The sequence below is a fragment of the Gluconobacter sp. P1D12_c genome, from assembly GCF_018812105.1.
Lineage (GTDB): Bacteria > Pseudomonadota > Alphaproteobacteria > Acetobacterales > Acetobacteraceae > Gluconobacter > Gluconobacter oxydans_A.
The window spans coordinates 1-451,364 of sequence record NZ_JACSIQ010000002.1 but is presented as its reverse complement, the minus strand read 5'-3'; the positions used below and the strand labels follow the sequence as shown (position 1 = coordinate 451,364).

At 53.3% G+C, this 451,364-nt stretch carries 335 protein-coding genes, 1 tRNA gene, 9 pseudogenes and 3 riboswitches; of the genes and pseudogenes, 158 read left to right on the top strand and 187 right to left on the bottom strand.

Annotated features, from left to right (window positions below):
• Window positions 1-145: 145 nt before the first annotated feature.
• Window positions 146-763 carry a recombinase family protein gene (locus KP705_RS03815; protein ID WP_046901993.1) on the bottom strand — a complete coding sequence of 206 codons (618 nt, stop codon included), beginning with the start codon at window positions 761-763 and terminating at the stop codon, window positions 146-148.
• Between the two features lie 96 nt (window positions 764-859).
• Between KP705_RS03815 and KP705_RS03810 the strand changes: the two are divergent.
• The 4 genes and pseudogenes from KP705_RS03810 to KP705_RS03795 form a co-directional block, all read left to right on the top strand.
• A pseudogene (locus KP705_RS03810) lies at window positions 860-1,240 on the top strand (aldehyde dehydrogenase family protein); the annotation flags it as partial.
• Between the two features lie 29 nt (window positions 1,241-1,269).
• Window positions 1,270-1,773: an Lrp/AsnC family transcriptional regulator gene (locus KP705_RS03805; RefSeq protein WP_046901991.1), complete on the top strand. Its 504-nt coding sequence runs from the start codon at window positions 1,270-1,272 to the stop codon at window positions 1,771-1,773.
• Window positions 1,770-2,645 (top strand): GNAT family N-acetyltransferase, encoded by an 876-nt coding sequence (locus KP705_RS03800; RefSeq protein ID WP_215764058.1) that lies wholly within the window; start codon window positions 1,770-1,772, stop codon window positions 2,643-2,645. Before KP705_RS03805 ends, KP705_RS03800 begins: the two co-directional genes overlap by 4 nt.
• 11 nt (window positions 2,646-2,656) lie before the next feature.
• Complete coding sequence (locus KP705_RS03795) at window positions 2,657-3,583, top strand: glyoxylate/hydroxypyruvate reductase A (RefSeq protein WP_046901989.1); 927 nt, start codon at window positions 2,657-2,659, stop codon at window positions 3,581-3,583.
• A gap of 660 nt (window positions 3,584-4,243) precedes the next feature.
• Here KP705_RS03795 and KP705_RS03790 read toward each other — a convergent pair.
• The 8 genes from KP705_RS03790 to KP705_RS03755 form a co-directional block, all read right to left on the bottom strand.
• Window positions 4,244-7,339, bottom strand: a complete 3,096-nt coding sequence (locus tag KP705_RS03790; protein WP_152659267.1) for a TonB-dependent siderophore receptor — start codon at window positions 7,337-7,339, stop codon at window positions 4,244-4,246.
• A 538-nt stretch (window positions 7,340-7,877) separates the two neighbouring features.
• Window positions 7,878-9,494: a dihydroxyacetone kinase subunit DhaK gene (locus tag KP705_RS03785; protein ID WP_046901987.1), complete on the bottom strand. Its 1,617-nt coding sequence runs from the start codon at window positions 9,492-9,494 to the stop codon at window positions 7,878-7,880.
• Window positions 9,495-9,867: 373 nt separating this feature from the next.
• A complete protein-coding gene (locus KP705_RS03780; RefSeq protein WP_046901986.1) occupies window positions 9,868-10,251 on the bottom strand; it encodes a hypothetical protein in 384 nt (127 codons plus the stop codon).
• A gap of 177 nt (window positions 10,252-10,428) precedes the next feature.
• The gene (locus KP705_RS03775) at window positions 10,429-12,504 is read right to left on the bottom strand and encodes a prolyl oligopeptidase family serine peptidase (RefSeq protein WP_215764057.1); all 2,076 of its coding nucleotides are present in this window, start codon (window positions 12,502-12,504) and stop codon (window positions 10,429-10,431) included.
• On the bottom strand, window positions 12,501-13,787 hold the full coding sequence (locus KP705_RS03770; RefSeq protein WP_215764056.1) for a serine hydrolase: 1,287 nt from the start codon (window positions 13,785-13,787) through the stop codon (window positions 12,501-12,503). Before KP705_RS03770 ends, KP705_RS03775 begins: the two co-directional genes overlap by 4 nt.
• Window positions 13,784-15,004 carry an FAD-dependent oxidoreductase gene (locus KP705_RS03765; protein WP_215764055.1) on the bottom strand — a complete coding sequence of 407 codons (1,221 nt, stop codon included), beginning with the start codon at window positions 15,002-15,004 and terminating at the stop codon, window positions 13,784-13,786. Before KP705_RS03765 ends, KP705_RS03770 begins: the two co-directional genes overlap by 4 nt.
• Window positions 15,001-16,608 carry a serine hydrolase gene (locus KP705_RS03760; protein ID WP_215764054.1) on the bottom strand — a complete coding sequence of 536 codons (1,608 nt, stop codon included), beginning with the start codon at window positions 16,606-16,608 and terminating at the stop codon, window positions 15,001-15,003. Before KP705_RS03760 ends, KP705_RS03765 begins: the two co-directional genes overlap by 4 nt.
• Before the next feature lie 123 nt (window positions 16,609-16,731).
• Window positions 16,732-17,628, bottom strand: a complete 897-nt coding sequence (locus KP705_RS03755) for a LysR family transcriptional regulator (protein WP_215764053.1) — start codon at window positions 17,626-17,628, stop codon at window positions 16,732-16,734.
• Window positions 17,629-17,873: 245 nt separating this feature from the next.
• On the opposite strand from KP705_RS03755, the gene KP705_RS03750 reads away from it, so the two are divergent.
• Together KP705_RS03750 and KP705_RS03745 are read left to right on the top strand one after the other, a co-directional pair.
• Window positions 17,874-20,369 carry a TonB-dependent receptor domain-containing protein gene (locus tag KP705_RS03750; RefSeq protein ID WP_252348207.1) on the top strand — a complete coding sequence of 832 codons (2,496 nt, stop codon included), beginning with the start codon at window positions 17,874-17,876 and terminating at the stop codon, window positions 20,367-20,369.
• Between the two features lie 80 nt (window positions 20,370-20,449).
• Complete coding sequence (locus KP705_RS03745; protein WP_215764052.1) at window positions 20,450-22,366, top strand: CocE/NonD family hydrolase; 1,917 nt, start codon at window positions 20,450-20,452, stop codon at window positions 22,364-22,366.
• A 180-nt stretch (window positions 22,367-22,546) separates the two neighbouring features.
• Here the strand turns inward: KP705_RS03745 and KP705_RS03740 are convergent, their stop codons facing one another.
• From KP705_RS03740 to KP705_RS03715, 6 genes are all read right to left on the bottom strand, one after another.
• Window positions 22,547-23,998 carry an efflux transporter outer membrane subunit gene (locus KP705_RS03740; RefSeq protein WP_046901980.1) on the bottom strand — a complete coding sequence of 484 codons (1,452 nt, stop codon included), beginning with the start codon at window positions 23,996-23,998 and terminating at the stop codon, window positions 22,547-22,549.
• Window positions 23,991-27,032 (bottom strand): efflux RND transporter permease subunit, encoded by a 3,042-nt coding sequence (locus KP705_RS03735; RefSeq protein WP_215764051.1) that lies wholly within the window; start codon window positions 27,030-27,032, stop codon window positions 23,991-23,993. The genes KP705_RS03740 and KP705_RS03735 overlap by 8 nt, the downstream gene beginning before the upstream one ends.
• Window positions 27,032-28,156 (bottom strand): efflux RND transporter periplasmic adaptor subunit, encoded by a 1,125-nt coding sequence (locus tag KP705_RS03730; RefSeq protein ID WP_252348206.1) that lies wholly within the window; start codon window positions 28,154-28,156, stop codon window positions 27,032-27,034. The genes KP705_RS03735 and KP705_RS03730 overlap by 1 nt, the downstream gene beginning before the upstream one ends.
• Window positions 28,153-28,479, bottom strand: coding sequence for a multidrug efflux SMR transporter (locus tag KP705_RS03725; RefSeq protein ID WP_215764050.1), 327 nt, complete (start codon window positions 28,477-28,479; stop codon window positions 28,153-28,155). Before KP705_RS03725 ends, KP705_RS03730 begins: the two co-directional genes overlap by 4 nt.
• Before the next feature lies 1 nt (window position 28,480).
• Window positions 28,481-29,056: a TetR/AcrR family transcriptional regulator gene (locus KP705_RS03720; protein ID WP_046901977.1), complete on the bottom strand. Its 576-nt coding sequence runs from the start codon at window positions 29,054-29,056 to the stop codon at window positions 28,481-28,483.
• Window positions 29,057-29,369: 313 nt separating this feature from the next.
• On the bottom strand, window positions 29,370-30,485 hold the full coding sequence (locus tag KP705_RS03715) for a histidinol-phosphate transaminase (RefSeq protein ID WP_252348205.1): 1,116 nt from the start codon (window positions 30,483-30,485) through the stop codon (window positions 29,370-29,372).
• A 193-nt stretch (window positions 30,486-30,678) separates the two neighbouring features.
• On the opposite strand from KP705_RS03715, the gene KP705_RS03710 reads away from it, so the two are divergent.
• Window positions 30,679-33,273, top strand: a complete 2,595-nt coding sequence (locus KP705_RS03710; protein WP_215764048.1) for a TonB-dependent siderophore receptor — start codon at window positions 30,679-30,681, stop codon at window positions 33,271-33,273.
• Window positions 33,274-33,439: 166 nt separating this feature from the next.
• Here the strand turns inward: KP705_RS03710 and KP705_RS03705 are convergent, their stop codons facing one another.
• Window positions 33,440-34,510, bottom strand: coding sequence for an ornithine cyclodeaminase (locus KP705_RS03705; protein ID WP_046901974.1), 1,071 nt, complete (start codon window positions 34,508-34,510; stop codon window positions 33,440-33,442).
• A 1-nt stretch (window position 34,511) separates the two neighbouring features.
• Window positions 34,512-35,435, bottom strand: coding sequence for an arginase (rocF, locus tag KP705_RS03700; RefSeq protein WP_046901973.1), 924 nt, complete (start codon window positions 35,433-35,435; stop codon window positions 34,512-34,514).
• Window positions 35,436-35,820: 385 nt separating this feature from the next.
• On the opposite strand from rocF, the pseudogene KP705_RS03690 reads away from it, so the two are divergent.
• Window positions 35,821-36,144: pseudogene (locus KP705_RS03690) on the top strand (transposase); the annotation flags it as partial.
• Between the two features lie 37 nt (window positions 36,145-36,181).
• On the opposite strand, the pseudogene KP705_RS03685 reads toward KP705_RS03690, so the two are convergent.
• A pseudogene (locus tag KP705_RS03685) lies at window positions 36,182-36,967 on the bottom strand (transposase); the annotation flags it as partial.
• A gap of 99 nt (window positions 36,968-37,066) precedes the next feature.
• Window positions 37,067-37,642: a TetR/AcrR family transcriptional regulator gene (locus KP705_RS03680; RefSeq protein WP_215764046.1), complete on the bottom strand. Its 576-nt coding sequence runs from the start codon at window positions 37,640-37,642 to the stop codon at window positions 37,067-37,069.
• Between the two features lie 104 nt (window positions 37,643-37,746).
• On the opposite strand from KP705_RS03680, the gene KP705_RS03675 reads away from it, so the two are divergent.
• The 3 genes from KP705_RS03675 to KP705_RS20875 all read left to right on the top strand — a co-directional run bounded on the left by KP705_RS03675 (window position 37,747) and on the right by KP705_RS20875 (window position 41,206).
• Complete coding sequence (locus KP705_RS03675; RefSeq protein ID WP_215764045.1) at window positions 37,747-38,727, top strand: SDR family NAD(P)-dependent oxidoreductase; 981 nt, start codon at window positions 37,747-37,749, stop codon at window positions 38,725-38,727.
• 130 nt (window positions 38,728-38,857) lie between these two features.
• Entirely contained in the window at window positions 38,858-39,979 is a 1,122-nt protein-coding gene (locus KP705_RS03670) for a metallophosphoesterase (protein ID WP_215764044.1), read from the top strand.
• Window positions 39,980-40,141: 162 nt separating this feature from the next.
• Window positions 40,142-41,206 carry a bifunctional transcriptional activator/DNA repair enzyme AdaA gene (locus KP705_RS20875; RefSeq protein ID WP_215764043.1) on the top strand — a complete coding sequence of 355 codons (1,065 nt, stop codon included), beginning with the start codon at window positions 40,142-40,144 and terminating at the stop codon, window positions 41,204-41,206.
• A 95-nt stretch (window positions 41,207-41,301) separates the two neighbouring features.
• On the opposite strand, the gene KP705_RS03660 is transcribed toward KP705_RS20875, so the two are convergent.
• The 3 genes from KP705_RS03660 to KP705_RS03650 form a co-directional block, all read right to left on the bottom strand.
• A complete protein-coding gene (locus KP705_RS03660) occupies window positions 41,302-43,005 on the bottom strand; it encodes a Na+/H+ antiporter (RefSeq protein WP_215764042.1) in 1,704 nt (567 codons plus the stop codon).
• A gap of 245 nt (window positions 43,006-43,250) precedes the next feature.
• Window positions 43,251-45,359 (bottom strand): TonB-dependent receptor, encoded by a 2,109-nt coding sequence (locus KP705_RS03655; protein ID WP_046902151.1) that lies wholly within the window; start codon window positions 45,357-45,359, stop codon window positions 43,251-43,253.
• 538 nt (window positions 45,360-45,897) lie between these two features.
• Complete coding sequence (locus KP705_RS03650; protein WP_215764041.1) at window positions 45,898-46,923, bottom strand: LacI family DNA-binding transcriptional regulator; 1,026 nt, start codon at window positions 46,921-46,923, stop codon at window positions 45,898-45,900.
• A gap of 172 nt (window positions 46,924-47,095) precedes the next feature.
• On the opposite strand from KP705_RS03650, the gene KP705_RS03645 reads away from it, so the two are divergent.
• The 14 genes from KP705_RS03645 (at window position 47,096) to KP705_RS03580 (ending at window position 69,647) form a co-directional block, all read left to right on the top strand.
• Window positions 47,096-47,869 (top strand): hypothetical protein, encoded by a 774-nt coding sequence (locus tag KP705_RS03645; protein ID WP_215764040.1) that lies wholly within the window; start codon window positions 47,096-47,098, stop codon window positions 47,867-47,869.
• Window positions 47,866-48,588 carry a phosphoribosyltransferase gene (locus KP705_RS03640; RefSeq protein WP_215764039.1) on the top strand — a complete coding sequence of 241 codons (723 nt, stop codon included), beginning with the start codon at window positions 47,866-47,868 and terminating at the stop codon, window positions 48,586-48,588. The genes KP705_RS03645 and KP705_RS03640 overlap by 4 nt, the downstream gene beginning before the upstream one ends.
• A gap of 20 nt (window positions 48,589-48,608) precedes the next feature.
• Window positions 48,609-49,607 carry an ABC transporter substrate-binding protein gene (locus tag KP705_RS03635; RefSeq protein WP_160298823.1) on the top strand — a complete coding sequence of 333 codons (999 nt, stop codon included), beginning with the start codon at window positions 48,609-48,611 and terminating at the stop codon, window positions 49,605-49,607.
• Window positions 49,608-49,610: 3 nt separating this feature from the next.
• Window positions 49,611-50,318, top strand: coding sequence for a M24 family metallopeptidase (locus KP705_RS03630; protein WP_052750093.1), 708 nt, complete (start codon window positions 49,611-49,613; stop codon window positions 50,316-50,318).
• A 73-nt stretch (window positions 50,319-50,391) separates the two neighbouring features.
• Window positions 50,392-51,204, top strand: a complete 813-nt coding sequence (locus KP705_RS03625; RefSeq protein ID WP_200898360.1) for an ABC transporter ATP-binding protein — start codon at window positions 50,392-50,394, stop codon at window positions 51,202-51,204.
• Window positions 51,205-51,228: 24 nt separating this feature from the next.
• Window positions 51,229-52,041, top strand: coding sequence for an ABC transporter permease (locus KP705_RS03620; protein ID WP_046901964.1), 813 nt, complete (start codon window positions 51,229-51,231; stop codon window positions 52,039-52,041).
• Window positions 52,042-52,224: 183 nt separating this feature from the next.
• Window positions 52,225-53,256 carry a ribosome small subunit-dependent GTPase A gene (rsgA, locus tag KP705_RS03615; RefSeq protein ID WP_046901963.1) on the top strand — a complete coding sequence of 344 codons (1,032 nt, stop codon included), beginning with the start codon at window positions 52,225-52,227 and terminating at the stop codon, window positions 53,254-53,256.
• Window positions 53,257-53,916: 660 nt separating this feature from the next.
• On the top strand, window positions 53,917-56,001 hold the full coding sequence (locus KP705_RS03610; RefSeq protein ID WP_308267183.1) for a Hint domain-containing protein: 2,085 nt from the start codon (window positions 53,917-53,919) through the stop codon (window positions 55,999-56,001).
• A 117-nt stretch (window positions 56,002-56,118) separates the two neighbouring features.
• Window positions 56,119-57,570 (top strand): AMP-binding protein, encoded by a 1,452-nt coding sequence (locus KP705_RS03605; protein WP_046901961.1) that lies wholly within the window; start codon window positions 56,119-56,121, stop codon window positions 57,568-57,570.
• Window positions 57,571-57,629: 59 nt separating this feature from the next.
• Entirely contained in the window at window positions 57,630-63,983 is a 6,354-nt protein-coding gene (locus KP705_RS03600) for a type I polyketide synthase (protein ID WP_215764038.1), read from the top strand.
• Entirely contained in the window at window positions 63,980-65,791 is a 1,812-nt protein-coding gene (locus KP705_RS03595; protein ID WP_215764037.1) for a fatty acyl-AMP ligase, read from the top strand. The genes KP705_RS03600 and KP705_RS03595 overlap by 4 nt, the downstream gene beginning before the upstream one ends.
• 2 nt (window positions 65,792-65,793) lie before the next feature.
• Entirely contained in the window at window positions 65,794-66,978 is a 1,185-nt protein-coding gene (locus tag KP705_RS03590) for an autotransporter strand-loop-strand O-heptosyltransferase (RefSeq protein ID WP_046901958.1), read from the top strand.
• Window positions 66,975-68,321 (top strand): autotransporter strand-loop-strand O-heptosyltransferase, encoded by a 1,347-nt coding sequence (locus KP705_RS03585; protein ID WP_080951529.1) that lies wholly within the window; start codon window positions 66,975-66,977, stop codon window positions 68,319-68,321. Before KP705_RS03590 ends, KP705_RS03585 begins: the two co-directional genes overlap by 4 nt.
• Before the next feature lie 147 nt (window positions 68,322-68,468).
• The gene (locus KP705_RS03580; protein ID WP_215764036.1) at window positions 68,469-69,647 is read left to right on the top strand and encodes a serine hydrolase; all 1,179 of its coding nucleotides are present in this window, start codon (window positions 68,469-68,471) and stop codon (window positions 69,645-69,647) included.
• A gap of 86 nt (window positions 69,648-69,733) precedes the next feature.
• Here KP705_RS03580 and KP705_RS03575 read toward each other — a convergent pair whose 3' ends face one another.
• The 5 genes from KP705_RS03575 to KP705_RS03555 form a co-directional block, all read right to left on the bottom strand.
• A complete protein-coding gene (locus KP705_RS03575) occupies window positions 69,734-71,368 on the bottom strand; it encodes a S10 family peptidase (RefSeq protein WP_215764035.1) in 1,635 nt (544 codons plus the stop codon).
• Window positions 71,369-71,600: 232 nt separating this feature from the next.
• Window positions 71,601-72,962, bottom strand: coding sequence for an 8-oxoguanine deaminase (locus KP705_RS03570; protein WP_215764034.1), 1,362 nt, complete (start codon window positions 72,960-72,962; stop codon window positions 71,601-71,603).
• Between the two features lie 152 nt (window positions 72,963-73,114).
• Window positions 73,115-73,609 carry a nucleoside deaminase gene (locus KP705_RS03565; protein ID WP_064274486.1) on the bottom strand — a complete coding sequence of 165 codons (495 nt, stop codon included), beginning with the start codon at window positions 73,607-73,609 and terminating at the stop codon, window positions 73,115-73,117.
• 12 nt (window positions 73,610-73,621) lie between these two features.
• The gene (locus tag KP705_RS03560) at window positions 73,622-74,953 is read right to left on the bottom strand and encodes an amidohydrolase family protein (protein WP_215764033.1); all 1,332 of its coding nucleotides are present in this window, start codon (window positions 74,951-74,953) and stop codon (window positions 73,622-73,624) included.
• Window positions 74,950-75,789: an aromatic ring-hydroxylating dioxygenase subunit alpha gene (locus KP705_RS03555; protein WP_211515433.1), complete on the bottom strand. Its 840-nt coding sequence runs from the start codon at window positions 75,787-75,789 to the stop codon at window positions 74,950-74,952. The genes KP705_RS03560 and KP705_RS03555 overlap by 4 nt, the downstream gene beginning before the upstream one ends.
• A 128-nt stretch (window positions 75,790-75,917) precedes the next feature.
• Here KP705_RS03555 and KP705_RS03550 point away from each other — a divergent pair, with 128 nt between their 5' ends.
• From KP705_RS03550 to KP705_RS03515, 8 genes are all read left to right on the top strand, one after another.
• A complete protein-coding gene (locus KP705_RS03550) occupies window positions 75,918-76,145 on the top strand; it encodes a hypothetical protein (protein WP_099212816.1) in 228 nt (75 codons plus the stop codon).
• Window positions 76,142-76,753 carry a Rieske (2Fe-2S) protein gene (locus KP705_RS03545; protein ID WP_215764032.1) on the top strand — a complete coding sequence of 204 codons (612 nt, stop codon included), beginning with the start codon at window positions 76,142-76,144 and terminating at the stop codon, window positions 76,751-76,753. Before KP705_RS03550 ends, KP705_RS03545 begins: the two co-directional genes overlap by 4 nt.
• Window positions 76,750-77,301 carry a glutathione S-transferase C-terminal domain-containing protein gene (locus KP705_RS03540; protein WP_215764031.1) on the top strand — a complete coding sequence of 184 codons (552 nt, stop codon included), beginning with the start codon at window positions 76,750-76,752 and terminating at the stop codon, window positions 77,299-77,301. Before KP705_RS03545 ends, KP705_RS03540 begins: the two co-directional genes overlap by 4 nt.
• Window positions 77,292-78,395, top strand: coding sequence for a BMP family ABC transporter substrate-binding protein (locus KP705_RS03535; RefSeq protein WP_215764030.1), 1,104 nt, complete (start codon window positions 77,292-77,294; stop codon window positions 78,393-78,395). The genes KP705_RS03540 and KP705_RS03535 overlap by 10 nt, the downstream gene beginning before the upstream one ends.
• Complete coding sequence (locus KP705_RS03530; protein WP_215764029.1) at window positions 78,388-79,974, top strand: ABC transporter ATP-binding protein; 1,587 nt, start codon at window positions 78,388-78,390, stop codon at window positions 79,972-79,974. The genes KP705_RS03535 and KP705_RS03530 overlap by 8 nt, the downstream gene beginning before the upstream one ends.
• Window positions 79,971-81,017: an ABC transporter permease gene (locus tag KP705_RS03525; protein ID WP_211502970.1), complete on the top strand. Its 1,047-nt coding sequence runs from the start codon at window positions 79,971-79,973 to the stop codon at window positions 81,015-81,017. Before KP705_RS03530 ends, KP705_RS03525 begins: the two co-directional genes overlap by 4 nt.
• A 2-nt stretch (window positions 81,018-81,019) precedes the next feature.
• The gene (locus KP705_RS03520) at window positions 81,020-81,955 is read left to right on the top strand and encodes an ABC transporter permease (RefSeq protein WP_064274479.1); all 936 of its coding nucleotides are present in this window, start codon (window positions 81,020-81,022) and stop codon (window positions 81,953-81,955) included.
• A 111-nt stretch (window positions 81,956-82,066) separates the two neighbouring features.
• Entirely contained in the window at window positions 82,067-83,284 is a 1,218-nt protein-coding gene (locus tag KP705_RS03515) for a cation:proton antiporter (RefSeq protein ID WP_215764028.1), read from the top strand.
• Between the two features lie 52 nt (window positions 83,285-83,336).
• On the opposite strand, the gene KP705_RS03510 is transcribed toward KP705_RS03515, so the two are convergent.
• On the bottom strand, window positions 83,337-85,970 hold the full coding sequence (locus tag KP705_RS03510) for a M1 family metallopeptidase (RefSeq protein WP_046901943.1): 2,634 nt from the start codon (window positions 85,968-85,970) through the stop codon (window positions 83,337-83,339).
• 199 nt (window positions 85,971-86,169) lie between these two features.
• Window positions 86,170-89,739 (bottom strand): bifunctional proline dehydrogenase/L-glutamate gamma-semialdehyde dehydrogenase PutA, encoded by a 3,570-nt coding sequence (putA, locus tag KP705_RS03505; protein ID WP_215764027.1) that lies wholly within the window; start codon window positions 89,737-89,739, stop codon window positions 86,170-86,172.
• A gap of 136 nt (window positions 89,740-89,875) precedes the next feature.
• Between putA and KP705_RS03500 the strand changes: the two genes are divergently transcribed.
• Window positions 89,876-90,328, top strand: coding sequence for an Lrp/AsnC ligand binding domain-containing protein (locus KP705_RS03500; protein ID WP_086634653.1), 453 nt, complete (start codon window positions 89,876-89,878; stop codon window positions 90,326-90,328).
• Window positions 90,329-90,413: 85 nt separating this feature from the next.
• On the top strand, window positions 90,414-91,343 hold the full coding sequence (locus KP705_RS03495; RefSeq protein WP_215764026.1) for a bile acid:sodium symporter family protein: 930 nt from the start codon (window positions 90,414-90,416) through the stop codon (window positions 91,341-91,343).
• On the opposite strand, the gene KP705_RS03490 is transcribed toward KP705_RS03495, so the two are convergent.
• Window positions 91,330-92,235: a LysR family transcriptional regulator gene (locus KP705_RS03490; protein ID WP_215764025.1), complete on the bottom strand. Its 906-nt coding sequence runs from the start codon at window positions 92,233-92,235 to the stop codon at window positions 91,330-91,332. The two genes, KP705_RS03495 and KP705_RS03490, sit on opposite strands and share 14 nt — an antisense overlap.
• Window positions 92,236-92,444: 209 nt before the next feature.
• Complete coding sequence (locus tag KP705_RS03485) at window positions 92,445-94,184, bottom strand: M20/M25/M40 family metallo-hydrolase (protein ID WP_252348203.1); 1,740 nt, start codon at window positions 94,182-94,184, stop codon at window positions 92,445-92,447.
• Window positions 94,185-94,302: 118 nt separating this feature from the next.
• On the opposite strand from KP705_RS03485, the gene KP705_RS03480 reads away from it, so the two are divergent.
• Entirely contained in the window at window positions 94,303-94,854 is a 552-nt protein-coding gene (locus KP705_RS03480) for a histidine phosphatase family protein (RefSeq protein ID WP_215764024.1), read from the top strand.
• On the opposite strand, the gene bluB is transcribed toward KP705_RS03480, so the two are convergent.
• The 5 genes from bluB to cobT all read right to left on the bottom strand — a co-directional run bounded on the left by bluB (window position 94,844) and on the right by cobT (window position 98,452).
• Entirely contained in the window at window positions 94,844-95,482 is a 639-nt protein-coding gene (bluB, locus tag KP705_RS03475) for a 5,6-dimethylbenzimidazole synthase (RefSeq protein ID WP_215764023.1), read from the bottom strand. The genes KP705_RS03480 and bluB overlap by 11 nt on opposite strands.
• Before the next feature lie 3 nt (window positions 95,483-95,485).
• A complete protein-coding gene (locus tag KP705_RS03470; protein ID WP_215764022.1) occupies window positions 95,486-96,223 on the bottom strand; it encodes a CbtA family protein in 738 nt (245 codons plus the stop codon).
• 15 nt (window positions 96,224-96,238) lie between these two features.
• A complete protein-coding gene (locus KP705_RS03465) occupies window positions 96,239-96,463 on the bottom strand; it encodes a CbtB-domain containing protein (protein WP_064274471.1) in 225 nt (74 codons plus the stop codon).
• A gap of 28 nt (window positions 96,464-96,491) precedes the next feature.
• Window positions 96,492-96,633, bottom strand: a riboswitch (cobalamin riboswitch).
• A complete protein-coding gene (cobS, locus tag KP705_RS03460) occupies window positions 96,630-97,397 on the bottom strand; it encodes an adenosylcobinamide-GDP ribazoletransferase (RefSeq protein ID WP_215764021.1) in 768 nt (255 codons plus the stop codon). It overlaps the preceding riboswitch by 4 nt.
• Window positions 97,394-98,452: a nicotinate-nucleotide--dimethylbenzimidazole phosphoribosyltransferase gene (gene cobT / locus KP705_RS03455; RefSeq protein WP_252348202.1), complete on the bottom strand. Its 1,059-nt coding sequence runs from the start codon at window positions 98,450-98,452 to the stop codon at window positions 97,394-97,396. The genes cobS and cobT overlap by 4 nt, the downstream gene beginning before the upstream one ends.
• 30 nt (window positions 98,453-98,482) lie before the next feature.
• On the opposite strand from cobT, the gene cobU reads away from it, so the two are divergent.
• The 8 genes from cobU to cobJ all read left to right on the top strand — a co-directional run bounded on the left by cobU (window position 98,483) and on the right by cobJ (window position 107,565).
• Complete coding sequence (gene cobU, locus KP705_RS03450) at window positions 98,483-99,043, top strand: bifunctional adenosylcobinamide kinase/adenosylcobinamide-phosphate guanylyltransferase (RefSeq protein ID WP_046901933.1); 561 nt, start codon at window positions 98,483-98,485, stop codon at window positions 99,041-99,043.
• A gap of 37 nt (window positions 99,044-99,080) precedes the next feature.
• A riboswitch (cobalamin riboswitch) is annotated at window positions 99,081-99,319 on the top strand.
• A gap of 120 nt (window positions 99,320-99,439) precedes the next feature.
• Window positions 99,440-99,853, top strand: a complete 414-nt coding sequence (locus KP705_RS03445) for a DUF1636 domain-containing protein (RefSeq protein ID WP_046901932.1) — start codon at window positions 99,440-99,442, stop codon at window positions 99,851-99,853.
• Window positions 99,850-100,902: a cobalamin biosynthesis protein CobW gene (gene cobW, locus KP705_RS03440; RefSeq protein ID WP_064274466.1), complete on the top strand. Its 1,053-nt coding sequence runs from the start codon at window positions 99,850-99,852 to the stop codon at window positions 100,900-100,902. Before KP705_RS03445 ends, cobW begins: the two co-directional genes overlap by 4 nt.
• A 4-nt stretch (window positions 100,903-100,906) precedes the next feature.
• Entirely contained in the window at window positions 100,907-104,275 is a 3,369-nt protein-coding gene (cobN, locus tag KP705_RS03435; RefSeq protein ID WP_215764020.1) for a cobaltochelatase subunit CobN, read from the top strand.
• Window positions 104,272-105,456: a precorrin-3B synthase gene (cobG, locus tag KP705_RS03430; RefSeq protein WP_046901929.1), complete on the top strand. Its 1,185-nt coding sequence runs from the start codon at window positions 104,272-104,274 to the stop codon at window positions 105,454-105,456. The genes cobN and cobG overlap by 4 nt, the downstream gene beginning before the upstream one ends.
• Window positions 105,453-106,094 carry a precorrin-8X methylmutase gene (locus tag KP705_RS03425; RefSeq protein ID WP_046901928.1) on the top strand — a complete coding sequence of 214 codons (642 nt, stop codon included), beginning with the start codon at window positions 105,453-105,455 and terminating at the stop codon, window positions 106,092-106,094. Before cobG ends, KP705_RS03425 begins: the two co-directional genes overlap by 4 nt.
• A complete protein-coding gene (locus KP705_RS03420; RefSeq protein ID WP_046901927.1) occupies window positions 106,091-106,816 on the top strand; it encodes a precorrin-2 C(20)-methyltransferase in 726 nt (241 codons plus the stop codon). Before KP705_RS03425 ends, KP705_RS03420 begins: the two co-directional genes overlap by 4 nt.
• A complete protein-coding gene (cobJ, locus tag KP705_RS03415; RefSeq protein ID WP_046901926.1) occupies window positions 106,813-107,565 on the top strand; it encodes a precorrin-3B C(17)-methyltransferase in 753 nt (250 codons plus the stop codon). Before KP705_RS03420 ends, cobJ begins: the two co-directional genes overlap by 4 nt.
• On the opposite strand, the gene KP705_RS03410 is transcribed toward cobJ, so the two are convergent.
• Window positions 107,538-108,299 (bottom strand): cobalt-precorrin-6A reductase, encoded by a 762-nt coding sequence (locus KP705_RS03410; protein WP_215764019.1) that lies wholly within the window; start codon window positions 108,297-108,299, stop codon window positions 107,538-107,540. The two genes, cobJ and KP705_RS03410, sit on opposite strands and share 28 nt — an antisense overlap.
• 29 nt (window positions 108,300-108,328) lie before the next feature.
• Between KP705_RS03410 and cbiE the strand changes: the two genes are divergently transcribed.
• The 3 genes from cbiE to cobM are packed head-to-tail and all read left to right on the top strand — an operon-like array spanning window position 108,329 to window position 110,695.
• Window positions 108,329-109,549: a precorrin-6y C5,15-methyltransferase (decarboxylating) subunit CbiE gene (gene cbiE, locus KP705_RS03405; protein ID WP_215764018.1), complete on the top strand. Its 1,221-nt coding sequence runs from the start codon at window positions 108,329-108,331 to the stop codon at window positions 109,547-109,549.
• Window positions 109,546-109,914: a cobalamin biosynthesis protein gene (locus tag KP705_RS03400; protein WP_215764017.1), complete on the top strand. Its 369-nt coding sequence runs from the start codon at window positions 109,546-109,548 to the stop codon at window positions 109,912-109,914. The genes cbiE and KP705_RS03400 overlap by 4 nt, the downstream gene beginning before the upstream one ends.
• 13 nt (window positions 109,915-109,927) lie before the next feature.
• Window positions 109,928-110,695, top strand: a complete 768-nt coding sequence (cobM, locus tag KP705_RS03395; protein WP_215764016.1) for a precorrin-4 C(11)-methyltransferase — start codon at window positions 109,928-109,930, stop codon at window positions 110,693-110,695.
• Here the strand turns inward: cobM and KP705_RS03390 are convergent.
• Window positions 110,659-111,747: a cobalt-precorrin-5B (C(1))-methyltransferase gene (locus KP705_RS03390; RefSeq protein ID WP_046902142.1), complete on the bottom strand. Its 1,089-nt coding sequence runs from the start codon at window positions 111,745-111,747 to the stop codon at window positions 110,659-110,661. The genes cobM and KP705_RS03390 overlap by 37 nt on opposite strands.
• Window positions 111,748-111,809: 62 nt before the next feature.
• Between KP705_RS03390 and KP705_RS03385 the strand changes: the two genes are divergently transcribed.
• From KP705_RS03385 to KP705_RS03375, 3 genes are read left to right on the top strand one after another with little or no spacing between them, the layout of a single operon-like run.
• Window positions 111,810-113,126, top strand: a complete 1,317-nt coding sequence (locus tag KP705_RS03385) for a cobyrinate a,c-diamide synthase (protein ID WP_215764015.1) — start codon at window positions 111,810-111,812, stop codon at window positions 113,124-113,126.
• A gap of 2 nt (window positions 113,127-113,128) precedes the next feature.
• The gene (gene cobO / locus KP705_RS03380) at window positions 113,129-113,737 is read left to right on the top strand and encodes a cob(I)yrinic acid a,c-diamide adenosyltransferase (RefSeq protein WP_046901922.1); all 609 of its coding nucleotides are present in this window, start codon (window positions 113,129-113,131) and stop codon (window positions 113,735-113,737) included.
• Between the two features lie 29 nt (window positions 113,738-113,766).
• Window positions 113,767-115,209: a cobyric acid synthase gene (locus KP705_RS03375; RefSeq protein ID WP_215764066.1), complete on the top strand. Its 1,443-nt coding sequence runs from the start codon at window positions 113,767-113,769 to the stop codon at window positions 115,207-115,209.
• Window positions 115,210-115,213: 4 nt separating this feature from the next.
• Here the strand turns inward: KP705_RS03375 and cbiB are convergent, their stop codons facing one another.
• Window positions 115,214-116,206: an adenosylcobinamide-phosphate synthase CbiB gene (gene cbiB / locus KP705_RS03370; protein WP_215764014.1), complete on the bottom strand. Its 993-nt coding sequence runs from the start codon at window positions 116,204-116,206 to the stop codon at window positions 115,214-115,216.
• 36 nt (window positions 116,207-116,242) lie between these two features.
• Here cbiB and cobD point away from each other — a divergent pair, with 36 nt between their 5' ends.
• Both cobD and KP705_RS03360 read left to right on the top strand, forming a co-directional pair.
• The gene (gene cobD / locus KP705_RS03365) at window positions 116,243-117,280 is read left to right on the top strand and encodes a threonine-phosphate decarboxylase CobD (RefSeq protein ID WP_215764013.1); all 1,038 of its coding nucleotides are present in this window, start codon (window positions 116,243-116,245) and stop codon (window positions 117,278-117,280) included.
• Window positions 117,277-117,858, top strand: coding sequence for a histidine phosphatase family protein (locus KP705_RS03360; protein ID WP_215764012.1), 582 nt, complete (start codon window positions 117,277-117,279; stop codon window positions 117,856-117,858). Before cobD ends, KP705_RS03360 begins: the two co-directional genes overlap by 4 nt.
• Window positions 117,859-118,188: 330 nt before the next feature.
• Here KP705_RS03360 and KP705_RS03355 read toward each other — a convergent pair whose 3' ends face one another.
• Window positions 118,189-119,304 carry a sorbosone dehydrogenase family protein gene (locus KP705_RS03355; RefSeq protein ID WP_215764011.1) on the bottom strand — a complete coding sequence of 372 codons (1,116 nt, stop codon included), beginning with the start codon at window positions 119,302-119,304 and terminating at the stop codon, window positions 118,189-118,191.
• A 278-nt stretch (window positions 119,305-119,582) separates the two neighbouring features.
• On the opposite strand from KP705_RS03355, the gene glgP reads away from it, so the two are divergent.
• From glgP to KP705_RS03340, 3 genes are all read left to right on the top strand, one after another.
• A complete protein-coding gene (gene glgP, locus KP705_RS03350) occupies window positions 119,583-122,090 on the top strand; it encodes an alpha-glucan family phosphorylase (protein WP_215764010.1) in 2,508 nt (835 codons plus the stop codon).
• Between the two features lie 296 nt (window positions 122,091-122,386).
• Window positions 122,387-123,640, top strand: a complete 1,254-nt coding sequence (locus tag KP705_RS03345) for a CHAD domain-containing protein (RefSeq protein WP_252348201.1) — start codon at window positions 122,387-122,389, stop codon at window positions 123,638-123,640.
• 101 nt (window positions 123,641-123,741) lie between these two features.
• Window positions 123,742-123,942: a hypothetical protein gene (locus KP705_RS03340; RefSeq protein ID WP_203548800.1), complete on the top strand. Its 201-nt coding sequence runs from the start codon at window positions 123,742-123,744 to the stop codon at window positions 123,940-123,942.
• A gap of 8 nt (window positions 123,943-123,950) precedes the next feature.
• Here KP705_RS03340 and KP705_RS03335 read toward each other — a convergent pair whose 3' ends face one another.
• Both KP705_RS03335 and KP705_RS03330 read right to left on the bottom strand, forming a co-directional pair.
• Window positions 123,951-126,215: a TonB-dependent siderophore receptor gene (locus KP705_RS03335; RefSeq protein WP_252348200.1), complete on the bottom strand. Its 2,265-nt coding sequence runs from the start codon at window positions 126,213-126,215 to the stop codon at window positions 123,951-123,953.
• Between the two features lie 300 nt (window positions 126,216-126,515).
• Entirely contained in the window at window positions 126,516-127,361 is an 846-nt protein-coding gene (locus tag KP705_RS03330; protein WP_046901913.1) for a fumarylacetoacetate hydrolase family protein, read from the bottom strand.
• A gap of 187 nt (window positions 127,362-127,548) precedes the next feature.
• A riboswitch (cobalamin riboswitch) is annotated at window positions 127,549-127,751 on the top strand.
• A 90-nt stretch (window positions 127,752-127,841) separates the two neighbouring features.
• On the opposite strand from KP705_RS03330, the gene KP705_RS03325 reads away from it, so the two are divergent.
• Genes KP705_RS03325 through KP705_RS03310 form a run of 4 tightly spaced genes read left to right on the top strand, consistent with a single transcriptional unit; the run spans window position 127,842 to window position 132,770 of the window.
• Complete coding sequence (locus KP705_RS03325) at window positions 127,842-130,067, top strand: TonB-dependent siderophore receptor (RefSeq protein WP_215764008.1); 2,226 nt, start codon at window positions 127,842-127,844, stop codon at window positions 130,065-130,067.
• A gap of 2 nt (window positions 130,068-130,069) precedes the next feature.
• On the top strand, window positions 130,070-130,828 hold the full coding sequence (locus KP705_RS03320) for an ABC transporter ATP-binding protein (RefSeq protein ID WP_052750092.1): 759 nt from the start codon (window positions 130,070-130,072) through the stop codon (window positions 130,826-130,828).
• Window positions 130,825-131,778 (top strand): ABC transporter substrate-binding protein, encoded by a 954-nt coding sequence (locus KP705_RS03315; protein WP_046901911.1) that lies wholly within the window; start codon window positions 130,825-130,827, stop codon window positions 131,776-131,778. Before KP705_RS03320 ends, KP705_RS03315 begins: the two co-directional genes overlap by 4 nt.
• Complete coding sequence (locus tag KP705_RS03310) at window positions 131,778-132,770, top strand: iron ABC transporter permease (protein ID WP_046901910.1); 993 nt, start codon at window positions 131,778-131,780, stop codon at window positions 132,768-132,770. Before KP705_RS03315 ends, KP705_RS03310 begins: the two co-directional genes overlap by 1 nt.
• A gap of 21 nt (window positions 132,771-132,791) precedes the next feature.
• On the opposite strand, the gene KP705_RS03305 is transcribed toward KP705_RS03310, so the two are convergent.
• Together KP705_RS03305 and KP705_RS03300 are read right to left on the bottom strand one after the other, a co-directional pair.
• Window positions 132,792-133,547: an SDR family oxidoreductase gene (locus tag KP705_RS03305; protein ID WP_215764007.1), complete on the bottom strand. Its 756-nt coding sequence runs from the start codon at window positions 133,545-133,547 to the stop codon at window positions 132,792-132,794.
• A 46-nt stretch (window positions 133,548-133,593) separates the two neighbouring features.
• The gene (locus tag KP705_RS03300) at window positions 133,594-134,934 is read right to left on the bottom strand and encodes a gluconate:H+ symporter (RefSeq protein WP_046901908.1); all 1,341 of its coding nucleotides are present in this window, start codon (window positions 134,932-134,934) and stop codon (window positions 133,594-133,596) included.
• Window positions 134,935-135,333: 399 nt separating this feature from the next.
• On the opposite strand from KP705_RS03300, the gene KP705_RS03295 reads away from it, so the two are divergent.
• Window positions 135,334-136,332, top strand: a complete 999-nt coding sequence (locus KP705_RS03295; protein ID WP_046901907.1) for an LLM class flavin-dependent oxidoreductase — start codon at window positions 135,334-135,336, stop codon at window positions 136,330-136,332.
• Here KP705_RS03295 and KP705_RS03290 read toward each other — a convergent pair whose 3' ends face one another.
• Genes KP705_RS03290 through KP705_RS03250 form a run of 9 tightly spaced genes read right to left on the bottom strand, consistent with a single transcriptional unit; the run spans window position 136,333 to window position 145,622 of the window.
• Window positions 136,333-137,544 carry a tetratricopeptide repeat protein gene (locus tag KP705_RS03290; RefSeq protein ID WP_046901906.1) on the bottom strand — a complete coding sequence of 404 codons (1,212 nt, stop codon included), beginning with the start codon at window positions 137,542-137,544 and terminating at the stop codon, window positions 136,333-136,335. It abuts the gene before it with no gap.
• A complete protein-coding gene (locus KP705_RS03285; RefSeq protein WP_046901905.1) occupies window positions 137,541-138,404 on the bottom strand; it encodes an alpha/beta fold hydrolase in 864 nt (287 codons plus the stop codon). Before KP705_RS03285 ends, KP705_RS03290 begins: the two co-directional genes overlap by 4 nt.
• Window positions 138,397-139,425, bottom strand: a complete 1,029-nt coding sequence (locus tag KP705_RS03280; RefSeq protein WP_046901904.1) for a P1 family peptidase — start codon at window positions 139,423-139,425, stop codon at window positions 138,397-138,399. Before KP705_RS03280 ends, KP705_RS03285 begins: the two co-directional genes overlap by 8 nt.
• Before the next feature lie 13 nt (window positions 139,426-139,438).
• Window positions 139,439-140,215 carry an ATP-binding cassette domain-containing protein gene (locus KP705_RS03275; protein ID WP_046901903.1) on the bottom strand — a complete coding sequence of 259 codons (777 nt, stop codon included), beginning with the start codon at window positions 140,213-140,215 and terminating at the stop codon, window positions 139,439-139,441.
• Window positions 140,212-141,045, bottom strand: a complete 834-nt coding sequence (locus KP705_RS03270) for an ABC transporter ATP-binding protein (RefSeq protein WP_046901902.1) — start codon at window positions 141,043-141,045, stop codon at window positions 140,212-140,214. Before KP705_RS03270 ends, KP705_RS03275 begins: the two co-directional genes overlap by 4 nt.
• Window positions 141,042-141,875 carry an ABC transporter permease gene (locus KP705_RS03265; RefSeq protein ID WP_215764006.1) on the bottom strand — a complete coding sequence of 278 codons (834 nt, stop codon included), beginning with the start codon at window positions 141,873-141,875 and terminating at the stop codon, window positions 141,042-141,044. The genes KP705_RS03270 and KP705_RS03265 overlap by 4 nt, the downstream gene beginning before the upstream one ends.
• Complete coding sequence (locus KP705_RS03260) at window positions 141,872-142,822, bottom strand: ABC transporter permease (protein WP_235271833.1); 951 nt, start codon at window positions 142,820-142,822, stop codon at window positions 141,872-141,874. The genes KP705_RS03265 and KP705_RS03260 overlap by 4 nt, the downstream gene beginning before the upstream one ends.
• Window positions 142,819-144,297: an ABC transporter substrate-binding protein gene (locus KP705_RS03255; protein ID WP_052750091.1), complete on the bottom strand. Its 1,479-nt coding sequence runs from the start codon at window positions 144,295-144,297 to the stop codon at window positions 142,819-142,821. Before KP705_RS03255 ends, KP705_RS03260 begins: the two co-directional genes overlap by 4 nt.
• Entirely contained in the window at window positions 144,294-145,622 is a 1,329-nt protein-coding gene (locus tag KP705_RS03250) for an LLM class flavin-dependent oxidoreductase (RefSeq protein WP_046901900.1), read from the bottom strand. Before KP705_RS03250 ends, KP705_RS03255 begins: the two co-directional genes overlap by 4 nt.
• Window positions 145,623-145,775: 153 nt before the next feature.
• Here KP705_RS03250 and KP705_RS03245 point away from each other — a divergent pair, with 153 nt between their 5' ends.
• A complete protein-coding gene (locus tag KP705_RS03245) occupies window positions 145,776-148,133 on the top strand; it encodes a TonB-dependent receptor (RefSeq protein ID WP_215764005.1) in 2,358 nt (785 codons plus the stop codon).
• Between the two features lie 41 nt (window positions 148,134-148,174).
• Here the strand turns inward: KP705_RS03245 and KP705_RS03240 are convergent, their stop codons facing one another.
• The 3 genes from KP705_RS03240 to KP705_RS03230 all read right to left on the bottom strand — a co-directional run bounded on the left by KP705_RS03240 (window position 148,175) and on the right by KP705_RS03230 (window position 152,392).
• The gene (locus KP705_RS03240) at window positions 148,175-150,865 is read right to left on the bottom strand and encodes a TonB-dependent receptor (protein ID WP_215764004.1); all 2,691 of its coding nucleotides are present in this window, start codon (window positions 150,863-150,865) and stop codon (window positions 148,175-148,177) included.
• A gap of 100 nt (window positions 150,866-150,965) precedes the next feature.
• Window positions 150,966-151,904: a DUF4880 domain-containing protein gene (locus KP705_RS03235; RefSeq protein WP_215764003.1), complete on the bottom strand. Its 939-nt coding sequence runs from the start codon at window positions 151,902-151,904 to the stop codon at window positions 150,966-150,968.
• Window positions 151,904-152,392 carry an RNA polymerase sigma factor gene (locus tag KP705_RS03230; RefSeq protein ID WP_252348199.1) on the bottom strand — a complete coding sequence of 163 codons (489 nt, stop codon included), beginning with the start codon at window positions 152,390-152,392 and terminating at the stop codon, window positions 151,904-151,906. Before KP705_RS03230 ends, KP705_RS03235 begins: the two co-directional genes overlap by 1 nt.
• Window positions 152,393-152,565: 173 nt before the next feature.
• Here KP705_RS03230 and KP705_RS03225 point away from each other — a divergent pair, with 173 nt between their 5' ends.
• Window positions 152,566-154,161, top strand: coding sequence for an alkaline phosphatase (locus KP705_RS03225; protein ID WP_215764002.1), 1,596 nt, complete (start codon window positions 152,566-152,568; stop codon window positions 154,159-154,161).
• 16 nt (window positions 154,162-154,177) lie between these two features.
• On the opposite strand, the gene KP705_RS03220 is transcribed toward KP705_RS03225, so the two are convergent.
• From KP705_RS03220 to KP705_RS03195, 6 genes are all read right to left on the bottom strand, one after another.
• Complete coding sequence (locus KP705_RS03220) at window positions 154,178-155,395, bottom strand: Bcr/CflA family efflux MFS transporter (RefSeq protein WP_215764001.1); 1,218 nt, start codon at window positions 155,393-155,395, stop codon at window positions 154,178-154,180.
• Window positions 155,388-156,125, bottom strand: coding sequence for a DeoR/GlpR family DNA-binding transcription regulator (locus KP705_RS03215; protein WP_308267184.1), 738 nt, complete (start codon window positions 156,123-156,125; stop codon window positions 155,388-155,390). The genes KP705_RS03220 and KP705_RS03215 overlap by 8 nt, the downstream gene beginning before the upstream one ends.
• 135 nt (window positions 156,126-156,260) lie before the next feature.
• Window positions 156,261-157,706 (bottom strand): outer membrane beta-barrel protein, encoded by a 1,446-nt coding sequence (locus KP705_RS03210; RefSeq protein WP_046901893.1) that lies wholly within the window; start codon window positions 157,704-157,706, stop codon window positions 156,261-156,263.
• Window positions 157,707-157,755: 49 nt separating this feature from the next.
• On the bottom strand, window positions 157,756-159,120 hold the full coding sequence (eat, locus tag KP705_RS03205) for an ethanolamine permease (protein ID WP_211513858.1): 1,365 nt from the start codon (window positions 159,118-159,120) through the stop codon (window positions 157,756-157,758).
• Window positions 159,117-159,914 (bottom strand): ethanolamine ammonia-lyase subunit EutC, encoded by a 798-nt coding sequence (gene eutC / locus KP705_RS03200; RefSeq protein ID WP_215764000.1) that lies wholly within the window; start codon window positions 159,912-159,914, stop codon window positions 159,117-159,119. The genes eat and eutC overlap by 4 nt, the downstream gene beginning before the upstream one ends.
• 2 nt (window positions 159,915-159,916) lie before the next feature.
• Window positions 159,917-161,299: an ethanolamine ammonia-lyase subunit EutB gene (locus KP705_RS03195; protein WP_215763999.1), complete on the bottom strand. Its 1,383-nt coding sequence runs from the start codon at window positions 161,297-161,299 to the stop codon at window positions 159,917-159,919.
• Window positions 161,300-161,481: 182 nt separating this feature from the next.
• Between KP705_RS03195 and KP705_RS03190 the strand changes: the two genes are divergently transcribed.
• The 4 genes from KP705_RS03190 to KP705_RS03175 all read left to right on the top strand — a co-directional run bounded on the left by KP705_RS03190 (window position 161,482) and on the right by KP705_RS03175 (window position 165,784).
• Window positions 161,482-162,540, top strand: coding sequence for an AraC family transcriptional regulator (locus KP705_RS03190; RefSeq protein WP_215763998.1), 1,059 nt, complete (start codon window positions 161,482-161,484; stop codon window positions 162,538-162,540).
• Window positions 162,541-162,583: 43 nt separating this feature from the next.
• A complete protein-coding gene (gene arfB / locus KP705_RS03185; RefSeq protein WP_046901888.1) occupies window positions 162,584-163,006 on the top strand; it encodes an alternative ribosome rescue aminoacyl-tRNA hydrolase ArfB in 423 nt (140 codons plus the stop codon).
• A gap of 16 nt (window positions 163,007-163,022) precedes the next feature.
• Window positions 163,023-163,580 (top strand): thioredoxin, encoded by a 558-nt coding sequence (locus KP705_RS03180; protein ID WP_046901887.1) that lies wholly within the window; start codon window positions 163,023-163,025, stop codon window positions 163,578-163,580.
• Window positions 163,581-163,654: 74 nt separating this feature from the next.
• Entirely contained in the window at window positions 163,655-165,784 is a 2,130-nt protein-coding gene (locus KP705_RS03175) for a M3 family metallopeptidase (RefSeq protein ID WP_215763997.1), read from the top strand.
• Window positions 165,785-165,788: 4 nt separating this feature from the next.
• Here the strand turns inward: KP705_RS03175 and KP705_RS03170 are convergent, their stop codons facing one another.
• The 3 genes from KP705_RS03170 to KP705_RS03160 all read right to left on the bottom strand — a co-directional run bounded on the left by KP705_RS03170 (window position 165,789) and on the right by KP705_RS03160 (window position 168,955).
• The gene (locus KP705_RS03170; protein WP_046902135.1) at window positions 165,789-166,961 is read right to left on the bottom strand and encodes a cytochrome c peroxidase; all 1,173 of its coding nucleotides are present in this window, start codon (window positions 166,959-166,961) and stop codon (window positions 165,789-165,791) included.
• A 161-nt stretch (window positions 166,962-167,122) separates the two neighbouring features.
• Entirely contained in the window at window positions 167,123-168,775 is a 1,653-nt protein-coding gene (locus KP705_RS03165; protein ID WP_046901885.1) for a phospholipase C, read from the bottom strand.
• 12 nt (window positions 168,776-168,787) lie between these two features.
• Window positions 168,788-168,955, bottom strand: coding sequence for a hypothetical protein (locus tag KP705_RS03160; RefSeq protein ID WP_157091186.1), 168 nt, complete (start codon window positions 168,953-168,955; stop codon window positions 168,788-168,790).
• Window positions 168,956-169,159: 204 nt separating this feature from the next.
• Here KP705_RS03160 and KP705_RS03155 point away from each other — a divergent pair, with 204 nt between their 5' ends.
• From KP705_RS03155 to KP705_RS03145, 3 genes are all read left to right on the top strand, one after another.
• On the top strand, window positions 169,160-170,512 hold the full coding sequence (locus KP705_RS03155) for an inorganic phosphate transporter (protein ID WP_215763996.1): 1,353 nt from the start codon (window positions 169,160-169,162) through the stop codon (window positions 170,510-170,512).
• Between the two features lie 191 nt (window positions 170,513-170,703).
• Window positions 170,704-173,073 (top strand): TonB-dependent receptor, encoded by a 2,370-nt coding sequence (locus KP705_RS03150; RefSeq protein WP_046901884.1) that lies wholly within the window; start codon window positions 170,704-170,706, stop codon window positions 173,071-173,073.
• A gap of 12 nt (window positions 173,074-173,085) precedes the next feature.
• Window positions 173,086-175,113: a phosphocholine-specific phospholipase C gene (locus KP705_RS03145; RefSeq protein WP_215763995.1), complete on the top strand. Its 2,028-nt coding sequence runs from the start codon at window positions 173,086-173,088 to the stop codon at window positions 175,111-175,113.
• A 47-nt stretch (window positions 175,114-175,160) separates the two neighbouring features.
• On the opposite strand, the gene KP705_RS03140 is transcribed toward KP705_RS03145, so the two are convergent.
• The 7 genes from KP705_RS03140 to KP705_RS03110 form a co-directional block, all read right to left on the bottom strand.
• Window positions 175,161-175,934, bottom strand: coding sequence for an SDR family NAD(P)-dependent oxidoreductase (locus KP705_RS03140; RefSeq protein WP_046901882.1), 774 nt, complete (start codon window positions 175,932-175,934; stop codon window positions 175,161-175,163).
• 24 nt (window positions 175,935-175,958) lie between these two features.
• Window positions 175,959-177,062, bottom strand: a complete 1,104-nt coding sequence (locus tag KP705_RS03135; protein ID WP_215763994.1) for an ABC transporter ATP-binding protein — start codon at window positions 177,060-177,062, stop codon at window positions 175,959-175,961.
• A gap of 53 nt (window positions 177,063-177,115) precedes the next feature.
• The gene (locus KP705_RS03130) at window positions 177,116-177,943 is read right to left on the bottom strand and encodes a carbohydrate ABC transporter permease (protein ID WP_086633853.1); all 828 of its coding nucleotides are present in this window, start codon (window positions 177,941-177,943) and stop codon (window positions 177,116-177,118) included.
• Window position 177,944: 1 nt separating this feature from the next.
• Complete coding sequence (locus tag KP705_RS03125; protein WP_046901879.1) at window positions 177,945-178,853, bottom strand: carbohydrate ABC transporter permease; 909 nt, start codon at window positions 178,851-178,853, stop codon at window positions 177,945-177,947.
• A gap of 11 nt (window positions 178,854-178,864) precedes the next feature.
• A complete protein-coding gene (locus KP705_RS03120; protein ID WP_215763993.1) occupies window positions 178,865-180,181 on the bottom strand; it encodes a sugar ABC transporter substrate-binding protein in 1,317 nt (438 codons plus the stop codon).
• Window positions 180,182-180,252: 71 nt separating this feature from the next.
• Window positions 180,253-181,899 (bottom strand): FGGY-family carbohydrate kinase, encoded by a 1,647-nt coding sequence (locus KP705_RS03115; protein ID WP_215763992.1) that lies wholly within the window; start codon window positions 181,897-181,899, stop codon window positions 180,253-180,255.
• A 326-nt stretch (window positions 181,900-182,225) separates the two neighbouring features.
• Window positions 182,226-183,248, bottom strand: coding sequence for an aldo/keto reductase (locus KP705_RS03110; RefSeq protein WP_215763991.1), 1,023 nt, complete (start codon window positions 183,246-183,248; stop codon window positions 182,226-182,228).
• A 238-nt stretch (window positions 183,249-183,486) separates the two neighbouring features.
• On the opposite strand from KP705_RS03110, the gene KP705_RS03105 reads away from it, so the two are divergent.
• Window positions 183,487-184,605 (top strand): class I SAM-dependent RNA methyltransferase, encoded by a 1,119-nt coding sequence (locus KP705_RS03105; protein ID WP_215763990.1) that lies wholly within the window; start codon window positions 183,487-183,489, stop codon window positions 184,603-184,605.
• Between the two features lie 18 nt (window positions 184,606-184,623).
• Here the strand turns inward: KP705_RS03105 and KP705_RS03100 are convergent, their stop codons facing one another.
• On the bottom strand, window positions 184,624-185,535 hold the full coding sequence (locus tag KP705_RS03100; RefSeq protein WP_046902132.1) for a LysR family transcriptional regulator: 912 nt from the start codon (window positions 185,533-185,535) through the stop codon (window positions 184,624-184,626).
• Window positions 185,536-185,814: 279 nt separating this feature from the next.
• Between KP705_RS03100 and KP705_RS03095 the strand changes: the two genes are divergently transcribed.
• Entirely contained in the window at window positions 185,815-186,066 is a 252-nt protein-coding gene (locus tag KP705_RS03095) for a hypothetical protein (protein ID WP_046901875.1), read from the top strand.
• Window positions 186,047-188,452: a TonB-dependent receptor gene (locus tag KP705_RS03090; RefSeq protein WP_203548837.1), complete on the top strand. Its 2,406-nt coding sequence runs from the start codon at window positions 186,047-186,049 to the stop codon at window positions 188,450-188,452. The genes KP705_RS03095 and KP705_RS03090 overlap by 20 nt, the downstream gene beginning before the upstream one ends.
• An 808-nt stretch (window positions 188,453-189,260) precedes the next feature.
• Here KP705_RS03090 and KP705_RS03085 read toward each other — a convergent pair.
• The 8 genes from KP705_RS03085 to KP705_RS03050 all read right to left on the bottom strand — a co-directional run bounded on the left by KP705_RS03085 (window position 189,261) and on the right by KP705_RS03050 (window position 196,559).
• Window positions 189,261-190,022 (bottom strand): cysteine hydrolase family protein, encoded by a 762-nt coding sequence (locus KP705_RS03085; RefSeq protein ID WP_046901874.1) that lies wholly within the window; start codon window positions 190,020-190,022, stop codon window positions 189,261-189,263.
• Window positions 190,019-190,444 carry a cupin domain-containing protein gene (locus KP705_RS03080; RefSeq protein WP_046901873.1) on the bottom strand — a complete coding sequence of 142 codons (426 nt, stop codon included), beginning with the start codon at window positions 190,442-190,444 and terminating at the stop codon, window positions 190,019-190,021. Before KP705_RS03080 ends, KP705_RS03085 begins: the two co-directional genes overlap by 4 nt.
• A 5-nt stretch (window positions 190,445-190,449) precedes the next feature.
• The gene (locus KP705_RS03075) at window positions 190,450-192,072 is read right to left on the bottom strand and encodes a CocE/NonD family hydrolase (protein ID WP_046901872.1); all 1,623 of its coding nucleotides are present in this window, start codon (window positions 192,070-192,072) and stop codon (window positions 190,450-190,452) included.
• Window positions 192,072-193,358: a cytosine deaminase gene (locus tag KP705_RS03070; protein ID WP_046901871.1), complete on the bottom strand. Its 1,287-nt coding sequence runs from the start codon at window positions 193,356-193,358 to the stop codon at window positions 192,072-192,074. Before KP705_RS03070 ends, KP705_RS03075 begins: the two co-directional genes overlap by 1 nt.
• Window positions 193,355-194,119: an ABC transporter permease gene (locus KP705_RS03065; RefSeq protein ID WP_046901870.1), complete on the bottom strand. Its 765-nt coding sequence runs from the start codon at window positions 194,117-194,119 to the stop codon at window positions 193,355-193,357. The genes KP705_RS03070 and KP705_RS03065 overlap by 4 nt, the downstream gene beginning before the upstream one ends.
• Window positions 194,116-194,913 (bottom strand): ABC transporter ATP-binding protein, encoded by a 798-nt coding sequence (locus KP705_RS03060; RefSeq protein WP_046901869.1) that lies wholly within the window; start codon window positions 194,911-194,913, stop codon window positions 194,116-194,118. The genes KP705_RS03065 and KP705_RS03060 overlap by 4 nt, the downstream gene beginning before the upstream one ends.
• Window positions 194,910-195,911, bottom strand: coding sequence for an ABC transporter substrate-binding protein (locus tag KP705_RS03055; RefSeq protein WP_232309149.1), 1,002 nt, complete (start codon window positions 195,909-195,911; stop codon window positions 194,910-194,912). The genes KP705_RS03060 and KP705_RS03055 overlap by 4 nt, the downstream gene beginning before the upstream one ends.
• A gap of 123 nt (window positions 195,912-196,034) precedes the next feature.
• Window positions 196,035-196,559 (bottom strand): DUF2165 family protein, encoded by a 525-nt coding sequence (locus KP705_RS03050; RefSeq protein ID WP_046901867.1) that lies wholly within the window; start codon window positions 196,557-196,559, stop codon window positions 196,035-196,037.
• Between the two features lie 156 nt (window positions 196,560-196,715).
• Between KP705_RS03050 and KP705_RS03045 the strand changes: the two genes are divergently transcribed.
• Both KP705_RS03045 and KP705_RS03040 read left to right on the top strand, forming a co-directional pair.
• Window positions 196,716-197,615 (top strand): creatininase family protein, encoded by a 900-nt coding sequence (locus tag KP705_RS03045; RefSeq protein ID WP_252348197.1) that lies wholly within the window; start codon window positions 196,716-196,718, stop codon window positions 197,613-197,615.
• Window positions 197,612-198,970 carry an FAD-binding oxidoreductase gene (locus tag KP705_RS03040; protein ID WP_215763989.1) on the top strand — a complete coding sequence of 453 codons (1,359 nt, stop codon included), beginning with the start codon at window positions 197,612-197,614 and terminating at the stop codon, window positions 198,968-198,970. Before KP705_RS03045 ends, KP705_RS03040 begins: the two co-directional genes overlap by 4 nt.
• A gap of 45 nt (window positions 198,971-199,015) precedes the next feature.
• On the opposite strand, the gene KP705_RS03035 is transcribed toward KP705_RS03040, so the two are convergent.
• Both KP705_RS03035 and KP705_RS03030 read right to left on the bottom strand, forming a co-directional pair.
• The gene (locus KP705_RS03035; protein ID WP_215763988.1) at window positions 199,016-199,897 is read right to left on the bottom strand and encodes a bifunctional 5,10-methylenetetrahydrofolate dehydrogenase/5,10-methenyltetrahydrofolate cyclohydrolase; all 882 of its coding nucleotides are present in this window, start codon (window positions 199,895-199,897) and stop codon (window positions 199,016-199,018) included.
• A 9-nt stretch (window positions 199,898-199,906) separates the two neighbouring features.
• Window positions 199,907-200,662: an IclR family transcriptional regulator gene (locus tag KP705_RS03030; RefSeq protein WP_215763987.1), complete on the bottom strand. Its 756-nt coding sequence runs from the start codon at window positions 200,660-200,662 to the stop codon at window positions 199,907-199,909.
• A 153-nt stretch (window positions 200,663-200,815) separates the two neighbouring features.
• On the opposite strand from KP705_RS03030, the gene KP705_RS03025 reads away from it, so the two are divergent.
• Genes KP705_RS03025 through KP705_RS03005 form a run of 5 tightly spaced genes read left to right on the top strand, consistent with a single transcriptional unit; the run spans window position 200,816 to window position 205,686 of the window.
• On the top strand, window positions 200,816-201,397 hold the full coding sequence (locus tag KP705_RS03025; protein ID WP_046901862.1) for an NAD(P)H-dependent oxidoreductase: 582 nt from the start codon (window positions 200,816-200,818) through the stop codon (window positions 201,395-201,397).
• Window positions 201,398-201,425: 28 nt separating this feature from the next.
• Window positions 201,426-202,280, top strand: coding sequence for a bifunctional 5,10-methylenetetrahydrofolate dehydrogenase/5,10-methenyltetrahydrofolate cyclohydrolase (locus KP705_RS03020; protein ID WP_046901861.1), 855 nt, complete (start codon window positions 201,426-201,428; stop codon window positions 202,278-202,280).
• Window positions 202,277-203,146: a methylenetetrahydrofolate reductase gene (locus tag KP705_RS03015; protein ID WP_046901860.1), complete on the top strand. Its 870-nt coding sequence runs from the start codon at window positions 202,277-202,279 to the stop codon at window positions 203,144-203,146. Before KP705_RS03020 ends, KP705_RS03015 begins: the two co-directional genes overlap by 4 nt.
• The gene (locus KP705_RS03010) at window positions 203,143-204,447 is read left to right on the top strand and encodes a lipase family protein (RefSeq protein WP_052750090.1); all 1,305 of its coding nucleotides are present in this window, start codon (window positions 203,143-203,145) and stop codon (window positions 204,445-204,447) included. Before KP705_RS03015 ends, KP705_RS03010 begins: the two co-directional genes overlap by 4 nt.
• 57 nt (window positions 204,448-204,504) lie before the next feature.
• Window positions 204,505-205,686 carry an MFS transporter gene (locus KP705_RS03005; protein WP_215763986.1) on the top strand — a complete coding sequence of 394 codons (1,182 nt, stop codon included), beginning with the start codon at window positions 204,505-204,507 and terminating at the stop codon, window positions 205,684-205,686.
• Between the two features lie 3 nt (window positions 205,687-205,689).
• On the opposite strand, the gene KP705_RS03000 is transcribed toward KP705_RS03005, so the two are convergent.
• The gene (locus tag KP705_RS03000; protein ID WP_203549265.1) at window positions 205,690-206,727 is read right to left on the bottom strand and encodes an isopenicillin N synthase family oxygenase; all 1,038 of its coding nucleotides are present in this window, start codon (window positions 206,725-206,727) and stop codon (window positions 205,690-205,692) included.
• Between the two features lie 297 nt (window positions 206,728-207,024).
• Between KP705_RS03000 and KP705_RS02995 the strand changes: the two genes are divergently transcribed.
• The 7 genes from KP705_RS02995 (at window position 207,025) to nadC (ending at window position 214,952) form a co-directional block, all read left to right on the top strand.
• A complete protein-coding gene (locus KP705_RS02995) occupies window positions 207,025-208,032 on the top strand; it encodes an ABC transporter substrate-binding protein (RefSeq protein ID WP_046901858.1) in 1,008 nt (335 codons plus the stop codon).
• Window positions 208,029-209,387, top strand: coding sequence for an amidohydrolase family protein (locus KP705_RS02990; RefSeq protein WP_215763985.1), 1,359 nt, complete (start codon window positions 208,029-208,031; stop codon window positions 209,385-209,387). The genes KP705_RS02995 and KP705_RS02990 overlap by 4 nt, the downstream gene beginning before the upstream one ends.
• 105 nt (window positions 209,388-209,492) lie before the next feature.
• On the top strand, window positions 209,493-210,563 hold the full coding sequence (locus tag KP705_RS02985) for an NAD(P)-dependent alcohol dehydrogenase (RefSeq protein ID WP_046901856.1): 1,071 nt from the start codon (window positions 209,493-209,495) through the stop codon (window positions 210,561-210,563).
• A 101-nt stretch (window positions 210,564-210,664) separates the two neighbouring features.
• The gene (locus tag KP705_RS02980; RefSeq protein ID WP_046901855.1) at window positions 210,665-211,546 is read left to right on the top strand and encodes an NrtR DNA-binding winged helix domain-containing protein; all 882 of its coding nucleotides are present in this window, start codon (window positions 210,665-210,667) and stop codon (window positions 211,544-211,546) included.
• 81 nt (window positions 211,547-211,627) lie between these two features.
• Entirely contained in the window at window positions 211,628-212,611 is a 984-nt protein-coding gene (nadA, locus tag KP705_RS02975; RefSeq protein ID WP_046901854.1) for a quinolinate synthase NadA, read from the top strand.
• A 2-nt stretch (window positions 212,612-212,613) separates the two neighbouring features.
• Window positions 212,614-214,083 (top strand): L-aspartate oxidase, encoded by a 1,470-nt coding sequence (locus KP705_RS02970; protein WP_046901853.1) that lies wholly within the window; start codon window positions 212,614-212,616, stop codon window positions 214,081-214,083.
• Between the two features lie 11 nt (window positions 214,084-214,094).
• Window positions 214,095-214,952 carry a carboxylating nicotinate-nucleotide diphosphorylase gene (nadC, locus tag KP705_RS02965; protein ID WP_215763984.1) on the top strand — a complete coding sequence of 286 codons (858 nt, stop codon included), beginning with the start codon at window positions 214,095-214,097 and terminating at the stop codon, window positions 214,950-214,952.
• Between the two features lie 61 nt (window positions 214,953-215,013).
• Here nadC and KP705_RS02960 read toward each other — a convergent pair whose 3' ends face one another.
• The gene (locus tag KP705_RS02960) at window positions 215,014-217,092 is read right to left on the bottom strand and encodes a phosphocholine-specific phospholipase C (protein ID WP_215763983.1); all 2,079 of its coding nucleotides are present in this window, start codon (window positions 217,090-217,092) and stop codon (window positions 215,014-215,016) included.
• A 243-nt stretch (window positions 217,093-217,335) separates the two neighbouring features.
• Here KP705_RS02960 and petA point away from each other — a divergent pair, with 243 nt between their 5' ends.
• Genes petA through KP705_RS02945 form a run of 3 tightly spaced genes read left to right on the top strand, consistent with a single transcriptional unit; the run spans window position 217,336 to window position 219,880 of the window.
• Entirely contained in the window at window positions 217,336-217,992 is a 657-nt protein-coding gene (petA, locus tag KP705_RS02955; protein WP_046901850.1) for a ubiquinol-cytochrome c reductase iron-sulfur subunit, read from the top strand.
• 8 nt (window positions 217,993-218,000) lie between these two features.
• A complete protein-coding gene (locus KP705_RS02950; protein ID WP_046901849.1) occupies window positions 218,001-219,197 on the top strand; it encodes a cytochrome b N-terminal domain-containing protein in 1,197 nt (398 codons plus the stop codon).
• On the top strand, window positions 219,194-219,880 hold the full coding sequence (locus KP705_RS02945; RefSeq protein ID WP_046901848.1) for a cytochrome c1: 687 nt from the start codon (window positions 219,194-219,196) through the stop codon (window positions 219,878-219,880). The genes KP705_RS02950 and KP705_RS02945 overlap by 4 nt, the downstream gene beginning before the upstream one ends.
• A gap of 71 nt (window positions 219,881-219,951) precedes the next feature.
• Here KP705_RS02945 and KP705_RS02940 read toward each other — a convergent pair whose 3' ends face one another.
• The 4 genes from KP705_RS02940 to KP705_RS02925 all read right to left on the bottom strand — a co-directional run bounded on the left by KP705_RS02940 (window position 219,952) and on the right by KP705_RS02925 (window position 222,989).
• Entirely contained in the window at window positions 219,952-220,410 is a 459-nt protein-coding gene (locus tag KP705_RS02940; RefSeq protein WP_046901847.1) for a cytochrome c, read from the bottom strand.
• Between the two features lie 152 nt (window positions 220,411-220,562).
• Window positions 220,563-221,459: a cytochrome-c peroxidase gene (locus KP705_RS02935; protein ID WP_215763982.1), complete on the bottom strand. Its 897-nt coding sequence runs from the start codon at window positions 221,457-221,459 to the stop codon at window positions 220,563-220,565.
• Window positions 221,459-221,977, bottom strand: coding sequence for a hypothetical protein (locus KP705_RS02930; protein ID WP_046901845.1), 519 nt, complete (start codon window positions 221,975-221,977; stop codon window positions 221,459-221,461). Before KP705_RS02930 ends, KP705_RS02935 begins: the two co-directional genes overlap by 1 nt.
• Window positions 221,978-222,131: 154 nt before the next feature.
• Complete coding sequence (locus tag KP705_RS02925; protein WP_046901844.1) at window positions 222,132-222,989, bottom strand: neutral zinc metallopeptidase; 858 nt, start codon at window positions 222,987-222,989, stop codon at window positions 222,132-222,134.
• A gap of 168 nt (window positions 222,990-223,157) precedes the next feature.
• Here KP705_RS02925 and KP705_RS02920 point away from each other — a divergent pair, with 168 nt between their 5' ends.
• The 3 genes from KP705_RS02920 to KP705_RS02910 all read left to right on the top strand — a co-directional run bounded on the left by KP705_RS02920 (window position 223,158) and on the right by KP705_RS02910 (window position 225,062).
• Complete coding sequence (locus tag KP705_RS02920) at window positions 223,158-223,940, top strand: class I SAM-dependent methyltransferase (RefSeq protein WP_046901843.1); 783 nt, start codon at window positions 223,158-223,160, stop codon at window positions 223,938-223,940.
• Window positions 223,941-224,045: 105 nt separating this feature from the next.
• A tRNA-Leu gene (locus KP705_RS02915) sits at window positions 224,046-224,130 on the top strand.
• A gap of 65 nt (window positions 224,131-224,195) precedes the next feature.
• Complete coding sequence (locus tag KP705_RS02910) at window positions 224,196-225,062, top strand: DNA/RNA non-specific endonuclease (RefSeq protein WP_046901842.1); 867 nt, start codon at window positions 224,196-224,198, stop codon at window positions 225,060-225,062.
• A gap of 25 nt (window positions 225,063-225,087) precedes the next feature.
• On the opposite strand, the gene purU is transcribed toward KP705_RS02910, so the two are convergent.
• The 4 genes from purU to rfaE1 all read right to left on the bottom strand — a co-directional run bounded on the left by purU (window position 225,088) and on the right by rfaE1 (window position 230,509).
• Complete coding sequence (purU, locus tag KP705_RS02905) at window positions 225,088-225,966, bottom strand: formyltetrahydrofolate deformylase (protein ID WP_046901841.1); 879 nt, start codon at window positions 225,964-225,966, stop codon at window positions 225,088-225,090.
• A 573-nt stretch (window positions 225,967-226,539) separates the two neighbouring features.
• Entirely contained in the window at window positions 226,540-227,943 is a 1,404-nt protein-coding gene (locus tag KP705_RS02900) for a DUF2252 domain-containing protein (protein WP_215763981.1), read from the bottom strand.
• A 91-nt stretch (window positions 227,944-228,034) separates the two neighbouring features.
• Window positions 228,035-228,856, bottom strand: coding sequence for an SDR family oxidoreductase (locus KP705_RS02895; RefSeq protein ID WP_215763980.1), 822 nt, complete (start codon window positions 228,854-228,856; stop codon window positions 228,035-228,037).
• Between the two features lie 222 nt (window positions 228,857-229,078).
• Window positions 229,079-230,509, bottom strand: coding sequence for a D-glycero-beta-D-manno-heptose-7-phosphate kinase (gene rfaE1 / locus KP705_RS02890; protein ID WP_046901837.1), 1,431 nt, complete (start codon window positions 230,507-230,509; stop codon window positions 229,079-229,081).
• A gap of 396 nt (window positions 230,510-230,905) precedes the next feature.
• On the opposite strand from rfaE1, the gene KP705_RS02885 reads away from it, so the two are divergent.
• Complete coding sequence (locus KP705_RS02885) at window positions 230,906-232,177, top strand: MFS transporter (protein WP_046901836.1); 1,272 nt, start codon at window positions 230,906-230,908, stop codon at window positions 232,175-232,177.
• Window positions 232,178-232,188: 11 nt separating this feature from the next.
• On the opposite strand, the gene KP705_RS02880 is transcribed toward KP705_RS02885, so the two are convergent.
• The 4 genes from KP705_RS02880 to KP705_RS02865 form a co-directional block, all read right to left on the bottom strand.
• Window positions 232,189-232,398 carry a hypothetical protein gene (locus KP705_RS02880; protein WP_046901835.1) on the bottom strand — a complete coding sequence of 70 codons (210 nt, stop codon included), beginning with the start codon at window positions 232,396-232,398 and terminating at the stop codon, window positions 232,189-232,191.
• Between the two features lie 65 nt (window positions 232,399-232,463).
• A complete protein-coding gene (locus KP705_RS02875; protein WP_046901834.1) occupies window positions 232,464-233,924 on the bottom strand; it encodes a PepSY domain-containing protein in 1,461 nt (486 codons plus the stop codon).
• Window positions 233,924-234,223, bottom strand: a complete 300-nt coding sequence (locus KP705_RS02870; protein ID WP_235271828.1) for a hypothetical protein — start codon at window positions 234,221-234,223, stop codon at window positions 233,924-233,926. Before KP705_RS02870 ends, KP705_RS02875 begins: the two co-directional genes overlap by 1 nt.
• Before the next feature lie 191 nt (window positions 234,224-234,414).
• Window positions 234,415-235,311, bottom strand: a complete 897-nt coding sequence (locus KP705_RS02865) for a LysR family transcriptional regulator (RefSeq protein WP_046901833.1) — start codon at window positions 235,309-235,311, stop codon at window positions 234,415-234,417.
• A gap of 98 nt (window positions 235,312-235,409) precedes the next feature.
• Here KP705_RS02865 and KP705_RS02860 point away from each other — a divergent pair, with 98 nt between their 5' ends.
• A complete protein-coding gene (locus KP705_RS02860; protein WP_215763979.1) occupies window positions 235,410-237,101 on the top strand; it encodes an alpha-keto acid decarboxylase family protein in 1,692 nt (563 codons plus the stop codon).
• 86 nt (window positions 237,102-237,187) lie between these two features.
• On the opposite strand, the gene KP705_RS02855 is transcribed toward KP705_RS02860, so the two are convergent.
• Genes KP705_RS02855 through KP705_RS02830 form a run of 6 tightly spaced genes read right to left on the bottom strand, consistent with a single transcriptional unit; the run spans window position 237,188 to window position 245,675 of the window.
• A complete protein-coding gene (locus KP705_RS02855; protein ID WP_215763978.1) occupies window positions 237,188-237,850 on the bottom strand; it encodes a phosphoribosyltransferase in 663 nt (220 codons plus the stop codon).
• Window positions 237,847-239,109 (bottom strand): amidohydrolase, encoded by a 1,263-nt coding sequence (locus KP705_RS02850; protein WP_215763977.1) that lies wholly within the window; start codon window positions 239,107-239,109, stop codon window positions 237,847-237,849. Before KP705_RS02850 ends, KP705_RS02855 begins: the two co-directional genes overlap by 4 nt.
• Complete coding sequence (locus KP705_RS02845; RefSeq protein ID WP_215763976.1) at window positions 239,109-240,884, bottom strand: adenine deaminase; 1,776 nt, start codon at window positions 240,882-240,884, stop codon at window positions 239,109-239,111. Before KP705_RS02845 ends, KP705_RS02850 begins: the two co-directional genes overlap by 1 nt.
• A complete protein-coding gene (locus KP705_RS02840) occupies window positions 240,877-241,953 on the bottom strand; it encodes a nucleoside hydrolase (RefSeq protein ID WP_046901828.1) in 1,077 nt (358 codons plus the stop codon). Before KP705_RS02840 ends, KP705_RS02845 begins: the two co-directional genes overlap by 8 nt.
• Window positions 241,954-241,966: 13 nt before the next feature.
• A complete protein-coding gene (locus tag KP705_RS02835; protein WP_046902127.1) occupies window positions 241,967-243,319 on the bottom strand; it encodes an NCS2 family permease in 1,353 nt (450 codons plus the stop codon).
• 4 nt (window positions 243,320-243,323) lie between these two features.
• Window positions 243,324-245,675: a TonB-dependent receptor gene (locus tag KP705_RS02830; protein WP_046901827.1), complete on the bottom strand. Its 2,352-nt coding sequence runs from the start codon at window positions 245,673-245,675 to the stop codon at window positions 243,324-243,326.
• 176 nt (window positions 245,676-245,851) lie between these two features.
• Between KP705_RS02830 and KP705_RS02825 the strand changes: the two genes are divergently transcribed.
• Both KP705_RS02825 and KP705_RS02820 read left to right on the top strand, forming a co-directional pair.
• Window positions 245,852-246,616, top strand: a complete 765-nt coding sequence (locus KP705_RS02825) for a GntR family transcriptional regulator (RefSeq protein WP_046901826.1) — start codon at window positions 245,852-245,854, stop codon at window positions 246,614-246,616.
• Window positions 246,617-246,686: 70 nt separating this feature from the next.
• A complete protein-coding gene (locus tag KP705_RS02820; protein WP_046901825.1) occupies window positions 246,687-247,331 on the top strand; it encodes an SCO family protein in 645 nt (214 codons plus the stop codon).
• Here KP705_RS02820 and KP705_RS02815 read toward each other — a convergent pair.
• The 4 genes from KP705_RS02815 to KP705_RS02800 all read right to left on the bottom strand — a co-directional run bounded on the left by KP705_RS02815 (window position 247,302) and on the right by KP705_RS02800 (window position 252,850).
• Complete coding sequence (locus KP705_RS02815; RefSeq protein ID WP_160298821.1) at window positions 247,302-248,660, bottom strand: PepSY domain-containing protein; 1,359 nt, start codon at window positions 248,658-248,660, stop codon at window positions 247,302-247,304. The genes KP705_RS02820 and KP705_RS02815 overlap by 30 nt on opposite strands.
• 5 nt (window positions 248,661-248,665) lie before the next feature.
• A complete protein-coding gene (locus KP705_RS02810; protein ID WP_215763975.1) occupies window positions 248,666-251,005 on the bottom strand; it encodes a TonB-dependent receptor domain-containing protein in 2,340 nt (779 codons plus the stop codon).
• Between the two features lie 71 nt (window positions 251,006-251,076).
• Window positions 251,077-251,463 carry a hypothetical protein gene (locus tag KP705_RS02805; RefSeq protein ID WP_046901822.1) on the bottom strand — a complete coding sequence of 129 codons (387 nt, stop codon included), beginning with the start codon at window positions 251,461-251,463 and terminating at the stop codon, window positions 251,077-251,079.
• 58 nt (window positions 251,464-251,521) lie between these two features.
• Window positions 251,522-252,850, bottom strand: coding sequence for a lipopolysaccharide biosynthesis protein (locus KP705_RS02800; protein WP_215763974.1), 1,329 nt, complete (start codon window positions 252,848-252,850; stop codon window positions 251,522-251,524).
• Window positions 252,851-252,901: 51 nt separating this feature from the next.
• Here KP705_RS02800 and KP705_RS02795 point away from each other — a divergent pair, with 51 nt between their 5' ends.
• Window positions 252,902-254,014 (top strand): CDP-glycerol glycerophosphotransferase family protein, encoded by a 1,113-nt coding sequence (locus tag KP705_RS02795; RefSeq protein WP_215763973.1) that lies wholly within the window; start codon window positions 252,902-252,904, stop codon window positions 254,012-254,014.
• 9 nt (window positions 254,015-254,023) lie between these two features.
• Here KP705_RS02795 and KP705_RS02790 read toward each other — a convergent pair whose 3' ends face one another.
• Window positions 254,024-255,316: an NAD(P)/FAD-dependent oxidoreductase gene (locus KP705_RS02790; RefSeq protein WP_215763972.1), complete on the bottom strand. Its 1,293-nt coding sequence runs from the start codon at window positions 255,314-255,316 to the stop codon at window positions 254,024-254,026.
• Window positions 255,317-256,223: 907 nt separating this feature from the next.
• Between KP705_RS02790 and KP705_RS02785 the strand changes: the two genes are divergently transcribed.
• Window positions 256,224-258,440: a beta-N-acetylhexosaminidase gene (locus KP705_RS02785; protein ID WP_215763971.1), complete on the top strand. Its 2,217-nt coding sequence runs from the start codon at window positions 256,224-256,226 to the stop codon at window positions 258,438-258,440.
• A 125-nt stretch (window positions 258,441-258,565) separates the two neighbouring features.
• Here KP705_RS02785 and nagB read toward each other — a convergent pair whose 3' ends face one another.
• From nagB to KP705_RS02765, 4 genes are all read right to left on the bottom strand, one after another.
• On the bottom strand, window positions 258,566-259,363 hold the full coding sequence (gene nagB / locus KP705_RS02780) for a glucosamine-6-phosphate deaminase (RefSeq protein ID WP_215763970.1): 798 nt from the start codon (window positions 259,361-259,363) through the stop codon (window positions 258,566-258,568).
• Window positions 259,360-260,610, bottom strand: coding sequence for a glucose/galactose MFS transporter (gene gluP, locus KP705_RS02775; RefSeq protein ID WP_215763969.1), 1,251 nt, complete (start codon window positions 260,608-260,610; stop codon window positions 259,360-259,362). The genes nagB and gluP overlap by 4 nt, the downstream gene beginning before the upstream one ends.
• A 122-nt stretch (window positions 260,611-260,732) precedes the next feature.
• Window positions 260,733-263,153 carry a TonB-dependent receptor gene (locus tag KP705_RS02770; RefSeq protein ID WP_215763968.1) on the bottom strand — a complete coding sequence of 807 codons (2,421 nt, stop codon included), beginning with the start codon at window positions 263,151-263,153 and terminating at the stop codon, window positions 260,733-260,735.
• Window positions 263,154-263,359: 206 nt separating this feature from the next.
• Window positions 263,360-264,499, bottom strand: a complete 1,140-nt coding sequence (locus KP705_RS02765) for an ROK family transcriptional regulator (RefSeq protein ID WP_046901815.1) — start codon at window positions 264,497-264,499, stop codon at window positions 263,360-263,362.
• Window positions 264,500-264,715: 216 nt separating this feature from the next.
• Between KP705_RS02765 and KP705_RS02760 the strand changes: the two genes are divergently transcribed.
• The 4 genes and pseudogenes from KP705_RS02760 (at window position 264,716) to KP705_RS02745 (ending at window position 269,941) form a co-directional block, all read left to right on the top strand.
• A complete protein-coding gene (locus KP705_RS02760; protein WP_046901814.1) occupies window positions 264,716-265,624 on the top strand; it encodes an ROK family protein in 909 nt (302 codons plus the stop codon).
• Between the two features lie 314 nt (window positions 265,625-265,938).
• The gene (locus KP705_RS02755) at window positions 265,939-266,883 is read left to right on the top strand and encodes a sugar phosphate isomerase/epimerase (RefSeq protein WP_046901813.1); all 945 of its coding nucleotides are present in this window, start codon (window positions 265,939-265,941) and stop codon (window positions 266,881-266,883) included.
• Window positions 266,880-268,547, top strand: coding sequence for an FAD-dependent oxidoreductase (locus tag KP705_RS20870; protein WP_046901812.1), 1,668 nt, complete (start codon window positions 266,880-266,882; stop codon window positions 268,545-268,547). The genes KP705_RS02755 and KP705_RS20870 overlap by 4 nt, the downstream gene beginning before the upstream one ends.
• 52 nt (window positions 268,548-268,599) lie before the next feature.
• Window positions 268,600-269,941, top strand: a pseudogene (locus KP705_RS02745) (MFS transporter).
• A gap of 852 nt (window positions 269,942-270,793) precedes the next feature.
• Here KP705_RS02745 and KP705_RS21405 read toward each other — a convergent pair.
• The 13 genes and pseudogenes from KP705_RS21405 to KP705_RS02680 form a co-directional block, all read right to left on the bottom strand.
• Window positions 270,794-270,928: pseudogene (locus tag KP705_RS21405) on the bottom strand (IS5/IS1182 family transposase); the annotation flags it as partial.
• Between the two features lie 261 nt (window positions 270,929-271,189).
• Window positions 271,190-274,285, bottom strand: a complete 3,096-nt coding sequence (locus KP705_RS02735; protein ID WP_046901809.1) for an efflux RND transporter permease subunit — start codon at window positions 274,283-274,285, stop codon at window positions 271,190-271,192.
• A gap of 3 nt (window positions 274,286-274,288) precedes the next feature.
• Window positions 274,289-275,260, bottom strand: a complete 972-nt coding sequence (locus tag KP705_RS02730; protein ID WP_252348196.1) for an efflux RND transporter periplasmic adaptor subunit — start codon at window positions 275,258-275,260, stop codon at window positions 274,289-274,291.
• A 182-nt stretch (window positions 275,261-275,442) separates the two neighbouring features.
• Entirely contained in the window at window positions 275,443-276,714 is a 1,272-nt protein-coding gene (locus tag KP705_RS02725) for a TolC family protein (RefSeq protein WP_308267182.1), read from the bottom strand.
• 12 nt (window positions 276,715-276,726) lie between these two features.
• Entirely contained in the window at window positions 276,727-276,993 is a 267-nt protein-coding gene (locus tag KP705_RS02720; RefSeq protein WP_046902124.1) for a metal-sensing transcriptional repressor, read from the bottom strand.
• 357 nt (window positions 276,994-277,350) lie between these two features.
• Complete coding sequence (locus tag KP705_RS02715) at window positions 277,351-279,627, bottom strand: TonB-dependent receptor domain-containing protein (protein WP_215763967.1); 2,277 nt, start codon at window positions 279,625-279,627, stop codon at window positions 277,351-277,353.
• 466 nt (window positions 279,628-280,093) lie between these two features.
• Window positions 280,094-281,035, bottom strand: coding sequence for an aliphatic sulfonate ABC transporter substrate-binding protein (locus tag KP705_RS02710; RefSeq protein ID WP_046901806.1), 942 nt, complete (start codon window positions 281,033-281,035; stop codon window positions 280,094-280,096).
• Window positions 281,032-282,375, bottom strand: coding sequence for an LLM class flavin-dependent oxidoreductase (locus tag KP705_RS02705; protein ID WP_200898357.1), 1,344 nt, complete (start codon window positions 282,373-282,375; stop codon window positions 281,032-281,034). Before KP705_RS02705 ends, KP705_RS02710 begins: the two co-directional genes overlap by 4 nt.
• A gap of 56 nt (window positions 282,376-282,431) precedes the next feature.
• Entirely contained in the window at window positions 282,432-283,925 is a 1,494-nt protein-coding gene (locus KP705_RS02700; RefSeq protein ID WP_046901805.1) for an MFS transporter, read from the bottom strand.
• Window positions 283,922-285,355: an FAD/NAD(P)-binding protein gene (locus tag KP705_RS02695; protein ID WP_215763966.1), complete on the bottom strand. Its 1,434-nt coding sequence runs from the start codon at window positions 285,353-285,355 to the stop codon at window positions 283,922-283,924. The genes KP705_RS02700 and KP705_RS02695 overlap by 4 nt, the downstream gene beginning before the upstream one ends.
• Window positions 285,352-286,533 (bottom strand): FMNH2-dependent alkanesulfonate monooxygenase, encoded by a 1,182-nt coding sequence (ssuD, locus tag KP705_RS02690; RefSeq protein WP_215763965.1) that lies wholly within the window; start codon window positions 286,531-286,533, stop codon window positions 285,352-285,354. Before ssuD ends, KP705_RS02695 begins: the two co-directional genes overlap by 4 nt.
• Entirely contained in the window at window positions 286,530-287,924 is a 1,395-nt protein-coding gene (locus tag KP705_RS02685; RefSeq protein WP_235271825.1) for an NtaA/DmoA family FMN-dependent monooxygenase, read from the bottom strand. Before KP705_RS02685 ends, ssuD begins: the two co-directional genes overlap by 4 nt.
• Window positions 287,921-289,135: an acyl-CoA dehydrogenase family protein gene (locus KP705_RS02680; protein WP_046901802.1), complete on the bottom strand. Its 1,215-nt coding sequence runs from the start codon at window positions 289,133-289,135 to the stop codon at window positions 287,921-287,923. Before KP705_RS02680 ends, KP705_RS02685 begins: the two co-directional genes overlap by 4 nt.
• A gap of 311 nt (window positions 289,136-289,446) precedes the next feature.
• On the opposite strand from KP705_RS02680, the gene KP705_RS02675 reads away from it, so the two are divergent.
• From KP705_RS02675 to KP705_RS02650, 6 genes are all read left to right on the top strand, one after another.
• Window positions 289,447-291,705 (top strand): TonB-dependent receptor domain-containing protein, encoded by a 2,259-nt coding sequence (locus tag KP705_RS02675; protein WP_046901801.1) that lies wholly within the window; start codon window positions 289,447-289,449, stop codon window positions 291,703-291,705.
• 169 nt (window positions 291,706-291,874) lie between these two features.
• Window positions 291,875-293,413, top strand: coding sequence for an ABC transporter substrate-binding protein (locus tag KP705_RS02670; protein WP_308267181.1), 1,539 nt, complete (start codon window positions 291,875-291,877; stop codon window positions 293,411-293,413).
• Window positions 293,410-294,372, top strand: coding sequence for an ABC transporter permease (locus KP705_RS02665; protein WP_046901800.1), 963 nt, complete (start codon window positions 293,410-293,412; stop codon window positions 294,370-294,372). Before KP705_RS02670 ends, KP705_RS02665 begins: the two co-directional genes overlap by 4 nt.
• Window positions 294,369-295,208 (top strand): ABC transporter permease, encoded by an 840-nt coding sequence (locus tag KP705_RS02660; RefSeq protein WP_046901799.1) that lies wholly within the window; start codon window positions 294,369-294,371, stop codon window positions 295,206-295,208. The genes KP705_RS02665 and KP705_RS02660 overlap by 4 nt, the downstream gene beginning before the upstream one ends.
• A gap of 10 nt (window positions 295,209-295,218) precedes the next feature.
• Complete coding sequence (locus KP705_RS02655) at window positions 295,219-296,838, top strand: ABC transporter ATP-binding protein (protein ID WP_215763964.1); 1,620 nt, start codon at window positions 295,219-295,221, stop codon at window positions 296,836-296,838.
• 137 nt (window positions 296,839-296,975) lie between these two features.
• Window positions 296,976-297,989 carry a LacI family DNA-binding transcriptional regulator gene (locus tag KP705_RS02650; RefSeq protein WP_215763963.1) on the top strand — a complete coding sequence of 338 codons (1,014 nt, stop codon included), beginning with the start codon at window positions 296,976-296,978 and terminating at the stop codon, window positions 297,987-297,989.
• Between the two features lie 77 nt (window positions 297,990-298,066).
• Here KP705_RS02650 and KP705_RS02645 read toward each other — a convergent pair whose 3' ends face one another.
• The 5 genes from KP705_RS02645 to KP705_RS02625 all read right to left on the bottom strand — a co-directional run bounded on the left by KP705_RS02645 (window position 298,067) and on the right by KP705_RS02625 (window position 303,579).
• Window positions 298,067-298,774 carry a DUF3313 family protein gene (locus tag KP705_RS02645; protein WP_308267180.1) on the bottom strand — a complete coding sequence of 236 codons (708 nt, stop codon included), beginning with the start codon at window positions 298,772-298,774 and terminating at the stop codon, window positions 298,067-298,069.
• 661 nt (window positions 298,775-299,435) lie between these two features.
• Window positions 299,436-300,836, bottom strand: coding sequence for a cell wall metabolism sensor histidine kinase WalK (locus tag KP705_RS02640; protein WP_215763962.1), 1,401 nt, complete (start codon window positions 300,834-300,836; stop codon window positions 299,436-299,438).
• A complete protein-coding gene (locus KP705_RS02635; RefSeq protein ID WP_046901794.1) occupies window positions 300,833-301,555 on the bottom strand; it encodes a response regulator in 723 nt (240 codons plus the stop codon). The genes KP705_RS02640 and KP705_RS02635 overlap by 4 nt, the downstream gene beginning before the upstream one ends.
• 485 nt (window positions 301,556-302,040) lie before the next feature.
• Complete coding sequence (locus KP705_RS02630; protein ID WP_215763961.1) at window positions 302,041-302,583, bottom strand: flavin reductase; 543 nt, start codon at window positions 302,581-302,583, stop codon at window positions 302,041-302,043.
• 111 nt (window positions 302,584-302,694) lie between these two features.
• On the bottom strand, window positions 302,695-303,579 hold the full coding sequence (locus KP705_RS02625) for a LysR substrate-binding domain-containing protein (protein WP_052750087.1): 885 nt from the start codon (window positions 303,577-303,579) through the stop codon (window positions 302,695-302,697).
• A gap of 136 nt (window positions 303,580-303,715) precedes the next feature.
• Between KP705_RS02625 and KP705_RS02620 the strand changes: the two genes are divergently transcribed.
• Window positions 303,716-304,801: an LLM class flavin-dependent oxidoreductase gene (locus KP705_RS02620; RefSeq protein ID WP_046901792.1), complete on the top strand. Its 1,086-nt coding sequence runs from the start codon at window positions 303,716-303,718 to the stop codon at window positions 304,799-304,801.
• A gap of 117 nt (window positions 304,802-304,918) precedes the next feature.
• Window positions 304,919-305,533: a class II aldolase/adducin family protein gene (locus KP705_RS02615; protein WP_235271843.1), complete on the top strand. Its 615-nt coding sequence runs from the start codon at window positions 304,919-304,921 to the stop codon at window positions 305,531-305,533.
• Between the two features lie 145 nt (window positions 305,534-305,678).
• On the opposite strand, the gene KP705_RS02610 is transcribed toward KP705_RS02615, so the two are convergent.
• Complete coding sequence (locus KP705_RS02610) at window positions 305,679-306,851, bottom strand: acyl-CoA dehydrogenase family protein (protein WP_215763960.1); 1,173 nt, start codon at window positions 306,849-306,851, stop codon at window positions 305,679-305,681.
• A gap of 262 nt (window positions 306,852-307,113) precedes the next feature.
• Between KP705_RS02610 and KP705_RS02605 the strand changes: the two genes are divergently transcribed.
• The 10 genes and pseudogenes from KP705_RS02605 (at window position 307,114) to KP705_RS02560 (ending at window position 319,088) form a co-directional block, all read left to right on the top strand.
• Window positions 307,114-307,941, top strand: coding sequence for an ABC transporter permease (locus tag KP705_RS02605; protein ID WP_080951523.1), 828 nt, complete (start codon window positions 307,114-307,116; stop codon window positions 307,939-307,941).
• Window positions 307,938-308,663, top strand: a pseudogene (locus KP705_RS02600) (ABC transporter ATP-binding protein). Before KP705_RS02605 ends, KP705_RS02600 begins: the two are co-directional and overlap by 4 nt.
• A gap of 27 nt (window positions 308,664-308,690) precedes the next feature.
• Window positions 308,691-309,305 carry a nitroreductase family protein gene (locus KP705_RS02595; protein WP_215763959.1) on the top strand — a complete coding sequence of 205 codons (615 nt, stop codon included), beginning with the start codon at window positions 308,691-308,693 and terminating at the stop codon, window positions 309,303-309,305.
• Window positions 309,306-309,717: 412 nt separating this feature from the next.
• The gene (locus KP705_RS02590; protein ID WP_215763958.1) at window positions 309,718-312,084 is read left to right on the top strand and encodes a TonB-dependent receptor; all 2,367 of its coding nucleotides are present in this window, start codon (window positions 309,718-309,720) and stop codon (window positions 312,082-312,084) included.
• Window positions 312,085-312,288: 204 nt separating this feature from the next.
• Window positions 312,289-313,812: a sodium:solute symporter gene (locus tag KP705_RS02585; protein ID WP_215763957.1), complete on the top strand. Its 1,524-nt coding sequence runs from the start codon at window positions 312,289-312,291 to the stop codon at window positions 313,810-313,812.
• Window positions 313,813-313,817: 5 nt separating this feature from the next.
• Window positions 313,818-314,747: an N-acetylmuramic acid 6-phosphate etherase gene (locus KP705_RS02580; RefSeq protein WP_211513766.1), complete on the top strand. Its 930-nt coding sequence runs from the start codon at window positions 313,818-313,820 to the stop codon at window positions 314,745-314,747.
• Window positions 314,748-314,761: 14 nt separating this feature from the next.
• Window positions 314,762-315,517 carry a GntR family transcriptional regulator gene (locus KP705_RS02575; protein ID WP_046902117.1) on the top strand — a complete coding sequence of 252 codons (756 nt, stop codon included), beginning with the start codon at window positions 314,762-314,764 and terminating at the stop codon, window positions 315,515-315,517.
• Between the two features lie 30 nt (window positions 315,518-315,547).
• On the top strand, window positions 315,548-316,744 hold the full coding sequence (locus KP705_RS02570) for a serine hydrolase (RefSeq protein WP_215763956.1): 1,197 nt from the start codon (window positions 315,548-315,550) through the stop codon (window positions 316,742-316,744).
• 56 nt (window positions 316,745-316,800) lie between these two features.
• Window positions 316,801-317,757 (top strand): BadF/BadG/BcrA/BcrD ATPase family protein, encoded by a 957-nt coding sequence (locus tag KP705_RS02565; RefSeq protein WP_215763955.1) that lies wholly within the window; start codon window positions 316,801-316,803, stop codon window positions 317,755-317,757.
• A 125-nt stretch (window positions 317,758-317,882) separates the two neighbouring features.
• Complete coding sequence (locus KP705_RS02560; RefSeq protein WP_252348195.1) at window positions 317,883-319,088, top strand: MFS transporter; 1,206 nt, start codon at window positions 317,883-317,885, stop codon at window positions 319,086-319,088.
• A gap of 35 nt (window positions 319,089-319,123) precedes the next feature.
• On the opposite strand, the gene KP705_RS02555 is transcribed toward KP705_RS02560, so the two are convergent.
• From KP705_RS02555 to KP705_RS02520, 8 genes are all read right to left on the bottom strand, one after another.
• Complete coding sequence (locus KP705_RS02555) at window positions 319,124-319,735, bottom strand: NAD(P)H-dependent oxidoreductase (RefSeq protein ID WP_215763954.1); 612 nt, start codon at window positions 319,733-319,735, stop codon at window positions 319,124-319,126.
• Window positions 319,736-319,786: 51 nt separating this feature from the next.
• Window positions 319,787-320,206 carry an SRPBCC family protein gene (locus KP705_RS02550; protein ID WP_046901784.1) on the bottom strand — a complete coding sequence of 140 codons (420 nt, stop codon included), beginning with the start codon at window positions 320,204-320,206 and terminating at the stop codon, window positions 319,787-319,789.
• 272 nt (window positions 320,207-320,478) lie between these two features.
• A complete protein-coding gene (locus KP705_RS02545) occupies window positions 320,479-321,492 on the bottom strand; it encodes a HupE/UreJ family protein (protein ID WP_252348194.1) in 1,014 nt (337 codons plus the stop codon).
• 198 nt (window positions 321,493-321,690) lie between these two features.
• On the bottom strand, window positions 321,691-323,520 hold the full coding sequence (locus KP705_RS02540) for an adenine deaminase C-terminal domain-containing protein (RefSeq protein ID WP_308267179.1): 1,830 nt from the start codon (window positions 323,518-323,520) through the stop codon (window positions 321,691-321,693).
• Window positions 323,521-324,078: 558 nt separating this feature from the next.
• On the bottom strand, window positions 324,079-326,253 hold the full coding sequence (locus tag KP705_RS02535) for a TonB-dependent siderophore receptor (RefSeq protein WP_215763953.1): 2,175 nt from the start codon (window positions 326,251-326,253) through the stop codon (window positions 324,079-324,081).
• A 153-nt stretch (window positions 326,254-326,406) separates the two neighbouring features.
• The gene (locus tag KP705_RS02530) at window positions 326,407-327,873 is read right to left on the bottom strand and encodes an efflux transporter outer membrane subunit (RefSeq protein ID WP_215763952.1); all 1,467 of its coding nucleotides are present in this window, start codon (window positions 327,871-327,873) and stop codon (window positions 326,407-326,409) included.
• A gap of 2 nt (window positions 327,874-327,875) precedes the next feature.
• Window positions 327,876-329,057 (bottom strand): efflux RND transporter periplasmic adaptor subunit, encoded by a 1,182-nt coding sequence (locus KP705_RS02525; protein ID WP_252348193.1) that lies wholly within the window; start codon window positions 329,055-329,057, stop codon window positions 327,876-327,878.
• Window positions 329,050-332,235 carry an efflux RND transporter permease subunit gene (locus KP705_RS02520; protein WP_215763951.1) on the bottom strand — a complete coding sequence of 1,062 codons (3,186 nt, stop codon included), beginning with the start codon at window positions 332,233-332,235 and terminating at the stop codon, window positions 329,050-329,052. The genes KP705_RS02525 and KP705_RS02520 overlap by 8 nt, the downstream gene beginning before the upstream one ends.
• A 479-nt stretch (window positions 332,236-332,714) precedes the next feature.
• Here KP705_RS02520 and KP705_RS02515 point away from each other — a divergent pair, with 479 nt between their 5' ends.
• A complete protein-coding gene (locus tag KP705_RS02515; RefSeq protein ID WP_046901778.1) occupies window positions 332,715-333,620 on the top strand; it encodes an AraC family transcriptional regulator in 906 nt (301 codons plus the stop codon).
• An 81-nt stretch (window positions 333,621-333,701) separates the two neighbouring features.
• Here the strand turns inward: KP705_RS02515 and KP705_RS02510 are convergent, their stop codons facing one another.
• From KP705_RS02510 to KP705_RS02500, 3 genes are all read right to left on the bottom strand, one after another.
• Window positions 333,702-335,915 (bottom strand): TonB-dependent siderophore receptor, encoded by a 2,214-nt coding sequence (locus tag KP705_RS02510; RefSeq protein ID WP_215763950.1) that lies wholly within the window; start codon window positions 335,913-335,915, stop codon window positions 333,702-333,704.
• Window positions 335,916-336,176: 261 nt separating this feature from the next.
• A complete protein-coding gene (locus KP705_RS02505) occupies window positions 336,177-336,959 on the bottom strand; it encodes a helix-turn-helix domain-containing protein (RefSeq protein ID WP_215763949.1) in 783 nt (260 codons plus the stop codon).
• A gap of 1,552 nt (window positions 336,960-338,511) precedes the next feature.
• Window positions 338,512-340,578 (bottom strand): Hint domain-containing protein, encoded by a 2,067-nt coding sequence (locus KP705_RS02500; RefSeq protein ID WP_215763948.1) that lies wholly within the window; start codon window positions 340,576-340,578, stop codon window positions 338,512-338,514.
• A gap of 849 nt (window positions 340,579-341,427) precedes the next feature.
• Here KP705_RS02500 and KP705_RS02495 point away from each other — a divergent pair.
• The 7 genes from KP705_RS02495 (at window position 341,428) to KP705_RS02465 (ending at window position 351,812) form a co-directional block, all read left to right on the top strand.
• Window positions 341,428-343,956, top strand: coding sequence for a TonB-dependent siderophore receptor (locus KP705_RS02495; protein WP_046901774.1), 2,529 nt, complete (start codon window positions 341,428-341,430; stop codon window positions 343,954-343,956).
• A gap of 198 nt (window positions 343,957-344,154) precedes the next feature.
• A complete protein-coding gene (gene pstS / locus KP705_RS02490; protein ID WP_215763947.1) occupies window positions 344,155-345,144 on the top strand; it encodes a phosphate ABC transporter substrate-binding protein PstS in 990 nt (329 codons plus the stop codon).
• Between the two features lie 211 nt (window positions 345,145-345,355).
• On the top strand, window positions 345,356-346,810 hold the full coding sequence (locus tag KP705_RS02485) for a carbohydrate porin (protein ID WP_215763946.1): 1,455 nt from the start codon (window positions 345,356-345,358) through the stop codon (window positions 346,808-346,810).
• A 103-nt stretch (window positions 346,811-346,913) separates the two neighbouring features.
• Entirely contained in the window at window positions 346,914-347,831 is a 918-nt protein-coding gene (gene ppk2, locus KP705_RS02480) for a polyphosphate kinase 2 (RefSeq protein ID WP_046901771.1), read from the top strand.
• Between the two features lie 134 nt (window positions 347,832-347,965).
• Complete coding sequence (locus KP705_RS02475) at window positions 347,966-348,529, top strand: hypothetical protein (RefSeq protein ID WP_046901770.1); 564 nt, start codon at window positions 347,966-347,968, stop codon at window positions 348,527-348,529.
• Window positions 348,530-348,694: 165 nt separating this feature from the next.
• Window positions 348,695-349,555, top strand: coding sequence for a glucose 1-dehydrogenase (locus KP705_RS02470; RefSeq protein WP_046901769.1), 861 nt, complete (start codon window positions 348,695-348,697; stop codon window positions 349,553-349,555).
• Between the two features lie 235 nt (window positions 349,556-349,790).
• On the top strand, window positions 349,791-351,812 hold the full coding sequence (locus KP705_RS02465) for a GAF domain-containing protein (protein WP_052750083.1): 2,022 nt from the start codon (window positions 349,791-349,793) through the stop codon (window positions 351,810-351,812).
• 216 nt (window positions 351,813-352,028) lie between these two features.
• Here KP705_RS02465 and KP705_RS02460 read toward each other — a convergent pair whose 3' ends face one another.
• The 4 genes from KP705_RS02460 to KP705_RS02445 all read right to left on the bottom strand — a co-directional run bounded on the left by KP705_RS02460 (window position 352,029) and on the right by KP705_RS02445 (window position 356,835).
• On the bottom strand, window positions 352,029-353,405 hold the full coding sequence (locus KP705_RS02460) for an NAD-dependent succinate-semialdehyde dehydrogenase (protein WP_215763945.1): 1,377 nt from the start codon (window positions 353,403-353,405) through the stop codon (window positions 352,029-352,031).
• Window positions 353,406-353,721: 316 nt separating this feature from the next.
• Window positions 353,722-355,146: an MFS transporter gene (locus tag KP705_RS02455; RefSeq protein ID WP_080951551.1), complete on the bottom strand. Its 1,425-nt coding sequence runs from the start codon at window positions 355,144-355,146 to the stop codon at window positions 353,722-353,724.
• A gap of 46 nt (window positions 355,147-355,192) precedes the next feature.
• On the bottom strand, window positions 355,193-355,624 hold the full coding sequence (locus tag KP705_RS02450) for a hypothetical protein (protein ID WP_252348192.1): 432 nt from the start codon (window positions 355,622-355,624) through the stop codon (window positions 355,193-355,195).
• A 122-nt stretch (window positions 355,625-355,746) separates the two neighbouring features.
• The gene (locus tag KP705_RS02445; protein WP_374195550.1) at window positions 355,747-356,835 is read right to left on the bottom strand and encodes a DUF3500 domain-containing protein; all 1,089 of its coding nucleotides are present in this window, start codon (window positions 356,833-356,835) and stop codon (window positions 355,747-355,749) included.
• Between KP705_RS02445 and KP705_RS02440 the strand changes: the two genes are divergently transcribed.
• The gene (locus KP705_RS02440) at window positions 356,834-357,052 is read left to right on the top strand and encodes a hypothetical protein (protein ID WP_200898372.1); all 219 of its coding nucleotides are present in this window, start codon (window positions 356,834-356,836) and stop codon (window positions 357,050-357,052) included. The two genes, KP705_RS02445 and KP705_RS02440, sit on opposite strands and share 2 nt — an antisense overlap.
• Before the next feature lie 126 nt (window positions 357,053-357,178).
• Window positions 357,179-358,753: a tannase/feruloyl esterase family alpha/beta hydrolase gene (locus KP705_RS02435; RefSeq protein ID WP_252348191.1), complete on the top strand. Its 1,575-nt coding sequence runs from the start codon at window positions 357,179-357,181 to the stop codon at window positions 358,751-358,753.
• A gap of 132 nt (window positions 358,754-358,885) precedes the next feature.
• Here the strand turns inward: KP705_RS02435 and KP705_RS02430 are convergent, their stop codons facing one another.
• From KP705_RS02430 to KP705_RS02390, 9 genes are all read right to left on the bottom strand, one after another.
• Window positions 358,886-360,343 carry a carbohydrate porin gene (locus tag KP705_RS02430; protein ID WP_099213004.1) on the bottom strand — a complete coding sequence of 486 codons (1,458 nt, stop codon included), beginning with the start codon at window positions 360,341-360,343 and terminating at the stop codon, window positions 358,886-358,888.
• A complete protein-coding gene (locus KP705_RS02425) occupies window positions 360,340-360,849 on the bottom strand; it encodes a heme-binding protein (RefSeq protein ID WP_252348190.1) in 510 nt (169 codons plus the stop codon). Before KP705_RS02425 ends, KP705_RS02430 begins: the two co-directional genes overlap by 4 nt.
• Before the next feature lie 5 nt (window positions 360,850-360,854).
• A complete protein-coding gene (locus KP705_RS02420; RefSeq protein WP_046901764.1) occupies window positions 360,855-362,489 on the bottom strand; it encodes a GMC family oxidoreductase in 1,635 nt (544 codons plus the stop codon).
• A 20-nt stretch (window positions 362,490-362,509) separates the two neighbouring features.
• The gene (locus tag KP705_RS02415) at window positions 362,510-363,970 is read right to left on the bottom strand and encodes a cytochrome c (RefSeq protein ID WP_046901763.1); all 1,461 of its coding nucleotides are present in this window, start codon (window positions 363,968-363,970) and stop codon (window positions 362,510-362,512) included.
• Window positions 363,971-363,989: 19 nt separating this feature from the next.
• Entirely contained in the window at window positions 363,990-364,541 is a 552-nt protein-coding gene (locus tag KP705_RS02410) for a sugar dehydrogenase complex small subunit (protein ID WP_046901762.1), read from the bottom strand.
• Window positions 364,542-365,228: 687 nt separating this feature from the next.
• On the bottom strand, window positions 365,229-366,824 hold the full coding sequence (locus tag KP705_RS02405; protein WP_215763944.1) for a TolC family protein: 1,596 nt from the start codon (window positions 366,822-366,824) through the stop codon (window positions 365,229-365,231).
• The gene (locus KP705_RS02400; RefSeq protein ID WP_215763943.1) at window positions 366,821-368,650 is read right to left on the bottom strand and encodes an FUSC family protein; all 1,830 of its coding nucleotides are present in this window, start codon (window positions 368,648-368,650) and stop codon (window positions 366,821-366,823) included. Before KP705_RS02400 ends, KP705_RS02405 begins: the two co-directional genes overlap by 4 nt.
• Window positions 368,631-369,680: a multidrug transporter subunit MdtN gene (gene mdtN / locus KP705_RS02395; protein WP_046902106.1), complete on the bottom strand. Its 1,050-nt coding sequence runs from the start codon at window positions 369,678-369,680 to the stop codon at window positions 368,631-368,633. Before mdtN ends, KP705_RS02400 begins: the two co-directional genes overlap by 20 nt.
• 2 nt (window positions 369,681-369,682) lie before the next feature.
• A complete protein-coding gene (locus KP705_RS02390; RefSeq protein ID WP_046901761.1) occupies window positions 369,683-369,958 on the bottom strand; it encodes a YtcA family lipoprotein in 276 nt (91 codons plus the stop codon).
• A gap of 387 nt (window positions 369,959-370,345) precedes the next feature.
• Here KP705_RS02390 and KP705_RS02385 point away from each other — a divergent pair, with 387 nt between their 5' ends.
• The 4 genes from KP705_RS02385 to KP705_RS02370 all read left to right on the top strand — a co-directional run bounded on the left by KP705_RS02385 (window position 370,346) and on the right by KP705_RS02370 (window position 375,050).
• Window positions 370,346-371,698: an NAD(P)-dependent oxidoreductase gene (locus tag KP705_RS02385; RefSeq protein ID WP_046901760.1), complete on the top strand. Its 1,353-nt coding sequence runs from the start codon at window positions 370,346-370,348 to the stop codon at window positions 371,696-371,698.
• Complete coding sequence (preA, locus tag KP705_RS02380; RefSeq protein ID WP_215763942.1) at window positions 371,691-372,959, top strand: NAD-dependent dihydropyrimidine dehydrogenase subunit PreA; 1,269 nt, start codon at window positions 371,691-371,693, stop codon at window positions 372,957-372,959. The genes KP705_RS02385 and preA overlap by 8 nt, the downstream gene beginning before the upstream one ends.
• Before the next feature lie 56 nt (window positions 372,960-373,015).
• The gene (locus tag KP705_RS02375) at window positions 373,016-374,257 is read left to right on the top strand and encodes a Zn-dependent hydrolase (protein ID WP_046901758.1); all 1,242 of its coding nucleotides are present in this window, start codon (window positions 373,016-373,018) and stop codon (window positions 374,255-374,257) included.
• Between the two features lie 82 nt (window positions 374,258-374,339).
• Complete coding sequence (locus tag KP705_RS02370) at window positions 374,340-375,050, top strand: TetR family transcriptional regulator C-terminal domain-containing protein (RefSeq protein ID WP_080951514.1); 711 nt, start codon at window positions 374,340-374,342, stop codon at window positions 375,048-375,050.
• Here KP705_RS02370 and KP705_RS02365 read toward each other — a convergent pair.
• Window positions 374,962-376,416 carry an NCS1 family nucleobase:cation symporter-1 gene (locus KP705_RS02365; RefSeq protein ID WP_046901757.1) on the bottom strand — a complete coding sequence of 485 codons (1,455 nt, stop codon included), beginning with the start codon at window positions 376,414-376,416 and terminating at the stop codon, window positions 374,962-374,964. The two genes, KP705_RS02370 and KP705_RS02365, sit on opposite strands and share 89 nt — an antisense overlap.
• A gap of 132 nt (window positions 376,417-376,548) precedes the next feature.
• Between KP705_RS02365 and hydA the strand changes: the two genes are divergently transcribed.
• The 3 genes from hydA (at window position 376,549) to KP705_RS02350 (ending at window position 381,870) form a co-directional block, all read left to right on the top strand.
• Entirely contained in the window at window positions 376,549-377,964 is a 1,416-nt protein-coding gene (gene hydA, locus KP705_RS02360) for a dihydropyrimidinase (protein ID WP_215763941.1), read from the top strand.
• 35 nt (window positions 377,965-377,999) lie between these two features.
• Window positions 378,000-379,319, top strand: coding sequence for an aspartate aminotransferase family protein (locus tag KP705_RS02355; protein WP_046902105.1), 1,320 nt, complete (start codon window positions 378,000-378,002; stop codon window positions 379,317-379,319).
• Window positions 379,320-379,527: 208 nt separating this feature from the next.
• The gene (locus KP705_RS02350) at window positions 379,528-381,870 is read left to right on the top strand and encodes a TonB-dependent receptor (RefSeq protein ID WP_215763940.1); all 2,343 of its coding nucleotides are present in this window, start codon (window positions 379,528-379,530) and stop codon (window positions 381,868-381,870) included.
• A gap of 177 nt (window positions 381,871-382,047) precedes the next feature.
• On the opposite strand, the pseudogene zigA reads toward KP705_RS02350, so the two are convergent.
• Window positions 382,048-383,251: pseudogene (zigA, locus tag KP705_RS02345) on the bottom strand (zinc metallochaperone GTPase ZigA).
• A gap of 88 nt (window positions 383,252-383,339) precedes the next feature.
• On the opposite strand from zigA, the gene KP705_RS02340 reads away from it, so the two are divergent.
• Window positions 383,340-383,945 (top strand): DUF1826 domain-containing protein, encoded by a 606-nt coding sequence (locus KP705_RS02340; RefSeq protein WP_215763939.1) that lies wholly within the window; start codon window positions 383,340-383,342, stop codon window positions 383,943-383,945.
• A gap of 67 nt (window positions 383,946-384,012) precedes the next feature.
• On the opposite strand, the gene KP705_RS02335 is transcribed toward KP705_RS02340, so the two are convergent.
• Window positions 384,013-384,348 (bottom strand): GIY-YIG nuclease family protein, encoded by a 336-nt coding sequence (locus KP705_RS02335; protein WP_215763938.1) that lies wholly within the window; start codon window positions 384,346-384,348, stop codon window positions 384,013-384,015.
• 105 nt (window positions 384,349-384,453) lie between these two features.
• Between KP705_RS02335 and KP705_RS02330 the strand changes: the two genes are divergently transcribed.
• Window positions 384,454-385,074, top strand: coding sequence for a DUF2239 family protein (locus tag KP705_RS02330; RefSeq protein ID WP_215763937.1), 621 nt, complete (start codon window positions 384,454-384,456; stop codon window positions 385,072-385,074).
• Between the two features lie 119 nt (window positions 385,075-385,193).
• Here the strand turns inward: KP705_RS02330 and KP705_RS02325 are convergent, their stop codons facing one another.
• The gene (locus KP705_RS02325) at window positions 385,194-386,408 is read right to left on the bottom strand and encodes an MFS transporter (RefSeq protein ID WP_215763936.1); all 1,215 of its coding nucleotides are present in this window, start codon (window positions 386,406-386,408) and stop codon (window positions 385,194-385,196) included.
• Window positions 386,409-386,780: 372 nt separating this feature from the next.
• On the opposite strand from KP705_RS02325, the gene KP705_RS02320 reads away from it, so the two are divergent.
• Window positions 386,781-387,689 (top strand): helix-turn-helix domain-containing protein, encoded by a 909-nt coding sequence (locus tag KP705_RS02320; protein ID WP_215763935.1) that lies wholly within the window; start codon window positions 386,781-386,783, stop codon window positions 387,687-387,689.
• 28 nt (window positions 387,690-387,717) lie between these two features.
• Here the strand turns inward: KP705_RS02320 and KP705_RS02315 are convergent, their stop codons facing one another.
• On the bottom strand, window positions 387,718-388,614 hold the full coding sequence (locus tag KP705_RS02315) for a LysR family transcriptional regulator (protein WP_046901748.1): 897 nt from the start codon (window positions 388,612-388,614) through the stop codon (window positions 387,718-387,720).
• Between the two features lie 149 nt (window positions 388,615-388,763).
• Here KP705_RS02315 and KP705_RS02310 point away from each other — a divergent pair, with 149 nt between their 5' ends.
• Complete coding sequence (locus KP705_RS02310; RefSeq protein WP_046901747.1) at window positions 388,764-389,747, top strand: aldo/keto reductase; 984 nt, start codon at window positions 388,764-388,766, stop codon at window positions 389,745-389,747.
• Window positions 389,748-389,771: 24 nt separating this feature from the next.
• Window positions 389,772-390,632, top strand: coding sequence for an aldo/keto reductase (locus tag KP705_RS02305; protein WP_046901746.1), 861 nt, complete (start codon window positions 389,772-389,774; stop codon window positions 390,630-390,632).
• A 568-nt stretch (window positions 390,633-391,200) separates the two neighbouring features.
• Here KP705_RS02305 and KP705_RS02300 read toward each other — a convergent pair.
• The 7 genes from KP705_RS02300 to KP705_RS02270 form a co-directional block, all read right to left on the bottom strand.
• Entirely contained in the window at window positions 391,201-392,739 is a 1,539-nt protein-coding gene (locus tag KP705_RS02300; protein WP_215763934.1) for a hypothetical protein, read from the bottom strand.
• A gap of 283 nt (window positions 392,740-393,022) precedes the next feature.
• On the bottom strand, window positions 393,023-394,720 hold the full coding sequence (locus KP705_RS02295) for a glycosyltransferase (protein WP_215763933.1): 1,698 nt from the start codon (window positions 394,718-394,720) through the stop codon (window positions 393,023-393,025).
• Between the two features lie 272 nt (window positions 394,721-394,992).
• Window positions 394,993-398,478, bottom strand: a complete 3,486-nt coding sequence (locus KP705_RS02290; RefSeq protein ID WP_215763932.1) for a glycosyltransferase — start codon at window positions 398,476-398,478, stop codon at window positions 394,993-394,995.
• Between the two features lie 487 nt (window positions 398,479-398,965).
• Window positions 398,966-399,988 (bottom strand): L-glyceraldehyde 3-phosphate reductase, encoded by a 1,023-nt coding sequence (mgrA, locus tag KP705_RS02285; protein WP_046901742.1) that lies wholly within the window; start codon window positions 399,986-399,988, stop codon window positions 398,966-398,968.
• 310 nt (window positions 399,989-400,298) lie between these two features.
• Window positions 400,299-401,507 (bottom strand): DUF1501 domain-containing protein, encoded by a 1,209-nt coding sequence (locus KP705_RS02280; RefSeq protein ID WP_046901741.1) that lies wholly within the window; start codon window positions 401,505-401,507, stop codon window positions 400,299-400,301.
• A gap of 3 nt (window positions 401,508-401,510) precedes the next feature.
• Entirely contained in the window at window positions 401,511-402,818 is a 1,308-nt protein-coding gene (locus KP705_RS02275) for a DUF1800 family protein (protein WP_080951513.1), read from the bottom strand.
• A gap of 746 nt (window positions 402,819-403,564) precedes the next feature.
• A complete protein-coding gene (locus KP705_RS02270; protein WP_252348189.1) occupies window positions 403,565-410,836 on the bottom strand; it encodes a GH36-type glycosyl hydrolase domain-containing protein in 7,272 nt (2,423 codons plus the stop codon).
• Between the two features lie 1,742 nt (window positions 410,837-412,578).
• On the opposite strand from KP705_RS02270, the gene KP705_RS02265 reads away from it, so the two are divergent.
• Genes KP705_RS02265 through KP705_RS02255 form a run of 3 tightly spaced genes read left to right on the top strand, consistent with a single transcriptional unit; the run spans window position 412,579 to window position 415,060 of the window.
• Window positions 412,579-413,712: an acyl-CoA dehydrogenase gene (locus KP705_RS02265; RefSeq protein ID WP_215763930.1), complete on the top strand. Its 1,134-nt coding sequence runs from the start codon at window positions 412,579-412,581 to the stop codon at window positions 413,710-413,712.
• Entirely contained in the window at window positions 413,709-414,440 is a 732-nt protein-coding gene (locus tag KP705_RS02260; protein WP_080951512.1) for a PIG-L deacetylase family protein, read from the top strand. The genes KP705_RS02265 and KP705_RS02260 overlap by 4 nt, the downstream gene beginning before the upstream one ends.
• A complete protein-coding gene (locus KP705_RS02255; RefSeq protein WP_080951511.1) occupies window positions 414,437-415,060 on the top strand; it encodes a class I SAM-dependent methyltransferase in 624 nt (207 codons plus the stop codon). The genes KP705_RS02260 and KP705_RS02255 overlap by 4 nt, the downstream gene beginning before the upstream one ends.
• Here the strand turns inward: KP705_RS02255 and KP705_RS02250 are convergent.
• From KP705_RS02250 to KP705_RS02220, 7 genes are all read right to left on the bottom strand, one after another.
• Window positions 414,957-416,087 (bottom strand): glycosyltransferase family 2 protein, encoded by a 1,131-nt coding sequence (locus KP705_RS02250; protein WP_046901737.1) that lies wholly within the window; start codon window positions 416,085-416,087, stop codon window positions 414,957-414,959. The genes KP705_RS02255 and KP705_RS02250 overlap by 104 nt on opposite strands.
• A gap of 699 nt (window positions 416,088-416,786) precedes the next feature.
• Window positions 416,787-418,025: a carbohydrate porin gene (locus KP705_RS02245; protein ID WP_046902102.1), complete on the bottom strand. Its 1,239-nt coding sequence runs from the start codon at window positions 418,023-418,025 to the stop codon at window positions 416,787-416,789.
• A gap of 208 nt (window positions 418,026-418,233) precedes the next feature.
• Window positions 418,234-419,160, bottom strand: coding sequence for a 2-hydroxyacid dehydrogenase (locus KP705_RS02240; RefSeq protein ID WP_064274820.1), 927 nt, complete (start codon window positions 419,158-419,160; stop codon window positions 418,234-418,236).
• Window positions 419,161-419,186: 26 nt separating this feature from the next.
• Entirely contained in the window at window positions 419,187-419,978 is a 792-nt protein-coding gene (locus KP705_RS02235; RefSeq protein WP_046901734.1) for a 2-keto-4-pentenoate hydratase, read from the bottom strand.
• Between the two features lie 97 nt (window positions 419,979-420,075).
• Complete coding sequence (locus tag KP705_RS02230; protein ID WP_046902101.1) at window positions 420,076-421,476, bottom strand: MFS transporter; 1,401 nt, start codon at window positions 421,474-421,476, stop codon at window positions 420,076-420,078.
• Between the two features lie 11 nt (window positions 421,477-421,487).
• Window positions 421,488-422,492, bottom strand: coding sequence for a Gfo/Idh/MocA family protein (locus tag KP705_RS02225; RefSeq protein ID WP_046901733.1), 1,005 nt, complete (start codon window positions 422,490-422,492; stop codon window positions 421,488-421,490).
• 216 nt (window positions 422,493-422,708) lie between these two features.
• Window positions 422,709-423,734: a LacI family DNA-binding transcriptional regulator gene (locus KP705_RS02220; protein ID WP_046901732.1), complete on the bottom strand. Its 1,026-nt coding sequence runs from the start codon at window positions 423,732-423,734 to the stop codon at window positions 422,709-422,711.
• Between the two features lie 155 nt (window positions 423,735-423,889).
• Here KP705_RS02220 and KP705_RS02215 point away from each other — a divergent pair.
• Window positions 423,890-425,028, top strand: a protein-coding gene (locus KP705_RS02215) for an IS3 family transposase (protein WP_215763929.1) whose coding sequence is annotated in 2 segments (ribosomal slippage) — window positions 423,890-424,145 and window positions 424,145-425,028 — 1,140 coding nt in all. Because the reading frame shifts where the segments join, the coding sequence is not laid out codon by codon here.
• 33 nt (window positions 425,029-425,061) lie between these two features.
• Window positions 425,062-425,415 (top strand): annotated as a pseudogene (locus tag KP705_RS19965) (IS481 family transposase); the annotation flags it as partial.
• Here KP705_RS19965 and KP705_RS02210 read toward each other — a convergent pair.
• From KP705_RS02210 to KP705_RS02185, 6 genes are all read right to left on the bottom strand, one after another.
• Window positions 425,412-426,182: an ABC transporter ATP-binding protein gene (locus tag KP705_RS02210; protein WP_215763928.1), complete on the bottom strand. Its 771-nt coding sequence runs from the start codon at window positions 426,180-426,182 to the stop codon at window positions 425,412-425,414. The pseudogene KP705_RS19965 and the gene KP705_RS02210 sit on opposite strands and share 4 nt — an antisense overlap.
• Complete coding sequence (locus KP705_RS02205) at window positions 426,176-427,171, bottom strand: ABC transporter permease (RefSeq protein ID WP_215763927.1); 996 nt, start codon at window positions 427,169-427,171, stop codon at window positions 426,176-426,178. Before KP705_RS02205 ends, KP705_RS02210 begins: the two co-directional genes overlap by 7 nt.
• Window positions 427,171-428,244 carry an ABC transporter substrate-binding protein gene (locus tag KP705_RS02200; protein WP_215763926.1) on the bottom strand — a complete coding sequence of 358 codons (1,074 nt, stop codon included), beginning with the start codon at window positions 428,242-428,244 and terminating at the stop codon, window positions 427,171-427,173. The genes KP705_RS02205 and KP705_RS02200 overlap by 1 nt, the downstream gene beginning before the upstream one ends.
• Window positions 428,245-428,266: 22 nt before the next feature.
• Entirely contained in the window at window positions 428,267-428,812 is a 546-nt protein-coding gene (locus tag KP705_RS02195; RefSeq protein ID WP_215763925.1) for a flavin reductase, read from the bottom strand.
• Window positions 428,802-429,488: a peroxiredoxin-like family protein gene (locus KP705_RS02190; RefSeq protein WP_203548975.1), complete on the bottom strand. Its 687-nt coding sequence runs from the start codon at window positions 429,486-429,488 to the stop codon at window positions 428,802-428,804. The genes KP705_RS02195 and KP705_RS02190 overlap by 11 nt, the downstream gene beginning before the upstream one ends.
• 97 nt (window positions 429,489-429,585) lie before the next feature.
• Window positions 429,586-430,470 (bottom strand): LysR substrate-binding domain-containing protein, encoded by an 885-nt coding sequence (locus KP705_RS02185; RefSeq protein ID WP_052750079.1) that lies wholly within the window; start codon window positions 430,468-430,470, stop codon window positions 429,586-429,588.
• A gap of 142 nt (window positions 430,471-430,612) precedes the next feature.
• Here KP705_RS02185 and KP705_RS02180 point away from each other — a divergent pair, with 142 nt between their 5' ends.
• Genes KP705_RS02180 through KP705_RS02160 form a run of 5 tightly spaced genes read left to right on the top strand, consistent with a single transcriptional unit; the run spans window position 430,613 to window position 435,747 of the window.
• Window positions 430,613-431,707 (top strand): LLM class flavin-dependent oxidoreductase, encoded by a 1,095-nt coding sequence (locus KP705_RS02180; RefSeq protein ID WP_215763924.1) that lies wholly within the window; start codon window positions 430,613-430,615, stop codon window positions 431,705-431,707.
• 3 nt (window positions 431,708-431,710) lie between these two features.
• Window positions 431,711-432,706 (top strand): NAD(P)-dependent oxidoreductase, encoded by a 996-nt coding sequence (locus tag KP705_RS02175; protein ID WP_046901724.1) that lies wholly within the window; start codon window positions 431,711-431,713, stop codon window positions 432,704-432,706.
• A 19-nt stretch (window positions 432,707-432,725) separates the two neighbouring features.
• Window positions 432,726-433,532: a class II aldolase/adducin family protein gene (locus KP705_RS02170; RefSeq protein WP_046901723.1), complete on the top strand. Its 807-nt coding sequence runs from the start codon at window positions 432,726-432,728 to the stop codon at window positions 433,530-433,532.
• A 14-nt stretch (window positions 433,533-433,546) separates the two neighbouring features.
• Window positions 433,547-434,143, top strand: a complete 597-nt coding sequence (locus tag KP705_RS02165) for a cysteine dioxygenase (RefSeq protein WP_215763923.1) — start codon at window positions 433,547-433,549, stop codon at window positions 434,141-434,143.
• On the top strand, window positions 434,140-435,747 hold the full coding sequence (locus KP705_RS02160; protein ID WP_215763922.1) for a rhodanese-like domain-containing protein: 1,608 nt from the start codon (window positions 434,140-434,142) through the stop codon (window positions 435,745-435,747). The genes KP705_RS02165 and KP705_RS02160 overlap by 4 nt, the downstream gene beginning before the upstream one ends.
• A 55-nt stretch (window positions 435,748-435,802) precedes the next feature.
• On the opposite strand, the gene KP705_RS02155 is transcribed toward KP705_RS02160, so the two are convergent.
• Window positions 435,803-436,966: an acyl-CoA dehydrogenase family protein gene (locus KP705_RS02155; RefSeq protein ID WP_046901720.1), complete on the bottom strand. Its 1,164-nt coding sequence runs from the start codon at window positions 436,964-436,966 to the stop codon at window positions 435,803-435,805.
• A gap of 45 nt (window positions 436,967-437,011) precedes the next feature.
• Window positions 437,012-437,950, bottom strand: coding sequence for an ABC transporter substrate-binding protein (locus KP705_RS02150; RefSeq protein WP_046901719.1), 939 nt, complete (start codon window positions 437,948-437,950; stop codon window positions 437,012-437,014).
• 185 nt (window positions 437,951-438,135) lie between these two features.
• On the opposite strand from KP705_RS02150, the gene KP705_RS02145 reads away from it, so the two are divergent.
• The 4 genes from KP705_RS02145 (at window position 438,136) to KP705_RS02130 (ending at window position 441,633) form a co-directional block, all read left to right on the top strand.
• A complete protein-coding gene (locus tag KP705_RS02145; RefSeq protein WP_046901718.1) occupies window positions 438,136-438,975 on the top strand; it encodes an ABC transporter permease in 840 nt (279 codons plus the stop codon).
• Window positions 438,972-439,700, top strand: coding sequence for an ABC transporter ATP-binding protein (locus KP705_RS02140; protein WP_046901717.1), 729 nt, complete (start codon window positions 438,972-438,974; stop codon window positions 439,698-439,700). Before KP705_RS02145 ends, KP705_RS02140 begins: the two co-directional genes overlap by 4 nt.
• A 27-nt stretch (window positions 439,701-439,727) precedes the next feature.
• Window positions 439,728-440,333 carry a nitroreductase family protein gene (locus KP705_RS02135; protein WP_046901716.1) on the top strand — a complete coding sequence of 202 codons (606 nt, stop codon included), beginning with the start codon at window positions 439,728-439,730 and terminating at the stop codon, window positions 440,331-440,333.
• Window positions 440,334-440,496: 163 nt separating this feature from the next.
• A complete protein-coding gene (locus KP705_RS02130) occupies window positions 440,497-441,633 on the top strand; it encodes an LLM class flavin-dependent oxidoreductase (protein WP_215763921.1) in 1,137 nt (378 codons plus the stop codon).
• Here the strand turns inward: KP705_RS02130 and KP705_RS02125 are convergent.
• The 4 genes from KP705_RS02125 to KP705_RS02110 all read right to left on the bottom strand — a co-directional run bounded on the left by KP705_RS02125 (window position 441,625) and on the right by KP705_RS02110 (window position 446,997).
• A complete protein-coding gene (locus tag KP705_RS02125; protein ID WP_046901714.1) occupies window positions 441,625-441,969 on the bottom strand; it encodes a ferredoxin family protein in 345 nt (114 codons plus the stop codon). The two genes, KP705_RS02130 and KP705_RS02125, sit on opposite strands and share 9 nt — an antisense overlap.
• Window positions 441,966-443,525, bottom strand: coding sequence for an FAD-dependent oxidoreductase (locus tag KP705_RS02120; protein ID WP_215763920.1), 1,560 nt, complete (start codon window positions 443,523-443,525; stop codon window positions 441,966-441,968). The genes KP705_RS02125 and KP705_RS02120 overlap by 4 nt, the downstream gene beginning before the upstream one ends.
• Window positions 443,522-444,529, bottom strand: a complete 1,008-nt coding sequence (locus tag KP705_RS02115; RefSeq protein ID WP_252348188.1) for an ABC transporter substrate-binding protein — start codon at window positions 444,527-444,529, stop codon at window positions 443,522-443,524. The genes KP705_RS02120 and KP705_RS02115 overlap by 4 nt, the downstream gene beginning before the upstream one ends.
• A gap of 155 nt (window positions 444,530-444,684) precedes the next feature.
• Entirely contained in the window at window positions 444,685-446,997 is a 2,313-nt protein-coding gene (locus KP705_RS02110) for a TonB-dependent receptor (protein WP_252348187.1), read from the bottom strand.
• A gap of 389 nt (window positions 446,998-447,386) precedes the next feature.
• Here KP705_RS02110 and KP705_RS02105 point away from each other — a divergent pair, with 389 nt between their 5' ends.
• Complete coding sequence (locus tag KP705_RS02105; protein ID WP_215763917.1) at window positions 447,387-448,517, top strand: LLM class flavin-dependent oxidoreductase; 1,131 nt, start codon at window positions 447,387-447,389, stop codon at window positions 448,515-448,517.
• Between the two features lie 27 nt (window positions 448,518-448,544).
• Window positions 448,545-450,725, top strand: a complete 2,181-nt coding sequence (locus KP705_RS02100) for a TonB-dependent siderophore receptor (protein ID WP_046901709.1) — start codon at window positions 448,545-448,547, stop codon at window positions 450,723-450,725.
• Between the two features lie 9 nt (window positions 450,726-450,734).
• Here KP705_RS02100 and KP705_RS02095 read toward each other — a convergent pair.
• A pseudogene (locus KP705_RS02095) lies at window positions 450,735-451,364 on the bottom strand (IS5 family transposase); the annotation flags it as partial.

Sequence of the window (451,364 nt, the reverse complement as noted above, 5' to 3'; positions counted from 1 at the left end):
GAGCCYTCGGGCCGCCACCGCAACCCAGTCTGCCAGCAGTGCGCCAGGCCATCCTTGACCGCATGTCTCGTTCACCCCCGACACAATGCCCTCATTGCGGATGGACACTCAAAAGACATCCTAACTCTATTCTGCCAAAGTAGTGCTAGAGAGATAATGAATCATGATCTGGTGTAAGAGAGACTTGCAGACATGTCTTTTTACGAACTCTCGCGCTTAAAAGACGCCGTGAAAGTGTCCTGGAGGAAACATTTAGGGAACGAGCTATGTCGATCAAGTCTTCGGCCCCGTCTTCTAGGCGAGACAGCGCAATATCCAGATCCTCTTCGGAAAGCAGACGAGGACGGCCCAACGTCTTACCTCGCACTCGCGCAGCTGCAAGGCCCGCTCGGGTTCTTTCCGCAATGATGGATCGTTCGAACTCGGCTAAGGCAGCCATCATATGGAACATCAGGCGGCCGCCGGAGGACGCGGTATCAATATGCTCCGTTATCGACCGGAAATGTATTCCTTGCTTGCTTAACCTTTCCATGAGTTGAACTAATCCGAACAAAGAGCGACCAAGTCGATCAAGTCGCCAGACTACGAGAGTGCAGCCTTCATGGAGATTTTTCATTGTAGCGTCCAAACCTGAACGAGAAAATTTACTTCCGGATTCTCCTTGATCGGTAAAAATGCGACTACAACCAGCAGCCCGGAGCGCTTGGATCTGCAAATCCAGTCTTTGCTCTTCTGTGGAAACCCGAGCATAGCCGATGATCATATAAACTACTCCAAACATATCAAATAAGAGATCGTCCAAACGGGCTTTTTGGTCGAAGATCCCTTTAACTGCCTTCGTGAAGGTTGAAGGTACGTGGTTGACAAAAACGGTCGGTTCGCCTCTCCCGTGCTGCTGGCGGATGTGACGTCCGAGATGCGGATTGCACAGGAAGAAACGTTTGGTCCGATCCTGCCCGTGTTCCGCTTCGATAACGAGCAGGATGCCGTTCAGCAGGCCAATGCTACCCCCTTCGGTCTGGCGAGCTATTTCTTCACGAATGACATCGCGAGAGGTTGGCGGGTTGGCGAGGCTCTCGATTTTGGCATGGTAGGACTGAACACCGGTTCCATCTCCCTTGTGTCAGCACCTTTCGGGGGCGTGAAGCAGTCCGGGCTCGGGCGGGAAGGGGGCGCGCTGGGCCTCGAAGAATTTCTGGAAGTGAAGAGCTTTCACATTGGACTGCCGACTGCACAATGATCGTCGTTGAAGAGAGAATGGCCTGACTTATGGCAATCGCGCCCAAGCTTGATCGTATTGATCTTAAAATCCTTGCTCAGCTGCAGAAGAATGGCCGGCTGACTAATGTGGAACTGGCAAACCGCGTTGGTCTGTCTGCCAGTCCATGTCTCATTCGCGTCAAGCGGCTGGAAGCAGCCGGCTACATTGTGGGATATGGGGCGCAGATTGCCCTGCAAAAAATCTCAAGCGTCATGACTGTCTTTACAGAGGTCACACTCTCAGATCACAGGCGGGATGATTTTTTTCGCTTTGAGACTGCAATGCAGAAAGTGGAATCTCTGGTGGAGGCGCATCTTATCAGTGGTGGGTACGATTACCTTCTGAAATTCATGGTCAGAAACATTGATCATTATCAGGAAACAATCGAAGCTCTTCTGGATCAGAATATCGGTATCGAGAAGTACTTTAGTTATATTGTTATAAAATCTCCCATTCTGAAGCCAGCATTTCTGATCGAAAGTCTTACCAGAAACACGGAGCGTTCGTTATGAGCCTGGAAAATGCGAATGTACGTGAACAGACGGCCATTAACCTCCGGAGTATGACCGAGGAAGATCTGGGGGCGGCATCGGGTCTTTCAAAGGTATTGGGATGGCCGCACCGCCTTGAAGACTGGGATTTCATGCTGCGTCTTGGTCATGGGTTAGTGGCGACGTTGGAAAGTGGAGAAATCATAGGCACTATAATGTGGTGGTCGTTTGGGGAGCGTCACGCCACAGTCGGGCTCATTATTGTCAACGGTGCGTGGCAAGGACATGGCATCGGCACAAACATGCTGACCACGGTGCGCAGGCTTCTGCCTGGCCGCTCAATATCCCTTAATGCGACGCCGGCTGGCCAGTCTCTCTATGAAAAACTGGGCTTTGTTCCGACGGGGATTGTGGAGCAGCATCAGGGTAATGGTGTGTCCTCTCCAATCATCGCTCTGGATACGGGCCAGCGGCTGCGTCCGGTTGTTCAGTATGATCTTCAGGATCTCATAGCGTTCGACAGGGCCGCTACTGGGATGGATCGATCGGCGCTTGTTAAAGATCTGGTGCAGAACGCCAAAGGTGTGGTGATCGATACGGAAGAGGGGATCCGGGGATACTCGTTCTGCCGTCGGTTCGGGTGGGGATGGCTGATTGGTCCTGTCGCAGCGGAAACGATAGAGCAGGCAAAGGCGCTCATTTCTCATTGGATTGGTACGTATGGTGGAGAATTTATCAGAATTGATACGCCGACTTCATCTGGTCTCTCAGGCTGGCTGGATGAAATGGGGCTGATCCGCGTGGACGTCGTCAACACAATGTCGACCGAGCCTGTGGTGATCTCTGAAAATGCTCCGCAATATTTTGCTCTGACCAGTCAGGCTCTCGGTTAAGGATTATTGAAATGTCTTTTGTGCTGAAATCTACTGAAGAGCGTGCGCGTCTGTGGAAGCCAATGTTCGCTAGCGAACTGCCTGAACTTGCGTTTCATGTCTGGCCTGAGACCGGCGATCCGCAGAAAGTTCGCTATCTGGCTGCGTGGCAGCCACCGGAAAATCTGGCAGAAAACTTTCCTAATCTTGAGGTGCTCTTTTCTGTCGGTGCAGGTGTGGATCAACTGAACCTTGCCTCAATCCCCGAAAATGTCCGGGTCGTCCGTATGATGGAGCCAGGCTTGGCGGAGGGAATGATAGAATACGTCCTCTGGGCTGTTCTTTCTTACCATCGGAATATGTTCCAGTACGCGCGTCAGCAAGCGGCGCATATCTGGAAAGGTACGCCAAACGTATCTTCAAGCCTGTTTCGGGTTGGGGTGATGGGCATGGGAGCGCTTGGTACGCCTGTCCTGAAAAAGCTGTCGCAGTTTGGATACGTCTGTCATGGCTGGAGCAGAAGCCGACATGATATCCCCGGAATTAAAAGCTACGCAGGGCCTGAAGAACTGGATGCTTTTCTAGCGGCCACGGATGTCCTTGTATGCTTGATGCCCCTGACTGACGCCACAAAAGGGATTTTGAACAAAGAATTATTTGCCAAGCTTCCCAAAGGGGCCTGTCTTATCAACTGTGGGAGGGGCGGTCATCTTGCACAGGATGATTTGCTTTTAGCGTTGGATGAGGGACTGCTGAGCCAAGCAGTTCTTGACGTGACCGATCCGGAGCCCCTTCTTGAGGGCCACCCGTTCTGGAACCATCCTTTGATTACCCTTACGCCGCACATAGCAAGTTCTTCGCATGCTGAAACAGGTGGAGAAATGATTTTGAAAAATATCCTGCAGTTTGAGAAGGGGGCGGAAATGGTTGGAGAAATTAACAGATCGTCTGGATATTAAAGGTCCGATAAATAGTCATTGATTAGGTGGTTTGCGATTTTATTTCTCATGCATCGAATGATGATGGTTCGCTCTTCTGATATGGGGCTGACCGATGAACGGCAGCATATTGTCGACAGCACGGAATTCGAGCCTATTCATATGCCACAGTTGCAAAAGAGGGGCTCATCTGGAAATTTTTTAGAAATTACGTGATGACACTTTGAACGCAAGATTGTGGCCAGATACGATAGTCAGGGACGTCCTCTGGGCTTTGTCCTCACCGGTGGAAAAGTTTCAGGCTACAAAACTACTAGACGTGCTGCTGACACTGCCGGGTTTCAGTCTGCGAGACCATATTTGCCGATCCGGGCTATGACAGTGATAGATTTCGTTAAGATCTGATGATCCATGGGGCCCTGCAGGTCATTTCTTCACACAAAGGCCGAAAAGGGAGTAGACTGGCGATGCTGCAAGGACTGCGCAACCACATCGAGAAGATGCGTGCATAAGGCCGACCATTCTTTCATGGTCCTCTCCATGTCGTAACCGTCAGCCTGGGGATCTATCGTGGCCTTCTTGGATAAAGCTGCGGACGAATTATTTACTCGTCCGCAGGCAGCCTATTAACTCCCCCTAAATTAGTAAGAATTTAATATCACAATAAACAAGCGTCGAGGACTACAGCGTAACGTTTACACCGAACTGGAACGACCGCATGACAACGCCATTTTGAGCCCAGGAAGAGTTATAAAGATAGCCGCCATATGTACCGAAGTCATACGGTGCTCGGAAGCCAAGAAGATTGTAGACGTTCGCGTAAATATTCCAGCGGCGGTTCACCTGATAGTTGACCGTCAGATCAACATCCCAGAAACCTTTTACATGACACTGGGAGGGATAGTACGCACTGTTGGAGATTACGTTAGCGCAACCGCCGCTTGTGCCGGCTCCGGAATAGTCGTCCGCAGTCAGGCGATAACCACTTGTGTAATATACGGTCGGTGTGACGGAGAGCCCCTTCCACATGAAAGTATTGGCCCAGTTCGCGCGCCAGCGTGGTGTTCCTGAGGACGAAACTGCACTGTAGGGGCCAAGTGTTCCTGCAAAGCGCTCTACACCGCCACCCGATGAGGCAGGTAGATAGATATTGTAACGATGGACAAAAGTCGCTTCGCCCTTACTCACCCAGAGAACCTCATGAAGAGGACCGGGCAGGTGCTTTTGTGCCTGGATTTTCAGGTCAAAACCATCCGTGATCAGCTTCTTGGTGTTAACGTAGCCAAGGTTGATCAAGCCAGGGCGTAGCTGTCCACTTGGGTTCTGCGTGTCAGCAACGTCAGGGGTGACGGTTACGCCGCTTGGGAGAGCATTCCCCTCTAGATAGTCGGTCGCCATAGCAGCGACACCATAGGGATTAGGCGCAATATAGTGGTTTTTGCGAATATAGTAGTAATCCGCACTGATTGTTAGCCAGTCGGTTGGTTTGAATACTGGTCCCCCTGAAAAACCGGTCGATGTTTCTGGACGAAGATTTGGATTGCCAGACGTATTTTCACCGATTGAATAAGGCTGGGCGTAGGTATTGGCTGAGCCGTCAGCACTCCGATGCTGATTGACGAAGGATGTGACAGCAGACGGATCATAGGTCACGTAACCGACGTTCGAGCCACCGGTTTCAGAGAAACTGGGAACTCGGAAACCTTGGTTGAATGTTCCCTTAAGGGTCAGCATTTTCGTTGGTTTGAACTGTAGGCCCACTTTAGGTGAAAAGTGGTGGAAGCTGTTGCCCGTGCTTTCGTTGTAATTGTCGTAACGACCCGAGACGTCCACATTGACCATTTTATGGAATGGTAAGCCGACTTCAAAGAAGCCAGATTCAACCCAACGACTTCCTTTTGCATTCACGGGATTGATCGTGCCAACATACTGTGCCCCAGGATCCGCGATATTTAGCGGATTGGCTGACGGATCGTTCAATGCTTCATGGCGGAAATTGGCGCCAATTGCGAGGTTGGCTGTGCCACCCGGAAGCTTGAAAAGACCTTTGTTGGCTGTCAGATTCCCAGAATATTCAGATGTGGTTGCTGTAATAACACTCCGAGGAGCCAGCGCGTTCAGAACGGCCTGTGAGTTTTGCGAAGGATCGACGAAGTTATAGTCGCCGCTTGTAATCGCGTTCTCAAGACTGTTGATTGTGGGGACGCCCGTGATGGTCTGGGTCAGACGCGTCGCCATGCCTACGAAATCGGCATTATAATGCCAGTCTGAACCCCAGTCAGAGGGCTCCCAGCCTGCGTAGCGGACGGACCCGCGAAAGTTCTGATTAAATTCAGTTGTTGTTGGAAGAAGGTCTGCAAAACGGTAATCGACCTCTGCAGCCTTGCCTTCGGCAGCGAACGGATCGTTAGGGTTGAGCTGCCCGTTTGGAAGATAAGCAGGAATTGGCGTGCTTAGCGTGTTTGCCAATTCAGCCTGACTGTAAGTTCTTGTGGTTGTTGGTGTCCCTGTAACAGTCGTCATGGCCTGTGAGTAATTGAACATGGCCACGAGCTGGGAACGCGGTGTCACGTTCACCGTAAGATGCGCGGTGGCATTGATACGACGAATGTCCGGCGCGACCTGAGCATAACGCTGCGAATTCATAGTGCAGGTCTGGCTTTTACCGTTATCGCCACTCACGACACTACCAGTAACAATCGATCCAAAAGAGCCGCATCCAGCAGAAGGATTCAGAAGCTGCCACGCCCCTGTTCCGCTGTTTGCTCCATCGCTACGTCGGACGATAGCCGCAGGCGTTACACCGAAAGGACTGATCGTTCCATCCGGGAGCAGGGTGTTATAGTTGGCGTTTCCACCTCCAATACCTGTCAGGTCGCCACTATTGTAGGGGGACTGAAGCTGACGGTAGTAGAGAGGGTCATCCTGCTGATATTCGGAGTTGATATAGAAATTGTATCCGTCACGGTGCAGGTCGCCGTGGCCATATGTTGCCCACAGACGCTGATGACCGGCATCGCCACGCTGGGACAGACCGCCCTCAGCATTTCCCTCAACGCCTTGAATTTCCTTGCGTGTCACCATGTTGACGACGCCTGCGACAGCGTCGGCGCCGTAGGTTGCGGAGCCACCGTCTTCAAGAACATCGACCGTTTGCATGATCGACATCGGGATCCAGTTGGTATCAACGAAATTGCGCTCGCCATCGTCAGCGAGGCCGTAATAGGCGAGGCGCTGGCCGTCTATGAGCGTCAAAGTTGAGTCGGTAGAGAGGCCACGAAGCGACGGAGCAGACCCACCAGTTGCGAAACCACCACCAGCAGACCAGCCGTTTGTCAGATTGCCTGCGCCATTCGTTGACAGGGACTGGAGCACGTCGGTCACTGTCTTGAGACCGCGCCGCTGCATGTCCATTCGGGTGATGTGTTCAATCGGCGACGCATTGGTCGCGTTTGGATCACTGAAGAGCGTTCCTGTTACAACAACGTTCTCTTCTCTGGACCGAGGCGCGGCTCCTTGCGCCTTCGCATCAGCAATGACGCGCCTGTTGGCAGCGTTGTCAGTCGTTATTGCTGAGCCTGTTGGAGCTTCAGCTCCCGAGGGTTTGACTGTTTGTGTGTGTGTTTTTTTCTTGCTGACACTCTTGCCGCGATGATGAGGGGCAATCACAGCTGGATTTTGGTTACCAGCGGTGCCTGCGCCCTGGCTGACGGTCTGTGCTTTCGACGCACCTGCGTACATAGAGGTTGATGCCAGCGCAGTAGCACCAAAAAGCATGATTGTACGACGTCGCTTTCTGCTTCGATACATCATGGGTTTCTTTCGATGACGGTTGGGATCACGGATCAGCCGTCCGGAACGCTACATTTTGTTGCTGATTCAATATTAATTGCAACCAAGCAAGCGGTTCTGATGCAGAAACGAATGATTTATGAAATCATGTGTATTTTTTGTGCAACAGTTTGATGTGGTAACGATTTTTTTTGGCATGATTGAGTGGGTGGTAGAAATATATGAGAGTGATAAGTAAATAGAATAAAAATATTTTTATAGTTATATTTTTTGTATTTGTTTATGGATAATATGATTCTCGTAATTCGAGTATGGCATACGATTTTCGTATAGTAATGATATTTGGAATAATTTTTCATACTTCAGGGAAGGTAAGGTATGATTTAATTTTATACAAATTAAATATATATTGTACGTATTGTGGAATTGTTGAAATTTTGTAGGATAATATTTTTTGCGCGTTGTTGGCGATTTCTGAAAATCGTAACAACGCGCAATGAAAATTTTAAAGCGCCACTACTCTTCAAGTTAAACTTGACAGTCCTTCCAACAGGCGAGCAATCGCTTCTGCCCCTGGGTCAGGGATATTCTTGAGTTGTTCTTTTGGAACGTAAGCTGCGCGACCAGCTCGTGCTGGCATCTTCCGGGTGGCATCAGCACCTTCACGAGCAGCCTTGGCAGCCTGTTGGAGATTTCCATTTTGAAGTGCCGTTATTGCTGGAAACAACGCATCAAGCATTGTTCTATCTCCTTGAGACGCTCCACCGTATCTGTGCATACGGTCTAGACCTGCCTCAAGCCCGGTGCGCCAATCCTGCTGTTGTCCTGCTGTGGCGAACATGATGGACAACAAAACGCCACTGGAGCCACCAGCATTGCGCGCGAGAAGCCTTCCTATCGTTTCACAAAGATGTTGGGGGGAAGCGAGAGGAAGATGGCTGATTTCTTTGAGAATAACGCGGCTCGCCTCAGCGAAAGTTGAGCCTGCATCGCCATCGCCGATCAGAGCATCAAGCGCATTGAGATCTTTTTCATTGTCTATGAGGATCTTTGCGCCGTGAGTGATAAGGCTCTCTACATAAGCGTCGGATGAGGGCTCATAGGAAAAAGTTTCAGGCAAGGCTGGGGTTTGCTTTGTCTGCACTCCCTTAAAAGGGGCCAAGCCTGGCCAAGCCCAAGGCTCAACAGTGGATTTCAACGCCTCGATGAAGTCTTCTCTGGCGGGCATGGCGGATAAAGAAAATCCATACATATCCAAGGAAGTCATCATCGGGGCAGGCCCAATAATAAATTCTATTCGGTTTGCAAATGCAGTTCTGGAAAGAGCGTCAACTATGGCCTGAGCCTCCAGCACTGGAACTGCACCCAGCATATTGACCATAATGACTTGCTTATCATCTATTAGAATTTTTTCGAGTGTATCTACTGCTTTATTAACCAAAACATCGAGTTGATCTACAGAGATCCGCTCAGCACCAGGTTCGCCGTGAATGCCAAGGCCTAGTTCCGCCTCTGAGTCACTTAGCCGCGTTTTATGCTCCACATCATAAACATTGACGTCTGTTAGAGCGAGGCCAATCGATGCCGTTGATTGGATGGCATCAGTGGCAGCCTGTTTTACCTCTTCCAGGCTAGACCCTGTTTCTGCCAGATGTCCCGCGATTTTCTGAACAAGAACTGTTCCAGCGATACCTCGGGCATGAGGTCCGCGGCCAAGTGCAATATCATCGGCCACGATGACGAGTTCAACGTTCTTTCCAAGAGTGCGGGCCTGCTCTGCGGCAAGGCCGAAATTCAACCTGTCTCCGGTATAATTCTTAACGATCAGGAGGCATCCCGCGTCGCCTGTCACTTCAAGGATGGCGGCGAGAATGGCATCCACATTGGGGGAGGCGAAGAGCGCACCGCAGACTGCTGCCGTCAGCATGCCTTTGCCAACAAAACCAGCATGGGCTGGCTCATGGCCTGAGCCTCCGCCAGAAATGATAGCTACTTTCGACTTATCCCAGTCTCTTCTGAGAACGACATGGATATTCTCGTGTCCTTCAAGCCGGCAGAGATGATGCCCGACGGATGATCTCAGAAGACCGTCAAGACCTTCTTTAACAAGAGTATCGCGGTGATTGTAAAAGCGCTTCATCGTATTTTTCGTCCTCAGAGGATCTCTGAGGAAAAGAACGCATCAGCATCCTTCTTGGGTCTATCACCTTCAAGCGAGCGCGCTTGAAGGTGTTCAGATATCAATGTTGAATGACAATGGGTGATATTAAAAAGCAGCTATTTTCTATAAGATCTTGCGGCCTCTGGAATTATAGAGACACCATAATAAATGGGATACCAGGTCAAAAATATTTTACGTAGATCTATTCATAAAAATACTATTGTTTTGAGGTGAGAATTCATAAATTCTCACCCTTTAAAATTTCAAAAAAGATATAAGAGAGTATGTAAAATTGAGTGCTGTGCTTACACTGGAAAATTCAAAAACCGGTTCTTAAAAAAGATATTGGAATTTACTCTTCCGGAAGCCCAAACTGATCAGGATAGGGCATAGCATTTCGGCTGAGTTTCTTCTTTTTCCATTCAGCTAGTGCTCTGTTGTACTCGACATGACGAAGCACGAATTGCAACGCCTCTACGTGTTGTTCATTGCCTGCGTCCATCATATTACGACGCCAGCCAGCGGCAATTAGCCAATATTCACTGGAAAGCCGCCAAGATCCGGCCCGATGAAGCTCTACGGCCTGCCGTTCAAGCTCATGATACTTGCTATTCCGGTTTGTAAGGGCTTTTGCCGTGATGATAAAGTCGTCGTTTTTCCATAGATACGTCGACTTCATGTAGGGGAACTGCCGTGTAAGAACACCCGGGTCTCCGAAATGTTCTTTAATCAGCATTGGAACCAGCCTGTCGTAAGATCTACGCCACTCGCACTGCACAAACTAACCCTTGAAGACCCGGTTGAAGAATGTTGCCTCTATAGCGAACAGGTATATCAAAGTCGATTTTTTCTGGATGTGTTCAAAGTTTGCGTGAAAAAATATCAGATAACATCTGTCGTGGGATAAGCCGCTTTATTGCACCTCAGCGTTTTCGAAATAGTGATCAAAAAATCGAATGGTCCAGCCGTATGCTGTCAGCCAGTCCTGTTGCCGAAGAAATTCGTGTCGTTCACCTGGAAATACATGATCCTCGTGCGTCACACTTGACGCAGTTAATGCTTTGGACAGTAACACCGATTGCTCAAATTCCACGTCATGATCGTCATCTCCGTGGACAAGCAGGACCGGCGCGCGCCAATGCGCAATATCTGCCAGAGGGGAGGAGTGCCATTCCGTTTCATGTTGTTTGCGGTTTTCTTCAGGCGACAAACCAGGATGATCTGGCTCTGTCATGTCATGGACGCCATGGAAGTCTGCACCGGCAGCGAACAATCCACTATCGCGGGCCAGTGCTAATCCGACAAGGTAGCCACCCCAGCTTCCGCCCCAGATCCCGATATGCTTCGGCGCTACGTCTGGTCTTGCTCGCAGATACTGCGCGGCTGCACGAACGTCCTGGTATTCGCTGGCTCCCGCGCTTCCTATTTTTTCGGCCTCACGAAACGCCTGTCCATAGCCCGTACCGCTGCGATAGTTCACGGACAACACGACGTAACCGTGTGATGCGAGTGTCTGGTTCATCATGTAAGCGTTGGAATAGTATCCCATGGCATTGAAAGCCGGAATCATCTGCCGATTGGGGCCTCCGTGGACGAATACCAGCGCTGAATGAGGTCCATGCATTTCAGTCGGCGGGAGGAAAAGCTGACCGTGGATGTTGATTCCGTCTTCGCTCCGAAACTGCACACTCTGCGGTGCAACGAAGTTGGTATTTTTAGGGAGTGTCGGCGTTACCGGCACCCTCCATTGTCCCTCGTGGCGAAGGATAGGGTGAGCCGTCTGGGTGGCGCTTGTGACCATCACTGCCAGGTCCTCGCCAGCCATAGCAAGCGAGCCTGCTTCATCTGTTGCATCCGTTAGAGCGGCTGCATTCCCGTCCAACGGCTTGGACCATACGCGCCAGTGATCGAGCTCCCCGACATTGGAGGTATAGAAAAGCGACTTACCGTCGGATGACAGGAGATAGGACGAAACCTCGGCCTGTTCGGGGGTTAAACATTGCGGCGTGGTAGCGCCAGCAGCAGAAATGGCGCAGATCCGAAGCCAGCCGCCTCCCTCCCAGGGAAACAGGATTCGCCCGTCTGGCGTCCATGTCAGATCAAGGTCGTCTGCCGACCAGAACCTGCTTCCGGGTCCTTTTGGTGGTGTCCAGAGCAGTTGTTCTGCACCGCTTGTCAGGTCGTAGCTATGAAGGGACCAGAACTGCCCGTTTTCTGGACGCGTAAGTAAAGGTGGTTGCTGTACACGGACGAAAGCAAGATGCTTGCCGTCAGGTGAGAATGTCGGTAGCCGGTCGAACCCTAAACCTGGCGGAATAAAGCTGAGAACGCTGCGCTTCGTGTTCCATAATCCAAGCATGCCGTGTGAACCACGATTGATCTCCAATGCGACAAACGTGCCATCCGGAGACCAACGGAGGGCTGTGATCGTTCCGTCCGTAGTCATGACTGCCCGGGCAGACGAACCGGTCGCCCCGAGCAGCAGAGTGCCCCCTTGTGCAAAAGCGAGTTGCCGCCCGTCGGGAGAGAACTCTGGAAGATAGCCTTGGCCTGCAATGGTGTTTTGTTTGCCATCGCGAACGACATGGACTGTGGCCGTAGGGCGATAGGCGGCATTATCCGGGTTGGGGGCAGGGGCTGTGAGGGCTTCTGGATCGCCGCCCTCTACATAAGCCAGGGTCTTGCCCTCGGGCGTGAGCGCTAGGCCCCAAAGGGGGGTTCCGTCATCCTTTACGTAGGTTGTGGCCTGATGGGGAGCGTTCCCGGCATCCGAGATCATGACGTTACGCACGCCCTTGCGTTGTTCTACCCACGCCAGACGTTGCGCGTGCTTTGCTCCCACCATATCTGTCGCAAATGGCATTGCCATTAGGCTGGAAAGGCGTGACTGTGTGGATGCGTCGTCCTGAGCGTGGGCTGTCCAGGATGTGCATGAGAGAAGTGACAAGACCAACGCGCATGTGCGACTATGGGGCATGGTAATCTTCATTGAACCGTTCCTGAAACAGACCCTGCGTTTGAAAGCGCGCTAAAAATCTCTTCTTCGACATTGGTAAAAGAAGATATTTTTCCTGGCTTTTCCTTGCCGTCCTTAGGAAAACCATCGGCAATAAACAGATAGCCATCGCGCGTAGCTGGATTGAGCCAGAACCCGGACCTCAGACCGTAAGCATCCCCAAGGTGCCCAACCAGACCGCCTTGGTAGCCACGCCATGGGGTTGTTGGGTGCCCTGATGGGTCGCGCGCGCCGGTCAACTGAATGGTCGCCAAACCGTAGCTTGCGATGGGATAAGGTCCTTCGCCATTACGACCATCGTAATGCCAGCCCGAATGCAGCATCGTCTGAAGCGACTGGGAGGAAAGGACTTTCACACCCTGAGGCGTCCCGTTTCCGAACGCGAACTGCGACAGACGATAGAGACCATCAAGGGAAATACGGAGGCCACCTTGTGGTGAAAAGATCGTGGCGTTCGTCCCGATCCGGTACTGGGCGGATGCTTCTGGAACGAAATGCGTGTCACTGTCTTTGGCGGCTTTGTAGCCGGTGGCGGTATGATGATAGAGCGTTGCGAGACGTTCAGGATGGGAAAGAAGCGCCGGGTCATAGCCGCCATCAATACCAAGTGGCGTTAACACGTGCTTTTGCTGGTAAAGATCGAAGCGCTCTCCGCTCACCCGCTCAATCATGGTGCCGACAAGGCCGTAACACAGATTACAATAGCTGAACCATGTCCCTGGCTTCCGTCTGGGCAGGAAGTGGTAGTTTGCGGCTCCCGGGCGGCGGGACGCATCGAAAAATTCTGAAACGGTGTGATCTGCGGGTATCACGTAGTCGTCTGCATCTGCGATGCTTGCCGTATGGCTGAGCAGCATGCGTGTTGTAATCGGTGTATCTGGAAAATCAGGGCTCCGCAGCGGGAAGCCAAGGTACCGAGAGGCATCGGCGTCCAAATCGATCCGCCCTTGATCCACCAATTGCATCAGACCGATCGTCGTAACGAATTTCGAGACAGACGCGATCCGAAACAGCGTGTCTGAATGGACGGGGGTGACGTCAGCGCCATTTTTGCGCGCAAAACCGCCCACATATCGGTAGGACACGGCACCATTGTGGATGCGCAGTGCGGCGAGTGCTGCCAGCGGGCGGGCCTCCCCATTTGTTAAAGTGTGCGTCAGTAGTGCGTCTGTGGCCGCAGGGGGAACGGCATATGCTGTGCCAGCGCTTGCCACGAGTAGGAACGCAAAAAGTCTACGACGTAGGTGTGCATTCATTTCTGAACTCCATCGGCATGAGCGGCGGCGACTAATTGGGTGATCCGCACTGCTGAACCGGCAGCAAGTGTGAAGCCGAGCGCGCCATGACCTACATTGAGCAGAAGGTTGTCACATTTGCTCCGGCCGATAATAGGAACACCAGTGGGAGTGGCAGGCCGTAGACCGGCCCACGGAGAGTCAGGCCCATCATCTGTGCTTGCCTGCGGGAGCGTTTGCCGAACGAGGGCGCGCAGCGATGCGAGACGCTTTGGATTGAGAGATGTATCTTCCGCGCCGATATCGACCATCGCGGCAACACGCAGTGCGTTGCCAAGGCGTGCATAGACTACACGGTTGTCGTAATCGGTGACGCTCACAGACGGTAGCGTCTCAGGTGAGGGGCGGAGTGTAAGGCTGTAACCCTTCAGACCATAGAGTGGCAGATGGATGCCTAGCGGGGCAGCGAGTTTGCGTGAGTTCAGGCCCGCAGCAAGGACAATCTGATCTGCTTCAAGATGTCGCCCGCTGACAATCAGCATGCACGTGTTGTTCTTATCAGGTGCAAGCGTGGCTTTTTCCTGCAGGTATTGAAATCCAGATGCGTCCAGAAGAGCTGTCTTCAAGGCCTTGCAGAAGAGATGGCTATCCGCGACCTCATCTTCAGGGGAGAAAATGCCTCCTGCGAGATCTGGTGTCAGGTGGGCGAAAGCTGGCTCTATCTCAGCACATTCGGCAGGAGAAAGGGCCCTTTCCAAGGTTGTGTCCTGTATTCCTGATACGGCTTTCCTGAAAACGGCTTCATTCCGATAGAGGACAAGCTTTCCTGGTTGACGCCAAAGGAAACCTTTCAATCCCTCCTCGCGCCATATTTCCATTTCGGCCTGTCCTTCAAGGCCCAGCTGTAAAAGCACTTTTGCATTTCGACGGTTTGTTGTGCGAGTGCAGGCGGAGAGAAAGGACAGCATCCAGCGCCACTGTTTCGGATCGGCCCGAAGACGAAGGGAAACCGGAGAGCCGGATTTCAGCATCCACCGCAAGGCTTGGCGCGGAATGCCAGCATCAGCTAGAGGAGTGACGTAGCGGTAGCTGAGCTGACCGCCATTGGCATAGCTTGCTCCCAGACCGACATCTGCGTTCTGTTCGATCAGAGTTACGCGATGGCCCGCTCGGATGAGGGCATAAGCCGTCGAAAGCCCGATGACGCCACCGCCGATAACCGCAATATGCTGTTTCACGGGTGTGCCTCTCCGTGCGCTGTCTCTACTTTACGGGGGTGGAGGTCCTGTGCATTGAAACTGAAGTCAGACCCTAAAAGCTGCATCTTCATACCCGTCACTTTGCCTGTGACATCGCGTTCAAACTGGACATACGCGTCATCTTCGCTGTCTTCCTCGCGGTTATCCCAGCGTACGACGAACAGGTCATGCGGAAGAGCCTTTAAGGTCCCCGCCAGGCCATCGGCCTTGGAAAATGTTAGCCGCAGGTCTTGACCGCGCTCCGTGACGGAGATTGGTCCGCGCCAGTTGTCCAGATAGTCGCCCATATAGTCCTGTCGCTGTGACGTCTGGAGTGTCACGAAAGGACGAGCAGGCGATCCGGGGCCGGTTGAGGTCGCAACTGCGCTCTCGTGCGCTTTTGCTTCGTCTTCCTCGTGTTTCCAGTAACTGATCCAGTCAGCACTGTGACCGGTTGCGATGCGCGCGCTTAACGTGGTCGCCAAGGCATAGGTCGCATTATGGTCATCATGATTGGTCAGGATCACAACGGCACTTTTCAGTTCCGGCAGGAACGTGACGTAACTGACCATCCCTCCGATCGTGCCGGTATGCCAGACGCGCTTGTGCCCGAAGAAGTCCTCCATGAACCACCCGTAGCCATAAGCGCGAAAATGCGTTCCGGTTAAAGCTGCCATGTCTGGCAAGGGAAGAAGAGCATGGGGCGCCCAAAGCGTGTCGCGGCTCTCGCTGCTGAAAATGCGCTTTCCCTCTGGCGTTTGTCCTCCTTCGAGATAGATCTGGGCCCAACGCGCCATTCCTTCTGCGCTACACCATATACTGCCCGCCGGACCGACAGCAGGAAAACGGCGAGCTGCCTTTTCGGGTAGAGGTGTGTGATCCCCTTGGCCGGTCGCAACGTCTGTCTCGTCCTTATAGGGTGGTGTTGATTGGCATGCTGCCAAGCCGGATGCGTCGATGAGGCGGGTCTGGACGATATCTTCCCAAGTATGGCCTGTCACGCGTTCCACAAGCGCCCCAGCCACCACATAGAGCAGATTGTTGTAGGCGTACTCCTTCCGAAAAGGAGCCGTAAAAGGCATATATGCAAGCCCAGCCAAAACATCTTTGCGGGTGAATGTGCTGTGGGAGAAGAGCATCAGGTCTCCCGCGCCGAGACCCATGCCGCTATGGTGCGTTAGGAGGTCTGAGACGCGGAAATCGCGTGTAATCCATGGGTCCGAAACACGAAATTCCGGCAGGTGGTCAATCACACGATCATCCCACTTCAGCTTGCCGGCATCTACAAGCTGGGCCAGAGCAGTGGCCGTGAATTCCTTTGTATTCGACCCAATGGCGAACAGAGTGTGGCTATCTACAGGCGCGCTATGGACATCCTCCGCGCGGCGTCCGTAACCGCGGTTGAAAACGATTTTTCCATCCTGCACGACAGCAACTGCAATACCCGGCACGTCAAAAGCCTTACGTGCCTGCTCTACAGTTGCATCGATATAGGGAGCCGTTAACCCAGACGGTAGCTCTGCGGCTTGAACTTTATACGCCGGACGGAGCATCAGCGCCCCTGCGAGAAGAGCAGTTCCATACAGGGCGCGACGCTTGTTCATAACGGCTCGAAAACTCTCATCTTATATTGGTCCAGAAACGAACCTCTATGTCAGATAAGAGAAATAAAGCATGGAATCAGGGGAGTGTCCCGTGACGAGATATACGTAGGTGATAACCTAAAGCTAAACCATTGCTTCCAAATCCTGCAGATCTTTGTCGAGCTCGTGCCTTAAAAGGCCGAGAATATCTCGCGAAATATGCGAAAGAGCATAATCCGCGCGGTAAAGGACTGTGCATTTGATGCTGAGAGGGGGAGAGAGTGTGCAAGGGCGGGGAAGCCCCGGATGATGCAGGACTGTCAGAGCATCTACGATAGCGCAACCGACGCCTAATCGAACGAGTTCTGCCGCCATAAAATGCGTCCGCACTCGAATGGCGGGGGTTGCGGATATGCCTGCTTCGTCAAGTGCCATATCAAGCAGGTCAGCAGTCGGATCTTTTTCGGACAAGCCGAGATAACGGTTCTGATCAATATCCGTCAGTGCTACGGGGCCTTGATCCTTCTCTTTATCAATCAGGACCAACGGAATGTCGCCAATGTGCTGGGCCGTCAGGCCTTCTCGTGAGTAGTTGCCAAATACAACGCCAAGATCGAGATCATGGTTGAAAATTCGCGACACGATCTCTGAGCCATGCAGTGCATCAATCGTGACCTCTGTGTCCGGATGATTAGCACAATAACTGCGGACCACACGGGGGATGAGGCTCAGGCCCAGGCTTGGCACGCACCCGATACTAATGGAATGCCCTGCCCGGGCATAGCGCAGGTTATGAGTGAGGCGCCGCAGGTCAGAAAGTTTGCCGAAAATGGCATTCACATGAGGAAGCATGATCTGAGCTTCCCGAGTGGGGACAAGTCGACCACCTTTGCGTTCGAATAATGCGAAGCCAAGAGAATGCTCAGCGTAACGGAGAACCTTGCTGGCGGCTGGCTGCGAAACATTCAGGACTTCTGCGGCTTTTCGGAGCGATCCCGTCGTCATGATCGCATAGAAGACTTCGATCTGACGTAATCTCACGTTGCATACTCTCCGGGGTGTAAAACGAGTAACGGTACTGAACCACTGAATGGGAAGAGGGCCTTCATATCCTTCTTAAAGTCATTTGGGAAATGTTGAGCGAGTAGGGTGTTTTCAATTAAAAAGCCTCAACGATGACGACGAGTTAACCTCAGTCTATCAGCTACGAAAATAAAGCAATATGGACGCGCAACATATCGGACACGTAACGTAACTTAATCAAAGTCTTTCCAGGAGTGCGGCGGATGCGTGTTGTGAAATCGTCAGGTAAGCTGAGAAGAAGATCTCGTTATCTGTTCACGACGAGCATCCTCAGCATGGCTGTTGCAAGTGTGGTGTCTACGGGAGCGGATGCTGCAACGAAGTCGCATCATACTACGAAGGCCCGTCCTTCGTCGCTGCAAACCGTATCCCCGGGCGCTTCAAAGCCTCAGCGACATCATACGGTTGAAGGTGCTGATCCGGAATCGATTTCGGTTAGTGTGTCCCGTGTACGGAGTCACGGGCCTGAAGTTGCTGTGACGCGTAAAGTCATGGACAGGTTTGTTGAAGGCACAAACCCCATGCAGATCCTCGCGATGACTACGCCGGGTGCGAATTTCACTTCGACCGATGCCTTTGGTCTCGATACCTACGGCAACACGTTCTATGTGCGCGGATTTACCCAGATGCAGATCGGCGCAACGCTTGATGGCATACCATTGGGGACGCAGGGTTTCGCCAATAATAACGGTGTCTCAATCACACAGGCGATGATCCAGGATGATGTTGGCGGCATGACAATGTCGCAGGGCGCCGGGGCGCTGGATTCATTCTCTGCTCAGAACCTTGGCGGCGCCATGACGTACACGTCCTCTGATCCGAAGGACAAGGCAGGCGGCAAGATCAGCCAGACGTTTGGTAGCTACAATGCTTACCGAACATATGTTCGCGCAGACAGTGGTATTCTGAACTCTACCGGCACAAAATTCTATGCCTCTTTTGCGCGCACTGACACGGACATGTGGAAAGGGGCAGGGGGGCAAAGCGAATTACAGGCTGATGCCAAGATTGTTCAGCCTGTGGGCGAGCACGGAAAGCTCACCGGGTTCTTTGGTTACGGTAATTTCCAGCAGATGAATTATCTGACGCTCACCAAAAACATGTGGCGGCAGATGGGACGTGATACGACCTATCTGAAGCCGGACTACGAGAAGGCCAAACAGTGGGCCTATTACGCTCAGTACACGTCGGATGTTCCACCGGGTTATGAGGGGAAACTGTCCAATGATGAGATTGGTGATTATGCGTGGGACGCCTCTCAGGTGCAGAGAACCTATCTTTCGGCCGTGACGGGTCATTTCGATCTCTCTGAAAAGATTCACTCGGACACGGTTGCTTATGGAAATGTCAGCAGTGGTCTGTATGGCGGAACCAATAACTTTGTGACGTCGCCGAGCTATGGCACGCCCTCGTTGCAGGCGGACGGGTCGGTCACGGGGGTTCCCATGGCGCTGGGCATGTCACATGCCGATATGCGCCGACTGGGCTTCACACAGAAGTTCTCGTATGAAGCACCGCATGACAACTATATCGAAAGTGGCGTCTGGTATGAAAATAGCCGCTGGATATATGATTCCATGCTCTACGAAGACGGTCTGACAACTGGCCATAATCCGTTGTCTGGGTTCAAAAAAGGGACCGGCAGCACGTGGTATAATGACGCCTATAATACCAACACGTTTCAGTTCTTCCTCCAGGATCGCTGGAAGATCATGCCTGGCATGACGTTGCTTGCCGGTTTCAAGTCACTGACACAAACGACCCATGGCGGTACAAAAAACGATTATACAGATCAGCTCGCTGCTGAAGGGTGGAACACGTATTATCGTCATGCAGCAAGTGGTACGCTGACAGCGTCAGGTGCGTTCCTGCCTCATTTCAATTTTGATTATCATTTCCTCGATCATCATGAAATTTACTGGGATATCGCCGAAAATCTGCGTGCCTACGACTACTATTCACAGACGTCCAGCGCGACGCCGTGGGGTGGTCTGGGCAATTCGTCTCAGTCTGCTCAATCCGTGTTCGATGCGAATAAAAAGGTCATCAAGCCTGAGAGAACCTGGAATTATATCGTGGGATATCGATATGATTCCCGCTTTTTCTCGGGTAGTGCAGATTTTTACCATACCGATTACTATAATCGACTGGCGTCTATCACAGAGGGTAGCACTGCGACCGCACACAGCGCGTATCTGAACGTCGGACGGGAGACCATGAATGGTGCTGATGCCGTTGCCACCATCCGCCCGTTTCGTGGGCTGGAAATTACGAACAGCTTTAGCTGGAACGACGCAGAGTATCAGACGTCTTCAATTAATTATAGCGGTCGCACATATAGCCTGAAGGGTAAGCATCAGGTCTATTATCCAAAATTCATGTATAAGGCGAATTTGAATTATACATGGCATCGGGCAATGTTTAACTTCAACGTTAATTACGTTGGTGCGCGTCCGATGACCTACCTCAACGACCAGTATGTTCCGTCTTATTGGCAGGCAAATCTTAATCTGGCTTATAATTTCGGCAAAGTTGGCTTTGCACAGAATTTAAAAGCTACCTTCGGTATCACCAACCTGTTTGACACTAACTACATCGGCGGAATTTACGGGGCGGCATCAGTCTCAGGCGACAATAACGCCAATCTCTTCGTCGCAGCGCCGCGTCAATATTTCGGCACAGTCTCTGCTGAGTTCTGACGTGACATGATGGTGCGGTGCAATCGGGTGTAATATACATGCCATCTGCACCGTGCGCGTCCTTTATTCTTGGAACGATTATGAAAAAAATTCTTATGGCGTCGGCCTGTGTGCTGGCTTTCTCGCAGTCTGCTCTGGCCCAGCAGGCTGACGGCTCGGTCTACACGGACATGCCGGCTGAATTTCATATTTCCGATGCCAGTTTCGATTATGCGCGTCGAGACGTCATGATTCCGATGCGGGACGGCGTGAAGCTACACACCGTTATCCTCGTTCCAAAAGGCGCGCAGAATGCTGGAATGCTGATAACGCGCACCCCTTACAATGCTGCGCATATGGCATCTCTCGGCTCAAGCAATCATCTGGCGTCGATCCTGCCCGGTTATGACAACATGCCGGATGTCATAATCGAGGGTGGATATATTCGGGTTCTTCAGGACATTCGGGGAAAATACGGTTCTGAAGGGGCTTTTGTCATGAACCGCCCGATGCGGGGCCCACTGAACGGCACGGACGTCGATGAGAGTACCGATACCTGGGATACTATCGAATGGCTGACACATAACGTTCCGCAGAGTAATGGGAAGGTCGGCATTCTCGGTGTGTCCTATGACGGATACACGGCTATCACAGCTCTGTTCCATCCTCATCCGGCATTGAAAGTGTCTGTGCCGATGAACCCGATGGTTGATGGCTGGATGGGCGACGATTGGTTCCATAACGGTGCGTTTCGTGAAGAAATGCTGCCCTACATTTACGACCAGGGAGCTACTCGGAAAAACACTGTCGAATGGTGGAATAGCGCTTATGATTCATACACGCTCTTCCTGAACGGTGTTTCCGCAGGGGCTGTTGGTAAGTCTCGTGGTATGGATCAAATCGGTTTTTTTAGGCAGATTTTGGCTCATCCCGCGTATGATTCATGGTGGCAGTTGCAGGCGCTTGACCGACTTTTGCCTAAAGAGGGTCTGAAGGTTCCGACGATGCTGGTTCACAGCCTCTGGGATCAGGAAGACAACTATGGCGCCATCGCGATGTACGACGCGTTGCGTAAGAATTCCGATGCACGATCCAATCTTTGGCTGGCAATGGGCCCGTGGAACCACGGGGGCGAAATTCATGCTGCCAGTACGCTGGGGGCAGTGGATCTTCATTCCGATACCGGGCTGTACTTTCGGAAACATGTCTTGAGTCCATTCCTTGCGCATTATCTTAAGGATGGAACACTCCCGTTACCCGCGCGCGTGACGGCTTACCGGTCAGGCGAGAACGAGTGGGAGACTATGGATGCTCTTCCTTCTCCAGATTGTGACAGCCGATGCTCGATCCTGCGTTTCCAGCCTGATCATGGGCTGAGCTTTGGCAAGCCTCCGGTTAATTCAGGGCAACTGAGCTATGTTTCTGATCCTGAACATCCGGTGTCCTATGTTTCCCGTCCTGTCATCTCAAAAGGGCAGGCAGGCTCCGAGTGGCGCTGGTGGCTGGCGACGGATCAGCGTAACGCTGCTGCGCGGCCCGATGTTCTGTCTCTGACGTCTGACGTTCTGACGAAGCCATTCACTGTAACGGGTGAGCCGTTGATGCATCTGACTGCCGCCACGACAGGAACAGACGGCGATTTTGTTGTGAAGCTGATTGACGTTTACCCAGATGAAGTGGCTCAACAGCCTTCCATGGGTGGTTACCAGCTCATGGTTTCTGGAAATATTCTTCGCGGGCGGTATCGGAAAAGTTTTGAGCACCCCGAAGCGATTCCTGCGAATGTGAAGCAGGTTTATCCAGTGCGCTTGCCGATGGTCAATCATACGTTCTTACCGGGACACCGGATCATGATACAGGTCCAGTCGAGTTGGTTTCCGCTGTATGATCGAAACCCTCAGACTTACGTAGAAAACATCATGCTTGCGCCCAAAGAGGTTTATAAGCCTGCGACGATTTCGGTGGATGTTGCGGGGAGCTGGTTGGAGCTCCATGGCGGTACAAAACCAGCCTTGTGAATGACAGAATGCTATTCCCCTGTCTTTAAAGCAGGGGGTAGCTGATTGTTAGTTGTCTATGTATCCACATAAGAGCAACGGGTAATTATGAGATGAGACAGGTTTAGAGGCGCGATATTTTTTACTGCGATCATCACACATTAATATTTTTAGTAATATTAAATCGTCCTGATTCCGTGTCTATTGACCTAATGCTGTTGTGAGATCTACTGCATTGATGAGGCGCGCAGTTAGCGTTCCTGTACGGTCATTCTGAAATTCTATGTTTGAAATCTCGGACGTAAATAGATCTTTCTGAGCAATCTCTCCGCGGTGATATAGTTTTTTAAGAATTTGACTCTTTTCTTCTTTTTCTTCGGAGAGTGAGTTCTGGCTTTTGTGCCGTTCTTGGAGAAGTGTACGGCTTGCCAGAAGATTTTCAACCTCGACCCATGCGTTTAAAACAGTACTCTGGTAATAAAGGCCTGCGCTGCGCTGCTCGGAGTGACGAAGTTCCAGCTGTCGAGAGAGGCGCCCGCCATTGAAGATAGGAAGGGAGAGGGTTGGGCCAAAGGATGTATTCCGTGCATTCCATCCGAGTTCTGCAATTGTCAGGGCATCCAGGCTGAATTGGCCCGTGAGTGTGAGCTGCGGGTAGAAGTCGGCCTTTGCCATACCGATCACTGCTGTTGCTGCGTGAAGGCGTGCTTCTGCCGCACGGATATCAGGGCGCTTACGCACCATTTCCGAAGGAACACCGGCAGAAATTTCTGGAACTTTGATGTCATGCAATGAGGCCTTGGCGTCGAGCTCTGGCATCGCGGCATCGGGTCTGCCTGCCACAAGGGTGCTCAACGCCCGATAAAGCGAGGCTTTTTGCGCAGCCAGTTTGTCGCGTTCAGCCTGCGCGGTGCGGCAAAAGGTGTTTTGCTCATCAAGGTCGATAGTTGCGAGAAGCCCATGTGCACGCACTGTCTGAGCAATCGAGAGTAATTTTTGTGCGATGTCGAGTGTTTTTTCTGACCGTTCGAGGCGCTCGTTCGTGTCGAGCCATTGGAAATAGGTTCGAGCAATTTCAGCCTGATTGGAAAGGCGCATCGCATCTGCGTCGGCTTCTACCGCTAAAAGCTCAGATGCAGCGGCTTCCTGCAAGCGCCGTTGGTGGCCCCACAGATCAAGTTCCCACGACGCTACGGCACCAATGTTATAGTTGTTGTAAGACACACCTTCAGGCTCATTGCCCGTAGTGCTGGAAGACAGACCAAGAAGTGGTTGAAGAACCTGTCCTATCCCCGCTGTGGCAAGCCGTTCACGGCTATAAGCTGCCTGTCCATTCAGTGTAGGAAGACTTTCCGCCGATGCGGCGCCACGCTGTATTCGGGCGGCTCTGATCCGCTCGCGGGACATGGCGACGTCTGGGTTGCCGCTTTCGGAACGACGTATCAGAGTATTTAAGCAGGGACTGTTAAAAACAGTCCACCATTGAGCTCCTGCGCGCTGATCGCTTGGGGTGGGAGCCGCGTTTTGCCAGTGGTCAGCCAGAACCGGCTTCGGGGTAGCGAAATTGGGGCCCATGGTACATCCGTCCAAGCCAATAATAGCTGCACACAGGACGATAAACGCCGCTTTTGATCCAAAATGTGGTTTAGGCATGACGTGAACCGTTAGATGCTGCTGGTGAGCGATCAAACAGAAGCGCGTAAAACACAGGAAGGGCGACAAGCGTCAGCAGAGTGCCGCCGATAAGGCCGCTAATCATGACAATTGCCATAGGTCCCCAGAACACGTTGAAGCTTAAAGGGATAAAGGCCAGAACAGCTGCTATGGCTGTCAGGCAGACCGGTCGAGCACGCAGTAGCGTCGCTTTGATGATTGCATCATGGAGCGAAGTCTCGCCGGTATGGTTGACCTGGATCTGATCAACGAGAAGGATTGTGTTGCGCATGATCATGCCCGCTAGAGCAATCAGTCCAAGTAAAGCGACAAATCCGAAGGGCGCACCAGATATCAGGAGGCCAGCCACCATGCCGATGACGCCGAGCGGAGCTGAAAAGATGACCAGTAGAGAACGGCTGAAACTCTGTAACTGAAGCATCAGGAACAAAAGCATCAGGCCGCCTGTAACTGGCAACAGCGCGAAGATTGCGTCATTTGCCGTTGATGAGAGTTCAGCATCTCCACCGATTTCAATGCGATAACCTGCCGGAAGCTTTTGTTGGAGCGCACCCATCGCGGGAGCCGCAAGCTGCAAGACGCGAGAAGGCTGTATATTTCCAGCCACACCGGACTGAACGGTCATGCAGAGTTCACCATTTCTCTGCCATATGATCGGAAAGGCACTTGTCACCTGTATTGTTCCAAGCTGACCAAGGGGAAGAATTCCAGCACCTGTCATGATTGGCATGGATTGCCACTGCCCTGGATCGGAGCGCATGCCTTGCGCTGCTCGTACGATCACGGGGATGGCATGGTGATCTTTAGAAATGTCTCCTGCGTTTTCACCAGAAATACTTGCTTGGAGCTGCGCAGCAAGATTGGCACGGTCTATTTGGAAGCGTGCCAGTTTGTCAGGATTTGCTTCCAGCGTCAGGGTCGGAGCTTTGCTGCCCCAGTCGGATTGTACTGAGACTGCTGCGCCAGTCGCAGCGACGATTGCGTTTACTTCATGAGCGATTGTAAGCAGCTTGTCTGCGGCAGGGCCGATGATGCGATACTGTACAGGGAAATCGGCTGTGGGGCCTAAGGACAGGCGCTGCACATGGAGGTGTACGGCGATGGGAACCGGAATTGTCGTAATCTGACGAGCGAGCTCTTCCCGGGCTTTCAGATCTTTCGCGACCAAAAGCAGGGTCGCATGTGCGGCACTGGGGGTAGCGGGAGCGTATGGAAGATAAAAGCGGGGCGCACCGTCTCCGATATGCGCTTCCATGTGACGCAGTGAGGAGAGACCGGCGAGATGACGCTCCAGAAAGCCGACGGCCTGATCTGTTTCTTTGATGGATGTACCGGGGGGCATTGCGACGTCCACAATGAGTTCCGGACGATCAGACTGTGGGAAAAACTGTTGATCAACGAAGAAAAAGCCACCACATGCTAGGGCAAGAAGACCAATCGTTCCTGCCGCTACCGCTTTTTTATAGTTCAGAACGAATAAGAGGAATTTCTGGAGCTTTGCTGCTCCCGAAGAAATCTGCGGAATATCGTTTGCTGTATGGTTTGGTTCTGGCAGAAGGTGAACACCCAGAAACGGAATAAAGACAACCGCGACGATCCAGCTGAACAGGAGCGCCGCACCGCTCACCCAGAAAATTTCACCGGCATATTCGCCTGTCGTGGATGTGGCCAGGCCGACAGGCAGAAAGCTGACAACAGTCAAAAGCGTACCTGTCAGCATGGGGAAGGCCGTGTGTGTCCAGGCAAAAGAGGCTGCTTCTTCCCGGCTGCTCCCCTGTTCCAGTTGCACCACCATGGCCTCAATGCTGATGATGGCGTCATCGACCAGAAGACCCAGAGAAAGAATGAGGGCGCCAAGCGAAATGCGATCCAGCCCGATATGCTTCATACCCATGTAAAGGCTGACGCCGGCGAGTGTCAGGGGAACGGAACAGGCGACAATGATGCCGGATCTCCATCCCAGACTTACAAAAGCCACCAGAAGAACAACGATGAGCGCAACCGCAAATTTTATTAGAAACGTGTTTACAGCCTCTCCAATCACAAGGCTTTGGTCCTCAACCTGTGTCAATTTCATGCCTGCAGGGAGATCGAATGCGCTCGTGACTTTGCGGAGTGAGGCACCAAGGGTAAGGCCGTCTCCGCCTGAAGACATCGCGACAGCAATGATGACTGCGGGCTTTCCTCCGTACCGGATCACAGAGGGGGCAGGGCTTGCATAATCGCGGCTAACCTGTGCGACGTCCTTGACCCGTAACGAGCCAGCCTGGCCAGCTATGGGCGTATCTTCGGCAGATTTCAGGCTTTCCAGGTTCCCGGAAATGCTCAGTGGAACGGTCGTTGTAAAATCTACTGACCCGGCGGCCCCTAAAACTGATCGTTGCCGGAGCGACCGTGCGATATCCTCAAGAACCAGTCCTCGGGCAGCAATTTTTTGCAGATCAATGTCAACATTGATCTGCTGGGGAACTTCGCCACTGATCTGAACTTTTCCAACGCCGTGGACGCGTTGAAATGCTCTCTTCAATGTTTCTGCCGTTTTAATAAGTGTCGCATTCTCTGCGCCGGTCAGGGCAAAAACATACCCGTAGACATCTGCGTAGTCATCATTAGCCGCTAGCGTGACATTCGTTGGAAGGTCAGGTGTGAGGTCCGTCAGTCTGTTACGAATTTGTTGCCAAATTGCTGGAACCTTTTCTTTGTGCTCATCGTCTCTCAGGTAAACTTGCGTGACACAGGCTGATGATACGCAATAGGTGCTCAGAATATCGATGGCTTCAATGTTTCGCAGGCTCTGTTCCAGCGGTTCTGCAACGTGTCGCTGCATTTTTTCAGCGCTCGCGCCTGGCCACTGTGCCGAAACAATCATGTTTTTAAGGGTGAACGCTGGGTCTTCCGCGCGCCCTAGGTTCAGAAAGCCGTAGCCACCAGCCAGGAAAAGGCCGACCATCATGAAAATGATCAAAGCTGGATGGCCAACAGCCCACCGGGAGACGTTGAAACGGTCCATCATTAGCGTTCACTTGTAATGCTGGAGATATGAACGCGTTCTCCGGCTTGGAGTGAATCTACGCCGCTGGTGACAATCCGTGTTTGTGGCTTTAGGCCGCCAACAAGGGCATCTGCCCCTCTTAATCCAATGATGATGACAGATGTCTGAACAAGCTGTGGGACTTTGTCCTCTGTGAGGCTCCAAAGATGCGCGTGGTTCTGATCATCCGAGATAAGTGCTGTGAGAGGAACACGAACTACGTCTGGTTGAACGGGAGGAGCCAACGCAACAGTGACGAGACTGCCTAAGGGCACGGGCAGGGAATGATCCGGCCGGATGTAGACGTCCTGCATTTGGGAGGTCTCATCAACAGGGCTAAGTTCTCTGACTGTGGCATGCACAAATTGAGCGTGTTGATCTGATTGATCGGTAGCTTCAGCCGCATCACCAACCTTAAAGTGAGACCGGGCAGGCACCTTGATGTGAATATCGGGCTCTCCGGCTGCTAGGCGTAAGACTTCAGTTCCTGCATCTTCAAGACGTCCGGCTACGCCTGAAACGCTAATGACCCACCCATCTTCCGGTGCGCGTATATCTGCTTCCGCCAGCTGGATTTGAGCTTGATGCAACGCGGCGATGGAGGCTCTGTATTTTCCTTGAGCGGCCTCAGCTAAAGCGGCACGTTCTTCCAAAGTCCCGCTTGAAATCCCCCCTGCAACATCCAACCCTTTGCTTCTTCTGAGAGTGGATGCGGCTTGCTTCGCATCCGCACGCGCCGCATTGACTTCTCCTTGGGCTTGTGCCACAGATTCCAGTAAAAGCCTGTTTTCCAAGGTAATCAGCACATCCCCTTGGTGTACATACTGGCCATTAATAACTTTTATTGTCGCTATACGACCTGCCTGACTTGGGCCCAACGGGATCGTACGTCTTGTTTGGTACGTGCCAATGAAAGACTGAGCTTCCAGCTCTGCATCCTGCACCCGCATCGTCTGCACGGAAGGAGATGTTGATGGGGTTGCCGACGTATCCGCCGGTTTGCATCCCGCAAACCATAGAGCCGCTATTGTTGCAATGATCTGAGATATACGAGGAAAACGACAACGAACCAGCATCATATTTTCCAAAAGAGAAAAACGGGTCATCCCGTCACTCGAGCCCGTGCTATTACCGAAATTCCTAGTAAAATAAGAATAATTCCAATAACTTGGGATGAATCCAGTCCTTCACGGAAGTAGATCCAGCCAGCGAGATTCGCCATGACAATAGCAAGGCCAGCTGATCCTGCGTAAACTGTGCCCATAGGGACAAGTCGAAGAGATAGTGATAGAAATGTAAATGACGAAACATATCCTATAACCATAATGGCCGTAGGAATTATCTTGGTGAAGTCATCCGTTTCTTTTTGAGCAGTGGTCGCAGTGACTTCAGAAAGAACCGTGATGGAAATATAGAGATACCCAAGCATTTCAGGATTTTTTCTCTGATTTTCCTGTAAGTTCGGTCATGAACTTTTCCAGATCTTCACGGCTCTTCTGGCTTAGAAGATCGGTTTCAAGAATATCCCATAGAGACAAGCCATCCATCGCTAAGCACGCTAGAAGCTGGGGTGTAGTGATGTTCTCGAAAAGCCCAATGGATTTGATGGTTTGCCAGTAATGGTGTGTCCATTCCTGACTGATTTGTGGATCAATCAGCATGGCAGCCAGAAGATGACGAATAATGCCTGGCGGTGCGGATGTGGAGGCTTGTCCGATGCCAATATAGGCACGTGCAGCACGGCCGACTTTGACGGGATCATTTTGCATCGTTGCAAGAATGTGCTGCCGAAAGGTCTCCATTTCCCGGATAAAAAGACCATCGAGAAGGGCCTTTTTATTGCTGAAATGATGCAGAAGGCCTCCTTTGCTCACGCCCGCTTCCTTCGCCACCAGTTCAAGCGTGAAGGCCTGAATTCCACGTGTTGTCAGGATGTGCGCGGCAGCATTCAGAAGGTCGCTTTTCACGGCTTCCGGACGGTTGGTGCGTTTGGAAAGGTTTGCCATAGATTTTTAAATACCGTCCGGACGGTATGTTTTCAAGGCGTTCAGAAAAAATTTTGTAGCGGCGAGATTTATTGGTTGTGATGGGGGCGTCTCTTGTTGCTCAGAATACGGGTGAAAGCCCTGTTATCAGAGATCATTTCGGAGTTCATAATCGGGATATGGCGTCTCGAATTAGAAAAAATAAGCTTATGCACCCCGTTAATCATGATCACTTCAGGCCTGTTTCTGCAAAGAGCTAAAGCAGGCCTGATTACACGGAAGGATAGAGCTTTAATGCCTATATGCTCTAAGTTTTCTCGGAAGCCTGTCTATATTATCCGTGCTTGGGACTTCGAGAGACAGCCGCCAAAACGGCAGGTAACGCCTTCTGGAAAAGTTTGAGTTCGTCTGGCGTTGCCGTTCCCACCCGGATCCATGTTTCATAACCCGGAGCATCGAACGTCCGGATATCTACGCCCCGTTGTGCAAGCGCTTCTTTTACAGCCGAGGCGGATCTTTCTGTGTCGATATAAACAAACGTTCCTTGGCTTTCGAGGTATGAAAGTTTGTTCTCGTCACAAATCTTGTAAAGCATGTTTCGGCAGGTTTTGAGGTATTCAATCGCACCGGCTAAATAGTGTTCATCACCAAGGCACGCCATTGCCGCGGCGTATCCAGGCTGATTGCGAGATGTTGTTGTGAGGCTGTAGAGCTGACGGACGCGTGCTGGTTGCGCCAGGACATATCCAATTCTGAGGCCGGCCATTCCGTAGACTTTTGAAAATGTCCGCGTCACGATGATATCCAGATCAGATTGGACGAGTGACGCCATTGTCTGCTGCATCGCGGTGGGAAGCAGCTCAAAGTAAGCCTCATCAATGATGACTGGAATGCTTTTTGCAACTTCGCGGCAGAAAGCTGTCAACTGATCGTGTGGGATCATCTGACCTGTCGGGTTATTGGGGTTGCATAAATAGACTAAGGCCGTTTCTGCGTTGATGGCATTTTTCATGGCCGCCAAATCGACCTGATGATTTTTCAGTGGAATAAAACGAGTTTTAACGCCGCGACGTGCAGCATACGACAAATGAGTGGAATATCCGGGTTGAGGGGCGACGATGTGACCTTTTAGGCCGATATCGGTGCAAAAGAGAGAAAGAGCATCCAATGAGCCGTTGGAAAGCGCGACTTTCTCGCGGGGTAGATTTTCCCGCTTTCCAATAATGTCTCGCAGAGCGTGTTCGTCTTCCACGTAGTAAGCGGCTTGCGAAATGCTCTGTGCAATGGCGCGTTTTGCGGCAGGAGAGGGGCCAAAAGGATTTTCTGTAACATTAAGCCGCGCATGTTTCAGCTCTGCGGCATGTGCAACCGATCGCGCTCCTATCGTGGCGATAGCAGGAAGGACGAGGCTGGCATTCTGCAGTAGAGTGCGGCGATTGCAATGTGACAAAGTTGGAGCTCCCGGTATTTCTCTGGATGAATGCAAGCATCAGGATTAATTTAGAAATATAAATCGATAATTAATCAAGAAATATTATATAATATAACCTGCTGTTTCATATTTATTTCATCCTTTTCGCAGTAGGTTGGTTGTAGGAGAGCCTGGTTCACTGACCGCTGGTTCCTGCCTGGAAAACGTATTCATGAAAATCAGAAAATCCCTCTTTGTAACTTCGTGCCTGTTTTCGTCGCTTTTGAGTGCAAGCGCCTACTCAGAAGATGCTGTGGGCTCCTCGAAAGCTAAGTCTGCGCCCGTAAAGCAGCATTCCGCAAAAACGAAGCCAGGTCATTCTGCTGAGGCTGGCAGCAATGAGACGCTGATTGTCACGGGAACACACGCCACAAATCGTAAAGCCCGGCAGAGCACAACGCCAATTTCCGTTATCTCGGCCGAGGTGTTGCGTCGTTCCGGAGAAATGAACCTCGCTCAAGCCATTACACGCACATATTCTTCCATCAACGTCAGCAACATGGGCAATGATGCGGGAGCTCTGACATCAGCTTTTCGTATGCGTGGGCTAAATCCCAACCAGGTTCTTGTTCTGGTAGATGGCAAGAGACGTCATACGACGGCCAATATCTACGCAGATGCGGGGCCTGCCTTCGGGGCGACGCCGGTCGACCTCAACATGATTCCGGCGGCCGCGATCGACCATATCGAGGTTCTGGAGGATGGTGCGGCGGCGCTTTACGGATCTGATGCCATCGCAGGCGTGGTGAACATCATCACCAAGAAGACAAACCACGGCCTGAACACCAGTTTTCAGACTGGTGCCAATGCTTACAACGGCGACGGGTGGCAGTATCAGGCCAGTGTCGACGGTGGACTGTCTTTGGGGCGTGATGGATACCTGCACATCAGCGGTCAGTTGTATCATACGGATCATATGGTGCCGTATACTGAAGATCATCGCCTGCTGAACTACAAACCCGCAGGTGCGGGAACCTCAATGTATACCGGCTCAGTCTCCGTGCCCAAAGATTCAAATAAGGTGACGAGCACGCCAGAGGAAACCCGACAGAACCTGAGTATAGATTTCGGGAAGAAGCTGACGGACGGTATCGAAGGTTATGGTTTGATTACATATGCACATCGGCATGCTGAATCTTATCAGAACTATCGCGTTCCCAGTACACTCCCGTCGGTCTACCCTTATGGTTTTTCTCCGCTCGAAACGATTGAAGAAAATGATTACGCGGCAACTCTCGGTCTGAAAGGGAATAATTTTCTCGGCTTTTCATGGGATCTTAGCACCACATACGGCGCAGACGAGAACGATATAGGCGATAAAAACAGTATTAACGCCGGCATGTTGAGCAGCAATTGCCTCGTGCGTTCAGCGAACCCTGGAAGCACAAGTCCCTATCTTTCGACTGATGGCTGTGGATGGTCTCCTACGACAACGCGCGCTGAAACGTACCGTATGGCGCAATGGACGAACAATCTCGATTTCAAGAGAAACTTCAACATTGCCTCCCGAGTTCCGGTCACTGTCGCGTTTGGCGCAGAACATCGCCTTGAGACCTACAAAATCGAAGAGGGGACGCCACCCTCTTACGAAGCCGGTGGAATGGCAGGATATGTAGGCCTTCAACCGCAGAATGCGGGAAACTGGAGCCGCGATATCTGGGCGGGATATCTGGATGGTGATTTCCATCCGACGAAAAACTGGGACCTGGATTTCGCAGGTCGTTTTGAGCATTATACGGACGTCGGAAATACCGAAAACGGAAAAATTTCGACGCGCTATGATATCACGCCGCGCATTGCCGTTCGAGCGACTATCAGTAACGGGTTTCGCGCGCCAACGCTTGCTGAACAGCATTTTAGTGCCATCAATGTTGGTGCAACCAGTGTGTCCGGTCTGTTACCCGTCAGTTCTGAATCTGCCCGGATTCTTGGGGCCGCCGCTCTCAAACCTGAAAGGTCCACAAACGCCAGTGGAGGCTTTGTTCTGCAGCCTCTGAAAGACTTTCATGTCGAAGTCGATGCGTACCAGATCAATGTTCGCGACCGCATCATTGCCGGCGGTTCGACCAACGGGCAGACGGCCATTAATGCCGTTCAACAGTTAGGTTTTGTGTTGCCGTCTGGTCTCGATCCCAATGCAGTTAGTACGTACTACTTTGCGAACGGAGCCAGTACGCGAACGCAAGGTCTTGACGTAAAAGCTGATTATCTTCTGCATCTGCATAACTACGGAAATCTGGCGCTCTCTGCTTCTCTTGATCTAAACCGGACGCGCCTGAGCCATGTAGGAACTACAACCGTCAATGGCGTGACGACACCTCTTTTGACAGCTGCCAGTGCCAGTTACATTACGACGTCTTATCCCCGTAGCAAGCTTATCCTGAATGCTTACTGGACGGTTGATAACTGGGATATCAACCTGCGGCAGACCCGGTATGGTGAAACAACGGCGATGCTGGCGTATCAAGACTGGACCCCGAGCGGTGCCCAGTGTGTCAGCAACGGTGTTGCTAGTGCATTACGGTATTCCAATAAGTGCTTTGCTCAATTCAAAAATACGCCACGGTGGCTTACTGATCTTGAAGTTGGATACCGTGTTAATTCGCACTGGCATCTCACTGTGGGAGCGAATAATATTTTCAATATTCGCCCTCGTCGGGTTAACGACCTAAACAATAACTATGGAGCGAGAATCTATGATGCTAATTCCGCTCAAGTTCCAATGACTGGCGGATATTACTTCGGCCGAATTGACGCTCGCTTTTAAGGTTTGATGGGGAGGGGGGAAGTTAAAGCTACCCTCCATTCCTTGAAAGAACGAATAAAAATGCGGAATCCAATTCCGGACCATATGATCCGGAATTCGCCTAATGATCATATCGGTAAATACGTTTTTAAAGATAAGGGAGAGCCGAGGCAGCCAGAATTTCGTCTCAGAGCGTGTCCGTGCCTTTGGAGCGCTGAAGCATACCGAACAGATCACGCGGATCATCAGGATCGGCCACCATGTCGAGCTTTTCGTACAGACCGGTTGCTTCCAGCTTGTCGCGAACATAGCGCAGGGCGGAGAAGTCCTCGATTGCGAAACCTACGGAATCAAACAGCGTGATTTGGCTGTCACTGGCGCGGCCTTTGGCCTCACCGTTAATGACCTGCCACAGTTCCGTGACGGGATGGTCTTCCGGAAGCTGCTGGATTTCACCTTCAATGCGCGTCTGAGGCGGGTATTCCGCAAAAATCGTGGAACGCAGCAGAATATCGCGCTGAAGTTCTGTCTTGCCAGGACAGTCACCACCAACGGCGTTAATATGAATGCCAGCTCCGACCATATTGTCGGACAGGATCGTCGCGCACTGCTTGTCGGCAGTTACGGTCGTGATGATGTCGGCGCCTTCAACGGCCTCCTCACTGGTCTTGCAGATTGTAATGTCAAAGCCCTGTTCGCTCAGGTTACGGGCACATTTTTCCGAAGCTGCCCGGTCGAGATCATACAGACGCAGCGTCTGAATGCCGACTATTTCGCGGAAGGCCATAGCCTGGAATTCAGACTGTGCGCCGTTTCCGATGATGGCCATTGTCTTGGCGTTTGCCGGAGCCAGATATTTTGCGGCCATGGCGGACGTTGCGGCCGTGCGAAGCGCGGTCAGCAGCGTCATTTCGGACAGGAGCACCGGGTAGCCAGATCCGACATCCGCCAGCATGCCGAAGGCCGTTACTGTCTGAAGACCCTCCTTCATGTTCTTCGGATGGCCGTTGACGTACTTGAAGCCGTATAGGTTGCTGTCGCTCGTGGGCATCAGTTCAATGACGCCTTCGGCGGAGTGAGCGGCCACACGCGGGGTTTTGTCGAATTCAGGCCAGCGTTTGAAGTCAGCCTCCAGATATTCTCCAAGTTCCCGCAGAAAGGTCTCAATCCCGATTGTATGGACGAGCGCCATCATGTTCTGGACCGACACGAACGGCACAAAGGCGAGATGTGAAGGGGCGGGAGCAGAAAAAGGCATCTCAATAGGTCCTTGTTTTACGTTCGAGAACACGGCGGCCGAAGAGGCTGGCGGCCAGATCGGTCATGAGCAGGGCGGTTTTTGCGCGGACATCAAGGAAGGGGTTGAGTTCCGCCAGATCCAGCGACGTCACGAGGCCGCTGTCATGAAGAATTTCCATGATGAGGTGCGCTTCACGGAATGTTGCCCCGCCGCACACAGTCGTGCCGACCGCAGGGGCAATATCCGGATCAAGGAAATCAACATCAAGGCTCACATGCAGGCGCCCGTTGGCAGCCCGGACGCGGTCTAGAAAGCTGTTAAGCGGAGCGACAATTCCCTGCTCGTCGATCGCCCGCATATCGAAAACCGTAATCCCGATTTCCGCGACATGACGTTTTTCAGCCTGATCGACTGACCGGATACCCATCATGCACATGTTGTGGGGATCAACGAGGGCTGCAGGAGGCGGGAAGCCCTCGAAACCCGATTGACCCGTGAAGTAAGCGACAGGTGTGCCGTGCAGATTACCGCTGGTCGTCGTGTGGAGGGTATGCAGATCTGTATGTGCGTCCAGCCACAGGACGAACTGAGGCTGTTCTAGGTCCTTTGAGTGGCGGGCGACACCAGAGACTGTTCCGGCTGACATGGAATGATCGCCCCCCAGGAAGATAGGAAAGTCGCAGGATCTGGCCATTCCATAGGCCCGCTCGCTCACACTTTTGGTCCAGGCGATGATCGCATCCAGATTTCGCACGGCGGGGTTGGAATGGCTTACGTCTGGCATTTCTGTAGGCACGGCATCTCCCACATCTGTCACCGCCCATCCAAGACCCTGCAGGATATCTGGAAGGCCGGCAATGCGAAAGGCTGTCGGGCCCATAATGCATCCTCTTTCGGATGTTCCACTTTGTGTTGGAACACCCAGGATTTGGCACGTCTTCATCTCAACTCCTCTCCGACACACGATCTACGGGCCGCATGGTATGCTGTATTCTGTAGTATTAGCCTGACGGGGAAAATAGCTGGAGGGATTGAAGAACCTTTGATTAATTTCGCAGTATCCTGATTTTATGATCACCGATCAGGTCTTGATGGTTCTGGAATGATTTTGCTCTGCGTTTTGAGCATATCGGGGGCTATCATCTGCTGGATTGTTATGTGGCGGCGTTAATCTGCTCCAGGAAAAGGAAGCGCGCATGTTGTAGACAATATTGGCCAGCCCGATCCTCATGGTAGCGCGAGCAATGCCGACTGTTCAGATAAACAGTCTAGGGCCTGTTAGGCCTTAAATGGTGACGGGAACTGCATAGCTCTTTGTGATGAGCATGATGCAGTCTGTCTTTTCCGATGATGCGTGGTCGGTCTGGGAATCTCTGATCGAAACGGTCCGTCCGAAAGGCAAAACCCCGCCTCGTGATCTGCGACGGACCATATCGGCGATTTTCTGGCGCCATCAGAACGGGACGAAGTGGCGGGCCATACCTGCGGAACTCGACCCTGGAGGACTGCAGCCCAACTCTTCATCCGTTGGGCAAAAGCCGGCGTCTGGCAGGCTCTCTTTGAACAGGTGAAAGGATCAGGATCCGGCTCTGGGTATGGTCTTCCTTGATGCCACGAACATTCGGGCTCATCTCAAGGCTGCATCTGCATCGCCGCAACCACAGATCACCTCAAGACCTAACAGATCCTAGGCTTGAGATGAGGCTTTTTCTTGTGGACCTTTGACACAAAGCCTCGCTTTTCCATGAAAGATTCATTGGCTTTTGAGCGGTAAGCCGTATCCGCCCAAACATCGGATGCTGTATTACTGCGATCAACCAACCCTTCTTTCAATCTGGCACCGTCACGGGCGGGTGCATCTGTCGCTTTCCATTTTCCGACTAGCCGAAACTTCCGGTCGATGGAGATGCATTATTTGTAGCCAAAGAACGGAAGCGCGAGATCCGTTGAGAGGATCGTCCCGTCCTCCTGTCGCTTTCCCTTGGTGAACTTCAGTGTCCAGCTTGCATGACGATTCTTATGGGAAAGCTTTGAAAGCTTGCCCTGCCAGTCTTGATGGATCCGTCCTGCCCGAATATCCGCCATCTCCTCATTGGCGTTGCGCTGTTTGGGAGCTGCCACCAATGTCGCGTCCAGGATCTGGTCTGACATCGGCAGATAATTCGCATTCCGCAGGGTGGCCTCAAAGCGATCAAACAGTCTTTCAGTCGCGCCCATCTGTGTCAGACGTTCACGAAACAGCCAGACCGTTTTCGCTCATGCACCCGATTTGACAGATAGGCCCAGACCGAGAAAGCGCATGAAGGACAGACATTCATTGATCAGGTATTCCGTCCGTTCGTTGGACAGGTTGTTCAATGTCTGGATCACCAGGATCTTGAACATCAGCGCCGGATCAAATGGTAGTCGCCAACCGTTACGACCGTCTGAATAGGTCAAAGCCTTGTCTAGGTCAGGACGAAAGATCTCAAAATCCGCTTTATGAAGAACAGTCAGTCTCTAACAAGGTGCAGTTATACGCACTTGTAGATAGGGCAGGGAGACCGAATATCGGTCGACCTTTTTTGTTTACAGTCAGGGTGCTCTTGATCCCGCAATAAGGATGTCGACGAGGCGCTTTGCACTTGTTTCCCACCCGGGACCGGCTGAAAAATTCGACACGCCAGCCAACGCTCGGAGCAGGTCGAGCGGTTCGATTTCAGCGTTGAGATCTCCACTTGCAACAGCAGCTGCTACGAGTGTGTCAATCGCTCCTTGAAGCACAATTCCGGACTGAACATAGAGCGCGCTTGTTCCGCCAACCAGCCCGTTAAGTGCAGGTGCAATGACCTGCTTTGCGGCAATGTAATCCACGAACAGGCGCATCCATGCGCGAAGCGCTTCGACTGGCGGATGCTGTGTGGCTAGGACAGGTGCTGCGTCTGCGAGGCGGTCGAGTTCAATACGGTAAACAGCCTCAATGAGAGCATCGCGGTTGGGAAAGTGCCGATAAAGAGTGCCGATCCCGACGCCTGCACGTCGCGCAACCTCATCCAGGGGAATGTCGATTTCTCCCGCCGTGAACGCAGTTTTCGCCACGTTCAGCAAGTGCTCTCTGTTGCGCTGACCATCGCTGCGCGGTCTGCGTCGAAGTTTTTTATCCTCAGCCATTGGCTCCCTCTTGTTAAACGGAGGATGGCTCCGCATATGTAAAACGGAGCAATGCTCCATATATCATCTCTCGTGTGGTTTCACCACGCCCAGGAGTTTCACGAATGACGAAGATTTTTGGCGCAACATCAACAACCGATGATGTCCTCTCTGGTTTGTCCCTCAAGGGAAAACGCATTCTCGTAACAGGCGTTTCTGCGGGCCTGGGCATCGAAACTGCACGTGCTCTTGCTGCTCATGGTGCACATGTCGTGGGGGCAGTGCGCAATCTGGATAAGGCTGAAAATGCGACTGCTCAGGTTCGTGCAGACGCCGAATCTGGGGGAGGACAGTTTGAGCTGATTGCGCTGGATCTTGCAGACCTTGGCAGTGTCCGGGCGTGTGCAGACCAGTTGAACAGTATTGGTCTATCTTTTGATCTGGTCATTGCCAACGCTGGCGTCATGGCTACCCCGTTCGGGCATACGAAGAACGGGTTCGAGACACAGTTCGGAACCAATCATCTTGGTCACTTTGTGCTCATTAACCGGATAGCGGGGCTTATGAACAATGGCGCCCGACTGGTGAACTTGTCGTCCGCAGGTCATCGCTTTTCAGATGTCGATCTGGAAGATCCGAATTTTGACCACACTTCCTATGAGCCATTTGTTGCTTACGGGCGCTCCAAGACCGCAAATATCCTCTTTGCCGTTGCGTTCGACGCGCGTCATCGTGCTCGTGGCGTGCGGGCTACAGCCGTTCATCCCGGCGGTATCTTGACTGAACTCCCTCGTCATATGCCTGCAGGAGCAATCGAGGCTATGGTCACAGGCATCAATGAACAGGCGGCCAAAGAGGGAAAGCCACCATTCCAGTTCAAGACCATCCCGGAAGGCGCCGCTACATCAGTTTGGGCAGGGATTGTGGCGGATGCAGATGCTATAGGTGGTCGTTACTGTGAAGACTGCCACGTGAGCCCAATCGTCTCTGATGATCAACCGCTTGGTCTGGGGGATGAGGGCGTGCGGTCTTATGCGCTCGATCTGGCTCATGCCGAGGCTCTTTGGAAGAAGAGCGAAGAGATGGTTGGAGAGAGCTTTTCCTGAAATGTAAGCATGTCTCATGTCTTGAGATCATGCGTAGTTTTGACGTCCAGCACATGGACGTAGTGAATGTTTCTACGGCTAAGAGGCGATGGTCGTCTCTTGGTGCTTTTATGCGAGGAGGCTGATTGCCGTGCGTCTTGTTGTTTTCGGTTTGCCCCTCCTTGTCGTGATCCTGAACTGGCTCTGGCCGCTTCCGCTGCCTCTCGCTGCGAAAATGTTTGGAAGCGTTCTGGTGATCGTTGCCGCGCTTTATCATTACTGGTCCCGGCTCTCGTCGGGCTCCGTTTTCGCGCCGGAATTTCCTCGACCTTTCGTCGTCCTATTCAACTGGGGTTTTGGGGCAATCCTGTTTCTCACGCTGTTCCAGATCGCGCTTGATGTTGGTGCGCTGGTCTTCGCTCTCGCGGAATGGCAGCCAGTCCATATCTCCGCTGGTGCGCGAGAGGCTATTGGCGGGCTTGCGGGAGTTCTGGCTGCTGTGAGTGTTGCGAATGCTTTGCGCGTACCGCCAATCAAAGATGTGACGATCACCATTTGCGGTCTGCCCAGGGTGTTTGATGGATACAGGCTGCTCCAGTTGAGTGACATGCATATCAGTCGGCTGTTTCCGGCCAAATGGGCTGCGGCAATGGTCGAGCATGCCAATGCGGCAGACGCAGACATGATCGTTGTGACGGGAGATTTTATCGACGGATCTGTGGAAATGCGGCGTGCTGATGTCGCACCACTCGCCCGCTTGCAGGCGCGTGATGGTGTACTGGCAATTCCGGGAAATCATGAGTATTTTTTCAATTATTCCGATTGGATGCAGCATCTGTCGGGATTAGGCTTCTATATGCTGTTGAACGACCATGCAGTGGTTACCAAGGGGCAAGATCAGTTGGTAGTTGCCGGCGTGACAGACAGGTCAGCGCCCGGCCATGGGCAGCCTGGCCCAGATTTAGAGGAAGCCCTTAAGGGGAGCCCGGACGGAGCGCCGGTCATATTGCTCGATCATCAACCTGGGGATGCGCGTGTCTCAGCCGAATATGGCGTTGCCCTGCAGTTATCAGGTCACACGCACGGCGGAATGATTTTGGGGTTAGATCGTTTGGTGGCCCGCGGTAATAACGGGTACGTCTCCGGGGGCTACAGTGTGGGTAATATGGCGCTCTACGTCAGTAATGGGACCGGGTTGTGGCCAGGTTTTGCACTACGGCTTGGCAGACCATCCGAGATCACGTGTTTTCATTTGCGGACTGAAGAAAATTGAAATCTGCGCCTCTCATGGAGGCGTTAGACGAGCGAACTTTAGAAAATGATATCCGTCCCGTGGCGGATATCTGTGTGCCATGGAAGAGGCTACGCCGAAAATAAAAAAATCAACGCCTGAAAACCGGCGACATTTGAGAGTTGGTGGCTATAGGTTTTGTGAATGCTATTCGATCTTCCTGACCCAGATACTCTCTATGCCGCTCTGCTCGCCCGCGATGAATATTTCGACGGACAGGCATTCGTCTGTGTGTCGTCAACCGGGGTGTTTTGTCGCCTGACCTGTCCGGCCAGAAAACCGAAGCGCGAGCATTGTACGTTTTACCCGACTATTGGGGACTGTATTGAAGCGGGTTTTCGTCCATGCAAGCGTTGTCATCCTCTTCAGGCTGCAGCGCTTGCCGACCCTGCAATTTTGGCCCTTTTGCAGGCTTTGGATACACGTCCTGATGTGCGGTGGTCCGAAGACCGTATTATCAGGTTGGGTTACGACCCTTCTACAATCCGCCGGAGCTTCAAGCGACAGTTTGGAATGACGTTTCTGGAAATGGCGCGTCAGAGGCGTCTGAGAGAAGGGTTCGAAGCGTTAGCTGAGGGCGGCAAGGTCATTACGGCTCAACATGAGGTCAGCTTTGAGTCGGCAAGTGCGTTTCGGGCGGCTTTTTCTCGTCTGCTGGGATGTGCACCGGGAGAATTGCGCCCCAATAAGTTTTTACAGGCGACATGGATACCCACACCTTTGGGCGATATGATGGCTGTCAGCAGTCGCAGTCATCTGCATCTTTTAGAGTTCGTAGATCGAAAAGCGCTGCCCGCAGAGCTCAAGAAACTTAACAAGGCCTCGTCGGAGGGAATTGGTATCGGCCGTATGCCGCCATCAGAGCAGGCTGAAACGGAACTCGCTGCCTATTTTTCTGCGCGATCAGACAGTTTTCATACCCCTCTTGCTGTGAGCGGAAGCGCCTTTACACAAAAGGTGTGGGAGGCTTTGCGAACAATTCCTGCTGGTGAAACCAGAAGCTATTCTGACATTGCACGGCAGATCGGCCGTCCCTCCGCAGTGAGAGCTGTGGCGCGCGCCAATGGTGCCAACCAGATAGCGCTGATGATCCCATGCCACCGCGTTATTGGCGCGGACGGCTCCTTGACGGGATATGGTGGTGGACTTTGGCGGAAACACAGGCTTATTGAGATCGAACGCGAGCTTAAAAAATCGAAAATAGGATAACCGCTTTTCAGGGTTAATATTCTATAGTGTCATAGGTGCGCGGAGAGTATTTTTTAGCTAATTACTTCATATTAATTGTATTATTTTTATTGATTCTAAATATCTTGAGGTAATCTCTGAACGCGACTGCGGATCACCTGTTCTTCGTAGTCAAGTTCACGCTGAATGTCCCATTCCGTCTGATCATTGATGTCGCGTGCGTCCACCAGCGCATGAAGTGTTTGTCGCTGCAGCCGCAAGACAATCAGGCGCAATGCCAGTTCGATCCGTTCACGGCGCAGCGCTGTCGTCCGCGTCAACACTGGGGACTGGGTTGGGCCATCAATTTGGCTGAGGCGGTTTTCATAGGTCTGTAGCAGGCGTCCGAGAACCTCCAGCCTCATATCTTCGTTGCTATGATCACTGTCTGCCTGGTCAAGGGATTCACTTCGGTCTTTCTCTGTGCGGCTTTGTTCACGGTGCAAAAGCTGCAAAGTCGCCTGAAGCAGGCGCTGGCGGGCAAGACTTTCTTCCTGAGCGTGCTTGTCCGCCATATCGCGCGGCAGATATCGGATACACAGCGGAATAGCGATCGCTGCCATAACGAGGGAGAGAACAATTACCCCAGTTGCGACAGTAATTACAAAGCTGCGTTCAGGAAACGCTTCCGGGTCAATCCCGATGGCTGGGAGCGAAAGCACTGCTGCCAGCGTAACGGCTCCACGGACACCGGAGAAGGCGAGCAACACAACCTCGAGGATGTGTGGGAACGCGAAGGTGCGATGTGACATCCGGGCAGTTGCCCATCTGCGAATGATAGAAACCCAAATTCCGCAAAAGCGGATAATGAACATAATGGCATAAACACTCGCGACCAGTAACGAGAGTTGCCAGAAATGCGCGCTGTGCTCGTGAGCTAGTTCTACGCCAGCATCAAGTAGCCAGGGAAGTTGCAGCCCTAGAAGAAGGAAGATCAAGGCATTAAAAACATAACTGACAGTGTCCAGAACCGTGCTCGCCTGCAGTCGGGTCGAGGTTGCAGCTTCGTCTGATACTCCTGTCAGTTTGATAACCATGCATCCGGCGACAGCTGCCAGAATGCCTGAAGCATGCGCTGTCTCGGCTGCGAGATAGATCCCGAATGGCAGAAGCACGATCATCAAAACCTGCATAAGAGGATCGTCAAATCCGCGGCGAAGCAAGATGCGCTCAATGCGTACGGCAATCCATGCCAGCCCTGCTCCGATAGTTAATCCTCCGAACGAGACCAGCAGGAACGAACTGAAAGCATGACGGTACGAAAATTCTCCCGTCATTGCGGCAATCATTGCAAAATGAAAGCAGACAAGGCCCGACGCGTCATTGAACAGAGCCTCGCCGTTAAGGATATGGATCAGCCGCTCAGACACCCGGCGCCCTGCAATGAGGCTGGAGACGGCAACGGTATCTGTGGGAGAGAGGGCGGCAGCGAGTGTAAAGCATACCGCGAGACTAACGGCCGGGATCATCCAGTGAATTGCGTAGCCGCAAAGGACTGTCGAAATCACAACAAGGCCGAATGCCAGAAACAGAATTACGCTACGGAGTTCTGAGAACTCACGCAACGGCATACGAAAAGCGTCTGTGAAAAGGAGTGGGGGCAGGAAAACCAGCATGAACAGGCTTGGCTTCAGTCCGATATGCAATCCGAGAAGAGACGCAATACTACCGAGCAGGATCTGAACCAGAGGGGCAGGGACACGATTGGAAAGCGCCTTAACTGCCAGACTGCTTACAACGATCATGGCGAGGAGGACGAGAGTGGTTTCTGCTTCCGACATACATAGTCTTTCGGCCAATTTTCAGAAGCAGGCAAATGTTTCGTGATTTTGAAATTTCTGAGGATGTCGCATCATTATAATTATTGGCGTTCCAGGTATGTTGGGACCTTATCAGTGCATCATATATTTCCTCATCTTAAGCAATGGATTTTGTTATAAAAATTATCCTTCAAAGACGGGAAATTTCACTGGAATATGAATTTCCCGTCTTCTTTAAGTGCCTCGTGCAAGATCTCTCAAAATTTTTAAAAAGCTGTTGAGACCGTACCTGTAACTGTAAATCTGGGTTCCAGAATAAACTGTGCACCAGAACCCGTATTAGAAAGATTTCCGTTCATAAGGCGGACCTGGCTGGCATTTGTACCGACGCCAACGACCCCTGTGCGCAGGATTGCACCGGTAAGATTGGTAAAGTTCAGTCGGATTGTCGGTGACTTTGCATGCCAGAGGGGCTTGAAGTGGTAACCCAGTGAAAGCGTGTTTGTGAAATAACCCGGCATCCGCTGGTCCCCCGCAAGCGTTGTCGATTGCGGGCCAGTATAGTGAAGGGCACCGTTCGCAAATATACCTTTATAGGTGTACGTCAGGCCAAAGTTTGCCATGAAATGTGGAGCTAACGGGGCCTGCTTTCCTTTACTCGCAAAGGCCGTAAGACTTCCGTTAATATCTGAAGCAGCGATATTGGTATCAGTTGTGGCGTTGAGGTATTCCATAGAAAAATAAGGGCTGAGCCCGTGAATAGGCTGTGTTGATACCATCAAGTCCACGCCGCGAGCGGTTTGATTCCCGGCATTTACGACGCCAGTCTGGTTGTTCCCGACATAAGTGGAAAGGAGGCGATTTGTGATGTTGTAATTGAACAGATCAAGATCGACGATGAGGTATTTATCGTTGTAACGATAGCCGAGCTCCTCTCTGATTGAATACTGATTTTTAGGCAATGTTCCATCGATATTCGTGTTCGCTACCGCAGAGGATGCGGGCTGTCTGAAGTCACCTTCTGCATTCATGTAAAGTTGATGGTGCTCATTGAAGTGATAGCTGATTGACACATGCGGCAATGGGGCAGTCAGGTTCTGTCCAAGCTTTTGCTTGCTTGGATAAACGATATACCAAACATTCGACATGACATATTTGAAGCCAGCATTCACCAAAAGGTGGTCGTGGAAGTATTTTGCGGTATCCTGAAAAAATAACGAATGAATTTCAAAGCCTGCCGTGTTGCCTGGATAAACGCGGCTGCCGTTTCGATAGATCTGATAAGTAGAATTATTGGGACTTGGGTTAGCGCCTTCGGCAGTTGTCACGCTGCTTGGAAAGTGCTGGGTGTAATCCTGATTTTGGTACCAGTAGCCAAATTCAAAGTGATTGTGCTTATCGATATCGTATCCAAGAATGGCTGTTAGGCCGACGCTGAATGCGCCATCCTGCAAGAAAAAGCTGGTTACGGGAGTTCCGGTGGCAACTGGCACTCCGGATTTATAAGTATTGCCGCTCGTTGCGCCTGAAAAAGCGCCCGCGCTTCCGCTCCAGCCGCGTCCCCAGTTGTAGTAGGGGCGGAGATCAAAATGCAGGTGTCGTGTGAGGACAACATGCATTGGCGCGGTCAGGAAAAGCTGCATCCAGTGGTTGATGTTGTTTTTCCAGTAATCGTTACCAACCGCATCGAATTCAGCCTTCCGGCCGTAGCTATTTCCCGTCCGTTTGAAGTCATAAAACTGATTGGCGGTGCCATATCTGTCGACGACAAAGTCTTCGAGGTTCCACCCCATGAATGCGCGGGCATATGAGCCATTGGCCCAGTCTTTTCGCACGCCGACATCCACGTGAATCTTCTCGTTGCGTCCGCCGCCAAACCATGAGCGTGCGTGGGTATGGGCAAACGAGACAAACCCTCTGCTTCCCGTGTTGCCAACGTCTCCTGATTCAAGGCGAATGAACTGGCGTGCCAGATTGTTTGTGCCGTATGAAAAATCCATCGTTCCCCCAAATTTGTGTGAGGGATCATGAGTGGCCTGATTCAAAACGCCAGCGGCTGCTGATGTTACGGGAAGATCAATTGGAGACGAACCCGGCATCATGCTGACGCTGTCGACGTCTTCGGATTCAACGTTTTCTGCCATATACGCCGCGCTGGCTGCAGGGCCGCCATCAATCATGAGTGCCATATCAGCATCTGTCAGGCTTCGGCTTTGAATGCGTCCACCCTGCAAGCCAGACGTGTCGGTGACCGCAATGTTGACGCTTGGAAGATTTCGAACGAGTTCAAGGGCAGTACTTGTGGGGCTCCGCATATCAATAAACGATTTTGTAATGGTCTGTACTGCGTATGGGGCAGTTTCAACACGCATCATCCCGCCGCCTCGGCTTCGCTGTACGCTGGACACGTGAACAGTTTCATCTGCCGTGGAATTAATCTCCGTACGTGCATGTCGGGGTTTCGGATGTTCTGACACACTGGGAATGTCGTGACGACGTGAGCGGACCTCCCGTTGAGGAGTAGATTTTTCCGCCTCCTGTTCGGTCGCAGCGGCCTGTGCTTCCGAGAACGATGTGGCGTCAATGATTCCGGCTGGTAGGCTGGTTCCCAGGCAAGTCATGACGAGGAGGCGCCGATTTAACGAGCGAATTTTCGGAGCACGAGAACGCATCACATGGCTTCCTTTCATGTGGAACCAAGTTGTTTTTGTTTCTTATCATTATGGATTTCGACCGAGCGATAATGTGGGTTTGATCCATAACGGAAACGTAACCTAAATTTGTTTTTAAAATAAAACGGTATTTTTAAATTTGAAATTTCAAATTATGTTCTTGAATGTTGCAATTGGAAATAAATTAATAACAATTAGTAATTTATCTTATTGTGTAATTTTTATATTTAGTAATATTTACTTATATAGATAGATGTCGCCCCCTGTGTCTGACAGAGCCACGCCGCACCAGTGCGATCGGTGTTCTGATTTCCAGGGTAGGACGTGCTGGGTTACCCATGGTTGCCAGCAATTGGCGTACACCTTCGCGTCCCATGGTCTGTGCATTCTGTCGAATAGTCGTCAGGCGGGGTGTGACCATGTCAGCCGGAGCGATATCATCAAATCCAAGAATGGACAGATCACCAGGCACGGTAAGGCCTAGGTCAAGAAATCCTTCGATCAGGCCAATCGCAATATAGTCACTGCCAGCGAAGACTGCATCAGGCCTGGGGTGCATGGCAGATAACGCTACAGCCGCCTGACGACCATAATCACGGCTATAAAGGCCATTTAGGACAAGAGCAGGGTCAAATGAGAGGTTTGCTTCCTCTAGAGCTTGCCTGTAACCCGAAAGGCGTTCAGCCGCGCTCATCAAAGCAGATGGTCCGCTCACGTGAGCAATACATCGATGCCCTGCGCTGATAAGATGTCTGACGCCGTAGAGTGCGCCCTGCACGTTGTCACAGAAGACTTTGCTTGCATGGCTGCCGGGAATATCTTCATCCAGAATAACAATATTTCGGTAGCGATTAAGGTGATCTCGGAGTTGTCCATCATCCGGTCGGTTTGAAACGAAGAGCAGACCATCAACCATGTGAGTGTCGAGCCATCGAAGAAAATCAATCTCTCGCGACACGTCATTGCGGCCAATTCCCAGAATGAGGCCATAGTTGGCTGATGCGGCTTCGAGTTCAGCACCTTCGGCAAGTTCTGCGAAAAACTGATCTGAAATTTCAGGCACAATCAGCCCGATCGTCTCGCTTGTCCCGCGGCTCAGGCGTTGCGCAAAGTGGTTTCTACGAAAACCAAGGGTTTGAATGGCTGCCTCCAGTCGCGCCGCAGTTTCAGTAGGCAGCACGAGTTTGTTGTTCAGATAGCGAGAAACGGCGCCTTTCGAGAGGCCAGCTAAAGTGGCGACGTCACTGATCGTAGGGCCTTTACTCATCTGAAGCTCAATTTGTCAGGCATGGGGTTGGTACGATTCAGAGCTGCATCTCAAGGGAATGAGGATATGCAACTCCGGATCGGAATCGTTATGTTGCTTATTGACAATGATATGATCCGAAAGTTAGTCATTGTAAACCGGTTTACTGATTAAGTGAGGTCCCGTGTCATATATGACTTTCACCGCCCAAACCCTAGGCGTTCCAACCGACAGTAGTTCGGTTGTGGATGCCATTCGGATGGTGGTGAAAGATTTTCATGACCGTGGTACCAATGTTGTATCGGGGAAGGGAGGAAAGACTTTTTCTTTTTTCCCAACCTCTGTAACGGATAATATTCCTCCGCTTTCACCGGAGCTGGCGGATGCTATCTGTTTGCTTTCTCGCCTCCATATAGCGCACGCAGACGATGCGACGCTGGGTGTGGGGGAGGAAGATAGAGGCGCTATGATCACTGCAGATATTCTGCGGCAGTATAGTCTCCCGCGCACCCTTGCACGCTGGACGCCTTCAGGTGCTCCTGGGGAAGTTAAAGTCCGATTGAGTAACGAGTATCTCGCAGAAGGGTCCACGGATCTGCACCTAAACGGTGTCCGCTCCACGGACCGTATCATTCTGATCGACGACCTGATTAGTACTGGAGGAACACTGGTTTCGCTCATTCAGGCCATCACCACCACCGGGGCCGAGATCCTCGAAATTTTTACGATCGGCGAAAAGACTGAGAACAAAGGCCGGGATTTCATTGCGCAGCAGACAGGACTGAAGGTTAAAACGCTCTTGGCGACAGATCTGCATGATGATGGGCGGGGTGTTCGCTCGCGCGTCATGCACGTCAATCTTGGAATGCTTGACAAAGCCTGTTTTACTCAGGTCGCTCAGCATTTTCCTCCGGGCTTCTGTCGCATTGGAAGTGGTGCCGAAAGCCATCCAGGTGAACACTCATGACGCAAGTGAAGCCCTATCACGCTCGCTGGTTCTCCAGGTCGTCTATAGAGAAAGCGACGATATATTCCGAGAGCTACCCTGTTCCGCTAAGGGACGGTTCGGTGCTTCAGCTTCCCTTGCGAGCGCTTCCGGGTGGAGAAATGGCAATTGCGCTCCTCATGTCTAATCAGACAAGCTTTGCTGTCGAGTATGAGATCATCCGCCTACTGACAGATCTGGTTCATGACCTTGCCCCTGAAGCCATCGTAGGTGTGCCGACGATGGGACTGGCCTATGCGCGTCCTGTGGCGCAGAATATTGGCTTGGACGATTATGTGGCACTCGGGCATTCGTGCAAATTCTGGTATGATGAAGAACTCTCTGAGCCACTGGTTTCTTCAACCAGCCCACGTCACAACAAGCGGCTTTATCTTGACCCGGCGCTTATAGAGCGCGTGCAAGGGCAGCGTGTTGTTATTGTGGATGACGTCATTAACACGGGTCAGACCGCAGGGGCGGCCATCAGGCTTCTACGCAAGGCGGGTGCAGATATAGTTGGCGTTGTGGCGCCTTTGACCGAAGGGTGGGCCTGGTACAAGGCTTTGAGCGAAATCGAGCCGGATCTTCCAGCGCTGGTTCAGGCGATAGGGCATATCCCCATGTTTCGTCTGGTGGGGCAGGGTTGGTCTCCTATCGAAGGGACGTGTGCAAATGACCGTCCTTCTTCCCTGAACGGATGACACAGGATAAGGCAAGTTCTGTGAACAGGCGCCTCTGGCACAAGTGGGCCGCTGCTGTTTTCTCAGCATGCCTCTTGTTGGCATGCTTGCCCCACAAAGCGCGTGCTTCAGAAAGTCTGCATCATGTCCGCCTGGTTTATTTTTGGCCGGTACAGGGCTTTCTTCTGATTCCTATCGTCGTTGCTCAGAAGCAGGGTATTTATCGACGATATGGACTGGATGTATCCATTGTTTTGCCGCCAGATGCTCAGACTACGGCGCGTATGCTCGCAACAGAGCAGGCCGAAATCGGCATGGAAGCACGGACGGATGTAGTTTTTGCGGCAGAGGTTTCACTGCCGCTGGTCTCCATCGCTAATTACGATCAGCATAATAGCTGGTGCGTTGTCGGCAGACCGGGCGAGCCCATAGATCTCCGCACCCTTGAAGGTAAGAAAATAGGGATTTTTACAGACTCATGGACGGCTGTAATGATGCATCTGCTGTTCGAAAAAAGTGGTGTGAAAAATGCGGAGAATGTCCAGCAGATCATTACGCAGTTTGAAGATTTGCCATTACTGCTCTCCGGTCGTCTGGATCTTGCCACCAATGCGGCGTCCTTTGCGATCGCGGCGTCCATAGCGCAAGACGGACAAATGCCTAGTCTGGCATGTCCGAATGTCACTGGAGTGCCAGACATTCCCATCTGGTCCTTCACGGCAACGCCTCAGTGGCTGAAACTGCATGGTGCGGATGCCAAGGCTTGGCTGGCTGCGACGCGTGAAGGTCTTCTCTGGGCGATGGCTCACCCGACCGAGGCGGCAGCCCTCTTCAGCACAATTTATCCGGAAGTAGATAGTCCGCTCTACGATAAAGCTGGCTGGGCGGCGGCTGTCCCTTATTTTGGAAATGGTGACACTGCTTTGAGCCAGACATCACAGTCTTGGTCAGAGCTTGCGAGTGAAATGCATCGCATTGGTCTGATTTCAAAAGTTCGTCCGCTGGTCACTTATTACACCAACCATTTTCTGCCGAGGTAGATCATGACTGCATCACTTCCCTCAGATCTGAGTCACTACACCGCTGCACAGGACATTGCTCGTGCAGTGTTGACCGATATTACAGCCCATATCGTGCCTGGTGCATCTGAGGCGAGTGTGCACAAGGCATGCCATGACCTCATTCTTGCGCATGGAGCAACCGATTTTTGGGGCAATACGCCCGCTTTTGTATTGGCTGGGGAGCGGCTTCGGCTATCTGTTTTTGATAGCAGTTATGTTCCGTCTCCAAAGCTGTTTGGCGAAAACGAAACCATTACGATTGATGTGGGCCCTCGCATTGATGATTACTTCGGAGATAGCGCACGAACCTATTTCCTACGTAACGGGATTATCGTGTCCGCCGCTGACGCCGGTGAGGAAGAGGCGCAGGCCATGGATTTTGAAGCCTACCTTCATGGCGTCTTCATAAAGACTGTTCAGCCAGACATGACATTCGGAGATGTACATCAGAAGATGTCGGCATTGGTCTCCGAAAATGGCTATGAAAACCTCGATTTGCTCGATGCGTATGGTCACAGTATCGCGACTTCTACCGATGATTTCATTATTATGGAGAAGGGAAATGAACGCCTTCTCGGGAGTGTAAATTATTTCACATTTGAGCCTCATATCGCGAAGGTTGGTAGCTCTCTGGCTGTAAAATATGAGGAAATTTATTATTTCGATCATGGGTTAGTTAAAATGGTCTGACGGTCATACACGATCACCGTGCCTGGCTTGGGGCTGAGGCACGCCTTGGATGCGCCTTCAATAGAAAGACCTCATGATGCCCAATACATCCGACGCACTCTTTTCGCAGGCGCATACCGGTGCGAACGGGAATACTGCAGGTCGTGCCGTCAAGCTTTCCATTGATGGGGTGTCGCATGCATTCGGTGATAATCTCGTGCTGGACAATGTCAGCCTCGATATCGCACCGGGAGAGTTTGTCTGCGTTCTGGGGGCGTCTGGCTGCGGCAAAAGCACACTGTTTAATGCGGTGTCCGGCTTGTTGCCTATCACTACGGGCAGCATCAGGCTTGATGGAGAAGATATTGTCGGAAAGCCCGGTAATGTGGGTTATATGCTGCAGAAGGACCTGCTCCTTCCGTGGCTGACAGCGCTTGATAACATTGTTCTTGGGGCATCTCTGACCCGCGGTGCCACTCAGGATGACCGGCTTCGGGCTACGGCGCTTGCCACGCATTATGGTCTTGGTAGCTATCTGAACAATTACCCCGCAACCCTCTCAGGAGGGATGCGCCAGCGTATCGCACTCATGCGGACGATTACGGCTGGCCGGGATCTTATGTTGCTGGATGAGCCATTTGGCGCACTGGACAGTCAGACCCGACTGAGCATGCAGCAATGGTTGCTACAGGTCTGGGCTGAAACAGGACGTACAATCATGTTTGTCACTCACGATGTAGATGAGGCGATCTTTCTCGCGGATCGGATCGTCGTGCTGCTACCACGGCCGGGACGGATCGGTCGTATTCTCAACGTTGATCTGGAGCGCCCTCGAGATGTTTCATGCATGACGTCCAGCACTTTCATGTCGCTAAAAGCAGAAGCGCTTGATCTCCTTTATCGTTGACCCTTATCAGAAATGAATTTTGAAATGAGCCTGATCCGGTCGATTTTTATTCATCCCGTAGTCAAATCCATGGGTTTTTGGTCTGTGGCCATGCTCATGCTTTTGGGGTTGTGGCAGGCCGTCGTTTCCGTATTCCATGTGCCAGCTTTTATCATCCCGTCTCCAGTCGCAACAATAAGTGCCTTGTTCCAGAATGAGGTCATGATACGCGGATTGTTGTGGCAGACTTTCAAGGAAACGTTGGCAGGCTATCTTGTCGGCGCAGCAGTTGGTGTGCTCCTAGCTGTCGTGATGTCACAGTTGCCGGGGCTGGGGCGTCTGCTATATCCGGCACTTGTTACATCTCAAGCCATTCCGATTGTGGGTATCGCAGCGCCGCTCGTAATCATCTTCGGCTTCGGTATGACGCCAAAGCTCATTATTGTGGCCTGGATCGTCTTCTTTCCAGTCGTGGTTAATATGATGGACGGGCTGGCGCATATAGATCGTGACCAGATCAATCTCGCTCGTCTGCTTGGCGCGACGCCCCTTCGTACATTTCTCTACATCCGCCTACCAGCCTGTCTGGGACCACTTTTTTCCGGCCTTAAGATCGGCGCTTCTTACGCTGTAACGGGGGCTGTGATCGGGGAGTGGACGGCATCTTCCAAAATGGGACTGGGAACTTACTTGCTGGCGGCGAATGCCCAGATGAATTCTGTCGGGGTTTATGGTGCCATGCTTCTGATGACGTTGATTGGCATTGGCTCTTTCGCAATGCTGCTGCTGCTGGAATACGTCGCCATGCCATGGCGGCACAGAGCGACATCACCTTGGGGGCGTGCCCCACACATTTGAGGGTCAGGGTACTTTTTGTTGGGGCTACAGGACTTGCTGCTTAAAGGACTACCCAGTGCCCCGATAAAGGAGCATACCAAAACGCTAGGACAGTGCTTATAAAGCAGGCAGAGACCCAAGCCTGAACGAAAGACAAGATCCCTGACCGTACTGACATCTTATGGGTGGAGCGCTGAAACTGCGTTGGCCTTCCAGCCTTACTCCGGAAGTGAGCTGATCCCTGGGCGTGTCGTTGCACAGCAACGAGGCCTTCTTGGTGTCATTACTGAAAGTGGTCTGATTCAGGCTGATACTGCAGGGAAGCTTCTGCATACGTCGGATCCATTGGATCGGCCGGCCATTGGTGACTGGGTGGTGTGCCATCCGAGGTTTTACGAACGACGTGGCACTATTCAGGCTGTCCTGCCGCGCACGACCTGTTTTGTCCGTAAAGAAGTCGGAAAGCGGACGCAGTCGCAGGTTATTGCAGCCAATATTGATGTCGCATTCCTAGTTATGACAACTGGGGCAGATTTCAACCTGTCCCGTCTTGAACGGTATCTGGCGCTCACAAGAGAAAGTGGCGCAAAGCCTGTCATCGTCCTGACCAAGGCTGATCTGTGTGAGGATATTGAGCAAGTCTCTAATGCTGCCCAGACTTGCGCCCCTGAGGTTGATCTCAGGATCGTATCTTCTCTTGAGGGTACGGGGCTGAACGAGATTTCGGCATATCTCGACGGGCATCGCACTGGCGTCATGGTGGGAAGCTCTGGAGCGGGAAAATCTACCCTTCTCAACGCCCTAATGAAAACCGACCATGCTGCAACGGGGGCTGTCTCCGAGTATGACGGGCAGGGCAGGCATACGACGACCCATAGGGAGATGGTGAGCCTGCCTACGGGTGGCCTGCTGATCGACACGCCAGGAATGCGTGAACTCGGCATGGTGAATGCCGCGGAAGGTCTCGCCGCTGCATTCGGGGAATTCAATGCTGAAGTCGAAGAGATTGCTCAGCAATGCCGCTTCCGGGACTGTAAACATGAAGCCGAGCCCGGTTGTGCAGTCCGAAAGGCTCGTGAAGATGGGAAGCTTGATGAGCGGCGCTGGAATAACTGGCTCAAGATGAAGCATGAAATCCTGCTGCAGGAGCAGAAAAATCCAGCGGGACGAAGAGCGGAGCGGCGAGAGCAGTTGCGTCTTAATAGAGAAGCCCGGAGAGCGAAGCGTCACGATTGAGTTAAAGGTATATATTAAGAAAGCACTACGGTTTGCGTCGTTGGAAAAATTTACGCGGTATACGAGATACATTCGGTTTGAAGTCGTTGCAGGCTCGTATTCTTGATTAGGTAAATAAACTTTTAGCCTATTTCACATCTAAAATCTTCTTTACTTTGAAAAAGCGCACTTGAAGCAATCATAGAGAATAAGCTCTGCAGCCTCGGTCCGTGCTGCGCGTCTGTGCGTACGTCGCTCAGACGTTGTGTTGGCTCTGAGGTTGAGCATGCACCTAATTTGACATGGATCAATGTTCTGCATGAACGCGGAAGAAACTGAAGATAGTTCCGAAAATTTTACTTTGAAAAACGTCATATGACGATTAATTTACGATGAAGGTTCTGAGGCGGAGACTGATATCGTTAATCAATGGTTATTTGGTTTTTTTTATATCAACATACTTGATGATTCCTATTGATTAAAATTAACGCCCTACACTATGTTCGATTCGGGCGCTGAGCACGGATTAACAATTTATAATTCGTTAATAAATGCTTAACGCTTCTAGAGATGGAGGAATTAAGCATGGCTGGCGGAACAACGTATAATAGTAATCGACAGTACTCACTGGCTAATGGTGGGACAATTTCGGGATCTACATCGACAGACATCTTTGGAGATGTGACTGTTAATGAATCCTATTTTCTAATTAATAATACGCTTTCAGGTTCTACTGCAGCGCAGTACGGAGCTATTATAGCTGAGACGGGCGACACTGGGACAAATCTCGTTGCGACGTCCGCTGGTGCTCTTCTTGCTTCTGGCGGTACCATTACTGGCGCAACGGTTGGAAACTCTGCCGCGGTTCTTGCCTTTAACGGTGGAACCGTTACGAATTATAATGTAGCAGCAGGTGGCGCAGTTTTTGTTGGTGATCAGTCGCTCAACACATCTGCTTCTGCGATATTGACGTCCAAAGGACTTACAAATCTAAGTGGGCCTGGCTTTGTCTCGGCCGGTATCTTGCATAGCGGGGCGCAGGAAATCATCACGAGTGGTGGTACTGACCGGGGATCCCTGATTCAGGGGACGCAGTATGTTTCTGCTGGCGGTCTCACGATTAGCAACACGGTTAATAGTGGTGGCGTTCAGAACCTGTACAGCGGTGCAGTAACCAGCGGGACGATTGTCGCCTCTGGCGGTACGACTGTTGCCAGCGGTGGTGCAACGATCAGTGCGACAAACATTTCTGGTGGCGCGGTTCAGCTGAATGCCGCTGCTATTCTCCGCGGTGCCGTTGTAAGTGCCGGAGGTAAGCTTACTGTCTCAAGTGGCGCAACTGCGTCTAGTGTGACTGTATCGTCTGGCGGTACGGAGAGCGTTCTGTCTGGTGGTGTCATTTCTGGCGGTACAGTGCTTAGCGGTGGTAAGGAAACTGTTGCTTCGGGTGCAACATCCTACAACGTCACAGTCTCGTCCGGGGGCTCCCTCACAGTTGTTGCTGGCGCTGTCCTGTCGGGAACGCAGGTTGCCCAAGGTGCGGTTATCGATGTCGATACGCTGGCCTATGCTTCGGGCGGTACTGTTAAGCTGGACGGTAACACCCTTACGATTTCCGAAGGTGGTTCCACTTGGCAGACAACGTTTGGTGGCACCTTCAAGAGCACCGATTATTTTGTGCTTGGCCGTGACACCGATGGCAGCACGATTGCAACGTTCGTTTGCTTCTGCGCCGGGACGCTGATCCTTACAGAAGATGGCGAAAAGCGCGTCGAGGACCTTCAGATTGGTGACCGCGCCATCACATATGTGGCTGGTCGTGAAGTCATCGAACCTATCACTTGGGTTGGTCATCGCACGGCACAGGTTCGTACGGATCTGCCGGTTGACCAGGCTGGATATCCTGTCCGTATCCTCAAGGATGCCATCTCTCCTGGCGTGCCTCATCAGGACCTCGTGGTTACTCCCGAACATTGCCTGTATTTCGAAGGGCGCTTCGTCCCGGCACGTATGCTCGTTAACGGTCGTAGCGTTTTCTACGATCTGACAATGACGAACTACGAGTACTTCCACGTTGAGACGGAAAATCATTCCATTCTGTGGTCCAATGGCGCCCTCAGCGAGAGCTATCTGGACACTGGAAACCGTCGTGAATTCGGCCAGCAGGGTGGTGTTGTCCGTCTTGTCAGTGGTCCGGTCCGTGAATGGAGTGTTGATGCAGCTGCACCGCTGGCTGTAACGCGTGATCTGGTTGAACCCATCTACCGTGCACTTGAAGAACGCGCTGTAGAGATGTCCATTCCAGACCAGCGGAAGCCCGTCGTTCTAACCGAAGATGCCAACCTGCATCTTGTAACGCCTGCGGGTCATCGGATTAATGCGGCACGTCGTGCTGAAAACGGCGATTTCGTTTTCATGCTTCCTGCTGGCGTCGACGAAGTGCGTATTGTGTCCCGTGCGTCTCGTCCGGCTGATGTCTTCGGTCCGGTTGTTGATGATCGTCGTTATCTTGGTGTTCTGGTCGGAGGCATTAGCCTGTGGGCAGGCAACGGTCGAAAGAGCCTGACGGACCACGTTACGGAAGAAGAACTTTCTGGCTGGAACAATCTTGAAGAGGGTGGAGTTCGGTGGACGAATGGCAATGCTGTTCTGAAGCTTCCTGCCCGTCAGGATCTTTCGATTGCGGTTCTGTCGATTGAAGTGAAGAACGCAGGGCCATACTTGCTTGAAGATGAGGCTGACAACGTAGCTGTCATCGCATCCTGAAAAGCTGCTTAGAAAGTTGAACGAAATGGAAGTAACGTGCGTTTCAGGAACGCACGTTACTTCTTTCTTTTTATTTGCAGGATTTTCATAGAGTTTCGAGGAATAGGTTGACGCAAAATGTTTGAACGTCTGGCCCTGAAATATGCAGCCGGACAGCCGGCTTCAACCGCGATGAGCTGGTTTGAAGGGGAAGCAGGCTTTGATCAGCTTTCCCGCGATGTGAGCCGAGTTGCTTGCGCGCTTTTTCAACTCCGGGATCTTGTCCCGTCAGTTGTGGCCATTCGATGCGTACATCCATACAGACACTGGGTTTTCATTCTTGCCTTGGCCAGGCTCGGAATACCCTCGGCTTCGTTGCCGGGATATGTGGATGCGAACTTCCACCGCTCTGTGAAAATCCTGTCTCCGGACATTATATTGCTGGACGAACCTGTCGAAGGGCTCGAGCAACAGGTTCTGGTATTGAACGACGCCTGGTTTGAGCATGTCTGTCAGACAGGGGCGGAATGTGCTGAAACCATCACGGTGCAGCCTGACGACGCTGTTCGTTTCTCTGTGGCTGGTGGAACAAGCCAGGACGCACGTCGTATTGCCCTGACATCGCGATATGTAGAAACCGCAGTTTATCACCTGCTTTACCAGGATGTATTGTCTCACACTCACCGTCCGGAAAATCTGCGCGTCTTACCGACGCTGGGGGCAGAAACTTCCAGCGGCTTTCTTATCATTCTCTCCGCCCTCGTAGCCGGGACGCGTTTGCAAATGATGACGGGTTCCGAGTTAGGGCTCGTCTTCAGCCAGGATATTCCGACTGTTGCCGTCGTGTCTCCTCGGCATGTGGAGGGCATACTTTCTCAGCTTCCACCCGGCATGAGTCCCTTGGACAATCTGTTTCTGACGGTTGCGGGAGGGAAGTTACCAAAAGCGCTTTGTGCCTCCATCCGGCAAAAGCTCACCTCGAATGTTCAGGTTGTTTACGGCGCTGATGAATGTGGAGTGATTACCATTGTCTCGACGGACGTTCAGTCCAGCGATGATGAGGTTGGAAAGCCACTTCCCTGGGTTGGACTGGAGATCGTGGACGAAAATCATCAGCGTGTTTCTGCCGGTGAAGTGGGGCGCATTCGTGTCAGCGGAACCGGGGTTATCGAGGGATACGATCTGGACCCTGCTGGGACTGAAGCACAATTTCGGGACGGATGGTTCTACCCTGGTGATACCGGTTTTGTAGACGCGAATGGCACGTTGCACCTGCAAGGACGCGCGGACGATCTGATCAGTTTTGGTGGGGATAAGTTTGATCTGGAAAGGTTGGACGAACGCCTTCTGGCATGTGCCGGCGTCAAGGATGGCGCGATGTTTGTTGTAACCGATGATCAGGGACTTCCAACGCCATGGGTAGCTCTTGTGACAGAAGATGATTTCAACCTTGAACTGCTTTCGAAATGGATGAGGGCAGTTTTCCCCAATCTGCCAGATGCGACTGCCGTGTGGATTGATGCTCTTCCCCGTACAGAGAACAATCAGCCTGACAGAGTGGCTTTACAGAAGGCAGTCAAATCCTCCTGAGCAGTCATATTTCATATGCTCTGTTCCATACAGATTAGAAGACAAGAAGCGGGTTTTAAATGATCGATTACGGACATGAAGTGGCGGTCGTGGGGATCGGATGTCGCCTTCCGGGCGGAATAGAGACAACCGACGCTCTCTGGCGCTTTCTGTGTGAAAAAGGCGACGCCACATCCGATGTTCCGGCCGATCGGTGGGGTATCAAGCGTTTTTACGATCCTGAATACGAAACCCCAAACAAAACTTATATGCGACGTGGCTCATTCATTGATCAGAAGATCGATGAAATGGACCCGTTATTTTTCGGTATTTCGCCGCGTGAAGCCACCCTCATGGATCCTCAGCAGAGGCTTCTTTTGGAAGTCGTCTGGGAGGCGATGGAAAATGCCGGAATTCTTCCTGCCGCCCTGGCAGGGAGCCGTGCCGGTGTGTTTATTGGCACGTTTTCTCTGGACTGGCTCGTTGCTTGCGGTTCCCCTCTTAACCGGCCTTTGATCACGGATCATTTTGCCGCAACCGCAGCGTCAGCCACAATGCTTGCCGCGCGTATTTCGCACAATCTTGGTCTTCAGGGCCCATGCATGTCTATCGATACGGCATGCTCATCATCGTTGGTGGCCATCCATCAGGCCCGTACAAGCTTGCTGAATGGTGAGAGCGATGTCGTCGTCGCAGGTGGCGTCAACATGATGCTTGCCCCCCCGGCCTCAATAACAATGTCCAAAGGACATTTTCTGGCGGCTGATGGGCGCTGCAAAAGTTTTTCCGCTGATGCGGACGGTTATGGGCGCGGTGAGGGGGCTGGCATCGTCCTGCTCAAGCGACTTGCCGATGCAAAGCGGGATGGAGATGTTATTCACGGTGTGATCACGGGCACGGGCGTCAATCAGGACGGCCGTACACTGTCATTAACGATGCCCAGTGAAGAGGCTCAACGTGCGCTCATAGAGGAGGTAGCTCAAAAGGCGCATGTCGATCTCGCATCAATTGGATATGTAGAAGCACATGGTACCGGAACGCCGGTTGGTGATCCTATCGAGGCCCGTGCGTTAGGGACAGCAATCGGTCAGAAGCGTGCCTTAGATAACCCCCTTATTGTTGGGTCCATCAAAGCCAATCTCGGACATCTGGAAGCTGCGGCCGGTGTTACCGGGTTTATTAAGGCGCTCCTTTGCCTGAAACATGGCACTATTCCGCCGCAGGCGAACCTCACACAGGTTAATCCTGCAATCCCGTTCGCAGATCTTCACTTGAAGGTCGCTCAAGACACTATCACCCCGCTGAAGGCTGAGACTGGAACGGTCTATGCAGGCGTCAATTCGTTTGGATATGGCGGAACAAATGCGGTTGCGCTTCTCAGAGCACCGACGGTAGTGGAGCAGCCTCAGCACGGTCTGGAAGAAATCGTCCGGCTGCCGTCTGAACGTTTTCTGCTGCCGGTGAATGCGCTGGTGGACGCATCTTTGAAAGCACTCGCGCGCTCTTACGCCAGCCTCCTGGCATCTTCTGCGGCTCCGTCTGTAGCCAATGTCTGTTTTTCCGCAGCAACTTACAGGACGCGTCTCCCAATGCAGGCTGTCGTGTCCGGCCGGGATCGTGAAGAACTGATTGCAGGCTTGAAAGCGCTCTCTGAAGGGCAATCTTCACCAGCGGTCACGGTAGGGCGGCGTCGAAATGGTGAGATGCAGCACCCTGTCTTTGTGTTCTCAGGAATGGGCTCCCAATGGAAGGGAATGGGGCAGCATATTCTCAGGCATGCCCCTGAACCTGTTTCCAGCACTATTCAGCAGATCGATAGCCTGTTTTCTGTACTTGCAGGATGGTCCATTCTGGATGAAATCCTGAAGCCTGCGGAACAGTCCCGCATTGATGAGACGGTTGTTGCGCAGCCGGCCATCTTTATGGTTCAGGTTGTTCTTGCCGAGCTCTTCCGTTTTCATGGTGTGACACCCGTGGCGATCGTTGGCCATAGCGTGGGTGAGGTTGCCGCGAGTTATGTCTCTGGTGCCCTGTCTCTTGAAGACGCTGTAACCGTTATCTTTCATCGGAGCCAGCAACAGGCACGTCTGGCCGGGCGTGGTGCGATGCTCGCGATTGGGATGTCGGGCAGAGAAGCGGCAGAAAAACTACTTCCCGGCTATGAAGATCGGGTGTCGGTCGCCGCTCTTAATAGCGCGAAGTCTGCGACACTTGCGGGTGAAGAGGCGGCGCTTAAAGAGCTTGCTGCGCGATGTGATCAGGATGGCACGTTCAATCGCCTTCTCAGAGTTGAGGTCCCCTATCACAGCATCCTGATGGAAGAGATCCGCGATGATCTTCTGAACCCACTTGCCGCGCTCACTCCGAAAAACCCGAGCATTCCGCTCTATTCAACAGTAACGGGCACGCGCTGGGCTGATGATGCTCTTCATGATGCGGAATACTGGTACGGAAATGCACGGCAGCCCGTCCTGTTCCATGATGCTATTCAGAACTTGATGGGTGATGGGCACCGGGTTTTCCTTGAGATTGGTGCACACCCGGTGCTGGGTGGTTTGATAAGGGAAACAGCGCAGCAGATTGACGGGGACGTTGCCGTCATTGCCAGCCTGAGCCGCAAAGACGCGGAAGATACAGCCATAGCGCGCAGCATCGCCAAACTCTACATGGCTGCCGTGCCGTTGAATTGGTCTCTGCTGACCGGAGGGCACCGTACGGACCTTCCTCATTATGCCTGGTCTCGAAGCCGGTTCTGGTCTGAGACTGAGGTTTCGCGCAAGGATCGGCTGGACGGAACCGTTCATCCGGTTCTCGGTATTCCAGTCAGCGCATCCCGGCCGGGTTGGCTTGCGGACATTAATCGCAACTACATGCCGTGGTTGCCCGATCATAAAGTGGACGGGATCTGCCTGTTTCCTGCTGCAGGCTATATTGAAGGCGGTCTGGCTTTACATCGTCAGATCGAACGCTCTGATGCTGCAATTCTGGAAGATCTGGAAATCGGACAGGCTCTCCTTCTGGATAGCCTGACGCCGCCTGTTGTCGAGTGGGCATTTGATGAAGAAACGCGCGTCCTGACGGTATCATCGTCTCACGGCGACGATGGTGAAGAAGAGTGGATTCAGCACGCTAAGCTCCGGGTTTTGGCGAGTGTGCCATGGGCAGTAGACCCAGTGGCTCCGGAAAGCTTACAAGACAATCTCCAACACGAAATTCCGCCAGAAACGTTCTACGCGAGACTTGCAGAGCATGGCTTCTCGTACGGCCCGTCTTTTCAGGCGATTAAAGAGCTGAAGGCCGATGAAGGTATTGCCTTCGCGCGTCTGGAGTTGGCAGACGCTGAGAGCATCGCAGAGTATTTTCTTCATCCGGCACTGCTTGATGGTGCTTTCCAGGCATTGATCGGTGCCGGATACAGCGCTGCGGAAGAAAGAGTTTTTGTTCCGACAGGCACGCGGCAGATCGTCTATCGTGGAGGACACCATAAAGTCCTTCTGGCTCATGCTGCTCTGACACGTCGTTCCGAAACCGGCATTGAGGGCGATATCCGGCTCTTTACAGAAGCGGGTGAACCTGTTGCCGAAATCCTCGGCTTCAAGGCGCGGGCTATTCGAAAGCTGGTCGCTGCAGGTGTGGGGACGGAAATTGTCCGTCGTCTCTATCGCCCGGCGTGGGTTCAGACGGAGTTGCTTCCGCATTTTGCAGAGCCTCTAACAGCACTGGTTCTGGGGCGTGATGGACCTCTGCTGGAGCAGTTCAGTCAGGTTTCTGCTGGCCAGGGGATCATGGTTGATACCCTGAAGATCGATGATGTGGATCAGGCGGCCCTGGAAGAAGCGCTGGCTCAAACGAATGATGCAATCCTTTATCTGTGCTCACCTATCGAAGACGCAACCGGAAAACAGGGCATTGCAGAGATCTTGCGTCTCATCAGGGCGATCAGGGTTTCGGAAGACGGTGAAGCTGCGCCGAAATGCCTGATCGTCACGCGCGGGGCGGTTTCTGCGGAAGCGATTCAAAGTGATGATCTGGATACAGGGCAGGCCGCTATCCGGGGTTTTGCACGAGGGGTTGCGTCAGAGCGGCCGGATCTTGCGCTTCGCATCGTCGATATCGGTCGAATGGTTGACGAAGCCACGTTACAGCAGCTCTGTGCGGAAATTGTTCAGCAGGATGCGGAGGACGATATCGTTCTGCGCCCTGGTCTGCGGGCTGTCGGGCGTCTGACCCCGTCGGAAACGAAGCCAGAACCTGTGCCGACGCTTTATCATCCCAACGAAACAGCGGATGGACGGCTCGTCGGGGTCCGGCTTGTGAGTGCATCGAATGGTTCGCTGGACCGGTTGCATCATGAGCGGTTTGTCGCAGATCCTCTGCAACCAGGTCAGGTTCTGTTCCGAACGCTTGCCGCAGCTCTGAATTTCAAGGATATCCTGAAAGCGACCGGCCTTATTCCGCAAAGCGTTGTGGATGACACGTTCCATGGTGAAAGTCTTGGCATGGAAGCCTCCGCTGAGGTGATTGCTGTTGGTGAGGGCGTAACCGGTTTTGCGCCGGGTGAACGATATCTTGTCTCCTGGCCAGGGTGTTTTGCGTCTCATTTTACTGCCGATGCTGAAAGCATTTTTGCCCTTCCCATCGAGGGGCTTGGTTCGGCACTTGAAGCTGCTACGCTGCCTGTGGCTTTCATCACGGCGTATTATGGTTTGTGCCGTCTGGCTCATCTCGAAAAGGGTGAAACAGTCCTGATCCATTCGGGGACTGGTGGCGTTGGTCTGGCGGCGATCCAGTTGGCGAAACGGGTGGGAGCCCGGATTTTTGCGACTGCGGGCAGCCCGGAAAAACGGCAGTATCTTAAAGAACTCGGATGTGAGGGAGTTTGGGATTCTCGTTCTCTGGAATTCGCGGAAGGGATACGAGACGTCACGCATGGGCGAGGTGTTGATGTCGTTCTGAACTCCTTGCCCGGAGAGGGGCAGACGCACAGCTTGTCCATCGTGGCTCCCTATGGCCGATTTGTAGAAATCGGAAAAAAGGACATCATCGAAAAACGCGGATTGCCCCTCGCTCCGTTCAATGAAAACCTGTCTTTTTTCTCACTCGACCTTGATCGGATGATGTTGGAGCGGCCCGCGCTCATGCGGTCCCTCCTGTTAGATGTGGCCGTACTATCCAAAAGTGGAGACGTGCAGCCCTTGCCGCTGGAGAGCTTTCCTGCGCGCGATGCCGCCGGAGCGTTCCGCCTGCTGGCGTCTGCCAAGCACATGGGCAAGGTTGTTATTGATTACTCCGATCTGGACGACCTCAAAGCCTCGCCTTTACCACGGCCACAGCCGCAGGTGTCGGATGGCAAAACATATCTTATTACAGGCGGCCTGAGTGGCTTTGGCTGGGCAACCGCTGAATGGCTGATTGAACAGGGCGCTCGCAGCTTGGTTCTGCTTGGTCGCAGGACACCGGAAGAAACTGGAGTTAGCGAGCAACTGGCGAGACAGCGTGCTGCAGGCGTGCACATTCATACCATCCAGGTTGATGTCTCGCACGAAGAAGCTATGCAGGATGTCTTCGAGGAAATTGCCTTCACGAGCAATCTTTCACCAATTCGTGGCATTTTTCATTGTGCTGGGATTTTGGACGACGCGCTTGTCCAAAATCTGGACGAAGAACGGATTGGTCGGGTTCTTGAGGCCAAAGCCCAGAGCGCAATCATCCTTGACCGTTTGGTTCAAGGCATGGACCTGGATTATTTCGTGCTGTTCTCGTCTGTTACTACATTGCTTGGGAACGTCGGGCAGAGCGCTTATATCGCCGCCAATACCGTCTTGGGGGCGATAGCGGCCAATCGCTGGAAGCGTGGAGAGGCAACGCTCGCAGTTGATTGGGGGGCGATTGCAGATGTGGGTATGCTGAGCCGCAATGACACTGCGGTTCGGGCTTTGGAGGCGGCCGGGCTTAAGGGAATGACGGCTCACGACGCATTAGAGCATTTACCGGAAATGCTTGTGCTAGAGTTGCCTGAAGTTGCCTGCGTTGAGATTGACTGGAAAAAATGGGCGCAGGTTGTGCCCGGGGCAAACGCGCTGGCCCGCTTTTCACTTGTTCGCCTGGCGGATGCCAGTAATGGAGCGACCAGTGAACGGCTCGCTACGCTCTCGGCACTGCCGGAAGATGAGCGTCTTCCTTATGTTGTAGAGCAGGTGAAGGTTCTGATTGCCCAGACCTTGCATTTAGAGCCGACAAGCATTGATGACCGTGCACGCTTGTCCGAGCTTGGGATCGACTCTTTGGCCGGTGTTGAACTTCAAACGGCTCTGCGGGTAGAGTTTGGTGTCGAAGTCTCCATCCTTGTTCTCGCACGTGATGAAAGTATCCGGAAAATGTCCCAGTTTCTTTTGAACAGGGTCAAGATCGGCCAGACGGCACAACTGCCATGACGCAGTCCTTCGCCACAGTTCTTGCTGCTGATGGGCAGGAAATTCTGGATTGGCAACGGAGTACGATCGTTGATGCGCTGTTCTTTCATGCTGCCAGAACGCCGGACCTTAAAGTCTACACTTTGCTCGGGGACGGCGAAAACGAAACGGATACTGTAACGGCGTCTGAGCTGGCTGCGCAGGCTACGGCGTTGGCTGTGTGGCTGAAGCGAATGCTTGCGCCCGGTGCTCGGGTGCTTTTGCTGTATGAAAGCAGCCTGGATTACATTCGTGGACTTCTCGGGTGTCTGTGCGCTGGGCTGGTACCGGTTTCAGGCGTGTATCCCAAAGCATTTGGTGCACGGGATCGGTTCATCGCGTTAAGGGATGACGTTGAGGCTGCGGCTGTCATCGGCAATCGCAGCATTCTCACTGAATTTCAGAAAGTTTGCCCCGACAAGGCCGATGGTTCGCGGTTTCTATGGATCCCGACAGACAAGATCCGTCCGTCTGCAAAGCACGAGAGTGTGGCACATCCTTTACCAACGGATGTCGCGCTTATTCAGTACACGTCAGGCTCCACACGGACACCACGGGGTGTTCTGCTCACGCATCGCAATATCGCGCATAATTTGTTCCGCCAAGCAGAGGCTTTTGGGTATCGGCAGGGCGATTGCGGCGTTAACTGGCTTCCTCTCTCTCATGACATGGGACTGATCGGGGGCGCCCTCATGACACTGGCAACTGGAGGGCGTTGTATTCTGTTGCCGCCAGAAGCTGTTGCTGAAAAACCGATACGGTGGTTGCGGGCTATTAGTCGTTACAGGGCGACGCTCTCCGGCGGCCCGAATTTCGCATACGGAATGTGCGTGCGGTCTATCACCCTCGAAGAGGTTGCGTCTCTGGATCTGTCCTGCTGGGAAGTGGCATTCAACGGGGCAGAATATATTCGCGCAGAGACGATGCAGTCATTTACAGAACGTTTTGCGTCATCCGGGTTTGAAGAACGTGCGTTTTTTGCATGTTATGGCCTTGCAGAAGCAACCTTGCTGGTCACGGCCAGTGAGCGTGGGCAAGGCGTGTCGTTTCGTGAGTTTTCTCGTGACGGTCTTGCGCATGGTCATGCACTCCCGCCGCGCGATATCCTCGACAGGCGCCTTTTAGCAGGCTGCGGCCAGCCACCATCTGATATTATCGTACGCATTGCCGATGGGGATACTGAAACAGCGCTTCCAGATGGAGACGTCGGAGAAATTCGTATTCATAGTCCCGGCGTCGCAACCGGGTATGTGAACCGACCTGTAGAAAACAGTCGGGTTTTCGAAGGACATGTTTCGGGCGAAGAGGGGACTTTTCTGAGAACAGGAGACCGGGGTTTTCTGCTGGATGGAACGCTGTATGTCACTGGCCGTCAGGATAATCGGATCAAACTCGGCGACAGTGTTCTTGATCCTGAAGATATTATCGCTTGTCTGGGAGCGTTCGAGGCCGATATTCGGCTATTCTCAACGGCAGTCTTTGATGAGATCATTGAAGACAAAACGTCGCTTGTTCTTGTCACAGAACTGCCATCGGGATCGGATGGTGATCTGACGCAACTGGGTAAAGCTATCGGCGAGACGATCTGCACACATTTTCCGACGCAGCGTTGCCGTGTCGTTTTCCTGCGTGCCAGTGCGATCCTGAAAACGCCAAGCGGAAAAATCAGAGTGGCGGAAACCAAGAAGGAGCTTCTTCAGGGCAATATTCCGATCCTTGGCGAATATACTCATAGTCCAGCAGGATCTGGCCAGGTGCGCATTCTGAAAATTGCAGAGGGGAAAATGTGAGCATGAGCAGCCCCTCAATGCCTCCAGTTCAACCCGCTTCTATTGTGCCGACGCAGGAAGGGCCGGGAGGTATTCGCTTCGATTTTAACGATGGATGCCGCGTTCTTCTGCCTGCCGGCAATTGGCATGTTGTCCTGAGAGATCTGGATACGCACACGGTTTTATTTTCTGAGGACGTGTCTCAGGGGATCGTACAAAGCATAAAAAGATATTACCTGCGCTTTCAGATCGAGATTACAAAAGACGGCGAACCCTTCTTTACGTATGAAATGGACCTGAAGGATCAACCCGTTCTCGTCCGAATGCGGGAAGGCGGCATCGGTGATCATCTCGCTTGGTTCGGGCAGGTGGCAGAGTTTGCCCGCAAACACGAATGTCAGCTGACATGTATGGTGCGCCCGGACATCGCCACTCTGCTCATCCCGGTGTACCCTCATATTCGGCTTGTATCGAATGAAGAAGAGGCAGGAAAAGACTATTACGCCTCTTATAAAGTTCTGATTTTTTATAATGACGTTGCCCGCAACCATAGTCCGGTAGATTATCGCGAAGCAGGCCTGGAAAATAATGCGGCCCTTATTCTGGGCCTTTCGAGGACATCACGCCCACCCGATATTGACGTCATGGAGGGAGGGAGGCCTCTTGCGGAACGATATGTCTGCATTGCGACCCAGGCGACATCTCAGAATAAATACTGGAACAATCCGTTTGGTTGGCTGGAGACGATCCGTTTCCTGAAAAAGCATGGCTATAGAGTCATCTGTATCGACAGGAGCAGGGTCAACGGCGTCGGAACCATCTGGAATAATATCCCGTATGGGGCGGAAGATTTCACAGGTGCGCTGCCTCTTGCTGAACGTGCGAGATGGTTGCGACATGCGGAGTTTTTTATTGGGCTTTCTAGCGGTCTAAGCTGGCTTGCTTGGGCAGTCGGTACGCCTATTGTACTGATCAGTGGTTTCACACGGCCTGATAATGAGTTTGAAACACCCTACCGCGTGATTAACTGGAATGCCTGTAACGGTTGTTCCAATGATATCCGCTGTCAGCTTGATCCTGCCGACTATCTTTGGTGTCCGCGGCAGAGCGGCACTGACAAACAGTTCGAATGTACCCGACTGATTTCTTCGCAGCAGGTAATCGACACAATCATGAAAATTCCCGATTTTGAGGGAGTGTCAGAATGACGACTGCAAAAGCGAATGACATCTTCCAGTCGATCATGCTTGCTGGACATTCCAGTAAGCCTGTTGCGACGCCGCCTGCCATAGATCCGTCTAATGAGACTGACAGTGTCTCGAAATTAGATGCGGCTGCCGTTTCTGCGTCATCAACCGAGACCGCGACATTTCCGAGCCCTTCAAGCCTAGCAACGCAGGAAGGATCTGCGGGTATTCGTTATGATTTTAACCAAGGGGTCCGTGTCACGGTTCCCAAAGGGATATGGCGCGTTCGGCTTACTGACCTTGATACGGACACGGTTATTTTTGACGGTGAGGGGAGTGATGCGACCTTTCAAAGCCGGAAAAAGCATTATTTGAACGCAAGGATCGAAGTCTTTCAGGCAGGCCTGCTCGTTTTCTCTCACGACTATGACGCTCAGGGTAAAAAGATAGCCATTCTTATGGCTGGCAATACGATCGGCGATACGGCTGGTTGGGTGCCATATGCTGTGCGTTTTGCACGAGACCATGCATGCGAACTCACAGTGATGGTATCGGCGCAGATGAAAGAACTGCTTTCCGCGTCATACCCAGATATCAGATTTGTTGAAAAGCAGGAGTTTAGCGCGTTAAAAGACGAGTTTTACGCCACATATTACATCGGTTTGTTCTTCGGGGATGAAGACAACACATGGCAGCCTGCTGACTTCCGGATTGTTGGATTGCACAGGACAGCAGGCTATATTCTCGGGGTTTCTCCCGAGGAAGAGCCTCTGCATCTGGATATTCCTGACGAAAGACCGATTGCAGAACCCTATGTTGTCATCGCCAGTCAGGCTAGTGCCCAGTGCAAATACTGGAATAACCCGACGGGTTGGTATGATGTGGTGGAGTTTCTCAAGAGATCAGGGTATCGCGTTATCTGCATCGACCGAGAAATAAAATATGGCCAAGGCCTTCATTGGAACCAGATCCCGCATAACGCGGAAGATGAGACTGGCGCCCGACCCCTCCGCGAACGTCTTCAGTGGTTGAAGCACGCAGAGTTTTTTGTGGGCCTGTCGAGCGGTCTCTCCTGGCTCGCTTGGGCGGCGGACACGCCCGTTGTCATGATTTCCGGATTTACACATCCGATAAACGAATTTCAGACACCGTACCGGGTTTTTAATACCAATACCTGCAACAGTTGCTGGCACGATATTCGGCATCCGTTCATCCATAGTGACTTTCTTTTCTGTCCCCGGCATGCGGGCACCAGTCGCCAGTTTGAATGTACGCGGAATATCACATCTGGTCAGGTCATTCGGACTATCAAGGCAGTGATGCTTGAACACCCGCTAGAGCGCGCGCATCGTCCTTCAGAATGAATTATAAAACGTTCTTCCCGAGCAAGGAGCCGCTCGGGTAGTCCTTTTTAACCTATCCCCTGAAGCTGTCCCGCTTGCGCTCTCCCTGAACCGCGTTACTGTTCCGGTTCTTACGTATCCGGAAGAACCGGGAAGCAGGAGGCCAGAGTGCTTTATCCCTTGATCAAAGAGCGCAGCAGTCGGCGTCAGTTTCTGATCGGCGGTGCAGCGTTATCCTGTAGCGCTCTGGTGGGATGTGCCTCTTCCAGTGAGGGGAGGTTCTCCAAAGTTGACGCCCTGGCGCGACAGGCCGTGAAAGACAAAGAGACTCCCGGCGTTGTTCTTGCTGTTGGTCATAATGGCGAGGTTGCACATCGTTATGTGTATGGAAGCCGGGCTCTAGTGCCTACTCGTGAGCCCATGACCTGGGACACGCGGTTCGATATGGCGTCACTGACCAAGCCAACAATGACGGCTCTGGCTGTCATGCAGTTGGTAGAGCACGGAAAAATCAATATTGACGATCCGGTCGTGCGTTATCTTCCAGAATTCGCAGCCAACAAAAAATCGGCTGTCACCCTGCGGCTTCTGCTGACCCATTATTCGGGCCTCCCACCGGATGTCCCGTTGGATAGTCCATGGAGCGGAAAAGCAGAGGCTGTCCGTCTTGCCATGACATCGCCGCTTGCCAATCCGCCGGGGGCAAAGTTTGTCTATAGCGACATCAATTACATTACGCTGGGCCTGATCGTGGAAAAGGTTACAGGTCAGCCCCTGAACCAGTATGTCGCTGACAATATTCTAACGCCTTTGGGAATGTCGCACTCCGGTTACCTGCCGGACGCTGCCTTACAGCCTGATATTGCGCCTACGCAGTATGATGACCAACATCACATGTTGCGTGGTGTCGTGCATGATCCGACTGCCCGCCGTATGGGGGGCGTTGCAGGGCATGCGGGGCTTTTCTCCAATGCGCAGGACATGTGCCTGTATGCACAGGCGTTACTGGATCGTCTCGCTGGTCGTCCCAGCACGTTTCCGCTTCAAAGACGTACATTGGAATTGATGATAACCCCACAACAGCCCGCTGGGAAAATTGACCTGCGAGGACTGGGATGGGATATCGCCACGCACTATTCCTCCCCAAGAGGGGATCTGTTTTCGGCGAGATCATTCGGCCATACCGGCTTTACGGGGACGTCGCTCTGGATTGACCCTGAGAATGACAGTTATGTGCTCATTCTGACCAATCGGGTTCATCCGTCCGAGGGGCACAGTGTCGTGAAACTCCGTCATGATATTGCCACGGACGCTGCTCGTGCGCTGGGCGTAGCAGCACACGCCTGATCATGTTCTGAATGGCGGACCTGTCAAAGCTCAAAAGTTGACAGGTCCGCCATTTGGTATCGCTTAATCGTCAAGACGGAATGGTGTTAGCCATGCGTCTTGTTGATGAAGTTGACAACATTATCATGGAGTTCGGTGAGGGCTGGTGCATGGGCATAGACCATGTGACCGGATTCATACTGATGAATTTCGATGTTTGAGGCCAGCTTGTGAGGGATCGGGAGATGCTGCATCTCGTAGATACCTTCGAAGAAGGGCGTCCCCAGATCGTAGTATCCCTGATTGAGCATAATCTTCAGGCTCGGGTTCTGCTTCATGGCACTTGCAAGGTCCGGCAGGACGTTTGGCGTGCCCTTGGCTGGCCGACCGGCGCCTGGCTGTTTATGCACAAAGGCCCATTTGCCGATTGAATGAGCGCTGACCTTGTATTCTTCGTAACCGTCATTGAAAGCCGGGTTTGTTCCGTAATGCAGCGTATTGCGCGCATAATCGTTGAAGGCGGACACATACGCTGACTGCATCGCGGCAAACTGGGGGTCATAGTCAGGGGTCTGCGCCAGTGGATCAATGGCTGGCCCGGAGAAGCGACTGTCCAGACGGCCTGTGTCCATTCCGTCATCGCCGAGCAGGGTTTTGGCAAATTCGCCACCACTGACGCGGAGGTCAGCTTTTTTCAGGTAGTCGACGGGAAGGCCCGTATATTGGTGCAGCTTCTGGGCTGTTTGTTCCAGCTTTTCGTCTGAAATGGCGGTGCCGTCCTGAAGGGCGCTGGTATAGTCCGTAAGCGCAAAATGTTCGACTTCGCTGAGGAACGTTTTCAGGTCTTTGGGCTGCGTTGGCAACTTATGATGATACCAGGCCGTGGCAGCGAAGCTAGGCAGGGCAAGAACATAGGGCTGATCAACACTGGGGTTTGATTTCACGTTGTCGATCGAATTGTCGTAATCCAGAATCTGCGACAACAGCATAACGCCATTCAGATCGATGCCTTTTTCAGAGGCCAACTGGTTGGCGACGATTGCTGAGCGCGTCGTGCCGTAGCTTTCTCCGAACAGGTATTTGGGAGAGTTATACCGTCCGAAACGGGTCAGAAACTGAGCAATGAAGTCCGTGAAGGCTGCGGCGTCCGGATCTGTACCATAGAACGCTTTTTCTTTGTCTTTGCCAACAAGGCGCCCAAAGCCAGTGCCTGGCGCATCAATAAAGACAAGATCCGTGGCATCCAACGGGCTGTCATTGTTATCAATCAGTTTGTACGGGGCAGCTGCGGTGTGGCTGTCATCTGCGGTGACGATACGATGTGGGCCAAAAGCGCCCATATGCATCCAGACACTCGAAGAACCGGGACCACCATTATAAACAAACGTAATCGGGCGGTTCTCTGGATGCGCGCCCTTCTTGAAATAGGCCACATAGAAAATGGAAGCGACGGCGTCCGGGTTTTTCTTTTCAGCTTTTGAATCGCTGGGGCCGGTATCGGAATCATCCCACCCTTGGGCATGGACAATCAGCGTGCCGGTGACGGCCTGATAAGGAATGTGCTGACCACGAATGGTTACAGCCCCGTCTGATACAACCTTCTGGGGTGTTGTCAGAAACTGCGATGCCGTTTCAGCCTGTTTGACGTTGTCAGAGACGGGGGCCTCCGCGTGAGCTGTGAGACAGGTGGCTGCCAGCAGGCTGACAGCAAGAAAAGAACGGGTCAGGATGCCTGAACGCATGGGTAACTCCTTACAGATTGAAATTATTTTGTAAGGAATACGGAACCGTTACAAGTTCAGGATCTGGTGAGGGAAATGCGGCACCTCTGAACTGTCACGTTCTGTCTCACGAAACAGGGGCATACCGCACTCTTTTTGTTGAAAATAATATTTTCGCAATCTTCGGAACGATCGTTTTCCGGTCGCTGAATGATGATCCAGACGGATGTCCAGATCATCGTTCAGCCTTGTTTCAGGCCGCGGGGGTCAAACGCTGGATGCGCATGGCTTCCTTGCGATGAGCCCCAAGAATATCCCCCAGATTTTTCAGCACAGGCTGCCCGTTCTCAACCAGAATTTTACCGTTGACGATGGTGGTTCCGGCAGTCGCCGGGGCGCAGCGAAGCCACGCCTCCACGGGGTCCGTCAAAGCCCCGGCAAGGGAAATGTCCGACATCTGCCAGATAACCAGATCCGCACATGCACCGGGGCGTAGATGCCCGATCTCATCATCCCAGCCCAGGCAGGCAGCTCCACCGCGTGTGGCCATATCCAGAGCGTCTCGGGCCGTCATGGAATGTGGGCCATTGCGGAAGCGACCCAGAAGGAGCGCCATGCGGGTCTCCAGCCAGAGCGATGCATGGTCTGTCGATGCTGAACCGTCACAACCAAGCCCCACACGCATCCCACGACGCCGCATATCCATGGCATCCGCAGAGCCGCCTCCAATCATCATGTTGGAGCAGGGACACTGCGCCGTGCAGACGCCAGCATGCGCCAGACGGTCGATTTCGTCAGAGGAAGGGTAAATGTAATGTGCCACCCAGGAGCGAGGGCTGGCCCAGCCTACACGTTCGAAATATTCTGTTGGTGTGCAGCCATAGACCTCCGCACAATAGCGGTCCTCATCGTGATCTTCTGCCAGATGGGTGTGTAACCTAAGGTCATATCTGTCTGCCATGGCAGCAGATTCTGTCATGATCCGTTCGGAGACACTGAACAGAGAACAGGGCGCCAGAGCCACCCGACCCATCGCGCCTGGAGAGGCATCATGATAGGTTTTTACCAGCCTTTCGCTGTCTGCCAGAATGGTCTCTTCGTCCTGCACGACAGATGCGGGGGGAAGTCCTCCATCCTCTACGGATCGCGTCATGGAGCCGCGAGTGGCATGGAAACGAAAGCCTATATCCCTGGCCGCACGAAATTGGGCGTCGATCAGAAAGGGCTTGGGATGGACATACATGTGATCCATGGATGTCGTGCAGCCCCCCATCAGCAGCTCAATCATCGCAACCGCTGTTGAAAGGTAAACAGACTCTTCGTCCAGTCCGGCCCAGAGCGGATACAATCCCTGAAGCCACTCGAACAACGTCCCATTGGTTACGGGGGCATAGGAGCGTGTGAGATTCTGATACATGTGATGGTGGGCATTGATCAGACCCGGAGTTACCAGCTTTCCATTAGCTGATATGATTTTTTCTGCTTGTGGAGCAGCTTCTCCGGAGTGACCTGTGGAATGAACGCGCCCGTCTTTAATGGCGATCCATCCATTTGGGATTTCCCAATTCCGATCAATGTACAGAGAAGCATTTGTGATGAGGAGGTTGACCGTCATTGCGGCATCCTTTCCCAATAACCATCAGCAAGCCATGATCGCTCATGGCTTTCGCAGAAGGCCCTGTTCCGGAGATGCGAAGTCCGGATCGTCATCAAACTTGTTTTGAGCGGGCGAGGAAGGTTTATCGTAGCATCAGGTTCGTCCTGCTGTCACGAGCCATGTGCCGCCCAGAATTCTGCCTGCAATGCGGCAGCTTCCTGTTCCAGCAGGGGACCCACGACGTCCACTGGCTGCTGGCCAGCAGCAAAGACGGTCCTGCAAGGGAGATCCAGCGTGGGATTTTCCGCGTGATTGCCGGTCATGTCTTTCAGGTCCTTTTCGGACTGGCCGTAAACCACGCGTCCGATCCCGGACCAGTAGATCGCACCTGAGCACATCGCGCAGGGTTCTGCAGAACTGTAGAGCGTGCACTGGCGCAGGCGTTCTGCCCCATAAGCTTTGCTGGCCCGGCTGGCGAGGAGACGCTCGGCATGGGCTGTCATGTCGCATCCTTCTGCGCTGTAGCCATTACCCTGCTCCATCAGAACAGTGCCTGTCTCGTCCACAAGAATAGACCCGAACGGATGATCCCCGCCGTCACGTGCTTTTCTGGCAACATCGAACGCCATACGGAGAAAACGCAGGTCGTCTGTTTCTGTAATCATGCAATCAGTTCCTTATTCCTTGACCAGACGGCCATTGATCCAGACACGATCAATCGTCTCAGGCGAAGCATGACAGACAATTTTCTGGGCACAGCTGGCCGCACTGTCTTGCGACGATAATCGCAGACTGCCTGACGTGCAGCGAAGCTCCAGCGCATCGAACGCCTGTCCGGGCAGGAGTTGTCCACTTGGCACCCCGAGAGCCTCCGCGCCGCCTCGTGTCGCAAGCCAGAACGCTTCCTGAAAATCTATCCTGTGGTTAGGCAGGCCGCGTTTTGTCGGTGGAATTTCCGGGTTTGTCCCGCTTTCCAGCATCCTGGACGCCAGAACGGCCTGCCGTGCATTTTCAAAGATGGACGGAGAATACCCCCCGGAAAGGTCTGTTCCCAGCCCACAGTGAACGTGCTCATCGAGAACGTCGCGAACGGGCAGGGCCGCGCCTGCAAAAAAGACGTTGGAAATCGGGCAGTGGGCAAGTCCGGCGTTGCGCTCTTTGACCAGTGTCCGGTCATTCTGGTTCAGAAATCCTGCGTGCGCCAGAATGGTATGGTCTCGCAGGAGACCAAAAGTATCCAGTGCAGACGTGTCTGTCTGACCTGTTCTCTCCAGAACATGATGATGCTCCCAGTCGCTTTCTGACGCATGGGTCTGCACTCTGACATTCATCTCTGCAGCTAATGCGCCAAGACCATTCAACAGTGCGTCGGAGCAGGCAGGAATGAAGCGAGGCGTAATAACGGGCTGGACCAGGCCGGCCTCGTTGCCTGGCAAGGTCCGGACGGCGTGAATGAAGCGCCGGGTTGCATCGAGGGCCTCCTGAGCGCTGGCCTGACGGTAATCTGGTGGACACAGGTCCGGATGATCCATAGCCACCAGTCCAACGAACCCGCGTTGCCCGTATTTGAGGCAGGTGCGGGCAAGAACAAGACTGGCGTCTTCGTGGATCGTGGCAAAATAGAGCGCGGTGGTTGTGCCATTTCGCAGAAGGGTTGGAACCAGGTCCTCATAAACCGTTGCTGCGAAGGCTGCGTCCGAGTAGCGGGCCTCTAAAGGGAAGGTATATGTGCCAAGCCACTCTTCCAGTGGACGATCCAGAGCCGTGCCAGCTTGAGGCCATTGAGGCGCATGAATGTGTAGATCTGTCAGCCCGGGAACGAGGAGAGTGTCGGCTGGCAGGCGAACAAGAGTTTCACTGCTTTGCAGGTCTTGATAGGCCTGTGTCCCGCAGGTTGCGCGACGCTGAATGATCCCGTCGTCGCCAACCAGCAGAGCCACATTTTCCAAAACGGTTTCCTGCGGCGTTCGGGATGCCAGCGCCCGGCCGGTGACGACAAATGCACTCACGACAGAGCACCATACGTCACGCCTTTTCCTTTAAGCCAGCGCCGGTAAGCCACGGACGAACGATCTGCCATGGTCGGAATTTCATATTTTCCGTCCAGTGGCATCAGGCGAGGGCGCTGGTTTTCAAGAATGATCCTGTCCTGAAGAAAAATGAATTGCTGGAATTCAACCAATCCGCCCAGTGAGGAACTGTCGTCGATCAGGAACATCACTGGGTGCGCCCGGGAACGGGTTGCTGTCATCGGTTGAACAAACAGAGCGATAACGTCCTGTCTTTCGGGAGAGGCCGGGCAGGTTTTATAAAGAAGCGTGGAGAACGGGGCAGCAACTCGATAGGTATAGTCAGTTAAAATCCCGCCGGACGCAGAGAGTGCCGCCTGAGGCTGGAAGAATGTACAGTCGGTTGCCCAGATTTCTGCACCGTCTTCTCGTGTTTCGATTTGATATCGCCGAACTTCGGTTTCAGGCTCTGCCCCGAGGATATTGGTATGAACAAAGGGGAAGTGGGCCATATCGAGGAAGTTTTCGACGACCCGCAAGCCTGACGAATGTACGGCAATAGACCCACAACATACCAGCCGGCGGTCTGGCTCAGCGGCCTCAGGAATGGCGGGGATATCCCGGACGGGCTCTCCAAGAGACGTCCAGAGATAACCGTAGCGTTCCTGCACGGGGAGGGGGCGATTGCCGCAGAGCGCCTGAAACGCATTGTTTTCGTCGCGGGAGATCTCAATCAGCCGGTCGAGTAGCATGGTCTGGAAAGTCACACTTGTCAGATCCCCGACCATAGCCACAGGATACCAGTGTGATAACGTCTCTGGATCGGGGCTGGTCATGGCACGGGCAACCTGCTGCTGGTGACGGATGGGAAGAGTTAATCATGCTCCCCGGCATTGATGGAATACAGAATATTGATAAACCGGAAAATTCTTATTGTGAAATGAGATAAGAAAGGCATGATCCAGTGGTTCGGGAGATTCGTTTCGAAGGGCGCTTTGATCCCGAGCTGTTCCGGGATTTTGCCATTGCCCGGGCGCGCCTACTGGCCGTGGAGATTACAGACATGTCTGTTTCAGATCATTGTTTTTCAGTTCGGCTGGTGGGTGAAGAAGCACTTCTCGGAATGTTCGAGATGGCGTGTCTCCTCGGACCAGCGGGCTGTATTGTGACAGGCACGGAGAGCCTCGGATGACGGGGTGGTTTCCAGTTGCTCTCACTATGGATGTTCCCGCTGGAACAGCAGCTCCGGCACGCTTGTCTGGCAAAGAAATTGCTCTCTGGCGTGGCACAGATGGTGAGATCCATGCCTGGGAAGATCGTTGCCCACATCGAGGAATGCGGCTGAGTTTCGGTTTCGTGAGGAACGGAAATCTGGCTTGTCTCTACCACGGCTGGCAGTTTGGAGCAGATTCGACGTGTCGCCACATTCCAGCTCATCCTGAACTCCGTGTGCCGGGCACCATTCACGCGACAGCTTATCAGGTGCAGGAGCGATGCGGAGTGATTTGGGTGAGCCTTGATGAGACGCCATCACTTTCGCCCCTGCCGGAAGGCGAGGCGTCAGGCGTTCGGAGCTTGCTGGTTCAGGTGCCTTTGCAAACTGCGCGGACGTCTCTCAATATGGAGGCTTCGAACTGGAAGCAGCACGATAACTGTCTTTTTGCTGTGCATGAACCAGTAGTTGGCCTGACCATGTTGCATGTTGCGTCATGGACTGTCGCCGGGCAGCGGGAGGCTGCGCGACAAGCTGTGCAGTTACGGGACCGTTTGGAAGCCATCAAGGAGACCGTTTCAGCATGAGGTTACGAGACTGGGCACTTGATGACAGATGCTATGCCGTTCGGCTGGGAGCGTCCCTGATGGGAGTGAAGCTGCCTACGGTCACGGATGAGAGCGCCTTGGAAAGTGGCCCAGCCCTTGAACTCGTCGACGATGTTCTTCATGGCCCGTTAGAGATCCTGGTGCGGCTCGTAACGCTTCCAGACGTCCAGCAGGAATGGAATTCCGGAACGGACGAGATGACGTGGGCAGCGAACGCCCTAGATCGCTTTTCCATTATGCGCAGGACGGTCATGCTGGCGTCTCTTCCTGTTGAAAACCCCGCACAGATCGCGATGCCATTGATGGGCGAGATTGAAGATCGGCTTGCAGAGAACCGCTTGGACGGTCGATGCTGGGTGTCAGGGGATCATCCAGGAGTTGCCGACATCATGCTGTTTCCAGTTGTTGCCTTGAGCCAGGACCTTGAAGTTCCTTTGGATCTTTATCCGGCGGTTCGGAACTTCATGAGGCAATTCAAGGCGCTGCCTGGGTTCATAACGATGCCGGGAGTGCCGGAATGTCACTGAAAAATCCTCTGATGATCCCGCGGCGTTCGGTACTGGCTGCTTTGGGCAGCTCGCTTGTGATGCCGTCGGCTCTGAAGGCAGCGTCACGTCGTTTTGCGCCCATTCGGGAAGAGGATCTTCTGATTGGCTTTGGGCACACCAGCCCCATCACTGACGGCGGATGGAGCCACGCTCACGATCTGGCGGTTCAAGCCGTCAAACGTGCCTATCCAGCCGTCAAAACCCTCTTTGTCGAGAGCGTGCCTTACTCCGCAGATGCAACCCGCATCTTCCGCCAGTTCGTGGCGGAAGGAGCGCAGATGGTAATTTCCACGTCCAATTATGGAGACTTCATTCGCGACGTCGCCGATCGTGCTCCGGACGTTGCGTTCATGGAGTGTGATGGCCATGCTGTCAGCAATAATCTTGGCTGGTATTATATCACGCACTGGTATGCCAGCTACGTTATTGGTATCGCCGCAGCCCGTCTGAGCAAAACCGGCAAGCTTGGCTACGTGGCCTCTTTCCCGGTTCCTTCCGTCTATGCCAGTGCGAATGCCGTGCTTTTGGGCGCGCGCTCGGTTAATCCGCAGGCGACGATGCGTGTTATCTCCATCAATTCGTGGTTTGACCCGCAGGCTGCAACGGAAGCGGGGGCTGCTCTGGTAGACAGTGGCTGTGACTTCCTGTGCGGGATTATGGACGATCCGGGCTATCTGCGTGTCGCGGAGAAACGCGGCGTCTGGGCAGCGATGTGGAACACCGACATGCGTGAGTTCGGGCCCAATGCATATGTCAGCTCTGTCGTGCTGGATTTTGCTGACTACTATATTCAGCAGGTTGGTGCGCGGATCCGGGGAGAGTGGGCGCCGGAGGGACGTTTTCTCACATTGGCCAAAGGCGTCGATCGGGATCGCTGGGGGCAGAACGTTCCTGAGGCTGTACAGAAAGAAGCCGACGCTGCGCGGGACCGGATGCTGGCTGGATGGTCGCCTTTTCAGGGGCCAATTTATGACTCTGAGGGAACGCTGCGGGTTCCAGCAGGCCATGTCATGACTGACATGGAGATGTATAACTGGTCGTGGCAGGTTCAGGGAGTGTCTGGTCTTGGCTGATGTCACGCATGCGTCCAACGCGCCTCCCGCTCATCTTGCAGCAGGAACACCGCCCATTCTGGAGCTGGTGAATATTGCGAAGTACTTTCCAGGCGTGATAGCGAACGAAAATGTTTCCCTGAATGTGTTCCCCGGCGAAATTCACGCCCTGTTAGGGGAAAATGGTGCAGGGAAGTCCACATTGATGAACGTGGTGACGGGCCTATACCAGCCCGATGCCGGGGAAATCATCATTGATGGATATGGGACCACGTTTCCGGCCCCTGACGCAGCCATCGCTGCCGGGATTGGCATGGTGCACCAGCACTTTCGTCTGGTTCCCCGTTTTACCGTCGCTGAAAACCTCCATCTGGGCTGGTCTGAAACACCTCGGCGCCTTGCGGGAAAAGACATTGAAGAGCGTGCTTTCGCGCTTTCCAAGAAGTTTGGCCTTCCCATTACACCGTCGGCTGTTGTGTCCTCTTTGTCTGCGGGCGAGCAGCAGCGTGTTGAAATCCTTCGTGTTCTGTCTCGGGGCGCGCGGCTTCTTATCCTTGATGAGCCAACGGCTGTTCTCAGCCCCGTTGAAGTCGGCGAACTGTTTTCCGCTCTTCGTCGGTTTCGCTCCGAGGGAGGGGCAGTCGTGATCATCAGCCACAAGCTTGATGAGATTATGGCGCTTGCGGACCGGGTTTCCGTTCTGCGGCAGGGGCGATTAGTGGGCACGCATCAGACGTCCGATGTGACGCCTGACAGTCTTGTAACGGAGATGATCGGACGCCCTGTTACGCTTGCAACCTCTTATCCACGGCAGTCTCCTGCTCCGGCAGGCGGTGGGTCTGAACCTCTGTCTCTGAAACAGGTGACAGTGCGGGATGCCGCAGGCGTGGTCCGTCTGGATGATGTCAGTCTTTCGCTTCGTCCGGGAGAAGTCCTGGGGATTGCAGGGGTGACGGGGAATGGCCAGCCCGAACTGGCAGAAGTCCTGACCGGATTGAAGGCGGCTGAGAGCGGAACGGTCTATTTGAATGGCAAGGCTGCCAATCGTGCAGACCCGGCGATGTTTGCGCATGCGGGCGTGGGTCACGTACCGGAAGACCGGCTGAAACGTGCCCTGATGCCGGGGCTGAGCGTTGCGGAAAACATGGCACTTCGGGAGTATGACCGTCCGCCGATTGGCGGCCGGTTCAGCTTCTCCATGGCGCAGGCCCGCAAGTTTGCCCAGATGCTCGCAGACAGGGCAGGGGTGAAGCTTCCGGGAACACAGGTGCAAATTCGCGGGTTATCCGGCGGCAATCAGCAGAGGCTGGTTCTGGAACGTGAAATCCGGATTGCCAGTCATGTTCTGGTGGCCAGTTATCCCAGCCGTGGTCTGGACATCGGGGCTATCTCAGCCATGAGGGATATGCTCGCCCGTGCGCGCGACGCAGGTGTTGCCGTGGTTCTGATGTCAGAAGATCTGGATGAAATCTTTGCCCTGAGTGATCGTATTGCTGTTCTGTATGCAGGGCGCCTCATGGGGGTCATGGATCGTGCAGACGCAGATCGGGAAAGCATAGGCGCGCTCATGAGTGGCCGTAATCTGTCGGAGGCAGCATGAGCGCCGTATCCCCTCGCACGCGTCTTACGGTTGTTCCGTCTCATCGTATTGCCGTTGGGCGCGGGCTCTCCATCCTTGCGGCTCTGGGCATTGTAGCAATCACGCTCGCCGCGATGGGACGATCTCCGATCGAACTCGCCGGGCTCGTCGTTCGATCGACCGTCGGGTCGCGCTTTGGCATTGAGGACCTCGCACTCTTCATGACGCCTCTGATGCTTACAGGGGCGGCAGTTTGGGTCGGGATCCGTGTCAATCTCTGGAATATCGGGGCGGAAGGGCAGCTTTATGCAGGTGCGACGGCAGCGACGGCTGTTGGTTTGTTCACGCATTGGCCCGCGATTGTCGCACTTCCGGCGATGGTTGTAGCTGGCGCTCTGGCGGGAGCCGCATGGATTTTTATTCCCGCTGCGGCCCGGGCTTGGCTTGGCGTCAGTGAAATTGTTACCTCTCTTCTTCTGAACTTCGTGGCCTCCCTGCTTGTCTATTATCTGGCAACCGGACCGTGGGCTGATCGCGTGACTGGTGCTCTAGCCTCGACTGAACGCCTGCATGTGGCACTTCCGGAACTCTGGGGAGCGGTTCATCTGGGGTTCCTGCTCGCATTGGGGATTGTTGTTGGCTTGGGAGTAGGGCTCGCGAAAAGCCGGTTTGGTTATGAAACGGCTGTGTGCGGCTCTAATCCGCAGGCTGCGCACTATGCTGGGATTAAGGTCTCTCCCCGTATTCTGGCTGTGTTGCTGTTGTCAGGCGCTTTAGCCGGGCTGGCAGGTGTGTTTGAAGTCGCGGGAACCGTTCACCGGCTTCAGGGTGGCCTTGCCAATAATTATGGATATCTGGGCATCGTCGTGGCGCTTCTGGCTCGTGGGTCGTGCTTTGCCCTTATTCCAGCAGCGCTTCTGATGGCACTGATTCTGGATACGGGGATTGTTCTCCAGACAACCCAGATCAGTTCTTCCGCCGTTCTTGCCATTACAGGTCTGCTGGTCCTTGCGATTGCGGCCGGAGACGAAATGGCAGCCTATGTCCGTGTGAACAGGAGCTGATCATGGCACTTCTCAGCGACCTTCTCGGTCATGCCGTTCTGTCAGGCGGTGTTCTGGCGCTTGGTGCCCTCGGCGAGGTGATTGCCGAACGTGCAGGTGTTCTGAATCTCGGGGTGGAGGGGCTGATGTCCCTCGGGGCCGTCGTTGCAGTCATGACTGTGAACGCGACGCCTCATCCATGGCTGGGCCTGCTTGCAGCAGGACTGGTTGGTGGGCTGGGAGCAAGTGTGCTTGCGCTCTCCAGCGTTGTACTTCGTGCCAATCAGGTTCTGTGTGGCGTGGCGATCACCTTTCTGGGGCTGGGTCTTAGTTCTGTAATCGGGCGGTCCGTTGCCGGTGTTCCGGTCTCTGCTGTGTTCGAACCAGTCTCCATTCCGGTTCTGTCTGCCATTCCTGTTATCGGACCTGCCTTCTTTAGCCAGAATATTCTCGTTTACCTGATCTATCTCGTCTTTCCTGTCATGGCGCATTTCTGGCTGTTTCGGACGCGTTCGGGTTTGGATCTGCGGGCCGTGGGCGAAAATCCGGCAGCGGCAGACGCGGTTGGGGTGCCTGTCATGAAGTACAGGGCTCTGGCCGTGATTGTTGGTGGTGTTCTGGCAGGCGTGGCAGGCGCTGATCTGACGCTCGCCGTCGTGCCTGTCTGGTCAGACGGGATGATCGCCGGCCGGGGTTGGATTGCCGTGGCGCTGGTGATCTTTGCTGGATACCGCCCAATTGTTGCCGTTTTGTCCGGCCTACTGTTCGGGCTTGTAACGGCAGTAGGGTTTATGGGGCAGGCCAGAGGCTGGCCTGTTGCCCCCGCCATCCTGAATACGCTGCCATATCTCGGGACGGTTGCCTGCATTATTGTGCCGATGCTGGCCTTTGCAAAACTGCGCTCTGCCATGGCGGCTCCCGCGGCGCTCGGGACGCCCTATTATCGAAGTGGAAGATAAGCGAACCGGGTGTGGAGTGGGGCGCCAGCAAGCGTCCCAAACACTTTGGTTTGCACCTTTTCCCCATAATCGCGTACTCTGTCTCTTCATTTAGGCATAGAGGGGAGGCTGATGACAAACATTACGGCACTTATTGCAGACGCCGCAGTTTTTGTTTTTCTTCCATGGGTTGCGTGGAGGATACTGAAGAAAACAATACCGATTGTGGTTCTGCCAATACTTGTCGGTATATTGATTTCTGTCTGGCATATTCCTGTAAAATCACTTGGTATTCCATCGGTTTATGGAAGCGATATTGGCTGGGTTGCCGTTCTGGTTCTGGCGTTTACTGCCGGCCTTGAAATGTGGCAGTCCCCTGGAAGCGTGGCGGACGATCATGCCCTGCCAGCGCCGACGTTAGGGCGTTTGCTAACGGGGGCGGCCGTTGCGCTGGGTGGTCCGCTTTTGGTGGGATCCATACTCGCCTATGAATTTTTTCTGCCACTTCCCGGATGGCATCCGCCACATGCACAGCCTTGGGTCGCCGCAGCGTCTATTGGCCTGTGCATTGCCGTCAGTGCTTTGCCGGTTCTGATTGGCGTGGTGCGTGAGCTTAATCCGTCTCAACGTCCGTTGGGTCAGCTGGCGCTTAAGCTGGCCGTTGTCGACGATGCTGCTCTCTGGATTGGTCTGGCAATGCTTCAGGTTGCCGAGCGTGGGACGGCTGCCCTCCATGGATGGACGGGCCTCGAAGTCCTCGCGATTGCGCTGCTGGTGGGACTGGCATTTGCCGGAAACTGGGCTTCCCGCCATTTCAGGAACCCGCCTTCCGCTGTTATCTGGATTGCGGTGCCGATTTACCTTGCTGCCGGTTCGTGGGCCAGCATGCAACTCGGTCTGCACGAACTGATTGGCGCTTACTTTGCTGGCGCGATCATGCCGCCGTCGTGGGTTCGGCGGTTGCCCGTTGAGAAGGTGGGAACGTTCTCACTCATCTGGCTCGCCCCGATGTTCTTTGGTCATAGTGGCCTGAATATCGATGGTGATGCTCTGACATGGCCATCCGTAATCGCCTCGCTGTCACTCGTTGCAATCTCGATCGTGACGAAGATTTTGGCGGTCTATATTTACCCGCCTGCATCCGGCCTGAGCAGGCGTCAGGCGTTGAGCGTCGGTGTTCTGTTGCAGTGCAAGGGGCTTATGGAAATTGTTGCTGCAACGATTTTCCACGCCCAAGGCATGATTTCAGAGTTTGCCTTCGCATCTCTGATGGTGCTTGCCGTTATTTCTACGGTTCTGACCGGCCCCATGTTCAAGCTGGTCGCGCCCCGATCTTCTACTGCGTTCTAGGGGCCTGAGATGGAGAAGGGAATTAACCCCTCTCCATCATATTTCAGATAGATTAGTGATGCGTTGAGAGCCAGGTATGGATCTGTTCCTGAGTGGCTTTAATAGCGTCCTGACGGGCATTGATCGTATTGACCGCTTTCGCTGTCGCGATTTTTGCACCTGTTGTCTTCGTGGACCACGGATCGTTCTGGAGTGCTTCAAGGACCTGTGGGTTATTGGAGTGTGCGGCGATTGAGGCTAGGAAGTCATCCTGTGACCACGGAGCCAGATGCGTGCGAATATCTGTCTCATGCTCCTTCACCAGTTGCCACACCAGATCAGGATTTTCGCTCGAGGCTGCAATGACGGCCAGTGAACGTGCAATCCGCCCGTTCGGGATGGCTCCGCTATAGGCGAGGGCCACGTTTTTGCGGATCAGATCCGGGTTGGTTGCGCTGGCAAGAGCGGCGAAGTAGCGCAGTTTGAGTTCCGTCGCCTGGGTGGTGCGAACTTTCTCAGCCATGAAATCATATGTCTGGCCATCCGCCGTCTTCATGGCAATGGTCGTAACAGCACCGACAAGATCGGGACGGAGAGAGGCTGGGTTTGCCTTCCAGAGCGCAAAGCGACGCTTGGCTTCCGCAATAACCTGCGGATCGTTGAATGTTCCGAGTGCGCTGATCACCGATGGTCGCAGCATCGTGTCGAGGACGTTCTCGTGCGGCTTTTCGTCCCACCCCAGACGCGCCAGAACCGGTGCCAGACGGCTGCGAGCATATGTCTGGAAGTCATCACGATCGGCGTTGCCGATTTCGTACTGATCAATCGTTTCAAGGCGGCTGATAATTTCTTCCAGAACCGCAATGTCGCTCTCATGCGCTGTGGTCAGACTATCGACCAGATCCAGATAAGACCCAAGTTTGGCCTGTCCTGACCGGAAAAGGGCATACTGGTCCCCAAGCAGGTTGGCGCGATCGACGGGAGCAAATTTGCTGAGAGATGTTGCAAGGGCGCCGAGCGCGTTCTTGTCATAAGAAACACGATAATAGCCGCTCTCGCCAAGATTGAGTTTGAAGGCCGTATCGCAACGGGGTGCTGTGATAGTGACGGGTTCAGTGCCCAGAACAAGGGTTTTTGTTGGAAGTCCTGGTCCGCCAGCCACAACCGGAACGCTCCATGTCAGAGGCTGAGCCTGTGGATCATGGATTGTGAAGCGGCTCTGGGTCAGTGTGTAGGTGGCCTGATCATTCTGACAGAACGATGTGACGTTAACTTGCGGGATACCCGGCTGCTCCGTGAAGCTGCGCGCTACCTTAGCCACGTCTTCGCCAGAAGTGGAAGAAAGGGCATTCCACAGATCCTGACTGGTAGCATTGCCGAACGCGTGAGCTTTCATGTAGGCCCGCATGCCATCACGGAATTTGTCTTCACCCAGCCAGCCTTCCAGCATCCGGATGACCAGCTCGCCTTTGCCATAGCTGATGCTGTCAAACGCTGAATTTGCTTCACTGACGTTGTGAATGGTCTGCTGGATCGGATGGGTTGTTGAAAGGGCATCAATGCCCATCGTTTCTTCGCGGGTCTCATGCTGGCGTGGCCAGATGTCCCACTGTGGGTTCAGCTTGTCCGTGACCTTGATTTCCATCCAGGACGCAAAGCCTTCATTGAGCCAGATGTTGTTCCACCAGCCCATCGTCACGAGATCACCAGACCACTGATGCGCCATCTCATGCGCAACGACTTCGTGAATCAGCTCGCGTGTTTTGGGCGTGCTGTTTTTCGGGTCAAACAGAAGCACATTGTCGATGTATGTGAGAGCGCCCCAGTTCTCCATCGCACCGGCCTGATAATTCCCTGGAATGGCCAGCATATCCATCTTCGGGAGAGGATATTTTACCCCAAAATAGCTGTTGTAATACGGCAGAATGCGCTGGGCTGATTCAAGAGCGTATCGACCCTGTTCCTCAAGGCCGGCCGGGGCATAAACACTCAGGGGCGTGCCATCAGCCTCTCCATGAATGGCTCCCATGTCACCGGCAACAAGCGCCAGCAGGTAGCTGGACATACGAGGTGTTGGGGCAAAGGAAACGCGCTTGGTCTTCGTGTCCTGCTGAGTGGTGCCGATAATGGGCATATTGCTGACTGCAACATCATCAAACGGCAACGTCACATTCAGCTGGAAGCTGGCCTTGAATGCGGGTTCATCCCATCCGGGGAACATCCGGCGGGCATCAGCAACTTCGAACTGCGTCACCAGCATGCGGCGTGCCTGACCGGTGGCTGACGTATAATCGTTGATGTAGAGGCCATTTGGCGTTTTGAGGATTGGGCCTGTGTAATTGATGGAAAGAGTGTGGGGGCCCTTGGGAACCGGCTGTGAAAAATGCAGCGTGGCAGTTTCTGCAGCGTCATCCTGTGTGATGGTCGCATGCTGCGTCCCATCCAGAACGGCACCAGACAGCTTTAGTCCTGCCTGATTGAGAACAATGTCCTGCGTATCTGTCAGGACCGTGACGTCGATGGTTTCCTGGCCCTTGAGGGTCAGATGCTCTGGGTCCGTTTCGAGATCGATGGCATAGGAGGCCGGAACAACGGTTTTGGGAAGCTGGCCAGGAGTTTGCTGGAAGGAAAACGTTCCTTCGGCATGCGCCACCATGGCAAAGGGAAGACCGGCAAGAAGGGTGCTGAAAGCCAGAAGGCGGCGCATAACGATGCGTATCCTTAATCAGTCAGAATATTGAAGAAACAGCGTAACGCTTTGTTTCAATGGTGGCGTAAGGGTCGCACACTCGGTCCTGACATGAAAGTGGGAGGCAGGTTTGATGCGTCTGTCTCTTTAAACCAAGACCTCCCACCGCAGCCTGTAGGACCACGATGGAAGTGTGTCTCGTGTTAGGGCGTGAATACTAAACCGTCGCCATAAGAGCTGCATTTCCGCCAGCAGCCGTCGTATTGGTGCTGCAGGCCCGCTCCTGAACCAGCCATTCCAGTGGGTAACGTCCGGCTGCATCTGGTGTGTGCAGGCAGACTACCGGTCCGTCTTTACGTTCCAGTGCGGCCAAGACCTGCTTGCGGTCTGTTGCATCGCCATTGCACAGCGCCACATCCACCTGAACGTCTGTTGATAGTGGGAGGATAGAGGCTCCCAAGGCCGCAGGCGGTGGGGGCAAACGGCGCCAGATTTCCGCAGGGATCGCACAGGCATTCCCAGTGGACAGGGCATCTGTGACTTGCTGACACAGATCCTCAAGTGTAGGCCCTGCACATAGTACGGTGCCTCGTGCTGTCAAAGTGTAAACGTTGTCTTCTCCGACAGGGCCGGGGAGAGAAAGGGTTGTTCCCAAAGGCGTTCCGGCAGGCACAACGGCTCTGAAGTCTGGTGCTATGGCCCTTAACCACTGCCCGGCAAAATTCAGGACAACTGGCAGGTCATGGTGCGCCAGAGCGCCCAGTTCAGGGCGTCGGGACAGAAGGCGGCGCAGGTAAAGCGGGCCACCTGCCTTCGGACCGGTTCCGGAAAGGCCATGCCCCCCAAACGGCTGAGACCCAACTACAGCACCCACAAGGTTACGGTTGACGTAAATATTTCCCGCATCTGAGGTGGCTTTAAGGTCTTCAATCGTACTGTCGATGCGTGAGTGAACGCCGAAGGTCAGGGCATATCCGGTGTTGTTAATGGCTGCCATCAACTGCGAGCGCTCTTCGCGACGATATCTGACGACATGCAGAACCGGCCCAAAAACCTCTCGGCGCAGAGCTGACAAACTGTCGATTTCGATCAGTGTCGGCGGCACAAAGGTCCCGTTTGCGCACTCTTCAGAAATTGCGGACTGATGGATGGAAAATCCACGAGCGCGCATGTCTTCAATATGGCGGAGAATTCCGCTCTGAGCCTCTTCTGTGATGACTGGCCCGACATCTGTCTGCGGAAGAGCTGGATTTCCCGTACGCAGTTCTGCCATAGCCCCTTTGAGCATCGTCAGAACACGATCTGCGCTATCGTTTTGCAGGCACAGTACCCGGAGTGCGCTGCACCGCTGTCCGGCACTGTCAAAAGCGGAAGACAACACATCCCCGACGACTTGTTCGGACAGAGCCGAGCTGTCCACAACAAGCGCATTCTGGCCGCCTGTTTCCGCAATCAGAGGAATAGGTGTGCCATCTGCATTCAGGCGCCCGGCAAGCTGTTTTTGGATCAGCTTTGCGACTTCCGTCGAGCCCGTGAAAAGAACGCCGGTTATGCGGGGATCGGCGACGAGCGCCGCTCCGATTTCGCCGCAACCTGATACAAGTTGTAGGGCTTCTGCTGGCACTCCGGCAGCATGGAGAATGCGGATAGCTTCTTGCGCAATGAGAGGCGTTTCTTCCGCAGGTTTGGCGAGAACGCTGTTCCCGGCTGCCAGGGAAGCAGAAACCTGCCCTAGAAAAATGGCGAGAGGGAAGTTCCAGGGGCTGATGCAGACGACGGGCCCCAGTGGGGCAGCATTGTCAGCAGTAAACTCGCGGCGGATCTGGGCAGCATAATAGCGTAGGAAGTCTACAGCCTCGCGGATTTCAGACACCGCATTGGCAAGGGTCTTTCCTGCTTCCCGGATAATCAGTCCCATCAGTCTGGGCATGTCGTCTTCGAGGCTCTGAGCGGCCTTCTCCAAACATGTAGCGCGTTCGGAGACTGGTGTGTTTTTCCAGACATCATAACCCGTTACGGCTTTGCTGATGACAGCCCCTACGCTTTCGACACCCGTGGGTTTGATACATCCAATGACATCTGACTTGTCGGCAGGACTAACGACATCCTCGCCCGCTGTTTCACCAAATGAGGCCTCCTTATTCAGGGCAACACCAAGTGTTTTCAGAGTATTTTCGTCTGCAAGATCCAGCCCATGCGAGTTTTCACGCTCAGGCTGGAAAAGGTCGTTTGGTAGGCGCAGGGTGCTGGGGAGGGCATTGGCGGAGAGCGTGACGGGGTCGGTAATCAGTTCTTCCACCGAAACTGCAGGATCCTGAATTCGGTTCACAAAGGACGAATTCGCGCCATTTTCCAGTAGGCGGCGTACGAGATAGGCCAAGAGCGTTTCATGCGTGCCCACAGGAGCATAGACGCGGACAGGGCGATTCAGCTTTTCCGGACCAACAACTTCTTTGTACAGCGTTTCTCCCATGCCATGCAGGCATTGAAACTCATAGGACTCAGTCGTGAAATTCGGGCCTGCCAAGGCGTGAATGCTGGCCAGCGTCTGCGCGTTATGCGTTGCAAACTGTGGGAAAATGGCGTCTGGAGCAGCCAGAAGCTTCTTGGCGCAGGCAATGTAGGAAATGTCGGTATGGATCTTCTGCGTGAAGAGCGGGAAATCGTCCATCCCATCAATCTGGGCACGCTTGATTTCACTGTCCCAATAGGCACCCTTAACCAGCCGGACCATCAGGCGGTGATTTGTGCGACGTGCCAGATCAATCACCCAGTCGAGTACGAACGGCGCACGCTTCTGATAAGCCTGAACAACGAAGCCAATGCCCTTCCAGTCTTTCAGGGGTAGGTCGAAACAAAGGGTTTCCAGCAGGTCCAGAGAGAGCTCCAGCCGGTCTGTCTCTTCAGCGTCAATGTTGAAGCCGATGTCATAGTGACAGGCAAGGCGCGCAAGTGCTGTCAGGCGAGGGCCCAACTCGGCGAGAACGCGTTCCCTCTGGAGGCGGCTATAGCGCGGATGAAGGGCAGACAGCTTGACTGAAATACCCGGGCCTTGATAGGCGCCAGCGCCTGCTGATGCCTGGCCAATAGCGTGAATGGCCGTTTCATAGTCACGGTAATACCGATCAGCGTCCGCCATGGTCGTGGCAGCTTCTCCCAGCATGTCGTAGGAGTAACGGAATCCCTTTGCGACGAGGGGCTTGCTGTTTTCGAGCGCGTTCGCGATGGTTTGGCCGGTTACAAACTGCTCACCCATCATGCGCATTGCCATATCGACGCCCTTGCGGATCACAGGCTCACCGCACCGTCCGATCAGGCGTTTGAGGCTTCCCGGCAGCGCTTTCGTCTCTTCCGTCGACAGGACCTTGCCTGAGACGACCAGTCCCCAGGTCGCCGCGTTTACGAACAGGGAAAACTTGCGACTGATATGCTCGTGCCATTGCCCGTTACCGATCTTGTCGCGAATGAGGGCGTCACGTGTGGGAAGGTCAGGGATACGAAGCAGGGCCTCCGCCAGGCACATCAGGGCGACACCCTCCTGAGAGGAGAGATCGTATTCCTGCACCAGATCCTGAACGATGCCGCTACTGCGGCCTTGACGAAGAGCTTCGACCAAACGTTTCGCTGTCTGACGGGCGAGGGTAGCCTGATCGTCCTCAAGGCGAGCTTCACGCGAAAGCTCCGTCACCCGGGGGGCTTCCGCTACACGGGTATGGTCGGTGATGGCCTGACGTAACGGAGACCGCGGCGGAACGATGGCTGCAAGGGACGCGAAAGGTGAGGTCATGAGGATACCGCTGTTCTGATGGTCTCTCACAGATATTGAAACGTTTGCGAAACAGGTGCTGGTATTTTAAGGGAGACGACGAATTAAATTCGGTTTATCGAATTTATGGAAAATTATATTTAGCAGGTGGTGCGAAGTGGATGACATAGATCGCAGAATTCTGAGGTTTCTTCAGAAGGATGGCCGCATCACGAACATTGATCTGTCACGGCAGATTCATCTGAGCCCTGCCGCTACGCTGGAGCGCGTTAAAAAGCTGGAGCAAAGCGGGGTAATCCGCGGTTATATGGCCCGTCTTGACCCTGAAACCGTCAATCTTGGGCTGCTTGTTTTCATTCAGGTCACGCTGGATCGGACCAGTCCGGATATTTTTGAAGCCTTCTCCAAAGCACTCAAAACCATTCCTCAGGTCAGCGAGTGTTATATGGTTGCGGGCGGGTTCGACTATCTGGTGAAGGCGCGGGTCAAGGACATGACCGCATATCGTAATTTTCTGGGGAAAACCCTGACCCGGCTCCCGGGAGTACGCCAGACGCACACTTACACCGTCATGGAAGAGGTCAAATCCGATCCCGAATTGCCGATCTGACGGCTATCTTTTTCCCAAGTAAGCAGGATGACGGTATGAGGAAAGTTACCTTACTCGTGTTCTAATAATGGAGACGCTCCGCCAGATGATGACGCGCCTTTTCCCGGTCTGGGCCATTCTGGTCTCGCTGGCAGCCATCGTGCTTCCCGCGCCGTTTCTGAAACTGTTGCCGGTCATCACACCGCTGCTCGCGTTCATCATGTTTACGATGGGTGTGTCTCTGACAGTGCAGGATTTTTCCCGCATTGCCCGGCGCCCTTATCCTGTTCTGGCGGGGGTAGGATTGCATTATCTCGTCATGCCTTTGGCAGCATGGGGTATTGCCCACATGCTCGGTATGCCTCCCGGTCTGGCGACAGGCATGGTTCTTGTGGGCTGTGTCTCTAGCGGCACAGCCTCCAATGTGATGATTTTTCTCTCCAAAGGGGACGTCGCGCTGTCCGTCAGTATTAGTGCGCTGTCTACTTTGGTGGGAATTTTTGCAACACCATTACTGACACGGCTGTATGTGTCTGCGGGTGTCTCTGTTGATAGCTGGGGGTTGTTCCGAAGCATTATTACCATGGTTGCGCTGCCTGTTCTTGCCGGTGTGATCGTCAATACGCTGTGGCATCGGACCATCCAGCGGATTGAGAGCGCCTTGCCGCCCGTGGCCATGGTGTCCATTTTGCTGATCATTGGTTGCGTCGTCGCTGGCGCCGGTCCCTCCTTGGCTCAAGCTGGCCCCCTCCTGATCCTCGGTGTTATTCTGCATAACGCGATTGGCTTGTTGGGGGGATACTGGGGCGGCAGGCTTCTGGGCTTCGATGAGTCCGTCTGCCGAACGCTTGCGCTTGAAGTCGGGATGCAGAACTCGGCGCTCGCTGCAACCCTGGGCCGTCTTTACTTCTCACCCCTTGCGGCGCTTCCAGGGGCAGTTTTCTCTGTCTGGCACAATGTGTCCGGCTCCGTTCTGGCCGCATACTGGGCGGCGCGGCCTCTCAGTAAGGGCACATCACGGATCAAGGCACCTTGAGATAATCCTGTATTCGCGGAACCATGAAATCAAGAAAGGCACGCACTCGCGGTGGGCTCTGATGTCCTGCAGGGAAGAGGGCATGAATGTCTTCTTCGTCCTGGATCGTGGCATCACTCAGAACTTCAACCAAGCGGCCAGTCTTCAGGTCTTCACGGACATGATATTCGCCAAGCCGTGCCAAGCCGACGCCCTGCAGGGCCATACGCCTTACCGTTTCACCATTATTCGCCAGAAGGGGGCCGTGCACGCGCCGGTCAATCAGCCGCCCTTTTTCCTGAAACGGCCAGACAGGGGTTGTGCGCTGGAAGTTAAACCCAAGGCATTGATGGCTGTCTAAATCCGCAACGGTCTGAGGCGTTCCGTGGCGTTCAAGATAGGTGGGTGAGGCTACAATCCTGCGTGGCACCGCCCCCAGGTGACGGACTGTGAGGCCTGAATCCTGTAGTCGGCCGACACGGAAAGCCACGTCTGTCCGGTCAAGGTAAAGGTCTGTTACGTCGTCAGAAAGTGAGAGATCAATCAGAATATCCGGATAGGCATTCCAGAACGCGGGGAGGAATGGCTCCAGTCCAAGGGTGCCGAACGCAACGGACGCATTAACCCGGACCGTCCCGCTGGGCTGCAGGGTTCCCGTTGTGAGGCTACGTTCAATATCATCGAGATCCGCTATCAGGCTGACAGCGCGCGTATAATAAGTCTGCCCTTCCTGCGTTACCGAAAGGCGGCGGGTCGAGCGTTCGATCAGGCGGACACCCAGACGGGCTTCAATTCTGGCGATGAGCTTGCTGACGGTTGACGGCGTCATGACCAGCAGCCGGGCGGCTTCCGAGAAACTGCCGCTTTCGACTACCCGTAGAAAAACCTGCATTTCGCCAACGCGATTGTCCATCTCGATCTCATCTATGAACGGGTTGCAGGAACTTTGTTCAAAGCGCGCAAATTTTAAGGCGCGCATGATGCCAAGCGTGGATTGTTACCTGCGTGAACAAGGCCGCTGGAAATGTTCTTCGCTACGAAACGGATTAAGAAATTTCCACAATATATCGTTTAAAATCAAAATTCAGGCGACTCTTTCTCCGAGCCGCCTGAACCTGAAGTTTAGTGAGCCGAACGAACGTCGTTGCTCTTTTCACGGATGGCCCGGAACTCGGAGCCACCTTTCCACGTCGGCCAATCATGCGAGAAGGCCGCATTATATCCGACCTGGCGGACAACATCGACGTCCTGCGCCGCACCTCGGACGTCCCAGTCAGGGCTCCAGGCATCGCAGGCCTGATGATAGCAGGCCATATACGCCGTCAGCCATTTGCTGCCTGCGGCTGTTCCACCCTGAAGAAGATCGAACGGGCCAGCCATATCCATAACCGCGAGAACGGGCACGCCAGCCCGAGCGAAGGGCAGATGGTCCGCACGGTAAAAGGCTCCGCGCTCCGGCATGGCTTCCGGCTGGGTTGTACGGCCCTGCTTGAGAGCCGCGGCTGCGAAATCGTCCTGCAGAGTGTCCTGTCCAGCGCCGATAATGAAGGCATTATGAGCTGGGCCTGCCATCTGAAGCACATCCATGGTTAGGTTAGCCGCAGTCTTGTCCAGCGGTGCCAGCGGATGGGCGACATACCAGCTCGATCCCAGAAGGCCACGCTCTTCACCGGTCCAGGATGCAAAACTGACCGTCCGTTTTGGCTTTGGCCCGTTTTTGAAAGCCCGTGCGATTTCCAGAACTGCTGCAATACCAGAGCCGTCGTCAATCGCTCCGCGCCGAATAACGGTCTTGCCCGCGGCGTCGGTGCTTTTACCAAACGCATCCCAGTGCGCGCCGAACATTACGGTTTCGTCTGGATAATCCGTGCCTGTGATCTTGCCGATGACGTTCTGGCTCTGGAGGTGATCGACCTTGACTGGCATATCCACTGAAAGCGTCGTGTCATGAATGTTGACCGGATGGAAATCCGGCGAACGCGCCTGACGACGCAGACGGTTCAGATCCAGCCCGGCCCGTGCGAACAATGTTTTGGCTGCATTGCCTTCGATCCAGCCGATCATCGGTACGGACTTCAGGTCCTTATCGTCGTGAAGAATGTCATATTCTTCACCCTGAGGTGCGACGACCGTGCTCCAGGGATAGGATGCGCCCGGCGTATCATGAATGATCAGCGCTCCAGCTGCACCGCGACGGGCTGCTTCTTCAAACTTGTACGTCCAGCGGCCGTAATACGTCATGGTCTTGCCGCCAAAGCGGCCAGCGACAGGCTCTTCTGGTCCAGCATCGAAATCAGGATCATTCACCAGAAAGACCGCAATCTTGCCGTGCAGATCAACCTGCTTGAAGTCATTCCAGCGACGTTCCGGTGCCGTCACACCATAGCCTACGAAGACCAGAGGGACGTTCGACAGCTGAAGCCGTTCGATCGGCTGGAGCGTCGACATGACGATATCTGTCAGCTGATGAAGCGGCAGAGCAGCCTGACCCCGTGTCTTGATCGTGGCGATTGCTTTCGGATCAGGGCGGGTACGGATCATGGGGACATTCTGCGTCCATCCGCCATTTTCGCCGCCAGGTTCCAGTCCAAGCTTCTGGTACTGATCAATCAGCCACTTGACTGTGACGGCCTCACCCGGGGTGCCAGGGGCACGTCCTTCAAATGAGTCGGAAGCCAGAACCCGCATTGTCTCCGACATCCGAGCCGGGTCGATCGGGCCGGAGGCGCCTGCGTCAGACGCTGCGTGGGCCCCGGAAACGCCAATTGCGAGCGGAGCTATCGCGAAAGCGGCAAGAGCGGTAGCCAATTTTAGGCGGTTTCGAAGGGAAGGTTTGTGCATCATGTCCTCAGTCTTTGTCATAACGCGTGTCTGACGAGATGAGGCACACCTTACACATCGGATTGCTGATCAGGAAATGGCATAAAATCATCGGACTGGCTGGTTGACGGAAAACGCGTGGCCCCCCCATCTACGATTAATGACCACTCTTACCATTCCGGTTCTCCTGTCCCGCCATCCTCCCGTTGAGGGGAGTGAAGGCCTTTGTTATGGGCGACAGGAGATGGAACTCAGAGCGGGGTGGGAGGCCCAGGCCGCTGGTCTGTTGACCCTCGCAAGGGGTGCCGGCTGTTCAGTTATCTACACGTCACCATCAGCCCGGTGTCTGTCTGTCGCGCGAAGACTTGAGGCACAGACCGGGTGGCCGCTGCGTTTGGATGACCGGTTACTGGAGCTAAATTTTGGCCAGTGGGAAGGGCTATCCTGGAATGTTGTGCCGCGTGTGGCTCTCGATAGCTGGGCCGAAGATCCTGAAGGATTTTCTCCCCCAAAAGGTGAAAGTGGGCGAGCGCTACAGGAGCGTGTGCAGTCTTTCTGGGCAGACCTCGTTCAGGCTGGAGAGGCCGCATTAGTCATTTCGCACGGCGGCCCACTTCGTCTCCTTGATGGGCTTGCCAAAGGAGAAAGGGCGAACCTGCTAGCACCTTCAATGCCGCAAGGCAGCAGCAGGCTCCATTACGTCAGCGTTTGATCCACTGACGTCGGTCCGGGTTTCTTGTTTCCCAGCCCATGCGCTCCAGTTCTGGCGTTTTGGCATGGGCTGCGGGGTATCCGATGCAAAGATACGCGATAAGGTTCCATCCCGGCTCGGCATCGAGAAGGTCTGACACGTGCTCTGGCTCAAGAATGGAGACCCAGCCCAGCCCAACACCTGCCGCCGTTGCAGCCAGCCAAAAAGTATGGATAGCCATCACAGCCGACCAGGTCGTTGTTTCCGGCATGGTCGCACGTCCAAGACCATGTCCCTGGTCCGGAAATGTTTCGCAGAAGACTGCGACATGATGCGGGGCATCATCTAATCCGGCCAGTTTGAGCGTCGCATAGGATGCTGCTTGTTCGCCCTCATATCCCTTAAGGGCCTCCCGGTTACAGGTTTCAAAGCTCTTCCGAACGGCTGCTTTTCGCTGCGGGTTTTCAACGAGCACGAAGCGCCAGGGCTCACTCAAACCAACGGAAGGCGCCAGGGTCGATGCATGCAGGAGATCATCCAGCACCGATCCGGGAAGAGGGTCACGTTGGAAATGTCGCGCATCCCGACGCCATGTGAAAAGGCGCTCCAGATCTTTTCTGAAATCGTCTGAAAAGGCTGGTGCCGTCATGGTTTATCCGTTGCGTGCAAAAGGTTTGTCAGCGCCTGCCGTCAGGACACGGGATGCCAGAGGGCCGAAGAGCAGTCCGATCGTAGCCCATAGAACGATCTGCATCCCCAAGGCTGCCTCCCGGAATCGCCAGAGCACTGTTGCCGGGAAATCTGATGGAACTTCGTTGATATCAGGCATACCGGCTTGTACGGCGGCTACCAGAATGATGAAGATACCAAGAGAGGCTAGCACTCCGTTCCAGTGGCCCAGGCGCCGGATGAGTGGTCGGCTGACCATATAGGATGCAGCTGCCGCGCAAAGCGATAGAGCGATCATACCGAAATAGGCGCCGGTCCGTAGGCCGATGGTGGATGGGAGGCCAACGGCAGGGGGATTGGGAGGATATTTCAGGTCTGGCACCAGCACGAACACGACGAATGCTGCGGCTGCCAGAAGTGCAGATAAGGCTCGCGGCGAAAATCGGCCTACGCGACCGTAAGCAAACGCAAAAACGGTTGCAAAAATGCCGCCGTAAGCCGCGCCATACATAACGGCTGCTGTCAGAAGGCCGAAAGAGGCTTGAACGCCTCGGCTGATAATTTCCGGTTCAGGCGGCTCGCCAGCAGCGAGGTCTTTCGCGCTCTCGAATGCAATCGCAAGATTGACCTGCGGCTCTCCAAAAAAACGCGCAAACACAAACGCAAGCAATGCGGCAGCAATCCCGGCAATCATGCCGCGGCTCAAAAGACGACCTGTCATGAAACTATGCTGCGTTTAGTGGCAGGGGAAGCCGAGAAGATGGCGCCCATCATGAACAAATTCATGGACCGCATGGCCTGAAATCAGAGACGTCGCGCCTTGTTCTGCACCAACAAAATAAAGCAGCAGAAGGCTGAGTACGACCGTAAAGGCAGCCCATGGAAGGAGCGTGCGGATCGGCAGCGCAACCGGTGCGGCGATGCTGGCGGGCAGGTGGGAGGGGGAAAGGCTCTGGCTCATAATAGGCTCCGCTGGAAAAGCGCGTTCTGCGGTGGAAAATTGATAAAGGAGGTCTGGCTTCGCAGCGTGATTTCACGAGCATTACAGTGGCGCGACCGCACCGGATTTGCACCGGCTTCTCCCTGCTTTCGCTAACAGGAAGGATGTAACCTTTCGTGCGGGAGTGTCAACTTTTCCATGCTGAAGCCAGCACTGTCAGGAGAACGCACTCAGCGAGACTGGCCGTTGCCCCGAGTACGTCTCCTGTATAGCCGCCAAGCATTTTCCGGGCTACGGCGCGAACTCCAAGCATCGTGCACAGGGCGGCAAGAATAGTCTGGAAGCCCAGTTGTGCGGGAAGGCAAATTACCGTCATGCAAAAGCCGGAAAACAAGGCGCCCAATAACTGATCCCGTGTCAGACTGGAGAGCTGCTTTGCCAGCCCGTTGTCACGAGCAGGCTTTGTGAGGAACGTCAGGAGTGGGAGTACCGCGCGGGATAGCGCTCCCGTTGCAGCCATTGCCGGCACGACCATTGAAGGAGGCAGCGCTGCTAACGTCGTAACGCGGACGATCAAGCTGATGCCCAGAGCTACCGCCCCATAGCTGCCGATACGACTATCGCGCATAATGGTCAGGCGCTTTTCAGGAGTATGGCCACCACCACAGCCGTCCGCCATATCCGCCAGTCCGTCTTCGTGCAGGCCTCCGGTTAAGAGAACTTGTAGGCCAACGCTCCAAGCGGCCGCTACCAGAGGGGGAACACTCAAGGCGCTCAGCAGCAAGAACACTGATGCGCTGAGAATACCGACAAGCGCCCCAACCAGGGGCCAGCACCAGACAGACCGCGCCAGAGACCAGCCCTGTCCGCTGACGCGCAGCCATCCCAAGGGAAGCCGGGTCAGCAGGCCTGCACCACAGGCGATGTCTTCTCGAATGGTGCGCCAAAGCCTCATTGAATCGAGACGTCTGATTGGGAAACAGCAGCCTCTGCGAACGTCGCCATACCGTTGTGGCAGGCCAATGCCGCTCTGAGGGCGGGAATGGCAACCGCAGACCCAGATCCCTCTCCGAGGCGCAAGCCCAGGTCCAGTATTGGTTTTAGCCTAAGGGCATCTGCCAGCCTGCGGTGACCAGCTTCAGCGGAACAATGCGAGAGCTTTGTGTGGTCGAGTGCTGAGGCAGTCAGTTTGATCAATGGCAGCACGGCTGCGGTACAGACGAAGCCGTCAAGCAGAACCGGGATACGATAGTGTCTGGCGGCCAGAACACTTCCCAGTATGGCGGCCAGTTCGTAACCACCCAGACAACGTGCGGCATCCAAGGGGTCGTTAAGTGACGCCGCGTGCAGACACAGAGCCTCATCAATCACAGAAGCCTTGAGATTGACGCCCGCCTGATCGAGCCCCGTTCCACGTCCTGCCCAGTCTGCGCCAGTGCCCCCTAGAAGGGCAGCACAGAGTGCGGCGGAAGGGGTTGTGTTGCCAATACCCATTTCGCCAGGGCAGAACAGATCCAGTGTGGGGGATACGGCGGTGTATCCGACCGAGACCGCGTCAAGGAATTCCTCTTCGCCCATAGCTGGGGTCGCGGTAAAATCTGCTGTGGCCTTTAGATTTTGGACGGGTACAACGGCAAGGTCCGCACCAGCATTCCGGGCAAGCTGATTGATTGCTGCGCCGCCACGCTGGAAATTCGACACCATCTGGGCCGTAACATCCGAAGGCCACGGAGATACCCCCCGGCGGACCACACCATGATTTCCTGCAAAAATCGTTATCTGAACGCGTTCTAGCGTTGGTTTTTGATGGCCTTGCCATTCACCGAGCCAAATGGACAGCTCTTCCAACCGCCCGAGGCTGCCGGGAGGTTTGGTCAGAGTTGCGTCTCGCTCCGCTATCAGGGTGGCGACTTTTGGGTCGGGGTCTGGAAGTGACAGGCAGGCAGTGCGAAGTTCTGCCATGCTGGCGAAAGGAGGCTGACAGAACGAGGGCATGATGTGCGGTGGCATGACAGGTCTTTTGTGCTGTTATCAGGGACCATGCAAGAAGAAGGCGCAGGAGACATTGTGGCACAGACCATCACGCAAACAGGACTATCGGATGTGTCACTGGTCCTTGGGGGCGCCAGGTCAGGAAAAAGCGGGATCGCTGAGGCACTCATCACTGCCCTTCCGGCCCCTTGGGTTTACCTCGCGACCGGTCAGGCTTTTGATGAAGAAATGCAGGCCAGGATAGATTTGCATCGTACCACCCGTGGGAACAAAGGGTGGCGTACAGTTGAAGAGCCATTTGATATCGCGGGTGTCTTACAGGCCGAGCAAGGCGCACCGGTCCTGGTTGATTGCCTGACTCTATGGCTGACGAATCTCATTTTGGAAGATCGTAATATACACGCTGCGACGAACGACCTTCTCGAGGCGCTGCAAGCACGAAGAGGCCGAACCGTTCTTGTAGGCAACGAGGTAGGGCTTGGAATTGTCCCGGACAATGCTCTGGCTCGTTGCTTTCGCGATGAAGCGGGTCTTCTTCATCAGAAGATCGCCGCAGTCGCCGGAGAAGTGCTGTTTGTGGCGGCGGGTTTGTCTTTGAAAATGAAATGAGCCCATTTCCCGGGCTTTGACACGCTTTCATCCCAGAGATAGGAGAGGGTTTGATGGTTCCTCTGAGAAGAGGATGAAAAGGGAAGCTGGTGCGGCCTTAGAAATAGGTCAAACCCGGCACTGCCCCCGCAACTGTGGACGGTTTTCTGTCCCGCCAGTCTTTCTTTCAGGAAAGGCAGCCACTGGATTTCGATCTGGGAAGGCCCGGTGGGAGAGGAGGTGCTAATTGCGCCTCAGCCGTGAGTCAGGAGACCTGCCATCTGAGCCAAGTGTCATGATCCGGCGGGGTGCCCGGACTGTGAGGGCGCGCCAGCATGTGCGTGTCACTTTCGCGATTGCGAAGGCCTTTCATCGCGCCTTTTGTTATGCCGTTGTGGCTGCAAGAGAGACGAAACCATGGCAGATACCCTGCCTTATCCTGAAACGAGCCAATCATCCGTTTCGCCAGTTTTCCACGTCTGTGTGACGTGTCGTCGCGGTCTACCGGTTGGGAATGACCCTGTTCAGGGGCGGCAGCTTTACGATGCCTTGCTTGACCAGGCTGCTGAAGGCGATTTCAGCGTCCAGCCCGTTGAATGTATGGCCGCCTGTAGCCGAGGCTGTATTGCCACGCTTTCCATGCCGGAAAAATGGACTTTTGTTCTAGGTGAACTTGGTCCGGAAAAGCTGTCTGACCTGCTGGCTTACCTTCAGCTTTACCGAGCATCGAAAACTGGAACAGTGATGCCGTCAAAGCGACCCGCATCGCTTTCTGATATGGTTATCGCCCGTCTTCCATCTTCATTGTCTGCTTCACAGGAACTTTCATGATGTCCCAGACTGTTTCAGGCTCCGGTCGCAAGATTCCGGTTACGATCATCACGGGTTTTCTGGGCGCAGGGAAAACAACCCTTCTGCGAAATCTTCTCGCACAGGCTGATGGACGCCGTATTGCGATCGTCGTTAACGAGTTCGGTTCACTTGGGATTGACGGTGAAATTCTACGGTCTTGCGGGATCGAAGGATGTGCTGACGAGGATATCGTCGAACTTACCAACGGGTGCCTCTGCTGCACGGTTGCAGACGACTTCATTCCGACCATGGAGGCTCTGATCGATCGTCCTGATCCGCCAGAGCACATCGTGATCGAGACATCTGGCCTTGCGTTGCCCAAGCCTCTTCTCAAGGCATTCAGCTGGCCCGGGATCCGTACCCGCATGACCGTTGATGGTGTGATTACGCTGGTGGATGCACCCGCTGTCGCCGCAGGTCGCTTTGCCGACGATCCGGAAGCTGTTGCTGCACAGCAGGCTGCTGACCCTTCTCTGGATCACGATAATCCGTTGGCTGAAGTCTATGAAGATCAATTGAATGCGGCGGATCTGATTGTTCTGAACAAGACTGATCTTTTGGACGAAGCCGGGATTGATGCGGTTGAGAAGGGCATTACGGAGGCTGTGCCGCGAAAAGTTATCACGCTGCGCGCAGTAGAGGGACGCCTGGACCCCGCTGTTCTGCTGGGAATTGGTGCCGGTGCCGAAGACGATCTCCAGGCTCGTCCGTCCAATCATGATGGCGCAGATGATCACGAACATGATGACTTCGAGAGTTTCGTCGTGGTCCTTCCGGAGCAGAAAAGTGCTGAAGCGTTACTCAAACGCCTGAGCGAGGTTGCGGGGCAATTCGATATCCTCCGCATGAAAGGTTTTGCAGCCGTGCAGGGCAAGAAAATGCGATTGGCCGTGCAGGGGGTTGGGACCCGTTTCCGTCATGAATTTGATGTGCCTCTCGCTGATGCAGGCCGGGACGGGCGCCTCGTCGTAATTGGCCAGACAGGCCTGGATCACTCAGCCATCGAAGCCGCACTGCTGGCGGACTGACCCGATGCATCTGCTTGTCCGGGAACGACACGGAATAGACGATCAGGACGTGGCCGAGGATCTCGGTCATGCGCCTGCTGATGTCGTGTTTCTGTCCTTCTCGGATAGCGATCTTCTGGCGCTTGAGCGGGCCTACTCCCGTTTGAATGAGCAGGCCCCGACCGGTGCAGGTTTTTCGTTACGGCTGGTCAGTCTTGCTCGCCTCAGACACCCCATGTCGGTCGATTTATACGTTGAGCAGACCATAGCGTCATCCCGCTGCGTTATCGCACGGCTTCTGGGTGGCGTGGATTACTGGCGCTATGGGGCGGAAGAACTCCGGAATTTTTGCGGCAGGAACAGCATTCCACTGGCTCTGTTGCCCGGAGATGCCCGTCAGGATGCACGGCTTGAAGAGTGGTCCAGCATCGAAGCAGCAAACCATTCCAGACTCACGGGGTTTCTGAGGGAAGGTGGTCCTGAGAATGCGCGTCGCGCACTTTTGCTCATGGCTCATCTTGCCGGGCATGGAGAAGACGTTTCAGGAGAACCCGCAGCGCTTCCCCCGGCTGGAATTTATCGCCAGACGACTGCGGATTTTCCTTTAAGAGCCACAATCGTTTTCTACCGCGCTCACCTTCTGGCTGCCGATACAGCAGCGATTGACGGTCTTGCCGATGAACTGGAAAAGTTCGGGGTCGCGACAGATGTTCTATATGTCGCATCGCTGAAGAACCCGGATGTTGCCGAGTGGATTCAGCGCCGGCTGATTGAAACTCAGCCAGACATTGTTCTGAACGCGACCTTCTTTTCTGCGCGCGGAAAAGACGGGGCATCTCCTCTTGATGTTGCTGCTGTTCCGGTTCTTCAGGTTTTGCAGCCTGGTGTGACAGCCTCGGCCTGGGCTGAAAGCGGGCGCGGCCTATCGCAGTCCGACCTCGCGATGCAGGTCGTTTTGCCAGAACTTGATGGGCGGATTTCTTCGTCTCCGATCTCCTTCAAATCTGAGACAGTTCCGGGGAATGCGGCAAGGCATATGCCCTTTCAACCGGGTATTGCCGCTGCTGCACAGCAGGCTCTTGCATGGGCAAGGCTTAAAAATACGCATTCGCGCGAGAAGCGTCTTGCGATCGTCCTTTCTGATTATCCAGGTGCAGACGGACAGACCGCGCACGCCGTCGGATTAGATACTTTTGCCAGCCTTGAATCCATCCTTCATGCCTTGAAACAGGCAGGGTATGACTGTGGAGCTGCGAAAATTCCCACCAGTAGGGCGTTGGTGGGAGCTCTGTGTGAAGACCTGCCGCAGCCCTGCTTGTCTCTGAACGATTATAACGAACTCTTTGCGCGCTTGCCCGCTCCCTTCCGGGACGCTGTGACCCAGAGTTGGGGCACCTCTGCGGAAGATCCCGCTGTTCAGGACGGTTCATTTTGTCTTAAATTCATGGTGCTTGGTAATGTTGTAGTCGCTGTCCAGCCTGATCGTGGCAGCGCGCAGGATCGTAAAGCCCAGTATCACGACCCTGATACACCCCCACGCTATGCCTATATTGCGTTCCACCTCTGGCTACGTCATGTCTGCCAGACAGATGCCATGGTTCATCTTGGAACGCATGGCACACTCGAATGGCTTCCCGGAAAAGCTGTAGCGCTTTCCAACCAGTGTGCTCCCGCCGTTCTTCGTGGCGCTTTGCCGGTTCTGTATCCCTTTATCGTCAACAACCCGGGAGAAGCAGCTTCGGCGAAACGTCGTCTCGGCGCAGTCACCATCGGACATATGACACCGCCTGTTATGAAGGCCGGACTTGATCCGGACATGGCAGAGCTGGAACAACTGATCGATGAGTTTGCAGAGGCGGATGGTCTGGACAGGCGTCGTGGCGCCATTCTGAAGCGTGATATTCTGGACCGAGCCACGCGCATGGGACTTCTAAGCGAAAGTGGTGTCAAAGCGGGGGAAGGCGACGAAGCAGAGGCTCTGGCGCGGCTGGATGCTTATCTCTGTGATGTGAAGGACCTTCAGATCCGTGATGGTCTGCATGTTTTCGGTCAAGTAGCACCGCATGCCGAGAAATTGGCCGAAATGGTGTCTTCTGTTGCACAGGTGCCCCAGCAAACGGTTGCTACTCTGATCGAAGCCAGCGCAGATGCGGAAATGAAGGCACTTCTGGCCGGGCTGGAAGGACGATTCATTCAACCCGGTCCGTCTGGTGCGCCGACACGTGGGCGAGTGGATGTTCTGCCGACCGGCCGCAATCTTTTCACGCTTGATCCGAGAGCTGTTCCGACGTCTTCTGCGGTAGAGCTTGCCCGAACGCAGGCAAAGCAGATCCTGCTGTGTCATTTGCAGAACGAGGGCGAGCCGCTTCAAAGCATCGTTATAGATCTGTGGGGTTCCTCTACCCTGCGTACGGGGGGAGAGGATCTGGCACTGGCTCTGATCCTGATGGGAGTTGACCCCACGTGGGATGCGTCGAGCGGTCGGGTATCAGGATTTGAAATTACACCACTGGCTGTTCTCGATCGTCCGCGTGTCGATGTGACACTTCGAATTTCAGGATTGTTCCGGGACGCTTTTCCGGCACAGATTTCTCTTTTCGATCAGGTGGTTGAAGCTATTTCCTGTTTGGAGGAAAGCGAGGAATGGAACCCGTTGTCTGCTCGCGTGAGAAATTTGGAAGGTGAGGCTCGAAAAATTGCTGGAGCCCGGATTTTCGGTGCAGCGCCCGGTACGTACGGGACAGGCATTGAAGATGCTCTCACGCGGAGTAACTGGGAAGACCAATCTGAGCTCGGTCAGTCTTATCTGGACGGCAACGACTGGATGTATGGTGGCGGTCGTGACGGGACACGTAGCAGCGCAGCATTGGCCCAAAATCTGGCACGGGCAGATGCCATCTTGCATGTGCAGGACCACGCAGAAACGGATATTCTCGAAAGCCCGGATTTTGCTGCTCATGAAGGTGGGCTTGCAGCGGCGGCTGCTTTGCTAGGGGCCGATCCCGTCCTTTGGCATGGCGACACGTCCCATGTGGATGCGCCCCGTCTTCGGAGAGTAGAAGACGAAGTGAAGCGCATCGTTCGAGGGCGTCTGGCCAACCCCCGTTGGCTGACAGGGATGCAGCGGCATGACTATCGGGGAGGCGCCGAAATTGCCCGGGGACTGGACGCCCTCTGCGCTTTTGCCTCGACCCTTTCTGTTCGGTTTGACCAACAGTTTGACCTGGTATTTGCCGCAACGCTTGGCGATGATACCTGTGATGCTTTCCTGAAAAGCGCTAACCCCCAGGCACGTCAGGCAATGCGCACGCGGTTTCAGGATATGATCCGTCGAGGCCTCTGGCACCCGCGCCTGAATAGCGTTTCTGCGGTGTTGGAGAGTGGGAGCGAATGACAATCCCCCCCCTTGTTCGCGGCTGGTGTCCGGATATGTTCGCGCCGATGGAAGCACGAGACGGATATCTGGTCCGTATCCGTTCCCCGCTCGGTGGTTTTGAGGGGCCACAAGTGCTGGCTATTGCAGAACTGGCACGACGTTTCGGAAACGGCACTGTTGAGTTGACCAATCGTGGCAACGTGCAGTTGCGGGGATTTTCTACGACGAGTGCAAAACTCGCGTTAGAAAGCGCACTGGCGGAGGGGCTTGTAGATCCTGATCCAGCGAAAGAGCGCCGAAGGGCCATTCTGGTTTCACCCCTTGCGGGCTTGGATCCTGCATGCAATCCGGAAACATTGGACGTCGCCCAGTCGCTTCAGACGGCGCTTCTTGAAGAAAACGCATTGTCGGCGCTGAGCGGCAAGTTCGGTTGGGCTGTTGATGGTGGCGGGTATGTTCCAGAAGGCACGTTATCAGCGGATATTGCCCTTCAGTCCCGCCCGGATGGATGGTCAGTTGTCTGTGGTGCTATGGAAACCGGAGTGCTGGATAACGCTCGGGCTGTCAGAGCAGCCGTGGTGATGTCCCGGATTTGTGAAGAAAATTCTGACCTTGGCCGACCATCGCGAGACGCCGATACAGCAGCATTCGTCCTCGCGAAGGGCGGGCTAGAGGGAATCCCTTGCAAACCGCAGGGTACTCGTCCGGTGTCTCTCATAGGGCCATTGCCGGGGAAGGTCATGGGCGTTGGTGTGCCATTCGGCCGATGCCATGCCAAAGACTTTGAAGTTCTTGCAGAGCTTACCGGGGCATCACGGCTGCGGGTTACACCTTGGCGTAGTGTTCTTCTGCCACAGCAGGACGGAACATGGCCCGGTTTCATCACCAGTTCGGTAGATCCATTGTTGAGAGTGGAAGCCTGTATTGGCCGTTCCGGATGTGCGAAAGCCACCGCAGATGTTGTCGAGACAGCCTTGGCTCTGGCATCTGATGTGCCGCCCGGCTGTGTGTTGCATGTTTCAGGCTGCATAAAGGGGTGTGCGCATCCCCGTGCGGCAGATATGACGCTTGTTGCTGATGACGGGCATTATGAGGTTGTGCGCAACGGGCGCACAACAGACACGCCATCATGGCACGACAGGGATATTCCGCAGATACGGGCCCTGTTGCGTCATGAATTGAAGGAGACACAGGTTTGAGCGCCGGACCCTCTTCCTACGACTATATTCGGGATGGCGCGGCCATTTATGCCCGGTCCTTCGCAACGATCCGTGCAGAGGCCGATCTGTCGGGCTTTACGCCCGAGCAGTCCAAAATTGCAGTGCGCATTATCCATGCATGCGGAATGGTGGAGGTCGCAGGATCAGTCACCATGACGTCTGATCTTGTTAGCAAAGCGCGTGCAGCGTTGCAGGCGGGTAAGCCAATCCTGTGTGATTCCGAGATGGTCGCCCATGGTGTTACGCGCGCCCGGTTGCCAGCTAATAATGCCGTTATCTGCACATTGCGCGATGAACGGACGCCAGACCTGGCCAGACAAATTGATAATACGCGCTCTGCCGCAGCTCTTGATCTTTGGGGCGATCAGATTGAAGGGGCTGTTGTAGCGATCGGGAATGCCCCGACAGCGCTTTTTCATCTTCTTGAGCTCATTGATGCAGGTGGCCCGCGCCCCGCGGCAATTATCGGTATGCCCGTTGGCTTTGTGGGGGCGGCAGAATCCAAGGACGCACTGGCGGCTCGCTCTGACCTTGCGTATGTCATCGTACGAGGACGGCTGGGCGGAAGCGCCATGGCTGCCGCTGCCCTGAACGCCCTTGCCAGCGAGGCAGAATGACAGCTGCAACAGTTTACGTCGTCGGCGTAGGGCCGGGTGATCCGGAACTTATGACGCTCAAGGCAGCTCGGGTCATTTCAACAGCTCCCGTCATCGCCTATTTCTGCCGTCATGACAAAATGGGTCATGCGCGGAAGATCGCTGACACACACATTACGCCGGGCACGAAAGAACTGCGTTTTGCGTACCCCTTCACGACGGAGCGCCTTGTTAATGACCCGTCCTATCATCCTGATATGTCGTCGTTTTACGATGAGTGTGCGAAGCAGATTGCGGTCGAAATAGAGGCTGGTCGAAGCGTTGCTCTTCTTTGTGAGGGGGACCCGTTTCTGTATGGGTCCGCCATGTATGTGTTTGATCGGCTTGAGCTTGTCGGACCTTGCGAAGTCATTCCCGGGATCACAGGAATGAGTGGATGCTGGACGCAGGCGGCACTTCCCATGACGCATGGTGATGATGTCCTATGCGTCTTGCCTGCCACTATGCCGGAAGATGATCTTGCTCGGTGGCTGAAGCAGGCTGATGCAGCCGTGGTGATGAAACTGGGACGCAATCTTCCAAAGCTGCGTACAGCACTGGAACGTGCGGGGCGATTGCAGGATGCCGTCTATGTGGAGCGGGGGACGCAGGAAGAGGCCCGTGTTCTGCCGTTGAATGACATGGATGGTGCAGCTCCTTATTTTTCCTTGGCGTTATTGCCAGGCCGTCGTGGTGTCCGGTGAGCCGGATCTTCGTCATCGGTCTAGGGCCAGGAAAGCCCAGCCAGAGAACGCCTGAGGCTGAAGAGGCACTTGCCCAGGCAACAGACGTTATAGGATATGGTCCATACGTGGATCGTGTGGATCTGCCAGCGCATATCACTCGCCATCCATCCGATAATCGTGTCGAACTGGATCGCGCTCGCCATGCCCTCGAACTTGCGGAGCAGGGGCGTTGTGTGGCGATCGTGTCAGGCGGGGATGCGGGCGTGTTTGGCATGGCAAGCGCCCTGTTTGAAGCCATCGATCACGAACCGGATCGATGGAATGGCGTGAATGTCACGGTCATTCCCGGAGTTTCCGCCGTTCTGGCTGCCGCGGCCCGGATTGGCGCTCCCCTAGGGGGAGATTTCTGCGTCATGTCTCTGTCAGATAATCTCAAGTCTTGGGAGACGGTCTGCCGGCGTCTGACTTTGGCCGCGCAGGCGGGCTTCGTTATTGCGCTCTACAACCCCCGGTCAAAGGCACGTCCCTGGCAGTTGGGCGAGGCTTTCGAAGTGCTGCGTCAGGAGTTGTCTGGAACTGTGCCTGTTGCCTTCGCAAGGGCTATTGGAAGAGCTGATGAAAGGCTGCATCTAACGACTCTGAGCCATGCTGATCCCGAACTGGTGGATATGAGTACACTTGTCCTGATCGGGACCACTCTGACACATCGCATCGAGCGGCCAGATGGGCAGGCATGGCTTTATACGTCCCGGTCTGTGCCCGCGTGATAATGGCGCTCCAACCAGTCCAGCGCGTCTTCGACCGTCGTGACACTCTCAGCTGGCGGCAGCGTCGGGCGGTCAATCATGATAACGGGCAATCTCAACGCTCTGGCGGCAATCAGCTTGGCAGCCGTCGCGTCAGCTCCAGCATTCTTGGTGACGAGAACCTGCACAGCATGATCTCTCATGAGCGCGATTTCGCTGTCCACCGTGAACGGAGGGCGGGCGAGCAGAAGCGTGACGTTAGACGGCAGGGACAAGGGATCAGGCTGGTCGATACTGCGCAGCACGTAATGATGATGCGGAGCCTTCTGGAACGGCAGCAGGTCCTTGCGGCCCGTCGTCAGAAAGACTGTCCGTGCGGCGGCCCCCAGTGCTTCCACCGCTGCATCAATACTGGAAACGAACGTCCATTGATCGTCAGGTTGGGCTTCCCAGTTAGGGCGGTCTATCCGCAGCAGAAGACGGCCCATTCGCTCACATGCTGTCGCGGCGTGTCGGCTTATTTGTGCGGCGAACGGATGGGTCGCGTCCACAACCGCACCAATGTGCTCTGTGGCCAAGAACGTTTCCAGCCCCGAAATGCCGCCAAATCCGCCAATGCGCACAGGGATTCCGGGAAGAACTGGATTTTTCGTCACGCCAGCGAGAGAAAAGACTGGCTCGAAATCCTTTCTTTCCGCGAGATGTTGCGCCAGCTGGTTGGCCTGTGTCGTGCCGCCAAGGATCAGAACGCGCATGGATTTGGTTCCTTTGCCGGAGCAGGCCGATGAAGACCCCATGGCTGAGCGTTATCGGAATTGGCGAGGATGGTGTCGAGGGGCTTTCGTCTCTCGCACGTCAGATCGTTCGTCAGGCCGAGTTTGTGATTGGCGGTGAAAGGCATCTTGGACTGGCTGCCAGTCTGATCTCAGGACAAGCTGAACCTTGGGGCTCCCCTTTTTCGAGTGGAGTACGTCGTGTTCTTAAACGGCGCGGACGGTCCGTCACCGTCCTCGCATCCGGAGACCCGTTCTGCTTTGGTGTCGGAAGCACACTTGCACGCCATATTCCGCCAGAAGAAATGCTCTGTGTGCCAGCGCCGTCTTCCATATCCTGGGCCTGCGGACGCCTTGGATGGGCTGAACAGGACGTGCGTGTCGTGTCGCTCTGTGGGTGCCCAATTGAGACATTGGTTCCGCACCTTCATCGGACTATGCGGCTGATTGTTTTGTCAGAAGACGGTAGCACGCCGAGAAAAGTCAGTCAGTTTTTGACTGGGCGAGGCTTTGGGCCCTCTCGCATTCATGTCATGGAACGGGTAGGCGGCCTCAATGAGCGGTCGCGTGTAATCGTGGCTTCGGACGAGTTCGAAGATGTCGACCCTCTGAACCTTATGGGAATTGAAATCGAGGTGGCTCCAGGGGCAAGGATGATCCCGCTTTCCGGCGGTTTAGAGGATGATCTGTTTGAGCATGACGGGCAGATTACCAAGCGTGAAATTCGTGCGGTTACGCTTTCAACATTAGCCCCGCATCCTGGAGAACTCCTTTGGGACATTGGGGGAGGGGCCGGGTCTATAGCTATTGAGTGGATGCTTCACCATCCTGCCAACAGGGCCATCGTCATAGAGAAAAATCCACTGCGGGCGGCGAGAATAGCAAGAAATGCCCTGAAATTGGGTGTGCCAGGGTTAAAGGTTGTGGAAGGCACTGCGCCTGATGTGTTGTCTGGACTTGAAAGACCAGACGTCGTGTTCATAGGCGGAGGGCTGGCACAAGTGGATATTTTCACGCAGGCCAGAGCCGCACTTCCCGTTGGTGGACGTCTTGTTGCCAATGCCGTAACGCTGGAAGGGGAAGCGGTTCTATCCGCTCAATATACGCGCTATGGCGGGACGCTAACGCGGATCGGCGTTGAACGGCTTGATGCTGTGGGTGGATTGCATGCTTTCCGGCCCGCCATGCGCGTGACGCAATATGCGACAGTGATTTCTGAGGACAGGTTATGATCGTCGCGGGTATCGGCTGCCGACCAAAAGTGGACGAACACTCCCTGCTGGTCCTCGTCATGCAGGTGACGTCTGGCCACAGGTTCGATCGGCTTGCTGCTCCGGAATTCAGAAAAACTGAACCAGCTATTCCAGAACTGGCAAAGCGTTTGAATGTTGAGCTTGTGTGGATAGATACGGAAAGCCTGACGGAGCGTCAGGTAGAGTGCGAAACCCATTCCGCAATTGCTTTTGAAAAGACAGGATTCAGCTCTGTGGCGGAGGCTTGCGCGCTGGCTGGTGCGGGGCCAAAAAGCCGTTTGATCGTTATGCGGCAGAGTGGAAAAGACGTGACCTGTGCTCTTGCGCAGTCAGTTGAGACATGAGGAAAGAGAACGGATGACGGTTCATTTTATTGGTGCAGGACCGGGCGCCGCTGATCTTCTGACGCTGCGAGGCCGGGATCTTTTGGCCTCATGTAAAGTCTGTCTATATGCGGGGTCTATCGTCCCGGCGGAAATGCTGGAGCACTGCCCGCCAGATGCCCGAAAGGTGAACACGGCGCCGTTATCGCTGGACCAGATCGAGCAGGAATACATCCGGGCACACGCTGAAGGGCAGGACGTCGCGCGTCTTCATTCTGGGGATCTGTCTATCTACAGCGCGGTTGCCGAACAGACGCGCCGCCTGGATAGGCTCGGTATTCCCTGGACAATGACGCCGGGGGTGCCTGCATTTGCGGCAGCAGCATCTGTCTTGGGCCGGGAACTTACTGTCCCGGAAGTTGCGCAGACCGTCGTGCTGACCCGCGTCAGTGGCCGAGCGTCTTCCATGCCCGCGCGCGAAACACTCTCAGCCTATGCTGCGACTGGCGCGACACTGGCCATTCATCTGGCAGTGCATGCGCTGGACCGCATCGTCACGGAGTTGCTGCCACATTATGGGTCAGAGTGCCCTGTGGCCGTGGTGGCACGTGCAAGCTGGCCGGACCAGATGACCATTCGCGGCACGCTTGGAACACTTCTTGAAAAAGCTGCAGCTGACCCGGTGGAGCGCACCGCTCTGGTTTTGGTTGGTCCCGCGCTTGCGGTCGATGAATTTCGAGAGAGTGCGCTCTATGATCCGGATTATCAGCGCCGGTTTAGGTCTGGATCATCAGCCAGATGACTGCGTCCTACGCAGTTGCCTTGTCGGTCAAAAACCATAACGTCCAGAGCGATACTGCTGTCTTCCAGAACGCTGCTGGCAAACTGGTACGCAGCCTGTGCGATGTGATTACCCAGCGGAATATTCTGCACGGAAGCAAGCAGAAATGCTTCTGCGACCGTAGGGGAAGCGGCAATAGCATCGGCCAACTCCGCGTTCGCGCCGGCCTGCATTGCCAGCGCGGCCAGAGCTTGCATATCTGCCGCCCCTCGCTTGGAATGCAGATCCATCCGGCTCTGAGCCAGCTTGGTCATCTTGGCGATGCCTCCGCCGATTGTAAGGCAAGGGACCGGGTGTCGACGAATATATTTCAGAACGCCGCCTGCAAAGTCACCCATCTCGATCAGCGCTGTTTCAGGCAACCCGTAGAACGCCTGAACAGCGCGTTCGGAAACATCTCCTGTGGTCGCGGCCAGATGTGGCAGGTTCAGAGCCCGCGCGACGTCGATCCCGCGATGAATGCTGTCAATCCAAGCAGAGCAGGAAAAAGGCACGACAATTCCCGTTGTGCCCAGAATAGACAACCCGCCGACAATGCCCAGCCGACTATTCAGGGTTTTTCTTGCCAGCGCAACGCCATTTTCAACGCTGATTGTGACCTCAGCGGAGGCACCCTGAAGAGCGACACGGATCATCTGGCGGGGGACGGGATTAATGGCCGCTTCACCCGGCGGAAGGGGGAGACCGGGGCGCGTAATTGTTCCAACACCATCGCCCGCGCGAAAAATAATATCTTGCCCCTCAGGCAATGGGCGCACGTCTGCCCGGATCAGGGCGCCATGCGTAACATCGGGGTCGTCTCCGGCATCCTTGACGACCGCTGCCCAGGCGCCCGTTTTGTTCATCCCGTGAGCAGCCAGTGCAAACGCAGCCTGTCTGCCTCCGGGCAGCGTGATGGACACGGGATCAGGAAATGTTCCAGTCTGGAGCGCTATCCATGCAGCTTTGGCCGCCGCGGTCGCGCAGCTTCCGGTCGTCCAGCCGTATCGCAGAGGGGAGCCTTGGGCAGTCATCGGAGACAGGATACGATATTTCATGCTGAAAGCGAGACATGCCATCAGAAAGGATCGCTGATATGACCCGCGCGATCATGATTGCCGCGCCTCGCTCAGGTGGAGGGAAAACGACTGCCACGCTTGGCATTCTGTCAGCTCTGAGGGCCAGAAATATCGAAATTCAGGCCGCTAAGACAGGCCCGGATTATATTGATCCAGCGTTTCATGAGGTTGTAACCGGGCGTTCCAGTATGAACCTCGACAGCTGGGTGATGACGCCTGAGCTTCTCGAGAGCATGCTGGCGCGTGCGGCTGAAGGTGCAGATCTTTTGGTCGTTGAATCTGCCATGGGGCTGTTCGACGGCTTGCTGGGACCCGCAGACGCGCGCGGTGCACCGTCCGATATTGCGGCTCGTTTTGGTATTCCGGTTATTCTTGTGCTGGACGTATCAGGGCAGGGCCAGTCTGCTGCGGCCATTGCTCACGGTTTCGCCACGCTCGATCCTGCTCTTCATGTTGCCGGTGTCATCCTCAACCAAGTTGCCTCTCCACGACATCTGGCTATGGCCCGTGAGGCCATTCTGGCCGCAGGTATCCCCGTTTTGGGTGCATACATGCGGGACACCACTCTGAAACTTCCGGAGCGACATCTTGGCCTTGTGCAGGCACGAGAACAGGATACACTGAAAGACCTTCTTGTTAGCCTCAGGGAGAGGACGGAAGGTTCGCTTGACCTCGATGCCGTTATGACAGCGGCAAAGCCTCTTAATGTTCAAGATCATGGCTGTGTTGCCATAAGCCCTCCGGGGCAAAAGATCGCGGTTGCCGATGATGCCGCGTTTTCGTTCCTTTATGGGCATATGGCGCAGAGTTGGAAAAATGCAGGAGCAGAGCTTGTTCCGTTCTCGCCGCTGGCAGATCAAGGGCCTGATGAAGACTGTGATGTCTGCTGGCTTCCGGGGGGATACCCAGAATTACATGCTGAACAACTGGCGGCATCCCGTCACTTTCAATCCCGTCTGGTGAAGTTCTCGGAGACACGACCAGTCCACGGAGAATGCGGAGGCTTCATGGCGCTGGGAGAGTTTCTGGAAGATGCAAACGGTGTGACGCATAAGATGGTGGGCCTTCTGGGGCACGGGACCAGCTTTGCAAAGCGCAAAATGAATTTGGGATATCGTGAGGCGATACTGACAACAGACTGCGCTCTGGGGTCAAAAGGCAGTATCTTTCGGGGACATGAATTTCATTATGCCCGCGTGATCCAGGCCGGAGCGGACGAGCCTCTCGCAACCTTGAGAGACGGCTACGGCAATGATCTTGGGATGGCTGGAGGTTGTCGTGGGCTGGTGTCCGGATCATTTTTTCACGTAATGGCCCGTAGAGACAGGAAGTGAGCATGAACACCAAGGATGATGCGACCCGGCACCGGGAGAAAATGCAGAAACGCAAAGACGTTCAGGACAAGGAAGTCGCGTCAAAAACTGTCGAAAAAGGCGTTCTGGCGGTTCACACAGGCCCGGGGAAAGGTAAGTCTACTGCAGCCTTTGGCCTCGCGCTTCGTGCGCTGGGTCATGGAAAGCGGGTTGTTGTCGTGCAGTTTATCAAGGGCGCCTGGGTGACTGGAGAGCGCGCTGCGTTGGAACGCTTTGACGATCTGGTAGAGTGGCACACGATGGGCGAGGGGTTCACCTGGGAAACGCAGGATCGCTCAAAGGATATTGCTGCCTGCGCCCGGGCGTGGGAGGTGGCGCAAGCTGCCCTGAAACGCGACGATGTCGCTCTTGTGGTTCTCGATGAACTGAATATCGCCCTGCGATACGACTATCTGCCCCTGGAGCAGGTTCTGGAGGACCTGAAAGCGCGTCCTGACATGCAGCATGTCGTCATAACCGGGCGCAATGCCAAACCAGCCCTTGTGGAAGCTGCGGATCTGGTAACGGAAATGACACTGGTAAAACATCATTTCAATTCAGGTGTGAAAGCTCAGGCCGGGTTCGAATTCTGATGACGCAACGGAAGGGCCCCAGGGCCCTCATGTTTCAGGGAACGGGCTCCAGCGTTGGGAAATCTGTGCTCGTTGCAGGGATTGCCCGAGCCCTGACACGTCGTGGCCTTACAGTGCGTCCGTTCAAGCCTCAGAACATGTCAAACAACGCCGCCGTGACCAGAGACGGAGGCGAAATTGGGCGCGCCCAAGCTCTTCAGGCTCGCGCCTGCAGGGTTCTTCCCACCGTGGACATGAATCCTGTGCTGTTGAAGCCGCAGAGCGAGACAGGATCCCAGCTTGTGGTTCGAGGGAAAGTGCGAGGAACCGTGCGGGCCCGTGTTTATCAGGACGTTAAAATAACTCTTATGCCAGACGTGTTGTCCGCGTTTCGCACTTTGGCGGCTGAAGCTGATATCGTTTTGATTGAAGGGGCCGGTTCGGCTTCAGAGGTCAATCTGCGGACAAACGACATTGCTAATATGGGTTTTGCCGAAGCCGCCGATGTGGACGTCGTGCTCATTGGTGATATCGACCGGGGGGGCGTAATTGCCAGCCTTGTCGGAACCAAAATGGTGCTGTCAGAGCTGGATGCAGGGCGGATCAAAGGGTTTATCGTAAACAAAATGCGTGGAGACGCCTCGCTTTTTAGCGAGGGGATGAACATTATTTCACGCCAGACGGGATGGAAAAAGCTTGGTCTCGTCACACACTGTGCGCATGTTGGTGACCTTCCCGCTGAAGACGCATCTGATCTTGTGAACGAAACCCCAGCAGGCGACGGTTTACGGGTTGTCGTGCCGCATCTACCCACGATCGCCAATTTCGACGATTTAGACCCTTTGCGATCTGATCCGGGCGTCACTCTGGAGATCGTGGCACCCGGTCGGCCCCTTCCAGTCTGTGACCTTGTGATCATACCAGGCTCGAAGGCGACCATTTCTGATCTGGCGTTTTTCAAAAAACAGGGATGGGACATTGATCTGAAGGCGCATATCCGGCGCGGCGGTCGTGTTCTTGGCATTTGCGGCGGATATCAGATGCTTGGAAAATCCATTGAGGATAAGGAGGGGATCGAAGGCCCCCCGGGTCTCGTTGAGGGCTTGAGCGTACTAGACGTGCAGACAGTCCTGACGAATGACAAGCGTTTGACGGAGGTAAGGGGATTACTGGTGCCGGAGGACGTCCCGCTCACGGGCTATGAAATTCATGTCGGGCGAACGACTGGTCCGGCTACTCAGAGGCCATTTGTAACGATAGACGGTGAGCCTGAAGGTGCCGTGTCGTCTGACGGACGTGTTTGGGGAACCTATCTGCACGGGGTTCTGTCTGGTGGAAACGCGCGGAAAGCTCTTCTTTCACGCGTAGGGCGCGCCGGGCCTGACTTTCAGGATCATGAGGAGCGGGTTGAGGCTGCGCTGGATGCCTGGGCGGACCATCTTGAAGCCTGCATTGACCTGGATGCGCTACTTGCATTGGCCCGACCTGTCTGATCCTTCAAAGCCAGAATAGAACGGAAAGAAGGGCCAGGGCTACGCCCTGAAAAATACATGCTCGACGGTATAGTTGAAGCGCACGCCAAAGATCATTAGCAGTCGCGGTGGCCCTTCCGTCGCCCATCCATGAATCATTGACCCGAATACCGTCATAAACTCTGGGGCCAGCTAATTTTAGTCCTAAGGCTCCTGCCATAGCAGCTTCTGGCCACCCGGCGTTGGGGGAGCGGTGATTGCGTGCATCACGCTGGACGGCACGAAACGCCTTTGTCGGGTTGGCACCGGGGATCGTGAATGCCGCCAAAAAAATCCAGAGAGCGGATAGGCGGGAGGCTGGAAGATTGACCAAATCATCCAGCTTTGCAGAGGCCCATCCGAAGGCTCTATGCCGGGGGGTCAGGTGGCCGATCATGCTGTCTGCCGTGTTGATGGACTTGTAAGCGGTTGTGCCAGGCAAGCCAAAGAGGGCAGTCCAGAAAAGCGGCGCAACAATTCCATCGGAAAAATTCTCGGCCAGACTTTCAATCGCGGCCCGTACGACGCCAGCTTCATCAAGCTGTTCCGGATCGCGGCCAACAATCATGGAAACTGCTTTCCTACCCGCCGCCACACCGCTTTCCTGCAAGCCCGTGTGAACTGCCCTGACATGCTCCCACAGGGAGCGCTGAGCAATCAGAGTGCTACCCACAGCGCCTTCGATCCCCCAGGCAACGAGAGGAGGAAAGACAAGGTCCAGGGCCTGAACGATCGTGTAGATAATCAGGGCGGGAAGGCCAATAAGAATAGCCAGGCTTACAATGCCGCATAGACGTTGCCGGAAAGCGCTATTCTGCGGGCGGTTGAGTGAACGATCCAGTCGCGCGATAAGGGCACCAATCCACATGACTGGATGGCCAATTCTGCGAAAAAGCCAGTTCGGGTAACCGAAAGCGGCTTCAATCGCACAGGCCAGACAGGCGACAGACAGTGTGTGGGACAGGGGAGAGAAAGTCATGGGCCTGCGTGTTTCATCCAGATGCCGTGATCTAGCATGATGCCGACGGTGCTGGAAAACATGCCGATCCATGGTGGCCAGGTGCGGCAGGTTATGGAGCGGTTTCCCCATGCTCCAAAGCCTTTCATAGATCTCTCCACGGGTATCAGCCCGTACGAATACCCTCTTGCCCCTTTGGATGTCGCGGTTCTGACCAAGCTCCCAGAAGCTGTGGACGAGGAAGCGCTTCTAGCGGCTGCTGCGACAGCCTATCGGGTTCCGAATGCAGGCATGATTGTCGCGGGCCCCGGCACACAGCTGCTGATTGGGTTGCTTCCGTTGGTTCTGCAAGCGCGAAAAGTCGTCATTTTTAGTCCCACTTACTCCGGGCATGAGCAGGCGTGGAGAAATGCGGGAGTAGATGTATCGATCGTGACAGACTTTCAGGCATTCAGGGCTGCCGCAGGACAATCGGGGACTGTATGTGTCGTCTGTAATCCGAATAATCCAGACGGACGGCGACTGCCTGTCGAGACACTTTTAGAACTCTCGGATCGTTGCGCGGCATCTGGTGGCTGGTTAGTCGTCGATGAGGCGTATGCAGATTTTGATCATGAAAGCACTGCCTCGTCTTTTCCCCGAGCAGGGCTCTTGGTTTTGCGCTCTTTTGGGAAAACCTACGGGTTACCCGGTGTACGCCTTGGTTTTTTAATCGCCTCTGACGGAACAGCGGATCGACTTCGGTCCATGATGGGGGACTGGGCGGTAAGCGCTCTGGCTCTGACCACAGGACGGCAGGCGCTATCGGATCAGGAGTGGTTGAACAGCACCAAACTCCGATTGGAGCGGGATGCCAAGCGTCTTGTAAACCTACTGAAGGGATCGGGTTTCGTCGTTACAGGAAACACCCTTCTGTTCTGTTCGGTGAGTTTGGATGAGGCTGCTTCGCTGTGGACCTTTCTCTGTGAACGCGGGATCGTGACCCGCGCGTTCCCTGAGCGAGCAACGGAATTGAGGTTCGGTTTGCCGCGGGATAGCGCTGGTTGGGAGCGCCTGGAACGCGCGCTCCATGATTGGTCAGAGATCGCAAAATGAAGCTGTTCTGCTTTGCTCTTCCATCGCTCCCGTCTTCGAAGCGAAGCATTTTTCCAAAGACAGACGAACTGCGCGATGTGGCGAGTACGGAACTTGCGTTCTGGCCAAAATCTCTACCCATCCTGACAGGACGCGCGGCAGATGTTGCGTGGCTTGAGGCGTATTCCGAGTGCGTCGTCACCGTGGACGAACGGCTTCGCAGCCGTGATTACGGTGACTGGTGCGGACAGAACCTCAAAGCTTTATCGTCTGGAAGTCTTTCACAGTGGATGACAGACCCTGATTTCTCGCCACCTTCTGGTGAAAGCCAAACCGGTGCGTATGCCCGTCTTGCAAAGTGGCTTTCAGATATCCGTGACGCGGAAAAATCCGTGATCCTGGGGGTGGATGCTGATGTTGTGCGGGGGCTTGTTCTGCTGGCGATGGGCTTGAATGCAGAAGCGGCAGGGAAGCTCGATATTCTCCCCCAGAGCTGGAACGTCCTGTCTTTTTACAGGACGTGGAGGGTGCAGGCCCTTTCGGTTCCAGCCAACAGAATAACGTCTGAAATTATTTTCGGCTCAGAAAGCGATCGTTAATCCAAGCTGCGGCGCCCACGCCCACAAGGATGGGACCGAGAATAAAAAGTACCGCTGCAAGGGCTACTAAAATAATAATACCGAAAGACATTTTCTTTTTTCCTTATTCAGGATGAAAACTGTTACGCTCTGAAGCACGTTTGCCATAGTTCATGCGCATATTCGCCAAGTTTATGCTTCACAATAACCTCTGAAAAGGGGAACGATATGCGTTATTTTCTCATGATTCTACTCGGGGCTGTCGTCACTCGCTTCTGGCTGCGGATAGCCTCCGTTCAGACGGTTCCGCGTGTCTCGTCACCTGCTCGGGCTCTTCCAACTTTATGACGCCTATTTCCGTACGGCAGGGGTATAGGTCAACCTGTAGAGCGACCCGGAAAAATCGTCGCTAACAAGGATACTGCCGTCGGGCATCGGCTGAACATCCACTGGGCGGCCAACGTTGCGCCCATCGCGCCGAAATCCCCAGATTAGCGGCTCTGACTGCTGTGGATGGCCAGCGCTATCGAATTTGACGGACACGACCTGATACCCTGATGGAACGCTTCTGTTCCATGATCCATGCTCGGCAATCAGCAATGCACCCTTCAGAGATCGCGCTGCGGCTGAGCCATCGTAAAATCGCAGCCCCAATGCGGCGACATGGGCTCCAAGCTTCAGGGCAGGCAGAGTAAACTCACCGCAAGAATGGCCTTTTCCGTAATGAGGGTCCGGGACGTCTCCCTGATGGCAATATGGATAGCCAAAAGATTGCCGGGGCTGGGTAAGGGTGTTCAGTTCGTCTGAAGGGACGTCATCACCCATCATGTCCCGGCCATTATCCGTAAACCACAGGTCTTTTCCTGTTCGCCGCCATGCGAGACCAACCGAATTGCGAATGCCGTAAGCAACGTCCTGCCTGTCCGTGCCGTCGGTATTCATGCTGATGATTTTTCCGAGATCGTGGCCTACGTCGCAAACGTTGCAAGGTGCCCCAATGGTCACATACAGCCTGCCATCCGGCCCGAAAGCGATAAACTTCCAGAAATGGTCGCCGTCTTTGAAAGGTAGGTGATCCGTAATGACTTCTGGTTCGGGCGGATTGTCTAGGTGGTCTTCGATATCTCGTAGAACCAGAACGCGTTCGGGTTCTGCGATGTAGAGATCTCCATCATGATATGCGACGCCGGAAGGGGTTTCGAGGCCGCTGGCAAGTGCCCTGACCTGAACGGGATTGCCTGCATCACCCACTCCAGAGACGGCATAAACCTTTCCGGGCCCCATGGAGCCAAGGAAAACAGTTCCTCTGTCTCCAAGGGCGATTTCACGTGCTCCACGGACCTGTGCCGATATAACGTCCAAATGAAACCCGGGCGCGACAGACAGGCCTTCGAACGAAGGAGCGCTCCATGCAGGCAGGGTCAGGCACGAGCCTATCACTGAGAACAGCAGAAATTGCCGGAGCATGATGCGATGCACCTCATCAATGTGGAGCAGGGCTTGAAGGACAGCGCTGGTAACCGCAACGGACGAATGGCTCAGAGGTTTTCAGGTGTTCGGCTATTCCTCCATTTGAAAATGTGATGTCACGAAGGATGTCTGGAGCTCCAAGGCCCTGATACTTCCTCGGTTCTGACGCGTTAGAGGTCCAGTTGCTGCCTTAATGAACGCATTCTGTCCGTCTCTCTGAACATGTGCACCATGTTAGAGAGCGAGCGTGAACAGTCATGGGAGTTTCCAGGTCTATGGTTGACACTTCCCCCCGTAAGCCGCGCGCAGCAGAAGCCGCGCTGCGCATGCTGGCACTTGATCTGCATTGGACATGGAACCACGAGGCGGATCTCCTGTGGCAGACGATCAATCCGGATCTTTGGTCCCGAACCTGTAATCCCTGGATAACCCTGACACGAACACCCAAAGCCCAACTGTGGGAAGCTCTACAGAACCCGGATGTCCGCAATCTCTTGAAGGCCAGCATGGAGCGCCGGAAATATGAGTTGGAGCGTTCCACCTGGTTTGCGGAGAAATATGCAGACGCGGAGTTGTCTGAAGTCGCCTATTTCAGCATGGAGTATATGCTGAGCGAGGCACTTCCCATCTATTCTGGCGGGCTCGGGAATGTTGCTGCAGACCAGCTGAAAGCGGCGAGTGATCTGGGTGCTCCTGTTGTTGCGGTCGGGCTTCTCTACGCGCAGGGTTATTTTCGCCAAGTTATTACTCCGGCAGGTGAACAACGGGCGCTCTACCCATTCAATGACCCTGACCAGCTTCCGATACAGCCCGTCCTCACGCCGGATGGGGACTGGTTCCGGCTCTCTGTCCAAACGGCAACCGGAGAGATCTGGCTTCGCGCCTGGAAAGCCGTCGTAGGTCGGACGACTCTGTACCTTCTGGATACGAACGATCCCTCCAATCCGCCCGCTGTTCGCTGCATCACGACGCAGCTCTACGGCGGAGATGCAGAACTTCGGCTGAGGCAGGAAATGGTTCTCGGTATCGGGGGGTGGAGACTGTTGCATGCTCTAGGGCACCGGCCGGATATCTGCCATTTGAATGAGGGGCACGCGGCTTTTGCAGCTCTGGAACGAGCCCGCTGCCTTTCAGAAGAAGAAGGTATTCCTTTCGCGCAGGCGCAGGTCATTGCCCGCGCGGGAACGGTCTTCACGACACATACAGCCGTCCCGGCTGGGTTTGATCGTTTTCCGCCTAAGCTGATTGAGAGCCATCTCACGTTCTATGCCGAAGACCGTCTGGGCATGCCAATTCAGGACTTTCTCGCGCTAGGGCGTCTTGATTCGGCAAATAAAGATGAATTTTTCAACATGGCTTATCTCGCCGTTCGGTGCAGCGGAGCCGTTAACGGCGTGAGCCAGTTGCATGGAGCTGTGAGCCGGTCTTTGTTCACGCCACTTTTCCCACGTTGGCCGCAAAATGAAGTCCCGATCTCTCATGTGACGAACGGCGTCCATACCCCGACGTGGGATTCAGCATCTGCTGACGAACTCTGGACCCAGGTGGGGGGAAGAAGCAGGTGGGAAGGAGATCTCGAAGGGCTAGGCGATTCCGTTCGTCATCTTGATGACGACACTCTTTGGCGCAGCAGGTGCAACTCCCGGGCCGAGTTTGTTCATGCGCTGGGGCAGGAGCTCTCTGCGAGACAATGCATCGTTGGCGAAGATGGGTTGTGGTGCCTCCCTGCGCCATCCTTGAACCCGGAGGCGCTGACAATCGGATTTGCACGCCGGTTTGCCACTTACAAGCGTCCAGACCTCCTGTTGTACGACGAAGAACGGCTTGTCCGGCTGTTGCGGGACGCTCATAGGCCTGTCCAGATCGTTCTGTCCGGCAAGGCTCATCCGCAGGATCTGGAAGGGCAGGCCATGATTACACGCTGGGTTCAGTTCTGTCAGCGTCAGGATATTGTGGGAAAAGTGGTATTCCTTGCGGATTACGACATGGCTCTGGCCCAGAAAATGGTTCAGGGGGTCGATCTGTGGCTGAATACACCGCGACGTCCCTGGGAGGCCAGCGGGACCAGTGGAATGAAGGTCCTGGTAAATGGTGGGCTCAACCTGTCAGAACTCGATGGATGGTGGGCCGAGGCCTATGCGCCGGAAGTCGGCTGGGCGTTAGGGGACGGACTGGAGCACGCGGGAGATCCGGCCTACGACCATTCTGATGCACAGGAACTTTACAGGCTCTTGGAAGAGCACGTTCTTTCTGAGTTTTACGAGCGCGATGCTGGCGGAATACCTAGGGCGTGGGTCGCGAAGATGCGCGAAAGCATGGCGCGTCTGACGCCTCAGTTTTCTGCAAACCGTACAGTTCGCGATTACACGGAACAGTTTTATCTGACGGGTGCGCAGCGCTACAGGCGTCGCCTGTCTGACCATAGGGTAAGTGCTGGAACGGTTCTCGACAGGCAAAAAGCTCTCTCTGTCGGCTGGAATACCCTCAGGATCGGAGAGGTTATCATTCCGGAGAACGGTGGGGAGCAGAAAGGGCATGCTTTCATTCATCCCGGAACGCTCGATCCTGCATTGCTGCGTGTTGAACTCTACGCCGACGCTCAGGATGGGCACCCGCGCATCAAGTCCCTGACACAGGGAGAACATCTTCCGGATGGCTGGATTGCCTATACTCTCGAGACTGAGCTTCCTGCCCCCGTGGCAGAATGTACGTTGCGGATCATTCCAGCTGCGGAGATCCTCAATGTTCCGCTCGAAGCGCCTTTTATCCTCTGGCAACGGTAGGGCATGAAGGCTTACGCTTCATGTGTCGCCATGCTGGAGGGGAAAGAATAATGATCCGAAGCCTTTTGCCGCAACGTCTGACATTTCGCTTTCTACCAGAAGCATGGCCTCTCGTTCGTCACCACACAGGCATAGCACCCGCTTTGAAAAGCGTGCGACCGAGGCATCGGATCCGGACATTTTACGATACCGAATCCGGCATAGTGTCTCGCCACGATTGGGCACTCTCCACCGCGCGAGAAGGCCGTGCGTCAGTTCAGGTGCTTGAGCCTGTTTCCTGGCCGGGGTTACCCAACATGACGCGTCCTGAACAATGGGTCTGGTCCCGGAGTGGATTACGTCCAGATACCAAGCTGCTCGAAGGGACTGAAGCTGCAAAACTCGATTTGTCAGGCACAGTTCTGCCAATATACCGCACAGATTTTTGGCAGTTACAGGGAAAGGCGGCGGTTGGTGCCAGTAGCCTCAAGGTGACTCTGTCGCGCGGATCAGTTCAGGCTGGAGAGCAAGCGGAAGCTGTTTGTGCATTGGATCTGACGCTCCTGAGCGGCGAAGCGCGAGATCTGTATGCATTTGCGCAGACTTTAAGTGATCTTCCCATATGGCTGACCGGGGAGACGCTTCCCATGAGGGGAGTGCGGCTCGCGCTTGGACAGTATGATGAGGATGTCACAGTTCAATCGGCGCTACATTTCGCAGGGGATATGACGGTTGGAAAAGGGTGGAGCCAGTCTGTTCGTGCTTTTCTGACGGTATTTCTTGCCGCGCAGCCTGCTGCTGAACACGGGAGCGTCGATGCTGTGCATGAGATGCGCGTCGCTGTCAGACGACTTCGAACGATCCGGAAAGCTTTTCGCCCTTTATTCCCTAAAGGAGCGTTAGCGAATGAGATGTCAGTTTTTCAGCAAACTGGACGGTTTCTCGGCAATGTTCGAGACTGGGATGTTTTTCAGACCGAAATTCTACCGGCCTATGTGAGCGTGGACATTACGGCTGAATTCGTTCAGTTAGCTAAAGAAAAGCGAGTGTCTGCACTGGCGGAGATGCGACAGAAACTGACTGATCCGAGCATAACGTCGACGCTACTTTCTTTGGGACAAAGCACGGAAGATCCTGCAGCTCTTTTCGGAGCCGAGACTGCCGACGCGCTTTTGGAAGACCATGCACCTGTTCTGCTCGATCGAATGGCGCGTAAAGTCCAGCATCGGGGTCATCATATCGGGCACCTGTCAGACCGCCAGTTGCATGACGTCCGTAAATCTCTGAAGGGGCTGCGCTATAGTATTGAGAGCATTCTTCCTCTGTATAAAGGGAGCCGCGTTGAAACCTATATGGGCCATTGCAAGGATTTGCAGGACTTGTTTGGTCGTTTCAACGATGCAGCAACGGCAGAGGCTCTGGTCAGGCAGGCGACAAAAGAAAGGCCTGACCTCGCAGAAGCAGGAAATGCGATTGTTCACATGGCGCATCGGGAGCGGAAAAAGATCCTGAAAAAACTTCCCAAGCAATGGAAGATTTTTTCGAAGGACGTCCCGTTCTGGTGTCAGTGAGTTATTTCCTTGTGTGTAGCGGAAACCTTGGGTCCAGCTCCGATTTATGATCCAAACGGGCAGCCAAAAAGCGTGACTGATTGCCGCAGGGAGCAAAAATCATGGAAAAACGCTGGGTTCTTCTGACAATCATTATCCTGATCGCCGGGCTTATCATGATACTGCTGTGGGCGAGACAGACCGACCCGGGCACGATTGGCCCGGATACGCATACGGAGAAGACGGCCCCCCAAGCTTTGAACGCGGCACACCCATATCTATGGAGCCCCGCGCACAATCAAAGAGTTTCTGAAACGAGCTGAGATTTGCTTCAGAAGTTAGAACGGAGCGTAAACATGAAGTTCCGCGGCTCTCCGTAGTAGTTATAGTAATACAGATTTCCCAGTCTTTGATAATATCGCTTGTTAGCGATATTGTTCAGTGTTGCGGAGAGGGAAAGATACTTGTTCCATTGGTATCCAGCCTGGATCGACCCAATGATGTATCCGCCCTGCGTCACGGTGCGGTTTGTGCCGAATGTACTTGTTTGAGCATTGAAGCCGCCGCCGATGCTCCAGACATTCTTTTGTGCCCCGCGATATGGCTCAAACCTGTAATGTGTCCAGAGCTTCCACAGATGCTTGGGCGAGTTGCCAGCATAGGTCAGGCCAGACTGTGTGGCGCTACCGTTATTGACGATCCGGTTGTCGTTATAAGTATAGCTGGCATTGATATCCCAGCCCTCAAGAGGACGGCCAATCAGCTCTGCTTCGGCACCCTGGCTGCGTGTTTTGCCTGTCGCGACGTAGCAGTCATCCACGCCACCGGGCCCACAGATGGCGCCGATGGTGCCGTTATAGATGGCTTCGTTTTTCTGAATGATTTTGTAGCCAGACAGGGTCATGCCGAGGTGCCCGTGGAAGAACTCTCCCTTGATACCACCTTCGAGCTGATTGCCTCGAACAGGCGCGAGGCGGCCGGTGGTATCAAACGCAGACTGAGGCGAGAAAGTCGAAACGTAGCTAACATAAGCCGTGACATTCGGCCACAGGTGCAGAACGCCGCCGATGTAAGGGGTCAGGATGCCCTGCTGATCGATATCGGTGCTGGTGGCACCAACGGTTGGGGAAATACGACGAGTTTTGCTGACATACCCGCTCACCCGTCCGCCAATCAGGATGGAAAAGCGTGAGATAGGCTTGATCTGTGCCTGACCATACACGCCCCACTGCGTGGATGGCTCCCAGTAGCGATTGGTAATGGTAGGGAGAGCCAGAGACGGAATGGCATTGTTCGCATTGATTGGGATACCGGCGAGCGCCGTATAGGTCCGGGAGTTTGCACTGGCACCGCCGCCTTCATAGAGATAGCGATCGTAGTTCGCTCCCATCATCAGAACATGTTTCTGCCCGAAGAGGTGAAGTGGTCCGGTGACGTAGGCGTCCAGGCCATCATTCGTCTCGTCATACCGTGTATTGGCTGCGACGAAATTGCCAGTCTTTGCGGACGCGTTATACGCGTTGAGATAAGCGTATTGCAGTGTGGTGGCTGCGGTTCGGTGACGGTAGTTGAGACGCCCGCGCCAGCCATGAGAGAACAGATGCTCCAGTTGTGCCTCAACTTCAGTCATCGGGACTTCGGATTTGCCCCAGTTGGCCCCCACCAACGTGCTCGTCGGCAGATTCAGATCCGCGCCATTACTGGCACGGGGAAGCCCCATATAACGGGTCGTATCATTGCTTTGAGACGTGACGGAGACTGTCAGGGTATCATGTCGCGTTAAGTGCACATCTGTGACACCATAAATCGTCCAGCGACGATCATAGGCATTGTTGTAGAACTGGTTGCGGTCGGTGCCTGCGACGACAAGTCGTGCGGAAACAATTTTCGAGTGCGCGAGAGGGCCGCCGACGTCAAGGGTGGCATGGTAATTGTTCCATGAGCCAGCCGAGAACGACGCATTACCCTGAAAGTCATCGGTCGGGCGCTTGTGGACGAAATTGACACTTCCGCCGGGTGTGCTGGAGCCCTGAAGCATACCGTCTGGTCCACGCAGGACTTCAATACGATCATAAATCGCCAGATCATACTGTTGGCTTAAAGTCAGCCCACTCATAGACGGGACACCGTCATACTGGGCCTGTAACGTGAAGCCGCGGGCAGTATAACCGCCCGTTCCGTCGCCATACATATTGACGTTCACGCCCGCGACCTGTTTGAGCGCAGCATCAACCGTATTGAGGTTCTGGTCCTTCATCTGCTGGCTGCTGAGAACGGAGATGGATTGCGGAACGTCTAACGGTTTGAGGAGCATTTTCGTCGTAGAGACCGCAGAAACCGTGTAAGTTCCGGTACCATCCGTAGAGGCATTACGGCGATGACCCTGCACCAGAAGCTGCTCAATGCTACCCGGGGTCTCGTCTTCTTGTGAGGCGTGTTTCTGCTGGGTGCTCTGTGCGCTCGATGAAGCGGAACGTTCCTCTTTAAGGTCGGCCGTTGAAGCTGGTTTTTTACGAGCTTCTGGGGCTACGTCATCGGTGGTCGCTGCAAAGGCGCCATTCCACGTGCCTGACAGCAAAAGTGCTGTAAAAAGCATTGGGCCTAGATGTGTACGTTGAGGAACGTTCGACGCTGGAAGTCTCATGGAAAGGGCTAACTGCCTCCGAGGAAATGAATTTTCACGAGAATTTCAGCTTACTTTCCCGCATTTCTAAAGTTACAAATGATATTCATTCTCATAAACTTCAATCTTTAATTCACGCACCTTCGCAGTTGTTACATTGTAGGCAGCATTCCTGCGACGTTGAGCGGGCAAGTGGTTCGTACAAAAAAATAATTATGAAAACGACTGTTTTTCAAGAATCGCTTCGTGAGAGACGTTTTCCTGTCGATTCAGCTAAGAATTGGCCTTCATGATCTGCCTTTGAATGCCAAGGCCTTCGATTTCCAGCTCTACGACATCCTCTGGTTCAAGATAAACTGGCTGAGGCTTGATGCCCATTCCGACGCCGGCAGGTGTGCCTGTGGCAATGATATCGCCCGGCATCAGGGTCATGTAATGGCTGACATGTGAAATGATGCTGCGGACGTCAAAGATCATGTTGGAGGTATGTCCCGTCTGCCGACGGCGACCGTTGACATCTAACCGCATGGAGAGTGCTTGCGGATCGGCGATTTCATCGGTCGTCACAAGCCATGGCCCCAGCGGCCCGAATGTGTCGCAGCCTTTGCCCTTGTCCCACTGGCTTGTCTGCATCTGAAATGAGCGTTCAGAGACATCATTGGCGATACAATATCCCGCCACATGCTCCAAAGCCTTCTCTGGGGAGACGTAAGACGCTTTTGTGCCAATAATGACTGCGAGTTCGACTTCCCAGTCCACTTTGGTGGCATGTTGGGGGATTAGAATACCATCGCTCGGACCCGTCAGGGCAGAGATGGCTTTCATGAAGACGATTGGCTCTGAGGGGAGGGGAAGGCCTGCTTCCTCGGCATGATCCCGATAGTTCAGGCCAATGCAGATGTACTTTCCGGCACCTGAGAACGGAATACCGTAGCGTGGTGTTTCCAAAATGACAGGGAGAGTATCCGGATTAATCGCCCGTAAGGCGGCCAGCTGCTCTGGAGACAGATGGGCGGCTGTAATATCAGGCAGAATCCCCGCAAGACTTCTCAGAATGCCAGCGTCATCAATGAGTCCAGGCGTTTCCTGATTCAACGGACCAAAACGACAGAGCTTCATCCTGCGACACTTTCTGTCCAGAGTGGGGAAGCATGAGATTAGGCATGTTTCGGTTCCTCTTCCAAGGGATTGAGGGGCCTGTTCGTGGCCGCTGCCCCAAACGCGAGGCGCATCCATTGCCCAAATTAATAACTTCGGTTATTGATATGTTATAACATACGTGTTTGACTATATGGGAGTTTCGGTTATGCCCCTGCTCAATGATGGTTCCCCGGAAGGGGATGAAAAGGGAACGCAGTGAAATGCTGCGGCTGCCCCCGCAACTGTGAGCGGTGAGGCTGATCACGATGGGTTCCGGGGACCCGGCCACTGGGGCGTCAGCCTTGGGAAGGCTCGCGATCTGCCGATGATCCGCAAGCCAGGAGACCTGCCATCGAAAATGGTCATGGACGAAGCGAAAGGGCGGGGTGCACCGGACGCAGCAGGATATTTATCCTGCTCATCGTAGTGACGCATTGTTGAGTGAAGTTTGCGTTATCCATGAGGAAAATCAGTTTTGTCGGTGTGTTGCCCGTTGCGGCATTGACCGTTTTTCAGCCTGCGTTCGCCCAGACAGAAGACGTCAGGAAGACGGTTGCCAAAGCGAAAGAAGAACACATTACCGCGCACGGGCGGGCGCAGCCGCTGAAGGATAGTGCTGTTATCGGGGGCAGACTTGGGCTGACGGTTCAACATAATCCTGCGACGATCAATGTGATTCAGCGCAGCGTGATGGAACAGCGCGGCTATGTGCACGCTGAAGACGCCGCAGACAGTGCACCGGGTGTTTCTTCCGGTGGATCTCCAGGAAGTCCGGCGCAGATGATGATGCGCGGCTTCAGCGGGAATCAGGTTCTGATCCTGCGAGATGGCATTTATTACGGCCCGACTACGATGGTGAACCGTCCGCTCAACAGCTTTAATCTTGAGAGCGTTCAGGTTCTCAAGGGGCCGTCGTCTGTTCTGTACGGGCAGGGCGCTGTTGGCGGCACGGTGGACATGCGAACGCGTGACCCTGCGTTTGATGGGCCGCATGCTAATGCTCTGGTATCTTATGGCAGTTTCAATACGTGGAATGCTGGTGTTGGCGGTTCGGTTCCCATTACTGACACTTTGGCCATTCGAAGTGATTTCAGTCGTACCTCGTCTGATGGATACGTTGCTGGCGCAGACCCACACAGCAACGATTTCACGACAACGTTGCTCTGGCACCCTTCGAAGAAATTTACAGCCCGCTTTGGCGTCGACTATCTGACAGATCGCTTGTCGACGTATTATGGAACCCCTTTGGTCCCGCTGGCGCAGGTCCATGATGGCGTAGGCGGCCTGCTGTCGTCTTCCAAGGGATTAGGCGTAAGCCGGTCATCGCTCTGGCGTTATTACAATGCCAAGGATGCAAAAGCTGGCTCGGTTAATGTGACCCCGACGCTTCATCTGACGTGGCAGCCAACGGAGAACATGACGTTCCACAATAAAACCTATGTCCTTTACGCCAAGCGCAACTGGAATAACGCTGAATCCTACAGCTATATCGGTTCAGCCGGGCAGACGGACGCAGCGGGAAATGCCATTGCACCCGGTCGGGTCGGTCGGGATCGGTTCTATGTTTATATGAACCAGCATCAGGTGGGTGACACGCTGGATGGTCAGTTTGATTTTCATGTTTTCGGAATGAAAAACCGTCTGGTCGTCGGTGGAGACGCGTATTATGTGCGGCTCATCCGGAACCGTGGTTTTCCGGACGCGACATATGCGGACAGTGTTTCGCTGAGTAGTCCTGAGAGTACGGCCGTCGGGAGTTTTGCTGGAGAGTATCCATATACAAAATCTCCCACAACCATGGTAGACGCAGGTATCTTCATGGAAGACGTCCTGACCGTGCGGGACGACCTGCGTGTAGTGGGTGGATTTCGCTATGACTGGCTGAAACTGGACCGTCAGAATTATAGCCAGTCCGGTGCGTTCAATCCTGCGACCAGCTTCCAGGGGAACTACAATCCTGCCAACTTCAGGATTGGCCCTGTTTACGATCTGACAGACAACATCAGCCTCTACGGCGTGTACACAACGGCTGAAGATCCGCCGGGCTCCAATATCTTCCTGGTTAATAAGGGCCAGTTTTCACGCCTGAGTCAGTCCAGACAAGGAGAAATCGGCGCTAAGGGTTCTTTCTGGAAAGGGCGTCTGTCTTCTACGCTGTCTCTGTACGATATCCGCCGTGCCCGAGTTCTCGTTGCTACCGGTGTGGACAGCGTGGCAACGGCGGGCGTTCAGAAGTCACGGGGTGTGGAATGGCAGGGGGACCTCACGCTGGGGAAACACTGGAGCCTGTCCGGAAATGTTGCCTATACGTGGTCTCGTTATGGATCATTCCATCCTTCAGCGTCAGTGAATGCCTCCGGGAACGAGGTTCCGAACGTTCCGGCTGTAACGGCTAACCTGTGGGGTGTCTGGTCCCGGGTTGCAGATCTACCGGTCGATCTGGGGGCTGGTATGCGTTACGTATCTGCCCGCAAGGGCGATTACGCCAACACGCTGAGTCTGAAAGACTATGCGCTCGTCAATCTTTTCGCGGCATGGCACGCCTATCGTGGCGTGACGGTTTATGGCCGGGTAGACAATGTGGGAAACAAGCACTTCATTCAGTGGGCTGATACCAGTTATCCGAGTGAAGTGATGCTGGGGGCGCCGCGGTCCTTCTCAATCAGTGTTCAGGCCGGTTTCTGATCGTGCCTGAGGTTGTGCTTCAGACGCATGGTGCCGGGTATGACCGCATACTCTCTTTGACGGATCTCTCCGTCAGGGAGGGTGAGCATGTTGCAGTCATTGGCCCGAATGGTGCAGGGAAAAGCACGCTTCTGAGGCTTCTCGCTGGATTAATTTCACCCACGGAAGGGAAGATAGTTCTGGAAGGAACGCTGCTCAGCACCCTTTCCAGACCAGCGGTAGCGTGCAAGATTGCATGGCTTTCCCAGACCGATGATGTAACTCCTGAATTCATAGTTGAGGATTATATCGCACTTGGTCGTCTTCCGTTTCGAGGCACTCCTCAGGCGCAGCAGGACACCGCGGCTCTGCAAACGGCGATCAAGTATTTCCGTGTCGAACCTTTTTTAAAACGGCCGATTGGCAATCTTTCTGGTGGCGAGCGTCAGCGTGTGATGTTGGCGCGATGTCTGGCCCAGACTCCCAAAATACTGTTGCTGGATGAGCCCACCAATCATCTGGATCTTGCGGCCAGAGCAGAGCTTCTAAATCTGCTTCGTGACCTCCCTCTGACAATCGTGGCCGTCCTGCATGACCTGTCTTTCGTGCCTGATTTTGCGCCGAGAACTCTCTTGATGAGGGACGGAAAAATCATTCTGGATGGGGCGTCTTCTGAGGTTTTGCTCTCTTCAGAACTAGGGCATGCGTTCGGCTTGAATGTTCATCCCGTTCGACTGGATGATAACAGCACGACGTTCGTTTTTAGGCCACGAGGCGCATGAAAGCGCCTGCCTTTATGCTGTTTTTGGGGTTCTGTGGCTTTGCCGTGCAAACGGCTTTCGCCTACCCGGTTACCGTGCAGAGCTGCGGGAGATCCGTAACGATCACGCATCAGCCAGAGCACGCTGTCATCCACGACGTTAATATGGCGGAAATGGCCTTTGCTCTGCATTTGCAGCCCTATATTCGCGGTTTGACGGGGATATCAGGCTGGAACAAATACACACCGGCTTTCAAAGCTCAGCAAGGCGATATCCCGGAAATTGCAACTCACTATCCCAGTCTCGAACAACTGCTTGATGCTGGAACAGATTTTTTCTTTGCTGGCTGGAATTATGGGATGCATATCGGTGGAGATGTGACACCCGAGACCTTGGCAATTCAGGGTATCCCGACGCTTGTTCTGTCTGAAAGCTGCTTCCGGGCCGGGCAGTCTACAGCTCTTCCGACATTAGACCTTCTGTATGGCGACGAAGAAAAACTCGGACAGATTTTTGGCCGGGAGCAGCAGGCTCGGCAATTGGTTGAAGGCTGGCAGAGGCGCGTTCAGCACATTCAGGATCGTCTCAAGGGCCATCACCCGTTACGTGTTTTCCTTTATGACAGTGGACGCGATCGGCCATTTACAGCTGGCCAATATGCCCTCGCGACAGAGTTGATCCGGATCGGCGGGGGCGAAAATATTTTTCGTTATTTACCAACAAACTGGGGTGCCGCTTCGTGGGAAAACGCGGGTTTGCGTGATCCTGAAGCTATTTTGGTGATGGATTACGGGGCAGGTGTTTCAGATAACCTGAAATTTCTGCGAAGCCAGCCATTGCTGACGGAGAGTACGGCCCTGAAGACAAACCGTGTTCTGGTTGTGCGCTATGATGAAATGACGCCGTCTCCTGCGAACATCGATGTGATCGAAAAAATTGCAGCCTTTCTCCATCCGGACGCAGTACCTTGATGAAACGCCTTCTTGGCATCAGTGCTTTGCCGGCTCTGAGTGTGCTGGCATTTTTGGAAGTTACGCTCGGAAGTGCTTCTCTTCCCTGGCATTCGTTGCAAGCGGGACTTTTGGCCGGTCCAGCCAGTCATGATATTGCCGCCCGGATTATCTGGTCCCTGCGAATGCCAAGGCTGGTTCTGGCTTTCTTGACCGGAGCAATTCTTGCCGGTGCAGGAGCACTTCTTCAGGCCGTAACCCGCAACCCCTTGGCAGATCCGTTTCTCTTCGGGCTGTCCTCGGGCTCAGCAACAGGGGCTGTTGCTGTCATCGTATTGTTGGGGGACGTTTTTGGCGTCTGGACGATCGCTTTTGGTGCAGTCGGTGGGGCATTTCTGGCAACTTCTGCGCTTTTACTGCTGGTCTCATTCAGATCCCGGTCTGGCGCAAGGGTCTCAACGGAACGGATGCTACTGTCCGGCCTGGCGATTTCCTTTGTCTTCTCTACTCTGACAAACCTGCTGATTTTCTGGGGTGACCGTAATACGGCGCAATCCGTTCTGTTCTGGACGATGGGCAGTTTTTCCGCCGCTCGCTGGTCGGCCCTGCCACTTGTCGTGTTGGGGCTTTTGCCCGTGATCTTCGGTAAATGGGCTTTTGGCGCTGATCTGGATGCCTTGATGGCCGGGGAGGAAACCGCAGCGTCCCTCGGGGTGCAAACAAGAAAGCTACGGCTTTGTGTTCTTGCCCTTTGCGCGTTTAGCTGTGCAACGACAGTGGCATTGTGTGGGCCGATCGGTTTCGTCGGACTGATTGTGCCGCATCTCATAAGGCCCATCTGGGGACGGTCTGTTCGAAATATCCTTATCCCCGCTATGGTCGCGGGGGGGATGCTCACAATCCTTTCAGATCTTCTCAGCCGCTGTCTTTTGCCGTCTCAGGAGCTGCCGGTTGGGATAGTCATTTCTGCGATAGGCGCCTGTTTCCTGATGGGTCTTCTGACACGGCGTTGATGTGTATTTGGCGCGTTTGCTTCAGAGAGACACCGTGATACCGCCGTCCACATACAAAACATGGCCATTCACAAACGAAGATGCGCCGGAAGCAAGGAAAATACATGCCCCCGTCAGCTCATCAAGCTGTCCCCATCGACCCGCCGGTGTACGCTTCTCCAGCCACGTTGAAAATTCTGCATCATTTACGAGCGCAGCGTTGAGAGGCGTGTCGAAGTAACCCGGTGCAATGGCATTGCACTGAAGGCCGTGTCTTGCCCACTCGGTCGCCATCCCTTTGGTCAAATTCCCCACGGCACCCTTGGTGGCCGTATACGGGGAGATATTCGGGCGGGCGAGGGCCGTCTGGACGCTGGCAATATTGATGATCTTACCCTGTCCACGGCCTAGCATATGTCTCGCAGCAGCCTGTCCAACATTGAAAATGGAGGTCAGGTTTGTTTGAAGAACCTTCTGAAACATTTCTGGTGGAAAGTCTTCCAACGGCGCGCGGTGCTGCATTCCTGCATTGTTGACCAGAATATCAATGGGCCCGGTATTTTCTTCGAAGCGATCGACTGCCGTTCGAACAGCTGCGTGGTCGGTCACGTCAAAAACAAGTGTCTCGACACCTCCCAGTTCCTCGGATGCGGCCGAGAGTTTTGAAGCATCCCGCCCATTCAGAACGACTTCAGCCCCGGCGGCTTGAAGGCCTTTGGCCAAACTGAAGCCGATACCTTGAGACGATCCCGTAATCAGAGCGCGACGTCCCGTCAGGTCAAAAAGAGATACACTCATGGAAAATCCTTCTTCCTTTGCTGTGTCAGCGCTCTGCAAACGCGGATCAGATGAACATTGAAATACCAACGCAGAAGACCAGTCCCAGAACGGCAATGATCGTCTCCAGAACTGACCAGGTCTTGATTGTCTGCGGCACGGTCAGGCCAAGATATTCTTTCATCTGCCAGAAGCCAGCGTCGTTCATGGGGCCGAAAGCCACGGACCCTGCGCCGGTGGCAATCACCATAAGTTCTGGCGATACGCCCTGCGAGTGCGCGAGGATCGGCCCCGCAATGCCGGAGGCCGTGCTCATGGCAACAGTAGAAGATCCGCAAGCGACGCGGACGATCGCGGCCAGAAGCCACGCCAGAACGAGAAGTGGAACATGCGCGCTGACGGCCGCGTCCGTGATGGCTTTTGAAACGCCACTATCAATGAGTTCACGACCAAAGCCCCCGCCTGCACCAACCAGAAGCATGATCAGGGCTGTTGGGCCAAGACACTCATTGGTGAAGCGAAGAATGGTTTCCCGCGAAAATCCACGAGCCAGTCCCAGCACGTAAAACGACATGACTGTTGCCAGAAGCAGCGCAATGTCCGTGTTGCCGATGAAGTGCAGGAACATGTTTGGTGCGCTTCTCGGAGTCGTAAACATGTCCGCGGAAGAGCCGATCAGCATCAGGATGACAGGGCATGTGATGGTCAGAACCGTAACCGTAAAGCCTGGGAGGTTTGTCGGGATTTCACGCCGTACAAACTGTTCTGCCAATGCATTCTTTTCTGTGATGAGAACACGGGGGCTGATGAAGCGTGCGAATAGCGGGCCCGAGATGGCCGCAATTGGTGTTCCCAGCAGAACGCCCCAGAAGATCGTTGTTCCCGTGTTGGCGTGATAGGCCGAGAGGGCGAGGAGCGTTGCGGGGTGAGGCGGGATCATCGCGTGCGTAACGGACAGCGCCGCACCCATGGGAAGGGCTACTCGCAGCAACGATGTTTCCGTTCGGGCTGCAAGAACGAAAGCGAGCGGGAAGAGCAGGACAACGCCAACTTCGAAGAAGACTGGCAGTCCCACAAGCAGGCCAATCACCATCATCGCCCAGTCAATCCGTTGACGACCCGCGCGCTCTGAAATTGTCAGGGCAATCCGGTCAGCACCGCCGGACTCAGCCAGCATTTTGCCCAGCATGGTCCCGAGAGCAATGATCGTGCCAACGTGCCCGAGGACGTGTCCGGCACCAGCTTCGAAAGATGCGACAACCTTGTCCGCAGGCATACCCGCGCAAAGAGCCAGCAGAATAGAGACGCTGAAGAGAACGATGAAAGGGTTTAAACGAAAACGCGCAATGAGTACGACGACTGCAATGATTGCGGCTGTTGCCAGCAGAATGGCAAAGGTTGTTGTCATATGGAACGCAGCCCTGTCAGAACGAGGAAACAGTTCAGAAGCGGAAACCAGAAAAAACCGTTACGTGAGAGGCTCCTGCAGAGAACTGAAACTTTCTCAGACCCATACGCCGATTGCCTCAAAGAACGGATGTAAAGTCTGCGTCATGATCTCGGCAGAAGGCTTCCACCATTGCTCAAATGCATGCGTTGAAGAATATGGAAGCTGTGAATTTTTAAATTATTCCTGCATTTTTCGGTCCTGACCCGACAGTAATGAAGCGCCTGAATGACGGGAACTTGAACGCAACGCATCAGTGAAGTGCCGCGTCAGGAGTCTGTACGGTGACAATGGCTACGGCTTTGTCGGTTCGTGCTACGATGCCGCAAGTCTGAACGCATTGACCTCAAGGACCACACAATGATCCCGTTTTCCGTTCTTGATCTTTCAATCATCACACGGGGCGCAGGCCCTCGTGAGGCGTTCAGGAATACAATCGATTTTGCCAAACTAGCGGAAAATCTGGGGTTTCATCGATACTGGCTGGCTGAGCACCATTCCATGCCGGGAATTGCGTCTGCGGCAACGGCTATTCTGATCGGTCAGGTGGCTGGGGCAACGACCCGTATTCGGGTGGGCTCTGGCGGAATCATGCTGCCAAATCACTCGCCGCTTGTTGTCGCAGAGCAATTTGGAACATTGGAGACGCTCTTTCCTGGCCGCATAGATCTGGGTCTGGGCCGGGCACCAGGTGCCGACCAGAGAACAGCCCGCGCTTTGCGACGTGATCCATCAGCGCCTGACAGGTTTCCGGAAGATGTTGTTGAGCTTCTGCATTACTTCGAGCCGATGGCGGCGGAAGATACGCATTTGATACGTGCCATTCCCGGAATGGGTCTGCGCGTTCCGGTCTGGATTTTGGGGTCGTCTCTGTTTTCGGCCGTTCTGGCCGCCCAGTTGGGGCTACCGTACGCCTTTGCATCTCACTTCGCGCCAGCACAGATGGAAGAAGCCGTTGCTCTCTATCGGTCGCGGTTTGAGCCGTCTGAGAGATGTGCGCGGCCTCACGTGATGCTGACAGTCAATGTCATTGCAGCGGATGAGGAAGCAGATGGCAAGTGCCTGGCGACGTCACTATACCAGTATTTTATGGCTTTGCGCCGCGGGCGGCCTATCGCGTTCCCGCCGCCAGTCAATAATATCCTGTCGTTGTGGTCGGTAGAGGAGCAGGCGCTCCTTGAGCAGACGCTGGCTTATACGTTTGCCGGGTCTAGAGAGAGTGTGACGGGACAGCTGAGACACTTCCTGGAACGTCACAAGCCTGACGAGTTGATGGTGGCAGTCCCGATTCATGATCAGGACAGCCGCAAGCGCTCGCTTGAAATTACAGCCAGGATCAAGGCAGACGTGGGGGCTTGATCAAGCCTGTGACATGCGTCGCTTCAGGTCCTGATGGATTTGAATGAACAGGTCTCTCTGGGCGTGGCTGCCACCAATGTCCTGCAAGTGAGGAAGCGCAGCGTTGAAAGAGAGCAGGGCTGAAGTGTTTTCATTGTGAAGATAAGCGTTCAGCCCACGGGCTAAAGGAATGCCTACCAGATCCCACGCTCGCTGATCTGGCAGGCTTTGCCCAGAGAGGCCCTCGATACGTCGCAGCAGATGCTGCCCTTCCGGACGATGGGCGCGGAGTAGCCCGTAAAGATATTGCAGAGTCAGGAAGGGCTGACTGACATCGTCCTGTCGTGAAGCGAGCCAGTTCGCCAAGTCCGTCCATCGGTCCTCGACATCAGCTCCCGCCAGCTCCAGACGGACCAGAAGGGATACTGCGCCAACCTGATCCTGTGAGAAGCTGCGTTCTCTGGTCCAGCAATGCTGGTCATAAACTGAAACAGCGTCGCTTACCCGATTGCGTGCAAGGTAAAAGAGAGCCAGATGCCACCATAGGTGCGTGTCCATGAAGGAGGTCAGCGTTTTCCAGCCAGCAGACCGCTCTTCAAGAAACGCGGTACCCTCATCAATGCGTCCCTGCGTCAGAAAAACATGAGCAAGGGCATGTTGTGCCCACGGCTCCGATGCATCCATGGCAAGGGCTGTGCGGGCAGAACGCTCAGCAGCAGGTAAATCGTGGCACTGCTCATAGGCAAAAGCCAGCATACCGTGCAGGGCGGCAACGTCTCCGGCGGCATCTTCGCTGCGTAGCGCAACGGCCAGCATGTCCTCAAAGCGACCTCGGATGAAATCGTGGTACTGCCGAAGTTTCAAAGTCACCAGATCGCGTGGCCATTGGGCAAGTATACGATCTGTCAGGCGAATAATAGCTTCTGGGTCTTCAGCAATAGAGGCTTCCAGAACTGAAAACAGAAGCTTTTCACGAGGAAGGGCACTTGTAACGGATTGAGCTGCACGTTCATGATATCGGCGCGCTTCTGATGGAACATCACCTGTTTCAGAAAGCATCCAGAGCAGCCCGGCATAGGTGTTCGCCAGGCAGTCTTCTGACTGATCTGCAATTTCGAGAATTTTGACCAGACGCAGGTCGTATCCAAGGTAACCAAGGATAAAATCATTGATGCCAGCGATCGTGGACGCTTGGTCAGCAGAAATATCGTTGTTCAGAACGTCCTGAGTCATGGCGCCTCTCCGGGAGAGGAGGAAAGTCGCTGAAGTTCTTTTTCAATGTACTGGTTTACGATAACAGGCTGTTCCAGCATGATTTGATGACCACAGGCTGGCAGGATATCCAAGGTGCTGGTGGGGAGAAAATCATGCACTTTTCTGACTTCAGTCAGAGGGACGATGCCATCGTTCTGACCCGCAAGAATATGCACGGGTTTGTCAAAACGGCGCAGGATTTCCGTATTGACCGGGGCCGCACCTGAACGGACAGCATTGATCATGAACAGGCTGTTGCGTTTCGTCGCCTGACGTTCGGTGTTGAGTATCTCTGGATCTACGTCTGGACCCCATGCCAGCTTTTCGAAGCGTGCCTGTAAAGCCGATCTCGCAAACGAGGCGAGCCAGAAGGGCAGACGGTCCATCCAGTTTCCAAACATCGGCCCCTTCAGTGACGGGGCAAGAGATGCCGGGCCCAACAGAATGAGGCCATCAACGGGTATGTCCTCTCCAGCAGCAAGCAATCCGGAAATCCATTCCAGCGTGATGCGGCACCCAAAGGAATGAGCGACGATGATACGTTTGCGCGAGGAGAAAGCTGCTAGAACAGCGGCCAGATCTTGTACTGAAAACCGACTGGCAAAAACCTGTTCGTGCTTGGAGCGCGCACTTTCGCCATGTCCAAGCGCATCCCATGCGACGAGATTGACGGGCTTTTTGGAAAACCGGTTCCACTGCAGCCGCCACTGCTGGCGGTTTCCGCCCAATCCGTGCACGAAAAAGAGCGTTGTGTCGCTTCCAGTCTGTTTTGAAGAGGTGGCAAGCCTGCGGCCTGGAACGCGGAAGAATGTTTCTGCTGGTGGAAGTGTCTCAGTCATGGCTGGTATTCCTCCCAAAACGTTCTTGCCACGTGGGGCGAGTGGGCTCGCCTAGCAAGGGCGATGCCTCATAAACGCCGCGCGCGATCGCTCGGGCCGTGACCTGCGTGGCCGTATGCAGAATTTCGGTCCACTCCTCAATGGAAGCGGGCGCGGGTGCATCGCCTGTAGCGATGCCGAACACTGCGTCTCCGTCCTGCGGAAGATGCGCGGGGAAAACGCCACGGGCGACGCCATCCTGCGCCAGAATGGCCAAGCGTTTGGCTTGCGCTTTCGTCAGGGTGGTATCAGTGGCAATAACGCCGATTGTGGTTCCAGCGACGTAATTCGGCTTGATGCGGAGTTTGAGGTCATCTGCTGTCAGCCGTAGCGGAAAACCAAGGCCCCCGAACTCATCATTCTGTTCGAAAGGCGCGCTCCAGAAGTGCGGTCCGTCTCCAATCGTGGCCGTCCCGACAGCATTGACAACCATAAGCGCTGCGACCGTGTGCCCGCTGGAGGTTATGGCGCTGGCTGATCCAAGTCCCCCTCTCACGGTCGCGGTGGTTGCGCCCGTTCCGGCGCCTTCGGTCCCAAGTTTGAAGGCCCCGTGACATGCTGCTTGTGCGGCCTGATAGCCTAGTTCCGCATAAGGCGAGTATCGTCCCCAGTCCTTATTTCCTCCGTTCACGAGGTCAAAAAGACTGGCCTGCACCACAATAGGCACGCGGACCTGGCCGTCCGGTGTAGGAAGAGCGTCAAACTCTTCTCTCAGCCAGGCCTGCACGCCGGCGGTTGCATCCAGACCATACGTCGATCCACCGGACAGCACGATGGCGTGAATGCCATCCACCAGCATTTCTGGCTCCAGAAGCGCATTTTCCCGAAGTGCAGGGGCTCCGCCAAGAAAGCTGCCGGAAGCGACAACGGGCCGGTCGAACACAAGCGCTGTCACGCCAGTTCTTTGCTGAACATTGCGCACATTTCCGACGCGAATGCCCGGAATGTCCGTGATGAGATTATGGCGAGTTCTGGAAGTCATGGTGGGTGTGATTTCAGAGGCTGGCGTTGATGAGGGCGCGGGTTGTCGGGTGTTGAGGGTGCGTCAAAACGTCCGCTGTAGGCCCCGTTTCGACAATTCTCCCACCATCTAAAACAGCAATACGATGTGAAATGTGTCGGATTACAGCCAAGTCATGGCTAACAAAAATATATGACAACCCATGACGCTCCTGCAGATCCAGCAAAAGGTTCAGAACGACGGCCTGAGTGGAGACGTCCAGCGCCGAAACAGCCTCGTCTGCCACGATAACATCAGGTCGGGTTACAAGCGCGCGAGCAATTGCGATACGCTGTCTCTGGCCTCCGGAAAATTCCCTCGGATAGCGGCTGATGGCGTCTTGCGGCAGAGCCACGTCCGCCAGAACGTCAAGAACACGACGGTTCCTTTCTTCAGCACTCAAACTGGTCTGATAAAGAGGTTCTGCGACGATTTTTTCAACCGTCTGCCGAGGGTCCAGAGCTCCTTGTGGGTCCTGGAAAATCATCTGGATGTGGGGTCTGAAGCGGTGTCGGGCAGCGCCGGTGAGGGACGTAATATCCTGTTCTTCAAAGAAAATTTGACCACTTTTCGCACCGACTAAACCCGTTAGGATACGAGCCAACGTGGATTTTCCGCTGCCTGAGGACCCAACGAGCCCCAGTGTTTCGCCCTTATCTACGTGAAGCGAGACATCTTGTAGAATGATCTTCGGTTTCTGCGAGCTAAGCAGCGATGTTCCCCAGCCTGCAACATCGTACTGGATATGTCTGGCTTCCAGAAGATGGCTCATGGCTCCACCCCAGACGCCAGATTTTCTGGCACTGGTAGGCGTGTCAGCGGCGGATGGTTTACTCCGTGCAGGGACATGCTCAGTAAAGCACGTGTATATGGGTGCTGAGGTGCTGAAAAAAGTGTTTCCGTCTTTGCACTTTCCACGAGTGTCCCGTGTTGAAGAACCATAACATGACTGGCTTTATGGCGGATCAGGCTCAGATCATGGGAAATCATCAGAATGGCCATCTGATTTTCAGCAGCAAGATCCTGGACCAGATCCATGACTTCGGCTTGGGTTTGGCTATCCAGTGCGGTTGTGAACTCGTCAGCAATCAGCAGTGCTGGTTTGCACGCGATTGCGATAGCCAGGAGCACACGCTGTCGCTGACCGCCTGACAGCGTGTGAGGGTAGTCGTTTGCTGAAACCCCTGCGCGACTAAGGCCAACACGATCCAGAAGCTGATGAACGGCCTCTTTGATTTCGCGACCTGTCATGGCGGTGTGCAGTCGGAACGTATCCCCGATTTGCTGACCAATCCGACGGATTGGGTTAAGCGCGGTCATGGGCTCCTGAAAAACCATGGCAATCTTCTGACCGCGCAGGCTTCGAAACTGGCTCTCCGGAAGAGAAATGAGGTTCTGGTCTTCAAATAGAGCCTGACCTGACGTTTCAAAGCCATCGGGGAGCAATCCCATAAGCGTACGGGCAAGCGTGGATTTTCCCGAACCAGACTCTCCAGTGACAGCGACCGTTTCACCAGCGTTTATGGTGAAGGAGAAAGGGTGCAAAATGGCTGTGGAGCCAGCGCGGACTGACAAATTTTGAACGGACAGAAGGCGGCTCATGACGGCTGTCCGTTCAGTCGATTGAAAGGGCGCTCCAGAAGGTCACGCAGGCCATCGCCAAGCAGATTAAACCCGAGCACCAGAACCATCACGGTCACACCTGGAATTGCAACAAGCAGCGGATGGTCAAAAATATGGATTTGATAAGACGCGAGCGTTCGTCCCAGATCCGGCTGAGGGGGCGGTGCCCCAAGCCCCAAGTACGATAGGCCGGCTTCTGAGAGAATGGCCAACGCTAAAGACGTCGAGGCATGAACGATCAGGATAGGCGCGATGTTCGGAAGAACATGGCGAAGGATCGTATCGATTGAGTTCAGTCCTGCCATGCGGGCGGCGGCAATGTAATCGAGTACAAGAATGGAGTGCGCAGCCTGGCGTGTAATCCGGATCTGGGCTGGGATGCCGAAAAGGGCAATAGCGAGAATTTCGCCAGTGGCAGAGGCGCCTTGCGCTGTGACGAGCATGGCGGCGATCAGAATAGGTGGAAAAGCCAGTCCCAGATCTGCTGTGCTCATCACGGCTTTGCCGCGCACACCGCCGTAAGCCGCGACGAGCCCCAAGGCTGTCCCAATGACTGTCGCGAGTGTCACCGCAATTACGGCGATTACCGTGCTGTTGAAAGCCCCTGTCAGGACATAACTCGCAATGTCACGTCCGAACGGGTCCGTCCCCAGCGGGTGAGAGAAAGAAATCGGAGCGTAACGATGCGCGATATCGATCAGAGGAGAGCGGCCACCCCGCCAGATCCACGTAAGGGTTGCTGGGACAAGGCACGCCAGAAGAAGGGCACTTCCAGCAATCAGGCTCCTGTTCGTGCGAAGCAGGGTCATGCACTTTCTCCTGCAAGGCGCGGGTCCAGCCAGCGAACAACGATGGAAAGTGCCAGATTGAGCAGCAGAACACCCGCGACAATCAGCATGACAAGGTTTTGTACGACCGGTATGTCACGCTGGTTCACGGCTTCCAGAAGCAGTTTTCCGCAGCCGGGAATATTGAACACGCTTTCGACAATGATTGCGCCAGTCACCAGAACGGGAAGCTGAATGCCGATCAGTGTCAGAACTGGAATCAATGCGTTTGGAATGGCGATTTTCCAGAGAACGCCCTTGTGGCTGTAGCCTTGAGCACGTGCTGTTCGGATAAAGTCCTGGTTCAGAATATCGATGAGAGAGGAGCGCATGAAGCGTGCTGTGATGGCTGCCTGCGGGATGGTCAGGGCGACTGTGGGCAGGAAAAGAGCGCGCAGGCCGGTGAAAAATCCTGCGTTCCAGCCCGTAAATCCTCCGGCCGGAAACCAGTGCAGCGTCAGGGAAAACAGCAGCGTCATCATCATGGCCAGCCAGAAATCCGGAATGGATTTGAGGAACTGCAATGTTGCCATGACGGCAAGATCAAGACCTTTTCCACGATGAGTGGCTGCGATGGCTCCCGTGGGTAGCCCAATGAGAAGAGCGAGGCCCGTTGCCAGGAGGATCAGAGGAAGGGTGCTCTGGAAGCGCTCAAGGATCAGCCCACGAACGGGAACATCATAGGCGTAACTCGTTCCAGCCTCTCCGTGCATCAGGCCAGAAATCCAGCGCAGATACCGTGTTGCGGGGGAAGCATCGAGGCCTAGCTGGTGATGGAGAGCCGCAATGCTGTCCGGGCTTGCATCCAGCCCAAGCATCACTGTGGCAGGATCCCCCGGAAGGAGGTTCAACAGAGCGAACACGATCACACTGGCGACTGCGAGAACCACCAGTCTTCCTGAAATGGCAGAGGCAAGATTGGTCATCATGGCTGCCACGTCACATCTGCCATAGGGCAGGCTGCGATCTGCTGGTCGATCCATAAGCCGGAGATATGCCGGTTCAGAACGGTGTCCCGAGGGCGGGAATACAGGAAGACGTTGGGCTCGTCCTGCGCGAGACGATCTTGCAGGGCGATGGAGAGCCGATGCCGATCCTCCGCGTTGTCGCTGGCTTCATACTGTTCGAATAGCTCATGAAACTGCGGGTTCTTGTAATGAAAGTAGATGTTATCCCGATCGTAGATCCCGATGTCATGCGGCTCTGTATGGGCAATGACTGTCATGTCAAAAGAGCCCTGCCCAAAAACCCGGCCCAGCCATGATGGCCATTCCAAGGGCTGCAACGTGACGATCAGGCCAACCTGCTCCAGATAGGCGGCAACAATTTCGCTCGTATCGCGAGCATAGGTGATGGGCGGGTAAGAGAGCGTCAGCTGCGTCCCCGGTTTGATGCCAGCCTCTTTGAGAAGCTCTCGTGCACGTTCCGGATTGTATGGGTACCGATCGGGGAGTGCAGCATAGTCTGGGTCATTGGGAGCCATGTGAGATTGCAGGACTGTCCCGTCTCCATCGGCCCCAGCCTGAATGAGGGCCTTTCGATCGATGGCGTAGGCAAGAGCCTGACGTACGCGCAGGTCATTGAATGGCCTGCGCGCATTGTTCAGTGCCAGAATGGCTTTGAACGGAAAGGTTCCACGTACGACTTTGAGATTAGGATTTCCTGCAAAACGGCCGAGAATTTCAGGGGCAGGGAACGAGGGATAAGCGTCCAGCTCTCCCGCCAGAAGCGCATTGCTGGCAGCAAGCGGATCAGGCATGAACCGGAATGTGACAGCCTTCAGTTCTGGCGCTTTTCCCCAATAATCGGGATTACGGGACAGCGTGACGTGATCGCCTCTTTGCCAGGCTTGGAAGAGAAACGGACCTGTCCCTATGGGATGGCTGGCGTTCTTGTCTGCTGATGAGGGTGACAGGATGGAGGCATCATTCCATGCAAGCTCATAGGTGAAGCTGCCATGGGCTTTTTTGAGTGTGATATCTGTGTGGGTAGTGTCAGGGCAGCTCACATCCGCGATGTTTGTAAAGAATGTCCGGTCGGGGTTTGTGCTGGACGTCGCCCCAGCACGCAGCAGCGAAAACCGCACATTTTCACAGGTTAGGAGTGTCCCATCATGGAAATGGACGTTCTCTTGCAAAGCAAAATGATAAACGCGGCCTTCATCTGAGACAGTCCAATCCCGTGCAAGCAGGGGTTGGACGTGCCCGTCACGGTCCAGCCGGGTCAGGCCTTCAAAGACGTTGTTGTATGTGATTGTGCCGATGGCCTCGCTTGGGCTGCGGGTCGGGTCCAGGCCAGGCGGCTCAATTGAGATACCAATGCTCATTGTATCGCGCGTTTGAGCCAGTGCGGACGTGCCCAAACTCAGACCAGCCATGGTTAAAAGAGCAAAAGATGACTTCATGGGGTCTCGCCGGGAGCAGGGCGCTTGAGACCAAGATGCTCGCGCAGGGTGGAGCCTTCATAGGCTGTGCGAAACAGACCGCGTCTCTGAAGTTCTGGCACCACATAATCCACAAACGTTTCAAGGCTCTGCGGCAGAATGGGAGGCATAACGTTAAACCCGTCTGCCGCACCTTCCACAAACCATTCTTCAAGCTGATCTGCAATCTCCTTGGGACCGCCATAGATGGACCAGTGCCCGCGAGCGCCGCTGACTTCGAGATACAGGTCTCGCAGGGTCATGTTGCGCTTCTTGGCCATTTCTACGAGCAGTGTCTGGCGGCTGCGGTTTCCGTTGAAGTCTGCTGGAGCTTCTGGAAGGGGCGCATCAAGGGGGAGGCCACGCAGATCTGTGCCCGTCATGCCTCCTAGCAGAAACAACCCGACGTCAGGGTGGGTAAGTTCATCAAGTTCAGCCTTCAGATCTTCCGCTTCCATCTGTGTGCGACCAACAAGCGGATATACGCCTGGCATAACTTTCAGAGATGCAGGGTCCCGACCGATTTCTTTCATGCGGCGGTGGAGATCGAGGCGGAAAGCTTTTGCTTCCTCAAGGTCTTGCTGGGCGGTGAAGACCATTTCGGCAGTTTCCGCAGCCAGTTGGCGCCCCGGTTCGGAAGAGCCCGCCTGCACGAGAACGGGTCTTCCCTGCGGCGAGCGGGGAATATCGATCTGACCCGCGGCAGAGAGAAACTCGCCTTTGAAATCAAATGGACGCCGGCCGTCAGGCGCGAAGAATGCTCCGCTTTTTGTATCTCTCAGGAATGCATCGTCGGTCCAGCTATCCCAGAAATTCTCTACAATCTGTGCAAATTCGCGGGCCTGACGGTAACGGTCTGCATGCGGGACATGACTTGGACGCCCGTAATGAATGGACTCCTTGACGTTGGCCGTTGTGACAAGGTTCCATCCAGCGCGTCCGCCGCTGATCTGGTCTAGCGAGAGAAACTGCCGGGCAAGGTGATAAGGCACCGAATAGGTCGTGCTGACCGTACCAATCAGGCCAATCTTATCTGTTGTGGCAGCCAGTGCGGAGAGGAGCGTCAGAGGTTCGAAAGATGCCGCATATGTCATTCTGCGGAAACCATCGATTGTCGCTTCGTCAATGGAGCTTGTAAAATCAGCGATAAACACGGCATCAAACAGCCCCCGTTCAGCGAGGCGTGCCTGTTCAAGCTGGCGTTTGAAATTGCTTCCTGCGTCAGGGGCGGATCCTGAGTGGCGCCAGGCTGCCGCATGATGGCCGGTCGGGAGAAGAAATGCGGCGAGTTTCATCTGGGGAGCCATGGATCTTGATCTCTTGCTTATGTCGCGGTCAGAAACACAAAAAATTGTTGCATCCACAACATAACCTGTTGTGAATCGTTTTTCTATACCTTAAACGCAATTAAATAGTTGTTTCCATTAACAACTAAAAAACTTAGTTATTAGGCGGAACCGATGCACGACGTACTTACTGCTCCGCACCGCAGGAATGCCCTCCTTGTTCGTGGGCGTATTGCACTGATTTCCAGCGTTGCATTTCTGCCGCTCTGGAATGTTGCTGCGGCTGCGGAAGAGAATGCCCAGACGAAGAAGCCTGCTCAGGCTACGTCCCGCAAGGGCAGCGCGCTTTCTGCAAAATCTGCTCATGCATTGGCTGCGCCTAAAGTTCACGCATCTGAAGCCTCCCGCGTTGAAAACGTTGTTGTGACGTCGGAGCGCAGGGCAGACAGCCCACAGAATATTGGTACGTCGATCAGCGTCGTTTCCGCAAAAATGCTGGAAAATCGGAACATCAATAATGTGTTCGATCTCCAGTACGCTACGCCATCGCTTCAGATCCAGCCGTCCTACGGCAGTGGTCAGTTCACTTATACGATCCGAGGCGTCGGATTTAGCAATTACTCCAGCAACAACTCCCCGACTGTGGGTATCTATATCGATGAGGTGGCGAACCCGGTCCCGTTCGGCATCAACGGAATGATGTTTGATATGCAGCGCGTGGAAGTTCTGCGCGGTCCGCAGGGCACGCTGTATGGTCGGAATACAACAGGCGGTGCGATTAACTATATCACGAACAAACCGACCGATAAGCTGGTGGGCGGCGTGAGTGCCCAGTATGGCCGTTTCGACAGTGCCAAGATCGACGGTTATATTTCCGGCCCAATCAACGACAAGCTGAAGTTTCGCCTGTCTGGCGAAACACAGCAAGGCGGGGCATGGCAGTACAATCCTGAAGCTCAGGCCCATCTCGGGAACGTCAATCGTGGCGCGGCTCGCCTGTTGGTGGATTATACCCCATCAGAGAGCTGGAAGGTGGAGTGGAACCTACATGGTAGCCGGGATCGCTCTGACGGAACGGGCGTCTATGCGTGGGAGCCTATCACCAGCCTCAGTTCCACCAATCCAATGCCTGCGTCCACCAGTCGTTATAATACCCGCTGGGGGACTTCGGAGCAGTTTGCCAAAGAAACTGGTCTGACGCCGGATCAAAAGCCATACAGCCATATCGATACGGGGGGCAGCAGTCTGCGGGTTGAGAAGCATCTCCGTGATTTCACGATCACGAACCTCGCCAGCTACGATTACATGCAGCGTGACGAATACGACAATTTTGATGATTCCTCACTCTCTCTGGCAGACGTGAAGTTCAATACGCGGGCTAATGTCGTGGCCGATGAGCTGCGTTTCTCATCCAATACATCTGGTCGGCTTCACTGGATTGGAGGCATTTACTACGGTCACCAGTGGCTGAATGACCGTTACCAGTCGGGGTTTGAGGCTCTTTACAATACGGATGGAGACGTCCGTTATTCGCAGACGGTCAATACAATCAGCGGCTTTGGTCAGGTGACATACGACCTCACGCCGAAGCTTCAATTGGTTGGTGGCATTCGCGTCGAACACGAGAAGCGCACACTCGATAACGTCTATGCTCATTACCTCGTCGGCGGGGTGGTAACGAACCCGCAGAACGCTGTCGCCCAGCAGTCGCAATCCTATACGTTGCCATCTGCAAAATTCAGCATCCAGTATCATCCGTTCAGCCATGACATGACGTATTTTACCTTCAGCAAGGGTGTGAAATCCGGTGGCTTCACGGTGTACAACTCGTCTGACGTCACGCAGATGACCAATCCGTTCAAGCCCGAGCAGCTTTATTCTTTCGAGGTGGGAAACAAGCTAATTCTGCCGAGGTATAACCTGCGGGTAAATGCTGACTTCTTTTACTATGATTATTTTGACCGTCAGGTTCAGTCCATCGCCTATAGCCCGACGACCGGCTCCGCGATTGGTCTGTTCGTAAATGCGCCGCGCTCCCATATGTTTGGTGGCGAATACGAAATCGAGTGGTCCCCGATCCCGGGGCTGCACGTGGCGCAGTCTGGGGCCTATGTCGAAGGTGCTTACGATAAGTTCAGTGCTGTCACGAGCTCAAAGCAGGTCAATGGTGTATGGGTCGGTGTCACGCAGGATGTGTCTGGACGTGGGATCGAGGTGCCTCATTTTACGGCCAACGGTTCCGTCGATTATACGTGGCGCGTTGGAAAATATGATCTCGTTTCAGGTGTGGATTACAGCCTGCGCACCACGAGTACGGCTCTGAACTCCGCCAATACCATTCCGGGCTATACGTTATGGGGGGGGTATATTTCGTTTGCGCCCCGTAAGGGCCATTGGAAAATCGAGGGTATTGGTCGCAACATCACCGACAAACACTATGACGTGACACGCGGCTATTTTGTGGGTGGAGACAACATTGCAGTTGCTGGCCGACCAGCAACTTGGGAAGTCCGTGTTCGCGCAGACTTCTGAAAAAGCGAGGGATGGCGTTTTTGCCATCCCTCTGACGTTTTTCAGAACGAGGCCGCCACGGTGCCAAAGAACATGCGTGGAGGGGTAGGATAACCCACATACGTTGAGCCATCTCCCGCGGTGATGGTGGACCAGGAGCGCGTGTTCGTCAGGTTGCTGACGTTGAACTGGAGCTTAAGGCTCTGCATGTGCGGGATGTGCTTGAACGTATAACCCGAGCTGAAACCAAGCTGGAACCTTGGCGGCACCATGACGGTATTCGTGATTGTACCGGGACGGACGCCCATATAGGTTCCGAAGAGCTGAGCGTTGAAGCCTGCCTGATTATAGTTGATGGCGAACTTGTCAGACCAGACAGGAATAGCCGGGACTTTCTCGCCTTTTGTTGTGTAAAGCGTGGTGCCGTCCATGAAATCGCTGCCGTAAATGCTGCTGACATAGGATACGGCATCATAAATCGAGAAGTGCTGCCCGAACCTTAGTGTGAAGGACAGATCCATACCATTTGTCGAAACGCTGCCCAAGTTGGCGACAGTGCCACCAACGCCGGAAATTCCCTGATTAGGCGGCTTGATCGAGCCAAGACGATTGAAGAAATCGACATGGTAATATTCCAGCTGACCACTGATCCCCGTGAGGGGGCCGAGAAAGAGTGGTCGATTGGTTCGGATGCCTGTTTCATAGGTCCAGGACGTTTCTGGTTTTCCTGTTTTCTTGAAGTCTTCAAATGCTTCCTGGCTGGTCACGGCCCAAGGTGACGTGCTGCCATATCCAGTCTGGGCAAACGAATTCATGTTTTCCTGAATGTTGGCGAATAACTGCTCATGGGGCGTGAAGCTCCACAAGGCACCAAAAGCAGGAAGAAAGGGCTTGTAAGACGGGATCGTTCCGCCAGCCACTGTGTGAGTGCTGGTATCAACAATCGTTTTCGCACCTTTAACCGATGATGCAAGTGACTGCGGCAAAGCAGCGACGGGCAACGTGCCGTTGGTATAAACCATCTCGGACTTGAAGCCTGCTGTCAGGGTCAGATGGGGCGTTACGCGCCAGCTATCCTGCAGGTGTGTGACAAACGTGTTCGTGTAAAACGCATTCATCCACTGAGTAAAAAGAGGATTGGTCGCGCGCTTATACGGCGTCAGCGTGTCCGTTGCGGTGAGCGGATACCAAAGACGCCCCTGTGTATTGTTGTTGCGTTCGTACCATCCGCCAACCTCAATATTATGGTGGCCCAGATGATAGTGCAGGGTGCTGGTCAAGCCTCCGCGATAGTCTTCATACTCCGTCGTACGAACAGCAAAACCTGTTCCTCCGGTTGCATTCCAGACCTTTGGGTCAATTCCGGCATTGCTATACGTAAACTGACCATTCTTGATGTATTTGGATCCAGTGGGGTCCAGGTAGCTCCCGAGGATCGTCAGGATAGCGTTGGTACGAATAGACGTTGCAACCACACCCGCGCCATCGTCATAGTGAAAGTAAAGCTGGTTATCCCACGTCAGGTTTGGAGAAAATTTGTGCGAGATTTTCAGATAAGTGAGGTAATCGGTTCGCTGCGCTGCTGAGTAATAGTATTTATTATTAGGCGCTCCCGGTGCCGCTGATTTGGAGCTCATGGCAGGGTAATTGGCCATGGCAGCGTTCAAATCAGGGAAAAACGCACCACGAGCATAAAGGTCTGTAGGCGCTGTCAGGCCCTGTGTGTTAGGTTCTGCCTTGTCTTGCCAGTCAAAGTACGCCGTGATGGTAGTGTTTTCACCTTTGTGAACAAATTTGCCATTTACCTGATAGCCACCCTGTCTATTTCCTTCACCGAGATTCCAGGGTCTGGCATCCTGCCGTGAGAAAGAGACATAGGCCGCGTTTCCGTTTCCAAAATTACCTGTATCTAGACGGGCATAGGTGCGAAACGTGGAATAGCTGCCGAAAGTCTGCCGGATTGTTGCGCCGGCTTTTGCTTTCGGGTCCCGCGTATTGAACTCAATCGTTCCGCCCAGGTTACTGGTGGACGCTGTTCCGAGTGCGCCCGCTCCAGAGGATAGGGACGTTTGGCCAATATTTTCGCTGATGGCGGCTCGTTGAGGGGAAAGGCCATTATAATTGCCGTAAGCGCCCGCACCGAGCGGCACACCATCAAGGGTGTAGCCGAGCTGGCTGTTGGAGAAACCGTGAACGTAAATGCTTGAGTTCTGCTCGTTGTTGCCCCACGGATCAACATTGGTGAACGTCACGCCCGGCAAGAGATCCAGAGCCTGCATCGGGTTCTGACCCGGCATCATTTCCTGCATCTGGTCGCCGCTGATGCTCAGCACAGACCGTGTTCGATGGCCTGTTGCAACAATCTGCTCAATGTCGCGCTCATCCCGGGTCCGCGATGCGCGTATGTGTTTTGGGAGGCGTTTTGTAGCGACACCACGTCGAATGACCATTCCGCCGCCTGGAGCAACCTCGGCAACCAGACCGCTCCCACTAAGAAGCCGCGTCACGGCTGCGTCAGCTGACAGGGGGCCATTAACGGGCGGAGCCTGAAGGTGGTCCACCAGTTCAGGAGAGAAAATGACGCTCTGTCCGGTCTGTTGGCTCAGGGCTTCCAGTGCCTGTGCCATTGGCTGCCGGTTAATGTGAATATTCGCTGCGGCTGACGGTGTAGCCAGAGCAGAATGGGTCAGAATGGTCGTCCCTACAGTCAGAAGCAGAACTGCGCGAAGGGGGCACCGGACGTTGACGGCCATGTATTCTCTATCCTGTTGGTGATCGCAGAAGGCGGTCTCAACAGGAAGACAAACGAAAACTGAAAAACCTCAGCATTGTTCAACGGTTTTCATGAAACCGTCATAAAGCACGAAAGATGAAAACGTTTCCCTGTTCCTGGAGGGTCAAGGGAAGAAGGCGCGGAAGCATCCGCAAAAACATCTCGCCCTGTGACACAAAATAAACCCCGCTTAACCGCATATTTGAAACAGTCGGCGACGCCAGAATGATCTGACGTTCGCTATACCGTCGGATTTCTGAAACAGCATCCTGCAGAGGCGTATTGCGGAAAATCAGACGTCCGGTTTGCCAGGAAAGAAGCGCTTCGATGTTGGGATAATCGATGCTCACCGCACCATTCTGGGCAATGCGAAAGCGCTGCCCCGTGCGGATCCAGATATCACGCGCGGCAGTTGTTCCGCTTCGGAGTAAAATCCTGCCTCTAAGCGCCGTGATGTCTGTGCAGTTCTGTTCCATGCGGACATTAGCTGAGGTCTGTCGTGAGAGCCGAACTGTGAGGTTTCGAACTGAGAGGTGGAAATCTGATGGGCTTTCAGGGGAAAGCAGCACTTGTCCGTGCTCCAGTCTCGCGCGGTGCCCATCTTCAGACAGCGTCATCCGGCTTCCTGAATCCAGGAGGCATGTGCCGTAATCAGGCAATGCAATGCGAAGAGTATGCCCAGTCGATGCCTGCAGAACACGTGATGCCCGGGCAGTCTTGTTCATCGGTACAAGTGCGATGAGCGCAGCTGAGGCAAGGGCCAATGCACTTCTACGCCCTAACGGAAAACCATGCGTGTCTGAGCGTTTTGCGGGCGTTGCAGGAATGCTTTGTGTTGAAACCCCGCCGCCAAGCTCCCAGTAATCCGTCAGGAGTTCAAAAGTGTTGGCGTTACAGGTGTCCTCACGCATCCACTGTACAAAGCGGGCACGGTCCGTGTCGTTACAATCGTCAGCGTGCAGGCGCGCAATCCAGAGGGCGGCCTGTTCCCGAACTGCGAACTGCTTTTCGGAAGGCATTAATGGTCCATCCAGGAAGCAAGGAAGACAAGTGCTTTTGCAATATGCTTTTCCACGCTGCTTTCGCTCATTCCCAGCGTTAAAGCAATCTCCCGATACTTCATTTTTTCAACACGATTGAGAAGAAAGGCCTGCCTTGTCTTTTCGGGAAGCTGTCTGCAACCCTCGTGGAAGCGATCCATTCTTTGGCCTGACGCATAAACGTCTTCCTGGGATGGCCCGGGATCTTCTATTTCTAATGTAATATCCCGGTCATCGCTGAAAGATTGCATGCGCGATGAGGCTTTTTTCAAATCATTGAGATGCAGGTTGAGCGCACTTCTGGTGATGTATGCCTCCGGATGCGTCACGTCGTCTTTGGCGCGTTCATAATAATTCGCCAGCGCCGTCTGCAGATGATCTTCCGCATCGTCGCGATGTGTCAGGCTTTTGATGCGACGGCAAAGGCGCAGCCATTCCTGCTGACAGGGAAACCAGTTTTCCGCCAAAGGTTTTATCATCCTGTTTTAAAGATGGACTGCCTGAAGCGCTCCATTACGGATTTTGGCGGGGTGGGTCTGTGACAGTTTCATGAAAAGAGGCTGAAGGGCATGGGCAAACGCCCTCATTCGCTGTCTTGGAAAGAGTGCGACCGCTCGATTCCAGCGAAAGATTTTCCATCATGCTTTTAAACCGCCGACGGGTACTGACAGGTCTGGGAGCAGGGCTCCTGTTTTCCTATCGCCTGAAGCAGTTGTCTGCTGCCGTCCCGCATAATCTGGACAAGACTCCTGAGTTTGATGCATCGCCCTTTCAGTTGGGTGTAGCATCCGGAGATCCGGCACCAGACGGTTTCGTAATATGGACACGCCTTGCGCCGCACCCGCTGGAAGAGGCGGGAGGAATGAAGCGCCTGAAGCCTGTTCTGGTGGACTGGGAAATCAGCGAGGATGAGCGTTTTTCAACGCGCCTGCGGTCAGGGCAGACCATTGCTCACCCAGAGCTCGCTCATTCCGTTCATGTTGAAGTTGATGGACTTCAACCAGATCGGCCTTACTGGTATCGTTTCCATATTGCGGGACATGAGAGCTCGATAGGTCGTGCCTGTACTTTGCCGTTGCCCGGTGCAAGCGTGCAGCGTGTAAGGTTTGCCGCCGCAGGGTGTCAGCACTACGAATTCGGATATTACAGTGCCTGGCGGGCTATCGCGAACGAGAACGTCGATTTTGTTTTCCACTACGGGGACTATATTTACGAAGGAGCCGATATCGGCGCAGGTGTACACACCGTTTATGGAAAGCCATTTACGGCGGTCCGTCGGCACATCGGGCCAGAAATCTATTCCCTCGACGAGTATCGCCGCCGTTACGCGCAGTACAAAATTGACCCGGATCTACAGGCTGCTCATGCCGCTGCGCCCTGGCTGGTAAGCTTTGATGATCATGAAGTTGATAATAACTGGGCAGGGGATACCGATCAGGACGGTACTCCGGCGGATATTTTCCGTCTGCGTCGGGCATCCGCCATGCAGGCCTATTACGAACATATGCCCCTTCGTATCAGCTCTCTTCCGGACGCCAGTCACATGCAGATGTACCGAAGCTTCCGCTTTGGTGATCTGATGAATACGTTCGTGCTGGATACCCGTCAGTACCGGAGCGATCAGGCTTATGGTGATAAAGACGTTCCGCAGGGACCAGATGTCTGGTCACCCGAACGTACCATGATGGGACAGCAGCAGGAGGCTTGGCTTTTCAACGGGCTGGGACAGTCTGACACGCGGTGGAACCTGCTGGCGCATCAGGTGATGGTTATGGATCTTGCTCACCGGAAGTCAGCCCATTCGGAGCTGCTTTACAGCATGGATCAGTGGTCCGGTTATATGCATAGCCGTAACCGACTGCTTCAGTTCATCGGAGAGCACTGCCCTGGAAACGTGGTCAACGTGACGGGGGATGCACATCGGCATTATGCGGGCAATCTCGTGATTGATCCCGCCAAGCAGAAGCCAGTGTCGGTGGAATTTCTGGCGACGTCCATTTCGTCAGGCGGTGATGGCGTTGGAGATAATGACGCCCATAGCCAGTCGGTTCGGCGTGAAAACCCGCATCTTAAGGCAACGACAGACAAGCGTGGCTATGTGTTGTGTGATGTTGGCCGGGATGTCTGGCGAGCAGATCTTAAAACTCTGGATCAGGTGAGCAACCACGATGGACAGCTCTCAACCTACGCCAGTTTTGCAGTTGAGCGTGGCAACCCAGGCCTTCAAAAGGCCTGAGTCGATATTCCGACCATCAGGGCGTTTCGTCCTGATGGCTTGAGGTCATGCGAAAGCAGGTCAGCAAGCCTGCGAGAGACGTAAAGAACAGAACCAGTCCCATCGGTAAGGCACTGGTTTTGCTCAGCCCGACAAGAGGAGCAGCAACGCCGCCGACCAGAAGGTTGAGAGAGCCGAGAATGGCACTCGCACTTCCTGCACGGTGGCCCTGCTTGGCAATGGCGAGAACAAATGTAGCCGTCAAAATCATGCCGATGCACGTCATGTAAAGGAAGATGGCTGCCACCAACAGGAAGAGCGGTCCTTTCAGTGTCGCGATAAGCGTGATCAGTGCGGCTGCGGTTGTAATGCAGATCACGGATGCCCGAAGCATTGTATTGGTGCGCGCCATGCTGCCTGCACGGCCAATCAACCAACTGCCCCCGACGAGTGCCAGACCATTAATTCCGAACAGAAGACTGAATGTCTGGGGCGAGACGCCGTAGATGTCCTGATAGACGAAGGGCGTGCCGGCCACATAGGCAAAGCTGCCGCCATGGATCAGTCCCACAGTCAACGCATGCCCAAGGAATTCCCGGTCCGTCAGGAGACTATGGAATGTCTCTAGCGTCGAGCGTGCTGAATTGGGGAGGCGGCGGTGTAATTCAAGCGTTTCATTCAGGCGCCCCCCGACCAGGCCTAGCGCCACGACGCCAAAGCCTGTCAGGAACCAGAACATGGTGCGCCATGTTGCTGATGGCAGGGCCAGAATGGCTCCACCCATCATTGGTGCCACCATAGGGGCGACAGCATTGATGATCATCAAGCGAGAAAAGAACCGTGCGAGGTCCGGCCCATTAAACACGTCTCGCACCACTGCCCGCGACAGAACCAGTCCGGCTGATGCTGTGAGGCCCTGAAGAAAGCGGGCAACGATGAACGCTGTGATGCTGGATGAAATGGCGCAGAACAGGGATGACAGCGCAAAAAGCGCCATCGCTGCCAGCAACGGCCCTTTCCGGCCGCGTGAATCGCTGAACGGGCCCACCATGAGCTGTCCCAGAGCCAGCCCGACCAGAGTGCTGGTCAGGCTGAACTGAACTGCGGTCTCTCCAGCGTGAAAATCATGCCCGATACTGGGGAAACCCGGCAGGTACATGTCGATGTTAAGCGGACCGAGACAGGTCAGCAGTCCGAGGATGAGGATAAGATCCCGTTGGGCGGGACGTGATGTCTCGGTAGTGGGATCAGTCATGGACTGGAACCTTGATAATGGTGACGCCAGAGGCAGTCATGCGGGTGAGTTCGTCTGTTGGGGCATCATCGGTAACGATCAGGGTCTGGACAGTTTCAAGAGGGGCAACGGGGAAGCGCCCTCCGGACCCGATCTTGCTTGCTTCGGCCATGATCACCACGCTTTCGCTCCGGCTCAGAACCTCACGTTTGAAGGCGGCTTCTTCATGGTCCCAGACACTTGGTCCTTCGGCGGAGATGGCCCAGACTCCCAAAGAGCAGAGATCAAAACGGTAATGCTGAAGAGACTGGACAGCGACTGAGCCTGTTACGCCACCCGTTGTTCCTTCCAGACGTCCACCAATCATAATGGTTTCAATCTGGTCTGCGTCGCTCAGGGCAACAGCAACGGCGGGACTGGATGTGACCACAGTCAAAGGTGTATCGCGGGGAAGCGATCCGGCCAGCGCAATATTGGTTGAGCCTGTGTCGATGAAGACAACCTGCCGTGGCTTGAAAAGCGTTGCGGCCTGACGTGCGAGGGCGTTCTTCAGCGGAACTTTTTCGCCCATTCTCGCCCGGATATGAGACGCATTGGGCTGTAGCCGTAGTGCGCCGCCATAAACGCGGCGACATTCTCCTGCTTCAGAGAGCTCACGCAAATCGCGCCGAATCATATCGACCGGGACGGTCCATTCCGTGGCCAGATCAGCCGCGACAACACGGCCGTGGCTTCGCAGACGGGCGCGAATGTGGCTGAGACGTTCGTCCTTGAGAATGGGACTTTCTCCGAAACGGGTTAAAACACGCGCAAACCGTCATAAACGCGCATAACCTGTCAAGAAGTTTTGCATGTCCTTCTGTTTTGAAAGGGCAAGTGTGGCAGATCAGAAACTCAGGACAGCATCCAGATTGAACCACAGCATGTTGTTCGTCCCGTTATTCACCGTTCTGGAGGAGACTGTGCCGGATTGATTGAAGGGGTGTGTTCCATTCAGGGATTTGTCCAGACGGATTTCAGGTCGGACGGTCAGGCTGGCTGGACCCAGATGTCGGTTGATGAAGCTGGGCCGGTACGCCACCCCGACTGTCAGGTCTCCGTATGTGGTCGGCAGGGCGTTATAATACTCGAACGGGCGGTTTCTCAGCGAGTTTGTGTAGGACATATCGCTGGAATACTGGTTGATGATGCCGCCAGTGTTGTCTCGGAAGATTTCACCTCGGACGTTGAGTGTGAGGGATGGCCGGATGTCCCACGACAGATATGAAGAAACACCATATGCATCGTCGCGCGACGCATCGTCATGCAGATAGAGAGCTTCTGCCATCACGGACAATGCATCTGTCACGTGATAGGTGGCGAGAAGGTCCGCATTATACTGCATGAGATCGTTGGCGGACCGCCCGATGCCTGCACTGCTCCATCCGGCGGGTGAGACGATCGTGCGGCCATTATTTGCCTGCGGGCCGAAATGTCCAATGGCATGAACATTCAGCTTGCCGCCCATCAGATTATTCCAGGCAAAGCCAAAGTAGCCTTTGGGGCGACTATTGTTTCCAGCGCCTCCGAAGGTTGTAGAATTGCCTGCATCGATGCCAAGGATCCAGTCCATGTGATGGCTCAAATGCATCGTGGCCACGACGCCGACCGTCTCGAAGGGAACGATATAGTCGGCGGCATAATTGAAAGAATAGAACGGGCGGGCGAGGGCTGGTGTGCCTTCAGCACCCATCAGACCGTACATTTGACCAGCCTGGAAATCGATACCGTGGTGGAAAATCCATGGCGTATGGATGTCGATATGGGCCTGTGTCGGTGCCCACTGGTACAAGCCGCTAATCGTACCGTCGCCCATTCCGATCGTTGGGTCGAAACGTGAGTCAGATCCGTACATCATCTCTACGACAAACCCGATCCCGTAACCGCTTCCGATGGAGGTGACGGGATGGGAGAGAGAGCCCATGATCTGGTTAAGGGTCACGGTATTCGCGCGATCCAGATAAAACTGCCCGAAATTGCGTCCAGATCTCGTCCACGGGTTCCCGCTGATACCAGCTTCGACCGTGAGATGTCCGACCAGGCCATCCCAATAGGTAAGGGGACGTCCTGCTTTGGGGGAGAAAAGATTTCCGGCTTTCAACGCTGGAAGATCAGGATCTCCGGCATCGTTCGTATGAGATGCTGTTGGCGGTGGTGTAGGGTGATTGGGATTAGGCGTGCCGTTTGGCGTGATAGTCGTGTTTGAAGAGGCCGCCGCCTGCGCATAGGCGAAAGACGGCAGGGCGGTTCCGGCCAGCAGACAAAAGACTGCCATGACGTGTTTTTTTGACACGCGAAATTCCGTTCCTGAAGGTTTCGGAAGGGTCGTGAAGAAAAACGGATCAGATTTCTGACGCTGCCTGCTTCTGCCCGTTCTGGTATTTCCGCATGAAGAAGAGGCTCAGTATCGTCATGAAGGCCACGTAAATCAGGCAGACTTCTGGGTTGTAATACGTGACGGCAACCAGAAGGATCACAGCGCCTGCCAAGGCAACGCCCGGAAGAGCCGGGTAGAGCGGTGCACGATAACTGCGCGCAAGATCTGGTTCCGTCTGGCGTAGGCGAAACAGGCTTACCATGCTGAGAATATACATCGTCAGCGACCCAAAGACGGCCATGGTGACAAGCGTTGCCGTCAAAGACTGGCCGTGGATCGAAATGACGTCATCAGAGAAAATGGCAGCAATGCCAATAACGCCACCGGCAATGGTCGCGGTGTAGGGAGTGTGGAAGCGTGGGTGCACCTTGCCGAGAACAGAAGGTAAAAAGCCTGCCCGCGCCATTGCGAAAATCTGGCGCGCATACCCCATGATGATCCCGTGCAGAGACGCGACAAGTCCAAACAGACCCAGCCAGACCAGCATATGCAGCCAGCCGCTATGTGCGCCGACAACATGCTTCATCGCCTGAGGCAGGGGATCATTCAGGTTGGCCAAAGCGTGCCAATCTCCCGCACCACCAGCAAACACCATGACGCCGAAAGCCAGTGCGACCAGCGTTAGAACACCCGCAACGTAAGCAATGGGGATGGATCGGCGAGGATTGCTGGCTTCTTCCGCCGCCATGGCCACGCCTTCGATAGCCAGGAAGAACCAGATGGCAAAAGGAATGGCCGCGAAGATGCCACCCATAGCCTCCAGTCCGAAATGAGGTGCAACGCCCCATCCGTCGTGCAGGAAATTGTCCCATGAAAATGCGGGAGCAACGACGCCCATGAATACCAGCAGCTCAATGATTGCGGCGATTGTTATGAACAGTTCGAACGTGGCGGCAATATGGACCCCCACGATATTGAGTGCCATGAAGACGATATAGGCGCCCAGTGCTGCCACCTTTGGGTTCAGATGAGGAAACTGAACGTTCAGATAGGCTCCGATGGCAAGCGCGATGGCTGGTGGTGCGAAAATGAATTCAACCAGTGTGGCCAGACCCGCAATCAAGCCACCCCAGCGCCCGAGGGCACGCTGGCTGTAAGCAAACGGGCCGCCTGCCTGCGGGATGGCACATGTCAGTTCCGTGAAGCTGAAAATGAAACTGGTGTAAACGAGCGCGACAAAGACTGTGGCAATCAGAAAGCCTAACGTCCCCGCTGTTGCCCAGCCGTAGCTCCATCCAAAATATTCACCCGAAATGACGAGACCAACTGCAATTCCCCAGAGATGAAACGCACTAAGGGACTTGTTGAGATGCGTTGGAGCAGTGCTCATTGGTCATTGTCCTTTTCCAGGGTGGGAGTGGTGTTTTCAATCAGAGGGGCATCTGGAGCCGCGTCTTTGAGGCCGACGCCTGTGAGTTTCAGATGGCGGGCTTCACGCATGAGCCAGGCCAGCTTTGTCGCAGCGGCTGGGATGGTCATGCCATGAGCATGAATGTTGGAGAGGCAGTTCCGTGCTGAGTCCGGGCAGCCCACAAAAGGCGCATATGTCAGGTACACGCCCAGACTATCCGCGACGCTGAGACCGGGTCGCTCGCCAATCATCATCACAACCATTCTCGCTCCGAGAGTGACGGCAATGTCGTCCCCCAGAGCGACGCGTGCCTGTGTCGCAATAACCAGTGGGGCGATGTTCCAATCCGGAAGGCGGCTCTTCATGGCCTGAAAGAGCGGGATGGCATTTTGCTGGGTGGCAAAAGAAGAGAGACCATCGCCCGCGACGAATACTACGTCCCACTCACCTTGTGTAAGAGTGCCGAGCGTTTCTGGGGCCAGCCGGCGGCCAAGATCGGGGCGACGCAGATAAGTGGAACGGTCTGATGCGCGGCTATGAACGATCAGATAGGGCTCAGACCCCAAAGTTGCAGTCAGGGCTGAAACGTCCAAAGGTGTGTGAACCGCGTCCCGGGCTTGGGCGTGAGAGGCCTGGAAATCGAGCACATCCTCGGTTTTCAACGCGTTTCCTGCGCGACCCAGGCCGATCCGGGCACGGGTCAGACGCCGCAAATCCTGCCAGAGGTCTGCTGTGTGCAGTGGAACGGAGGGCGCGTTGCGATCATCCGTCATGGTCAGCGCGCCATTTCACCAAGAAGGGTCTGGCCGGGTGGAATATCCAGCATGCGCTCCGTATGCTGGTCATAGAGGCCCATTTTTTCCAGCCAGCCTGCAAATTCCGGAGCAGGCTTAAGACCCAGAAGCTTCCGAAGGCTCAGAAGGTCATGGAACGACAGGCTCTGGTAATTGAGCATGATGTCATCAGCTCCCGGCACCCCGATCAGGAACGTGATGCCAGCGGCTCCCAGCAGCACCATCAGGTTGTCCATGTCATCCTGATCCGCTTCAGCATGATTGGTGTAGCAGGCGTCACACCCCATCGGGACGCCTAGCAATTTCGCACAGAAATGATCCTCAAGCGCCGCACGGATGATCTGCTTTCCATCATACAGATATTCCGGCCCAATGAACCCAACGACGGTATTGACGAGAAGGGGGTCGTAGGCGCGAGCCACAGCATAGGCTCGGGCTTCTACAGTCTGCTGATCAACGCCGTGATGGGCATCGGCGGACAGTGCAGCGCCCTGACCCGTCTCGAAATACATGACATTGTTGCCAATGGTGCCCCGATTCAGCGCTCGGGCGGCCTCATGGGCTTCCTTCAGAATTGAGAGGCTAACCCCGAAACCGTCATTGGCTTTTTGGGTGCCTGCGATGGACTGAAACACCAGATCAACCGCGCCGCCACGGTTCATGATCTCAAGCGTGTTGGTGACGTGTGTCAGAACGCATGTCTGTGTGGGAATGTCATAGCGCTGGCGGGCATGGTCCAGCATCTCCAGCAGGGCAAGACCATTGGAGACGCTGTCTGTTGCCGGGTTGATGCCAATGACGGCATCGCCCATGCCACGCAAAAGACCATCAAGCGTAGAAGCAGCAATACCCCTCAGATCATCTGTAGGGTGGTTAGGTTGCAGCCGTGTGGACAGACAACCTTCGAGGCCGATGGTATTGCGAAATTTTGTGAGGACGCGGATCTTGCGCGACACTGTCATAAGATCCTGATTTCTCATGATCTTACTGACGGCAGCGGCCATTTCTGGTGTGATGCCTGGAGCTGCGGCTGCCAGTGCTTCTGTCGTGGCGTCTTCGGATAGCAGCCAGTCCCGAAAGCCAGCAACAGTCAACGATGAGAGCCCCGAGAAGGCGTTCTGGTCGTGCGTATCCAGAATCAGGCGCGTCACGTCATCCGTTTCGTAAGGGATGAGTTCTGATTTCAGAAATGTGTCCAGGGGGAGGTCTGCGAGAGCGTAACGGGCAGCAACGCGTTGAGCGTCGGAAGAGGCAGATAAGCCCGCGAGTTCATCACCAGAGCGGGCAGGAGACGCTTTGGCCAGCAGCGTCTTCAGATCATCAAAGGTGTACTGTTCCCCTCGCAGGGTGCATCTGTAAGCCATGGCCAGAGTCCTCTGCCTTTGCTCATCCCGAAAGTCGCATTTGGGAGAATCAAGGTTTTGTCCGTTATCGCAATTATATCTCTTTCGGACCGAGTTTGACTTGACCCGAAACAACAACGTTTTGACATTTGACGACAATACGCCCAACACTCGTGTCAAGTGAGCAGCAACAGGAAGACACCATGTCATCCTTTCCCAAGTCTTCCGGATCAGACGTCTATGTCCTGGCGGCCGCCGCTGCTGGTGTGGAAAAATTCCTTACGGAGCAAGGCGGAGACATGGACCGGATCGCTGGGCGGTCGGGTCTTTCAACGCATCAATTCGCCATGCCAACAGATGCATTGAATCTGGGCGCGTACTGCCGTCTGTTTTCCGAAGCCGAAACAGATACGCATGACGGAAACATCGGTCTGCATTTCGGGCAACAGTTCAGACCGAGGCAACTCGGGCTGATTGGTTACATCGCGCTTTGTTCAGAAACAGTGGAGCAGGCGGCGCAGAATCTGGCGACTTATTTCGGGTACCATCAGGCCCAGACCATCACACGGTTTGTTGAAGCGGATGATCATGTCCGGCTTGAATATATGATCGCGGACACGGCCATTCAGGACAAACGTCATGATGCCGAGCTGACGATGGGCATGTTTGCCAATATCTTAAGGGCTGGTCTTGGTGCGGACTGGTGCCCGCAGGACGTTCTTTTTGCTCACGAGCAACCGGAACAGGCTTCTGAACATCGAGAAGCGTTTCAGGCCGATATACGCTTTTCTGCCGGGATGAATGCTTTGGTGTTCCGGAAAGAGGGGCTGAAAAAGCCCATGCCAGACGCTGATGCTGCCCTGCTGCAGGTGATGAAATCTTCACTTGTGGCGTTGGCGCGAGGGGCGGGGCACACGGTGCCTGATTCAGGGCAAAGTCTCAAAGAGCAGGTTATGGTTCAGGTCCGAAAGTCGATGCGGCAGGGCGGCTCTGAATTCTCTGACGTGGCGGAAAAACTGTCCCTTTCGCCCTGGACCCTTCAACGCAGACTAGCCCAACTTGGCCTTTCTTATTCCGGTCTCCTGGATGAGACACGCCAGATCGATGCGTTGCGGTATCTGGCAGAACCGAACAAAGATGTCAGCGAGATTGCGTCTCTCCTTGGATATACTGAAACCAGTGCTTTCAGCCGCGCGTTCAGACGATGGTTCGGGGTCTCTCCGCGGGTCTGGAGACAGCAGAACAGCGTCTCAACGAGCTAACTGATGGTCGCACGTTCATCCGTCCGTGTGGTATGGAAGAGGAATGAGTGTTGAAGTCATGCCCGGCCTGTTCCTGCGGGAAGAGGACCTGAGAGTTACCTATATTCTGGCGTCTGGCCCAGGTGGTCAGAACGTCAATAAGGTTGCGACAGCTGCGCAACTGCGTTTCGATGTCTCCGGCTCTGCTGTTCTTTCAGAGCGGGTACGAACCCGCCTTTTGGAAATTGCGGGAAGTCGTGCGACCCGGGATGGGGAAATCGTTCTGACCGGGCGGCGTTTTCGAACGCAGTTACGCAATCGGGAAGATGTTATCGAGCGTTTGGCAGAAATGATCCGTGAAGCTGCGCATCGACAGGCCTACCGGGTGCCGACACGCCCCGGAAAAGGAGCCCGGCAGCGCCGACTGGATGGAAAAGCCCACAGGGCCGGGATCAAACGCAATCGTCGCATCCGGCTTGATGATTGAGAGGGAGAACAGATACATGACGTTCCAGCTTTCTGCCCTGGAATGGGGCGCAGGACCCAAGGTTCTTGAAGTCTTTCTGGAACCGACCTGCCCATTTTCCGTCAAGACCCTACGCAAAATACCAGATCTCCTTCAACTTGCGGGGCAAGACCGCCTGACGGTTCGCGTGCGGCTCCAGTCCCAACCGTGGCATATGTTCTCCGGCGTCATTGTACGGGCCATTCTGGCTGCATCTTCGCTGGACGAGGGCCGGGACGCTGCGTTAGCCGTCATGACGGCTGTTGCAGATCATCGGGAAGAGTTCGAATTTACCGATCACTGCCGTGGACCGAATATGGACGCTACACCGGCAGACATTCTACAGCGTATTGAGGTTTATAGCGGTGTCCCACTTGCTGAGGCCTTTGTTCGTCCCGAGTTGACGGCAGCAGTCAAATGGCATGCTCGTTACGGTCGCCAGAATGGCATTCATGTCTCGCCAACCTTCATGGTGGATGGTCTGATTGATCCAGCCTTCAGTAGTGGCGACAGTGTGGAGGAGTGGGGAGCCAAGCTGTTTCCCGTAAAGGACTGACGAGACAGAGAGATTGGACGTTATGCGGCTTCTTCAATACAGTCGCCATAACGTTTAGCAGTCAGGACTTTTCAATGACTTCCAACCTCTGGACCCGAGCGGCTTTCGCACTCTCGTTTGCCGCGCTTATTGGCACTGAAGCACATGCTGCCGCAGAAAATCCGTTCTTCAGCGCCAGCACGCTCCCCTATCAGGCTCCCCGCTTTGACCTGATCAAGGACAGTGATTATGCGCCCGCTTTTGAGCGCGGTATGGCAGATCATCTGCGCGAGATCACAGCGATTGCCAACAACAAGGCCGCTCCGACATTCGAGAATACGATTGTCGCTATGGAGAAGTCTGGTCGCCTGCTGGATCGTGTGCAGGAGACGTTCTTTGGTGTTTATCAAGCCAATAGTGATGCCGAACTGGACAAGGTTGAAAGCCGTGAAGCGCCGCGTCTGTCTCAGCATGAAGATGAAGTCTATCTGAATGAGCGCCTGTTTGCGCGCGTAAAGGCAATCTACGATGCTCGCGCAAGCCTCAATCTGAATGCAGAGCAGGCGCAGCTTCTGGATGTTTATTATCAGCAGTTCGTTCATGCGGGCGCCCAGCTTTCCAAAGCGGACAAGGTCAAGCTGAGGGCCATCAACACCAAGCTTGCCAATCTTGAGTCTGCCTATCAGCAGAAGCTGATAGCGGCTGCGAAAAATGGTGCTTTGGTCGTCGAAAGCAAGGAGGCGCTTGCAGGCCTGGATGACGGGACGCTCGCCTCCGCGCAGAAAGATGCTGAAAGCCGCAAGCTTTCCGGTAAGTGGGTTCTGCCGCTCCAGAACACAACGCAGCAGCCAGCGCTGGAAAACCTGAGCAAGCGTGAAACGCGTCAGGCCTTGTTCGATCAGAGCTGGAACCGTGCGGAGAAGGGCGACAAGAACGATACGCGGTCCACAATCGCAGAACTCGCCCAGCTTCGGGCGCAGAAGGCAGCCCTGTTCGGTTACCCGAGCTTTGCGGCCTACACGCTGTATGATCAGATGGCCAAGACGCCAGAAGCTGCCGAAAATTTCATGAAGCAGCTTGTTCCTGCGGTTGCAGCTGAACAGAAGCGGGAAGCTGGTGTGTTGCAGGATGCCATCCATCGGGATGGTGAGAACTTCACACTGAAGCCCTGGGACTGGAGCCGTTATGCAGAGCAGGTGCGTCATGAGAAGTATGCGCTCAACCAGGATGAAGTGAAGCCATATTTCGAACTGAAGACCGTTCTGACAGACGGTGTTTTCTTTGCCGCCAACCAGCTTTACGGAGTGACCTTCAAACAGCGCACTGACATCCCGGTTTATAACCCTGATGTCATGGTGTTTGAGGTTTTTGATAAGGATGGTTCACAGCTTGGCCTGATGTATTTTGATTACTTCAAGCGTGATACCAAATCCGGCGGCGCATGGATGTCCAACTTCGTTGGTCAGTCCACCCTGCTGGGCACGAAGCCGGTCATCTACAACGTAGCCAATTTTACAAAGGCCGCACCAGGTCAGCCGCAGCTCATCACGTCTGATGACGTGACGACCATGTTCCATGAGTTTGGACATGCCTTGCATGGACTGTTCGCCAGCCAGACATATCCTTCGATTTCAGGGACCAGTGTCGCACGGGATTTTGTTGAGTTCCCGTCTCAGTTTAACGAGAACTGGGCGCTCGATCCGAAGGTGCTCTCCCATTACGCTCGGCACTACAAGACTGGCGCTCCGATGCCGCAGGAACTGGTCGCCAAGATCAAGAAGGCTGCCCGTTTCAATCAGGGCTACGCCTTGGGTGAGATCGTCGCTGCAGCAGAGCTGGACATGAAATGGCATGCCCTCCCGGCGTCAGCACCACGTCAGGATGTGGACAAGTTTGAAGCTGACGCCCTGAACAGCATGGGGCTGGACGTGGCCAACGTGCCACCGCGCTACCGTTCCAGCTACTTCCTGCATATCTGGTCCAATGGCTATTCGGCCGGATACTATGCGTATCTGTGGACCGAAATGCTGGATCAGGATGCCTTTGCCTGGTTCACGCAGCATGGTGGCTTGACGCGTGAGAATGGTCAGCGTTTCCGCGACATGATCCTGTCCAAGGGGCACACGATGGATTATGGCCCGATGTTCAGTGCATTTTACGGAAAAGACCCGGACATTGAGCCGATGCTGGCGCACCGTGGCCTGACGGCTGATAGCCAGAAGTAAGATGTTACGGACGGGTGGGAGACCATCCGTCCGTAAGCGTCTTTAGAAACTGGATGATTTGACTGCGCTCCTGAGGCGTCAGGGCAGGTAGGTCATTTAATTTTCGATCCATCGGTGCGTCCGTGCGATCCAGGTTAGAGCGATACTGGGGCGGAATATCATCCGGAACCTGAAGATGACCGTGTGTGTCACGACTGTAGAAGCGTTCTGGGTGGATGTCTCGCAGGACGTAGAAATCCAGAACCTGATGAAGGTCATGAAACACGCCATTGTGGAAAAAGACCTTGCGTTCTGCCACATTGCGGAGAGTTGGCGTGGCGAACATACCGCAATAGGCCGATGACGTCTCGACGCCCCCCGGCATGACTTCACACAATCCCAGATCGAAATGCTCCGTGTCGTAAGGCCCCATCAAAGCCTGATTGCGCGGGGCGCCCAGTGCTTCGTATTGGCGATCCGTGAGAAGTGGTGGGAGGTTACCGGGAAGCGGACGATCCAGGTGACAGGCTGCGCAGTTGCCTTTTGTCGGATCGTTGAAGAGCCGATATCCGGCACTCTCTTCCGGTGTGAAACGAGCTTTCCCTTCAAGCCAGGCATCGAACTTGCTGTCATAGGCATGAAAAGACGGATCTTCGATCTGGTAGCGCGCTAGAGCAAACAAGGCTTCAGACAGCAGCAGGTCAGGGGATGCGTCAGTCGCAGGACCGCCTAGAGCCTTCAGCCGTTGGATGTACTTGGCATTTTCAAGCCGATGAAGCGCAATCTCCGGGGTAGAGGCCATTTCAGCCGGATCATAAAGGGGACCGGAAGCCTGCTGCTGGAGCGTATCGGCCCGACCGTCCCAGAACATTCCTCCTTGAGGCACCATACTGATCGTTGGGGACGCGGCTGCATTCTTCGGTGAGCGGGTAGCATCGGGTGCTGCCGAAGCCAGAACGGGTGCCGTCTCACTTTCTGGATTATCCGGACCAATGCTGAAATTTGGCACGTGCTCCAGATATGTCAGGGACGGAATGGCTCTGCGGCCATGGCTTGCCAGTGTTGGGCCTCCCAGAAACACGGAAGCAGCACCGGAAGGCCCGTAATGATGTTTTGGGCTGTGACAGGATGCACAGGACAGACGTCCTGAGCCCGAGAAGAGGGGGTCGTGAAAGATTTCACGCCCGATCTTCGCCATCTCGGAAAGAGATGCATGAGCCGGCCGATGTAATTCGACCGGACATGGATTGCTTCCGTCTCGGGTTGGCAAACACTGATCCGAAGCGACGGCTTGACTGAGCAGCATGGCGGACATCACGCCACCAGCCAATACAACTGTGAAAGAACGGAGCGAGACGGTCAAAGCGGTGTAGCAGGAGCCTGCTTAACAGGTTCGCCTGTCTCAGGATTCAGGAAAACAGGCGTGAGATGCGGGGTTTGCTTGAAGTCAAACAGATCAGACAGATCAGTAGCATCTGCGTCAAATGATCCCTGTCCAAGGCGCTGACTTTGAAGCCAGTTATCTTCGATAAAGCGCGTGATGGAACTCTGGGTAATCTGGACATGGCTGATGTAGTTAGGCTTGGCCCATGGAGATAGAACGATCAGCGGTGTTCTCGTTCCTGGGCCACAACGGCCGTTTACGGGCTGACCCAAAACTCCGTTCGGCGCAGGGGCTGTACCGCAGCGGCCAGGACCGTTGAGCTGATCTGCCGGATTATCGTAGGAGCCATGCGACGGCGTGACATAGGCATGATCGTACCAGCCATCGGAATCATCATAGGCAATGATGATGGCTGTATCGTGCCATTGCGGGCTGTGCTGAATAAGATTGATGGCCTCTACCACGCCATGCTGCTCGTCCAGTGGGTCCGAGTAACCAGCATGGCCATCCTGAAAGGCTGGCATTTTCAGGAATGAAACAGCAGGCAGGTTTCCTGCAGCGACAGTTTTGTAGAAGTCTTTCAGGTCATACTGATGGTTGGCCGGGTCCCGGTGGATACCGTCCTGCTGAAAAGTACGGCCAATAACGGCGAGAGAGGATGGTCTCGCATGCGTTGGATTTGATGTGCTGGCGTAATACTGAAACCAGTTGTGGTGAGGGATATAGTCAACCACATTTTGGGCCACGACAGAGGAGTAGGTCTGGCGGTTGCAGCCTGTCGTGCCGTCAGGATTACGAGTAGTCAGATCGAAGCCGCCCATGAAGCCGCCCCAGGTCAGGTGCTTGTCGTTCAACAGGTCACCGATGTTTTTGCTCGTCATCATGACCTGTTCGGTCGGGACGGAACAGACATCCCCAGCAGGGTCAATATCGTTGACCATCGTCCAGCCCCCTTGTCCGTCCGGAATGAACGGAGACTGGACTGTCAGAGTAGACCGTCCTTGAGAGCTTTTGACGATCTTCATGCCGTTGGTTTGTCCAGAAACCACTTCCAGAGCACCCGGAGTGGAAGGCCCGTATGTGTCCGTATAGGCGGCGTCGCTCATGGCGAAATTCTGAGCGTAATTCCATAGGGCTGTAACGGTGTTACCGTCAAAATAGCCCATCACCTGGCCGCGTGTTGAAAATGCTCCGACGCCACCCGGTGCGCCGCGACCGGTGTGAAGAGGGAACAGGTCTGCCAGGCCATGGTGATAAGCCTGTTGCTCCGCAGTATAGGCGTGGTTCTGATCGGCGGTGCTGGCTTGTGTTCTGTCCAGACGGAAGGGCAGAGCTGCATCCCGGCCGTTTTCAGCGCGCGTATTGGGGTTTTTCAACAAAAGGTCAGCCGCGATGAGCGTATTGGCCTTTGGGGTTTCTGCCGCCGCATGAAAAGTGGGCTCTCCGGCAGGGTTCGCTGCGGACGGATATGTTCCGAAGTAATGATCAAAGGAGACGTTTTCCTGATAGATCACAACAAGATGGTGAATTGGCGTTGCAGGCTCCGGAGCCGGCGTCTCCGCGGCTTGAGCCGGAGCAAGCAGGAACGGAATGAACGTCGTGAGGAGGAGAGCTGAACGTAAAGTCATGCAGGCAGAAATCTAGCTTCTCTGGTGAGACTGGGAAGTACGGCGTTTGTCAGCCTGTTCTGTACTGGCAAACAGGAGGTGGAGGCCAGAACTTTTGTCCTGTCCGATCCGATCGTTCCAGGCGGTCATGAGTGTTTCCCGCCAGAGTTCGTGAGGCTGCTTTTTCGTGGGCTGGTTCATTGGAAAGCCTTCTGGGTGAAGCAGGCGACAGAGCCAATGGCACCATAACGGATGAATGGACGGGGAAATATTATGGTTCGGTTAAATAAAAACCAGTTTCAGGGTGTGATGAAACTTTCATGAAAGAAGTTCCCGGGATCTTTAGTAAAATTACCGAAACAGCTACCAGATTAGACATACCTTTATTTGGAGATGGCATCCGGAATGCTGCACTTCGCCCCAGAGTCAACATGGTCAATCATTGCGCTTGGGATCTGCTTCCTGCTGGTCTGCGTATTTGAATTTGCCAATGGCTTCCATGATACCGCAAATGCTGTTGCGACAGTCATTTACACGAATTCCCTCAAACCGAAGGTTGCGGTTGTCTGGTCCGGCCTGATGAACCTTCTGGGTGTGTTGCTCGGCGGTATCGCCGTTGCTTACACGCTCGTAGAGTTGCTGCCGCCGGATGTTTTGTCTCCGCCGAATGGAAATCCGGCAGTTCCAATGCTGGTCGCCCTGTTTGGCACAGCTCTCGCCTGGAACCTTCTCACATGGTGGTTCGGTATTCCGAACTCTTCCTCTCACTGTGTGATTGGCTCTCTGGTCGGCATCGCCATTGGTGATTCCTTCCTGCATGCCCGCGACCTGGGGCACAGCGTGGACTGGAACCAGATCTGGAAGGTCCTGACGATGCTGGCCGTGTCTCCGCCGCTCGGCTTTATTGGCGCAGGTATTCTGTTCCTGATTATCCGGAAATTCGTGCATCTCCCGGCCCTTTATCAGCGCCCGGAGCCGCATCATAAGCCGAACCCGGTTGTTCGTGCTCTGCTGGTCACCACCTGCACGCTGGTCAGCTTTTCGCACGGTAACAACGATGGGCAGAAGAGCATTGGCCTGATCATGTTGACGATCATCGGTCTGATGCCAGCGACGTTTGCCCTGAACCCTCAGGTGCCGGTGCAGTACGATATTATTCGTCAGGACGTGCAGGCTGCTCGCCCGCTGGTTGCTGAGTTTGATCGTTATTCGTTCAAATCTGATGCCCTTGCGTCCATTGATCGATTGGAAAAGGGCGCAGAGATCCACGCTAGCCCGGCTGAAACACGCGGTGACATCTATCAGGTTCTGTCTGGCCTGCGTTCCGTGGCGTCCAATCCTGCTGCATCCGACGCGCAGAAGAAAGAAGCCGGTTCTCTCGCCAAGAAGCTACGCCCGACAGTGGAATATGCGCCTTTCTGGGTTCGACTGCTGAGTGCACTTTGCCTGGGCGTGGGAACAATGATCGGTTATCGCCGGATTGTTCAGACACTGGGTGAGGGCATTGGCAAGGCACATCTTACGCCTGCACAGGGTGCTGCTTCCGAAGTTGTTGGCGCAGGTCTGATCATGACGGCTGGCTACACGGGCCTTCCGGTCTCCACTACGCACATCATTACATCTGGCGTGGCTGGAACCATGGTTGCCTCAGGCTCCGGGATCAACATGCACATGTTGACCAAGATTGCTCTGGCTTGGCTGTTTACACTGCCTGTAACGATCACTGTCTCGGCGATCCTTTTCTATATTCTCGCCTGATCGTCAATTTCATAATAAGACAGTATTCAGGAAGGATCTGCCGTGAGGCAGGTCCTTTTTTTATAGGTGAACTGCAAATTGTTAAAGTGCTGTGGCAATGTCTTGAAACGATCACAAGACACAAATGAACCGTCTGCATAACGTTCCCGCGAATTCACGGGCAGTGCCGTGCCCTTTGCAGGAATACATTGATGAAGCTGATGCTTGCACTGACGACTTGCCTGAGCGGCGTTTTCGTCTTCTCCGGTGTACAGTCTGCCTTTGCAGATGATCTGAGCCCGTCACAATCTGCCCGCAAGGCCGCTCCGTCGGGTGTGCAGGTTAAGAAAGTATCAGCAAAAAAGACGGTTGCGCAGCCTGTTGAAGCAACAACTGCGGAATCCGTTGTCGTCCTCGGGGCAGGTGCCGCTCGCGAAACACAGACCGTGTCGCGCCGTGCCATTCAGGAGATGACGCCGGGAACCAGCCCGTTCAAGACACTCTCCAAACTTCCCGGTGTCATGTTCACGTCGTCTGATCCCTTGGGATCTTACGAATGGTCCCAGCAGATTGTCATCCGAGGTTTTGACCAGAGCCGTCTTGGCTTCACAATGGACGGCATTCCGCTCGGTAATCTTGCTTACGGTAATGATAACGGCCTTTCGATCGGGCGGGCCCTTGAAACTGAAAATAACGGGCCATCAACCCTGACACAGGGCGCTGGTGCTCTTGGTGTGGCAGCCTCCAACGATCTGGGGGGGGCTCTTCAGTTCACGTCTGTCGATCCCACAAAGAAATTCGGCGTCGATGTTGCGGGAACGATTGGCTCTGCTTCGACCTGGCGCACATTTGCCCGCATTAACAGCGGAGAACTGAAGGGCGGCGGCCGCTTCTACGTGTCCTATAACCATCAGGATGCCAACAAGTGGAAGGGCGATGGCGTTCAGGTGCAGGACCAAGCGAATGCCAAGTACATTCAGCCGTTTGGAGAACATGTAAAGCTTACGGTTTATGGAGACTGGTCCAAGCGTAAGGAAAACGATTACCAGGATCTCTCGCTCGCTCAGATTAGCAAGTATGGATATAATCTCGACAATATTACGGGGAATTATGCCCTCGCCAAGCAAATTGCTACGGCTTACCAGACGGGCACAGCTTTCCCCTCAAGCGTTCAGGATCAGGACACGGTCTACTACAACGCAGCAGGTCTGCGCGAAGATGCCATGGGATATGGCCGTCTGGATTTTGACATTACGAGCCGCCTTAAAGGCTTCGTGACGGGATATGGCCACACCAATACGGGTGAGGGCGCATGGGTCACGCCTTATCTCGCCACCCCTGCTGCTCTTGGTGGATCACCGCTCACGACCCGTACAACCGAATACGATATTCATCGGGCAGGCTTTATTGGTGGCCTGACCTACAAGATTGCCAACCACACGATCGACTGGGGCTTCTGGTTCGAAAACAACAATTTCGAGCAGGCACGGCGCTTCTATCCTCTTCAGGATAGCGGATCTCCGTCGTCCATTCACTGGTATCAGGGTAATTCCTTCTACACACAGTGGCAGAGCACATTTAATACTAAGACCTATCAGGTCCATCTGGGCGATACTTGGCAGATCATGCCCTCGCTGAAGCTGACTTACGGGTTCAAGTCCCTGATCGTGGACAACTCTGCTCGCGCACTCAGCGGCAACCTAATGGGTACGCCAACCGGCACGACCTATCCGTCGGGTTCGCTTAGTGCCTCGAATGGCTTTCTGCCGCAGATTGGTGCGAACTACCGCATTAACCAGCATAATGAAATCTTTGCTGATTTCGCTCGCAACATGGCAGCTTTCGATAGCGCCCAGACATCAGGCCCGTTCTCTACAACGACGGCGGGCTTCGAAGTGCTTCAAAAGAAGCTAAAGCCGGAAATGTCCAATACTGAAGAGTTGGGATATCGCTTCCATAACCATACATTCCAGGCTTCTGTCACCGGCTACTATGTCGAGTTCCAGAACCGCCTTCTGGCTGTGACGCAGGGTGTTGGCATTCAAGGCAATGCGTCGGTTCTGAGCAATGTTGGCGGTGTAACAGCGCGCGGTGTGGACGTTGCTGCAAACTGGAAGTTCGCCCGCAACTGGTCGCTCTTTGCATCCTACGCGTTCAACAACTCCCTGTATGACAACAATGTTTACGCAGACGGCGTGGTCTCTGCGCGCATCAAGGGCAAACACACAGTCGGGATGCCGTCCAATCTCGCCAATGTGGAACTCGGATATGATGATGGCGCGATCTGGGGCAATGTTCTGATGCAGTTCCAGGACAAGCGCTACTACACCTACACCAATGATGCCTCTGTGCCGGCCAATGCGATCTTCAACCTGAACGTTGGCTATCGTTTCCAGAGCCAGAACTGGTTCCTGCGTGGCATGGATGCTCAGATCAACGTCACCAATCTGTTCAACAAGCGTTATGTGGCAACAGTCGGAAGCAATGGCTTCGTCAATTCCGACCCGTCGGGGACCTTCCAGACACTACAGGCTGGTGCTCCGCGTATGGTCTTCTTTACAATTCGCAAGCATTTCGACTGATCGGACGACATCATGACCGGACCGCTTTCCAGCCGACGCAGATTTCTTGAACTGGGAGCAGCTTTTGCTGCTGCAGGGGCACTGCCAGGTAATCTGCGACAGGCCCTTGCGGTTCCGGCCAACCGAAAAACCGGCACTATTCAGGATGTCGAGCATGTGGTAATCCTGATGCAGGAAAACCGCTCTTTCGATCACTATTTCGGTTGCTTGCAGGGTGTCCGGGGGTATGGAGACCCGCGTGCGGCGCATCAACCGGATGGAACGTCAGTTTTCGTACAGAAAACTGCGGATGGGGCTACGGTTATGCCCTTCCGCATGAACACAGTTCACACCTCTAGTGCCTGTATTTCCAGTCTCGATCATAGCTGGAAAGGCAGTCAGAAAACTTGGAATGAGTGGGACTGCTGGGTCCCTCACAAAACCGCCATGACGATGGGGCATTTCACCCGCCGTGACATCCCTTACTACTATGCTCTGGCGGACGCATTTACGATCTGCGATGCCTATCACTGTTCGATTTTCGGTCCTACCAACCCAAACCGCCTGTTTTTGTTCTCAGGTACCAATGGTCTGAGTGTCGGGCATGACGGCAGACAGGCCGTTGAAAATGTCGATGATGGCAACACATCGGCTGATATGCGGCATGACAATCCGAAGTTTCAGGCCTTCCAATGGACGACTTATGCAGAAGAGCTGCAGAAGGCGGGCGTCTCGTGGAAAGTATATCAAGAATACGATAATTTCGGTGACAATGCCCTCGCTGGATTTAGCGCATTTCGTGGGCTGTCAGAGGCGTCATGGCAGTATCAGCGAGGTCGGGCGATTGTTGAAGGCTCAAGCGCCGGAAATGCTGCGACATCTGAAGGGCAGTTCCTTGTAGAGGCGTTTGAGAAAGATATTGCTTCGGGGACGCTTCCTCAGGTGTCCTGGATTGTGCCGTCCGCCGCTCTTTCCGAACATCCCAATGCTCCGCCCGGATATGGCGAACACCTGATTTCAAGGCTGATGGACGTGTTCGTTCGACACCCGGACGTCTGGTCCAAAACCGTTTTTATCTTGAATTATGATGAAAATGACGGGTTTTTTGACCATGTTCCAGCGCCTGTTCCGGCCTGGCATCCGGATGAAGGCAGCAGCACCGTTTCAGTCAGTGGAGAGACCTATCACGGCGTTGCTGTGGGGCTAGGTCCTCGGGTTCCGGCAATTCTGATCTCACCGTGGAGTAAGGGAGGACGTGTCAATTCGGAGCTGTTCGATCACACATCCGTCCTGATGTTCCTCGAAGCCAGGTTTGGGGTTCGTGCTCCGAACATTACGCCTTGGCGCCGGTCTGTGTGTGGCGATCTGACATCGGCTTTCGATTTTTCCGAGACTGACACATCATGGCAAGCGAGCCTGCCCAATACAGACGACTATATGCCTCAGACGCGAAAGTCCTGCATGCTTCCACTTCCGTTGGTTCCACAATATCAAACATTACCTCGACAGGAGGAAGGGCAGCGAACAACCTGTGTACTGCCATATAAGTTATCAGCTGATGTTCAGGTCACGGGGCAATTGCAAAATCTGATAATCGCCAACAGCGGGACGCGTGGGGCAGTGTTCCGGCTTTCCGGCCAGGGAGCATCACGCCAATACACTGTTGGGGCAGGGCACACGCAAAATATCCCACTACAGATTGAGCATGATTTCACCCTGCATGGTCCAGCCGGGTTTTATCGGGCGGGCAAAGGGTTTTCCGGATTGCAGGTCCAGCTTTTGGAAAAGCACGATGGAGTGAGGCTTGTGCTCAAAAACGTTCAGTCAGCGACGGCAGAATTGACCGTTGAAGATGCTTACGGCCCTGCAGGAGAATGGACGACCATACTGCCTTCCGGGCAGGAGACGTCACGCTTTTATCCGTTGGTCGGAAGTGACTTCTGGTATGATCTGACCGTGACCAGCCGAAGCGGGAAAACTGGAGGACACGTCCATTTTTCCGGTCGGATCGAAACGGGGCGGCCGGGGAAAACAGACCCTCTTATGGCTCGGCGTTCCTGAGGAACAATCGGGCCTTTCACCGAGAGGCCCGATTGCAGAATTGATACTTACCAGACAGTGAAACCGGCATCGACGTTAACGATGGCACCGGTCATGAGGCTGGCGGCGTCTGAAGCCAGGAACTGAACGACGGATGCCACTTCATCCGGCTGGCCAACTCGGCCCATTGGTGTTCCGGCGATCCAGGCGTCATAGAGCTCTGGCTTTTCCATGCCGAAACGCGTCAGGGTTGTCTCGATGTAGGTCGGGGCGACAGCGTTGGCACGGATGCCGTGAGGGGCCCATTCTGCGGCCAGCGAACGAATATACTGGTGTACGCCCGCTTTTGACGCGTTGTAGGCCGCCTGCTGCTGGGGGCGATTGACGATCTGGCCGGACATGGAGCCAATCGCAACGATGGCGCCCTTTTTCTGCTCGATCATGATCCGGCCAACAGCCTGGCAGCACCGGAACATGCCGTTCAGGTTGATGTCAACCTGTTTAAGCCACTGCCCATCCGTCATATCTTCGGCTTTCACCTCTGAAATACAGATACCGGCACAGGCAACCAGAATATCCAGATGCCCCTCTTTCTCGTGAAGGGTTTTGATTGCGGACTGAACGCTCTCCGTGCTGGTGACATCCATCCGGATGCTATCCACATTCAGGTCCTGCTTGCGCAGATCTTCCGCAGATTGTGCAGCAAGTGTTTCGTCCAGATCTGCGATGATGACGCGCGCGCCTGCTTCTGCCAGAGCCGTGACGCAGGCGAGGCCAATATTCTGTGCACCGCCCGTAACCACTGCGACGCGACCGTCAAGACGAAGTTTTTCCATGTACATGATGTATATTCCTGGGAAGAAAAATCAGGCGGCAAGGGGATGACGGCGGCAGGCCTCGAACGCCAGACCATCAGGGGCGAAAAGGTGGCAATGCTGCGGAGGAAGTTTCAGGCTGACCGGCGTGTCGACTTCGAGGGTTGTGAAACCGTCTGTCTGAACAACGATGATCTGCCCGTCGGCACAGCGGACATGAACCAGCGTGATGGCACCGAGGCGCTCGATAACTTCCACAATCCCGTTATCATCACTCGCGGGAGCCAGCTCAACGTGTTCTGGGCGAATGCCGACCGTAATCTTGGTTCCGGGCAAAATATCCGCTGGAGAGACCGGGACATGAAGAAGAGTACCGTCCCGGAGCTGAACACTCGATCCGTCCTGCCCACCATTCTGGAAAATAGCGGAGAAGAAGTTCATGGGAGGGGAGCCGATGAACTTGGCGACAAACAGGTTGCGCGGGTGGTGATAAAGGTCCAGCGGTGAGCCAATCTGTTCCACAACGCCTTTCTGGAGAACCACAATCTTGTCGGCCATTGTCATAGCTTCCACCTGGTCATGAGTCACATAGATGGTGGTCGCGTTCAGCTTGCGATGAAGGGCTGAAAGCTCCACTCGCATCTGGCCTCGCAGGGCTGCATCCAGGTTTGAGAGAGGCTCGTCAAACAGGAAAACCTTCGGGTTACGCACGATGGCGCGGCCGATAGCAACGCGCTGCCGCTGACCGCCTGAGAGCTGACCCGGCTTATGATGCAGGTAGGGTTCAAGCTGAAGCGTGGCGGCAACATGCTTGATCTTCTCGCTCCGTTCTTTCTCCGGTACCCCTGCGAGTTTGAGGCCAAATTCCATGTTCTTGTAGACGTCCATGTGCGGGTAAAGCGCGTAGGACTGGAACACCATGGCAAGGCCGCGTTTTCCCGGTTCCACGTCGTTGACGCGCTGACCGTCAATCAGAAGGTCTCCGGAAGTGATGTCTTCAAGGCCTGCAATCATACGAAGCAGCGTGGATTTTCCGCAGCCGGACGGGCCGACAAAAACCACGAATTCACGGTCTTCGATCGACAGCGAAATGCCTTTGATAATTTCTTCCGTAAGATAGGTTTTGCGGAGGTTTTTGAGTTCAAGAGTTGCCATGAATCAGGTCCCGTTCCTGAGCGTTTGGGGGACGGAAAATGCGAGGATAGCCATCATTTGACGGCTCCAAAGGTGAGGCCACGTACGAGTTGTTTCTGGCTGATCCAGCCCAGCACAAGGATCGGAGCGACTGCGAGTGTGGATGCGGCGGATAGCTTGCCGAAAAACAGTCCTTCCGGTGAGGAGAAGGAAGCAATGAATGCTGTGAGCGGAGCAGCATTGGAGGAGGTAAGATTGAGAGACCAGAAAGCCTCATTCCAACACAGGATCAGCGACAACAGAGCTGTGGAGGCGATCCCTGGCAGGGCAAGGGGAAGCAGGACCATTGTCATTTCCTGCCAGCGTGTTGCCCCGTCCATGCGACCGGCCTCAAGAATTGGGGCAGGAACTTCCCGGAAGAATGTGAACAGCATCCAGACGATGATGGGCAGGTTCGTCAGCATATTGACGATGGCCAGTCCTGTGCAGGTGTCCAGAAGGTGAGTGCTTCGAGCCAGAAGATAGATTGGTACGAGCACGCCAACAGGAGGCAGCATGCGTGTCGACAGCATCCACAGCAACGTCCCGCGTGTGCGCTTTGAGGGCATGAAGGCCATCGAGTATGCCGCCGGAATGGCAAGCAGGAGCGCGCCCACAGTAGCGCCAACCGAGATGATGACGGTGTTGAAGGTGAAGTGCCAGTAACTCGCGCGCTCGAACACTTCCGCATAGCTGCTGAGGGTCGGCGCGAAGATCAGTTTTGGCGGTGTTGAGACCGCCTGAACTTCGCTCTTGAAGCCCGTCAAAATCATCCAGAAAATGGGAAAGAAGAGCCATAGCGCAATACCCCAGCCCAGACAGGTGACGGCGATTTTTGTGCTGCGTTTTGTCTTGATCGCCATCTCACACCTCCAGGTTGCGTGCGACGGAGCGCACGAGGAACATCGCAGCGACATTCGCAATAATGATGGCCAGGACGCCGCCTGCTGAGGCGCCGCCGACATCAAACTGAAGCAATGCGCGGGAGTAGATGAGATACGCCAGGTTGGTGGATGCCACTCCAGGGCCGCCTGCCGTCGTGACGGAGATCTCCGCAAAGATTGTCAGTAGATAAATCGTCTCGATCATCACGACGACGCTGATAGCGCGGCTCAGGTGAGGGAGAATGATATGACGGAACTGAGCGATCGGACCGGCACCATCCATCCGTGCGGCCTCTTTCTGCTCGCTATCCAGTGACTGGACGGCTGTGAGGAGAATGAGGACGGCAAATGGCAACCATTCCCAGCTGACGATCATCATGACTGTCAGGAGTGGAAACCGGGCAAGCCAATCAATTGGCGTCAAACCGACAGCCCGCATCATGGCGGAATAAACGCCATAGATCGGGTGCAGCATCAGGTTCTTCCAAAGCAGGGCAGACACTGTCGGCATGACGAAGAACGGAGAAATGACCAGAACACGTGCAATGCCGCGCCCGAAGAACTCCTGATCATAAAGGATGGCCAGAAGCGTACCACCACCTACGCTGATAATCAGGACGCCAACGACCAGAATGACTGTATGCAACAGGGAATACAGAAAATCCGGATCAGTCAGAAGGTACCAGTAGTTGCTGAAGCCAGCGAAGCCGTGAAGCGTCGGGTCAATCAGATTGTAGTTGATCAGCGAGTACCACAGCGTCATTGCCAATGGGACGAGAGACCAGACGAGAAGGATCAGAACGGCAGGCGAAAGGAGCAGAAGCCCCGTGCGCTTGCCCTTGCGTTCTGATGCCCCTTTTGGGGGGCTGTGTTCTAGAACTGCCTGCATGGCACTCTGCCTTACTTGGCGCGGCCGGACTGGCGCAGCGAACGGGTGACAGAAGATTGTGCTGCAGTCAGTGCCTGATCCACGGTCATCTGGCCGGAAAGGGTCGCGGCGACCGTCTGTCCGACCTGAGTGCCAACCGCCTGGAATTCAGGAATTCCGACAAACTGCGCTCCGGTATAGGGGCGTGGCTCTGCTGTTTGTCCACTCGGGTCGGCAGTCTTGATCGCGTTCAGAACGAACGACGCAAATGGGGCAGCTTTCTGGTACTCGGGGGCAGCATATGTTGAGGCACGGGTTCCAGCGGGAACGGCAACCCATCCCTTTCGGTCCGCAACCAGCTTCACGTATTCCTTGGATGTTGCCCATGTGATGAAGGTCTGGGCGTCCGCGCCCTGATGAGAACTGACGGGAACGGCAAGGCTCCAGCTCCACAGCCATGTTGGTCCCTTGCCATAGGGGCCTTTGGGAGCCGACGCGAAGCCGACCTTGTCGGCTACCTGAGACTGCTTCGGATCAAACAGGAGGCCGCCGGCAACGGTGGAGTCAATCCAGATGCCGCAATGTCCGCTCGCGAAGAGTGCCAGATTTTCATTGAAGCCGTTGGATGTGACGCCCGGTGGGCCGTCTTCCTTTAACGCAGAGACATACCATGTCAGAGCTTTTTTCCATGCGTCTGACGTCAGCATTGGCTTCCAGGACATGTCGAACCACTGGGCACCGTATGTGTTCGCCAGCGACGAGACATAGGCCATGTTCTCACCCCAGCCAGGCTTGCCACGAAGACAGATGCCATAGACCTGTCCTGACTTGTCTGTGATCTTGTCGGCGAATTGCCGGATCTGATCGTAGGTGGGGGAGTCTGGCATCGTCAGACCGGCTTTCTGAAACAGATCCTTGCGGTAGTAGGTCATGACGCTCTCGGCATAGAAGGGGAGAGCGTAGAGCTTGCCATCTGATGTCAGGGCCTCCCGAACCGATGGCAGCACATCGCTGATGTCGTATGCGGCGTCCGGCTTGATTTCTGTAAGCCATCCCTGTTTTGCCCAGATGGGAACTTCGTAATTCCCGATCGTCACAACGTCGAACTGACCGGTTTTCATGGCAATGTCGGTTGTGACGCGCTGGCGCAGAACGTTCTCTTCGAGAGTCACCCAGTTAAGATGAATATCGGGATGCGCTTTTTCAAACTCCTGCGACAGCTGACGCATGACGATCATGTCCCCGTTGTTCACGGTTGCAATTGTCAGGGTGCCTGCGGCTTGCGCAGTAGAAAGAACTGAACCGCTCAAGAGAACTGCAAGGGTGCAGGCTGTTTTCAGACGGGACATGGAACTCAGACCTTTGAAAAAAGAGCTGTGAACGGGATTACGGACGACAGCTTGGGTTTTCGGGAGGCAGATCAGTGAGCGGACGTTTTTTCCAAAGCGTCCTGCATTTGCTGACGCCATGCGAGCTGGCTGGCGAGCATATCGTGGCAGATCGAGCGCTTGGCTGTGTGATAGGTATGGGTCTTTGCATCTGGCAGAATTTCGCTGCCGGCGTGGCTCATCTGAGCCATGGCTGCGCGCAAAGTGGCATATTGCCCGCTGGCGACAGCTCCCAGAATTGCTGCCCCGAGAAGGACGGAATCAGGCTCCTTGGGTAGGAGGATACGACAGCCAGTGGCGTTTGCATGTTCACGCAGGAAGATGGGGTTCTTGGTGCTTCCTCCCGTGGCGAGAATGGTGTCGATCCGGTAGCCTTGGGCATTGAGGGCATCGATGATGTCCTTTGTGCCGTACGCCAAGCCTTGAAGGGTAGCCAGATAAAGCCTGGCGAGATCATCCTGCGTCGCTGACAGGGCGAGGCCACTGATAACGCCCTTCAGATCCGGGTCTGCGTGGGGAGAACGATTTCCATGAAAATCTGGCAGCAGGTGAAGATTGGCTGTGCTGCCTCCTGGCAGTTTACCAGCTTCCAGCTCTTCAATTCGGGCATTGAGGAGGGCGTAGATATTACTGCCGGATTGCTCAGCCTGCTGCTTGAGCTCACGCCCAGCGGCATGATGAGAAATGACGAAATCAATCAGCGCACCGGTTGCTGACTGACCGGCTTCATTCAGCCACATATCAGGGACCATGGCGCTCCAATAGGGGCCCCACACGCCTGGCACGAAACGGGCCTCCTGTGACACCGCCATATGGCAGCTGGATGTGCCACAGATTAAAGATATTGAGCGCTCAAGAACATTGTCAGAGAGTTCGCCGTGAGCTTCAATCCCCAGAATGCCAAGGCCGCCAGCATGAGCGTCGATGGCTGAAACACCCACGGGTATGCCAGCCTCCAGACCTAGCTCCGTGGCGGCCTCGAGGCTCAAGCCATTTCCAACGATCCCGCCGAGCGGACGAATGTCATTGCCAATACGGGCGTAGTTGTCATCCGTTAGTTCTTCCAGACCGATAGTTTTGAAATAAGTATCGTCCCATCTGTCTTCATGGGCCAGATAGGTCCATTTGCAGGCTGTGGAGCAGGCTGAACGCGATAGGGAACCGGTTGCCCTCCAAGTCAGGAAATCGGGGAGGTCAAAGAAATGGCCAGCCCGGGCAAAAATCTCGGGCAGATTACGCTTCAACCAAAGAAGCTTGGGCGTTTCCATTTCTGGTGAAATTTTTCCGCCAACATAACGCAGGACTTCATATCCTCCGTTGTTAATTTCGGCAGTTTCTCTCAATGCCCGGTGATCGGCCCAGAGAATAATGTTCTGCTCTGCCGCGCCTTGCGGATCCACCGATAGCGGTTTGCCCTCTGTATCGAGCACGACAAGAGAACAGGTTGCATCAAAGCCAATCCCAATGATGCGGAAAGGCTCAGTCAGGGTGGCGAGTGCAGTGCGTGTGGCTGTGCAGATGGCTGTCCAGATGTTTTCTGAGGACTGCTGAGCAAAATCTGGTGCTGGTGACCACGTTTTGGTTGGCTGAACAGCAGAGGCCATTTTCTGCCCCGTCAGGGTGAAAATGCCAGCGCGTGCACTGCCAGTCCCAACATCAATTCCAAGAACCAGATCCATACAGCACACCTAAAGTTGACACACGCGCAGAGAACAGGCCGTTGGGCTGGGTCATCCTGAAAGACGCACCATCAGATCAGAGACCGAACATTCTGGAATGTTACATTCGACGGAACTGACATGTGCTTCTTGCTGCAGGAATAACGTTCACACAACAACATATAACGTTATTAATGTTACATATATCATTTGTGGTGTCCAGAGTGTGGGGCATCATTTTCGACGAATAAGGGTTCGCCTCGCAAAAAGATGATGTTTTAGGCTCGGGATTATGTCTCAAAGCAGGAATAGCCCTCAGAAAAATCCCGAGCTTACGGATGGCAAAGTCAAGCCATGGCTGGCACGGGAGCGCGTTCTGCAAGCAGGCCGGTTGCCTTGAGTTTCGCCCAGAAGTCTTCAGGGATAGGATGCGCAAACCATTTCAGATTTTGTTGGAGTTGGCTCACATTTCGCGTCCCCGCGCAAAATGAAGAAATCGTAGGGTGCGCCACTACAAACTGTAATGCGGCTGCCGGGAGGGGCACATTATAGTCTCCGCAGACAGCTTCAATTTTCTTGACGCGTTCGAGGATACTCGCGGGAGCAGGGGAGTAATTATACTTCGCGCCAGGAACTGCCCCTGTCGCCAAAATGCCTGAATTGAATCCGCCCCCCACAATAAGCGTAGCGCCTCGCTGTTCGCAGAGGGGTAAGAATTCGTTCAGGGCCTCCTGTTCCAGCAACGTGTATCGGCCTGCCAGAAGAAAGCAGTCAAAATCTCGTTGCTGAAGCGCGGTATGGCAGACTTCCCATTCGTTCACGCCGACGCCAATGGCTTTGACGACGCCTTCTGATCGAAGCTTTTCCAGCGCGCGCCAACTTCCGTCCATCGCCTGGCGAAAAACTTCAGGTTGGTTGGGGCCATGGGTAAATCGGTCGATATCATGAATGAAAGCGACGTCGATGTGCTCAAGAGCGAGCCTTTGAAGAGAGTCCTCAAAAGCTCGCATCGTTCCATCGTAGCTGTAGTCAAAGGTCATTTTGTTAGGGGCCGCATTGACCCACGGGGCAAAGTCAATCTCAGCTCTGCGGGCGGAATGTAGCGTTCGCCCGACTTTTGTTGTGATGACGAAGTCATCTCTGTTTTTCCAGCGGAGGGAATGTCCCAGCCGAAGCTCTGCCAATCCATGACCATACATGGGGGACGTGTCATACAGGCGAATACCAGCGTTCCAGGCCTGCTGGATCATGTCATCTGCCTCCTGCTCGCCGACTTCCTGTAGAAAATTTCCAAGTGGGGCCGTTCCGAAAGCGAAGGCTGTAACGCTAAAGTCTTTCCGCCCGAACTTACGACGTTCTGAAGGATTCATGATCGGTCCTCCTGATGGGATGATCGCGTTGCACAGAGTTTGTGAGAGGAAAGGCCGCTGGTTAAAGGATCATCAGGGGGCTTCCGCGTATCTCCAGCTTACGTCACAAGGAGGCGCTTGTTTGCGTGAGCACAAAAATTTTATTGTCGGCGGTTGTGATCCCCCGGCCCAATTTTAGCTCAGCGGAAACTCAGAACCGACGATTGCTGTTTCCTTCTCTTCCTGCCATTCAGAGCGCATGACGAATAACAGGCACTTTGAGATCTTTCTTGCTGCTCCTCCGGGACTGGAAGAGACCCTTTGCTCCGAAGTCCGGATGAAGGGCTTTCGCCAGCCAAAAGTCGTACCTGGTGGTGTGACACTGCGGGGTGGGTGGCCTGAAGTCTGGCGTGCCAACCTCTGGATCCGGGGGGCAAGTCGGGTTCTGGCGCGCGTGGCGCAGTTCAAGGCAGAATACCTGTCCCAGCTTGAAAAACGCGCCCGAGAAGTGAAGTGGGCAGAGTTTCTTCGCCCTGACGTACCGTTCAAAGTGGAGGTGTCGTGTTCGTCCTCGCGGATCTATCATAGCGGCGCGGCGGCTGAACGGATCTCCAAGATTGTCACGGAACTGTTAGGCGCATCTGCGGAAGATAATGCAGATGTCGTCCTGCGCGTTCGGATTGACCAAAATTTCTGCACCATCAGTGTCGATACGTCTGGCGATCTCTTGCACAGGCGAGGGCACAAGGAAGCCGTTAATCGTGCTCCTATGAGAGAAACCATGGCTTCGCTGTTTCTAAGAAAGTGCGGGTATAATGGTCAGGAAACTGTGCTGGACCCTATGTGTGGTTCCGGGACTTTCGTAATTGAAGCAGCAGAGATCGCTTCCCGCCTCAATCCGGGACGATCACGGCATTTCGCCTTTGAGCAGTTGGCCACCTACGATGAAGACGCTTGGCATACAATGCGCTCTGTTAAAAGTGAGCGTACGCCTGAGTTCCGCTTTTACGGAAGTGATCGAGACGCGGGCGCCATTACTATGAGCGAAGCCAACGCGTTGCGAGCGGGTGTCACGGCATGCACAGAGTTTCGTCAGGCCACGATCAGCGAAATCATGCCGCCAGAAGGGAGTTCTCCCGGACTGGTTATTCTGAACCCGCCCTACGGCACACGCATCGGCGACAAGACGAAGTTATCTGCACTCTACCGTGCCCTGGGAAACAGGCTATTGGAGCAGTTCAAGGGATGGCGTGTGGGTATTCTGACGACGGAAGTCTCATTGGCCCATGCAACAGGTCTTCCATTCCTGCCGACAGGCGCGCCCATTCCCCATGGCGGGTTGAAGGTGTTTCTCTTCCAGACTGAAGCTCTCTCCTGATAGCGTTTATCAGTTGAATTAAACCGGATAGGTACTCGTATAATCCTGGAGAAAATACTCTACTCTCTCAATGAAGAGCGCAGTAAATGGATTGGAAATCTTAGATCTCGCCACGATCGAGAGGGTCTGGGGTTGAGTACCTTGCTCGTTGAGCGACAGGAACTTGAGCTTGCCTTCTGCCCTTTCCTGAATGATGTCTAATGGTGTCAGGAAGGTAATATTCCCAGGGGATAGAGCCATCTGACGCATAAGTTCAATGGAGTTGGTCTCGATGGCTGGCGTCAGGCTCAGGTCGCGGGCGGCATAGAGATCTTCGAGGTGGGGTCGGATGGCCATGCTATCGTCTGCTACCGTCAGCGGCCATGCGTTACATTCTTCAAGAGTAATGGATTCCTGATGGGCGAGGGGATGATGCACACTCATCACTACGCCCAGAGGAACGGTACGCGCAGTTTGAACAACGAGGCTGTTGTCCACAGGGATATCGAACCCAATACCGATATCGGCTTGCCCATTCTTGACTGTCTCGACCAGATCATGTGTGCCGTAGGTGCTGACATGAATACGAACATTCTGATGTGTATTATGAAAATCAGCCAGAGCGAGTGGCAAAAAGGTCGAAATCGGACCCACCATTGTGGCGATGGAGAATTCACCGCGCTTGAGGCCTTTCAGATCCTCAAGGACCTGCCGCGTGAGGTTCATGTTTTTGAGTGTGTCACGGACGTGCGCTAGCAGGATCTCTCCTGCGGCTGTCAGGACCAGCTTGCGTGGAAGACGCTGAAAGATTGGGGTACCCAGGTTATCTTCCAGTGTCAGGATCTGTCGGTTGATAGCCGTCGAGGCCACATTCAGATGCTCGCCTGCCTTTCGAATGGATCCGCAGCGGGCGACCGTATCCAGATAGATGAGAAGGCGACTGTGAAGCATCGTAGTTTTCGCACCGAAAAGATGCAGACTAAGAACGTTCCGAAGATCTTTCAAGAAAAGAGAAGAAACTGCCTGCAAGATCCTTTGGTAAGCCCGGTTTTCGTAATTAGGGCAAGGTGTGTTGCCTTAAAAGCACACTGGAGTTTCCACTGTCCTTGGGCGGGAATTAATAGTTCGAGCATTAGAGATGTAGCCATCGGAAAGATGTATATTTCCCAGCTGAAAACTCTTATATAGCATTGAAATAAAACATATATTTCTGATATCAAAGAGCTGGGCATGATCTATCGCTGGAATATTGCAAAACATGTGAAGGCGTGTGAAAAAGACACATCAGGTGTTCGGGATCTGCCTTGTGTCCTATTTTTGATGTCAGTGCGAGGCAATTATTCGCCTTCTGAGGTAGCGCTCGATTATGTTACGTTTTCGTTATGGGAAAGGGTCTCTTCTGACAGAGATCAGGTCCTGTCAGGAACGAAAATCGTTTTGCAGCAGGAGAAGCCAAAAGGTTATGTGTCCGTACCGATTTGAAAAGTACTCGTCCAGGAAGGCGCTTCTTCTTGTAACGTGTCTGGCTGGCTTTGGTTCGTCGTTTCTTGCTGCATCCGCGCAGGCAGCTTCGAGCGATACTCCAGTCCATCATAAGGCTCACGCACGTCATGCAGCCCGCGCCCAAGCTGCTGCGGGTCAAAAAAGCGATGTTGTAGCTGTTCCTGCACATCCGAAAATGCGTCGGCCTGCCTCGATCAATTCGACAGGTGATGAACACGTTACTGTATCGACGTCACGCCTGGCCAGAAGCCGCGGCGGCGGCATGATGCGTGTCGAGACTGCTCCTTACGCAATCCAGACGATCACGAAGGCATTCATTGAGGCCAAAAGCCCGACAAGTACAGCGCTTGATCTCATCAAGAACCTGCCAAGTGTAAACGTTTCCACCCCGGACACATCCGGTATGCAGGGCGGACGTATTCAGAGCCGAAGCCTGACCGATGCTGATATGGCTCTTATGGTCGATGGTGCGCCAGCAGCCAGTGCGGCTTACATGGCCGAAGACATTGATTCAGAAAATCTGGATAGCGTCAGCCTTACACCGGGTTCATCCGCAGTTGATCTGCCGGCCACATCTGCCGCCGCGGGCGTCATGAACGAAGTGTCCCATGATCCGTCGCATGAGTTCGGCGGGTTGATGGATTTTTCATACGGTACGAATAATCTTTCCCGCGAGTTCTTGCGCGTTGAGAGTGGTGACATCGCAAAGACCGGCGTTCGCACCTTCCTGTCATTCTCGAATACTCATGCCCGTTCATGGATGGGTGCTGGTATCAACGAGCGCCGCCATCTTGATTTCGGTATTCGTAAGGACTGGGAAAATGGGTCTTTTGCGAAGCTCTTCATGTCCTGGAATAATGAAGACTTTACCATCGACCGGTATCCTACCGCAGCTCAGTTCTACAAATACAAGGCGACGGGCGAAGGCTACGGGCGTAAGGCAGGTTTTGACGCAGTTGGGAATGATTATTGGAAGAACAATATCGATCACTGGAACCAGATTTTTCTGAGTGCTCCAATCCATATCGTTCTTACAGACAAGCTGCAGTTTGATCTTCGTCCCTATTACAACATGGGTAAAGGCTGGGATGGATCTGCCGGAACGGCTGCCAGCGGTGCTACGAACTACAAGTCAGGCGCACCCATTGCTCAAGGTACGCCGATCACAAGTTACTTCCTGGAAAACGCTGCACTTGATGTTGGGGCGACAGCCAAGCTGGGCTATGACATTGACAAGCATAACCATTTTGAGCTTGGTTACTGGTATGAAAATCAGGACTATACCCAGCATTTCCCAACCAGCGTGACGAAAGCCGACGGCTCCAATCCGAGCCCGAACGATTCAACATATCAGGTGTATTCCGGGACTACCCGTTCCTACCCAGGCAACACGACTGGTTACGAAATTCACTCGCTATTTCTGCAGGACACAGCGAAGTATTTCCATGACCACCTGTTGGTCAATGCGGGCTTCAAATATGTGATGTCCAATGTCTGGTACACAACATATCCTGGGCACAAGCAGATGGGCCAGAACCTGACGGCACCTCTGCCGCACCTGTCCGTCAGCTATCATTTCAATGAGCACCATCAGGTTTACATCAATGCTGAGGGTGACTTCCGTCAACCATCTGCATCAGCATTGGCCAATACGACCTACACTGGGACGCTACCTAAAAACCAGTATTCCATCAAAGAAGAGCTTGGATATCGGTATAACGACAAGTACGTTATCGTAGACCTTGATCTCTTTAACTACAATATTACCAATCGCTTGCTGACAACATATCTTGGCAACAACCAATCTGGTGTCGTTAATGCTGGTAATCAGACCGCTCGCGGCTTCGATGCTATGTTCTCTACACAGCCGATCTATGGTTTCAGTCCGTATGTTTCGTTTGAATATCTGAATGCACGGATGGACACGAATATTGCGGCATCTGATGCGAGTGGTAATCTGACAGCCTTTAGGACAAAGGGTACGCAGGCACCTCTATCTCCGCACGTGATGGCGAATTTCGGTTTAACATACGTGCATCAAGGGTTCTTTGCGAATGCAACCGTTCACTACACTGGGCCGCAGTCCGTCACCATCGCAGGTGATCAGCGTATTCCTGGGTATGTAACGAACACACTGTCACTCGGCTATCACTTCAAGCCAGTGTGGTATGCAAAGTCTCCGACAATCCGTCTGAATTTTACGAACCTGACAGGTTCAATTGTCCGGACGGGTGTCGTAGGTGTGGGTACAAATGCATCGGCTGTTCGTCTGATGAATGGTAATCTTTCAGGCAATGGATCCAGTGCCCAGTTCTATGTTGAGCCGCGATTCAGCATGACAGGGACGATTTCTACAGGCTTCTGATTTTCGAACTGTTAATGGGCCCTCGGAACATTACGTTCCGGGGGTTTTTTTTGTTGTTGAGTTTCGCGGGTTCGTGGTTGCCGTATCTTCCCGTTAAAAACCGCAGCGTGATGGTTGTGTGGAGCAACGTGGATGGTCTGATATGTGCCTCACGTGACGGTCTTTTGTTATTCGGTGGCTGCTCTGAATAGCATTCGTTATGATCGTATCTACTCGTCGTATCGGAAAAATTATTCACGAGATTTTCGGTTCCGAGTTGAGGGCTTAATCTTTGCTATCTGTGAATTATGTTTGAGGCCTTAGTCAGCGTCATGACTATTGTCGCCGTGCATCAATTGTGTGCCGCTGAAAGACAACTAAGCAAGGCTACTGCTCCTCGGATCTCACACCTTACAGTGTCTTTTGGGGCCCAGAGGGTATAAGATTTTTGTTCGCTTCTCTCTGGTTACGATGGTTCTAATGGGTTGGAATTTTGTTGGAGCAGGTTATATCTGCCGTGATAAGGTAAAAATATAAATAATTTCCAATTTTTTTGTTTTGTTCAAATTAATATTATGACCACGTCGGGCTGTAGCGATATAATTTGCAAGACAATTTTTTAATTTTGGAAATTATTTACTTTAAAGTTTCGTCGCGTATCAAAAAAACGAAGCTAGAAATAATCTATTTTTCGCCAGTTATTAAATTAGAGCGCTCATATTTTTTCTCCTTGCGGAGAAAAAATCAGAACTGTACCGCCGGAAGGCCTTTGTCTGTGCGGCTTCCAATAGCACTATGGGTGCTTTTGAAAGCCGCTGTGTCCACTATTCTAGCGAATAAGATTTTTCGCCAGATCTGAGCCGGATGCTACAAATCCGTAGCACTGGCGAACATTGTAAACGGTTGCGTCTTGGCAAAAATCTGGAGAAGTCGTCGCGGAGCAGTCATCGAGGAGGATGCAGTCGTAACCGAGGCATCCTGCGTCTGTCAGTGTACTGAGAACGCACTGATCGCTATTGACGCCTGAGAAAAGCAGGGTGTCCACGCGAAGGTTTTTTAGTATTCCTTCGAGTGGCGTGTCCCAAAAGCCGCTCATTCGATACTTGGAGATGTGAATATCTTCCGGATCGACTTCGAGTTCGTCAACAATCGCAGCATTCCAGCTGCCATCTTCCAGAACTTTGCGGTCTGTAGAGCCTATAGCCGCGCCGATGCCTTTATCTTCACCCGCAGGGTCATAAACATGCAGGACAGAAGGGGGGAGGTTAAGCCTGTCTGGACGGTTTCCCCAATTTAGCCAGATAACAGGGACATCATGCTTTCGAAGCGCAGGAAGGAGCGTCTTTAGCGGATCGATGGGGCGGCGGGCAGCCGTGATGTCGACACCAATGGACGCGAGCCAGCCGTCTGGATGGCAGAAGTCGTTCTGCATATCGATCACAATAATCGCAGTACGAGCAAGATCGAACGTCAGTGCCTGAGGCTGGGATGGAACACTAACTGGCCGGGAAGGGCGCTCTGGCCGTAACAAACTTATGGAGGACGCCGTTGCCCCCCAACTGTTAACGTGTGTACTGCCCAGACGTCTCATTGACTCCCTCCGCACAGCACGGCCAGATCTTCGGCATCGAGCTTGACTGGAACTCCGCTACGGATCAGTTTTCCGAAGTCTTCGTCCGGGGTCATTACTGTCAAAGTGTAGAGCTTGTTGGTGCCTGTATTTTCCAGAACATGCTCTGATCCCGGCTTGACTAAAAGTGCGTCGCCAGCCTTAAGTTCGCAGCTCTGACCATCACACCAGGCGCGGCCTGTACCGGACAGCACGAAAAACATTTCGTCGGCATCCGTGTGTGTGTTGGGTGGTGTTGCGCCACCGGGCTCGAAGATTTCGACAACGGCAATGGACGCGTAATCGCCAGCCGTCTTGTCAAACAAAATGGCAAAGTAATTGGTCGAATCCGGGGCAATCCGGAAGGCTTCGACGCTATCTGGGCTGCATTTTGCGAAAGGCATGAGAATTATCTTTCCTGTTTGATCCAAGGAAGAAGAAGGTAGGTTCCGGAGCCGCATTTGAAGTGAACTGTCGTCACCTGTTGTTGGTCCAGAGTGGCGGTAATAGGGCTGGCCCCTGTGCCGGGATTGATTGGAAACACGGGAAAGCAGGAGAGAGACAGGGACAGTCTTAATCTTTCTCCGGCTTTCAATGTGACGCATGTTCCCCGTATCGGTAGAGACGTCTGACCAGGGGCGGCCAGCGCATATCCTTCTGCGAGAGGGTGTACTTTGCCGTTCTGATCGATACGCGAGACGCAGGCATGAAGGTCAAAACCGGCGTATTCACTCTCGATTTCAAAGCACCCTGTGATCGTTCCTGCGAGCAGATGATCGAATTCGAGCGGGAGTGTCGTGAATGTCAGGACGTCCGATCGCGCATCGGTGCGGGTACGATCTACTGGGCCTCCCGGAAACCCGAAGCTTCCACCACACGGACCGGAAGGGCGCCACGGATCGAGGGTAAGACTCTCCGGGGGGGGCGTAGGAACTGGCAACGCGCTCAGAATACCGTCGCGTGTGTCAATCGCGGAGCGGCCCGTCCCGACTGGATAGCTTGGAACTGTCCCCATCGAGAGTGTCGGGAAATCCCGCCAGCAACAGGCGCCCATATCGAAAAGGCGTACTGGCTCCGTCTCGGGTATGGCGGCTGACTTTAGATATTGATCGAAGAATGCGATTTGCTGCTGATCAATGTCTGTAATGGCAGCCTCACCGACGTCCACATCCCCGATATGTCGGTCCCAAGGAAAGTGAGACCAGGGGCCAACAATCAAGCGTGTTGGCATGTGGGGAGACAGAGCACGATATGCTTCCAGCGTGCCGGGAAGGTGGCTGTCGTACCATCCCCCAATCAGTAGAACTGCGGGTGCCAACTCCGAGATTTCGTTCAACCGCGATGCGGGAGAGATTTTGTCCCAGTAGGCATCTCCCGGAGGTGTCTCTCTCCAACGGGTATAATGGCTATATTTCGCCAGAAGCGCTTCGTGCGCAGGCACTGTTGGCTGCCGCCCATTGAACGACATGCCCCGACTAGCCGCAAAGAGCGCCTGCTGGGCTTCGTAGTCTCCCTGAAGCCTGGCGGTTTCTGCTGCCAGTTGCGTCGCCCAACCAAGATTGGCACGCATCGGGAACGCCCCATTTTCATACGCCCAGTCCTGATCCAGCTGCCAGCCGATCATGGCAGGCGCAACCGCTTTGAGCGCTTCTGGTTTTTCTCCGGCTGCCAGAAGTTGGTTGCTTCCCTGAAAGGAGAAGCCAAACATCCCCACGCGACCATTGCTGCGCGGTAAGCATGCAGCCCAGGCGATCGTATCTGCGCCATCAGTCGCTTCATGCTCGAACAGGACAAACTCACCGCCAGAATCTCCGCGTCCCCGCACGTCCTGCATGATGACGATATAGCCGTGACTGGCATACCATTCTGGTGGTGCGTAGCAGAGCGACGTACCAATTTTGCGGCCGTAAGCCTGTCGCATCAGAAGAACGGGGAAGGGGCCGTTTCCTTCTGGTTCCCAGATATCAGCAACCAGTGAAACGCCATCCCGCGTTTGCATTGTCTCCGTCCGGCGAGATTTCAGCGCTAACATCAGATTTCACCTCCCAGAGTTTCGTATGAAGGGGGAGTTTCTTCGAGAATGCGACCGTTTCGGAGAACTGTCCGTCCGGCCTGAGAGCGGCTCATCCATTCATTCGTGGAACGAGCTGGAAAGATAATCAGATCGGCTGGTGCACCTTTTTCGAGGCGATGGGTCCTTTCCATCCAGGATCCCGGACGGCTTGTGACCGATTGCGCCCAAGGACGGTGAGTATGATCCAACTGGCCGATCCTCGTACCGCCCTGAAGAATTTCGTGCATGTCAAAGTCCCCGTAAGCGTAGAAGGGGTCTCGGACATTGTCGCTGGCAAGCATGACTGGAATACCCGCGGCATCGAGTTCCTGCAGTAAGGTTACACCTCTCCATCTTGGTGTGCGCCCTGCGGTACGGTCCTGAAGGTACATGTTGCAAAGTGGGAGACTCACAATGCCAATCCCGGCTTCGCCGAGCAGGGAAATAATGTGCGTCTGTTGCGTCTCGCTTTGGACGCTAAGGCTACAGCAATGGCCGCATAAAATCTTTTGACGAAACCGAAGCTTCAGAGCTGTCTGGGCAATCAATTCCAGAGCCGTTCCGTCTGTTTCTCCATTCTCATCGACATGAAGATCCAGTTCGAGCCCATATTCTGTGGCCAGTCCAAAGAGAACTTCGAGGGCTTCGGGCGTCGTGTTGTGCTTCATCAGGACGGCACCCAGAACGCCTCCCTCTGTCTCGGCGACATTTCTAACGATGCCGTCCCGGTCTTCACCCATGTAGCGCTCAGGCATGGTCAGGGACACGCCTTGCAGAGCAACTTTCCCGGACCATTTCTTTTGAAGGCGGCGCAAAAGCGGCCAAACGCGGTTCCCGTGCGTGCCGAAGGTATCCAGGTGCGTTCTTATGGCGCTTGTGCCGTGCGCATAGGCGCAGTTCAGACTGAACTCCATGCGGCGTTCAACGTCTGCGTCCGTCCAGTAAGCCTCTCGATCCTGAGTTGTGGCTTGCAAGGCCCCCATGAAGGTTCCATCAGGATTGGGTGTACGCTCCCAGATGAAGGCCTTGTCCAGATGGGTATGAATATCTGCAAAGCATGGCCAGACCATCTGACCTTTCAGATCAACTGAGTCATCGACGGAAGAAAGATGTCCTGCCGGTAGAATATCTGAGATCTTCCCATCTGAGAGCGCGATATCGTAGCGCATGGACTCATCAGTGAATGACGAAGGCCGCAGGCCTGCCGGAATAGTCGCATTCAGGAGGGCCCCTGGGGCGGTGCTGGAAGAAGCTGCAAAAGTCATGAGCGATGTCTCAGAGCAAAGCGCTGGAGGCTGGCTGCTGCGGCATACAGAACAAGGCCTGCGACTGTAATCAGGAACAATGCCGCGAACATCCGGGGAATATCCATCTGAAAGCCGGATTGAAGAATTTGGTACGCCAAGCCAGCCGAATTGCCGCCCGTTCCGGCAACAAACTCAGCTACAATGGCGCCGACAAGTGAGAGGCCTGTTGCGATGCGCAAGCCTGCCATGAACATGGGAAGAGCACTGGGAATTCGCAGTCGCAGCAGCATTTGAAGGCGGGTGGCTTTGTGCATCTGAAAGTAAGCCGCCAGATCTGGATCTACGCTGCGCAGGCCTTGCAGAGTGTTCGAGATCACAGGGAAGATCGCTACCAATGCTGCGCAGGCAGTGAGGGCGAGGGGAGTATTGTGGATCAAAATAATGATCAGCGGCGCAATTGCTACAATCGGGGTCACTTGCATGATCACCACATAAGGCATCAGGCACCGCTCGATCAGCGGGCTTTGCACCAACAGGAACGCTATCAGAACACCCCCGAGGACGGCTACAACGAGCGCCGCAAATGTGATTTCCAGTGTGATAAGCAACGCATGGAGTAATGACACACCGTCCAGCATCAAAGCATGCCAGATGGCAGACGGAGAGGGCATCAGGTAAGGCGGGATATGCCAGAAGCGACAGATCGCTTCCCAAGCTGCCAGAATGATGATTCCGAGCGTGATGGGAGCAAGGAGCGAGAGAGAGCGGGATGTCATCATTGCCGCGCCTCCTGACCAATCATGCTGTCCCGACTGGCATCTTCGAGGAGGATCGCCAATTCTTTGCTGATGCCGGCAAACTGATCGGAAAGGCGGAAAATTTCGTCGCGAACAATGCCACGGTCTATTTCGTATTGAGCATGAATACGCCCAGGATGAGCCGCCATGACCATCACGCGGCTGGACAGAAATGCAGCCTCATGAAGGGCATGTGTGACGAAGAGGGTGGTCAGGCCGTCCTCATAGCAAAGACGGGCCATCTCTTCATCCAGTCGGTTTCTGGTAAATTCATCCAGCGCGCCGAATGGCTCATCCATCAAAAGAAGATCTGGTTCAGTAACGAGTGCACGGGCAATGGAAACGCGCATTTTCATGCCGCCGGAAAGTTGTGCCGGATATTGATCGGCCACATGACCTAGGCCAACGCGTTCAAGAGCTGCATGGGCACGCTTGTCAGCCGTTGTTCGCTCCACTTTTTCCAAATCAAGCGGAAGGCGCACATTTCTCACGATCGTGGCCCATGGCATGAGCGTTGCGTCCTGAAAGACGAACGCCATACGGCGCCCTTTCTGGCCTACGTCCTTGAAGCCGCCGCCCCACCAGTTCAGCGTGCCAGCCGACGGGGTATGAAGATTGGCGATGAGCTTGAGGAGCGTGCTTTTGCCGCATCCAGATGGCCCAATCAGCGTAACAAAATCTCCTTTCTCCACACTCAGATCGACAGGAGAAAGACCGCGCACGCCGTTGGGGAAAATTTTCTCAACGCTGCTCAGGGAAAGAACGGGACTGCTCATGCGGGGACAGTCGCCAGGCTGTTGTGGACGACATCGAGGGTATACCCATCTTTCCATTTCGGACTGTCTGCAATGAGTTGAGCTGAAAGCTGGATGTCGTAAATGCGCTGCCAGCGCTCATTATTCATTGTCATGATTGGTGCTCCCGGTGCGCCCAGAGCTTTGATGTCGCGGAGTTTCTGACGGGACCACGCGAGTTGGTCCGCGCTCATATCCGGATTGGCTTTACGGATTGCAGCATCCCCCTTGGTGGACTCTCCAAAAATATAGCGTTTCCAGCCTTCGCTGCTGGCCGCGATGAACTTCTGGAGCTCGGGGCCACGTTCTTCGAGGGTCTTGCGGGACACCATCAGCACGTTTCCATAGGCAGCGTAGCCCAAGTCATCGAGGAGGAAGAAATTGAAAGGAATACCCGCTTTTTTCGCGCCGTAGGGCTCCGAGGAAACAAAGGCCTGCATGGCCATCTGCGGATTGAAAGCGAAGGGCTGGAGATTATAGGTGTAGGGATGGGCCTGGTCTTCCGTGAAACCATAACGCTTCTTAAGCCACACCCAGAAGCTGGCTCGCCCTTCTGAACTGATCAGAATGGGATGGCCCTTGAGTTCGGCGATGTCATGAATATCCGGGTGGGTCATCAAGCCGCCAACGCCTTTCTGGAAAGTCGTAGCGATTGCGACGGCGGGAATGCCTTGCACTGCACAGCGGATTGCTTCTTCACCCTGCATGATAGCGATGTCACATTGTCCCGCCATCAGAAGCTGGGTCATGTTCATCTGAGGGCCACCCATCTGAATTGAAACGTCCAGATTTTGAGCGCTGTACAGTCCGTCTTCGGAGGCCTGGTAGTAGCCTCCGTGCTCTGCCTGAGCATACCAGTTGGTCAGCAGACTCAGGGGCCTGGATGCCGCTTTTGCTCGCCCAGAGGGTAGGGAAGACACTGCGCCCGCAGCCATGATGCCGCGGAGCATACTGCGTCGATCAAGCCTGTAAGGTGTCATGAGCTGCCTCCCAAGGTCCATTTATAATTAGACCGTAACGGTTTTTTTGTCTCCGTGGGAAGAGCTATTCTGCTGCTGGACCGATACCTTTTTAACCCATTTGTGCGCGCAAAAAGGATGCACTCATTCTTTTTGCTGAGTGAAAATACAAACTCCCAGCATGGTCATGAAAAACCGGAAGGCGGCTTCCTGTCCGTTCCAGCTATGGGATTGCCACATTGCGAACCACTCACCTCCGACGACAGAGAAGCCGAAAAACCAGATGAGAAATCCTACGGCCGTCGCGACGGGAACAAGGGTATGAGCGGCCTTGAAGGCCGGACTATCTATGTTGATCGCCTTCGCCATTTTCCAGGCCGCGAATGAAAAAAGAGCACCGGTTGCGAATTCAGCGCCGATAATCAGGACGTAAAAAATATGCCACAGCAGCGGGGCTGAGATCGCGCGCCATCTGAGGCTGTTGCCGGGAAATGTGGTATCCATCGACAGAACGTGACGAACAAATGCGTAGTTCGAACCATAATCTGTAATATTATTAAGTGCGACGAGAAGGCCGAAGACTCCCAGAGACGCGACCATCACCGTTTTAGAGAGACGATTCAGGCGCACGGAGCGCGTTGGCACTGACTGTGTTGAAAGTTCGGACATGGCTAGCTCCTGTTTTTTGAAACGCTAGCGGAATGCCCGTGAAATTTGCGCCCTCTTTTTTGCATCGCTCCTGTCGAAAATAGATGCTTTAAAAGCTGCGATCTTCCTGTTTCATCTATCTTTTCGTTCCGGGATGATATCATATCGGAGCAGGGAATGTGTTGGCTCGTCCTCACCGGGGCGTGTCATTCCACACAAGAGACAACGGAAGACAAGCCCATGACAAGCAGTTCCGAGACGGTTTTCTGGCCTAAAAAGCGCTGGTGTGACATGATTTCCCGCCAGTTTCGTCAGCTTCCCCCTGAGACCGTGGCCATTCTTCCTGTGGCCGCGGTGGAACAGCATGGCCCACATCTTCCGGTCTATGTAGATGCCTGTATCAATGAAATGCTGCTTGATAAGGCAATGGAGGCGCTCCCCGCGACCGTCCCCGCGACCGCACTTCCTATTCAGGCTGTTGGCAAAAGCGAAGAGCATGTTGCTTATCCTGGAACACTGACCCTCAGTGCGCAGACCCTTACGCAGGTTCTCATCGAAATTGGTGAAAGTGTCGCACGATCTGGTGTGAAGAGGCTGGTGCTCCTGAATTCTCACGGTGGGCAGCCACAGATCCTGGATATCGTTGCCAGAACACTCCGCCGGACACATGGAATGTTTGTTGTCTGTGTTGGCTGGTCCCGTTTTGGCGTGCCAGATGGCATGTTCACTGAAGAGGAGCGCCGGTATGGGATCCATGGTGGCGATATTGAAACATCCCTGATGCTTCACCTCCGGCCGGACCTTGTTGAGATGGAACGCGCTGACAATTTCGAGCCATGGCCCCAGAAGCTTGCCGAGACGGCCAAATGGCTGGAAGCAGAAGGTCGTGTGGGCTTTGGTTGGTTGACGCACGATATTCACCCGTCCGGCGCGGCAGGGAATGCCGGGATTGCTACGGCCGAGAAGGGCGAAGCTGTTGCTAATCAGTGGATTGAAGGTTTTCTTGAGCTTCTTGCCGAGATTGCTGAATATCCGCTGGATCGTCTTCGCCCCATTACGGAGGATCTGGGTCGATGAGCTCGGTTGAGACCTTCCTGTCGCTCCTTGGCGATATTCCTGTTCAGACGGTGCCGGCTCTTGTGAAGCGGAAAAGCCGTGATTTTTACTGGTATAGTCCGGTTCTGAAGCGGCAGCTTGATAGCTGTTTTGGCGATTGTATCGTTATGCCGCGCAATGAAGAGGACCTTCTTCACATTGCGCGGGTGGCACGCGAGACAAAAACTCCACTTACTCCGCGTGGGGGTGGCACTGGGAATTATGGACAGGCCGTTCCGATGGAGGGGGGCGCTGTCGTTGAAATGACGGAGCTCAACAAGCTCCTTTGGGTCAAGGACGGTGTCGCACGCGTACAGGCGGGCATGAACATGCTGGACTTGGATCGTGCTCTGCATGAACTGGGCTGGGAAGTTCGCATGTATCCCTCCACGAAACGGACGGCAACGATCGGCGGGTTTATTGCGGGTGGATCCGGCGGTATTGGGTCTGTTCGATGGGGCGGTCTTTCGTCACCCGGGAATATTCTGGGGCTCCGCTTTGTTACTCTGGGTGAAAATCCGGAAGCTCTTGAACTTCGTGGCTCTGATGCGAGGGGCATTCTTCACACCTACGGTACGACAGGCCTGATTACCGAACTGGAAATTGGTGTTGAGCCAGCCGTGGATTGGCAGGATATGGCCATCTCATTCGGCACGTTTGAAGAAGCGGCGGTTTTTGCACGTGATATTGCTCTTCAGGCGGGTATTCAGAAGAAGCTGGTGTCTGTTGTTGACGGTGACCTGCCACCATTCTTCGCATCCGTACGCGAGCACGTGCCGGATGGGGCGTCACTGGTCATTCTCATGATTGCTCCGGCAAGTATTGAAACGGTTAAGGCGCTTGCAGAAGCTGCAAACGGTCACCTCTGTTATGAAGCAAACACCAGAGAAGCCGAGGACACGGCGGGTGCAACTCCGCTTTATGAGCTGACATGGAACCACACGACGCTTCAGGTTCTGAAGAAAGATCGTGGTTACACGTATCTGCAGTGCGGTTATCCGCACGTCGGGACACTAGAGAAAGTAGCGGAAATCCGTGCACTTTTCCCTGATGACCTGATGATGCATCTGGAATTCTTTCCGATGGGCGGCCATGTGAGTTGTGCCGCATTGCCGGTTATTCGTTTCACAGACGAAGAGCGCCTGAACTATATCATCGCGGAACATGAGAAGCGGGGGGTCAATATTGCTAACCCGCATGTCGTGACAATTGAGGAAGGCGGTATGCACCGTGTGGCATCACCAGATCTGGCCGCAATCAAGAAGCGATATGATCCGATGTTATTGTTGAATCCTGGAAAAATGCTCAGTGCCAGAACGCTGAAGGCAGAGGATTAAAAGAGTGTGGGCCGGAAAAGAGTTTCTTTCCGGCCTTTTCTATTGTTATTGCGAAAGAGCGGGATAGCTGAATTTTAATTCCGCCTGATTAAAAGCACTTTTTACGGTATTGGCCAGTAATGTACAGGTCGTCAGTGGACCAACACCATCTGGAACCGCAGTAACCGCATATGCGATGTCTTCGACAGATTTGAGATCTATATCTCCAACGACACGGCCCTCATCCGGGCAATAGCTGATCCCGATATCGATGAGACAACTCCCTGGCTTGATCCAGTCCGCCGTGACTAATCTGGCTTTTCCTACTGCTGAAAAGAGGACATCTGCTTTCTCGCAATATGACTTGATGTCCTGAGTATCGATGTGAACAACGGAAACCGTTGCGCCGCGATTCAGAAGAAGCATGGTCAAAGGACGCCCGACAACGGGCGAACTGCCAATGATGACACAGTCTTTTCCGCGCAGATCTCCAACGAGATGTTCTGCCGCCATTAAGGCGCCTGTTGCCGTGCAGGGCTCGAAGTATGGAGCGCCGTTCATGATGCTTCCAAGATTGAGCGGATGGAGACAATCTACATCTTTCTCCGGGGGAAGGGCGTCTATGATGGCTTGGCGGGAAATTTCTTCCGGGAGTGGGAAGAGGATCAGAATTCCATCGATCTGCTTGTTAGCACCAAGCTCTCGGACCGTTTGGCAAAAATTTCTTTCATTTTGTCCAGCAATTTCAACAACTTGTAAGTTAATGTCGGCTTGTTCCGCCAGTCCGCTAATGCGACGCAGATAGGCTGATGGCCCCGCGTCAGAAGAGCCGGTGACGACAGCGAGAGTGGGCGTACGGTCCAGAATTTTCTGCTGTGAGCGGATCTGTGCTTTGAGTCTGGCCAAATAGTTTTGGGCAAGCTCAGAGGTATGCAGGATGATTGTCATTTTGGGGTCTCATAGGGCGCTTACAAGATAAGTTGCGCATCTCTGAAGGTGGGGAGCCAGATCCTTCTGGATCTGTGTCATGGAGTATCGACTGGTTGGAAAGACGATGCTGAGCGCACCAGCAATTTGGCCATTTACATTAAAGGCAGGCACCCCAAGGGCACGCAGATCGCTTTGTGGAGACACATCTCTCAAGGCGAAACCCTGAGAGTGAACGTCTTTAAGACTCTTAGCCACGTATGCCGCTTCTGTTTCAGAAAGGCCTGAGGTGGCCAGTATGGTCTGTTGTCTAATCTCGGGTAGAAAGGCGCAAATGGCTTGGCCAGTCGCGGTTCTGGCAAGAGACATGCTGCTGCCGATAGTATGCCCGGACATTTCGGCAGATTTGTCTGCGGGATTATGGAAGACATAGATTGCCTCGTCTGCGTCCAGTAGAGCGAGAGAAATGGATTCTCCGATAACAATGGATTCAGCTCGAAGAACCGGCCCGACAAGATGACCGATGGAGCGGCTTTGTAGAAAGCCAAGCCCCAGTTTCAAGGCGCGTGCTGTAAGCCTGTATCGCTGATCGATACTCCGGACATATCCGAGAGATTCCAACGTTCTGACAAGTCGCCTCGTGGCGGCCCTCGTGTGCCCTACCAAACGCGCAATGTCTGCGACGGTCATGTCTGTTTGGCCATTTTCAAAAGCACGTAGGACCTCGAGGCCCTTAACAAATGTCAGGGAAATCTCGGTATCGGGGACAGGCGAGGGCTGATCCATGAACAAATCCGTTTCTGGACAAAAAACTATGCATAGCCGTTACGAATATCATTGCAGGCTGAAAATGATTATGCCTAAAATAAATATAACGAACAAGTGTTCGAATATCGAACAATCCTTTTTTGATAGAACCAGAAAAACAGGGAGCCCCGTGTGAAAGTCCACGTCATTTTCGCCCACCCGCTTGAAAATAGCTTCAACGCGGCACTGTTCAGGCTGGTAACGCAGACACTGGAAGCAGAAGGGCATGAAGTCGATGCTCTGGACCTGTATCGGGACAATTTCGATCCTGTTTTAAGCCCGCAGGATCGTATTGAGTATCACGATGTCAGCATTAATCAGCATCGCGTAGCGGATTATGTGAAGCGCCTGCAAAGTACGGATGTACTAATTTTGTGTCATCCTGTGTGGAATTTTGGTTGGCCCGCAATTCTTAAAGGATATTTCGATCGCGTTTTTCTTCCAGACGTCTCCTTTAAGTTGATCGATGGAAAGCTTTCTCCTGGCTTTACAAACATCAAGAAGGTCATGACCGTCACGACTTACGGTTGCCCGCGGCATCGTGCGTTTGTTCTTGGTGATCCGCCAAGGAAGAATGGGACCCGTTTTCTGCGGGCCGTCATGAACCGTCGCGTCAGCGTCGATTACCTGGGGCTTTACAATATGAATAACACCACGTTGAACGCCCGTAGGACGTTTATGAAAAAAATCATTCGTCGTCTTAAAGCTATCTGAGACCGTTTCTGGCAGGGGAGTAATTGCGGTGGCTGCTCGTTTCTTTGATCTGGATGCATTGGGCCTCGCACTTCTGGAGGAGAGCAAGAGCAGGGCCGCAACGCTGAGGCAACAGGGCAATATTCCCTGCCTGGCGCTGGTGGAGGTAGGCGATGATCCACAAAGCGCTACATATGTCAGTCGTAAAATCGAGGACTGTAAAAAGGCTGGCATTGCAGTTCGGAAGATTGTTTTGCCTGAATCGATCACGCAGGCAGATCTTTTAGAGCAAATCCTAAGGCTTGATGAAGATTCAGCCATCACTGGAATTCTGGTTCAACTTCCTTTGCCGGCGCACTTGGAAGAAGGGCAGGTTCTTCAGGCGATCAGCGCTGAGAAGGATGTGGATGGTCTTCATCCGGTTAATCTGATGTCTCTGACGACATCAGATCCGTCTGTTATTCCCTGCACTGTGAGGGGCATTGATGCAGTGTTGCAGCAGACGGGGCTTGTTCTGGAAGGGGCCAATATTGCTGTTCTGGGGCGGGGACGTCTCGTCGGCGGCCCGGCGGCGCTCTTGCTGTCTGGAAAAAGCAGAAATGCAACCGTTACGATGTTGCACCGTAAAAGCGGAAACCTTAAGAATGTTCTGAAGAACTCCGACGTCATTATAGCCGCTGCGGGCTCAGCGCATCTGATAACCTCGGATATGGTGCGATCGGGAGCTGTCGTCATTGATGTTGGTATGAGCTGGCCCGAGGGCTCTTTGCAAGGTGATGTTCACCCTGCAGTTGCTGGTGTTGCGAGCTGGATGACGCCACCTGATCGAAGTTTTGGCGTGATGACACGCATGATGCTTCTCAAAACCGTTTTGGATCTCGCGGAAAAAAGGATTGCTGCATGACTATATCGGTCGGCCAAGCGCGTGCAGATCTGATGACGGAAAGCTCTATCGAGCTTCTGCCATCCCGTATTCTGGAGCTCTCGGGGGTTCTGCCTGATCTTGCCTGCGGATCAAGGGTCTTCGTCACCTGGCTTCCAGGTGTTCCATTTGCAGACGTTCTGGCGGCCTGTGACCTGCTGAAGTTGTGCGGTTACCTGCCAGTTCCTCACGTTGCAGCCCGATCCATCCGTGATGAAGGCCATCTGCAGGAAATTTGCTCTGCATTGACCGAGCGGGATATTCCGCGAATGCTCCTGATCGCGGGTGGAGCGGATAAGCCTGCTGGTATCTTCGCAGATACGGTGCAGATTCTGGAAACAGAGATCCCGGTTCGCACGGGCATTCGCTCTGTCTACGTTGCTGGGCATCCTGAAGGGCACCCGCAGGCCTCCGAGGCAACATTGTTGGAGTATATGCGCCGCAAACAGGATCTGGCACGGGCGCAGGGTTTGAATATGCAGATCGTAACGCAGTTCTGCTTTGATGCTGCTCCAGTTCTTGCCTGGGAAAAAAGGCTAAGGGCTGGCGGTATTACACTGCCAGTCAACTTGGGAGTTTACGGGCTAACGACGCCAAAAACGCTGGTGCGGTATGGTCTGGCCTGTGGTGTCGGGCAGTCTTTGCGTTTCATGCAGCGTCAACGCTGGAAACTGCATCGCTGGTTTATGCCCTGCAATCCGCAACATCTTGTTGATGCTGTAGCCCAAGAAATCGCTCAAACACCCGACACGAATTTTTGTGGGCTACATTTTTATCCGTTTGGAGCAATTGCACGCACGCTGGAATGGCGCCGTGCACTCTCCCTCAGCACCGGAGACCACTCATGACGCCACGACTATCTGGCCTGACATGTGCTACAGGAGCTTTCCTGCTGGCACTGGGTGGATGCACAGTCTCACCTGAGACAGCCACAACTGCGAGTGTTGACGACCGATATGGCGACGGTGGCGTAAGTGCTTTTTACACGGCCCATACAGCTATCTCTTCAATACCCGGAACGCTGATCCAGCATGAAGACATGGATCTGACGAAACTTCCCCAAGGCGCCAGTCGCGGCGTCAGGGTCCTGTATTCTTCCCAGAACGGCGTGAACAAAAGCGGTCCGGTTGCAGTTTCAGGGCAGGTTTTGTTTCCGAAGGGCAAGGCTCCTGTCGGTGGATGGCCTGTTGTGGCCTGGGAGCACGGAACGACAGGAGTTGCGGATGTTTGTGCTCCATCCTGGCGCGGGTATTCCAGTCGGGATAAAGCCTATCTGTCGCGGTGGTTATCTGAAGGGTTTGTCGTTGTCGCGACGGATTATCAGGGTCTGGGAACGCCAGGACCGCACCCGTATCTGTTTTATCGACCGGAGGGTTATAGCGTTCTGGACGGATTGAGAGCGTCTCTGAGCGGTTTTCCAAAAGAGATCAAAAACTGGATTGTTCTGGTCGGGCAATCGCAGGGATCCGGGGCAGCGCTTGGAGCCGCATGGTTAGCACCCTCATACGCTGCTGAGTTAAACATTCGGGGAGTCGTTGCTACAGGCCTTGTAACAGGTTTTGCAGTCCCACCAGGCGCGAGACATGTGCCTATTCCTGAAGTTTATACGGATGCCAGCAAAATGGATTCCGCCTTTGCCATGCTGCGGGTTGAAGGATCTGACCAGTCTTTACAGCCTGAGACAGACAGCCGGACGGTCCTGACGAGTGCGGGGCGCCAGATGTCCCAGATTGCTCGCCACGCCTGCCTGCACAATCTTTTCGACAAAGCTGACAAGCTCAAAGTGCAAAGTAACGCACTTTTCAACGAGAAGCTTCCTGCTTTCGAAGCTGGACACGACGCAGCCTTCACGATCCCCAATGCCAAAATCAGCTTTCCTGTGTTCGCCGGGACAGGTTTGGCGGATGGTGAGGCAGGAGTGAATGGGCAGTATAATGCCGTTGCAGCCATGTGTGACGCGGGGACTCACGTTCTGTGGAAGCGATATCCGGGTATGACCCATAATGGCGCAGTCAACGTGTCTTTGAAGGATTCCATTCCTTTCGTGAAAACGCTTCTGGCTGGTCATATGCCTCCGCAAAGCTGCGCTTCGATCAAGCCACCAGGGCCAGTAGAGCCAGCTTTGCCGAATGTTCCATGGAATAACTGAGTCGACTGAATAGCCCTTAGCCGGACCCGTGGCCGGCCTTTTCAAGGATACAAGACCATGCAGACCACGAGCGACAGATCAGGCTATCATCTCTTTCTTGTTCTGGTGATTTACGTTTATTCGGCAGTATCCATGGCTGTTGTCGGACTGGTGGTTCCATTTATCAGTGCGATTGCGGAAGCCCGACATGTTTCTCCGGGACCTGTGGGCACCAGTTTGTCCTTCTTTTCCGTGCCCGCAGCCTTCACATCTTTCTTGTTCGGCATGGTGGTCGACCGTATTGGCGTAAAGCGCGCCTTTCCAATTTCCGTTGTCATTACGTTGATTGGTGATAGCCTTCTTCTGTCAACGACCACGCTTTGGAGTCTGCGGATCGGGCTTATGCTGTGTGGGTGCGGGTTTGCGTTCGCAACAGCAGGTTCGCCGGTGTTGTTTATGCGCTATCTGCCGGAAAAAAGTCGCTCCAAAGCTTTGGCATTTTGGTCCACTTTTGCTCCGGCCGGTTATTCAGCCGGTCTTCTTCTCGCCATTCCTTTTTTGAATGGGGGACGCTGGCAGGCAGCCTGCACGGCCCATATGGCCCTAATGGTCGTTATTCTTGCTGTTGGAGTCCTGACACTTGCTGGCTTGAAAGAGCCGCCAGTTGTCTTGACTGAAAGCGGTCCGGCCAAGCGACTATCACCTTGGCTGGTCACGGCTCTCGGGCTGTCAGTAACGCTCCCGAATGGGATTGCTTATGGAACCAGTTTGATCGCGCCGTCTTACCTTGCGCGCGTTCACCACGTGAGCTTGGCTGCGTCTGCCGCAGAAGTCGCAATCATCAAGATTGTGGTAATGCTGGCAGGTGGGCTCATTGTCAGTCTGTGCGTCGGAACGGAGCGTCGTTCTCGGGTGATGTTCTGCATCATGGCGGCTATTGGCATGCTGGCTCAATGGCTGCTGCTTTTTCCGGGAAGCACGATGCTGGTCGCGTCTGCCGGGCTATTTCTTTGGACATTCGCCTATAGCGGCCTGAGTGGTGCAGGGATGTCTCTGCTGCCGGTGGTTGCGACAGACAGGAAGACCCGTGGCGTTGTTGCCGGCACGGTCGGCCAGTTTATTTCCGTCTCGGCAGTCCTGATGCCTTACCTGTACTTCTCGACAACACTCTGGACCAGTTACGCTCTGTTTGCGTTCTGCGCCCTGGGAATGGGTTGCCTGACAATTTTCCAGGTCAGGCAACGTAAGGCGCTGGCTTGATCTTTAAAGGGCAGCACCAGTTACTGTGGTACTGCCTTTCGATTCAGTCGCCGCAAAATTAGCCTTCAGGCGTTCCAGAAGGTAGTTCTGCGCAGATATCGGAGCATATTTCTTCTCTGGTCCCTGAATGATTGCATCCCGATTGGCTTGGCAGAAAAAGGGAATGGAAAGGCGCTCACCAAGATATTCGTCTGGCTGTGGCATACGAACACGGTGAAGGGTGGACAGCAGCTTGTCATCGCTCCATCGCATAAGCATGTCGCCAATATTGCAGGTCACATATCCTGAGACGGGTTCTACGTCGGTCCATGCCCCGCTCTTTGCATCCTTCCCAGGGCAAACCTGAAGGCCGCCTTCGCCTGTTCGCTGATGAAGAAGTGTCAGGCAATCAAAATCCGAATGGGCGCCCGCACGCCAGCGTTTGAAGTCCTCCGGCAGAGCATTCTCCATGCTCATATAGTGAATGAGACGAAGGGTGCACTGGTAGTCAGGAGAGGACGGGTCGTGCAGTTTGGTGAAGAACTCTTCGTCAAACCCGAGTTTGATGGCAAAGCAGGACAGGATCTTCATACCCAGAAGCCAGTTCTGGTGCTCGAAGTGGGACAGGAATTCCTTGAAGTCCGGCGCGTCATGCTCTGTTGGCCATAGAGCCGCCATTCTGGGAAGAGTGATCTGAAATGATTCTTTATGGTCAGGTGTACCTGTTGAAGGCCGCACCTGTTCCTGAAATTCCCATCCGGCGTTCGTACCAGGTTTGAGGGGAAGGCGGGCCTTTGCCTCTTTGGGGAGGGCAAAGAAGGCTGTTGCCAGTGAAAACGCTCGATCTATGTCATTCTGCGGAATGCCGTGATTATAAACCTGAAAAAATCCGATTTCCGTGGCTGCAGACCAAAGTTCGTCGGCAATCTGGAGTTTGCGTTCTTCAAAAGAGGAGAGATCGATCTTGGGAATTTGACGAGCGATATTCGTCCCCATTCCGCCAATATGGCGTTCGGTTTCAAGTTCGCTCAGACCTGTGGGGACCATACTCGTTTTCTCCATAACCGTATTGAAGACAACAGAGACGGAACTACGGCAGGGTGAGGGGCTGTAGCGATCAATCATGGCATATGCCCCCCAACCAGAGCCGTGGTCCGGATCTGTTGGAGCAATGCCCAAAGCCTGCAACAGGACTTCGACCGCTTCTACTCGTTTCCAACACAAAACATGGTGGGCATTTGCCTGTCAATTATAAAAGCCGTTCTCATAAAAGCATTCCGATATTCTCAAATAGGCACTTTCATGGAAACCGTTTCGATTCATAAACTGTGACTGAATGAAGAATGGAGAACGCTCCGTATGTCCAGGATGTCTCTCAGTCGCAGGCGAACTCTTTTGGGGGTGGCTGGAAGTCTCGGCGGATTATCCATGCCGTTCATCAGCAGGGCGCAAAATGCGGGGACGCCCGTCAAGCTTATAACATCCTGGTATGCACAAGCTGAGTTTGGTGGGTTTTATCAAGCGCTTGCCAAGGGATATTACGCACAGGAAGGACTGGACGTCACGATAGAGGCTGCCAGCCCACAAATGAATGTCCCTCAGCTTCTGGCTGCTGGTCGTGCGGATTTTATTACTGGCTACGACTTCCAGCTTCTTTCCGCCGTCGCCTCTGGAATTCCTCTTGTTGCGGTAGCCAGTACATTTCAGCACGATCAGCAGGGCCTGATGACTCATGCTGGCGTCAAGGATCTCAGCCAGCTCCGTGACCACCCAATTCTGATAGCAGCGTCTTCCCATGCGACGTTCTGGCCATGGCTCAAAAATCGCTTTGGTTACAGAGAAGAGCAGGCGAGGCCTTATTCTTTCAATCTCCAGCCTTTTTTTCTGGATCCGGAAATGGCCGTTCAGGCTTATGCATCCTCCGAACTGTGGGATGCCCGGCAGAAAGGAATGCCGGTCGAGTTTTTCCTGTTCAAGGATCTGGGTTATCCGCCCTATGGCGCCCCTATGGTCACGACTCAGCAGATGGTTGCGACCGATAAGAAAAAGGTAAGCAGCTTTGTGAAAGCGTCTTTGATGGGATGGCGTGATTATTTTCAAAACCCCGATCCGGGGAATGCTCTGATCCTCAAAGCTAACCCTAATATGACGCTGGAGCATCTGGCTTTCGGCTACGCCGGACTGAAAAAAGCAGATGCTCTGTCATCCCCAGATGTCAAAGAGCGAGGTCTTGGCGCGATGACGCTTGCCCGGTGGCAGGCCACACGAGACTTTATGGTCAGCCAAAACCTCTTGCCATCCGATGCTGACTGGAAAAGTGCCTTCACCACAGAATTTGTGGATACTCTCCGGGTAATGCCAGCATGAGCTTACTGATACAGAATATCGGTGGAATTTTAACTGGACTACGCGGCGATGCCGCTCGACGTACCGGTGACATTCGCATTCGCGACGGCAGGATCACGGAAATCGGTCATTTGGCACCTGGCTCTGGGGAGAAGGTTCTGAATGCCAAGGGAGGAATTGCAACTCCCGGGCTTATCAGCACGCATCACCACCTTTTTCAGAGTGTGCTCAAAGCGGTTCCAACAGCCATTAATAAGCCATTGGAGCCATGGCTTCGCCTTGTGCCCAACACCTACTGGAACCGCATAGATGAGCGGGCGCTCAATGTGGCGGCGCGGGTTGGAATGGTGGAACTCCTCTTGTCGGGCTGCACGACAGTCGCTGATCATCATTACCTGTTTGCAGATATGTATGCATACGATCCTGCTGCCGTACTGTTTGAAGCTGCTGAAGATCTTGGTCTGCGCTATGTTCTGGCGCGTGGCGGCACCACGCGCGCCAGAAAATTCGATACGGACGATATTATTCCGGCGCCGACGGAGACGCTGGATGTGATGATGAAACGTGTCGAAGGGCTTGTCGGCCGGTATCATCAATCTGGCCCAAATGCGAAACGCCGAATTGCTCTGGCCCCTAATACGCCAACCTGGGGCGTCACGCCGGATGAGCTTCGGGAAATGGCTATTGCCGCCCGAAGCATGGGTATTTCGCTACACTCGCATCTGTCTGAAACAGAGAACTATGTCCGGTTCTGTCTGGAAACTTACGGAATGCGGCCCCTTCAGTTTGTTGCCGAGCATGGCTGGGTTGGAGAAGACGTCTGGTTTGCGCATCTGGTTCATCTTGATGAGAGCGAACTGGTGCTTATGGTCCAAACCGGGACCGGTATGGCGCATTGTCCTCAGAGTAACTGCCGCCTTGGTTCAGGTATCGCGCCTGCACCGGCCTTGGACGCTCTGGGCGGCCGCGTATCGCTGGCAGTTGATGGGGCAGCATCCAATGAAGCCTGTGACATGGGGGCAGAGATGCATTGTGCGTGGATGATCCATCGTGCTGTTCACGGTGCTGACGCTGTCACGGCTGAGGATGTTATGCGCTGGTCAACATCCGCGGGAGCGCAAATCCTGGGGCTTCCTGATGTCGGCCGGGTTGAGGTCGGCGCAGCGGCGGATCTTGTTATTCATGGTCTGGACGCACCCAGATGTGCCGGATTGCATGACCCACTGATCGCTCCGGTCGTGTCAGGTGCCACAACTGTACGTCATGTCCTGATGGACGGAGTGCCCGTGGTAGTGGATGGCGCTATTCCCGGGCTGGATCTTGAGGCGTTACTGGCAGAGGCTCGGGACGTTGTGGGTTGTCTTACGCGTGCCTGAAGAAACCTGTGCGAACTCAGCATGGGTACAGTTTAGCGGGACTTCCTGTTAGAGTAGGCCAATCGTTTTGACGCTTTGATTCTTCTGTCTCGACAAGGACCTGCAATGCTTACCTGTGTTGGTTACGCGGCCTCCAGCCCGACATCTCCCCTGGCTCCCTTCGCTTTTGAGCGCCGTGACTGCGGTCCTTTAGACGTGCAGATTGACATTACCCACTGCGGTGTCTGTCACTCTGACATTCATACCGCACGGAGCGAATGGGGACCTGCTTCTTATCCGTGCGTGCCGGGTCATGAGATTATCGGGCATGTCAAAGCGGTTGGGCCTGACGTAACACGCTTTAAAGTCGGTGACTGGGTGGGCGTGGGCTGCATGGTGAATTCATGCCGAACCTGCGCGTCCTGCGAGGCTGGTCTGGAGCAGTATTGTGATGCCAGCCCAACATGGACATACAACAGCCCCGATCCGGCATTTCCGGCAGAAGGCGCCTACACGTTCGGAGGATATTCGCGCGCCATCGTTGTCGATGAAGGTTTCGTCCTGCGTATTCCCGAAAATCTTGATCCGGCGGCAGCAGCACCATTGCTTTGCGCCGGGATCACGACATGGTCTCCGTTGTCTCACTGGAAAATTGGGGCAGGGCATCGTGTTGGTGTTGTAGGGCTCGGTGGACTTGGCCATATGGGGGTCAAATTTGCCGTTGCGCTTGGTGCCGAAGTAACCCTGTTCACAACGTCTCCGAGTAAAGTCGAAGATGGGAAGCGACTTGGTGCACACCGGGTTGTCATTTCCCGCGATGAGCAAGCGATGGCTGCCGAGGCGAACCGCTTTGATTTCATTCTTGATGCTGTGTCGGCAGATCACGACATCAATGCCTACCTGTCCCTGCTGAAGCAGGACGGACATATGGTGCTTGTAGGACTGCCGGAAAAGCCGATGTCTGTTGGGGCGTTCAGCCTTGTTGCCAAGCGCCGTAGTCTGGCTGGCTCCGCTATCGGTGGTATTCAGGAAACGCAGGAAATGCTTGATTTCTGCGGTCAGCATAACATCGTCAGTGACGTGGAAATCATTCGGATGGATGAGATCAATCAGGCGTATGAGCGCGTCCTGCGTTCAGACGTCAAATATCGCTTCGTGATCGATATGGCGTCCATGCCAGACAGCATCGCAGGCTGAAACCTTAGGGAGGGGAGGTGGTAGCAAGAAACTCCCCGCCTCCTTCCTGAGAAGAGTTTTACTTCTGGAGTTTCTACCCAACGGGAAGACATGATTTTAGAATGAATCATCACGTTGCGACGTGTCGGGCGGAGCTGGTTGCCGTCCTGACCACACTGCAGAACGGAATACCAGAAGTTCTGACTGTTCAGAACGGAGCCTGCTTACCTGCAGGCGCCCTGGAAACGGAACACTCGTCATTGCAGCGTGGTGTGCGCCATTGGGTAGAGGAACTCACGGGGTTCCGCCTGGGCCATGTTGAGCAACTCTATACGTTCGGGGACTCTGTTCCTGCTGAAACGGAACGGCTTGTGCGTATTTCCTATATGGCCCTCACGCGCGACAGTGGCGATCAGGCAGGATGGAGGGGATGGTATCAGTACTTTCCTTGGGAAGATCGCCGAACTGAAGGAAGCGTTGCCCTCCTCAAGACCATTGAGCGAGCCCTTCTTGAATGGGCGGCCCATGAAGAGGAAAAGCTCGACCGTTGTCAGGCCACGTTTGGCCTGAACGGGGAAAGCTGGAACGACGAAGCCGTGCTGGAGCGTTATGAGCTGCTGTGGGAGGCTGGGCTGGTTCAGGAGTCACCCCATTGTAGCGCCGGACTGGGAGAGAGTCCGATGCTCTGGGATCATCGGCGTATTCTCGCAACGGCGATGTCTCGTTTAAGAGCGAAAATCCGTTACACGCCTGTCGTATTTGAGCTCGTGCCCGAAGAATTTACGCTTCTTCAACTCCAGCAAGCGATGGAAGCCCTTTCCGGGCGTTTGATGCACAAGCAGAATTTTCGTCGGTTGGTACAAAATCAGGATCTGGTCAGCGAAACCGATCGCTACGAGAGTGGCGTTCAGGGAAGACCTGCGCGGCTTTACAAGTTCCGGAAGGACAATTCTGAAAGTTGCTATCTGACAGGGGCCAAGCTTCCACTGGGAACGTTCTCCTGAAAACGTGTTGACCGACAGGCTTGTGAATACGGTAAGATTCATTATGCTCAATAGGAGCATAATGTTATTACGGAGTCCGTCATGGGCCGTCAGCATGTCTTGGAAAGCCGTGACAGGCTTTACGCACCTGTCTCCCGCCTGATGGCGCGGGAGGATTGGGAACGTTTATACGCGGATGATATCGAGGCTATTCTTCGCCTGAAACGCGAACGAAATGCCGTTATTCTGGCTCATAACTATCAAACGCCGGAAATTTTCCACTGTGTCGCGGACATCCGCGGAGACAGTCTGGCTCTGGCTCGTGATGCCCAGAACCTCGACGCAGACATTATTGTCATGGCTGGCGTTCATTTCATGGCGGAAACTGCCAAGCTGATGAATCCCGACAAGACGGTTCTAATTCCGGACGATCGGGCTGGCTGTTCTTTGGCAGAGAGCATAACGGCGGAAAACGTCCGGGAGATGAAGCGGCGCTATCCGGGGGTTCCGGTTGTCACGTACGTTAACAGTACAGCGGAAGTGAAAGCGGAAACAGACGTCTGCTGCACGTCGGGCAATGCCAGACGGGTCGTGGAAAGTCTGGGTGTTCCTCGTGTTATTATGATTCCAGACGAGTTTCTGGCTCAAAACATCGAGAACGAAACAGGCATCGAAATGCTGACCTGGGCGGGTCATTGTGAAGTGCATGAACGTTTTACACCGCAGGAAATTCGGCAGTATCGGCGAATTCATCCAGGTGTGACTGTCATAGCGCATCCTGAATGCCCACCGGAGGTGGTTGCCGAGGCGGATTATTCCGGTTCCACCGCCAATATGATTGACTACGTCGCGACCCACCGCCCGGAAAAAGTGTTGCTGGTGACAGAATGCTCAATGAGCGACAATCTGGCCGCGCTGAATCCGGAAACCGAGTTTGTTCGACCATGTAATCTTTGCCCACACATGAAGCGCATTACGTTGGCAGGAATCCGCAGAGCACTCGAAAACCTCGAAACTCCGGTAACCATCCCGTCCGAGCTTGAAGGGCGAGCCCGCATGGCGGTCGAGAGAATGCTGGCAATCTAACTGTGAAGGACACTCTTTTAAGTCACCTTGCTGGGCAACCCGTTATTGTAGGGGCAGGACTGGCAGGTCTTTCTGCTGCTTTGCACCTTCGCCAGCCCTGCGTTGTTCTTAGCCCGGCTCCGCTAGGACACGAGGCCGCGAGTTCTTTGGCTCAGGGAGGAATTGCAGCCGCAGTCGGAACGGAAGATTCACCGGATCTGCATGCTCAGGACACGTTGGCTGCAGGCGCCGGCCTCAGTGTCCTCCATATGGTGAAACTGATTACGAGTTCGGCACCTGACGCCATCAGGACTTTGCTTGAATGGGGCGTCCCTTTTGCAAAGAAGGGCGAAGCACTGGACCTGCATCTGGAGGCCGCCCATTCCAAGCACCGTATTCTCCATGTCGGGGGAGATGGAAGCGGTTCTGCGATCATGCAGACGTTGATAAAGCGTGTTCGAAGTCGCGATACCATCACTGTCCTGGAAGGAGCGCGACTAGAGGGCTTGGTTACGGAGGAAGAGCGCCTGATCGGCGTCAGAACTTCACAAGGTTTTCTGCCCACCTCATGCTGCGTCATCGCATCCGGAGGCATTGGCGCTCTTTACGACTGTACCACCAGTCCTGAAACATTGACCGGGAACGGTCTGGCTCATGCTGCACGTGCCGGCGCCAGACTGATTGATATGGAATTCACCCAGTTTCATCCAACAGCTCTTAAAGGCGTTGGGCAGACTGGCCGCAGACCTCTGGTGAGCGAAGCGGTACGCGGGGCGGGTGCTCTTCTGGTCGATGAAACTGGAAACAGATTTACGGAAGAACTCCAGCCACGCGATATCGTCGCGCGAGCGATTTCGGCTCATATTCAAAACGGCCACGACGTTTTTCTGGATGCGCGGGCAATAGGAAAAACGCCCTTTAGTCTGAGGTTTCCGGGCATAACAGCGTCATGCATGGCCATGGGGATTGATCCGGACGCACAGCGCATCCCAGTCAGTCCAGCAATGCACTATCACATGGGTGGTCTGGATGTTGATGAGCAGGGACGTACCTCTCTGCCAGGTCTGTGGGCCTGCGGAGAAGCGGCTTGTACCGGCCTTCATGGCGCTAATCGACTGGCGAGTAATTCACTGCTCGAAGCTTTCGTAACCGGAAAATGGGTCGCAGAAAGCATTGACAACAGCGTGCTTCCAAACGTGCGTTTCCGAAAGATAGCGCCGCGCGGAGTCAGCAGCGCCCCTACTGTGCATGATTTGGCCTCACTCATGAGCCAGTATGCGGGGCTGCTCAGGGACGAACGTGGATTGCAGGCCCTTCTTGAAAAAATCGTTCCAGATATCGCTGTTAGTGATGAAGCGCTCGTTGCCGGTTTCATTGCCACGTCTGCCCTTACTCGTAGGGAGAGCCGTGGAAGCCACTGGCGCACCGACTTTCCAGACCAAACGATGCCCAAGCGCACTGCGCTGACCATAACTGATCTTCCTTCGCCATAAGGACACATTGCATGACCTTTCAGACCTTTCTGCCTGATCTTCTCTGGGAACCTGTAGTTCGTGGTGCGCTTGTTGAAGACTTGGGAACGGGCGGAGATGTGACGACACAGGCCCTTCTTGATCCTGAGCAGCCTCTCCAGGCAGTTTTTCGTGCAAGACAGAATGGGGTACTGGCAGGGTTGCAGGGAGCTCAGCTTGCGTTCAGTCTTCTGGACCGTAGGTCTGCGTTTATTTCTCATAGGCAGGACGGCGACAGGATTGGGACCGGGGATGTTCTGGCCGTCATTGACGGGTCTGCGAGTACGGTTCTGGCAGGCGAACGCACGGCGTTAAATCTCCTCTCACACCTCAGCGGCATCGCTACAGCTACGCGGGCGATCGTGGATGCCGTTCATGGCACGAAGGCTCGGATCTGCTGTACACGTAAAACGCTTCCTGGCCTTAAGGCGGTTCAGAAATATGCGGTACGTGCAGGAGGTGGTGCCAGTCATAGATATCGGCTTGATGACGCCATCCTGATCAAGGACAATCATTTGGCTCTATGCGGGGGCGTCTCAGCAGCTTTGAAGGCGGCTCGTCAGCGGGCGGGGCATCTGATGAAGATTGAGCTGGAGGTCGATACGCTGGACCAGCTCGAAGAAGCCCTCACGGCTGGCGGGGCAGATGCTTACCTTCTCGATAATATGGGTGTGGAAACGCTCCGTAGAGCTGTCAAACTTATTGGTGGCCGCGCTATTGCTGAGGCATCCGGTGGGATTACACCGGAGACTGCGCGCCCGATTGCAGAGACTGGGGTGGATGTTTTGTCGTTGGGCTGGCTTACACATACGGTCAAAGCGCTGGACATCGGCCTTGATATAAGCGGCTAAGCTGGTTTTTCCGGCAAGAGCATTCCAGAGTATGCTCTTGCCGAGAGTATGACTGTGTCCGTCAGGCCAGGACGTTGCCCATGGCAGGGTCTGTGATGCTCGTTTGTCCGGTTTCTACATGCCCGGCAAATCGAGATTGATTGCCCGGTTCATCGGAGCAGGAGAGAACAAGATCATACCAGTGATGACTGGCATCGAGCTCAACGGAGACGGATGCCGACTGATTTCCTTCAAGGGAAAGAAAACGGTCTCCCGCACCATAAGCGTTATCCTGGATCCTGACCTTCTTTTCTGTAGATGCAGTATTCTTGAGTTTTAGAACCAGATTGCCGGTTCGAGCGTCTTCCTGCGCTTGAACCTGGATATCCATAGGTTTCGCGTTGTGGAAGTAACGCGCAAAACCATTTGGCCCGAGAATGGTGAAATCGTGTTGTCCGGCGCTCTCTATTTTCCAAACGTCAGTGATCGCTTTTCCCGGTTCCAGAGTATGGCGGCGAGGGGTTTCCTCGGTTCCATCACGGTATACGTAAAAACATGCCCCGGAGGTGCCGTCATTGCGGAGTTCAAAAGTCACGCTGCTTGTACTAGTCTCCAGGAGGTCTGCAGAGAGTTTGTAAGGCAGAGGTCGCGCCAAGCGCGCACCTCGTTCCTGGTCGCCGATATCGTCGAGCGTGCTCTGATGAGGAATAACGGGCGAGGGAAGCTTACAGGACGCGTCAGCAATTTTCCTGTAGGCGGCCGTGTCTGGAAGCGGCGGCTTAACCGTAGTTTTGCGCGAAAAATCGAACGCACTGGTCAAGTCGCCGCAGACTGCACGACGCCATGGCGTAATATTGGTTTCCTTGACGCCAAAACGGGCTTCGATAAAGCGTAGCACAGAGGTGTGGTCAAACACTTCGGAGCAGACAAAGCCGCCGGTACTCCAAGGAGAGATAACGAAAGCGGGTACACGCGGCCCCAGACCATAAGGAAGATCGTCTGCCTTGTAGCGATCTGGCCTGAAGCTCTGGAGATGATTGTGAATTTCGTCTCTGGTCGTCACCGTGCTCTGACCTGGGAGAACCGGTGTGGGAGGCTGTGGGGGCGGCATGTGGTCAAAATACCCGTCGTTCTCATCATACATCACGAGAAAGACGGTTTTGGCCCAGACATCCGGGTTTGCCGTCAGGGCATCGAGCGCGTGAGCAATAAAGGTTGCACCGTAGCCGGGCGTCCACCGGGGGTGTTCAGAATATGCCGCCGGAGGCAGGATCCATGACACCTGTGGTAGCCGATCCGCCAGAACATCCTGTTTCAAGTGATCAAGGGTTCGCGCGGTCATGGCACGCTCATGCAAGGCTGATCCCGGCTTGGCGTCAGCGAAATTCTTGAAACACATCAGAACGTTTGTGCCGAAATTACCATTCTCAACATCGGCGCCAGACAGGCCCTGCTGGTAAACCTGCCATGACACACCGGCCTCTTGAAGGCGCTCAGGGTAGGTCGTCCAGGTGAAGGGTTCAGGCACCTTGGGATAAAAATCTCTGTCTACCCAATCCACATTATCGAGGATCGGGCCACCGCCTGTCGCATTGGGATCAACGGTGCCAGACATGAGGTAAAAACGGTTGGGGTGTGTCTGGGTCGGCGTGGAGCAGAAATAGTGATCGCAGACCGTGAACGCGTCAGCCAAAGCGTAATGGAAGGGAATATCTTCCCGTGTGTAATAGCCCATCGTCATATCTTTCTTGTGACGAGGCCATTGGTTGTTCCAGCCTTTGTTGATCGCTGCGTGAGTGGGAGCCCAGCTGTGGTCCAGATCAATCACGCATTCTGCACTGGTCGTTTGTGTCGGGAGATGGAACGGCGTGATCCAGCCGTTTTCGGCTTTCTGCCGTTGCTGCCACCAGATCGGCTCGCGGTTCGGACCACGCACGACATGCCGGTCTCCATACCCACGGACGCCTGACAGGTGACCAAGATAGTGATCGAAAGATCGGTTTTCCTGCATCAGCACAACGATATGCTGGACATCTTCGATCGTTCCTGTGTCCCGACGGGCAGGGATGGCACGGGCACGCTGAATGGATGGAAGAAGCGCACTGAGGGAAAAACCTGCTCCCAGACCTAGTACGCCGCGACGGTTCAGTTTTGTTGCCACCGTTGATCTCTTCCATACACTCAATTGTGATAAGACGCTTATCAGCCTCGGCGGATGAAATCATCAAGGAATTTCAGGAGTTTCATGTCATTTTTATGAATGGGTATGGTGTCGAAAAGAGGGGGTTGGCCTCTGGAGGTGCATGATGAGAAACAGAGGCTCCGTTTCGTGCAGCGTATCTTTAAGATTGACTTCACCCATATGGGCTTGAATGATTTGAGCTGGTTATTTGAGTAGGACACCATGACACAGGATGATGCACCTCCTTCCTCGTCCCAACAGGGATTGGAAGAGGAAAACCACCCTCGGCGACGCGATGTGCTCGCGACAGTTACGCTGGGGATGGGCTGTGCAGGGGCCTGCGCGCTGGCATATCCGTTTCTCAACAGTTTGAATGGTACGCAGAGCAGTCGCATTGGCGAAGATGATACTGTTGAGGTTGATTGTTCGAAGCTGTCGCCGGGGCAGCAGCTTGTGGTGACGTGGCGTGGATGGCCGGTGTTCGTTCAGCGGCGCACACCCGAAATGCTGGCTTCACTCCGTGTTCCTGAACTAGCGCATCGGCTGCGTGACCCAGAGTCCAAAATGCACCAGCAACCTCAGGATGCGATCAACTGGCATCGCTCTGTTGTGCCTGAAATTGGCGTCCTGATCGGAATCTGTACGCATCTGGGGTGTGTGCCATCTTTTGACGCGCCATCGTCTGGCGATCGATCCGGGAAATATGCCTGTCCCTGCCATGGGTCACAATTCGATATCGCAGGGCGGGCATATAAGGATGCGCCAGCGCCATATAATCTTCCTGTCCCGCCCGTGACGATAATTTCTGATCAGCACCTTCTCATTGGGAAGAGTAAAGGCGATCCAGATTTTGATATCGCGACGATCCAGCAGATCTGATTGCCCTCATGACTGATAAATCTCAAGATGTGTCCAGGTGGGTAGAGAAACGTCTCCCGATTGTTTCTTCTTTTCGGCGTGAATATGTTGACTTCGCAATGCCGAAAAACCTTAATTATCTATGGAATTTCGGTGCCTTTGCCACGGTTGCGCTCGGGATGCTTTTGCTGAGCGGGATCTTTCTTGCCCTTAATTACACTCCGACAGTGTCAGATGCGTTTTCCAGCATAGAGACCATGGATCGGCAGGTCGCATCGGGCTGGCTGGTTCGCTCCATTCATATGGGCGGCGTTTCCATGCTGTTTGCCGCTCTCTACGTTCATGTCGCGAGAGGACTTTATTACGGATCCTACAAAGCGCCTCGCGAACTGATCTGGCTCACTGGGCTTGGACTGCTTTTAATGGTCATGATAACGGCTTTCGCGGGGTACATTCTCCCGTGGGGGCAGATGTCCTATTGGGGCGCTACAGTTGTCGTGAATGCGCTCAATACTGTGCCATTGATCGGGAAAGCCCTGACGTCCTGGCTAATGGGAGGGGAGGGCCTTGGTAATGTTGCTTTACACAGGATTTACGTTCTTCATTTCCTGACAGCATTTTCTATTATCGGCGTCGTTGCACTTCATATTGCAACATTGCATGTTGCGGGATCAAATAACCCGACAGGAATAGATCCTGAATCTTCTGATGAAACAGTCCCATTTCATCCCTATTATACATCCAAGGATGGATTGGGACTTTGTTTGTTTCTTATCGTCTATGCAGTAGTTGTTTTTTTCGCTCCTGATTTTCTGACTCTTGCAGAGAATTACGTACAGGCCAACCCGCTTGTGACGCCTCAGGACATTACGCCGGAATGGTATTTTGCGCCTTTTTATGCGATTTTAAGGGCGGTTCCTTCCAAACTTGGAGGCCTCATCCTTGCGACAGGAAGTATAGGCGTATTATTTGCGTTACCATGGCTGGATAAGTCCCCGGTCAGATCCGCACAGTCTCGACCTCTCCTCCGACCAGCACTTTTAATACTTTTCTTCTCGTTTGTTGTTTTGGGTTTTGCGGGTATGCATCCCCCCGCAGGAGGGTGGCTCTGGCTTAGCCGCGTTACTGTTTTTTATTGGTATTTATATTTTCTGATACTTTTGCCTCTTCAATCGCGTGGCGAAACAGCATCTTCCTTGGGCTTCGCAAGAGAGGGCAGGGAATGAAATATCCTTTTTTAGTTTTACTCGCCCTTTTTTCTTTCAAAGCAGGCGCATCTACGCCTGAGCAGCGCGGCCTCCAGGTCTTCAGGCAGGTTTGTAGTAGTTGCCACAGCTTGAACTATGTTACTTATTCAGATCTTTCAGACCTCGGCCTGTCTGTAGTGGCCATTAAAGATTACGCTTCACAGCATCAGGTTGCCGATGGTCTTGACGATGATGGCGATCCTAAAACACGGCCAGCCCACCCGTCAGATCGAATTGGATCGCCTTATCCAAGTGAAAACCTGGCAAGACTAGCCAACCATGGTGGTCTTCCTCCAGATTTTTCACGACTTGCTCTGACCCAACAAGGAGGCACGGCGCGCATTATTCAGATTTTGCAGTCTTATGCATCCGCCCCGGAAGGGACGGTGTTGCCTAAAGGCGCGTACTACAATCTGGCGATGAAGCATCGCCACATCGCGATGCCTCAGCCTCTACATGATGGTCAGGTCCAATACTCAGACGGAACGTCATCAACTATCCCCCAGATGTCGCAGGATGTGGGTGCGTTTCTGGAGTGGGCGGCCCATCCACATCTTCACACCAGACGTAAGGTAGGCGTTTTTACTCTGCTGTACCTGATCGCGATGAGTATTCTGGTCTTTTTTCTCAAGAAGAGAATATGGGAAAAGGTTAAGAACTAGCCTGTGACATCCCATATTCTCTTTAATGGGAAGTCACAGAAAATAGCTTTCGCTTTCTAAAAATGAATTCTCTATGGGAGCGGGTGGATGGAATTGAGTGCGGCTCGCTCCGAAACGATTTCTTTCGCTTTTTTTGGAGTACCACGGGCAGCCTTGATTTCATCTTCAGAAAAAGCCGGGGCCTTTCCAGGCGTATTCAGGGACGAGACATACGTAAGAACCGCGGCAATCTGGCTGTCTGTCAGCGAATTGAAAGACGGCATAAAGCCCACGTATGTCTCGTCTGAGACGTCAATCGCGCCATGGAGGCCATTCAGAAGAACGTCTTTCAGATAAGCCTTTCCTTCAGGAGACGAGGCGATTTTTCCAACCCTTCCGCTGAGGGGAGGAAACTGCCCCGGCGATCCAATTCCGGCGGCCTGATGGCATACGCTGCACTTGCTACTGTAGAGAGCCTGACCATCTTCTGCGTAAGCTATCGCTGTAGATCCGAGCAGAAGTCCTATAAAAAGAGCTGCAAGTTTGGTCATGAATGGTTCCCGACAGATCATCTGAGTGGAGCAGAGACCAATGGATGTATCAGTATCAAGGCCTCGTACCAAGCCACCGGTCCGGTTCAATTGAAAAGCGCGATCGGGTTTGTATAACGCGTGTGCAGACTAGCTACGTTATCCAGCGCTGATCATTGCGTGCTTATTGGGCATTTTTCAGATGGTAACCCCAAGCTGGCATCAGAAAGAAAATTCTGATCCGTCAGCAGCTTAAGAAACGCAGCCAGATCTATCAGCTCGTTTTGCGAAAGTAGACTGCCTTTCGGATGTGCCAGAATAGCTTCTCTGAGAGTGGGGGCAGAACCGTCATGCAAATAAGGAGCGGTTACTTCGACATTCCTAAGAGAAGGCGTCCTGATGGGTTCGGAATAAGATGTCGACAGTGTATGAAATTCCTGATCAGTGAATAGGGGTGGTTGGTGGCATGAGCTGCATTTTCCCTTGCCAAAGAATATCTTTTTTCCGTTTGTTTGTGACTGCGTTGCCCCGGACAACCTAAGATCCCACGGTGACTTATCGGAAATTAACTCTCGCTCGAAGGCCGACACGGCCTGGGCTACAGAACGGGCATCAATCGGAATATTTTTTTCAGGAAAGGCTTTTGAAAACAGAACGCGATAGCAAGGGTTTGCGGAGAGCCGACGAGCGAGTTCGGGCATGTCTGTCATGCCCATTTCCACAGGGTGATGGCCACTCAGCGGGATGAAGAACTGATCTTCCAGTGTTGTAACGTGTTGGTTGGTCCAAGTGAGCGTATGAAATTGCCCGACATTCGCTAAGGGTGGAACATTCCGGATTCCGTCTTCATCTGTCACCCCTGGATGGGTTGGGTTCCCATCTGAGAATGCATGACGCTGTTCATGACAGGTTGCACACGACATGCTCCCGTCAAGAGAGAGGTCCGCGTCATAGAAAAGTCTGTGCCCCAGTTCGATTTTTGCAGCGGTTGGGGAAATATTCGCGGCTATCGCAGAAAATGTTGCTCCAGTCGTAAGAAAGCTCAGAAACAGCACTATGGGATAGCGCATCAGGGTAGGGCAGACACCATGACGGGCATATCCTGCAGACCGCTGCCCGCAAGTTGAAGCGTGTATTGCCCAGCCGGTAGCCGAAAATCTACCATTTTGCGGATACCCGAACAGTCGGGACCATGTTGATGATGCGTCGAAACGGCTAGTCCCGCCTGTCCAAGAACGTCAATCCATGTCTTGTTTGGCAGCATGATGCGATAAGTTCCCGACTGGGGAGCTTCGAAAGCAATCATCCCTCCATAGCTGACACTTCCGCCTGGTTCAGCGGGCCTCTGCAGGAAGTGAACGTCTGGAGTGTGTGCCAGATGAACGGCAGACGCATGATTGAGCGTTAGGTGACTTGCAGAAAGACCAGCCTTGTCTGTGGCTGCGGTCAAAGGAGTGGGATTGCTCCAGCCCTCATACCCAGCAGGTAAAGAGGTCGTTCCAGGCGTACAAGATGCAGGTTCGGCCGATGCTGTGCCGGTGCTACAAAGCAGGGCTAGGGAGAGGACACTGAGCAGGATAGGCTTCATGGTCATAGTTTCCAGCAGAAGCTTTAAGATGCGCCTATTGAAGCACCAGAATATGGAAATTTTCCAGAGGTATGACGGCATCGAAACGTGTCAGATGTCTGGCCTCTGGGCATTGCAGGAACGTTTGAGTTCGCCATGCCCAGAGGCAGAAAGATTAGAGCGCGGGGGCGTTAAACGTATCGCAGCGTTTGATATCGCCGCTTTCCAGTCCGCGTTTAAACCATGCGACTCTTTGGGCAGATGTCCCGTGGGTGAAGCTGTCCGGGACAACATAACCTTGAGCTTTGCGCTCCAGGCGATCGTCACCAACGGCTGAGGCCGCATTCATGCCCTCTTCAATATCTCCTGTCTCGAGGAAGTGGCGGCTATCATTCGCACGTTTGGCCCAGACACCAGCAAAACAGTCCGCCTGCAACTCAACACGAACAGAAAGGCCATTCGCCCCTTTTTGGGCAGCGCTTCCCTGCTGATTGACCTGCTGCATAATGCCCAACTCATTCTGGACATGGTGCCCGACTTCATGAGCCACGACATAAGCCTTGGCAAAGTCGCCACTTGCTCCCAGACGGTCCTGCAATTCCTGAAAGAACTGCAGATCTAGATAGACCTTATGGTCGGCAGGGCAATAGAATGGGCCTACGGATGTCTGTGCATAACCGCAACCAGACTGCGTCCCGCCAGAAAAGAGAACCAGACCGGGATCATGATAGGTTCGGCCCATTTGCTGAAAGGTGCTGCTCCAGACATCTTCGGTTGAGCCGAGAATACGGGCGATGAATTTTCTGCCGGGGTCGTCTTTTGCTGCCTGGGTCTGGGTGGCCGCCGGTGTGTTTGCTGTCGGTCCATTTTCCAGAAGGCTCAGGACTACACGGGGGTCTACGCCGAAGTACAGCGCCCCTATGACAAGGATGACACCGCCAATCCCTCCAATCCTCAAAGGGCCGCGTCCTCCGCCTCCGGAACCGCGTCGATCATCAATGTTGGTGCTTTCCCGTTGGTCGTCGAGACGCATGTGTGCTTTGCCCTGTTGCCGTTTCCCGGATGGGATGATTGTTAAATTATCCTTTATCAGATTTCGCGATTGTAAAGCACCGTTTGGACACCAGGCTTCGAAGAAGTGTGAAGACAGCCCCTACAACCTCATGTCACAGTCACGACATCTGCAACAGGAGTCATTATCATGCTGTCGAGATCCGGTTTTCTGTTGGCCTTGTCATGTATGACAGCCACGCCAGCATTGGCTGGCCCAAGTTTGGATCAAGCTCTCAAACTTTCAGAGCGAACGCCGGCCTTCGTCGCCCGTGACAGTGTTCGGCACCCACTGGAAGAACTGCAGTTTTTCGGGATAACTCCGACGTCCAATGTCGTAGAGATCTGGCCTGCGGGAGGGTACTGGACCCAAATTCTCGCGCCGTATCTTCATGACCAAGGCACTTATACAGTTGCTCTCGGGCCGGCAGATATCAAAAAGCAGGGTATTGCCAAGCTTCAGGCGACGCATCCGGATATTTACGGAGCCGTCAAAACAACCCGTTTTGATGCAGAGAATTTGAATTTCGCACCCGCAGACAGTGCGGATCTCGTCATGACATTCCGGAATATGCACAACTGGATGGAAGCTGGAAATGCCCCGCAGATGCTGGAGGCAATCCACAAAGTGCTGAAGCCTGGCGGTATTCTGGGTATTGAAGACCATCGCGGAAACACCAGCGCTCCGCAGGACCCGCAGGCAAAAGATGGCTATGTGAGACAGGCCTACGCTATTCAGATGATTGAGAAAGCGGGTTTCAAGCTTGTTGGGAGCTCTGAAATCAACGCCAATCTCCGGGATACGGCACAGTGGCCCAAAGGGATCTGGACCCTTCCTCCAACATACGCTCTGGGCCAGGTTGATCGCGCCAAATATGCCGCCATCGGGGAAGGGGACAATTTTGTTCTGAAATTCCAGAAGGTTGGAAATTAACTCCTGAATCAGTTTTCTTTCTGTGAGGTGTGATTTTTCAGTCATTTAGGTCGTTGATAGCCATTGCAAGAGCCGTGGAGATCGTCTAGACCCACTTCACAGTCTGCGGGCATGGTGGAATTGGTAGACACGCCAGATTTAGGTTCTGGTGGCGCAAGCTGTGGGGGTTCAAGTCCCTCTGCCCGTACCAGTCATTTTCAATATCCTCGTTGTTCCGGCAGACAAGATTGTCTGGCTTTAGGTCTGTGAGGGGCGTTGAAATATCTTCCGCTTGGTTTCGTCGGGTTTCTGGTTATCGCATGTCCCGCACATGCGGCTTCTTGCCCAGCCTTATTTGCCAAAGGCCTTCCTCCCGCACTTCTGTCAGAGACCGCGCGCTCAGGCACCGTTCAGCTCTGCAATGACCATTACGCCGTTCTGGTTTCAGAAGCGACAAAAGGCCCGCTCTGGTCTGCTGAAGACCTGACCGAAGAAAATCTTGAGATTGCCGATGACACGAACCGACAAGGAAAATTCTTTCCCGATATGAGGCTGCCCGCCTCAATGCGTGCATCACTGACCGACTACAGAGCCTCAGGCTACGACCGAGGGCATATGACACCAAGCGGCAATGAGCCGGGTCTTGGGCCTCAGCAACAGTCTTTCCTGCTGTCCAATATTGTTCCCCAAACGGGTGAGTTGAACCGTGGACCGTGGGAAGGTGTTGAAAGCGCTGTAAGAGGATGGGCGCGTCAGGAAGGCGAAATATTCGTCGTTACTGGACCTGGATATGATCCCGAGCACACTGCAAAGATCGGAAGAGGGCGCATTCCAGTTCCCGCTGTGACATGGAAAGCCATATACGATCCCGCCTCTAACGGTACTGGTGCCTATGTGTGCCTGAACACTCGCAAGCCAACCTGCAAGATCATAGCCGTGGCGCTTCTGATGCAGCTCGTGAATGTGGACCCGTTTCCTGCGCTTCCGCAATCCATGAAGGAACAGGTTGTGGGCATGCCGCCCATCAGGGAAAGTCCTTATGCACTTTCCAGGCGTCCTCGTAGCAACAGGCTACTCAAGGAGTGGGGGTCCAAAGCGGCACAGAAGGCGATCAAGGCTCTCGTCAAGGCGCTTGTTCAATAAGCGCCTTGGTCGGCCGTCTTCTCGCTCAGGGCGTAAAAACAATCGTCTTGTTTCCGTTCAAAATGGCTCGCCGCTCTATGTGATACCGTACAGCGCGAGCAAGTACGCGACGCTCGATATCACGCCCCTTCCGGATCAGGTCTTCCGGGTCGTCAGCGTGAGAGATCCGCTCAACGTCCTGCTCGATGATCGGTCCTTCATCCAGATCGCTGGTGACATAATGGGCCGTTGCACCAATAAGCTTTACGCCGCGGCTGAACGCCTGATGATAGGGGCGAGCGCCTTTAAAGCCTGGTAGAAAGGAATGGTGAATGTTGATGCAACGCCCCGAAAGGCGAGTGGCCATTTCGTTGGACAGGACCTGCATATATCGCGCCAGAACAGCCAGTTCAGCACCACTCTCCTGAAAAATAGTCCAGATACGCTGTTCCTGTTCCGCCTTGGTATCTTTGGTAATGGGAAGATGGTGAAATGGAACACCATGGAAATCCAGATCAGCATAGGTTTCCCGTGCATGATTGGAGATGATTCCGACTGGATCTATCTGTAGTTCACCGATACGCCAGCGATAGAGAAGGTCCACAAGGCAATGATCAAAGCGGGACACAAAAAGGAGAACTTTTTGACGCTTTGAAATATCACGGATTTGCCAGTCCATCGAGAAATTTTCAGCCAGACGGGAAAATTCTGTTTTCAACTGGATCTCGGACAATGCCTCCTTTGCCACATCGAAAACAATTCGCATGAAGAACTGCGTACTGCCCGTGTCATCAAACTGCTGTGCTTCCGTAATATTGGCACCAAGTTCGTAAAGGCGCTGGCTGATTGCCGCTACAATGCCAGGTCGGTTAGGGCAGCTCAGGGTGACTACGAACGTTGTAAGCGTAGATGACTGACGGATCATGAAAAGCGGGGTCCAGGGTTGAATTGCTACTTGGCAGGGTAAGGGATCAGCCCCATCCTATACGCTGCGGATGAGAGACAGGCAAAATATGGTGCAGAGGACTTTATGAAAATCTATCATTATCTGCTAGCGGGATCCTTTCTGCTCTTCCTTGTCCTGTCCGGGTATGCAAACGCGGCCGCCCAGAACAAGACTGGTCCGTCACCCGCAGAACAAAAACTCATTTCGCGTCAGATCGCCTCTATTCGTGACCCTCAGGAGAGGAATGCCGTGGCGACGCAGGGGACGGTCTGGCTCATGACAACCTATCTTTGTCAGTCGGCTGCCAGACGCGAACTTGTGAGGCTGGGAAGTTCAAGTAACCGCTTTTTTCTTCAAGACGACAAGCCTGAGAGCCAGAGAGTGATAAACGCCTCTTTGATACAAGGGCGAGGGCAATATCAGATGAAGACCAAGCCTATTGAGTGGGTGACATTCACATGGGAATGTCACCTAGACCCCAATACCGGGAAAGTCCGAAAGTTTGACGTGAAGACGAAAAATCCGGTCCGGACCTTCCCATAATGCGTATCCTTACGCAGACTTTTGACTAAGTTCACCACTCTCCAGAGCTGAACAAAACGTTTTCCAGTCCTTGTGCGTCTGGTCCGCATATGTTTCAGAAAACTCCGATATGGCCGCGGCAAAAGAGGCTCCTTTGCCCAAATATCCGGAGATCATACTGACATTTCCAGAGCGTGCATGGGCTCTAGCTAACGTACGACCGCATAATTTTGCGTAATCCGCCAGACCATCCTGAGCAACGTCTGAACCAATTGCAGCTAATCGGCTGTCTTTCACGCGACGAACGTAAAACTGCCGTCCGCTTCCGGATAGATCTGGTGTGTCACTGGAGGTCGAGGCGTTACTGTGCGTCCATCCGAGGAAGGTGTCAGATACAGCCTGCATGATCCTTTGGCCTGTTACGACACGTTCGCCCTGATTGGCGAATGGTGAGGTCCGCGTATCGGCCTGTAGAACGGAAACCTGAGCTTCCTTGATCTGCAGGAGCATAGTTTCACCATCGGCAGTTGAGAACAGTCCGATCGCACAGAATGTCCCGACGCTTCCGATCCCAACAACCTTGAAAATAACGTCTTTAAGGGTGTAGCGACGTAGCAGAATGGCGCGTTCTAACGGCTGCGTTTCAACGTATCGGTTGAAGGCAAGACGAATGGTGTCTTCCTGCTCTGGCAGCCGCATGACGAGCGGTGGCTTTTCTTTGAAGGAGGGATTTTTTCCGTCGCTGGCGATCAAGCCGAAATGCCCTTTCGCCGCTTCCAACCGGTCCGACAAAAGTTTTTCGGCGCGGGCCCGAACTTTCTGATCGTCGAAGCCGGCAATAGCAGCGGTCAGGTCAATTCGCTCTGACCAGATCTGAAGTGGGGTCATCGCGGCTAGCCGCGTCATTTGCTCGCAATATGAAAGGGACATATTGGCGGCTAGATCTCTGGCCGCCTTGCTGGATAACCCATTTTCCTGACCTGAAAGAACCAGAGACGTTCCCAGGCGCTTGATATCCCATTCGAATGGCGCCTTCAGGGTTTCATCAAAATCATTGATATCAAAGACCGGCACGCCTTCCGGAGACGAATAACTGCCGAAATTGGCAAGATGGCAGTCTCCACAAGACTGAACATCAATGCCAGACGCAGGGGTTGATGCGAGGTCTTGGGCCATAACAATCGCTGCGCCGCGGAGGAACGTGAAGGGAGACACCTTCATTCGGTCATAGCGGACAGGCAAAAGAGACGGGATCCGGTCCTTACCCTGTTGAGATAAAAGGCCTACAGGACTCTGCCTGTTCGAAGGAGAACTCCATTCCGCATGGGCTCCGCGCGGAATTTTCTTTCTAAGCTTGGCCCCCTGACAATGGCTTTCTTTGCGCGTCAAAAGATCAGAGGCATGAGCAGTTATCTTTGGCGACGTATTCTGCATGGATCTTCTGCCTTCCTATAGATCAGTTTTGAGAGACGGATTGTAGGGTCAGGAGGTCGAGCTTTCGGCTCTGGTGTGAAGGTTGCCCGAGTTACTGCTGGCTTGTCTGTTTCCGGAGAAACTTCTGAAAGCCCCGTTTTCCAAAGAACGTGAGCGCTGGCATGCTAAGACGCAGGAGCGTAGGCATCAGCAGGCAAAGGCCACCAAAAATTCCGTCGAGTGTCGGAAGAAAACGCTCCAGTTTTGGTTTGCGAATGAGCTTCAGAATTTCACACGCAATGTCTTCTGGCTTCGCGGGATCACTAACGAAATTGAGAACCGAACCACCGTTTTCCATTTCCTGGCTTAGCATTCCGGTTTCCACAGCCCCCGGGAAGATAGAGGAAACAGAAATACCCTTGGAACGTACTTCCTGAGCTAATGATAATGCAAAGTTACGCAATCCTGCCTTTGTGGCGCCGTAAACACTGCTCCCGGCCAAAGGAATTGTTGCAGCCATTGAGTTTACCAGAATGATCCGACCACCAACCGGAATGTTTGGCAATAGAAGAGACGTCAGAGTAATGGGTGCGGTCAGGTTAATCGATATTTGCCGTATTATATCTTCTGGTGAGGAATTCTCTATCATGCTTGGACTTATGATTGCGGCGCAATGTAGTAACACGTCAATATGAGAAATTTTTTCTGAAATTTTATTATTGATCTGACCGATATCGTGTAAGTTCGCAGCATCGTACCGGATATGTGTCAGTGCCTCATGCGATATATCCGGGGCAGTGCGAGACAGCGCGACCACAACATGCCCTTGGTCCAATAGTTTTTGGGTAACGATCGTCCCGATGCCTCCAGACGCGCCCGTAAGAACGATGGTTTTAGAGGCAGAGACCGGCCTGCAGTGTGACTTGAAAGGCATCTAGGAAACAATCGTTGTGAGCATGGAGAGGACGTCAGGCGAGAAGAATTTGAAAGAGACGATACTCATAATCCTATTTCCCGTAAATTAAATCTAGAGGGATCAGGCATATTTTGAAATAAATTAATTTTACTTCCGAGAGGGTTTCTTACAGAAAGATTTTATCTGCCTTATTGTAACGTTATTCAGGTAATTTGGTGGATATTTCATAAAACAATAATTTCAATTACTTATTTTTTTTACGATGCTCGTCGTCGAGTGTCCATTGACAATATCGACCAAAGCTACCCGGCCACCATGTTCTTTTACGAAATCGCCTCCAACAACAGCATCTTCCGTGTAGTCGGCGCCCTTTACTACAACATTCGGCTTCAAGGCTTTTATGATGTCGAGAGGCGTATCCTCATCGAAAATCACAACCATGTCGACGTCGCGTAGTGCACCGATTACTGTTGAACGTGCTATCTCATTTTGAACGGGGCGTGCCTCACCTTTGAGTCTCCTGACGGACGCATCGCTGTTGATCGCGACGATCAGCTTATCGCCCTCGGCGGCCGCGCCTTTGATCAAAGCGATATGTCCGGGATGAAGCAGGTCAAAACATCCATTCGTAAAAACAACAGAAGCCCCATGTTTGCGCCAGTTTTCGACAGTTCGCGCCGCGCTCTCCCAAGACGCCAGCAACCCGGCTTCTGGAACGTCCTTAAGAAGTTGCTGGCTCAGCTCTTCTCGTGAAATTGCCGCAGTACCCAATTTTCTGACGACGATGGAGGCAGCAACGGTTGCGACCATCACGGCTGTATCAAGGTCCTGGCCAGCCGAGAGCATGCTCGCGACAGTTGCAAGAACGGTGTCTCCTGCGCCTGAAACGTCATATACCTCTGACTGGTGGGCAGCCTCATGATGAACGTGGCCGTTTCTCTGCCAGAGTGTCATGCCCTTTTCAGAACGCGTAAGAAGAACATCTCCGCCGAATTGCTCGGACAGTGTCGCTGCCACCTTGAGAACTTCTTCATCCGTATTTACGGGCAGGTTGGTGGCAAGAGCTGCTTCCGTACGGTTCGGGGTGACCAAGGTTGCGCCCGAATAAGCCGTGAAATCTTTGCGTTTCGGATCTACGATAACAGGAATATTCTTCCCGCGCGCATATCTTATGATTGCTTCAAGAACGTCATCAGCCAGTACGCCTTTGGCATAGTCTGAACAGACAAGAACGTCCGAGTTATCGATCGCGACCTGTGCATTGGAGATCAGTCTCTGCCGAGTTTGTTCGGTAAAGCCCGTTACCTCTTCTTCATCAATGCGGACGATCTGCTGCTGGCCGCTCAGAACGCGGGTTTTAGAGATGGTAGACCATTCAGGATCTTCGACTAACCCGCTGACGTTAATGCCTTTATGTTTTCCCAGAATTGCCCGGAGGATATCGGCATTGGCGTCCGGGCCGACGACACCAACAAGATTGACAGTACACCCTAGAGAGGCAGCGTTGACAGCTACATTGGCGGCTCCACCAGGGACAACAGAATGCTTCGAGCGTAACAGGACAGGAACAGGTGCTTCAGGCGAAATGCGATTTACTGTTCCAACAATGTATTGGTCGAGAAGAATATCCCCGATAACCGTGAGACGACCAAAATCAAAGTTTTCTATCATATCATTTACATCACATTCGAATATTGCTTAGAAAATTTTCTAAAAAATCTTCGAAATGCTATTCCTGTCGCCTGATTACTAGAGTTTGTAGCTTCAAAAACCTTAAGAGCTATCTTACTCGTTTTCAAAGAATGGTCTAGATGCACCGGCTGCAGCTTTCATCTTGATCCTATGGGATGAAGCATACCCGGTATAGCCCAGTTGCCTTTGCTAAAGGGCTGCTCAAAGCATGGTAAAATGGAAAATTATAGCGACTGAAAGTGAAAACTTTTAGTTTTTATATAGTATATTATTCCAAAAAACATGGACGGTTTGAAACAAGCGCGATTATAAGATCCAATTCTTTTGTTCCAGCCTCTCTGCTGAAACCTTTCCGTGCGCAGGAAACACTTCTTCATGTCGTCTAACCCGGCAGCTTCGCCTCTCAGTTTATCTCAGCTTCGGATTTTAGCTCTTGCTTCGCTGGGAGGGGCACTGGAGTTCTATGATTTTGTTATTTTTGCTTTCCTTGCAAAGCTGATTGCCGCGCACTTTTTCCCGGACAGTCAGGCTGAATGGTTGCGACAGGCGGAAGCTTTCGGCCTTTTCGGAGCCGGCTATCTGGCACGTCCCGTAGGTGGGCTTATTATGGCCCATTTTGGAGATGTCGCAGGAAGAAAGAAGGTCTTTACGCTCAGCGTGCTCCTGATGGCGTTCCCGACCTTGTTGATGGGATTGCTGCCCGGCTACCAGACGCTTGGCATCATGGCTCCGCTCATATTGCTTATCCTGCGTATTATGCAGGGTGCGGCAATTGGCGGAGAAGCTCCTGGAGGCTGGGTGTTCGTCTCCGAGCATGCTTCCAGCCGCCGCGTTGGTCTCGCCACGGGCCTTCTCACCGGAGGGCTGACGGGCGGTATTCTTCTTGGGTCTATCGTCATTTTATTGCTGCATGCAGTCTTGGCGCCTGATGTGGTGTCAAACTGGGGTTGGCGTATTCCCTTCGTTCTGGGGGGTGTTTTCGGCTTTGGAGCGATGTTCCTTCGGCGTTGGCTGGAAGAAACCCCTGTATTCCGGGAGATGCATGCGACGGCTAAAACTGCCGAGGCTATGCCCGCAAAGCTTTTGTTACGTGACCATCGCCGCGCCATTCTTTGCTCAATGATGACGACATGGACATTGACAGCAGCCATTGTGGTGCTTGTTCTCATGATGCCGCCGCTGATGCAGACGCTCCATCATGTGTCACCTTCCCAAACCATGCTGGCGAGCCTTGCCGCGACGTTTTGTCTCACAGTTTCAGTTGTTCTGGTGAGTGCTCTGACAGACGTTTTTTCTCTCAGAGCGCTAAGCGTGGCCTGCGGGCTCATGCTCGCTTTGGGAGGTTTCGGGCTTTACGCGCTCTTTCCGCTGTTCTCGGGCACGCTCGTGCCTTGGGCCGCATTGAGTGGGCTTTGCTGTGGGTTTGTCGGGCTCGTTCCTATTGGGATGCTGCGCGCATTTCCGGCTCAGGTTCGCTTTTCCGGCCTGTCTCTGTCGTATAATATTTCCTACGCAATTTTTGGTGGCCTCACACCCGCAATCATTTCAGCCCTGACACCTCATACGCCAGTTGCTCCAGCTATTTACGTTGCTTTCACGGCGCTTATTGGTGGTGTTGGTCTTTGGTTCTCACCCGAGAAGGCATAGTGAAAAATCTGTTATCGTCGGGCTTCAAGCACGCGAGCTAATGAGGCCCAGACAATTGCGACGATGACGGCAGCCACCGAAAATGTGCCTGCCCAGATAAAAATTGCCACAACCGGGTCAGTCCAAAAAACGATAACGAGGCCTAGCAGTGGGAAAATGAAGCGTCCCCACCGAACTGACGGGGGCAATGTCAGATCAGGCAGACGTGCGAACCGAAGCATCTTTGGTTCGCACGCGGCCTGAAGGCCAAGGCCAAGTAGCCAAAATACCAAACATACAATTAGCATCACAGACGGCGCACCATTTGAAGAGAGGCAAGCCCCAAGAGTAAGGCGCAGATGTCCGTTGCCGCAAAAACCGTGGGTACATGCAGCATGGAGGCGCCGGGACGTGTCAGAAAGTCAAGCGGCGTTAGAAGAATACCCAAGAATGCGAGAGCACTTAACTGTATCTTCCATCCCGGGAGTGCGCGATGCAGCAGAGACCAGAGCATCCCAGCAGTACTGCTCAGGCCCCACACGGCAAAAAAGCAGTGGACTTCCACCAGATGGCGCGCTGGGAGAGGTGTTGGCAAAAGCCGGTTTGCCCAGAAGAAAGCCAATGTTGCCAAAAGGAAGCCTGGAATACAGCCAATTGTGAGCCCTTCAGCGACGCGGAACATGATGCGTTTTCCGGAGACTTTGCGACGCTTCATCAGAAAAATGATAGCTCCGCTGGCAAACATGATGGCTCCCATGGCACCAGACAGAAAATACAGCCATCTTAAGCCTGTGCCTGTCCAGCGGGCATAATGAATGCCTTCCATAAGCTGCTGTGTCTGGGTGACAGGAGTTGAAAGCAGGACATGCCGTAGAAAATGCCCATCAACCGGGCTGAAATCGACGTGTTCCCGTGTCAGCAGAGGCCCAGACATATCGGTGCGACTAAAAAGAATGCTGTTGGGTAGAAAGAGGATGAACCCGATCTGCCCCTTGCCGAGTGTCTTCTCTGCGACATCAAGCAGGGGCGGCAGAGAAGGACCGACAGGAATGTCCCGTTTTGTTTCTGGTGGCTCGGCTTCTGTGGCTCGATGAGGCGAAACAAAATTCTGGATGGAACTGATATAAGACACGGGCGGGAACAGCGTGCGTGTGCGAATGAACGTGCCCGTATAGGCCATCATGATAACGAACGGGATAAAGGGAACGCTGGCGAGCACATGCACGTCCAGCCATGCGCGCAGTCGTGCTGCGAAAGGTCGTACCAGAAGCAGATCCGAAATCAGTCCCCGCAGGTGAATGATGATTCCGGATCCGACTGTTACAAGAAGAGCCAGACCGGCCGCAGCAATAAGTGTTTCTCCGTAAAGCCCAGTTCGGAGCGTATAGTGCAGGTCATAGAAAAACTTTCCGCCCGCAGTATCGCGTGCCTGTAGCGGCTCTCCAGTCTGCGGATTATACGGCACCGTCAGGAATTCGTATCCATCATGGTGCTGCACGCGCACGAACGGGTCCCGCGGCGACGGGAGAGTTATGAATGGTTTTTCTCCTTGCTGGAGCAGCTCACGGACGGTGGGAAGGGTGCGATCCAGAGCCTGTGGTGAAAAAGTGGGTGCTTGAGGCGGGACTTCGGGCTGGAGCCACCGCGTCAGTTCGGTATCGAACACCGAGAGGCTTCCCGTCACGAAAACGCAGAAGAGAAGCAATCCAGCGATGAAGCCAACCCAGGCATGGAGCCAGCCCATGCGTGTCCGAAGATTATCTTGCATCAGGCGTGAAACAGTAAACCGAGCGCGGCAAGGATGCAGGCGGTCCCCGCGATAAGTGCTCCATGCAAGGGCTTCTGTGTTCCAAAGGCAATGAGCAGAAGTACGGGAAACGCGGCAATCGCGATCATCTGGCCGAAGACGACAGAGTCATGTCGGGCTCCGGGCCCCCATTGCGGAGACCCGATTGTGATAAGGTGAGCACAGGTCCATGCGAGACCGAGGGCCAGAAGCCCCCTCAACATCCATCGCGATGTGGGTGAGGTTTTCTGCCGAGGAGACGAAATCTGTTTCACTGTCATCAGGCGTCGTGTGTCAACGGCAACATGGTTTCTCTTGGTTTGTTAAAAACGAATGAGTAAGGCGCTGTGCATCATTGTCATAGCGGGTCGTAACAAGATTGTTGAGGATAGAAAGTATACGTCTTGTTGCTACCGCTTACTGAAGACCGTTGTGCTTTTCCGCAAACACGAGACCAGTAAGCTGATTGCTCTCACTTGCCTTCAGATGTCGCCAGTTTCAGCAATATTTTATGGAAGTTGGCGCTTGGCCCGGATAGCTCTGGTGTGCGTGATGCGAGAGAGATGCTGGCACGAGGCGAGGGGCCTTCGATGCGATGAAAAGTGGCTCCGTCAACATGGATCTGGCTGAGATAAGCTGGAACGATTGAAACCCCTAGGCCTGCGGCAACCATGGGAACCGTGGCTGCAATCTGTGGTGCGGATTGCCCGAAATGCGGGGTGAACCCGGCCTGCTGGCAGGCTGAAATAATGGCATCGTAAAAGCCTGGACCCAGAGTGCGGTCAAAGATCAGAAAGGGCTCATTGGCGACATCCGTCAGTCTGAGTGTTCCGCGTTGAGAGAGCGGGTGCCCCTTCGGGACCGCGATGAGTGTCGGTTCATCAAAGAGAGGATGGAGCGAAATCCCAGGGTCCGGAGCCGGAGGCCGCACAATCGCAATATCAACGCGGCTCTCGTTTAACGCCTCACACAATGCTGGCGTGTTGCTCTCCTCCAGCGTGATCTGAATCTCGGGCCACTTTTCCCGGAAGGCGCGAATGGCCTGTGGAATAAGGGGGAGCAGCGACACCGCACCAGCCATTCCAATGCGCAACCGTCCCTGTTCACCGCGTGCAAGACCCGTTGCCAGAAGGCGAAACTGATGTTCGAGCGTGAGAATTGTGCGAGCCTGCTCAACAAGTTGCTCGCCAGCATCCGTCAGAACCGCACCACGCCGCGATCGCTCGAACAATTTGAGCCCGAGTTCAGTCTCAAGACTTTTGATCTGCTGGCTTAGAGGGGGCTGCTCGATATGCAGAACCTCGGCAGCGCGCGTAAAGCTTCCGTGATCTGCAATGGCGATAAAGTAGCGAAGGTGGCGGAGACCCATAAATCCATACTAATTAGATATGGTATAGAGCTCAACTATATATTGGACGTCCGAAGCTTGAACGCGCACCCTCTGGTTAACGAACTCCGGAGGATCTCATGGTTTTCACTGTTGGACATTACCTTGCAGAACGGCTGACGCAGATCGGCCTCAAGCACCATTTCGCAGTTGCGGGCGATTATAATCTGATCTTGCTGGACCAGCTGATTGAGCATGGCGGCATGAAGCAGATCTATGACTGCAACGAGCTAAACTGTAGCTTTGCTGCAGAAGGCTACGCCCGAGCCAATGGAGCCGCCGCCGCGATCGTCACATTCAGCGTGGGGGCAATTTCGGCCATGAACGGCCTTGGCGGCGCTTATGCCGAAAACCTGCCGGTTATTCTGATCTCTGGCGCGCCAAACTCCAATGACCATGGTTCAGGACGTGTGCTGCATCACACGATTGGAACCACGGACTACAACTATCAGATGGAGATGGTAAAGCACGTCACCTGTGCTGCTGAGAGCATCACGTCCGCTGATAACGCCCCCGAGAAAATTGACCATGTCATCCGGACGGCACTGCGCGAAAAGAAGCCGGCTTATCTGGAAATCGCCTGTAATGTGGCGAATGCTCCTTGTGCGCGCCCAGGTCCGGTCTCGTCTCTGTTGGCTCACCTGACCCCAGACACGGACAGTCTGAACGCAGCTCTCGATGAGAGTGCAGCTTTTGTGGAGAAGGCCAACAAGGTTGTCATTTTGGTCGGCAGCAAGCTTCGGGCCAGCGAGGCATTGGACGAAACGATTGCGCTGGCTGACAAGCTGGGTTGCGCTGTCACCGTCATGGCCGCAGCCAAAAGCTTCTTCCCCGAAACGCATCCGGGGTTCCGGGGTGTTTACTGGGGTGAAGTCAGCAGCCCTGGTGTCGAAGACGTGGTCAAGAGCGCGGATGTCGTCATTACGCTTGCTCCCGTCTGGAATGACTACTCCTCCGTTGGTTGGCGCGATCTGGTCCGCGGAGAGCGTGTCCTTGAAGTCGACCCTCATCGTGTCACGGTTGCAGGAAAAACCTTCGAAGGCTTCCGCCTGAAGGAATTCGTCACGGCCCTTACGGAGCGTGTTTCCAGCAAGCCTGCGTCTCTTGCAGCAGGGTATGCGCCTGTGAAGCTGCCAGTGGCCGATCAGGCCAAGCCACTGACGAATGATGAAATGACTCGCCAGATCAACGAACTTGTTGATGGCAAGACAACCCTTTTCGCTGAAACAGGCGACTCATGGTTCAACGCCATTCGCATGAACCTGCCTGAAGGGGCCAAGGTTGAGTCCGAAATGCAGTGGGGCCATATCGGATGGTCTGTCCCGTCCATGTTCGGAAATGCCATGGGCTCGCCGGAGAGGCAGCATGTCCTGATGGTGGGTGACGGCTCATTCCAGCTCACCGCGCAGGAAGTCGCGCAGATGGTGCGCTATGAGCTTCCGGTTATCATTTTCCTTATCAACAACTACGGTTACGTCATTGAGATCAAGATTCATGATGGTCCGTACAATTACATCCAGAACTGGGATTACGCCGCTCTGATCAACTGCTTCAATCAGGGCGTACCCGGTGAAAAAAGCGGGAAGTACGGTCTTGGCCTGCATGCCACGACCGGTGCTGAACTCGCCGAGGCAATTGAGAAGGCCAAGAAAAACACACGTGGCCCGACCCTGATCGAGTGCAAACTTGATCGGACGGACTGCACAGAGACGCTGGTAGAATGGGGAAAATTTGTCGCTGCTGCGAATTCCCGCAAGCCTACGCTGAGCTGAAGAGTTGCGTTCGATCAGTTACTATTAAATGCGGTTGGATCTGGAGTGAATTCTTCAGATCCAACCGTTTCTTGTGAGAAGCTGTTCTAGGAAACAGATTTCTGTTCAACCCACCCATCTTGAACCCGCTCAAAGAGCGGAGACGAAAAGCAGCTTAGGACAGGAAAAGAAAAACGATCTTTCCAGCGATCGCTTTGGGTCATGACACAAAGGGCTGCACAGGGGGAAACTTCCGCCGCCGCAAGAACATTCACGCCAGCCGCAAGTGATTGTCCGGTGCTGACCACGTCATCAACAATGATAATCTTTTGTGCTGACTTCAGAAGTGGCAGCAGATTGGGGTCCAGATAAAGATTTTTGACGTTATCCGGGCTGGTAATGGACGAAAGTGGCGCAGACAGCGCGTCGTCATACCAGAATTTTCGAGACGTGCTCAATGGAACGTATCGCGCCAACCCACATCCTCGGGCAACGGCGGCGGCCAGACCCAGGCCCAGGGTTGGCATGCCCACAATCAGGTCCGGCTGCAGCGAACGAGCGATAGCCACCAGTTCACCACAGAGAACGTCCATGACTTCGAAGGATGTCTGGTTCACCAGCAGCGATGAGACTGCCTGGTCCTTGATGGGAAGAACCCGCAGGGGAAGATCGAGGTGCCGATTTCCTACCTGAACTCTGTAGCGATCTGTGTATGGGGGCTTCAGCGCGACATCAGGAGCAAAAGTCTGCCAGAAAGGGAGCGTGCTCATGATGATAGCTCCACAAACCGAGAAAGCACCATCACCGCTGTCTGCAGAACGGTTTCATCGAAATCAAACAGGCTGGCATGATGAGGAGCGGCAATATCGGAACCAAAAAGGCAATATCCAGCTTTGCCGCCCCGGTCCTGAACACGTTGCATCATAAATGTCGCGTCATCTCCACCACCAATAGGCCAGCTTTGAACAATACTGCCGCCGTTGGTGAAGCAGACAGCGTCTCGCAAGCGCTCCATCACATCCGGGTCAGAGGCGGCACTGATGGCAGTCCCGTAAACGTCGATTGTGGCGTCAACGCCCTGCGTCAGTGCTGCGCCCTGCAAGGTTTGCCTCGCGCCCGCAGTAAGGCGCGCAAGACCTTCGTGAGTTGACGCCCGCAACTCAAGCTCGAGATAGGCATGATCCGCAATGACGTTCCGCGTTCGGCCGGCCTGCAAAAGTCCCACGTTAATTCGCGTGTCCGACTGGCCATCGCGGGGCAGGGCATAGAGACCGGGAATGGCAATTGCCGCAGCAAGAAGGGCGTTACGACCTTCTTCCGGACACATGGCCGCATGCGCAGCTTGCCCCGTGAAGGTTACGTTCCACTTTTCAGCCCAGAGAAAGCCGTCTGCGGTTAAAGCAATCTGCCCACTCGGCAACTGACAGCCGACATGGGTTGCGAGAAAAATGTCTACATCATCGAGAAGGCCGCTGGAAACTATAGGCTGCGCTCCTCGGCCGCCTTCTTCCGCAGGCTGGAAAATAAGCCTGAGCGTTCCTTTCCATTCGGCATCCGGATGAGATAATTTTTCCGCAAGGGCCAGACCAACCGCCGTATGTCCATCGTGTCCACATGCGTGCATCCGCCCTTCGCATTTGGATGCGAAGCCATCCACAACAGGACGATGGGTCCCGGATGCACTTTCGTGAACGGGGAGAGCATCCATGTCAAAGCGAAGGGCCAGAACGGGGCCTTCACCACGCTGGATTTCTCCACAGACAGCGGTCTGCCCATCTGGCATTTTTTCGACCCAGTAAGGGGCGGTCCCATTTGCTAATGCTGCGTTTTGGGCGGAATGAATATCCTCTTGCGAGGGCAGTCCACGCACATCATCCATGCACATGATTTCGGGACCTACTCTGACAGAATATCCCAGTTCTGTCAGACGCGCTGCGACGATCGAGGCAGTGCGGTATTCCAGGAAAGCAGTTTCAGGAAAGCTGTGAAGATCGCGCCGCATGGCTGTGACTTCATAGGGAAATGTCATCAAATGGTCTCCATGACCATGTTCGTGATGATTTCGCCTGTCATGCCGTCTGTAATGCCTAGATCTGTGACATGCGGTCCAGGATTACAGGCGAGGGATGCACCTGTCACAAGTTTGATCATGGCGGTCGGGCCGTCCCATGTCGTCGCTGCCGCAGCTGCATCACGTACAGCGGCAAACTGCTGACTGACAACATCCAGTTTTTCCGGAGACAGTAGCCCGCAGACAGGAAGTGGAACATGAGCAACAATTTGGCCATTTCGTGCAACGGCCATACCGCCGCCACTGGCTATAAGAGTATTGGCCACAAGCGCCATATCATCCGGGTTTCGACCGAAAACTGCGAGGTTGTGGCTGTCATGCAGGATGGTCGTTCCGATTGTAGCTGACCAGTCTCCCCAACCTTCCAGAACTCCAAGCCCGGGGACGCTATTTTCTCCGTAACGATTGAAAACAGCCATTAGCGCAGTATCAGGCGGCAGCGTGATGTGACCGTCTTTCACATCGACGTCACGTTCTCCCCACTGGGTCGTCCGTGGAGTACGAACGGTCCGAATGCGGGCTTTGGAAGCGTCAGGTACGGGCACCTGAAAATCTTCAGCTGTGACTAAAGAATGCTTTACAGTCTTGAGCGGGAGCCCTGGAAGCTCGGCAGGAAGATCTGCCAGAAGTGTTCCGTGGGAGGCCGCATGGGCGCCTGACGTGAACACTTCTAGCGGCGTGAAATCAGACAGGTTGTCAAAAACAACCAGATCAGCGCGCCGCCCAGCTGCCACCAAGCCGAGGTCCCTACGTTCAAGACGCATTGCTGCGTTAAGGGTGGCGCATCGCAGCACATCCAGCGGACCCATCCCGAGAGACACAAGGCATCTCAGGTGGTGAACCATTCCGCCACGGCGTGACAGGTCATCCGGAAAGACATCGTCTGTGCAGAGGGTAACGGTTTGAGGAACGCAGCCCAGTTCCTGAAAAGCGGCAACGGCTTCAGGCAAAATATTTTCATGCGAAACGCGCAGTTCCAGCGTCATGCCGGACCGGAGCTTTTCCAGAATATCGGCTTTGCTTGTCAGTTCGTGATCTGACTCAATGCCTGCCGCCATGAAAGCCTGAAGATCCTGGCCCTTGAGGTTCCGGGCATGACCACACACAAATTTTTCACTGCTAAGGCCGGCACCGACGATGCTGCTCATACGGGGTGAGCCATTGATGACGCCGCGCATGTCCATCACTTCAGCAACGCCAATCACTTCGGGCCAGGACAGCATTTCTGTCATGGCCGTAGCGTCAAAGGCTGCCCCTGATCGTTCTAGCCCGGGCGCAGATGGAACACAGGAGGGAGCTTCAACCAGAATGCGCAGAGGCAGGCCTTTGGTGGCTTCAATAGCCCACCTGACTCCGGCCAGGCCGCTCACATTCCCGATTTCGTGCGGGTCCCAGCAAATGGTTGTTGTTCCCTGCGGAACTACGGTTTGCGCATAGACTCTAGGCGTGACCATCGAACTCTCGATGTGCATGTGAGAGTCAATGAGGCCAGGCGCAATAACCGCGCCTGCGAGATCAAAAATTTTGAGAGCGTCGTTCCGCTGGCCAGTTGGATGGGTGCTGGCAATCAGCGGCCCCACTAATCCGACATCGGCGTCACGAAGCTCGCCGGTAGCCACATCAGCAATTTTGCCATTCCGGAGCAGAACATCAAATGGAGCCCGACCTGCTGCGGCATCCACCGCACGTCTGCGCAACTCAGGTGAGGTGAGAGGTACCGTTACATCAACCATGCGTATTCATCCGGTTGGCTGCATCGACAAACGTCTGAATGAAACGCGGCGTATCGACTGCTGTGACAATCTTGACGGGGCGCTCACCAATATGGGGGCGCGTGCTGTCAGGCCACACATGGGCATACCCGTAATTCGGGCCATGCGTCAGATCAACCGTCATGTAAGCCGTCACGCTTTGTGTAATCAGAGCGGGATCTACAGCGATCGCGGCAGCCAGTTCGTCCCACATGGGCTGTGGGTGGAAATAGTGCTTCAGATAGTCTGACAGCGGTCCCGGACGTTGGGTCGCGCGATCGCGGATTTCTGGTGTCATACGAATGGGGTTAGCGACTGAGCCGACAGAAATGACTTCCGGGAAGGGAGCTTCCAATGCGATGCTGGCGGCTTCCGGGTCAAACATGAAGTTAAAGTCCGTGTAGTAATCGGCGCTCTCTGTCACTTGGGAAAGATTGCCGTCCACGATGGCTCCCATGAAGACCAGCCTGCGGCAGAGCGATGCGAATTCAGGATCAAGCTTGATGGCCAGAGCAATGTTTGTCATGGGACCAGCCGCCAGGACTGTGACCTCATGAGGATGTTCATGCACCTGTTTGATCAGAAAAAATGCGGCGGTTTCCCGGGAGACAGCACGGGTCGGCTGTCCTTCTTTCAGGACTTTGACCGGAGGCTGGAGATCAGGAGCATCCCCGCGCCATGCACCTTTCCATGGCATTTTCCCGTTGGATTTCTCCCATGCCAGAAGGCGTGGACGTGAATTGACCAACGGTTGGGTCGCACCGGGGACGACCGGGAGCTCTGCTGGAGCAGACGCGACCTCCAGAAAGCGGGACAGATGGGCAACGGCCTCGTTTTCCCAGCCATCCCCCACGACAACCGTAAACCCTAGAAGCGTTATCTTATCCGGCTGACCCAGTAGCGGAATGACCGACTGAATGTTTGTTCCGCCCGGCCCGGCAAAATCATTGTCGATAATGACGTAATTCGGCGCAGATGTAGCGTGCGCGTGAATAGGCACCAAAGCGGAGAGGCCAGCCAGAAGAGCTGAAAGGCAAAGTCTGGGAAACATGGGAAATATCCTCTCAGCCATGGTGGCCGTGCATCTGGGCGGAAACGACGAAGAACATGATGAAAATTACGCAAAGCCCCCATACAACTGGCGCAACCGCTCGGCCCCGGCCCGTGGCAAGAGCCATGGTCGCGTAAGAAAAGGTCCCTATGGCCATGCCGTTGATGAGGTTGCCGGTCAGGAGGGCAATGATGAACGTCAAAGCAGCCGGAGCGCTTTCTTTGAGATCTGACAGTTCCAGATGACGAACGCCCTGGAACATCATCATTCCCACCATAAGAAGCGATGGCGCTGTTGCCTGCGGCGGAATGATCATGAACAGAGGCCACAGGAAAAGTGCGGTGAAGAACCCGCCTGCTATTACCAAAGCCGTCAGGCCTGTTCGGCCCCCCGCATGAACGCCGGTGATGGACTCAGAGTATACCGTTACGATGGACGTCCCCAGCATGGGGGCCAGAATACTGCCTGCTGCGTCCGTTATAAACGCCTCTCTGGCCCGCGGAATGCGACCGTCTTCGGACACCATTCCTGTAGCCGTAACAACACCCAGCAGGTTGGCAAGCGTTCCAAAGAGTTCAGTGCACAGGAAAAAGAACAGCATCGGCAGCACGTAGAAAATGTGATGCAGAAGGTAGAGCGGCTCAAGCCGGAACGCTGTCTCATGAGGCCAGCGGGGCAGGGCAAAAATATGCTCTGGCCAGGTGGTGATCGTTCCACCTTTTCCGTTGGGTAGGAAGAGACCCACAATCGTTAGCGCAATGATCGAAATGATCAGAGATCCCGGCACCCGTCTGGCAACAAGGACTGGCGTGAGAATAAACCCAGCCAGTGTCATGAGTACTTTGGGGCTGGTAATCGGGCCCATGGTGACGAACGTGGACGGGCTCGGCACGACAAACCCAGAGTTGCGCATTCCGATGAACATAATCACCAGACCGACCGCAACCTGAATACCAATCCGAAGGGTGTCAGGAATGTCGTGGGCAATACGCTCGCGGATGCGCGTCAGGCTCATGACCATGAAAATCAGGCCGGTCAGGCAGACGAGAGCGAGGGCAGCCTGCCAGGGAACGCCCATCTGTTTGACCAGAATGATTGCAAAGACGACGTTTGATCCCATGGCGGGCGCCACACCAAGGGGCAGATTTGCCAGAAGGCCCATCAACGTCGTGCTGAAGACTGCAATCAGACATGTGGCGCTCAGGACGCTTGCACGGTCCATGCCAGCTTCTGCCATGATCATGGGATTGACTGCGACACAGTAGACCATGGCAGCGAAGGTTGTCAGGCCAGCGATGACCTCACGGCCAGCAGTTGTGCCGCTGGCCGTGAGCCCGAAAAAACGATCCAGACGGGCTTGAAGCATCAGATCAAAGGTCAATCTTGGCTGTGACCAGAGCTGCGAAGCTTCCGGCGACGTAGTATGTCGGTGAACCCTGCGATGCGATGGTGCTGCCATAGATCCCGCGTGCTGCGCGTGAGGATGCGGCGACCCCGGCGACGCCTGACAGGTATTTGTTATCGCCAACATTCATGAGGTTCAGCCTGATTTCCGGGTGTGTATGGAAGATCTTCGGAGCCCGATAGCCGAAGTTCATGTCTGCGTTGACATACCCTGGCATGGCCTGGTCATTCATGAAAGTTGAGAACTGTCGGCCTACGTACTTGACGGCAAATCCTGCGAAATATGTGCCGTCATCATAATCCAGTCCGACGGAAGCCTGCACATTTGGGCTACGCACGGCAGTTTTTCCCGCAGTCGGCAGGTAATCCGATCCGACTTGATAGTTGTTATCGATCGTCGCGTGTAGATATTCCGCCGAAACATATGGCCGCAGATGATGCCACGGGCGCAGTCCAAGTTCGATGTCTACACCGCGGGACGTTTGGCCGCCCGCATTGATGTTCTGGGTGATCTGCGCGTTGTTAATCGTAACCTGCGTAGAAACCTGGCGGTTGGTGAAGTTGTAATTGAAGAAGGTGATAGACCCACTCAGGATATCACCCTGATAACGGTATCCTAGCTCTTCCGAGATCGAATATTCGGTCTTCTGGGCAGGGTTCGCCTGCGTCGCCACTTTGCCGGTCGATGCACTGTATGTGTTGTAAAGCGCATTTAACGTCGGGGTACGGAAATTGGTCGCGACATCCGCGAAGATCTGGTTGTGACTGTCGATGCGATAACGCGCGCCAAGGTTTGGCGTTGCGACTGCCGCGTTCATGCTGGTGCGATACTGCGCTCCGGGGAGGTAGTTGTAACCAATTCGGGTTACCATGGACTCCTTGATTCCCGCTTCAACGCGCAAACGGTTGTGCAGTGCATTGAACGTGTCGCCGAAGAACAAAGTATTGACGCGGGTGATGGTCAGGTTGTCGTAGCTGGCAAGCCGCGTGCCATCGGACAGCTTCACATTCCCCAAATATCCCCAGACATTCGCCGGGCCACCATTTTCTCCAACCGCGCTGTAGGGATTGACCATGCGCTGTCTGGACCAGTCAAACCAGTATCCAAAGACAAGAGTGTGCTTGCCCACTGTGTAATGCACTTTGGAAACAAGTCCCGGACGATAGACGTAAGGCGTGCCGAATGGCGTATACATCATCACCTTGTCATTGGTGGTGCCGTTACCATTGAGGTCGATGCTGTATTTCTGTGTCCCGGAATAAATGGCGTTCTCAGACAGAAGAGATGCTGAGGCGATCGTGCCTGAGTTCCAGTAAAAATATGGGGTGAAGTCGAAGCCAAGCTTGTCATTAACCACAATATTCTGCGGCGCACTCAGGATCAGGACCCGATATGGGCTCTGATGGAGTTTCCAGTATTTGGTGTCGGTCGGTGAAAAATCTTCGGTGTAGTTGGCACCACGCCCATATTGCTGCCAGGCAGCCAAAGACGGGCTCAGATAGGCGACCTTCATAGAATCATCGAAGGTCAGCGCGACGGTGCTGCGGCTTCCATTGACCCAGTCTTTGACCAGTTTTGCATCAATGTGCTGCTTGTGATCGTCACCGGCGCCGCGGAAGTGCGGCTCTTCAAGATGAGACCAGGCCACGAAAGCCCGCATGCCAGTGTTGCCAATGTCACCGCTTTGAAGCCGTACATATTCGCGATGTGTATTGTAGGAGCCGAACGAGCCCGCAATTGTCGCACCCATTTTGTGTGACGGATCGATCAGGTTCATCGTCACGATTCCACCAGATGCACCAATGACCGGGGAGTCCAGATTGGCGGAGCCCTGCTGCATCGTCACTTCATTGAGGTTCTCGGAATCTACCCATTCTGTTGGGAACGCCATGTAAGACCCGATGTCGTTCAGAGGCGCGCCTTCAACAGTGAAGCCGATCTGGTCACTGTTCATGCCACGGATCGTCATGTTGCCGCTGACCATGCCAAAAGGGTCAGCGCTTGCGACATTGGCGCCTGGCAAGTTACCGAGCAGTTTGAAGACGTTGGGAGTAGGAGCCTGCTTGGCGATATAAGCCTGTGTGATCTCGCTGCGTGATTTCGTGCCGTTCTGAAGAACCATGCGGCCACCAGCAACGGACTCTGCCGCCACCCGGATGACTTCAGGCCGGGAAGGAGCGGCTTTTACAGTCTTGCGCGTGGCTGGAGAATGGCGCTTCTCCCCGTCGTGTTTTGTATCTGCAACAGGAGCAGCGTAGGCTGCAACATAGAACATGTTGCCGATAAGGGCTGTACTCAGGAAGGTTGAAGCACGCATGGAAGAAGCTCTCAAACACTGCGGAGACGCCAGAAAGGCACGAAAATCCTGCAGACTGGCCACAAAACAGTGACTGAATCGGCAAAGACGTATTAGGTTGTTATAAGACGTCTTGGTATCGGGTTTTGATGCGCTCTTCAATCCAAAAGTGAAACGTTTTCTGGAATTTTTTCTCTATGCGTAACGCCGTCTTCTCGTCAGCCCTCGATACGAATGGCCCGACGCCGCTTTATCTTCAGGTCGGGCATCATATTTCCGGGCTGATTGGCAAGGACAGCCGTTTCATGGAGCGGCTTCCCTCCGAGGCTGAGCTGTGTCTGATGTACGGCGTAAGTCGCATCACCGTTCGGCAGGCGTTATCCTATCTTGCGGAGAGGGATGTTGTTGTCCGCCAGCACGGGCGCGGGACTTTTGTGGGGGCCTTGCATCGTCCAGGACGCCAGAAAACCATCCATTCCTTTTTCGAAATTCTTGCTGGTAAAGGTCTAAGCCCCGAGATGACGCTTCTGGACTATCAGATGCGTCGCCCCCCAGAAGAGGTTGCCTCCGCTTTGTCGGTCAATGACGAGACATTGTTCATCCGGCGCGGCTATCGTTCGGATGAAGGACCTCTGGGCGTGACAGAAGTTTTTTATCCGGGACGGCTTGCACCACTCGTAACGCCAGAACTCGCAGCTTCCCTGACATCGACAGCAATCCTTCGGGATATTTTCAAGTTCCAGATTGCTCATGCAGACATTTCCATCGGTCTGTCTTACGCGTCTCCGGATGTCGCTCAATGGCTCGATGTTTCCGAGAAATCCGCGCTGATGCGTATCAAGCGTGTGACAACATGCCTCGGAGAAGGTGCCTGTGAATATAGCCGACTGCTCGTGACGGAAGGGACTGCGGATTTTCGTATCGGTGCGGACGGTGAGATGATGAGCGAAGGCGTGCTGTGAGGGTACGTCGAGGTCTGCCGCGTAACAAACATGTTGTGCATAGCGCATTGGCATTTGCTATGAATGCCCCATGAAACGGCGTCCGACCCGCAAGAAAATTCCTGCCAAGAGAGCTGCCGCCCCTTTGCGGCAGGACAGAAAAGCTCTTGTCCTGATTGTCAGCATTACGTTTGCGTTGCTAGTGGGCGCTGCGGCATTCAGAACCTTCCTGACCTCACATCATACTACAGCAGTTGGCGGCCCTTATGCATTGATTAATGGGCAAGGGCGGCCCGTTAGTCAGTCAGATTTTGCAGGGCGTTATACCCTGATTTATTTTGGCTACACGCACTGTGTAGATGTCTGCCCCTTGACGCTTGAAACAGTTTCATCAGCTCTCGATGAGCTCAGCGTGCAGGGTAAATCTGTAACTCCCATTTTCATCTCCGTTGATCCGACACGCGATACCCCAAAAGTCGTGAAGGATTACGTGGAAAATTTTTCCCCCAGGATTATCGGGCTGACAGGCACGGCTGAGCAGCTTCAGCCTGTTATGGAAGCCTTTCACGTAAAGATGCAGCATCATTCTGGCATGGGGCCTGAATACCTGATTGACCATAGCTCGTTGCTCTACCTGATGGACGGTCGGAACCAGATGGTCGGAATGATTCCGGTTGATTCCAGCGCACATCAGATAGCGACAGATTTAAAGCGTCTCTTGCCTGCTCACTCGTGATGCTTTCAAACGTGAGAGCTTTCCAGCCACTGCGATGCAGATGAGAGATATGCCCAACTCGGGTAACAGAATGCCAAGGATGCAAAGCACCCCGATCGCAATCAGACCCATTCTAGACGAGGGAAGAACGGGCGGCGTTCCGAATTTCCCCTCGGGCTTCCGTTTGAGCCACAGGACCGTTGCGGCACAACTCATCAGCAAGAGGCCGAGGGCGACCAGAAGGTTGAGTAACTGGTTTGCCCATCCGAACAGATGCCCCTCATGCGCTGCAACGCCATATCCTATGACACGGTCAATGGCTGCCTTCTGGGAGAAAGGTTCTCTCGCAATAATATGCCCGTCTCCCATCACTTTCACACTTTCCCTGAGAGGCCGGTTCTGGGCGTCGGATCTAACAGTCCACACATCGTCAGATCCTGCGGGGGGCGTGATAAGAACAGGAGCAGCAAGGGACAGCGTTTCTGCTGTGCAGGTCACATTATTCAGGCCATCCAAGTTCACCTGTGACGGCATATCCTCTGACATGTCCATTCCCGGCATGTCTTCATGATGTGAGACCATTGGGTGGCCGGCTATCGTCTCCTGGGCCGGCACCGCTCCAATTTCCCAGTCTTTCACTGATGTGATGTGGCCGACAGTATTCTCGACAGAAAGAAGGGCATGTCCCCAGACATATGACCAGGGTAGGCCCGATATCAGAAACAGTGTCAGCACGATGGAAACCCAGACGCCTGTCACAGCATGCAGATCCCTCCAGCGTGCCCGCCCGGTCTGGTGAAGGCGCGGATACAGCACACCAGCCAAGCCGCGTTGATTTCTCGGCCACCATAACCAGAGGCCCGATGCCACAAGCACGATCGTCCATGATGCAACCATCTCCATGATAATTGACCCCGGATTGCCCAGTAAAAGCTGCCCATGGAGTTTGAAAACCAATCGCTCAAACCGGTCCTCTTCGAGAACGATTTTCAGGACGGCGTGGTGGTTCCGTTCCACATAAACTCGCACGGCCTCACCATCGGCACGATTGATCAGAATGCGGGCAGCACTGTGTGGGGATGTAGGAAGTTCATATGCGAGAAAACTGCCACCGGGCACAGCTTTCAGAGCAGAATTGACGTCCTCCTGAGGCGATGAGGCTATTGCTGCTGGAAGGTGATCGTATTTCCAGTCAATCCATCCTTCGATTTGTGGTTTGAACAGGTAAATACTTCCTGTGAGACATAAAAGAGCGACAAAGGGGAGACAAAACAGTCCCGCAAAGAAATGCCATCGCCATACTGTAAGTCGGTCCGGGCCAAGGGAAGCCAGATAATGTTTTATATTCATGCGCATCACAGTTTTATCCGTACGCCGCCGAAATATGCCCGGGGGGAGCCCGCATAAATCGATCCAGTGCTATTCATCAGTGTGGCTGCCGTCGCTTCTCGCCCGTTTGCCTGTAATTGATCGGTGATATTTGTGGCGCCTGACACGTAGGTCTGGTTCGTGACGTTCTGTACTTCGAAATACCAGTGCAGGCGATGCGCCCACCCCATCCTCGCGGGAGGGTCGTAATGTATCTCCAGATTTAGAAGGGCATATCCGGGCGCTTTCAGGCGGTTTGCATTATCTAGCCAATAGGCATCACGCCAAGTGACTTCTGCATATCCCCCAACGCCTTCTAAAGGGCCAGAAGGCTGATCGTAAAGGAAACGGGCATTCAGGAAGTTGGGAATGACGCCCGGGATGTATTTTCCACTCCGGCTGAAACGCTTTGATGTAGTGCTATTGGAGAGAACTTCCGTATAATTTGTGTAGACTTGATTATCATAAGTGTAGCTGAGCGAGATCCGTCCACCGGACAGGGTATGGGGAAGAGGCGTCCAGTCAGCACCCCAAACAATACCGCGATGCTGTGAGGCAGGAGCGTTGAATGTGTAGGCCCCAACGGCGTTGACGCCTGCAGACTGATTGACGAGTTCATTGTTGTAAAACTCGTAAAATCCCGTGACCTGAAGATGTGTTGTGGCTGTGGGGTGCCAGTCTGCGCCGAGGTCAACTCCGACACTCGTCTGGCTCTTCAGTTGCGTATTATTTCCATATTGCCCTTGGGGCGTGATGAAGAAATTGGAAGATGACGGTGTGCCATAAGCCGTGCCAACGCGTGTATGGAAAGTCCAATGTTCGCTCGGATCATAAATCAGAGCACCTTCAGGCGCGAGATTGAAGTAGAACCGGTTGGCAGTGACGTATTGGCTGTTCATGCCAGAGGCTGAATATCCATATAACGTCTCAGTGGCACCGATATCTGAGTATGTACCTCCTAGTCCAACAACAGCATGCCAACCGGGTGCAAAGTGCCAGTCTTCCTGGAAACGTGCGCCGATATTTGATTGATGTCCGTAGGAAGCAGAACTCATCGCACCTCGCGTGGCACCGCCTAACGGCATGATGTTGTACGTCTGATATCCGTAGTCGAGATAATCAAAACTCAGTCCGCCGAATGTATCGAGGGATGTTGCCCCGATCCGGGCGTGATTGGTAACGTCGCTGCTGACGTTATAGGAGTTGTAGGGACCTACGAAAGACGTTGGTGAAGTGGGTTGGTTTACGTGGCGCTGATCGTATGTGAACTGGTTGCGCCAGGTCGTCTGCTCGTTAAAATCATGCTCCCAACGAAGTCCTGTAACGGTACGGCGATCAAAGCGACCCAGACCAGCAGCCTCGGGACTCATAGTAACTTTGCTGCCATACCGACCATTAACCAGCAGGTTGACGGAAGCGCACCCAGCGCGGGAATTGGATGTATTGTAACACCCATTCTGATAAGGATTTGCGTGATACTGGTTCAAAGACAGGCGAACAGGCAGGGACGCGTCTGTCACGTTGTTGACGAACTTCAGGATGAGACGGTCTGAAGACGTCAGATTGACCCGAAGTCGGACGTTTTCTGTTGACGTATTGTAGCGACTGTTAGCGATAAACCCATTTCCACGGACATCGCTCGCGAATACCATAAGGTCATAACGCTGGTTACCAAGTCCGAGCGTCACGTAGTTGTTGAACATACCGAAGCTGCCGAAATCCGATCCTAAATCCAGCCCGTGGATGTCCGTGCCCTTTCGGGTTCGGAAATTGATTACACCATTGATCGCATAATTTCCGTAAAGGGTAGACGCCGGCCCTTCAAACACGTCCACTCCCTGATAAGCATGGGGGTCAATCAGATCGGCTCTTGCTGTGCCGTCTGGTTGCGTCATGGGAAAGCCGTCTTCCAGCACCTGCAGGTTCTTTAGCCCATAGGATTGCCGATCTCCCGACCCGCGGACAGAAACGACTGTATCACGTGGCCCATTGCCTTGTGTGAAACTGACGCCTGGAATGGTAACCACCATGTCTGCGACGCTTTGTCCCACCTGATTAGCAAAGTTGCTGCGGTCTGAACTGTAAGTCGTCTGGCCGGCCGGATGTGCCGTCGCCGGTGCATGATTGGCTGCGGTGACGGTAATAACTTCTGGTTTGGTAAGAGGTAAGGGTTGTTTAGGAAAAGAGTGAGGTTTGCGCCGATTGTCTTTGAGAGACGTACCTCTCTCATGCCGGAGGGGGGCAGACATGGCAGGAGAGAAGCAGAGGACGGCGCAGGTCATCACGCCTGCAAGCAGGTGGGAAGAGCGATACATAGAATGAGGCATTGGTCTGAACCTGGATAGACAGCACGAAAACCCGCGTGCGTTTTGCAGGCGAGTGGCTTTTGCAGTTCAGATCAGACGGGAGGGCCCTGGGGGCATTGAGAGGTGCGTTCGGGACTAGGTGGCCCACGAATTGGCGCAAACATCCAGACGCGGTGAACGAACGCCATGCTCAATGCTATGAGCGTGCAGAAAGCGATTGTTAGCTGGAAAAGATCCAGAGCATCAGACAGCAGGAACGCATCGTCCTGTTGATTGTTCTGATGATGATGTGTGCCTGGATCGGACGAGGCATCCTGCGGCGCACAGAAAATGCTTAATTTTTTGAGTTCGTTTAAGGAATCGTCAACGACTGACGACGTCGTTACAAGGCTACCAAACGTCAGCCGTGCCAATAAGGCAAGCAGCACCAAGGGCCAAAAGCCCAATAGATATGCTGAGTTCCTGATCCGGCGATCCATACCGGATGTGCTACTCTCTCTTTCCCGCTCTGACCAGATGGCTGAGTAAGATTTCCGTTCAAGGCCTGTGGGTGAGCGTATCAGAGAGTTTCTGGGCCTTTGCCAGCGCCTTTCTGGTTGTAATGGCAGAAAGCCCAAGGCCAAGAATTGCTGAAGCTACCATGCCCAAGGCGGCGCCCATAGTGCCAAGATATGGCATCAGAACAGCAAGCGTTGCGAACAAAACCCCTGTTCGGGTAATGCGAACCTGAAGTGCCCGGCCTGCGTGACCAGTCGCAATAAGGGCTGGTTCAAAGCTTACGCCTATAAGGTCCAGGGAGGCGGCAATGCCAAGCGTCACGAGCAGAGGGAACGCCGTTAAATAAGCATGTCCGGCCACTAACTGAAGAACCGGACGCCCCCCGGCCGCAAGCGCTACCGCGATAACCAAGGTTACGACGATTGCAAGACCGGTCGAACGGCGAAGTAATAGTCTTATGTTATCAGCTTCCTGACTGGCATGGGCACGGGCAAGCTCTGGCAATACCGCTCGGGAGAACATTTCTGATACGCGGACAAGCGCCTGGCTGAGCTGATAAGCCAAGCGGTAATGGCCTGCGTCAGTGGCACCTGTAAAAATACCGACAAGCAACAATACGATATTATTGCAGCCTGTACCGATGATTGAATTCAGATTTGTAAGCCAGGTGAAACGCCAAATCCCCGGGTTCTCTCGCGGGGCTTGCCACCCTTGCCGGAGATCACTCATGCGAAGAGATCGTGGCATGGTCCGCATGACGCACATCCAGTAAGCAATCGCTGTTATAATATCGGCGATAGCCCAGGCGATAAGAAAGCCTGTCACCGTTGGGTGCCACAAGGTTGCGGCAATCGCACCAACAAACCGTGCGATCGGGGTAACAGCATCAGCCATGGCTCCTACACCGAAACGGTCGTGCAGCCGCAGCAGACCAACAGCAGTGGACCGGACTGACAGTAGAATAACAAAGCAGAAAGCAAGTGCGGCGTTGGACAGGGCGTGGGACCAACCAAGCAGTGGACCCAGAAAAGTAACCCCACCCCATGAAATGAAGCATCCGGCTATGCCCCCAGACACATCAAGGCCGATACAGAATCCTGTAAGGCGTGAAAGGGCGCTTTCATCCTGTGCCGTTACATGACGCACGCCATACCGGATAATAATTTGCCACGTCTGAAAACTGACGAACGCAGCGATGGCCTGGGCTGTGCTGAACACAAGGGTGAACTGGCCAAAACCATCGCTCTTCAGCGTTCGAACGGCCAGTCCCAGATAAATCAGACTCAGAACTGCGCCAACGCCTTTGCCTGCCAGGAGCCATGCAAGATTTGACAGCGTGCGTTTCAGTAATCCGTTTTCTCGTGACATGGTATTCAATGGTGCTTGCTTACCAAATGAGAGAAAACTATATATTTAGACATGAAGAACGTTGCATTTCTGTACATTGCTGAATCTTATCAGTGTTATCACGCTGCGGCAATTGCGCTGGAATTAGCTCAATCTGACAAAATCAATATTACAAACTTTTACAACGATCCAGAAACACCATATCATCTAGAAAGAGTTCGTTACGCGGCGGGAGCTCCTGAAATGGAGTATCGGCCACTTCGTCGATCATTGCCGACCGCTGCGATGCAGTCCATCCGTATCCTAGGAATGTTCAAGGATATGGTGCTGCGCGATAATGCTGCTGATCTGGATCGATACGATGCCATTGTGACGGTTGAGGATACTGTCGCTTCCGCGAGGCGACTGGGCATTTCGTCTCCTCAATTGATCTATATTCCACATGGCTGCGGTGATCGCGCCCGTGGCTTCACCAGCGAAGTCAGAGCATTTGATCATGTTCTTCTGTCGGGCCAAAAATCGGCTCAAAGAATGCTGGAAAACGCACTGATCAAGCCTGAAAATCATTCAGTGATCGGATCAGTCAAGCTTGAGACCTGCAAGCTTTTCCCGGATGTAACACGGTTCTTTTCTATTCAACGCCCCACGGTGCTTTACAACGCTCACAAGGCGAGGGGGCTGTCATCCTGGAAACGGTTTATTGAGCCTCTGCTTGAGCAGTTTTCGGAGCAATCTGATTTTAATTTGATTGTTGCGCCGCATACAAAGATGTTCAGGCGGCGCAGGCAATCAGTTCGGGATAGCTGGAATGAGCGAAGTAGTTATCAAATATTGATCGACACTGGATCTGAGCGCTGTGTCGACATGACGTACACGTCTGCCGCTGATATTTACGTAGGGGATGTGAGTAGTCAGGTTTACGAGTTTCTGGAGACACCTCGGCCGTGCGTTTTTCTGAATGCTCATCAGATTGACTGGCAAAACAACCCTGACTTTGCACATTGGCACTTTGGAGATGTTGTTGATGACCCTAGGGATCTTCTGAATGTCATCCGCGCCGCGCCCGAACGTCATAGACTGTATCGTGACCGCCAGAAAGAAATGGCTGACAGGTCGCTCGGCGATCGTTCTCCGGGGGCAGCGCGTCGTGGTGCAAATGTTATCCGAGGTCTCTTGAACCGCTAATAGCGGTGTTTAGTCCAGTCGCACAGAAGGCCGTACGAAACCCTCCACCCAGTCCGAATAACAAGAGATCAGACCTCGATAGAGGCCAAAAATTTCCACTTGATGCTTTCTATAGAGCATGAGGTGCCCAAGTCTCGCTGACAAACCATGCGACATGCCTCCTCCCCAAACGGTGCCTCCAGGGAGGGCTGCCCAGCCATTGTATTTCCCCAAGGCGACGATGGCGCCCTTATTGTGGAAAATACAGGCTGGAACCTTCTGGCCTTTTTCGATCCAGGCAGGCAGGTAACGTGCGAGATGCCGAGCCTGCTGCCTGGCGACCTGCGCAGTTGCGGGGAGAGGGTCATTCTCGATGAATGAGCAGTCTCCCATGGCAAAGATCCTGTCATCTGCGATTGAAGACAGGTTTGGATTGACCAGGATCTGCCCGGTTTTATTCAGAGCAAGTCCGCCATAAGTTGTCGTGACTTCGGGAGCCTTTACACCTGCAGCCCAGACCCGGAGCTTTGCCGAGACTTGGGATCCGTCCTTTAGGATAAATCCTGTTGAGTTTGCTCCCGCAACGCGAGCTGATGTTCGAACCGTTACCCCAATCCGTTCCAATTCCTGTTGGGCGGCTGCGGACACTGTTTCCGGAAAAGCCGGAAGAATACGTGGCCCTGACTGGAGGAGAGTGACACGTAGTTTGGGTGGCGGTTTGCCAAAGGCATGGAGGTTATAGGGCCCGACTATTTCGAGTGCTTTGTGTAATTCTGCGGCGAGTTGGGTGCCTGTTGCTCCGCCGCCGACAATTGCAATATCCAATTCCGAATTGTTCGCGAATGATCGTAGAAGTTCCATTCGAAATTTTTCGTTGAAAGCATTTGCTTCGACCAGATTATCAATGGAAAGACAGTGTTCCTTGACGCCTGGGGTGCCGAAATCATTGGCGCAACTGCCAATAGCGATGACTATGGTGTCATACTTAATGGTTCGGCTTTCCAATACCACCGTCCCATCGGAAGCACGAAGAGGGCTTAGGACAACTTCATGCTTTTCTCGATCAAGTGATACAACTTCTCCCGGCCAGAACTCGAAATGATGACCACTGGCCTGGGTGATGAAATTGATACGATCGTTTTCGTTTCCCACCGTGCCTGACGCAAAGCAGTGGAGCATTGGTTTCCAAACATGGGAAAAGCTTTTGTCGATCAGCGTGATGCGGGCTTTTCCCGGTTTTCCCATGGCTTTTCCAAGCCGCGTCGCGAGGGCTAGGCCTGCAACGCCACCACCAACAATCAGAATTTCAGATTTAGACGCCATTGATTTTCTCGCCCCCTTTATAGGAGTCAGGCACAAGGAAGTGATACAGAACATTTCCGGGAAGAGTAGAAGCCGGATGAACTGGCCACGAACGTTGTGGTGGACATTAGAATTTTTTGAAATTCTAGAAAGTAATATTCTGGTGATTTCATATTTATCGCGCGAGGCTTATTGCGGATACACAATTATTTACTTTCCTTAAATCGAAATACAAACCTATTTTTTTGATAAAATATATGTGAAATTAGAATATATATCTCTATTATTTGCGATTATTTTTGTGAAAATTCATTGCGAGTGATTGTTGTATCCATAAAATACAGCATTCTTTTCTGCCTTTGACTGTGCAAAGGGTTGCCTGTCTTTCCTTCCAAAGGAAACATGTCACGAGAATGATTTCCTTGATTCAAAAATCATGCATCTCCGTTTTTCTACAGGCAGTGCTCTCATGCTGAAGCGAAGAGAATTATCTTTTGAGTAGAGCAAACGACTAATGAAAAACGAGGACGCATCGTTTTCTAAGTCATTCACGAGCTTCAAAATTGTGGTGTGTGTGAACCCAAATAGGGCTTTGAGAGCAGCTTTATCCGCTCTTGATTAAGTTTTCTGCCTAAACAATCTCGGCATCGTTAATGCAACATGAAAATCTATTGACAGAGATTTAATTCCTATCCCGTAATAAGAATACAAAAAATCTTTCGGGGGAGCAGTGAAGAGATGACGTCGAATGAGAGACTTTGCCCCAAATTATGGCTGAGAAATCTCCCTTTTTAATCATCCCCGACTGTATCGATGAGCCTGACGCATTGATGCAGTTATGACGTCTTCGGATCACCCCCGAGACCCAGTCTCATGACGTTTTATGTGAACCGCGAAAATCTCTCCTAACTGATCAGGAAAACAGTTTGTGAAAAAACGCCTTCAGCACGCTCTCGCACTTTCTGGGTTCTTGCTCAGTAGTGTCTGCGCATTTTCCTTGTCTCAAGCGCATGCGCAATCCCAGGAGGCATTGTCTTCCAGCCCGGTTTTATTACCTGTTCCCGCGCACATGACTTTGAGCGGTCGGTCCGTTCCATTTCAAGGTGTGAAGATCGTTTGGGACGGAAAAGCCATAGCCCTTGAGCAGCGAGCCGTGGCCCGGTTTCTCGGTCGGCTGGAAAAATTACATGGCGGTTCCGGTAACACTGAACCCGAAACCGTTCTGCATATTCGAGCTGGGCAGGACCCTTCGTATCTGACGGTCGATGAACGGGAAGGATACAGTCTGTCCGTAAAGGGGCAGAATATTCAACTTGAGGCAGATGGACCGGCAGGAGTGATCCACGGGCTCGCTACTCTTCTGCAACTTGTGCAGGCAGGTCCGTCAGGTCGCCAGATTGCTGAGGGCGATATTCGGGATGCTCCGCGGTTTTCCTGGCGTGGCCTCATGATTGATGTCTCCCGACATTTCATGTCTGTCGAGACTATGGAGCGCCAGCTTGATGCGATGGAACTCACAAAGCTCAACGTTCTACACTGGCATCTGAGTGATGGGACGGGCTTCCGGATCCAGAGCCTTCGTTACCCGAAGCTTCAGGATGTTGGCGCACATCACCAATATTATACGCAATCTCAGGTCCGGAGCATTGTTCAATATGCTGCCGATCGTGGGATCAGGGTGGTTCCGGAGATCGACATTCCCGGCCATACGCTCTCTCTCTTGCAAGCCTACCCAGAGCTGGCAGCGCAGCAACCCGTGCTCGTGACTGATGCTGCGGGCAGAGCATGTACGACGAGTTCAGCGGATGGGCAGACGACAACGCATTGCAACCGTAGACCTAACCTGAATAATGCAGCCCTGAACCCGGTCAGCCCGCAGGTCATTGATTTTGCGGCAAATCTCTATGCCGAAATCGGAAAGCTTTTTCCGGATCGCTACATCCATTCGGGTGGGGACGAGGTTCAGGATCAGCAGTGGCTGGATAACCTGGCGATCGTCTCTTACATGAAGGCCAATGGATATAAGGACGTCCCGGCGCTTCAGGCAGCATTCACGGCCAAGATTGAAAAGGCTTTGGCCGCGCAAGGCAAGATCATGATGGGTTGGGACGAAGTTAGCGAAGCGCCTATCCCGAAAGATGTTGTGATTGAAGTCTGGCGAAACGCAAAATGGACTGGATCTGCCACGAAGGCTGGCCATCCGGTAGTAGTGTCTGCCGGATACTATCTGGATCTTTTGTACTCGTCAGCCAACCACTATGCCGTTGATCCGGATGCGACGCGCCCGGCTACTATAAGCGCTGAAGATGCCGAGCGGCTGCGTCATCAAACGTTGGATCGCCTGGAACGTGCTTTTGCTCCAGATCCGGATATGGCGCCTCTGAACGAAGCCCAACGTAAGTTGGTCCTGGGCGGAGAAGCGCCATTGTGGGCAGAAATTGTATCTGATGAGATGCTGGATGCACGGCTATGGCCGCGTTCAGCAGCGATTGCTGAACGCTTCTGGTCGCCGGAAACAGTTCAGGATGTTGACGATCTGTATCGTAGGCTTCCCGTTGTCATGAACGAACTCGAGAGCACGGGCCTTCTTGCGCGCGAGCATACGGACCGGATGATTGCAGAACTCACGCCGAGCAACATTACTCCACTTACGGTGCTAACGTCCGTAACCGTGCCGGTACAGAACTACGCGTTGAACCATTTGGCAGGCCCCACAGGGGATGCGATGCTCAAAAGTCCAGCCGCGATTGCTTCGCCGGATAGCTTCAGCGCCGTAGAATTCAACGCTCTGGCGAAGCGCTATGCCGCAGGGGACAAGAGTGCCGCCGCTCAGCTTCGAGCCTCCTTGAGTGTCTGGGCAGCTAATGATGCAGCTTATGAACAAGTTGCGACGACGCCTCAACTCCAATTGGCAGAGCCTGTCTCCAAGCAGCTCTCTCAATTGGCGCTGATCGGGCTGGAGGCGATGGAGGCTGGCGGTCATAACCATGCCTGGCACAAAAAGGCTCAGCAGTTGCTGGCGGAACAGGATTTGACGTGGATTGACCCGACAAGCTTTGCAGGAAAGGAGCGCGTTATTCCGCCGAGCGGTTTGCTGATTGCTATCGTTCCAGGAATTCACGCACTGGTTCAAAGCGCCAGGTAAGGTTTGCTATTTCCGGCGCAACGGGGTTCATACCCGGCGCCGGATTAAGTCGTCTGTTTCTATTATGGTCGAGAACCTGATGAAAATTGACGGGGCAGAGAATAAAAATCTTGCCCCGCTATGACTTATAGACAGTCCATCAAAGCCATCAGTTCAGGATCGTGCTTCATTTGCCAATCGATTGCTTCTCGCAAAACGAGCGCGGATGCTGCGTCCTCATCTAAAATGACTAGGCACGATGGATGATATTGCAATGCTGATCCTGGCACAGCTGCAGTCACCGGCCCTTCAATCATCTGTGCTGCAATTTGCGCCTTAGCGGGGCCAGTGACGACCATGAGAGCCATATGTGACTCAAGAATTGTTGCTGTTCCCATCGTGATGGCCCGAGAGGGAACGCTGTCTGGGTTGCCCCCAAACATCTCCGCGTTCTGCTCAAGTGTGGTCTGAGCAAGAGTGATGGCGCGTGTTCGGCAGTTCAGTGAGGAAAGGGGTTCATTGAACCCAATATGTCCATTTTGGCCTAACCCAAGAAGTTGAAGGTCGATACCTCCAGCCTGAGCAATAGCGGCTTCGTAGTTTTTGGCTTCTGCTTCTACGTCACTTGCCGCACCATTAGGAACGTGCGTGCTGTTCGGCGAAACATTAACTTTCGAAAACAAATGCTCATGCATGTAATAATGGTAAGACTGCTCGTTCGCAGCATCTAGCCCGATATATTCATCCAGATTGAATGTTGTTACGGACGAAAAATCCAAATTGCTTTCACGGTGTTCCGTGACAAGAAGCTTATAGATTGCTTCCATTGTGCGCCCGGTTGCGAGCCCAAGAACGGATGCAGGTTTCTTCACTATCTGACGCTTCAAAACATGGGCGGCGACAGTTTGAGCGGATGCCGCATCCGGGCAAATCAAGATTTTCATGCCTCGGGAGCTCCTGCAGGCGTTTTAATAAGGTTAGCGAGCGTTGGCTGAGTTTTTATCAGGATAACAGTCATCCAAAGCCCGATGAAGAGGTAGGAGGGGATTACTAGTCCCATAAAGGCCGAAGTTGTTCCAAGCTCTGGGATCAGATGAACAAAGATCTGAGGAAGCACAGCGCCTCCGGAAAAGGCCATGACCAGGAAGGCTGTTGCCTTTGCGCCGTCAGCACCGGCTTCTGCGAGTACAATGGGGAAGAGGGCAGGTAGGATCATGGCATTGGTGAAGCCCAGTAATGCTACACACAACACGGGTGCGATCCCATGTGTTGTTAGCGCTATCAGGCAGATGAGGATCCCAACGATGCAAGACACAATCATGTAGCGTTCCTGGCTAATAAACCGCGGAACGACGACCATACCAACAAGATATCCTGCCATCATTGATGCGAGCGTCATGGCCGTCAGGTACTTGGTTACATCGAGAGAGAGACCATGAGAACGCCCAAAAAGCCCAATCGCATCCCCTGCCAAAACCTCGATACCCACGTAGAGGAACATGGCGAGTACCCCAGTGGCTAGTCTCAGCGAATTCCTGCGGCGCCCTGGACTTTGGGCCAGAACGTCTTGCTCCATTGTAATTTCAGGGAGAGAAGATCGCGCAACAAGAAATGCCAACAGCCCGAGCAGGCCAGCCATCACGCGGTACGGCGTATGTACGGCATTGGTAAAGCCTGTAAGTATAGCGTCGCGTTCCGGTCCGGCAGGTGTGTTATGGATGCTGGCTGCAACTTCTCCGACGTGCGGCATGACAATAACCGCGAACAGGGCAGGGGCTACAATGCCTGCGAACTTGTTCGCCACCCCCATAATGGCAATTCGCTGAGCCGCACGGTCGTGATCGCCAAGGAAGCTGACATAGGGATTGATTGTGATTTGAAGGAGGGAGAGACCTGCGCCAATCACAGTCAATCCACTGAGCGCCCCTGCATACCAACGTGCGTTGACACACTCCCCGAACAGGCCGGTGCCAACGGCCATAATGGCCAGCGATACAACCAGGCCATGTCTCAAGCCAATCCGCTTGGATAGCAAGGTCGCGGGAAGGGGAAAGACAAAATATGCAAGATAAAAACACACGGGAACAAGAAAGGACGCCACGTCACTAAGGTTGAAGGCAACCTGCACAAAAGTGATAAGGGGCCCATTCAGCCAGGTAACAAACCCTATGCTGAAAAAAAGGGCGGCCATGATAAGAACAGGCCGCCATCCATAAGCCCCCGCGGGGCTCGATATGGGAAACTTGAACAAAAGATTGCCCTCTCAATAGGCTGCTGACCAATATTGATGTGATCAGCAGCCTGTCGTGGGAATTAGAAGCCTGTGGAAAGCGAGACCATCGCCGCGAACACGCCACCGACATAATAAACTGGTGCGCTGGCACTTGCGGTCGCACCTGTGGATGTCAGATGGGCCTTGGCGTTGGAGGTGTAGCTCGAACCGGATAGATAATGGTTGTCGCCAAGATTGGTGAGGTTCAACTGAATCTGTGGGTGCTTGATACGCCCATAAGAGTTCATACGGTAGCCAAGTGCGATGTTTGACGTAATGTACGACGGCATCTTCTGGTCGTTCATGAACGTCGTGTACTGGGAGTCCACATACCGCAGATCAAAGTTTCCGAAGAAGTGCCCGTCATCATAGTTCAGGCCGACTGCTGCGGTGAACTTCGGTGCGCCAACCGCGATCTTTCCGGCCGTCGGCAGGAGGCCGCTGCCTGTGTTGAAGTCATTATCAAACGTTGAGTGCAGGAACTGACCGGACACGTAGGGGCTGAAATGGTGCCAGCGTGCCAGTCCAAATTCGGCCTGAACACCACGAGACGTCTGTCCGCCAATATTGATCGGAGACGCAACCATCATGTTTGTACCCGGGATGTATCCTGTTGATGTAACCTGATGGTTCGTGATGTTGATGTTAAACAGTGACATCGCAAAATTGTAGAATTTGTCCTGATGACGATAGCCGAGTTCTTCGCTGATCGAATATTCAGGTTTCAGGCTCTGCGGCTGCATAACAGCATGAGCTGAATTCGGATCAAAAATCTGCGAATAGGCTTCAACAGACTCTGGTGCGCGGAAAGACGTGGTGCCATTGATATAGATCTGATCCTGCTTGGTGATCTGATAGCTGGCAGAGAACTGTGGCAGCGGCTCGAAATAATTGCCTTGCATCTTGTATGGATCAGCGCCTGGAATCAGGTTGGTCCCCTGACGCGACACCATGGCAACCCGGAAGCCTGCGCTAAGCGTCAGTTTGTCGTTCAGGAGCTTCTGGGTGTCAGCAATAAACAGCGTGTTAACCTGCTGCATAAAGTTCAGGTCGTAGCCAGACAGGATCTTGCCGTTTACTCGGATCACGCCACCGGAGAGCCCAACACCGTTTGCGCTAACGGGCGTGAAATCTGAAAGCTCTTCATGCGTCGTATAAGCATACCACCAACCGAACGAGAACGTATTGCTTCTGCTGATGTTCCAGTCTGCCGAAGTATTGAGGCCGCCAGTCTTCTGATTCCATGGGTCACGGCTGGACGTCAGGATGTTTCCATTAACAACCGTTCCACGATTAAGATCGCCGTATTGCTGTGTTCCGTAATATCCGCCACTCGCAGGAATGTTTTCGCCACCGAGAGAGGGGCCGAATTGGTGTACGTAGTATGGTGTGACCTGAAGATGTAGGTGATCTGAGAGTGTGAAGTGCATCGGCACGACGACAAGCTGCTGATTCAGGTTCTGTTGGTTCAGCTTGTAATAAGAGGCATTGCCCGGAGAAAAGGTTGGGGAGTAGGCAAAGCCGACACCATATTGCTTCCACTGCGCCATTGTTGGCGACCGCCATGATGTTGTTTGCTGACGGTTATAGGAAAACATTGCAGAGATGCTGTTCCCATCGCCCCACTCTTTTACGAACTTTGAATCGACATGATAACGGAATAGTCCGCCTGGTCCACGGGCACCATTATTATAACTGGTGTGCGAGAATGACACGAACCCACGAATGCCTGAGTTGCCAATATTACCCGTTTCGAGGCGAAGAAATTCTTTGTTAAAGCTGTAAGACCCGCCAGCAACATCGATAAAGCCACCAGCTTTTTTCGATGGATTGAGAGCCGACGCTGTGATCTGCCCACCGACAGCATTATAGAATGGTGCATTCAGGTCGGGCGATCCCTGAGAAACCGTAACAGCCCCAAGGTTCTCCGTATCAACCAGCGTGCTGGTATAAGGCGCATAATTGATCGGATCGGCGAGGGGAGCCCCTTCGAACAGGTAGCCGATCTGCGTCTGGTTCAGGCCCCGCATCTGAATATGATCGCCAGTAATGCCGTAGGGATCCTGGCTCGAAACGGTAACGCCAGGAAGGTCCGCCACCAGTGACGTGATATTGGAAGAGGGCGACTGCTTGGCGATAAAGTCACGAGTGATTCCACTCTGGGACCGCGGAGCCGTCTGATGCGGCATGAGGCCGCCGCCAGGGGTACGGTTCGTAACACCCGTGGCTGATAGGGAATGGGTTGTAACGGAAATCTCTTCTACCGACGGGGTGAATTGCCCAAGAACGGAAGGGCCTGGGCTTGAAGAGTTGGAATGTCGCGACGTGGCAGAAGCCTTGGTGGTTGAGGAACCCTTGGATGAGGCGGGGGCAGCTTTGTTATCCTGTGCGTTTGCACTTGCGCTCACTAGGCTGGCCATCGTGACACAGGAAACCAAAAGCTGACGGAATGTTATGCGCATTGTGACAACTCCACTCTACGGCCCGTCTCAGCGCCGATCTTTCGTTTCTTTATGGCAATCATCATGCAGAGCCGTGTTTTAGTACGCAATAGGTCTCAAAGAAGGGAAACTTAATTCATAATGCGAACAAAACAATTTTCGATCTGCATTCAAAACTGTTGCTAAAAAGGCACGAATTTTGGTGGTTTCTTTTGTCTGTGGTGGGTTCAAACGTCGTCTTGGCCAAAAATGAAATATCGCGCGGCCAAACTTGCTGCCCCTCTCGCAAAGCTATCTGGTTCAAAATCGCGGAAATGGATCATGGTGCGAGCACCAACGCGGTTCAGAATGTGGGATTCTGCTTCGTGGAGAAGTGCATGCCCGTAGACCCCGTTTCTCAGTGCTGTGTCGAGCATCACGACAACATGGCTTGGATCCAGCATCTGGATGAGTTGCGCTGTCGCGATACCCATGGCCGATCCTGCGCGATGCAGAATTGTCAGTGCTTCAGGGTTGCCGCTTGTAGCCAAGGTTGTGAGCTCTTGAGCGCTGGTTGGAAGCCCGATCTTTCGCGCTGAATTAGAGATGGCGAGCAGGGAAGCAACTGTCTCCAGGCACCCTTTGTTACCGCAGCGGCAGGGAAGGGCATCGGAATTTTCCAGCGTTACCGGGGCGTGTGAGATTTCTCCGGCTCCGCCCGAGTTGCCCCAGAGTAGTTTTCCGTTAACGATATGTGCACAGCCGATGCCGTGGCTGACGAAAACCATGCTAAAATCGGGGCTCCCTCTGAGCGGCCCAAAGAGTTCCTCACCAAGGATCAGAGCTTTGGCATCGTTTTCAACCCATGTCGGTAGCCCGGTCTTCTCTGCCATGGCCGTGCCGATGTTGACGTCCCGCCAGCCCAGGGCAGTGCAAGCGACGCAGGTATGTCTGTCTCGAGAGACGAACCCGGGAAGCGCAATTCCAATCCCTGAAAGCTTGTCTCCAGCTTCTCCCATGGTCTGCCGGAGTTGCTCAGTTGCTCTGGCAAGGGCACTGATGCACTCATCTGGATCTGTAGGCCGAGGCAGTTCTACACGTGCATGTACTGTGCCGTGTAGATCGGTCAGCACGAGCACCATCGGGTCGTCCTGCATGGAAATGCCTATGAACCAGGCAGCATCCGCTCTGACGGCCAGGGAGACAGATGGCCGACCTACTCCGAAAACGAGTTCCCGCTCGGAAAGGATGTCTTTGTCGAGGAGATCTCGGACCAATCCGGAAATAGTTGCTTTGCTTAGCCCCAGGAATTGAGCCAGCTCGGTTCGACTTTTTGAGCCTTCACGACTGAGAGTGCTGAGGATCTGGTAGTGGCCAGCTGAAAGCATTGGTTTTCCTGCTCGTCTCGCAGGAGACGCTAAGGGTGAGATAATTTTTTTTCTAAATTATAAACCGCAGAATTACATCAACATATTTACAAAGAACGTCTCGCTCTTTAACCGGATAACGAACGTGGTGAATCTGCCTCACTAAAATTGCTTCGCCTACGAGACTGCTACTGCACGTTTCAGACGAGGCTGCCTTATTCTTAAGCGGACGCATATATGATTCTCTGTGCAGACATAGGTGGTTCATTCATCGATTTTGCCGCTGTGAGGCCAGGAGGTAAACTAGAGCACAGAACCGCAGTACCGACGCCAGTTAATGACCTGACTGCATTTGTGGACGCTCTCGTTGAACTGTGTCGGCCATGGCCGGATGTCCCCCTGCATATCGCTATTGCAGGTGTTGAAAATCCTGAAACTGGCATTGTCCATGCCGCCAATATTCCCTGCCTTAAGCAAGCATCCCTACGGAAGTTTTTACAAGCCAAGGCTAGTCGGCGAGTTCTGATTGCCAATGATGCAGATTGTTTCGCTCTGGCGGAAGCAAGATTTGGTGTCGCGAAGGGGCACCAAAACGTATTTGGTATTATTCTGGGAACGGGTATCGGTGGCGGCCATATACTCAGCGGGAAAATCGTAACTGGCCTAGGCGGCATCACGGGCGAATGGGGACATTCTCCTACTGTCCTGCCACCGCCATTCATGAATTGTGAGCCTGATCATTCAAATATTGTTCCACTCTTTAAGTGTGGATGTGGGCAGGCAGGGTGCTTGGACACAATAGCAGGAGCGCGAGCGCTTGAGCGCCTGCACCTCTGGGCTGGAGGAGACGTTTCCGATAGCCGCAGCATTTTGACGGCGTGGGAAGGAGGAGATCTTCAAGCTGAAAGGACGATGGCGGTTTATCTGTCTTACGTTTCTGCTGCTCTCGCGCATGTCGTTAACATTACGGGATGCACGATCATTCCGGTGGGCGGCGGCTTGGGCAACTCCAAGAGCCTTATAGCGGCGATTGATCATGCCGTGAGAGAGAAAATTCTTTACCCGACTGAAGCGCCACTTCTTATTCAGGCAACACTCGGGACGGAAGCCGGATTGCTGGGGGCAGCCTGCCTCACTGACGTGTAGGCAAACCCCCATTACTTTTGAGAACTCGTCTCTCGTATTGGGAAATAATTTCTTCATGGCTCATTCTTGCGTTGTTATGCGCGGCGGCAGGCCCGTTGAGTTTTTGCGATAGACAAAAGATACTATTTCGCGCCCAAGCCACTTAACCCAGTCAGACCCGCCCTGACTTTCAGCTCACTGTGTCCGCAAAATTACAGTAACGTGCCTCATGGCAAACGATTGCACACAATCCGTTCCTTATTCATAATGAAATTCATCTTAAGCACGTCTATTCCGATCCTAAGCTTGAGAGGACGGCAACAGAAAGAGCCTATATGAAAACCGGGACTGATCTGATCACGTTCTATAATCCCGAGTTTTGGGGGGTAACTTCCGAAGACGACATCGCACGTCTCGCAGAAAAAGACCGTTCCCTCTTTTGGACGAAAATTCTGGATACCCAGGCGGGAACAGGTGTAAGCGGGATAGAGCTGACATTTCCTCCATTTGACTGGAAAAGCGCAACTACAGCCTTTGGTTCCAAAGAAAATCTGGTACAGGAACTGAGAATTAGAGGCCTTTCTATATGGTCCAGCTTTTTCGCAGATCTCGACCGTATTCCACTGTCCGAACACCGCGCGACAGAAGAAAAAATTCTCACATCGGTTGCCGAAGCAGCAGCTTTCCTGTCTTCCGTTGGCGGAAAAGTGCTGGTTGTTGGCCTTCCTTGCCGTACGACATGGCTTTCTGAGCCGATTCAGTTTGTCGATATGGCACTTGCCCAACCTATGGCGGATCTGTTGAATCGTATGGGGGCTGTGACTGCTCGTGCAGGCGTAGCTCTCGCATTGCACACCGAAGCAAATTCCGTCTTATGCGCTCCACGGGATGTGGATCTGTTTATGCTTCTAACTGACCCGCGTTATGTTTCTCTCTGTCTGGACCCGGCGCATATTACCATTGAGGGTGGAGATCCGGTTAAACTTCTGGAGCGACATCTTGAACGTGTGGTGGCGATGCATTGGAAAGATGCGTCAGGTGTGATGCCAATCTCCGTTGAAATCAATGAGACCATTTATGCCCAGCATCGACCGTATTTCCGTCCGATAGGACAGGGAAGCATCAATTTTGCGGAGTTGGCCACTCGGTTAAAAAAAGCTCCCCTAAAATGTGGCCCAATTCTGGAGATGGATTCCTGCGCTAATCCTGAAGAGGCCCTGAAAGATGGCGCTCAATTCATCAACACGATTTATGGCGGTCTTGAAGGAACGTCTGCATGAACCGTACCGGGTATGATGTGATCGTTGTGGGATCCGGTGCCGCTGGAAGCTTCGCTGCAAAAGAACTCGCCGAACAGGGTCTATCGGTGTTGGTTCTGGAGGCTGGCCAGCGGCTTAAGCAATCTGATGTCGAGCCACGTTCTGGTCGAAACTGGTCTCATACAGCCCTTTTTCCTCGTGTGAAGGCCACGCTCTTGGGGCAGCCTATTCAAGCACGCGTCGCATTTTTTAAAGAGCAGCTCCGGCATCTTTTCGTCAATGATTGGGCACATGGCTACACGACACCGAAAGACAGGCCGTTTCTGTGGATCCGGGGCAGGCAGACAGGAGGCCGATTACACGTCTTTGGGCGCGTTCTTTTTCGTTGGTCCGATACAGACTTTAAAGGGCGAAGTCTTGGAACGGGACCGGAAGACTGGCCATTGTCCTACGCTGACATTGTGCCGTTCTACGAGAAAGTAGAGCGTTTCCTTGGAATTTGCGGGAATGATGATGGTGTAGAGACCGCGCCCGACGGAATCATGGCAGAGCCTGCTATCCTGACGCCGGAAGAAAAAGGATTTCGAGCTGCTCTGAAGGCGCAGTGGGCAGATCGACACACAGTGGCGTGGCGGTTCAACCGTTACAAAAGCTCCCCTTTGCCTGCTGGCTTAGAAGCAGCTCTCGCGAGTGGCCGCACGACACTTCAGTCTGAAGCGGTTGTGGAGAAGATTGAAAGCGATTCAGACAGCGGAAGAGCGACAGGCGTAACATTTGTCCATCGCCGCACTCGCAAACGGCACACGATCTCCGCAAAAGCCGTCGTTGTTTGCGCATCCCCCATTGAAAGTGTCCGGCTGCTTCTGAATTCCCGTAGTGCAAGACATCCTTCCGGGCTCGGAAACAGTTCAGGCGTCCTGGGCCGATATTTTATGGATCAATGTGCCAGCCTGATGTTTGGGCGCTGGCCTGCGATCGCGCGTGAAGGCCAGCCGGAAACTCTTCCAGAACATCCGTTATTTGGCACGACCGGGGGAATGTACGTGCCTCGATATGAAAATACCGCCAATCATCGCGATGCCTCTTTCACCGGTGGCTATACCTATCAGGGGTCGATTGGGCGTTATGATGGACCGGATGCGCAGGGATATCTACCTGTCACCATGATGTGCTTCGGTGAAATGCTTCCTTATGAAGACAATCGGATTACGCTGAATTATTCCAGAAAGGATCGATGGGGTATTCCTCTCCCTCACATCAGTTGCGGCATCCATTCAAACGAGCAGGCGATGTTAAAGCGCCAAATCCAGGATAGTGCCGACATGATCGAAAGTGGCGGCGGGTTGGTTGATTTCTGGGCTTCCCCCTTAGGTTTAGGGCAGAAGGGCGCTGGGATGTATCCCGCACAGGTCTGGCCAATCCGGTGGTTCATGCGCAAAATGTTTCCGAAAAGTCTGGTAGTGGGTGCCGCCATACATGAAAGTGGTGGCGCAAGAATGGGAAGCGACCCAGCGACTTCATATCTGAATCCGTATGGGCAATGCTGGGAAGTGCCCAACCTGTATGTCACGGATGCATCCAGCTTCCCGACAGGCGGATCACTCGGCACCACGTTAACAGTTATGGCACTCAGTATTCGGGCGTGTGAGCATCTGGCTACAGAATTAAAAGCGGGGCGCCTCTAAAACAGAGTTCTGCAACACATTCAGAGTTTCCATCTGCCATTGGAGAGTCGTAATGACAGGCCAGCCAAACGAGATCTCTCGTCGTGAAAAAGTGGCCTATGGTTGTGGAGACCTGTCTTCCAATCTGATGTGGGGTCTAACGTCAGCATATCTGATGTTTTACTACACAGATATCTACGGTATTCCTGCAGCCTCTGTCGCCTGGATCCTACTCATTGCACGCGTGTTCGACGCGTTCTGCGATCCAGCAATCGGTTGGGTAGTGGATCGAAAAGGTGGACTCTTTATTCGGCCGCTGATCAGGAGTTTGGCGATTCCGCTCGGTATTGCTGATTTTTTTTGTTTCCTGCCGTTACCACTTTCGCCCACGGGGAAAATACTATGGGCAGGGGGAACGTATATTATATTCGGCGCCGTATATTCCTGTATCAACACGCCTTATGGTGCGCTCGCTCCCATGATGACCAAGTCAGCACGCGAACGGGTTGATCTGAATTCATTCAGAATGATGGGCTGTCAGGTTGGGCAGTTCTGTATTGCCGCATTGACTATTCCCGCCATTACGTGGCTGGGCGGGGGGGGGGAGCATAGCTCACCGACAGCGGGGAATCACAATATTCGTCTTACTGCTTTCCTGCGTAGGTATTGTTCTATGGCGGATGGTGTCCACAAATTGTGTTGCGCGTTATCCGACAACTCCTGCGCGCCATGACATCCGTAAAACTCTGAGATTACTGTTTAAAAATAAGCTCTGGCTCATTTGCAACGCTATCGTATTTCAACAGTTTATTGTCATTGCCGCACTCTATGGGTTTGCAATTTACTATGTAAAATGTGTGCTCGCTGGAACTGATGCTTTGGGCGGAGCTGTTCTGACGCTTGCAAGTGTCTGTAGTTTTACAGGAGCGTCATTCTGTCCAATAAGCTCGCGCCGTTTCGGGATCATGAAGACAGCTTTTGCGGCTACATTGGTCCAGGGCATAGCTTATGCAGCTATGTTCCTTTGCGGAGCATGGTTGCCGGGCTTTTTCATGGCTTTTGTAGCGCTGGCTTTAGGGCAGGGGCTGATGTCCCCCATATCGTATGTTTTTCTCGCAGTAGCAATTGATAATGGCCGTGCAGTCGACGGGACCGGGGCTGCAGGTCTGGCGTATTCGATCAATACACTGATTTCAAAAGTATCTATGGGAGTCACTGGCTTTGTTCTGGCACTCTGCCTGTCCTATGGTCACTATGACGCTACGTCTCCAGTGCTAAACCGGAGTACCGCTGCGTGGGTTACCGCAGGATTTGTTATTCTGCCCCTGATATCCGTTATCATACAGTATGGTCTCTTAATGCTCTGGAAATTTGTTCAAAAACCAGAGAAAGGACTTCTTGTTAATTCTTCTTGATACGTTCTTCCATCTAATAAATAAACGGTCATGTCGGAGATTACGAATTTCTCTATCTATAGTATAATAATATTATAGATATAGAACTTACATTGTAATTAATAATGTATGGTTATTGTAATTTTGTAGAGGGATATTTTTTGTATTTATTATATATTTACTAAAGTATCTCTAGGATTATTCCCATTGATTTGATTAGGAAAATCTGATTTGGGTTCTGCAAGGAGACTCAAGATGAACGACCTTTTTGGGGCTGACGGGCAAACGAACGGAGCGTCTGCGGCCTTTTTTGAGAGCCATGACCGCAGATAATGGGAATACTTTCAAATGATTAAATTATATATCATTTTTCTAGCATTAATATTTTTGTTTGATTTTAATGGAAAGTATGCACATGCAGAAGGTTCAGATGACCTGAAGTGCCGTGATTATATGAATAAAAGTATGATAAATTATGATAACCGAGAACCTGCAGGATTAAAATTTCTTATCCCGATAACACGATCCATGGCGCCGTATCTGAATATACTATCTGTTTATATCGTCTCTAAACCTCAGCTTTATGGAACTTTGTTTCAGCAGTTAGATAAGGAGTGCAAAATGCACCCAGAAGAGAGTCTATTTGATGCTGTTGATCATAGCGGCAGAAGGGTAATAGACATCGTTAACGATATTGTTAAGAATAGTGGAAATAATTACATCCATATAGATTACCCGAATTCCATACGCCATTGATATTTGTATTTGTTAGTGTATATTCATTCAGTTAGTATTTATTTTGGTTGCATCCATACTTATTGGTGCTTGATCTAGCTGGATCAAGGAAAATTCGCTTAGACTCAGGTTCCATAGTCAGAACATGACGGTTGTGCATCTGTCGTAGCGCGTTGCGACACAGCGCCAGTTCTTGAGCCTTCTGAACATGGTCTCGATGCAATTGCGGTGTTTAGATTTTTTCTTGTCGTATTTGACAGATTCCCCGCGAGATCCCAATATTTCTAGCAGTTATAGAGGGCCTTATGTGGGCCGTATTCCTAGTACGCATCACGCCAGCGCAGGCCATTCCCATTGACACAAATGATGCTGCTTACACTCGTCAGGTATCAATCTGATGGGTGGTTATGGCTCTTAAGAAAGAACGGCAGCAACTACTGTATCTGTTTGTCCATCAGCAAAAAAAGATCTCTCATCTTCAGTCTCCTTATAGAATAAAAATAATTCTTCTATAATTAAATCAATGTGTTATGATCATGGTTTTGCTGAAGATGTAGGTTCGGTCTTTTTTAAATCTGACCGGCGGCTGAAAAAGAACGCATAGAGGGACGGGAGGACCAGAAGCGTGAGTAGCGTTGATGACACCAGTCCACCAATCACGACAGTTGCCAGCGGCCGTTCTACTTCGGCTCCGGCACTCCCGGAAAATGCCATAGGAAAAAAGCCCAGGCTCGCCACGGACGCGGTTGCGATAACGGGGCGCAACCGAACCCGAGCAGCCTCGAATGCTGCTTGAGCGGCCTCCATGCCTTCATCCCGATATGTTCTGATCTGGGACACCAGGACCACACCATTGAGGATGGCAACGCCAAACAGGGCAATGAAACCAATACCGGCTGCAATACTGAAAGGCATACCTCGTATGGCGAGCGCCAGAATACCGCCCGTTGCGGCCACGGGCAGGTTGACGAACACCAGAGCTGCTGTACCCAAAGAAGAAAGTGCGGCCACCAGAAGGATAAAAATAAGGGAAAGCGCGATTGGCACGACGATAGCAAGCCGTCGGCTGGCAGATTCAAGGTTCCGGAACTGACCCGCCCAGGACATCCGGTATCCCGGGGGCAGGACAACCTGCTTTTCAACGGCTGCCTGTGCGGCCTTCACAAAGCTCGCGACATCTCGCCCACGGACGTTAGCCTGTACAATGATACGTCTGCGCAGGCTGTCACGATCTATGCGGGACGTCCCATCAACGAGCGAAATATGGGCAACTTCGTTGAGCAGAACCCAACCGGCTCCATCTGCGCGTCGTACCTGGAGCCTGCCCACGCGATCCATGGATTTTACAGCGTCGCTCGCGAACTGGACCTGAGCCGGAATAATGGCGTTTTCGAGAGTAATGAACGTGCCTGTATGGCCGCCGATGGCTTCTACGGTTTGAAGAATGTCCGAGACATTGACACCGAGACGAGCCGCTGAATCCCGATCTACGTCAACATGCATGTAGGACATCGTGCCCTCACTGGCGGAGTTCACATCTGCTGCACCTGGGACGCTGTTGATTGCCTTGATCGTTGTACTGGCCAGCCGTGACAGTGTCTCCAGGTCATCTCCGTAGATTGAAATTGCGAGCTGTGTTCTAACGCCGGAAAGGAGGTCGTCCATTCGCATCTGGATAGGCTGCGTCCAGGAGTAATCTGCGTCTGGCAGGCGCTCATTCAGGGCGGCGCTCATCTTTTTGACAAGCCCAGCTTCAGTCCCGGCCGTTGTCCATTCCGATCTGGGCTTGAGAAACACGAACGTATCTGTTTCAGCGGTACCCATAGGATCTGTGGGGATGGCCGAGGTTCCCGTGTTGCTGACCACAGTCGCAACGTCAGGGAAGCTCTTCAAAATACGCTCTTCCTCAGTCACGCCCCGTAAAACTGTATCCAGCGAGGCGCTCGGAAGCCGTAGCGATGTGACGAGGAGAGACCCTTCATCAAGCTGGGGAACAAACTCACCGCCAAGGCGTGACGCAACAAGTACAGCTATGGCGAATGTTGTGAGTGTAATGCCAGTCAGGAGTTTCGCGTGGTGTTCGCTCCAGGCAAGTGCGGGTTCGTAGTAGCGGCGTACAAATCGCACAAAGCGCGTTTCCCGATCGACCAGACCAAACCGCATGACCAATGCCGCAAGTGTCGGGATGCAGATAACGCAGTAAAGAAGGGACGCAACCAGCGCCATAATAACCGTCTGGGCCATTGGCCTAAACATCTTTCCCTCAATTCCCTGAAGGGTAAGGATGGGAAGATAGACGATAATGATGATGAAAATTGCGAAGCTGACAGGGCGGATAACACTCAGAAGTGCATGATGAGCGAGTGTTTTGAAATCGTTCTTGTTGGTGGCTTTGTCTCGGGTGGCCAAAAGATGCTCCACGACGACGAGCGAACTGTCGACGATCATGCCGAAATCTATGGCACCGAGGCTCAGCAGATTGGCGGATACGCCAAACCACCGCATACCCGCCATGGCGAAGATCAGGGCTGCCGGGATAACAGACGCAATGACAAAGGCAGCTCGCCAGTCGCCCAGGACAACAATCAGAACGCCAATCACCAGAATAGCGCCGATCACCAGGTTTTCCTTGACCGTTCCGATTGTTTCAGAGGTCAGGCTGGCGCGCGTATAAAATGGGTCAAGTTTGATTCCGGGGGGAAGGGACTGCCGAATTTCTGGCAGGGCTGCATTGATGGCGTCCAGAGTGGCATTTGAGCTGGCCCCATTTTGCATCAGCACGACGCCATTGACGATCTCGCCCTTACCGTCACGCGTCACGGCACCCAGACGCGTACGGGAGCCGAGAGCAACTTTCCCCATATCGCGGATCCGAATGACGTGCCCACGGGGGCCCATCTTGACGGGTATCAGGCCGAATGCGTCGAGGCCCGTCACCCGCGCACGAGCGACAATTACCTGCTGTTCGTCGTGATGAGCAATCCAGCCTCCACCGGACGATGCGTTATTGGTCTCGATAGCCTGATCGATGTCCCGTATGGAAACGCCGTATGCAACCATTCTGGACGGGTCGAGCGTCAGTTCGAAGGTCTCTTCCGCGCCACCATTGACATTGACGTCAACGACGCCCGGAACGAGCTTCAGTTGAGGCACAACGGTCCACGTCATGATCCGATTCAGATCGGTGAGGGAATAGCCCGCTCCCATGATCTGAATCTGCATGATCTCGCCCATACCGGTGGCAAGAGGGCCCATCGTGATGGATATCCCGGGAACCGAGATCGTATCCCGCGCCTGTTGCAGACGCTGACTGACCCGTGTTCGATCCAGATCAATGTCTGTTGCATCCGAGAACTGCAGATAGACAGCGGACACACCCGTACGAGACACAGACCGAAGATCAGTTACTCCGGGTATCCCTGTGAGGTTTGTCTCAAGCGGAAAGGTGATAAGTTTTTCAACTTCCTCCGTTGCGAGGCCTGGTGCCGTAACAGAAACCATGACCTGACGGGGAGAGATGTCTGGCACTGGTTCCACGGGCAAACCGGGAATAGTGAGAAGACCACCGACCAGCATTGCGGCGACAAGGCCGAATAGGAGAAAGGTATTTTTCTGAATGAACGCCAGCATATTTCAGTCGCCGCTCGAAGCTGAAAAAATGGCCGCGCTTTTGAGGGCAAAGCTACCGCTGCTTACGACTTTACTGTCGGGAGGCAGATCGCTCTGTACGACTGCTTCGTCGTCCGTTGAGAGCAGTATGTGCACGTCATGAGGCTGGAAGAGAGTGCCCCCAGAAGGTGTGTAGACCAGGTCATGGCCATTGAACTGCTGTATGGCGGTGGCCGGTACAATAATTCCTTTGGCAGCTTGTGCAGTCTCAAGTGTCGCATCAAGCATTGTGCCGGGTCTGAGATTAACGGCAGGTTTATCAAACGTACCAATAACCCGAAGCAACCCTGTGTCAGCATCCGCCACATCGTTAATAGTGCTGATCTTCGCAAAGACGGGCGGTTGTTTCATATGACCTGACGGACGAACAGAAAAGCGTCCCCCAATAACGAGATCCTGCGCGTCCTCTGGTCGAATGCTCGCAACGATCCAGACTGATGAGAGGTCTGTTACATTTGCTACGACATCGCCGCTCGTAACATCGTCAGCAACGGCAACACCAACGTTCTGAACGACGCCATCTACGGGGGAAATCAGCCGGGAGTCTTCACCATGCCCGATCGTCTCTGTTGCGGAGGTGAATTCTTCTTCAAGACGATGCTTGATGGTCTCACTATCAGCGCGCTTTGCGGCCAATGTGGCCTGTGCCTGCTGGAGCATAGCCAAACGACGCAGGACTTCCCCTGATGAGACGGTTGTGCCACTCAGGGAGCGCCCTCGTTGATAAGCTTTTTCAGCTTCTGAGACTGCCGCCCGGGCCGAACTTAATGCCGCATTGCTCTGCCCCTGTTCGAGATAGAGTTCATGCAGGGAATGATCAGTATATGTAATTAGCACTTGCCCTTTCTGGACGCGTGCGCCTGGCGTGACCAGAACTTCAGTAACCTTGCCGCTTCCTGCAGGTCTGATCATCACCGAATGCGTTGAATTGGCCATAACACTGGCCATTGCAGGTAGGAGCGCGTGAAGTTCGCCGTATCTGACCGGTGAGACGGAGATGTTTTCACTTTGCTGCGCTAAGGCGCTCATATGGACAGGCTTGAGCCACGAAGGAGTTTCCGCCTGACAGGGCACGGACATGATACCGAACATACAAATCGGCAAAAAGCGTATGGTTTTCAAGGCAGTGTCCCTGTGGAAATACAGATACGCACGATGGCGCTATGCCAGGCAACCTCGGCCTGATTCAAGGTTAGAAGAGCGCGCCACGCATCCGTTCTGGCGCGTAGTGCTTCAATGAGTGGTGTCTCACCAAGGCGCCATGAATGTTCCATGGCATCTGCACGCTTCATGGTCTGGGATGCACTTGTCTGCGATTGCAGCAGCATTTCATGAGCCGCTTTCACCCGCGCCATGACCTGAACAAGTTCCGTATGAACGGCACGGCGTGCCTGAACTTCAGCACGCGTCGCTGCGGCGAGACGGTCCCGAGCCGCAGAGAGAAGGGGCGTATGTGTAACATCGCTGGGAAGAGGGACGCGCACATTCACGCCAACCTGTGTCGCCCAGGGGCTGCCGTATTGCCCCTCATCAATTGCATCGATCCCTATTTCAGGATTGGGCATGAAGCTGGAGCGGGCCAGATGCATGTCTTCTTCGGCGGCCACGACAGCGCGGTGAGCTGACTGTATGCGAGGATCAAGGTTTTCCAGAGCCTGAAGATTGCCCGTCGGGATCCGGGCAAGCCACGGCGCCTGTGCGGACAGAATATCAGGAAGACCTGGAATACCCAGAAGAGACAGTAACTCGGCGCGGGTCTGGGTTTGATTTTCTTCCGCTTCAGCAAGCTCAGAGCGAATGTCCGCGAGCTGGGCATTGACTGCTTGCATCTCAACGCCGGTCGTTTCGCCTTGAGCCTTAGACTGAGATGTCAAAGACGCAATATGTTCCATCGACCGCACGAGCATATGCGCTGCTATGACGCGGCGATCAGCCAAAATGGCCGCACCACTCTGTTCCAGCACGCGTACAGCAATTGCCATGCGCTCCACTTCAACGCGAGCAAGAGCGGCTTTGGCATCCGCCTGAGCCAGGTGCTCGGTGGCACTTCCTTGGCCAGGAAGCCAGAGCGGCACTGACACGCCACCTTGCCACGTAATGTATCCCAGATTTGTCCCTGACGCCCGATCATCGCTGTAGCTTGCCGTCAGGATCGGACCTCCCGCAAACCAGGACTTGGCGGCTGCTGCGCGGGCATCGGCAGATTGAGCGTTAGTGGCTAGCTCCTGGCGGACTGGATCGTTGTCCCAGGCAGCCCCCAGAGCTGTATGGAGCGGAATAACCGCGTCGTCTGCACTAAGAGCAACTGTCGGAAACCAGCCGACTGACAACAGGCAGGCAAGTGCCATTCTGCGCGGCACCACGAAGCAGATATGTGCTGGAAACCGCACCTGTCTCGTTCCTTAAAAGTATTTCACAAGGAAAGAAAATTCCTGAATGGCGTCCTCGCGGCTCATCTTGCCATCGGCGACGGCATCAACAATGCACCGTTCCAGATGATCCTGCACCAGCAAGCGCTTGGCACCACGGATGGTGCTTTCGATAGCCGCAAGCTGTTGAGCAAGCTCAGGACAGGAGCGTCCTTCCTCCATCATCTCTATAACTTTGGCGATGTGGCCGTGAGCCTGCTTGAGGCGAGGTTTGATGAAAGTGTGTGTCTCGTGTGCCATGTCCATTCCCTACCCTGAGGGGGAGGGGGTCGTAAAGTCCAACTTTCGCTTGTGGGCACAAAATTTATCAAGCGTGGCTCTCCATGTCCTTGTCGCCTCCAAGCATAATGAAAGCTATCCAAAAACATGGGTAAGCCGTCGTTTTAGCGATTTTCCTCGGAAATCATGGGCCACACAACAGGCAAGCATATGCGAGTATGAAGCCAAGTATGATCAGGGCCGATCATTCTAAGGTGCCCAAGCTCTCGCTATTGTGACGGCCGCCATAGCTTTGCGTCAGATTGGTTTTTATTCGACGATCGGCTCGGAGTAGGACATGAGGTGGGGCAGACAGACTCCGTCCTGCCCCACCACGGTTTAGAAGCCGACTGAGACGCCGCCAAATAGGCCGAAACCATCCCCTGGCTGCATGACCGACAACTGCTTACCCCCCGCAATGTATCCAGGCACTACGATGGAAGCATAATGTTTATTGGTCAGGTTGTTGAATGACAGAAATACCTGACGATGTTTTCCGGGCCATTCATAGCCAACATTGGCATTATAGATATGATAGGACGGTGCGAAATAGGTATCGTCATAAGAGCCGGAAACCTTTGACGAAACCTGTGCATTGAACCCCGCATAGAAACCATTTTTCAGATCGAGGCGGACTTCCCCCTGATAAAAATGCGCTGGAATTCCCGGTAGTTTGTTGTGCCCGAAAACAGCATCATTTTTGAAATGAAAATCCTGGTAGGTATAGGACTGTCGCAGACTTAATGTTCCGCCGGACCATTTATACAGGTCTGTCTCCAGTGAAGCTTCGACCCCCTGATGCACAGTTGGAGAAGCGTTTGAGTAGGTCGCATTTCCGTAAAGCTGTGACAGCGGAGTCATGACTGACAGAAGTTCGTTCCTCACGGAGGAATAGTAGTATGTCAAGCTCCATCTATTGTGTAGCCAGTTGCCCGTCGTGCCGATTTCATATGTTGTTGCCGTCTGGTTCTCGAGGCTGGCCCCCGTTGCCGTCAAGCCTGCCGCAGGTCCAGTCGTGTAGTTGGCACCAGACAGAAGTTGCCAGTCATTAGGTGGCTGAAAACTGCGACTGACGTTTCCATACACAGAAACATGCGGACTGATGACATATCGGAACCCTCCGCGCGGGGTAAAGCCCACGGCCGACGTGGCGAGAGAGCTTTGCGTTGGATACGTCACGGCCGTAGAGCGCTGTACGAAGTCCAGTGCTCCAGCGGCGGTCAGCCAGAAATTATGAAAGAGCTCAAAGTTATCTCTGATATGGAAGTAATTGTCCGTTCCGCCATAAGTAGCATGCCGGAGCTTTGTTCCAAGAGGAATCCCGGCATACGTGCCCGTATATGTTCGTGTACGGGTGGTTTGCCAGGCATCCAGGTCACTATAGGTGTCAATCCCGAACAATGCGTCGTTGCTGTGTCCCCACAGCTTGTCTTTGCGGCTGTATCGGATGACGCCAGCAATCGTCTTATATCCCCAAATGCCAGCTGTCGTACCGTTTTCAATATCGATCGGAGCATCCTGATAATCAATTCCCAATTCAAGCTTGGAATGGTCATCAATCCGGATGGTAGTCATATTGCCATACCATTTTGAGCCCGGTTGAATGCGCTTGGAATGCAGCGCAACGTAAGTCGATTGTGCCTGTTTTGGATTATCAATGATCTGGTCGCGTGTCAGGAAACCCGGATAGCCGTTTTGAGTTTGCCGATACCGGAAGAAGAACCGTGTGGAGACCTTGTCATTGAAGCGGTATCCATAGTTTGCGTTCACACCAAAACTGCTTGCCGCAGTCTGCTGCTGGTATCCGCCTCGATAGGATTTGGTGATACTGACATAGTAGTCAGACTTCCCGATCACTTTTCCTGAGCTGACCTGTTGCTTGTTGTAATTGAAGCTTCCCGCCTCTGCTCGAACCTGAAACACGTCTGCATCGTAACCCGTAGGAGTTACGTAGTTGATGGCGCCCCCGAGTTGCAGGCCTCCATAATCAAATGCATTGGCTCCGCGGAGTACTTCTGTATAACGCACCCCGAGTGCTTCAAAGAGTTCGTATGGCGTACCGGCAGGGGTCGTGACAGGTAGACCATCGAACATCATCAGGATGCCTGAGCGAAAATAGTTCGTACCTGTTTGAATCCCTGATCCACGGATAGAGAGACGCAATCCATCGCCGCCCCCCGAACTCTGGGCAAAAACACCAGGCTGAAATGCAAGAACGTCAGCATTCGTGAAGTTCCGACCTTTCAGAACTTCATGCGCGTCAATCACACTAACCCCGCCAGGAATAGTGCTTAACGCTGCCTTCGATTGGTCCACAACAGAACGCCGCCGAGTAGAGACCTTGATCGTCTCACTACTTGGAGCAACAAAAGGTTTAGAAGGAGCAGGATGATGGAGCGTATCAGGAGACTGCGCCCCATTTACGGTAGAGGATTTCGCCGGTTTTTTACTTAAAGCACCTGTACGATGATGGTTTGTGTGGATTTTGTGCTCCGCAGCCTCGCTCACAAGCGGTGTCATGGCAACCGCACTTAACAGGACGGAAGACAGTCGTGCGCGAGACACACCGAGGCGAAAACCTGTGTGAAAATACACCCGATTTTTCATGCTCTTCATTTTTCAAGCTCATTCTGAGGCTAAGTTTTGCCTCATGTTTATTGATGCTTTAGCTCGCTTGGGGAGCTCTATATTTTATGTGTGAAGACTGCGATCGCACCTGTATTGACGATTTATAATTTTCTCCATTCTCGCGTTGTTTGACGCAAGATACAGATACACAACGTCTTTACATGTGAGGGGCCTGACGCAACTTCACAACAAGGCTTAATGCCTCTCAGGCATCACAACACTTACATCGCATCAAAGTATTCCTTGCTCAAAATATATCACCAAATACGATGGTTAATAATATTGTATTACTTTTCAGTTTTGATTTATATAGAGGTAAATATGAGTTTGACTCACGTCTTATATGACAAACCCCTGAGTGTTGAGGCGGCAATGAAACGTGAACCTGTCACCAAACTAAATGTCTGAGGTAGATGGAATCTGTCTCCTAAGGCTCCTTCATCAAGGGTTTTGATCACTTCCAGACCGTTGGACCAATATCAACGTGTGACGGTAAAAGCCCTTCCTTTAGAAATCCATCAGCAACCCGTTGTTGTTCCTGAATAATCTCTGCACTCATAGGCGCATAACCGAAATCACGTGTTTTGATTGCAGAATAAACCGTGTCGTATGGCAATCCTGTTTGTGTTGCGAGAAGACGGGACACTTCAGGCTTATGGGCCTGGGCCCAATCATCGGTTTGCGCGATCTGGTGAAGTGCCTCCCGAAGAAGGTCAGGTTGACTTTCTGCAAATCCACGACGAGCCAAAAAAAACTCTCTATTGGCGACGATATCCTGAGCCGTCGTCAGAATGCGCGGACTGTTGGAGAGCGCACTGGAAAGGTAGGGATCCCATATTGCCCATGCATCAATCTGGCCGCTTTCAAAAGCGGAACGAGCAGAGGAAGGTGTCAGATAGGCTGGTTTGATGTCATGAAAAGACAGACCGGCTTTATGGAGAACCTGAAGAAGGAACCAGTGGACATTGGACGCGCGATTGAGAGCAATCCGTTTGCCTTTTAGATCCGCGAGGGTTCGGATCGAACTGTCTTTAGGGACGAGAATTGCTTCAGCCAGTGGAGCAGGAGGCTCATGCCCGACATACACAAGCGCATCAGGACTTGCCGCCGATGCAAACACTGGAGGAGCATCACCGGTCTGCCCCAGATCGAGTGCTCCCGCTACCAGGGCTTGCAAGAGTTGTGGACCAGCGACAAATTCTGACCACACGACATTCGCGCGGCCCGCCAATGCTTTTTCCAAGGCACCTGAGGCCTTGAGAATAACGAGAGTGCTGTAGCGCTGGTAGCCGATGCGGATGACAGGCGTGGCCGCATGTGCCGAGGAGGCAAAAGTGAGCGCAAGCCCCCCTGCCAGCAGACTGCGACGGGTGATAACGGTACGTGGATCAGTCATGGAGCCGCCGTGTTGTATTGTGGTTCAGATGTTCCGAAGAGCTTTTCCCGCAGAGTTCCGGGCTGATATTCCGTCTTGTAACGGCCACGCTTTTGAAGCTCTGGCACGATATATGTCACGAAATCCTCGAAGCTTCCGGGGGTGATGGCATATGCGAGATTGAGGCCGTCAATACCTGTTTCTTCAATCCAGGTTTCGATCTGATCCGCGACTTTCTGAGGCCCGCCAACGAACGTTACGCCCATTCCCCCGATCGCCGCATGTTCTGCCAGTTCCCTGACAGTCCAGACCCGTTTGGGGTCCACCACGGTCAAGGCATCGATTGCGGAGTGAATGGCATCGTTGCGGATATGACGGACTGGATCATCGAGATCGAAGGTCGAAAAATCGATCCCCGTCCATCCTGACATGAGCGTCAGAGCCCCTTCGTGGCTGACATATTTTCTATATTCCGCCCATTTTTCCAAAGCAGCCTCATCGCTTTTGGCAGTGACGATGGTTACAAGCGAGAAAATCTTGAGTGATTTTCGAGAACGTCCCGTGCGTTGAAGCTCTGCTTCCAGCCCAGAAACAGCATGTCGTGCCACCTCTTTGGATGGACCGGCAATAAAGACGCATTCAGCGTAGTCGCCGGCAAAAGCCCGCCCTTTACTGGACGTGCCAGCTTGATAGAGAACGGGCGTTCGTTGCGGCGAGGGTTCACAGAGATGGATTGCATCGACCTCAAAATACTTGCCCTTGTGCTGAAGACGATGAACCTTTGAGGGGTCTGTAAAACTTCCGAGTTCTCTGTCCCGAAGAACGGCACCATCCTCCCAGCTTCTTTCCCACAGCCCCCTCAAAACCTGCATGTAGTCGCGCGCGACGTCATAGCGCTCATCATGAGACGTCTGCTGCTGCTGACCCACGCCTTTTGCCGCGCTGTTCAGATAGCCCGTTACAATGTTCCACCCCATCCGTCCGTTGGTCAGGTGATCCAATGTGCTGATACGGCGAGCAAAGGGGTAGGGATGTTCGAAGGAAAGTGTTGCTGTTAGCCCAAAACCCAGGTTCTCGGTCACAGCGGCCATGGCAGAAATCAGCATGGCCGGGTCATTAACGGGCACCTGAGATGCATTGCGCAATGCGGCTTCCGGTCCGCCACCATAGACGTCGTAAATGCCAAGAACATCTGCGATAAAAAGACCGTCGAACAGGCCGCGTTCAAGCGTTTTTGCGAGGTTCGTCCAGTATCCGAGGGTGTTGTAATGCCATGATTGATCGTCTGGATGACGCCATAGACCGCTCGCCTGATGGGAGACGCAATTCATATCAAATGCGTTTACGGGGATAAGAGACATAGGCGCTCCTTGAAAACGATCAGGATGAAAACGGCGAGGGGTAGGCTCGGCTTTACTCAGCCCTGATTTAAGAGGGCTGAGTGTTGAGGAGATGCGTCTTGCCGGAGTGTTGGCCTCAGCAAGGACTTTAATGTGTTGTCGCCATCTGGGTCATAATTGAAGACATCCCAGCGGATCACCTGATGCAATGTCAGACCGATCAGAGGCGCGCTCAAAATGAACCAGAAAAGGTTTGTTCCGAAATTCGCATAGAGGCTTGGCAGAGCCCACATGGCCATGGTGGCGCCCAGGCCAGAAATGAGCCGGTTCATGCCAATTCCCACGCCTCGGATTTCGGTCGGATAGGTCAGAGTGGCATAGATCATCTGCTGGCAGCCGGGTCCGAAACCTTGTCCGAAAAGATACCCTGCAAAACCTGCGAGTACCGCTATGACGCCTGCCGTGGACTGTGGTGTGCCCACAATCGCCAGAGTTCCTATGGAGATCGCCTGCAGGATATATCCAGCGATATTGACCTTACGGGACGACACGTATCGCGCCAGACGAACCCCAATCAAACCACCCGTAAATGCGAAGACGAGGTTCAGAATGATTGATGTAATCAGAACCTGCTTACGGTCGAGGTGCAGCATTCCTGCGAGCAAACTCGGTGCCCCGAACGCGATTGCCGCGTAGGAGTAGGCACTGACGATGGAAATGATACTGACAAGAATTCCGCGCTTCAGCAGGGGCTGACGGAAGAGAGGGGCAATCCCGTGAGGTTGTGGTCGGATAGGGGGCGCTTCGATCTGAAGAACCGGGTCGATGCCGTGAGACGCCCTTAAAATTTCCGCTGCTTTTTCCAGATCTCCGTTCCGAGCGATCCAGATAGGGGACTCACTCATGTACCTGTTACGGACAAGGATGATCAGAAGCGCGGGCAGTGCTCCGAAGGCCAGTGACGCGCGCCACAGCCAGTCCGGATGAGTGGCGGGAACGACCGCATCAAGGGCAAAGACAAGGAAAAAGCACAGCGACGAAGCAGCATACCAGGTGGGGCACCATGCCGCGGCCCGGCTCGCTTTGCTCCCTTTCCCGCTCAGCTTCGAAAACTCTGACAGGAATGCCATGGCCACAGGCAGGTCCATTCCGACACCGAAACCCATCGCGAAACGGGCAAGGATCAGGATGGTGGCTGTTGGCGCCATACCTGCCACAAGGGCTGCGATAACGAAGCAGATCATGTCCGCCATGAAAACGGCGTATCGACCAATCCGGTCGGTCAGCCATCCCCCCGCGATACTCCCGACGATCGTTCCTGCACTCATCGCTGCTGCGACCATCCCTGTGGCGGATGTGGAAAGACCGAAGTGCTTCTGTACGTCGCCGATGCCGTAGGAGAGCGTTGTCAGGTCGTAGGCGTCAAGAAAGACACCACCGAGAGCCAAAGCCACGATGATGTTTGCGTGCCCGCCCCCTTGAGGCCCTGCATTGACGATGGCGGAAACATCATCAGCATGACGGATGACAGGGCGAGGCGTGCCGGATGTGGCAGTTTGAGCAGACGTCATGAATGCACCTGTTCAGAATGTGTCGAGATCTGAAGGATATCGGCCAGTCGGGCGGCGACAGATTGAGCGTTTGCTGTTACTTCCGGAAAACCCATAAGCTCGCCAAAGGTCCCACGGGAGAGTGGTCCGGCAACAAACAGACCCGGTACGGGGCGTTCGCCAACAAGGGCCGCGTGGTCTTCACCTGTCCAGAGCCCAAGACCAACGGGATCTTTCTGCACAAAGCCATCCTGAGCCAGACGAGAGAGAAAACCGGGCTTTGTCAGAATTCCGGCATGGTCCGGGCCAGTGGTATTGATCAGAATGTCTGTCCGGATCGCCCGGGTTCGTCCCCCACGTTCCCGGAGATGCAGAGTCAGGCCATCAGGTGTGGCGTCCGCGCGTTTGATCCTCGCCGCAAGAACTGTAAGTGATCCAGTTTCTGATCTTAGGTTAAGAGCACGTTCGACCTGTGGCGCGATCCGAAAACGATGGACATCCCAGAACGGTCGAAGATGGCGGACAAGACGACGCTGTTCCGTCGGGGGAAGTGCCGTCCAGATCGCCTTTCCCTGTCGCCGCACAGCATCCAGAACGTCTTGCCACGGGCGGTCCGGGGCTAAAGTAAGTGTCTTACGAATGCGTGTGAGCAGACCTAACGCCGTCTGTTCAGGGTTGGTGGAAAAATCCCCGAAGAGACTGGTAGGCTGAGGAGAATGCCCCCGGGAGCGCAGGCCACGTCGGGAAACCGCAGTAATAGGACCCAGATGCCCCTGTGCGGTGAGCGTTGCTACAACATCGGCCATTGTGAGGCCGGTACCTACAATCGCAATCCGTGCCCGAGGATCTATGGTTTTGAAGGCATTTTTCGCCCATGGGTCGGAGATCACGCGTGGATCATGCGCGATTTCTTCGAGGGGATACGGCAGGGCGGGAGCGGGATGAGATGTCGCAATGACGACATCCGATACGGTAAATACCGTGCCTTGAGCGGTATGGATCAGCCAGTGCTGACCATCATGCTGCACGGCCACTACGGCATCCTGAACATGCCTGAGTGTCTCGTTGACGAGAGATGGCGTTATTCTCTCAAAGAGATAGCGGCCAAACTCCGACCTCGTCGGGTAAACGTCTCCAGACGGCAAAAAGGCTTCCGGGTCGCAGGTTTCGTGACTGTGCCATTTGAACCACTGCGCAAAGTCATCAGGCTTATCCGTATCAATGCTCATCCGTGACGCTGGAACATTGATACGGTGGTGTGGATCTGTGCTGCCATACGCGACGCCCGCACCCAACCGGGCGCGAGGCTCGAAGATTACAACGCTACCGACACCCAGATCTCGGCGCTTGCTAAGAAGATGATATGCAATCATCGTTCCTGTCGCACCGCCACCAATAATTGCTAGTGTGGCAGCCACGGGAGGGCGGCTGATCTGGACTTCCACGTTCATGAAGAGGCTTGGGCCGGGCGATAAGAGTTGGCAATCGTCTCGCCAAACGGCCCCATATTGTTCTGACCGCCGGCTGTGCGTGTTGGATGAGCAGTCGGAAGCAGCGGAAGGACCAGTTCGCCGAAGCTGTATGCTTCTTCCAGATGCGGGTATCCGGAAAGAATAAAGCTGTCGCAGCCAGCGCGCCTGTACTCATCAATCCGCTCGGCAATGGTGGCCGGATCACCGACAAGAGCCGTGCCAGCTCCGCCTCTGACCAGCCCGACACCAGCCCAGAGGTTAGGGCTGACTTCCAGCTTGTCCCGCCGTCCTCCATGCAGGGCGCTCATGCGGGACTGTCCCACTGAGTCCAGCCTTGAGAATACAGACTGGGCCTGCGCGATAGTCGCGTCATCAAGGCGGGAAATCAGGCGGTTTGCCGCAGCCCAAGCTTCTTTTGTTGTCTCACGGGCGATGACATGAAACCTGATCCCGAAACTGACTTCCCGTCCTTCACGAGCAGCGGCCTCGCGAACACGGGAAATTTTCTCCTTAACAAGTTCCGGTGGCTCTCCCCAGGTCAGATACTTGTCGATCCGCTTGGCCGCGACCTGAATTCCCGCCTCAGAAGAGCCGCCAAAATACAGAGGTGGGCCACCAGCCTGATGAGGAGGATAAAGGATCTGGCCGTCCGCAATATGGAAGTGCTTGCCCTCGTGATTGACGGTGTCACCCTTCAGAAGACGAGAGTAGATCGACAGGAATTCGTCAGTAATTTCGTAGCGGGTAGCATGGTCGAAAAAGAGACCGTCCCCTTCATTTTCCTTAGGATCCCCGCCCGTTACAACATTGATCAGGAGACGACCGCCAGATAGCCGATCCAGTGTCGCTGTCATACGTGCCGCAAAGGTTGGAGATTGCAACCCAGGGCGGACGGCTACCAGAAATTTCAGCCGTTCAGTGGACGTAATAAGGGAGGACGCAACGATCCAAGAATCTTCGCAACTCCGGCCTGTGGGGAGGAGGACGCCGTAATATCCCAAACTATCCGCAGCCCGTGCGACCTGCTGGAGGTACGGCAGATCAACGCTGCGGCCACCTTCCTGCGTTCCCAGATATCGGCTGTCTCCATGAGTTGGAAGGAACCAAAGAACGTTAATTTTCTCGGGGACACCCCCGGTGGCGGCATTTGTGCTCATGAAAAACTCGCTGTCTGGGCGTGAACGGGTAGGGAGGCCTGATGGGCGGGATGGCTTGTTGGAAGGCGATCAAAACCGAACAGGCGATGACGAAATGTCTCCGGAGGAGTGCTCCTTTCTGGCAGGCGACCACGCTTGCGGAGCTCAGGAGCAATCAGCTCTCCAAAGTCTCTGGCCGTCTCAAATGTGTGGTATTGGCGGAGGTTAATCCCGTCGATGCCATCTTCATCGAGCCAGTCTTCGACGGCATCCGCGATCTGGGACGGTGTGCCAGCGACGAAAAAGCGGCCTTGTTCAAAACTGGCAATCTGGTCTAGCGCGCTACCAACTGTTTGATCGGGACCAAATCGGCGCCCCATGTTTCCAAACGGGCGCCCCGATTGTTTAAGCGCCTCACCAATAGTCAGAGAGCGGTCAAAATTCCGCAGATCAATCTCGGCTTGCGCATGGACATGAGCAGCTTCGACGCTATAGCGCGCCCGATAACGGCTTAGCTTCTCGTGAGCTTCGACTTCCGTATTCCCAGCGATAAGGCCGGCCATGACATAAAACTTCAGGTCGTTGGGGTCTCGTCCGTTCAGGGCAGCCTGTTCGCGTGTCTGTGCAATGTTGTGGCGAATTTCCTCGCGCGTACGGCCCCCAATGAAAACAGCCTCCGCATGGCGGGCTGCAAATTCCAGGCCACGCTTGGAGCCGGTCGCCTGGAACAAAACGGGCGTGCGCTGGCGTGTGGGCTGCACAAGATGCGGCCCCTCAACTTGATGATGCCGACCCTTGTGGTTGATGTAGTGAACACGATCAGGGTGCGTGAAAACGTCCTTCTCGCGATCAATGACCAGAGCGTCTTCGTCCCAGCTCTGCTCCCAGAGCTTGTAGAGAACCTCAAGATATTCCTCAGCCCTCTCGTAGCGCTCGTCGTGCTCGATTTCGTCCGCGAGGCCGAAGTTTCTGGCGGCGTTTGGCAGGTAGGAGGTCACAATGTTCCAGCCAACGCGCCCTTCGGTCAGAAGATCCAGCGTGCTCATACGTCGGGCAAAGGCAAACGGTGGCTCATAAGTCGTTGAAAATGTTGCGGCGAACCCCAGACGCGTAGTGACAGCGGCCATAGCCGGGATCAGGGAGAGCGGATCCAGATTTGGGATTTGCACGCCGAGCCGAAGGGCAGGGTCAAGTCCGTTAAAACGGTCATAAACCCCAATGACGTCAGCAAGAAAAATTGCGTCGAAACCTGCGTCTTCCGCGAGGCGCGCCTGTTCCAGCCAGAATGCCATTTCTCCGAAACGGTGGCGATTGTTGTCAGGCGCCGTCCACATCCCGTGAACGATATGACTCACGCAGGCCATCTCGAAGAGATTGACTTTTAACTGCTTAGGGGCCGATGCCTTACTCATGCCGGCTCCTTGGAGAGACTTTTTTTCAGACCTTCACGGTATGGCGTCCAAAGAGGGGTATCGTTCAAAGCCAGATCCCCGAGTTCCCGACGGCGCTGGGCGGCAGGGTTGTGTGAGGAGAGAACGCGAGCATTGCGCCAATGGCGATCAAGATTTCTGGTCTGACTGGTAGCGGACGCCCCGCCAACTTCAAAAAGCAGATTTGCAGCTTCAAGCGTTTGATCAATAACGATTTGCTGCGCTTTGAAAGCGGCTTCTTCTGCCTCGCTAAACGTGACGCTCTCGGTGTCGCCCCGCAGCCAGGCCGGTTCAGCCTCAGTTAATGCATCCGAAACGCGATCGACCAAGGCAGACGTCGAGAACGCAAGGGCCGACAAACGCCCAACAACACCCTGAACAACGGAATCTTCTCGTTGAACAACTTTGCCGGGGACCCCGAAAGTGCGTGTTCTCGGCCGCACAAAGTCAACAGCATCGCGCAGTACGGCAGCTGAAATTCCTGCCAGGGCTGCAAGATGAAATTGCTGATAGTAGGCGGCGAGATAAGAATGAGCCGGAATATTTCCGGGCTGAGAGCGATCCAGAACTTGCGTGGGGCCAATTAAGACGTTGTCAAAAACAGTTGTTCCGCTGCCCGTGAGGCGCTGGCCAAAGCCATCCCAGTCATCGATACGTGTGACACCGAGGGCATCTGAAGGGACCAGGACATGTGCCCGTTGCTCTCCCTCTGCAGCCCAGACAATGATCCAGTCAGCATAGACTGTACCGGTGGAATAGTACTTTGTACCATTCAGGCGAAACTCATTTCCGTCAGAACTCAACTGTGTAGATACGCCTGTTTCGTCCGCGCGTTCTGCCATGGCTGCGCCAAAAAGTGCTCCTTCACGAACACGGTCAAACCATTCGGCAGATTTGTGAGCGTGACGGAGCCTGCCTTCAATAAATGCAAAATGAGCACGAAATATTTGCGGGAGGTTTGAGTCTGCTGTCGCCAGATCCCGCAGCAGACTGAAACTCTGCTTGAGAGATGCTCCATACCCACCAAATCTATTGGGCAGACGTACGCGCCCCAGTCCGGCAGTCTTCAAGTCCTGAACGACATTTCGGACAAGCGCGGGGTCGCGTTCGAACTCCTGCGATGCACGCGTTATCGTTTCAATGATCGGCTGCAAGCGTTCTCTGGCAGAGACGAAATTGTCGGAAGAGGACATACAACGACACCTAACGGATATAAGGCAAAATCAACTAGTTTTGGTAGTTTATGATGTGCACCAAACCGTCAGGAGCGTAATTTTTAATTCGTCATCTCTCACATTAATTATTTCAATATGAACCCATAGAATGGCTCTTTTCCTATGGTTAATGAGGGTAAACTGCGCTTATTAGATATAACATTAAAAATACGTTGTTATTAACGTTTATCCATTTGGATATGTGAATAATGGAATCGCTTGGGAAAAATGTGTCCCACAGCGGCTGATTTTATGTTCCGAGATGTCACCCAAATGTTGAGAAACGAGTCATGAAAGCCTTTTACGAGCAGCGCACACGCATCCTCCTCCTTGGCATGACCGTTCTTTCAACGTGCACCCTGATGCCTGCTGCTTTTGCTCAGGATATTGAACGCAACAAAAATCCGAGCCCGCGTGCCCCTCATGCCCGCCCTGGTGTCAGGTCCACGAACACTCATGTTGCATCTTCACACCCTAAAAACAGCGTTGTGCCTCCTTCAAAGAGCGAGGATATCAGTGTCACGGGGTCAAATGGTGTCCGTACCGCCGAAAAGCGCCTGAGAAAGGTGCCGGGAAACTTTACAGTTATCAGCAGCAAGGAGGTTGAGAAGGGGCGATCAGCCACACTTGAAGACACTCTGGCATTCCAGCCCGGCATTTTTGCTCAGGCGACCAGTGGAAGCACCGGAAACAAGATTTCCATAAGAGGATCAGGCGCAGGCGTTTTCTACGGAGGTTACAGTCTGGGAATGAAATATCTCGTTGATGGATTGACTGTCAGCGGTGTGGGTGGATTTCAGGAAGATCGCCTCAATAATACCGGCTATCAGCGCACTGAAGTTCTTTATGGCGCCAACGCATTTGACTACGCTGCCACTGCTCTCGGTGGTGGCATCAATTTCGTAACGCATACAGGCGTGTCTGCTCCAGGGTTTATGGCCCGCTTTGAAGCTGGCAGCTACGGCACTCTCAAAGAACAAGTCAGTCAGGGCGGAACATTCAGCAACAAGAATGGCGATTACTACGTCACCGTTGCACGAACCAATCGCCAAGGATTCCAGAGCTATACGGCAATGCATCGCACTGATGTCGTCGCAAATCTTGGATACCGTTTCACCGACAAATTATCTGCTCGCCTTATTTTCAAGTGGGATGAGGGGTTCGGCCATTACGGTGGCTTGCTTACACTTGCTCAGCTTCGCAAAAGCCCGAGCATCAACCCAAACGACTGGGGAGGGCGCCCGACCAGAAGCACAATGCTGGGATTTAAAACCAATTATATTTTCGATGATGATTCCAGGCTGGAATACGGCATTACCTGGAACGATTATCCGCTCTTTAATGGGACGAATACGCAGCAGTTTAATCTGTGGCGTTCCACGGATATCAACAATTCCATCAAATATAACCGGAACGATCGCCTTCTCGGACGGAGGATTGAAAGCAACCTCATTCTAAGTGACGTGCATATGGTCTCTGGAGATTCCAGATATTACACATCGTCCGTCCGCTCTACGCAGTCTAATAGTGAAGACTGGACCCTACATCAGCGTGTCAAATATGGCGGATCACATGATCTGGTTTTTGCTGCTGGGAATAATTTCAACATTTTCAACCGGCTTTGGCTGACCAGCGGTTTTTCAGTTATCTGGATTGACCGCAATATTCGCGTTGTTGACCGTCTAATACCCAACTCAGCTCTTCAGAGCCGCGAACACTATAATAATGTTTTCATTACGCCTCGCGTAGGCTTGCGTTACGAGATTAATCCTGACGTTGATGTGTTCGCCAATTTCAGTCGTTTGATCGACCCGCCTGTGACGTGGAACTACCATGATGTCAAAGGGGGCAGTCCCTACAATGACACAGGAACTGTAGGACCATTAAAAGCCCAACGGGCTAATTCGGCTGAGATCGGCATCAGAGGTCATGTCGGCATCTTCGATGGGAACCTGACTCTTTATCGGAGTTGGGTCAAAGATGAACTGCTGTCCGTTGTAGTCACGCGTGCAACCAGTACAACAGCAGAAATCACTACAACGTCTAACGCCAGTCCGACTATTCATCAGGGCATTGAAGCAGGCCTGTCAACGAAGCTCTTTAATCTGCATCAATATGGTGCTTTGTCATTCCGGCAGGCTCTCACGGTCAATGACTTCTATTACAGACATGACCCACTTCTCGGACAGAATAAACTCCCGTCGATCCCAACATGGCAATATCAGGCTGAACTTCAGTATAATAACCCGCTGGGGTTTTATGCGAACTTTGATTTCAGATCGTCTTCAAGCTACTATGTTGATTACGCCAATACATTAAAAGCGCCCAGATACGGGATCTTTGGTCTGAAGCTCGGTTACGAGGCGAAAAGCAAAATCTGGAGCACTTTTCTTGATTTCCGTAATCTCGGAAACAAGCATTACGCCACAGCCGCTTATACCGCCTACAACCTTAATCATACGGATTCCGCAATGTTTTACCCGGGTGACGGGTTCAGTGTGTTTGGCGGCGTGACCGTCCACCTCAGTGACCTGGGGAAGCACCTCTGATGATGCGCAGGTCCTTTCCTGAAGCGACGTATTGGTCAGACACATGAGCAAACATCATAACCGCAGACGGGCTTTGATACTTGCTCCGATCGTGGTGTCTTTAGCTGTCCTGTTTTATCGACATGATACAGACAGTAGACCGCGACATACGAGCCGACAGCAGAGCTCAGTGCCTCAAAAAGGTGGGACTCTTGTCTTTGCGACGGAACGCGAGCCTTTGTGCCTTGATCCCCATGTCTATGGGGACATGCCCCAGGTTTATATCGCCGAACAATATCTGGACCGGCTCGTTTCCATGGACGAACAGGGCGCTATTTACCCGTGGCTGGCAACGTCATGGGAGATTACGGACGGCGGACTCACATATATCTTTCACCTCCGTCATGACGTGACCTTCACTGATGGAACAAAGTTCGATGCAGCGGCCGTAAAGCGTAATCTGGACCATATGGTGGACCCCACCACCCAGTCGGGGACTGCAGGGGGTTATATCCGCCAATACACCCGAACCGATATTCTCGATCCCTATACCGCAGCAGTACACCTGTCTTCGCCATACTCAGCGTTTCTGAACGTTCTGGCGCAGGGTTTTCTCGGAATTGAGTCCCCCACAGCGTTGGCACGGCCTCGCGACGTGAACTGCCAAAGCCCTGTGGGGTCTGGCCCCTTCATTATCACCCATTGGGATCATCAGAGCGAGGTCGTTCTCAAGAGAAACCCAGCCTATGCATGGGCTCCTCCTACCGCACGCCATCAGGGACCAGCATGGCTTGAAGGTATCGTCTGGCGCTTCGTTTCCGAACCGTCAGTCCGTTTTGCCATGCTTCAGGCAGGTGAAGTTGGTGTGATTGATAGCGTACCCCCTGAGGGCGAAACGCCGGCAAAAGCCAATCCGGACATATCATTACTGATGGCAGATCGACCGGGAAATCCTACTAACGGAACCTTGAATACGCTTCGGCCGCCATTTGACGACATCCGTGTCCGTGAAGCGTTCATTCGGTCCGCAGATATTGATGGGGCATTAGGCAGTATATTTTTCCATCATTATGAGCGTGCTGGAGGACCTCTAAGTCCTTCCACGCCAGATTATAGTCCGGATTTCGAGCATACCAAGAACTACGATCCGAGACGTGCCAATACACTTCTGGATGACGCGGGCTGGAAAAAGCGCGATCGCGATGGATATCGGATGCAGGACGGAAAAAGACTGACCGTACATATCCCGATCTCTACGGTTCTTGCACCTGCAGATCGCACTCTTTGGGAGCAGGTACAGGCCACAGCACGCCAGACAGGCTTTGATGTCCGCCTAGAGCCTTTAAGTGAGACTGCGAATATCGCACGGAGTGACGATTGGGATTATGACGTGCGGATTGGGTATTGGAACACAAATACCCCGGATGTCCTTCGCATCGTCTTCGGATCTGCTTTTACCAACCATTTCCGGCACGGCATTCATCAGAATGCTTCAGGCTATAGCAGCCCGATTTTCGATAAGGTCGTGGAACAGGCACTGGCCACGCAAGACCAGCAGCAACGAAAAGCGTTTTATCAACAGGCTCAAGAGATCATTGCCAAGGCACAGCTTCAAATCACGACGTATTCGCAGACCACACGTCTAGGGGTGTTCAGCAATGTCCACGGTGTACGCATCGAGCCATCATTACGCGTCATCAATTTTCATGATGCCTGGATGACGCCATGATGAAACACTTGGCTTCTCGGCGCCTGATCGGTCGGATTGGTTTGAGTCTCGGCATGCTGTTCGCATCTGCCACACTGACATTTCTCGCGGTACGTATGATGCCTGGTGATCCGGCAACGATCATTCTCGGTGGGGCCATGGCCAACCCCACACCGGGTGCGGTCGCAGCGATCACAATGGAGTACGGCCTCGATCGCCCCCTCATCGTGCAATATGGTTTCTATATATGGCGTCTTCTGCACGGGGATTTGGGCGTCTCCTTCAGCCAGCATCTGCGTGTTGCGGAAGTTTTACGCCAGCAGATGCTACCAACGCTGGCACTGGCATCCATTTCTCTACTCCTCGCATGGACGCTCGCACTGCTGTCAGTGTTCTGCACAGTCCGGCGCGGAAGAGTACTCTCGACCGTCGGAGCCTGTTTCGACATCTCCGCTGCAGCACTTCCGCCATTTTGGCTTGGAATTGTGCTGCTATGGGTATTCGCGTTCAGATTACACCTGCTACCACCTGCTGGAAGCTCATCGCTAACCTCACTCATCATGCCGGCATTCTCTCTCGCCCTTCCCTTGGGCGGATTTCTGGCACAGGTCACGCGTGAGTCTTTGGAAATTGCCCTCGATCAGCCTTTCATTCTCAGCGCAAGAATGCGGGGACTTAGTCTGGGGCAGGTTTTGCGTCGTCATGCCCTGCGTCACGCACTTCTTCCGGGTATCGCACTCTCAGCATGGGCTCTCGGCGCTCTTCTTGGTGAGACTGCGGTCATCGAAGCCATATTTTCACGTAAGGGGCTTGGACGCACATTGGTCTATGCCGTTTCCGCGCAGGATATGCCCCTAACAACGGGCATCGTTCTGTTCGTCACGGTCGCATACATATTTGCCAGCCTGGGTATCGAGCTCATCTATGAACTGGTTGATCCGCGCCTCGCTACATCTCGTGGGCGGAGAGTCTCGCCATGACCATAACCGCAAAGAGGCTCATGGCATGGAAGCAGATTCCCATTGCGGTCCTTCCTGCATCTGGCTTTCTGGTGTTCCTTTTGGTGTCAGCCATCATTCCCAATGCGATCCGCGCAACTGATCCCTATGCCATAGCACCACGGCATGCTTTCTTATCCCCAGACTGGAGCCACCCTTTCGGAACAGACCAGTCTGGCCGGGATATTTTGACACGTGTCATCCACGGTACACGCCAATCTCTGCTTGTGGGAGCAGGGGCTGTCGCAATCAGTTTTTCCGGTGGGATTATCCTAGGATTGGCAGGTGGGCTTGGCCCTAGATGGCTTCAGAAAAGTATTGGCGCGATCATAGATGTGCTGTTTTCGTTTCCCGCCCTGATACTGGCGCTTCTCTTCTCTGCAAGTCTTGGGACAGGGGCAGGACCGCTGGCTTTGGCCATCGGGATCGCTGCGACACCTGGCTATGGCAAGATGGTTTTTAGTCAGGTTCTATCAGTCCGATACTCCGGATACGTTGAGGCCGCTCGTGCCCTTGGTCACACGCCGTTCTCCATCGTTCAGCGGCATATTCTTCCCAACGCACTTCGCCCGCTCATTGTGACCGCCACCATGGGCGTGGGCCAAACAATTGTCTGGGCGTCAGGATTATCTTTTCTGGGGCTTGGAGCACCGCCACCCACCCCGGAGTGGGGAACCATGATGTCCATGGGCCGCGACTTCATCGCTGATGCCTGGTGGCTCACTCTCTTTCCCGGCCTTTTCATCGTGCTGACTGCGCTGTCCACAACAATTGTCGGGCGCTTCTTACAACGTCGCCTCGAAGGCAGACCCTCGTGAGGTACTCACTATGACCGGACAGGACCTGACGGTTGAAAAGCTTTCCATATCATTTGGTGGAAAGCAGGTCGTACACGACCTCTCTTTTCAAATAACGCCTGGCAAAATTCTAGCCATGGTGGGTGAGTCCGGATCGGGCAAAAGCGTAACCGCGCGCAGTCTCGTCGGGTTAGCGGGCGAGCAAGCTCAGGTTACAGCAGGGAGCCTTCGCCTTGGTGATGATGATCTCCTTAGACTGGATGAGGCTAGCTGGGGCGTGATTCGTGGGCGGAAGATAGGGTTCGTCCTTCAGGATGCGCTGACATCACTCGATCCGTTACGAACAGTCGGGCAGGAAATAGAAGAATCCCTGATGGCAGATGGTAAGTGGCGCGGCTTGCGTAATCGTGCAGCGCGTCGAAAGCAGGTGCTGGAGCTTTTTAAAAGCACATCTGTGCCAGAACCTGAAATACGTGCACGGCAACGGGCCGATGAACTCTCTGGAGGACTTCGGCAAAGAGCGCTCATCGCCTCTGCAATAGCTCTGAACCCAGGGATAGTAATTGCTGATGAGCCAACGACTGCGCTGGATGCCAGTGCGGTCTCCCGTGTCCTCGGCCTGTTTCGTGACCTGAAAAATGCGGGTCATGGAATATTGTTGATCAGCCATGACATCGAAGCGGTGTCTCAGGTCGCTGACTCGATCATCGTCATCAAGAACGGGCAAATGATAGAGCAGGGCGAGACTGAGCAAATTTTGCGCCATCCTTCGCAGGATTACACGCGCTTGTTACTAAGTTCGGTTCCGAAGAAAAACCATAACTCCCCGCAACCTTCAACTCTGCAAACGAACGACGAGACCCCGTTACTCGTCGTGAATGATATCGTCAAAAGCTATCCTAATACGACTAGTGCATCGAGGCTCGCAGTAGATCATGTCAGTTTTACCCTTCGAAGAGGCAAAACACTCGGCATTTTGGGTGAATCTGGCTCAGGGAAGACGACAACAGCACGGATCGTCGCCGGGTTTCTGGAACCTGATAGGGGGAATGTATGGTTTGACGGGAGATTATGGAGCGGAGTTCAAGCGAAGACCAATCGAAGTGTTGAAGAACATGAGCGCCGACCGTTTCGACATGAAATGGGTATCGTTTATCAGGACCCACTCAGTTCCTTCGATCCACGCTGGACTGTTCAGCGTATTCTTACTGACGCTCTAAAAGCCAGTGCCATCCCACATGCCGAGCATAATGATCGCATTGCGGCTCTTTTGACATTAGTGCGGCTAACACCAGATATATCCCGTCGGTTTCCTCTTCAACTTTCAGGCGGCCAACGTCAGCGCATCGCAATTGCACGTGCCATCGCGGGAAATCCCAAGATGATCGTCTGTGATGAACCGGTTTCAGCACTTGACGTCTCAGTTCAGGCACAGGTGCTGGAACTGCTCACAGAGCTACAAGAACGCCTCAATATCTCTTATTTGTTCATTTCTCATGATTTGGGCGTCATTCGTCAGATCAGTGACGACGTCCTTGTAATGCAGAATGGTCGCGTAGTGGAGACCGGACCGACACAACAGGTCTTTGAAGCGCCACAGCATAACTTCACGCGGCTTTTACTCAATTCAAAATTGCCGGATTATGTATAGTAAAAAGGCAAGCTCCACTTTTTTTGGAGCGCCCTTAAGGTGATTCTAGCAATAATAATTTCAATCTAAACGGGATTATTATAAGAGCTCATGCAAGGTATGAACCCGCCCGGTAGACGCAGGCATGAGGCAAGGCATTGAACGGGCGCGTTAAGCTTTCTGATATTTCAAAGAAAACCGGCCTGAACGTTTCCACAGTCAGTCGTGCGCTCTCAAATCCAGAGCGCGTGAGTGAGGAGACACGCCTGCTTGTTCAAGAAGTGGCCGCGCAACTGGGGTATGTCGGCAATGCCGCAGCTCGCAATCTAATCCTTGGAAAAACAGACACCATCATGGTGCTGATCCCGACCTTTCCAGGACAACCGATCTCGCCAGTTTTTACCGAAGTTCTTCGAGGGATTTGCGAAGAGGCGGAAGCTCATGGATTGAGCGTAATGCTGCAACAAAATCTAAGTCAGGCGGTCTCGTCTGACGATGCCACAAAATTTTTAAGAACTGGAACGGTGGACGGGGTATTACTTCTTGCAGCAGAAAAATGGACATCGCATCATGCTTTCAGACCGAAAGAACATGTCCTTCCTGTTATCAGTGTATTGAACGACTTGACATCTTATGGCCTTGTTAGCGTCGTAGCCGAGGAAAAGCAGGCATTCTCGGAAATTGTAGATCATTTGGCTGCACGCGGTCATCGTCATTTTGCTTTCGTTTCTGGACCACGCGAGACCACCCATGAGCAAATACGATTTCAAGCGACTACCAGTCACCTGAAAAGATTAGGCCTTTTAGCGGACCTCGTCAGACTGGAAGGGGGGCCATTCGATCTACAATCTGGGAAACGCGCTGCACAAGCATTTCTGAAACTCAGGACACGGCCAACGGCTGTCATCTGCTGCAGTGATTCATTGGCTTTCGGCTTCCTGCATGAGGTCCAAAATGCCGGGCTGAAGGTGCCTGCAGACGTAGCAATTGCAGGCTACGACGGTCTTGATTATACGGCCTTCACAACGCCTGCGCTCACAACATCCTCACAGCCATCTTCTGAGATGGGATGCGTTGCTGTTCGAATGTTAGGTGACATTTGGAACAAAAAAATACTGAATCCCACCCTTGCAGCGTTAGCGCCATCTCTTCTGGTGAGGCAGTCTACCTGAATAGGTATCTGTATTAAGCCGTAGCATTATGTAAAGTTGGCATCATCAAGATTGGTCCTGATGATGCCACAGGTTCTTTACTTTTTTTCTGTAGGAATAACCGTTGCCCCACTCTTTTTGAACTCTTCCACTAACAGACCGGAGGCAAGGTGAAATGCACGTTTTGCGTGGGCATATGGTAGCCATTGTCCCATCATGTTCCATGGCATGCCATTATTATACGTAGCGATAGCAACAAGTGTTTCGTTGTTAGAACCATCTACCGCAATGAGTTCTTCGCTAGCACCGCCTGGGAACGGCGGAGGAATGGGAGGCATACCACCTCCGGCGGCACCTGCGGCAAACCCTGCAACGACAGGAATAGCATTATAGTACCATTTGCTACGACGAATATTGGTAATCGCAGCGCGAATATGTATTGCGTCTGTGCAAGGTGCGCATGTCGATGCATCGACGACGTTATAGATCGTTCCGACCTGCTTTCTAATTTCTGTGGTGAACGCATCAGTCATACGTGCGGCTACTTCGGGCTTGAGGTGAGGCGCGTTGGCAACAGGGTGCCATGCAACAGGATCAATCACCGCAATTTTGTATTTAGAAGCCTCCAAGCCCGGCTTTACGTAGATATGGTCATCCACATGCCCTTTTTGGGGTGTCATTTCAGTGTAGGTCTCTTCCGGCAGAAAACCTGAATGCGTCACTTTCTGTCCAGCGCAGCCCGTTATGTCCAGAAACAGGAGTATGGAGGTTCCTAATTGCACGGTATTTTTCACTACTCGTAACACGGATATTTTCCTTCTACTAAGTTTGGTTTTGCGTTTCTATTTATAAAAAGAGAAAATATTGTTGTTCTTTCTCTTTAAGGTTTCCAGTTGGATTCGCTTACAAATCCTTTTTGCTGCGGATCCATGGCAAAGAAGAAATAGAGTAGAATAGATTCCTGTTGTGGCTCTGGAAGTGCTTTGAATTCGCGTGCGTGTATACCGTTTTTGCAACGGATGATCGTCTCCAGCGCAATTCTGAATTCTGGCCAAGAAAGACGACCATCATGATCTGCATCTAAGGACGCAAAGCCTGATTTCTGAACTACTTGTCTCAGGGCATTTATCTGGTGATTTAGCATGTACGGTGAACGCGAAACTCATCGCGTTGATGCAGAACAGATAGCCGAGAAATCGTAAGTAGGCCGCCATGGCGAATTTACAGCGCATCTGCTCAGCCATTTTTACCAAAAAAGGATGAAACAGATAATTCCATTGAATAAACCTCACCAGAATATAGACTACAAGAGAGGATTATCTCAAAGGCAATATCGAGGATCCTCTATGTCGTTAATCTACAAGATAAGGATTTCTAAAATATCTCTCTATTATTTCAAAATTGAAACACAATATAATATTTTTCTAAAATTAGAATGAATTATATTCGTATAATTTTTACTTGAAACTATTTTGATATGGGCAAGAAAATAGAACTTTGATTGAGCAGACTGACACGTACTTCAAGGCCGCCTTCGAGATGATTGCAAACATCAATTGAGCCGCCATGAGCCTGAACAATTGATAAAGCCGATGTAAGACCTAGGCCCACCCCGCCAGTTTCTCGGTTGCGGGATTTATCAACCCTAAAATAGGGATCAAATATTCGTTCGATCGCACTCTCAGGAATGCCAGGGCCTTTATCTCGAATGGAGACGATGTATCGCTCTTTGGTGCATATCAACTCTATCGTCGGCGGAGTAGCGTATTTGATCGCATTTTCTACCAGATTGGTAAAAACACGCTTGAGAGCAAAGGGTCGACCTTGGCATGTCGCGCGGACTGGGCCGATGTAGTTTATTGAAATATTCTGGTCCGCAAAATCATTGGCAATCGTATGCAAAATTCCGGGAAGATCAAATGTTGTAATATTTTCACTTATGGCATCGTCACGAAAGAAAGAGAGCGCGCCATCAATCATCACTTGCATTTCATCAACATCACGAAACAGCTTTGCCTGCTGTTCCGGGTCTTCGATGAACTCCCCTCTAAGACGGATGCGGGTCAAGGGCGTTCTCAGATCATGAGAAATCGCTGCGAGCATGGTTGTACGGTCAGCAATGAACTTCTGAATCTGTGTCTGCATGGCGTTGATCGTTCTTACAACCAACCGTAATTGCCGGGGCCCGGTCTCCGGAATGGGGGCAGTATATGGTTTAGCGCCGTAACGGCCCACGTCTTTTGCAAGTTTCTCAATTGGTTGAGATAGTTGACGGGAGGCAATAAGCGATACTGCGATGATCCATGACACGAGAATTGTGAGTTCTAAAAGAAGGCGTTCGCGGGCGTAAAAGCCCCAACTACGCACAAGCGCGGAGCAAAGGAGCCAGCTACCGTCCTGGAGTTGTAGAGCCAGGAAAGTCGCATTCGGGTATTTGCGCTTATCAACACGAATACCCTCAGCGGCAGAAACAGGGTTTTCTATCGAGAATGCATCAAGGCGCCGTGCTGTATTTCCGATGAATGACGAAATCAATTGTTCTCCGGACTGGACTTCTGACGGTTTGTAATGTGCCGTTTCAAGGGCCTTGGCGGTATTGCTTCCCGTTTCAAACCACTCAAACGTCAGCCTCTCAGTTGAAGCAGCACTAGAAAGCTTGACGCGATCAAACTGTGGGGCAGCACTGATTACGCGGCTTACTGTAGCGACTTCCTGTAAAAGTCCGGTTTGTTCAATATTAGGTGCTGCCCAATACCCCCCAAACATGAAGAATAACTGGAGCAAACCAATTGTCGTAGCGGCTGCAAGCGCAACAGTGGTTACGAGGCGAAGGGTAATGGTGTCTTCAAACCATAGGCGGCGTTTCATAAACGCTTGACCGCAGGGGAGAACAAATACCCTCCATTCCGAACAGTACGAATTACGGTCGGGTTTTTAGGGTCATCTTCAAGTTTATGCCGTAGGCGACTAATCTGCACATCGATGCTGCGGTCGTAGGCCGTGTGGTTCCGTCCCCGAGCAAAATCCAGAAGCTGATCTCTAGTAAGAACCCTCTGAGGGTGCTCTACCAGAGCTAACAGAAGCTCGAATTCTCCACCTGACAAGAGAACCAAGGCGTTATCCTCAGACCGCAGTTCACGGCGCGCGACGTCCAAGCGCCAGCCCCCGAATGCAAGGAGGGGACGGGCTTCATTCTCAGACGAAATCTCATGCTTGCCGGATGTTCGCCGCAAAACAGCTTTAACTCTGGCGAGAAGCTCACGTTGATCGAACGGCTTTGTCAGATAATCGTCGGCTCCGATTTCCAAACCGACAACCCGGTCCGTATGTTCTGCCATAGCAGACAGCATAATGACTGGTACATTCGATGACGTTCTCAGTCGACGACAGAGGCTAAAGCCATCTTCATTGCGTAGCATGATATCTAGAATGACCAGATCAACATTTCCTGCCGATATTGCGGAGAACATGGCTACGCCATCTTCAGCTATGGACACAGTATAGGAATGTCTACCGAGAAAGTTGGTCAGCAAGGCGAGAATGTCCTTGTCGTCATCAACGATAAGGAGATGAGGCATCACAGTCATCCAGTCTTGATAGCATGTGAGATCATCCTGATGATGTCTCTTATGTGAGTAAATTATTTCAGCACGGACATATTCCTCTCATTCACAATTTCCTTTTGCCTTTCAATCCATCAAGTCCCGTTGGATGTTTGAAAGGTATGGCATTTCTAAGCTGACATATTACGGACATCTCATCGAAAAGAAACGCTACTACAACGGCTAAAGGTACCCATTCCTTCAGGTGGGCCCGAAAAATTTGTAGAAAAAAGGTGCTATTATGCTGGGGCGAGTTGCGATTTTTAAGTTTAATTTTGGATACATGGCATACATAACCTTGTGCATAATGGATGTTATAAATAATCCATTTAATGCTTATATTTATTTTGGAAAATATAAGTTATCAGTAATATTATCGGAAAATTTTTTCTTGGATTTTATCCAACGCATCCCCGCAATATGCGCGTGTCGCAAGTACGGGAGCGCGTTAGAAATGACCTTGATAGCTCTTACTGTTTCTTGATCGGCAGGTGATGAAAGTCACGAGAAAACCATGTAAGGCCATGTTCGGCTTCAGGGTTGTTGTATATGGACTGAACTTCGCAAAAGAGCACATCATGTGTTCCGGCGCTATGTATTGTTCGTATCACACAATCAAGCGTTACAAGAGCGTCTGACAAAAGCGCAGCACCAGTTTCACCAATTTCCCACGTGCCGTGAGAAAATTTCTCTTGAGCATCAAGAGACCGGCTCGCAAATACGCGTGCCAGATCGCTGTGATTTGGCGACAACACACTAATTCCTACAATACCGTTCTGCAAAAAAGACTGATGCGATCGATTGCTGCGATTCAGGCAGACAAGCACTGTCGGCGGGGTATCGCTGACGCTACTAATGGCTGAAACCGTAAGTCCTTGGCGTCCACCAGGGCCGTCTGTCGTAACCAGAACGACTGGTGCTCCAAGTAGGCTCATTGCCTCGCGAAACTCTTCCTGACTAACCTGGGAAGAACTGTGCTCGGGAAACAACGCGGCGGCAGGGTTAAGTGACATAAAAACTACCTTTACTAGCTTTAGGGTTCAGGACGGCATATCTGCCGAAGAAATTGGTAAGGGCTTCACGACGCACCAAAAAGCCCGCTGTCTGTGGCCCTTCGGCTTTGCTCATTGGTCAGAAGCTGCCTGCACAAGTAGCTCCGCCAGATCTTGAGCCGCATCGGGCAGGCCGTTTCTTTGAATCAAAATTGTCTCGATTTCGGGGACTTCGGGAAGTAATCCGGCAGGAAGAGTAGAAAGTCCCTCCGCAGCAGCAAAGCGACGCGTTCGGCAACTGGCGCCCAAGCCGCTCCGGACACCGGCACGCATGGCTGGAAGGTGTGGCGTTTCGAGAACGATGCGATAATCACGGCGCGCCTTCGCTAGGGTTCCGAGTGCGGCGTCCCTGAAGCGGCAGGGCGGCTCTAGCAAAACCAGAGGAATCTCAGGCTGATCCAAAGTGCTGGGATCTCCTATCCAAACCATTTTATCATGCCCGACAATACGCCAACTCGAATTGGGACGATCGCCATGTTGGCCAAGGCACAGGACAATATCCAGCCGCGAACGGTCAAACATCTCCAGCAACTCCACTGACCCGCCTACGCGGATTGTCAGACGGCACCGGGGATGTTCCAGTCGAAAACGCGCCAACACATCCGGCAGGAGCGTGTCGGCAAAGTCCTGCACCATCCCAACGGTTATCGGCTCAGGATCAGAAACATGCCCAAGTTTATGCATGATGCGGTCATTGAGGGTGAGAAGCTGCCTGGCATATGCCACCAATTCTTCACCCGCAGGCGTCAGAACCAGCTTTCGTCCATCACGTCTGAACAGCTTTTGTTGAAGCACGTCTTCCAAACGCTTCATCTGAAGGCTTAAAGCTGACTGAGTCAGAAAAATGGTTTCGGTCGCCTGAGCCATGGAACCAGCTTCAACGATTGCAACAAAAGAACGTAGAAGCTCAGTCGGAACATTGCGTGCCATGCGCTGGGGCAGAGAAGGGGTGGACATAGCAACACTCCAAGGCGAACAAGCCATAAAACCATATTATATAGTTGTATTTATATTTTTCACTTGAGTCATGACGTACAAAAAGTGTATATTGTCAATACAACAATATAATATAGTTTTTTAAGGAGGCTGTGACGTGCCCGTGGATTTCACCGGCTTTGTTGGCAGTCGCAATCATTCAGAGATCATTCCGGCTCATGGCCCAATCATTGATCTTGCTCACGTTGAAGCTGCGGCAAAAACACATGAAGCAGCTGGTTTCGACAGGGTTCTGGTTGCCTGCCATTCAAACTCTCCTGACAGCATTCTGCTTTCACAGCACATTGCAGCCACGACAGAGCATCTTGGACTCATGGTCGCGCATCGTCCTGGCTTCACAGCTCCCACGCTTGCAGCCGGACAGTTCGCAACCCTTGATCACATCAGCCGTGGTCGTACCGACGTGCATATCATCACCGGAGGAAGCAATATTGAGCTCCAGGCTGACGGAGACCATACGACCAAAGCTGAGCGTTACGCACGGACGCACGAATATATAGAAATCCTACGACAAGAATGGTGCAGTCATTCCCCCTTTGATTATCAGGGCCAATTTTATCGCGTGAATGGCGGTCAATTACGCGTATTGCCTTATCAGGGCAACACGATCCCAATCTATTTTGGGGGCTCTTCAGACGAAGCCGTCGCCGGACAGCAGGCAGATGTCTATGCACTTTGGGGAGAAACGTACGAGCAAGTACGAGAGACCATCGCGCGCGTACGCGCTATTGTGGATAAGACTGGACGGACCATTCGTTTTTCGCTGTCGTTGCGTCCCATCCTAGCAGATACAGAAGAGAAGGCTTGGGCCAAAGCGGACTATATTCTTGCCAAAGCCCGGTCTCTTCAGAAGGAGACGGGTTACACCCGGGCCACATGCATTACAAATGAGGGGTCCCGTCGACTATTAGCAGCGGCTGAGCAAGGGGTGCGGCTAAATAAGCGCCTGTGGACCGGCCTTGCTGCTCTGACAGGGGCAAAAGGAAATTCAACGTCCCTTGTCGGAACGCCAGATCAGGTTGCTGATGCGCTTCTTGATTATTATCGCTTGGGAATCTCGACATTTTTGATCCGGGGTTTTGATCCAATCATGGATGCTTATGAATATGGCCGGGATCTTTTACCCAGAGTGCATACCTTGATTGAAAAAGAAGATCGCCTCACCGGTGAGACGAGGCTGTAAATTTAAAAAATAGACGAAGTTATTTCAATGCGGGAAAATAATAATGGTTACTGGATCCCAAAATATTAGCAGCTCTTCAAATGGAATTATTAAAAAAATTTCCACCTCCAACTTCGGATACCCGCACAAACTTTTGAAGAAGAACGTCTTCATCGAAAACAGCGCTTAGCCGCGACATTTCGATTATTCAGTCGATATGGATTCGATCAAGGCCTGGCTGGCCATGTTACCGCGCGAGATCCGGAGTTTCCAGATCGATACTGGATCAACCCCCTCGCTGTCCATTTTTCGCAAATCCGGGTTTCGGATCTTCAGTTGGTAGACCATGACGGCAATATCCTGATTGGAGAGCAACCTATCAACACGGCTGGATTCACTATTCATTCTGCGCTTCACCGTGCCAGATTAGACATCATTGCTGCAGCCCACACCCACTCGACATACGGAAAGGCCTTTTCCGCCGCCTTGGGAACCGAACTCCTTCCGATCACTCAGGATGCCTGCTCGTTTTATGAAGATCATGCAATCTTCAATCCTTTCAGCGGGGTTGTTCTGGATGACGGAGAAGGCGATCGCCTTGCGCGAACTCTGGGCAGCAAAAAAGCCCTCATACTGCAAAACCACGGTCTTCTGACCGCAGGACCTACCGTGGAAGCCGTAGCCTGGTGGTTTTTGGCCATGGATAACGCTGCACACACACACAGCTTCTGGCACAGGCTGCTGGCCCTCTAAAACTCATCGCACCAGACATTGCACGACTGACTGCCGGGCAAGTGGGGAGCGTAGAAGGTGCCTATTACTCGTTTCAGCCCCTGTGGGACTGGATTGTGGCCCTTGAGCCTGACCTTTTTGACTGACCCAAACGATTCCAACAAATCTAGTTTTGTTTTTTCAGTGCTTCGCGGCCAGCCGCCAGAAGAGCACTATCTCCCTGAGGCGTATGAATTCGCCCACATAGCACGTTTCGATAGTGGCGTTCCAAAGGATTATCTTGGCTTAGACCAGGATTCTCAATGGCTGCCACCGCCTTACCCACGGCAAGGATGGCGTTCTCAGTGACCGAGTGCTTGGTTAAACCCGCCAGTATGGTGATTTCCATACCTTGCTCTTGGAGCTGAAGGGCTTGGTCGATGAGGCCGGCATTAGAAAGGAGCAGTGCGTCGATTTCGCCAAGAAGAACCTCGAACCGCGGCAAAGTCGCTAGAGCCGCCCCTAGATTAGAAGGGACGCGCTGGTGCAGGAAGTTAATCAGCCAATTACGGGCCGCCACAGCAATACCATTATACAGCGAAGCAATAACAAGGGCATGCCAACTGGCGATAGCTACAGTAGGGCGCCCCTCATTTGACGCAGACGCTGAGAGCAGACCAAGGTATCGCTCTGGAATTTCCACATTATCAAAGATGATCGTATGGCTTCCGGTCGCGCGCATACCCATCTGGTGCCAGCTTTTCTCAATGCGGACACCTCGAAGGTCCAGCGGAACCAGGACAGGACCAACCTTGGGGTCAGTCTCGTCCGTTTTGGCCCAGACAATTCCCCATTGCAGAGCAGTCGAGCCTGTTGAGAAGATTTTGCAGCCGCTGATGCACCAGGTTTGTCCGCGCTGACTGACAGTCGTAGCTGGCAAACCGCCTCTGGCAGGCGTTCCTAACTCCGGCTCTACACGCAGAGCATTGATGAGCGCCCCCTCCTGAAGGACGCTCTCGAATAACTCCTGTTTGACCTCTTCCGACCACTCGAACGAATGAGCAAAAGCTGCAGTTTGAAGATACTGCATTGCCAGAATAAGAGCAGTTGACGGATCTCCTTGCGCGATCTGTCCGACAATCCTGGTTATCGTTCTCAGTGATATCTCTTGGCCGCCTGCGCTTCTGGGAAGAGCGAGCGATAAAAAACCCGCATCTTGAAGATCCTGAAGGTTCTCGAGAGAAATGTTGCCACTCCGGTCATACCGCGCAGCCCGCTCTTCGAACAATGGAATGAGCTTTTTGAGAACCTCGTCCACGCCCTCTGAGAGGCAGTGCTCTAAAAATGGCTCGTCACCCATGGGGGATCTCCGATCTCAGTCTGGCCGAGATTACAACATCTTTGACGGGACACGGAAACCGAGGGCTGAAAATATCCCGCACAACACACGCTCTTCTTTCTGGATTATCCCGTTACAAAAGCTGCACACGCCCGCGTGTCGGACAGAAAAGGTCGCGTGACGATCGTCAAGTCCTGTAAAATTCTCACATTTAGAATATTCATCTGACATCTCCGCGCAGAGTTGAAACAATCATTGCTTCTTTCGGTTGTGGAGCAAGCCAATGTCAGACACCGTCGTCTTGACCGAGACGCGAAGCGCCACCGAAGTTCCAAAAGGGCCATTGTCGTTTGCAAGCCTTGCGTCTTTGCGGAGATACGCGTCCCCCGTTTTTTTGGTCTGTTGCTGGCAGGCAGCGTGCTCCTCAGGTTTCTTGTCAACGCGACTTGTCTCATCTCCTGTTCAGATAGCTGTCACAGGATGGGCGCTCACCCGTGACGGAACATTGCCATATAATCTTGGTGTCTCCCTTCTGCGGGCTGCCAGCGGGTTAGGGCTAGCTCTCATTTTAGGCGTCTTGCTGGCTCTTATCTCAGGCCTATTCAAAGTAGGTGAGGACATTGTCGATGCGCCCCTACAGATATTACGTACCCTTCCTGCGCTGGCGCTGGTTCCGTTATTCATCCTGTGGTTTGGAATTGGTGAAACGCCTAAAATTCTGCTCGTCGCGCTAGGCGCCATATTTCCGATCTATCTGAATCTTCACAGTGGAATTCGCCCCATTGACCCTAAACTTCTGGAGATGGGGTCCACATTAGGCCTGTCGCGCTGGCAGACAATCAGGGACATTTTTTTACCGGGAGCGCTACCAGATTTCCTGACAGCCGTAGGGGTTTCCTGGATGATGCTTGTGGTTGCAGAGCAGGTGAATGCCGAAAGCGGGATTGGTCATATGATGATGGATGCGCAGGACTTCATGCGCACGGATATCATTCTGGTCGGGCTTCTCGTCTACGGGGTACTCGGTCTGCTGTCAGATCAAATTATCCGCTTTCTGGAAGCCATATTTCTGGCTTGGCGTCCCAGCAATGAAAAGAAGCGCACGACATGACTGCTTTGAAAACTGCTCCACAAGAGGCAGCGGTTAGCATCCAACAACTGACAAAGCGCTTCGACGGCGGCCCTCCCGTGTTGGATAGGCTCAATCTGGCCATAGCTCCAGGTGAATTCGTAGCGTTGCTCGGACATAGCGGCTCAGGAAAATCAACTCTCCTGAGAACACTTGCAGGACTTGATCCAGTGACAGAGGGCATTGTGACCAGGCCGCAACGCGTTTCGGTCGTTTTCCAGGAATCCCGGCTGCTGCCTTGGAAAAAGGTCTGAAAAAATATTGTTCTAGGCCAGGAAGATGCGGGTACTAGACAGCGTGCCGAAGTCGTTTTGGAAGAAGTGGGGCTGTCACATCGAACCAATGCATGGCCTGCGACCCTTTCCGGTGGTGAAGCGCAGCGGGCTGCCCTGGCCAGGGCACTTGTGCGGGAACCTGCCTTTCTCATGCTGGATGAACCCTTTGCGGCCCTTGACGCACTCACACGCCTGAAAATGCAGCAATTGGTCGTCGACCCCTGGAAGAAACATGGCTGCGCTGTTCTTCTTGTCACACATGATGTGGATGAGGCGCTGCTACTTGCAGATCTAGCCGTTGTGCTCGAACAGGGGCAAATCCGGGTCGATCTTCCAATCCCTCTTTCACGGCCGAGAAAACACTCCGACGGTGGTTTTGAGGCTCTCCGGACAACCTTGCTCAATGCGCTGGGTGTTCATGGCGTATGAGCGTTTCTGTTTAAAAAGGCTATATTTATGACGACCGCTCCTGAGCGCACCGCTCATTCATCTGTCGAACCGCTCATCCTTAATCGCTGGTCTCCAAGGTCTTTTAGTCCGGTAGATATTGATCCTCAGGATCTTCTGGCATTTCTCGATGCGGGACGGTGGGCACCTTCAGCGTATAATAGTCAGCCGTGGCGTTTCATTTATACTCGGCGCAACACGCCAGAATGGGACCGTTTTCTATCGTGGTTAATCCCGTTTAACCGGTCATGGGCAGAAAACGCATCGGCTATCGTGTTTGTCGCATCCAGAACGATTACCATCTCAAGTCGAACTGGCGAGCCATCTCCTCTGAGGACGCCCGCATTCGATACGGGTGCGGCTTCTGTCCTTGTTCAGTTACAAGCATCTCAAGCCGGGTGGGCCGTTCATCCTATCAGTGGCTTTGATCATGATCTCGCCCATGCAGGCCTGGAATTGCCGGAAGACTATCAGCTTCATGCAGCTTTGGTCATTGGAAAGCAGGCAAGTGCAGAGAATCTCTCAGAGGAACTGCGGAAACGTGAACAGCCCTCCAGCCGGGCTAGTCTTAACGAACTGGCGTTTGAAGGGCGTTTCAACGCGTCGGAAAAATCTGAAGACTGATCACTATGCGTTACCTCTTGTGAGGGGTATTCCGCTAGTATGCGACATATGTCTCTTATAGTTTAAAAATTGATTATGCTTTTCTATATTAATTCGAAAAGCATAATCATAAAAATTCTATAACTATAAATCTGTTATATAAAAATATATATCACCAACATTATAGAACTGTGCACGAAATTAAGAGAGGTATATATGCTAAGCGTTATTAAAATCAATTGATAAATTGCCTTATTATCCTCATGAATTTGTTCTTTTGAGGTTTTAATGAAAATATATTCCCTCTTATGGCAAAAAAAATTCAGCACCAAGGAGTCAAAAGCAGAATCGGTTTACAATCGTAATTAATAGGTATTAGAAAGGTATTATTCATGGTTTACCTATGGCGGGCTGAGGCTTGGGAGAGAGAACGATGCGTTATCGTAAGGTTCTTATGCTAGGGGTAGGGTGTGCCGTTTGGGCAACAGCTTCCGTAGAGGCAAAATCTACGGCGCAGGCTGCATCCGAAAATAAAAAAGAAAAATCCATTTCCGCTTCGGGTGACGCTGAAGAAGTAAAGGTCACGGCGAAGAATGCTCCCGATGGAGCGAGCGGGCATTCGGCAGGAGCGGGTATGATGCCTGTTCAGACTGTACCCAAGGCCCGGAGCGCCTTTACTCGAGACTTTATTGCGCATCAGCCGCCGACGCAGAATACCGCATCTATGATTGCCAGCATGCCGGGCGTGGCCGTCGGGCGAAATGATCCACTCGGACTTGATGATCAACGCATCAACCTTACGGTTCGAGGGATGGCACAAACTGAAATTGGCTATCTGATGGACGGAATTCCTGCTGCGGACCCGTCGAATTACAAGCTTTACACAACGCAGAACGTAGATAATGAAAATCTGGCTCGCGTAGACCTGACGCAGGGTTCAGCTTCACCTACATCTCCGTTGTATAATGCTGTCGGTGGCGAACTGACACAGACCTTACGAACGCCTTCAGATCATGCCGGTGGCTATGCAGACTTCAGCGGCGGGTCCTACAGCTTGGACCGTGAATTTTTTCGGATAGATAGCGGAGAAATCGGGCATACCGGCATCCGATCCTATGCATCTTTTTCCCATACGCATGCAGAAGACTGGCGCGGTCCGGGCTACACAACCCGCTACCATATGGACAATAAGACCGTAAAAGAGTGGGGACATAGCGGGGCGGAACTACTGGTTTCATACAACACCACGACCAGTTTCTATCCGCGCTTCCCGACACTGACTCAGTGGAAGCAGTACGGTACCAATTTTAACTGGGAAAAGGACTATATCCCAGGCAGCGCCAATTATTACCGTTTCCAGCAGAACGTCCGAAACGCCATCACGATCGGCGCTCCGATGCATTTTGACTTGGGACATCAACTAACTGCCCACCTGACCCCTTATTACATGCATTCCGACGGGTATGGAGACGTCGGTAGCAGTCTGAGCAACACTGGCAGCTATTACGGAAACATTCCAGCCGGGAACCTGAGCGTATCCCCATCCTATAACGGTTCTTTCCCCGTTTCGATTACGGACACGTTCAAAGAAAACAATGCCGGGCTCAATGCCTCGTTGTCATGGAAACATGGTCACAATACTCTAACGGTCGGGTACTGGTACGCATATTTTGCGCAGCCCGAAGCTGCAACATATGCTGCGGCGGATGCGAACGGTAGTATCGCCAGCATGTCTGGAAAATACCCGGTTGTTTCTGCGACGGGAGACGTGCTGCACAGTTACAATATCAACTTTATGCAGCAGACAAATACGGCGTACATTGTCGATGAATATAGTGCGCTAAATGACCGCTTAAAGCTTTCTGCCGCATTCAAAGAAAGCATGATTACGAGGCAGCTGACTCAAATCATGCCTGGCCTACCGTCATACAGAAACGGCAATAGCGATGCCGTGCCGCTTCCTCAAGTGATGGCAAGTTATCAGATCACACCGAATGACCAAATTTTCGTTAACGGAACAACGGGCTTTGCCGAACCCGCGGGTTGGCCGAGCTACGCTGATTTTATCAGCGTCGCCACTGGCAAACAAACGCGTGGCCATGCGCAAAATCTAAAGCCGGAATACGCAATTTCTGAAGAGCTTGGATATCGCCACCATGGCTTCGTAAACGTCAATATTGCCCTATTTAATTATAATTTTACAAACCGTCAGGTTTCTACGACAGAAGTTGTGGGCGGAACGCGAGTGAGTTCATCCATCAATGGCGGTGGACAAACATCTCGCGGAGCAACTATTGAACTGGGATTGAAGCCTTGGCATCATTTCAGCCCATATATCTCCGGACAGTATATCCACGCGACGATCGATAATAACTTGAGAGCGTCCAGCGGTGACTATCTGAGAACCAAGGGAAAACTGGCTGTTAATACGCCGGAATTCACAGCATCCGTCGGAATTTTGTATGACAATGGCAGCGCCTTTGGTGGCCTTTTGTTCAACTATGTTGGAAGTCAGTATTCCACATTCATGAACGATGAGAAGATGCCAGCATATGAAACTCTGAATATGAATTTCGGCTACAGATTTAAGTCTGTTGGCTTCCTGCATCGCCCCCAAATTCAGCTGAATTTAGTTAATCTTGGGCTTGGTAACAAGGGTTACCTCTCTTCAACGTATTCTGTTGCAACGAACGCTCATGCCACGACAGGGGTGTATGGCACAGCGATCGCCGCCAGTGCACCAACGTACAACGTAGCAGGCGGATTTGCAGGAATTGTCTCGGTCTCCTCTGGTTTTTGAAACACGCGAGAAAATGAGTGCTCTGGTAATAGTTCAGGACTATCCCAAGCGCTCATCCATCGCATAAGCAATTTTAAACAGAGATCTAAAGTAGAGCCTGAATGGGTGCTTCTATATCTGAGGCAAAGGGCAGGAGTGAGTTATCAGGTATTGTTTTGGTATTATTAAGGTTTTATGGCAGTTGAGGTCTACGAGGGAACATTCATGCAGTTTGCCGATATTGCTGTAATCTGTGCTTATCTCATTGCGCTGCCTGTCTTGGCGATCACGCTTTCACGCCGAAAGAAGTCATCCGGAGATTTTCTCTCAGCAGCCCATGACCTGCCGTGGTGGGCAATCTGCCTGTCCTTGGTCGCTACCGAGACCTCAACCCTGACATTCATCAGTATTCCGGGAGTAAGTTATGGAAGCGGTATGGTGTTTCTGGGGCTCGCGGCAGGATATTTTATTGGCCGTTTAATCGTGACCATATGGTTTTTACCGCTGTATGCACAAGGCCGCATGACGAGTGCATACCAGTATCTGGGCCATCGCTTCGGTCCTGGATTGCAGCGAGCCGCGTCAGCCGCATTCCTGATAACGCGACTGCTTGCGGAAGGCGTTCGTTTATCGGCAGGGCTTATCCCACTCATCTGGATGCTTGATCATGAAGGGATCAGCATAAATCGCGCCTTAGTCATAGGCATCATTATGGTATTTACACTGACTTATACGATGATGGGTGGTCTTCGCGCGGTCGTGTGGTCTGATACTATTCAGCTGTGCATTTATCTTTTTGGCGCAGTCATCTGTGCTGTACTGCTGAATAACGAGATCTCTCCTGAAGGTTGGTCCAGTGCTTGGAGATCAGGGCATCTGGCACCTTTTCATCATATGACTATGGGCAACTTGGTGTCTGATCCTTTTACGCTGTTAGCTGCGTTAGTCGGAGGGGCTATTCTCTCAGTTGCCTCTCACGGAACGGACCAACTCATGGTTCAGCGCCTTCTGGCAGCACGAAGCTTGAGAGATGCGCGCTTTGCATTGATGGGAAGTGCTTTTGTTATCGCGTTTTTGTTTGGGATCCTGTCCCTGATCGGCGTGCAACTCTGGATACGCAACGGAGGCACCTCTCTCGTGTCTCTGGGGCTGCATTCTCCTGACGACCTTTTCCCGACTTTTATTGTTTCAGGGCTACCGGCAGGATTAGGCGGATTGCTCCTGGCAGGTGTACTCAGCGCGACGATGGGTTCGCTATCATCTACACTTAACGCAATGGCGAGTGCTGTTTTAACCGATTTTGGCCCTTTACCTGCACGTGTCCTTCAGACGTGCCAAACACGCTTAAATTTAGGGCAGGGTAAGCTGTTCGCACCGAGGGTATTAACGTTGGTGGGCAGCCTTGCCCTTGTCTTGACTGCGCTGTGGTTCACAGGAAGCCGACAATCAGCGGTCATTCTGGGCTTAACAGTCGCAGGATGGTCTTATGGGCCAACACTAGGCACCTTCCTGTTTGGAATGCTGTATCCATCAGCACGCTTGAAAGATGCGTTAACGGGATTTTCTGTTTCTCTGGCAGGCATGGCCGTCATGATGGGGGCATTACAGTATTATAACTGGCACGTGGCTTTTCCCTGGTTAGTTCCGTTAGGAATTACCCTGATGCTCATATCGGGATCTATTTCAATAATGTTCACAAAAGGCGGGCTCCAACACTTTCCGTCTGCCCCCGATACTTCAAAGGACTGACAATCATGGCCATCAAGGACCCCAATAACCTTTTAAAGGTTTCTTCTGGCACGGAATCTCAGGACCCCCGTTATGTCGACGTTGACCTTTGGCCGGCCAGTTCCATTCTGGACGCACTGGCGGAAGCCCAGATGTCCGCAACAGCAGTTGTTAAAACGTCTGTCCCGCAAATTGCGAAAATCGTCGCTGCGGCGCTTCCTCGGCTACGGGCAGGAGGACGCCTTTTTTACGTGGGTGCCGGTACGTCTGGGCGTGTCGGACTTCAGGACGGTGTGGAACTCACACCCACGTTTGGGTGGGAGCCTGAGCGTCTGGTTCTCATGCTGGCCGGAGGGACCAAAGCGCTTTTCGAAGCTGTGGAAGGAGCGGAAGACCGCGAGGACACGGCTCGTGCCGAGATATTGTCTCATACTCCAGGGCCGAATGATGTTGTCCTAGGGATCGCAGCAAGTGGTGCAACACCCTACACGTGTGCCGCGATTGCAGCCGCCAGAGAAATGGGATCGCTGACTGTCGGCATAAGCTCCAATCCGGCCGGTCGACTTCTCAGGGAAGCAGAGATGGGTCTCAGTATCGTCACGGGTCCTGAAGTTATTGCCGGGTCAACGCGTTTGAAGGCTGGAACGGCACAAAAAGCGGCTCTAAATCTTCTGTCCACTACGCTCATGATTCAGATGGGTCATTGCTACAAGGGGCAGATGGTAGACATGCGCGTCGTCAATGCAAAACTGGAAAGACGAGCAGCACAAATGGTGCACTTGTTAGCGGGCGGAACCTTAGCGGAAATCGCTGATGCGCTTGCAGTGAGTGGTCAAAACGTCAAGCGAGCCGTGCTTGTTCGGTCTGGCATGACAATTGACGACGCCGAAAGTGCTCTTGTTGCCCACGAAGGTAATTTGCGCGCTGCCCTTACGTCCCGCCAGGAACACGAGTAATTTTCATGCACGTGATGAGTTCACAAAAGCTGTTCGCTGCACTGAGGCCTGATCCCGCAAATCGCAAGCCTCTCTACTTGCAACTTGCTGAGCAATTAAGGGAACTGATTGAGAGTGGAGCCCTTAAGGGTGGAGATGCTGTTCCCCCCGAGCGGGAAATTGCAGAGTTCACCGGTGTTTCACGAGTGACAGTCCGCAAATCCTTGGAGCAGCTGGTAAATGCGGGACTTCTAACTCAACGCCCGGGTGCCGGAACCTTTGTCACCCGACGCATCCAACAACCCCTTTCTGCCTTGATGGGCTTTTCCGAAGATATGCGGGCGAGGGGCTATGAACCCGGCTCAATCTGGCTAGGTAAGCGCATGGCTGGAGCCAGCCCGGACGAAGCAATGGCAATGGGTATGGCCCCAGGCGCACCCGTGCTTCGCCTCAAGCGGATCAGAACTGCAGATGGGGAACCTCTGGCCATTGAGACTGCCGTTATTTCTCGTAGGGATCTGGCCTCTCCCGAGTTGGTCAAAGATTCATTTTATGAGGCTTTGAAAGAGCGAGGCCTGTTGCCAGTCAGAGCACTTCAGCGCATTCGTGCCAGAATGGCAACTACTCAAGAGGCGGAGCTCCTGCACCTTGTGCAGCCAAGTGCTATTCTTGAAATTGAACGGAGATCTTTTTTGGCGGATGGGCGAATACTTGAGGTGACATTCTCATGCTATCGCGCCGATCTCTATGACTTTGTCGTGGAACTCCGAACATCAGCAGAGCGTGACTGACCGTGTAGTCTTTCAGGAGATAAAAGCAGGATGACAAATCCAAATTCTTCATCGTCCAGACGTAAGCCAGCTATTACAAGTCGTCGCGCTTTTCTGACGGGCACCGCGACATTGGTCTGTAGCGGCCTGTCTGCTTGTGCTCAATCTTCAGACGACAGGTTCTTGCAAGTAGATACCGTAGCTCAGCGAGCAGTCCGAAAAGGTGAGGTCCCGGGGATTGTTCTCGCAGTCGGGCATCAGGGGCAGATTGTACATCGTTACGTTTGCGGCAACCGATCGTTGGTTCCGGATCGGGAAACAATGACCTGGGATACACGCTTTGATATGGCGTCTTTGACCAAGCCTACCATGACAGCGTTGTCTATCATGCAACTTGTCGAACGGGGCCAAGTGGGCCTGGACGAACCTGTCAGCCGTTATCTACCCGCCTTTGCCGCGAATGGGAAAGCGCCTGTCACGATACGTCTGCTCCTGACCCACTATTCCGGCTTGCCACCGGACCTGTCTTTGGACGATGCGTGGAATGGCAAAGCCGAAGCCGTTCATCGTGCGATGACTTCTTCGCTGGTCAATCCCCCAGCCGATAAATTTGTTTACAGTGATATCAACTTCATCACGCTGGGACTTGTGGTCGAGAAGGTCAGCGGGCTTTCTTTGGACGCCTACGTTCAAAAGGAAATTCTGGGCCCTTTGGGGATGACGGAATCCGGCTATTTGCCTGATCCATCACTCAAAATGATCATCGCTCCGACACAATATAATGAACACGGCATGATGCTTCGTGGCGTGGTACACGACCCGACTGCGCGCCGTATGGGCGGAGTGGCCGGGCATGCAGGTCTCTTCTCAGACGCTCATGACATGTGTCTGTACGCCCAAGCATTGCTGGATCGGCTTGCGGGCAGGCCGAGTGCATTTCCACTCCGGCGGAAAACTCTGCAACAGATGATCTCCCCACAACAACCACAAGGAAAAACAGAACTTCGTGGCTTTGGATGGGATATTGCGACCCATTACTCCTCGCCCAGAGGCCGCTCTTTCTCTGACACGTCCTTTGGTCACACAGGTTTCACTGGAACGTCGCTCTGGATCGACCCGGTCAGTGATTCATACGTCTTAATCCTGACCAACAGAGTCCACCCGAATGGGAGCGGGAATGTCTCTCAACTTCGATACGATATTGCCACGGAAGCCGCGCATGCGCTTGGGCTCTACGACAGAGCCTAAACCACACGATGAGCGCTCAAACGACTGTTGCACGACATGTCTGATTGGACTGATCCGTGACCTGTTCCAGCATCGCCGCAATAGATGGCGGGGGCACCAAAACACTGCTTGTCGTTCTCCACCGAGACGGCACTCTAGGCCTTGTTATACGAGCTCCTGGCTCCAACCCCTTCGATCAAGTCGACTGGCAGTCCATCCTGATATCCTTGATGTCCCGTCTTCCCTCAACCACGAAAGCCCTCTCTGTTGGGCTCGCGGGCTACGGAGAGACGCGGGCATCAGGCCGAAAACAAAAAGACGTCGTAGCGGCAAATTTCCCGCATATTTTCAATATTACCAATGACGTGGATATTGCCTGTACCGGAGCCTTTGCCGGGCATGGCGGCGTCCTTCTGCTGGCAGGAACAGGCTCTGTCGCATGGGTCGTCAATGGCAAAGGCGAACAGGATCGCGTTGGCGGATGGGGAAGCCTGTTTGGCGATGAAGGCAGTGCGTTCTGGATTGGCCGACAGGCGCTGTCATTACTGGCGATGCTGTTAGATGGCCGCAATCAGAAAGATTGGGCATTCCTCGAACCGTTTGCTGATGTTTTAGGGTTATCTTCTAACGCGCATCCTTATGATGCGGGACTAATGGAATGGTACAGCCGCCTCGAAAATCCTCGTGCATCAGTGGCATCGCTGGCAAAAACGGTTTCAGATCTGGCTGAGCAGGGCATTGTGCCAGCTCAGCGTATAATGGTTGAAGCCGCCGCTCTTCTGGGGGCTCATATCACTGCTGCGAGGCGCAAATTTCCCGATCCATCTCTGCCCTGGAGCTATGCTGGTGGAGTTCTCCAAAGTCGTCTCCTTCGAGAGACACTAACCGCTCATCACGGTGATCCCATGGTGCCCCGTCTGCCACCGGTAGGTGGGGCTTTGCTCAACGCCGCTCAAATGGCCGGATGGAATCCCGATGAACGCTGGATTTGTAAAACAGCTGAAACCTTGCGGTTAGCGGGCATCAGCTCATGAAAAGAAAACAGAGGCCGGGATGAGTGAGCTATGAGTATGCGGTATCTCAGCACAATATGGCAAAATCCTGTGATTTAAGGAGCCTGTCGCCATGCTGCTGAGGGGCGTGGTAAGGGACGAGTATCATGAGCAATCAAACTCCTACGACCGTCTCCAGCCACGCTGATCGCCCTGACAGCGCTAACACGCTCTCCGCATTTCTGACGCTCAGCATGGCTGTAGCTGCCGGCGTCGCAGTTGCGAACATCTATTATAATCAGCCCATGCTTGGCATCATGAAGCGTGACCTGCCAGGTTCGACCACAAACATGATTCCAACCGGCACTCAACTTGGTTATGCCGCGGGACTGTTTCTTCTTGTTCCTGTCGGGGATCTTCTGGAGCGCAAACGGCTTATTGTTCTTCAGTTTGTTCTGCTCGCACTTGCTCTTGCCGCTGCGGCAATAGCACCCAACGCAGCTCTCCTGCTTGTGGCGTCCGTCGCGGTTGGTGCACTCGCAACTGTTGCACAGCTTATTGTTCCTTTTGCCGCGCATCTTTCCTCTCCTGAAAGACGCGGTCACACTGTCGGCATTGTCATGGCAGGCCTCCTGTGCGGCATTCTGCTAAGCCGGACCTTGGCCGGTGTCGTCGCTACATATGCTGGGTGGCGCGAGATGTTCTGGCTCGGTGCTCCGATCGCGCTGGGCACAGGTGCCTTGTTGGCGTGGGTTCTTCCTACCAGTAAGCCGAACTCGAAGATGCATTATGGGCAATTACTTGCGTCCCTTGCAGGCCTTTGGAAAGAGTTTCCGCAGTTACGCCTCGCAGCAGTCACTCAAAGTCTCCTGTTTGGAGCTTTCAGCGTCTTCTGGACGATCCTCGCCCTTCACCTGCAAGAACCCCGGTTCGGATTAGGGGCGGGCGCTGCAGGTCTGTTTGGCGTTGTCGGAGCCGTTGGCATCCTTGCGGCCCCGATTGCCGGGAAGATTGCCGATCAACACGGCCCTCATAAAATGATTATTCTTGGGGCCATGTTGACACTTCTGTCATGGGGCATTTTCGGCCTCTGGAATTCGCTTCCAGGTCTGGTCGCTGGGGTGATCGTTCTGGATTTTGCAATTCAGGGCGCGCTCGTGTCCCATCAGCATATCGTTTATGCCCTGCGGCCTGAAGCGCGAGCACGCCTGAATACCATTTTTATGGGAACAATGTTTCTTGGCGGAGCTCTTGGCTCCGCCGCGACAATGATGGTTTGGCCCAAATTCGGCTGGACTGGTATTGTCCTTCTTGGTGCGTGCCTGGCACTTTTGGCTACTTTGCTCCAACTGCGCAATTGGAACAATTCATAAGACCAAGCACATCCCCAGAGCAAAACTGTTTTCTCTCACGCATCAATGCTGGCTACGGGAAGGACAAACCCCAAAACTTTTGAAAGGTGTTCATGGTAGCACCGTATGACGTTATCGACGGCAGGGACTTTGATGACATCCGTGGCCAGATAAGTAGAAAGAGAACTCATTCCCAGAAACTGATTTGCTTTGTGAAAAGGAAAGTAAACAGCATCGACCCCTCTACCTTCAAAGAACTGAGTGGGGTCTTCAAAGGCCTCTTCCGGCGCGTTCCACGTTAAGGAGAGCATATAATGCTTACCTTGAATCAGGCCGCCTGAACCATATTTCTGATTGGAATTGGAGCGGCTTCGTCCGTCGCTGGCATACAGGGAGCCATGACCAGCCGTGAAAACTTCATCGACATACTTCTTGACGATCCACGGCGCGCCCATCCACCAGCCTGGCATTTGATAAATGATCAGATCGGCCCAGAGGAAATTCTCGACCTCGCTCTGCACATCATAACCTGCGTCGATTTTGGTCTGACGAATATCGAATCCGGCGCTTTTTAGAGTTTCATAAGCAACCTCATGGAGCGTGTCATTGAGACGACCCTGAGAGTGGCCGAATGCTTTCGAGCCATTCAAAAGAAGAATATTTTTCATCAAAATTATCCTGAAAACCGGAATGTTATAGGAATTTACTGGAAATGGACCTTACGTCGCCTGTTCCAGAAGTGTCTTTGCGTGATTTAGGGCGGATGCATAAGCAGAGCGATAACGCGTTTCTGCTTCTGAGCTGCTTATTCCCACCGGGTTAAACCGGCTTCCCCAACTCATACAACAGCGTTCAGGGGAGAGGGATGTAACTGTGACCTTCCCGAGGTAGTCTTCAACCGGATCCGGCCCCTCGATATAGGCATAAGTGTAAGTGCGTTTGCGCTGATCGAAACTGACCAAGCGCTCTACAATCACAGACCCGTCTTTGGCCGTCAGTCGCCGAACGCGACCTCCGTCTTCCAGGAAGCTCTTGGTAATCATTGGGATCCAGAGGGGAAGATTATCGAAGCCGCCTAACAGGCTCCACGCCTTATCGGCGCTCACCGCCACATCTACATCGCTGTTTGCTTCAATCATCTTTTGATCTCTACAGCTCGCCGGTCGGGAGCAACCATGCCGTTCATAAGATAGAGCATGAGGCCTCGCTGCGGCTCGGTTACGTCAGATGTGCAGTATGCAGCCCTCAATCTTGTGCGATAATAGCCTATCTCTGCATATGAATTATGAACAAAATTCACAGACGAAATCTAACCGTGAAAGTTTAGCATCCTTGTGATGCTAGGCCTTGGTCATCGGCCATACCCATGTTTCTTCATTGCAAAGACTGGGACACAGCAAGTGGCTGATCCTCAGGCTAACAAATGATAAGCTAAAATTCGTTGAATAGCCCAGAATAGGCCAATTGCTGCGATAAGAAGCGACGCAGGGATCGCAATTCGTCTTCTGAACCACGGACGGTTTCTGAAAACGCCTACGGCCAGTGTTGCGAGGAGAATGATAAATAGCTGTCCCGCATCAACGCCAAAGTTGAAGCCTATGAGAGCCGCAATGAAGTCACGATGAGGGAAGGGCACTTCACTCAGGCTGCTGGCGAACCCAAAGCCGTGAATCAACCCGAAAGCAAAAACAACCAACAGACGTATTCGCCCTAGTTTTGGACTAAAGACGTTTTCCAGACCTATGAACGAAATCGACAAAGCAATTGCTGGCTCTACAAAGCGGCTTGGAAGATCAAAAATTCCATAAGTTGAGAGAAACAATGTGGTGGCATGGGCAATTGTGAAAACCGTTGTTTGGGACAGCAGTTTGCGCCAGCTAATTCCAAGAAAGAAAAGCCCCAGAACAAAGAGAATATGGTCTGTCCCTTCCGGGACGATATGTTTGAACCCAAACTTCAGATAAACCGGAAGTTGTTGCCACCATGACAAAGTGTCCGGATCAAAACTTGCAGGCTGATCGACATGGCCCGTGGGGAGCTTTCCCCTATAGTCAAAGGTAACACTCTCATGCTGCCCGGCATCGAGCCAGCGCGTTTGTGTAAAATGCCGTTCAGGAAGCTGAATCGTATAGGCAACCGGGTAATCAATCTGAGCCCCAAGCGGAATACGCAGTTGTAACGGACCATTATTGGCAGGAAGCGGGATCTCGAACTGGAAATGAGCAGGTTTGTCGGCTGCCAGATCCATATACTCATCCCGGCTCTTGCTAGAAAAATTGTAGGTCACAAGAGTGGCGTGAAGGGGAGAATTACCCGAGAAAAGCGGTAAGGCCTTAGTGATTGCCTGGGCGATAGATCTGACTTCAGCCTCATGTTGTGAGCCGCGCCCAGTCGCCAGCACATAATATCTGGCAGGGTCACCCATAAGAACTGTCAGATCCATATCGATCATGACCGTAGCCGTGTCGGGCCGATCCAGCGAGACCAGGACTCTCGTCATGGATTCCGGATCGGCAAACGCAGGAAAACCAATCAGAAATAAAAACGCAAAAACAATAACTTGAATGGATTTTCTTATATTTCCACTAACGCAGAAGATGATCTGAAAAACAGCCTTCATACCTTACCAGACCGTCGGCATCGTCTGCCCCGTCTGGAGAAGAACCAGCCCGCTTGGATTGCCCGGGTATGGAACGACCAGGCGCCATGTGAATGGACTGCATGTGATCATCGAAATCAGAAGTCTCCGCGGATAACCGGGCGCTCCGATCCATTCGAGACCGTCAGCTTTAGCATAGACATTTTCCATGCTCGCAGCGGCATCCTGCACGGGGCGACTGGCCATCAGACCCGCGATCTCCAACTTCATTTCGGCAAGAACCTTACCGTGGCTGATCATCACGATCCCACCTTTGAGCTCGGCGATACGATTGACCGCGAGCGCCATTGCCTCGTCGCTGGTTCCCATGACCGTGATATTGTGGAGATCGTGGGAGACGGACGTAGCGATGGCACTATCGGGCGTTTTAGGACCATTGCCCGTCCAGAACATCTTGCCCAGCCGAGCCTGTCCCATGTAGCGATCTACTGTTGCAACTTTGATGATATCATGTGCGACATCGCGTTGGACGATCCCGTTCACCACAGAGAGCGTTGCAGTTTTCTGAACGGGGTCAGTGTAAAACGGGGCCTGAATAGCAGCCGTAACTTGGGTTGTTTTTCCCTTGGGTGCAAGGATTTCAAAGTCTTTTGCCGTCAGTTTTCTACCAATATGGATCGTATCGGATGCCCATGTCGGCCATGTAATTTTGGGCACTGGAAGAAGATATTTCCCATCCTGGGCTGCCAACTTTCCGTTCGCAAAAACATACTTGATCTTCACGTCCGGCACGGAAGATAGCAGGACAACGTCAGCGTACCGACCCGGTGTAATAGACCCGACAATCTGATCCAGATGACCATGCTGGGCCGGATAAAGGCTACCCATTGCGTACGACGCCTCAATGGGCGCGCCCATCTTGATTGCCAGCCGGATGTGATAATCCATGGTTCCTTGCTTCAGCGTATCCGCGACATTCCTGTCATCTGTTACAAGCGCAATATTATTCCAGTTTTTCAGTCCTTTACGCACAAAATAAGGGACGGCCCGCTCAATATTGTCATCACGGAGCTGCAAAAAGAGGCCATGCTGCAACTTGTTCCACGCTTCTTCAGGAAGTCGGGTCTCATGATCGCTGGAGAGACCCGCGCCGGCAAAGGCATTGATCGTGTCCATGTCCCATAATCCTGCACCGTGCCCATCGACGACGCCCCGATTATCGAATGTGGCCTGAATGTTTTCCCAGATCCGTTGGTGACCAGGATGAGAAGGGTTTGAAACAGCAGGCCAGTCCATCACTTCGTCCAGCCCCTGGACGCGTGGATTATCGCGAATGTTTTCAGAGATTTCCTTGTAAGCATAGTTTCCGCCACCTTGCTCGAAGGCAGAAGGAGGGGTGGCTGACCCAAGGGCAGGGAAAATTTTCAGCGGACTTCCAAGGTGTTCAGCTGTCAGCCAGAATTCAACGTTATGCGTACCACTGACATTTGCAAACTCATGAGAGCCTTCCGTGGTCCAGGTATTTCCCAGTGGGATGACAAGGGCCGCTTCCCACTCGGGCGAGAGCATTGAACTCTCAATATGCTTATGAGATTCCCCGAAACCGGGGACAGCCGGGAGCCCCTTTGCATCGAAGGTTGAAAGCGCCTGACCTTTCCACGCCCCAACTGGCCCTACCCAAGCAATTCGTTGCCCTGCAATGACGATGTCCTGTCCATCCTCCCAACTCAAAGTGTAGACGTTCAGAACCCTTGCATTGTGAATCAGAAGGTCAGCCGGGGCATGACCCAGAGCGACTGCGACCAACACCTGACGTGTTTTCACTTCATCACTGAAGGCAACAGGGTGTGCCACGCGACTTGCCGTTGGAACTGCAGATACTAATGTCTCGCCGGCGACTGCATACGGTGATGTCAGAGAGATACACGCTAGAGAACAGGCCAGCGTCTTCGCTGAGAAATTTGATGACGTTCGGAAAAACAATGGGAAAAACATCGCTTAGACATCCGGCAGCAGAAAACAGTACGGAATTCTAGCTTTGACCGTACCGGTATCATAATGTTTTTTTTGCTATTCCGGGTTACCCGCTTAGCTTGGCACTTTTTAATCCATCCGACGATCGAGACTAAGAAGTGGATACCACCCTCGGCACCCCATGCCTGATCGTTCCTACCCGCTGACATCACACTAAACCGACATGCCCAAGCACAGATCTCCTCAATGAAACCGAGGTGACGTGGCAGGCATAGAAAAGACGAGCCTGCCATTGGAAGGTCAGCCTGCGACCAATATGAGTGCGGGAGTGAACTACGCATCCCCTAGGATCTTCGCAAAAAACGTTTACACACCTTTTTCATATCAAGTGCCTATGCGCTTTCGAAAGAAGAAGCAGGACACAAAGTCCTTGCGTGCTTAAAATCCGACCTCAATGCCCACATGTACCGTACGGCCTTGCCCCCAGGAAACACGGAGGGGTGTCCCGGCGGTTGAGACAAAGTAGGCTTTATTGGCCAAATTGACCGTATTGACCTGCAAAGACGTGTCATGGCCCAACAGCCGCCCGGTGTGCCATGACGCAAAGGCATCAACCGTTGTGTAGCCTGGAAGCCAGAAGGTATTGTTCAGATCTCCCGCCCGCCGGCCAACATATCGAGCACCTGCGCCGATCCGCATGGTCGTCTGAAGCCATGGCAAAGCCGTTTCATAAGTGAGATAGCCACCACCGGTATGCTTGGCCACGTTAGCGACAAGCTTGCCTTCATCAGCAGGCGTGTCACGTAGGATACGCGCATAGGTGAAGGCATAATTGGCCAGAATGTTCCAGTGCTTGTCCAGCTTGCCTGCCACACTGGCCTCCACTCCCTTGGAACCCACCAGGCCCGCCAGACGCTGAAGCGTATTCCCTGTCTCGTCCAGCCCTGCGGACTGCTGTACGTTCTTCTTGTGGATATTATACAAAGCCACATCCGCCGTCAGGAAACGATCCTGATAGCGCGCACCCACTTCAAACTGCCGTCCCATGGTAGGCTTGTATCCCCCTTCAAGAACGCTGCCAGCATCAAGTTGGTTGGGTGTGAAAGACTGGGAATAGTCTCCATAGAAAGAGACGCGTTTTCCCAGCTGATACACCAACGCTACGAACGGCAGAGGCTTGGTGTATGATGCATCGGTTGTCTGCACGTACGGACGACGGCCTCCATATGTGATGTGGAAAAACTGATACCGCACACCGGGTGCTAAAATCAGCCCATGGCCAAGATGAATATTGTCCTTGAGGTATCCTGAAGCACTGTTGATGTGTTGCCGCCAGTCACTGTTGCTGTTGTTTATCGGGCCAACAGGCTTGAGCAGCCCATACACAGGATCAGCGGGATAGAACCCACCCTGTCGCGTCCCATCAATGAAAGCGCCTTGGTTTTGCTGGCGGTTCTCGTAGTCGGCGCCCACAACAAGGTCATGCTTTATACCCCACAGGACGTGATTTGAGATGTAATCCAGAGACGCATAGCCATTGGCACGGATGGTTCCGGTGTTGCTTCTATAACGGCGGGTCAGGATGCCCGTAGCGGCGTTGTAGGCAGACGGATCAGCCTGCCGATCATGATAGTTGTCCCGGTTCCAGCCTCCGGACAGGCGGATGCGGTCATGATCTGTCAGACGATACTCCATCGTCGTGGCCAGAAGATGCCGTTCGCCATAGGATTTGGCCCAGCTTTCATCCAACCGCTTTTCCGGACCACTGACTGCTCTTCCATTCGAAAAGACAGCACCGCGGTCTAGCGTATTGTTATATTTCGCCCATTCGTAAGACACATCTGCTGTAAAGCGAGCGTGCTCAAAACGGAGGGACGGTGACAGGAGTTTCTGCCTGTTGGAGCCAAAATTACGCCAGTAATTCTCATTCTTGTAGGATCCGACAAGCCTGAAGCTCAAACCATGGGTGAGGGGGCCACCCCCATCAAAGTGGCCATAACCGCCGCCGAGCGAAGACCATGTCGTCCCGAGATTGGCTCCCCACGTTTTCCGGGGCTGCTTTGTAATGACGTTGATGACACCCCCAGGCTCCTGCATTCCGTAGAAAAGGGACGCTGGCCCTTTCAGCACTTCCACGCGTTCTGTTGTGGCTAGATCGAAGTTCCGGCCAGTCGGCATCCGCACACCGTTGCGCAGGATCGAACCATCGTCCACGGCTCCGAAACCACGTTTCATCAGATCATCCTGTGTACCGCCAAAGTTATTGCCGATGGAAATGCCGGGCACATATTTCGCCACATCCTCCATCGTCTGAGGCGTCATGTCTTCAATGACCTGATGGGTCACAACGTTCGTCGTCTGTGTCTGCTGAAGAAAGGTTGTGGGAAGCTTGTCCGCTATGCTGCTGGATGTGGCTCCATAGGAATGTGCATCTGCATGAACACGAATATGTTCAGCCTTACCGTGCGATGTGACGGTTTTGGTCCTTTTGTAACGGTCTTCCTTGCTGCTTGATGTGGAAGAGGGCGCGTTATTGGATGAAGCCTCCGCACCAAACCCACTGAAAACAGATAATCCCGCGCATGCAAAAGCGAGTGTCCTAAGGGCAGCCATCTGATTTTTCCGCAAATGATAATTACTCTCATTTACGTTTGTTACGGAAGGTTTGTCATTGGGAGAGTTATGACAAACGATATCGGACATTTTCGTAAATGGCGGCAAAATCGGGAATTTCGCCGCCAAGGAAGGTCGAAAGAGAAGGAAGCGCTACAAAACGTGGTTGATCATGGCGTCCTTACGAGCAGGAAGGGTCTCGTTCCATCCGCCTCCAAGCGCTTTGTAGAGTGTTACAGTATTAGACATCTGCTGAAGATGGGTCGTGATCGCTCCAAGCTGAGCACTATAGAGTGTCCGCTGTGCGACAAGCGTATCGAGATAGGGGTCATAGCCCGCTTTGAAACGCGCGAGTGCAAGCTGATACTGGCGGCCCCCAGCCTGAACCAAGGCGTTCTGCGCATACAACTGCTCCAGGTAGGTGCCTCGTCCTGCTAAGGCATCAGCAACTTCCCGGAACGCAGTTTGCACCGTCTTCTCATACCGTGCGATTTCCTCCTTCTTACGAGCCTTTGCCTGGTGGAGCTCTGCTGTCAGACGCCCGGCGTCAAACAGTGGAAGAGTGATCTGAGGGGCTACATTCCAGGCACCCATCCCACTTTGGAACAGGCGAGTGATATTGTTGCTCGCCGTACCATTCGCCGCAGTGATCTGGATTTTGGGGAAAAACTCAGCACGCGCCGCTCCGATATCGTCATTTGCCGCCCGCAAAACCTGCTCTGCTGAAAGGATGTCAGGCCGACGTGCAATCATGTCTGAAGGAAGTCCTTCCGGAACATCCGGAAAAGGCACCACATCCTCGAGGGCAGCCTTATGTTCCAGATCCGCACGCACAGAAGGCACCAGAGGTGTGCCGACCAGGAGTTCAAGTTGGTTCATCGCCTGCTCGCGCTGACGCGTATAGATCTGAAGATTGGTTTCTGCGTCCCGCAGAGCAGCTTCCGCCTCGGCAACATCAAGTTGAGTTCCGGTGCCGACATCGGCTGTCTGCTTGACCAGATCATAAGTGTGACGGCGGTTCGCAAGGACGTTCTGTGTAACCAGAAGGGCCTGATTGTTAGCGACCCAGTTGAGCATTGCTGTCGAAACACTTGCAATGATGCTGAGGCGCATACTCTCACGCCCCAGCTCATCTGCAACATACCGATCAAACGACGCACGAGAGGCGGACCGGATACGTCCCCACAGATCGACCTCATAAGCCGAGACACCAAACCCCACGGCATATTGCCGCATGTAGAACGGACCATTCCCCTGTGACAGGCTCCAGATCCTGGAATTCATCTTCTGAACATTCGCTCCCGCCGTCCCATTCAGGGTTGGGAAAAGGGCGGCATTTTCAATGTCGAACTGCGCGCTCGACGCTTCGACCTGATGCTGGGCAATCTGAAGGTCCCGGTTGTTGGCCAGAGCCGTCTCGATCAGCGATTGCAGAACAGGGTCGCGATAAAATGCGCGCCAGTTCTCAAGACTGCCCCCATCCGTAGACGCTACGTCGGCCGCTTTATTGGGCCATACGATTGCCACTGGGGCTGCAGGGCGATGATAGTCCGGAATCATCGTGCAGCCGCTCAGCAGGAGCGCTAATCCAGCCGTAAGAGTTGTGGTGGAAGAACGCATCTTCACGCTCCCTTCGATCCATTCACATCATGCGGTGCAACCTGACGGCCATCTGTCAAAGCCGATGGAGGATGCATGATCAGGCGACTTCCTTCAGCCAAACCGGTTTGGATCTCAATCCGATCTCCATAATCCCGTCCAACAGTCACCTTGTGAAGACGCAGTCGGTTCCCGTCTTCGACGGTGGCCACGGACAGGCCGTCCGAATTGTAAATCAGTGATTCCGTGGGAATCAGCAGGGTCGGGGCAGGGCGGGGCAAGTCGAAATGAATGGAACCATACACACCGGAGGCAAGCTTTCCGTCACGATTATCCAGCTCGATTTCAACTGGCAGCATCCGGCTCTCACGTTCTAGCGCATGGCCGGTCCGTGTGACGGTGCCTGCAAAGCTTTCTCCCGGGTGGTCCGGTACAGTCAGGCTGACAGGTGTACCCGTCTGCACTGTACCAGCCTCCTCCTGTGGCACATGCACGCGGACACGCAGTCTATCCGTGCGAACGACCACAAACAGCGGGACTGACTGAGCACTATCAGCACTCACCAGATCGCCAACTTCCACGTTCCGTACCGTCACAACACCATCGAAAGGGGCCGTCACGGTCGTGTAGGCACGTCGTTGTGCGCTCTCTGCCAAGGCCGCATCAGCGGCCGCACGTGCGGCATTCTGGGCTTGCTGGGTAATGCGATCCGTATCGAAGTTCTGCTTGCTCACCGCGCCACCACCGACGAGGCCACCAGAGCGCCTTGCCGTAACACGGGCAAGATCCAGATTGGCGCGAGCCTGTTCGGCCGCGGCCTTGGCGCGTGCTTCCTGTCGATCTAGCTCTGGCGCATGAATAATGGCCAGAACGTCTCCCGCTTTCACACGAGTGCCAATATCAACACGTCGTTCGGCAATATACCCTGATGCCCGCGCACCAATTGCCGCCGTCTCGAAAGGAGCAGTTTCTCCAGGAAGATCAAGAGAGACAGGCTTCGTCTCTCTGTGAGCAATCATGAAGCTGACTTCTGGCGTCTGGTTCTCACGCGTGTCAGCGAGGGCGCGAACGGCGATGCCGCGTTCACTATGCGCGTAGATCCCGTAGCCGAGCAGCATGATAGCTCCGAGGCCAATCAACGGCACGATGGGCGGCCCACGGCGTTCTTCACGGACGCCGGTCGAGGATAAAACGGGTTCAGACATGACTGTATTCCTCAAGAATGCGGCTTTCTCGTTTTCTCAGGCGTGTGTAGAGCCAGGGCACAATGAAAAGCGTGGCGCACGTGCCCATCATCAGGCCGCCAATCACGGCGCGTCCGAGCGGGGCGTTCTGTTCGCCACCGTCGCCGAGCCCCAAAGACATTGGCAACATGCCGATGATCATTGCGAGCGACGTCATCAGAATGGGGCGCAGGCGTGCCTGTCCGGCAGCGACGGCGGCTTCGACGGCACTCAAGCCCTCGGAGCGTCTTTCCTTGGCGAATGTTACAAGGAGGATCGAATTGGCGCTGGCCACACCGACACTCATGATCGCCCCCATGAGGGAAGGAACCGAGAACGTTGTCCCTGTGACGAACAGCATGAACACGATCCCGCACATGGCACCTGGAAGGCCAAGAACGACCACGAACGGGTCCATGAAGGACTGGAAGTTCACGACCATCAGAAGATAGACCGCAATCGCTGCGACCATCAGGCCGATACCCAGCCGGGTAAAGGCAGAATGCATGCTCTCGATCTGCCCTTGAACGGTGATCACATTACCCGGCGAAAGCTCTCCCCGATGGCGCGCAATGACCCGATCAATGTCCCGGGCAATGCTCCCCAGGTCACGCCCCTCCGCACTCGCATCGACATCAAGCGTTGGCTGGATGTTGCTGTGTGAAATGACGTTCTGTGCCGTGCCGCGCTTGATGGTTGCGACATTGCTCAGCAGAGCCGAGGAGTGCTGTGACCCGATTGCGGAGGCAATGACTGTGTTACGAAGATCGCCCAGATTGTTGACCCGATACTGCGGCGTCTGGACCGCGAGCGGGTATTGAATGCCCGTTGCCGGATCGACCCAGAAATTCGGGGTTACGGTATTGGAGGACGCCAGTGACACCATGACGTTCCGGGCAACGTCATTAAGCGTCAGGCCGAGATCCAGAGCGCGCTCACGATCAATCGCAATCGCCAGTTCTGGGGCTGCAATCTGCTGGTGCAGATGGACGTCCACCAGGCCGGGAATGCGGGAGACTTCCTGACGGACTTCCTGCATGACCTTGCGGTTATTGGCTGCATCATAACCCGAAATGCGAATATCCACCTGCGCGGGGAGCCCGAAATTCAGGATCTGGGTCACGATATCGGCGGGCTGGAAATAGAACACGCTGTTCGGGAAGCGGCGAGCCAGTTCGGTCCGGAGTGTGCGGATATAGTCGGCGGTTGGGCGATGCCCTTCCTTTAGCTCCACCATGATCTGACCGTCATTCGGTCCCACGGTCGTGCCGTCATCGAAAGGCATGGAGTACCGGAATGGGACGCCCATATTATCGAGGACCAATGACCGTTCATGCTCAGGCACGACTTCACGGATGACGTCTTCAACCTGATCGAACAGTCGTTCCGTGCTCTCGATCCGCGTTCCTTCCGGCGCGCGGACATGGAGCTTGAATTCGCCGGCATCAATCGTGGGGAAGAAATCCTGCCCGACCTGAGTTGCGAGGAAACCGGCAGCCAGAATAGTCACACCTGCCAGCGCAGGAGCTTTCCAGCCACTTTCGATGAGGCCATGTAACTGACGGACGTAGCCATCCCGCAACCGGTTAAAGCGCCGATCAAAAGCAATGCCGAACCGGGTAATGACATCAGGAGGCAGCCCGGCATCGCGGCGTCGTATGGTCTGCCGTTCTTCAGACCGCAGAAGGATGGCTGCGAAGATTGGCACCAGCGTCCGGCTGATCGCATAGGAGGCGAGCATGGCGTACACAACAGCAAGGGCCATCGGTGTGAACAGGAAGCGGGACGGCCCGACAAGGAACTCTACCGACACAAATACGCTGGAGATGGCCAGTGTCGACACCAGTGTTGGCAGTGCGATTTCCGACGCGCCGTTAAGCACGGCCTGTCGCAGTTCTGTTCCTTCATGGCGAATACGATGGATATTTTCGATCGTTACAGTCGCATCATCCACCAGAATACCAACGGCAAGAGCCAAACCACCCAAGGTCATCAGATTCAGTGTCTGGCCAGTCCAGGACAGCACGGCAATCGAAGAGAGGATGGCCAGCGGGATGGAGACGGCAACGATAATGGTCGAACGCCAGCTTGCAAGAAACGCGAGAATCATTGCCGCTGTCAGCAGGCCAGCGATGACGGCTTCAGATGCCACTCCGGTAATTGCCGCTTTGACGAACAGGGACTGGTCAAACAGTTCCTCGATCTTCATGCCTGCCGGGGCTGCTGCACGCGTGACAGGAAGAACCTGATTACGAATGGCGTTTACAACACTCAGCGTCGAGGCATTTCCGGCCTTCATGATGGAGAGCAGTACGGAGCGGCGTCCTTCGCGGCGCACCACATTCTGCTGCACGGCCGTTCCATCACGGACCTGTGCAACATCGGCAATACGAACGATAGCGCCAGTCTTGGGGTCACGCTTGAGGGGAACATCATTCAGGCGCGCAGCGACGTCTGGCATGCCGTTCATACGCACGTCGTATTGGGTGGCGCCGAATTTCACTGTTCCGCCGGGCAGTGTCAGGTTCTCCACATTGATGGCATTGGAAACATCCAGCGGCGTCAGGCCGACACCAGCCAGTTTGGTCTCATCAATATCCACCATGACCTGACGGATCTTTCCGCCATAGGGCGGGGGCAGCATCGTGCCGGGAATAGGGGCGAGCTGCTGACGGATACGGTAAATGCCATAGTCATACAGTTCGCTTTCCGTCAGCTTCTCCGAAGAGAGGGAAAGCTGCAGAACCGGCACACTGGAGGCGCTGTACTGCATGATGATGGGCGGCTGAATGCCGGGGGGTAGCAGGGCGCGGATTGAATTTGTAGCCGAAACGGTTTGGGCGACAGCAAGATCCACGTTTACGCCGGGCTGAAAATACAGCTTTTGCAGGACCAGGCCCGGTGTCGTCTGGCTTTCGATGGTCCGCAGATTGTTGACGAAGAAGCTTTCGGAAAACTCCGTATAAGTGCTGATCCGCTTCTCGGTCTCGGCTGCATCCAGGCCGTCATAATACCAGACGACGGTGACGACCGGGATATCGATGTTTGGAAACACATCGGTAGGCGTTCTGAAGACGGCCGTGATGCCCAGCAACAGGATGAGTACCCCTGCGACAAGGAATGTGTAAGGCCGTCGTAGCGCAAAGGCGACGATCCCCATTGAATATCTCTGTTCAGATGGCTTTGGAGCACGGAACCCGCACCCCTCTTGTCCGGCACAATCCATGTGCGGACAAATCGGCAAGCTTTTCGCCATGACATGATGCCGCGCCGCGTTTGCCGTCTTCTCACCGGAAACGACGTTCTCAGGGAAGGAGCATAACCGCCGCGGAAGGCTTGGGCGGATCATGCAACTCCGCGCGTAACATCCGGTAGAGCAATCCAATCAGATGATTGCACAATCCTGCCATATCGAGCTGCGGGCGACGACATGGAATAAAGCCAACAGTCCCTAAAGCGCCATCAAAGCGGGTACATCGCCAGGATGGGTTAGAACGAAGCTTTTGAAAAGATGCCTGATTCGATCATATGCTTGCACAATCCGACCAAAGTCTCACACTACCCTTCTGGGCGGATCAGGCATGCCCCTAAATGTGCAATACCCAAACGACTGACTGAAAAAATCGGAAATTTCGCTTCATGCAGGATATTCTGTCACGGCTTCGAGACACGATCGACCGCCATTGCGTCGAACCAACGACCCGCTCGGTTGTGCCGGGCCTGCTGCTCTTTCGTGCCGATGCCCCCACGACACCAATGGATGTGGTGTACGAACCCCGCTTCTGTGTGATTGTCCAAGGGTCAAAACAGGTCATGCTGTGTGACAAGGTCTTCGATTATGATGCCAGCAAGTATCTCGTAACGGCCGTTGACCTTCCCGTTACCGGGCAGGTGACACAAGCCACGCATGAAAAGCCCTATCTGGCGCTCTGCCTGGCTCTGGACCCTGCCCAAATTGCTGATTTGCTACTCGAAATGAAGGATGCCTTTCCTACAAACGGGACGACATGCCCATCCTGCATGACGGTCAGTGCACTTACCCATGAAATCCTGGATCCAGTGACCCGCCTCGTAGGACTGTTGGAAAATCCGGAAGACATTCCCATTCTTCAGCCCGCCATCCTGCGCGAACTGCTGTATCGGTTGTTGCAGGGGCCTCAAGGCTCTGTTCTGCGGCAGATTGCCACCGCGGGGACAAATCTCTCCCAACTCAATCGGGCGATTGGCTGGATACGAACGCATTACGCAGAATCTTTCGACATTGCATCTGTTGCGAAAATTGCCGGGATGAGCCCTTCATCATTTCATCGGCATTTCCGGGCAGCCACGATGATGAGCCCCTTGCAGTACCGCACGCGTCTTCGCCTTCAGGAAGCACGCCGCAGGCTGCTCAGTGCCACGGTCGATGCCGCTGAGGCCGGATTTGCAGTCGGGTACGACAGCCCGTCCCAATTCAGTAGAGAGTACCGGCGCATGTTTGGGGTTCCTCCCGCACGGGACGCGCAACGCCTTAAATATGCGGGAGACGGAATGCTTCCAGCCTAACGAGAAGGCTTAACACATGACGGTATGAGCGTCTTGAAAGGAGTTGCCAGAAACTATTCTGGCAACCCTCTCCGTAAGGAATTACCAGCTATACCCTATGCTGGCCTGAGCATTGCGGCGCTCGCCATAGTAGCAATATTGTCCGTCCGCACCGTACGCGAAGCAGTTCGCGATATATTTCTTGTCAAAGAGATTGCGAACGCTAGCAGAGGCTTTCCAGCCGTGAAGCGAATGAGACATGTTCGCCAGATCATAGCTCACGGACGCATCGAAGAGAGCGTATTGAGGAAGCCAGACGCTGCCATATGTTGCTTCGCCACCGTAAGTTTTTGCGGAATAGCGCATACCGCCACCAAATCCGAAACCCTTCAGAGGCCCGGAGGGCATGGTGTAGAACGCGAAGAGGGAGGCATTCCCTTTCCCAGACTGGATCAACGGCTTACCTGTTGAATCATCCTTGATCTTCTGGAAACTCACTGCGGCTGTCAGCATGAGGTTACGGAACGGCTCGGCATGGGCTTCAAATTCGAAACCGTCCGAGTGAACAAGTCCGCTCTGCACACTGTACCCTGTGTTCGCGACCGAGACGAGCACGTTGCTTTGCTCGATATGGAACCCTGCCGCGGTCAGCAGGATAGATGTTCCAGGAAGCTGATATTTCAAGCCACCCTCAAGCTGCTTTCCCATAGATGGATTGGCTTGGCGAACGGTCGCACCGCCATCGTTGGAAACAGAGCCTGACTGCGGCTGAAAAGACGTCGAATAGCTGATGTAAGGTGAGAGGCCGAAGTCAAAGTGATAAAGACCGGAAGCACGCCATGTAATCTGGCTTGAACTCTGGCGGCTGTCAGAAGGTGTCAGAGACTCAACCTGATGCGAGCGATACCAGTCATTGCGAATACTTCCTGTAAGGATCAGCCGATGCCAGCGGATTTCATCCTGACCATACGCACCAATCTGATGAGAATGAGTGACATAGTTCAGATAAGGGGACAGGTCCGGAATGACCATGTGATAATCGGGATGGAGCACATCTAGATCCGGAGCATCGCCATAGGCTTCTGTATCATTGGCCTTCTGCTGCATATAGTCGAAACCAAACATCAAGGCATGCCGCAACGGGCCAGTGCGGACGCGACCTTTGACCTGGCTGTCAAACGCCAGATTATAGGTGTGTTCGTGCGTTCCATATGCAGAGCGGGACAGCATTTGCCCACTCGCACCATCATCGCTGTCGTAATAGCCATTGTTATACACGCTGCGATAGATGGTCTTGATATCATCGTAGCGGCCACGCGTGCTGAAGCTCCAGTCATCGTTGAAGCGATGATTGAAAATATAGGTAATTGCGCCCTGTTTGCGGTTGAATTTTTCTGATGGGACATCCCCATCATAGAAATTTCGGGGCAGGTAGCCATAGGACGCCCGCTTGAGCGACCCAATCAGCGGCACGCCGCCGTAAGAACCACTCTCAGGATCGTACTGGTAATTACCCAGCAGGGTGAGGGTGGTCGGGCCGTCGCCTCCAAAAGTAAAGGCCGGGCTAATGCTGAAGCGTCGGCTACCGGTTCTGCTGAGCTGGGTATGCTGCCCGTTTACTGTGCCATAAAGCCGGTAGCGGACAAGACCGTCCTTGGTCGCAAATCCGCCGACGTCAGCATCCACACGATACAGATCGAACATGCCGCCAGTTGTATTGACGTTACCATAAAACCGCTGATCCGTCGGCAGCTTGCTGGATAACGCCGTCAGACCACCCGGGCTAGACTGCCCATACAGCGCAGAAGCCGGCCCTTTAAGCAGCTCAACGCGGTCAAGCCGGAAGGTGTCCGTCTGGGCGACAGCAAAGCCGGTCGGGCTGTCCTGAAACTTCAGTCCATCCAGAAAAGTCGGCACTGTAAAACCGCGAAGATCGAAGAGATCATAGCGGGTGCCTTCACCACCCCGCGTATCCGCAGTAACGCCTGCTGCGTACCGCACGGCCTGATTCAGTGTCAGAACACCGCGTGCATCCATTTCGTCCCGGGTGATGACGGTGACGGACTGGGCGGTTTCAACAAGAGGTGTGTTTGTTTTCGTGGCGGAAGAAGCAATGGTTGAAGACTTGCGAGCATGAACCTCAACCCGTTCAATCCCTGCGCTCCGTGCTTTGGCATTGTCAGCGCTCGCTTGAGCCGGGGCAGGCGCCCCAGACTGCTGCGGATCCTTGGCTTTATTCTTTTGCTCAGCCGCGAAAGCCGTATCGCTCAAAATGAGGGAGAAAAGAACCGTGTAAACTATCCTGCTGCGCTGCATACCCAACTCATTTCGTTACCGGCTCGTGCTGGTTGCGAGGCAAAGACCGGCTTTATTGTTAAGAATGATACTTAATTGCGCTCCTAGACATCTTCGGAAACAGCTTCAAGCAGCCAGCGCGCAGTTGGCCCAAACGCAACTGAATAAGGCCCGATCACTGTAGATGGGTCACTCTCAGAGCGGAAAAGAAACGGTTTGTTACCGTTTCCTAGATGTAGAGGAGAGGAAGGGTCGAGCAATCAGGTGTGGTAACCCGATGCTTTATAGCCGCGCAGCCATAGGCGAGTTGGTTCTCAGTTCGCGCGGGGAGACACCAAAAGTTCTGTGAAACATACTGCTGAAGCTACTGGCATTATCGTAGCCTAGATCGAAGGCGACTTCGGCAATCGATTGGCCCGTCGCAATCCGTGAAGCGGCTTCCACAACCCGTACTCGTCGTCGCCATGCCGCGAAGCCCATACCCATTTGAGACTGAAAGAGGCGGGTAAAAGTGCGCCGCGCCATACCGGCTTCACGCGCCCAATGATCGATGTCGCGACCATCTCCTGGCTTGGCGATAATCGCTTCACAGACCCGCCGCATACGAGGATCGGCAGGCAGAAGCACGCGCTCTGCAAGCCGTGGTGCGCGCTCTATTTCATCGATAAGAAGCCGGGAAATCGTTGATATTCGGTTGTCCATGGCAAACTCAAAGCTCATGGCAATGATCTCGTCCATCAGGCCCCGTATCAAAGAAGATGCATCAAACATCTTGCATGGAAGCGTGCCAGCACCGGGGAAATCAGGATCAACATAGATGACCTGAAACGACAGGTCAGTGCGGCAGGTTGCTTGATGTAGCGTGTGAGCAGGAAGCCAAAGCGCTTGCCCAGGACGAAGGACGAAACTTTCCTCATGCGTAGTGACTGTCACACTCCCAGCAATGAACATGGACAACTGTGCCCGCTCATGTGTGTGGAAGCCATCTACGAAACCGCCGACATAATAATCTGCAAAACCGACAACAGGAGGTGGGTTTGCAGGTAAATCGGCAGAACGCTTCATGGTGATATGATCTGGGCCGGTCTTTGCAAGAGCATCTTTCGCAAAGACTGGCCCCGGCTCCCCTAATGCTGGACGTACGAATTGGCAGTGGCGGCAAGAATGTCCGATCAAGAACCTGCCGCCAGAACGTTAATGCATAATTGTCCATCGTCGTCAGAATTTTATCAAGAGTCGGCATGATGGCGGTTGCCCTCATGGTTGGTAATGAACATCAGAGTGACCGAAACGGGCGCATCCTGCCGATGCCAGGCCGAGCTCTCCCCGGAAAGACCAGAACGTCGGCCCTTTTGAACCGTAAAGCTGATTTGGCCCTGTTCAGTTCAAGGTATCAACGTAGTATATCTTTGGACAATAAGAATAAACTTATCGATTATATGGTTTTCTCAAGGGCTTTAGTCGTTTAATAGAAGTAATTCTGCGTTATGGGTTCCAAAGGACAACCGGCTTATGGAAACAATTTCTGTTGTTTACCAATATCAATAACTAGCATATCGACATTTTCTTTGAAGATATTAAAGATTGTCATGAATTTTCTATGTTTCTGAGGATATTTACGATGCTCAGTGCCCTTAAATAATCCCACGAGTTTTTAGCCGTCACCGCCCCGATGACTGGCGCCAGAGACGCGATCAAACTGCGGGCAAGGACATTCGCCAGACTTTCTTCATGCTGCAGAAAGGTATGGTCTGTTCCCGACTTTTTTCTGATGACCAGTGCATTAATGTAGCCCAGATGGAAACGTAAAAGCCTCCAACAAGGAAGTTTTCTCTTCCAAGACTGGCATAAAAAAGCACTGACGTAGCCACGCCCAGTCCTGCAGAAACACTAGAGTTCCGGGGAGCAAGGTGGACGACTAAATCAGCAACGCAACAGTGCGATGGCAGCCTTCCAAAAAATGCCACCTAAAGTTCCCCATAAAAGTGACGTTGACTGTTCTCAGCGTTGTATTTGTCCGCATGACGTAGTAGCGCGGACATGTGCTGTTATTATAACGCCATCCGATAGAGGTTCCTTCTAACTCTATGTCAGAATCATCTACCAACTGAAACGACGTTAGTATTGTTCTGAAATGATAAGGTATTCGGCATAATTTACGCCTTGCGACATATTTCAAGAGGCATGTTTCCGGGCATCTTATGCCTCTCGAAGAGGTCGTTGGCGCGCATTCACACTGAAGCAGCCTTGAAACTCTTGTGTGGTGCGGATTAGCGATGACCATGCTTGGCTTAGGCATACCCGGCAGGAACTATCCAGAAAGCTTTTTTAGAAAACCGAAATGTATTAGAAGCCGGAATGGAAATTGGGCGCAGCACAGCCAGTCATTTCAATGTTGCTCTTCAGAGAAACTTGGATAACTGTCAAGCAAAGTGCTAGCGCATCGTATTTTGTAAATGAATACCATTCTCATCGATTTTCATGAATATATATTAATCCATGCTCATCAGATTAATTTTTATTACTTAATTATAAACCAACTTCCAGCCAAAGAAAAACTTTTATTAAACTGAGAGAGAAAACCTGCCCGTAGTTATTACGGGCAGGGGAGTAACCTTTAGGCCGTCTTGAGAGCGACTTCCACGTCATCTGCCGGAGCAACAACGTAAGGGCCAGCAGCTTCGACCTTGATGGCAAGAAGACCAATGCCACCCGGCAGGCGTGCACCAAGCGGAAGATAGGCGTTGCCGTTCGTCCAGCGCATCGGGATGTGCTCCACGCTGTGCCAGCCGCTCAGATTTTCCTTCGTGAGGTGCGTCTTGATGTTCACCGTGACGCCACTGTCGAAGAACGAAACATCGCCAATCAACACACCCAGCATACGACGGTCGTCAACAAACGGGCCAATCGCATCAGACGGACGGCTGCTGTTCGAGACGATACGAACCGAAGACACATCGCTTGGGATCATGAACATGACGCGGTTATCGACCGTCCGGAGCGGCTGGATGCGATGACCGCGATCAGACACCAGGTGCAGGTCGCTTTCCGTGACCGTCGTAGCAGCCGGTGCCTGAACTGCGAACTGCAGCTCCTGCGCACGCTGTTCGATCTGACGGTAAACAGGCTCAACCAGATCACGGCATACGGTCAGAGCAGCAGCAGCATCGTTCTCCCAGGACTTCGCCTTTTGGCCGAACATGAAGACATTGCTCTTCTGTTCGAACGCACGACGGTTGCCCGTATCAAGATAGCTCTCGGTCAGTGCACCGTTTGCCATGATGACCGAATGATCTTCCGTCTCAATGTGGAAGTAGTCATAGGACGTGAAGGACTTGTCGTAATAGATCGAACGACCGTTGACGAGCATACGGGCCGGAATAAACTTGCCATCCAGGAAGAGGCAATGTTCAGACGTCACGAGCATGTCCTGGAAGGGAACACCCAGAGCAATCGCGTTTTCAAGGATCCGCACTGGATAGCCGGCCTCATCATCAGCCTTTTCCGGACGGACGACGCAATGTGCCTTGCCTGCCCAGGAAACCGTGCTGCTATAGGCCTGACCGTCGCGATAGGACGTGACAGTGTCGCCTAGTGCAAGATCCTGGACAGCAATATTGCCATTCGGACCTGCGATCAGGGTATCAGCGAGGAAGCACACTTCGTAGACAAGATCGCCGCTGGTGTCTGAAGCCAGCGTATAGCCCACGTTCTGGACGCCAATGATATTCAGCGTGACAGCTGAAACGTCCTTGAGCGTGAACGTGACATGGTCAGCGTCAGGATAGGTGACGGAAGCTACGTCGGCGGTTTTGACGTTCGTCAGCGTGATGCCGTCTGCGGTTCCTGCCGTCTTATCTTCCGAGAAACCGGAGATAACCGTCGTCGGGTTACCTGAACCCGTGATGGTCAGGCCGACATTCCCATTCCCCTGCAGGTCGATGGTGCCACCGGCAGTTGTCGGAATTGTCAGTGTAGCGCCCTTGGCAGCCGTGACAGTACCCGAGATCGTTGCGCCAGTTGCTGCACTGAGGCTTGCACCGCTCTGAAGGGTGGTGGTGCCAATCGTGCTACCAGACTCAGCGTAGAGGTACCCGCCGTTGCTGACGGTATTTCCTGTAGCGTTGCCCCCAGATCCAACATCCATCACGCCACCGCTGATAACGGTTGTGTTAGATGTAACTCCTGCAACCCCTAGGCCACCGCCGCTAATAACTAAGCCACTAGCTGCGCCACCTGCGCTAATGCTTACTGTGTTACTGGCGCCAATCGTACTATTGGAAAGAGAAGCTCCAGATTTGACGTCAATTATAACACCGGTGCCTAGCTTCTGATAACCACCATCGCTGACGCCACTTTCGAGAATCAGAGATCCGCTAACAAATCCGCCCGTAACAAACCACGGCGTAACATACGTATCAACGGTGCCACCATTCAGAGTAAAACCGGACATTATAGCACCGGCAGCGAAATACGCAGATCCACCAGCATTGATAGTACCGCCCGAGGCTGTACCTCCACTCTGGACGACAACCGAACCGCCAGAGTTAACGGTCTGAGCCGTCAGAGTACCGCCAGAAGAGATATATACTGAGGAATAACTCGATCCATAAAAATTTCCTGGATTTGTTCCCCCGCTGACATAGTCATCAACATATAGAACGCCGTTCGTTACGTGGCTCATAGTTTCCTCCAAGAGAATTTCGTTAACCGTACAACCACCCAGAGCGTGAGGAATTCAAACTTCTCGATGATATTTCTTTGTGACCCTGCGGAATGACAATCAGAATTTCTTTGATATCTGTAAAATTCGGTCGCTGGCGACTAGCGCAACCTGCCCCTGTAAAGGGGCGAATTAACAGGAAATGGCTCTATCCAGATTGTTTGCAGAATCTTGTCATGGAGATAGAGACACAATTTTGAGGGACGGGAATATGGATGAATTTTTCAAAGGTAAAAAAAAAGTTGACACCCGGTGAGGGGGATAGAAAAAAAACGTTAATAAATTATTTTTAAATCATATAGTTATGAAGTTTTTATAATAATTTCACGAGGGAAAATTTCTCAAATCTCGTCAATGCAAACGCCCGTTAATAATATTTTGTCACGAAGTTTGCTGCGTCTTGGCCTTGGAAAAGAGCTACTTTTCGAAAAATGACGAATGAGAAATCCCAAAAATTAGGAGTAGGAGGTCCAAGTTTGTGCCTTGCTGTCATCATCACTGAGTGCGCACCTATTCCCATTCGAGGCATAACCATGACCCGGCAGAGAGCGTAATTTTCTGTATCTGCTGACGCAGCATATGCAGCACACATACCTTGCAAGGGTCACAGACAGCTCTCAATTATTCAAAGCATATCATAATTGTTTATTATTATTCCAAATATTATATTGAACTAAAAATATGGAAATATTAAAAAACACATCAGAAACATAATAATAATGACACAAAACCTTAACTTTTCTGCTTTATTTCTTCCAACTAACAATCCGTACCAAGGCGTTACAAATAGCGTTTTTGGGAAACATTCCGATGAAAAAGACGGTTTTAATTCTGGTTGCAACAACTGCTGCCGGCGCATTCCTGGTGCCTGCGCAGGCTCAACCGCTCTCCAGTCAAGCCACGACAGACGACAAACCTGCTAAGGCCAAAGGAAAATCAAAACGAACGACGACTGCCCATGAAAACGAGAGCGAACAGGTCATCGTAACGGGAACGCGTGAATCCCACGTCAAGGCTCGCCAAAGCATCAGCCCTGTCGTCATCATCTCATCGGCGGCCCTCGCACGTTCAGCCGAGATGAACGTCGCCAATGCTCTGACGCGCATCTATCCATCCATCACAATGAGCGCCCGCGGATCGAATACCAACTCACTGGTGTCATCCATCCAGATGAGAGGGCTAGGACCGAATGAGACGCTTGTTCTGGTAGATGGAAAGCGTCGTCATAGCACTGCGAACATTGTGCAAAAGCCAGGCCCGCAGTTTGCGTCTTCCGGTGTCGATCTCAACATGCTGCCCGAAAACATGATCGATCATATCGAAATTCTCGAAGACGGCGCTGCTGCGATGTATGGCTCCGATGCGATTGCAGGTGTGGTCAATATCATAACCAAAAAGAAGGATCACGGCCTGTCGTTATCAGGACAGGGTGGAGCAAATGCATATCTTGGGAGCGGAGAGCAGTTCCAGCTCAATGCAGACGGTGGCTTCAAACTTGGTCGCGATGGCTATGTGCACCTTGGCGCGCAGATCTATCACAGCGAACATGCAGTCGCATGGGGACCGGATCACGCACTGCTTGGCTATTGGCCAGCAGGCGCCGATACAAAAAACTACTTTGTCGGTGTTAAGCCAGGCTCAGAAAAATGGAAGGGTCGCAAGACCGATTATCTGAGCACCCCTGAAGAGACGCGCGAGAATTTCGGCCTGAACTTTGGAAAGCCACTCGGGGCTGACATCGAGCTTTATGGACAGGCCACTCTGGCCTATCGCCATGCAGGCATGCGGGCCTACAAATACCCTTACGTCGTACCCGCCATGGGAATTGAAGAGTTACGTCCGATTACGGGCGATGACGAACTCGACTATGGCGTTACCCTTGGCTTGAAGGGCCATGATTTTGCTGGGTTCGACTGGAACCTTTCCACAGTTTACGGCGGCGACAACTCCCGGATCAGCATTCGTGACAACGTCAACATCGGCATGCTGACCCGAACAGGATATTCACCGTCCAAATTCTGGGACTACACACAGAAGAATGCACAATGGACCAATAATCTCGATCTGCGACGCAGTTTCACGGTTATGGGAATGCCTGTGAGCCTTGCCTTTGGTGGGGAGCATCGGCTGGATTCCTATCAAATCATCTCAGGAAATCCGGAATCGTACCTTGATGGGGGACCAGTAGAGCACGCGGGCATTCCACCCCAATCCGCAGGGACGTGGTATCGCAATGTGTACTCAGCGTATGTCGACACGACGCTACGCCCCACAAGTAAACTTTCGATCGATATCGCGGGCCGATATGAGTATTACACAGACACGAACAACACCGAAAACGGCAAGATTTCCGCCCGGTATGATGTGTCTCGTCGGTTCGCACTCCGAGGCACGATCAGCAACGGCTTTCGCGCTCCAACATTGCAGGAATCTCACTTCAGCCGTCTGAGCATTTTCGCTGGAACAGGCAGCGTCGGAGGGCAGCTCCCGGTTGAATCGGCCGCTGCACGGTCTCTCGGTGCATCGGGGTTGAAGCCTGAGCGCTCAGTGAATGCCAGCGGCGGCTTTACCATGGAGCCGGTACGCGGCCTTCACGTCGAAGCTGACGTGTACCAGATCAACCTGCGCGATCGCATTGTGCAGGGTGGAACGGTGCGCGGAGCACAGGCGCTGGATGCCATCCGTTCGTTCGGGTTCGACGTCTCACCAACAGCAACTAATGCGGCGGCTTCGTCCGCTTACTTCCTGTCCAACGGGGCCAGCACCCGTACTCAGGGGCTGGACCTGAAAGCTGACTACCTCGTTCATATGCATCAATGGGGCAATATCGCCCTGACGGCTGCGCTAAACCTCAACCGGACCCGTCTGCATCATAATGGTATTTCATCGATCGGGACCCCGCTGCTAAACGATCAGACGATTGCGTACATCACGACCGCAACCCCACGCAGCAAAATGATCCTGAATGCCCTGTGGACTGTCGGCAATTGGGACGTAAACATCCGCCAAAGCCGTTATGGTGAAACGACGGGCATGATGACGTATCAGGACTGGACACCAGCCTCAGCCACATGCCCGAAAGGTGGAGCGCTGCGTTACTCCAACAGTTGTTTCGCACAGTTCAAGAATACGCCTCGCTGGCTGACAGATCTGGAAATCGGCTATCGCGTCACGTCACACGTTCATGTCGCAGTGGGCGCGAACAATATTTTCAATGTTCGCCCTCGCAAGCTGCCTGACCAGCTGATTTCTGCAGGTGGCAGTATGTATGATCAGTTCTCGAACCAGGTACCATTCACCGGCGGATATTATTTCGGGCGGGTGAACGCGTCTTTCTGAGCATAGGAAAGTCGCGCTAAAAAATCCGACCAGATCCACGAGAGGGCACCCCAAACCCTCTCGTGGACTATTTCACGTAGATACTCCGGAACACTTGTCTCGAAACTGTCTTTTTTGATGTATTGGAAGAGGATAGTCACACGGCCTTCCTCAGTGATATGCGCAGAAAATCCCGGAGCAGACGGAGTGTCGGTGCGCATGTTTCTCTCGATAAGAGTTTTGGCACGCAAAGTGATGCCCATGCTTCTCTTCATGATTTGCGGCGCGGCATATTCAGCTCCCGTTGCTGGAGCAGGGTCAAGCTTCGCTGCGCCCCTGTATCGAGCATGGAGTGACAGTCTTCCATCTCAAGCTGGCCTGTCCCTGAAATATCGCAGTGTGGGGTCAGGAGAGGGGCAGAAACTGGTCATGGCGCACAAGGTGGATTTCGGGGCCTCAGATATTCCTCTTCCAGGAAAGATTCTTGATATGCAGGGGCTTTATCAGTTTCCAGCCGCGATCGGAGCTATCGTCGTAGTCATCAATGTTCCCGGCGTAGGGGCTGACCAGATGCGGCTGGATGGCTCAACGCTCGTCGCCCTTTTTAGAGGCGATATTAGTTCCTGGAATGATCCGCACATTCGCGCCCTGAATCCTGATCTTCGCCTCCCGGACCTGGATGTCCTGCCAGTTCATCGTGAAGAGGCATCGGGAACCAGCCAAGTCTTTTCGGACTACCTTCGCACACAGTCGCCATCCTGGAAGCCCGGATCATGGGGCGAGGGGGCCGAGGCCCGTGGCAATGATGGTGTGGCGGCAAGTGTGCGTCAGTCCCTCGGCGGGATTGGATTTGTGGAATATGCCTTTGCGCGCCGAAATCATCTGAACACAGTAAAATTGAAAAATCATTCAGGCTTATTCGTTGCTCCGGAAATAGCCGCCTTCAAAAGCTCTGCTTACAGCGCAGACTGGCAGCACACGGATCATTACGCGGTGAGCTTGCTGGACGCCTCAGGCTCGCAAAGTTGGCCTATCATGAGCGCCACTTTCGTGCTCGTCCCGGTTCATCCACCAGACCAGACGACGACAAGTGCAGTGAAGGCATTTTTCACCTATGGGCTGCGTCACGGCGATAAGGCCCTCCAGGATCTGGATTACATCCCGCTGCCGAACGATGTAAAAAACAAAATCCTTGCAGAGTGGCCCTGAGCGAGGCTGGCAAAGTCATAATAACTTCACTTCCCATTTTCCTCTCACTTCTGTGAATGAATTGTGCCTTCCGGCATCTCGGAATGAGGGGACCGTCGTGCTTACGAGTGCTCAGTATCGTCGTCTTTTTATCGCACCCGGCACCACAAGGCTGAGAAGGCCACTAATTATAGAGGACGGAACTTCTCCAGGTTTTTGACGGGATCTCCGCATGCTTGGGAAAATGCGCTCACTGGCGCACCTTGTAGTTTTAAGTAGCATTTTCCATTCGTTTTTCGGGAAAGCCGAGGCGGCAGCGGCACCTCTCGTAACTGACGTTTTACCGTCAGGCGTACCGTTACCATCTCCGGCACCGGGCTTCGTTCTTCCACCGGAAGACACAGGAACGGAGTTGTTGGGCAATGCAGGTGGAGCACGAGCCTGGCTGGGCCGAAAAGGGATCAGATTCAACCTCCAGGATGTTGAGGAAATATGGGGCTTAGCCTCAGGCGGAATGCATCCGGGCCCCACATATGACGGCATGACAGCCGCCACTCTCGTGCTGGAAACCCGCCGCGCATTTAGCTGGCATGATGGCCTTCTCAATATCAGCGCCATTCAGGTCAGGGGGCGGTCTCTGGCGGGAGAGCGCCTTGGGTCTTTAAACCCGGTTAGCGGCTATGACGCTGGCCGAACCACACGTTTGTTCGAGCTTTGGTATGGGCAGGGCTTCTTTGGAAACCGGCTTGATATTCGCGTTGGCACAATTGATCTGGATACTGAATTTCTGGTCAGCCAGAACGCATCCCTGTTTCTGAACGCAAGCTTTGGTTGGCCGCTCTCGACGTCAAGCAATCTGTATTCGGGCGGCCCGTCTTGGCCTTTCTCTGCTGTCGGAACACGGATCAAGTGGTCTCCAGCTTATCCGCTTGTGCTTATGCTGGCCATCACAGACGACAATCCAACCAAAGGCCCATTTTATAGTCAACTCAGCCCTACCCGGATGGACCCTTCGGGCACCAGTTTCTCGACAAGCGGTGGAACGTTATTTTTAGGGGAGGCGCAGCTCTGGGTCGATGCCGCCCAAAGCCTTTCAGGAAAAGATGCACCCGCACTTCCCGGGACATGGAAAATCGGCGGCCTTTACGATACCGGCCATTTTCCTGACCCCCGATATGACAGTCGTGGCGGCTTCCTGGGCAGCCCTGACAGTTCCGGAATACCGGCATATCACCATGGAAACTGGCTGGGTTACATCGTGCTGGACCAAACCCTCTGGAGAACGGTTCAGGGGCCATCAAAGGCAATCAATACGTTTGTTCGTGCGACCATTGCCAGCGGGACGCGCAACCGATTTACAAATGAAGTGGAAGCCGGGCTGACGTTTCAGGGTTTTGTGCCGTCTCGGCCCAATGATGTTGTTGGAATTGGCTGGGGAACCAGCTTTTACGGGCACCGTGCACGAGACAACGCCAAAGATACGATACGCCTCGCAGACAGCTCCGCCAGACTGCTCGTACCAGAAGATCATATTGAATTCACCTGGCAGATTCCGGTCCGCGATTACCTGACCGTTCAGCCTGATTTTCAGTATTTCTGGCATGTTGGAGGTCAGGCGCCAGAAAAAGGTCAAGCAGCAGCCTCAGAAGGTGCTGTTCTTGGCTTGAATATGACGACGACGTTCTGAAAAGTGGCTAACGTAATGTCAATTAACCTTCAAACTCTCAGTCTGGTTTCCACAGTATAGTTTCTTTCACGGCCTTGAAGGTCGGTGATAAAGGAACTTATCCATGACGCAGGACCACGATTTCAGCGCCAATTCTTCGGCCGAACAGGCGCGGGAACGTATGCGCTACGAAATCATTGACGATTTGGATGAAGAATTCGAACTTTCCCTGGAAGAAAATGAGGGCGAGGGGCTTGATCCTGCAGATCGTGCGTTCCGCCGTACCTATTTTCGCGAACTCATTCGCCTGCAAGCCGAACTCATCAAACTTCAGGATTGGGTCAAGGCAACGGGAGAACGCGTTGTTGTCGTTTTCGAAGGCCGTGATGCTGCAGGGAAAGGTGGTGCGATCAAGCGTATTACCCAAAGGCTGAACCCGCGGATCTGTCGGGTGGCAGCGCTTCCGGCGCCTAATGATCGTGAACGGACACAATGGTATTTCCAGCGCTATGTTGCGCATCTTCCCGCAGCGGGCGAAATCGTACTGTTTGACCGCAGTTGGTATAATCGCGCTGGCGTTGAACGTGTCATGGGGTTCTGCACCGACGAGGAATACGAAGAATTCTTCCGATCAGTGCCAGAATTTGAGCGCATGCTCGTCCGCAGCGGCATTCGGGTGATCAAATTCTGGTTCTCGATCACGGACGAAGAACAGGAAGCACGCTTCCGCGCCCGCATTGAGGATCCCTTGAAGCAGTGGAAACTCAGCCCGATGGACCTTGAAAGCCGTCGTCGCTGGGAAAGTTACACGCTGGCCAAGGAAATCATGCTCGAACGATCCAGCATTCCGGAAGCTCCCTGGTGGGTTGTGCCGGCAGTAGACAAAAAGCGGGCGCGCTTGAACTGTATTGCTCACTTCCTGTCTCTTCTGCCTTACGAACCTGTCAGCCGCCCGGAAGTTGTTCTTCCCGAGCGTGTATTCCACCCCGACTATGAGCGTGAGCCCACGCCAGAAACCATGCTGGTTCCGCAGCGCTACTGACGCCCGCGTTATGATTTACGGGTAATGGAACGAGTTCTTCTATTGCCCGTATAGCCCTATGGATCGAGGAAAATCACTCGCACTGACCATAATTACAGACCGAGATACTTTCTGAAACCTGCTTTACAGGAAACTTGAAGGATACCCTTGCGCTAAACGTTATTACAGTTTTGCAGAAGGTCCTGATGGTAGAAACAGCGTCTCCGTCCCCCGACACTAGCCAGATTGTGGCGCAGGGTCATCCGACAGACAACGAGTTGCTAGCGTTTTACCGCTCGGAGATCCGGTTTGAGACTGAAGTTGTGAACGGTCGCTTGCAGGCTCTTCTGGGTTCACAGGCATTTCTTGTCATTGCCTACGCAACAGCCATGACGGGCTCTACAAAAAGGTGGGGCGACAGCATGGTTCTTCTTCTGCCGCCCCTGTTTTCGCTATTGGGATTTGTTCTGGCAGCAATGGCCCTTCCTGGTATCCGTGCGGCATACGCTGCGATTGGTAAATGGGAGGGGAAGCAGCGTGTGTTACATCAGCGCAGCCCGGCATTGACTGATTTCACCCTTGCCCCAAATGAGGACGAGACACGCGACATGATGCGACGAGCACAACGAGGTGCACTCTTTGCTCATCAGGCACCCTTCATATTCATTATCGCCTGGACAATTTTCGGATTTATTCCGTTCTATCTATACTTAAAATAATTAATATTCTTGATGGAATATTTACTCCACCAACGAATTGCTCATCGATTGGTAAAACTTTCATGAAAGATAATTTTTAGAAGAAACACTTTGAAGCTCTGGATGTTGATTATGTCAGGAGCGTCTTTGTTTTAGGCGCATCATTTCTTGTGGAGCGATAGTTGCATGCCTGACCATATTCTTCCCCAGTCACAGGATCATCAGCCCGGCCTTGAAGGACTGATGCAACCTAAGGCGGAGCATATCCGTGCCAGTTACAAAGGAAGCGGAAAGCTGGCTGGAAAAAAAGCACTGATTAGCGGCGGAGACAGCGGGATTGGACGTGCTGCAGCCTTACATTTTTCCCGCGAAGGGGCAGATGTTGCGATCCTTTACCTGGAAGAACATGAAGATGCGAAAGAGACTATTCGCCTGATTGAGAAGGAGGGCCGCAAAGGCCTTGCTATCGCGGGTGATGTCTCTTCAAGTCAGACCTGTAACTCAGCTGTGGAGAAGGCGGTTAAGGAGCTTGGTGGGCTCGATATTCTTGTAAACAATGCTGGTGTCCAGATCGTTCAGGAAGATATCAGCGCCATATCTGATCAAGAGTGGCAAAAACACATGGACACCAATATCAACGGATACTTCTATCTGGTTCGAGCTGCGCTACCGCATCTAGCGGAGGGAAGTGCTATCATCAACACATCTTCCATCAATGCATTCGCCGGAAACAAAGCCCTTTTGGCGTATTCAACTACAAAAGCTGCAGAAATGGGTTTCACGCGCGCGCTGGCGCTTCAGCTTGTCTCAAAAGGCATTCGCGTGAATGCCGTCGCTCCTGGCCCGGTCTGGACCCCCTTACAGCCAGCAAGCTGGGGGCCAGTTGACCCGCAGTCCGTCGCAGATCTTGGGAAAGATACACCCATGGGACGTTGTGGAGACCCTTCCGAGCTTGGCCCAGCATATGTTTACCTCGCGAGTAACGATGCATCATTCGTGACCGGGCAGACACTTCATGTGAATGGCGGCATGATTATCAATGGCTGATCTTCCAAGGGGTCCATTGCCTACATTGTAGCTAGACTCTTCCTCCCTTGCCAAATCTGGCCAGGGAGGTTTTTTGTCTCAAACGACGCTCCCTCCAGATACAACTTATTGGCAGCTCTACTCCAGAAGTATGAAAGCCGTTATATTTGAATGTGCGTTCTTCCAAAACAGGATTGGAGGTAAGCGCCAGTCGCGGTATGCTGGATACCATGCAGGATTTGGACATACCTTGAGAATGGGCTCTGCCGACGGACTTGACCGGGTGAATGCCTACGGAGATCTGTCGGCCTTTTCCGACGCGGACCTGAATGACATCGCAGTGGCAGCCGCTGCACTGTGTCAAACTCCCATAGCCCTTGTCAGTATTCTCGATCAGGACAGGCTGTGGTTTTCGGCCCGTGTCGGCACAGACCAGCCTTTCGGTCCGCTTGCAAATTCAGGATGCGGGCAAGTGATTGTCCGTAAGGTTCCGGTTGTTATTCCTGACATGCTGGCAGACCCTTATACCCAGAAAAACACACTTGTCTGTGGTGTGCCTGGGTTAAGATTTTACGCGGGCTATCCATTATTCGATGCGCAGGGACGGGTGGTAGGAACCCTTTGCGTTGTCGATCTTGAAACACGCTCTGATGGCTTGTCCTCACATCAGAAAGATGGTCTCGCTGCACTGGCGCGGCAGTCCATGCGTCTGATGGATTTGAGGCAGGCGTCAGTCACTCAGGAACGCCGTTTCACCGCTCAAAAGCTTCGCAGCCAGCGTGCTGCGAAGCGGGTGCAGGAGGCCGAGGCAGAGCGTCGGCATGCGCTGGAAAAATATGCCCTTCAACAAGCAGCTGGAGCAGCAGGCGGCATAGGCATCTATGAGTATGATCTGGCGTCTGGAGACATCACTGTTTCGCCGGAAGTCTGCCGGATTGCAGGCATCGATCTGGCTCCTACTCTTTCAGCAGAGCAGTGGATTGCCCTGATCCATCCCGATGACAAAATGACGATCCCCACTCTTAACCGAATTCTTGAAGGAACTGCTCCTTTAAGGCTGCAGTACCGCATCCTTCGGGCCAGCGACGGAAAAGAGCGATGGGTTCTCCGTCAGGGTATTCTGGATCATGACGAAGCCGGACGCCCGATCCGGCTGATCGGAACTCTTCAGGACGTTACACCCGAAAGAAATGCGACTGCCAGACTGACAACGCTTCTCGCCATTGGTGATGCACTTCGTACTGCCGAAACGCGCCAGAAGGCCCTTCAGGAAACATGTCAGTTGCTTGGAAATCGCCTTGATGCGCAGCGCGTTGGTTTCGCCCGCATTTCCATGCGGGAAGAGCGCTTCACTGTGGAGCAGAGTTGGTGTGCGGCTGACATGCCGCCCATCAGCGGGGAATTCTCATTCGAGGCTTTTCGACACACATCAGACTTCCTACGCGGTGGCTCCGTTTTCATTCTGGATGATATCACCCATACGTCGTGGATGAGTATGGAGCAGGCCGCCTATCAGTCCGTGAATGTCATCGCGCAGGTACTGGTCCCGAAAATAAGGGGAGGAGACCTGACGGGCTGCCTTTTTGTCCATAGCTCTCAGCCTCGAGAATGGACAGTGGACGAGACGTCTTTCATTCGCACTGCTGCTGATAGAATTTTTGCGGGTCTGGATGAGTGGGATACTCTGTCCCGTCAGGAACTGATCAATCATGAGATTCTCCATCGCCTGAAAAATACCCTCAGCATTGTTCAGAGCTTGGCCCATCAGGGCTTTCGAGGTGTTGAAGATCAGAGCGCGCTCACAACATTCACCGCGCGACTGATAGCGCTAAGCTCAGCGCATGATCAATTGATGAGAAGAAACTGGCAATCTACAGACCTAGCAAGCCTGACAGTAGCAGTCATGACGCCGCTCGGCTTGGAGGGACGGGTAAAAGTAAACGGACCTTTCCTATGCCTGGGCCCAGATACGGCAACTTCCTTCTCAATGGTACTTCATGAACTGGCCACGAATGCCCTGAAGCATGGCGCGCTAAGCGTCCCTGCCGGGATCGTGAATTTGAACTGGACGGTCACAGGATATGGACCAGAGTCAGCTATGATGCTGACCTGGCAGGAAACTGACGGTCCATCGGTGACAGCCCCAGACCGGACGGGTTTCGGAATTCGCCTGTTACAGGCTGGCCTGGGACATCAAGGGAAGACCGAACTTCACTATGATCCCAAAGGTTTACGCGTTGAAATGACAGCGTCGATCATCTCGATGGCCAATCACTGAATTTTGGGAAAAGTCGTCGGCTTCATAGTCTGATGGCTATGGAAGTCTTTTAGTATTACTTGCCAGCGCTCCTTTACATAGACTGCGCCGGTAGAGCGATTTATGATACAAACATAAACTATGACAGATTAAAGTGAGCATTAGGCCACGCAGCTTTATCCAGCACTCATAATATTGAGCACCAGATAAAAGCGCATACGTGGGTCTAGGAGGCTGTTAGCCGTGCGCGACAACGACCAGCTTGCGATTAACAAACTCCATGATCCCAAGGTCGCCGAGCTCACGTCCGTAGCCAGAACGCTTGACCCCTCCGAACGGGAGTTCCGGCGCCGTGCTGGTCCATTGGTTAATAAAAACCATGCCGGTTTCTATCTGAGAGGCAAGCTTCTTGGCGCGTTCATGATCTTTCGAGAATACCGATCCACCGAGGCCGTATGGAGAGTCATTGGCTAACGCAACCAGTTCGTCTTCGCTTTTCACAACATAAATCTGCGCAACGGGCCCGAAGAACTCCGATTTAAATGAAGGGCTTTTCTTGTCGATACCGGTCAGAATGGTCGGTTCGTAGAAGAAGCCGGTCCGATCAGCGACCTTTCCGCCCGTCAGAACTTGAGCACCATGCTTCACAGCTTCGTCCACTTGCTTGGCGATTGTTTCCAATGCGGCCTTGGACGACATCGGTTGCAGCGTGGTTGCCGGATCCAGAGGGTCGCCCAAACGGGCTTTTTCAAACTCTGTTTTCAGGCCAGCAATAAACGCGTCTGCAACTTTCTCATGAACAATAAAGCGCTTGGCCGCGGTGCAAACCTGCCCAGCGTTTGAGAGCCGTGCTGCTGTGCCGATTTTAATTGCGCGGGCGAGGTCAGCGTCATCAAGAACTGCAAAGATATCCATGCCACCCAGTTCAAGAGTGGACTTCTTCAGATGCTTGGCCGCGGTAGCCGCCACCGCTGCGCCAGCGCGTTCTGATCCTGTAAGCGCGACGCCCTGCACTCTGTCATCACCGATGAGAGCAGCGACCTGGTCAGGCGTTATGAACAGGTTGACGCAGGCACCGTCTGGAGCCCCTGCATCACGAACGAGGGTTTCGAAAAGCTCAGCGCAATGGGGGACAATTTCCGCGTGCTTGATGAGAACGGAATTCCCTACCGCGAACGCTGGCGCAACAACACGAACCAACTGGTAAAAAGGAAAATTCCATGGTTCTACAGCAACGAGCGTTCCAATCGGCGCATTTTCGATCCACGCCTCTCCAAGAGACGTCTCGCAGGGTGTAGGCTTCAGCTGTTCTTTTGCATGTTCAGCATAAAAGCGTGCAATACCTCCGCAGAGTTTGACTTCCTCTTTCGCGTCAGAAAAGCGCTTACCCATCTCGATGCTCGCGGCATGCGCCAAATCATCAGCGCGCTCATCAAAGAGATCTGCAATTTTCGATAATACAGATAGCCGCTTCTCGATTGGCCCTTGACCCCAGTCAGCTGATTTGAAAGCCGCATCAGCTCTGCCGAGAGCTTCGAACGCTTGCGCATCCGTGTGTTCAGGGTACGTTTTTACAGTTTGCTCGGTGAAAGGATTGACCGTCTGGTAAGCCATGGTGTCATTTTCTCCGCTGACTGGACGTTGCCTTGTCCGGCTAATCAATCGGCCACAAACCGAAATCAGTCAGTTTCGTTATTTGCATTCAGATCGCGTGAGAAACCGGGACTTGAAAGCTGGATAACGAAAGAACGCTCCCAGGGACGCGAAAGTTTTCGGAAAAAGAAAGATTGCTAGCTAGTATCTCATCACAGTTTTCCGAGCACGGCATGAAAAAGTCGAGAGCGTGTGCTTTGACCATAGTGATCGGCAGGAAGGCTGCGGAAGTTGCCTCTTCGTCTCACCTTACCGTGATTCACATATTCCAATCCATTCAGCTACGTTTTCCCGAAATTTCGGCCCCGAGAGTACGTGACATTTTCCAGAAACCAGATGTACCAATCAGCACGATCAATGCAGTTAGCAGAAAGACCATATGCAGTTCGCGAAGATTAACTGAGGCGTGACCATACAAGCGAGAGAGCATTGCAAGCCCGAAAGCCGTAATGGCAACGCCCACAGTTGAGGCCGCCTGTCCTAGAATGGACATGATGGCAGCGGCCTTGCTCCGTTCATTGTGACTGACATCCGCAAAGGCCATCGTCGAAAGACTGGTGAGCTGGAGCGAGCGACATAACCCCGCAACTACGAGAGAAAGACCTAGCAAGACCGGAGATGTCTGGGTGTTCAAAAAAGTGAACGGGAGCAGCGATGCCGCAACGAGTAAGCCGTTGAAGAAGAGGACGTTCCGGAAGCCGCCCCACCGAATGATGGCAGACGTCAAAGGTTTTATGCCGAGATTGGCGCAGAAATAGGCCAACAGCCATGTTCCGGCCTGCACGGGAGAAAATCCAAGCCCAAGCTGTAAAAACAGCGGAAGTAAAAATGGGGCAGAGGAAAATACAGCGCGGAAAATTAGCCCAGGGTAGAAGGCCGCATATCGCAGACTGGCGCGTTTAAGAGGTTCCAGAGAAAGAATGGGAGTATGGTGAGCTTGAAGATGACGAACAGCTGAGAGGCTGATGATGGCTCCCGCTACTGTCAGGCCAAATGCAACAATCTGCTCCGTTCCCGTTTCAGAAATGCGCTGAAGGCCAGACAGCAGGCAGGTCAGACCCGTCCCACACAGCACAAATCCCTTGATATCCAGCTTTCCTGCTCCTTCCGCGGGTTCGGCAGGGACCACACGCAACATGATCAGAACGGCTAGAATTCCGATGGGCAGATTAAGCCAGAAATTCCAGCGCCATCCGACTGTCTCGGTCAGATACCCACCGAGAACCGGGCCAATGATTGGAGCGGACAAAGCAGGCCATACAGTGACGGACTGCGCTTTCATCAGGTCGCCTTTAGGCGTGTGGCGCAGGATGATGGACATGCCTACAGGCATCATGACGGCACCTGCCAAACCTTGTCCGATCCGCGCGCAGACAAACATGGGAAGTGTCTCCGCCAGACCACAAAGCAGGGACGAAAGCGTGAAAAACGCTACGGCCAGACACATGACGCGCTTCTCACCAAACTTCATGGCCATCCAGGCAGAGATGGGTGAAATAGCAACCGACGCCAGAAGATAGGCGGTCACTCCCATCGAGAGATCAAGCGTCTTTACCCCAAAGGAGCGCGCCATGGCAGGAAGGGACGTGTTGATGATGGCCCCGTCGAGGTTCTGCATGAACGTCGCAATAGCCATGGTAAAAGCAATAAGCGGGGAGTAACGAAGAGCCTCTCCCTCATCAGACTGAGCAGAAAAAGCCATGGCTTTTTGAGAAGGCTCCAGCAAAAAAAGTCTCCAGAGTGGAAGTTCAGTTGTGAATTTTTGAAGGTAAAATTTGAAAGTCCAGCTGATAGTCCGACTGGTTCGGGGAACGCTTTTGCTGGAGAATATGGAATGTTGGATCAGAGGGCAGGAGGCAGTTCACAAGCCAAGCCGTTTCAGGCCCTGACCCACGATTAATATAAATGAGATGATTGAAGCCGATTTGCGGCACAGTTGTGATCGTAAGCTGAAGGTCCACGACGCCTGTGCCGCCTTGTATGTCCTTGAGAGGAGGGAAGGTGGCGGTATTCAGGGTTATTGGTTGCTGTTCTCCATTCAGAAACACCGAAAGTCTGTGGATAATTTGAGAAACGTAGGAGCGCTCTTCAAAAAGAGACAAAGTTCCATCATGGTTGGTATCAAGTTCCTGGATAACGCTTTTGGCTACATCCACACCCGGCACAAGGTGAAGATGCAAAGCAATATGATCTCTGGCGAGGTCAATTGTTGTGGCCTGAAGGTATTCATCCAGCCGATGAGCTGAAGCCATTCCAGGGATTAGAACCGCGATACCTACGAGAAAGGCGGGACGTATCACGCTCATCGTGCCGTAAGCCTGTTACCGTAGCTGTTGGTCGGGTCACGATAGACAGTATGAACATGCTGGGTAGGATCACCACCAACACCTTGAGGCGAAAATTCAATCAACAGCCGCGGGCCCTGAATACGATAATAAGACGAGCCATTACGCTTAGGTTCATGCGTAATTGGACCGCTCCATGCAAACCAGGTGTCGTTCAGACCATCCCTTATTTCCTTGAGGCGCGGAGCTGCGTAGGCATCGTTGATAATGCCTGCCCACTCACCAATGACGTCCATAAGCATGTCCTTTTGAGCAGGAGTCAGAGCTGAGCCTTTGAGACCTTCAGGGACTATGGTCTCTCCATCATGTCCGGGCCCCTGAACCAGATCATCTACTCGATATGGAAGGATAGCCTGCTGACGCTGCTTTGAATTTAAAGCATTCAGAAGCGCGAAAGCCTTGTCATTCTCACCTGCGAGGACACGGACTGTTTGCCCGTTGTGTCGATACACAGCGGGTTGTGCGCCGGTCAATGTTGGGGTCATCACGCCGTGAGGGCCGTCAATGACAAGATTTAATCCCAAATGATGGCCACCGAACTGCACCATCCATGGGGACATTTCAGATGGCTCTCCGAAGATGGCTATGGTGTAGACAGCTCTCCCGGCGGCGAAATTGGTTCCCTCATCAGCAAGTGCCTGATCTGAGCCCATGATGTCCTGCACTTTTTGATAGCCCCTCGTACTCAAGAGCGTTTGCAGAAGACGCAAGGCGGCTGACTGTTGTGTTGCAGTTAACTCGCCCATCTGCAAACCAGGCCGAAGGACATCGCTGACAGGAAAATTTGACCAGACAGCCGCACCGTAACGCTCCCCGATAAAACCACCTGCAGGACCCATACCGGGCCCGCTTTTGGTTGGCCTGGGAGCCTCGGTACCTGTAGCGGGAACAACAGGTGCGCCGGGAGCCGGTCTGCGGAAGCGGGCAAGAGTACCAGACTTTTGTGCAACAAAAGGAAACTGTATTTTCTGGCGGCTCTGTGAATCGAAAGTTGCCAGGAACGTCTGAGCTGCGACAACAGCAGTTTCCGTCTGCCTGGAGGGCATGGTTGCTCCTGACGGCGTTTCCGTCCGCGGTTGTGGAATACTGGCCGCAATGGATGAAGAAATGGTCATAAACAGGCTACCAATTATCCAAAATCTACTCTTCATCCCGCCCACTCTCATTGGTGCTCACACCGTGTCGAGCTCTGCTCCGAATAGCGAAACTGAAACACTGCATTGCGGCATGGAACGGATCAAGGCTTTACCTTTTCAACTTTGAGGCGTTCAGACTGCATGGTGCCATCTTGGGTCACAGAGGCTTGATCTCTGCTGCTTGAGACAATGCCACAAGAAGTAAAAAGCGGAGGATTCTATGACATTCATGCAACAACGGCGCTTTCGCCACATGCAATCGCCGCGTCAAATCCTGGCAGCTTGCTCAGTTGGGGCACTTCTCGTGGCATCGGGGGCTCTGCTTTTTTCTTCAGAAGCGCGCGCTGCCAACTGCGCGGACTTGGCGCGTCTGGCACTTCCTAATGCGACCTTTACCAAGGTTAAAACCATAGACGCCGGAGAGTGGCACAGCCCGCAAACAAATCTGAGCCGGATCATGACAGCCCCCGGCATGAACCTTGCAGGGCATCCAGTTCAGGCCGCTAACCCGGCATTCTGCCGTGTGGCTATGACGCTCCGTCCGTCTTCAGATTCAGCGATTCAAACAGAAATCTGGCTTCCGCTACAGGGCTGGAATGGAAAGCTGCTTGGGGTCGGAAATTTCGGATGGGCAGGCTCCCTCATGTATGACGGCATGGTGACGGGCCTGGGGGAAGGCTATGCTGTTGCCAGCACAGATACAGGTCATGACAGTTCTACGCCCGAAGGACAGGGTGGACGTTTCACGCTAGGGCATCCGGAAAAGCTGGTGGATTATGCTTACCGCGCTGACCACCTGATGACGGTGATGGCAAAGCAGCTCATCCGGCGCTTTTATGGGAAAGACGCTTCCCATGCATATTGGATTGGATGCTCCTTGGGCGGGTTGGAAGGCTTGATCGAAGCGAAGCGTTACCCCGATGATTACGACGGCATCGTTGCTGGAGCGCCTCCTAATCCGATTGTCAATTTCAATGGTGAACAGCTCTGGGCAGGATGGATGAGCTATCATGATCCCGCACTGCGTGTGGGGCGCGAGAAGTTCCAGCTTTTGAACCGTACAGTCATGGCGGCATGTGCCTCTCCGGTCGGGAAAAGCCAGGGTTTTCTTGACGAGCCGGACAAGTGCGGGTTCGATCCCAAGCAGCTTTTGTGCGAGGGAAAAGATACGAAGGGCTGCCTGACGGCCAATGAGGTCAAAGCGGTGGAGCAGATCTATCGCGGCCCAGTTGATCCCAAAACGGGCAAGGTTATCTTCCCAGGTCCAGCGAAAGGCAGTGAAGACGGATTTTCAGCGGATGGGAAAGCGTTTCCCGTGGCTCTCGATCTGTTCAGATATGCTGCTTTTCAGAACCCCGCATGGGACTGGACTACACTGAAGTGGGACACTGACATCGCCTCCGCAACCAGCAAGCTTGGTCCGCTACTTCATGTCGATGACAATCTGACGCCTTTCTTCAAGCGTGGAGGGAAGCTGTTAATGTATATTGGCTGGAATGACGGGCATAACCCGCAGGAACTCGCCGGATATTATCAGGCCCTCATGCAGCATGCCGGACCAACAGGACAGAAGTCTGCTCGCCTCCTTGAAATCCCCGGTATGGGGCATTGCTATGGCGGAGCAGGGTGCGACACGTTCAACAAGCTTGGCGCGATCGATGCGTGGGTCATACGTCACGACGCTCCACAAACGATTATTGCCTCTCGGGTCGAGAGCGGGAAAGTCATACGCACAAGACCGCTCTGTGCATGGCCGCAAGTTGCCCGATATGATGGACACGGCCCTATGACCACGGCGGCCAGCTTCAACTGCGTTGTGCCAGAGTGAAAACTGAAATTCCTGAATTTAAAGAACGGGAATTTCAGCCGTAATACCAAATGATGAAACGCCACTATGTCAGCTTTTGTCCCGTCATCTGGAGTACAGAAAGCCAATCTGGTGGAACCGAACTTCTGGCAATCAGAAATTGGAAGTCAGCTGCCCTCCGATAACAGCAGCATCCTTGAAAGTGGTCGTAGCACCTGGGCGTTGGAGATACTGAAAGTCTGCCTGCAACGTTGTGCCGCGCATGAGATGGGTGCTGTAGAATGCTTCATACACATTCTCCCAATGCTGCACCCCGTAAACAGGGCCCCACTGATTATCGAGATAGGGCAGGCCAAGCGCCAGAGATGATTCCTGCTGAAGGGTGACGGTATGGCTCATGTCCATATGCTGGAACATGATACCAGCCTGATCGCCACTTCGATGCCACGGCGTCCCGCTATCGACTATTCCGATCCACTCATGATCTCGCATGGCGACAAGATTGCCCTGCGCATACCCAACACCACCAATAAGAATAAGCCCATCAGTAACGCCCGGCCCATTGCGAACCAACATCTGGTCAAACATGAACCAGGCTGATGTCATCCCGGCTTCATAGCGCCGCCCAAGGCCTGTTGCCTGAAAGGAGTTGCCGTTCACGTCCTCGTAGAGGTTCGGATAGCGCGAGTTATCATACCAGGCGCCGAGCTTGTAGTTACCTCGCAGTTTGTTCTTACCGAAAGACGGCATCCAGCCGATTTCAATCTGCGATGAGACCTTACCCAATCCGCTCTGAGCAAGAGCCCAGCCTGAAATGCCACCGTTGTAGCTATGGGGAGAAACCGCGAAGACGCCTCCCATGATGTAAGTTTGCTCCGTCGGACGAAGACGCAGCACTCCACCAAGGTTTCCAGAGGGCCAGTCGCGTCCACCCGGGACGTATTTTCCGGGAGCGAAATTACTGCAAACCGACACGTTCATGAAGGAACAGGCGACGTAATCGAACGCAAAGAAGCTTCCCGTTGGAATATCACCAAGGGACAAAATGATGCGGTCATTCAAAAAAGACTTATCCGCATACATGGAAACAAGATGCGCAACTACGTTACCACGGGCACCGTAAATCTGTTCAGGATTGGTAACTGAATCGCCCAGTGTGTGGCTGAAGCTGCGTCCATGGCCGTTAATGACGAGAAGATGCGTCCAGAGACCTTTCACGCCTGCAAGTTGCTGCCAGTCCACATCCAGTTCGGCAGCCACCTGACCGGCCAGCACGTTATCCCGCGTGCGACCACCCGTGACATTGGCCATGTATTCTTCATTGAGCGCGACGTTCAGATACATGCCGTGCTTTGTCAGCCATGTCTGCGCACCGCCCCAGTCTCCGAATAAATGAGGATTTCCATATAGAGACGGGACGAGGGGCCCAACTGCGAAGGTACCCATGCCTTCCATCGCAAAAGCACGGGACTTGTAGGATTCAGGTGTTGCAAGGTTCTGGGAAGTTTCGCTCTGTGCGAGCGCCTGACGGCCGGGACCAACGATACCCAGGGCCGCGCACAGGAAAAAGCCAGCAAGTTTTTTCCTGTGCATTGGACGTCGGGTTTTCATTCAGTGCTCTTTGCCTTTGAAGTCTGCAGGAAGGTGGTGACTGTGGACTGAGCGAGATGAGCATCGGTTTCACCTTCGCCACCACTCAGACCAAGGGCCCCTACGAGCTCATTGTTCACCATGATCGGGTATCCACCGCCGGCGGGAAGGGCATTCGGCAGCGTGCTGATCATGTAATTCCCGCTATTGAGGGCATGTTCCATGTCAGCGGTTGGACGAGCGAAGGAGAGCGCGGTCTTGGCTTTGCGGATCGCCAGTTCGATACTCCCGAGTTGTGTCCCGTCCATCTTCTGAAAAGAGACCAGATTTCCGCCCGCATCAACAATAGCGATGGCGACACGGGCATGACTGGCCACCGCAAGCTTCTTGGCCTGATCGATGAGGGTATTTGACGTCTCTAAATTCACGGCCAGGTCCTTCGCTGATGCAAGCCCAGTAAGACTTGCTGTTGCGATGAGAATACTCAGAGCGGCGCCAATGGTCCGGCGCTGAAATAGTTTGTACAAAACACTTACCCCTGTTTCAGGTCATTGAGAATGGCATCGGCGGCGCGGAGTGAGAGCGCAGCCATCGTCAAAGTGGAATTCACCGTTCCAGACGCCGCCATTGTTGCGCCTGTAGCGAGAAACAAATTGGCGTGATCATGGGTTCTAAGCCACTCATCCACGACAGAATCACGCGGATCGTGGCCCATGATCGTGCCTCCGGTGATGTGATTGTTCGGAGTGAAGAACGGGCTCATTTCAATTTCAGTCCCCCCAAGGGCCTTGGCAATGTCCATCAGGCGCTGCCGGGAAATGACCGCTGATTTACGCACGTATTCTCCCACGTCATACGTGACTTCGGGATGCGGAATACCGAGAGCGTCTTTGTGATCTTTGGAAAGCACCAGGCGGTTATTCGGGTCAGGGAGGACCTCATGGTTGGCATAAATGTCCACACCATGAGCCGTACGACGGCGGATCTCCTGGTCCAGCTTCCTGCCAACCAAGCCCATGGATAGAGCTTTCATGCCAGCACGGGAGTTCTGAGCCGTATTGTTATAGCCAATCTGTGTCGCAGCATATTCAGAACGGAAATCACCGTCACGGAAGTTCGTAATGGAGCTCATCTGAACCGAACCGCCGCCAGCCCAGATAGGCTCTGCAGCCTGGAAGCTCATACCGATGCCGGGATGGTCCATCATGTTCCGGCCAACAAGGTCCGATGAGTTTGCAATCCCATTCGGATTGCGATCATTGGCCGCGAGCAAAAGCAGTTTGGGTGTTTCAATGCCGTTGGCGGCCACGACGAACGTTTTGGCAACGACACGATGAGACTGTTTTTCCGGGTCATAGAAGCGGATGGCCGTGATCCGGTTCTTGGCATCCGTCTCCATCGCATACACGACAGCATTCGGAATGATTCTGGCCCCCAGCTTCTCCGCCTTCAGTGCGGCATAGACCCCGTTGTACATCGCTCCAATCGGGCAGATCGGCATGCAGTTGTTATTTCCGCAGCACTGTGGACGGCCATCATAGGGACGGCTGTTACGGGCCTGAGGAACAGGAGTGTTCGAAAACCCAAGTTTACTCACCACATCCGTGAAGGTGCGGTCTCCATATCCATAAGGCATGGACGTCATGGGCCAAGGGTTCTTGCGGGGCGCAGACGGCGTGATGTCTTCTCCGTTGGGGCCCATCACACCCATCTCGCACTCTGCCTCATAGTAATAAGGCTCAAGTTCATCATAGCTCATAGCGTAGTCACGGCCCACGCCATACGTAGAGTGTAACTTGAAATCGTTTGGCAGATACCGCCAGCTTGAGGCTGCCCAGTGCCAGGTTGTGCCGCCAACGCCTTTGATGATGCCCTGCTTGTACGCCGTGCGATCCGGGCCTTTGACGATCAGGTAATTATTGTCCGGAAAGTAGTTGGTGTGAGGCGCCCAGGGAACGCTGGGATAAGGCGTTGCGTAATCATACTGGGACTTGTTGTCAGGCGGCATATTCCGCCAGTTCTCTACGATCTGGGAGCGATCCCGCCGAGGCCCTGCATCCAGCAGTAAGACAGAAAGACCGTTGCGAACGAGTTTATGGGCGAGCAGGGACCCACAGATTCCTGCTCCGATAATGACGACATCAGCCGAAAGCGTTTCACCAGACATGATTTTACCCTTGAATTCTATTAAGCGACACGCTGTTTCCGACGGCTGATCAGCCACCAGACGCCACCCACCACGATGATGGCCCCTAAAACGCCACCAGCTCCGAGCAGAAGCATCACGCCTGGGCTTGCGAGTTTGGCGAGAGGGACCTGCTTGCCACCAACACGAACCTGTTTCACGGCATCGGCAGAGACAGTGGCCTGCGCGTTGCCAAAGTGGCTCAGAACGTAATCTGCGATTGTCGCGATCTGCTCATCATTGAGCGGTTGCACCAAAGTTCCCGGGCCAAAGGCTGGCATCAGGATTTCATGATCCTCCGTTGTGCGGTCCACGCCATAGAGGATGCTGGCAATCAGATCGTTCGGATTGCGCTGTCCGGTCGTCGTATTACCCACGAGGGACGGATAATATCCATCCGCTGACCCTTTACCGTTCGACTGGTGGCAACTCGCGCAGACGGCTTCATAGAGGGCTGCACCATCCATTGTTTTGGACAGAGTGCTGTTGTTACGGCGCACATTCGCATCAGCAACGCTGTAGCTTGATGGGCGACCGAGATGAGCGAAATTGGCAACCGTTTGACCAGCTTCTGCTTTAGGCGGAACCGACCTGAGATAGGTCACGATCGCTGAAATATCCCCGTCTGGCAGATACTGCAGACTGTGCTCAACGGCTTCAGCCATCGGCCCTGCCGCACGTGCATGAGCCGTTCGGCCGGTTTTCAGGTATTGGTAGAGATCATGGTCAGACCAACCGCCAATGCCGCTTTGAGGGTCGTTGGTGATATTCGGTGCACGCCATGAGCCTATATCTGCTCCCGCCAGATAAGCGGACTGATTAGGGGCAAGCAGGAAATTGCGTGGCGTATGGCACTCGCCACAATGAGCCAGTTCGTCAACCAGATAACGCCCGCGGTTCCAGTCATCGTTGTGGGTATGGTCGAAGACATATGGCTTGCCTTCAATGCGCGCGGCAATCTTCCAGATACCCAGTGATGCACGGATGGAGAACGGGAAGGGGAGCTGTGTCCTGGGCGACGGCGCGTCTACAGGTTTTACTTCGTTCATGATGTAGGCATAGAGCGATTTGACGTCTTCATCCGTCAGGCGGTTATAGGCGTCATAAGGCATGGCCGGATAAAGCTGTGCACCGTCTGCTCGGATACCGTGCCTTAACGCCTGAGAAAACTGCTTAAGCGTGTAGTTTCCGATGCCATGGGTTTTGGAGGGTGTGATGTTGGTGGAGTAAATGTTTCCCATCGGGGATGAGATCGCATATCCACCCGCCAGAAATTGACCATCCCGTCCGTTTGTATGGCACGCAGCACAATCGGCTGCGATCGCAAGATAATGGCCGCGGCTGATAGATGGTTGATGAGCTGAAGCGGGTGTGGGCTCCGTCGGTTGTGCCAGTGCAGACGCTCCTGCGAAAAGCAGAACCGTTGTCAGGGCAGTGCCGGACAGAGAACGAAAATATCGCATTTTCACTGTGATAATTTCCTTAGAATTCCGGCATGGCGTCGACGGAACCGGGTTCTGCAACCCAGTAATTTGGCCCGTTATGAGCATAAGTCGGGATGACGACGACATCGCGAGACGATTGATACATCAGCGCTTTTTCGAAAGCATAAACCTTGGCGTTTGTTCCACTTTCAATGACGCCAGCATACCAACCGCGGATAATCTGAAGGAGCGTGGCATGCAAAGGATCGCCGTTAAGACCTTCGTCCAGCGCCTCAACATCCTGATAACCGTTTTTCGCGATCCTTTCGCGAAGAGCTGCTACGCGAGCAGAAAAATCGTGTGTCTGGGCCTCAAACGCGAGGAGCAGCGCGGATCCAATAGCGAGATCCAGATTTTTATGGCCGGTGGCAAAGGTTGATAGCTGCATAAAATCTGAAACGCCATTCCGGTTCGATGCTACTATTTCTTGAGCAGAACATTTCTTAATCGTTCCGATTGCAGCAGCGGTGATGCAGGCGCCAGATAGAGCAAGGAGACGCCTGCGGGAGAGAAAGACCGGGACAGGATTGGGATCAGGTAATTTTTCCAACGGCGCTCTCCAGAGACATAGTTTGATACGTTATGCCCCCTTCATCCGGATTTTTTCCCAATAATAGAAATGACTATTTTTTGTTCGGTATAACAGGATGGTGATTACAGTTACTGTTATTGGTAACGTTTTCGGCATAATTGGAAATATTTCTTATTTTATCATAAATTTATAAAGAAATAACCGTTATAAACTAACACTTTTGTATTTATAATTATTATTTAATAAAAGTAATGCAAATATTTGTTTGGATATTATTATTTTATATTTATTTCTATATTTTCTATAACGATAAAGAAATATCTGACGATAGTTATTTTTCTTTATCATTTTATAATTTTTTGGTGTTGCACCCTTGGTCTTATGTGAAAAAAAATCGCTGTCACGTGCTGATTTATGATTCGCCTTAGCGTTTGATCACTGAGTGAGGGAACACCACCCATGCGCCTCAAAATACATCTTAATCGATATGAATATGACGAACTAAACCCCATTCAAGAAAGTTTGCGAACGGCTGGTTTTTAAATCTACCCTATGAAATTCTTATCTTGTAGTTCCAATTATCCAGCTTTTCGGCACAGGCTCCATAAGAACAAATCCGACTTGAAAAATAACGCATTATCGTGCCCCTGAACGCCGATAGCTTCGAACCACTCAAAACCTTCGTAGCAAGGGAGAGTATTACTTCTAATTCTGATTAAGGGAGCCAGTGCCGAACGCAAGCCCGGCTGCGGCGATCAAGGCAGCATAATAGGCATCTGAATGGCTCAGTGTCGCATCAAGATACGCATTCTGCGCGATACTCGTCTGCGTCACGGAGCCGACGCCACTACGATATGCGGTCGAGGATGCCTCAAAACTTGTCATCGCTGCCGTCTCCAGCTTTGCTGATGCGGTATAGGCACTCAGGCTTGTACGGAGCGCATTTTCTGCGACTACAATCTGCTTCACTGAACTGTCGACTGTTTGCTGCAATGTCGCATCCGCACTGTCAGATTGATCCTGGGCCTGCTTCAGCAACGCCGCTCGGGTTCCCCCATCGAAGATGGGGACAGTAATCCCACCAAGGATCAAACTGCTGAAGGCATTACTCGATAAGTTAAGGGTTGGGGGAGCCTCACTTCCCACTCCCGGCACGGATGAGAGCGCCAGACGCCCCGTGGTGTAGGCCACATTTCCTGTCATGAAGATCTTGGGCAAAAATTCACTTTTCGCTGCGCGAACTCTGCTTTTTGCCGCTTTCGCATTTGCGTATGCTGCAAGAACGTCCGGTCTGCGTGAAACGGCCTGTTGGACAAATGCGTCAGTCAGACGAATATCATCCAGCCCGAGCGGACGGCCAGAAATATCGAGTGTCTCAAGTTTCGTGTTCGGCGAAATACCAATGGCATTCAGAAGTTCAAGGGCCGTATTCTGTTCATCGCCCTCTGCCTGCACAAGTCGCAGTTCAGTCTGTGCCGTAGCCTGCCGAGCCTGCGTGACATCCACTATGGTGCCTTGTCCCTGATGCAGCTTTGCGATTGCAGACGCTTCCACAAAACGCGCATTGTCGTGCGCTTTACGCAGCAATATGACACGGCTTTGCGCTGCAGCATGGGTGTAATAGGCCGTTGTCACCCTGTAGATTATTTTCTGGTGGGTAGCAGTGAAGAGCACATTGGTTGCAATCTGTGCCTGCTTTGTGGCGGCAATAACGGCCTCACGTTTGCCGAAGTCGAACAGCAGCCATTCCATACCTAGGGTCTGGATTTCGCCAGCGCCCGACCTGCTGTTGCGAACACCGCCCAAAGCACTGTTTAACCCACTCAAACCCGAGTTAATTGCATCTTCAGCAATGCCCGCATTGCTAACCGACGGGTTCGCACCGTCATTACGGCTATGATTGTATCCGCCCACAACTGTCGCGGTTAGGCGGGGCAAATACGCACTCTTCGTAATTCCCACAGCCAGAGCGGCATCGCGCGCAAGGTTCCAGGCACGTCTCGTTTCAGGATTAGCGGACTGCGCAATATCGATCAGTTCAGGCAGGGAATAGGCATGCCCTGCTTGAGGCGCCAATTCTGGGGCAGGAGGCCGCACACGGATCTGGCTATTGGACGGCAATGTGTATCCAGCAGGGACGGCCAGTGTGTGAGGGCCGGGCTTACCAGGTAACAGTTCTCCGTTTGTAGCGACATTCGGTTGCCATGGCCGATCAGGGCTGGCTGGCGCCGTTTCAAGTGCCTGGGTCGCGCAGCCCGATAGCAGGAGCGGTAGCAAAAAGGTTCTTTTGAAGTGAATCATGAAGCAATCTGTTCCAGTCGTGCCGTGCGATCGGCTAGTTCTGGCCGCTTGGGAGTTGCAAGCAATTCTTCAGTCAGCCTCGAGGCATCGATCAAGGCATTTCGGGCCGCCTGAAGACGAGGCTGGTCAGCGCGCATATGCGCAGGCTCAGACATCGCATATTCCAGCGTTCGTTCGCTTTCCAGTAACGCGGATTGACTAAGAGCAGCCGCCTGAAGCTGATCTTCAGAGCTCTGAGCCGCTCCCTGCCGCTTAAGGCAATCTGTCAGTTTGCGAAGACTGGCCCCCAAATGATCGTAGGCACTTGCCGGCCAGAAGCTGGTGAACATGGCATATGTAATGAGATTACCAAGCATGATACCGACAATACGGTCCCGTGCGGTGGCCATGTCTGCAGTAGGGCCATAGCCCTTCAGATCTGTCAGATAAAATGCCAGACCGATCTGAAAACCAGCATAAGCAATACGCTCGTCGCCTGTCTTGACCCACGCCCCGATCAGGGAAACAACAAAGACAAGCACCAGAAATCCGGTGATGCCATTCAGGTGTGGCATCACGGCGATAATAGAGGCGATCCCCAGCGTTCCGCCTATGAGAGCACCCGTGATGCGCAGCGTCAGCTTTGAAATCATCTCGCCCATCGTAGGCAACGCGACGATGAAGCAGGTGATGATGCAAGTGTGGATGCCTGGCCAATCCAGAACCTTGAAGGTCAGATAACTCAGCATCACCGCAGCAGTCCCTTTCACTGCGAAGCGAACATGGTCTGGATTGGTAAAGGCGTCCTCAGAAAAGAAACCGGATTTTTCCTTTTCTGGCGATTTTCCAGCGACAGGGGCAGGAGGGGTTGTGAAACTCGGCAGGAGGGCGGTTATCGCCTGTAAAGACGGATGCTCCGAAGAGATTACAGGGCTTTCGATGGCTGTGGGATAGTCACCGCCCGCAAAAATCCTGGCCATGCCTTCAAGCGTTTCAGTCAGGCGAGACAACTGCTCCTGTGGCAGTCTTGCCCGGCTCGCCTCATCAGCAAGCGCAAGAACACCGACGCTGCTGTTGGCAGCCTGCCGCAAGCAAGCCAGATCGTGAACGGACCAGATCTTTTCAAGTGAGGCCATTTTGGCGGATTTCATCATGCCCACCGTGCCTTCCCGAAGCATATCTGTCGCTCGTTCCCGCGTGAGGGTATCAGGAGTTTGGAGAAGGCGAACAGCCATGTAGAGCCGGGCAGATATGCTATCCGTCAGGATCTTCTTGGGGGACGGGCAAATCAACAGCCCCAGTACAATCATGACGGCACCCGGTACGGCCAGAAAGAGATCCGTGTAGAGAAGGGCGCGTGTCACGATTTCTCCAACCGGGACCTGATCAATCGCAATCAGTCCGTAAACAGTAATCAGACCCAGCATATAAGCCACAGGCTTTAGCTTGCTGGCGGAGCCCAGAAAGAAAAAACTGAACGACAAGAGGGCGATGACGATCACCAGTCCCATAGGATGATCGAGCGTCAGGCGGATGAGCGCGTAAATGATCAGCAGCAGAATGAGGATAAGGACATTTACGGCCACACCAGCCAGAGCATTTGTCACGCGGTCCTTCTGCCACAGCGCCATGGTCACAAGAGCAGGCACGGCCAGTTCCGGAACCTGCCAGATTTCTCCAATCAGCACGGTCGTTGTGCATGCGGCCGCCATGCGAAGCGCATATCCCAATCGCCCCGGGGCAGGGTCACAGACCATCCGCCAGATCCGTGCCAATCCCAGTCCTGGCACCCTCATGCTGGAAGACGAGGGGGCATTCGCCAGAGTGTCAGGGACAGGCAGCGCCATGCCGGATCTCAACGGTTGCTGTGGCGCCAAGTCTTAGCAAAAGGGGGTTTGCCCTCTCCAACTTGATACGCACCGGAAAGCGTTGGGCGACGTGAACCCAGTCCATTTGGCGCGGTACGATGGGCAGTGACCGGGCAACACCAGCAGAATCCACAGACAGAACGCCCCAACCAATACTTTCGACGTGTCCGCGTAGAGGACTGTGGCGATCAATCATCGAGTGAACGGTCACGCAGTCGCCAATCTGAACGGAAGAAAGATTGATCTCACGGATATTGGCGGTAGCGTACCACTCGTCATCGGTAATGAGCGTGAACAGGACCTGAGACGGTGCGAGAACCTCACCAGCTTTAACCCGTAAACTCGTGACATAACCATCCGCAGGAGCTGTAACTACAGTCTGGCGTAGCTCGTATTTTGCGTGGTCCAGGGCTGCCTGACTGGCATCCCGTGCGGCAAGAGAGCTTTTCAGATCTCCGATAGCTGTTGTCGCTGCGACAGACTGGTTTTTCGACTGCGAAAGCGACACTTCAGCGTCGTGGAGTGCTACACGAGCCTGATCATACTGTTGCCACGGAATATAGGACTTGCCAGCAAGCGGCTTCAGACGCTCCACCGTACGTGCGGCCAAATCACGATTGGTTCTGGCGCGAACAACCTGGTCATCTGCCGTGGCGGCGTTGGATGTCTTGATGCTGAGCAGCCGTGTCTGGTTCTCGACCTCCGCATTCGCGAGATCCAGATTGGCCTGAGCCTGTCGGAGAATCAGTTCGTAGGGTTCAGGATCAAGTTGGTAAAGAACATCCCCCTTATGAACATGCTGATTGACGACAACTCGGAGCTCCTTCAACCGTCCACCAACGGTGGAGGCGACGTGCACCATTTCTGCGTCAATACTTCCGCTGTCAGAAGACGGATGAGTGCTGTCTTCATGCGAGACATGGACGCCGAAGAGAATGGCTGCCCCAACGCAGACGATTGCAACGATAATACCAATCGGCTTTTTTCCGGAAACTTGAACGCGCTGCATCATCAAGGCCCGAACACCAGCGTCCACACAGTCAGTGCGGCGATAACGCCCAGCGCTACATAGGTGAAGAGACGAAAGCTGAGGATGGCATCAAGGCCGGTTAGAAGGAATATCACTCGCAATCCAACTGCAACCGCAACACCAATGAGGCCACAGACCATCCAGTCCGGAAAGTAAGCACCTACAACTGGAAAAGAAGGGGCGCCCTGGAGGGTGCATCCTTCACTCGCCAATAAACACGAGACAGGAATGAGAAAACGCAGGCGGGTAAATCGCATGAGAGGTGTCAAAGCTTTCTGCGTCCAACAAACAGAGTGCCAGCCTACCACATTCCACTCCAAAGGCTACTCCGTATCGCATGACTAAGTGTTTGAACTTGGGTGCATTGATTTACGGAGTAAACAATGACGGCCGCCTTGATTAGACTTTCCGTGAATGATGGATTTGTCTTCATCGGAAAAGCCTTGGGGGGAAGAAAACGCTAACATCTTCTCGACGCGATTTCTCATGATCAGTCGTTCCAACAAATGCCGCAGATGCGAACAGCCTCCCACGTAGAACCCATAGTCTCGCATAAACTGAACGTTTGGTCAGAAAATCCTTGCCAGGAAGTATTTCGAACTCATACCATTCCGATTACGAACCAAGTCAGGCAGGAGACGAGTATGCGACTCGATATTGCATGTGGCCGATTGGCGGAAACCGCTCTGGAACTGAACTTCGCCGACGCTCACCCTGGTCTGTCGGCCGAACAGGCGGCGCTGGAAGCCGATCGATGCTTTTACTGCTACGACGCTCCTTGCGTTGAGGCCTGTCCCACGGACATTGATATTCCGCGGTTCATCAAAGCCATCGCATCTGACAATCTTGCCGGCGCTTCACGTACCATTCTTCAGTCCAACATTCTGGGCGGGTCGTGTGCCCGGGTTTGTCCGACCGAAATTCTGTGTGAGCAGAAATGTGTTCACACCGCGATTGAAGCTCATCATGCCGTGCGAATAGGCGCGCTGCAGCGGTTTGCTACAGATTGGCAAATGCAGCAGAACACTCACCCGTTTCAGCGAGCCGCAAGCACCGGAAAGCGCGTGGCCGTAGTAGGAGCAGGGCCAGCGGGGCTAGCCTGCGCCCATCGGTTGGCCATGCATGGGCATGATGTCACGATCTTTGATCGACACGATGCACCCGGTGGCCTCAACCAGTATGGTGTCGCGGCCTATAAACTTGCTGACAACTTCGCCCAGAAAGAAATCGATTTCCTCCTGGAGATTGGAGGGATCACCTTCCAGGGTAACGCGACGCTCGGGGAGAACATCACGCTTGCGGGCCTCCGCGAGACCTATGACGGCGTTTTCCTGGGCCTGGGTCTGGCAGGTGTGCGCGCTCTAGGCTTGGAAAGCGAGTTCGCAGAGGGCGTTTTGGATGCAGTCGATTTTATCGAGACCCTCCGCTCTCGGAATCTCTCGGAAGTTGTAGTTGGCAGACGCGTTGTCGTGATCGGCGGCGGCAACACGGCAGTTGACGCAGCAGTGCAGGCAAAACGTCTGGGTGCGGAAGAGGTAACGCTGGTTTATCGGCGCGGGGCTGAGCACATGTCGGCCACGGAAGTTGAACGAGAATGGGCCCAAACAAACGGCGTAACGGTCAGATTCTGGGCGTCTCCCAGTCAACTCAATGTCGAGGACGGGGCCATCAGGAGCATCACATTTCTTCGAGGCACGCCTGACAGCGGTTACGATCCGCAGAATGCCTTCACACTCGCGGCCGACATGGTCCTTAAAGCAATCGGGCAGGTTTTCATCCCAGACCCAGTGCGAAACGACCAGATTCTCGTGGAAAACGGGCGCATCGTTGTGAATGAAACAGGACGCACCTCCATGCCGAGAGTTTATGCGGGTGGCGACTGTACGGCAGGAGAAGATCTTACCGTTGCAGCTGTCCGGGACGGACGGAACGCAGCTGAAGCGCTTCATAATGAACTGATGGCATCCAACACGGAAAGGGCCAACCACAATGGCTGACCTGCGCACGGTTTTTGCTGGAATCAAATCTCCCAATCCATTCTGGCTTGCTTCTGCACCGCCGACTGACAAGGAATACAACGTTCGCCGGGCCTTTCAGGCCGGATGGGGTGGTGTTGTCTGGAAAACGCTTGGGGAAGATCCACCGGTCGTCAATCTGAGCTCCCGCTATGGAGCCTTGGGCTTTGAGGGACGTCGGCTGATCGGTCTCAACAACATCGAGCTGATTTCGGACCGTCCGCTTGCGACCAACATCGCGGAAATCAAGCGCGTCAAACGTGAATTTCCGGATCGCGCCCTTATCGTCAGCCTCATGGTGCCCTGCGAGGAAGATAAATGGAAAGCCATTCTACCGATCGTTGAGGAGACAGGCGCAGACGGGATCGAACTGAACTTCGGATGCCCGCATGGTATGTCCGAGCGCAATATGGGTGCGGCGGTCGGGCAGGTTCCGGAATACGTTGAAATGGTGACACGCTGGTGCAAGCAGAACACGCGGATGCCGGTGATCGTCAAGCTGACGCCAAACGTAACTAACATCCTGATGCCGGCACGCGCCGCACGGGCAGGTGGCGCGGATGCAGTTTCCCTGATCAACACCATTCAGTCGGTCATTGGCGTAGATCTGGATGCCATGGCGCCCATGCCGGTTGTGGGCGGGAAAGGAACGCATGGTGGCTATTGCGGGCCTGCCGTAAAACCAATTGCGCTACGCATGATCGGAGAGATTGCCAGAGACCCTATTATGGCTGGAATTCCCATCTCCGGAATTGGTGGAATCAGCAACTGGCGGGATTCTGCCGAATTTCTTGCAATGGGATCAGGATCGCTTCAGGTCTGTACCGCGGCGATGCATTATGGGTTCCGCATCGTGGAAGACATGATTGATGGCCTGTCCAACTGGATGGACCAGAAAGGCTATGAGCGGCTGGAGGATCTGACAGGCCGGGCCGTTTCGCAGTTCGTGCCGTGGAACCAGCTCAACATGAAGTTCAAGACCCTCGCCAATATCGATCAGGATGCCTGTGTCGGGTGTGGTCTCTGTCATATCGCCTGCGAGGATACGTCCCATCAGGCCATTTCCAAGAAAAATACGACTGATCGCAGACATTACGAAGTGATCGAAGAGGAGTGCGTGGGCTGCAATCTGTGTGCGCATGTATGCCCGGTGGACGATTGCATCACAATGGTTCCACAGCCCGTAGATGGGGAACTGACATGGCCCCATCATCCTTCCAACCCCCATCGTATTCCCGCCTGAGAGGCATGACGCGGCGGCCACAGGGTCACCAGACGGACGGATGAAAGAGGACTGGCATGTTTCATAGCAATATGCGGATTAATGGGAACGCTCTCTGGGCAAATCTGATGGATACGGCCCAGTTTGGTGGAACACCAAAAGGCGGTATCCGTCGGTTAACACTGACCCCAGAAGATAAACAGGTTCGCGAATGGTTCGCTTCGACCTGTGAAAGTCTGGGCTGCACCATCACGGTCGATACGATGGGCAACATGTTTGCCCGCCGCCCGGGACTTGATAACAGCCTGCCTCCCATCACGATGGGCAGCCATCTGGATACCCAGCCAACCGGGGGGAAATTTGATGGTATTCTGGGGGTTCTGGGCGGCTTGGCAGTTCTACGGGCGCTTCATGAAGCCGGGCATACAACGCGCCACCCCATCGAACTGATTAACTGGACAAACGAGGAAGGGTCTCGTTTTACGCCTCCGATGATGTGCTCAGGTGTCTTCGCAGGCGTTTTTACGGAAGAGGAGGTTCTGGACAAGCGAGATCGCGCAGGTGCGCGTTTTGGGGATGAGCTTGTTTCTATTGGGTACCGCGGTGAAGAGATCTGCGGCGATCACCCCATCGCGGCCTATTTCGAGCTTCATATCGAGCAGGGACCCATTCTTGAAGTCAAAGACCGTGTTATTGGGGCAGTTTCTGGCGTTCAGGGAATGCGGTGGTATGAGGTAACCGTAAAGGGCAAGGATGCTCATGCTGGCTCTACCCCTATGCCCATGCGTCATGACGCACTACTGGCAACGTCCAGAATGGTTGTGGCCCTCTCAGAGATAGCACTGGGCCATGCTCCGGGGGCCGTGGGTACAGTGGGCCTGATTGAAAATCGCCCGAACAGCAATAATGTCGTACCTGGCGAGACGTTCTTCACCGTGGATATCCGTCACCCGGATGATACCGTCGTCGCGACCATGGAGCGGGAGTTCATGGATCGCTTCCACAGCATTGCTGAATCTGGCGGAGTGACGCTGGAGATCGTCTCCATCTGGGATGCTCCCGCAGTTCATTTTGATACGCGGTGCGTGGAGATGGTCGCGGATTCTGCGCGCCAGATGGGCTATGATCCCCTTTCGATTGTCTCAGGCCCGGGGCATGATGCTGCGTATCTCGCACGCGTTGCACCAACGGCCATGATTTTTGTGCCCTGCAGAGATGGCCTGAGCCACAACGAGGAAGAAAGCATTACGGAAAGCGAGGCCGAAGCCGGAGCCAATGTTTTGCTTGGTGCTGTCTTGAGAGCAGACAGTACGCTCTAGGCGTTCTGCCAATCAGGGGCTTGTCGTCCAGCCTGTCTGCTGTCAAAAATCGCTTCCCGCAAAGCAGGCTGGGAGAAAGACAATGCCACAAGACAGTCTGGAGGCGTCTCCCAGCCCCAGAAAAAGAACTCGTGCCGGTGCGCCGCGCCGCGCCACCGTTCCGCAAATCCTGAATGCTGCGGAATGGACCTTTGGCACCCGCGGCCTTAAGGGAACGCGCCTTGAAGATATTGCCAAGGTCTGCGACATCCCCAAGGGCAATATTCTCTACTATTTCGGCTCCAAAGAAGACCTGTACAACGCCACACTGTCACGCCTGCTGGATGTATGGCTGACAGATGCCGATCACTGGCTTTCTTCTGACAAGGACCCGCTGGATGGACTCAGGGGATACATAGAAGCCAAGATTGCATTCTCCCGCGCGCGCCCAGAAGGATCGCGTCTCTTCGCACAGGAAGTGCTCTCAGGCGGCCACATGGTTCAGGACTTCTTAAGGGGAGAGCTGCGAGCCCATGTAGCCCGACATGTCGCAATCTTTCTGGAATGGCAGGCGAAGGGCATCATGGCGCCTATCGACCCGACTCATCTGTTGTTTCTCTTATGGTCGGGTACGCAGGCATATGCGGATATGCAGGTCCAGTATGAGGCCGTTCTGGACCGTAAACCTCTTACTGACGGCGATTATGAAACTGCCGTCAACACTCTTATGACGCTTGTCCGTCCGCTGTTCTCCCAACCGGTCTCAGGCGCGTCAGAAGCAGATGAAAACAAAACCCTGAAAAAAAGCCTGTAAACCACGCGAAATTCTGGAATACGGCTAATGCTGGCAGGAAGACGTTTGCGAGTCCAACCAGCACAGCCAGACCCAAAGCCCAGATTGCAGTAGGGTTTACACCACTTCGGTACCAGTAAGCAGCCGATGGGTCCGTGCTGTACAGCGCAGGCACGTCCAGGGTTTCCCGCTGAACGAGATAGTAGTCCGCCAGAAGAATTCCTGTCACAGGAGCGATGAACAGACCCAGTATGTCGAGTGTCAGGTGAATCAGATCCGGACGGGCATAGAGGTTCCAGGGCGTGAGAGCGATGGCACCAATCGCCGCAATGACACCGCCGCCACGCCATGAAATGGATGCCGGGGCTATATTGGAAAAATCAAACGCTGCTGAGACAAAATTGGCAGAAATATTGATCCCGATGGTCGCGAGAACGAAAGTCAAAATTCCCACAATCATGACGGTCTGACTATCCAGACGCGTCACAGTCTCAACCGGATCAACGAGGATCTGCCCCAGAACAGGCTGGGTTAGCGTAACTGTTGTGAGCGCAAGTGCGCAGAACGCCATAAAATTGATCGGCAGGCCCCAGAAATTACCGCGCCGTACCGCACTCAGGCTAATACCGTAGCGTGCAAAATCGCCAAAATTCAGGATAATTGGGGAGAAGAATGCGATCGTCAGAGAGATCACATTCAACACGCCTGTCAGATGCTGTCCGACGGAGAGAGCAGACTGGGGAAGGACAGAAAAGCTGATCTGTCCATGCGTCTTCCACAGAAGCACGCCATCAAGCAGGATCATCATGACGTAAATGGCTGGCCCAGCCCAGTCTATAAAATGCCGGATGGACTCCATTCCGCGCCAGAATACCGCCAACTGCAAAGCCCAGATGAGCAGAAAGGCCAACCAGCCGAGAAGCGAAAGCCCCATCAGTCCGTGATGATGAACATCGCTGTAGTCTGCCAGTGACGGCATTATCCGAAGAACAAACAGAACCACAGCATTGGATGCCAGCCATGTCTGGATTCCATACCAGCCGACGGCAATGATCCCACGCACAAGCGCCGGGACGACCGCGCCGTACACGCCAAAGACGCTTCGGATAATGACCGGAAAAGGGGCGCCGGACTTCAGGCTCGGAACCGCGATCAGGTTGCAGAGAAGCTGCACGGCAACGATTGCAACAAGCAGTCCGATGAGCACACTGCTGACCGGCAACCCCATCATGAACAGCGTGCCAACCGTCATGTAGCCCGCGACACTGTGTACATCAGACATCCAGAGGAAGAGAAAGTCCTTCCATGCCCAGTTCCGGCTCTGAACAGGCGCCAGATCCGCATTCGTCAGGCGCCCTGTAGCGTACGCGTCCGGTGACTGTGTCATTCTGGTGATCCTCGTTCTCGAAAAAATTCCGGAAGCGCAATCGTTATGTTGACCGGCTGGTCAGATTAACCATACAGTTTCGGTAAGACAACGACATAATGCCAACCACTTTTCCTGAAGGGAAGGGATGTCATGCTCCTGATCAAGGGTGGAACAGTTGTTACGTCTGAGCGGCGTTTCAGAGCAGACGTCCTATGTGACGATGGCGGGAAAATCGCGGCTGTTCAGGCGGATATGGAAGCGCCGACCGGCAGTACCATCGTTTATGCAGATGGGCTGCTTGTCATGCCAGGGGGGATAGATCCCCATACGCATATGGAAATGCCCTTTATGGGCACGACGGCCAGTGACGATTTCTATACAGGCACAGCCGCCGGGCTCGCCGGAGGCACAACGAGCATTATTGATTTCGTCATTCCCGAACACGGACAGTCGTTACATGACGCATGGAAAACATGGCGGAGCAAAGCCGAAAAAGCGTCTGCTGACTATGGTTTCCATGTCGCGGTGACGCACTGGGATGAGCAGGTTCACCAGGATATGGAAACACTGGTGCGGAACTGCGGCGTTAATTCCTTCAAACACTTCATGGCCTACAAAAACGCCCTGATGGTGGATGATGAGACATTCCTCAACTCCATGCGCCGAGCGGGAGAACTGGGCGCTTTATGCACCGTGCATGCCGAAAATGGAGATGCCGTCTCGTTTCTTCAGGAGACTCTCCTGAAAGCGGGAAATACTGGCCCTGCGGCGCATCCGCTCTCCCGCCCCTCCAGCGTGGAAGGTGAGGCTGCCCAGCGCGCCATTACACTGGCGGCCGTCAGCAATACCCCGCTCTATATCGTGCATGTGTCGACACGCGAGGCGACCGAAGCCATCGCAACTGCTCGCCTTCGCGGACTACAGGTTTATGGCGAAGTGCTTCCACAGCATCTGGTTTTCGATGACAGCGTTTACCAGTCTTCAGACTGGCTGAAGGCATCGCGCTATGTCATGAGCCCGCCTTTCCGCGAAAAATCGCATCAGCAATCGCTCTGGGGCGGCCTTTCTTCCGGCCAACTGCACACCACCGCAACGGATCACTGTTGCTTCTGCCGCTCCCAGAAAGAAATGGGCCTCACCAATTTTACGCGCATCCCCAACGGTGTTCCCGGCATTGAGGATCGCATGAGCATTCTGTGGCATTACGGCGTTGTCGGCGGCAAGATAACTCCGGAGCAGTTTGTTGCCCTCACGTCCACCAATACGGCCCGTATCTTCAATATCCATAGCCGGAAAGGCATGATTGTTGAGGGTGCAGACGCGGATATTGTGCTGTGGGATCCATCGGCGTCGCGAACCATTTCTGCCGCCACACATCATCAGAATGTCGATTACAATATTTATGAAGGCATGACCGTTACAGGCGTAGCAAAAAAGACAATCAGTCAGAGCCGTATCCTTTGGGATGACGGTACACTGCGTGCCGAGCGCGGCCAGGGCCGGTATGTCGAGAGAGCGCCTTTTAAGAAAAAAACATCTGACAGCCTGACGGAGGCAGTATCGTGACTACATTGACGAACGAAAGCCTGTGCGCCCTTGCCATGAGTGAGGGGCGCAACTGGATGCCCTTTACAGCCAACAGACTGGTTAACGGTCGGGGCGATCATCGCGTTGTATCCTCTGCCAAGGGACCTTACTATACGATGGCCGACGGCAAAACGGTCTTCGATACCCTGTCTGGGCTATGGTGTACGCCTTTAGGCCATGGAAATCCACGCATTGCGGATGTGCTTCGTCAGCAGGCAGAAACGCTGGACTTCGCACCCGGATTTCAGATGACTCATGCACCGGCTGTAACGCTGGCAGCACGCATCGCAAAAATGGCCCCCGAAGGCTTGGAGCATGTTTTCTTCGCGAATTCTGGCTCGGAAGCTGTTGATACTGCGCTGAAAATTGCAATCGGCTTTCACAAGCTCAAAGGTGAGGGCGGCCGCTTTCGTCTCATTGGACGCGAACGGGGTTATCACGGTGTAGGGTTTGGGGGCATGTCTGTCGGCGGCATTGTCCCTAACCGCAAGATGTTCGCCACGGTAATGGTCCCTGGCGTGGACCACATCCGACACCCTTACGATCACGCCCATGTCGCCTTTTCAAAAGGGCAGCCTGAATGGGGCGCTCATCTGGCGGACGATCTCGAGAGACTGGTGGCACTCCATGATGCCTCCACAATCGCGGCTATCATTGTCGAGCCAGTGCAGGGATCAACCGGGGTTCTTGTTCCTCCTGTCGGATATCTTCAGAAGCTACGGGAAATCTGTACGAAACACGGGATTCTCCTCATTTTCGACGAAGTCATCACGGGCTTTGGGCGTATGGGAGAAAACTTTGCCTCCCAAAGATTCGGCGTCACACCAGATATGATTACCTTCGCCAAGGCGGTCACGAATGGGATCATTCCCATGGGAGGCGTTATCGTCACGTCAGAAATCTACAAAACATTCATGAACGGCCCTGACGCAGCCATAGAGTTCGCTCACGGCTACACCTATTCAGGACATCCGATGGCGGCGGCCGTGGCCCATACGGTGCTCGACATCATGGAAGAAGAGGGCACCAATGCGGCCGTCAGGGCACTGGAACCCATTCTGGAAGAAGAGATCCATGCACTGCAGGACCTGAAGTCCGTAAAAGATTTACGGAACATAGGCCTTACCGCCGCGATCGAACTCAATCCTCTTTCTGACAAATCCGCCCTTCGAAGCGTTCAGCTTTTTGAGCGAGGCCTGGAAGAGGGCGTTCTGCTTCGCGTCACAGGAGACACGATTTCTTTTGGTCCTCCATTTATTTCGACTCCAGATCAAATCAGAGGAATGATAGCCCAAGTTAGAAAGGTGATTATAAGCTGCGAAAAAGACTTCTAAATATTCATCTTAGTTTCCGAATTTAGAAATAAGCTTCAGAAAGCCGAATGATGGAAGAATCATTCGGCTAAACGCGCTGGAATTAATCCAAAATACTAATTTTGTATATTTATTTTCTCCGAAGATTATTTAGTATTTCATTATTATATCGAAATATGTTTGAGTGCATTTTATTCAGTTACGCCAACTGAGCTTTCGGAGAAAAAAAGTGAAGACACTGGCTTCTCGTCTGTTCCTCGGTACTATTCTGAGTTCCGTACTCCTTTCCGCAGAGACTGGACGCTCCAGTGCTGCTCCGGCTCATCACCCTCGTCATGTGACAAGCTCTCATCATGCGACATCTGGCACACCTGCAAAGCCGCGTTCCCGTAGAACGTCCATGATGGCAGCCAGCGAAGAGAGCGTTGGTGTTCGTGGGTCGAGAAGCGCGCGCAACTCTGGGGGAGGCATGATGCGCGTCGAAACTGCACCTTATGCCGTGCAGTCTGTGGGGCGCCAATATATTGAGATGAGAAGCCCGACATCAACCGGTCTTGATGTTGTCCAAAATCTTCCAAGTGTCAGCATTGCCATGCCAGATACGTCTGGCATCAAAGGCGGTGCTCTGTATATGCGCGGTTTTACTGATGCCGATACGGCTTTGCTTTTGGACGGTGCTCCTGCATCTCTTGCGGCGTATCTTCAGCAGAACGTTGACGCAGAGAACATCGAAAGCGTCACCATGACGCCTGGGAGCTCTCCCATCGATGCGCCTGCATCCAATGCAACGGCAGGTACGCTTGATGAGCGCACACTAACCCCTGGGAAAAAAGCTGGGGGCAGCATGGATTTTTCTTACGGCACCAACAACATGTCCCGTGAATTCGTCCGACTGGAATCCGGAGAAATCGGAAATTCCGGTATCCGGTCTTACATCTCAGTCTCAAATACCCATTCGAGACAGTGGATGGGTGCAGGTACAAACCGCCGGACACATGTCGACGTTGGACTTTTTAAAGAATTTACCAATGGATCAACTGTAAAATTTTTTGGTTCATGGAACAATTCCATGTTTACAATTGATGCATATCCAGATGCTCAAACATTTTATAATTATAAGCATACGGGACAGGGATATAACCGTACAAATGTCTGGGACAGGAATTCCACGTCCGCCGGAAATTACTGGCAAGGCAATATTGACTCCTGGAACCAGTTTTTCGTCACAACACAAGCCCATATCATTATCAACAAACGCCTGACTTTCGACCTGTCTCCCTATTTCGCGACAGGGTTCGGCTGGGACGGCTCAACTGCCGGCACGCCAGCCTCGACGGGTGCCACATATTTCTATGGAAACGGGCAGAAAGCTGACCCTCCTACACCGTTGAGCACATACTGGGCGCAGCACTGGTCCCCGCAAGTCGGGCTTGTCGCCAAACTGGGTTACGACCTTGATCGTCATAACCATCTGTCTTTCGGATACTGGTATGAGAACAATGCCGTCGACTATTTCTTTCCAACCATGGCAACACAACCTGGCGGACGAAATGCCAAAACAAATGACAATGCCTATAAGCTCTATACAGCAGATGGTCAGGAAGCGATTTACAGGTACAATGCGGGCTACGAGCTGAATTCTTTCTTTATCGAAGATACCGCCAAATATTTTAATGATCGCCTGACCATAAACGGTGGCTTCAAATATATCATGTCCAACTATTGGGATCGCGCTTCCGGGCTCAGCCAGTTTACGATCGGAGCCAACTCAACCGCGCCGCTTCCGCATCTTTCTGTCTCGTATAAAATCGACTCTCACAGTCAGGTTTACATGAATGCAGAGGGGGATTTCCGGCAGCCGTCTCCGTCACAGCTGTCTGGCTCGACGTCACTTCCAAAAAACCAGTATTCCATCACGGAACAGATTGGATATCGCTATAACAACCGGTACCTGACGTTCGATATTTCGGCATTCAATTCCAATATCACCAACCGTCTTCTCACCACCTATCTGCCCAATACCGCTTACGCAGTTTCCAATGCTGGAAACCAGACGATCCGCGGATTCGATGCCATGATTGCGGGAAGGGATTTTCACCATTTCAGCCCCTATGCCTCAGTGGAGTATCTGCATGGCACTTTTGACTCAAATATTCCTTATGGTGACACATACCTTCCCACCAAAGGAAAACAGTCCATTCTCACGCCACGAGTGCTTGCAAATTTTGGCCTGACCTACAGCAATGCAGGCTTTTTTGGAAACTTCAGCCTTCACTATACCGGCCCGCAGTCAGTAACACTTGTGGGCGATCAGAGAATGCCAGGTTTTGTTACCAATACCCTGGCGCTTGGGTATCATTTCAAACCGCTCTATTTCCTGAAAACCCCTACGTTCCGTCTAAATTTTTCCAATTTGACGGGATCGGTCATTCGTGTCGGAACAACGGGCATTACCAACAACTACCATAACGTGACACTGCTCGATGGCAGTACCCTAGCAGGCAGCAGCGGGGCATCCTTCTATGTGCTTCCAAGATTTTCAATGACGGGAACGGTCTCATCGGATTTCTGAGTTTAGCTGCATTTCTCCAAAGAATAGTTTCTGAGATATACATCAGAGCGAATGGTTATCTTGCTGGTCCATGAGTGTTCGGGAGGGGCTAAGAAGAAAGCCCCTCCAATTGCTGTCCTAATCGCCAGGGCCATATGGCATAAAATATGGGCACGCACGTCAAAATAACTCAAATATTTACGACCACTGAGGAAATGGATCAGGAAGATTGTCGTAGTGCCCGGGCATGAAAATTTCGTCCTGTGATGGTGGAACAAGGCAATTGTCGAGCGCAGTACGAATTGCAGCCTCGTCCATTCCGGTTCCAATAAAGACCAGTTCCTGACGTCGGTCTCCGTAAACATCATCCCAGTATTTGGCCAATGTCGCTCGCCAGCCTTCGTCATCAGGCCAATTGTCATGCGGGACACTTACCCACCACCGCCCAGCCGCCTGATGACGCGCTAAAGCCCCCGCAATACTCAGATCTCCAACCCAATCCGGGCGGGTTGCAAGCCAGAAATAGCCTTTCACGCGCACCACACCATGCCGTGACTGCTCGATGAAGTCTGCAAAAGCTTCCGGTCTGAAAGGCCGATGGGCACGGTAAACAAAGCTGGAAATTCCGTATTCTTCCGTTTCCGGCCGATGTTCAGAATGCCCGTACAACTCTTTGAGCCACAAGGGATTGTGGTGTGCACGGTCAAAATCAAATCGGCCAGTGTTTAAAAGCTGGTTTATGGGAACCTGACTTTGGCTTGTTTCAACCACAGCTGCGTCAGCATTGAGAGAACGAATAATCAATCTTGCTGCCTCTGCCTGCTCGGTAGTGGCTGTATCGATTTTGTTCAGAACGATGACGCCCGCAAATTCGATCTGATCAACGAAGAGGTCTACGAGCGCGCGTTCGTCTTCTTCTCCCGCAACCTCACCTCGATCCCGAAGGAAATCGGTTGATCCGTAGTCTTTTGAGCAGGTTCACGGCATCCACAACAGTTACCATCGTATCGAGCCGAGCGACGTCACTCAAACTGCGGCCTTCTTCGTCTCGAAACTCGAAAGTAGCTGCGACGGGCCGGGGCTCTGCAATCCCGGTTGATTCAATCAGGAGGTAATCGAATCTTTTTTCTTCTGCCAGCCGTGTGACCTCGGTCAGAAGGTCATCCCGCAACGTACAGCAGATGCAGCCATTCGTCATTTCCACGAGCTTTTCATTTGTCCGTGACAAATTACTGCCGCCATTTCGGATCAGCTCGGCATCAATGTTCACGTCACTCATATCATTGACAATGACCGCAACCTTCAGACCGTCGCGATTATTCAGAACATGATTGAGAAGGGTAGTTTTTCCAGCTCCCAAAAAACCGGAAAGAACGGTCACAGGCAATCGATTGTCCGACATGAGGCAAGCACCTGAAGAGAAGAGGGGATTGATAGAGGCGTCAATAATAGTTATGTTATAACATAATAATAGCAAGGAAGCGTTTTCCATGCCGCAGTGTTCCACTCATACCCGTCTGGCTCGTCAGTCGTTGCTCAAAGACATTCTGTTGCCTCACTGTAGCATCAGTCTTCATCAGGCCAGCTTGTCGGAAACACTGACACAGGCGGCGAAAGACTATCTGAAATCCGCGCCTCGATCATGGATAGCGCGGGGGCAACTGGGGGACATTGCTGCCCAGCTACAAGCCTCATTTCCAGAAGGTACATTGCCTCTACAGAAAGACATCTTGGAGATCGCTACTCTTTACGGCGATATATCCCGACATCAGGCACTCCGCGTTCGTTTGGAAAAAATAACGACGGATAGTTGCAGGAAATTTCATGTCGATTGCGTCGATCTCCGTTTGCTTCGCTCTTATGTCGGGCCGGGAGTTCAATGGACAACCGACAACGGGTCAACCATCCAAGAAGCCTCTATCGGGGCAATTGTTCTTCTGAAAGGGAAACACTTTCCTCAGTGGGACCACGCAGAGAAGGTCCTCCATCGCTCGCCGCCACTCTCTCATCGCCCTGCCAAGGAGCGCATAAGGCTTCTACTCACGATTGATGAAGCCAACGCCTGTGGAGAACCCCCTTTCGAGATGGCAGCATAATAAATGTCCATCGCTCTAATCTAACTGTGTCAATTTTCGCGTCTTGTGAATGACACCTTATCAAATATTAGAGGCGTACTGCTTTGAGTTCTGCAGTCCATTTAGCGAGAAGTTCCTTCAGCGTGGCAATCCGGATATAAGCATTATCTTCACCCTTCAATTCCTCGATAACCTCGAATGAGAATGTATCACCACCATGGGCTATCCACGCGTCCTGTAGTGAGTGATGCGGATGACTGCCCAGTCGAAGCGTGAACCATAGCTGGTTTTGAATTTTGGAAAGATCGGGGGTGCTACCGACCCATACCTGGTCAGAGGTCACGCACCGAACCACGTAAATTCCGCTTGTTACCGTCCGCTCTTTATAGGCTGCGGTAACAGCTTTTCTTGTCTCACGTTGCATGCGTCATATCCTCCGTGGGTACGATTTGAGTAGACGAGTAGAACAAGCTTTTCAATATAACCCGGGTAAATTGACATTTATTTTTTTATTCCGGATAAAACCAATATGACGAATTATCTTTCCAGACCTTGCACCGCCTTTGCTGGCACTCAACAAATCGCCAGCGCAGCGCTGGTAGACGTTGCTCTCGCCATCAAACACACAAAGACGCATGCCCCCATTCTCACATTCGACGATGCAACGGGTGCGGTGATCGACCTCGATCTTCGCGGAACCACGGCTGAAATCGTCACACGGTTGACCCAACGGGGAGAAAAAGAGGCTTTGGCCGCCCGTAACCCCCGCCCACGTATGAAGGGAGAGGCTTCTAAGCCTCGTGGACGCCCCAAACTGGGAGTGGTGGCTCGCGAAGTGACACTTCTTCCGCGGCATTGGGAATGGCTAGCATCACAGACAGGCGGAGCATCTCAAACCTTAAGACGCCTTATTGACGATGCGCGTCGCTCAGATGGCGGCCAAACGCAGATCAAAGTCGCACGCGAGCGCACTTACCGCTTCCTGTCGGCCCTTGCAGGCGATTTACCCGGCTTTGAAGAGGTAACCAGAGCCCTCTTTGCTGGCGATATGGATACCTTCTCTCACCGCATGGAGGCGTGGCCCACGGATGTGAGAAACTATGCCCTGGCGCTTCTCCAGGTCACTTCTCCGAGCGAGAAGCCGGAATAGAAACCGGTCTTTCGCCCAAGCGTACTAGTCTGCTTATTTGAAATCCTGAACCTGACAGAGCATCTGTTCCTCGCTCATAGGAGTACTCGTCAGGCTCAGGTAAGGGTTAGGAGGCCTGTTTAGATCGGTCGCTGTTGTTTTGCCTTGATATCACCCAAAGTCAGCAGCCAGATCATGAAACCACCAAAAGCCAGGCCGCTGCCAACCCAGCCTACTGAGGTCCATCCAAAACCGGCTGCAATGGCAAGCCCACCTAGTGCGGGACCAACGGCATTAGACAGGTTGAAAGCGCTCTGGTTCAAGGCCGCAGCCATAGCTTCTGCACCTACCGCGACTTCAAGGAGGCGCGACTGAATCACCGTTCCCAGCCCTCCGCCACACCCGATCATAAACACAACAGGCATCAGCTCCCAGACGTTATGCGCAGATCCTGCGAAACCGGCGAGAGCTGAAGCATTGACGAGCAAGATACCGCCCATGGTCAGCATCATCTTCCGGTCAGCAGCCCAGGCGCAAACAACCGTTCCTGTGGTCATTCCCGCTCCAAAGACAGCCAGCATGATAGCAATCATCGTGGACGATGCATGTAGAATTTCCTGCATAATAGCCGTCAGGTAAGTATAAACACAAAAAATTCCACCAAACCCTACGGCACTGATTCCAAGGGTGAGCCACACTTGTCGGTTTTTAAGGCCTCTGAGTTGAGCCATTGCATTTGCATGGGGACGTGAGGGGTCTGTGGGAACAACAACACTGACAAGGACAGTTGTGATGAGTGCCAGAGCCGCGATCAAACCGAAGGACCAGCGCCATCCCAGAGCACTTCCTATGATACTGGCGAGGGGGACGCCTGCAACCGTTGCCACAGTAAGACCAAGCACGACACGCGAAACCGCCAGTGTCCTGCGACTTGGAGGAACGAGTGACGAAGCGATGATGCCAGCTATTCCAAAATAGGCGCCATGGGGAAGGCCGCTGACAAATCGGCATATCAAAAGGTAGCCATAAGATGGGACAAAGGCTGTGAGCCCATTTCCAACCATATAAAGGGTAGTAAGCCCAATGAGTGTTTTTTTATGGCTCAAACGTGCGCTGAGAACAGCAATGAGCGGTGCGCCAATACCAACACCCATCGCGTAAGCAACAATCGCGTGCCCGGCCTGTGGAACCGTAACCTGAAGTTCGCGTGCGATTAGAGGCACCAGACTCATGGCTGTAAATTCAGCAGTTCCTATAGCAAAAGCGCCCAGAGCGAGCACACAGAAAATAAGAGATGTGCGAGGGGAGGGAACGTTCGTCAAAGACGAGTTCTCGAGCGGCACTGCGATGGTCATGTGGTCTCTTCGAGGAAAAATTTCAAGAAAGCGAGCGAGGCGCGATAGACCACAAGAAACCGTGAGAGCAATGCCGCGATGAAGCGGTTCAAAACTGATAATAACTATAATGTTATTATAACATAACGATCATAGAAAAATTTCTACTTCAGAAATGCAAAAAGACTGCAGGACGAGCCGCTCTTATCGCAGAACGAAACCGCAAAAAAGTATCGAAAAAATAAAAATCAAACGCTAGATACTAAGAGGAAAATTCCTGATGATACTGCGACGAATCAGACCTTACTGGAAGCCATGATCCCGAATGCAGATCCTCATATCATCCGTAGTTTTTAAAGCCTTGCCCTAGGGCAGCGTGGTATTAGGCATTGCATGTCCCATCGCCGAAAACCCTTTGCCACGCAGCCCCTTCAACCCGTTTACGAGCTCATTACGGCCAAGCCAGCACACAGTTTTACTCTGTCCAGGCATGATTACCCCGCTGAGTGCGCTAAGTGGAATTACCATCCCGAGTATGAACTGCACCTGATTACAGCGGGGAGTGGGCGGTATGTCGTGGGTGACCATGTCGGTACCTTCTACGCCAGAAGCATGTTTCTGATAGGGCCCAACTTACCTCACAACTGGTTAAGCAATCTGGGGCAAGAGCAGGTCTGTCATGGGCGCGATCTGATCGTACAGATCCAGCCATCATGGCTTCAGGGATTGATTCAACTATGCCCGGAGTTTGGGGACATTCTGCGCCTGATTGAGGACGCGGCCAACGGGGTCGAATTTCATGGTCCATCCCTGGAAATGCTCTGCCACCAGATGGAAGACCTAGAGTTCTCTGACCCAGCCGAGCGGGTCTCGAAACTGATTGCGCTTCTTGTAAATTTGGCTCAGGTGCCTCGACACGTTCTATGTCAGTCTTGGAACTCCCGCTCTTCAAAAGCAGAAGAGTCCAGGGTGATCGATCAGGTCATGCAGAGCTTGTTGTCTTCAGATTTAAAGACGATCAAACAGGCAGAGATCGCCCATCGCGTTAAAATGAGTCCGTCTGCTTTCTCGCGTCTATTCCAGCAAGCAACAGGGGGCACTTTCACCAGTTTTGTGCGCCGTTTACGGATCAGTCGTGCATGCAACCTTCTGATGACAACGAGAGATCCCATTTCCATTATAGGCGCAGAAGCTGGCTTCAGTAATCTATCCAATTTCAATCGAGCATTTCTGGAAGAAAAAGGGGTTACGCCCAGAAGGTATCGCCGAGAAGCAGAGCAATCCATTCAAGCGTCAATCTAGTTTTTGATCATTCATCCAGCTCTAAAATTTATCCGCCTCGGTAACGCAGAGCGTCCAGAACAAGGGTGAACGCTGGAGAGGGCTGCCGCCTGCTTGGGTAATACAGATAATACCCGTCGAATGGCTCGCACCATTCCTCCAGCATTCGCACCAGAATTCCGGAAGAAAGGTGATCTTTGACGTGATCCTCAAGCATGAAAGCAATACCGTGCCCCGTGAGCGCGGCTTCCACAATCAGATTGATATCGTTGAACACAAGTTGTCCTTGCGTTTTAACCCGGATCTCTTTGCCGTCGCGCTCAAACTCCCAAGCATATAATCCACCGGAAGTCGGCAAGCGCAGATTGATACAGTTATGGTGAGCCAGATCGTAAGGCGTTTCCGGGATAGTCTTTCCGCTCAGATATGGTGGGGAGGCCACAGCAGCCATCCGAAGGCGTGGGCTGATTGGCACAGCAATCATGTCCTGCTCCAGTCTTTCTCCAAGCCTTATTCCTGCGTCATATCGCTCAGCCACGATATCGACGAGGCCTCCTTCAATATTGATTTCCACGTTGATGTCAGGATTTTCGGCTGTGAGACGATCAATAGCTGGCCACAGCACCGTGTACGCCGCGTGAGAACTTGCCGTGATCCGAACAGTGCCAGCAGGGCGGTCCCGTAACTCGGTCAATGCGGCAAGCTTCTGGTCAATATCCTCAAGGGCAGGACGGAGTGTTTCTATAAGGCGTTCACCAGCCAATGTAGGTGCGACACTCCTGGTTGTGCGCGTAAGGAGCCGAAGGCCCAGTCTGGCTTCGAGCCGCCGAAGAGAATGGCTGAGCGCAGATTGTGAAATCCCAAGCTTGCCTGCGGCCTTGGTAAAACTGCCTTCATCAGCAACTGCCATGAACATGGCCAGACTTCCAAGCTCTTCACGCCGCATTATGCTCAGGCCTTCTCACAGGTTTCATGACTAAAAGTCATAGACCCAAGAAATTTACCTTGTCTAATCGATTGATGAGTCCGGGCTTATGATTCGCGTGTTCAGAGCCTTGGCAGACGCCCAAGGATAAACACGCGGGATCAAGAAACATGCAGAAACGTCTGTTAGGCCAGAGTGGTCTGGAAGTATCAGCGCTTGGACTCGGCTGCATGGGCCTGAGCTATGGCTATGGCCCTGCCACCGACCGCAAGGATGCTATTGCGCTGATCCGCGCAGCATATGAGCGTGGGGTCACTTTCTTCGATACTGCCGAAGCTTATGGACCAGGCATTAATGAAGAAGTCGTTGGGGAGGCACTAGAGCCGGTTCGCAATCAGGTCGTGATTGCCACCAAGTTTGGTTTCGTAAACGGCGTGCCAGCACAGGGATTGGATAGTCGGCCGGAGCGTATTCGACAGGTTGCGGATGAAGCTCTGACGCGCCTGCGGACTGACAGGATTGATCTCTTTTACCAGCATCGCGTCGATCCAAACGTGCCGGTCGAAGATGTTGCTGGAACGGTGAAAGACCTTATCGCAGCGGGCAAGGTCAAGCATTTTGGCATGTCTGAAGCGGGGACGGATTCAATCCGTCGTGCACATGCCGTACAGCAGGTTGCAGCTCTCCAGAGTGAATATTCGATGTTCTGGCGCGAGCCTGAATTGGAAATCCTGCCGCTCCTTGAAGAACTGGGTATCGGCTTCGTGCCATTTGCGCCTCTTGGCAAAGGGTTTCTGACTGGAAAACTCGATCCAAAGGCCGTGTTCGCCAAAGATGATTTCCGAAGCTCTGTTCCCCGGTTTCAGGCTGATGCACTGGCCGCGAACCAGGCCCTTGTTGATCTTGTTAAAGCCATTGCATCTGAAAAATCCTGCACGCCCGCGCAGATCGCATTGGCGTGGCTTCTGGCCCAGAAGCAGTGGATTACTCCCATTCCCGGCACGACGAAACTTGATCGTCTCGAAGAAAATCTGGGAGGGACTGATGTCATTCTGACACAGGATGATCTGACCCGCATTGAAGAGGCACTCAACGGGATCACCCTGCAAGGGGACCGTTATCCTGCCTCATATCAGAACCTGATCAATCGCTAAGCCACAGTTTCGGAGAGAATAATCATGACACTCATCCCGCCTGCAGTTATGCTGAACAATGGCGTTCAGATGCCATCTCTTGGCTTTGGTGTGTTCCAGGTCCCTGATCCTGCTGAATGTGAGCAAAGTGTTCGGGACGCTATTGATGTCGGCTATCGGCTTCTGGACACAGCAACGTCCTATGGCAACGAGGAAGCAGTCGGACATGCTATCCGCAACCACGGGATTGACCGCAGCGATTTATTCGTCACTACCAAACTCTGGATTGAAGATGCGAGTTATGAGGGCGCCAAGGCTGCTTTTGAGCGCTCGTTGAACAAACTCCAGACGGACTATCTCGATCTCTGGTTGATCCATCAACCATACGGGGACGTCTATGGGGCATGGCGCGCAATGGAAGAACTGTATCGTGCGGGCCGTATCCGGGCGATCGGCGTCAGCAACTTCTATCCTGACCGACTGGTGGATTTTGTCCTGCACAACCAAATCACACCAGCGATCAATCAGATTGAACTCCATCCTTTTCATCAGCAGGACGATGCGCTGAAAATCCTGAAGCAATATGATGTTCAGGCGGAAGCCTGGGGACCGTTTGCAGAGGGACGAAACGGGCTGTTCTCGAATGATTTGCTTCAGTCAATTGCGCAGAAGCATGGCAAGACCATCGCTCAGGTTGTGCTGCGTTGGTTGAACCAGCGCGGGATTGTCGCGATCCCCAAGTCAGTCCGTAAAAAGCGTATGGCCGAAAACTTTGCTATCTTCGACTTTACGCTGGACGATGCTGATGTGGAGGCGATTACCACGCTTGATCAGAAAGCCAGTAGCTTCTTCGATCACCGCGATCCGGAGAAAGTCAGATGGCTGGGGACCAGGAAGTTAGGGTGAGATATCAGTATTAGTTTTTCACATCTCAGCATCTCGGTTATTTTGCTGACTATGGTGCTGGAGGGAGCCTACGTTGTACTACACAAGCATCTACTGGCCTCTCTACGCGCAGAGCTGCACAGACAGGGCATCGCGAACTGTCAAAAGGCTTTGTCTGCAAAAGACGAGAAGCGTGTAGTGGAGGCCGGGTTGGTTCTAGTACAGCGAAGACCCGGATCGGCTGAAAGCGTGGTGTTCATGACGTTAAAGGAGAAATTCGTGAACATAAACACCATCATTTGGCCCACTCCGAGGCTTATCGACAGATAGTGCGTGTCGGAAATGCTAGCTAACGTTGCAAACCGCTCTTTACAGGATTTTGACGAATACTCGCACGAGGTACCCTCTGAACCCATCGCGATCAAGTCACGTAATTTCCACTGATTTGCGATATTCAAAAGCTTTAGATCTGTCCATTTCTAAAATCTGAGGCATCCCCAAGAGTTATCATGGTTGGACGGTACATTAACCGTACAGACTGCGGTGAAATACCTGTTTTCTACCGCAGTCAGATCCTAAACAACTAACCTTAAGGCATGGGCGCTTTATAGCGACAAGCATAAGGGGGAAGCCAACATGGATTGGGTCTCAATGCAAGCTTCATGCCCCAGGATGTAACGGGTAAGGAATTCTGGTCCTGCATGGTGAGACTACGTACCACACCATCAAACGGACGGGCGAGGGCGATCCATCGTTCTCCCTGTGTATCCGGCAACGATCTAAAGCCTGTAATATTTGCAAGTTTTCCATCCTGATCCGCGACAGTCATATCTCGAAAGTAGCTGTCTGGCCACGAGGGAGGCGCCTCGTGGAGTGTAAGCATCCAGACGCCGGAACTGCCATTTGGCACCTGTACGGGCAACAATCTGATGCATGACAGCACGAACACCGCAGCTATTGTGCCAAGAGCCACTCTCCACCGTGGAGAAAACAAAGCCGTAAAACAACGCCATGCCAGCAGACCCATCGCAGGAAGAACCCACTTGAAATAATGGACGTTGTTGTAGCGCCACAGACCACTTGGAATCAGATCAATGTAGGAAAAGAACAGAAGACTGTATCCGATGCAGAGGCATGCCAGCAGAATATAGGGAATATCTTTTCGGCTGCGAGCAGTCCACGGTAACATTGCGATGCCCGCGATACCGAAAAACAGCCAATTGATTTGCTCCATCAAGCCTTCGCCATCAGGGAACCAAGGGCGCGGGGTTAAAAGCAGCAGGTAGGTTTTCCACCACAAAAGATCGGTGCGGAAGCCAAGCTCTTTTGAGTGGACCATGTATTCCGAAGCATGGAACCCATAAATCTGGACGTACAAAGCACCAGCGATGCCCAACACGACCGTAGCACCAGCAACCGCGGCCAGAAGCTCCCTCCAACGTAACTCACGTTCCCACAATGCTGTCAGAAAGCAGGTCGCGGCTACACCTCCTGAAATGAGAAGATCAGTCGGCCGGGTAACGGGAATAAACGCCAGTAAGGCCCCCAGCAAGGCAAATAACGGTAGACGAGAAATTGAAAGCCTGCCGGCATCCTTCAACAGGACTAAACGCGTCGCGAGTGCGAATGCCCACCAGATCAGGGGAACGGAGAGCGTTGTGTTCCAAGGTACGACCCAAACACTCAAAATTGGCGCGGGAAACACGGTCGTGCCGATGGCAATCAACATGCCTGCAAACACAGACAATTCTAAACCTTCTGCAAGAAAAATTATCGCCCCCACCGTTGCGAGAAGGCACAGAAGATCAGGCAGCAGGTAGCAGTTATTCCCCATCCAGACAAAAGGCGCCCCAAGCAACGCATATCCAAACGGATACCAATGTTGAGCAGGAGACAAATCCCAATGGGAGATCGCGAGCGCTGATTGCAAGTATTTCGATTGATCGAACCACCCCCACCATCCCTCTGGAAAACGTGCTTCAGGCGTGGGGCGAGCGGGATAATGGAGGTATCCTAAAAGGTAAATGACAGTTATTGTCATAAAACCAAAAACAGAAAAAATGTATTTTAAATACAATCCCACCTGACTGGATTTTGTTCTATTAAAATAATAAATATTAATGCCCATTATAAAATAATCTTCTTACTTAAATATAAATTGAAATGATAAAACATATATTATTTATAGTATAAATTCCGTTGATCTTACTGAGCATAAGTTGACTTATGTTCTCTTTTTTATTCATAATAAATCTCGCTTTTGATCGTGAAGATATTTCTTCTGATGATGGAGCTCTGCATTTTCTTACGTAAGCCATAGTGGGACCGAAATTATATCTTCCGATTAAATTAAGTTCCCCTCTAATCCAGCACATAAATTTTTGAAGATAATTTTGCAATAATACAAACTATTAAATGCACATATTATCAATCGAATATTGAAAAGAATTGTTTCTATAAATCCCCGTAAATTCAATGCAACCGTATTTTTTTGCATAATCTAGCGACCAGTACTCATATGGTCCAAATCCTTCAATCTGAGCATTTCGCGATTTCCATGCACCAAGCTCACTACCGTACCGTTTTTGGATCAATTTATGGGCGTTTCTCACAACCTGACGCTGAGAAACGTCCATATCCGGCAGGCGGGTAGAGGATTCATCGTGAAGCAAACGGGAAGCCGGCGCGATGACCACGCGCTGTTTTGCTCGCCTGGCGCGCAGACACAAATCGATATCGTTCCATGTGACAGGCAGAGCTTCGTCCAGCCCTCCGATCTCATCCAATAACGTGCGACGAATTGCCAGGCAGGCACCAGTCACTGCTGGTACGTCGTAATCGGCGGCAGTCCCTTCGGGATCAGCTGGAAATGTTTCGCCCAGTCCGACGTGCCTTGCCTTTGGTCCAACCTCCAGATCAATCCCAGCATGCTGTACGGTCCCATCGCTGAACAATAGAACTGCACCCGTTACACCAACATCCTGTTGCATCAGCGGTGCCACCAGATACTCAAGCCATGACGCGTTGATAACGTCCACATCGTTGTTCAAAAGAACAACAATTTCTCCTCGGGAATGAGAAACACCGAGATTGTTCAAATACGACCAGTTGAAAGGACCAGGGGCATTAACCACAGTTACATTTTCGCGCCGTTCAGCCTTGCGCAATACGGATTGTGCATCTTTATCAGTCGTCCCGTTATCAACAACGACGATCTCCATCTGCGCATAATTCGTGCGATAAAAGAGAGCCTCCAATACGCGACGGATGAGTTCAGGCTTATCTTTCGTTGGGATAATGATCGACACGCTAGGCAAATTGGTAGGGACACGCAGCAGTGCAGGGCGCATTCCACCAGATATTGGACGTGCCCGATGCAACAAAACTGCAGAAACGTGCAGGACCTGATCTGTTCTTAGATATCCTGAGACCATCGTCGCCGGCACACTTCCTGTACTCAGAAACTCTTGGAACAGGGGCTCAGATAAGTCTCGCCGAAAAAGGACTAGTCCAGTCAGGCAAGGTGTATACGCCTGGTATCGTATCCATTCCTCCTTGATCCATGGATCACAATATCCTGCCTGATCCCGAATATCTTCGTCCGCATATGCAAGTCCGGCATGTGGAGCAAGGGTCAGTGCTTCACTCATCCGTGCGCAAGCGTCTGGTTCAAGGCGATCATCAGCGTTAAGAACAGCAATCCAACCTATAGTCTTGATATCTCGTGCTGTTTTAATCAGGGAGACACGACGATCACGGCCCAAGCGGGATCGACAGGCCGACAAACTGAAACGATCGGCCAACACAAAAAGACGCCATTCCAGGGTTGTCTGTGCCTGAAGGGATGCGAAGAGCCCTTGCAGTTCCTCCTCCCAGGACGGGAGGCCGCGATCCACCCTGACCACAAAAGATATAGGCGGTAGCAAAGCTGCCTGCGGACGATCAGTCTTGTCGCTGCCTTGCGTTACAAGACTACGCCAATAACGGTAAGCCCTCAGGTCATTGCACCGCAGTACACTCTGGTCCAACGGTAACTGCCGAACCTCAGGGCACATTAGAAAATGAAGCAGCGCTTCCACAAGACTGTCTGTGGGCTCAAGATCAGGCATAGGCTGCACAGGACAGATGTTATGCCTCTCTACAATTGTATCCCAGTAATTGACGCACAATTCTCGCGGATCGGGTGAGATGCGCAGATTGTGGAACTCTTCAGAGGCCAGAAGTTCACGAATAAACGCGTCAGGTTCACCACCATTTGCAAGAAAGGCGACGCCACTGTCGATCCCACCCCGATCAGCTGCACGTCTTAAGATAAGACCATAAGCTCGCACAACAAATTCGTACCGCGCGCCCTCATCGTCCAGTTGCAAAATGGCAGAAGTCATTCGACCGGCAACTCCACCGAAGGAATAATTTCTACGTGCTCATCCTCAAAAAACAGGGCTGCCTCAAGCGATTTACGCATCGCATCAAAGGAAAACTTCTTTTCTGCAAATTCAGTTTGCGCACAGGATTGGGCAAGCCAACGTTCGTCGTCAGATAGAAGCGTGATGATGCCATTGGCAAGATCTTGGGCGCTGTCTGAAACACAGAGGATCTGCTCCAGTCCTTCGATCCCTTCGGCACCTATAGAAGTCGTAATCAACGGCAGGCCATAATGCAGAGCTTCCACGACTTTACCTTTTACGCCCGCCCCGAACCTGAGCGGAACAATCGCAACACGGCTGGTTTCATAATACCGTCGCAAATGATCATCACTGACCCAGCCCGTGACTTCGACCGATGGACCAGCAAGCCCCATAACGGCTGCGGTGGGATGAGACCCTACGAGCAGAACTCGCGCATCAGGATATTTCTGCTGCACAAGCGGTAGGATGCATTCTACCAGGAAGTGAGCCGCGTCCTCATTAGGTGGATGCGCAAAGCCAGCGACAAACAAAATTGTCTGCCCTTCGACAACAGCCTCCCGGCGACGGGAGTATCGATAACAATAAGGCACAACCGCGCGGATATCAGCGCTCGGCTCCAGCGAAAGTGCGTGATCCCGTTCTACTGTCGAGAGGTAAAGGCTCCGGTCAAACAGCCTCCACAATCGCCGTTCAAGCTGCTCCATTTCGTTGGATGCACGATAAAGGGCCTTGTCACCTTTGAGCTTCGCTTCCCGGCGCATTCTATCAAAATGCAGGTCATGGCCATAGAAAATCAACTTCAGGTTAGGCCGAGAACAAAGCGCGGGCAGAAATTCGAAGGCAATACTGGGCCGGCTGACGAGAACGAGATCTATGGAATCCCCACGCTCATCCAGCCATTCTACAAAACCACCATGCCAACGATGATCTACCACCTCCACGCCCATATCCTGAAGCGCCGCCGTATAAAGCGGCGAATAGGCACGGTTCTGTGGCCAGAACTTCACAACAAATCCTGACTGGATCAGGCATTCGATCACGTTTGTGATTGTACGCGATCCGGCATCCCTGTCGGGCTCTGGCACGTAATGATCGATAACCAGAACAACTCGTTTATTCCGAGCGCGATCAACCGCACGATAAAGATCAGCTGAATTAGGATAATGATTATCGGCCAGTACATCCCGCCAACGGTCACACATGAGCTTCTGATTGATTGCCTGACGAGCTTTGATTCCGCTGGTCAAATCAGTTCCGTGAGAGACACCTTCATGATGAATCACCACGGATCGCGGCGCATAAACAACCTTGAACCCTGCGTTCCGCACACGAAATGCCAGATCCGTATCTTCATAGTAGGCAGGGGCGAAATGCGGATCAAACCCTTCCAACGCCTCAAACAAAGATCGTCTGATCATGATTGCGGCACCAGAGATATAATCTACTTCGCGGGTATAATTGAATTCCGGCTGTAAAGGATCGCCATTACGCCCCCAATTCCATCCCGAAGCATCGCCCCAGATGATTCCACCAGCCTCTTGCAGGGAGCCATCCGGATAGACGAGCTTGGAACCCGTCATGCCTACACTTGGGTCTCGGTCAAGCAATCCCACCAGAGCATCAAGTGAATTTTTGAGAATTTCAGTGTCGTTGTTAAGGAAGAATATGTACTCACCAACCGCTAGGCGCGCTGCTGCATTGCAGGATTCCAAGAAGCCAAGATTATTCTGATGTCTGATATGACGGACGCCAGATACGATCTCGGGCAAACGAGCCTCATGGCCATCATAAGGGTAGGCGTCATCGGCCAGGATAATTTCAAATGGAACGTCAGGGAGGTGATCAGCAAAAGACCTTAGGCATCGGTATGTTACAGCATCTTGCCCGTAAGCAGGGATAATGACTGAAACGACAGGTTTATGACTTGTCGGTATGACAAATGGTGCAAGAACCATATCGGACGCTTCAATTTTTTCAGATGAAATATAACCATCAGGAGGGGCAAGTGCTGAAACGCTGTCGTGACCAGCCTTTCCGATCTCCTGTGTAATCGCCTCATGATAGGCTCGACGAAGCCGCAGACGATGAGCGAGCTGACCTGTTGCAGTCCACCATACTGCCTTTGCTGCCATCCGTGCCAAACGTGCTGACCGCGGAGAGATGCGGGCTGCTACCCTGATTGGGGCGCTGACACGCCAACTCAGACTTCGCTGAAAGGCATTGATATGGTTTCGAGCCTGTTCAAGTTCATCAGAGAGGCGACGAACCAAGATACGACTAGCTTCTGCATCCGCCTGCCAGGCCCGAGAGTCGGCCTCTCGCGCCGAAGTCTGATGAATTTCGATGTTCTCAAGAAGATCTTCGGTTTCCCTCAGTCTCTTTTGAGCAATCAGAAGCTGTGCCTCAGCGTGCATCTGCCGCCCGTGCAGTGATGCAATATGACTCTGCTGCTGACTGATCTTGGCCATGAAGGAGGCGTCACGGCTGCTCAGTTCCTGATAGGCTCTTTCTATCTCATTCCGTAGTTGCGCGGCTTCTTCGCGATAGCGTTCTACATCCTCAAGACAGGAAAGATCTGCATTCTTCTGGCATTCTATCTGGGCGGCATCGAGCTCTCGCACACGATCCAGAGTCTCATTCAAGCGTTGCTCTGCCTCGATAGCACGACGCGCCTGTGCCAGACGCTCAGTCATATCGGTATCGAGGTCTGTGCGATGAATATAAAAAGAATCTGGAATTTCTGGGAGCGGCTCGTCAGACGCGAAAGCAATTAAATAGGGTGCATGCGAGGGCTGCGACAGGACTTCAAAATAATCAGCATTGCGCTTTTCAAAAACCAAAGGGGCGCAGCTTGACCGTTCTTCGGCCAAGATAACCGACCCAATCATGGGCTTCTGAATAAGAAGTGCAACGTGACGGAAATTTTTCTGCAACAACTCAAGAAAATTAATTCTGGTCAACTCATGGACATGAAACGGGTTGTCGGGCTCACCAACCGCCGAATATACATCTTTGTCGGGTGAACTGATGATCAAAAGACCATCTGAGCGTAGGGAGCGCTTGATCTCGCTCAGGAAAGCATCATGATCCTCGACATGCTCGATTGTCTCAAACGAGAGGAACCTATCAAAGGAATGGTCCTCAACGGGAAGCTTGGTGGCATCCCCGCAAGCAAATCTCAAATTGGGCCGAGTAAACTCTCTCGCTGCGTGGTTGACAGTGTCGCCATCAATATCGACGCCCTGCACAAACTGCGCGACCTGCGCGATCATAGCCGCCCCATAGCCTTCGCCTGACGCAACGTCCAATACCACACAGTCAGTGCAAAACTGCCGCGCCATCAGGTAGCGATGATAATGCTCGACTTCGATCTGACCAGAAATGTCAGATGTAAATCGTTCCCCGTTGAATGCGAGGCTGTTTTTCGCCTGTTCCCGGCGGATGATCTTCGGCGTCACGTGAACGGTTCTCGACTTCTTGAGTTTGAATGAACCTTTAACATCTTCCAGTTCTTCTATCTAGTTCTTCCGTGAAGAGTAGGAACAACCCTCAATAAAATAACCATAATTGATTTCGGAATTAGACTTAATTCGACACCATGTACAAATCCCGACCATATTCTTTCCGGCTATCCGCCTGTCGCATGCACATATTTAAGCTATTAAACAGAGAGCCAAAATGCAGCCAGGCCAAAGAAGCTCTGGATTAACTCAATAGATAAAGGCCCACTCTGAGTAGGCAGCCAACCATGAGAACGAGGAAAATACTCTATCTCAACGTGAACTTTAGTGTTTTTCCCTCTCCACCCACGATCCTGACCGCTGTGCAGGCAACGGTATCGTGCGATACCCCAGACAGGTGGCCAATCGTCATCTTCTCAGCCACCAGCCTTGCAAAACCCAAAATCAGACGTTTTTTTCTAGGTCTCGGTCTTAACGATCAGAATCAGTCCGAAAGATTACGCCAAAGATCGATATTTCCTTCACGTGCATATTGATCGATGAGCTTAAGTTCTTCCGCTTGGAATACTGAATTTTTCAGAGCGTCCAATGAATCATCAAGTTGCTGAACATTACGGGCACCGATGAGCGCAGACGTGACACGCGGGTCGCGCAAGATCCAGGCTATGGCCATCTGTGCCAGGGATTGACCACGCTTTTGGGCGATATCATTCAGAGCGCGAACATGGGCGATGTTTTCATCTGAGAGCATCGCATGCGCAAAAGAATTACCTGCCGCCGCACGTGAGTTTTCCGGCGTACCATTCAGATACTTATTAGTCAGGAGACCTTGGGCGAGGGGAGAAAAGGCTATGCAGCCCACTCCAAGGCTCTCAAGCGTATCGAGCAGTTCAACTTCAACCCAGCGGTTTAACATCGAATACGACGGCTGATGGATGAGTAAAGGCACGCCTTCAGATTTCAGAATAGCTGCAGCCTGCTTTGTTCGCTCCGGCCCATAGGACGAAATACCGACGTAAAGCGCTTTACCCTGACGATGCATCTGCACCAGAGCGCCCATCGTTTCTTCAAGAGGCACATCAGGCGTTGGACGGTGTGAGTAAAAAATATCGACGTACTCAAGCCCCATTCGTTGAAGACTTTGATCAAGAGACGCCAAAAGATATTTACGTGATCCGCCATTCCCATACGGGCCGGGCCACATATCCCAACCAGCTTTTGACGAAATGATCATTTCATCACGGTGGGCCGCAAAATCCTTTTTCAGGATCGTGCCAAAATTTTCTTCGGCAGAGCCATAAGGAGGGCCATAGTTGTTTGCCAAGTCGAAGTGAGTAACCCCTCGATCAAAAGCACGCCTGATAACGGCTCGCCCCGTCTCAAAAACGTCGACACCTCCAAAATTATGCCATAGGCCAAGAGAAATTGGCGGCAGATCAAGGCCCGAACGGCCACACCGACGGAATGTCGCTGTTTCATAACGGGATGGGTTTGGTGTCCAACTCATGAGAAGTTCCTAACTTTGCTGGTGACGAGCAGAATTGTGAAGGCGAGGGTCAGTCAAATCGGGACAATGGCCCATGGTTCATATGCGGCAAGACATGCCTGGCAAATAGATCACATTCGCTCTGATGAGGATATCCAGATAGAATAAACGCTTCCATCCCGAGGTCCTGGTATGCGGGTAGCTTGGCCAGTATCTGGTCAGGCGCCACACCAGCGCAGCACCGCCAATGTCCCTCCATAGAATCTCTTCAACTCATACCAGATCAGCTGTCCTGCTTGGTTATCCTGAAACAAGATAACCAAAGAATAGTTCAGGCTGACACAACCATCCCCCTGAGGGCATCAGTCTTCGGCCCCGGAAACACCGTGCCAATCGCTTGCGGAGGCATGTGAAGATGGTCGCACAGCACACCTGCGGCTACGGCGCGCAGGTCTGTTGTCGGTGCAAGATCCCGGTTTTCAAAGAGTTGGCTGGGGCGCAGGCCAGGCCATGTGCCGCCGACCTTTCCTCCCGCAACGGCACCTCCGGCAAGGAATGTGACAGTGCCGGTGCCGTGGTCCGTTCCGCCTGTTCCGTTCATGCGGACGGTTCTGCCAAACTCCGTCAGGGCGAGGACGACTGTGCGTTTCCAGCTGTCCCCAAGGCTCTCACGTAAGGCTCCAATCCCGCGATCAAGCTGGGCGAGGGGGCTTCCCAGTCGTCCAAGCTGAGCGGCATGCGTGTCCCATCCTCCGATTTCCAGTGCGGCGATCCGGGGGCCATGGGGTGTGGCCAGCATTTGCCCCGCGGCGGTTGAAAGTTGTGTAAAGGCATCGGATTTACGGGGTTTCCCGGTCTCAGAGTCGTTTTTCATTCCCGTTATGGTGGCGTTCGAAAAACCCCGGGCTTTCAGGCCGTTCCTGAAAGCGGGGCCCGTGATGGGGTCGGACGCGTTCAGGGCAACGATCTGGTTGTAAAGATCCTCGTCCGGGTGCTGGCTGCCTGCTGGCGCGTAGCTTCCGACTTTTGCAGATCCGCGGAGCAGAAGGGGAACCGTTAGCCCCATGGCCAGCCCATACCCATCCGGTCTGTTGGCCTTCCCCTGAAGGACGGAGACAGCCCGGTTCAGCCAGCCGCTGCTCAGGCGGTCGTCCGCCCCACTTTCCAGATAATCCTGCGCTTCGAAGTGGGAACGGCTGCGGTAATGGCCTGCTACGGCATGGATAGGCAGCATCTGGCCTTCGCCATAAAGGCTGTGAAGCGTCTGAAGAGAGGGATGCAGCCCGTAGAAGCCGCCCAGATCAAGAAGGCCGCCCTCCTGTCCGGGTTCAGGAAGAACAAGGTCCCGGCGATGTGTTCTGAGATCGGCATCTCCGTATGGGGTGACAGCCGACAGGCCATCCAGTGCGCCCCGAAGGATAATGACCACAAAGCGTGGATCATCCGGACCGCCAGGTGAACCGGCAAACGCGAGAGAGGAACGCCCGAGTGTCCAGCTTGCAGCCAGACCCAGCAGGGCAGTGCGACGATGGATCATCATGGGTCAACGCCTCTGGAATTCGGGTGAAGAGAAAAGCAGAGCCAGTGCATCCTGACGGGAGCCGGCATGATGCATGGCGAGTTGTGTCTGTGGTCGGAGCGCCGGGCCTAGGGCGATATGGGCGATCTCCATCGGGTCTCCCGCCCGAACATGAGCCGCCATTCGCCACGCCCAGTCCGTGCGGGCCAACATGTCTGCAGGTGCACTCCAGTCTGCCGCATTATCACTCCAGCCGTTGGGCAACGGGGCCGTCCATAACGGTTGTCCCAATGAAGCAAAGGCGGCGTAAAGCTGATGGGCGGGGGAATGTGGGTCGTCTGGCTGGCTGGGTTCGCCGCCTAAAGACAGGGCTCGCATGACGGCTGTGGCATAGTCCATGGGAGAACGGAACTTGCTGCCAGAGCGGTTCGTATCGTGAAGGTCTGCCAAGGCGAGAGAGGCTTCCCGCAGGTCTCCGTCACTGTCCCGAAGGACGGACGCGATATGGGCGATGTCCTGCGGCGAAGGCGTGTCAGAAATGAAGTGCCCGACCATCTGGGTCGCAATGTGGCGGTACGTTGCAGGATGCGTGCCGAGAAAGTGCAGGGCCTGCACGCCGCCGTCTTCACCTTCGGGGAAAGTCTGCCCCATGACGGTTTTTTCTCTTGGTTCATGGGCTTTTTCCCGGAACACGAAGCCGGGCTGTTCGGCCTTCATGTCGATGCTCCAGCCTGTTAGAATGGCGGCGAAGGACGTGACATCTGTTTGGGTGTAGCCAGCGGCCGGAGAAACTGTGTGTAGTTCCAGACATTCACGCGCCAGATTTTCGTTGAGTCCGTGATGGCTCTTTTGCCCTGCTGGGCTTGTGGGGCCAATGGAAGATGCATTGTCCAGATACATCAGCATGGCCGGGTGGCGCATCACGGCGAGAATCATATCCGAGAAGCGCCCGGTCACATGCGGGCGAATGGCCTCACGCATATAGGCGCCAATGACCGCTCTTGTGCCGCCCTGACGCAGGCTGACCGTGAAGTGATTGAACCAGAACCATGCAAGCCGTTCGCGGAAAGGTTGGTCCGTTACAAGCAGATTGTCGAGTTGGACTGTAACTTCCGTCTGAAAAATCGGTTTGACCAGAGGGTCGCCCTGCAACTTGGTCTTGCGTTGTTCGCGCAGGGCGATCAGGCCGTCCGAACACGGCCCAATATTTCTGAACGTGGCCGAGTCAGGTGCATCGAGCTGACTGGAAAGCCATTCCCGAAGAGGTATGTCGGAAGAGCCCCTCTCTCGTTGGCCCCAACCAAATCTGTTTATGGCACTGACAAGTCGCATGGCATCCTCACGATGTCCGGTGGACCGGAGTGGCTGGACTTTGTCGGAGACTGCTCGCCATATGTGGCAAAATCAGGATGACGCCTCACGTCTTCTTTTCGATGATCCCGATTTCCCGTAACCCAATAAAGATGACGGGAGCAAAAACCTGCGATTGGAGTTCTTGCAGCTTGATTTTCTATACATCGAGCGATGGTTGAGGGTTTCTTTTACGAACATTTTAATTTCAGAGCAGAATGTTAGTTAGGCGACGTCGGCGAATTGACGACGAGTTGATCATATCGGATTGTGATGGCGGGTTTGTTTTTCATCCGGCCGAACATGAACGCAATGCAGTTGCGCTGCTTATAGAGCGTTCTGTCATACTAGATCGTTACCCGATAATTTGATCGGCCCGGAATGACGGCTTGGATGTTGCCTTTCGCAAGGTCAGTCCTGAGAGCGCCAGCATTCATAGTGCTTGTCAGCCAGCAGCACCAAAACGCCGCCAACTCGATCGGGGCATCATATACCTTGCAGTCTACCCCCTCTCCGAGGACGAGCAGTCTTCCCCTGCCGTCAGCCGCAGAGACATAACGCGCGAATGGTAATGCTATCGATGCTATGGTGGCCACTACCTGCCATGATCTCTACTAACATGGGAGCGAAGGCTTTCCAGCTCCGGGTGTCATTGTATCAATGCCCTTCAAAACACGCCGCTTCGCTCCACTCTGCGTCCACCAATTCGTCCACGTGACCTATTACAGTTAGATAGAGTGGAATCGTTCACTCCTTTTGAGAACTACTTCGATTATGTGTATAACGTTGTCGTCTTTCATATAAATCGGCTGAGTGAATGCAGTGAGTTCTCCATTAATCGGCATAAACAGGTCTCCTTCACAAACGCCGTCAGGGTTTTTTATCTGGATATGATATTCCGATGTTTTCCAGCGCACCCGAATTTCATATGACGACCACCCCGCAGGAATGCGTGGAGTAAGGGACAGTCGATTTCCTTCGATCTGCACGCCCAGTAACGTCTCAACCCCGACGCGTTGCATCCAACCCGCCGACCCCGTGTACCAGGACCATCCTCCGCGGCCGACATGAGGACTGGAGGAATAAACATCTGCGACGACGACGTATGGCTCAACCTTGTAGCGGTCTGCCGCATCCTGATCGCGGGAGTGGTGAATAGGATTAAGCGTTGAAAACATCTTATGCGCTGCATCGCCATCTCCAAGAAGGGCAGTCGCCATAACTGTCCATAGAGCTGCGTGCGTATATTGGCCGCCATTTTCTCGGATACCCGGCGGATAGCCCCGAATATAACCCGGGTCAGGTTCTGAGGTATCAAAGGGTGGGGTCAAAACCATGATGATTTCCCGGTTCAGATCGACAAGTTGTTCCTGAACAGCGTGCATGGCCTGTTTTGCACGTTCGGGAGATCCTGCTCCTGAAATTACAGCCCAGGACTGAGCTATGGCATCAATGCGTCCCTCAGGGTTTGCATGGCTGCCTAAGGGGCTGCCGTCATCAAAGTAGGCACGCTGGTACCAAGATCCGTCCCAAGCTGCCTCCAACGCGTCTTCAAGCTCCTTCATGATTTGCGTCCACTTCGCCACATGTTCTGTGTCCTGTCGGGCCTGAGCGAGTGGCAGGAAGGCTGCCAACGTGGCGTGCACGAACCATCCCAGCCAGATACTTTCTCCGCGTCCTGCTTCGCCCACGCGGTTCATCCCATCATTCCAGTCCCCGGTTCCCATCAGCGGGAGACCGTGAACTCCTCTCTGCAGGCTGTGATCGAGAGCAAGAACGCAGTGAGCATAGAGAGACGCCGTTCTGTCCGTTACGTCAGGCTGGAGGAAACGCTCATGCTCCCCGTCAGCCAAAACTGCGGCCTCAAGGAATGGAACTTCTTCATCCAGAACTGTCGCGTCACCACTGACTCGGACATAGTGTGCGACCGTGTAGGCAAGCCATGCACAATCATCAGAAATCCTTGTACGAACACCGTTTCCTTTCTGAGGGAGCCACCAGTGTTGAACATCTCCCTCTGGAAACTGTCGGGATGCCGCCCGCAGAAGGTGCTCCCGCACCAGTTGAGGAGCGGCCAGAACGAGCGACATTCCGTCTTGCAACTGATCTCGAAACCCATAGGCACCGCTGGCCTGATAGAAGCCTGCCCGTGCCCAGATGCGACTGGAAAGGGACTGATACAGCAGCCAGCCGTTCAGCATGATATCCATAGCGCAATCAGGCGTATGAACCTGTACGGCTCCTGTAATCGCCTCCCACCTGCGATGCACTTCATCCAGAACGGTATCCAGATTTGCATTTCTGTATCGCCGAACAATCTGACGAGCATGGTCTGAATTTTGACCCTGACCTAGCAGAAAGACAATTTCGGTGCTTTCTCCGGGCTCAAGCGTAACGACAGTCTGCAAGGCGGCACACGGATCAACTCCGGCCCCGACGATACCTTCAAGCGGGCCACCCCGGATAATGGCTTGAGGGGCGGAAAGAGTGCCATTTCGACCCAGGAATGTGCATCTGTCGTCCGTGCTTGATGTCTGCTGAGCCGACATATCCGCAAAGGCGACCCGGTCACCAAACGTCTCGCCCCACTTGTTCCTGACAAACAGCGCGCCAGTGTCATTATCCTGCTCTGTAAATACAAAAGGGGCAGTCGTACTGCGGGACTGTCCGAGCACCCACTCGGTATAGGTCGTGACTCTCAAAGTCCGGGGTCGGGAGGATGTGTTGGTCAGTTTCAATCTGGAAATTTTTACCGGATCTTCGAGCGGCACGTATTGTAGCAAGGTCGAAGCAATATCGTTGGTGTGTCGATCAAACTGACTGTATCCACGCCCATGTCGGCAAACATAAACAGCACTGTCATCTGGGCAAACGGCTGCCAGAGGAGACCAGAACTGCCGTTTTTCCTCGTCACACAGGTAGAACGCTTCCCCAGTTGGATTCACGACCGGGTCGTTAGACCAAGGCGTCAACTGGTTCTCCTTGCTATTCTCCGACCAGGTATAACCGCTGCCTTCTGCGGAGACCTGAAACCCGAAATGAGGACTGGAGATGACGTTGACCCAAGGGGCAGGGGGACGCGCTTTCCCACGGATGATGACAGCATACTCCCTCCCATCAGACGTGAAGCCTCCATATCCATTTGGCAGTTCAAGCTGAGGCAGCACAGGGGTTTCCGCTGCTCCACGGTATGCGCGGCAGGGACGTATGGCTGCCTGCAAGACTTTCGCGCCCTGCATGACTTCAATACGGGTCAATTGATGTTGCAGGTTTCCTCCCTTACCCGCCAGCACCACATAAGCCACGGAGAACAGAAGGTCTCTGACTGTTTCTGACATAAGCGTGCCGCGAAGAAGACGGACTGTACCCGGCTGCCCGGAGGACCGAACAAGGGCTTCCAGTGCGTGTTGTAGATCCTGCGCATAAGACGTCGGATGGTCGTTCAGAATAACAAAATCAAAAGCCAGACCTTTGAAATTCAGATACTCATGCGCTGTGAGAAGGGTCCGGGCGAGGTCGAAATCTTCACTTTCTGTGATGACCAACAACAGGATTGGCAAATCGCCGGAAACGCCCTGTCCCCAGAGATCTGCCTGTTTGCCAGCGCCTCGTTTTATACGGGCCGCAGACGAGCGAAGAATGGAATTTGGAAACAGAAGATAGCCGGCAAGTTTCTGAAAGAGGTCTGCCTGTACAGGCTGGATATCGAGGTGGCGTAAATGAACCTGAGCATGAGTCCATGCGAGGGTCAGGGCACGATCGAGATCCGCTCCACCGTGATGACGCTCGATGCTTTGGATGAGCGTTTCGCGTGTTGACGCAACAATCGTCCAGAACGATACATGCCGAGTAGAGCGCGCGGGAATTGTGAGCTTGCACCGCGCAGCGAAAACGGGATCCAATACCGTCCCCACTGATCCAGAGAGAGGGCCCGCTTCAATAACGGCAATCGGCTCCCGCAAATCCCTGCCACGACCGATAAATCGGGCACGATCCGTCTCGATGGAAAGGTCATTGCCGCCAATGATCAGGTGCGCTGCCCAGATCTCTGCATCAGACGGATTTCTTTTCCGCCGCGTGGCAACAATTGCCCTGTAAGAAGGGAGATACTCCGTCTGGACAAACATTTTTGCGAAAGCAGGATGACTGAGATCCATACCAGGCGGGCATAACGCCAGCTCGACATAAGACGTTACGTTGATCTCAACCGTTGAAGAATTGGAGTTCCGAACTGAAATACGACGAAGTTCTGCATCATCTTCGGCTGAAACCAGCACTTCCATCGTCGTCGTCAGCTTGTTGTCCTGACGCGTATATGTTGCGCGGTCTTCCCTGAATTCTACATCGTAGCTCTCAGCCTTAGCCCCAGATGGCTGGAATCCTGCGCTCCAGAAGTGATTGTCTCCAGACGCCTGAAGGTAAATATAAGTCCCCCAGTTATCGAGCGTGGGATCCTGCCTCCATCTCGTAACAGCCTGATCACCCCACTTGCTATATCCTGACGCAGCGGCCGTCAGCATCACGCTGTATCGTCCATTCGAAAGCAGATGAGTAACAGGGGCAGTCGTGTCCGCTGTCTGTAAATGGCGGCCACCAGACTGCGTCTGTACGGTCAGCGCAGGAGGGGCGGACTCTTCTTCCTTCAGCGGAGTGGTAATAGCTCCACCTGTTGGTGCGCGCTCCTGCAAAAGCAGTTCTGCCGCTCCGATAATCGGTTCTGCATGGAAACGGGTTCGCATGAGGCCTTTGAGGACCGTATCCGCTATTGCAAGAATGGACATGCCCTGGTGATGGGCCATGTAAGAATGAATGATTGCAATAGTCTGGTTCGATTGCAGTCGCGCCTTTGTATAATCCAGCGCCTCGTAAAATCCGTAGGTTCCCTGAGCGCCTGCAGCCTGCAAGGCCCGGAAGTTTTCTGTTGCCAGACGCGCATCAACCATCGAAGCCAAAGCTGTGGCGTAAGGTGCAATAACCAGATTTTGGGCCAGTCCTCTCTTCATCCCCAGTCCGGGGACACCAAAGTCGGAATACTGATAATTATATTCCAGATCGCGTGCATTATAGGCAGATTCCGAAATACCCCATGGCACACCGCAGAACTGGCCATATTCAATCTGACGGTGGACAATCTGCCGACTGGTCTCTTCTAAAAGACTATCGAACGGTGCGGCCATGATCAGGGACGGCATGAGGTACTCGAACATCGACCCAGACCAGGAAACCAGAGCTTCGCCATGGGCCACCGCAGCAAGAGGCCTCCCCAGACGAAACCACTCCCAGGCAGGAATATCGCCTTTTGCAATGGCAAAGAAGACAGCGAGCCGCGCTTCGGATGCCAAAAGGTCATAGCAGTTATTGTCGAGAGTGCCTTCATTCACGGCAAACCCGATCGAGAGCAGTTTCCGATCTGAATTTCTCAGAAAGCCAAACTCCATGTCCAAAGCCATGGTTCTTGAGATTTGTGCAATTTTACGGAGTTCATCATGGAGGGAAGGGTTATCTTCGAGATCTTTCCGTTCACTCCGCAGGCAGTTCTGGGCAGCGTGCAGCCAGAATAGGAGGTCCTCGGCACCTGTAGTTGTGGTGCCTTTGCCTGCACTTCCAGCCATGGCACGTCTTTGTAGAAGATGCGCCAGTTCCTCTGCCTGACTGACGAGCATCTGTACTCTGTATGTAAGTGTGACCTGACTGGCGTGGCCGTCCTTCATGTCCTGAAGAAGGGCTTCCATAAGTTGTGCGAGTTCGGATGACCGAAAGATACCGTTTTCCGATGTGGCTTCTTCAAGCGCTAGATTCAGGGCGTCTCGTATACCTTCACGCCAAATGTCAGATTTTCTTCCTTTCTGAACCCACTCCTCGCAGGCCCCTGCCAGTGTCATCAAATGGCCAGCGAGATTGCCACTATCCACTGTTGAAACATAAATAGGGGACAGCGGAGAGAGATCAGAAGTGCTGTACCAGTTATAAAAATGCCCTCTGAAACGCGGAAGCTGCAGCATTGTCTCAAGGGTGGCACTCAAACGGGATGTTGCGTCTGCTACCCCAATCCACCCAAAATCACATGCCGCGACAACAGACAGGAGGTAAAGCCCCATGTTGGTTGGAGAGGTTCGATGGGCAACAAGAGGGGCAGGGGATTCCTGAAAATTGTCCGGCGGAAGCATATGATCCGCAGCGGTGACAAATATCTCAAAATACCGCCATGTGCGCCGGGCCTGCATGCGCATGAAAACCGTCTCAGCCTCAGTAGCTTCAAGCCTGCGAGCAGACGCACGGTACTGACTGGCCATCCACGCGATTGCCGGTGACAGGCACCAGGCCACAGCGAAAGGCAGAATGATAATCCACACCCGGGGACCAGCCACGACCATAACGCCCGCCGCGAGAAGACCAGTTAAAACGGCTCCACTCATCTGACGGAAATATCCCTGCATCCGCTCACGTGGAGCTTCCGCAGCCTGAGCGGCCGTAACCCACTGAAGAAGGTGCTTTCGAGTAACGAAAACGCGCCCCAATGTTCGGCTAATCGCGTCCCCCATCAGGCAGGCCTGATCGGCCAGGAACACAAAACACAGAGCTGTGGTGAGAACCGTCCGTTTGAGGTCAATTGTCAGAAGGGAAAAATAGCTGCGAAATGTTTCTCCTCTTCTGCGCCTGATAATATCAACTAGAAGGGGCAACGCTGCTGGAACAGCAATTGTTGAAACAATGCAAAGGCTCCAGACCGCAGCATTATGGAGCTCCAGAAACCAGCCGGCAAACAGGGCGCTGACTGCCATTGGCGCAGAAAGGCTGCGACGCAGATTATCCAGCATCTTCCAACGCGCAATGCCCGTGAGAGGACGAGTTTTTATACGTATGGTTGGGAAATGGCCCATCCATGAAAAGATCCACGGAAGAAGCTGCCAATCTCCACGGACCCAACGATTAAGACGGGCAACGGACACCAAATAGTCAGTTGGGTATTCCTCGATAACTTCAATATCGGTTACGAGACCGGCACGGGCAAAAACACCTTCGAAAAGATCGTGACTCAGAAGCGTTCCATCGGGGACCCGGCCAGCTAAGGCTGCTTCAAAAGTATCGATTTCATAAATGCCTTTGCCTGCAAAAGACCCCTCTGCAAACATATCCTGATACAGGTCAGATACTGCGGCCGTATAAGGTTCTATCCCGTTGGGACTTGAGAAAACTCTTTGAAATAGCGTGCTTTGCCGAGCTTCAGGCAATGAGGGCGTCACACGTGGCTGGAGAACCGCATATCCCTCCGTGACGCGGCCTTTTTCCGGATCAAAACGGGCGTTATTGAGCGGATGGGCAATCTTCCCGACAAGGCGCCTGACAACCTCATGCGGAAGACGTGTATCGGAATCCACGGTAACAATATACCGTACATTTTGAGGAATGCTCTGATTCGGAAAATCAAGAAAGCTGGTATCTGTTGCTCCGCGAAGGAGACGGTTTAATTCGTGCAACTTACCGCGTTTTCGCTCCCATCCGATCCATTCTCCTTCACTGATGCTCCAAAGACGCCTGCGATGGAGGAGAAGAAATCTTGTGCCAGCAGAGCCCGCTCCATAAGTCCGATTTAGCTTTCCGATTTCTTGGACAGCAACATCCAGAAGATCCTGATCACCTTTTCGGCTCTCAGTTGGAGAGTCTGTCCAATCTGTGAGTAGGGCGAAGTAGATTTCACCATCTCGACTGGAAAGGTAATGTTTCTCCAAACGGTTTACCATTTCTACAATGGAGGATCGTTTGGTCAGAAGGGTAGGGACGACAACCATAGTCCGCAGCGGTGCTGTGACCCCCCCTCTGAGTTCAAGGGCGGGGAGCTCTGATACTTTGATGGCCCACATCAGAAAGCGGTTTACACCAGCGACTACCGCATCAGTGGCAGGAATAAATCCCAGAACAATCAGCGCAAACGCGGCGCGACCTGACAACTGACCATTCATGGCAGAAAGAAAAGCGGTCAGGACGAGAAGAGTCAGCAAGGTTACAACCAAACTGTAACCGGTTATGCCTAACCGACGGCAACCTTGTCCGATTTGTACGCGTAAGGGGGCACGGGACTTTAACTCTGCTTCGAGCCACTCCCGACCTTCTGCTAAAAGGTAGTAACCAGGATCTGATTTGCGAAGATCAGAATTTGGTATGTCTTTTTGCATTGCAGCAAGAGAAGTGACCTTCTGTGCGATCTCACACTCTGTATAGCTGGACCCTTTCGCAAGGGCCTCAACGGCTTTGCTATATAAATTCCGGGTAGGAGGATCCATATCCGAAAAGCCGGTATGACGATAAAATATTTGACTTACGGGGCTTGTTTTCTCAACAATACCGTTCCAATCCAGAGTTGTTATCAAACGCATACTTGTAATAATATTTCTTACAGTGGCATTTAATGCACCTTGTTCCTGCAATTCTTCATGAATAATCTTCTCAATATTTGTGCCTTTTTCCTGTAATATTGCCTCCATCCATAAAGATGCAGGATCTTTTTGTGGATCATGCCCTCTCAAGCGGTGCGAAAATTGTACAATAAAAGCGGGGGATAATGTTTCAGTATTTACTTTTGCAAGCGCTTCAAGAATTTTTTTGTTATTGTAATAAGCATCTGAAAACAAGGTATTGGCAAGATTATCAGCCTGTTTTTGTGCTTGCAGGTTCTGGCAAACTTTATCTGCTACTCGCCGAAGATTCTCAATCAAAACTATTCTGATCTGGGTGGGAATAGCCCAAAGTTCTCTAATAAGAAGAGCTCTATTTTCCTGATAGGTACTTAGGAAATCACATATTGTTTGTGGATTAATCCGACTGTCTGTGTGAGCTACAAGTGCCCAAGCTATTTCAAAGGCTCGCGGCATGCCAGAGAAGGGTCCACTGGAGAGTTCTGGAAGGTCTTTGTAATAGTGTGGAGGAAGGTCAAATTTAATAATTTGAATTTGAGCATTCATCAGATAATAATTATCGATCAACCAGCCTCCAGCAGGTGTAATTTGCTCCCCTCTCTCTGAGGCTTTTGATAATGCAACATTTGATTCCAGAAGAACTTTGGCGTTCTCATTCAATCGATCTGGCAATGTGTTATTGCGTTTTGGGAAAAGGATATTTCCATGGTTTTCAGCCAAGCTGCGGGCATGCTGTAAAAGGCGGTCTTCACTAAAGAGATCAGAACGGATCACCCCTCCATCATGAAGCCAGAACGCTCTAGTGGCCATTTTCCCGAAAAAATTAGCCATCTGTATGGTTCCTTTCGGCGGAGAGTATCCGCTAGCGCTATGCTTTGGAGAGATTTCCAAGATCGAAAATTTAGATATATTTTCGATTACACTTGCGGTTCTCAATAATTATGAAAAACTTATTTCTCATAATTAGTAAAAATTACAAATTCATCGTAATCGCCATAACGTAAAAAAGGGTTATCAGTTACCTTCTTCAGAAAAATTAACGATCATAATTTCTTGAATTGAATAATATCTACCTGCGTTGTTGTTCGAACAGATTGAAATATAATGGGATAACACCATATATAACTTTTATTAATAGTTATATATGGTGTTAAAAATATCGTTTTATCGCTCGTCACCCTCATATTTGACCTAGCTTGGCGGATATATCCGCATATTCTGACATTATTTTCCACCACTCAAAAGAGTGACCAAAGACTATATTTGAAAAGGGATCTACCAGCCGACATCAAACGTTCCTGTCCGAAAGCACAAAGGAATGCTCAGGTATGTTGGTTGCAGATCAGAGCACTTGTCTTGAAAGGCTTGCTCTTTTTAGGGCTAGGTTGCAGCGCTTATTTGAGGAATGGAAAGCCAAACCACTTTCCGTTCCAGAGAACCAATTCCCTGGTGAGCTCCTAAATGCACTACGCACAACGGGTGCATTTGACGCTCTTTTTGCTATTGAAGACAATGGTCTTGGGCTTTGTCAAACGCCTGAAGGCGCTCAGATACTTATGATGCTACTACGGAAAGTAGGTTATCTAAGTCTTTCTTTAGGGCGATGCCTAGAAGGGCACGTGACTGTGGTCCGCCTTGTAGAATTGTACGGCACGCGATTTCAACGTCATGCCCTGAAGCTTCAATTGAAAAATGGGAGCCTGGCCGGCATCTGGGTCACGGATGGAAGCTCCCCTGTCACCATACGGAGGAAAGGGCCGAACTACACGCTTTCAGGGATCAAAGGTTTTGCCAGTGGTATCAGGCAGGTTGGCGTGGCATTGATAACTGCGATGCCTCAGCATGGCGAAGCACTCATGGTGCTAGCCCCTACAACAGATTTTGAACGTCATCGCCCTGGGCCAGGAACACTGACTGGCATGCAGGCCAGCGGAACCGGAGCCTATGATTTTACGGGCCTTCAGATCTCATCGGATGACATTATTGGCTCATCAGGCGACTATCTGCGGCAGCCTGAATTTTCTGCGGGAGCCTGGCGAGGGTCGGCGGTTGCCTTAGGTGGGATGGATCATTTGATTGATCTACTCAGGCAGGAGTTACTGGAACGCGAGCGTGCTGGTAGTCCCCATCAACTAACCCGGATAGGAGAAGCACTTATTCTTCAAAAGACAGCAGCGATGTGGGTGCACGAGGCCGCTCAAGCTGCATATTCTGCGTACATGAAGCCAGAAGACGTGACGTCAATCATTAATCTGGCCCGGTTGGCTGTCGAACAGGCTGCTCTTGACCTGATCACGCTTGTTCAAAGAAGTCTGGGCTTGGCGGCCTTCATCAAGGGCAAAGCGGTAGAACAGATCATGAGGGACCTTGCGACTTATCTCAGGCAACCTGCGCCTGACGAAGCTCTGACGGAGGCTGCCGCATGGTTCGTCCATCATGACTGGCCGGAGGCAGGCCAATGAATATTCGTGAAACTCTGGAAAAATTTGCCAGTTTTCCAGTTACCTCATTTGATACCGTTGCTCCCGGCACCTCACTGGTACTAGCGCCCCATCCTGATGACGAAAGTCTTGGATGTGGGGGATTTATAGCCTCGGCAGTGGCACATGGGCGACCGCCCATTGTTGTGATCGTTTCGGACGGCTCTGCATCTCATCCGGGCTCTCATTTATGGCCACCCGATCGGCTGGCGCGACAGAGACAAGAAGAATGCATCCGCGCGGCAGCACTTCTGGGTCTTTCTTCTGATAGACTGATATTTATGGGCCTTAAGGATACGAGAGTTCCGGTAGAAGGGAGCCACTTTGACTCTACTGTCCGTGATTTGCTTGATCTTCTGTCTCTTCATGACTGCAAAAATTTACTGGTCCCTTGGCGGTACGACCCTCACTGTGACCATGAAGCTGTCTGGCTGATGGGTGAAGCACTAAAAGCTCTAAAACCGGAGCTTAGAGTTCTGGCATACCCCGTCTGGGGTTTAACACTTCCTCCCGAAACGCAGATTCCAGAAAATGCTCTTACGGGGTGGCGCCTGAATGTTCAGCCTTTTTTGGAACAGAAACAACAGGCGATCTATGCCCATCGCAGTCAAAGAGGCTTGATCATAAATGACGATCCAAATGGATTTATTTTACCGGAGCACTTACTTGAGAAAATGCTGCAGCCTTATGAAATCCTGATCGCGTCGTGAGTAAAGAGACATGGAAAGCCGACATTTTCGAAAACCTGTTTCAGCAGAATCCTGATCCATGGAATTTTGAAAATAGCTCGTATGAACACAAGAAGCTTCAGAGGGTTCTACAATGCCTGCCATGTTCGCCAGTGGCATTCGCCGTAGAACTCGGATGTGCCATAGGGGTTGGCACATTGGCTTTGACACAGCGCTGTCAACGTATTCTGGCCGTAGACGCTTCGGAAACCGCGCTTACCAAGGCAAGACAGCGCTGTCAGGAATACACACACATTACTTTCCTCAAAGCCTTTTTACCCAGCGCTTATCCAGTTATTGCAGCAGCAGGCTGCGACCTCATTCTTATTTCAGAAATTCTTTATTTTTTGAACCGTACAGACATTCAAAAACTGGCTTTTCATACTACCACCAGCCTGAAAACAACGGGACATATCTTAATCGTCAACTGGACTGGAGAAACAGATACGCCCTGCACGGGAGACGAGGCAGCAAACTGCTTTATCCAAGCATGTCATGCTAACGGATGGATGATTGATCTGAGTGAGCGAGCTGAGGGATATCGAATTGATCGATTGATTCTTTCAAAAACTCATGATGATGAAGGTGTGCCATCTTTTTAAGATGATCTAGAACTCGTTGAGCTCGTTTATGATGCTTTTCCAAATCATCACGACGCACACGTACCAAGGGCAATTCCATGCAAGCGTCTTCAAAAGGAATAAATTGATTTTCTTTCTGACACAAACGCTGCCTGCGAATACGAAGTAACCTTCGGGAGACAGGTTCGAAAATATCATCGATATATTCGTCCTGTACATGTAGTCTGCGTGCCAGCGTTTCGGCCATCCCTCCTTGTGCTCGACCGACCAAACGAGCGGACACATACACCTTAACGTCCGGCGCGTGACGAACACGAATTCCGTTCTTTCGAAGCACTTGATAAAACGCACGGTCTTCCGACGTTGGTATAGCAGGCATTCCACCAACCTTACTCCAAGCCTGATAAGTCACAGCGATACTGGCGCCTGAATGCTCTGTATGCCGGGGCCAAGGATCATGGAATTCCGGACAAAGCAGCAAAGCGATTTGATCGAGAAGCGCCCCATAAGCCTGTTCTGCTCTTTCATCTTCATGCAAATTTAATGGAATCTTTTTGGCTTCTTCGGGGAGGAGAAGAGCCCTGCCAAACACGGCTTCAACAGGATGATGCGCAAAAGCGTTTAGAGTACGACTTAACCAGTCTTCAGCGGCTTCACTGTCAGCATCCGTGGTCACTAACAGAGAATCAGAAGATGCATACTGAGCCGCATGAGCCATTGCATCCCTTCTTGCCAGACCTGCACTTGCCAATCCTGGGTCGTAGACAACTCTGACGATCTCCATTTCGAACGGTAATGTATTTGTTAAAGATGCTACTCGCTCATGTGTTTGATCAGTAGTATTATTGATCCAGAGGACAACTTTTTCTGGTTGGGCCTCTTGCCTCGCAAGAGCCAAAAGACACGGGACAATGTGTTCTTCTTCATTGCACACTGGAATAGCAACCAGTATCTTCTTCTTTATAACATCATGTTTATTTTTATTGAGACCGGTATTCGCCCGAGTGTTGTTGTGTCCATTCAAAGAAAATGACTTGATCTGTCCCATAAGTTTACTCGTAATCCCGACCTGAAAACCCAGAGCTTAATTTGTTGGATTTTCAGGTGCATCAGGAAGGACTGGAGGTTGATCAAGCTTAGGATCTGGAGAGCCTTTTTCAGGCGCATACCTTTTACCGGGATTTTCCTCTTCCGGGGGCTCGTCCGTGATCGGGCTTTTGTCAGGATATGGGTCAAAAGGCTCACGTTCATCAGGCGAGCCAGGAGCTTTCGTCGGATTTTTTGGGAGCGTACTGCTACGGAAAGACATGATAGCCTCCATTGGTAAGACCATTAAATGGATAACTAGGCAGGAAGTTCAGATCACTTAAAAAAGACTGAGAGAATTTAATCAGAAATACTACTTGGTAGCCTTTTTGCGTCCAATCAATCGTTTTGTATATTATTATTGAATCGACTGAGAATATAAAAATAAAATGAAACACATAAATTAATATAGTTTTAGGAAAAAATTTTAATTGAAATATCATTAGTTGTTAATATGATGAGCAATCTAAAATATTTTGAAGAGTCAGATGATCAATCTCCTGATATTATACCAATTCACATGAAAACGTTCATGTTCCACCCGAACGAAAGATTGGATTGTTGAAAAAATAAATACACCAGAAAATGCCTATCAAAAATATAAAAAATAGTAAAAATTAATAATTTTTTTATAATAAATTATTTTATTATAATTTTTATACTAAAGAACAGCATGTAACTTTAGTCCTACAGCATCGACATTCGGTTTATTCTTCTGAAGGTTTGTCCGCCAGATACGCTGATAATCAGGCTGGATGGAGAAACCTCTGAATGCATGGATGTTGTAAGTGACCTCCAGCGTCGTGATATGGCTTTGAGGGTAGGTCGTATTTCCCGGAAGAGACAGTCCTTGGCGGTAGCGTATCCACTGAGACGCGACTAGCTCCGGGCTTGCGATCGTTTCAGACCATTCGATACCGAATGTATCCTGGGGGCGAGTAGAAATTGGCCCACGATCTACGAGCCCTGCATAGATCTGATAGGTGTAAGGGCTGTTTTTTCCATCGCTTTTGGCAAAACCGGCTAGCGCGTAGAGACCGTGCAACGGGCCGTTTCCGTTACGAATCAGCATTTGGTCTGCCTGAAGCCATATTTGAGTTTTCCCATTCGTCCAGCGATAAGGAAGGCCAGTGGCAGCAGCCGCATTGCCATTATTGTCGTAATAGACATCCCGATATTGAGAGGAATCATAAGCGAAGCCAAATTTATAATGGCCGACAAGATTGTTTCTCCCAAAATGAGGAATGAGGCCGACTTCAACAGGAGTATAGACGCCTGTATAGAGGCCTGTACCCATTTCAAAACCAGTTCGGTCATACTGGTTGGTATTTAGATATGGATTGACCCCATAAAGACCTGCTTGGATATAAAGACCATGAAGAGGCCAGTAGCGAATTCTGGCTCCCCATGTTGATCCCGGATATGTCGCGTATCCTGCTGCACCTCGGGTCAGAGATTTTGGTATTCCACAGTTTGATTTGTTCATAAATGTGCAGAACAAAGGAGAATTGGCAAAGTCAATATTCACGGGCATTTTGCCAACCGCAATCTGAATACGTTTTTTGTACAGATCCTGAGTTCCATACACATAGACCAGATGAACGCCGACATTGCCACCGCCGCCGAAAATTTCCTGAAATCCATTCAGGGAGTGATCGCCCAGATCTGCTGCAAGATTATGACCCGCGCGGTTAACGAAAACCGCATGGGTAATAAATCCCTTCCAGCCAATAATTTTTTCCCAGTCCAGATCAAGTTCCACACCAATCTGATGGGCATAACCAGCATCTCCGCCATGCCCGGCATTCAAGGCAATAGCGCTTTCGCTCGTATAGTCCACGACAATTCCAATCCCTTTCTTGTTCAGCTTTTTGATTAGCCGTTCCCAAGGAAGGAGCATGTTCTCTACCGGAGGTGTGAAAGGGGTGTTGTCATATGAAGTCGGCGTATCCAGAGCGAAGAGAGGAGCAGTCGCGGAGACCGGCCCACGATATTGAGCCTCAGCTCTGGAGGAAAAAAGTACGGCGCATGAGAAAATGCATGCCAAAAAGATTTTTGTAGAGAGAAATGGAGAGCGCGGCATCGAAGTGCTCCAGACTGAAGCAGTTTCAAATCACGGGGGTCAGTAGCGGGGCACCGCAGAAATGTGCCGCAAGGTTAGCAATGACCAACTGGCCCATCTGTCTGCGTGTTTCCACGGTAGCGCTGGCACGATGCGGCTGAAGAACGACGTTGTTCATGCCGTAGAGGGCCGCTGGAACACTGGGTTCGTTCTCGAAAACGTCAAGCGCCGCCTTACCCAGCCTGCCATCTTGCAAGAGACTTACCATGGCCTGTTCGTCCACTACGCTTCCGCGGGAAATATTGACTAACAGCCCGTCCGGCCCCAGTGCTTCCATGACGTCCCGGTTTACAAAATGCCGGGACTGAGGCCCTCCCGATGCCGCGACGACAAGGATATCGCTCTGCTTTGCCAGCGCTGTCAGGCTGGGAATGAACGGGATATCAGGAAGCTCAAGATTGGTACGGCTGAAATAGGAAACGGGCATGTCAAAGCCATGCGCCCGTCGGCTAATGGCCTGTCCGACTTTTCCCATCCCAAAAATTCCGAGTTTCTTGCCGGTGACCTTGTGAGCCAAGGGGAGGAAGCCTGTGCCCCACTGACCGTTGCGGACAAAACTGTCTCCCGGAAGCAGGTCGCGCGTTGCCGCGAGGATGAAAGCCATGGCGAGATCTGCCACGTCATCTGTCAGGACGTTCTGCGTTGTCGTCACGCTAATACCACGGTGGCTGGCCTGAACGAGATCAACGGCATCAGTCCCAATTCCATTGATGGAAATGATCTCTAGGTTAGGAAGGGCCGTCATGATGTGGGATGGAACACCGGTTCCGCCGCCAGTGACGATGCCCCGAATACGCGGTGCGATGTCCGTCAATACCAGCGTTTCATTATAACGGTGAACAACATACGCGGCGTCCAGTGCCTGCTCGACTTCAGGCATCATGGGCTCGATAAGAAGAATTTCCGGTTTCATGATCAAAGAACCTTACACTGCCTGTTTTATGGAAGAACAACGGAGACGGGGGCCAGAGATCCGATTTCGACTTTTGCGGTCGTGCGTGCGGGTACGAATTTCGTGCCGGTCATGGACCCCGTGGTGACGACGGTTCCGGCTTCCAGTGGAAAACCGCGCTTCGCAGCATGATTGGCCAGCCAGACAAGAAGGCGGATTGGATCTCCAGCGGAGTTCCCGCCGGCATGTTCCATGGCGATCTGGTCATCAAGGACAAGCCTGACATGCTCGGTTACAGGTGTGAGTTCCTGCCAGGTTGAAATTCCGGGCCCGTAAATCAGGGCGCCGTGGTTGCCCTGATCGGCAAGATGCACCAGTCCGTCCTGAGAGCCTGCCTTGCAGAAGCGGGTGTCAAATATTTCAATAGCGGCATGAGCACTCCCGATTGCGTCGCAAACTTCAGCCTGCGTCCAAGGGGTTTCCCGAAAAGGGAGGCCTTTCCGGAAAATATAAACAATCTCCGCCTCAACACCGTAAAGGCGGCAAAGACCTTCCGGGAGTTTGGTATCTCCAGAAAACAGGGTCGCCCGATGCAAGGGTGCGCAAAATGGCTCACTTTCTGGCGTCGGAGCTCCGACTTTCCAACCCTTGATGGGGCCGAGGGAAGCCGTCAGAGCTTGTGCGACCTGATCCTGAACAGAATAAGCTTCTTTGGCATCATGTATCTTGATGGCATCGGGAAGGCTATCCAGGCAGGATTTACTTTTTCTGGCTGCAGAAAAAATCTCTGCGCATTGATGAAGCCTATCTTTCGATATGACGGATACTGTGTCGTTCATGAAAAACCTCAGGCATAGAGAGGCCGTCATGCGTCCGTAGCGCGGGCGCATTTGGGTCGAACTCAACGAAAGTGACGTGTGGCTTTAGGAGAGACCTTTAGAAGACATCATCCTGCGACATGAGATCACGGCCTCTGGGTTCAGGAATAAAGAACGTGGCTGTAATAGCCAGACAGGCAAGGAAGACCACGTAAGTTGCCAGCGGAATCCATGCGAACTTACCGCTGCTGACACCGCCAATATTGAACCGCGCAAACATGGCGATGAGAAACTGGCCGACCATAGGGGACACCCCTCCGGCTATGACGGAAGAGAACTCACGGGTAAAGGACACCGCCGTATAGCGATGGCGAACCCCGAACATCTCAGGAAGAAAGGCGCCCTGTGTTCCGAACATTCCCCACGTGGCAATACCAAGAGCAAAGGAAAGCGCGATCATGGAGAGGACTGGATTGCCTTGACTGAAGACGTACCAGACGGGAATGGCGCTTACGGCCTGAAGAATGGCAAACCCACGGTAAACCTTTACCCGGCCATATTTATCACTGAGCCATCCTGCGCCCGGAATAGTGATTGCACCCACCAGTGCTGCTCCGATCAGGGCCAGTGTGCCCCACTTGCTGCTCATGCCAACTGTATGAACCAGATAGCTGATAGACAGCACCTGATAGATGGAAGAGCCGCCGTTTTCCGCCATCCGAAGCCCCAAACCCGCAGTGATCGGGCGCCATGATCCGGTCAGTGTCTGGCGCAGGGGCATGACTTCTTCATGCTCCTCTTCCTCACGCAGCTTGGCAAAAGCGGGTGATTCCTTGAGGCGCAGCCGCATGTACAGTGCAATGACAAGGAGGATGGCACTGCCAAGGAAGGGCACGCGCCAGAGCCAGGTATCGGCAATGTTCGCAACACCTGTCATCATCGCGAAATAGATCAAGCCGGCAACCACGGTTCCCATCTGGATGCCCAGGAACGGCAATGCAGCAAAGTATCCCCGGCGTTCACGCGGGGCGGACTCCGTCATCATGACCGCAGCGCCTGCCTGTTCTGCACCCGCACCGAAACCTTGCAACATTCGCATGAAAACAAGCAGGAGAGGAGCGGCGATGCCGATGGTGGAATAAGAAGGAATGAGCCCTATGGCAGAACTGGCCAGCCCCATAAGGGTGACCGTCATCAGAAGGACTTTTTTACGGCCATGCCGATCCCCGAGGCGACCGAAGAAAATTCCGCCGACAGGTCGTACTGCAAAGCCTATGAAATAGGTCGCAAAGCTCGCAATCAGACCCATGCCCGGAATGGTGCTCGGGAAAAACAGTGGACCAAACACGAGAGCCGACGCGAGGCTGTAAAGTGCGAAGTCGTAGTACTCCATCGCGCTTCCAACCGAACATGTCCAGGCCGCGCGACGAAGTTCTTCTACGGTCATTTCAGGACGTTCTGTGAGAGCGCCATTCGTAGCCGCCGAGTGTTCCTGACCGATGGTAGGATAGCTTGTCATTGTTGTTACAATCATGACTGCGACACCTTAATCTGGCGACCAGACTGGACAGCCTCTTTCAAGGCCAAAGCGATCTTGAGTGACGCCACACCGTCTTCGCCGGTGGCTGCCGGAGACCCACGGCCAGCAACGCTGTCACAGAAGCGTCGGACACTGTAGCGGTAAAGATTATGGTGTTCGATGGCGATAGGATGTTCTCCGTCACCGTCTCGTAGAGACAGACTCCCAATCGGCTTCTGGCTCATGCAGTCACGAGCAATCAACGCCGCGTTCTCACCATAGAGTTCGACGCCGCCGGGCGCATAAGGCACGGCATATGAACCGTGAATCTGCACGAGAACATCTCCGGGAAAGCGCATAACAGCCATCAAGCCGTCTTCAATTCCCGCGATACTCCGTCGACCGCTTTGCGTCATGGCAAACACATCGATCGGGTCTGCTCCCAACAGGAAACGTAGGGTATCGATGTCATGGATTGTACTATCCAGAATGAGGCCACCCGCTGCGTCATTCAGGCGCCAGCCTTCAACCGCTTTCGCCAGGAAATTGGCGTGGAAGACGCGAACGGTATTCAGTTCGCCGATAGCATTGGTCTTCAAGTGATGTCGGAGTGCAATATGGACAGCCGAGCATCTCAGGTGATGGTTCGTGCCCAGAATGACACCGGATTCATGGCAGACCCGGACCATTTCCTCTGCGTCTGTCAGGGAGAGGGCCAGTGGCTTCTCGCAGAGAACATGTTTGCCTGCTCGGGCTGCCGCCAGAACCTGATCTTTATGAAGCTCATTGCGACTGCTGACATACACAACGTGTACGGAAGGGTCCTGAAGAATGTCCTGAAGCTCCGACGTACTACTTGGAATATCGTGAGCCGCCGCAAATTCTTGCCCGCGCTTTGCGTCCTGGCTGAAAACAATCCGGAGTGTCGCATCAGGCTGTGAACGAATTGCATCGATCATCCATTCACGGGCGACGTTACTGGCCCCGATCAGAGCCCAACCAATAGGCGTTTTCATTCTTCCTCCTTTGACCCTGCGACCACAGAGGCGAGTTAAAGGCAAAATTAGATCGATCTAAAAGATCGCAGTTGCATATCTCAACGTTATTTCCGAGAAAAAGTCACGCAAGTTTAGTGATAAAAATATAAAAGATATGTGATTTATTGGCAGTATATCACGAAATACGTGATAATTATGTCAAGGGAAGGAGAGCGCTAGCCCACCCAAAGGGTATTATGAGGTGCGGGCTTCAGAGCTGGCGCGTATAACCAAATTTGTCGGAAGAATGATCCGTTCTGCAGGTCGGTCTGGTGCTTCCAGTCGCTTTTGCAGCAGGGTGGCTGCTGCCTTCCCAATCATACGCGGGTTCGTCGCAATCGTCGTCAAAGGGGGATAGGCGGCTGCTGCCTGCGGTAAATCATCCATCCCTATAACGGCAAAATCATCGCCAAGCGTATAGCCGCGGCGTTGAAGGTGGCTCATGAGCGCCAGAGCCATAATATCATTATAACAGATTGCGGAATCCGGCGGATGAGATCCCAGAAGAAGCCGGTCGAGTTCAACTTCATCATAAGTGTTACCCCATTTGCCAGCGACCACCATATCGTCAGGCAATTGATGAAGCGCCATAGCTCTATGGAAGCCATCCAGTCGGGCCACGGCAGCGGAATGGACGGACATTCCTCCCACGAACATGATTTTCTGCCGACCGGTTTCGACGAGATGTTTTACGGCTTTTTCGATACCTAAAGCGTAGTCAGCCGCAACATAGTCGCCTGATCCGTAGGGGACATGGCGCAGAACCTGAACATACGGCAGGCTTAGACGTCGAAGATCTTCCAACAACGTGTCGTTACTTCCGATTGCAGGGCAGATAATCACGCCATCAACGTTATGCTCTCTCAGTCGCTGGATCTGACGCGCCTGGCGTTCAGGCGATTCAACACTATTCGCAATAAAACAGACAACATCATTGGCATCGTTAACGTCATCGACACCCGCTGTCAGTTCACTGAAGAAGGGGTTGGCAATGTTGGAAAGAACAAGACCAATCGTATGCGTTCGGCTCTGACGCAGATTGGCTGCACCACGATTGTAGATATATCCGAGTTGTTTCATTGCTTCCAGAACGCGTTCACGCGTTGGGGGGGCAATAAGCGGACTACCTCGCACCACAAGTGATGCCGTCGCCCTGGAAACACCAGCAGCTCGGGCGACATCCAGAAGATTGACAGGTTGTGGTGCCTGGCTTTTTTTCATATCGGGAAATTACAGTATATAGGCTTTGCAGCACAAATCGTAGAAAGGACCAGGTCTGTATTTTTACGATATGTTTTGTGAAACAGGCTATCTGGACGTGTCGCGGTTTAGTTCCGGGCCTTTAAGACCGAAGATGGTCATGAAGGAGACGTGGAATGGGACGAGTTTATAAGGCAGAGTTCAGGCACGAGGCGGTGCGTTTAGCTCTGAGCAGCAGTCTGTCGCGTGAGCGTATTGCCCAGGATCTGGGGATCGGCTCTTCGACGTTGAAGACATGGATCCGCGATGCGCAGAAGCTTGATACTGTGGTCGCTGACACAACGGATCATACAGCGTTATCGCGTGAGAATGAGAGATTACGCCGTGAGAACCTTCTGCTGCGGGAGGAGAGGGAGCTGTTAAAAAAGGCGACACAGTTCTTCGCGAGCCAAAAGTCGTGAGGTTTGCCTTTATTGCTCGATATCATGGGTCGCTTTCACGCGAACGGGTCTGCCGCCTGTTTGGTGTCAGCGACCGGGGTTTCAGGGCCTGGCGACGACGCCCGGTCTGTGCCCGCAAAAAACAGGATGACATCCTGATGGTCCATATCCGCGCTATTCACGCCCAGAGCAGGCGAAGCTACGGACGTCCCCGTATGACAGAAAAACTCAGGGCTGCGGGTCTGTCTGTCGGGCATCGTCGCGTTGGACGTCTGATGCGCGAGTATGGCATTCGTGTTGTCAGGACACGACGCTTCAAGGTGACTACGAACAGTTCGCACAAGTACAGTATTGAACCCAACCTTCTAGGGCAGGTTTTTTCAGCACCAGCGCTTAACCAGAAATGGACAGCGGACGTCACATACATCTGGACGCGGGAAGGCTGGGTTTACCTGGCTGTGGTGCTGGACCTCTTCTCACGCAGAGTCATCAGCTGGAACCTTGAGGTCCGTATGACCGCAGATCTTGCCACGACAGCGTTACAACGCGCCATTGCCTTGCGTCAGCCACCACCAGGCTGCGTCCATCATGCGGATCGTGGCAGTCAGTATTATTCAGAGGATTACCGCAAACTCCTTTCTGCCCATGGCTTTATCGTGTCCATGAGCAGAAGGGGAAACTGCTGGGACAATGCTGTCACGGAAAGCTTCTTCAAGACCCTGAAAGCTGAACTCCTGTGGCAGCAAGCCTGGATGAGCCGTCAGGACGTCGAGCAGGCTATCACATCCTACATCAATGATTTCTACAACGCGCAGAGGCTGCATTCCGCACTCCAGTGGAAAAGTCCGCTGGATTATGAGCGCAACGCCGCTTAACAGATAACCACTGGCCCGGAACTAAACCGCGACACGTCCAGGGGCAAGCTGTATCTCTTTGTAGCCACTGTTCGGACGAGTAAATGTGCCGTCACACCACTGGTCAGGCAAGCTGACTGGAAAACGGTTTGGGAATTTCTCGAACATTACCTGATGAAATCCAATCATCCCTGGACGGACGGTCAGGTTGAGCGGACGAATTGGACAGTCAAGGAAGCAACCGTCAAGTGCTTCCATTGCGACTTCAGGGTGGCTTATAACTTCGGACGAATGTTCAAGTCCCTGAGTGGTCTTATGCTTTGCGAATATGTCTGCAAAATATGAACTTCAGAGCCAGAACGAGTCATCATCAGTCCAACCCATCAAACCCTGAGACTAAACATCTAATGCATGGCTTCTTCCAATTGATTGAGAATTTCACTTCTTAGTTTCTGAAGAGCAGGGTCATCTCGATTTCGAGGTTGGGTTCCTGCAATACTGATATCAGCTATCACCCGTGCGGGACGTGGACTGAAGATAATCACTCGTGTGGCGAGAAGAAGAGCTTCTTCAACATCATGAGTGACCATCAGGGCTGTAAAACCTCGGGTATTCCAAAGGCGGTAAAGCTCTGTCTGCATAGCCAGACGGGTCAGACTGTCGAGCTTGCCCAGGGGTTCATCAAGAAGGAGCAGGCGCGGGTTGTTGATCAGGGCGCGAGCCAGTGCAACGCGTTGGGCCATGCCCCCTGAAAGCTGATGTGGCCATGCTGTGGCAAACTCTTCCAGTCCGACGAGACGAATTGCCGCATCTATTGCCTCGGGATCTTTTTCCTTACGGATATCCAGCCCAAGAGAAATATTGCCGCGTACTGTACGCCAAGGATAAAGCGTCGGATCCTGAAACATGATGATACGGCTGGGGTGAGGTTCCGTAATCGGCGTGCCCTCAGCAAGAAGCGTTCCTGAATCCGGAGCTTCGAGACCTGCAACCAATCGCAGGAGAGTGGATTTTCCACATCCGGAAGGTCCGATCAGGGCCACGAATTCACCAGGCTCCACATCAAGGCTTACATCGTCCAGAACCAGCCGGGAGCCTGCTGGCATGTCATAGCTGTGATGGATGTGAGATAAAGTCAGGCCAAGCGGTGCCTCTGGATGGGTGGAGTTTACCATTTAAGGCCGTCCTTTTGCCATTTGAGAAGGTGGTCCCGGACCTTGAACAACACTGTCATTAGAGTGGTGCACATCAGGGACATGACAAAGAGGGCAGCATACATGTTCGGGTAAGCGGCCCATCCCTGAGCCCACTGCATGTAGAAGCCCAGTCCTGATTTAACGCCCAGCATTTCTGCCACGACGAGCATGGCAAAAGACGCGCCCAGTCCCATGAAGAGCCCGACAAAAATTTGTGGTGTTGCGGTGGGAAGTGCGACGCGAAGAACCAGAAAACGGTTTTTCGCTCCCATCGTCCTGGCAACATCGTAATAGGCCGGATCAACTGCTGATACGCCAGACCAGGTCAGAACAGCGACGGGAAAACCGGCTGCAAGTGCCATGAGAGCCTCACCGGCCCAACGGGTTGAGGGAATGACGACAAATGCCAAGGGCAGAAGTGCTACAGGCGGCAATGGCCCAATAATGCGCATGACAGGTCGAACCCAGTAACGGACATGATGGGAGCGCCCTAATGCAACACCAATAATAATCCCGAGAATGGAGCCTGGGAGATATCCTCCTGCCAAAAGAAGTAGGGAATGGAACAGGCTGTCTCCAAGGCGTTTCCAGTCTGTCAGAAAGACATCCAGCAGATCTTGCGGTGTTCCAAAAAATGGCCTTGGAAGAAGCAGGAGTTTTGCCTGCACAAGTTCCCATCCGCCCAGACCGAGCCCGAGAACGAAAGCCCATGGTGCGCGGTCTTTCAGCCGGCCAACTGCTGCGATAGCGATCAGCACAAGCCCGACTGCCAGTAGAAGGGTTGCAAGCTGGTTGGTGGCAGGAAAGTCATCCGCATCCGGCCATTTCCATGTGACCAGTGCTGCCAGAAGCCATGCAGGCCCTGCACTCCAACGCCAGAACTGCACGGGCTTGAAACGAGTTTTCGTCGTCTCGGTGGCCGCCTCCAAAGTGCGAGGTTCTGCCAATGTAGCCTGCGCGTTGCTCATTAGCTGAACAGGTCCTGCGTGACACGCTCTGCATAGCGTTCAGTGTTCAGGGAAGGGCGGAAAACGCCAATCTGCTTCAGAGCTTCGGCATAACGCACGATTTCCTGCCTGAAATCACCCGTCAGAGTCTGATGATGATGGCCCTGCATCTGAAGCATGGCCGCAAGGTCCTTGATATTCGCTTTAGGGGCATAAGGCTGGAAAATCGTGGCTGCTTCTTCAGGGTTGCAGGCTAACCAGGCACCGGCTTCCATGATCGCACGTGTGACGGCTGCAGCGACTTTTGGTTCATTCCGGATGAGGCTGCCACGCAATCCAATGACGCAGCATGTCAGATGCGCCCATTCGCCCTTCATATTGTTGTCAATATCCAGAAGGCCGAACTGGCGGCGCTGCGGATAAGAGAATGGATCAGCATCTGAAATAGCCTGAACATCCCCCCGTTGCAGAGCGAGAGGCAGCAGATCTGCCGGAAACTGCCTCCACTGCACGTCTGTTTCCGGGTCGATCCCGGCTTCTTTCAGGCGAATGCTGAAGAAATTCCGGTCTGGGCCGCCGATATCCGTTACGCCGACGGTCTTACCCTTCAGGTCCGCAAGCGTTTTGATACCAGTGGATGGCGCCGTCATGAGATACATGCAACCAGCGTGTAACCCCGCCACGAGCTTGACATCAAAACCCTGCTGAAGCGGCTTAAGCCAACGCAGCGCCATGCCCGGTGCTCCATCGGCCTTGCCGGTTGAAAGCGCCTCAAGCAACTGGTCAGTTGCGCCTGCAAAATTGACGTAATCAATGTTCAGATTGTATTTTTTGAAGAATCCTTTCTCCTTCGCAACGGGAACGGCTGCGGTGCAGATGGATGCTTCATTCCATGCGATCGTCAGGTTGCGCGCCGGTCCCGGAACGGGTTCGACGGTCGCAGGGCCTGCGGCCTGACATTGAGTTTGCGCTCCTCCCATATCCATATGATCCATGGCCTGTGCGAAGGCGCGTCCATGTATGCTTAAAGCGGATGCACTTGCCAGAGAGCCGGTCAGGACAGTACGACGTGAGGGATGAAACGCATTGGACATCGACAGTTATCCTGAAAATCAGTCAAGCCCGTTTGACGGGAAGATGGTGAAAATTACGGGAGAACCAGGCAAGCCCATGGTCGGCGTCTGCACTGGCAGAAATGGATTTGACGGCACAGAACAGAACGTCGTGCGTGCCGGCGCTATGAATGGCATCAATTTCGCAATCGAGTGTGACGAGGGCGTCTGAGAGCAGGGCTGACCCTGTTTCGCCAATGATCCAGTTGCCTTGTGCGAACTTTTCGTCAGGTTCTACGGAGCGGCTGGCAAAGACCCATGCCAGATCATGATGAACAGGCGACAGCACACTAATTCCGACGACACCGTTCTTCAGAAATGCCTGATGGGAGCGATTACTGCGGTTCAGACAGACCAATACCGTCGGAGGTGTATCGCTAACACTGCTGATGGCGGAAACCGTCAATCCCTGACGTCCTCCGGGGCCATCAGTTGTGACGAGAACTACCGGAGCCCCAAGCAGGCTCATCGCTTCCCGGAACCGGTCCTGACTGACGGTAGGGGCTTCAAAAGTGGTTTGCGAAAACAGGGTTGTGGTGTCATGCGGCATGAGAAACGCCTTTTTGGTCTAGCCCGAGAACCTTCAGGATGGTTGAAGTTTCTGTTCTGCGCATCCAGTCAGGCGAGATGTCGACAAAGCGCACAACACGACCGGGGTTGAGAACCAGAACGGTGGGTTTTGGAAGCTCCCAACGCGATGTTCCATTTAAGGCTTCGCTTCGGCTCCCTTTGGAAATCGCGGCTTCTCGTGCGGCCTCATCAAAGAGATAGGTAATTCCCAAATCATGAGACAGCGTCAGTTCCGGGTCATTCAGGACTGGAAAAGGCAGATCATTGCGCGTTCTGATGCTGTCGAGTTCTGGAAAAGGCTGTGAGGAGACTGCGACCAGCGGAATGCCTGCCGCTTTCAGAACGGGAGCCAGCGTTTCTGCATAGTAGGGCAGCGCAATATTACACGCTGGACAGCCGGCGAACCTGAAAAATACCAGTACGGCTGCTCCTGCAGACGTCAGATCATCGAGTGAAACCGTGCGACCTTCTGCATCCAGAAGCGTGTGGGGCGAAAGGACGTCGCCCGCTTTAACATGCGTCGTTTCGGGTTGTGCACGGACCAGGGCTTCCCGCTGCGCGATATTTCCAGCCAAAGCTTCAGGAGACCATGTTCTGCGACGTTCTGCCTCAATGGCTTCATAGCGGCTTTGGAGGGAAGAAGAGAGAGTGCTCATGCTCAATAGACCCCAAGGGTGACCTGATTGGCCCACCATGGGGGAGAACCGGGCACGGTTTCCAAGGAGTTTTTCTTATGTGGCAATTTGCGCCCGGTCATTGATCTGCTGTCGCCTGAGTCAGAAGTTCAGCAAGGTCCTGGGTGGCCTCCGGCAAGCCGTTTCTCTGAACGAGAATGGTTTCGATTTCCGGGACTTCCGGCAGTATGCCCGTTGGCAGAATGGAAAGACCTTCAGACGTCGCAAAGCGTCGTGTCCGGCAACTCGCACCCAGACCGCTCCGCACCCCGGCGCGCATGGCGGGAAGATGCGGCGTTTCAAGCACAATGCGGTAGTCCCGGCGTGCTTTCGCAAGAGTTCTGAGTGCGGCTTCGCGGAACCGGCAGGGTGGTTCCAGCAGGACGAGTGGAATCTCAGACTGGTCCAAAACGCTCGGATCCCCGATCCAGACCATTCTGTCATGTCCTACAATACGCCAGGAAGAGTTGGGGCGATCTCCATGCTGGCCCAGGCACAGCACGATATCCAGCCGGGATCGGTCAAACATTTCAAGCAGTTCCGCTGATCCGCCAACGCGAACGGTCAGCCTGCAACGAGGATGTTCGAGACGGAAGCGGGCAAGAACGTCCGGGAGGATGGTGTCTGCAAAGTCCTGCACCATGCCGATCGTAATTGGCTCAGGTTCTGAAACGTCCCCAAGCTTGTGCATGATCCGGTCATTGAGGGCGAGAAGCTGTCTTGCATAGGCCACGAGTTCTTCGCCGGCAGGGGTAAGGACCAGTTTTCGCCCATCCCGACGGAAGAGCTTCTGCTGCAATACGTCTTCCAGTCGCTTCATCTGCAGACTCAGAGCGGACTGCGTCAGGAAGATCGTTTCGGTCGCCTGCGCCATGGAACCGGCTTCCACGATCGCGACGAAAGACCGCAGAAGTTCAGTCGGAACATTGCGTGCCATGCGCTGGGGAAGGGATGTGTGGGACATAGCATCGCTCCGTGCTGGAGGCATGGTTTACAATTAACCATGCAAAAGTGTGGCATTTGTGTTTCTTGCTTGAATTATGACGTAAGAAAATGAGTATATTGTCAATACAACAATTTATTATAGTCTTTTAGGGGTTTCAGCCATGCCTGTGGAATTCATCGGGTTCGTGAGCAGTCAGAACCATTCCGAGATTATTCCCCCAACCGGGTCGGTCATTGATCTTGCCCATATCGAGACCGCCGCCAAAATCCATGAGAATGGCGGTTTTGACCGGGTGCTGATCGCCTTTCACTCCAATTCGCCTGAGAGCATCCTGCTGGCCCAGCATGTTGCCGCGACCACGCGGACTTTGGGTCTGATGGTGGCGCATCGTCCTGGATTCACGGCACCGACTCTGGCAGCCCGCCAGTTTGCAACACTAGATCAGATCAGCCGTGGTCGGGCGGCCGTACATATCATCACGGGTGGGAGTGATACGGAGCTTCAGGCCGATGGGGATCACACCGTCAAGGCAGAGCGGTATGCCCGGACTCGTGAATATCTTGAGATTGTGCGTCGGGAATGGAGCAGACGGGAGCCGTTTGATTATCAAGGCAGGTTCTACACGGTGAATGGCGCCCAGTCCCGCGTGCTTCCCTATCAGGGGGACGCCATTCCGGTTTATTTTGGCGGGTCTTCAGACGAAGCCATTGCTGTAGCCGGGGAGCAGGCGGACGTTTACGCTCTGTGGGGGGAAACTTACGAGCAGGTTCGGGAAACCGTCTTTCGTGTTCGGGCGGCTGCGGAAAAAGCTGGGCGTAATAACCTGCGGTTTTCGCTCTCTCTTCGGCCCATACTGGCTGAAACGGAGGAGGCCGCATGGGCCAAGGCAGATGCCATTCTTGAGAAGGCCAAGGCTCTTCAGGAAAAGACAGGCTACACGCGTTCTTCCATCATCCCGAACGAAGGATCCCGCCGTCTGCTGGCTGCGGCAGAGCAGGGTTCACGGCTGGATAAGCGCCTCTGGACGGGGATTGCCGCTCTGACGGGTGCCAAAGGCAATTCTACGTCCTTGGTGGGAACACCGGATCAGGTGGCCGAAGCCCTTCTGGATTATTACCGTCTGGGAGTTTCAACGTTCCTGATCCGTGGGTTTGATCCGCTTGTGGATGCCTATGACTATGGGCGGGATCTGTTGCCGCGTGTTCGCGAGCTGGTTGCGAAAGAAGACCAGCGCTCCGGTCAGAAGGCTGCCTGAAACATGGCAAGCGCCTCAACGGCGTTGACGGTCATTAACCAGATTGGGCCGGAAATCGGCCATATCCTTTCGGGGTTGGGTGAGCGCGTCCGGGTGGTGGCTCAGAGCCGGGGTGTTTCCGAGCCATGGAATACGGGTGAGGCAGATATTCTGTTGACCGGTCCGTCTGCAGCATGGCGCAATGCTCCTGAAGCCCCTCCCGTTGGCTGGAATCCCTCGCTCCGCTGGGTGCAGATTGCATCGGCTGGCGTTGATGGTTTTCCGGAATGGCTACTTCAGGGGCGCGACATTACGACAGGTCGCGGCAATGCTGCCGGACCGATTGCCGAATACGTCCTTCTTGCGTTGCTGGCCCAGACCAAGCGGTTTGAAACGTTCAAGCCGTCATCTCCCGAGGAGTGGGGGCAGCAGGCGTCTGTCGTCAAACACAGTGCGCCATTGGGATCGCTGGCGGGGCGGGCGCTTGGTCTGGCAGGATACGGCGCTATTGGGCAGGAAATTGCCCGACTGGGGCGTAGCTTTGGCATGACTGTTTTCGTCTGGCGCCGGAGTGCGTGGACGGATGGGGAAGCTGTGCGGGAAGGTGTGCAACCGGTTTCCGATCTCGGCACGCTGTTTGAACGCGCCGATCATCTGGTGTTGGCCCTGCCGCTGACATCAGAAACGAATAGCATCGTGAACGCGGATATACTGGCGCGAGCAAAGCCCGGATTGCATCTCGTGAATATTGCGCGTGGAAAGCTGATTGATGAAGCAGCGCTTCTGGACAGTCTCAATCACGGACGTCTCGCAGCAGCGACGCTGGATGTTACGGCGCCGGAGCCTCCTCCTGCCGGGCATCCTTTTTACACCCATCCCAAAATTCGGCTGACGCCCCACATTTCCTGGTCCGGGCCAGATGTACTGGCCAGTCTGGGGCAGCGCATTAGCCGGAATTTCGAAAATTTCCTTCAGGGGCGCCCGCTGGAAGCCCGGTTGGATCTGAGTCGTGGATACTGATTTCTCAAGGAAGACCCTCATGAGTGCGACACAGCATAACATCTCGTCCCTGCAGGAAGCCCGTGCACGGACCCACCGTCTTCAGCCGCGCAAACCCGCAGCGACGTTTGAAGAAGAGCGCCTTCATCGCAAGCAGCGCTTGGCTGCGACGTTCCGGCTCTTTGGCCGCTATGGCTTCGATCAGGGGCTTGCAGGGCATGTGACTGCCCGTGATCCGGAGTTCCCGGACCGATACTGGATTAACCCGCTGGCTGTGCATTTCTCACAGATCAAGGTTTCTGACCTTCAGCTTGTGGATCATGAAGGGAATATCCTGATCGGGGATCGCCCAATCAATACGGCTGGCTTCACCATTCATTCGGCTCTGCACCGTGCCCGCCCAGATGTGATCGCTGCGGCACACACCCATTCCACATATGGCAAGGCATTTTCCGCTTTAGGGACTGAACTGCTCCCCATCACGCAGGATTCCTGCGCTTTTTACGAAGATCATGCGGTTTTTGATCCGTTCAGCGGGGTGGTTCTGGAAGAGAATGAAGGCGACCGTCTGGCCGCGACGCTGGGAAACCGGAAAGCTCTGATCCTTCAGAACCATGGTCTTCTGACCGCCGGGCCGACCGTTGAAGCCGTGGCGTGGTGGTTCCTGGCCATGGATAACGCCGCCCATACCCAGCTTCTGGCGCAGGCCGCCGGACCGCTGAAGCCTATCGCACCGGATATTGCGCGGCTGACTGCCAGCCAGGTCGGGACGGCGCAAGGTGCCTATTATTCGTTTCAGCCTCTTTGGGACTGGATTGTCGCACTTGAGCCAGATCTGCTCGATTAAGGACTGCGAAATCAATGACGAATATTGAGCCATTGCGGGAGTTCGTTTCCCGATTTACGCGGCTTTTCGAGAGACATTCCGACGCCGCGTCTATCCAGAAAGCGGGAGCGGAGCTTCTGAAAACACTCGTTTCGCGCGATGACTGGTTGCCCGAAACCTATACCCGGCCACATCCTGAACGTTACAGTCAGTATCTCCTGCACTGTGATCCATTGGAGCGGTTTTCTGTCGTCAGTTTCGTCTGGGGGCCGGGACAGAAAACGCCTTTGCACGATCATCGCGTCTGGGGGCTGATTGGAATGCTTCGGGGTAAAGAAAGCGAAACGCAGTTCACGCGCAGGGAGGACGGGAGCTTTGAAAAAGGCGAAACGGATTTTCTTGAGCCCGGTGAAGTCGCGTTTCTGGCGCCTGGGGTGAACGACTATCATCTCGTGGCCAATGCCCTGACAGATCAGACGTCCATTTCCATCCATGTGTACGGGGCCAATATCGGCGGTGTTTCGCGTGCCGTTTACGATGAGGCCAGTGGCATCGAGAAGAATTTCATATCCGGATATTCGAGCGAGGACGTTCCCAATCTCTGGGATCGCTCCAGGAGCAAGGCTGCATGAACAGCATTACAAATCTTCTGCCCGCAACCTCTTCGGAAGACGTCCGGCAGAGCCTGAAAAACGGGGCTGAAATTGCGCTTCTGGATGTCCGTGAAGAAGGGCCTTTTGCCTCCGCGCATCCGCTCTTTGCCGTCAACCTGCCTGTTGGGCGCATCGAGGAGCGCATTGCCGGGCTGGTGCCGCGCAAGGACGCCCCCATTGTTGTGTATGATAACGGGGAAGGCCGTACGGTAAAAGCTGTTCGACTGCTCCAGTCGCTTGGATATTCGGCCGTCTCGGCGCTGGAGGGTGGTGTGGAAGGCTGGAAACGATCCGGGGGCGAGATCTTCATTGATGTGAACGTCCCGTCCAAGGCATTCGGCGAACTCGTCGAACATGTCCGGCACACACCATCCCTGCCAGCGCGTGAGGTTCATGACAGGATCAAGCGTGGCGATGATCTCGTTATTCTCGATGCAAGACGGTTCATTGAGTACAATGTCATGTCCATTCCAGGAGGCCGTTCCGTTCCGGGCGGTGAACTGGCATTGCGGGTTCGGGATATTGCGCCTTCGCCGGAAACAACCGTCATTGTGAACTGCGCTGGACGGACAAGATCTATCATTGGCACGCAGTCCCTCGTCAATGCTGGAATCCCCAACCCGGTTTTTGCGCTTCGAAATGGTACGATTGGCTGGACGCTGGAAGGGCTTTCGCTCGAACATGGTGCTGCCCGTAAAGGAACAGACGTTTCGGAGCAGAACCATCAGGCAGCACGTGCCCGTGCGAAACTTCTGGCGGAACGGACAGGTGTTCGGTCTCTTACGGCGAATGATCTGGAAAGGTTTCTGGCTGATCCGGAGCGGACTGTTTATCGGCTGGATGTCCGTTCGCCTGAAGAATACATGGAAGGCCATCTGAAGGATTTCCGTTCCGCACCGGGCGGCCAGCTTGTGCAGGCTACGGACGAATGGGTCGGAGTGCGGCATGGAACCATTGTTCTGACGGATGACGATGGGGTTCGTGCCAGAATGACGGCTCACTGGCTCAGGCAGTTGGGGTGGAACGAAGTTTACGTTCTGGATAAATGGGATGGTCTGCCGTTTGAAACCGGGCAGGAAGCGCCTCTGCTTTCCCAGCCCTTGCCGGACGTAGAAACGATTTCTGCCGCTGAACTGCGAGAGAATCTTGTAACTGGCGATATTCTCGTTCTGGATCTCGCCACCAGTCCGGCTTTCCGAAAGGGACATATTCCGGGCGCACGGTTCGTGATCCGCCCAGATCTGGTGGCTCATCCGGCAATTCGTGAGGCTGGAGAGATCGTTCTGGTATCCCCGAATGGTATTGCCGCTCATCTGGCTGCGCCGGATCTTGCTGGGGAAAGCCGTCGCGTTCGTGTCCTGAAAGGGGGGACGGAAGCCTGGCAGGCAGCAGGTTATGCGCTGCAAACCGGGCTGGATGATTCACAGGCCTTTTCCGCACCGGATGATGTCTACAAACGGCCTTATGAAGGCACGGACAACGCGGCAGAGGCCATGCAGGCTTATCTGGACTGGGAGTACGGGCTGGTTGCCCAGCTTGAGAAGGATGGAACTCACGGCTTCAGGGTTCTGGAAGATATCTGAAGCCTGACGATCCTTCTTCCCCGGCCACCTTCGTGGTCGCCGGTTTTTTTTGTGTCTAGACCTTCAGCGCCTCTCGCCCGGCTGCCAGAAGGGCGCTGTCACCCTGTGGCGTGTGAACGCGACCGCACAAAACGTTGCGATAATGCCGTTCCAGTGGGTTGTCCTGACTCAGACCGGGGTTGCCGATAGCGGCGACCGCTTTGCTCACGGCTGCAATGGCGTTTTCGGTAACAACCTGTTTGGCCAGTCCGGCGCGGGTGTCGCTTTCCGTACCCTGTTCCGCGAGGGTAATGGCATGGTTAATCAAAGCCTCATTGGACAGAAGCAGAGCATCAATCTCACCGAGCAGGATGTGAAAACGGGGCAGGGTTGCGAGAGATGCCCCGAGATTGGAAGGAACGCGGCTGTGAAGGAACGTTACCAGCCAGTCCCGCGCCGCGATGGCAATCCCATTATAGAGGCAGGCAATGACAATCGCATGCCAACTTGCAATCGCGACCGGGCCATTCTCCTTTGCAGGAGAAGGTGCCAGAAGGCCCAGATAGCGTTCTGGAATTTCCACATTATCAAAAATGATGGTGTGACTGCCGGTGGCACGCATTCCAAGCTGGTGCCAGCTTTTCTCGATTCGCACCCCTCGCAGATCGAGCGGAACAAGAACCGGGCCGACCTTGGGTTCGGCATCATCCGTTTTCGCCCAGACAACACCCCATTGAAGGGCTGTCGAGCCTGTTGAGAAGATCTTGCGGCCGGAAATACGCCATGTCGAACCGTTTCGGCTGACAGTCGTATCGGGCAGGCCACCACGGGCAGGCGTGCCAAGTTCCGGTTCCACACGCAGGGCGTTGATCAGAGCACCTTCCTGACGAATGCTCTCAAACAGTTCCTGTTTTACCTCGTCTGACCATTGAGGCGAATGTGCGAAAGCTCCAGACTGAAGATACTGCATTGCCAGAATGAGGGCGGTTGATGGATCGCCCTGGGCAAGGCGGCTGATAATCCGCGTCACGGTACGAAGAGTAATATCCTCTCCCCCCACAGCTTTTGGCAGTGCCAAGGCAAGGAAACCTGCTTCATGAAGGTCATGCAGGTTTTCGATCGCAATATTGCCGCTGCGGTCATACCGGGGGGCACGCTCGACAAAGACCTGAACCAGTTCGTCTAGGGTCTTGTCCGTTGCAGCGGTGTTGGTTGTAGGGGCAAATGGACTGTCACCCATAACGGTTCTCCGTCTTTCCGCGATCTGGTAAATACTAGAACGTGTTTATTGAGGAATGGAAACTGTCAGATCGAAAGCGTCTTCCAGTTTTCCTGCATTTTTCAGAAAATCGCCGGAACGATAGGCATCAAGCGTCGTCTGTTCCTGCTGAATGACCTCGGGCGTCAAAGGTGCAGGAGCAGCGATCAGGCGTTTGGCTACGGCCTTTGCAACAGGGAGGGGCAAACCGGTCTGCCTCGCCAGAATGGCGGCGTATTCGGCCTGATGTTCTGTTCCCCACGCATAGGCGGCCGTCATTCGCTTATAGAAGTCAGCCAGTTGCGCGTGTTTTGTTGCCAGGGCCTCGTTGGTCGCGACAAAGAAACTGTTGTTGGGCATGACGTTCCGGCCGTCTACGATGTTGCGTGCATGGCTCTCAACGACAGCCAGAGACACATACGGTTCCCATGTGGACCAGGCGTCGATCTGCCCGGTATCAAGAGCCGCCTTAGCCTGAGCGGGCGCAAGAAAAACGATATGTGGAGCAGGTGCAGGAATGGCGCCAGTCGCTATCAGGCGCAGAAGCAAGAGGTGGCCGATTGAACCTTTGCCCGTTCCGATCCTTTTACCAGACAGATCCGCTGCGGTGTGAAGGGAGGAGGAGCCCGTCGTGACGACAGCCGTAGACTCTCCGCCGCCTCGGGGAGGAATCAGAAAAGCGGCCTTGATGGGCAGATGAGCGCCCCAGGCAAAAAGGAAGGGGCCATCTCCTGCAATTCCCGTATCCAGGGCGTTTGCTGCGAGCGCCTGTAGCAGAGGAGCTGCGGCTTCAAATTCGGTCCAGTGAAGAGTGTAGGTCAGGTTTTTGTCCTGTCCCGCGGCTTCAAGAAGGGCTTTCTGCTGGCCTTTCTGATCGGCGACAGTCAGGGTGTCTTCTGCCTGGGCAAACGAGGTTCCCAAAAGGAGAGCCGCCATGAAGGGCAGAAATTTTCTTACAGAGGCCATGGCAAATAACTCGTTCAGATCTGGGAAATGGAGCCTGCACACAACAGGAAAGTCTTCAGCCTGACTCCATGTCTGCTCAAGAACAATTAAATCACGTCAAACATTTGTATTTAGAATATTCACCTGACATCTGCGCGTAGAATAGGGAAGGTGGGCGTCTATTGCTGCCTGTGGGAGGACGCCCGATGTCAGACGCCATCACACTGACTGGACCTTACAAGACTGCCGAAGCCAAGGGAAAAACCCGGAATTTGAGGACGCTTGTTTCCATAAGGCGTTACGCGTCTCCGCTTGTGCTGGTCTGTCTCTGGCAGGTTGCATGCTCATCAGGTTTGCTTTCCACCAGGCTTGTGGCGTCTCCGGTTCAGATTGCCGTAACGGGCTGGACGCTGGTGCGCGATGGAACATTGCCTTTCAATCTTGGTGTTTCGCTTTTGCGGGCAGGAAGTGGCTTAGGTCTTGCCGTCACCTTAGGAGTGGTGCTGGCGCTGATTTCAGGTCTGTCCCGTATTGGGGAGGATGTTGTTGATGCCCCTCTGCAAGTCCTGCGCACTTTGCCCGCGCTGGCGCTTGTCCCGCTTTTCATCCTCTGGTTTGGAATTGGTGAGACCCCCAAGGTTCTGCTCGTGGCGCTGGGCGCAACGTTTCCAATTTATTTGAATCTGCATAAGGGGATCCGGTCTATTGATCCCAAACTGGTGGAAATGGCGTCCACGCTTGGCCTGTCACGCTGGCAGACGATCCGGGATGTGTTTCTTCCTGGCGCCTTGCCTGATTTCCTGACAGGGCTGCGCTATGCCGTCGGTGTGTCCTGGCTGATGCTGGTCGTTGCCGAGCAGGTGAATGCGGAAAGCGGTATCGGACACATGATGATGGACGCTCAGGATTTCCTGCGTACGGACATTATCCTTGTCGGTCTTCTCGTTTACGGTGTGCTGGGTCTGATATCCGATCAGATTGTCCGTTTTCTGGAAAGCACTCTGTTGGCCTGGCGCCCTGATGGACGGAAAGGTCGCTCGGCATGACACACACACATTCTGAAGCTGATCCTGGCACTGCTGTCATTGTGGAGCAGCTGACGCGACGGTTCAATAATGGTCCTCCTATTCTGGATGAACTGGATCTGGCGATCGCTCCCGGTGAATTTGTTGCGCTTCTGGGGCACAGCGGATCTGGAAAGTCGACTTTGCTGAGAACGCTGGCTGGACTTGACCCCGTGACGGATGGAGCTGTGACCAGACCGCGTGAAGTCTCGGTTGTGTTTCAGGAGCACCGCCTTCTTCCATGGAAACGTGTGTGGAAGAATGTTGTCCTGGGGCAGGAAGACAAAGGTATCCGTCAGCGTGCGGAAGCCGTTCTGGAAGAGGTCGGGCTGGCGCATCGCAGTAATGCCTGGCCACTTACCCTCTCTGGAGGAGAAGCGCAGCGCGCCGCGCTTGCCCGAGCTCTTGTGAGAGAGCCAGCTTTTTTGATGCTGGATGAACCGTTCGCTGCTCTGGATGCTCTGACGCGGTTGAAAATGCAGCAGCTTGTCGCTGATCTTTGGAAGAAGCACGGCTGTGCTGTTCTGCTTGTAACACATGATGTAGACGAAGCCCTTCTTCTTGCGGATCGCGCTGTGGTGCTTGAACGGGGACGTATCCGTGTGGATGTTCCCATTACTGTACCGCGTCCTCGGAGGCACTCTGATCCGGGGTTCGGCGCGCTGCGTAGTCTTTTACTTGACGCGCTGGGTGTGCATGCTGCGTGAGTTTGTATTTGTGATAAGGCCAATTTCATGACCACTGCCCCTGATCGCGCACCAGATTCTGCGGTCCTCCCGGTTATTCTCGATCGATGGTCTCCACGCGCCTATCAGCCTGTGGATCTTGATTCGAAAGATCTCCTTGGCTTTCTGGATGCGGGCCGCTGGGCGCCGTCGGCTTATAATATCCAGCCGTGGCGTTTTATTCATGCACGTCGGAATACTCCGGATTGGGACCGCTTCCTCTCATGGTTGATTCCATTCAATCGGAGCTGGGCGGAAAATGCCTCTGCGATTGTCTATATCGTTTCCAGAACGATTACGATTTCAAGCAGGACGGGAGAACCATCACCGCTGCTAACCCATGCTTTTGATGCAGGCGCGGCGTCGGTTCTGATACAGCTTCAGGCCTCACAGGCAGGATGGGCGGTTCATCCGATCAGCGGTTTTGATCATGACCTGGCCCATGCAGGACTGGAGCTTCCTGAAGACTATCAGGTGCATGCAGCCCTCGTCATTGGCCGGCAGGCGGATGCCGATATTCTGCCAGAAGGGCTACGTCAGCGCGAGCAACCCTCCGGGCGTCTGCCCCTTGAGAAGATTGCGTTTGAGGGGCGTTTCAGGCCGGACGACCAATAAGGCTCCTGAAACCTTTTCCGTTTTGTGCCTACCGGAAGCGCCTTTCCTTTTTTGGGAAGGCGTTTTTCGTTCAGTTTCTCTGATGAATGACTTTTTCCGATATCACGATTATTCCGAATATTTTTCTTTTACGATGAAATCCTGATAAAACTGGAGACTCAGGGTGGTTAACTTCATCGGGTATATTGGTTTTAATAACAGATCCGAAATTCATGCTGGCGTCCGGGATCGCGCGCTGGATATTTCCTATGTACAGCAGGCACTTCAGGTGCAGGAAGAGGGCGGCTTTGACCGTGTTCTGATTCCTTTTGGCTCCAATTCGCCTGAAAGCCAGCTCGTTGCTGCATATGGCGCGGCTTTAACCAGTCAGCTGGGCTTTCTTGTTGCGCATCGTCCGGGTTTTACGCAGCCCACACTTGCCGCTCGACAGCTCGCAACGCTTGATCAGCTTTCCCAGGGACGCGTGGCTGTTCATATCATCACGGGGGGCGCGGATTCCGAAATGGCCCGGGATGGAGATGTTGGGACAACCAAGGCGGACCGTTATATCCGCAGCGATGAATATCTCGATATTCTGAAGCGGGAATGGAGTTCTGCAACGCCTTTCGATCATGATGGCCGTTTCTATCATATCCGTCAGGCGCAGAGTTCCATTCATCCGCAAAACCTGCCCGTTTTCTTTGGAGGAACGTCTGCGGAGGCACTCGACGTCGCAGGGAAGCACGCAGATGTTTATGCAACGTGGGGGGAGACGCTGGAAGCAACCCGCGAAATCGTCAGTCGGATGAGATCCTCCGCAGCACGTCATGGCCGGAAGATTGGTTTTTCCCTGTCTCTTCGGCCGGTTATTGCTGATACGGAAGAGGCGGCCTGGCAACGGGCTGAAGAAATCGAGAACCTTGTCCGGGCGGCCCGCGAACAGGCGGGATTGCCAGTGACAGGGCATCAGCCACCGAATGACGGGTCTCGCCGTCTGCTTGAGACGGCGACGTCCCGCAGGCAGGATGAACGTCTCTGGACAGGTGTTGCCAGTCTGACCGGGGCTGCCGGGAACTCAACAGGGCTGGTTGGGACGCCGGAACAGGTCGCAGATGCTCTGGTGGAATATTACAAACTGGGCATCGACAATTTCCTGATCCGTGGATTTGAGCCACTGGAAGATGCACGGATTTATGGCCGTGACCTTATTCCGCTGGTTCGGGAAAAAGTCGCAGCCTTGAGGCGCAATCTGTCCGCGCCGCAGGATAACAAGACAAGGGGAGGAGGCACAGATCTCCTCCCCTTGTTGAGTTTAGGGTGATCGGGTGCGTTTGAAGACATCTTCCATGCGCCAGTGCTGGTTCTGCAAATCTTCATGATTTGCCCACTCGTCCCAGCCGGAATTCCGGCGGTATTCTCCAAGCAGGCCTGAAGCTTCCAGGGTAGCTTTATCTTGAGGGTGGGCGTTGCTGGCGTCTGGATGGACGTAAATGGCATCCGCCCTGCAATACAGCTCGCACAGGCAGCAGGTCTGACAATCTGATTGATATGCGATCACAGGGGCACCTTCTTCGCGAGAGATTAAAACATCCCGCGGGCAGACCTCCACGCAGATATTGCAGGCCGTGCAACGGTTCTCGACGATCAGTTCAATCATGAAAATGTTTCCACTGGTACTGAGCGCGTCCATGGGTTGGTCAGGCCGCCGCTCAGAATATGCGTGGGGTTATCAATAGTCTCAGAATCAATCCGATAATGAATGCCACGACTTTCCCTGCGAGCAATGGCGCTTGCCGTACACCAGCGGGAAACGGCCGTAAGGGCTTTCAATTCGTGGTTTCGAAGTTGGGCGCGGACATCTGTATCATATCCAAGGGTAGCAGAAAGATGTTGCCATGCGGCGTCCAAAGTTTGGGCAGACTTTTCCAGCGAAGAAGCCGTTCGAAAGTATTGTTTGTGGGGTGAGAGCATCTCATCCTGGACTGCTTTTTCGACAGCTTTGTAGTCTTGGGCGACGGTTTCATGCTCGGGATATGAAATGTGCTCTTTCGGGGAACGCTGTTGTTTGCGGATGTAGGCGACAGCGGATTCTGCTGCGATGCAGCCAGATGAGAGCGCCCAGGCAGCGTTGACAGCACCCCCTCCGGATATGGCGCCCGTTACAGGCTCCCGTGAAGCGACATCGCCGGCCACATAAAGCCCTGGAATGCCACAGCCTGCCTGCCTGTCCGTAACCCGGATTCCACCGACACCCCGAATGGTGCCTTCGCCAACAAGAGAGACGGGAAATTTCTGCGTAAACGGATCAATGCCGAGACGCTGAAATGTCAGGGGAACATTGGGAGAAATTTGGGGCAGTTGGCCCCGAATATCGTCAGGAACGCGCGACAGGTCACAGAAAACAGGGCCGGTCTTGAGTGCTTCTGCCAGAAAGCGATTATCGTGAGGACTTTCTGGACGCTCCAGTTCGTGGCCAGATGCATCATAATATCTGGCGAAGCTGTAGATCATGGTCCGCGCCATTGTCGTTGTGGCTGGGACAATCGTGAAAAAGGCTGAAAACTCCATCCCTGAAAAACAGGCTCCTGCTTCGGCAGCCATCAGAAGTCCGTCGCCGGTATTGTTTGAGCCTCCCAGCAGGTGAGAGCGGAATGCACAGCCGCCCGTTGCCAGAATGGTAGCCCCAGACCGGATACTCCACTGATCCTGCCCGGATTTCAGGCAAACGCCTGTTGCTCCAGCAATACTGCCATCTTCGTGACGAAGAAGTCGCAGGGCAGGGTTATGATCCAGAATGCTCACACCGCTTTCCAGAGCTTTCAGGCGGAGCGCGCGGAGATACTCTGGCCCACGTAAGGCGTGATATCTGATTTTTCCATTATCATCCTGAGTGTAACGATAATGACTGGCAATTGTGGGTAGCGTTCGGAATGTCCTGTCTATGATGGCTTCCATCCAGTACGCATCTCCCAGTCCCTGTGCCATGTCCAGCCGACGTGCAATAGCGTCCTGACGGAGTGTGCCTTCAGGGGGAATGAACCAGTGTCCCGGTCCGGCAGACGCGGCCACGCCGGAGGTGCCGCAATACCCTTTTTCGGTAATCACGACCTTTGCGCCCGCCTGAGCGGCCGTGATGGCGGCCCAGCATCCTGCCAAGCCTCCACCGATAACCAGAACATCCGTTGTCAGTTGGCGAGCGGTGGGGTGCCTCATGGAATGGACCTTTGACGATCCAGTGCGTCCGAAAGAGCGGGAGAAAAAATGGGCTCCAACTCTGTCCCCTCTGGAAGAAAGCCATTTTTGGCAAATGTATTCGCAATGTCCTGTGCAGAGGTAATGTCGGTTTTACGCCATGCGCGCAGATGATAGGGGCGGTTCTGATTTTGAAGGTAATTCAGCACCAGAGGTTCGGGTACCTGAATGACAGGAGATACAGCATGTGCCCAGCGCGGTTTATCGTTGCTGAGGATGGAATAGGCTTTGTTGAGTCGTCCGAGATAATCTGCTGCAACGGTGCGAAAAGCTGGATCCTTCAAGCGGAGAGGATTGGCGCCGATAAAATAATGGCCGGAAAGAATATTTGCTGCACTTTGAAGGATGCGAGCTGTTTTATCGGCTTCCAGCATCTGGATGGCATATCCATACGTTGCCCATCCATCGAGGCTTCCTGATTTCATGGCTGTCAGCCCTTCGCTCATTCCAAGCGCGACAGGCGTGATGTCACGCCATGATAGGCCTTGTTGCTCCAGCATTTTGATCAGAAAATAATGGGACGTTGTGGCTTTGATATAGCCAATGCGCTTTCCCTTGAGATCTGTCATGGATTTCGCGGTTGAGTGTGCTGGCACTAGAAGAACCTGATCTGTGGTCGGCCCTTCCAACGTGGCGACAATGGAGATGCGCGCACCGGATGTTGCTGCAAAGACCATTGGGATTTCACTCCAGCCGCCAATGTCCAGAGCATCCGCATTGATGGCCTGTGCGATGATGTTTCCTGAGTTGAACTCACTGAAACTGACCTTGTAGGGAAAATCATCGAGCCCGGTTTCTTTGAGAAAGGTTTGATCTGCCCCCCGGAAAGTGGCTGCTCTGAGTGTGATCTGGGAGAGGTCTTTTGTCTGCGCTGCCAGTTTATGTGGCAGAAAAGATGCTCCTGTAACGGCGGACGTTAGGCCAAGGAAGTGGCGCCGTTTAAGGGGAGACGAAGACAGGGGCATGAAATCGCTCCTCATGCTTGCAAAGTGAATATTTATTCAATCATCAGAAGATCATTTCTCGAAAAATTCTAATGATAAAGACTAATGAGTTTATTTTGTTATTATGAATAATCCGTTCCCTTGTTATTTTGAAATCACAAGGGAACGGATTGGCTTCAAAGTGTAAATTTCAACGTTACAAAAATGGTTCGTGGGTCCGCAAACTGTGCGGACTCATAAACCGGGACACCGCCACCCTGCACAAAGGTTGCGCCTTGCAGATAGCGCCGATCCAGAAGATTGCGGGCAGTTGCCTGAAGGAACCACCGGCTATCGGGGCTGGTCCAGCTTGCCATGGCATTGATGTAGGTTTGTGGGGACAAACGGTTTTGCGGATTGGTCTGGGAACTGGTGTAAAGCGCGGATTGAAAAGAAACATCCGCTCCTACGCGAAAGGTGCCAGGCAGCCGGATGGGGAGTCTGTAGGTTAGAGATCCCATTGTCTGGAAACGTGGTGAAAAGGGGAGGGGCGCTCCCGCATAAGGTGTATTGTTATAGACTTGACCACTTGCAAGCGTAGTCCGGCTCACACGACCGCGGAAATCATCAAGCACGGAATAGAGGTAAGAGGCTGTGTAATGCAGGTCCAGATCATGGGTGATTTTCACGAAGGTTTCGATTTCCGCACCAGCAGAGTGGCCTTTGCCTGCGTTGAAACGTCGTGAGAGACCGTTTGAAGGGTCTGTTGTCGTGAGTTGAATATCGTCGAACTGGTTCCAGAAAAGTGCGCCATTAAAGTGAATGCGGCCAGGTACGGGATCACTTTTGAGACCCACTTCATAGGTCGTGACAATTTCCGGATTATAGGGGGTTGAAGCTTGCAGACTGCCGGAAGCAGACGGGCTTTGCGCTCTGAAGTCATATCCTGCCGATTTTCCGCCTTGGGAAATGGACGCATATGTCATCAGATTAGGGCGGATCTGATAGGTCAGCGTGCCTTTTGGCAGAAGCTGAACCCAGCTTTTGCGCTCTGAGACCTGCCATGCCTGATCGCCCGGTGCGCCCCAGAGAATATAAGACAGTTGGTTTGCTGGTGTGGACTGATGCAACGGACCGGGTGCCAGATAATTCAGAGTTTCAGAATTGGAGTGATTTTCCCAGTTAAAACGCAGTCCGCCCGTGAAGGTCAGCGCGCGTGTGATGTGATAACTTGCCTCTCCATAAAGAGCCCAGTTGCGCGTGACCTGATCAATGACGGCGTAAACCGGAGTATAGCGGATTTTGTCTGGGTCATTTGTTGCAGTTCCTGAAGCGTTATTAGCCCATCTCTGCGTAAACCAGTCCTCATACATGAAGTATGCGCCGACATTGAAGTCGAGCTTTCCGTAGTCTCCATGGAGTTTTAATTCCTGAGAGTACATCCTGTCTTTGTAGTAAAGAGGCTGAGAGGTTCGTGAGTAATAATCGCCTGTGTTGTCGTAGATTCCCTTATCATCGTAGCCCCTGATGCCAGTGATGGAATAGAGCTTCAGATGAGGGGAAAGTGTGTATCTCAAATTCCCTATGAAACCAGTTTCGCTATAATTGTTTTTTGGGAAAAGCTGATTGTAATTTCCATAGATATACGGGTTCAGTAGGTTGCCTACACCCTTGTTTGTACTGCCATCTATTGTGCCGTCAAAGGCAAGGGTAATATCCCAGTTCTCATTGGGAGTGAAACGCAGTTTGCCGCGTGCCTGCGTATAGTCGATGTTATTTGTGTCTTTTCCAACAGTATAGTTATGGTCAATTCCTCCGCGGGAGTGGCGGCCAAAGGCGATGCTGCCGTAGACCTTGTTTTTGATGAGAGCGCCGCTCGCTGCAACGCCAATCTGATACTCGTTATAGGTTCCATAGCCTGTCTGCGCGACAAACCGCCTCTGATTGGTCGGCACAAGAGTGTTGATCCTGACGGCCCCTCCTTCGGATTGATGCCCGGAGAAAACGACGGGACCGCGGTCTACCTCAATGTCTGCTACATCAAGGAGTTCCTGCATGTTTCCCATGTTTCTAGGGAGGTAAACTCCATCGAGATAGGTGCCAACGGAAGGCTCGCCTTGCGGATCAATTTCTCCAATCCCACGAATAAAATAATTCAGTACTGAATACCCGGGCATATTGTTCGGAATATAAAGATTGGGTGTCAGCCTGGCGAGTTGCTTGGTATTCTGAACCCCGAGCCGTTCAAGTTGTGAAGCTGTCAGCAGACTAGCGGACTGCGGTGTTTTCTGTAGCGCGGTCGCTCGGCGAGCCGCATGGGACTGGCCATGGATAGAAAAGGATTCACCTGTACCTTTGGCCTGAATCGCATTTGTCCGAGCGGATGAAATTTTCGGTTTGGGATGTATTTTGAGTGCAGGGACTGCCGCGCTTAGGGTCGACTTGGGCACGTGCTGGTGCGAGGTGGCGCCATGAGCCTGATCAATCATTGTTCCCATGACTGCTGCCATGCTGCATGTCGTTCCCAAAAGAGAGCTGAATAGTGTTCTTTTACCTGTAAAAAGGAAAAGAGAGTTTCTTTCGGGAATAGAAAGCATGATGTCGAGTTACCCTTGAAAGGCAGTGTGTTTTTTCGATTTCAAGGGTTGTTTTCCCGATAAATATACGATTGGAATATGGAATTATTCAAAACTATTACTTTTATTTCGCTAATTATTTTAGTCTCATTTTCTAAATATGAAATATTGAAAATATAAATCTTTCGAAGAAGTTAAAGAATTCTTATGGAGGTTCTATGGAAAGTGAAACATTTCATATTTTCAGGAATGAAGTTTTCATTTTTAAAATGTATGAAAAAATAAAGTAATTAAAATTAAATCACTTGAAAATGGAGTGATTTATGCCCGTCGAATTTATCGGTTATGTCAGCGCGCGTGAACAGACTGAAATTCTGGATACTTCTGGGCCTGCGGTGGACCCGAGGTACATTGCCGCTACCGCTTTGATCCACGAACGAGGTGGTTTTGATAAGGCGCTTGTTGCGTTTCATTCATCGTCTCCAGATAGCATTCTGGTAGCCCAGCATGCGGCTTCTGTAACATCCAAATTGGGGCTGCTGATTGCTCATCGGCCCGGTTTTACCGCGCCTACTCTGGCAGCAAGACAATTCGCCACACTGGATCAACTCAGCAGCGGGCGGGTGGCCGTGCATGTCATTACCGGGGGTAATGATCGTGAGCTTGAAGCTGATGGAGACCATCTCTCGAAAGTGGAGCGATATCAGCGTACGGCAGAATATCTGCAAATTCTTCGTCGAGAATGGGCTGGTGGCTTACCGTTTGATCATGATGGAGAGTTCTATCGTCTGCGAGGAGCATCTTCTGCTGTTTTGCCATATCAGCCGCATGGTATTCCCCTGTATTTTGGTGGCGCTTCTGAAGAGGCGATAGAGGTCGCAGGTGAACTTGCCGATGGGTATGCTCTCTGGGGAGAGCCGTTGGCTAATGCAGCAGAACTCATCGGAAAAGTGCGGGCGGCGGCAGAAAGACATCATCGCGCACTGAAATTCTCTATTTCTTTTCGTCCCATCATTGCGGATACGGAAGAAGAAGCCTGGGCTCGCGCGGCAGCTATTCAAGCGCAAGTCGAGACACGGCAGATATCCAGCCAGCCGGTAAAAAATGAGATAGCACTTGATCATGCAGACTCGCTTTTAACGCCGGAAAATCTGCCTGTTAACGAAGGGTCCAGGAGGCTTCAGGCCATAGCGGCCAAGTCTGCGCGGCATGATGAGCGCCTCTGGACAGGAGTTGCGCAGGTTACGGGCGGCCGCTGGAATTCCACGTCCCTGGTTGGGACGGCAGAGCAGGTCGCGCAAAGTCTTCTCGAATATTACCGTATCGGCATCGAAACTTTTCTTATTCGGGGTTTTGATCCTCTCACCGACGCCGTCCGGTATGGGCGTGATCTCATCCCTCTTGTTCGATCTCTGGTGGAGCGGGAAGACCAGCTTCGCCGGATCTCACGCTGATCTCACTATCTCAAGGACCTGTCTATCATGAGGCGTCTCAGCCTGCGCGCTCTTCTACTCGTTACGTTGCCCGGTGTGTCTTCAGCGGCAACGCTCCATCACAACACATCAAAGCCATTACAAACACATACCCATACGACTATTTCGCCAGCAGTGACCGCCCCAGCACGGCGTGCGATGCCGCATGATATCCAGAGCCAGACGCAGGAAGCCGTGACAGTACGGGTAGCACGACATGCGCCGCGTCTGGCTCGCAAGGTGCCTTTGGGGGCGTTCGGAACCCGATCAGAATTCGATACGCCTTTCTCGGTCAGTACGATTTCGGCTGATCGGATCGAACAGATGCAGGCGACGGATATCAATGACGTTATGCGTTACGAACCAGGTGTGCAGGCGAATTCGAATGGGTCTTCTACGGCATCCGGGTCGAGTGTCAGGGTGCGAGGACTGAATCTTGATTGGACAAATGGTTATAAAATTGACGGTCTCGCCATTCCGTACTGGTACATTGATTTGCCATTGGCCAATTTTGATCATGTTCAGGTGATAAAAGGCGCATCAGCTTTTATGTATGGATTTGGTTCACCGGGAGGTGTGCTTGATTATCAGCTGAAAGCTCCGCTCGAAGAAAGAAAACTGACGTTGGAAGCGGGGTATCGTTCTGATGCCGTGTTCCGGCAAATGCTGGATGTGGGGGGATCGCTGGATCGAAGCCATCGTGTACAGACGCGCTTTGTTTTTGCCAGCGAAGTTGGAAATCAGGTGAATGACAGCTTCCTGCGCAACCTGTCTCTTTCGTTCACTACGAATGTTCGGATTACGAATAACCTGCACTGGCATTTCAATACATTTTATCTGAACACCCTTCAGAAAGGCATGGTGAACACGATTGCCTCTGCAAATGGAGTAGGCGCTGTGCAGACCATGAGCGGTCGCAAGGCTTTTGGTGCCAAAGACTCCTGGAAGACCAATGATATGAAGAGGTTCAGTACAGGGTTGGACTGGGATTTTGCAAAAGACTGGAGTGCACATCTAACATACGGGTACACGCATCTTGATGAGAAATTTCCCTCCAATCAGCTGACATTTACGGGCACGAATGGCGATTATATGAGCCGCGCTTTCGAAATGGTGCGTGTTTTGACTTATCATCAGGTTGACGCGACCACGCAGGGACACTTCGAGACTGGCCCACTTCGTCATGATGTTATCGCCGGGGTTACATGGCTGCGGCAGATGTTCGATGCAGACGCCAATTCTGGCGCTAAGAACCCTATTGAATACGGGAATATCTTTCGAGATCGTCCAACACTGACGAGTGCGAGCAGCTTCAACCCTCGTATGTATCGCTACATTGATTATCAGCAGGTTGCCCCATTCTGGAGTGACACGATCACTTACCATCGCTGGTCTCTTATGGCGGGTGGTCGATATACAAATTACCTTGAAAATGATTTTTCAACTTCTGGAAAGCAGACGGCGGCTCACAGGAATAATCCCGTTACACCATTGGTCTCGCTTAGCTATAAAATAACACCGGAGATCAATACTTATTTCAGCTGGGTGCAGGCTATGCAGTCCGGGGGGCAGGCCGGTGCGTCCAACGTGAATTACATGCAGGTTTTCGGGCCTATGCGCAGTGACGAGTACGAGCTGGGCGTGAAGGTGCAAAAGAAGACGTGGAATGGCACGCTTGCAGTCTTTCGTATGGACACGGGAGCCGCTTATACAAATGCCCAGAATTATTATGTTCAGGATGGCCTGTCGCGCTATCAGGGCATTGAAGCCGCAGGAGCCTGGATGGTCACGCGCAATCTGAATGTTAGCGGTAGCCTTGCCTATCTGGATGCCCGGTATGTACAGGCAGCGCCCGGGTATCAGAACCACAAGCTGGAAGCCGTTGCGCCGTTTCAGGCGGCATTTAATACGGAATACCGTCTGGAGGCTGTTCAGGGGTTGAGTGTAAATGCGGGTTTCAATTACGTTTCAAGCAGCTGGTTAGACGCAGCCAATACAGTCAAGCTGCCTTCTTATATCGTGGGTACTGTAGGAACATCCTACAGTACAAAAATTAGCAATCATCATGTCGTACTTAGGGCTGCAGTCGAAAATATTGGTAATGTTCGTTACTGGCTGAGCCGGGGTAATAGGAACCTGTTTCCTGGTACCCCCCGGACAGTTTCTTTGAATGCTCGCCTGGATTTCTAGGCTTAGGACTCATAGCCAGAASATGACGGTTGCGGCGAGGCAGATGGCTGAGAAGAAGACGGTCGGGCATCTGTCATAGCGTTTTGCGACCCGCTGCCAGTCCTTGAGCCTTCCGAACATGATCTCGATGCGGTTACGGCGTTTGTATTTCCGCCTGTCGTACTTGACAGGTTTTCCGCGGGATCTCCGTCCTGGAATGCAGGGTTTTATCCCTTTCTCCTCCAGGGCGTCCCTGAACCAGTCGGCGTCATACCCGCGATCTCCCAGCATCCATTGTGCGGCAGGAAGACTGTCCAGCAGAGCAGCGGCACCGGTATAATCGCTGATCTGCCCCGCAGTCATGAAAAAGCTCAGCGGTCGTCCGTTCTGATCAGTGACGGCATGGAGCTTAGTATTCATACCGCCTTTGGTGCGACCGATCAGGCGGCCTGGATCCCCTTTTTTAGCCGCAGGCTCGAAGCCGTGCGGTGTGCTTTGAGATAGGTCGCATCAATCATGATGGTCCGGGGCTCGGCCTTTTGGGCAGCCAGACCATCCATCATCCGCATGAAAATGCCCATGTCACCCCAACGCTTCCAGCGATTRTAGAGCGTCTTGTGTGGACCGTATTCCCGGGGCGCGTCGCGCCAGCGCAGGCCA

Bases quoted from the DNA above. Each gene is read 5' to 3' on its own strand.
- KP705_RS03420 (WP_046901927.1), top strand. From the start codon at position 106,091: ATGACAGCTGCAACAGTTTACGTCGTCGGCGTAGGGCCGGGTGATCCG.
- KP705_RS02190 (WP_203548975.1), bottom strand. From the start codon at position 429,488: ATGAGCACTCTCTCTTCTTCCCTCCAAAGCCGCTATGAAGCCATTGAG.
- KP705_RS02570 (WP_215763956.1), top strand. From the start codon at position 315,548: ATGACAAATCCAAATTCTTCATCGTCCAGACGTAAGCCAGCTATTACA.
- KP705_RS03285 (WP_046901905.1), bottom strand. From the start codon at position 138,404: ATGACTGAGACACTTCCACCAGCAGAAACATTCTTCCGCGTTCCAGGC.
- KP705_RS02555 (WP_215763954.1), bottom strand. From the start codon at position 319,735: ATGAAAAATATTCTTCTTTTGAATGGCTCGAAAGCATTCGGCCACTCT.
- nadC (WP_215763984.1), top strand. From the start codon at position 214,095: ATGACCTTTCAGACCTTTCTGCCTGATCTTCTCTGGGAACCTGTAGTT.
- KP705_RS02280 (WP_046901741.1), bottom strand. From the start codon at position 401,507: ATGATGATCCATCGTCGCACTGCCCTGCTGGGTCTGGCTGCAAGCTGG.
- KP705_RS03525 (WP_211502970.1), top strand. From the start codon at position 79,971: ATGAGCGCCGTATCCCCTCGCACGCGTCTTACGGTTGTTCCGTCTCAT.
- KP705_RS02685 (WP_235271825.1), bottom strand. From the start codon at position 287,924: ATGAGTAAGGCATCGGCCCCTAAGCAGTTAAAAGTCAATCTCTTCGAG.
- KP705_RS02520 (WP_215763951.1), bottom strand. From the start codon at position 332,235: ATGGGGATCGTCGCCTTTGCGCTACGACGGCCTTACACATTCCTTGTC.
- KP705_RS03575 (WP_215764035.1), bottom strand. From the start codon at position 71,368: ATGCGTTCAGGCATCCTGACCCGTTCTTTTCTTGCTGTCAGCCTGCTG.
- cobU (WP_046901933.1), top strand. From the start codon at position 98,483: ATGCAAGAAGAAGGCGCAGGAGACATTGTGGCACAGACCATCACGCAA.
- KP705_RS03640 (WP_215764039.1), top strand. From the start codon at position 47,866: ATGACGCAAGTGAAGCCCTATCACGCTCGCTGGTTCTCCAGGTCGTCT.
- KP705_RS02315 (WP_046901748.1), bottom strand. From the start codon at position 388,614: ATGCGGCGTGAAGAGCTTGGAAGTCTGGCCATGTTCATGGCAGTTGCT.
- KP705_RS03125 (WP_046901879.1), bottom strand. From the start codon at position 178,853: ATGCAGGCAGTTCTAGAACACAGCCCCCCAAAAGGGGCATCAGAACGC.
- cobN (WP_215764020.1), top strand. From the start codon at position 100,907: ATGCATCTGCTTGTCCGGGAACGACACGGAATAGACGATCAGGACGTG.
- KP705_RS03155 (WP_215763996.1), top strand. From the start codon at position 169,160: ATGCTGCACTTCGCCCCAGAGTCAACATGGTCAATCATTGCGCTTGGG.
- KP705_RS02135 (WP_046901716.1), top strand. From the start codon at position 439,728: ATGACCACTGCCCCTGATCGCGCACCAGATTCTGCGGTCCTCCCGGTT.
- KP705_RS02300 (WP_215763934.1), bottom strand. From the start codon at position 392,739: ATGGGCATTAATATTTATTATTTTAATAGAACAAAATCCAGTCAGGTG.
- KP705_RS03120 (WP_215763993.1), bottom strand. From the start codon at position 180,181: ATGTCCCGTCTGAAAACAGCCTGCACCCTTGCAGTTCTCTTGAGCGGT.
- KP705_RS02830 (WP_046901827.1), bottom strand. From the start codon at position 245,675: ATGCGTGCTTCAACCTTCCTGAGTACAGCCCTTATCGGCAACATGTTC.
- KP705_RS02210 (WP_215763928.1), bottom strand. From the start codon at position 426,182: ATGGTAAACTCCACCCATCCAGAGGCACCGCTTGGCCTGACTTTATCT.
- KP705_RS03085 (WP_046901874.1), bottom strand. From the start codon at position 190,022: ATGAGACGTCTGGGCAGTACACACGTTAACAGTTGGGGGGCAACGGCG.
- KP705_RS03815 (WP_046901993.1), bottom strand. From the start codon at position 763: ATGATCATCGGCTATGCTCGGGTTTCCACAGAAGAGCAAAGACTGGAT.
- KP705_RS02365 (WP_046901757.1), bottom strand. From the start codon at position 376,416: ATGACACAGTCACCGGACGCGTACGCTACAGGGCGCCTGACGAATGCG.
- KP705_RS02175 (WP_046901724.1), top strand. From the start codon at position 431,711: ATGGCAAGCGCCTCAACGGCGTTGACGGTCATTAACCAGATTGGGCCG.
- nagB (WP_215763970.1), bottom strand. From the start codon at position 259,363: ATGAAAATCTTGATTTGCCCGGATGCGGCATCCGCTCAAACTGTCGCC.
- KP705_RS02700 (WP_046901805.1), bottom strand. From the start codon at position 283,925: ATGACGTCTGCTCAAACTGCCACATCCGGCACGCCTCGCCCTGTCATC.
- KP705_RS03790 (WP_152659267.1), bottom strand. From the start codon at position 7,339: ATGCTTTTTGGTGCTACTGCGCTGGCATCAACCTCTATGTACGCAGGT.
- KP705_RS02335 (WP_215763938.1), bottom strand. From the start codon at position 384,348: ATGCAACGTGAGACAAGAAAAGCTGTTACCGCAGCCTATAAAGAGCGG.
- KP705_RS02675 (WP_046901801.1), top strand. From the start codon at position 289,447: ATGAAAGCCTTTTACGAGCAGCGCACACGCATCCTCCTCCTTGGCATG.
- KP705_RS02340 (WP_215763939.1), top strand. From the start codon at position 383,340: ATGCCGCAGTGTTCCACTCATACCCGTCTGGCTCGTCAGTCGTTGCTC.
- KP705_RS03470 (WP_215764022.1), bottom strand. From the start codon at position 96,223: ATGACAGGTCGTCTTTTGAGCCGCGGCATGATTGCCGGGATTGCTGCC.
- ssuD (WP_215763965.1), bottom strand. From the start codon at position 286,533: ATGAGCACAAATGCCGCCACCGGGGGTGTCCCCGAGAAAATTAACGTT.
- KP705_RS02115 (WP_252348188.1), bottom strand. From the start codon at position 444,529: ATGCCCCTGTCTTCGTCTCCCCTTAAACGGCGCCACTTCCTTGGCCTA.
- KP705_RS02330 (WP_215763937.1), top strand. From the start codon at position 384,454: ATGACGAATTATCTTTCCAGACCTTGCACCGCCTTTGCTGGCACTCAA.
- KP705_RS02465 (WP_052750083.1), top strand. From the start codon at position 349,791: ATGGGCTCTGCCGACGGACTTGACCGGGTGAATGCCTACGGAGATCTG.
- rocF (WP_046901973.1), bottom strand. From the start codon at position 35,435: ATGAAGACGTGCCAAATCCTGGGTGTTCCAACACAAAGTGGAACATCC.
- KP705_RS03355 (WP_215764011.1), bottom strand. From the start codon at position 119,304: ATGCTCCGGCAATTTCTGCTGTTCTCAGTGATAGGCTCGTGCCTGACC.
- KP705_RS03565 (WP_064274486.1), bottom strand. From the start codon at position 73,609: ATGATTACAGAAACAGACGACCTGCGTTTTCTCCGTATGGCGTTCGAT.
- KP705_RS02110 (WP_252348187.1), bottom strand. From the start codon at position 446,997: ATGGCAGCAGTCATGGGAACAATGATTGATCAGGCTCATGGCGCCACC.
- KP705_RS03310 (WP_046901910.1), top strand. From the start codon at position 131,778: ATGAAACGCCTTCTTGGCATCAGTGCTTTGCCGGCTCTGAGTGTGCTG.
- KP705_RS02880 (WP_046901835.1), bottom strand. From the start codon at position 232,398: ATGCTTCGGTTCGCACGTCTGCCTGATCTGACATTGCCCCCGTCAGTT.
- KP705_RS02400 (WP_215763943.1), bottom strand. From the start codon at position 368,650: ATGGCGCTGCCTGTCCCTGACACTCTGGCGAATGCCCCCTCGTCTTCC.
- KP705_RS02980 (WP_046901855.1), top strand. From the start codon at position 210,665: ATGAATCATCACGTTGCGACGTGTCGGGCGGAGCTGGTTGCCGTCCTG.
- pstS (WP_215763947.1), top strand. From the start codon at position 344,155: ATGTTTCTCTCGATAAGAGTTTTGGCACGCAAAGTGATGCCCATGCTT.
- KP705_RS02415 (WP_046901763.1), bottom strand. From the start codon at position 363,970: ATGCGATATTTTCGTTCTCTGTCCGGCACTGCCCTGACAACGGTTCTG.
- KP705_RS02385 (WP_046901760.1), top strand. From the start codon at position 370,346: ATGCGACTCGATATTGCATGTGGCCGATTGGCGGAAACCGCTCTGGAA.
- KP705_RS02530 (WP_215763952.1), bottom strand. From the start codon at position 327,873: ATGCGTTCTTCCACCACAACTCTTACGGCTGGATTAGCGCTCCTGCTG.
- KP705_RS03645 (WP_215764040.1), top strand. From the start codon at position 47,096: ATGACTTTCACCGCCCAAACCCTAGGCGTTCCAACCGACAGTAGTTCG.
- KP705_RS03725 (WP_215764050.1), bottom strand. From the start codon at position 28,479: ATGCTTGGGTATCTCTATATTTCCATCACGGTTCTTTCTGAAGTCACT.
- KP705_RS03095 (WP_046901875.1), top strand. From the start codon at position 185,815: ATGATCTATCGCTGGAATATTGCAAAACATGTGAAGGCGTGTGAAAAA.
- KP705_RS03000 (WP_203549265.1), bottom strand. From the start codon at position 206,727: ATGGAGAAAACGAGTATGGTCCCCACAGGTCTGAGCGAACTTGAAACC.
- KP705_RS02810 (WP_215763975.1), bottom strand. From the start codon at position 251,005: ATGCCTCATTCTATGTATCGCTCTTCCCACCTGCTTGCAGGCGTGATG.
- KP705_RS03555 (WP_211515433.1), bottom strand. From the start codon at position 75,789: ATGACCAGCCCCGATCCAGAGACGTTATCACACTGGTATCCTGTGGCT.
- KP705_RS03595 (WP_215764037.1), top strand. From the start codon at position 63,980: ATGACGCAGTCCTTCGCCACAGTTCTTGCTGCTGATGGGCAGGAAATT.
- KP705_RS02635 (WP_046901794.1), bottom strand. From the start codon at position 301,555: ATGACTGTGATGCCTCATCTCCTTATCGTTGATGACGACAAGGACATT.
- KP705_RS02505 (WP_215763949.1), bottom strand. From the start codon at position 336,959: ATGAAGCGTTCTGCCGATTTACCTGCAAACCCACCTCCTGTTGTCGGT.
- KP705_RS02305 (WP_046901746.1), top strand. From the start codon at position 389,772: ATGACACTCATCCCGCCTGCAGTTATGCTGAACAATGGCGTTCAGATG.
- KP705_RS02855 (WP_215763978.1), bottom strand. From the start codon at position 237,850: ATGAGCACGCTCCCTTTCTGGCAGACTTTTGCTCCTGATGTCGCGCTG.
- gluP (WP_215763969.1), bottom strand. From the start codon at position 260,610: ATGGCCGCCCTTTTTTTCAGCATAGGGTTTGTTACCTGGCTGAATGGG.
- KP705_RS03710 (WP_215764048.1), top strand. From the start codon at position 30,679: ATGAAAATCAGAAAATCCCTCTTTGTAACTTCGTGCCTGTTTTCGTCG.
- KP705_RS03035 (WP_215763988.1), bottom strand. From the start codon at position 199,897: ATGACAATCATCCTGCATACCTCTGAGCTTGCCCAAAACTATTTGGCC.
- KP705_RS03605 (WP_046901961.1), top strand. From the start codon at position 56,119: ATGTTTGAACGTCTGGCCCTGAAATATGCAGCCGGACAGCCGGCTTCA.
- KP705_RS03705 (WP_046901974.1), bottom strand. From the start codon at position 34,510: ATGCCTTTTTCTGCTCCCGCCCCTTCACATCTCGCCTTTGTGCCGTTC.
- KP705_RS02200 (WP_215763926.1), bottom strand. From the start codon at position 428,244: ATGTCCAATGCGTTTCATCCCTCACGTCGTACTGTCCTGACCGGCTCT.
- KP705_RS02325 (WP_215763936.1), bottom strand. From the start codon at position 386,408: ATGACCATCGCAGTGCCGCTCGAGAACTCGTCTTTGACGAACGTTCCC.
- KP705_RS03180 (WP_046901887.1), top strand. From the start codon at position 163,023: ATGACGTTCCAGCTTTCTGCCCTGGAATGGGGCGCAGGACCCAAGGTT.
- eat (WP_211513858.1), bottom strand. From the start codon at position 159,120: ATGAGCACTGCTCCAACGCATCTCAACAAGTCCCTTAGTGCGTTTCAT.
- KP705_RS02510 (WP_215763950.1), bottom strand. From the start codon at position 335,915: ATGCAGCGCAGCAGGATAGTTTACACGGTTCTTTTCTCCCTCATTTTG.
- KP705_RS02585 (WP_215763957.1), top strand. From the start codon at position 312,289: ATGCAGTTTGCCGATATTGCTGTAATCTGTGCTTATCTCATTGCGCTG.
- KP705_RS02370 (WP_080951514.1), top strand. From the start codon at position 374,340: ATGCCACAAGACAGTCTGGAGGCGTCTCCCAGCCCCAGAAAAAGAACT.
- KP705_RS02295 (WP_215763933.1), bottom strand. From the start codon at position 394,720: ATGCCTGATCTTGAGCCCACAGACAGTCTTGTGGAAGCGCTGCTTCAT.
- KP705_RS03150 (WP_046901884.1), top strand. From the start codon at position 170,704: ATGAAGCTGATGCTTGCACTGACGACTTGCCTGAGCGGCGTTTTCGTC.
- KP705_RS02795 (WP_215763973.1), top strand. From the start codon at position 252,902: ATGAAGAACGTTGCATTTCTGTACATTGCTGAATCTTATCAGTGTTAT.
- KP705_RS03145 (WP_215763995.1), top strand. From the start codon at position 173,086: ATGACCGGACCGCTTTCCAGCCGACGCAGATTTCTTGAACTGGGAGCA.
- KP705_RS03325 (WP_215764008.1), top strand. From the start codon at position 127,842: ATGAGGAAAATCAGTTTTGTCGGTGTGTTGCCCGTTGCGGCATTGACC.
- KP705_RS03015 (WP_046901860.1), top strand. From the start codon at position 202,277: ATGACTATATCGGTCGGCCAAGCGCGTGCAGATCTGATGACGGAAAGC.
- KP705_RS03235 (WP_215764003.1), bottom strand. From the start codon at position 151,904: ATGCCTTCCGAAAAGCAGTTCGCAGTTCGGGAACAGGCCGCCCTCTGG.
- KP705_RS02695 (WP_215763966.1), bottom strand. From the start codon at position 285,355: ATGAACGTGGAAGTCCAGATCAGCCGCCCTCCCGTGGCTGCCACACTA.
- KP705_RS03680 (WP_215764046.1), bottom strand. From the start codon at position 37,642: ATGGCTGAGGATAAAAAACTTCGACGCAGACCGCGCAGCGATGGTCAG.
- KP705_RS02225 (WP_046901733.1), bottom strand. From the start codon at position 422,492: ATGAAAACGCCTATTGGTTGGGCTCTGATCGGGGCCAGTAACGTCGCC.
- KP705_RS02640 (WP_215763962.1), bottom strand. From the start codon at position 300,836: ATGAAACGCCGCCTATGGTTTGAAGACACCATTACCCTTCGCCTCGTA.
- KP705_RS03490 (WP_215764025.1), bottom strand. From the start codon at position 92,235: ATGGACAATCGCGTTGGCGAAATGCAGGTTTTTCTACGGGTAGTCGAA.
- KP705_RS02235 (WP_046901734.1), bottom strand. From the start codon at position 419,978: ATGAACGACACAGTATCCGTCATATCGAAAGATAGGCTTCATCAATGC.
- KP705_RS03265 (WP_215764006.1), bottom strand. From the start codon at position 141,875: ATGACCCTGCTTCGCACGAACAGGAGCCTGATTGCTGGAAGTGCCCTT.
- KP705_RS20875 (WP_215764043.1), top strand. From the start codon at position 40,142: ATGCTATTCGATCTTCCTGACCCAGATACTCTCTATGCCGCTCTGCTC.
- KP705_RS02790 (WP_215763972.1), bottom strand. From the start codon at position 255,316: ATGGCGTCTAAATCTGAAATTCTGATTGTTGGTGGTGGCGTTGCAGGC.
- KP705_RS02885 (WP_046901836.1), top strand. From the start codon at position 230,906: ATGTCGTCTAACCCGGCAGCTTCGCCTCTCAGTTTATCTCAGCTTCGG.
- KP705_RS02260 (WP_080951512.1), top strand. From the start codon at position 413,709: ATGAATATTCGTGAAACTCTGGAAAAATTTGCCAGTTTTCCAGTTACC.
- KP705_RS03630 (WP_052750093.1), top strand. From the start codon at position 49,611: ATGACTGCATCACTTCCCTCAGATCTGAGTCACTACACCGCTGCACAG.
- KP705_RS03515 (WP_215764028.1), top strand. From the start codon at position 82,067: ATGACAAACATTACGGCACTTATTGCAGACGCCGCAGTTTTTGTTTTT.
- cobT (WP_252348202.1), bottom strand. From the start codon at position 98,452: ATGCCACCGCACATCATGCCCTCGTTCTGTCAGCCTCCTTTCGCCAGC.
- cobD (WP_215764013.1), top strand. From the start codon at position 116,243: ATGATGCCGACGGTGCTGGAAAACATGCCGATCCATGGTGGCCAGGTG.
- KP705_RS03175 (WP_215763997.1), top strand. From the start codon at position 163,655: ATGACTTCCAACCTCTGGACCCGAGCGGCTTTCGCACTCTCGTTTGCC.
- KP705_RS03720 (WP_046901977.1), bottom strand. From the start codon at position 29,056: ATGGCAAACCTTTCCAAACGCACCAACCGTCCGGAAGCCGTGAAAAGC.
- KP705_RS02680 (WP_046901802.1), bottom strand. From the start codon at position 289,135: ATGTCCTCTTCCGACAATTTCGTCTCTGCCAGAGAACGCTTGCAGCCG.
- KP705_RS02220 (WP_046901732.1), bottom strand. From the start codon at position 423,734: ATGAAAAAAAGCCAGGCACCACAACCTGTCAATCTTCTGGATGTCGCC.
- KP705_RS02865 (WP_046901833.1), bottom strand. From the start codon at position 235,311: ATGGGTCTCCGCCACCTTCGCTACTTTATCGCCATTGCAGATCACGGA.
- KP705_RS02525 (WP_252348193.1), bottom strand. From the start codon at position 329,057: ATGTCTGAACCCGTTTTATCCTCGACCGGCGTCCGTGAAGAACGCCGT.
- KP705_RS03300 (WP_046901908.1), bottom strand. From the start codon at position 134,934: ATGACAACAACCTTTGCCATTCTGCTGGCAACAGCCGCAATCATTGCA.
- KP705_RS03465 (WP_064274471.1), bottom strand. From the start codon at position 96,463: ATGAGCCAGAGCCTTTCCCCCTCCCACCTGCCCGCCAGCATCGCCGCA.
- KP705_RS02355 (WP_046902105.1), top strand. From the start codon at position 378,000: ATGAGTGAGGGGCGCAACTGGATGCCCTTTACAGCCAACAGACTGGTT.
- KP705_RS02460 (WP_215763945.1), bottom strand. From the start codon at position 353,405: ATGGCTTACCAGACGGTCAATCCTTTCACCGAGCAAACTGTAAAAACG.
- mdtN (WP_046902106.1), bottom strand. From the start codon at position 369,680: ATGCAGCGCGTTCAAGTTTCCGGAAAAAAGCCGATTGGTATTATCGTT.
- KP705_RS03240 (WP_215764004.1), bottom strand. From the start codon at position 150,865: ATGGCCGTCAACGTCCGGTGCCCCCTTCGCGCAGTTCTGCTTCTGACT.
- KP705_RS02155 (WP_046901720.1), bottom strand. From the start codon at position 436,966: ATGGGTGACAGTCCATTTGCCCCTACAACCAACACCGCTGCAACGGAC.
- KP705_RS02850 (WP_215763977.1), bottom strand. From the start codon at position 239,109: ATGACATTTCCCTATGAAGTCACAGCCATGCGGCGCGATCTTCACAGC.
- KP705_RS03485 (WP_252348203.1), bottom strand. From the start codon at position 94,184: ATGACAAAGACTGAGGACATGATGCACAAACCTTCCCTTCGAAACCGC.
- KP705_RS02275 (WP_080951513.1), bottom strand. From the start codon at position 402,818: ATGCGACTTGTCAGTGCCATAAACAGATTTGGTTGGGGCCAACGAGAG.
- KP705_RS02925 (WP_046901844.1), bottom strand. From the start codon at position 222,989: ATGCGTCTCGACGACCAACGGGAAAGCACCAACATTGATGATCGACGC.
- glgP (WP_215764010.1), top strand. From the start codon at position 119,583: ATGGTTGACACTTCCCCCCGTAAGCCGCGCGCAGCAGAAGCCGCGCTG.
- KP705_RS02145 (WP_046901718.1), top strand. From the start codon at position 438,136: ATGTCAGACGCCATCACACTGACTGGACCTTACAAGACTGCCGAAGCC.
- KP705_RS02185 (WP_052750079.1), bottom strand. From the start codon at position 430,470: ATGTCCCACACATCCCTTCCCCAGCGCATGGCACGCAATGTTCCGACT.
- KP705_RS03105 (WP_215763990.1), top strand. From the start codon at position 183,487: ATGACGAATAACAGGCACTTTGAGATCTTTCTTGCTGCTCCTCCGGGA.
- KP705_RS02150 (WP_046901719.1), bottom strand. From the start codon at position 437,950: ATGGCCTCTGTAAGAAAATTTCTGCCCTTCATGGCGGCTCTCCTTTTG.
- KP705_RS02105 (WP_215763917.1), top strand. From the start codon at position 447,387: ATGCCCGTCGAATTTATCGGTTATGTCAGCGCGCGTGAACAGACTGAA.
- KP705_RS02545 (WP_252348194.1), bottom strand. From the start codon at position 321,492: ATGGGTGACCCTGCCAGATATTATGTGCTGGCGACTGGGCGCGGCTCA.
- KP705_RS02930 (WP_046901845.1), bottom strand. From the start codon at position 221,977: ATGAAGCCTATCCTGCTCAGTGTCCTCTCCCTAGCCCTGCTTTGTAGC.
- KP705_RS02860 (WP_215763979.1), top strand. From the start codon at position 235,410: ATGGTTTTCACTGTTGGACATTACCTTGCAGAACGGCTGACGCAGATC.
- KP705_RS02245 (WP_046902102.1), bottom strand. From the start codon at position 418,025: ATGCTCCTTCCTTGGGAACGGCTAATCAAAAAGCTGAACAAGAAAGGG.
- KP705_RS02100 (WP_046901709.1), top strand. From the start codon at position 448,545: ATGAGGCGTCTCAGCCTGCGCGCTCTTCTACTCGTTACGTTGCCCGGT.
- mgrA (WP_046901742.1), bottom strand. From the start codon at position 399,988: ATGAGTTGGACACCAAACCCATCCCGTTATGAAACAGCGACATTCCGT.
- KP705_RS03115 (WP_215763992.1), bottom strand. From the start codon at position 181,899: ATGGATCTGGTTCTTGGAATTGATGTTGGGACTGGCAGTGCACGCGCT.
- KP705_RS02710 (WP_046901806.1), bottom strand. From the start codon at position 281,035: ATGACTGATCCACGTACCGTTATCACCCGTCGCAGTCTGCTGGCAGGG.
- KP705_RS03375 (WP_215764066.1), top strand. From the start codon at position 113,767: ATGTTTCAGGGAACGGGCTCCAGCGTTGGGAAATCTGTGCTCGTTGCA.
- arfB (WP_046901888.1), top strand. From the start codon at position 162,584: ATGAGTGTTGAAGTCATGCCCGGCCTGTTCCTGCGGGAAGAGGACCTG.
- KP705_RS02230 (WP_046902101.1), bottom strand. From the start codon at position 421,476: ATGACAAGCTATCCTACCATCGGTCAGGAACACTCGGCGGCTACGAAT.
- KP705_RS03070 (WP_046901871.1), bottom strand. From the start codon at position 193,358: ATGACTTTTGCAGCTTCTTCCAGCACCGCCCCAGGGGCCCTCCTGAAT.
- KP705_RS02560 (WP_252348195.1), top strand. From the start codon at position 317,883: ATGAGCAATCAAACTCCTACGACCGTCTCCAGCCACGCTGATCGCCCT.
- KP705_RS03060 (WP_046901869.1), bottom strand. From the start codon at position 194,913: ATGAGCAGTCCCGTTCTTTCCCTGAGCAGCGTTGAGAAAATTTTCCCC.
- KP705_RS02205 (WP_215763927.1), bottom strand. From the start codon at position 427,171: ATGAGCAACGCGCAGGCTACATTGGCAGAACCTCGCACTTTGGAGGCG.
- KP705_RS02940 (WP_046901847.1), bottom strand. From the start codon at position 220,410: ATGACCAAACTTGCAGCTCTTTTTATAGGACTTCTGCTCGGATCTACA.
- KP705_RS02445 (WP_374195550.1), bottom strand. From the start codon at position 356,835: ATGCCCTCCAGGCAGACGGAAACTGCTGTTGTCGCAGCTCAGACGTTC.
- KP705_RS03055 (WP_232309149.1), bottom strand. From the start codon at position 195,911: ATGACACCTTACAGGCTTGATCGACGCAGTATGCTCCGCGGCATCATG.
- KP705_RS03065 (WP_046901870.1), bottom strand. From the start codon at position 194,119: ATGATGACATCCCGCTCTCTCTCGCTCCTTGCTCCCATCACGCTCGGA.
- KP705_RS03290 (WP_046901906.1), bottom strand. From the start codon at position 137,544: ATGACTCAGGACGTTCTGAACAACGATATTTCTGCTGACCAAGCGTCC.
- KP705_RS02950 (WP_046901849.1), top strand. From the start codon at position 218,001: ATGACTGATAAATCTCAAGATGTGTCCAGGTGGGTAGAGAAACGTCTC.
- KP705_RS02580 (WP_211513766.1), top strand. From the start codon at position 313,818: ATGGCCATCAAGGACCCCAATAACCTTTTAAAGGTTTCTTCTGGCACG.
- KP705_RS03510 (WP_046901943.1), bottom strand. From the start codon at position 85,970: ATGCGCCGCCTTCTGGCTTTCAGCACCCTTCTTGCCGGTCTTCCCTTT.
- KP705_RS03675 (WP_215764045.1), top strand. From the start codon at position 37,747: ATGACGAAGATTTTTGGCGCAACATCAACAACCGATGATGTCCTCTCT.
- KP705_RS02125 (WP_046901714.1), bottom strand. From the start codon at position 441,969: ATGATTGAACTGATCGTCGAGAACCGTTGCACGGCCTGCAATATCTGC.
- KP705_RS03570 (WP_215764034.1), bottom strand. From the start codon at position 72,962: ATGACGGTCAACCTCCTCATCACAAATGCTTCTCTGTACATTGATCGG.
- KP705_RS02895 (WP_215763980.1), bottom strand. From the start codon at position 228,856: ATGCCTTTCAAGTCACACTGCAGGCCGGTCTCTGCCTCTAAAACCATC.
- KP705_RS03600 (WP_215764038.1), top strand. From the start codon at position 57,630: ATGATCGATTACGGACATGAAGTGGCGGTCGTGGGGATCGGATGTCGC.
- KP705_RS02195 (WP_215763925.1), bottom strand. From the start codon at position 428,812: ATGCCGCATGACACCACAACCCTGTTTTCGCAAACCACTTTTGAAGCC.
- KP705_RS02715 (WP_215763967.1), bottom strand. From the start codon at position 279,627: ATGAAGAGCATGAAAAATCGGGTGTATTTTCACACAGGTTTTCGCCTC.
- KP705_RS02845 (WP_215763976.1), bottom strand. From the start codon at position 240,884: ATGGTTGATGTAACGGTACCTCTCACCTCACCTGAGTTGCGCAGACGT.
- KP705_RS02420 (WP_046901764.1), bottom strand. From the start codon at position 362,489: ATGTCTGGTGAAACGCTTTCGGCTGATGTCGTCATTATCGGAGCAGGA.
- KP705_RS02180 (WP_215763924.1), top strand. From the start codon at position 430,613: ATGCCTGTGGAATTCATCGGGTTCGTGAGCAGTCAGAACCATTCCGAG.
- KP705_RS03080 (WP_046901873.1), bottom strand. From the start codon at position 190,444: ATGCCTTTCGCAAAATGCAGCCCAGATAGCGTCGAAGCCTTCCGGATT.
- KP705_RS03650 (WP_215764041.1), bottom strand. From the start codon at position 46,923: ATGAGTAAAGGCCCTACGATCAGTGACGTCGCCACTTTAGCTGGCCTC.
- KP705_RS03165 (WP_046901885.1), bottom strand. From the start codon at position 168,775: ATGACTTTACGTTCAGCTCTCCTCCTCACGACGTTCATTCCGTTCCTG.
- KP705_RS03535 (WP_215764030.1), top strand. From the start codon at position 77,292: ATGTCACTGAAAAATCCTCTGATGATCCCGCGGCGTTCGGTACTGGCT.
- KP705_RS03140 (WP_046901882.1), bottom strand. From the start codon at position 175,934: ATGTACATGGAAAAACTTCGTCTTGACGGTCGCGTCGCAGTGGTTACG.
- KP705_RS03305 (WP_215764007.1), bottom strand. From the start codon at position 133,547: ATGAGTGTATCTCTTTTTGACCTGACGGGACGTCGCGCTCTGATTACG.
- KP705_RS03315 (WP_046901911.1), top strand. From the start codon at position 130,825: ATGAAAGCGCCTGCCTTTATGCTGTTTTTGGGGTTCTGTGGCTTTGCC.
- cobO (WP_046901922.1), top strand. From the start codon at position 113,129: ATGAACACCAAGGATGATGCGACCCGGCACCGGGAGAAAATGCAGAAA.
- KP705_RS02535 (WP_215763953.1), bottom strand. From the start codon at position 326,253: ATGGCTGCCCTTAGGACACTCGCTTTTGCATGCGCGGGATTATCTGTT.
- KP705_RS02495 (WP_046901774.1), top strand. From the start codon at position 341,428: ATGAAAAAGACGGTTTTAATTCTGGTTGCAACAACTGCTGCCGGCGCA.
- KP705_RS02550 (WP_046901784.1), bottom strand. From the start codon at position 320,206: ATGATTGAAGCAAACAGCGATGTAGATGTGGCGGTGAGCGCCGATAAG.
- cbiB (WP_215764014.1), bottom strand. From the start codon at position 116,206: ATGACTTTCTCTCCCCTGTCCCACACACTGTCTGTCGCCTGTCTGGCC.
- KP705_RS03795 (WP_046901989.1), top strand. From the start codon at position 2,657: ATGTCTTTTGTGCTGAAATCTACTGAAGAGCGTGCGCGTCTGTGGAAG.
- cbiE (WP_215764018.1), top strand. From the start codon at position 108,329: ATGAAGACCCCATGGCTGAGCGTTATCGGAATTGGCGAGGATGGTGTC.
- KP705_RS03780 (WP_046901986.1), bottom strand. From the start codon at position 10,251: ATGCTGATTAAAGAACATTTCGGAGACCCGGGTGTTCTTACACGGCAG.
- KP705_RS02435 (WP_252348191.1), top strand. From the start codon at position 357,179: ATGCAATCGCCGCGTCAAATCCTGGCAGCTTGCTCAGTTGGGGCACTT.
- KP705_RS02920 (WP_046901843.1), top strand. From the start codon at position 223,158: ATGCTGTCGAGATCCGGTTTTCTGTTGGCCTTGTCATGTATGACAGCC.
- KP705_RS02835 (WP_046902127.1), bottom strand. From the start codon at position 243,319: ATGCTTCAAGCCCGTCTGGATCGTTTTTTCGGGCTCACGGCCAGCGGC.
- KP705_RS02805 (WP_046901822.1), bottom strand. From the start codon at position 251,463: ATGGATCGCCGGATCAGGAACTCAGCATATCTATTGGGCTTTTGGCCC.
- putA (WP_215764027.1), bottom strand. From the start codon at position 89,739: ATGACCTCACCTTTCGCGTCCCTTGCAGCCATCGTTCCGCCGCGGTCT.
- KP705_RS02320 (WP_215763935.1), top strand. From the start codon at position 386,781: ATGTCCCATCGCCGAAAACCCTTTGCCACGCAGCCCCTTCAACCCGTT.
- KP705_RS02990 (WP_215763985.1), top strand. From the start codon at position 208,029: ATGAGCTTACTGATACAGAATATCGGTGGAATTTTAACTGGACTACGC.
- KP705_RS03170 (WP_046902135.1), bottom strand. From the start codon at position 166,961: ATGGCGAAGATCGGGCGTGAAATCTTTCACGACCCCCTCTTCTCGGGC.
- preA (WP_215763942.1), top strand. From the start codon at position 371,691: ATGGCTGACCTGCGCACGGTTTTTGCTGGAATCAAATCTCCCAATCCA.
- KP705_RS03075 (WP_046901872.1), bottom strand. From the start codon at position 192,072: ATGTTAGCGCTGAAATCTCGCCGGACGGAGACAATGCAAACGCGGGAT.
- KP705_RS02735 (WP_046901809.1), bottom strand. From the start codon at position 274,285: ATGCTGGCGTTCATTCAGAAAAATACCTTTCTCCTATTCGGCCTTGTC.
- ppk2 (WP_046901771.1), top strand. From the start codon at position 346,914: ATGACGCAGGACCACGATTTCAGCGCCAATTCTTCGGCCGAACAGGCG.
- KP705_RS03745 (WP_215764052.1), top strand. From the start codon at position 20,450: ATGAAAAAAATTCTTATGGCGTCGGCCTGTGTGCTGGCTTTCTCGCAG.
- KP705_RS02760 (WP_046901814.1), top strand. From the start codon at position 264,716: ATGATTCTCTGTGCAGACATAGGTGGTTCATTCATCGATTTTGCCGCT.
- KP705_RS02765 (WP_046901815.1), bottom strand. From the start codon at position 264,499: ATGCTTTCAGCTGGCCACTACCAGATCCTCAGCACTCTCAGTCGTGAA.
- KP705_RS02605 (WP_080951523.1), top strand. From the start codon at position 307,114: ATGTCAGACACCGTCGTCTTGACCGAGACGCGAAGCGCCACCGAAGTT.
- rfaE1 (WP_046901837.1), bottom strand. From the start codon at position 230,509: ATGATAGAAAACTTTGATTTTGGTCGTCTCACGGTTATCGGGGATATT.
- KP705_RS03225 (WP_215764002.1), top strand. From the start codon at position 152,566: ATGCTTTTAAACCGCCGACGGGTACTGACAGGTCTGGGAGCAGGGCTC.
- KP705_RS02250 (WP_046901737.1), bottom strand. From the start codon at position 416,087: ATGGGACAGATCAAGTCATTTTCTTTGAATGGACACAACAACACTCGG.
- KP705_RS03245 (WP_215764005.1), top strand. From the start codon at position 145,776: ATGCACGACGTACTTACTGCTCCGCACCGCAGGAATGCCCTCCTTGTT.
- purU (WP_046901841.1), bottom strand. From the start codon at position 225,966: ATGATCCGTCAGTCATCTACGCTTACAACGTTCGTAGTCACCCTGAGC.
- KP705_RS03005 (WP_215763986.1), top strand. From the start codon at position 204,505: ATGCAGACCACGAGCGACAGATCAGGCTATCATCTCTTTCTTGTTCTG.
- KP705_RS03660 (WP_215764042.1), bottom strand. From the start codon at position 43,005: ATGTCGGAAGCAGAAACCACTCTCGTCCTCCTCGCCATGATCGTTGTA.
- KP705_RS02590 (WP_215763958.1), top strand. From the start codon at position 309,718: ATGCGTTATCGTAAGGTTCTTATGCTAGGGGTAGGGTGTGCCGTTTGG.
- KP705_RS02800 (WP_215763974.1), bottom strand. From the start codon at position 252,850: ATGTCACGAGAAAACGGATTACTGAAACGCACGCTGTCAAATCTTGCA.
- KP705_RS03655 (WP_046902151.1), bottom strand. From the start codon at position 45,359: ATGATGCGTGTTGAAACTGCCCCATACGCAGTACAGACCATTACAAAA.
- KP705_RS02310 (WP_046901747.1), top strand. From the start codon at position 388,764: ATGCAGAAACGTCTGTTAGGCCAGAGTGGTCTGGAAGTATCAGCGCTT.
- KP705_RS02655 (WP_215763964.1), top strand. From the start codon at position 295,219: ATGACCGGACAGGACCTGACGGTTGAAAAGCTTTCCATATCATTTGGT.
- KP705_RS03050 (WP_046901867.1), bottom strand. From the start codon at position 196,559: ATGTCCGAACTTTCAACACAGTCAGTGCCAACGCGCTCCGTGCGCCTG.
- petA (WP_046901850.1), top strand. From the start codon at position 217,336: ATGACACAGGATGATGCACCTCCTTCCTCGTCCCAACAGGGATTGGAA.
- KP705_RS02660 (WP_046901799.1), top strand. From the start codon at position 294,369: ATGACCATAACCGCAAAGAGGCTCATGGCATGGAAGCAGATTCCCATT.
- KP705_RS02575 (WP_046902117.1), top strand. From the start codon at position 314,762: ATGAGTTCACAAAAGCTGTTCGCTGCACTGAGGCCTGATCCCGCAAAT.
- KP705_RS03040 (WP_215763989.1), top strand. From the start codon at position 197,612: ATGAGCTCGGTTGAGACCTTCCTGTCGCTCCTTGGCGATATTCCTGTT.
- KP705_RS03275 (WP_046901903.1), bottom strand. From the start codon at position 140,215: ATGAGCCATCTTCTGGAAGCCAGACATATCCAGTACGATGTTGCAGGC.
- KP705_RS03620 (WP_046901964.1), top strand. From the start codon at position 51,229: ATGAGCCTGATCCGGTCGATTTTTATTCATCCCGTAGTCAAATCCATG.
- KP705_RS02705 (WP_200898357.1), bottom strand. From the start codon at position 282,375: ATGTCTCTTATCCCCGTAAACGCATTTGATATGAATTGCGTCTCCCAT.
- KP705_RS03390 (WP_046902142.1), bottom strand. From the start codon at position 111,747: ATGACTGCCCAAGGCTCCCCTCTGCGATACGGCTGGACGACCGGAAGC.
- KP705_RS02595 (WP_215763959.1), top strand. From the start codon at position 308,691: ATGACGACCGCTCCTGAGCGCACCGCTCATTCATCTGTCGAACCGCTC.
- KP705_RS02375 (WP_046901758.1), top strand. From the start codon at position 373,016: ATGTTTCATAGCAATATGCGGATTAATGGGAACGCTCTCTGGGCAAAT.
- KP705_RS03495 (WP_215764026.1), top strand. From the start codon at position 90,414: ATGATGACGCGCCTTTTCCCGGTCTGGGCCATTCTGGTCTCGCTGGCA.
- KP705_RS03480 (WP_215764024.1), top strand. From the start codon at position 94,303: ATGACCACTCTTACCATTCCGGTTCTCCTGTCCCGCCATCCTCCCGTT.
- KP705_RS02985 (WP_046901856.1), top strand. From the start codon at position 209,493: ATGCTTACCTGTGTTGGTTACGCGGCCTCCAGCCCGACATCTCCCCTG.
- KP705_RS03190 (WP_215763998.1), top strand. From the start codon at position 161,482: ATGTCATCCTTTCCCAAGTCTTCCGGATCAGACGTCTATGTCCTGGCG.
- KP705_RS02815 (WP_160298821.1), bottom strand. From the start codon at position 248,660: ATGAATATAAAACATTATCTGGCTTCCCTTGGCCCGGACCGACTTACA.
- KP705_RS02900 (WP_215763981.1), bottom strand. From the start codon at position 227,943: ATGCAGAATACGTCGCCAAAGATAACTGCTCATGCCTCTGATCTTTTG.
- KP705_RS03770 (WP_215764056.1), bottom strand. From the start codon at position 13,787: ATGAATGCACACCTACGTCGTAGACTTTTTGCGTTCCTACTCGTGGCA.
- KP705_RS03410 (WP_215764019.1), bottom strand. From the start codon at position 108,299: ATGCGCGTTCTGATCCTTGGCGGCACGACACAGGCCAACCAGCTGGCG.
- KP705_RS03010 (WP_052750090.1), top strand. From the start codon at position 203,143: ATGACGCCACGACTATCTGGCCTGACATGTGCTACAGGAGCTTTCCTG.
- KP705_RS02405 (WP_215763944.1), bottom strand. From the start codon at position 366,824: ATGATTCACTTCAAAAGAACCTTTTTGCTACCGCTCCTGCTATCGGGC.
- KP705_RS03735 (WP_215764051.1), bottom strand. From the start codon at position 27,032: ATGATGGACCGTTTCAACGTCTCCCGGTGGGCTGTTGGCCATCCAGCT.
- KP705_RS02515 (WP_046901778.1), top strand. From the start codon at position 332,715: ATGCAGGATATTCTGTCACGGCTTCGAGACACGATCGACCGCCATTGC.
- KP705_RS03785 (WP_046901987.1), bottom strand. From the start codon at position 9,494: ATGAAGCGCTTTTACAATCACCGCGATACTCTTGTTAAAGAAGGTCTT.
- KP705_RS03385 (WP_215764015.1), top strand. From the start codon at position 111,810: ATGACCCGCGCGATCATGATTGCCGCGCCTCGCTCAGGTGGAGGGAAA.
- KP705_RS03160 (WP_157091186.1), bottom strand. From the start codon at position 168,955: ATGAACCAGCCCACGAAAAAGCAGCCTCACGAACTCTGGCGGGAAACA.
- eutC (WP_215764000.1), bottom strand. From the start codon at position 159,914: ATGACGGATGATCGCAACGCGCCCTCCGTTCCACTGCACACAGCAGAC.
- KP705_RS03130 (WP_086633853.1), bottom strand. From the start codon at position 177,943: ATGGCGATCAAGACAAAACGCAGCACAAAAATCGCCGTCACCTGTCTG.
- KP705_RS03760 (WP_215764054.1), bottom strand. From the start codon at position 16,608: ATGAACAAGCGTCGCGCCCTGTATGGAACTGCTCTTCTCGCAGGGGCG.
- KP705_RS03345 (WP_252348201.1), top strand. From the start codon at position 122,387: ATGACGCGTCCTGAACAATGGGTCTGGTCCCGGAGTGGATTACGTCCA.
- KP705_RS02390 (WP_046901761.1), bottom strand. From the start codon at position 369,958: ATGCGATTTACCCGCCTGCGTTTTCTCATTCCTGTCTCGTGTTTATTG.
- KP705_RS02665 (WP_046901800.1), top strand. From the start codon at position 293,410: ATGATGAAACACTTGGCTTCTCGGCGCCTGATCGGTCGGATTGGTTTG.
- KP705_RS02610 (WP_215763960.1), bottom strand. From the start codon at position 306,851: ATGGGTGACGAGCCATTTTTAGAGCACTGCCTCTCAGAGGGCGTGGAC.
- KP705_RS02625 (WP_052750087.1), bottom strand. From the start codon at position 303,579: ATGTCCACCCCTTCTCTGCCCCAGCGCATGGCACGCAATGTTCCGACT.
- KP705_RS02820 (WP_046901825.1), top strand. From the start codon at position 246,687: ATGAAACGGCGTCCGACCCGCAAGAAAATTCCTGCCAAGAGAGCTGCC.
- KP705_RS03730 (WP_252348206.1), bottom strand. From the start codon at position 28,156: ATGACCCGTTTTTCTCTTTTGGAAAATATGATGCTGGTTCGTTGTCGT.
- KP705_RS03360 (WP_215764012.1), top strand. From the start codon at position 117,277: ATGAAGCTGTTCTGCTTTGCTCTTCCATCGCTCCCGTCTTCGAAGCGA.
- cobM (WP_215764016.1), top strand. From the start codon at position 109,928: ATGACGGTTCATTTTATTGGTGCAGGACCGGGCGCCGCTGATCTTCTG.
- KP705_RS02485 (WP_215763946.1), top strand. From the start codon at position 345,356: ATGCTTGGGAAAATGCGCTCACTGGCGCACCTTGTAGTTTTAAGTAGC.
- bluB (WP_215764023.1), bottom strand. From the start codon at position 95,482: ATGACGGCACCAGCCTTTTCAGACGATTTCAGAAAAGATCTGGAGCGC.
- KP705_RS02170 (WP_046901723.1), top strand. From the start codon at position 432,726: ATGAGTGCGACACAGCATAACATCTCGTCCCTGCAGGAAGCCCGTGCA.
- KP705_RS02470 (WP_046901769.1), top strand. From the start codon at position 348,695: ATGCCTGACCATATTCTTCCCCAGTCACAGGATCATCAGCCCGGCCTT.
- KP705_RS03520 (WP_064274479.1), top strand. From the start codon at position 81,020: ATGGCACTTCTCAGCGACCTTCTCGGTCATGCCGTTCTGTCAGGCGGT.
- KP705_RS02770 (WP_215763968.1), bottom strand. From the start codon at position 263,153: ATGCGCATAACATTCCGTCAGCTTTTGGTTTCCTGTGTCACGATGGCC.
- KP705_RS02140 (WP_046901717.1), top strand. From the start codon at position 438,972: ATGACACACACACATTCTGAAGCTGATCCTGGCACTGCTGTCATTGTG.
- KP705_RS03625 (WP_200898360.1), top strand. From the start codon at position 50,392: ATGATGCCCAATACATCCGACGCACTCTTTTCGCAGGCGCATACCGGT.
- KP705_RS02875 (WP_046901834.1), bottom strand. From the start codon at position 233,924: ATGCAAGATAATCTTCGGACACGCATGGGCTGGCTCCATGCCTGGGTT.
- KP705_RS02165 (WP_215763923.1), top strand. From the start codon at position 433,547: ATGACGAATATTGAGCCATTGCGGGAGTTCGTTTCCCGATTTACGCGG.
- KP705_RS02430 (WP_099213004.1), bottom strand. From the start codon at position 360,343: ATGAAAACCCGACGTCCAATGCACAGGAAAAAACTTGCTGGCTTTTTC.
- KP705_RS03775 (WP_215764057.1), bottom strand. From the start codon at position 12,504: ATGAAGATTACCATGCCCCATAGTCGCACATGCGCGTTGGTCTTGTCA.
- KP705_RS03340 (WP_203548800.1), top strand. From the start codon at position 123,742: ATGGAAAAACGCTGGGTTCTTCTGACAATCATTATCCTGATCGCCGGG.
- KP705_RS02870 (WP_235271828.1), bottom strand. From the start codon at position 234,223: ATGACAGTGAAACAGATTTCGTCTCCTCGGCAGAAAACCTCACCCACA.
- KP705_RS02720 (WP_046902124.1), bottom strand. From the start codon at position 276,993: ATGGCACACGAGACACACACTTTCATCAAACCTCGCCTCAAGCAGGCT.
- KP705_RS02240 (WP_064274820.1), bottom strand. From the start codon at position 419,160: ATGAAACCGGAAATTCTTCTTATCGAGCCCATGATGCCTGAAGTCGAG.
- KP705_RS03330 (WP_046901913.1), bottom strand. From the start codon at position 127,361: ATGAAGCTCTGTCGTTTTGGTCCGTTGAATCAGGAAACGCCTGGACTC.
- KP705_RS02755 (WP_046901813.1), top strand. From the start codon at position 265,939: ATGAAAACCGGGACTGATCTGATCACGTTCTATAATCCCGAGTTTTGG.
- KP705_RS02440 (WP_200898372.1), top strand. From the start codon at position 356,834: ATGGTTGCTCCTGACGGCGTTTCCGTCCGCGGTTGTGGAATACTGGCC.
- KP705_RS03270 (WP_046901902.1), bottom strand. From the start codon at position 141,045: ATGAGCCGCCTTCTGTCCGTTCAAAATTTGTCAGTCCGCGCTGGCTCC.
- cobW (WP_064274466.1), top strand. From the start codon at position 99,850: ATGATGTCCCAGACTGTTTCAGGCTCCGGTCGCAAGATTCCGGTTACG.
- KP705_RS03335 (WP_252348200.1), bottom strand. From the start codon at position 126,215: ATGCTTTTTACAGCACTTTTGCTGTCAGGCACGTGGAATGGCGCCTTT.
- KP705_RS03540 (WP_215764031.1), top strand. From the start codon at position 76,750: ATGAGGTTACGAGACTGGGCACTTGATGACAGATGCTATGCCGTTCGG.
- KP705_RS03400 (WP_215764017.1), top strand. From the start codon at position 109,546: ATGATCGTCGCGGGTATCGGCTGCCGACCAAAAGTGGACGAACACTCC.
- KP705_RS03800 (WP_215764058.1), top strand. From the start codon at position 1,770: ATGAGCCTGGAAAATGCGAATGTACGTGAACAGACGGCCATTAACCTC.
- KP705_RS03750 (WP_252348207.1), top strand. From the start codon at position 17,874: ATGCGTGTTGTGAAATCGTCAGGTAAGCTGAGAAGAAGATCTCGTTAT.
- KP705_RS03250 (WP_046901900.1), bottom strand. From the start codon at position 145,622: ATGGCTCCCCAGATGAAACTCGCCGCATTTCTTCTCCCGACCGGCCAT.
- KP705_RS03255 (WP_052750091.1), bottom strand. From the start codon at position 144,297: ATGAAGTCATCTTTTGCTCTTTTAACCATGGCTGGTCTGAGTTTGGGC.
- cobG (WP_046901929.1), top strand. From the start codon at position 104,272: ATGACAATCCCCCCCCTTGTTCGCGGCTGGTGTCCGGATATGTTCGCG.
- KP705_RS03295 (WP_046901907.1), top strand. From the start codon at position 135,334: ATGATCCCGTTTTCCGTTCTTGATCTTTCAATCATCACACGGGGCGCA.
- KP705_RS03100 (WP_046902132.1), bottom strand. From the start codon at position 185,535: ATGCTTCACAGTCGCCTTCTCATCTATCTGGATACGGTCGCCCGCTGC.
- KP705_RS02825 (WP_046901826.1), top strand. From the start codon at position 245,852: ATGCGTAACGCCGTCTTCTCGTCAGCCCTCGATACGAATGGCCCGACG.
- KP705_RS02630 (WP_215763961.1), bottom strand. From the start codon at position 302,583: ATGTCACTTAACCCTGCCGCCGCGTTGTTTCCCGAGCACAGTTCTTCC.
- KP705_RS03545 (WP_215764032.1), top strand. From the start codon at position 76,142: ATGACGGGGTGGTTTCCAGTTGCTCTCACTATGGATGTTCCCGCTGGA.
- KP705_RS02160 (WP_215763922.1), top strand. From the start codon at position 434,140: ATGAACAGCATTACAAATCTTCTGCCCGCAACCTCTTCGGAAGACGTC.
- KP705_RS02265 (WP_215763930.1), top strand. From the start codon at position 412,579: ATGTTGGTTGCAGATCAGAGCACTTGTCTTGAAAGGCTTGCTCTTTTT.
- KP705_RS03740 (WP_046901980.1), bottom strand. From the start codon at position 23,998: ATGCCTAAACCACATTTTGGATCAAAAGCGGCGTTTATCGTCCTGTGT.
- cobS (WP_215764021.1), bottom strand. From the start codon at position 97,397: ATGAGGCTTTGGCGCACCATTCGAGAAGACATCGCCTGTGGTGCAGGC.
- KP705_RS02840 (WP_046901828.1), bottom strand. From the start codon at position 241,953: ATGTTTCCCAGACTTTGCCTTTCAGCTCTTCTGGCTGGCCTCTCCGCT.
- KP705_RS02730 (WP_252348196.1), bottom strand. From the start codon at position 275,260: ATGGCCAATTCAACGCATTCGGTGATGATCAGACCTGCAGGAAGCGGC.
- nadA (WP_046901854.1), top strand. From the start codon at position 211,628: ATGGGCCGTCAGCATGTCTTGGAAAGCCGTGACAGGCTTTACGCACCT.
- KP705_RS03445 (WP_046901932.1), top strand. From the start codon at position 99,440: ATGGCAGATACCCTGCCTTATCCTGAAACGAGCCAATCATCCGTTTCG.
- KP705_RS02455 (WP_080951551.1), bottom strand. From the start codon at position 355,146: ATGGCTTTTTCTGCTCAGTCTGATGAGGGAGAGGCTCTTCGTTACTCC.
- KP705_RS03220 (WP_215764001.1), bottom strand. From the start codon at position 155,395: ATGACTGATCCCACTACCGAGACATCACGTCCCGCCCAACGGGATCTT.
- KP705_RS03585 (WP_080951529.1), top strand. From the start codon at position 66,975: ATGACGACTGCAAAAGCGAATGACATCTTCCAGTCGATCATGCTTGCT.
- KP705_RS03030 (WP_215763987.1), bottom strand. From the start codon at position 200,662: ATGGATCAGCCCTCGCCTGTCCCCGATACCGAGATTTCCCTGACATTT.
- KP705_RS03135 (WP_215763994.1), bottom strand. From the start codon at position 177,062: ATGGCAACTCTTGAACTCAAAAACCTCCGCAAAACCTATCTTACGGAA.
- KP705_RS02500 (WP_215763948.1), bottom strand. From the start codon at position 340,578: ATGAGCCACGTAACGAACGGCGTTCTATATGTTGATGACTATGTCAGC.
- KP705_RS02935 (WP_215763982.1), bottom strand. From the start codon at position 221,459: ATGCGCTATCCCATAGTGCTGTTTCTGAGCTTTCTTACGACTGGAGCA.
- KP705_RS03805 (WP_046901991.1), top strand. From the start codon at position 1,270: ATGGCAATCGCGCCCAAGCTTGATCGTATTGATCTTAAAATCCTTGCT.
- KP705_RS03590 (WP_046901958.1), top strand. From the start codon at position 65,794: ATGAGCAGCCCCTCAATGCCTCCAGTTCAACCCGCTTCTATTGTGCCG.
- KP705_RS03280 (WP_046901904.1), bottom strand. From the start codon at position 139,425: ATGACTTCCAGAACTCGCCATAATCTCATCACGGACATTCCGGGCATT.
- KP705_RS03260 (WP_235271833.1), bottom strand. From the start codon at position 142,822: ATGATGACCAATCTTGCCTCTGCCATTTCAGGAAGACTGGTGGTTCTC.
- hydA (WP_215763941.1), top strand. From the start codon at position 376,549: ATGCTCCTGATCAAGGGTGGAACAGTTGTTACGTCTGAGCGGCGTTTC.
- KP705_RS20870 (WP_046901812.1), top strand. From the start codon at position 266,880: ATGAACCGTACCGGGTATGATGTGATCGTTGTGGGATCCGGTGCCGCT.
- KP705_RS03090 (WP_203548837.1), top strand. From the start codon at position 186,047: ATGTGTCCGTACCGATTTGAAAAGTACTCGTCCAGGAAGGCGCTTCTT.
- KP705_RS02945 (WP_046901848.1), top strand. From the start codon at position 219,194: ATGAAATATCCTTTTTTAGTTTTACTCGCCCTTTTTTCTTTCAAAGCA.
- KP705_RS02995 (WP_046901858.1), top strand. From the start codon at position 207,025: ATGTCCAGGATGTCTCTCAGTCGCAGGCGAACTCTTTTGGGGGTGGCT.
- KP705_RS03045 (WP_252348197.1), top strand. From the start codon at position 196,716: ATGTGTTGGCTCGTCCTCACCGGGGCGTGTCATTCCACACAAGAGACA.
- KP705_RS02120 (WP_215763920.1), bottom strand. From the start codon at position 443,525: ATGAGGCACCCCACCGCTCGCCAACTGACAACGGATGTTCTGGTTATC.
- KP705_RS03110 (WP_215763991.1), bottom strand. From the start codon at position 183,248: ATGAATCCTTCAGAACGTCGTAAGTTCGGGCGGAAAGACTTTAGCGTT.
- KP705_RS03195 (WP_215763999.1), bottom strand. From the start codon at position 161,299: ATGGCTTACAGATGCACCCTGCGAGGGGAACAGTACACCTTTGATGAT.